Origin of the sequence: Pseudescherichia sp. L3 (genome assembly GCF_024656065.1) — a bacterium.
In the GTDB taxonomy this organism is placed as follows: Bacteria; Pseudomonadota; Gammaproteobacteria; order Enterobacterales; family Enterobacteriaceae; genus Pseudescherichia.
Genome location: NZ_JANKYC010000001.1, coordinates 115344 through 576716, shown reverse-complemented (window position 1 = coordinate 576716; position 461373 = coordinate 115344). Strand labels below are relative to the sequence as shown.

Sequence of the window (461373 nt, the reverse complement as noted above, 5' to 3'; positions counted from 1 at the left end):
GCTGCAGCGCGACCTTCAGGCCCGCTGAGTTAAGGAAAACATTAGCGTAAATCACTATTTCTTTCAACAGCTTACTAGTAAACAAGAAGTTAGCCTCCGTGAATATAAACGTCGCAGATTTGTTAAATGGGAATTACATACTGTTATTATTTGTGGTGCTGGCGTTAGGCCTGTGCCTGGGAAAATTACGGTTAGGTTCAGTACAACTCGGTAATTCCATTGGCGTTTTAGTGGTTTCGCTATTATTAGGCCAGCAGCATTTCGCCATTAACACTGACGCCCTCAATCTCGGCTTTATGCTGTTTATTTTTTGCGTCGGCGTAGAAGCCGGGCCGAACTTTTTTTCGATTTTCTTTCGCGACGGCAAAAACTACCTGATGCTGGCGCTGGTGATGGTTGCCAGCGCGCTGCTGATTGCGCTGGGGCTGGGCAAACTGTTTGGCTGGGATATTGGCCTCACCGCCGGGATGCTGGCTGGCTCGATGACCTCTACGCCGGTGCTGGTGGGCGCGGGCGATACCCTGCGCCACTCCGGGATGGCCGGTGACCAGCTAAGTTCCGCTCTCGATAACCTGAGCCTCGGCTACGCCCTGACCTACCTTATTGGCCTGGTTAGCCTGATCTTCGGCGCGCGCTATATGCCGAAGCTACAGCATCAGGATCTACAGACCAGCGCCCAGCAGATTGCCCGCGAGCGCGGCCTCGACACCGACGCTAACCGCAAAGTGTACCTTCCGGTGATCCGCGCCTACCGCGTGGGGCCGGAGCTGGTGGCCTGGGCCGACGGTAAAAACCTGCGCGAGCTGGGCATCTACCGTCAGACCGGATGCTACATCGAGCGTATTCGCCGCAACGGCATTCTGGCCACCCCGGACGGCGATGCGGTTTTACAGATGGGAGATGAGATTTCGCTGGTGGGCTACCCTGACGCCCATGCCCGTCTCGACCCTAGCTTCCGTAACGGCAAAGAGGTGTTTGACCGCGACCTGCTCGACATGCGCATCGTCACCGAAGAGATCGTGGTGAAGAACCACAACGTGGTGGGCCGCCGTCTCGCCCAGCTCAAGCTCACCGACCACGGCTGCTTTTTAAACCGGGTGATCCGCAGCCAGATCGAGATGCCAATCGACGACAGCATCGTGCTCAACAAAGGCGACGTGTTGCAGGTCAGCGGCGACGCGCGACGGGTGAAAACCATCGCCGACCGCATCGGCTTTATCTCGATCCACAGCCAGGTCACCGACCTACTGGCGTTCTGTGCCTTCTTTATCGTCGGCCTGATGATCGGCATGATAACCTTCCAGTTCAGCTCATTTAGTTTTGGCATCGGCAACGCGGCAGGTCTGCTGTTCGCCGGGATCATGCTCGGTTTCCTGCGTGCCAACCACCCGACCTTTGGCTACATCCCGCAGGGGGCGCTGAACATGGTGAAGGAGTTTGGCCTGATGGTCTTTATGGCGGGCGTTGGCCTGAGCGCCGGGAGCGGTATCGGCCACGGTCTGGGCGCGGTGGGCGGACAGATGCTGGTGGCCGGGCTGCTGGTGAGCCTGGTGCCGGTGGTGATCTGCTTCCTGTTCGGCGCGTACGTGCTGCGCATGAACCGCGCTCTGCTCTTCGGCGCGATGATGGGGGCCCGTACCTGTGCCCCGGCAATGGAGATCATCAGCGACACCGCGCGGAGCAACATCCCCGCGCTCGGCTACGCGGGCACCTACGCCATCGCCAACGTGCTGCTTACCCTGGCCGGGACGCTGATCATCATTATCTGGCCTGGCCTCGGATAACTCTGAAGATAGGCGGTTGCGCAAAAAAATTTCTGGCACTACGCGAACTTTTTATAGAAGTGCCAGTCATAACTAGTGCCACTGCTTTTCTTTGATGTCCCCATTTTGTGGAGCCCATCAACCCCGCCATCTTTGGTTCAAGGTTGATGGGTTTTTTGTTTTTTGGGGATGGCGATTCTGACTAAATGTTTACACAGGTATCTTTGTTCTGCTTTGTTAAGCAAAACGTATAGCGGCCTACTAGCGCTAAAGCGATACCCAGTACGACATTGAGCATTTGCTAAAATCTTAAGATAGCCTGATTCATAGCAATGTATGCTATAGATTGTGCTTGTCTCACTACTTGTAACTTTTGACATTCACAAATTTAACAAAGGTAAATCCAATATTTTAACATAACTTATAAATAACTTACTGATATTTGTATTTAATAAGTTCCCTATACATATTGCTAAAAAGCTCGATTAGTGCATTAATGAATCCGTACCACATTAATACTTTTAGGGCAATTAAAATGTTAAGGGATCACGATGACTTTGTTATCATTTCAAGAAGCTATATTAAATTCTAGCAGCCAAAATAAAAGACATTTGTTACTGGGAAACGGATTTAGTATAGCATGCCGCCCAAATATTTTTCTTTATGGCAAATTATTTGAACAGGCTGATTTCTCAAATCTTTCACCGTCAATTACTCAGGTATTCAAAGAGTTAAGAACTGAAGATTTTGAAAAAGTCATTTCGGTTCTCTCTGATTCAGAAGTAGCACTTAGAGCCTATACAAACGATGAAAGTTTATTAGCTACTTTAAGAAATGATGCTTCCTCCTTACGCGAATTACTAGTGCAAACTCTTGCGGTTAGCCATCCTGGCTGGCCAGGTGAACTTACGGAATCAGAATATCAGCACTGTAAATCATTTTTAGAAAACTTTAATACTACATATACGCTTAATTATGACTTATTACTTTATTGGGTTTGTATGCATATATCGGAAGGAGAGCATCCAAGTTCAGATGATGGATTTCGCAAACCTGAAGATAATTATGATGCTTCATACGTCACATGGGAACCTGATAATAATAGAAATCAAAACCTGTGGTTTTTACATGGCGCTTTGCATCTTTATGACGCTGGTTACGAAATGCGGAAATTCACATGGAGCAATACTAGTATAAGATTGATAGAGCAGATTCGAGGTGCTTTGAATAAAAATCTTTTCCCAATATTTGTTTCAGAAGGTAAAAGCTCAGAGAAGCTAGAAAAAATCAGACATAATGATTATCTAGCAAAAGCTCTACGCAGTTTTAGTAGTATAAGTGGTTGTTTATTTATATATGGTCATTCGTTAGCAGACAATGATGAACATATACTTACTAAAATTGAAACTGGAAAATTACGCCAACTCTATATTGGGATTTATGGAGATCCAGGATCTCCGTCTAATATGCAGATAATTAATAGGGCAAAACGAATGAGCCTTAATAGAAGCAAAAAAAACCTTGAGGTTTTTTTCTTTGATGCTCAAAGTGCGAACGTTTGGTCATCTTGAGAAGACAAATTTTCATTTACCTAAAAATGGATTTTAATATAAGAAACAAAGGGGTTGTTAGGGCTCCCCTTATACAATATTGCTCGCAGAATAAATTGTTCATGTTTTATACATTAATCAAATTTTTTCTCTCGGAAAAAACATTCTAAGAACTTTTAATTATTGAATATAGATCTAGATATAATATAGTATTTTCTTCTCATCGCATATCTTTAAAAATTACCACTTGATAAAGACTGGAACCAAAACTTATCTTTCCGTTAACATGAACATCTAAGATGCTCAATTACTTTACTGATTGTATTAACATTCGCGAATGTATTAATAATATACTTTAAATGCTATTTTTAAATCCGCGCTCTTATATTTGCTTCAACCCTCAATTCTATAGGGGTATGATCCGTTAAAAATTGCACAAGGAACAGTTGTTAATGGATGTATCACTAATAGCGAATGCTGTAGTAAAAGGTGTCGTATCCCTCCCCTGTGACTTTTATTTAGGGCTTGAAAGAACATTTCAGGATCTTAATCTTTCCGATGGAGGCTACCGAATACAGAGGCGTAACTTCAATGATGATAGACGGGTTTTACTAGCTATCAGAGCGTTAATCAGAGATAGAAATACCATCATTCAAGTCGCGAAAATTATTATCAACGACGTTCTAAGCCATCTGCCAGAACCAGCACTAAAAAAGATTCACGAAGCCCTTATTGCTAGCGCAACAACCATGAGCTCACGTACTGCTCTACAAATAAGTATTTCATCTTATCTCGGTGTGAAAGTACTGAGCGGCATGATGGCAACCTTTATGACTCGACTTGCAATAAAGGGCCTAACTGGGGTTATGTTTGGGGGCATTATTACTCAAGGGGTGATAGCACGAGCATGTGATGCTTCGCGAAGATTAAGTCTTGAAAACCCTCGACTTTGGAGGATCCTCTATATACATAATTATGATATGCTCTATTTTCTGCTCGAGAAACCTTTACAACATTTTATTGCAATGGGAGAAGTTTTACGTAAAAATCCAGAAAGAGCAGAGGAACTAGTACATGCTATCGAACATATTGAAATTAATCATTAAATTCACCTCGGAACTCTTCGGCACACTCATCCTAACTGCTACTATTTTTGGTATTTTTTATACTGCTTTCCTTAATGAAGGCATAATGCGAATAATAGGTCCCCTTATCGCATTGGCCGTGGGCATTGCTGCTTATGTTGTCATTATGCTTATTGCACAAAAATTAGCCAAAAATAGTGATAGCCCAAAATCCGATTGAGTTCAGTAATATGGGCTCGGTTCTAACCCGCCCGGCGGCACTGACGTTTGCCGGGCCTACGGGCTGGAACCTCCGACATCTCCCCTGCAATCCTCGCCAAATCTTGCTACTGTTAACCGACGCCAAAACCATAACGACAGATAAGACGCTATGACCTCCTCTTCTCGCTCTGCCCTTAATCATCGCCTCTGGGCTCTATTTACCTTCTTCTTTATCCCTGGCCTGCTGATGGCCTCCTGGGCATCGCGCACCCCGGCGATCCGCGACCTTCTGTCGGTTTCTACCGCCGAGATGGGCGCGGTGCTGTTTGGCCTCTCCATCGGCTCAATGAGCGGCATTCTCTCTTCCGCGTGGCTGGTCAAACGCTTCGGCACCCGCAACGTTATTCGCGCCTGCATGGCGCTGTCGGTCTGCGGCATGATGGCGCTGAGCCTCGCCCTGTGGTTTGCCTCGCCGCTGCTGTTTGCCATCGGGCTGGCACTGTTCGGCAGCAGCCTTGGGGCAGCCGAAGTGGCGATTAATATTGAAGGCGCGGTGGTAGAGCAGAAGATGAACAAAACCGTGCTGCCAATGATGCACGGCTTCTACAGCCTCGGCACGCTGGTGGGCGCGGGTATTGGTATGACGCTCACCGCCTGGGGTGTGACCGCCACGCTGCACGTTCTGCTGGCCGGGCTGGTGGCCATCGTGCCCATTCTGATCGCCATTACTGCTATCCCCGACGGCACCGGACGCAACGATGCCAGCGATACGCAGAAAAAGCAGAAAGGGCGTCCCTTCTATCGCGATACCCAGCTGCTGCTGATTGGTGTGGTGGTACTGGCTATGGCCTTTGCCGAAGGCTCCGCCAACGACTGGCTGCCGCTGCTGATGGTGGACGGCCACGGCTTTACCCCCACCTCCGGATCGCTGATCTACACCGGCTTCACCCTCGGCATGACCGTCGGACGCTTCACCGGGGGTTGGTTTATCGATCGCTATAGCCGCGTCACGGTGGTGCGGGCCAGTGCGATTATGGGCGGGCTGGGGATCGCGCTGATCATCTTCGTCGACAGCGCGTGGGTAGCTGGCGTCTCTGTTCTGCTGTGGGGCCTGGGGGCGTCCCTTGGCTTCCCGCTGACCATCTCTGCCGCCAGCGATACCGGGCCGGACGCCGCAACCCGCGTAAGCGTGGTGGCGACAACCGGGTACCTGGCGTTTCTGGTGGGGCCGCCGCTGCTGGGCTTCCTGGGCGAGCACTACGGCCTGCGCAGCGCCATGATGGTGGTGCTGGCGTTGATGGTGGTTGCGGTCATCGTGGCCCGGGCGGTTGCGAAACCGGGCCAGGATTGCACTAACCGTTCAGAGAGCGCCCCACCGACCGGTCCTTAAGGAAGATCACCATCAATCCCAGCCAGAGCAGGCCGTTGAGCAGGTTGAAGAGGCTAAACAGCCCTTCGCCACCGCTCAGGTAAGCGTGCTTGCTCAGCTCGATACCAACGGTAAATATCGCCATCTGTAACATGCCCATGGCGGCGGATACCGTTCCTTTGCTGATATCGCTGGCAAACAGCGTCAGGCGTACCAGCCCGGCGTTAGCGAGGCCGATCCCGAACGCGTAGAGGCTCAGTCCGGCGGTCATCCACAGGTAGGCGTGAGAGGAGACCATTGTCGCCACGGCTGCCAGCAGCAGTCCGGCAACAATTGGCCAGCCGCCCATGATGATCAGCGACCGCACGCTGCGCCGCGAAGTCAGCCGGGCCAGCACGAGGTTACCCGCAATCAGCGCGCCGAAGATCGGCACCTGCAGCAGGCCGTACTCATAGCTGCTCATCCCTTCGCCGCTGATAATAATGATCGGCGACTGGGCGATCCACGCCAGCAGCGGCAGGCTGACAAAGCCCGTCGCCAGCGCACCGGCGACGAAGCGACCATTTTTCAGCACCGCTTTATAATCCCGGCCCAGCTCTTTCAGGGAGAGCTTCTCCCCAAGACGGGTAGCGGTCTCCGGCATCGCCCGTTGCAGGCCAAAGAAAGCGATGGCCGCCAGCACTGCGAAAAGCACAAACATCCCCTCCCAGGGGGCAATGTTCACCCACGCGGCTCCCACCAGCGGGCCAAGCAGAGGGGCGATTAGCGCCACGTTCGCCATCAGGGCAGTGATTTTGATGCACACCGCCTCCTCAAACGACTCCTGGATGGCGGCATAGCCCACCGCGCCGATAAAGCAGAGGCTCACGCCCTGCAAGAAGCGCAGGAGAGTGAACTGCTCAATGTTCTGCGCCAGCAGAGTTGCCAGACAGGTGACAATAAACCACACCACCCCAGTGAGCATTACCGGACGGCGGCCAATGCGGTCCGACAGCGGCCCGAGCAGCCACTGTAAAAACATCCCCCCGGCCAGATAGGCGGTCATGGAGGTGGGCACCCACTCGATGCCAGCATGATACTGCGCAACCACGGCCAGCATCCCCGGCTGGATCATGTCGTTGCCGATATAGGTTGAGAACTCGTAGAGCACCAGGCACAGGGGAAACATCAGTGCCTGGCGGCCTAAACGGCCTCTGGAAGATGAACGATTTTGCATGTAGCCTCTTTATCCTTAAGATCGCGCAGAGTGTAGTGAAAACGTCGCCCTGGCGGTAGTGAATTCTCTGTGGCAGCGCACGTTTAATACGCTTTAAATGCTTAAGGTTTGTTTAAGGTACGCGCTGCACAATGGGTGCCCTCTTTTACGGTCAACAGGAGTGACGACACCCCATGCTGGAAAATCTCAACCACACGCTTTTTTACTGGCTGAACGCCACCCCTGATTCCCCTTCCTGGCTGATTGCCTTAGCGATATATATTGCCAAGGATCTGATTACCCTGCTGCCGCTGCTGGTGATGGCGCTGTGGCTCTGGGGCCCGCACGCTCGGGTGAGCGCCCAGCGCCAGCTGGTGATCAAAACGGTAATGGCGCTGGTGGTAAGCATGAGCCTCTCCTGGTTGACAGGTCATCTTTTCCCCCACGAAAGACCCTTTGCCCAGAACGCGGGCTATAATTTTTTACATCACGCGGCGAACTACTCCTACCCCAGCGATCACGGTACAGTGGCGTTTACCTTCGCGCTGGCGTTTCTGTTCTGGCATCGGCTCTGGTCTGGCTGCGCGCTGCTGGCCATCGCGTTGAGCATCGCCTGGTCACGCGTCTATTTAGGCATTCACTGGCCGCTGGATATGCTGGGCGGATTATTGATTGCCCTCAGCGGCTGCCTGGCCGCGCAGATGCTCTGGCAGGTTTGCGGGAGGGGTGTGCTGCGGGCCCTGCACCTCGTCTACCGCCGCTGTTTTGCTCTGCCTATCCGTAAAGGCTGGGTGCGTGGGTGACTTAACCTGGCCGCGCAGGTAATATTGGACGCCCTGCCCCAGGCAGGGTTTTACTAATGTGCCAAGGATAATGCGCCAGGGGATTTATGGAAACGAAACGTGACGAAAGGATCGGCCAGCTGCTACAGGCCCTGAAGCGGAGCGACAAGCTGCATCTGAAAGAGGCAGCAACGTTGCTTGGCGTGTCTGAAATGACCATTCGTCGCGATCTGAACGCCAAAAGCGCACCGGTGGTGCTGCTGGGGGGCTACCTGGTGCTGGAGCCGCGCACCGCCAGCCACTATCTGCTGAGCGATCAGAAAACGCGTCTGGTGGAGGAGAAGCGCCTCGCTGCCCGCCATGCGGCAACGCTGGTGCAGGCCCACCAGATGGTATTTTTCGACTGCGGCACCACGACGCCGTGGATTATCGACGCCATCAGCGACGAGCTGCCCTTCACTGCCGTCTGCTACGCCCTGAATACCTTTCTCGCGCTCCAGGAGAAGCCGCTCTGCCGGACGATTCTCTGCGGCGGAGAGTTCCACGCCAGCAACGGCATCTTCAACCCGCTCAACTTTAAAGAGACGCTAAACAATCTCTGTCCGGATCTCGCCTTCTATTCCGCGGCGGGCGTCCATCCGGAGATGGGCGCGACCTGCTTTAACCTTGAGGAACTGCCGGTAAAGCACTGGGCAATGAGCCGGGCGCAGTATCACGTGCTGGTGGTCGATCACAGCAAGTTTGGCAAAGTACGCCCGGCCTGCATGGGCGACCTGAGCCAGTTTGATGCTATCGCCAGCGACGTACGCCCTGACGATAGCCTCAGCGCGCTGGCAAAAGCCCAGCATATCGCCCTGCTCTACTAAGGCAGGCGGCTGGCCTACGAGAACCAGCTGCCGAACCAGCCGTGGAGTTTCATCAGCACGAAATCCCACATCCGGCTCAAGAACCCGCCCTCTTCTACCGCCTCCATGACGATCAGCGGACGCTGCTCAATGGATTTACCGTTAAGTTGGAAATCGATAGCCCCCACCACCTGGCCTTTTTTCAGCGGCGCGGTGAGCTGCGGATCGTTTAATTTCCAGGTCGCCTTCAGGTTTTTCAGCTGCCCTTTGGGAATGGTGATTGAGCCTGCCTCGCCTGCGCCAAGCTTCGCCTCGCTGCTGTCGCCAAACCACACGCGGGTAGTGGCGAAAGTGGCATCCGGCTTGATAGGGGTCACGGTTTCAAAGAAGCGGAAGCCCCAGGTGAGCAGCTTCTCTGACTCGTTAAAGCGAATACGATCGGTTTTACTGCCCAGCACGACCGAGATGAGCCGCATATCCCCCTGCGTGGCCGAGGCTACCAGGTTGTAGCCCGCCCCTTCGGTGGTGCCGGTCTTCATCCCATCGACGTTGATATTGGTGCTCCACAGCAGGCGGTTACGGTTCGGCTGGCGGATCTTGTTGAAGGTAAACTCTTTCTCTTTGTGAATGGCATACTCTTCCGGCACGTCGTGGATCAGCGCCTTGCCCAGCAGAGCCATATCGCGGGCGGTGCTGAACTGCCCCGGCGCGTCGAGGCCGTGCACCGTTTTAAAAGTGGTATTGGTCAGCCCCAGCCGCTGGGCGTAGTTGTTCATCAGGCCGACAAAGGCGTCCTGGCTCCCCGCCACGAAGTCGGCAATGGCGATGCTGGCATCGTTCCCCGACTGGATGATCACCCCTTTATTGAGATCCGCGACCGAGACCTGGTCGCCAGGCTTGAGGAACATCAGCGACGAGCCGCGCAGGGCCGGGTTGCCGGTCGCCCATGCATCTTTACCCACGGTGACCATATCAGTGAGGTGAATTTTTCCCGCCTTCAGCGCCTGGCCGGTGACGTAGCTGGTCATCAGCTTGGTCAAACTGGCCGGATCCAGCTTCTCATCGGCGTTACCTTCCGCCAGCACTTTGCCGCTGGCGTAATCCATCAGGATCCATGCCCGGGCATCAACCGCAGGGGCTGCCGGGGCCGCGACCTGCTCGGCGGCAAACAGCGAGGGAGAAAAAAGAACCACAAGCGCCGAGGCCGTAGCCAGGCTGCGGAGGGACAGAGAAAAATGCGTCATAAAGGCCACCCGAGTATCCATTCTAAAAAACCGCGTTAGCTCACCGCTACGCGCTAAACGGTGAGTAGTAACGTACAAAAGCCGTGAAGAAAACCGCCAGCTGGTAAAGTTTTTTAAAGTTTACGCAAAATCACATTCCCATGCTGCTGCGAGTGGGATTTTTTTGTTATTCGTTGCCTGAATGTTCACTTTATCTCACTATGTCAGCCATAAGGTGCTGATAACAGCGCCCGGTTGCTGACGAGAAGAAGGAGTTTTTATGATCACGCTGTGGGGCAGAAACAACTCGACTAACGTTAAAAAAGTCTTATGGACCCTGGAAGAGCTGGAGCTGCCGTATACGCAAATTCTGGCTGGCCTGGAGCACGGTCTGAACCACAGCCCGGAGTATCTGGCGCTGAATCCCAATGGGCTGGTGCCGCTGTTCCGCGACGATGAGACCGATAGCGTGCTGTGGGAGTCAAATACCATCGTGCGCTTCCTGGCAGCGCAGTATGGCCTGGGACGACTGTGGATTGAGTCACCCGCCGCCCGTGCGCAAGCAGAGAAGTGGATGGACTGGGCCAATGGCACGCTCTCCCCGGCTCACCGGGTGCTATTGATGAACCTGGTGCGCACACCGGTGGAAAAACGCGATCCGGCAGTGATTGAGGCGGGCATTGCCGCCTGCGAGCCGCTGTTTGAGATTCTGGATAACGCCCTGGCGACCTCACCCTGGCTCTCCGGCGAGGAGTTTGGCCTCGGGGATATCGCCGTTGCGCCTTTCGTCTATAGCCTGTGGAACGTAGGCCTGACGTGGACGCCACGTCCGCATATCCAGCGCTGGTATGACGCCCTCAGCGAGCGCCCCGCCTTCCGTAAAGTCGTGATGATCCCGGTAACCTAACCCGGTCTTTATTGTGCCCCTGCCGGACTCACCTTTAACAGCTCGCCGTCGGACTCGTCGGTGAGCACATAGAGGTAGCCGTCGGGGCCAACCCGCACGTCGCGGATGCGCTGGTTGCGATCGCCCAGAATGCGCCCGTCCTCGGTGACCTTATCTCCGTTTACGCTCATGACAATGACGTCCTTGTCCTTTAGCGCGCCGATAAACAGCTTGCGCTGCCACTGTGGGAAGGTCGATGCGTTATAGAACGCCATGCCGCTGACCGCCGGGGAGTTTTTCCAGTAGAACGCAGGCTGCTCGGTTCCGGCCACAATCTCCCCCTTCGCCTCGGGGATCTTCATCCCGCTGTAGTTAATGCCCCAGGTCGCCAGCGGCCAGCCGTAGTTTTTACCTCTCTGCGGGATATTAATTTCGTCGCCGCCGCGCGGGCCGTGCTCGTTCAGCCATAGCGCGTCGGTCCATGGATTCATCGCCATCCCCTGTGGGTTACGGATGCCGTAGGACCAGATCTCCTTGCGCGCGTTGGCGTTGTTGGCGAAAGGATTATCGTTTGGCACCGCGCCTTCATCGGTCAGGCGCACCACTTTCCCTTGAAGCTTATCGAGATCCTGGGCGGTAGGACGCTGATTATTTTCGCCCAGCGCAATATAGAGGTAGCCCTTGCCGTCAAAGACCAGTCGTCCGCCAAAGTGGTTGCCGGTAGAGAGCTTAGGGGTCTGGCGGAAGACCACCTTAAACGCCTCCAACCGGGAGAGATCGTCGCTTAAGCGTCCGTAGCCCACCGCCGTCCCGGCCCGGCCGTCATTACCCGCTTCGGCATAGCTCAACCACACCCGGCGCGACTGGGCAAAATCCGGGGCCAGCACAACGTCAAACAGGCCGCCCTGCCCGTTGGCCCACACTTTCGGTACGCCAGAGAGGGGATCGGATAGTCCGCTTCCCGCCTGCCAGTGGCGCAGCTGACCGCCACGCAGGGTGATAAGCATGCCTTTATCGTCGGGCAAAAAGGCCAGCGACCAGGGGTGATCGAGTTTAGTTTGTAGCACCTCGACCGCTACCGGCACAGGCGCGGCAAAAATCGAAGCGGAGAGAAACAGCGCGGGGATAGCAATTATAACGTTGCGACGCATGGGGCACTCCTTTTAGGGTCTCTGGCATAAAGGTTAGCCAGCACGAGGCCGCATGCATCGGGTTTTACAAAAGCTTTAAATTGCCTGCCTGACGCTTAAGCAGGTGAATAACCTCAGGAAAGCAGAGCGAACTCTGCTTTCCTGTAAAGGTATTTTCGCTGCCCCCGTTAAGGGCGAGCGATTATTGATTAATTCGTTGCCGCAGTTTTCATTGCCGGACGCTGCGGTATGAACCAGATAAACCCAATAATAATAAGCACCAGCGCCAGTGAGGCACTGTAGCGGCTAAGCGCCAGCCCACCCTCCGCCACCGGTTTATCCATAAAATCGCCTACGACCGCGCCCAAAGGACGGGTCAAAACAAAGGCAGCCCAGAAGAGCGCAGTGCGTGAAAGTGAGGTAAAGCGGCTGGCGGCCCAGATAATAGCCAGTGCCCCAACAAACAGCAGAATACCGCCGCCATAGCCCAGCCCTTCGCTATCTGCGGTCCAGTCACCTAATGCAGTTCCCAGCGTCTGTGAAAACATAATGGTGACCCAGTAAAAACTTTCTGTTCGTACGTTGTTTACGGAGCTCACGGCAATAGTGCCGCAGCATACACGCCATATAAGAAGAGAGAGTATCAGTAACGTACTCAGCAGCAACGTTCCGCCGAGGTAACCAATTCCCAATGAGCGATCGGCAAAGTCCGCCAGCGTCGTACCCACGGTAGTGGTGGCAATGACGGTAAACCAGTAGATCCACTTATTAAAACTGTCGCGTTTAATTTGCACCATGACAGCAATGAGAAAGATAACGGCAAAAATCAACGTACCGGTAAGGTAGCCTAGATCCATTGACATGGTCACTGCATCGCCACCGGTTTCACCCAGCGTGGTGGCTGCAATCTTGGTTAACCAAAACGCCAGGGTTACCGCAGGAACTTTACTCAGAGAAGAGGATTCTGTGAATTTATATGGCATAAAAATGCACTCCGCAAAAGCCCGGGATGGGCTAACGTAGCGCTCAGGTTAGTAGAATAGTCTTAAGACGGGATTAAGATACATGTCGATTCTTAATAAATTACGCCCCGTGAATATTTACTTAGCTGAATATACGTTTAGCCGTCGGACAATGTGAAGTGGGTAGATTATTTAACCCGTGTCCCCGTTTCGTTAATGACCTTTTCACCATCCTCTTTGGTAAAAGCGCCTTTCTGGCCTTCAGGCAGAATATCCAGCACCCTTTCTGAGGGGCGACAAAGACGTGTGCCAAGCGGCGTTACGACTATCGGTCGATTAATCAGAATCGGATACTGAAGCATAAAACCGATCAACTGCTCATCAGAAAATGCCTCTTCATCAAGGCCAAGTTGCTCATAAGGCTCAACGTTGGTACGCAATAAATCACGTACCGTTATCCCCATATCTGAAATAAGGCTAATAAGCTTATCGCGGGTCGGTGGCGTATCAAGGTAGTAAATAATAGTCGGTTCAGTACCGCTGTTACGGATCATCTCCAGCGTGTTACGTGAGGTGCCACAGGCCGGGTTGTGATAAATGGTAATATTGCTCATATCAGTATCTCATTACACAGTGACAGAGAGCCGCCACGCCAGCGCGGCCAGCGTGACGAACAGTACGGGCAGGGTCATCATAATGCCGGTGCGGAAGTAATACCCCCAGGCGATGGTCATATTTTTCTGCGCCAGCACGTGCAGCCACAGCAGGGTCGCCAGGCTGCCAATCGGGGTAATTTTGGGGCCTAAATCGCAGCCAATGACGTTAGCGTAAATCATTGCCTCTTTGACGATGCCGGTCGCTGCGCTCCCGTCAATCGACAGGGCACCAATCAGCACCGTCGGCATATTGTTCATCACCGAAGAGAGGAACGCCGTCAGGAAGCCGGTACCGAGCGTGGCTGTCCATAAGCCCCTGTCTGCCATCTGGCTCAGCACGGCGGAGAGTGTAGCGGTGAGTCCCGCATTGCGCAGGCCATAGACCACCAGGTACATACCCAGCGAGAAAATCACGATCTGCCAGGGCGCACCGCGTAATACTTTTCCTGTGTCGATCGCATGCCCTCTTTTCGCCACTACAAACAGCACCGCCGCGCCCGCTGCCGCTATCGCGCTGACGGGGATCCCCAGAGGCTCCAGAACAAAGAAACCGATCAGAAGAAGCACCAGCACAATCCAGCCTGTCCTGAACGTCGCCGGATCCTTTATCGCACTGGCGGGTGCCTTCAGGAGTGAAACGTCATAGGTCACCGGAATATCTTTCCTGAAAAAGAGATGCAGCATAACCAGCGTGGCCGCAATGGCAGCCAGGTCCACGGGTATCATGACAGAGGCGTACCGGGTGAAGCCCAGACCGAAGAAATCCGCCGAGACAATATTGACCAGGTTAGAGACAATCAGCGGCAGACTGGCGGTATCCGCAATAAACCCCGCGGCCATCACAAAGGCCAGCGTGGTCTCTTTGCTGAACCCTAATGCGAGCAGCATCGCAATCACAATCGGCGTCAGGATCAGCGCTGCGCCATCGTTGGCAAACAGCGCGGCGACGGTAGCACCAAGAAGAACAATCCAGCTAAACAGCAGCCGACCGCGCCCGTTACCCCAGCGGGCAACATGCAGGGCCGCCCATTCAAAGAAACCGGACTCATCCAGCAGCAGGCTGATAACGATCACCGCAATAAATGCCGCCGTCGCGTTCCAGACGATGTTCCAGACGACAGGGATATCATCAATGTGAATGACGCCGGTCGCCAGCGCCAGCGCGGCCCCAATGCTTGCGCTCCAGCCGATACTGAGGCCTCTGGGCTGCCAGATGACCAACACCAGCGTCAGCAAAAAAAGACTCCCTGCCAAAAGCATTCCAGACTCCATTATATATGGTTAGGTATATGTTATTGATGGTGTCAGCAGGCGGTGCAGGCCGATTTCGCCAGCCAGTGACGCACATCTTCCCGCAGACAGTGCCAGGAGGTGGCGATCGTCTCCGCCACCCACGCCGGCATGTGGGGCGACAGACGATAGTGGATCCATTTGCCTTCACGCCGGTCAAAAACCAGCTCCGCCTCGCGGAGGATTGCCATATGCCGCGAGATTTTAGGCTGGGACTGCGCGGTAACCGCACAGAGATCGCAGACACACAGCTCGCCACACTCCCGCAGAAGCATGACAATAGCGAGGCGTGTCTCATCCGACAATATTTTGAAAAGCTGAACAGGCTGTAGCATCGATCGCTCCCTCTCTCGCAGAATACACATATGTTAAATCATATATGTTGGATTGGAAATACCTCGCCGCCGCCCATTCGCTGACAGAGAAGACCGCGCCTGTTTTTAAGAGAGGTATCTTTAACCAGGGAGATAAGGGGGAGTTGCCTCCCCCCGGGGATTCAGGACTCCATTGCCAGCGGTGCTTGCTCGCTGAGGTTCTGAATACATACGTTGAGGGTTTTAAGACAGCGATCAAGCGTCTCTACGTTTACAGCAATATAGTTCGGGCAGTCATGGTGCCCACTCATTAAGCAGATACCCGCAGCGGAGAGTGCTCCCTCTGCCCGGCACAGCGCTTCACGTTCTCTGGCATCCGGCACGACATACGCATGTCGCTCCAGGCCGCGTATTTGTTTTGATAATTCAAAAAAGCTGTCACGCAGATAGTTGCTTTCGCTGACTGACATGTAACCCTTCGCCTTTCTGAGCTGGACGTACGCTGCAAGATCGATGCTGGCGTTTGCAAGTTTTCTCAGCAGGCTTCGTTTCTGTCTGTCAACGGTCATGCTAGATCCTCCCTTGTCGGCCTAATCACAAATTAAGCATAAGCTCATTTTTTGTGCAAAATTATGAGCTGGGTCAATATTTATCCAGCCTTTAACAATTTTTACAGTGCGACAACCTTCACAAAATCTAACCAATTGAGTTAGCAGTAGAGAGTCGCCGCAAACCCGTGTAAAATCGCCCGGTTTTTTCTTCTGTTTACTTTGTGAGCGTATGAGCATACAACAACCGCGTATTGGCTTTGTCTCCCTGGGCTGCCCGAAAAACCTGGTGGATTCCGAACGCATTCTTACCGAACTGCGCACCGAGGGTTATGATGTGGTGCCGCGTTACGACGATGCCGATATGGTGATCGTTAACACCTGCGGCTTTATCGATAGCGCCGTGCAGGAGTCGCTGGAGGCGATTGGCGAAGCCCTGAATGAGAACGGCAAGGTGATCGTCACCGGCTGTCTGGGGGCAAAAGTGGATCAGATCCGCGAAGTGCACCCGAAGGTGCTGGAGATCACCGGTCCGCACAGCTATGAGCAGGTTCTGGAGCACGTGCATCACTATGTGCCAAAACCAAAGCACAACCCGTTCCTGAGCCTGGTGCCGGAACAGGGCGTCAAGCTGACCCCGCGCCACTACGCCTACCTGAAAATTTCCGAAGGCTGCAACCACCGCTGCACCTTCTGCATTATTCCGTCCATGCGTGGCGATCTCGACAGCCGTCCGATTGGCGACGTGCTGGCCGAGGCCAAGCGTCTGGTTGACGCGGGCGTGAAAGAGCTGCTGGTTATCTCGCAGGACACCTCCGCCTACGGCGTTGACGTTAAGCACCGCACCGGCTTCTACAACGGCTCGCCGGTGAAAACCAGCATGGTCAGCCTGTGCGAAGAGCTGTCTAAGCTCGGCGTGTGGGTGCGTCTGCACTACGTCTACCCTTACCCGCACGTTGACGACGTCATCCCGCTGATGGCCGAAGGCAAGATCCTGCCGTATCTGGATATCCCGATGCAGCACGCCAGTCCGCGCATCCTCAAGCTGATGAAGCGCCCAGGCTCGGTGGATCGTCAGCTGGCCCGCATCAAGCAGTGGCGTGAAGTCTGCCCTGAGCTGACCCTGCGCTCGACCTTTATCGTCGGCTTCCCTGGTGAAACCGAGGAAGATTTCCAGATGCTGCTCGACTTCCTCGTTGAAGCGCGTCTGGACCGCGTGGGCTGCTTCAAATACAGTCCGGTGGAAGGTGCGACCGCTAACGAATTACCGGATCAGGTGCCGGAAGAGATAAAAGAAGAGCGCTGGAACCGCTTCATGCAGCTGCAGCAGCAGATCTCTGCCGAGCGTCTGCAGGAGAAGGTGGGCCGTGAGATCCTGGTGATTATCGATGAAGTCGATGAAGAAGGCGCGATTGGCCGCAGCATGGCCGATGCCCCGGAGATCGACGGCGCGGTCTACCTCAACGGCGAAACCAACGTGAAGCCGGGCGACGTTGTCCGCGTGAAGGTTGAAAACGCCGACGAATACGACCTGTGGGGTACCCGGGTTTAATCGACCCTGTGCATAACGCCTGATGGCGCTGCGCTTATCAGGCCTACAAAACTCCAGGCCCGGCAAGCTTGCGCCGCCGGGCGTTCGTTCTATTAATACTCGAACTGCCGGTAGTAGCGGCGAATATCGAGACTGTGGCCGGTGTAGTGCTCAAAATGGGCCGCCAGTCGATCCACCAGCAGCGTCGATGCTACGCAAGGGGCAAGGATCCCGCGAAACGCATCATCAATCCCATCAAGGGCATAGTCCCGCGGATCAATCACCACCAGATGGTCCGTGATCTTCGCTGCAAAACGCTCAACCCGCTCATCCAGCGCCCGACATTTCCCCTCCCCCTTCACCAGAAACAGCGGGACCTCTTTCTCCAGCAGCTCCAGCGTGCCGTGGAAAAACTCGGCTGAGGTGACGGATTTGGTGCGTTTCCACTGCATCTCCTCGAGAATACACATTGAGAAGAGATAGACTTCGCCCCACATCTCCGCGCCGCCAATCCACATCATATAGTCGCTGGTGTGGTATTTACGCGCGATGTCATCTGCCTGTGGATCAAACTTTATTTTCGCCTGTAACAGGTTCTCCGGTAATAACTCCAGCTGGCTGGCAAAACGGTCATAGTCTGCAAATTCACCGTTACGGTTAACCAGACGGAAAAAGAACCAGTAGAGCAGCATATACTCATATTCCACGCCGTTTTTGTGGCGCATCGGAATATGCCAGCCTGCCGCGCTGGCCAGCGGCGAGTCGCTGTTTTTGGTAATGGCGACAACGCGGATCCCCTGCGCCTTACACCATTCGGCAAGCTCTACGGACTCTTTGGTATCACCGGATTTAGAGAGCGTGACCACCACCGATTGCTTAGTTAATTTCTTATGGCCGGTATGAATTAACTCCGCGGCCTGCTCAAGGTAAACCGGCAGCGTGGTCATCTCTTTGGCAAAGGCATTAATAGCCATCATTGGTGCCAGAGAGCCCCCGACCGACGCAAAAAATAGGGCATCATATTCCTGCTGAAATATCTCATCAGCGGCCTGCTCAGCCTGTTTACGCGCAGCAACGATCTCACGAGCACTCGTCAGGTACTCGTCCTGATTAAAACCCAACATATTTTCTCTCCTGATTAATTAGATCTTACTTTTTAATACGCGGTCAAAGTCATCAAAAATACGCACCGAAAGATCGATCCCTTTGGCACACGCCGTACGCCAGGCCAGCACCTGCATCGGCACAATCAGCAGCAGCGAGGCGAGGTCGTGCTCAAGCGGGAAGTTAAGGGCCAGCGTCTGGGGATCCTGTGCCTCGCTCAGGGTTACCAGGAAGGACTGGTTTACCGCCGGCGTCATGTAGTCCCGCAGCGCCCGCAGGCGTCTGTCTGGCGCATCCTCAATAAAAAACATCACGTGCTGGGCATTGGCTTCCAGATAGGGGCCGTGCATGTAGGCCTCCAGCTCAAAGCCGCTGGACGGCACGCGAACCGTTTCGGTGAACTTGGTCTCAAACTCTTTTGCCACGCCGGTCAACGCCCCGTAGCCGATAGCCACAAAACGCGTCCCGTTTTGCAAGGTGGCCTGATGGCGATCGAAAAACGCCTCCGTCTGGGCTATCGCCTGAGGAATGGCGGCGGCGAGCTGGCTTAGCTGATGCAGCGTAGCCTGCGCCTCTTCGTCCGCAATCTGCTTTTGCGCCCGGGCGAGGGTAAGCGCAATCAGCAGCAGGTTCAGCACCGTGGCGCTGAAACCCCGGGTGACGAAGCCCACCTGCTCGATGCCGGTATTGATATCCAGCACGTAATCGCTGCCCTTGCCGATGGGGCTTTGCGGATCTGAAGTCAGGGCAAATACCGGTAGCCCCGCCGCCTGAACCTTCTCCATTGCCGCCAGCGTCGAGGCACTCTTGCCGCTCTGGGATACAGCAATCACCAGATCGGTGTGCGGATCGACGGTTTCATAGTGGACAAAGTTATACGGCTCTTTGATCTCCACCCGCAGACCGTAGCGCCGCTCGAAAAGATCCCGCGCGCAGAGGGCGGCGTTAAACGAGGAGCCGGTCGCCAGCAGCAGCAGGCGCTGCACCGGGCGCTCGCGGGCAAAGGCCTCAATCGCCGCCAGGCTATGCCGATGCTCGCGGAGGATCGTCTCCAGCGCCGCGGGCTCCTCTTCGATATAGGTCATCATGGTTGGTAACATAATGGTAGGTAACATAGGTTTCTCCAGTTAAAACAGGCCAATCCACGAGCCGAAAATGCCCACCAGCGCCATCCCACCGATAATAGTGAGCGGTTTTACCCTGCGGCCCAGCAGCCAGTAGACGATGCCAAAGCTGATGAGCGGCAGCAGGCAGGGCATGACGTTGTTGATAATGTCCTGTACCTCGGTCTTCGCCTCTCCCGTGCCAAAGCTGATGGGGATAGTGATGTTGATCATCGAGGCGGTCATCGCCCCCACCACCATCAGCCCCATTATCGATGCGCCGTAGGTCAGGCTCTCCATCATGCCGCTCTGCTGAACGCGCTGAAGCACCCCGGTACCGAGCACGTAGCCCCAGCGGGTAAAGAACCAGCGCACCAGAATGTGCGGGACGTTAAACACCAGCAGAAAGAGGATCGGCCCGAGAATACTGCCCTGCAGCGCCAGGCTGGTGCCGATCCCCGTCGCGATCAGGCGTAGCGTGCCCCAGAAAAAGGAGTCGCCTAATCCCGCCAGCGGTCCCATTAGTGACGCCTTTACGTTATCAATCGCCCCGGCATCGATGGTTTTCTGCTGGCTGTTCTTCTCCTCCATCGCGGTGGTAATGCCCAGCAGCAGGGTGACGATGTGCGGCGTGGTGTTAAAGAACACCAGGTGACGCTTCAGGGCAATCCTGAGATCCTCTTTCTGCGGATAGAGCTTTTTCAGCACCGGAATGAGGGTGTAGACAAAGGCCAGGTTCATCTGCCGCTCGTAGTTCCAGGAGAACTCCATCTGGAAGGAGCGCCAAAAGACGCGGCGCAGATCCCGGGCGGTGATGACCTTCTCATCCTGCAGGTCAGGCAGGGTCTCTTCAGAAATCATCTTCGTCGTCATGGCTGACTCCTTGCTCTGTGGTGGCGCGAGGCGTGGTAAAGGCGGTGACGTTGACCATAATCACGGCCACGATAGCGCCGAGGATCGCAATGCCGGTGACCGGAATTTTCAGATAGGCCATCAGGACAAAGCCGAGGAAAAAGTAAGGCGCGACCTTTTTGTTGATCAGCAGCCGGGCCAGCATGGCAAAGCCCAGCGCCGGAATAATGCCCGTTGCCACGCTCAGGCCGTGCTTAATAAACTCCGGAATGGCGTCCAGCAGGGACTTGACCGCGCTGCTGCCCACCAGGAAGGAGACGGTCACCACCGTGGCCAGCATCAGCGACAGGCCAAACCCGGCGATCAGGTGCATCCGCTCTATGCCACGGGTATCAGCCTCGTCGGCATAGGCATCGGCCTTCTGGTTGAGCATTGGGATAAACATCCCGAGATAGACGTTTTTTAACACCAGCGTCAGGGTGGCGATGGGCAGTCCCAGCAGCAGCGCCGTTTCAGTCCCCGCGCCGGAGGTGATGGCGAACGCCACGCCCAGCACGCCACCGGTCACGACGTCCGGCGGAATGGATGCGCCCACGGAGAAGGAGCCGATAAAAGCCAGCTCCAGCGTCGCGCCCATGATAATGCCTGTCTGGACATCACCCAGCACCAGACCGGTTAATAAGCCGGTGACAATGGGCCGGGATATTAACGAGGTGCCCAGGGCATATTCCGACTGGGCGATAAACGCCACCAGTCCGAGTAAAAGTGCCTCTACCATAGTCAATCCTCAGGAATTACAAACATTCCGTTATGAGCTGCTTGCGATCGTTGGGAACCTGGCGGATCTCAATTTCAACCCCCTGTTCCACCAGTTCATTGAGCCTGGTAATTTCGTCAGGCAGCAGATTCACCGCCTTCGAGATATTTCTGCTGCCCTCTTTGGCCTTTATTCCGCCGAGATTGATACTTTTAATTTCCGGTATCTCGCGGGCCAGGCGCCAGGCATCCTCTACCGACTCCACGACGATAAACAGCGTATATTTGTCGGTAACGCCGCTTTTAATGGCTTCTATCGAGTCAGCGATATTCTTAATTACCAGCTTCACCGACGGCGGCTTAGCCAGCTTGATGGTGGTTTTACGCAGCTCGTCATTAGGGACGCTGTCGTTAGCAATCAGAATGCAGTCTGCACCCACGTATTGCGTCCATGAGAACGCCACCTGGCCGTGCAATAAACGATGGTCTACCCGCACTAACGTAATCATCCTGTTTCCTCCCTCTTAGAAATCTTTATCCGCCTGCATTGCGCTGGAGATGGTGTAGTTACAGTATTGAATGCTCTCCCGGGAGCTTATTAACGCCTCCTCGATAAGCTTCCCGGTATCAGGCTCGTCGCTGGAAATAAGCAGATCGATCACCAGCGGCAGATTGAGGCCCGCCACCAGATGGAAACGGGGCCGCTGCAGAAAACGAACAAATTCGTTATTTACGCTGCCAGCGAAGATATCGGTGATGACCACCACTTCGTCTTCATCAGGGATCTGCTGCATTAACTCCGTGACCTGCTCGGTTAAATCCCGCTGCTCCTCAACGTAGGCGCAGAGCGTCGAAATATCCGCCTGTTTACCGAGGATCAGCTCAACAGAGTCGAGCACGCCCCGGGCAAGGGTGCCATGGCTGGCAAATATGTAGTGTCGTTTCATCCTGTCCTCGAAAATGCGTTCCACTACCGGAGGTATTGCAACCGGCGTGCCACGAAAAAGTGGCGTACGATAAAATGCGCCACGACAGGAGAGTGTGAGGGTTAAAACTCTTGATCTTGCTGAATAAATTCCGTTTCCAGCGTGAGAATATTATGGATGTAACAAAGTTCTACTGCGGGGATTTTGACACTATAACTGCTCTCAATGACACTAAAGGCCTGCTTAATATCGGCCAGCTCGCTTTCCGGACACTGCCGTCCCGAATAGCTGGCAGGAGAGGCATTACGGATCAGCCGCTCTATCAGGCAGCTAATGTGTACGTAGAGCGCCACCTTGCGGTCGTTGGGGATCTGGCAGCCAGCCAGATGCTCATAGCGCAGGACAAACTGCTCCACCTGGTTGAGCACCTTGCTGGTGTCGAGAATAGTGACCGACTCAATCACCCGTCGCAGGGAGAAGTTCTTCAGCAGCAGGTTGTTGATCTCGTCGATCTGCTCAGGCGTAGCAATATCGCCAAAGATACGCATCAGCTGGCCGTGGCCGTCCCCGGCGATCAGCGAATCCAGCGAGATCCACGGCACGGCGGGCAGGTGCGGATCAAAGGTGCCGACCACGGCCAGCATCTCGTAGCGATTAAACGCCAGCGCGCTCTCCTGCCCGTTGCTGAGCGTGTCGTAGTCGCAGGCGATGACATCAATGCCCAACGTCTCCGGGATACTGGCCTTCAGCAGCGCGCAGAGATTGGTTGCCGCGCCAAGGCCGGTGACGCAGGTGGTGAGGATCACCCGGGGGCGATTGGCCTGCGGCCAGAAGATCTGATGCTCAACCGGCAGATCGCCGCTGACCTCGCGAGCAATATCCTCAATCATATCGCCGCGTAAAATCCGCTCGCCTACGTAGAGCGCCATGCTGGTAGAGACGTTATTGACGATCGCCACCGGCGTTGCGACCCGGCGCTGGAAATGGTGATGGATAGCGTTGAGCGATCCCATATCGACGAGGATGATGACGCCCGAGGCCAGGGTATTGCTCTCGATGTAGTCCATCACCTGACGGGCAATGGCCTCCGGGGTGACATCCAGCGGCATATCAAAAGATTCAAACAGGTGATTTTTTAACAGCCGATTGGCGACGTTAGCAATGCTGCTGGCAGTGGCGTAGCCGTGGGCGAGGATCACGGCGCGGGTAACGTGCGGCTGGCTGACGGCTCCGGACTGATGCAGCCATAGCACCAGCAGCAGCGCATCGATCCGCTGCGGTTCGATATCCAGCTTCTGCGCCAGCGCAGTAATGATCGCCTGGCAAAAGCGGTAGAGCAGCGGGTACTTCTGGGCGAGAAAATCGTCGAGGCTGCGGATCCGCTCCTGGCTCAGGCGAGAGGGCGTGCTCCGCGAGCGGTGCACCAGATAGTGGCTCAGGGCGTAGATGCAGTTGCCGTTAAACTGAATGTTGAACTGCTTCTCCAGGCGGTAGAACTCCTCGCGCACCTGCTGGGTGGTCAGGAGCAGCATCGGCGAGTCTGTGGCGTCGCGATTATCGAAAATAAGCCGGTCGAAAAGCCCCTCGATCGCCTCCCCCATGCGCTTGCGGGCCTCTTCCCAATCCGCGTGGCCGCTCATCCACTGCTCGTAGAGCGCCAGCACCTGGCACTGGGCGTCATAGATCACGCCCCGGGTAGGATCGCGGGAGCGCAGGAGCCACACCAGGCTGGTCTGCGGCTCGACGATCAGGTTCTCCTCTGCCGCCAGCGGTTCGCCAGAGGCGGGAATGGCCGCGGCAATCTTCTCCGGCAGATGCTGAATGCCCACGACCAGCTCCTCGCCGCCCCGCTGCTTGGCCCACGATGCCGCCACCGTGTACTTCACGGCGTTCTTCAGCTCGCCGACGTTGCCCCGATAGACAAAGTGGTTCAGGACCTGCATCAGCCGGGGGGTCAACGCCAGACGCACCGCCAGCTTTTTCGCCTCCTGCCAGAAAAAGAGCAGGATCAGCGCCTCCTTCTCCTGCCGGGAGCGGCTTTGCAGATCGGGCAGCGTCACCAGAATGGGGATACGGCGTAAAAAGGTGGTTAAAAAGGTGCTGTGCAGCTCCTCGGTGGTGGCGAAAACCAGCCGCGTTGAAACCTGGCGGCCTTGTGCGGTCTCCCCGACCCGGTAGATCTCTTTGCGGTCGAGCCAGGTAAAGAGCTTCTCCTGCCCCTCGGCGTTGAGCCGGTGCACCTCGTCGAGGAAGAGCATACCGCCGTTGGCCGCCTCAAAGGCCCCCTGGCGATCCGTCTGCGCTCCGGTAAACGCGCCTTTGGCATAGCCAAACAGGTTAGCCGCCAGCAGCTCCGGGTTGCTGGCATACTGGGCGCAGTTAAAGCTGATGAAAGGCGCATCGTCCGCCAGCAGCCCCTCGGAGATAGCAAACTCGTGCATCAGATTCGCCATATAGCTTTTGCCCGTGCCGCTGTCGCCGGTAATCAGCAGCGGCAGGCCACCGTCCGGATAAAAGAGTGCCGTTTTAAGCTGCTCAATAGGCTTTTTCAGGCTCTCATCGTGACCGATAAGCAGCGAAAAGTGATCGGGGCGTTCCGGCTCGGGTCCGCCGTCGCCGAGCAGCTGGGCAACACTCTCATACTCATTGGCGGCCAGGGGGAAAAACTGCTGGCTGAAGGTTTTTTTATGCAGAAAGTAGACCGGGCGGGTGTTGATCTTCACCAGCACACCCTGGGCAACAAGCTGGTTCAGATAGTGGCTGGCGGTGTTTCTCTTCAGCGAAAAGCGCTGCGCCAGATAGCTGGCGGTAAACACCTCGCTCAGCTTTTCCGGATCGAAAAAGTCAGTTTGATTTGCCAAAAACGTCAGTAATTCATCGCGCATTGCTTTCCCCTTAATGCCTCGTTCTGCGAGTATGATGCCCGCAAACCGAGACCGCCGGGGAAAGCAACGGCGTCGAATTTATGCTTTTGTGGGGATGCGCACAGAATGCCCGGTGGCGCTTCGCTTACGCGGGCCTACAAACTCGCACCGTACCCAGCGTAGGCCGGGCAAGCGTAGCGCCGCCCGGCATTAACCTCAGCCCTTTATCTTCGGATCCAGCGCGTCCCGCAGGCCGTCGCCCAGCAGGTTAAAGGCCAGCACGGTGAGGAAGATCGCCAGGCTCGGGAAGAGTGCCACGTGCGGGGCGATAACCATATCCGCTCGCGCCTCGTTGAGCATGGCCCCCCACTCCGGGGTCGGCGGCTGCGCGCCTAAACCAAGAAACGAGAGGCTGGCAGCGGAGATAATCGAGGTGCCGATGCGCATGGTGAAGTAGACCACGATAGATGAGATGGTTCCCGGCAGAATGTGGCGGAACAGGATAGTGGCATCGCTTGCGCCAATGCTGCGCGCCGACTCGATAAAGGTCTGCTGCTTGAGCACCAGCGTGTTGCCGCGCACCAGCCGGGCAAAGGCCGGCACTGAGAAGACCGCTACGGCGATAATCACGTTAGACATGCCGCTGCCCATCACCGCCACCACCGCAATCGCCAGCAGAATGCCGGGAAAGGCAAACAGCACGTCGCAGATGCGCATGATAATGCGATCCCACCAGCCCTCGTAGTACCCCGCCAGCAGGCCGAGCACCGTGCCGATCGCAGCCCCAATCAGCACCGCCAGCACCCCGGCGGCCAGCGAGATCTGCGCCCCGACCAGCACGCGGCTAAAGATATCCCGCCCGAGCGAGTCAACGCCGAACCAGTGCACCATCGACGGCCCGTCGTTGAGCCGGTCGTAGTCGAAGTAGTTCTCGGCATCGAAGGGCACGATCCACGGCGCGAGCGCAGCGACGATAATCAGCAGCAGCACGAACAGCCCTGCGGCCATCGCCATCGGCTGACGGCGAAACCGCCGCCAGAACTCATGCCACGGGGTGCGGATACGCGCCGGCTTGATCCCCGGCAGGGTATTTAATAGTGCCTGGCGACGCCAGTTTAAAAGTCGCATCCTTACTTGTACCTGATAGCCGGGTTAATGGCGGCATAGAGCATATCCACCACTAAGTTGATAAGAATAAACTCCAGCGAGAAGAGCAGCACTTCGGCCTGGATCACCGGATAGTCGCGCATCTCCACCGAGTCCACCAGCAGACGGCCAAGGCCGGGCCAGTTAAAGACCTTTTCGACCACAATCGAGCCGCCGAGCAGGAAGCCAAACTGCAGGCCCATCATGGTCACCACCGGGATCATGGCGTTGCGCAGGCCATGCTTGAGGATCACCCACTTCTCGCTCACCCCTTTGGCACGCGCGGTGCGCATGTAGTCCTCGTTGAGCACGTCAACAAAGGAGGCGCGGGTAAAGCGCGCCATCACCGCCGCCACCGCCGCGCCGAGGGTTACCGACGGTAGAACGTAGTGTCGCCAGCTATCCGCCCCCACCGTGGGCAGCCAGCCCAGCTCAACGGAGAAGACCTGCATCAGCAGCATGCCGAGGGCAAAGGCCGGAAACGAAATACCGGTCACCGCCAGCGCCATGCCGATGCGATCCGGCCAGCGGTTGCGCCAGACCGCGGCGACAATGCCCGCGGCGAGGCCGAACAGCATTGCCCAGACCATGCTGGCAATGGTGAGCCAGAAGGTGGGCATGAAACGGCTGGCGATCTCCTCTGCCACCGGACGTCGGGAGACCATCGACATGCCAAAGTCGCCCTGCAACACGTTGCTGATGTAGTGCCAGAACTGCTGCCACAGCGGCTGGTCAAGGCCCAGCTGCTGGCGCACCAGCGCCACCACCTGCGCATCGGCCTCGGGTCCGGCAATCAGCCGCGCTGGATCCCCCGGCAGCATATGCACGAACAGAAACACCAGCACGGCCACAATCAGCAGCGTGGGGATCAGGCCGAGCAGGCGTTTAAAAAAATAGTTAAGCATCTTCTACCCTGTTGCTGGCCCCCGCCGCGCTGGACGGAGGCCATGCACGACTATTTTAAGTCTGCGTCGTCAAAGCTAAAGCCGGTATCCGGCATGATATAAAAACCGCTTAGATCTTTATTGTGTGCGGAAACCAGTTTCTCTACCACCAGCGGCACCCACGGCGACTCTTTCCAGATGGTATCCTGCGCCGCCTTATAGTGCTGCGCCTTCTCCTCGTTGCTGGTGGTCTTCAGCGCGGCGGCGAGATCCTTATCAACCTGCGGATTGCTGTAGAACGCGGTGTTGAACAGGGTTGGCGGCCAGTTCTGCGAGGCGAACAGCGGCGACAGCGCCCAGTCCGCTTCGCCGGTCGACGCCGACCAGCCGGTGTAGAACATCCTCACGCCGCTCTCTTTCTGCCCCTTGCCCTCAACTTCGGCGGCACGCTGCCCGGCATCCATCGCCGTGACCTGCGCTTTGATGCCAACCTGGGCCAGCTGCTGCTGGGTAAACTGCAGCACCTTCTGGGCGGTACTGTGGTTATGGGAAGACCACAGCGTGGTGGTGAACCCGTTCGGGTAGCCCGCCTCTTTCAGCAGCGCCCGCGCCTTGGCCGGATCGTAGGGCCACGGCTGGTAGCTCTGGGCGTAGGCAATAGACGGCGGCACGATGCCGGTGGCCGGAGTGGCGTAGCCAGCAAAGGCGACCTTCACCAGCGCCTGGCGGTTGATGGCGTAGTTGATCGCCTCGCGCACCTTCGGATTATCAAACGGCTTCTGCGTTACGTTGAGGCTGATGTAGCGCTGCATGATTGACGGGCTGGCGACCAGCTCCAGCCTGGGGTTCTTCTTCAGTACGGCGGCCTGCTCGTAGGGGATCGGGAAGGCAAACTGCGCCTCGCCGGTCTGAAGCATCGCCGCGCGGGTGTTGTTGTCCACCACCGGACGCCAGGTGATGGTATCCAGCTTCGGCAGACCCTCCTGCCAGTAGCCAGCAAACTTCTTCACCTTCACAAAGTCAGTCTGGTTCCAGGTCTCCAGCGCGTACGGGCCGGTGCCCACCGGGTGGAAGCCAATCTCTTTGCCATACTTTTTCAGCGCGGCGGGAGAGATCATCGCCGTGGCCGGATGGGCGAGAATATTAATAAACGCCGAGAAGGGCTGCGTGAGGGTGATCTTCACCGTCGTGGGATCCACCGCCTCGGTTTTAGCGATATTTTTGTAGAGGTTATAGCGCTTCAGCCCGCTCTCTTTATTGCTGGCGCGGTCGAGGTTGGCCTTTACCGCCTCGGCGTTAAAGTCGGTGCCGTCCTGGAACTTGACGCCGCTGCGCAGCTTAATGGTATAAACCAGCCCGTCGTCAGAGACGGTGTAGCTCTCGGCAAGGACGTTTTGCAGCTTCATGTCTTTATCAAGACCAAACAGCCCCTGATAGAACGACTTCGCTACCGCCTGGGAGAGCGTGTCGTTTGCGTCATAGGGATCGAGCGTGGTGAAGTTCGACCCGACGGCCACCACCACGTCTTTGGCAGCGAAGGCGGGTGCCACGGCGAGCGCGGCGGCAACGCCTAGCGCCAGTCGCCATTTACGCGCAACAAATTGTGTCATCTTATTCTCCTGAAGTTCCCTGCCTGTTAACGATTAAAAACGAGATTGCGTGCTGCCGGGCGTCGAGCGGGCAACATAGTGGCCAGGCCCGACGCAGTGCAGCTCCACGCGGTGTGGATCCTCACCCGGCTTATAGATATTGCTGGGCATATCGTCAGAGAGCAGCACGCGCTGCGCCCGAGGATGCCCCGGCTCGGCCACCGGCACGGCGGCCATCAGCTTGCGCGTATAGGGGTGCTGCGGGTTCTCAAACACCGCCCGCCGGGGACCGATCTCCACGATCTGTCCAAGGTACATCACCGCTACCCGATGGCTGATACGCTCCACCACCGCCATATCGTGGGAGATAAACAGAAAGGCGATGCCCATCTCCCGCTGCAAATCGAGTAGCAGATTAATAATCTGCGCCTGGATAGAGACGTCCAGGGCGGAAACCGCCTCGTCGGCGACCACCACTTTGGGATCGAGAGCCAGCGCGCGGGCGATGCTGATGCGCTGCCGCTGGCCGCCGGAAAACTCATGGGGATAGCGCCAGGCGTGCTCGGGCTTGAGCCCTACCCGCTCCAGCAGCCAGGCCACCCGGCGCTGGGCATCCTCCACCCCCATTAGCCGATGCACGCGCAGCGGCTCCATAATCGAGTAACCCACCGTCTGGCGCGGATCGAGAGAGGCGTAGGGATCCTGGAAGATAAACTGGATATCCCGACGCAGCGGCTGCAGCTTGCTGTCTGGCAGGGTATCGATCCGCTTGCCCTCAAACAGGATAGACCCGCCCTGGGATTCCACCAGCCGCAGCAGCGCCCGGCCGGTAGTGGATTTTCCGCTGCCGGACTCCCCTACCAGCGCCAGCGTCTCGCCAGGCCAAAGGTCGAAGCTAACATGCTCTACGGCGCGTACCTCGCGGGTGACGCGGTTGAGAATACCGCTGCGCAGACCGAAGCGGGTCACCAGGTCGCGCACCTGGAGGATCGGATCGCCGTCAACCACCGTATCCTGCTCGATCTCAGCTTCGTGCTGGTCCGGACGCTCCTTGCTTACCAGCGGCAGGCGGCGAGGCAGATCGCTACCGTTCATCGCCCCCAGTTTAGGCACGGCCGCCAACAGCGCTTTGGTGTAGGCATGCTGCGGGCTGTGGAACACGGTCTCCACCGGGCCGGTCTCGACCGCCTCGCCCTGGTACATCACCAGCACCCGGTCAGCGATATCCGCCACCACGCCCATATCGTGGGTGATAAAGATCACCCCCATTGCCATCTCTTTTTGCAGCACGTTAATGAGCTGTAGAATCTGCGCCTGAATTGTCACGTCCAGCGCAGTGGTCGGCTCGTCGGCGATCAGCACCGCAGGACGGCAGGAGAGCGCCATGGCGATCATCACCCGCTGGCGCATGCCGCCGGAGAGCTGGTGCGGGTAGCGGGCGAGGATCGCGTCGGCTTCAGGAATGCGCACCTGCTCCAGCATCCGTTTCGCCTCGGTCAGCGCCGCTTCGCGCCCCAGCTTCTGATGCAGGCGGATCGATTCGGCGATCTGCTCCCCCACGGTAAACACCGGGTTGAGAGAGGTCATCGGCTCCTGGAAAATCATCGCGATATCGGCCCCGCGCACGCCGCGCATCTGCGCCTGGCTTAAGGCGTTGAGATCCACTATCTGGCGATTGCGCCGCTGGAGCCGCATCCCATCGCACTGCACGTTGGCCCCGCTCTGCTGCTCCAGCAGACGCAGCAGCGCCAGGGCGGTGACCGATTTGCCCGAGCCGGACTCCCCGACGATGGCCAGCGTCTCGCCGCGTTGCAGGCTGAACGACAGATCGCGCACCGCCTGCGTCACCTGGCCTTCGTTTTCGAAACGAATGTTCAGGTTGCTGACCTCCAGCACGGGGCTATTTTCAGTTTGCTGAATTTGCGGCTTAGTCATTATCTTTTGCTCGGCTGGCAGCTTTTTCTATAAATATCATTATCGTCGCCGCAGTTTCATACGAATTTTGACTATAGAAAGTCGAAACGATGATGTAAAGAGCGCGCGCGGCAATGGCACATAATGGGTACATACAGTCTGGCCCGGTTTTCTGCCATAATGGCGCATTGATTTCCCAGATTGCCCTCCCAGGAGTGAACTCATGGACCATACCGCCGGGCTGATCCCGCTTGACGCGGCGCTCGCTCAGATGCTGTCGCACATTACCCCCCTCACCGACTACGAAACGCTGCCCCTGCACGCCTGCTTTGGTCGGGTGACGGCGCGAGAGATTGTCTCCCCGCTTAACGTACCGGGCTTCGATAATGCCGCGATGGATGGCTACGCCGTGCGCCTTGATGCGCTACGGGCAGGCGTGCCGCAGCCGGTGGCGGGCAAAGCCTTTGCCGGGCAGCCGTTCCACGGCGAGTGGCCTGCGGGGAGCTGCATCCGCATTATGACCGGTGCGCCCATTCCGCCGGGCTGCGATGCGGTGGTGATGCAGGAGGAGACCGAACAGAGCGACGCCGGGGTGCTGTTTACCGGTGACGTGCGTCCTGGACAGCACATTCGCCGCGCCGGGGAGGATATTACCCAGGGTGCCGTGGTCTATGCGCCGGGCACCACTCTGACGGTGGCGGAGCTGCCGGTGCTGGCCTCCCTCGGCATTCCCGAGGTTGAGGTCGTGCGCAAAGTGCGGGTGGCCCTCTTCTCCACCGGCGATGAGCTTCAGCTGCCGGGTCAGCCGCTGGGCGATGGCCAGATCTACGACACTAATCGGCTGGCAGTGCACATCATGCTGGAGCAGCTCGGCTGCGAGGTGATCAACCTCGGCATCATTCCGGACGACCCCGCCCGGCTGCGCGAGGCGTTTATTGCCGCTGACCAGCAGGCCGACGTGGTGATCAGCTCCGGCGGCGTCTCGGTGGGCGAAGCGGACTACACCAAAACCCTGCTGGAAGAGCTGGGGGAGATCGCCTTCTGGAAGCTGGCGATTAAGCCAGGCAAGCCGTTTGCCTTCGGCAAGCTCCGCCGCGCCTGGTTCTGCGGCCTGCCGGGTAACCCGGTCTCGGCGGCGCTCACCTTCTACCAGCTGGTTCAGCCGCTGCTGGCCCGCCTGAGCGGCAAGCCTGGCAGCGCCCTGCCGCCGCGCCTGCGGGTCCGCGCCGCTACCCGGCTGAAGAAAACGCCGGGGCGTCTCGACTTCCAGCGCGGTATCGTTGAGCGCGACGCCGAGGGGAATTTGCAGGTGAGCACGACCGGTCACCAGGGTTCGCACATCTTCAGCTCCTTTAGCCAGGGCAACTGCTTTATCGTGCTGGAGCGCGAGCGCGGCAGCGTCGAGCCAGGGGAGTGGGTAGAGATCGAGCCGTTTAACCATCTGTTTGGGGGGCTGTGATGGCCGTCGAGCTGAGCGATAGCGAGATGCTGCGCTACAACCGGCAGATTGTCCTGCGCGGCTTCGATTTTGACGGGCAGGAGGCGCTGAAAGCCTCCCGCGTGCTGGTGGTGGGCCTGGGCGGACTCGGCTGCGCCGCTGCCCAGTACCTGACGGCGGCGGGCATCGGTCACCTGACGCTGCTGGACTTCGACACCGTGTCGCTGTCGAATTTGCAGCGCCAGACCCTGCATAGCGACGCAACCATTGGCCAGCCGAAGGTCGTCTCGGCGCGGGCGTCGCTGGCGCGGATCAATCCGCTAGTGAGCTTCACCACGCTCAATGCGCAATTAGAAGGCGAGGCGCTGCACGCCCAGATTGCCGCCCACGATCTGGTTCTGGACTGCACCGATAACGTCGAGATCCGCAACCAGCTTAACGCTGGCTGCTTCAAGACCAGGGTGCCGCTGGTGTCCGGGGCCGCGATCCGCATGGAGGGGCAGATTAGCGTCTTTACCTGGCAGGAGGGAGAGCCGTGCTACCGCTGCCTGAGCCGCCTGTTTGGCGATACGGCGCTGACCTGCGTTGAGGCGGGGGTGATGGCGCCGCTGGTCGGGGTGATTGGCGCACTGCAGGCGATGGAGGCGATCAAGGTGCTGACGAGGTTTGGCCAGAGCGCCGCCGGGAAAATTGTCCTGTACGACGCCATGACCTGTCAGTTCCGCGAGATGAAGTTAATGCGCAACCCGCAGTGCGAGGTGTGCGGCGGATAACGGTTAAATACCTGTCCGGCCAAACGCCGTCTGCCACTCCTGCTCAAACTTAACGATGGCCGCCTCTACCGCAGGGGCGGCGATAAACTGCTCCGCCACGTCCAGCGGCAGGGTAATCGCCTCACAGCCAGCCAGCAGGCAATCCAGCGCCTGACGCGGGGTCTTGAAGCTCGCCGCCAGCACCTTTGAGCCCGGCGCGTGCAGGGTCAGCAGACGCTGTAGATCCGTCACCGTTTGAATACCGTCTCCGCCCTGAGCATCCACGCGGTTAACGTAGGGTGCCACATACTCGGCTCCGGCCAGCGCGCTCAGCAGGCCCTGTCCCGCGCCGTACACCGCCGTCCCCAGCGTCGGGATCCCCTCGGCTTTCAGCAGCTTGATCGCCGCCAGCCCTTCCGCGCTTACCGGCACCTTCACCACGATATCGGCGATGATAGCGCGCAGTTTATGCGCCTCGGCCACCATCTCTTCGGCGTTGTTCGCTAATACCTGGGCAAAGAGCCGCCCTTTTCCACCCAGGGCATCATGCAGGGCCGGCAGCAGCTCCACCAGCGGCAGGTTGCCTTTCGCCACGATGCTCGGGTTGGTAGTGACCCCGGCCAGCGGGAAGCTGCGGGCCAGCCGTTTTACTGCCGCCACATCGGCGGTGTCCAGGTACAGTTCCATATGAACTCCTCAAAGTGAGAGATTAAGCATGGTTTAGAACTTAACTAATTCAACCTGCCAATATGTTGACCTGCGTCAAAATAACTTTCATTCGAAAGTAATTTAATCTGCATATGAAACATGAGGGCAGATTATGATTTTCAATATTCAGCGCTACTCTACCCACGACGGCCCCGGCATTCGCACCGTCGTGTTCCTGAAAGGCTGCTCGCTGGCCTGTCGCTGGTGCCAAAACCCGGAGAGCCGCGCCCAGACGCGGGAAATACTTTTTGATGCCCGCCTCTGTCTCGCCGGATGCGATCTCTGCCAGCAGGTCGCACCGGGCATAATTGACCGGGCGCTCAATGGCCTGCTGATCCATCGGGAAAAGCTCAGTGAGGCGCATCTTGCTGCGCTGGAAACCTGCTGCCCCACCCAGGCCCTGACCGTCTGCGGCGAAAACCAACCGGTAGAGGAGATTATGGCCATCGTGCTGCGGGATAAACCCTTTTACCAGCGCAGCGGGGGCGGGATCACGCTTTCCGGTGGCGAACCCTTTATGCAGCCGGCGCTCAGTGCCGCGCTGCTGAAGTCCAGCGTTGAGCACGGCATTCACACGGCGGTTGAAACCTGCCTGCACGTGCCCTGGCGCTACATCGAACCTTCCCTGCCCTATACCGATCTCTTTCTTGCCGATCTCAAGCACGTCGACAGCAGGGTGTTTAAGACCTGGACCGACGGCTCGGCCAGGCGCGTGCTGGAGAACCTAAAACGGCTGGCGGCGCGGGGTAAACAGCTGATTATCCGTGTGCCGCTGATCCCCGGCTTTAACGCTGATGAGGCCTCCATCGCAGCGATTACCCGCTTTGCCGCCCACGAGCTTAACGTCGAGGAGATCCACTTTCTGCCCTATCACACGCTGGGCATCAACAAATATCACCTGCTGAATCAGCCCTATACCGCGCCCGAAAAGCCGCTCGACGCGCCGGGCCTGCTGGCCTTCGCCGAAGCGTCCGCCCGCGAGTATGGCCTGACCGCAACCCTACGAGGATAATGCCATGACCGAATTACGTCTTGATACGCTGACCCGCCGCATTCAGGCGCATAAAGATGCGCTGGTGCACATTGTTAAGCCCCCGGTCTGTACCGAGCGCGCCCGGCACTATACCGAGGCCTACCGGCAGCATCTCGATAAGCCCATTGCGGTGCGCCGAGCGCTGGCCCTCGCCCACCATCTTGCCGAGCGCACAATCTGGATTAAGCATGATGAGCTGATTATCGGCAACCAGGCAAGCGAGCTCCGCGCCGCGCCTATCTTCCCGGAATACACCGTCTCGTGGATCGAAAAGGAGATTGACGACCTGGCCGATCGCCCTGGCGCGGGCTTTGCGGTGAGCGAAGAGAACAAGCGCGTGCTGCATGAGATCTGCCCGTGGTGGCGCGGCCAGACGGTACAGGATCGCTGCTACGGCATGTTTACCGACGAGCAGAAAGCCCTGCTAGCGACCGGCATCGTCAAGGCGGAGGGCAATATGACCTCCGGCGATGCGCACCTGGCGGTTAACTATCCGCTGCTGCTGGAGAAAGGGCTGGACGGTCTGCGCGCAAAGGTGGCCGAGCGTCGGTCGCGCATCAACCTCACCGTGCTGGAGGATCTGCACGGAGAGCAGTTCCTGAAGGCGATTGATATTGTTCTGCATGCGGTCAGCGACCATATCGCCCGCTTTGCCGCCCTCGCCCGTGAGATGGCCAACGCCGAGCCGCGCGTCAGCCGCCGGGATGAGCTGCTGCAAATAGCCGAGAACTGCGACATCATCGCCCATCGTCCACCGGAAACCTACTGGCAGGCGTTACAGCTCTGCTACTTCATCCAGCTGATTTTGCAGATCGAATCCAACGGCCATTCGGTCTCGTTTGGTCGCATGGATCAGTATCTCTATCCTTACTACCGCCGCGACGTCGAGCTGAATCAGACCCTCTCCCGGGAACAGGCCATCGAGCTGCTGCATGGCTGCTGGCTGAAGCTGCTGGAGGTGAACAAGATCCGCTCCGGATCGCATTCGAAGGCGTCAGCCGGGAGCCCGCTGTATCAGAACGTGACCATCGGCGGCCAGAGATGGGTAGACGGTAAAGCGCTGGATGCGGTCAACCCGCTCTCGTATGCCATTCTTGAATCCTGTGGACGCCTGCGCTCGACTCAGCCCAACCTGAGCGTGCGCTACCACGCCAGAATGAGCAACGATTTCCTCGATGCCTGCGTACAGGTGATTCGCTGCGGCTTCGGCATGCCCGCCTTTAATAACGATGAAATTGTTATTCCTGAGTTTATTAAGCTGGGGATTACGCCGGAGGATGCCTGGGACTACGCGGCGATTGGCTGTATCGAAACCGCCGTGGGCGGCAAGTGGGGCTACCGCTGCACCGGGATGAGCTTTATCAACTTCGCCCGGGTGATGCTCGCCGCGCTGGAGGGAGGACGCGACGCCACCAGCGGCAAGGTGTTCCTGCCTCAGGAGAAGGCGCTCTCGAAAGGTAACTTCGCCGACTTCAGCGAGGTCATGGCAGCCTGGGACGCGCAGATCCGCTACTACACCCGCAAATCCATTGAGATCGAATACGTGGTGGACACCATGCTGGAGGAGAACGTCCACGACATTCTCTGCTCGGCGCTGGTGGACGACTGCATTGAGCGGGCAAAGAGCATTAAACAGGGCGGCGCGAAGTACGACTGGGTATCGGGATTACAGGTAGGGATCGCCAACCTCGGCAACAGCCTGGCGGCAGTGAAAAAGCTGGTCTTTGACCAGGGCGCTATCGGCCAGCAGCAGCTCGCCGAGGCGCTGGCGGATGACTTCGATGGGCTGACCCACGAACAGCTGCGCCAGCGCTTAATCAACGGCGCACCAAAGTACGGCAACGACGATGACAGCGTCGATCTGCTGCTGAATCGCGCCTACGAAACCTATATTAACGAGCTGAAGCAGTATCACAATCCACGCTACGGGCGCGGCCCCATCGGCGGCAACTACTACGCGGGCACCTCGTCCATCTCGGCTAACGTGCCGTTTGGCGCGGCAACGATGGCGACGCCAGACGGACGCAAAGCCATGACCCCGCTGGCGGAGGGAGCGAGCCCGGCGTCCGGGACGGATCGGTTCGGCCCCACGGCGGTGATCAACTCCGTCGGCAAGTTGCCGGTGGGATCGATTCTCGGCGGCGTGCTGCTTAACCAGAAGCTCAACCCAACCACGCTGGAAAACGACAGCGATCGGCAGAAGCTGATGCTGCTGCTGCGCACCTTCTTCGAGGTGCATAAAGGGTGGCATATTCAGTACAACATCGTCTCCCGCGAGACGCTGCTGGCGGCGAAGGCGCACCCTGATCGGTATCGGGATCTGGTGGTGCGCGTGGCGGGCTACTCGGCATTCTTTACCGCCCTGTCGCCGGATGCGCAGGATGATATCATCGCCCGTACTGAGCACACGTTGTAACCAGCAACGCCCGGCGGCGCAAGCTTGCCGGGCCTACGGTCAACTTTCATATGAAATTAAATGTGTGCATTTGCTCACATCATTACTAGAATGCTCCTGAATGTTTTTACCCTGGGAGCATAACGTATGACCGTAAAAGTTATCGTCACCGACATGGACGGAACTTTCCTTGACGATGCCAAAGCCTACGACCGCAGCCGTTTCCTCAGCCAGTTCCGTGAGCTTCAGGCGCGCGGCATTGAGTTTGTGGTCGCCAGCGGCAATCAGTTCTACCAGCTCATCTCCTTCTTTCCGGAAATCAAAGACGACATCTCTTTCGTCGCCGAAAACGGCGCGCTGGTCTACGAGCATGGCAAAGAGATCTTCCATGGCGAGCTGACCCTCCACGAGTACCAGATTGTGCTGGGCGAGCTGCTCAAGAGCGAAGGCCTGAACTTTGTCGCCTGCGGCCTGGAGAGCGCCTACGTCAGCAAAAACGCGCCGCCGGAGTTTGTCGAGCTAATGTCGCACCACTATCATCGTCTGAAGCAGGTGGATGACTATCGCGAGATCAACGACAAGATGTTTAAGTTCTCACTCAACCTGCCGGACAGCGAGATCCCGCAGCTGGTGGACGCCCTGCATGTCTCCCTCGACGGCATCATGAAGCCGGTCACCAGCGGCTTCGGCTTTGTGGATCTGATCATTCCCGGCCTGCACAAGGCCAACGGCATCACTCGCCTGCTCAAGCGCTGGCAGCTTTCGCCCAGCGACTGCGTCACCATCGGCGACAGCGGCAACGATGCCGAGATGCTGCGCATGGCGAAATTCTCTTTTGCGATGGGCAACGCTGGCGAGGCCATTAAAGCGATTGCCAACTTCCAGACCGACGATAACAACCAGCAGGGCGCGCTGAACGTGATCCAGGCTGTGCTCGACGCCACCCCACCCTTTAACGCCTAAGCTCCTCTACGCCAGCACGCTCGCGGCTGGCGTTAGCCTCTTCTCTCTTTTGTGCAGCCCATCATCTTTTTAAACTTGCATTAACTTTTTTTTAACTTAAATTAGCATATGTAAGTTAATTACTTTCGAATGAAAGACACGAGAGGGTTATATGACTAAAATGTATGCAAGCGAAACGCTGCCTGCCGACCACAAGGCGGCGATTCGTCAGGTAAAACAGGCCCTGCGAGCGCAGATTGGTGACGTGCAGGCTGTCTTTAACCGCCTTGAGGAGCGCATTGCCGCTCAGGTAGCCGAGATCAACGCCCTGAAAGCGAAAGGCGAAACGGTCTGGCCGGTGATCCCTTTTGAAGATGTGAAGAACGGCCATGTTAGCGAGGCGCAGCGTGCGGCGATCAAGCGCCGGGGCTGTGCGGTGATTAAGGGCCACTTCCCGCGCGAGCAGGCACTGGGCTGGGATCAATCTATGCTGGCCTACCTTGATCAAAACCGTTTCGACGACGTCTATAGAGGGCCGGGTGATAGCTTCTTTGGTACGCTTGAGGCCTCACGCCCGGAGATCTATCCCATCTACTGGTCGCAGGCGCAGATGCAGGCCCGCCAGAGCAGCGAGATGGCGCAGGTGCAGTCCCTGCTAAACCGCCTCTGGACTTTTGAGAGCGACGGCAAGCAGTGGTTCGATCCGGATGTTAGCGTGATCTATCCGGACCGCATTCGTCGTCGTCCACCGGGTACGACCTCAAAAGGGCTGGGCGCGCATACCGATTCCGGGGCGCTGGAGCGTTGGCTGCTGCCCGCCTACCAGCAGGTTTTCGCCTCGGTGTTTAACGGCGATATTGACAGCTACGATCCGTGGCACGCTGCGCACCGTACCGAAGTGGAAGAGTACACCGTGGATAACACCACCAAGTGTTCGGTGTTCCGCACCTTCCAGGGCTGGACGGCGCTGTCGGATATGCTGCCGGGCCAGGGTTTGCTGCACGTGGTACCGATCCCCGAGGCGATGGCCTATGTTCTGCTGCGCCCGCTGCTGGACGACGTGCCGGAGGATGAGCTGTGCGGCGTTGCGCCTGGGCGTGTGCTGCCTGTCTCTGAGAAGTGGCACCCGCTGCTGATCGAGGCGCTAACCAGCATTCCGGCGCTGGAGGCCGGGGACTCGGTGTGGTGGCACTGTGACGTTATCCACTCTGTGGCACCGGTAGAGAACCAGCAGGGCTGGGGCAATGTGATGTATATTCCCGCCGCGCCGCTGTGCGAGAAGAACCTCGCCTATGCCCAGAAGGTCAAGGTGGCATTAGAGAACGGCGCGTCGCCGGGGGACTTCCCGCGTGAGGATTATGAAGCGACGTGGGAGAACCGCTTTACGGTGGCGGATTTAAACGAGCACGGCAAGCGCGCGTTGGGCATGGCTTAGCTCCTGTACGCTACGGCGGTACGACGCTGTCCCGGTCGTATCCGCCTTTACGCAGAGGTTTCATGGCTTTTCATGCGTTGTTTATCCCTTCAAGGATGCGCAATAACAATCCTTTCCCCTCTTCTGGTGCAAAAGAATTTATGTAGCGCGCCCTGAACTCAGACTCGATTGTTTTTTCATCGTAGGCAAGAAAAGCTAATACCTCTTTTTTTAAATCAGCCCGGTCATTCGCTGCCAGCTCGCTGGTATAAATATCAATAGCATCATCTATAGATTCAGCGCCGGTAATATAATCAAAATCCTGATTGAGCGTGCCTTCGATCAGGATATCGAGATTGGTCGTTAAAAGCATAAGTTATACCTCTGGGAAGGTAGCTTTCCATACGTAGAACAATAGTCTGAATCAGTTTGATGGCTTAAACGTCGTAAAGTCCTTCCTCCTCGATGGTGGTACGGCGCTGGCCCGGCCGTATCCGCCGTACCGATTCCCGCACCACCAGCGTGCCGTTAATCAATAGCGATCCAGTCGCCGCCTGTGGGCGAATAAGCCGTTGCTGTAAAAGCTGTACTGCTTCAACCCCCAGCTCGTCACGGGGGACATGCACCGCCGTCAGCGGCACATCCTGTATTGCAGCCAGATTAAAGGCATCAATACTCATTACCGATACATCCTGCGGCACGCGCAGGCCCCGGCGCTGTAGTGCCCGCACGGTTCCCTCCGCCATAAAATCCCCCCCTACCAGGAAGGCCGTCGGGGTGTTTTTATGTGCCGGATTATCCAGCCACTCCGCAACCCGTATCTCAGCCTCGTTAGCGCTAAAGCGAGGAACAGTAATAAGATCCCGTTGGTTATGAAACTTCAGGTTTCGCCGCTGCCAGGCCTCTTTGATCCCAGCCAGGCGCAGATCCATTGTGTAGCGGCGCAGGCAGAGAACGTTCACCACCTTGCAATGGCCAAGATCAAACAGATAATCAGCCGCAAATTCACCTATTGCACGGTGGTCTGGTGCCACGGTTGGCAGACGCATCCGCCTGTCACGGCAGTTGATTAACACGCAGGGTTTGGCTAAATCCGCTGCCAGCTCATGAATATGCGGATCGTCAATGCCCAGCAGAATTGCCGCCTGGGTCTCCGGGGTATTCATTCGCGTAATAAAGGCATTGGCATCACTGCCCAGCTCCTCTAACGCGCAGTAGCGTAGCCTGACCTCATGCGCGCTGACCGCTTTGCTAATGCTCTGGATCACCCGGTAATAAAAAATATCGGAGCGCTCATCGAACGCGCGCTGTGGAGCGAAAATAACCAGGTTGTTGAGTAGTAGTCGGCCCGCCGCCATTCCCTCCATAACGCCCAGCTCACGGGCGCAGGCCAGTACGGCATGGCGTGCTGCTTCACTGGTGTTCGCCTTCCCGGCTAATACCCTCGACACGGTACTGGTCGACAGGTTAGTTCGGCACGCGATTTCACTGATTTTGAGCTTTTTATCCATTTTGTGATCTGGCTCCGTTTGCCTCATGAGAAAATTTTCATGAGTTTAAAACCTGATGAACAGCCGTTACGCTCCAATAGTGCCGCATAATTCTGCACATTGATGAGAATCCTTGCACAAAATCTGCTATGGCTCTCCGTTTTTCTCTCCTAACGTAAACCTGTCGTACAACTTCCATACTAGTTGTATACAAAATCCAGGCAAAAAATAGACATTCTCAGACGGGCCATTTCGGTATAACACCCCTCATGGCGCGTCATAACGTCCCTACAGAACGTGTGCGGAGAAACAGATGAGCCAGGGAATTAACAACAATGATGGGGTGGTAACAAAGCGCCACCGGGTAATCAAAAAACTACGCTGGTGGATGCTGATCCTGTTCTTGCTCGGCGTCACCGTGAACTATATCACCCGCAATTCGCTGGGCATTATCGCCCCAGAACTGAAAGATAGCCTCGGCGTTACCACCGAACAGTATTCGTGGATCGTCGGCGCATTCCAGCTAGCCTATACCCTCTTCCAGCCCCTCTGCGGCTGGCTGATTGACGTTATTGGCCTCAAGCTGGGCTTTATGATCTGTGCCACCCTGTGGGCAATCGCCTGTATCGCCCACGCCGGGGCGGGTAACTGGCTCCATCTGGCAATACTGCGTTTCTTTATGGGCGGCGCGGAAGCGGCGGCAACCCCGGCAAATGCCAAAACCATTGGCGAATGGTTTCCAAAATCAGAGCGGCCTATCGCTGCCGGTTGGGCTGGCGTTGGCTTTTCAATCGGCGCGATGCTGGCCCCACCCATTATCTATTTTGCCCACGCCTCTTTCGGCTGGCAGGGGGCGTTTATGTTTACCGGGGTGCTGGCCCTGCTGTGGGTCGTGCTGTGGTGGATCTTCTACAACAGCCCGGAAAAACACCCGAATCTGGATCGCGAGGAGCTGGCCTGGATCAAGCGGGATAATGAACCTCCAGCCATCAGGCTCCCTTTTTTAACCGCCCTGAAAACCGTGTCAAAAAACAGGCGTTTTTATGGTATTGCCATCCCGGCCTTTATGGCAGAGCCAGCCTGGGCGGTCATGAGCTTCTGGGTGCCGCTCTATCTGGCGAAAGAGCATGGAATGGATCTTAAGCAGATCGCTATGTTCGCCTGGCTACCGTTTCTCGCCGCCGATCTCGGCAGCATCGCCAGCGGCTACCTGACCAAACTCTACACCCGCTGGTTTGGCTGCGTGCGCATTAACGCTATCGTTGCCAGCTCGGTCACCGGCGCGTTCCTGATGATTTCGCTGGCTATCGTCACCCTGACCCGCGATCCCTACATCATCATTGGCCTGATCTCGATAGGTGGCTTCGGCCATCAGATCATCTCCTGCATGCTCAGCGCGCTGGTGGTGGAGTCGTTCGATAAGGGGCAGATGGCCACCGTTAACGGTATGCGCGGCTCCGCCGCTTGGATCGCCAGCTTTCTCTTCTCCCTGCTTATCGGGGTGACCGCCGACAAGATCGGCTTCAACCCGCTGTTCGTTGCGATGGGCTTTTTTGACCTGATTGGTGCCCTTTTCCTCGTCACCTTTATTGCTGAACGTCGCGCAAAGCGCACCTGAGAGTGGATATAAATTATGAAGACGCTTAAAAACTGGGTTTTTAACACGCAGTCGGCCCATCACGTGGAACTGACCATCGACGGCCAGCACACGCTGTGCCTCTACGTTCTGGAAGAGGATCTGTTCCGCGTGCTGGTTAAACGCAAAGGCGAGCTGGCGCTGGACCGCACCTGGAGTATCGCCCCGGGGCAGGACGTGCCGTGGGAAGGCCGCTCCCGCGACGATCTGAGCGGTTTCACCCTCCCCGCGTGGACGCTGGAGCAGCGAGACGAGCAGTTAACTATCGCCAGCGAACAGCTGCGCGTGACCGTTCACCAGCCGCTGTGGTTGGAGTGGCACTACCGTAACGCGGAAGGCGAGTGGCAGGCGCTGGTCAGCGACCGGCCGACCAGCGCCTATCTGCTGAACGCTCACGGCGACGGCGTGGCCCACTATCAAAGCCGCCGTAAAGATGAGCGCGTCTATGGCCTTGGCGAAAAAGCGGGCACTCTGCAACGCACCGGCAAGCGCTATGAAATGCGCAACCTTGATGCTATGGGCTACAACGCGGTGAGTACCGACCCGCTGTACAAGCACGTTCCGTTTACCCTCACCCGCCGCGACGATATCAGCTATGGCCTGTTTTATGACAATCTGAGCAGCTGCTGGCTCGATCTCGGTAACGAAATTGATAACTACCACACGCCCTATCGCCGTTGGCAGGCCGAGGCGGGCGATATTGATTACTACCTGTTTACTGGAAAACGGGCGCTCGACGTGACCAAAGCGTTTGTGCGCCTGACCGGCAAAACCCTGTTTGGACCAAAATGGAGCCTGGGCTACAGCGGTTCGACCATGCACTACACCGATGCGCCGGACGCGCAGCAACAGCTGATGAACTTTATCCGTCTCTGTAACGAGCACGCTATTCCATGTGACTCGTTCCAGCTATCGTCCGGCTACACCTCAATTAACGGCAAACGCTACGTTTTTAACTGGAACTACGACAAGGTGCCGCAGCCGAAGGCGATGAGCCAGGCGTTTCACGATGCCGGGCTAAAGCTTGCCGCCAACATTAAGCCGTGCCTGCTTCAGGATCATCCCCGCTATAGCGAGGTCGCCGAGCGCGGCCTGTTTATTCGCGATTCCGAAGCCGATGCCCCAGAGCGTTCGAGCTTTTGGGATGACGAAGGCTCGCACCTCGACTTCACTAATCCGCAAACCGTTGCCTGGTGGCAGGAGGGGGTAACCTGCCAGCTGCTGGAAATGGGTATTGACTCAACGTGGAACGACAATAACGAGTTCGAGGTCTGGGACGGCGAAGCGCGCTGCCACGGCTTTGGCCGGGAAATTGCGATCAAGCATATTCGCCCGGTAATGCCACTGCTGATGATGCGCGCCTCGCTGGAGGCGCAGCAGCGCTTTGCCCCGCATAAGCGCCCGTATCTTATCTCCCGCTCTGGCTGCGCCGGGATGCAGCGCTATGTGCAAACCTGGAGCGGGGACAATCGCACCAGCTGGGAGACGCTGCGCTATAACACGCGGATGGGGCTGGGGATGAGCCTGTCGGGGTTATATAACGTCGGCCACGACGTGGGCGGTTTCTCTGGGGATAAGCCAGATGCAGAGCTGTTTGTCCGCTGGGTACAAAACGGCGTGATGCATCCGCGCTTTACTATCCATTCGTGGAATGATGACCATACGGTGAATGAACCGTGGATGTATTCAGGGGTGACGCCAGCCATTCGCAGCGCTATCGAACTGCGTTATCGTCTGCTGCCCTATCTCTATACCCTGCTGTGGCAGGCACATGCTGACGATGAGCCGATGCTGCGCCCGACTTTCCTCGATCACGAGCATGACGAACAGACCTTCGAGGAGTGTGACGATTTTCTGCTGGGACGCGATCTTCTGGTTGCCAGTGTGGTAGAGCCTGGCGCGCGCGAACGCCGTGTCTGGCTACCGGCAAATGAATACGGCTGGTACGATTTCTATACCCACGAATGGTTTTCCGGCGGTCAGTGGATCGTTCGCGACGCGCCGCTGGAGAAGTTACCCCTCCTGGTACGAGCCGGGGCAGGCCTGCCGCTCAGCGAGCGCATCACCCACGTGAGCGCCGAAAAAGATAACGCACGTGAGCTGAAGCTGTTTCCGCTGAAAGGCGTTGGCAGTACTTGCGGCCTGCTGTTTGAAGATGATGGTGAGAGCTGGGGCTACCAGAGTGGCAATGCGCTGTGGATAGAGTGGCAGATGGTGTGCGATGCGGCAACGATTAACCTGAAGGTCAAGGCGCATGGGGACTACCGTCCGGCATGGAAAGTGCTAAAGGTGTCACTACCGGCAGGAGAAAAACGTAGGCTGCTGGTGAATGGTGTTGAAGGGGATGCGTGGATGATCTGAACAATGCCGGGCGGCGGCTCCGCCTTGCCCGGCCTACAAAACATGGCTCGTAGGCCCGGTAAGCGCCAGCGCCACCGGGCTTAACCATTTACGAATCAATACCTTTACTACGCAGATAGTCTTCGTAGTTCCCGCTGAAGTCTACGACGCGTTCAGGGGTGATCTCAATCACGCGGGTCGCCAGGGAGCTCACGAACTCACGGTCGTGGGAGACGAAGACCAGCGTGCCCGGATACATCTCCAGCGCCATGTTCAGCGACTCGATCGATTCCATATCCAGGTGGTTGGTCGGTTCATCCATTACGAGAATGTTCGGCTTCTGCATCATCAGCTTACCAAAGAGCATACGCCCCTTCTCGCCCCCGGAGAGCACCTTCGCTGGCTTCTTGATATCGTCCTGGCTAAAGAGCAGACGACCCAGGAAGCTGCGCACTACCTGCTCATCGTCCCCCTCCTGCTTCCACTGGCTCATCCAGTCGAAGACGGTGAGATCGTTATCAAAGTCGGCGGCGTGATCCTGCGCGTAGTAGCCAATTTTGGCGTTTTCTGACCACTTCACGGTGCCGCTATCCGGCTGCAGATCGCCCACCAGCGTTTTCAGCAGGGTGGTTTTACCCACGCCGTTGGCACCGAGAATAGCAATCTTCTCGCCCACTTCCAGCAGCAGGTTGAAATTCTTAAACAGCGGACCGTTATCGAAGCCTTTGGTGAGGGCTTCCACTTCCAGCGCGTTACGGAACAGCTTCTTATCCTGCTCAAAACGAATGAACGGGTTCTGACGGCTGGAGGCTTTTACCTCATCCAGCTTGATCTTATCGATCTGACGCGCACGGGAGGTCGCCTGACGAGACTTCGAGGCGTTGGCGCTAAAGCGGCTGACGAAGGATTGCAGGTCAGCGATCTGCGCTTTCTTCTTGGCGTTGTCGGCCAGCAGGCGTTCACGCGCCTGAGTCGCCGCGGTCATGTACTCGTCGTAGTTGCCCGCATAAACGCGCAGCTCGCCGTAGTCGAGATCCGCCATATGGGTGCAGACCATGTTCAGGAAGTGACGGTCATGCGAGATGATGATCATGGTGCTGTTACGCTCGTTCAGCACCTGCTCCAACCAGCGAATGGTATCGATGTCCAGGTTGTTGGTCGGTTCATCGAGCAGGAGAATATCCGGATCGGAGAACAGCGCCTGGGCCAGCAGCACACGCAGCTTCCAGCCGGGAGCCACTTCGCTCATCGGGCCGTAGTGCTGCTCTACCGGAATACCGACGCCGAGCAGCAGCTCGCCCGCACGGGACTCGGCGGAGTAGCCGTCCATCTCGCCGTACAGCACTTCGAGGTCGGCCACTTTATAGCCATCCTCTTCGCTCATCTCGGCCAGGCCGTAGATGCGATCGCGCTCCTGCTTCACTTCCCACAGCTCGCCGTGACCCATGATCACCGTGTCGAGCACGCTGAACTCTTCAAAGGCGAACTGATCCTGACGCAGCTTACCAATACGCTCGTTCGGATCGAGAGAGACGTTGCCCAGCGTCGGCTCAAGGTCGCCGCCGAGGATCTTCATAAAGGTGGATTTTCCGCTACCGTTCGCCCCAATCAGGCCGTAACGATTGCCGCCGCCAAACTTGACGGAGATATTTTCAAACAGCGGCTTACTGCCAAACTGCATGGTGACGTTGCTGGTAACTAACACGGTGTTATCCTGAAAATGTGTGACAAACTCTGCATTATGCCACAATTCCGAATCGAAATCGCGCAGGTGTGAACAGTTGCTACAATAGGGTGAGAGAAAAAAATGTGATTTCGTACACATCTCAATTCCATGCGCGTGGGAATGCACATATAATGCGCTCCCATCCTTTTGAGCATTCTTAACTAAACGGCCTGTGGCACAGAAACCTCGCATACCATGAATATGAAATTAACAACAATTTTAGCGGCGGCTTTCGCTGTAGTAGGGTTTTGCAAATCCGCGTCTGCTGTAACCTATCCGCTGCCGACTGATGGTAGCCGTCTGATTGGCCAGAACCAGGTCATCACCCTGCCAGAGAACAACAGCCAGCCGCTGGAGTACTACGCGGCCCAGTACCAGATGGGGCTGTCTAACCTGATGGAAGCTAACCCAGGTATTGACCCCTATCTGCCGAAGGGCGGTAGCGTGATGAACATTCCTCAGCAGCTGATCCTGCCGGACACCGTGCATGAAGGCATTGTGATCAACAGCGCCGAGATGCGCCTCTACTACTACCCGAAAGGCACCAACACCGTGATCGTACTGCCGATCGGTATCGGTCAGCTGGGTAAAGACACCCCGATCAACTGGACTACCAAGGTTGAGCGCAAGAAAGCCGGCCCGACCTGGACGCCAACCGCGAAGATGCACCAGGAGTACATTGCCGCCGGTAACCCGCTGCCAGCCGTGGTGCCTGCCGGTCCGGATAACCCGATGGGCCTCTATGCCCTGTACATTGGCCGCCTGTATGCTATTCACGGCACCAACGCTAACTTCGGCATCGGCCTGCGCGTGAGCCACGGCTGCGTGCGTCTGCGTAACGACGACATCAAGTTCCTGTTCCAGAACGTGCCGGTCGGTACCCGCGTACAGTTTATCGATGAGCCGGTAAAAGCGACTACTGAGCCAGACGGTAGCCGCTATATCGAGGTTCACAACCCGCTCTCTACCACCGAAGCGCAGTTTGACGGCAAAGAGATTGTGCCGATCGCGCTGACCAAGAGCGTGCAGAGCATCACCAGCCAGCCGGACGCCGACCAGAGCGTCGTTGAGCAGGCGATTCAGAACCGTTCCGGGATGCCGGTTCGTCTGAACTAAAATTTTCAGCAGTCAGTAAAAAGCCCGGCAATCGCCGGGCTTTTTTATTTTGCGTTTATTGTTGTGCCAGCTGGTTGCGGCGATATTCCCCCTGCCGCTCCAGCATCCAGCCTGGATACTCACGCGGCAGCGCGCTGACCGCATCCAGCTGTTTCAATTCCTCTTCGCTCAGGCGGATCTCCGTCGCGGCAATGTTATCCGCCAGCTGATCCGGACGTTTAGCGCCGATAATCACGCTGCTGACCACCGGCTGATGCAGCAGCCACGCCAGGGCGATCTGCGCTACCGACACGCCTTTGCTGTCGGCAATGTTACGCATCACGTCTACGCAGTCGAAGGCGCGCTCTTTCTCTACCGGCGGGAAGTCAAACTCTAGTCGGCGCCCGCCCGCTTCTCCGCTGCCGCTGCGGTCATACTTGCCGCTCAGCAGGCCGCCCGCCAGCGGGCTCCAGACCATCAGCCCCACGCCTTCGCTTTGCAGCATTGGCACCAGCTCACGCTCAAGGTCGCGCCCGGCGATGGTGTAGTAAGCCTGTAGCGAGGCGAAACGGGCCAGCCCCAGGCGCTCGGAGATGCCCAGCGCCTTCATAATCTGCCACGCCGCCCAGTTGGAGACGCCGATATAGCGGACATGACCGTGCTGAACCAGGTTATCGAGGGCGTAGAGCGTCTCTTCAATGGGCGTGGCCGGATCGAAGCCGTGCAGCTGGTAGAGGTCGATATGATCCAGCTGGAGTCGGCGCAGGCTCTCTTTGACGCTGCCGATAATATGGTAGCGGGAGCTACCGCGCGAGTTGACTCCGCCGGTGCCGGTTTCACCGAACACCTTGGTCGCCACCACCACCTCTTCGCGAGGGATCTTGAGGTTTTTCAGCGCCTGGCCGGTGATCTCTTCCGAACGCCCTTCCGAGTAAACGTTGGCGGTATCGATAAAGTTGATGCCCGCCGCGAGGGCGTCGCCCACCAGCCGCTCAGCGTCGTTCTGCCGCAGCTGACCAATCTTGCCCCACATGCCGCCTTCGCCGCCGAAGGTCATGGTGCCCAGGCACAGCTCGGAGACAAAGAGACCGGTATTGCCAAGTTTTTGATAACGCATAGAACGCTCCTTTGGGTGTCGATGAGTGTTCAGTAGTTATACTCCGACGCGCCGGATCGCGAATGTGAGGATCCTGCGCGTTTCTTGCCCAATCCTCTGAACTTTATCCTCGCGTCGCTTCACCAAAGACCGGATAGTCCGGCAGCTGCACGGTCTGGTACGGCTCCCAGCCGCCTCCCAGCGCCTTGTAGAGCGCCACCAGGTCGAGGCTACTCTGCACCCGCGCCTGGGCACGCTGCTGCTCGGCCTGCGCCAGCTGGCGCTGGGCATCAAGTACGTCAATGAAGGTGGCGATCCCCTGGCGGTAGCTGTCGCTGGCGAGATCGAACGCGCTCTGCAACGCCTCAATGGTTTTGCTCAGCCCGGCTTCGCGCTGCTGATCGGTGCGGTAGCTGACCAGCGCGTTCTCTACGTCACCCAGCGCGCTCAGCACCGTCTGGCGATAGTTGAGCGCCACTGCGCCCTGCTGCGCTCGCGCCAGCTTGACGCTGGAGACCAGTCGTCCGCCCTGGAAGATGGGAATCGACACCTGCGGCCCGAAACTGTAGAAGTGGCTGCTCCAGTCGGTCAGCCAGTCGGTTTCGCTGTTGCGCAGGCCAAACTGGCCGCTCAGGGTTAGGCTCGGGAAGAGCTGAGCCACCGAGACGCCGATCTGCGCGGTGGCCGCGTGCAGGTTGGCCTCGGCTTCACGCACGTCCGGTCGACGGCGGGCCAGCGTTGAAGGAATGCCGGTCTGGATGATATCCGGCAGCTTCGGCAGGGGCTGCACCGACCGTAGCTCTGCATTCAGCGCACCGGGTGGCTTGCCGATCAGAATAGCCAGGGCGTTCATCGCCTGCTGCTCCTGGGCCTGGTACTGCGGCAGCTGCGCCTCCAGGCTGCCGAGCTGTGCACGGGCGTTCTCCACGTCCAGCTGCGGCGACAGACCACCACGCTGGCGACTCTCGGTCAGGCTAAGCGTCTCCTTTGCGGTGTCGATCTGGGTATTCATGGTGGCAAGGATACTCTGCGCCCCGCGCAGCTGGAGCCACGCGCGCGCCACTTCCGCCTCCAGTGACACCAGCGCGTCGTTACGCTGTTCGATAGCCGCCTGCTGCTGAGCGTTGGCCGCCTCGACCTGGCGGCGCACCTTGCCCCACAGATCCAGCTCCCACTGGGCGTCGAAGCTGCCCTGGTAGAGATTCACCGGCTGGGTGAGCACCCCAAGGGCGTTGTTTATCTCGGGATCGACGTCCTGCAGCTGGCCATAAACGTCGTGGGATTTCAGCTCGCCCTCCAGCCCCAGCTGCTGCCGGGTGGCCTGAAGGTTGCCGTTTACCGCTGGCAGGAAGGCCCCGCCCGCCTGGTTGATCTGCTCGCGTGCGCCAGCAATGCGCAGCACGGTCTGCTGCAGGGAGAGGTTGCCGGCGATCGCCCGCTCGATCAGGCTGTTGAGCTGCGGCGAGTTAAAGGTGGTCCACCAGCGTGGATTTACCGCCTGGCTGGAAGTTTGCGACGGCACGGTTTTATCCCCGGCGTCGTTCCAGTGGCTTACCGCAGGCGGAACGGGTTGCTGGTAGTCCGGCCCCACGGCGCAGCCCGTCAGCAGCAGGGTGAGTAACGACAGCGTCGGGGTATGTATCCTGTGCATCTTAATGTGCTCCTGCGCTGCCTTCGCTCTTGATCGGCGAAAGCAGAAGACAAAACGGAATCAGTAAAAACGCCACGGCGCTGAGGATGGTAAAGACATCAACGTAGGCGAGAAAGCGCGACTGCTCAATCATGGTTCGATACATCTGCCCGGTTGCCAGCCCAAGCGGATCCCCCGGCAGCGCGGTGAAGTTGCGGATCGCCTCGGCCGTCTCGCGCACCGCCAGCTGGAACTGCTCGCTAAAGGGGGTGGTATGGGCGCTTAAATAGGCGCTGTGCACCTGGGCACGTTCGGTAATGGCGGCGGTTGAGAGCGAAATACCGATCGATCCGGCGACGTTACGGAACATGGTAAACAGCGCGGCGGCGTCGGCGTTGAGCTGGCGCGGAATGGTGACAAAGGCGATGGTGGTAAGCGGCACAAACAGAAAGCCGAGACCAATCGACTGCGCGCTGCGGAACAGCACCAGGGTTTCAAAATCAACGTCCGGGGTCAGATTGCGCGACCAGAAGAAGGCCACCGCCAGGCAGGTAAAGCCGAAGGCGATGATCCACCGGGTCTGCACCACCGGCATCAGCTTCAGCACCAGCGGGATGGTGAGTACGATCAGCACCGCCCCCGGCGAGAGCACCAGCCCGGACCAGGTCGCGGTGTAGCCGAGATCCTGCTGCGCCAGCTGGGGGATCACCACCGAGCTGCCGTAGAGGATCATTGCCATCCCTGCCATCAGCAGGCTGGAGACGGCAAAGTTTTTATCTTTCATGCAGTGCAGATCTACCACCGGCTTTTTAGCGTACATCAGCCAGTAGATGGCCCCGATAATGCCAATCAGGGTCAGCACGGCAAAGGTGCGGATAAAACCCGAGGCGAACCAGTCGTCGTCTTCGCCACGGTCCAGCATCACCTGCAAGCAGCCCAGACCCAGGGCAATCAGGCCGATGCCGGTCCAGTCGATGGTCAGCTTCTCTTCCGATTTGCGCTCCCAGGGTGGATCTTCCAGCAGCTGGTAGATCGCCAGCACGGTGACGATCCCCACCGGGATGTTGATAAAGAAGACCCAGCGCCAGGAGTAGTTGTCGGTGATCCAGCCCCCGAGGGTCGGGCCGAGCACCGGGGCAACGATGATCGCAATTGACGACAGGCCAAAGGCCTTGCCGCGATCCTCCGGCTTAAAGTAGTCCAGCAGCACCGACTGCTGGGTCGGCTGTAGCCCCCCGCCGAAGAAGCCCTGCAGGATGCGGAACAGGATGATCTCCCACAGCTCAGTGGCGATACCGCACAGGAACGAGCAGACGGTGAACATCACGATGCAGATGAGGAAGAAGCGCTTGCGGCCAAAGACGCGGCTCAGGAAGGCCGAGATCGGCAGCACGATGCCGTTCGCCACCAGGTAGCTGGTGAGCACCCAGGTGGATTCGCTGTAGCTCGCCGATAGCGAGCCGGCAACATGGGGCAGCGCCACGTTGATGATGGTGGTATCGAGGATCTCCATAAACACCGCGAGGGTGACGACAATCGCCACCGCCCACGGGTTACTGGCAGGACGCCAGCTCTCATGGCTGTGATCGGTCATTCCAGCGTCACCTTCGGCTCCACGGAGAGGCCCAGCGGCAGCGGCGGCTGGTTCGCGTCAAGGCCCTTATCAATGACGATCTTCACCGGCACGCGCTGGACGATCTTCACGAAGTTGCCGGTGGCGTTTTCCGACGGGAAGGCGGAGAAGCGCGATCCGCTCCCCTGCTGGATACTGTCGATATGCCCCTCCAGCTCAAGGTCCGGGTAGGCATCCACGCCGATAGTGACTTTATTACCGGGGCGCATCCGCTCCAGCTGCGACTCTTTGAAGTTCGCCACCACCCAAATATCAGGCGAGACCAGCGAGAAGAGCGCCGTGCCCGCCTGCACCAGGGTGCCGGTCTGCACGTTACGTTTGGTGACGAAGCCATCAAAGGGGGCGCGCACTTCGGTATAGGAGAGGTTAAGGTTCGCCGTCTCCAGCTGGGCGCGGGCCTGCTCAACCTGCTGCTCACGCGCTTCGACGTTGGTCTCCTGCTGGCGGATCTGCAGGTTAATCTGGCTTGCTACCTCAAGCTGGGCATTGGCGCTTGCCAGCTGGGCCTGAGCGCTGCGCAGCTGGGCGTTGGCGCTGTCGATATTTTGTTGGGTGGTCGCCCGCGGGTCAACACCGCGCTGGCGGCGATAGGCGGCTTCAGCGTTGGCTAAGTCAGCCTTGGCCTTAAGCACCTGCGCCTGCGCTTCATCACGCTGAGAGGGATACTGCACCTTTGAGAGCGCCAGCTGGGCCTGAGCCTGATGCAGCTGGGCGGTAGCCAGCCCAAGCTGAGCCTGAGCCTGATCGCGCTGGGCGGTGGCGTCCCGGGGGTCGATCAGCACCAGCAGATCGCCCTTCTTCACGCGCTGGTTATCCTTCACCCGCAGCTCGGTGACGTAGCCCGCCACCTTGGGCGCGACGGTAACCGCATCGCCTTCGGTAAAGGCGTCGTCGGTGGTCTCCTGGTTGCGGGTCATTAACCACCACACCAGCGCTACGATCACCATCACCACAACGACTACCCCCAGTATAATAAGCGGCTTCTTACCGGGGCGCTTACGTTCCTTGTTTTGAGTATCGTTTTGAGTATCGTTTTGATCTTTCCGATCGGTATTGTTCTCTTCCTGAGCTGCGTCAGGATTCTTTTCGTTATCAGCCATAGCGTTGCAACAGTCCTGTCGATGAACGGCGCGACATGTGCGCCGTTATCTAAAGTTAGGAGGTTGCTATACATTTGCCAGGAAAAACTGACAAATTCGCATTAACTGATAATAAGTAACCCATACCCTACCAGCGCGGCCCAGATCAGCAGCGGAATAGAGTAGAGATGGAAGCGCCACCAGATGCGGCGATTGTTGGCCATGCGCAGGGCGATCAGGTTCGCCAGCGAGCCGGGCAGCAGGCCGAAACCGCCGACGTTGACTGCCCAGGCCAGCAGCTGAGTGGGCGGGACGTAGTTCAACAGCAGAATGGTCGCCGGCACGTTGCTGATGACCTGCGACAGGCCGATAGCCGTGAGCCACAGGGCGGGCTGAGAGAGGTGCTCTACGCCGTTGAGCGATCCCTGGAGAGCGGGAAGCTGTACCAGCAGGTGGACGTCGATAAACATCGCCATAAACACCAGCAGCAGCGTCCAGTCCACGCTCTTCAGGACCTTAAAGGCCACGACCGCAAAGCCTGCGGCGACGATCAGAGCACCCCAGCCCTCATGCTTTAGCTCCAGCGAGATGAGGAACACTACATACAGCGCCAGGCAGGTCCAGAGCAGGCGCGGCTGCCATGACGGGGCCTGGCTGCCGCTGTGGTAGTTCAGGGCTTTATTAGGGAAAAAGAGCCAGCAGAGCAGCAGCAGGCTTGCCATCATCACTACCGCCAGCAGCGCCATCTGCCCGGTAAAGGCAGCAAATGAGAGGCCGGATCGCCCCCACAGCAGAATATTTTGCGGATTACCAATAGGGGTCAGCAGCGACCCGGCATTTACCGCCAGCGCTTCAAAGATGATTAGCCGGTTAACCGGGATTTCGCACAGTTTTCTGAGCGTCAGCGTGAGCGGCACAACTATAAACAGCGCTACGTCGTTGGTCAGGAAGGTGGAAAGCAGCGCGGCCGCCAGGGCCATAAACATGGCCAGCCGCCGCTCGGTGGCGAAGCGCCGGACCATTCGACGCCCCACGACGTCAAAGTAGCCGCTCTGCTCTACCCCTTTGGTGAGCATCATCAGTCCGCTTAGCGTCAGAATGGTGTGCCAGTCGATCGCGCTGGGCCACGCGGCCGGATGAAAGGGAACGAAAAAGCTCAGGGTAATGCCGATCAGGATCAGCAGCTGGAAAAAGCGATCGCGCGCCAGCGCGCGCACGAACGGCAGGGTCATTCCGCAGGATGCTCCTGCTGAAGGGTAAAGAGGCGAAAGCGTTCCAGCGTCTCCTCGCTAACGTGGTGCTCCATGCCTTCGGCATCACGGCGCGCGGTCTCCGGGCTTACGCCCAGCACGAGAAGAAAGCTCTCGACGATCTGGTGCCGTTCCCGGCTCTCCTGAGCCAGCTTCTCCCCCTCCGGGGTCAGGAATACGCCGCGCCAGGGGATCTGCTCGATCAGCCCTACCGTTGCCAGACGTTTAAGCATTTTTGCCACCGTCGGCTGGGACACCCCCAGTCGGGCAGCCATATCCACCTGACGGGCTTCCCCTACCTCGCGGATCAGATCGGAGATCAGTTCGACATAGTCATCAATCAGCTCCCGCCGGTGCGCTTCCCGCACCTGTCGAAAGCCCTCAACGTGCTCCTCGACATTCACCAGCTGCGTCACTTTTTTTGTTGTTGTCTTGCCTACGCGACGGCTCATTGGACTTCCTCATGGGTAACGCGATAAATGCATCATATACGGTTGCGCTCAGTGTAAACCATAAGTAGACCAGCACAAAAAATTTGGCTAATAGCCGTAGCTATACAATATAGCCTGTGCTATATCTGTATGTAATGCAGACAACCTTCGTAGATTGAACGTCACGATATCATGCATGAGGAGGTTGATATGAACGAACTCAAGAGGTGCCTAACCGTGTTTACCCACTCGCCATTCCAGGTCCGGTTGCAGTTGCTCAATATGCTGTGCGATATGTTTAACGGCAAACCGCAGCAGGACGATAAAAAATCCCATTAATGCGGCGTCGCGGTACGCCGCTTCATTTTTCTGTCACATTCTCTCGTCATACTGTCTCTCTGCCATAGAAAACCTTACTATTTGCTGATTTTGCAACCATCCTCGCAAAAGATTGCCCCGTAATCTGTTGATCTCCGTCTGCTCTCGCTCTATCTTCTCGCAGCCCTGCACAAATGCGGCTCGCGGATGCGGAACTCTTCCTCTTCTCCACGCCCTCTCCAGCAGGTTTTGACCCTCTACGCCAGGGTGAGCACATGGCGTTTTGTGATACAGCTATATGAATTTAACTATAAAAGAAACGCTTGCTGCCCGTAGCCAGGCTCTTAGCCCGTGGACGGGTTTCTATTTTCTTCAGTCGTTACTGATTAACTACGCGCTTGGCTACCCCTTTAGCCTGCTCTATACCACGGCGTTCGCCTGCCTGCTGCTGCTGCTGTGGCGTCATGCCCCGCGTGCGCAGAAGGCAATCGTGGCGGTTTTCTCTCTGCTTGCCGCCTCCTACTATCCGTTTGGCCAGGCCTACGGCGCACCCAACTTCAATACGCTGCTGGCGCTGCACTCCACTAACATGGAGGAGTCCACGGAGATCCTGACCATTTTCCCGTGGTACAACTACGTGATTGGCCTGTTTATCTTTGGCCTTGGGGTGATGGCTATCCGGCGTAAGCAGAGCGAACGCGCCACCTGGGGAAAATGGGATCACCTTGGCGTCGCCTTCTGTCTGGCTACCGTCTTTGTTGCCCCGGTGCAGAACCTGGCGTATGGCGGCATCTTTAATCTGAAAGATACCGGCTACCCGGTGTTTCGCTTTGTGAAGGACGTGGTGGTTAACAATCAGGAAGTGCTGGACGAGCAGAGCCGAATGGCGCAGCTGGCCGGCATGAAAGACAGCTGGAACGTGATGGGCGTTAAGCCGAAGTATCACACCTATGTAGTAGTGATCGGCGAGAGCGTGCGCCGCGATGCAGTGGGGGCATTTGGCGGCCACTGGCAGAACACCCCCTTCGCCAGCAGCGTCAACGGCACCTTTTTTACCGACTACGTAGCAGCCAGCGGCTCGACGCAAAAATCGTTAGGCCTGACCCTGAACCGGGTAATGGACAACAAGCCCCAGTATCAGGATAACTTTGTTACTCTGGCCAACCGGGCGGGCTTCCAGACCTGGTGGTTCTCTAATCAGGGGCAAATTGGCGAGTACGATACCGCCATCGCCAGTATTGCCAAACGCGCCGACGAGGTGCAGTTCTTAAAAAGCGGTGACTTCGAGGCCGATAAGAACACCCGCGACGAGGCGCTGCTGAAGATGACCGAGCAGGTGTTAAGCACTACCCGTAGCCAGCCGCAGCTGATCGTCCTGCATCTGATGGGCTCTCACCCACAGGCCTGCGATCGCACCGGCGGCAAATACACGGACTTTGTACAGTCGAAGGAGACCTCGTGCTACCTCTACTCGATTACGCAAACCGATACCCTGCTCAGCAAGCTTTACGACCAGCTGCGCAACAGCGGCAGCACCTTCTCGATGGTCTACTTCTCCGATCACGGTCTGGCCTTTAAGGAGCGCGGCAAAGAGGTGCAGTATCTGGCTCATGACGATAAGTTCCAGCAGAACTTCCAGGTGCCGTTTATGGTGATCTCCAGCGACGACACCCGCCACCGGCTGATCAAAGCCCGCCGCTCGGCCAACGACTTCCTCAGCTTCTTTTCGCAGTGGACCGGCATCACGGCCAAAGAGATCGCCACCCGCTACCGCTTTGTCTCTAACGATAAAGCCGGGCCAACCTGGGTGACCAACTTCAAGCTGCAAAAGGTGGATTACAACCATCTGGGCACGGACCTGTTTGAGACCCGCTCCCGGTAAGGGATAGCCACGCCCGGCGGCGCTCCGCTTGCCAATAAACTGCACCCATAAAAAAACGGCCCCTGAGGGCCGTTTTTGTGTCTAGACTATCACCGGAGTGATTAGAAGCGGTAACCCACGCCTGCGATCCAGGTGCCAACGTCAACGCTACGGATGCGGCTCTGCTCGTAGGAAACGTCGATAGCAACGTCTTCGATCGGGTTGAACTGCATGCCCGCACCGTAGGAGAAGCCGTAGTCGCTGTTGTCAGAATGGTTTACAACATCCTGAGACTGCTGGAATTTACCGTAGCCAACACCCACTACACCGTACACGCTTGCCCAGTCGTTCAGACGGAAAGCTGGACCAGCAGTTACGCCGTAGTACTGGGCTTTGTTGTACACGTTGCTTTCGGTACGATCTTTTTCAGTGTAGGTAAAGGAACCGATGTAACCCAGCGGAGTGTCGTTTTCGTAGCGATACTTCAGGTTGAAACCGTTAGCTTTGTTCGCCACGCCCTGCATGTCGCTCTGAGCATAACCGCCGGTAACAGTAGAGGTTGCCGCTACAGCGGAACCTGCGGATACAGCCAGAACAACTGCCAGTGCTGAAAGACATGCAATTTTTTTCATAACCACCTCAAATGTGCTTCAAGTAAGTCCTAAGTATTAAATATAACAAAAAAAAGTGAGAAACTCTTTGCGCATCACGCTGTCTAACGGGCCTTTTGATGTAACAGAACGTTTCCTCTTGCTCGTATCTCTTTCAAAAAAAAGCCTTTTTTCCGCTAATGCCGCTATTATGCCGCCATAAAAGCGACATATTCATCCAGATTATTCCTAAAGATACGGTGATTAATCCAGCAACTTGTCGCCATTGTACTGCTTTCGTGACATTTATTTTCAACGGCGTCTCAACCGCTGACATCTATTTCCATTACACTGCCCTCTTTACTCGGTTTGACATAAATTGACAGGAGAAAGGATGCCTGCTTTACCCCGGAAGTTGCCCACCTGGTTACCTATATTCATACTGCTTGTCGCGATGGCGTCGATTCAGAGCGGTGCCTCGCTGGCAAAATCGCTCTTTCCGCTGGTCGGCGCGCCCGGTGTGACCGCCCTGCGTCTGGCGCTTGGGACAATTATCCTCGTGATTGTTTTCCGGCCGTGGCGGCTGCGTTTCACGCCCGAGCAGCGTAAGCCGCTGCTATTTTATGGGCTGTCGCTGGGAGCGATGAACTATCTCTTCTATCTCTCTATCCAGACAGTGCCGCTGGGTATTGCGGTGGCGCTGGAGTTTACCGGCCCGCTGGCGGTCGCGCTGTTCTCCTCCCGGCGTCCGATAGACTTTATCTGGGTAGTGCTGGCCGTGCTGGGGCTGTGGTTCCTTTTGCCGTTGGGGCAGGATGTCTCCCATGTCGACCTTACCGGGGCAGCCTGTGCGCTTGGCGCAGGTGCCTGCTGGGCCATCTACATTCTCTGCGGCCAGCGCGCCGGAGAGGATCATGGCCCGGCCACCGTGGCGCTGGGCTCTCTGATCGCTGCCGTGGTGTTTGTGCCTCTTGGCGCGATTCAGGCAGGCGATGCGCTCTGGCACTGGTCGATCCTGCCGCTGGGCCTGGGCGTGGCCATTCTCTCTACCGCCCTGCCCTACTCGCTGGAGATGATGGCCCTGACGCGCCTGCCCACCCGAACTTTCGGTACTCTTATGAGTATGGAGCCTGCGATGGCGGCGATATCCGGAATGATCTTCCTGAGCGAAACGCTGACGCTTGTGCAGTGGCTGGCCCTGTCGGCCATTATTGCCGCATCCATTGGCTCTACGCTCACCCTGCGCCGTGAGAGTAAAATTAAAGAAGTTGATATTGGTTGATTATTTATCTGCACGGCGTTGCGTCGTGCAGAATATCATTTCCTGCCTCGCTTATTTTGCTAATTAATATTCATTTACATTCTCAATGCCTGCCTGAAAATTAAGAATCATCTCCCGACAGCAATATAAGATACTGATAATTAAAAGATTAATTTTTACCCCTCTTTATTTCTATCGAACCGATAGGTATATACTCGTCAGCAGAGTCGAAAACCGGTGCTATACTTAGCTCCAGTAATTACCTGGGAACACACATCAAGAGGATATGAGATTATGAGTACCGCTAAACTGGTAAAAACGAAATCATCCGATCTGCTTTATACTCGCAACGATGTAGCGGATAACGATAAAAAAGCGACTATTGAGCTGCTGAATCGCCAGGTGACCCAGTTCATTGACCTGTCTCTGATCACTAAACAGGCCCACTGGAATATGCGCGGCGCTAACTTTATTGGCGTGCACGAGATGCTGGACGGCTTCCGCACTACGTTGACCGATCATCTGGACACCATCGCCGAGCGTGCGGTTCAGTTAGGTGGCGTTGCACTGGGTACTACCCAGGTTGTTAACAGCAAGACCCCGCTGAAAAGCTACCCGCTGGATATTCACAGCGTTCAGGACCACCTGAAAGAGCTGGCCGATCGCTATGCCATCGTTGCTAACGACGTGCGTAAATCTATCGAAGAAGCGAAAGACGAAGATACCGCTGACATCCTGACCGCGGCATCCCGCGACCTGGATAAATTCCTGTGGTTCATCGAATCGAACATCGAATAAAGCATACGTTTTATTTATGACCCTCTCCCCTCCGGGAGAGGGTTTTGCACTTCTCTGGTGCAACCCCTCTGTTCTGCCGCGCTCTGCCCACTCTACAAAGTAAATCACTTGTAATAATTACCTCACACAATCGTTAATCAAGGGTTGTTTTATCGCCGCTTTCTGCGCTTAATAGCAGCATATTGTGCAACATGTCAGCAACGCACCAGCATGGAGCCCCAACATGGTGCATTACGGCTGACAGAGCATAATTTTTGTACTGCGATGGAATATATCGTCTTTACAAAACAATGGGTTGTAAACCTGGCACGATTTTTTCATACTGCGTACGTTCTCTCAGGGGATCGCCCCGTGGATATAAAAGGAAATGTTATGAAGTCTGTGTTTAAAGTTTCCCTTGCTGCACTTACCCTGGCTTTTGCGGTCTCTTCCCACGCCGCCGATAAACTGGTGGTCGCGACCGATACCGCGTTTGTTCCGTTCGAATTTAAACAGGGCGATAAATACGTTGGTTTTGACGTGGACCTGTGGGCTGCCGTAGCGAAAGAGCTGAAGCTGGATTACACCCTTAAGCCGATGGACTTCAGCGGCATTATCCCGGCGCTGCAAACCAAAAACGTTGACCTGGCGCTGGCTGGGATCACCATTACCGACGAGCGTAAAAAAGCGGTCGACTTCTCTGACGGCTACTACAAGAGCGGTCTGCTGGTAATGGTCAAAGCCAATAACAACGACGTTAAAAGCGTAAAAGACCTCGACGGTAAAGTGGTTGCGGTGAAGAGCGGTACCGGCTCCGTTGACTATGCGAAAGCCAATATCAAAACCAAAGATCTGCGCCAGTTCCCGAACATCGACAACGCCTATATGGAGCTGGGCACTAATCGCGCTGACGCGGTACTGCACGATACGCCGAACATTCTCTACTTCATTCAGACCGCTGGCAAAGGCCAGTTCAAAGCGGTTGGCGACTCTCTGGAAGCGCAGCAGTACGGTATCGCCTTCCCGAAAGGCAGCGACCTGCGTGAGAAAGTGAACGGCGCGCTGAAAACCCTGAAAGAGAACGGTACCTATAACGAAATCTATAAAAAATGGTTCGGTACTGAACCTAAATAATTTTGCCTGAATTCAGGCTTGTAACGCCCGGTGGCGCTCGCGCTTACCGGGCCTACATTTTTAGTTTTTCACCACGGTATACAGGAATTCATCATGCAGTTTGACTGGAGTGCCATCTGGCCTGCCATTCCCATTTTGTTTGAAGGCGTCAAAATGACCCTGTGGATCTCGGTCCTCGGTCTGGCGGGCGGTTTACTTATCGGCCTTGCAGCCGGTTTCGCCCGCAGCTTCGGCGGCTGGATAGCAAACCACATTGCACTGGTATTTATCGAGATTATTCGCGGAACGCCTATCGTCGTTCAGGTGATGTTTATCTACTTCGCCCTGCCGATGGCCTTCAACGATCTGCGCATCGACCCATTCAGCGCCGCCGTTGTCACCATCATGATCAACTCCGGGGCCTACATCGCTGAAATTACCCGCGGCGCGGTGCTCTCGATCCACAAAGGCTTTAGCGAAGCGGGCCTGGCGCTGGGGCTCTCTAAGCGCGAGACCATTCGCCGGGTGATCCTGCCCCTGGCGCTGCGCCGTATGCTGCCGCCGCTGGGTAACCAGTGGATCATCAGCATTAAAGATACCTCGCTGTTTATTGTTATCGGCGTGGCCGAACTGACTCGCCAGGGCCAGGAGATTATTGCCGGTAACTTCCGTGCACTGGAGATCTGGAGCGCCGTGGCGGTGTTCTATCTCATCATTACTCTGGTACTGAGCTTTATTTTGCGTCGTCTTGAAAGAAGGATGAAAATCCTGTGATTGAATTTAAAAACGTCTCCAAGCACTTTGGTAAAACCCAGGTGCTGCACAACATCGACCTGAACATCACCCAGGGCGAAGTGGTGGTCATCATTGGCCCTTCCGGCTCCGGTAAGTCGACGCTGTTGCGCTGCATTAATAAGCTGGAAGAGATCACCAGCGGCGATCTGATCGTCGACGGTCTGAAGGTCAACGATCCGAAAGTCGACGAGCGCCTGATCCGTCAGGAAGCGGGTATGGTGTTCCAGCAGTTCTACCTCTTCCCGCACCTGACGGCGCTGGAAAACGTGATGTTTGGCCCGCTGCGCGTGCGTGGGGCAAGTAAAAGCGAGGCGGAGACGCTGGCGAATGCGCTGTTGGCGAAGGTTGGTCTGGCTGAGCGTGCGCACCACTATCCGTCTGAACTCTCCGGCGGCCAGCAGCAGCGCGTAGCGATTGCCCGTGCGCTGGCGGTGAAGCCGAAGATGATGCTGTTTGATGAGCCAACCTCTGCCCTTGACCCGGAGCTGCGCCACGAGGTGCTGAAGGTGATGCAGGACCTGGCCGAAGAGGGCATGACGATGGTGATCGTGACCCACGAGATCGGCTTTGCAGAGAAGGTTGCCTCGCGGCTGATCTTTATTGATAAGGGCCGCATTGCCGAAGACGGCAACCCGCAGTCGCTGATCGAAAACCCGCCCAGCCCGCGTCTGCAAGAGTTCCTCCAGCACGTCTCCTGAGTTATCAACGCTCTCCTTCCGGGGAGCGTTTTTTTCTTCTCCCCGGATTCTTCCCATTTCCAGACGCAGCGCTGGCAGCATCTATACTTATCTTTTTGCACTATTTTCTCAGGAGAGAGACCGTGCCTTGGTTACTGCTGCTGCTTAGCCTGTTCATCATGCCGCTCCATGCGGCGAGCATCCCTGGCGTCACTTCCACATCCGCAGCGCCTGCTACCAGCGAGACAGCACCTGCCGCCGAGCCGGATCTGGAGCAGAAGAAAGCCGCCTACGGCGCGCTGGCGGACGTGCTGGAGAACACCAGCTCCCGGGAAGAGCTGATCGGCCAATTGCGTAAGGTTGCCGCCACGCCGCCACCGGAGCCGGTACCGACCATCGCTCCACCGGAAGAGGTCGGCGAAGAGAAGACGGTGCTGGAGAACGTCCAGGACGTTGGCCGACACTACGGTCAGGCGCTGTCGTCGCGCTTTGCCCAGCTCTACCGCAACATTACCGGCTCGCCGCACAAGACCTTCAACCCCCAGACGTTTATCAACGCCGCCGGGCACTTCCTGCTGCTTGCCGGGCTGGTCTTTGTCTTCTACTGGCTGGTGCGCCTCTGCGCCTTCCCGCTCTACCGCAGGATGGGCAAATGGGGACGCCGTAAGAATCATGACAGGGCCAACTGGTTACAGCTGCCCGCGATGATCGTCGGGGCATTTATTATCGACCTGCTGCTGCTTACGCTCACCCTTTTTGTCGGCCAGCTACTCAGCGATAACCTCAACGGTGGCAACCGCACCATTGCCTTTCAGCAGAGCCTGTTTCTCAACGCCTTTGCGCTTATTGAGTTCTTCAAAGCGATCCTGCGCCTGATCTTCTGCCCGCACATCCCCGATCTGCGGCCTTTCTCGATGAAAAACGAGGCGGCGAAGTATTGGCACCTGCGCCTGAGCGCGCTGAGCAGCCTGATTGGCTATGGGCTGCTGGTAGCCGTGCCGATTATCTCTAACCAGGTTAACGTCCAGTTTGGCGCACTGGCCAACGTGCTGATCATGCTCTGTATCACCACCTGGGCGCTCTATCTTATTTTTCACAACAAGATGCAGATCCAGGAGCACCTTACCCAGCTTGCCGACCGCTCGCTGGCCTTCTTTAGCCTGTTTATTCGCGCCTTTGCACTGATCTGGCACTGGCTGGCCTGCGCCTATTTCGTGGTGCTGTTCTTCTTTTCGCTGTTCGATCCGGGCAACAGCCTGAAGTTTATGATGGGCGCGACGGTGCGTAGCCTGGCGATTATCGGCATTGCGGCCTTTGTTTCCGGCATGCTGTCGCGCTGGATTGCCAAGCGGATCACCCTCTCCGCTCAGGTGCAGCGTAACTACCCTGAACTGCAGAAACGGGTCAACGGTTGGCTGTCGACGGCGCTAAAGGTGGCGCGTTTTCTTACCGTGATTGTTGCTATCATGCTGCTGCTCAGCGCGTGGGGCCTGTTCGATTTCTGGAACTGGCTGCACTATGGGGCGGGAGAGAAAACCGTTGATATTCTGATCCGTATCGCGCTGATCCTCTTCTTCTCAGCGGTGGGCTGGACGGTGCTGGCGAGCCTGATCGAAAACCGGCTCTCCTCTGATATTCACGGTCGGCCGCTGCCCAGCGCCCGTACTCGCACCCTGCTCACCCTGTTCCGCAACGCGCTGGCGGTGGTGATCAGCACCATTACGGTGATGATTGTGCTCTCCGAGATCGGGGTGAACATCGCCCCGCTGCTGGCCGGGGCCGGGGCACTGGGTCTGGCTATCTCCTTCGGGGCACAAACCCTGGTAAAAGATATTATCACCGGCATCTTTATTCAGTTTGAGAACGGGATGAACACCGGGGATCTGGTCACCATCGGGCCGCTAACCGGCACGGTAGAGCGAATGTCGATCCGCTCCGTCGGGGTGCGTCAGGATACCGGGGCCTACCACATCATTCCGTGGTCGTCGATTACCACCTTTGCCAACTTTGTCCGCGGGATTGGTTCGATAGTGGCGAACTACGATGTCGATCGCCATGAGGATGCAGAGAAAGCCAATAACGCGCTGAAGGCAGCGGTGGGTGAGCTGATGGAGCAGGAGGAGATCCGCAAGCTGATCATTGGCGAGCCGACCTTCGTGGGTATTGTGGGTCTGACCAACACCGCCTTCACGCTGCGGGTGACCTTTACCACCCAGCCGCTGAAGCAGTGGACGGTGCGCTTTGCTCTCGACAGCATGGTGAAAAAGCACTTTGACCTTGCCGATGTGCGCCCGCCGGTGCAGACCTACCAGATGCTGACTAACCCAGCGGCCGCGCAGCCGGGGGCCGCAGAGCCAGGGGGCGGACAGGCCCTGCCCCCTGCGCAACCTACGCTTTAAATCGCGTCTGTGCCCAGCGGCGACGCTGGGCCTCATCTAAAAAGGTCCAGGCAATGAAGCGGCTCTGCTTCTGCCCCTGGGCCATCTCTTTTTTCACTACCTTCACCGCGCCGGCAGCGGTCAGAGCGCGATAGAGCGGAGGCAGGTTCTCGCCGCGTGACACCAGCGAGGTGAACCACAGCACCTGACGGCCAAAGGCCTGGCTCTCGGCAATCATCTTGCTGATAAACGCCACTTCCCCACCCTCGCACCACAGCTCCTGCTGCTGACCGCCAAAGTTAAGCCCGCTCGCCTCGCTCTGGCCAAGGTTGCGCCGCTTGCGGTCGTTGCCCGCCTGCGCCGCTGCCGCCGAGTCATGGAACGGTGGGTTGCACATTGTGGCATCGTACTGCTCGTTCTTGTGGATCATGCCGTTGAGAATGGCGGCCGGATCTTTCTGCCGACGCAGGCGTACCGCACGGGTCAGACCCGGATTGCCAGTCACAATCGCCTGGGCGCTACTAAAGGCCGCATCACCGACCTCGGTGCCGGTAAAGCGCCAGCCGTATTCGTGGTGGCCAATCAGCGGATAGATGCAGTTTGCACCGGTGCCGATATCCAGCACGCTCGTCTGGCGTGGGATCGCACCGTCGACGCTGGTTTCGGCCAGCAGATCCGCCAGATGGTGGATATAATCCGCGCGCCCCGGTACCGGCGGGCAGAGAAAACCGTCAGGAATATCCCAGTGCTTCACGCCATAGAAGTGCGCCAGCAGCGCCTTGTTTAACGCCTTGACGGCCTCGGGATCGGCGAAATTCACCGTCGGCTCACCCGCAGGCGTCGCGATAATAAAACCGCGCAGGTTGGGTTCGTCGATACAAAGGGCGTCGAGATCGTAGCGGCTGCGGTGACGGTTACGCGGGTGTAACCCCGGCTTCTGGGCATTCATGGCATTCTCCTGTAATAAGCGGCGTAAGATACCCCCTGAAGCCAGCGCGGTAAACAGCCATTCATGCAAAAAAGCGCAGCATGTTGCCGAAATTTTTGCCCGTAAGCCTCTCTTCGCCACGCCTAAACTTAAGCTGCGGTTCCCCTATTAGAGGATGTCATATGAAAAAATATCTGGCACTGGCTGCCGCCCTGGCGTTTTCCGCCATGACGGTCAGCGCCTTTGCCGCACCACAGCAGCTAATGAGAGACGATACCGGGACGCTGCGCCCGGCGGGCACGGTCTCTGCCCACGGCGCGCTAAGCCTGGACGATCTCCAGGACGAGCTGGCGCAAAAAGCCCGCGAGCAAGGCGCAAAAGGGTTTGTGATTGACTCTGCTGGCGGTGAAAACCAGATGTACGGCACGGCAACCATCTACAAATGAGTTACCTTCACCTCGCCCCGAAAAGCCACTATGACTTTTACGGGGCGTTGCGCTGAACGGCTGTCAGCGTTCGTTAGCCGCCAGCAGCAGGGTATTGAGCAGCACGTTTGCCCCGCGCTCTGCCCACTGCGGGGTGATGTTTTCTGCCTCATTATGGCTGATGCCCCTTTCACAGGGGATAAAGATCATCGCGGTGGGTGCCACGCGGTTAACGTAGCAGGCGTCGTGACCGGCACCGGAGACCATCCGGCGCTGGGAGTAGCCCAGCTCGCGGGTAGCCTGCTCGATGCGCGTGATGCAGTGCTTATCAAAGTCCACCGGGGCGTAATCAAAGATGCGCTCCCAGGCGACGTCGATACTGCGGGCCAGCAGCCCGTTCAGCGCCTCGATCAGCGCCGCCTCCATTGCCACCAGCGCAGCGGTCTCTGGATGGCGAAACTCCACGGTGCAGAAGACCGCTGACGGTACAACGTTGCGCGAGTTAGGCGTTGCCTGCACGCTGCCTACGGTGGCACGCCCGTCCGGCGCAAAGCGGCGGCCAATGGCCTCAACCGCCAGGGTCAGCTCGGCAAAGGCACACAGGGCGTCGCGACGCAGATCCATTGGCGTGGTGCCCGCGTGGGCAGCAAAGCCGGTCAGGTTGATCTCGTACCAGCGCTGACCCATGGCAGCATGAACCACGCCGATATCCGTCTCCTCTGCCTCGAGCAGCGGCCCCTGCTCAATATGCAGCTCATAGCAGGCGTGCAGCGGAATAGCTGCCGCCGGACGCAGGCCCTGATAGCCGATAGCCGCCAGCGCCTGGCCCACGCTGATGCCGTCGCGATCCTCCCGCGCCAGGGCATAGGCTTCGCTGAATACGCCCGTCCAGACGCCGGAGGCCAGCATCGCCGGGGCAAAACGCGCCCCCTCTTCGTTGGTCCAGTTCACCAGAATGAGGTCGCGCTCGGTAGTGATACCGCGATCGTTAAGGGTGCGCAGCGCCTCCAGCCCGGCGAGCACGCCGTAGATACCGTCGTAGTTGCCGCCCAGCGGCTGGGAGTCGCCGTGTGAGCCGGTGAGCACCGGGGCCAGATGGGGATTGCTGCCCGCCCGGCGCATCAACATATTCCCCAGCCGGTCAACTTCACAGCTAAAACCCGCTTCACGTGCCCAGGTGGCGAGCAGGTCGCGCCCGCGCCGATCTTCATCGCTCAGCGCCAGCCGGGTCACCCCGCCTCCCGCCGTTGCGCCAAGCGTGGCAAACTCGTTGAGGGTCTGCCACAGACGCGCGCTATCAACCTGTAGAGGAGAGGCCATCACGCCTCCTTGTCTTTGACGCGATAGCGGAAATCGCAGCACGGCGCGCCGGACATAATGGTCTGGGTGCGGGTTAGCTCAACGTCCGGCGCGTAGCCAACGATAAACTTGTCGTCCCTGGCACAGGAGAGCAGGTGGCCGATCTCGCCGAGCCCCATCTCGTGGTACATCTCGGCGTAGCGGCAGCGCGTCACATCATAGTCGTAGCGCTGGCCGTCGTCCTCAATCACCCGCACGTCGAGGGCGTTATCCTTCTCCCAGAGATATTGCAGATCGACAAAGCTGCGCAGATCCGCTTTTTTCGGCTCCGCAGCGGCAAAGTTCTGCCCGGCCTGGATGGCCGCCTGCTCGATGGCTTCGCCAATCACCGCCTGGGCGCGGGCTTTACCCACCTCACGCACCAGGATCTCATAGATAGGTTTAATTATTTCAGCTTCAATTTTACGGCGGGCGAGAATGCCCAGCTCTTGTTTTTGCTCACAGCTCATCATTGCCTCACAAATTACTTCGCGCTACCGCCCAGCACGGTCTGGGGTTCCCACTTACCGTTCACCACTTTGTAGACGGTAAAGGATGGATTTTTCAGGTTGCCCTGCTCGTCAAAGGCAATATTGCCGGTCACGCCGGTATAGTTAATGGCGCGCAACGCAGGCAGATAGTCCCCGGCGTCAACGGAGTCGGCTTTCTGCATCGCAGCAATCAGCACCCGGGTGGCGTCGTAGGCAAACGGCGCATGAAGTTCGATATGGGTATGGTATTTAGACTGGTAGGCCTGCTCGAACGCTTTCCCGCCCTGCATCTGATCCACCGGCAGACCCGGCTCCAGGGCCACGACGCCTTCGCCCTCTTTCTGCGCCAGGCTCAGGAAGGTCTGGCTAACGAAGCCGCCCGCGCCCATCAGCGTGGCCTTCATGCCCAGCTGCTTGAGACGACGCGCCAGCGGAGCCGCCTGGCTATCCACGCCGCCGAAGAAGACCAGGTCAGCATTTTTGCTACGGATGGCGGTCAGCACGGCGTTGAAATCCACGGTCTTCTCATCAACGTACTGGCGGTCAACCGGCTTGATGCCCTGCGCTTCCAGCGACTTGATGAACTCGTCGGCCAGGCCCTGACCGAAGGCAGTACGATCGTCGATCACCGCGATGCGCTTCGCCTTCAGCGTCTGCACGGCATATTTTGCCGCGTAGTCGCCGCCGTCATCGTCGTGGCCCATCACGCGGAAGCTGGTGTCAAAACCCTGCTGGGTATAGGCGTGACCGGTGGCGACCGGGGCAACCTGGGCGATGCCCGCATCGTGATAGATACGCGCTGCCGGAATGCTGGTCCCGGTGTTCCAGTGACCGACGACCCCTGCCACTTCGCTGTCGACCAGGCGCTGAGCCACAGCGACGGCGGTACGCGGATCGGACTGGTCGTCCTCGGATTGCAACTTAAAGGTCACCGCTTTGCCGCCAATCGTCGGGTGGGTTTTATTCACGTCGTCGATAGCGAGCTGCGCGCCGTTCTCCAGATCCTTGCCGATACGCGCCGACGGGCCGGTCAGCGGGCCAGCCAGACCGATAATCACGGTGTCATCGGCCTGGGCCGGATTTACCGCTGCTCCGCCGAGGGCGGCGAGTGCGATCGTGGCGCTTAGCACTTTATATCGCATGGTTTTACGCTGATTAGTTTTCATTATTGTTTCCCTGATGTTGGTGGTGTTTTAAACGGCAACTTCGCCTAAATAAATTTCCTGAATTCGGTTATCGGCCAGCAGTGCAGCAGAGTCGCCGTGATGGGCGATAGAGCCGCTGTCCATCACCCACGCGCGGTGTGTGACCTCCAGCGCCAGCCGGGCGTTCTGCTCAATAAGCAGCAGCGTGACGCCGGCATCACGCAGGGCGGCAATCTCTTTAAAAATAGTTTCGACCATGATCGGGGCCAGCCCCATCGACGGCTCGTCAAGGATCAGCAGGCGCGGCTGGCTGAGCAGCGCCCGGCCGAGGGCCAGCAGCTGCTGTTCACCGCCGGAGAGCAGCCCGGCCAGCTGATCTTTGCGCTCACCGAGGCGGGGGAAACGCGCGTAGAGCTGGGCCATCTCCTGCTTCACCGCCTGGCGTCCCTTGCGCTGCCAGGCCCCCATGAGCAGGTTCTCCTCTACCGTCATACGGGTGAAGATGCCCCGTCCCTCGGGCACAAGAACAATCCCGTCGCGGAGCAGATCCTGCGGGGCGCGGCGGTGAATCGATTTGCCGCGCCAGAAGATCTCCCCGCCGTAGGGTTGCAGCCCGGCGATGGCCCGCACGGTGGAGCTTTTGCCCGCGCCGTTGGCGCCCAGCAGCGTGCCCTGCTCACCTTCGTTGAGGCTAAATTCGATCCCGCGAACGGCCTGAATGCCGCCGTAGTGCACGGAGAGGTTGCGCACCTGCAAAACAGGTTCAGACATGGGCGTTTCCTCCCAGATAGGCGCGGATCACTTCCGGATGGCGACGAATGGCCTCCGGTTCTCCTTCGGCAATCACTTTGCCGTAGTCCAACACGCTGATGCGGTCGCAGAGGCTCATAATCAGCTTCACGTCATGCTCGATAATTAAAATGGTTTTGCCATCGTCACGAATACGGCGCAGCAGCTCGCCGAGGGCGACTTTCTCCGCCGCGTTCATGCCTGCCGCCGGCTCGTCGAGGGCCAGCAGCTTAGGGTCGGTTGCCAGCGCGCGGGCAATCTCAAGACGACGCTGATGGCCATAGGCGAGATCGCAGGCGCGGTAGTGGGCAAACTGGGCAATGCCGGTGTACTCCAGCCAGTACCAGGCCTGGCGCTCGGTCTCGGCCTCCTCCTCCCTCGCCCGCTTATGCCGGGTGATGGCGGCCCACAGACCGTTGCGGGTGCGGACGTGGCGACCGATCATCACGTTCTCCAGCACGCTCATGTCGTTAAACAGGCGCAGGTTCTGGAAGGTGCGGGCGATGCCCGCCTGGGTCACTTTCTCAATCGCCTTTGGCGAGTAAGGCGCATCGGCCAGGCTAAACTCGCCGCTGTCAGCGGTATAAAGACCGGTGATCAGGTTGAAGCAGGTGGTTTTGCCCGCGCCGTTGGGGCCAATCAGGCCGTAGATCTCCCCCGCCTTCACCGACAGGCTGACGTCGTTGACCGCCACCAGGCCGCCGAAGCGTTTGTTCAGATTACGGATCGTTAACAAGCTCATGCTTTTACCCCCGCGTGTTTAGCGGGCCAGACGCCCCCCGGACGGAAAATCATCACCAGCACCAGCGCCAGGCCGTAGAAGAGCTGACGCAGGATCTCCGGATCCACCAGCACGGTACCGAACAGCGCCTCCTGCACCGGCACGGCCTGGCTGCGCAGCAGCTCCGGCAGCGCCGAGAGCATCACTGCGCCGAGGATCACGCCCGGCACGTGGCCGATGCCCCCCAGCACCACCATCGCCAGCACGACGATGGACTCCTGCAACGTAAAGGATTCCGGGGAGACGAAGCCCTGGAATGAAGCAAACATCACCCCGGCGACGCCGCCAAAAGAAGCGCCCATTGCGAAGGCCAGCAGCTTAAAGTTGCGCACGTTGATGCCCATCGCCCGCGCCACGTCCTCATCCTCGCGGATGGCGTGCCAGGCCCGCCCTACCCTGGAGCGTTGCAGACGGATACAGATAAAGACGATCGCCACAATCAGCGCGGCAAACAGGTAGTACCAGAGATAGAGCGCGGGAATTTTCACCCCCAGCAGGTGGTAGACGCCGCGGAATTGCAGGCCAAACAGGCTCAGGGAGTCGATACCCGAGATGCCCTTCGCGCCGTTGGTAATATTGACCGGGCGATCGAGGTTGCGCATCAGGATGCGGATAATCTCCCCGAAGCCGAGAGTCACAATCGCCAGATAGTCCCCGCGCAGGCGCAGGGTCGGCGCGCCGAGCAGGATGCCGCAGATCCCGGCAATGAAGGCCGCCAGCGGGATTAGTACCCCGTAGGAGACGTGCAGCCCATCGCTAAAGTAGCCCTGCAATACCGGGAAGGCATCGAGCAGGTGCGGGGAAGCGAGCAGCGCCGCAAGGTAGGCCCCGACAGCGTAGAAGGCGATAAAACCCATATCCAGCAGACCGGTAAAGCCGACCACAATATTCAGTCCCAGGGCGAGCATGATGTAGAGCAGGGTAAAGTCGATCACCCGCACCCAGTAGTTGCCACCGGCGGCAGAGGCCAGCCACGGCGCAAGCAGCAGTCCGGCCACCAGCAGAATAATGCCAAGGTTAAGACGCGGTGCGCTGCGTTCGGAGGTTAAAATAGTCATAGGATCCTCAGGCACGCTGTGCAACCCGCTCGCCTAACAGGCCAGCGGGACGGAAAACCAACACCAGGATCAGCACGATAAACGCCAGAATGTCCTGATAGTTACTGCTGAACGCGCCGCCGGTGAGATCGCCCAGGTAGCCAGCGCCCAGCGCCTCGATCAGCCCGAGCAGGATCCCACCCAGCATGGCACCGCGAATGTTGCCGATACCTCCCAGCACCGCGGCGGTAAAAGCTTTGATGCCCGGCAGGAAGCCCATAGAGAAGCTGGCACTGCCGTAGTTGCTGGCCATCATTACCCCCGCCAGGGCGGCAAACGCGCCGCCGATAGCGAAGGTCAGGGTGATAATCCGGTTGGGTGAGACGCCCATCAGGCTGGCAACCTGCGGGTTTTCCGCGACGGCGCGCATCCCGCGCCCCAGACGGCTGTACTCCACCAGCAGCCACAGGCCAAACATGACCAGAAAGGTGACGGCCAGAGTCACTATACCGGTCACGGTGATAATCGCGGGCGGATGCTCGGCGCTGCCCGCAGTGATCGCAATGGGATCCATAGGCAGGATCTGCGGAAACATCAGCGGGTTACGGCTCCAGATCAGCATGGCGACGGTTTGCAGCAGCACTGAGATGCCGATCCCGCTGATCAGCGGGGCCAGCCGGGGCGCGTTGCGCAGGCGACGATAGGCAAAACGCTCTACCGCCATCGCCAGCAGCGCGCAGACCACCATCGCCGCCAGCAGGGCAAGGGTGAGCTGCACCAGCAGGTTCATGCCGGGAAACCACTGGGAGAGAAGAGTGATCCCTGAAAGGGTGGTAAGCGCGCCGACCATTAAGATGTCGCCGTGGGCAAAGTTGATGATGCGCAGAATGCCATACACCATGGTATAGCCGAGGGCAATCAGGCCATAGATGCTGCCCAGCATCATACCGTTGATCAATTGCTGAATTAGTGTGTCCACAATACGTGCCTGCTGAGAATTTTTTCAGCGTAAGCATCCAACAATTGAATTTAATTTTGAAATACGGATATATTCTTTCTTATTATAAAAGCGTATTTCATTAACTTACTGATATTCAATTATAAAATAAAAACGTTTTTTAGGAATCAGACAGGGTTTGCTTCAACATATGAAAAAAACAGAAGAGTCAGGTGAAAGCGGGCTGGCGGACGATCCGCCCCTGCGTGCGGTACGGGCGTTTGAGGCCATCGCCCGGCTGGGCAGCGTCTCCGCCGCCGCGGAGGAGCTGAACGTCTCTCCCTCGGCGGTCAGCCACCAGCTCAAGGTGCTGGAAAGCTTTCTCCAGCTTCCGCTGACCCATCGTCAGGGACGCCATCTGGTCCTCAGCAGCGAGGGGCGCGAGTATTACCGCTCGATACGCGCCGCCTTTAGCGTGCTGCGCCAGGCCACCGGTCAGCTGTTTGAGCAGGGCCGCTCGCGTCAGGTGACGATCAGCCTGATCCCGCTCTTCGGCATGGGCTGGTTTATTCCCCGCCTGCCGCGCTTTATCCAGGCCCACGCCCAGATGGAGATCAACGTGGTCTACGCCAACCATCGCAACTATCTGAGCGACGCTTCGGATATGTCGATCCGCTTTGGTACCGGGCAGTGGGTGGGCTACCGCAGCGAGAAGCTGATCTCCGGGCGCATGATCCCGGTATGCAGCCGGGAGTTTATTCGTCTGCATGGCTACATCGAGACGCCTACGCAGCTGGCGCAGATGCCGCTCCTGCACGACGAAGAGCGCGCCACCTGGACGCAGTGGTTTAGCGAGCAGCAGGTGAAGCGGGTGCGCCGGGACGGGGCGATGTTTGAAGATGGGCTGCTGACCCTGGCCGCCGTGCAGGCCGGTCTGGGCTGCGCCCTGATGCGTGAGCCGATGATCCTGCCCTATCTGCAAACCGGCGAGCTGGTGAAGATCTTCGACCTGCCCATTGACGACGGTCGCGACTACTACCTCTGCGTGCGCCAGGACGTGGAGATGACCCACGAGGGTAAGCTGCTCCAGCAGTGGCTGCGTGAGGAAGCCGGGAGATAGTCTAAACTTAAGTCATACTTCTCACTAAGGAGAGCGCTATGGCTTCAGGTTGGGCAAACGACGGTGCTGTTCAGGACCAGATCGACAGCACCATTGACGATGCGGTCGCCCGCGCGCGCCGCGAACTGCCGAAGGGTGAGAGCCTGCACGAGTGTGATGAGTGTGGCGCAACTATTCCCGAAGCGCGCCGCAAAGCGATCCCAGGCGTACGCCTGTGCGTGGCGTGCCAGCAGAAGAAAGATTTGAAAAATGCCTCGTTTTCAGGATATAACCGTAGGGGTTCGAAAGACAGCCAGCTTCGTTGACCACAGAACAGGGGTTAGCCCAGGGCAAGCGGTTGCTATCCGCATCACAAAAAACAGGGAAAGAAGTGGCATTTCGTGCCGCTAACGCAGCGGCACGGCGACGGTTCGCTTTCACTTGAATAATTCTTGTTAAAAATCATTCGTTTTCAATATATTAACGATCGTTCAAAATTTTAGATGAAGGTCGTCAATTCTATTCGATTTAATCTCTCGCAAAAAAACGTGATACTCATCACATCGACGGAACATCGTCCCCCATACAGAATAAACTGCGAGAATCGAACCGTGAAAACCATTAAATATGCTGTTGCTGCTCTGGCCCTGACTACCCTCTCCTTCGGCGCATTCGCTGCCCAGCCGGTGACCGCTGAGCAGGCGCAGAGCATGCACAAAATGGGCGTTGTGACTGCGCAGGGCGCGACTACGCTGGATGGCCTGGAAGCACAGCTGGCTGAGAAAGCCGCTGCCGCAGGCGCAAAAGGCTATAGCATCACCTCTGCTAACGCCTACAACAAAATGAGCGGTACTGCGGTTATCTATCAGTAATCGCCTTACCGTGTCTGCCCCGCTGGCTCATCATCGGCGGGTTGTATTACCCCTCATTATTACTGCATTGACCCTGTTTGTTGTTACCCTTGTTGCCCGTCCGGTTTGGACGGGCTTTTTTTTGCCCGCGGTTTATTAAAAAGCGCTCGCTACCCGTGCCAGACCCTCTTCCAGGGTTTCTACTTGCCCCGTTCCCACAAAACAGCAGGCGATCTGACGCTTCAGCGATTCCGGCACCGGCTCGCTGCCGACCAGGCAGCGCTCTGTCCAGCGGGCGGTCACCTCGGGATCTTTGCTGGCGGGCAGCACAGGCTGGAGCGCCGTTTCATCTTGCCGCTCGCTTAAGACGCGCGTGCCCTGGGCATCAATCAGCGTGAGCTGTGGGCAGCGCTGGGGATTGGCATACACCTCCCCCTCCGTGCCGTGCATCAGCAGCCCGCGCCCGCCGATATCGCCAAAGAACTTCGCTACCCGCGTGACGTATTCAGGATGGGAGACGCTGGAGAGGCGCAGCGCGGCGTCCTCAGCAAAGGGCGTTGCCAGCTTGGCCAGGGTGTGGGCGCTGTTACGCACTCCCATGCGCCAGCGCATATCCAGCTGTTTCTCCAGCGGCGGACAGAGCGCGCTAACGGGCACGTACACCGGGTTACGCCCCTCCAGCTTCGCCTGCGCCTGCCCGGCGGTCAGGGTCGGCTCAATACCCAGCAGGGTAAAAATGGTTTCCGAGATCACGCGATCGCGATCCTCGCTCACGCCGTGAACCAGCACCGGAAAACCCAGCCGCTGTAGCAGCATCGCCAGCAGCGGGGTCAGGTTCGCCTGCCTGCGCGCGCCGTTATAGCTGGGAATGACGATGGGCATCGGCTTCGCCACCGGCGGCGTCAGGCGCATGGTCTGGGCCTGCATCGCCTCGTAGAAGCCCAGCATCTCCGCCTCGCCCTCACCTTTAATGCGCAGGGCGATCAGGATCCCGCCCATCTCCAGATCCGCTACTTCGCCGTTCAACATGTGGGTGTATAACGCGCGTGCGGTATCAAAATCCAGATCGCGGGCGTGATTTTTACCGCGCCCAACCTCTTTGATGATGTGGCGGAAATCCATAGCTAACTCCTTGCGTCATAGGTGATGGTCAGCGTCGCCGACGACGATTCTGTTTTGGTTTACTTTTTACTATAACGTCAGGCACGTCCGGTTGGGAAATAGGAAAAACAGGCAGGGCGTCGAGCAGCCGTTTTCCATAGCCTTTCGAGAGCAGCCGCCGGTCGTAGATCACCACTTCGCCCCGGCAGCTGTGGCTACGGATCAGCCGTCCCACCTGCTGGATCAGGTTAAAGGAGGCGCTCGGCAGACTCTGCACCTCAAACGGGTAGCGGTTGAGGCTCTTCAGCCACTCACCTTCGGTGATCACTACCGGGCTGTCGATAGGCGGAAAGGCGATCTTGTGGATGTGTACCTGGGTCAGGTAGTCCCCTTTCAGATCCAGCCCCTCGGCAAACGACTGGAGCCCGACCAGCACGCTGCGCCCGCCCTCGTCGATGCGCTTGCGGTGTAGCTCCACCAGCCGGTAGCGGGGCTGATCCCCCTGCACCAGCAGCATCAGGCGCAGATCGGTGACAAAGGTCAGAAAGAGCTGCATAGCGCGATTGCTGGCAAACAGTACCAGCATGCCGGGGTGCACTTTTTTCTCAACCTGCTCGCGGAAGTAGGCCGCCATTTCGGCGATGTGCTTCTCTTCATGCTCCATCAGCGGCTCGTAGCGCATCTGCGGGATCACAAGCTGGCCCTGCTCAATGTGGTTAAAGGGCGAGTCGAGGGTCACAAAGCGATCCCCGGCCTTCTCTTTCAGGCCGCTCATCTCCTGCAAACGGGAGAAGCTGTTCAGGGAGCGTAAGGTGGCCGAGGTCACGACGATATGCGGCACGCTGCGCCACAGCAGCTTCTCCAGCTGGTCGCTGACGCGAATACCGACGCAGTGGAAAAAGAGGTGCATCTGCCCCTCAACCAGCTCACGTGTGGCCCACTTGGTCACCGGCGCGCCCGACGCCTGGGCCATCGAGGCCAGTCGCCACAGCTTGCTCTGGCTCTCGAACATACCCAGGGCGCGGTTCATCTGTAAAATGACCCGGTGCAGGCGGACGATATCGTGCTGGCCGGTCTTTTCGCTGAGATCGTTTAAGAACAGCTCTGCCAGCCCACGCAACATCTCGGTCAGCTTCGCCAGCCGCAGGCAGATCTCCATCACTTCGTCAGGCAGCTCGCCCATGGCAAAGCGATGCTCTGCCTCGGTGCCGGCAGGCATGTAGAGCCCGAGGATAGAATTCAGCGAGGCGATAAGCTCATACAGCTCTTCGCAGTGGGCGTTGAGCCGCTCCGGCAGCGCCAGCGGCGGCGTGGTCTTCGGACGAAACTGCTCCATGCAGGTCGCCACCAGCTTGGTAAAGAGATCGAGCTGGAGTCGATACCAGGGGGCGGTGATCTCGGCGCTCATCTCCAGCGCGTCGCGGGCGACGTCCGGCAGATGATGGCCCTCGTCCAGCACCAGCAGCAGGTTTTTCGGCTCCGGCAGCACCGCTTCGGACTCCATCGCCGCCATGACTAAGGCGTGGTTGGCCACCACGACTTCGACCTCCTGCACCTCCCGGCGGGCGACAAAAAACGGACACTCGCGGTAGTAGTGGCAGTTGCGGTTCAGGCAGCTGGCTTTGTCGGTGCTGAGCCGCCGCCACAGGTTATCTTCAATGTTCTGATCGGTGTGATCGCGCAGGCCGTCCCAGCGGTAGCTGTCGAGATCGGCCTTGAGTTTGGCGCAGCGCTGCTGCTCCTCTTTGCTGTTCGGCGTCAGCTCGTCGTCGAGAAAGGCCAGCAGATCCTGCTGGGTAGCCTCGCTGCTGGCAAGGGCCGTCAGATTGCGCGGACAGACGTAGCGCCCGCGGCCAAAGGCGGCGGTAAAGCGCAGATCGGGGATGATCTTCTTCAGCAGAGGCAGATCTTTACTGAAGATCTGATCCTGTAACGCCACGTTGGCGGTGCTGATCACCAGCGTCTTCTGCTCTTCGCGAGCGATGGCGATGCCGGGAATAAGATAGGAGAGCGTTTTGCCGACGCCGGTGGGCGCCTCAATGGCCAGATGCCGCCCCTCTTCCCCAGCTAGGGTTTTGGCGACGTCAGCAATCATCTGCCGCTGCGGTGCGCGCGGAATAAAGTCGGGGATCTGTTGCTGTAGCGCCTTATACCAGGCGGCAATCTGCGCTTTCAGCGCGGCGGAAAGAGCCATCGGGAGACCTGAAATACTGTATAAACAGCCACTATTGTCTCACGATCGCCGGTCTGCGGCAAAAGAAAAGCCCGGCTTTGCGGCCGGGCTTCAGGATTATTACTGCGATGCCGCGGGTTTACGCGGACGGCGACGGCGCGCCTGCTCCCCGGCGGGTTTCGCATCGCCGCTGCGGCGCGGCTGGCTTGATTTCGGCGCACCACCTTCGCTGCGACCTTCGCTGCGTCCTTCATTAGGGCGCGGCTGCTGCTGACCACGACCGCCGCCCTGTCCGCGTCCACCGCCGCCGCCGCCACGCTGCTGGCGACCGTTTTGGATCGGCTCGGCTTTGATAGAGGCGTCCGGCTCATAGCCCGGCAGGGCAATGCGTGGGATCTCTTTTTTCAGCAGGCGCTCGATGTCACGCAGCAGCTTGTGCTCATCGACGCAGACCAGCGACAGCGCTTCACCGGTAGCCGCGGCACGGCCGGTACGACCGATGCGGTGCACATAGTCTTCCGGCACGTTCGGCAACTCGTAGTTAACCACGTGCGGCAGCTCTTCAATATCCAGACCACGAGCCGCAATATCGGTTGCCACCAGCACGCGGATGTCGCCGGATTTGAAATCGTCCAGCGCGCGAGTACGTGCACCCTGGCTCTTGTTACCGTGGATCGCGGCGCTGCGAATACCGTCTTTATTCAGCTGCTCTGCGAGGTGGTTGGCACCGTGCTTGGTGCGGGTGAAGACCAGCACCTGCTGCCAGTTACCCTCGCCGATCATCTGCGACAGCAGCTCGCGCTTGCGTTTCTTATCAACAAAGTGCACATGCTGAGTGACCTGCTCGGAAGCGGTGTTGCGACGCGCCACTTCGATCTCCAGCGGGTTATGCAGCAGCTTCTCCGCCAGGGTTTTGATCTCATCCGAGAAGGTCGCAGAGAAGAGCAGGTTCTGGCGCTTGGCCGGCAGCTTCGCCAGCACGCGGCGAATATCGTGGATAAAGCCCATGTCGAGCATGCGGTCAGCTTCGTCCAGCACCAGGATCTCAATGCCGTCGAGCTTAACGGCGTTCTGGTGCTCCAGATCCAGCAGACGGCCTGGGGTAGCGACCAGCACATCAACGCCGCCGCGCAGCTTCATCATCTGTGGGTTAATACTCACGCCACCGAAAACCACCAGCGAACGCACGTTGAGGTACTGACTGTACTCCCGCACGTTCTCACCCACCTGGGCCGCCAGCTCGCGGGTTGGGGTGAGGATCAGCGCCCGCACCGGGCGACGGCCTTTGGCATGGGGTTCGCTGGAAATAAGACGCTGCAACAGTGGCAGGGTAAAGCCAGCGGTTTTACCAGTACCGGTCTGGGCGCTGGCCATCAGGTCGCGCCCCTGCAGCACGGCGGGGATCGCCTGCTGCTGGATAGGGGTAGGTTCGCGGTAGCCCTGCTCGGCAACGGCGCGCAGGATCTCAGGGTCTAAACCCAGTGCTTCAAAAGACATAACAACTCCGAACCGCCCCGACCGTTTCAGGTGTAGTTTTCAGGGAGATAGGTAACGAAACAGATGACAAAAACCACAGTGTCATGAAGGGGCGCAGTGTAGCAGCTTTTGTGATGCGGCGCATAAAATATCCCGTGTCCATTCATTAACAAAATAATTCTCCGGCTGCATAGACATGCTCAAAAAACCGACATAATATTAATCAATCGATTGATTAATTTTTTGCGACGCTATGAATACTATCCCGACCACAACGAAAGGTGAGAACGCGAAGCGTCAGCTTATTGCCGCCGCCCTTGCCCAGTTTGGCGAATACGGTCTGCACGCCACGACCCGCGATATCGCCGCGCAGGCTGGACAGAACATCGCGGCAATCCCCTACTACTTCGGGTCGAAAGAGGATCTCTATCTCGCCTGCGCCGACTGGATCGCCGACTTTATTGGCAGCCAGTTTCAGCCGATGGTGGAGGCCGCCGCCGCGCTGCTTAGCGCCCCGGTGCCGGATCGGGATGCTATTCGCCAGCTGATCCTTAACGCCTGCGGCAATATGATCCAGCTCCTGACCCAGGACGATACGCTGAGCCTGAGCAAGTTTATCTCGCGGGAACAGCTCTCCCCCACCGCGGCCTATCAGCGGGTTCACGATCGCGTCATTGCGCCTATGCACACCCACCTGACCGAGCTTATCGCCGCCTATACCGGCCGCGATCCCGCTGATACCCAGACCATCTTGCACACCCACGCCCTGCTGGGGCAGGTGCTCGCCTTCCGTCTGGGTCGGGAGACCATTTTGCTCCGTACCGGCTGGACACAGTTTGATGAGAGTAGCGTCGCGCAGATTAATGAGGTTATCGCCTGCCATCTTGATCTGATCCTGTCTGGACTAACGCAAAGGAGCCTGAAGCCATGAAAAAACCCGTCATCGCCCTGCTGGCGGTGGTTGTTGTCATCGCTGCCGCCGTCGGCGGCTGGCTGTGGTATCAAAGCCAGCAGGAGCGCGGTTTGACCCTCTACGGCAACGTCGATATCCGCACGGTCAATATGAGCTTTCGCGTGGGCGGCCGCCTCGCGTCCCTTGCCGTTGACGAAGGGGATGCGATTAAAGCTGGTCAGGTATTGGGAACGCTGGATAAAGCGCCCTATGAAAATGCGCTGATGCAGGCCAAAGCGAGCGTCGCCGTTGCCCAGGCGCAGTACGACCTGATGCAGGCGGGCTATCGCGACGAGGAGATCGCCCAGACCGAGGCGGCGGTGCGACAGGCCAAAGCCGCCTACGACTACGCACAGAACTTCTATGCCCGCCAGCAGGGGCTATGGAAAAGCCGCACCATCTCCGCCAACGATCTGGAAAACGCTCGCTCGTCCCGGGATCAGGCCCGGGCGACGCTGAAATCTGCCGAGGATAAGCTGAGCCAGTACCGCACCGGCAATCGCCCGCAGGATATCGCTCAGGCGAAGGCCAGCCTGGAACAGGCCCAGGCCCAGCTGGCACAGGCCGAACTGGATCTGCATGATACCACCCTGGTCGCGCCTGCTGACGGCACGCTGATGACGCGCGCCGTGGAGCCTGGCAGCATGCTCAATGCGGGTAGCACCGTGCTGACCCTGTCGCTCACCCGCCCGGTATGGGTGCGTGCCTATATTGATGAACCTAACCTGGGCCGGGCTAAACCCGGCAGCGAACTGCTGCTCTATACCGACGGCCGCCCGGACAGGCCATATCACGGCAAGGTAGGTTTCGTCTCCCCCACCGCCGAATTCACGCCGAAAACCGTGGAAACGCCGGATCTGCGCACCGATCTGGTCTATCGCCTGCGCATTATTGTTACCGACGCCGATGACGCCCTGCGCCAGGGGATGCCAATCACCGTTCGGTTTAACGATGGGCAGCGCAATGAGTGACACGGCGATCCAGCTTAATGGCCTGGTAAAACGCTTTGCCGGCATGGAGAAGCCCGCCGTCGCGCCCCTGACCTGTACCATCCAGAGCGGGTACGTCACCGGGCTGGTCGGCCCCGACGGGGCGGGTAAAACCACGCTGATGCGCATGCTTGCCGGACTGCTCAAGCCCGACGCGGGCAGCGCCCGCGTGCTGGGTCTCGATCCCATTCACGACGATCGCGCCCTGCACGCCTCGCTGGGCTATATGCCGCAGAAGTTCGGCCTGTACGAAGATCTGACCGTAATGGAGAACCTGACCTTGTACGCCGATCTGCGCAGCGTGGTGGGTGAGACGCGGCAGAAAACCTTTGCCCGGCTGCTGGAATTTACCGCCCTCGGTCCCTTTACCAACCGGCTGGCGGGCAAGCTCTCCGGCGGGATGAAGCAGAAGCTGGGCCTGGCCTGTACCCTGGTGGGCGAACCGAAAGTGCTGCTGCTGGATGAACCCGGCGTCGGCGTGGATCCGATTTCCCGCCGCGAGCTGTGGCAGATGGTACACGAGCTGGCGGGCGAAGGGATGCTGATCCTCTGGAGTACCTCCTATCTTGATGAAGCCGAGCAGTGCCGCGACGTGCTGCTGCTCAACGAAGGGGAGCTGCTGTATCAGGGCCAGCCCACCACCCTGACCCAGAGCATGGCCGGGCGCAGCTTTCTGCTGCACAGCCCGCAGGAGTCCAACCGCAGGCTGCTGCGGCGGGTGCTGAGGCTGCCCCAGGTGAGCGACGGTATGATCCAGGGTCGCTCGGTGCGCCTGATCCTCAAGAAAGAGGCCAGCGCAGAGGATATTCGCCGCGCGGAGGGGATGCCGGAGATTGAGATAGCCGAAACCACGCCGCGCTTTGAAGATGCGTTTATCGACCTGCTTGGCGGGGCGGGAACCCAGGAGTCACCTCTCGGGGCGATCCTGCATACCGTGGAGGGATCGCCGGAGGAGACGGTGATTGAGGCAAAATCGCTGACCAAAAAATTTGGTGATTTTGCGGCGACGGATAACGTCGATTTTGCCGTGAAGCGCGGCGAGATCTTCGGCCTGCTGGGACCAAACGGTGCAGGCAAATCCACCACCTTTAAGATGATGTGCGGCCTGCTGGTTCCCACCGCCGGTAAGGCGCTGGTGCTGGGCATGGATCTCAAGGTCAGCTCTGGCAAAGCCCGCCAGCGGCTGGGCTATATGGCGCAGAAGTTCTCTCTCTACGGCAACCTCACCGTGGAGCAGAACCTGCGCTTCTTCTCCGGGGTCTACGGCCTGCGCGGGCGGGCGCAGAACGAGAAGATCGCCCGCATGAGCGAGGCGTTTAGCCTGACCAGCATCGCCTCCCACGCCACTGACGCCCTGCCGCTGGGCTTCAAGCAGCGGCTGGCGCTGGCCTGCTCGCTGATGCACGAGCCGGACATCCTGTTTCTTGACGAGCCGACTTCCGGCGTCGATCCCCTTACCCGCCGCGAGTTCTGGCTGCATATCAACAGCATGGTAGAGAAAGGTGTTACCGTGATGGTGACCACCCACTTTATGGATGAGGCAGAGTATTGCGACCGCATCGGGCTGGTCTATCGCGGGAAGCTGATCGCCCATGGCACGCCGGACGATCTGAAAGCCCAGGCCGCAGACGCTGAACAGGCGGACCCAACCATGGAGCAGGCGTTTATTCGGCTGATCAACCGCTGGGATAAGGAGCATACCGATGAGCGCTAGCGCAGTGTCATGGCGGCGGGTACGCGCCCTGTGCGTTAAAGAGACGCGGCAGATCGTCCGCGACCCCAGCAGCTGGCTGATTGCAGTGCTGATCCCGCTCCTGCTGCTGTTTATTTTCGGCTACGGCATTAATCTCGACTCCAGCCGTCTGCGGGTTGGGATCCTGCTGGAGCAGCGCAGCGAAGAGGCGCTAGACTTCGCTCACGCCATGACCGGCTCACCCTATATTGATGCCACTATCAGCGACAGCCGTCAGGAATTAATTGCCAAAATGCAGGCCGGACGCATACGCGGCATGGTGGTGATCCCGGTGGATTTCGCCGCCAACATGGCACGCCCTGGCGTTGATGCTCCCATTCAGGTGATTACCGACGGCAGCGAGCCGAACACCGCCAACTTCGTGCAGGGCTACACGGAGGGGATCTGGCAGCTGTGGCAGATGCAACGGGCGGAAGATCGGGGCGAAACGTTTGAGCCGCTGATCGACGTCCAGACCCGCTACTGGTTTAACCCCGCCGCCATCAGCCAGCACTTTATTATTCCCGGCGCGGTGACCATCATTATGACGGTGATCGGGGCCATCCTGACCTCGCTGGTGATCGCCCGCGAATGGGAGCGTGGCACCATGGAGGCCCTGCTCTCGACGGAGGTGACCCGCGTAGAGCTGCTGCTCTGCAAGCTGATCCCCTACTACTTCCTCGGCATGCTGGCGATGCTGCTCTGCATGCTGGTCTCGGTGTTTATCCTCGGCGTGCCCTACCGGGGCTCGCTGATCCTGCTGTTTTTTATCAGCAGCCTGTTTTTGCTCAGCACGCTGGGGATGGGGCTGCTTATCTCCACCGTGACCCGCAACCAGTTTAACGCCGCGCAGGTGGCGCTCAACGCCGCGTTTCTGCCGTCGATTATGCTGTCGGGCTTTATCTTTCAGATCGACAGCATGCCGGCGGTGATCCGCGCGGTAACGTGGATTATTCCGGCGCGCTATTTCGTCAGCACCCTACAAAGCCTGTTTCTGGCTGGCAATATCCCGGTGGTGCTGATTGTAAATACGCTGTTTTTGCTGGCGTCGGCGGTGATGTTTATCGGCCTGACATGGCTGAAAACCAAACGGCGACTGGATTAAGGAGCACATATGTTTCACCGCTTATGGACGCTGATTCGCAAAGAGCTGCAATCCCTGCTGCGGGAGCCGCAGACGCGGGCGATCCTGATTGTTCCGGTGCTGATCCAGGTGCTGCTGTTCCCCTTTGCCGCTACCCTTGAGGTGACCAACGCCACCATCGCCATCTACAGCGAAGATAGCGGCAGGCATTCGGTGGAGCTGACCCAGCGCTTTGCCCGCGCCAAAGCCTTTACCCACGTTCTGCTGCTACACAGCCCGCAGGCGATCCGGCCCACCCTCGATACGCAAAAGGCGCTGCTGCTGGTACGCTTCCCGGCAGACTTCTCACGCAATCTCGATACCTTCCAGCCTGCGCCGATGCAGCTGCTGCTCGACGGGCGTAACTCCAACAGCGCGCAGATTGCCGCTAACTATCTTCAGCAGGTGGTCAAAGAGTATCAGCAGGAGCTGATGGCGGGAAAAGTGAAGCCCAACAACAGCGAGCTGGTGGTGCGTAACTGGTATAACCCCAACCTCGACTATAAATGGTTCGTGGTACCGTCGCTGATCGCCATGATCACCACCATCGGCGTGATGATTGTCACCTCGCTGTCGGTGGCCCGCGAGCGGGAGCAGGGAACGCTGGATCAGCTGCTGGTTTCCCCCCTCGCCACCTGGCAGATTTTTGTCGGCAAGGCGGTCCCGGCCCTGATCGTCGCCACCTTCCAGGCCAGCATCGTGCTGGGGATAGGCATCTGGGCCTATCAGATCCCCTTCGCCGGATCGCTGATGCTCTTCTATTTCACGATGCTGATCTACGGCCTGTCGCTGGTAGGCTTTGGCCTGCTGATCTCCGCGCTATGCGCAACGCAGCAGCAGGCATTTATCGGCGTGTTTGTCTTTATGATGCCGGCGATCCTGCTCTCCGGCTACGTGTCGCCGGTGGAGAATATGCCGGTCTGGCTGCAGCATTTGACGTGGGTGAACCCGATTCGCCACTTCACCGATATCACCAAGCAGATCTATCTGAAGGATGCGAGTCTGGATATTGTCTGGGGAAGCCTGTGGCCGCTGCTGGTTATCGCGGCCACAACGGGATCAGTGGCCTACGCGATGTTCAGGCGGAACGTTGCGTAGCTTCTTATCTTTGGTCAGCAGGGAGAGCACCGCTGGCCCGGCAAGGATCGCCAGCCCTACCGGCGCGAGCAGCAGATCGTTGTGCAGAACGCGGGAGAGCAGCCACAGCGCAATGATGGAGGTACCGAAATACCAGGAGGTGGTCAGCTCCTCAAGAAAATCGCCTACTTCACGCCAGCGCCCGTCATGATGACGTTGCAGAGCCAGCATCAGCAGCACCGTGACGCCGTAAACCACGCACAGGCTCAAGCCGACGCGCACCAGCGCCCCGCTCATCCAGCCCATTACCAGCGCCGCCACGACGATGAAATGCGACACAATCTGCCAGCAACCGAGGCCGGTTGCCACACGAATACGCTGTTGCCACTTCATGGATTTACTCCTGAAGAATTTTATCTGTAATTGAGAGTACCGGACTTTACGGAAAAATCCGTAAGGCCGCATCTTTTTGTGACAGATACTACACTTTATTTCCAACAGGACAGCGTCACTGGCGGGATACAAGATGACAGAACAGAATCAGCCATTCTCTTTAAAAGTACTTACGATTAACACGCACAAGGGTTTCACCGCGTTTAACAAACGCTTTATTTTACCAGAGCTACGCGACGCGGTTCGTACCGTCGGCGCAGATATCGTCTGCCTGCAAGAGGTGATGGGCGCGCACGAGGTGCATCCGCTGCATGTGGAAAACTGGCCCGATACCACCCACTATGAATTTTTGGCCGATACGATGTGGAGCGACTTCGCTTACGGTCGTAACGCCGTCTATCCTGAAGGACATCATGGCAACGCCGTGCTCTCCCGCTATCCGATAGTGCACTATGAGAACCGCGACGTCTCTGTCGATGGCAGCGAGAAACGCGGCCTGCTCTACTGCCGCATTGTGCCGCCGCAGCACAACCGCCCGATTCACGTTATCTGCGTCCACCTGGGCTTACGTGAGGCCCACCGCCAGGCTCAGCTCACGATGCTGGCCGAGTGGGTAAACTCCTTCCCTGAAGGGGAGCCGGTGCTGGTGGCGGGCGACTTTAACGACTGGCGGGTGAAAGCCAACCACCCGCTGAAAAAACAGGCCGGGCTGGAGGAGATCTTCACCCGGGCGAAGGGCCGCCCGGCGCGTACGTTTCCGGTCAGCCTGCCGCTGCTGCGTCTTGACCGTATCTACGTTAAAAACGCTAACGCCAGCGCCCCAGAAGCACTGCCGCTGCGTAACTGGCGTCATTTGTCTGACCATGCCCCACTGAGCGCGGAGATTCACTTATGAAATGCGGATGGCGAGAAGGAAACCGCATCCAGCTGCTGGAGAACGGTGACGAATACTACCCGGCTGTGTTCAAGGCAATCGACAATGCACAGCGTAAGGTGATCCTGGAAACCTTTATCTGGTTTGAAGATGACGTGGGCCGCAAGCTGCACGCGGTGCTGCTGCGTGCTGCCCAGCGCGGAGTGAATATTGAGGTGCTGCTGGATGGCTACGGCTCGCCCGATCTCAGCGATGAGTTCGTCGGCCAGCTCACCGCCGCTGGCGTGGTGTTCCGCTACTACGATCCGCGCCCGCCGCTGTTAGGGATGCGCACCAACGTGTTCCGCCGGATGCACCGTAAGATTGTGGTGATCGACAGTACCGTGGCGTTTGTCGGCGGCATTAACTACTCCGCTGAGCATATGAGCGACTACGGCCCGGAGGCCAAGCAGGACTACGCCGTGCGGGTTGAAGGCCCGGTAGTTGAAGATATTCTTCAGTTCGAACTGGAGAACCTGCCGGAGCACGCCCAGACCCGCCGCTGGTGGCAGCAGCGCCGCCGTCACCAGGCTCCGGATAACCGCAAGCCCGGCGAGGCGCAGGCGCTGTTTGTCTGGCGCGATAATGACGATCACCGGGACGACATTGAGCGCCACTACCTCAAAATGCTGGCCAATGCCAAACGCGAAGTGATCATTGCCAACGCCTACTTCTTCCCCGGCTACCGTCTGCTGCATGCGATGCGCAATGCGGCCCGTCGTGGCGTAACGGTCAAGCTGATCGTCCAGGGCGAGCCGGACATGCCCATTGTTACCGTGGGTGCGCGCCTGCTCTACAACTACCTGGTGAAGGGCGGCGTGCAGGTGTATGAATACCGTCGCCGTCCGCTGCACGGCAAGGTGGCGGTGATGGACGATCACTGGGCCACCGTGGGCTCCAGCAACCTCGATCCCCTCAGCCTGTCGCTTAACCTGGAGGCCAACCTGATTATTCATGACCGTGCCTTTAACCAGACCCTGCGCGACAACCTGAACGGCATTTTGCAGCACGACTGCGTGCGGGTTGATGAAACCATGGTGCCAAAACGCACCTGGTGGAACCTGGCTAAAAGCGTGGTGGTGTTCCACTTCCTGCGAAAATTCCCGGCCATGGTGGGTTGGCTGCCGGCGCATACGCCTAAGCTTTCGCTGGTAAAGCCGCCGGTTCAACCGGAGATGGAGACGCAGGATCGCGTCGATACGGAAAGCAGAGAGGTTAATCCCTGATGAGCAAATCACATCCGCGCTGGCGGCTGGCGAAAAAAATCCTGACCTGGGTCTTCTTTATTGCCGTGACGGTGCTGCTGGTGGTCTATGCCCGTACGGTGGACTGGGGCGACGTGTGGAACGTTATCCGCAACTATAACCGCACGCCGCTGCTGATCTCCGTCGCGCTGGTGGTGGTGAGTTACCTGCTCTACGGCTGCTATGACCTGCTGGCTCGCGCCTACTGCGGACACAAGCTGGCGGCGCGCCAGGTGATGCTGGTGTCGTTTGTCTGCTATGCCTTTAACCTGACCCTCAGCACCTGGGTGGGCGGCATTGGCATGCGCTATCGCCTCTACTCTCGCCTCGGCCTGCCCAGCAGCACTATCACCCGCATCTTCTCGCTAAGCATTACCACCAACTGGCTGGGCTACATTCTGCTGGGGGGGATCATCTTCTCCTTTGGCATTGTTCAGCTGCCCTCGCACTGGTACATCGACGAGGGCACGCTGCGTATCGTTGGCGTCGTGCTGCTGCTGATGATCGCCGCTTACCTCTGGTTCTGCGCCTTTGCCAAACGTCGGCATATGACGGTGAAGGGCCAGAAGCTGGTGCTGCCGTCGTTTAAATTTGCTATTGCACAGATGGTGATCTCCAGCGCTAACTGGATGGCGATGGGGGCGATTATCTGGCTGCTGCTGGGCCAGGAGGTGAACTACTTCTTCGTGCTGGGCGTGCTGCTGGTGAGTAGTATTGCAGGGGTCATTATCCATATCCCGGCGGGGATTGGCGTGCTGGAGGCAGTGTTTATCGCGCTGCTGGCGGGGGAGCACGTCTCGCACGGCAAGATCATCGCCGCCCTGCTTGCCTATCGCATGCTCTACTACTTCCTGCCGCTGATGCTGGCGCTGGTGTGCTATCTGGTGCTGGAGAGCCGGGCGAAAAAGCTGCGGGCGAAGAACGAAGAGGCGATGCAGAAGTAACGAGAGAAGAGAGTGTAGGCCGGGTGAACGTAGCGCCACCCGGCGTTTTACTTACCGACGGTTGCCAAAAATCCGCAGCAGCATCAGGAACAGGTTGATAAAGTCCAGATAGAGCGTTAGCGCACCGAGGATGGCATATTTACGCAGGTTGCCACTGTCGCTCACGTCGATCTGCTCGCCGATACGCTTAAGTTTCTGCGTGTCATAGGCCGTCAGACCCACGAAGACAATCACCCCGATGTAGGTCACTATCCACATCAGCGTTTCGCTCTTCAGCCAGAAGTTGACCAGCGAGGCCAGCACAATACCAATCAGCGCCATAAACAGCATATTGCCGAAGCCGCTCAGATCACGCCTGGTGGTGTAACCGTAGAGGCTCATGGCACCGAACATGCCGCCGGTCACCACAAAGGTGCTGGCGATGGATGAGTAGGTGTAGACCACAAAGATACTGGCAAGGGTCAGGCCGGTCAGCGCCGAATAGAGCATAAACAGCGTGGTGGCCATCGCCGCGCTAAGCTTGTGCACCAGCCCGGAGAGGACAAACACCAACGCCAACTGAGCGATGATCAGGCCAAAGAAGGTGATTTTGCTGGAGAAGACAAACATCATCACCGCGGGGGTGTTGGCCGCGAACCAGGCGATAAACGCCGTCAGGAACAGCCCGCAGGTCATCCAGCCGTAGACCTGGGCCATGTAGGTTTGCAGCCCGCTGCGGGTCTGGACAATTGAATCGGATCGTGGGAATCGGTCCATGATTAACTCCTGTTAAGTGAACACGCTTCTAAGGGTAACACATCCGGGAAAAAGCGACTTACCAGCGCTTCGCTGCCTGCTGGTCGCTCTCCCGCGCCTCGACCCAGCGATCGCCCTCTTCCGTTGCCTCTCGCTTCCAGAAGGGGGCGCGGGTCTTCAGGTAGTCCATAATATACTCCCCGGCGGCAAAAGCACTCCCGCGATGAACGCTGGTGACGCCGACGAAGACAATCTCATCTCCCGGCCACAGCTCGCCGATGCGGTGAACCACCGTGACGCGGCCCAGCGGCCAACGATCGCGGGCCTGCTGAACAATATCCGCCAGCGTTTTTTCAGTCATGCCAGGGTAGTGCTCCAGGGTCAGGGCGTGCACGCTATCGCCGAGATTGTGGTTACGCACCTTGCCGGTGAACGTCACCACCGCCCCGTCTTCATCGCGTTCCGCCAGCCAGGAATACTCCTCGCCAACGCTAAAGGAAGCATGGCCTACGCGAATGCGCGTTTCGCTCATCTTAGCCTCCGGTTACCGGCGGGAAGAGCGCGACTTCATCGCCGCTCACCACCGGATGGTCAAAGCTCACCAGGGTCTGGTTGACCGCCGCCAGCAGACGCCCCTCTTCCAATGCCAGCGCCCAGCGATCGCCCCGGGCGGCCAGCGCCTGACGCAGGGCTTCAACGCTTTGAAACTCGCTCTCCAGCGTCAGACTATCGCAGCCCACCAGCTCCCGTACCTGGGCAAAAAAGAGCACTTTAATCATCGTTATCCGCCCTGAAATCACCGGATTTGCCACCGCTCTTCGCCAGCAGACGAACCGGGCCAATCACCATATCTTTCTGTACCGCTTTGCACATGTCATAAATGGTCAGCGCCGCCACCGAGGCCGCCGTCAGCGCCTCCATTTCGACGCCGGTTTTCCCGGTCAGACGACATAGAGTGGTAATGCGCACCCGGCTCTGCTCCGGCTGCGCCTCGAGATTCACCTCGACCTTGCTGAGCATCAGCGGATGGCACAGGGGGATCAGCTCCCAGGTACGCTTCGCCGCCTGGATACCGGCAATACGCGCGGTGGCAAAGACGTCGCCCTTGTGGTGACTGCCGTCGATAATCATCGCCAGTGTCTCAGGGAGCATAGTAACAAAGGCTTCCGCCTGCGCTTCTCGCACGGTCTCTGCTTTTGCCGAGACGTCAACCATGTGCGCTTCGCCCGCGGCGTTAATGTGGGTCAGTTGAGACATAGTCTATTTCTTTAAATGAGGGTGGAAATTGCACGGGCGGGTGCGCGCATCGATCTGCGGCGCGATGATATTCTCCCATGCGGTTCGGCAGGCTTTGGTCGAGCCGGGCATCGCAAAAATCAGCGTGTTATTGGCGATGCCGGCCACCGCGCGGGACTGCAGCGTGGCGGTGCCGATCTCTTCAAAAGAGAGCATGCGGAACACCTCGCCAAAGCCTTCAATTTCACGATCGAAAAGCGGCAGCAGCGCCTCTGGGGTCTGGTCACCGGCGGTAAAGCCCGTGCCGCCGTTGATCACAATAACCTGCACCTCGTCGCTGGCGATCCACGCCGAAACCTGAGCCCGAATGGCGTAGCGGTTCTCTTTGACGATGGCTTTCGCCACCACCAGATGCCCCGCGTCATGGGCCGCGTCGCGCAGGAAGTGGCCGGAGGTATCCTCCTCTTCGCCGCGACGGCTGGAAACGGTCAGCACGGCAATGCGTGCCGGGATAAACTCTGCGCTGGCCTGACTCATAAACTGCCTCCTTGTAAGGTCTATCCGCCGATATAGGAAAGGTTTTGCGTGATACCGGTATTGCCCTGATGCAGGAAGTGGGTCTGCTTCTTGTGCGTTAGCGCAGCGGCGATGCGTGCCTCCAGCTCCGCCTGCTGGGTATCTTCCGCCAGCAGATCGCGCAGGCTCACGCCACCGTCGCCAAACAGGCAGAGATGCAGCTTGCCCACCGACGAGACGCGCAGACGATTACAGCTGGCGCAGAAGTCTTTCTCGTAGGGCATGATCAGGCCGATCTCCCCGGTGTAGTCCGGATGGCAAAAGACCTGCGCCGGGCCGTCGCTGCGGCCGCGAAGCTTCTGGATCCAGCCGCGACGCAGCAGCTCATCGCGCAATACCATGCCAGAGAGGTGGTGCTTGCGGAACAGGTCGCTCCCCTCGCCGGTCTCCATCAGCTCAATAAAGCGTAGCTGGATGGGACGGGTCTGGATCCACGCCAGGAAGGTATCAAGCTGATGGTGGTTAACGTCGCGCATCAGCACGGTATTGACCTTGACCTTCTCGAAGCCCGCCTCGAAAGCGGCATCGATACCCTGCATCACCTGGTGGAACTTATCCTGCCCGGTGATGGCGTGAAACTGGCGGGCATCGAGGCTGTCAATGCTGACGTTGATCGCGGTCAGCCCGGCGTCGCGCCAGCTGGCCACGTCCCGCGCCAGGCGGTAGCCGTTAGTGGTCACCGCCAGCTGGCGGATGGCGGCATTCTCCCGCACCGCCGCAATGATCTCGGTAAAGTCGCGGCGCAGCGAGGGTTCCCCGCCGGTCAGCCGCACCTTCTCGGTGCCGAGCGCAGAAAAGGCGCGGGTCACCCGCCGAATTTCATCGAGGGTCAGAAAGCTTTTGTTGGTTACCCCGCCCGGCTTGTAGCCATCGGGCAGGCAGTAGGTGCAACGAAAATTGCACACGTCGGTAATAGACAGACGCAGGTAATAGAACTTACGCGCGAATGCATCGGTAAGCTGTGAGGCCATGTACACCTTTCCAAATACGGGAGATGCAGTCATTTCTTCCTGCACCCTGGTGGCAATTGCCACGGCCAAAGCATCATATCCGGGGACGTAGACGCAGAGGCTAGAGTGTGTGTTTGTAACGCTATAAGTAGCGATAGTAGCGCGATAACGTGATTTTCGCCATCCCCGCCTATCGCTATATAAATTACTATATAGCGTCCTGATCGTGCATTTTCGTTACAGAATACGTGAAAATCAGCCTCTTGCCTTGATATGCATCATTTTCACCCGCTTGGGCCATCGTCTTTTAGTGGTATTTACGTTAACGTAGCGCAGTTTTTTAGCCATTAAGGAAGAGTTATGCGTAGTCGTACGCTTGCGGATCTTGACCGGGTCGTTGCCCTTGGCGGCGGACACGGGTTAGGACGCGTTATGTCCTCGCTGGGGTCGCTGGGTTCAAGGCTGACGGGGATCGTCACCACCACTGATAACGGCGGGTCAACCGGGCGTATTCGTCGCGCCGAGGGCGGCATCGCCTGGGGCGATATGCGTAACTGTTTGAACCAGTTAATTACCGAGCAGAGCGTCGCTTCGGCGATGTTTGAGTACCGTTTTACCGGCAATGGCGAGCTTTCCGGGCATAACCTCGGAAATCTGATGCTAAAGGCGCTGGATCACCTTAGCGTCCGGCCTCTGGAGGCGATCAATTTAATTCGTAACCTGCTTAAGGTCGATGCGTTTCTAATCCCCATGTCGGAGCAGCCGGTAGATCTGATGGCTATCGACAGCGAGGGGCACACGGTCTACGGCGAGGTGAACGTCGACGGGCTGACAACGCCGATTCAGGAGCTGATGCTCTTCCCTTCCGTGCCCGCTACCCGCGAAGCGATAGAGGCCATTGCCGAAGCGGATCTGATCCTGATTGGCCCCGGCAGCTTTTACACCAGCCTGATGCCGCTGGTGCTGCTTGGCGATCTGGCCCAGGCGCTGCGCCGCACGCCTGCCCCGGTGGTCTATATCGACAATCTTGGCAGAGAGCAGAGCGCCGAGGCGGCGCGGATGGATCTGTCCGCCAAGCTGTCCTTGCTGGAGCAGCGCGTTGGCAAGCGGATTGTGGATGCCGTGGTGGTCGGGCCCGAGGCGGAAACGGCGGCGCTCAGCGATCGCCTTGTGGTGCAGGAGGCGCTGGAGGCCAGCGATGTTCCCCATCATCACGATCGCCATCTGCTACGCGTTGCGCTGGAGCAGGCCGTCCAGCGGCTGGGGTGACGTTTACCCCTTCCAGACTTTTCTGAAGATCTTAAGGTTGCCTTAACCCTCTTCTGTGAGCATACGCAGCATACTCTTTTCAGGAAGTTATGTATGCGTATGTTCCCGTTCTACAGGCCAGCCTTAGGGCGCATGACCTTTATCATCCTGTTCTCATTTTATATCGCCGTTGCGCTGAACCTTGTCTTTTATCATCAGGCCTGGACGCTGCTGGCGGTGCACTCGCCGTGGTCGCTGGCGGTATTCTTATCGATGCCGATCGTGACCTTTTGCGTGATCAACATCCTGACCACCCTGGCCTCGTTTATCTGGCTGGATCGGCTGCTGATCTGCCTGTTTGTTGTGCTCTGCGCGGCAACCCAGTTCTTTATCTGGACCTACGGCGTGATTATCGACCGGACGATGATCGCCAACATTCTTGATACCACTCCCGCAGAGAGCTTTGCGTTGATGACGCCGCAGCTGCTGCTGACGGTAGGCATCTCCGGGGTGCTGATGGCCATACTGGCCTGCTGGCTGCGGATCAAAAAATCCCCTTCCGGCTGGCGTAGCGTGCTGATCCGCGGCGCGAATATTCTCGTGTCGGTCGCCGTGGTGCTGGTGATAGCGCTCTTTTTCTATAAGGACTACGCCTCGCTGTTTCGTAACAACCGCGAGCTGGTGAAGTCCCTTGGGCCATCTAACAGCATTACCGCCGCTTACTCCTACTATAAGCACCACCGCATGGATAACCTGCCGCTGGTGAAGCTCGGAGGAGATGCCACGCGGGTGCCGCAGATGCATCAGGGCACGAAGAAGAATTTAACCATTCTGGTGGTGGGCGAAACCTCACGGGCAGAAGATTTCTCTCTCTCCGGCTACGGGCGTGAAACAAATCCACGGCTTAAGCAGGATAACGTGGTCTATTTCCCACAGACCAGCTCCTGCGGCACGGTGACGGCGGTCTCCGTTCCCTGCATGTTCTCCGGGATGGCGCGCAAAAACTACGATGAGCAGCTTGCTCACCACCGGGAAGGGCTCTTAGATATCATCCAGCGCGCGGGTGTTCAGGTGCTGTGGAACGAAAACGACGGCGGCTGTAAAGGGGCCTGCGATCGGGTTCCTCATCAGGACGTTACCCAGCTTAATCTGGCCGACCTCTGCAAGGCGGGGGAGTGCGAGGACGATATTCTGTTCCACGGTCTGGCGCAGTACATCGATACGTTACAGGGCGACGGGCTGATCGTTCTGCATACCATCGGCAGCCACGGCCCAACCTATTACGAACGCTATCCGCCGCAGTTCAAAAAATTTACTCCGACCTGCGATACCAACGAAATCCAGACCTGTTCGCAACAACAGCTTAAAAATACATACGATAATACGGTACTGTATGTCGATTATGTCGTCGATAAAGCAATAAAGTTGTTGCAGGCGCAGCAGGATAAGTTTACCACCAGCCTGGTTTACCTCTCCGATCACGGCGAGTCCTTAGGCGAAAATGGCGTCTATCTGCATGGCCTGCCTTACGCCATTGCGCCGGAGTCACAGAAACATGTGCCGATGCTGATCTGGCTATCGCCCGATTTCAAGCAGCGCTACCGGGTAAGTGAGTCGTGCCTGCAAAAACGTGCTGCCAGCGAATCTTTTTCGCAGGACAATCTGTTTTCAACCATGCTGGGCATTACGGGCGTGCAAACCCACGTATACCAGCCAGCCGATGATATTCTGGCCGCCTGCAGGGAGTCATAGTGTATGAAAATATTAATCGTAGAGGATGATACCCTGCTGTTGCAGGGGCTGATGCTGGCCATGCAGTCAGAGGGCTACGCCTGCGACGGCGTGAGCACCAGCCGGGAGGCCATGCTCAGCCTGGCGTCTGGGCACTATAGCCTGATTGTCCTCGACCTCGGGTTACCGGATGAAGATGGCCTGCATCTGTTGCAGCGGCTGCGGCGGGAGAAGGTCTCTCTGCCGGTGCTGATCCTGACCGCCCGCGATACAGTGGAGGATCGCATCTCCGGGCTGGACGCTGGCGCAGATGACTATCTGATTAAGCCTTTTGCGCTGGAGGAGCTTAACGCCCGTATCCGCGCGCTGCTGCGTCGCCATAATAACCAGGGCGACAGTGAAGTTGTCGTGGATGATCTGCGCCTGAACGTCAATACCCGTCAGGTGTGGCTGGCCGGGCACTCGATGGATCTGACCCCAAAAGAGTATGCCCTGCTGTCACGTCTGATGCTCAAGGCGGGCTGCCCGGTACATCGGGAGATCCTCTACAATGACATCTACAACTGGGATAACGAGCCGGCCACCAACACCCTTGAGGTACATATCCATAACCTGAGGGATAAGATTGGTAAAGATCGCATCCGCACGGTGCGTGGTTTTGGCTATCAGCTGATTAAGATGGAGCAGACAACCTAACCCTATGCCAGAGAAGATAAAAAAGAGGCTCTCCCCTGTCCGCTGGACCCTGCGCGGACGCCTGCTGCTGACCATTGGCTCAATCCTGGTGCTGTTTCAGCTCATCAGCGTCTTCTGGCTATGGCATGAGAGCAAAGAGCAGATCCAGCTGCTGGTGGAGAGCGCTATCTACAAGCACAACAACCATGCGCATATTGAGCGCGAGGTGCATGAGGCGGTTGCTAGCCTGCTGGTACCGAGCCTGTTTATTATCGGCATGGCCTTGCTCATCTGCATGCAGGCGGTAAAGCTCATCACCCGTCCGCTGCGCGATCTGCAGCGGGAGCTGGAGATCCGTACCTCTGATAACCTGCAGCCGATTGTGCTCAATAATACCTCGGCGGAGGTGGAAGCGGTCAGTTCAGCCATTAACCAGCTGGTGGCGCGCCTGAACCTGACGCTCGATCGCGAGCGGCTCTTCACAGCCGACGTGGCCCACGAGCTGCGCACCCCGCTGGCGGGACTGCGTCTGCACCTGGAGCTGCTGGCAAAAAGCCACCCTTCCGTTGATGTCAGCCGCCTGATCTTACGTATTGACCAGATGACGGAGAGCGTCTCCCAGCTGCTGCAGCTGGCGCGCATGGCGCAGTCGTTCTCGGCGGGCAGCTACCAGCAGGTGATGCTCATCCGCGACGTCATGCTGCCTCTGCAGGATGAGCTACAGACGATGCTGGGCACTCACCAGCAGACGCTGGTGCTGCCCGAGGATCAAGAGGACGTGGCGGTACGGGGGGACGCCGTTCAACTTCGGGTGCTGCTCAGGAACCTGGTGGAGAATGCGCACCGCTACAGCCCGGAGAAGAGCGTGATTACCCTCAAACTTGAGCAGACGCCTGCGCCGGTGCTGGCGGTGGAAGATGAAGGCCCCGGCGTGGACGAGGCGAAAAGCAAAGAGCTCAGCAAAGCCTTTGTGCGGATGGACAGCCGCTACGGCGGGATCGGACTGGGGCTGAGCATCGTCAGCCGCATCGCCCAACTGCACGATGCGCAGTTCTACCTGCATAACCGCGCACCCAAACCCGGCGTGCGGGCCTGGGTGCAGTTTCCGCCTGTTGTTTAAGCAGATTGTTTAGGCAGATCAGGAGGCGGCAATAAAGAGATCGCGAAGCTGATGGAGGCGGTCGCGCAGCTGCGCCGCCTCTTCGAACTCCAGGTTCTGCGCGTGCTGTAGCATCTGCGCCTCCAGTTCGTGGATTTTCTGTTGCAGCGCCTTCGGCGTCAGCGCCAGCTCTGACTCGTCCACCACCACTGGCGAACGGGACTTACCGCGTCCTTTGGCTTTGGTCTTAGCAATGTTCTCGCCCAGCGCCAGAATATCGACCACTTTCTTATTCAGGCCCTGCGGCGTAATGCCATGCTCTTCGTTGTACTCCTGCTGCTTCGCCCGACGCCGCTCGGTTTCACTGATGGCCCTCGCCATTGACGGCGTGATTTTATCCCCATAGAGGATGGCCTTGCCGTTCACGTTACGCGCCGCACGGCCAATGGTCTGGATCAGCGAGCGCTCCGAGCGCAGGAAGCCCTCTTTATCGGCGTCAAGGATCGCCACCAGCGACACCTCCGGCATGTCCAGCCCCTCGCGCAGCAGGTTGATGCCCACCAGCACGTTGAACTCGCCCAGACGCAGGTCGCGGATGATCTCCATACGCTCAACGGTGTCGATATCCGAGTGCAGATAGCGCACCTTCTCGCCGTGCTCCTCCAGATACTCGGTAAGATCCTCGGCCATGCGCTTGGTCAGCGTGGTGACCAGTACGCGCTCGTTAATGGCGACGCGCTTGCGGATCTCCGACAGCAGATCGTCCACCTGGGTACCCACCGGGCGGACTTCGATAATCGGGTCAAGCAGGCCAGTGGGGCGCACCACCTGATCGACAATCTCTTCCCCGGATTTCTCCAGCTCGTAGTTGCCCGGCGTCGCTGAGACATAGATGGTCTGCGGGGCTAACCCTTCGAACTCTTCAAACTTCATCGGACGGTTATCCAGTGCCGACGGCAGGCGGAAACCATACTCTACCAGCGTCTCTTTACGCGCCCGGTCGCCGCGGTACATGCCACCAATCTGCGGAATGGTGACGTGGGACTCGTCAATCACCAGCAGGCCGTCGGCAGGCAGGTAGTCAAACAGCGTCGGCGGTGCTTCGCCCGGCCCGCGCCCGGAGAGGTAGCGGGAGTAGTTCTCGATGCCCGAGCAGTAGCCCAGCTCGTTCATCATCTCAAGATCGAACTGGGTGCGCTGGGTAATGCGCTGCTCTTCCAGCAGCTTATTGTTGGCCAGCAGCGTCTTACGCCGGTCCGCCAGCTCGACCTTGATATCTTCCATCGCCTGCACGATGCGTTCGCGCGGGGTCACGTAGTGGGTCTTCGGATAGACGGTGTAGCGCTGAATAGTGGACTCAACGTGGCCGGTCAGCGGATCGAACAGCGACAGGCGCTCAACCTCCTCGTCAAACAGCTCAACGCGCAGCGCCACGTCGTCTGACTCCGCCGGGAAGATATCGATCACCTCGCCGCGCACGCGGAAGGTACCGCGCTGGAAGGCCTGATCGTTACGCGTATATTGCAGCTCCGACAGGCGGCGCAAAATATCGCGCTGGTTGATGATCATGCCAATGGTCAGGTGCAGCATCATCTTGAGGTAGAGATCGGGGTCGCCGAGGCCGTAGATAGCCGACACCGAAGCCACCACCACGACGTCACGGCGCTCCAGCAGCGCTTTGGTTGCCGAGAGACGCATCTGCTCGATGTGCTCGTTTACCGAGGCATCCTTCTCGATAAAGGTGTCGGAGCTCGGCACGTAGGCTTCGGGCTGATAGTAGTCGTAGTAGGAGACGAAGTACTCCACGGCGTTGTCCGGGAAAAACTCCTTCATTTCGCCATACAGCTGTGCCGCCAGGGTTTTGTTCGGCGCAAGCACCATCGTCGGCCGCTGTAGATCGGCGATCACGTTGGCAACGGTAAACGTCTTCCCTGAACCGGTTACCCCGAGCAGGGTCTGGTGCGCCAGTCCGTCCTCCAGCCCCTCTTTCAGGCGGCGGATGGCTTCTGGCTGATCGCCAGAGGGACGAAAAGCGGAATTCAGTTTGAATGGTTTACTCATGAATGGCTACCTGATGAAGGAATGAGCGGGCAGGTGAGTAATTTTACTCGCGGCGGCGGATTTTGCCAATAAATTATACTGGATGAAAACCCAGTGGCAGATAGGAATATCTGTGTTAGATAAGGCAATTTCAAGTGCCGTAAGGAAAATTTGCGTCTGGCGCAGAATTAAAAACTAAAAAAAATATCTTATCCCCAGAACTTTTTGCGATTTAACATTTGTCAAGTCGGGTGGTGAAAGTTTTGTGTCAGTGGATGACACTTTTCTTACACGCATTGCTTTTATTTAACGTATTGATTTTATAATAGTTATCTAAAAAGCCGCGTTTCGCATCAATTCATGCCTAAGCCGCGTGTTCTCTCGCTTTGCACGCGTTTTCTAACTCTAATGCACAAGGTTATCCACAGGAATAGTGGATAACTGTCGCCAGCCCGTACCCCCTGTGACTCAGCGAAAATCGCATTTTGCGAAACGGCACGCAGGTAAAAAAATTTTCCCACCATTTTTTATCGCATTCCGACGTGACTGCACCACCAAAAATCAGATCCGCCTGCATCTAGCACTAACAGCGTGCAGATGCAATCAGGCAGACCGGTGGAAAAGAGGAATTTAGCGTTTTTTCGTCATCCTGCTCTGAAAAACAGAGCATAACACGCTTCTGGCAAGGCTTTTGCAACATATCATTTACAGACCAGGTCCGGGAGATAAACCGATGTTGAGCTTACGTGCAGTGAATTATTATTACGGCGATCGGCATACGCTTTGGAATGTCGATCTCGATCTTATCCCGGGCACCTGCACCTGCGTAATGGGGCTGCCGGGTATGGGGAAAACGACGCTGGTCAACTGCATCTCTGGCTATCTGCCTGTGGAGAGCGGCAGCATGACCTGGCAGGAGGTCGGGGCGGCCCCGCTGAACCTGTTGCAGGTAAAGATGGAGGATCGTCCGGCGATGGGCATTGCCTGCGTACCGCAGGAAAAGCGGATCTTTTCCCAGCTTACGGTGGAGGAGAATTTACAGATCGCCTGGCTAGCGGTCGGCGAGCCAGGGAGCGCGGTGACACGGGATATCTACGATCTCTTTCCCGAACTGTATGCCCTGCGCCAGGTTAAGAGCGCCGGGCTATCAGAGGATAACCAGCATCAGCTGGCGCTGGCCCGGGCGCTGGTGACCCGTCCGCGCCTGCTGATCCTGGATGAGCCAACCCGCGGGCTGGGTCAGGCCTTTGTCCATAAGCTGGGTAACCTGCTGGTGCGCCTGAACCAGGAGTTCGGCATGACTATCCTGCTGGCGGAGCAGCACCTGACATTTGTACGCCGCGTCGCTGACCGCTTCTATCTTCTGCATCAGGGTCGCAACGTGGCCCAGGGAAGCGTTACACAGCTGGACGATCCGCTGCTTTCCCAGTGGATGACGCCGAACCTAACGCACTGAGATCGAGCCAGTGGCCGATGTCACTCTCAGGCGCGACGTTCTCCAGCCACGGGATCTCCCCGAGGAACGGCGCGGGCAGCATGCGCTTAAGCGTTGCCAGATACTCAGTGTGGCGTTGTCCTGGCGGCACCACATCGTTAGCAACCCAGCCCGCCAGCCGCAGCCCGGCCTGCTGCACCGCCTGGGCGGTCAGTACCGCATGGTTGATGCAGCCAAGCTTAACGCCCACCACTAAAATCACCGGCAGCTGCTCCTGAGTAGCCCAGTCGGCAAAGGTCAGGGTTTCTGAGAGCGGCGTAAACCATCCCCCGGCCCCCTCTACCAGCACCCACTCCGCCTGCGCCTCCAGCATGCGCAGCCCTGCCGAGAGCGTTTCGGCCTCAATAGGCTGTCCGAGGGCGGCGCTGACGATGTGCGGCGACGTGGGCTCAGCAAAGGTATACGGGTTCACGGCCTCGTAGCGCAGGGCCAGGGTACTGTTGTGCTGCAGGGCCAGCGCGTCACTGTTACGCAGTCCCTCTGGCGTCATCTCACTGCCCGAGGCGACCGGTTTGTAGCCTGCGGTTTGCCATCCTGCCTGGGCGGCGGCCTGCAACAGCGCACAGCTGGCTACCGTTTTCCCTACTTCCGTATCCGTGCCGGTAACAAAGTAACGTTCAGTCACGTTCAATAACTCCCCAAAAAAGTGAATAGGTCAGCAGGCATCTGCCCTGCTGCTGCGGCCACGCCAGCTGCAGGCGCTGAAGCTGACCGCGGGTCAGGGGCGTGTTATGCCTGCCAGCGTGCAGGTGCGTCGCGCCGATGCCCTTTAGCGAGCGCATGGCCGCCAGGGCATCGTCAAAGGCCAGCGTGACAGGCTCAATGCCCCACTGGCCGCGCCAGGCGCTAACGGTTTCCGCCAGCGTCTCTTCTGCTAAAAATCGATTTGCGTGAAGTCGGCTGTCTACCGCTTGCCAGGCCTGGTGCAGCTCCGGCAGCGATCCGCTCGCCAGGGTGGTAAAGGCCACCGCCCCGCCGGGGCGCACGACGCGATGCAGCGCCTTCAGCGCCTGGCCTAAATCGTTGCACCACTGCACAGCAAGGTTGCTCCAGGCGAGATCGAACCGGGCGTCGGCCAGAGGCAGCGCCTCAATATCCGCTGCAACATAGTGCTGGGCGGCCTGCTGACTCTGCGCCTGCCTGAGCATCGGCAGGGAGAGATCGAGGGCGGTGACTTCAGCCCCCGCGTCCCGCCAGTAGCGGCTCATGCTGCCCGGCCCACAGCCCGCGTCCAGCACGCTTGCAGGCCTGCGTTCACCCAGCTTCGCCAGCAGCAGATCCGCGCTCTGGCGCTGCAACTGAGCATGACTGTCGTAGCTCTGTGCCGCCCGGCCAAAGGCCGCTGCTACCGCACGCTTATTCACCAGACTCATGCAGGACCTCCAGCAGACGATCGATGTCCTCGGGCTGATGGGCCGCCGTCAGGGTCAGACGCAGGCGCGCCGTGCCTGCGGGGACGGTGGGAGGACGAATAGCGGTCACCCAGCACCCTTTCTGTCGCAGGCGCTCCGCCAGGCTCAGCGCCCGGCTGTTATCGCCAACGATCAGCGGCTGGATGGCGCTTTGGGAATGGGTGATGCGCCCCGGCAGCGCCGCTGCGCCATGGCGAAAGCGCTGAATGAGCCCGGCGAGCGCCGCCCGGCGTTGGTCGCCCTCCTCTCCCCGGATCACGCTCAGCGCGGCGCTGAGGGCCACGGCCTGGGCGGGAGGCATAGAGGTGCTGTAGATCAGATGGCGAGCAAACTGTTCGAAGTAGGTGGCAACCGCCTCGCTGCACAGCACCGCCGCGCCGCTGACGCCGAAGCCTTTGCCAAAGGTGACCACCAGCAGCTCGGGCTTCACCTCCTGCTGCTGGCAGCTACCGCGCCCTTTATGACCGGTGACGGCGATGCCGTGGGCATCATCTACCAGCAGCCAGGCCCCGGCGCGGCGTACCTGCTCGGCAATAGCGGCCAGCGGCGCGCTGTCGCCATCCATACTGAAGACGCCTTCGGTCACCGCCAGCTGCTGGCCGTCACAGGGTTTATCCAGCAGCGCGGCGAGCTGGCTGACGTCGTTATGAGCAAAGCGCCGCAGCTGAGCCGGACTGAAGCTGGCGGCTTCCAGCAGAGAGGCGTGGCTGAGCTTATCCGCCACGATGCGATCCTCTTTGCCGGTCAGGGCGGCAATCACCGCCTGGTTGGCGGCAAAGCCGGAGATAAACAGCAGCGCCCGAGGGTAGCCCAGCCACTCCGCCAGCTCGCTCTCCAGAGCATAATGCGCCCGGGTATAGCCGCTGACGTGCCCGGAGCCACCGCTGCCCACGCCGTACTGCTCCGCTCCCTGCTGCCAGGCACGCACGATAGCCGGGTGCTGGCTTAAGCCAAGATAATCATTGCTGGAGAAGTTGCAGTAGCGGCTGTCGCCCACCGTCAGCCAGCGCCCCGCGCCCTGCTCGACCACCCGGCGCGTACGCAGGGCGTCGGCGGCCCGCCGGGTCGCTAACGCGGTATCGATGCGCTGCTGCCAGCTCATAGTGCCGCCGCGTTGTAGAACTGGTCGGTGTCGGCGTTAAAGATCTGCTCCTCCAGCTTTTGCTGCTGCTCGTTATCGCCGGTCATCACGTCAGTCTGCTGCGGGTTCAGCCCAAGCTTGCGGAACAGCTGAACGTCTTTGTCCTCTTCCGGGTTCGGGGTGGTAAGCAGCTTGCAGCCGTAGAAAATGGAGTTGGCCCCGGCCATAAAGCACATCGCCTGGGTCTGCTCGTTCATCTGCTCGCGACCGGCGGAGAGGCGCACAAACGAGGTCGGCATCATGATACGCGCCACCGCGATGGTGCGAATAAAGTCGAAGGCGTCGACGTCGTCGTTATCCGCCAGCGGAGTGCCCTTGACCTTCACCAGCATGTTGATCGGCACGCTCTCCGGCGGCGTCGGCAGGTTAGCCAGCTGCAGCAGCAGGCCTGCGCGATCCTTGACCGTTTCGCCCAGGCCGACGATGCCGCCCGAGCAGACCTTGATCCCCGCGTCGCGTACCTTATCGAGGGTGTCGAGACGCTCCTGATAGGTACGGGTGGTAATGATGTTGCCGTAGAACTCCGGGGAGGTGTCGAGGTTGTGGTTGTAGTAGTCCAGCCCCGCCGACGCCAGCCGCTGAGCCTGAGTTTCGTCAAGGGTGCCGAGGGTCATGCAGGCTTCGAGGCCCATCGCTTTGACGCCCTGCACCATCTGCTCCAGATAAGGCATATCGCGCTCGTGCGGGTTCTTCCACGCTGCGCCCATACAGAAGCGGGTCGACCCGGCGTTTTTAGCCTTGCGGGCCGAGTCCAGCACCTGCTCCACCTCCATCAGGCGCTCCGTCTCCAGCCCGGTTTTGTAGCGCGAACTTTGCGGGCAGTATTTGCAATCTTCCGGACAGGCCCCGGTTTTGATCGACAGCAGGGTGCTGACCTGAACCTGGCGAGGGTCGAAGTGCTGACGATGAATGGTCTGCGCTTCAAACAGCAGGTCGAGCAGCGGTTTGTCAAACAGCTCGGTAACTTGCGACAGTGTCCAGCGTGCGTGGTGAGCCATGGGGCTTCTCCAAAAGGTGAAATGAGTTCATGTTTGGGTTATGATCGTAAACCTAAATCTTTTTAATTTGGTTTACAAGTCGATTATGACCCAGGACGATCTCGCCTTTGACCGCCGCCATATCTGGCACCCCTATACCTCCATGACCTCCCCGCTGCCGGTCTATCCCGTACAGTCTGCGCAGGGGTGCGAGCTTCAGCTTGCTTCCGGCGAGCAGCTGGTGGACGGCATGTCTTCGTGGTGGGCGGCCATCCACGGCTATAACCACCCGCACCTCAACGCAGCGATGAAAACGCAGATCGAGGCGATGTCGCACGTGATGTTTGGCGGCATTACCCATGCCCCGGCGGTGTCGCTCTGCCGTAAGCTGGTGGCAATGACACCCGAGGCGCTGGAGTGCGTCTTCCTGGCCGACTCTGGCTCGGTAGCGGTAGAGGTCTCGATGAAGATGGCCCTGCAATACTGGCAGGCAAAGGGGGAGTCGCGCCGTCGCTTTCTGACCTTCCGCCGGGGCTATCATGGCGATACCTTTGGTGCGATGTCGGCCTGCGATCCGGATAACTCCATGCACAGCCTGTGGGCAGGCTACCTGCCGGACAACCTCTTTGCCCCCGCGCCGGAGAGCCGCTTCGACGGCGAGTGGGACGAACGGGATATCGTGGGCTTTGCCCGCCTGATGGCCGCCCATCGCCATGAGATTGCCGCCGTTATCCTCGAGCCGATTGTGCAGGGCGCGGGCGGGATGCGCCTCTACCATCCAGAGGTGCTTAAGCGCATCCGCCGGATGTGCGACCGGGAGGGGATCCTGCTGATCGCCGATGAGATCGCCACCGGCTTTGGCCGTACCGGCAAACTCTTTGCCTGCGAGCATGCGGACATTACTCCGGATATTCTTTGCCTCGGCAAAGCGCTGACCGGCGGAACGATGACCCTGTCGGCGACGCTCACCACCCGCGCGGTGGCTGAAACCATTAGCAACGGCGAAGCAGGCTGCTTTATGCACGGCCCGACCTTTATGGGTAATCCGCTGGCCTGCGCAGTGGCGAACGCCAGCCTTGAGCTACTAGCGCGCGGCGAGTGGCAGGTGCAGGTTGCCGCCATCGAGGCGCAGCTGAAACGCGAGCTGGCTCCGGCGAGAGCCGCAGAGACGGTGGCCGACGTGCGGGTGCTGGGAGCTATTGGCGTAATCGAAACCCACCAGCCGGTGAACATGGCCGCTCTGCAGCGCTTTTTTGTCGAGCAGGGGGTGTGGATCCGCCCCTTTGGCAAGCTGATCTACCTGATGCCGCCCTATGTTATCTCACCGGAACAGCTCAGTAAGCTAACGGACGCGGTGCTGGCGGCGGTGGCTCATCCCGCACATTTTGCGCCCTGAGAACGCACGGGCTATTCTAGCCTTAGGGTTGACCACTCACAGAGGAACGACAATGAGACTTATCAGCCAGGACATTCGCGAGGGCGAAAAGCTACATAATCGCCATGTTTTTAACGGCATGGGCTACGAAGGCGACAATATTTCGCCGCATCTGGCATGGGACGAGGTGCCGCCGGGCTGCAAAAGCTTTGCCGTCACCTGCTACGATCCCGACGCGCCTACCGGCTCCGGCTGGTGGCACTGGGTGGTGGTCAATCTGCCTGCCGATACCCGCGTGCTGCCACAGGGATCCGGCTCGTCGCTGGTTCCACTGCCCGAGGGCGCGCTGGAAACCCGCACCGACTACGGTAAGGCCGGATACGGCGGCGCGGCACCGCCGAAGGGGAGAACCCACCGCTATATCTTCACCGTTCACGCCCTGGACGTAGAGAAGCTGGACGTCGATGCCGATGCCAGCGGGGCGATGGTTGGATTTAATATCCACTTTCACTCTCTCGATCGTGCATCGATCACCGCCCTTTATAGCTAATCAACACGATATTGAAGCCGATTCACACAATCGGCTTCCCGTTTCGCTCAACTTAGTATAAAAAAGCAGGCTTGATAGCAACTTATTTAACTATTACGTCTGGAGTACCTCTTGAACACATTTTCGGTTTCCCGTCTGACGCTGGCCCTGGCTTTTGGCGTGACGCTGACTGCCTGCAGCTCAACGCCGCCGGATCAGCGTCCTTCCACGCAGGCCGCCCCCGGTAACGCAGCGCGTCCGGTGCTGTCTGCTAACGAAGCGCAGAACTTTGTCCCAGCTCACTACTTCTCATCGATGGATCAGAACGCGGCCCCGTGGAGCCCGTCCGCTATTCGTCTGCCTGCACAGCCGACCTTCGTTGTTGGCCCGGCGGGCACCGCGGGCGTGACGCACACCTCTATCCAGGCGGCGGTTGATGCAGCCATCAACAAGCACACCAGCGAACGCCAGTACATTGCCGTTCTGCCGGGTGAGTATGAAGGCACCGTATTTGTTCCCGCTGCACCGGGCAGCCTGACGATTTACGGTACCGGCGACAAAGCCGCCGAGGTGAAGATTGGCCTGGCCGTGGATTCCGAAATTGATGGCAACAGCTGGCGTCGTCTGGTTAACCCAGGCGGGAAATATATGCCGGGTAAACCGGCGTGGTATATGTTTGATACCTGCCAGCGTAAAGGCAGCGCCAGCGTAGGCGTGATGTGTTCAGCGGTCTTCTGGTCGCAGAATAACGGTCTGCAGCTGCAGAACCTGACCATTGAGAACAACCTTGGCGACAGCGTTGATGCCGGTAACCACCAGGCCGTGGCCCTGCGCAGCGATGGCGATAAGGTACAGATCAACAACGTCAACATTCTGGGTCGCCAGAACACCTTCTTCGTGACCAACAGCAGCGTGGATAACACCCTGCGGAACGATCGTCAGACCCGTACCCTGGTCACCAACAGCTACGTTGAGGGCGATGTGGATATCGTTGCTGGCCGTGGCGCGGTGGTCTTTGATAACACCGATTTCCGCGTAGTGAACTCCCGCACCCAGCAGGAAGCCTACGTCTTTGCCCCGGCTACGCTCTCTAATATCTTCTACGGCTTCCTGGCTACCAACAGCCGCTTTACCGCGGCCAGTGACGGCGTAGCCCAGCTCGGCCGCTCGATGGACGTTGATCAGGCGACCAACGGCCAGGTGGTGATCCGCGACAGCGTGATCAACGAAGGCTTCAACATGGCCAAACCCTGGGGCGATGCCGCCGTGTCTAAACGTCCGTTCTCCGGCAACACCGGCGCGGTGGACGATAAAGGCAACGTCACACGTAACCTGAACGACGCCAGCTTTAACCGCATGTGGGAGTTCAACAACCGCGGCGTAGGTAGCCAGGTTGTCGAAGCACCGAAGCAGTAACCCGCCTTAACGCCCGGCGGCGCAACGCTTGCCGGGCCTACTCAGTCTGAACGTAACCTCTCCCATTTCTATCCTTTTAGGTATTGCACGTCGTGTAACACCGATCTAGAATATTACACGTCATGTAACAGGGATAGGATCATGATCACGTCATTCAAACACAAAGGGCTGAAACAACTTTTTGAAAAGGGGATTGTTTCTGGAATTCCAGCACAGGATGCTGAGCGAATTAATGACCGCCTGCAGGCTATCGACACGGCCAACGAGATTGGCGAGCTGAACCGTCAGATCTATAAGCTGCACCCGTTGAAAGGGGAGCGCGAGGGCTACTGGTCAATTACAGTGCGAGCAAACTGGCGCATCACATTTCAATTTATTAACGGGGATGCGTATATTTTGAATTATGAGGATTATCACTAATGAGACAGTTTAAAATTTCCCATCCGGGCGAAATTATCGCTAGAGAGTTAGAGGAACTGGGCATTAGTGGTCGTCGGTTTGCGCTTAATATCGGTGTAACTCCCGCTACGGTATCGCGCTTTCTGGCTGGCAAAACCGCCATAACGCCTTCGCTGGCAATTCGTATTGCTGCCGCGCTAGGCAGTACACCTGAATTTTGGCTGCGCCTGCAGAGTGCTTACGATCTTCGCCAGCTCGAAAATCAGATCGATACATCCCGTATTGTCCTGTATGGCGACAGAAATGAGAAGTCGCCCGGCGGTGCAACGCTTGCCGGGCCGACCAAACCGCAATAGCGTTATTCGTGTAGGCCGGGCAAACGCAGTGCCGCCCGGCGTTACGGTGCTAACCCGTTAGTGTGCGTGCACCACCACCCACATCGGCCCCTGCCCGACGGCATAACGGCCCTTCTCTTCCAGCAGACCCTGCGCGCCCTGAATCGCATACAGCGCGATATGGTGCGACTTCTGCCCTGCGGCAATCAGGTACTTACCGCTGTGGTCGATGTTGAAGCCGCGCGGCTGGGTTTCGGTCGGCTGGTAGCCTTCTACGGCCAGCACGCTACCATCTTCCGAGACGCTAAAGATCGTCACGATGCTGGCGGTACGGTCGCAGGCGTAGAGGTGACGTCCGTCCGGCGTAATGTGAATATCCGCCGCCCAGCGGGTATCAGCGAAGTCGGCAGGCATCATATCCAGGGTCTGCACGCACTCGATTTGACCGTGGGCATTGCTAAGCTGCCACACGTCTACCGAGCCGTTGAGTTCGTTAACGCAGTAGGCGTACTGCTGGTTCGGGTGGAACGCCATATGGCGCGGACCGGCCCCTTCAACGGTGGTCACTTCAGCCGGGGTCTGCGCGGTAAGCTGGCCGTTATCGCCAAGGGTAAACAGGCAGATACGATCCTGCTTCAGCGCCGGTACCCACAGGGTGGCGTTATCCGGGGAGATATTGGCCGAGTGGCACCCGTCCAGCCCCTCCACCAGGGCAGTAATTTCGCCCGGCAGGCCGTCATTGAGCGGGGTAACGCTGACGCTGCCCGCGTTGTAGGAGGCGGTAAAGAGAAAGCGGCCCTGGCGATCGGTGGAGATATGCGTCGGGCTACCGGACAGCGGCGCTTCTGCGTTAAAGGTCAGCGCGCCATCTTCCGGTGCGATGCGGTAGGCCAGCACGCGAAACTCCGGACGCACGCCAACATAGAGAAAGCGCTTGTCTGGGCTAACCACCATCGGCTGCACCTGGCCCGGGACGTCAACGACCTGCACCAGAGTCAGCGCACCTTCGTCGTTCAGACGCCAGACGTGGATCTGCTGGCTCTCGGGGCTGGCGGTATAAACGGTTTGCTGCATAAATTCTCCTTGATCGCAAAAGCAGTGAAGTAGATAACCACGATAGTCTTTTTTAGCGCTGAATGCTCTATTTCTGCCCGACGTTTTGCCAGGCCGTCATGCCGGTGTACCATGCGTAACGAGTTGAATTTCATTCTCTACCTGGAACCCGACATGACCTCGCGAGTTATAGCCCTGGATTTAGACGGCACGCTGCTGACCCCCACAAAGACCCTGCTCCCCTCTTCGCTTCAGGCGCTGGCGCGCGCCAGGGAAGCGGGCTTCACGCCACTGATTGTGACCGGCCGACACCATGTTGCCATTCATCCTTTTTATCAGGCACTGGCCCTCGATACACCTGCAATTTGCTGTAACGGCACCTATTTGTATGATTATCAGGCAAAAAAGGTGCTTGAGTCCGATCCGCTCCCGGTGGATCAGGCGCTGCAACTCATTGATATGCTCAATGAGCATAATGTTCACGCCCTGATGTATGTTGATGATGCCATGGTGTACGAGACGCCTACCGGACACGTGCTGCGCACCATGAACTGGGCGCAGTCCCTGCCGCCGGAGCAGCGCCCGGTCTTTACCCAGGTCGGTTCGCTGGCGCAGACCGCCCGCGAGGTGAACGCGGTCTGGAAGTTTGCCCTTACCGATGAGGACAGCGCCAAACTTAACGCCTTCGCCCTTGAGGTTGAACAGCAGCTTGGCCTGGAGTGTGAGCGTTCATGGCACGATCAGATCGATATTGCCCGCCAGGGCAACAGCAAAGGCAAGCGCCTGGCTCAGTGGGTTGCTTCTCAGGGGCTGTCAATGCAGGACGTGGTGGCCTTTGGCGATAACTTTAATGATATCAGCATGCTGCAGGCGGCGGGCATGGGTGTAGCGATGGGTAATGCGGCAGACGAGGTGAAAGCCCACGCCAACGTGGTGATTGGCGATAACACCACCGATACCATCGCCGAGTTTATCTATACCCACCTGCTGTGATCAGGTGGTGATCGAGACGCTCTTGATCTGCGCGTAGAGCCACAGGCCAGGCTTGATGCCTAGCTCATCCCTCGCCCATGGGCTGATGCGCGCCCAGAGCGTGCGGCTGCCCACCTCCAGCTGAACCTCAACCTGGCCCTGGTCGTCATAGCACTGGGCCACCTTCGCCCGCAGGATATTACGGATGCTGCTGTTGACCGGCGGCTGCAACACCAGCGACACGTCCGAGGCCTGGATGCGAATACGCAGCGCCGTCTGTAATGGGCTATCGAGCTTGTTGACCCACAGGTGCTGATCTCCCAGCGCCAGCGCGGTCATGGCATAGTGCGGATGGTGCTCCAGCACGCTGACCTTCAGCACGCTGCTCTGCTGCTCTGGCGGCAGCCACGGGTTCATCACCCGGCTACCCCAAATATCCTCGAGGTTGCCAAAGGCTTTTACCTCTCCCGCCTCGAGCACCATCACCTTATCGGCAAGATGCAGGATCTCATCCAGCGAGTGACTCACGTAGAGCATCGGGATATTAATCTCCCGCGCCAGCCGTTGCAGGTAGGGCATCAGCTCGCGCTTGCGGGGGATATCCAGCGAGGCCAGCGGCTCGTCGAGCAGCAGCAGCTCGGGGGCAGTAAGCAGCGCCCGGCCAATCGCCACCCGCTGTTTCTCCCCGCCGGAGAGGCTCCCCGGCAGTCTGTCGAGCAGCGGCTCGATGCCCAGCAGGGTCACCAGCCGGTCAAACTGTCCGGCCATGCTTTTCGCCATGCCGTAGCGCAGGTTGCCGAGCACCTTATAGTGGGGAAAGAGACGCGCATCCTGGAAGACGTAGCCGATCCGGCGCTTCTCTGGCGGCAGGCAGATGTTTTTTTCGGTATCGTTCAGCACCCGCTCATTGAGCACGATGCGCCCCTGCTGCGGGCGCGTCAGGCCGCCGACGGCGTTAATCAGCGAGGTTTTCCCCGCTCCGGAGACGCCAAAGATGGCGGTGATACCGCTGGCGGGCAAATTCGCCGCAACGCGCAGCCGGTGCGTGCCCAGCGTCTGGGTAAAATCGAGTTCCAACATGATCTATCTCCCCGTCCGCTCGCGGCTAAGCCGCGCCAGCCACTCGGACACCAGCAGCGAAATCAGCGCCAGCACGATAGAGATCAGGCAGAGCCGCGCCGCCGCGCTTTCGCCGCCGGGGGTCTGGATCAGGGTGTACATCGCCGATGGAATAGTGCGCGTTTCGCCGGGGATGTTAGAGACAAAGGTGATGGTTGCACCAAACTCGCCGAGGGAGCGGGCAAAAGCCAGCACCGTCCCGACAATAATACCGGGCAGGGTGAGCGGCAGGGTGATGGTCATAAAGACCCGCCAGCGCCCGGCCCCAAGGGTACGCGCCGCCTGCTCCAGCTTGAGATCGACCCCCTCAAGTGCCAGGCGAATAGCCCGCACCATCAGCGGGAACGACATGACCGCCGCTGCCAGCACCGCGCCACGCCAGCTAAAGGCAAAGGTCAGGCCGAACCAGTCGTAGAGCCACTCGCCGATAAAACCCCGGCGACCCATCGCCACCAGCAGCAGGTAACCCACCACTACCGGAGGCAGCACGAGCGGCAGGTGCAGCAGACTATCGAGCAGGGCTTTGCCTGGAAACGTACAGCGGACCAGCAGCCAGGCAAAGAAGATCCCAAAGGGCAAGCTGAAGAAAACAGCCAGGGAGGAGACTTTCAGGCTCAGCAACACCGCCTGCCATTCGGGATCGGTCAATATCATTCGTGCGTCGTAAATCCGTAACGTTTAAAGATTTCAGAAGCCTGCGGGCCTTTCAGATAGTCATAAAACGCGCTTACCGTGGCGTTTTTATGCCCGTCGATGATAGCCAGCGGGTATTCCACCTTTTTATGTGAATCTTCCGGGAAGGTGCCGACCACCTTCACGCCCTTGCTGGCCACTGCATCAGAGCCGTAGACAATGCCCAGCGGGGCTTCGTTGCGCTCTACCAGTGCCAGTGCGCCACGGACGTCCTCTGCCGGAGCGAGCTTCGGCGACAGCGTATCCCAGGCACCCAGCTTCTGTAACGCCTCTTTGGCGTAGATGCCTGCCGGAACGTGCTCTGGATCGCCTACTGCCAGACGGCCCCCGTTCAGCAGGCGGGTCCAGTTGGTTTTATCGTTAATTGCGATCTCACCCTGGGCGCTGGCTTTTGGGGCGACTACCACCAGACTGTTACCGAGCAGCGTTTCACGGCTGGCGGTATCAATCGCTTTCTTCTCTACCGCGTAATCCATCCACTTCTGATCGGCAGAGATAAAGAGATCGGCAGGCGCACCGGCCTCAATCTGGCGCGCCAGCGTTGAGGAGGAGGCAAACGAAGAGACGACCTTAACTTTTTTCTCTTTCGTATAGGCGGTAGCGATATCCTGCATCGCGTTGGTCAGCGACGCGGCAGCAAATACCGTGATTTTTCCCTCATCCGCCAGAGCATGCCCTGCCAGCGTGAGCGTTAATGTTGCGCCTGCTAACAAGCGTAATCCCGAACGTGCCATATCTGACTCCTGTAAGTATCGTTATATACTTCACAATATAACGATAACCCTCGGGTTTTTACAGGGATAATTTGTACCGCTTAAGCGGTAACCCCGGTATAAAACAGATATCGGCAACGGATAAAAAAGCTTGAATAGCAAAACGCCCGCGGCTGCGGGCGTTTTTAAGAAACTAACGGGACTCTCTGGACCGATCTTTGTGACCAATGCCGGAAAAAATGTTGAACACTTCGCCGAGGCCGTAGATTGCCCCCAGAATGATGGCCATCACAACGGGTACCATGATCACCGCGAATGCCAGACTTTTCAGTAACTCTAACATGGTCTACTCCAGATATAGTGAAGTTATCATTCTAACCTGGTGGCGCGGAATTACACGTCCCTTTTGTGCGATGCCCATTGCGCCGGTGCGCATTTACGGCACAATACCCCTTTTGCAAGGATTGACTATGCAGGCTGAAATCCTCCTTACCCTCCGGCTCCAGCAGCGGCTGTTTGCCGATCCCCGACGCATTGCTCTCCTCAAACAGATAGAACAGACCGGCTCCATAAGCCAGGGCGCAAAGAACGCCGGCATCAGCTATAAAAGCGCCTGGGACGCCATCAACGAGATGAACCAGCTCAGCGAGCAGCCGCTGGTTGACCGCGCAACCGGCGGTAAAGGCGGCGGCGGTGCGCAGCTGACACGCTACGGCCAGCGGCTGATCCAGCTTTACGAGCTGCTGGCGCAGATCCAGCAGAAAGCCTTTGACGTGCTCAGTGATGACGATGCCCTCCCCCTTAACAGCCTGCTGGCGGCCATCTCCCGCTTCTCATTGCAGACCAGCGCCCGTAATCAATGGTTCGGCACGGTCATCGGCCGGGATAATTCTCACGTCCAGCAGCACGTCGACGTTCTGCTGGCGGATGGCACGACCCGGCTGAAGGTTGCCCTGACCGCCCGCAGCGGCGAGCGTCTTGGGCTGGACGAAGGCAAAGAGGTGCTGGTGCTGTTAAAAGCGCCGTGGGTGAACATCACCCAGGAGAGCGCCGCTGCCGCCGGGGCCGATAACCAGCTGCCGGGACGCATCAGCCACGTTGAACACGGCGAGGCGCACAGTGAAGTGCTGATGACCCTGCCGGACGGGCAGACGCTGTGTGCTACCGTCGCGCGAGAGAAGGCGGACCAACTGGTGGTAGAGAGCGACGCGATCGCCTACTTCAGCGCTGACCGGGTTATCGTCGCCACACTCTGCTAAGCCGCTGGCATTGACAATCCCGTCGGCAGCACGTATCTCTGTGCACTACTGCTGCAAAAAATGGGATACGTCATGTCGTTATTGCATATTTCGCAAGGCACGTTTCGTCTTAGCGATACACGCACGCTCGCTATCAGCGACCTTACCCTGCGCGCCGGAGAGAGCTGGGCCTTTGTCGGCACCAACGGCAGCGGCAAATCGGCCCTCGCCAGAGCGCTGGCCGGTGAGCTTACCCTGCTAAAAGGCACGCGCGAAAGCACCTTCGCCCGCGTCACCCGTCTCTCATTTGAGCAGCTGCAGAAGCTGGTCAGCGACGAGTGGCAGCGGAACAACACCGATCTGCTCAGCCCTGGCGAAGAGGATACCGGCCGCACTACGGCGCAGATTATCCAGGATGAGGTCAAGGATCCGGCACGCTGCGCCGATCTGGCCGCCCGCTTCGGCATTAGCGCTCTGCTCGATCGCCGCTTCAAATATCTTTCTACTGGCGAGACGCGTAAGACCCTGCTGTGCCAGGCGCTGATGACCGATCCCGAGCTATTGATTTTGGACGAGCCTTTTGACGGGCTGGACGTTGCCTCTCGCGCCCAGCTGGCGGATCTGCTGGGTCAGCTCAGTGCCCAGGGCATCACCCTCGTGCTGGTGCTTAACCGCTTCGACGAGATCCCGGATTTTGTCGCTAACGCCGGAGTGCTGGTGGATTGCACGCTGAGCGAAACCGGCGCGAAGCAGACCCTGCTGGAGCAGGCCCTGATTGCCCAGCTGGCGCACAGCGAGACGCTGGCGGGCGTGGCTTTGCCGCCGCCGGATGCGCCCCCCGCCCACCACCTGCTGGCCGCGGATAGGCCGCGCATTGTGCTTAACGATGGCGTGGTCTCCTACAACGATCGACCCATCATTAACCACCTAAGCTGGACCGTGAACCCCGGCGAACACTGGCAGATCGTTGGCCCCAACGGGGCGGGAAAATCGACCCTGCTTAACCTGATCACCGGCGATCATCCGCAGGGTTACAGCAACGACCTGATCCTGTTTGGCATACGCCGGGGCAGCGGGGAGACCATCTGGGATATCAAAAAGCATATCGGCTACGTCAGCAGCAGCCTGCATCTGGAGTACCGGGTCAGCACCACGGTGCGTAACGTGATCCTCTCCGGCTACTTTGACTCGATTGGTATCTACCAGGCGGTGTCGGATAAACAGCAGAAGCTGGTTCAGGAGTGGTTAGATATTTTAGGCATCGATGCCCGCACCGCCGACGCCCCTTTCCATAGTCTTTCCTGGGGACAGCAGCGGCTGGCGTTGATCGTCCGGGCGCTGGTCAAACATCCTACCCTGCTGATCCTCGATGAACCTTTGCAGGGGCTCGATCCGCTTAACCGCCAGCTGATCCGCCGCTTTGTTGACGTGCTGATAGGCCAGGGCGAAACCCAGCTGCTGTTCGTCTCCCATCACGCCCAGGACGCTCCCGCCTGTATTACCCACCGGCTGCACTTTGTACCCGAGGGTGATGGCTATACCTACCTGATTGACCAGCCAGCTTAGACCGTTTGGCTGGCATTTTTCAGACCAGGCGCATAATCGCGCTTTAATTGCTTGATTTTTAATAGCATTTAAAGCGCCATTTCCGTTACGTGCTTTTAGTGTAAGCGATTCCACTACTTTCGTTCATGTCACACTTTTTACATCTCTGTTATGCTATCGTTATTAGATAACATATGGTTAATGGAGCCAAACATGCGAGTTCTGGTTACAGGTGGTAGCGGTTACATCGGCAGTCATACCTGCGTACAGCTGCTACAAAACGGTCACGACGTCGTTATTCTCGACAACCTCTGCAACAGTAAGCAAAGTGTCCTGCCGGTCATCGCCCGCCTGGGCGGTAAAGAGGCCACCTTTATCGAGGGCGATATCCGCAACGAAGCGCTGCTGGCCGATGTGCTTCGCGAGCAGGCTATCGATACGGTGATCCATTTTGCTGGCCTGAAGGCGGTAGGCGAATCCGTCGCGAAGCCGCTGGAGTACTACGATAACAACGTCAACGGTACCCTGCGCCTGGTGGCTGCCATGCGTGCAGCTAACGTCAAAAACCTTATCTTTAGCTCCTCGGCTACCGTCTACGGCGATCAGCCGAAGATCCCTTACGTTGAGAGCTTCCCCACCGGTACGCCGCAAAGCCCCTACGGCAAAAGCAAGCTGATGGTGGAGCAGATCCTTACCGACCTGCAAAAAGCCGACCCGGAGTGGAGCATTGCCCTGCTGCGCTACTTCAACCCGGTTGGCGCGCATCCGTCGGGTGATATGGGCGAAGATCCGCAGGGTATTCCAAATAACCTGATGCCCTACATCGCTCAGGTGGCGGTAGGCCGTCGCGAGTCGCTGGCTATCTTCGGCAACGACTACCCAACCGAAGACGGCACCGGCGTACGGGACTACATCCACGTGATGGACCTGGCCGACGGTCACGTAGCCGCCATGCAGACGCTGGCCGGTAAAGCTGGCGTGCATATCTATAACCTGGGCGCAGGCGTGGGCAGCAGCGTGCTGGACGTGGTTAACGCTTTCAGCAAAGCCTGCGGCAAACCTATTACCTATCACTTTGCCCCGCGCCGCGAAGGCGATCTGCCTGCCTACTGGGCCGACGCCAGCCGCGCCGATAAAGAGCTGAACTGGCGCGTTACCCGCTCTCTCGATGAGATGGCGCAGGACACCTGGCGCTGGCAGTCCCGTCACCCGCAGGGCTATGCGGATTAAGGAGGATCCTATGACACAGTTTAACCCGGTCGATCACCCCCATCGTCGCTACAATCCGCTGACCGGTCAGTGGATCCTGGTTTCCCCCCACCGCGCCAAGCGTCCGTGGCAGGGCGCGCAGGAGACACCGTCCCAGCAGACGCTGCCCGCGCACGATCCGGACTGCTTCCTTTGCCCTGGCAATACTCGCGTAACCGGCGATAAAAACCCGGACTACAGTGGCACCTTCGTGTTCACCAACGACTTTGCCGCCCTGGTGAGCGACACGCCGGATGCGCCTGAGAGCGACGATCCGCTGATGCGCTGCCAAAGCGCCCGCGGCGTTAGCCGGGTGATCTGCTTCTCGCCGGATCATAGCAAAACCCTGCCGGAGCTGAGCCTCCCGGCGCTGGAAGAGGTCGTCCAGACCTGGCAGGCGCAGACCGCCGAGCTGGGTGAGACCTACCCCTGGGTGCAGGTGTTTGAGAATAAAGGCGCGGCGATGGGCTGCTCTAACCCCCATCCGCACGGTCAGGTCTGGGCCAACAGCTTCCTGCCCAACGAAATTGAGCGTGAGGACCGCCTGCAGCGGGACTATTTTGCCGCCAACGGCGCACCGATGCTGCTGGACTATGTGAAGCGCGAGCTGGCCGACGGCAGCCGCACCGTGGTCGAGACCGAACACTGGCTGGCGGTGGTGCCCTACTGGGCAGCGTGGCCGTTCGAGACGCTGCTGCTGCCGAAAGCCCCGGTGCTGCGCATTACCGATCTCAGCGACGATCAGCGCAGCGACCTCGCCCTGGCCCTGAAAAAGTTAACCAGCCGCTATGACAACCTGTTCCAGTGCTCCTTCCCCTACTCCATGGGCTGGCACGGGGCACCGTTTAACGGCGAAGAGAATTCACACTGGCAGCTGCACGCCCACTTCTATCCGCCTCTGCTGCGCTCCGCGACGGTGCGCAAGTTTATGGTCGGCTACGAGATGCTGGCGGAGACCCAGCGCGATCTGACGGCGGAACAGGCCGCCGAGCGCCTGCGGGCGGTCAGTGATATCCATTTTCGCGAATCAGGAGTTTAACCATGAGTCTGAAAGAAAAAACACAATCTCTGTTTGCTGAGAAATTCGGCTACCCTGCCACGCATACGTTTCAGGCTCCGGGCCGCGTCAACCTGATCGGCGAACATACCGACTACAACGACGGCTTCGTACTGCCGTGCGCCATCGACTACCAGACGGCGATCAGCGCCGCGCCGCGTACGGATCGCACCGTACGCGTTATCGCCGCCGACTACGACAACCAGACCGACGAGTTCTCTCTCGATGCACCGATCCTCGCTCACGACAGCCAACAGTGGTCGAACTACGTGCGTGGCGTGGTGAAGCACCTGCTCAACCGCGATAAGAGCTTTGGCGGCGCAGATCTGGTGATCAGCGGCAACGTACCGCAGGGCGCGGGATTGAGCTCATCGGCCTCGCTGGAGGTTGCCGTGGGTACGGTCTTCCAGCAGCTTTATCACCTGCCGCTGGACGGAGCGCAGATTGCCCTCAACGGCCAGGAGGCAGAGAACCAGTTCGTGGGCTGCAACTGCGGCATCATGGATCAGCTGATCTCTGCCCTCGGCAAAAAAGATCATGCTCTGCTGCTCGACTGTCGCACGCTGGGCACCCGCGCGGTCTCCATGCCGCAGGGCGTGGCGGTGATCATCATCAACAGCAACTTCAAACGCACCCTGGTTGGCAGCGAGTACAACACCCGCCGCGAGCAGTGTGAAACCGGCGCGCGCTTCTTCCAGCAGCCTGCCCTGCGCGACGTCTCCCTGGAGCAGTTCAACGCCGTAGCCGCCGAGCTGGATCCGCTTGTCGCCAAACGCGTACGCCACGTGCTGACTGAAAACCAGCGCACCCTGGAAGCGGCCGACGCGCTGGAAAAAGGCGATCTGCAGCGGATGGGCGAGCTGATGGCGGCCTCCCATGCCTCTATGCGCGATGATTTCGAGATCACCGTGCCGCAGATCGATACCCTGGTTGAGATTGTTAAGGAGACCATTGGCGACAAAGGCGGCGTGCGCATGACCGGCGGCGGCTTCGGCGGCTGCATCGTGGCGCTGGTGCCGGAAGCGCTGGTTTCCCAGGTTCAGGACGCGGTGGCGGCACAGTATGAAGCCAAAACCGGCATCAAAGAGACCTTCTACGTCTGCAAAGCATCAGAGGGGGCCGGACAGTGCTAAACGAAACCCCTGCGCTGGCCCCGGACGGGCTGGCATACCGCTTAATCACCCTGCGTAACAACGCGGGGATGGTGGTTACCCTGATGGACTGGGGCGCGACCCTGCTCTCTGCCCGTGTGCCGATGCCGGACGGCTCGGTGCGTGAAACGCTGCTGGGCTGCAATACGCCCCAGCGCTACGTGGAGCAGACCGCCTATCTGGGCGCATCGGTAGGCCGCTACGCCAACCGCATCGCCAAAAGCCGCTTCACCCTTGACGGTCAGAGCTACTCGCTGCTGCCGAGCCAGGGCGAAAACCAGCTTCACGGCGGGCCAGAAGGCTTTGATAAGCGCCGCTGGCGCATCGTGCGTAAGAATGACAGCGAAGCGCTGCTGAGTTTGACCTCCCCCGACGGCGACCAGGGTTATCCTGGCAACCTGAATGCCAGCGCCCTCTTCCGCCTGACGGGGGATAACCGCATTGCGATTGAGTACCGCGCCACAGTGGATAAACCCTGCCCGGTAAACCTGACCAATCACGCTTACTTCAACCTTAACGGCGTGCAGTCGGACGTGCGCGACCACCAGCTGCAGCTGCTGGCCGATGCGTACCTGCCCGTGGATGAGACCGGTATTCCTTACCAGGAGCTGAAAGCGGTTGAAGGTACCAGCTTCGACTTCCGCCAGCCGAAAACCATCGCGGATGATTTTTTACAGGATGACGATCAGCGGAAGGTGAAGGGTTACGATCACGCCTTCCTGCTCCAGGCGAAGGGCGATCTCAGCCAGCCCGCGGCGCACCTCTGGTCGGCGGATAAGAAGCTGCAGATGAGCGTCTATACCACCGCGCCAGCGCTGCAGTTCTACTCCGGCAACTATCTGGAAGGCACCCCAGCCCGCGAGCAGGGCGAGTACAGCGCGTATCAGGGGCTTGCTCTGGAGAGCGAATTCCTGCCGGATAGCCCGAACCACCCGGAGTATCCGCAGCCTGATGTCACCCTGCACCCCGGCGTGGAGTACGTGAGCGTTACCGAATATCAGTTTATTCCGCAGTAACCGTACAGCCCCGTTTTAACGGGGCTTTTTTTGCGCATCCTGCTGAAATAAGCACCGTTTACCGACAAAATCCTAACCCCGATTTCACAAGCACCTTACACTGCGCCACTATTTTCGCTATGGTAATGGTTATGCGTTGCTGCTGGCGTCGCCTCGGCAATATAATGAGAATTGTTATCATTCAATCAGGTTTATTAAGGAGAGAGTATGGCTGTTACTAAGCTCGTTCTGGTTCGTCATGGCGAAAGCCAGTGGAACAACGAAAACCGCTTCACCGGCTGGTACGATGTTGACCTGTCCGAGAAAGGCGTGAGCGAAGCAAAATCAGCAGGTAAGCTGCTGAAAGAAGAAGGCTTCAGCTTTGATTTTGCCTACACTTCCGTGCTGAAACGCGCCATCCACACTCTGTGGAACGTCCTTGATGAACTCGATCAGGCCTGGCTGCCGGTAGAGAAATCCTGGAAATTGAACGAGCGTCACTACGGTGCGCTGCAGGGCCTGAACAAAGCGGAAACCGCTGAGAAGTACGGTGACGAGCAGGTTAAGCAGTGGCGTCGCGGCTTCGCGGTGACTCCGCCGGCGCTGACCAAAGACGACGAGCGCTTCCCGGGTCACGATCCGCGTTACGCATCCCTGACCGAGCAGGAGCTGCCGCTGACCGAGAGCCTGGCGCTGACCATCGATCGCGTGATCCCTTACTGGAATGAAACCATTCTGCCGCGCCTGAAAAGCGGCGAGCGCGTGATCATTGCCGCTCACGGTAACTCCCTGCGTGCGCTGGTGAAGTACCTGGACGACATGGGTGAAGATGAGATCCTTGAGCTGAACATCCCGACTGGCGTACCGCTGGTGTATGAGTTTGACGAAAACTTCAAGCCGATCAAACACTACTATCTGGGCAACGCTGACGAAATCGCTGCAAAAGCGGCGGCGGTAGCAAACCAGGGTAAAGCGAAGTAATGCAAGCTTGCCCGGCGGCATAGTGCTGCCGGGCATGATTATCAACCGCGACGCGCTTTCACCGCGTTGGCCAGCTGACGCAGAATAGCGTCGGTATCTTCCCAGCCGATACAGGCATCCGTCACGCTCTTGCCATAGACCAGCGGCTCACCGCTCTCCAGGCTCTGGTTGCCTTCAACCAGATGGCTCTCAATCATCACGCCAATCACCGCTTTCTCGCCGCCAGCAATCTGCTGACAGACATCTTCACCCACGGTCATCTGCTTCTTGAACTGCTTGCTGGAGTTAGCGTGGCTGAAGTCAATCATCACCTGCGGTGCCAGACCGGCTTTTTCCAGCCCCTGCTTCACGTCGGCAACGTGCTTCGCACTGTAGTTCGGCTCTTTACCGCCGCGCAGAATGATATGGCAGTCGCCATTGCCGCTGGTATTCACAATCGCCGAGTGGCCCCACTTAGTGACGGAGAGGAAGCAGTGCGGCGCACCGGCAGCGTTAATCGCGTCAATCGCCACCTTGATAGTGCCATCGGTACCGTTTTTGAAGCCCACCGGGCAGGATAGCCCGGACGCCAGCTCGCGATGCACCTGAGATTCGGTAGTGCGTGCGCCAATTGCCCCCCAGCTCATCAGATCGGCAAGGTACTGCGGGGTGATCATATCGAGGAACTCCCCCGCCGCAGGCAGGCCGCTGTCGTTAATCTCCAGCAGCAGCTTGCGAGCAATGCGCAGACCGTCATTGATCTGGAAGCTGTTATCCATGTGCGGATCGTTAATCAGCCCTTTCCAGCCCACGGTGGTGCGCGGCTTTTCAAAATAGACGCGCATTACGATCTCAAGCTCGCCCTTCAGCTCTTCACGCAGCGTCAACAGGCGGGCGGCATACTCTTTGGCCGCGGCAGGGTCATGAATAGAGCATGGCCCGATCACCACCAGCAGGCGGTCGTCGCTGCCTTTGAGGATCTTATGGATAGCCTTACGGGCGTGTGAAACCGTATTGGCTGCGGTCTCCGTCGCCGGGAATTTCTCCAGTAGCGCGACAGGGGGTAACAGTTCGTTAATCTCTTTAATGCGTAAATCGTCGTTCTGATAATTCATGATCGTTCCAGCGTTTGCCATACTTATGTCAGAGAGTGCAATCCCTCCAATCTAACGGCTCAGTCAGGAAGTGTAAACGGGCTTTTACACTCAGTACGGAATATTCCTGAAAAGTGATAAAAAAGGGCTAGCCGCTAGCGAACGCCGGCAACGTGGCTAAACTTTTTACCTGTAACCACTTTGTTTTTATTTTTTATCCAGATTCCACTCTACCTTTTCAGGAAGAATTGGCATCTTTCACTACTGAGCGAATATTCCGTTTCGCATCTGCACTGTTGGATATCGCTATCCAATGTAATGACGAGAACAGGAGCACGATTATGAAAATGAATAAACTGGCCACAATTTTACTGACCACTACCCTGACTCTGGCTAGCGGCGCAGCACTTGCAGCATCCAACAGCAACGGTGCAGCTAACGCTGCCGCAGACGCCGGGGCCGTAGCACCGGGCGCAAAAGAGAATCTGCAGCCTAATAACGTAAATAATAACGATATCAATACCGGCAACACCAATGCCGCGACCGGCTCTACCGGCACTAATACTACCGGCACAACCGGCACCACCTCTACCGGCGGTATGCTGCACTCCAACGGCGGAGCGTCAACCAGCGCTGACGGCCAGCATATGGATAAAGACGACATCCATAAAAACAGCATGTGTAAAGACGGTCGCTGCCCGGACGTGAATAAAAAAGTCGAAACGGGTGATGGTATGAACAACGACGTTGATACTAAAACCGACGGCACTTCACAGTAATTCCCCTGATGTGACGATAAGGAGAGCTAAGGCTCTCCTTATTTTTTTGTGGCGAGGAAATAAAAATCTGCAATGATGTAAGTCGCTGAGAATATATAAAATGGAATAAAACTCATGGCGCATCACCACTCACACGCTTCCCCTTCTGAACATCATGATGGCAACGCTCGTCGTTTGCTGTTGGCCTTTAGCGTTACCGCTCTGTTTATGGTGGTCGAGGTTATTGGCGGCCTTGTCTCCGGTTCGCTGGCGCTGCTGGCAGACGCAGGTCATATGCTTACCGATGCAGCTGCCCTGCTCTTTGCTCTGCTGGCCGTGCGCTTTGCCCGTCGTCCCCCGAGCGACCAACGCACCTTCGGCTGGCTGCGGCTCACTACCCTGGCGGCGTTCGTTAATGCCCTGGCGCTGGTCGTCATCACCTTTATGATTGTCTGGGAAGCGATTGTGCGCTTCTATCATCCGCAGCCGGTGGCGGGCTTCACGATGCTGGGCATTGCCATAGCGGGACTCGTCGCTAACATCGTCTCTTTCTGGATCCTGCATCGCGGCAGTGAAGAGAAAAACCTGAACGTGCGGGCCGCCGCGCTCCATGTATTAGGCGATCTGCTCGGCTCGGTCGGAGCGATTGTGGCTGCGCTGGTGATCCTGTGGACAGGCTGGACGCCGGTCGACCCGATACTTTCGGTGCTGGTCTCTTGCCTGGTGCTGCGCAGCGCCTGGACGCTGCTTAAAGAGAGCGTAAATGAACTGCTGGAGAGCGCACCGGTATCGCTGGATATTGCCGCGCTGCGCCGCCATCTGCGCCGTGATATCCCGGAAGTGCGTGACGTGCACCATGTGCACGTCTGGACGGTAGGAGAGAAGTCGGTGATGACCCTGCACGTGCAGGTGATCCCCCCGCACGATCATGATGCGCTCCTGGAACGCATCCAGCACTTTCTGATCCATCACTATGAGATTTCACACGTGACGATCCAGATGGAGTACCGTCCCTGCAGCGGACCGGAGTGCGATCTCAATACCCTGCCCTCCGGTCACGCCCATCATCATCACCACTAGCCGACCAGCGCGCGTGAGCCTCGTTCCCGCGCGCTGTTAATCCACATCCGGCTACCGTTTAGCGCAATAAAGGTCAGGATCAGATACTCCAGCGACATGGCGTAGACCCCCTGCAGGGCAAAGATCACCACGCTAATCACGTTTACCACAACCCACAATAGCCAGTTCTCAACGTATTTGCGGGTCATCAGCACCATTGCCACGATCGACAGCACCATCAGGCAGGCGTCCCAGAACGGGAAGGCATCGGGTTGCAGCTCAGGCATCGCCACGTTTAAACCCAGCGCCTGCATAATCGAGACCGCAATACGGGTCAGGAAGGTAAACACCGGATCGATAAACAGGGTCATCAGGCCAATCGCCAGGGCGCAGACAACCAGCCAGACAATCGCCTTGCCGCGCGGCAGCCAGCGGATTTGCAGCACGGCCTCGTTCTGCGTCGTTTGCCGCGACCAGGCATACCAGCCATAGATGTTGGCCGCAAAGAAGAAGAGCTGTAACAGCAGGCTAGCGTAGAGCTGGATCTGGAAAAAAATCACCGCAAACAGCGTCACGTTGATTAAGCCAAAGGCATAGTTACTGATCTTCTCAAGGCTGGCGAGCCAGATACACAGCAGTCCGGCAAGGGTACCCACCGCTTCGATCCACGAGAGATCGTAACCGCCTGCCCCCAGCGGTATGTGAACCAAGATATTCTGCGTACTAAAAAAATCCATTTCTGCCCCGCATATTGAAAAGTGAAATTGTCTTAACAATCATAGCCGTTATCGCACGGTACGTAATTAACGTAGCGTTGCAGCAAAATCCAGCATGCGATTCAGCGGCAGCAGTGCCCCTTCACGCAGTTTTGCATCGACATGGATCTCGTGTAGCGCGCCGCCCTTCTCCAGCCCCTCAGCGATAGCCTGAAGGCCGTTCATGGCCATCCACGGACAGTGTGCACAGCTGCGACAGGTTGCACCCTCACCGGCGGTAGGCGCTTCCAGCAGCTCTTTCCCTGGAACAGCCTGCTGCATTTTGTAAAAGATACCGCGATCGGTGGCGACAATAAGCTGCGGATGCGGCAACGTTTTGGCCGCGTTGATCAGCTGGCTGGTTGAGCCCACGGCGTCTGCCATATCCACTACCGCCTGCGGTGACTCAGGGTGAACCAGAACAGCCGCGTCAGGATAGAGCGCTTTCATGCGCGCCAGCGCCTGGGTTTTAAACTCGTCGTGGACGATGCACGCACCCTGCCAGCAGAGGATATCGGCCCCGGTCTGTTTCTGCACGTAGCTGCCGAGATGGCGATCTGGCGCCCAGATGATCTTCTCACCAAGGCTATCCAGATGCTCAATCAGCTCGACGGCGATGCTGGATGTCACGACCCAGTCCGCGCGCGCCTTAACCGCAGCGGAGGTATTGGCGTAGACCACGACGGTGCGGTCCGGGTGCGCATCGCAGAAGGCGCTGAACGCTTCAATGGGGCAGCCAAGATCGAGAGAGCACTCGGCATCGAGCGTGGGCATCAGAATGGTTTTTTCCGGGCTGAGGATCTTAGCGGTCTCGCCCATAAAGCGAACCCCAGCCACCAGCAGCGTGGAGGCAGGATGCTTCGCCCCAAAGCGCGCCATCTCCAGGGAATCAGAGATACAGCCGCCGGTCTCCTCGGCAAGCTGCTGGATCTCTGGATCGGTATAGTAGTGGGCCACCATAACCGCATCGCGCTCCTTCAATAGCCTTTTGATCTTTTCGCGATAAAACGCTTTTTCGTCGAGGCTCAGCGGGCGCGGCTTAGGCGGGAAGGGGTAAATCGTAGCTTCAGGATCGAACATTACGCTCATCATGCTTTCTCGTTTTGCTGACTTAACAATAATACCCTGACCAACGCTGTCTGACGGAGGATGAGGCATTTGTGTTTTATATACTAAACAAGATAGCGGATTGCCAGGGAAAAGTCACATCAATTAAGCGGAACGCTAACACCCTTTATTTTGAAAATTGCTCGCAAAGACCGCACTAAAAGTAGGTAAATGTGTGCGGGTAATGGGCATGATGGGTAGAGCGAAGGGTTTTAGCAGCGGATGGAGATAACCAGGATGAGTAAACGTAAGGATATAGTTGATGGGGCACGCGCGGCAGAGTTACCTGCCGGATTAATATATACGGAAGTTTTAGGATGGATAGACCTAGGCCATGCCCGTGGTGTAGATATTCGTGACTTATTAAGAAATATTCAGCAGGGGGAAGCATCAGGAAAGGAATTCTATGAGGTAAGATATTCCCAGGGAATGACCTCCCCATACGGTATTCTCCGTTCTGGGAAGGTGGTAACCTGGCGAATCAAACATGGAAGGCCTGACTGGGAGCAAAAAAGTATAGCGTTAGCAATGATGATGACGGTGGCGAGAAAATTCGAAGCCTTCCAAGGTCAGTTTCCCAATAACTGGGTAACTGATAGTAGCTTTAGCGGCGAAGATCTAGTGTCTGACTTGCTGGGATTCTATCGCGTGGTATCTATTCAAAACCCCTTCAGCATACTTCGCCCAATCAGCAAAGCAGAGGCACTGAAACGTTGGGATTACTATGGCAAAATTGGCTCCTGGAAAAATGAGACGTTCCAGCCTCTGCTGTTTCCCGATCCGGAAAAATTTCCTCATACACGTCCACGTAAAGGGCTGCTTCCGCCATTTATGCGTACCATTTTTCCTTATAACGATTTTCAGTCAGGTAATGTGATACTGCCACAACATGGCAAGACCTTTGAGATTTTAGGTGCCAGTAACGGTAGAGAAGGACTATGAAGAAAATTTTAACAGGGTTGGCCGTTGTTGTTCTCATAGGCATCATCGCGCTTACTGTCGCCTGGCCTTACGTGAAAATGGAGTTTGCTAGCTCTGCACAATACACCGAACTCGATAGGCAAGAGTATGAGTATTATACACCTGCATTATTGAAACAAATGCCCCGTATTTCAGATGATTATGAGTTTCGCTATGCGAATATCAGCGGGCCCCAGGCTTTTGTCTATAGCATAGAGTTCAAAGGTGTTACTGATGCGAGCAAAATCCGTGGTTACTTAAGTCAGGCTGGATATCAGCTACAAAGATCCTGTGATATCGAAGCTGAATGTTGGATATCAAGCCACTCTAAGCAAGATATTGTGACGTTGAATCAATCACTCCCTCTTCAGGTAGTGGGGGTTGATATCTACCGTCGGCCTAACAAAGAGTAATGGTGCATTTGATCTTGTTAAGCACACGAAAATTTATTAAAGCCACTGCCATAGCTGTCTTCGTGGGCGTCATCGTGCTCGCTGTTGTCTGGCCTTACGTAAAAATGGAGTTTGCCAGCTCTGCGCATTACACCGAGCAAGACATACGCGAGTATGAATACTTCACGCCGGATCTATTGAAAAACATGCCCAGGCTCACAACCGATTACAGATTCGAATATGGCAATGTTACAGGCCCAGAAGCGCATGTTTTTACGGTTCATATCTATGGTACAACGGACAGTAGCAAAATCCGGGACTACCTAAAAGCTCAGGGGTATGAGCCACAAAACGTTTGTGACGTTGAGGCGGAATGCTGGCGAAGCCATAAGAACAGCGATTTAGTTACAATTGCTAAGTTCATGTCGCCAAAAGAGGTTTTTGTACAGCTGTCACAGAGTCCATACAATGAGCCGCTGGCAGATGACCGGTGATAATACATCGTAGGCCGGGTAAGCGTAGCGCCACCCGGCAGTATGTCGCTGTGTCGGGCGGCGCCGTGCTTGCCCGACCTACAAAAGCAGTGCTGTGAAAACGGCATATCGCAGATAGCAAAAAAGCGCCTTTAGGGCGCTTTTTTGCATTGGTGGGTCGTGCAGGATGACTCACTTCGTTCGACCCGAACCTGCCGCAGGCTCGAATCTTTCGAAAACGGCAGATAGCAAAAAAGCGCCTTTAGGGCGCTTTTTTGCATTGGTGGGTCGTGCAGGATTCGAACCTGCGACCAATTGATTAAAAGTCAACTGCTCTACCAACTGAGCTAACGACCCCTTTTGGGGAACTCTCTTCGAAGTGGTGGGTCGTGCAGGATTCGAACCTGCGACCAATTGATTAAAAGTCAACTGCTCTACCAACTGAGCTAACGACCCATTCGGGTGCTGACTTCGAAGATTATTTTACTCGGTACCACCAGAAAGTGGTGGGTCGTGCAGGGCTCGAACCTGCGACCAATTGATTAAAAGTCAACTGCTCTACCAACTGAGCTAACGACCCGAGTGGTGGGTGATGACGGGCTCGAACCGCCGACCCCCTCCGTGTAAAGGAGATGCTCTACCAACTGAGCTAATCACCCACTCTTTACTGCTGAAACGGCTTTAAGTGGTGGGTCGTGCAGGATTCGAACCTGCGACCAATTGATTAAAAGTCAACTGCTCTACCAACTGAGCTAACGACCCACTATTTTACCGCTTTTGCGCTGCTTTCGGGCTGTGCGATATCCCGTGGCAACGGCGGCATATATTACTGATTTATGAAGTTGGCGCAACTAAAATTTCGAGCGAGATCACTTAACTGCTTATGATTCACCCGACAAGACCAGAAATAGAGCGATATCTGGTCATGCCGTATTCATTACATCGCACTGAGCTTTTTCTGCGCCTGTTTTGCACCGTCGGTGCCAGGATATTTGCTTACAACCTGCTGATAAACCGCTTTGGCTTTGGCAGTATCCCCTTTCTCCTGCATGATCACCCCGACCTTAAACATCGCGTCTGGTGCCTTGGGAGATTTCGGATAGTTTTTGACAACGGAGGCAAAATAGAATGCCGCATCGTCTTTTTTACCCTTGTTGTAGTTCAACTGACCCAGCCAGTAGTTCGCATTAGGAACGTAGGTGGAGTCCGGGTAATTTTTAACAAAGCTGCTAAACGCGGCGATAGCGTCGTCCTGGCGGGATTTATCCTGCACCAGCGCGATGGCTGCGTTGTAGTCGGTATTCGCATCACCGCTCTGTACCGGCGCGCTGGGGGCCGCTGCTGCCCCTGCTGCGGGCGCTGGTGCAGGTGTAGCGGTAGCCGCCCCACCCTGATCGCCTGCCGCTGGCTGCGCTGCTGCTGCACCGCCGCTGCCCAGGCTATCAATCTGCAGGAGGATCTGTTTCTGGCGTTCAACCACCTGATTAAGCTGATACTGGCTCTCCTGGATCTGACCACGTAGAGAGTCGATATCCGACTGGTTGTCAGAGAGCTGCTGCTGAAGCTGGGTTAAAAGCTGGCTGTGAGCGTTAGAGATGCGCTCAAGTTGGGTGACCCGGTCTTCAACCGAGCCTGAGCCGACACTACTGATTGGCGCTTGCGCAAAAGCGGCCCAGGGGGCCGCTATGCCAACCAGTAACGACAGACTCAACAGATGATGTCTGAAGTTACTGCTCATGCAATTCTCTTAGTAAACCAGTACGGCGCGACGGTTTTTAGCGTAAGCTGATTCGTCGTGACCCAGTACTGCAGGTTTCTCTTTACCGTAAGAAACGATGGAGATCTGGTCAGCAGAAACGCCTTTACCCTGCAGGTACATTTTAACGGCGCTAGCACGACGTTCACCCAGGGAGATGTTGTACTCAGGAGTACCACGTTCGTCAGCGTGACCTTCTACGGTGACTTTGTAGGACGGGTTGCTACGCAGGAAGTTAGCGTGCGCATCCAGCATCGCAGCGAAGTCAGAACGGATATCGTACTTGTCCAGATCGAAGTAAACGATGTTGTTCTGCTGCAGCTGCTGCATCTGCAGGCGTGCCTGCTCTTCGGAAGAGGCGTTGCCGCTGCCGTTTGCGTCCATACCAGTGCCGGCACCCAGCATGCCTTCGCCGCTCTGGTCGTTGCTTGCGTTCTTGTTAGAAGAACACGCTGCGATTGCCATAACAGGCAGAGCCAGCATCAGCCCTTTCAGCACTTTGTTCAGTTGCATTTCTTTGATTCCTTTAGTAATCACTTAATTATTATTACAGATACGGAGACCAGGCAGGGAATTTGACCTGTCCATCAGTCGCCGGAAGACGCGCTTTGAAACGCCCATCTGTAGAAACCAGATTCAGCACGGATCCCATCCCCTGAGAAGAGCTGTAGATTACCATAGTGCCGTTAGGTGCCAGACTTGGCGTTTCATCCAGGAACGTTGACGACAAGACTTGTACGCCACCCGCTGCCAGATCTTGTTTGGCAATGTGCTGCTGCCCACCGTTGGAGCTGACCATTACCATAAACTTGCCGTCGCTGCTGACGTCAGCATCCTGGTTCTGAGAACCTTCCCAGGAGATACGCTGCGGAGCACCGCCGTTTACATTCACTTTATACACCTGCGGACGACCTGCCTGGTCAGAGGTAAAGGCCAGGTTCTGGCTATCCGGGAACCAGGTCGGCTCGGTGTTGTTGCTACGTCCGTCGGTGACCTGACGGATCTGGCCAGAGCCGATATCCATCACGTAGAGGTTCAGGCTACCGGTTTTCGACAGTGCGAACGCCAGTTTAGACCCGTCCGGAGAGAATGCCGGTGCACCGTTGTGACGCGGGAACGAAGCCACCTGACGTACGGCGCGGTTAGCCAGCGTCTGGATAACCAGTGCAGAACGACCGCTCTCAAAGGTTACGTAGGCCAGCTTGCTGCCGTCCGGAGACCAGGCCGGTGACATCAACGGCTGCGGTGAACGGTGAACCACGAACTGGTTATAGCCGTCGTAGTCAGAGACGCGCAGTTCGTATGGGAACTGGCCGCCGTTGGTCTGAACCACGTAAGCGATACGCGTACGGAACGCACCTTTAATACCGGTCAGCTTCTCGAATACTTCATCACTGGCAGTATGGCCCGCATAGCGCAGCCACTGCTTGTTTACCTTATAGGAGTTCTGAGCCAGCACGGTACCCGGCGCGCCGCCGGTATCCACCAGCTGATACGCCACGGTATAGCCACCGTCCGGGTTAGGCGTAACCTGCCCAACAACCACGGCATCGATACCCAGCGCAGACCAGGCTGCAGGCTGAACTTCCTGAGCGCTGCCCGGCTGCTGCGGCAGACGAGAGCGATCCAGCGGGTTGAACTTGCCGCTGTTGCGCAGGTCAGCGCCGACAATGCCGCCGATATCTTCAGGCGCAGCGCCAGGCCCCGCCCACTGGAAAGGAACAACGCCAATCGGGCGCGCTGAATCCACGCCCTGGGTAATCTCAATGCGCACTTCCGCGTGCAGCACGGCCGCCCACAGCACTAAAAAACCAAACACTACACGTAATGCCTGCTTCATCTCATCTCCCTTATCCGGGCGGTAAACCCGCGATAATTTAGCAGAATGTTAACAAACTAAATATCCAAAATGACCACAGCCCAGTGGAAACAGTAGTACCCTTTCCACCTTTACGTGGGGAAAGTGTAACCTAAGGTTTAAAGTCCAGTGGAGCATTTTTAAACACTTCGTAAACGGCCTGGCTCGGCGGTTTCGGGATCTTGGCCTGACGTGCTGCCGCTAATGCAGCCTGACAGAGCGCAGGATCGCCACCTTCAGACTGAATATCCAACAGCAAACCGTCCGGGGCCAGTTTTATGCGCAGCGTACAGGTTTTCCCTGCATACGACGATGCGTCATAGAACTTAGTCTCGATCGCTGATTTGATCATCCCGGCGTAGTTGCTGATATCCGCACCCGACGCGCCATTGTTTTTAGTACTACCACTTCCTGCCGGGGCTGCGTTATTTCCTTTCGCGCCGCCGCCGGTTTTCGGCGCATTCTTACCTGAACTCAGGTCACCGAACAGATCGTCAACGTCTGACGCAGCGGCTTTCTCCGCAGCGGCAGCTTTCTTCGCCGCAGCCGCTTTGGCTGCCGCAGCTTTATCGGCAGCGGCTTTTTCTGCGGCGGCTTTCTTCTCAGCGGCGGCTTTTTCTGCCGCGGCGGCTTTCGCAGCGGCGGCCTTCTCGGCGGCAGCGGCCGCTTTCGCTTCAGCGGCCTTTTCAGCAGCAGCCTTCTTCTCAGCGGCGGCTTTTTCTGCCGCTGCTGCTTTCGCAGCGGCAGCCTTCTCGGCAGCAGCGGCCGCTTTTTCAGCTGCAGCTTTCTCCGCTGCCTGCTTAGCGGCCTCGGCTTCGGCTTTCTTCTCGGCGTCCTGCTGCGCTTTCTTCGCCGCTTCGGCTTCGGCTTTCTTCTGGGCGTCCGCTGCGGCTTTCTTCGCCGCGTCTGCCGCTACTTTTGCCTCGGCTACGGCTTTGGCTTTCGCATCCGCTGCGGCTTTTTGTGCCGCCTCTTCTGCTGCCTTCGCCTGAGCATCAGCCTGCGCTTTCGCATCAGCCGCCGCCTTCGCCGCGGCTTCTTCAGCCTGCTTCTGTTTCTCCTGCGCCTGCTTCGCCGCCTCTTCAGCCTGTTTCTGCTGCTGGGCCTGCTCGCGGGCCTGCTCCTGCGCCTGCAAACGCTCTTTTTCCAGCTGCTTCAGACGCTCCTGCTCGGCGGCCTGCTTTTCACGCAGCTCTTCCGCCTGCTGTTGCGCCTGTTTTTCACGCTGCTCTTCTGCACGCTTCGCGCTTGCCTGCTGTTGCTGCTGACGGTTGTACTGCTGCACTACCGCGCCGGGATCGACCATAACGGCGTCAATGGACGAGCCACCGCCGCCGCCTGCAGAGGCATCTATATGCTCATCAAACGAGCTCCAGATCAGCGCTGCAAACAGAATGACGTGCAGCACCGCTGAAATAATGATTGCTCGTTTAAGCTTGTCGTTTTGTTCGGTTGCCTTTGACACTCTCGGTTCCCAAAAACTGTCTGCCTGCTCAGCAGCGGATTAGATAGGCTGGGTCATTAAGCCAACCGACTTCACGCCCGCGCTATGGAGCAGATTCAGCGCTTTAATTATTTCATCGTAAGGCACTTCTTTCGCGCCACCGATTAAGAAGACCGTTTTCGGATTGGATTGCAGGCGGCGTTGCGCTTCAGCAATCACCTGCTCCGGCGGTAGCTGATCCATGCGATCTTTTTCCACTACCACGCTGTATTGACCCACGCCGGAAACTTCAATGATAACCGGCGGATCGTCATTAGAGCTGACGGTTTGCGACTCGGTCGCATCCGGCAGATCAACCTCTACACTCTGCGTAATGATGGGTGCCGTCGCCATAAAGATCAGCAGCAGCACCAGCAGTACGTCGAGCAAGGGTACGATATTGATCTCGGACTTTAGCTCACGACGACCCCGACCGCGTGTTCTGGCCATGGCTTACCCCTTATTGCTCTCGGTGCTGGTAAACGCCTGACGATGCAGAATTGCGGTGAACTCTTCCATAAAGTTGTCGTAGTTCAGCTCAAGCTTATTAACGCGCTGGTTCAGACGGTTATAGGCCATGACCGCAGGAATCGCGGCAAACAGGCCGATAGCAGTCGCAATCAGCGCTTCCGCGATCCCCGGTGCAACCATCTGCAGAGTTGCCTGCTTCACCGCGCCCAGCGCGATAAAGGCGTGCATGATCCCCCACACCGTGCCGAACAGACCGATATACGGGCTGATAGAACCGACGGTGCCGAGGAACGGAATATGCGTCTCCAGCGTTTCTAGCTCGCGGTTCATGGAGATACGCATCGCACGGGCTGCACCCTCTACGATCGCCTCCGGCGCATGATTGTTCGCCCTGTGCAGGCGGGCAAACTCTTTAAATCCGCTGTAGAAAATTTGCTCTGAGCCAGACAGGTTTTCACGGCGTCCCTGACTCTCCTGATAGAGGCGGGAAAGCTCAATACCGGACCAGAATTTGTCCTCGAATCCTTCGGATTCACGGGTAGCAGCGTTAAGAATACGCGTTCGCTGAATAATGATTGCCCAGGATGCGATAGAAAAACCAATCAAAATCAACATGATAAGTTTGACCAGAAGGCTTGCCTTCAGGAACAAATCAAGGATGTTCATGTCAGTCACTGCTTAAACTCCGCGACAATAGACTTGGGAAGCGCACGAGGCTTCATTAAGAGTGGATCAACGCAGACAATCAGTACCTCAGCTTCGTTCAGCACATTATTCTCTGCATTGACGATCCGCTGCGTGAACACCAGAGAGGTTCCACGCATTGATGTAATTTCCGTTTGGACTTCGAGCATGTCGTCGAGTCTGGCGGGTGCAAAATACTCCAGCGTTATCTTGCGCACTACGAATGCTACACGCTCTGCCAACAAAACCTGCTGGCTAAAGTGGTGATGCCGCAGCATCTCCGTGCGTGCTCTCTCGTAAAAAGCGACGTAGCTGGCATGGTAAACCACACCACCGGCATCGGTGTCTTCATAGTAGACTCGAACCGGCCACTTAAATAACGTTGTATTCACTTTACATCCCGGTAATGCAATATAAGTAGAGCGTTCAAACGCTGCTACTATACGCGGGGGAATGGTGGTTTGGAATGGGTTAGAGTAAACGCAGCGTAAAAATTTATGGGCTTATGCAAGCCCATATCGTTAACGGACATTTCTTATTCAAAAGAAGAAAAAGAAGAGCCCTGCGGCGAGGACAATATCGGCGATGAGCGGGCAGAAGATCCCTTGCCAGTGAACGGCTTTCGGACGAAACCCTACCCCGTGGATCACGCCTGCACAGACGGCCCACATCAGCAGCAGACCGTGCCAGACGGTCAGGTCGCTGGTCTTTGCCGCAAAGCGGCTGGGATCCCAGAACATGCACCCTGCCAGTACCAGCGCCATCACCAGTGAAAGGGCCCTGAGCGGGCCCTTATCCATTACCGCATACAGTTTTGCGATAAGACTTACCATCAGGCTTTTTCTTTACCTGCCTGAGTCGCTTCAACGTGCTCTAGCGCCAGGGCGGTAATCACGCCAAATGCACAGGCAAGAAGCGTTCCTAAAATCCATGCGAAATACCACATTGTATGCTCCTTACTTAGTACAGAGAGTGCGTGTTGCTTTCAATATGCTCTTTGGTAATGCGACCGAACATCTTCCAGTAGCACCACGTGGAGTAGAGCAGAATAATCGGAACGAACACCGCAGCAACCCAGGTCATCAGGTTCAGCGTCATCTGGCTCGACGTTGCATCCCACATGGTCAGGCTAGCGTTCATTACCGTGCTGGACGGCATGATGAACGGGAACATCGCAATACCGGCGGTCAGAATGATGCAGGCCAGCGTCAGGGACGAGAAGAAGAACGCCCATGCCGATCTGTTCAGACGACCCGCAACAAAGGTAAACAGCGGTAGCACAACGCCCAGCGCCGGGATCAACCACAGGATCGGGGTGGTGTTGAAGTTCACCAGCCAGGCTCCCGCCTCACGTGCTACCTGCTTGGTCAGCGGGTTAGACGCCGCGTGATGATCGATAGCCGAGGTGACCACATAGCCATCGATACCGAACATCACCCAAACGCCTGCCAGCGCGAAGCAGACCATAGTCACCAGCGCCGCCACCTGAGTCGTTGTCCGTGAACGGACATACACTTCGCCCGCCGTACGCATCTGCAGGTAGGTTGCACCCTGCGTCAGGATCATCGCCACGCTCACCACGCCAGCCAGCAGACCAAACGGGTTCAGCAGCTGGAAGAAGTTGCCGGTATAGAAGAGGCGCATGTACTCATCCATATGGAAAGGTACGCCCTGCAGCAGGTTACCGAAGGCCACACCAATCACCAGCGGCGGTACAAAGCTGCCGATAAAGATGCCCCAGTCCCACATGTTGCGCCAGCGCGGATCTTCAATCTTCGAGCGGTAGTCGAAACCCACCGGACGGAAGAACAGCGAGGCCAGCACCAGGATCATTGCCACATAGAAGCCAGAGAAGGCAGCGGCGTAGACCATCGGCCAGGCAGCAAACAGCGCGCCGCCGGCGGTGATCAGCCACACCTGGTTACCGTCCCAGTGCGGCGCAATAGAGTTGATCATAATACGGCGTTCGGTGTCGTTACGACCCAGGAAGCGGGTTAACATCCCCACGCCCATGTCCCAGCCGTCGGTGACTGCAAAGCCAATCAGCAAAATGCCAACCAGCAGCCACCAGATAAAACGTAATACTTCATAATCGATCATTTGACGACTCCTGTCTTAGCGTGCCGGCTGAGAAGCAACGGTGGACTGCCCATACTGGGTATCGGTCTCAACGTTAGCCTGCTCGTAGTGGTAACGACCCGTTTTCAGGCTGCTCGGCCCAAGGCGAGCAAACTTAAACATCAGGAAGACTTCCGCCACCATAAACAGGGTGTAGAGGCCGCAGATAAGGATCATAGAGAACAGCAGGTCACCTACTGTCAGCGAGGAGTTAGCAACGGCGGTTGGCAGCACCTCACCGATCGCCCATGGCTGACGGCCATACTCTGCAACAAACCAGCCGGTCTCGATAGCGATCCACGGCAGCGGAATACCGTACAGCGCAGCGCGCAGCAGCCAGGATTTGCTGCCGATACGGTTACGGCAAACGGTCCAGAAGGAGACAGCGAAGATGAGCAGCATCAGCACGCCACAGGCAACCATGATACGGAAGGCAAAGTAGAGCGGCGCAACGCGCGGGATGGAGTCCTGCGTAGCCTGCTTGATCTGATCTTCGGTCGCATCGGTGACGTTAGGCGTATAGCGTTTCAGCAGCATGCCGTAGCCGAGGTCTTTCTTCATGCTGTTGAACTGGTCGCGCACGTTTTGATCGGTGGAGCCAGCACGCAACTCTTCCAGCAGCTGGTACGCTTTCATCCCGTTACGGATACGCTCTTCATGCTGCACCATCAGATCTTTCAGACCGATAACCGGTGTATCAACCGAGCGCGTGGCGATAATCCCCAACGCATACGGGATCTGGATAGCAAAATTGTTCTCTTGCTTATCCTGATCTGGCACACCAAACAGGGTAAATGCTGCCGGTGCTGGCTGGGTCTCCCACTCGGCTTCAATAGCAGCCAGTTTGGTTTTCTGCACGTCGCCCATCTCATAGCCGGACTCATCGCCCAGAACAATAACAGAGAGCACGGCAGCCATACCGAAGCTGGCAGCAATCGCAAAGGAGCGCTTGGCGAACGCCATATCGCGGCCGCGCAGCAGGTAGTAGGAGCTAATGCCAAGGATAAACATTGCGCCGCAGGTGTAGCCCGCTGCCACGGTGTGAACGAACTTCACCTGAGCAACCGGGTTCAGCACCAGTTCAGAGAAGCTCACCATCTCCATACGCATGGTTTCAAAGTTGAAATCCGACGCGATCGGGTTCTGCATCCAGCCGTTTGCTACGAGGATCCACAGAGCCGAGAGGTTAGAGCCCAGCGCAACCAGCCAGGTCACCGCCATATGCTGCACTTTGCCCAGGCGATCCCAGCCAAAGAAGAACAGGCCAACAAAGGTGGACTCAAGGAAGAACGCCATCAGGCCTTCAATGGCCAGAGGGGCACCAAAGATATCGCCTACGTAGTGAGAGTAATAGGACCAGTTAGTCCCGAACTGGAACTCCATGGTCAGACCGGTGGCCACGCCCAGCGCAAAGTTGATACCAAACAACTTGCCCCAGAACTTGGTCATATCTTTATAGATTTGTTTGCCGGACAGAACGTAGACCGTTTCCATGATTGCCAGTAAAAACGCCATACCAAGCGTTAACGGAACAAACAGGAAGTGGTACATCGCGGTTAAGGCAAACTGCAAGCGTGACAGTTCGACTATATCTAACATCATGACTCCTTGCGCATCGCATGAAGACTTCGAGAGCAAACCCCGTTAGAGAGGGTCCACACACATGCCCCAATACAAAATTATCTATTGCTTTTCACTGGGACTGGTGCGCATGAGAGCAGACAGCCGCAAAGAAAAGTTACAGACAGGTTAATAAAATCCCAAATTGATCTCGCGATATATTACGCCGCAAATCCCTTACAATAAATAGGTTTTTAATAAACCTTTTTTATGTTTTTCGACGGGGATCAATTTATCGCCAGTTTACAACTTTCGGACCATTTTGATCAGCGACAATTTAACGCTTTTAAGAAATTTTTTCCACGCTTTAAATATTGATCTAAATCAATTTTTGCCGCAATTGTTAATAATGTGTCTCTGCGGTTCGTATGGTAAAAAACATGTTAAAAATATGTTCCAAAACAAGCATTGTGGTTAAAAAACAGTGTCTCGCCACCGGAAAAACGTGTCCACAATCACGTATTAATAATGCGATATCTTAATGTATACCATTTAATTATATTTCCATCCTGTCTTTATTGAATATTTAAACAGACACAGTCAACTGCGGCTATATTTTAGAACAGGCTCACATTTCATCATAACGGTTAATTCGCTAAAACCTCGTATAAATATTAGAGTCATGGCAGGAAGCAATGATAACCAATTGATTTTGTTATATTTTTAAAGGATAAAAAGATAAATCACTCTTTTAAAGAAAGAGCTATTGAAAATAGATCAATTGCCTCCCTCCCCCCCTCCCCTCACACTCCTCACTATTCTATACCTTTGTACTTTCAAGTCTGACTGACACAAATGTTAGCAATAAATTAATTGAGGATGCCCCATGAAAAAAGCAACGCTCGTTATTGGCGTAATTGGTGCCGACTGCCATGCGGTTGGCAACAAGGTTCTGGATCGCGTTTTTACCACCCATGACTTTCGGGTGATCAACCTCGGCGTGATGGTCAGTCAGGATGAGTACATTGATGCCGCGATCGAAACCGGGGCCGATGCCATTGTTGTCTCCTCTATTTACGGTCACGGCGATATTGACTGTCTCGGCTTACGTGAACGCTGCATCGAGCGTGGGGTTGGTGAGATTTTACTTTATGTCGGGGGCAACCTCGTGGTCGGCAAACATGATTTTGCTGAAATAGAGCACAAATTTATAGACATGGGCTTTGACCGTGTTTTTTCTCCGAGTCACGATTTGGAAGACGTTTGTGAATTAATTGCCACCGACATTAACAATAAATTAACTAATTGCCCTCCACAGCCAGAAGAGGTTGTGTGATGCGTACGGTATCCGTTGATATTGGTTCAACCTGGACCAAGGCTGCTCTTTTTGAAATAAGCGGTAATAACGCCCTCAGACTTCTTAATCAGGCGGTCACACCTACCACTACCCGACATCTTGCCGACGGTTTTTTTGCCAACCTCAACCAGCTGCTGGAGGTCAAGGATGCCAGACCGCTGCTGAGACGCGGCGACGTTACGCTTAAATACTCCTCTTCGGCTAAAGGTGGACTGGCCGTCGCCGCAATGGGTTTAGTGCCCTCTATTACCCTTGAAGCAGCGAAGGTGACTGCCCATTCAGCCGGGGCTAAAATCACCGACTATTACTCCTACAAGCTGACACCACAGGATATACGCCAGCTTGAGACCGCCTCGCCCGATATTCTGCTGTTCGCCGGAGGAACAGATGGCGGAGAGACGCGCTATGGCCTGCACAATGCACGGCTGCTCGCTGCGTCCGGACTGGAGTGCGCGATTGTCTACGCCGGCAATCGTGATATTCAATTTGAAGTTGAACAACTACTGGCTCATAAGCAGCTCACCGTGGTGGATAACATTCTGCCCGAGCTGGATTCACCTAATCCCCTCCCCGCCCGTCAGGCGATCTGTGACATTTTCCTCTCTCACATCGTGAAAGGAAAAGGGCTGGATGTCATCGTTGACGAGACAGGCGAAGCCCCTATGCCTACGCCGTGGACGGTGTTTGAGCTGGTTAAGTTGATGAGCCAGCATGATGATGCCTGGCAGTCGTTCATGCTGATTGATATGGGCGGCGCAACCACTGACGTCTACTCCGCCTGCACCAATACCCTCCCTCCGGATACCGTTCTACACGGCCTGCCTGAGCCCTTTATCAAACGCACCGTTGAGGGCGATTTAGGAATGCGGGTCTCTGCTGCGGTAGTGGGCGAAAGTGCCAGAGCACTTATCGATACGCTTTTTGCCTCGCAGCCCGACTTGCACACCGCGTTCTATCGCTATCTCGACAAACTTGTTGCCTGCCCCGGCTCCCTGCCTGCAGGCCCTGAAGAGCAGCGCTTCGATACCTTGCTGGCCGGGCTCTGCGTAGCCTATGCCAGTGAACGCCATGCGGGAACAAAAAAAGCGGTAGCTACCTGCGTGGGGACAGTCGATCTGCAAACCGGGCGCGATCTAACTCCCGTACGCAAAGTTGTCGGCTCCGGCGGCTGGCTATCGCGCGCAGCGTCATTTGATATTCACCGCTGGCTTAAATATCGCGATCTTGATGCTCGCGGCAACCGGATCCTGCTGCCCGCGCAGTTTGATTACTACCGTGATGAAAAAGGCCTGATCCCCCTGCTGGCTAATGCCGCAAGACTCTATCCCCAGGCGGCTGCGCTCGCCAGCATTCACTGTTTAACCCCAAACCCAAGGTAGCAACGAATGGAACTCAGCAATAAAAAGATAACCCATGACGATTTTATGTCTGAGCGGCAAGGCGTTCTGGACACCTGGCCTACCGGGAAAGACGTTACCCATTTTGAAGATGGCGTAAAGTACCAGCAGACCATCCCGGAGGCCAAAAACTTCGCCCGTGCGCTGCGCATAGCGGATGAGGAGGGCATTACTCTCAGCCAGCCTCGTGCCGGCGTGGCGCTGCTGGACGAGCATATTGCGCTGCTTAAAGTACTTGAGCAGGAGTGCGATCTGCTGCCCACCACCATTGATGCCTACACCCGCCTGAACCGCTACGAAGAGGCCGCGGTGGGCATTCAAAAATCGATCGAAGCAGGCACCTCAAAACTTAATGGTTTACCGGTCGTTAACCACGGCGTTGCTGCCTGCCGTCGCTTGACCGAATCGTTGCAGAAACCGCTCCAGGTGAGGCACGGGACCCCTGATGCCCGGCTGCTGGCTGAGATCTCCATCGCTAGCGGGTTTACCAGCTATGAAGGGGGCGGCATCTCCTACAACATTCCCTACGCAAAACGCGTCACGCTCGAAAAATCCCTGCGCGACTGGCAGTACTGCGATCGCCTGATTGGCCTGTATGAAGAGCATGGCATCCGCATTAACCGCGAACCTTTTGGCCCCCTGACCGGCACGCTGATCCCGCCGTTTATGTCGCACGCGGTTGCCATCATTGAAGGCTTACTGGCACTGGAGCAGGGTGTGCGCTCCATTACGGTTGGCTATGGCCAGGTGGGCAGCCTTACGCAGGACGTTGCCGCCATTAAAGCGCTGCGCGAACTCTCTCATGACTATTTCCGCCAGCAAGGCTATGAAGATTATGAGCTCAGTACCGTCTTCCATCAGTGGATGGGCGGCTTCCCGGAGGATGAAGCAAAAGCGTTTTCCGTGATCGCCTGGGGCGCTGCCGTCGCCGGCATGGCGGGCGCAACCAAAGTCATTACCAAAAGCCCACATGAAGCCTTCGGCATTCCTACCGCTGCCGCTAATGCCCAGGGGCTTAAGGCATCGCGCCAGATGCTTAACATGGTTCGCGATCAGCCCTTCCCAGCTTGTCATGCCGTCGATCTTGAGGTTGAACTCATCAAACGCGAAGTGCGTGCCGTACTGGACCACGTCTTTGCTCTCGGTAAAGGGGATATCGCCCGCGGTACGGTGCTGGCCTTTGAAGCTGGCGTACTGGACATCCCTTTCGCTCCGGCAGCCTGTAACGCAGGCAAGATGACGCCGGTACGCGACAACGCTGGCGCTATCCGCATCTTAGAGGCCGGTGCCGTTCCGCTACCGGATGACATCCTGGCTATGCATCACGACTTTGTTGCCGCGCGCGCCAGCGTTGAACGCCGCCCCGCCTCATTCCAGATGGTGGTTGACGATATCAATGCCGTATCCCACAGCAAGTTAATAGGAAGACCAGAATGAAAATTAAACAGGCAATTTTTACCGCAGGTTACTCCTCCTTCTACTTTGACGATCAGCAGGCCATTAAAGACGGCGCAGGCCATGACGGCTTTATCTATACCGGTCAACCGGTAACGCCGGGCTTTACCTCAGTGCGCCAGGCCGGTGAGTGTGTCTGCGTGCAGCTGATCCTGGAGAACGGGGCCGTTGCCGTGGGAGACTGTGCGGCGGTGCAGTACTCTGGAGCCGGTGGGCGCGACCCGCTCTTCCTGGCAGCAACCTTTATTCCGTGGCTCAACGATCATATTAAGCCGCTACTGGAGGGCCGCGACGTACAGGCTTTCCTGCCCAATGCCCGCTTTTTTGACACACTGCGCATCGAGGGTAAACCGCTGCATACCGCCGTACGCTATGGCCTCTCGCAGGCACTGCTGGACGCTGCCGCGCTAGCAACGGGCCGACTCAAAGCAGAGGTTATCGCCGACGAATGGCAGCTGCCGACGATTGCCGAGCCGATCCCGCTGTTTGGCCAGAGCGGAGATGACCGCTACATCGCCGTCGATAAAATGATCCTCAAGGGCGTTAACGTCCTGCCCCATGCGCTGATTAACAACGTTGAAGAGAAGCTAGGCCATGACGGTGAGAAGCTGCGCGAATATGTGCGCTGGTTGGCAAACCGTGTGATGACGTTACGTACCAGTCCGCGTTACCACCCTACGCTACACATTGATGTCTACGGCACTATCGGCCTTATCTTCAGCCAGGATCCACAGCGCTGTGCGCACTATATCGCCAGCCTGGAGAAAGAGACGCAGGGTCTGCCGCTCTATATTGAGGGGCCGGTTGATGCAGGTAACAAAGCCGATCAGATCTTTCTCCTGACGGCAATCACACGCGAGCTGACGAAGCTCGGCTCTGGGGTCAAAATCGTTGCCGACGAGTGGTGTAACACCTATCAGGATATCGTCGACTTTACCGACGCTGGCAGCTGTCACATGGTGCAAATCAAGACGCCCGATCTGGGCAGTATCCACAACATTGTTGATGCGGTGCTCTACTGCAACAAGCATGGCATGGAGGCCTACCAGGGCGGCACCTGTAATGAAACAGAGGTGAGCGCCAGAACCTGCGTGCATGTCGCCCTCGCCGCCCGCCCCATGCGCATGCTAGTCAAACCCGGCATGGGATTTGACGAGGGTCTTAATATTGTCTTTAACGAAATGCAGCGCACCCTTGCGCTCCTGCAGGCAAAGGGATAAGCGATGGCTAAGACCTTTAAGATCCTGTCGCCGACCGCCATCCTCGGCTACGGCTTTCCAGAAGAGAGCTTTTTAAGCGCGCTGGCTGAATCCCCGGATCTGATCGCCGTGGATGCAGGTTCGTCCGATCCGGGCCCGCACTATCTCGGCGCGGGAAAGCCTTTTACCGATCGCGCCGGAGTGAAGCGTGACCTGCGCTATATGATCTCAGCCGGGGTTAAACAGGGCATCCCGGTGGTTATCGGCACGGCGGGCGGCTCGGGTGCAGCTCCCCATCTCGCGTGGTGTCGTGAGATCGTGCTAGAGATTGCCCGTGAAGAGCAGCTCTCATTCACTCTGGCAACTATCCCCGCCGATGTCGACAAGCAGATCGTTCATCAGGCGCTGGATGCGGGCAACATCACGGCCCTCGACTTTGTGCCGCCGTTAACCCATCAGGATATTGATGACAGCACCTCTATTGTCGCGCAGATGGGCATAGAGCCTTTCCAGCGGGCGCTGGCAGCCGGGGCACAGGTAGTATTAGGCGGACGCGCTTACGATCCTGCCTGTTTTGCGGCTCTGCCCATCATGCAGGGCTTTGACGAGGGGCTGGCGCTGCACTGCGGGAAGATCCTTGAATGCGCCGCGATTGCCGCTACGCCAGGTTCGGGATCGGACTGCGCTATGGGGATCCTCGACGACAAGGGCTTCACCCTGAAAGTGTTTAACCCCAAGCGGAAGTTTACCGAAACCTCTGCGGCAGCCCATACGCTGTATGAAAAGTCTGACCCCTATTTTCTGCCGGGTCCTGGCGGCGTGCTTAATTTGCAGGCCTGCACTTTTAAAGCGGTCAATGAGCGAGAGGTCTACGTCAGCGGCTCCCGCCACGAGACCACGCCCTACCGGCTAAAACTGGAGGGCGCCCGGCGGGTGGGCTCCCGCTGCCTGACCATTGCGGGGGTCCGCGATCCCATTATGATCGCCGGGATTGAAACCATCCTGGAAGAGGTTAAGTCCAGCGTCGTCAGCAATCTGAGCCTTAATGCGCAAGAGATCCGTATTACCTTCCATCTCTATGGCAAAAATGGCGTGATGGGCGAGCATGAGCCGGTACCGCAGGCCGCACACGAGCTGGGGATCGTTCTCGACGTGGTAGCCCCGGACCAGCAGCTTGCTAACAGCGTCTGCTCGCTGGTGCGCTCAACGCTGCTGCACTATGGCTACGAAGGCAGGATAGCTACGGCGGGTAACCTGGCATTCCCCTTTTCGCCCTCGGATGTCCCTTGCGGGCCGGTCTATGAGTTCTCTGTCTACCACCTTATTGAGGCCAGCGAGGCGCTGCAGTTCCCCTTCGTCCTTGAGCAGATCACGCCGGAAGGAGTAGTGGCATGAAACAGTCCATTCGTTCGTTGGCCTTAGTTATTCGCTCTAAAAACGCCGGACCCTATGAGCTGGTGCTGGATATTCTCTTCAAACAGCAAAGCGACTATCTGGCGGTGAAAGCCTCGGGGCAGTTTACCGCGCAGCTGATTGCAGATCTGTACAACCTTGATCAACGGCAGATCCCCCGCCTTATCTGGTTCGATCCGGCGAACGCTGTCAAAGCCATTTTACCGAGAAGTACCGTTTCAGGTAACAGAGGAGACAACGACGTATATGGCGCTCAGCAGCACGCGCCGTTATTAAACATCGTTTTAGATATTTAACAGAAATAACAATAACTCTCCACGGGTACGCCGCTGCGTACCCCTTTCTAAAACTTGCTGGTCATTAGAAAAAATTGAAAACCTAATCTTCGCGCTACCAGCGCCTCAATCCGATGGAGTGACAATGAAGTCGAAAAGCTTAACCACGATGATTATCGCGGGTCTGGTACTGGGTATTATTGCCGGATTTTTTGTTAATATGGTTGCCTCACCTGCGACGGCTAAAGCCTACTCACAGGACATATCTATCCTAACCGCGATATTTCTGCGCTTAATAAAAATGATTATTGCGCCGTTAATTATCTCTACGCTGGTCGTTGGGATAGCAAAAATGGGCGATGCAACAACGCTAGGGCGAATTTTTTCCAAGACCCTGTTTCTGTTTATCTGCGCCTCGCTAATCTCCATTGCTTTAGGCCTGATTATTGTCAATATTTTCCAGCCCGGTGTCGGAATTAACTTTGTTGCCCATGATGCTGCCGGCGTCGCTGCGCTAAAGGCTGAACCGTTTACTTTTAAGGTCTTTATTTCGCACGCTATTCCCACCAGTATCGTTGACGCCATGGCACGCAACGAAGTGCTGCAGATCGTTGTCTTCTCTATTTTCTTAGGCTGCGGGCTGGCGGCTATAGGCGATAAGGGTGCTCCCATCGTCCATGTACTGGACTCGCTGGTTGAGGTAATGCTCAAAATTACCGGCTACGTTATGCTCTTCGCCCCCTTTACGGTGTTTGCCGCTATCTCCGCCATGATCGCAGAGCGCGGGCTGAGCGTGCTGGTTAGCGCCGGTATCTTTATGGGCGAGTTTTATATGACGCTCGCGCTGCTATGGGTGATTTTAATCGGCGCTTCTTTCGCCATTATTGGTCCCTGCGTTATCCGCTTAACCCGGGGGATCTCCGAGCCTGCCCTGCTGGCATTTACCACCTCCAGTTCAGAAGCAGCCTTTCCCGGCACGCTGAAGGCGCTGGAAAAGTTTGGCGTCTCGCCAAAAATTGCCAGCTTTGTCCTGCCGATTGGCTACTCATTTAACCTCGTCGGCTCGATGGCGTACTGCTCCTTCGCCACCATCTTTATCGCCCAGGCGTGCAATATTCACCTTGGCATGGGGGAGCAGATCACCATGCTGCTTATCCTGATGCTGACATCTAAAGGCATGGCCGGGGTGCCGCGCGCCTCGCTGGTGGTTATCGCCGCTACCCTCAATCAGTTCAATATTCCTGAAGCCGGGTTAATTCTACTGATGGGTGTCGATCCCTTCCTTGATATGGGCCGCTCCGCCACCAACGTAATGAGCAACGCCATGGGTGCTGCCCTTGTTAGCCGCTGGGAGGGTGAACACTTTGGCGAAGGATGCCGTGGAAAAGCGTCCCAGCCTGCAGAGACATTAAGGAGCGAAAATGTTTAATAACATCTTAAAAAGTGTGTTAGCGACGCTACTGCTATTAAGCGTGGCTGCTTCAGCTAACTCCGTTGATTATAATGTGCTGATCAAGCAGGCGCACCAGCAGTACAAAACAGCAAATGAAGGAAAAGTAGCTGATTATATTCCAGCACTTGCTGCCTATAGTCCCGATAATTTTGCCATTGCCATCGTGACCGCTGATGGCAAAGTTTACGCTACCGGTGATAGCGATAAAACCTTCCCGCTTGAGTCAATTAGTAAAGTATTTACCCTTGCGTTAGTCATGGAACAGCGCGGAAGCGATGAGGTACTGGCAAAGCTTGGTGCTAATGCTACGGGATTACCCTTTAACTCTGCCCTGGCAGTAGAGTTGAATCCTGGCGAACCGCAAAACCCACTGGTCAACGCAGGCGCAATCAGCACCGTTAGCCTGGTTAAAGCAGAGAATAAAACCGAACGCTGGCACAGGATCCTCAATAATCTTAGTGCTTATGCCGATGCCAACCTGACAGTCAACGAGCCAGTATTTGCTTCAGAAATGGCAACTAATCAACACAACCAGGCGCTGGCTCAACTGATGTTGTCCTATGACGTTTTTTATGGCGATCCCCGCGAGGCGGTAGAGATTTATACCCGTGAGTGTTCGGTTGACGTTAACGTTATTCAATTGGCAAAAATGGGGGCGGTTCTTGCAAACCAGGGTAGATCGCCTTTTAACGGCAAACAGCTACTCAACGCGAAATATGTCCCTCAGGTGCTGGCAGAAATGGCTATTGCTGGCTTATACGATGGCAGCGGTAAATGGCTTTATACAGCGGGCATACCGGCTAAAAGCGGTGTCAGTGGAGGAATGGTTGCCGTGGTGCCGGGGAAATTCGCCATTGCCGTTTATTCGCCGCCTCTTGATAGAGCAGGCAATAGCGTTCGTGGACAAAAAGTTATCCGCCATATTGCCGATGCAACGCGGGCTAGCCTGTTTACCCATATGCAATAAATACTACCGCGCGCCAGCGCGGTCTAATCCTCTCTATACATGAGAACTAAAAATGGCTAAACCTTTTATCTGGCAAGAACCTTTTCCACATGATAAGGATCCAACCGAGTATTATCTTTTTAGCGACCAGTATGTGTCGGTCAACGAAGCAGATAATAAAACCCTTATTAGCGTAGAGCCGCAGGGATTAACGCTGCTGGCGAAGCAGGCTTTTTATGAGGCCTCTTTTTTCTTACGCAGCGCGCATATTAAGCAGGTTGCGTCGATCCTGCACGATCCGGAAGCCAGCGACAACGATCGCTACGTTGCCCTGCAACTCCTGCGCAATGCCGAGGTTTCGGCCAAAGGGGTTCTGCCTAACTGCCAGGATACCGGCACTGCGACCATCGTGGCCGAAAAGGGGCAGTCGATCTGGACCGGCAACAACGATGCTGAGGCGTTAAGCCAGGGGATCTATGAAACTTTTCAGGAAAATAGCCTACGCTACTCACAAAACGCCCCGCTGGATATGTACAGCGAGGTGAATACCGGTACTAACCTTCCTGCGCAGATTGATATCGCAGCAACCTCAGGGGAGGAGTATAAATTTCTGTTTATTAATAAGGGCGGCGGCTCTGCTAACAAGACAGCGCTGTTTCAGGAGACCCGGTCTATTCTTGATCCAGAAAAGCTTATTCCCTTCTTAGTAGCCAAAATGCAGGCTCTCGGCACCGCCGCCTGTCCGCCATACCATATTGCCTTCGTCGTGGGTGGCACCTCTGCCGACCAGGCCTTGAAAGTTGCTAAACTGGCATCAACAAAGTATTACGATACGCTGCCCACCAGCGGCAACGAGCTTGGGCAGGCTTTTCGCGATCTGCACCTGGAGTCAACGCTGCTTAACGCCAGCCGTGAGCTGGGCATCGGTGCGCAGTTTGGCGGTAAATATTTTGCCCACGACATCCGGGTCATTCGTCTGCCACGTCACGGTGGCTCGTGCCCGATTGCGCTAGCCCTCTCCTGCTCCGCCGACCGTAATATCAAAGCTAAAATTAATCGTCATGGGATCTGGCTGGAGAAGCTGGAGCGCGATCCGGGACGATTTATCCCTGAGAAGCTACGCGTTCCTCACCACACCAACGAAATCAGAATTGATTTGAACCGGCCGCTAAATGAAGTCATGACCGAGCTTTCGCGCCATCCGGTGGGCACACGCGTTTCCCTGAGCGGGCCTCTGATTGTCGCCCGGGATATCGCCCACGCCAGGCTAAAAGCCCGGCTTGATGCAGGTGTGGCCCTGCCGGAGTATATGAAGAACTATATTGTTTACTACGCTGGCCCCGCTAAAACGCCGGAGGGCGGCACGGCAGGATCTCTGGGGCCAACAACCGGTGGCCGGATGGACAGTTATGTCGATGCCTTTCAGACCGCAGGCGGAAGCCTGGTGATGCTATCGAAAGGTAATCGCAGCCAGCAGGTTACCGACGCCTGCGCCAGACACGGTGGATTTAATCTGGGTAGCATCGGTGGCGCAGCGGCGCTGCTGGCGCAGGAGTATGTCAAGAGTTTACGCTGCGTGGAGTATGGCGAACTGGGCATGGAGGCGGTATGGATGATGGAGGTACAAAATATGCCTGCTTTTATCCTGGTGGATGACAAAGGTAACAACTTTTATCAGCAGTTTGAACAGCATCACTGCTGCCACCACTGCCCGTCACAGAGTCTGAAGTAGCGCATGCCGCTCGACCGCTGACTGTTTGAGCAACCAGTCGCGGAAGAGTGGCATTCCGCCTGACTCCACGCCGTCGTCCCGCCAGGTCAAAATAAAGCGGTTGCCGGTACGCATGGGCACGTCGCAGGGAATAACCATGCTGCCGTTATCAAGATCGTGCTGGACGGAAAAGCGCGGCAGCAACGCGACGCCCAGCCGCGAGTGAACAGCCGCAATCAGCATCGAGATAAGATCAAAACGCGGCCCCTGCTTTACTCTGGGGCTGCTGATACCGGAGAGGGCGAACCACTCGACCCAGCTCTCAATACGCGTGCTCTGATGCAGCAGCGTAAAGTTATCAAGCAGGCGCTCGACCGTTATCTTTCTCCCGGCGTAACCCGGTAACGTTCTGCTGCAAACCGGCAGCAGCGCCTCCTCAAAGAGAGAGTCGACCCGCGCCAGGGGGGCGCAGAAATCTTCCCGCATGATGACCGCATCATAGTTTCTGTTAAGAAAATCACCTACGCTTGCCAGCGAGTTAATATTTATGACGACGTCGGGATAGCTTTTATTAAATTCTCCAAGCTTTGGAATAAGCCAGTGGGTGCTTAACGTTGGATTAACCGCCAGCTCTATGACCCGTGAGGTTGGCTGCCAGGTCATAATAGCATGCGTGTCACGCTCGAATTTATTTAATGTATCCCGCACCATGTCGAGATAATATCTCCCTGCGTCATTGAGGAAAATACGCTTTTTAGCATGGCTGAACAGCTCGGTATTAAGAAATGCCTCCAGCGCTGCCATCTGGCGAAATACCGCACTCTGCGTCAACGCCAGCTCTTCTGCCGCACGGGTATAGCTCTCATGTCGCGCTACGGCCTCGAACGTAATCAATAGCTCTGTTTTCGGTAACTTCCCTCGCATACCCCCTCCCTGCTGCTTTTGAGCGATATCCTACCACTCCTTATCATTACGCCCGAACTGTTAGCAAAAATATTCGTCATATCGTGATCGCTATCGATTATTTCTTCGGACATATTTGAGAAAGATATAATATTTTAAAAAACATTTATGCCAACAATAAAAAAGGCCACCTTGCGGTGGCCAACCATGTCGAGATTTTTTTATTTACTTAATAATAGATTTCAGCGCTTCGCCAATATCAGCCAGGCTACGCACGGTTTTCACCCCTGCGGCTTCCAGCGCGGCAAATTTCTCGTCTGCTGTGCCTTTACCACCGGCGATGATCGCCCCTGCGTGACCCATACGCTTGCCTTTTGGCGCGGTCACGCCGGCAATGTAGCCGACAACCGGTTTGGTCACATGATCTTTGATATAAGCAGCTGCTTCTTCTTCTGCACTGCCACCGATCTCACCGATCATAACAATCGCTTCGGTCTGCGGGTCAGCTTCGAACAGCTTCAGAATATCGATAAAGTTAGAGCCAGGGATCGGGTCACCGCCGATACCAACGCAGGTAGACTGGCCGAAGCCGTAGTCGGTGGTCTGCTTAACCGCTTCATAGGTCAGCGTACCGGAGCGGGAAACGATGCCTACTTTACCCGGCTGGTGGATGTGGCCCGGCATGATGCCGATTTTGCACTCGCCTGGGGTGATCACACCCGGGCAGTTTGGACCGATCATCCGCACGCCTGCTTCATCCAGCTTCACTTTTACCGTCAGCATATCCAGAGTCGGGATACCTTCGGTAATGGTGATGATGAGCTTAATGCCTGCATCGATGGCTTCCAGAATCGAGTCTTTACAGAATGGAGCCGGAACATAGATCACAGTGGCGGTTGCGCCAGTGGCTTCAACGGCTTCACGCACGGTGTTGAACACCGGCAGACCGAGGTGCGTGGTGCCGCCCTTGCCTGGGGTCACGCCGCCAACCATCTGCGTACCATAGGCGATAGCCTGCTCTGAGTGGAAGGTCCCCTGGCTACCGGTGAAGCCCTGGCAGATTACCTTTGTATTTTTGTCGATCAGAATGGACATTATTTCCCCTCCACTGCGGCAACAACCTGCTGTGCTGCGTCCGTCAGACTTTTCGCTGCGATAATGTTCAGGCCACTGTCAGCCAGTTTTTGTGCGCCCAGTTCGGCGTTGTTCCCTTCCAGACGAACCACGACCGGAACGTTAACGCCTACCTCTTCCACCGCACCAATGATACCGTCGGCAATCAGGTCGCAGCGCACGATACCGCCGAAAATGTTAACCAGTACGGCTTTCACTTTATCGTCGGAGAGAATGATTTTGAACGCTTCTGTGACGCGCTCTTTGGTTGCGCCGCCGCCCACGTCAAGGAAGTTAGCCGGTTCGCCGCCGTGCAGCTTAACGATATCCATGGTGCCCATTGCCAGGCCCGCACCGTTAACCATGCAGCCGATGTTGCCGTCGAGGGCAACGTAGTTCAGCTCCCACTGTGCCGCCTGTGATTCACGGGCGTCTTCCTGAGAGTGGTCGCGCATCTGGCGCAGATCCGGCTGGCGGAACAGCGCGTTGCCGTCAGCGCCCAGTTTGCCGTCGAGGCAGATCAGGTCGCCCTGCTTGGTGATCACCAGCGGGTTGATCTCGATCAGCGCGAGGTCGCGCTCAAGGAAGATGGTCGCCAGACCCATAAAGATTTTGGTGAACTGCTGAACCTGCTTACCTTCCAGGCCCAGTTTAAATGCCAGCTCGCGTCCCTGGTACGGCATTGGGCCGGCCAGCGGATCGAGAGCGACTTTGTGGATCAGGTGCGGCGTCTCTTCCGCCACTTTTTCAATTTCCACGCCGCCTTCGGTAGAGGCCATGAACACTACGCGACGAGAGCTGCGGTCAACAACCGCGCCCAGATAGAGCTCTTTATCGATATCGGTCGCAGCTTCTACCAGGATCTGGTTAACCGGCTGGCCGTTGGCATCCGTTTGGTAGGTCACCAGACGCTTGCCCAGCCAGTGCTCAGCAAACGCACGGATCTCTTCTTTGCTGTGAACGACTTTAACGCCGCCCGCTTTACCGCGGCCACCGGCGTGTACCTGGCACTTGACTACCCACGGGCCGCTGCCGATTTTAGAGGCGGCTTCTTCTGCTTCGCGTGGCGTATTGCAGGCATAGCCTACCGGCGCGGGTAAACCGTAGCGGGCAAACAGCTGTTTTGCCTGGTATTCATGTAAGTTCATCTGTTCCGTCCATTTTTCAGGTAATCGTCAGGTCATGATTTTATCGGCCCGGCGAACTATGCGCCGCCGGGCAAGCGTGCGAAAACTACACGTCCAGCAGCAGACGGGTCGGATCTTCCAGCAGCTCTTTGATGGCCACGAGGAAGCCTACCGATTCACGGCCATCAATCAGACGGTGATCGTAGGAGAGCGCCAGGTACATCATCGGCAGGATCTCTACTTTGCCATCCACCGCCATCGGGCGATCTTTGATTGCGTGCATGCCAAGAATGGCGCTCTGCGGCGGGTTGATAATCGGCGTAGACATCAGCGAGCCGAAGACGCCGCCGTTGGTGATGGTGAAGTTACCGCCGGTCAGATCTTCAACGGTCAGCTTGCCGTCACGGCCTTTGATCGCCAGCTCTTTGATGCGCTTCTCGATGTCGGCCATGCCCAGCGCATCGACGTCACGCAGCACCGGGGTCACCAGACCACGCGGGGTGGAGACCGCCATGCTGACGTCGAAGTAGTTGTGGTAGACCACATCTTCGCCATCGATGGAGGCGTTCACTTCCGGATAGCGTTTCAGCGCTTCAACAACGGCTTTCACGTAGAAAGACATAAAGCCCAGACGGATACCGTGACGCTTCTCGAAGGCGTCGCCGTACTGCTTGCGCAGATCCATGATTGGCTTCATGTTCACTTCGTTGAAGGTGGTCAGCATCGCGGTGGAGTTTTTTGCCTCCAGCAGACGCTCGGCCACGCGCTTGCGCAGACGGGTCATCGGCACGCGTTTCTCGGAACGGTTGCCCGCTACCGGGGTAACAGAAGGGGCGGCAGCGGCAGTAGCCGGTGCTTTCTCTTCGGTTGCGGTTGCCGTTGACGATTTCGCCAGATGCTTCTCAACGTCTTCACGGGTCAGACGGCCGCCGACGCCGGTGCCTTTAATGGCGTTAGCATCAAGGGTGTGTTCTGCCAGCAGACGACGGATCGCCGGGCTTAACGCCTCGTTGTTCTGCTCTTCGAGAGACGCCTGCTGACGCTGAGCCGGAGTCGACTCTTTGCTTTCAGATTTCGCGCTGCTCTCTTTACCGTTGCTGTTGCCTTCACGCAGGCGGCCAAGGATCTGGCGAGAGGTCACCGTGGTGCCCTCCTCTTCCAATACGGCATCCAGGATGCCGTCCGCTGACGCCGGTACTTCCAGTACCACTTTATCAGTTTCGATCTCTACCAGAACTTCATCACGTTGGACGCTATCGCCCGGTTTTTTATGCCAGGTGGCCACGGTCGCATCGGCTACGGACTCAGGCAGGTCAGGAACAAGAATATCTACGCTACTCATTATTTATCCTTTAATTAATCGACGTTCAGCGCGTCGTTAACCAGATCTTGCTGCTGCTTCTGGTGAACGGACATATAGCCTACCGCCGGAGAGGCAGAGGCCGGGCGACCTGCATAACGCAGAGCGGACCCAAACGGAATCACTTCACGGAAATGATGCTGGCTACAGTACCATGCGCCCTGGTTCAGCGGCTCTTCCTGGCACCAGACAAAATCATGTACGTGGGCATAAGGTTTTAACGCTTCCTGCACCGACTGATGCGGGAACGGATACAGCTGTTCAATACGCACAATGGCGACGTCTTTCTGGTCGTTCTTACGGCGCTGCTCAAGCAGGTCGTAATAAACCTTACCAGAACAGAGGACAACGCGCTTAACGCCTTGCGGATCAAGATCGTCAACCTCACCGATGGCCGGCATGAAGGTGCCGTTTGCCAGCTCGTCGAGCGTCGATACTGCCAGCGGATGGCGCAGCAGAGACTTCGGCGACATCACCACCAGCGGACGGCGCATACCGCGCAGCGCCTGACGGCGGATCATGTGGTAAACCTGCGCCGGCGTGGACGGCACGCAAACCTGCATGTTCTGCTCAGCGCAGAGTTGCAGATAGCGCTCCAGACGTGCAGAGGAGTGCTCCGGACCCTGGCCTTCGTAGCCGTGCGGCAGCAGCATCACCAGACCGCACATACGGCCCCACTTCTGCTCGCCGGAGGAGATGAACTGGTCGATCACCACCTGCGCACCGTTAGCGAAGTCACCAAACTGCGCTTCCCAGATGGTCAGGGTGCGCGGCTCGGCGGTGGCATAGCCATATTCGAACGCCAGTACCGCCTCTTCAGAGAGCACCGAGTCCCAGACGCGGAAGGTGCCCTGCGAATTGTGAACGTGGTGCAGCGGCGTGTAGGTAGAGCCGTTAGCCTGGTTATGGATCACCGCATGACGGTGGAAGAAGGTGCCACGACCGCTGTCTTCCCCAGACAGACGTACCGCAATCCCTTCGTCTACCAGCGTAGCGTAGGCCAGGTTTTCCGCGCCGCCCCAGTCAAAGAGCTTCTCGCCTGCGGCCATCGCCTGGCGGTCACCGTAGATTTTCGCTACGCGCGACTGCATTTCGATAGCGTCTGGTACGGTACTGATACGCTTCGCCAGCTCCTGGACGCGCTTCATCTCTACCTTGTTCGGGTAGCTCTCGTCCCACTCGTGGTTCAGGTACGGTGACCAGGTAAAGGAGTGCATGTTCATTGGACGCCACTCTTTTACTACGCACTCACCGGCATCGAGCATGTCGCGGTAGAGGTTGACCATTTCGGTGGCATCTTCCAGAGAGGCGACCTTCTCCTGCTCCAGACGGTCAGCGTAGATTTTACGCGGCGTCGGGTGCTTTTTGATCTTCTGGTACATCAGCGGCTGGGTTGCGCTTGGCTCGTCGGCTTCGTTGTGGCCGTGACGGCGGTAGCATACCAGGTCAATAAAGACGTCGCGCTTAAAGGTGTTACGGAAATCCAGCGCGAGGCGGGTAACAAAGGCCACTGCTTCCGGATCGTCAGCGTTAACGTGGAAGATCGGTGCCTGCACCATTTTACCGATATCGGTGCAGTACGGCGTAGAGCGCGCATCAAGCGGGTTAGAGGTGGTGAAGCCTACCTGGTTGTTGATGACGATACGCACCGTGCCGCCCACTTCGTAGCCGCGGGCTTTGGACATGTTCAGCGTTTCCTGCACCACGCCCTGTCCGGCTACCGCCGCATCGCCGTGAATGGTGATTGGCAGGACTTTGCTGCTGCTTGGCTCATCAAGGCGGTCGATACGTGCACGCACGGAGCCCATTACTACCGGGCTGACGATCTCCAGGTGCGACGGGTTAAACGCCAGCGCCAGGTGAACCAAACCGCCCTCGGTTTCGATATCGGACGAGAAGCCCATGTGGTACTTCACGTCGCCGGTGCCAAGGTGCTCTTTATGCTTGCCTGCAAACTCGTCGAACAGATCCTGAGTCTTTTTACCCAACACGTTAATCAGAACGTTGAGACGACCACGGTGTGCCATACCCAGCACCACTTCACGGGTGCCGCTCTTACCGGCGTGGCGGATCATCTCTTTCAGCATCGGGACAAGGGCATCACCGCCCTCCAGCGAGAAGCGTTTCGCCCCTGGGAATTTCGCCCCCAGATAGCGCTCCATCCCCTCGGCTGCCGTCAGCTCGCTGAGAAAACGTTTTTTCTCTTCAGCGCTAAAGGCCGCGCGGCCCGCTACGGACTCAATGCGCTGCTGGATCCAACGCTTCTCGTCGGTGCTGGTAATGTGCATATACTCAGCGCCGATAGAGCCGCAGTAGGTCTGCTTCAGGGCGTCGATCAGTTCGCCCAGCGGCATCGTGTCTTTGCCAAAGGCAAAGGAGCCGATGTTAAAGCTCTGCTGCAGATCCGCTTCGGTCAGGTCGTGATAAGCCGGATCGAGATCGGCAACGCGCTCCTGTTGCCACAGTCCCAGCGGATCGAGGTTCGCCTGCTGGTGACCGCGGAAGCGGTAGGCGTTGATGAGCTGCAGGACTTTTACCTGCTTAACGTTGGTATCAGGGTCGGAAAGTGAGGAGGTGTAACGTGAGGCATCCTTCGCCAGACGACGAAAATAATCACGTGTTTTGGAATGAAATTGATCCGGTTTAACGCCGGTGCCAGGCAGCTCCTGGAACATGGAACGCCAGTTTGCGTCTACCGAATCAGGATCGGTTAAGAAGTCTTCATAGAGCTGTTCTATCCAGCTCTGGTTAGACCCAGAGAGGTAAGAAGAGTCCAGCCAGGCTTTCATTGCGCCGTTCTGCATCGTGATCCCTTAAGCATTTGTATGCTTACTTCGCCGTGGATAACTACAACGTACACCGTATAGCGCACGTACCGGGGTTCACAAGCGAGCTCTCTGGCCCGCTAAGGAACCTTTAAAAACTGTCTGTCAGGCAGTTTTTAAAGATCTCCTGCATGTTATTTGCCTGCTGCCGTAGCGACAGCAGGCAAAACGACTTACTTATGCACTGCGCTGTAAAAGCATCGACTTAATATGGCCGATGGCGCGCGTTGGGTTCAGCCCCTTCGGACACACGCTGACGCAGTTCATGATGCTATGACAGCGGAATACGCTGAAAGCATCGCTCAGCCCGTCGAGACGGCTCTCGGTTTCGGTATCGCGGCTGTCGATCAGGAAACGATACGCTGCCAGCAGGCCGGCTGGGCCGATGAACTTGTCCGGGTTCCACCAGAATGACGGACAGGAGGTGGAACAGCAGGCGCAAAGAATGCACTCATAGAGCCCATCGAGTTTCTCACGCTGCTCAGGAGCCTGTAAGTGCTCGCGAGCGGGTGGATTTTGCCCATTATTCAATAAGTAAGGCTTAATCTTCTCATATTGTGCATAGAATTGCCCCATGTCTACCACCAGATCGCGTACAACCGGTAATCCAGGCAGCGGACGGATAACAATTTTTTTGGTGCCGTTGCCCAGCGCCGAGATCGGTGTGATGCAGGCCAGACCGTTTTTGCCGTTCATGTTCAGGCCGTCGGAGCCGCAAACCCCTTCACGACAGGAGCGGCGGAACGCCAGGGTCGGATCCTTCTCTTTCAGCTGGATTAACGCATCCAGCAGCATCATATCCCGACCCTCTTCCCCTTCCAGGGTGTAGTCCTGCATACGCGGCGCGTCGTCGACATCCGGGTTATAACGATAGATTGAAAATTCGATTCTCATTTTCCGGTCTCCGCTTAGTAAGTACGAATCTTCGGCGGGAACGCCGGACGCAGTTTAGGCTCCATGTTCACGCTGCGGCGCGTCATGGATTCCGATTCAGGGAGATACAGAGAGTGGCAGAGCCAGTTCTCGTCGTCGCGGTCCGGGAAGTCGAAGCGGCTATGTGCCCCACGGCTCTCGGTACGGAAGTTAGCCGACACCGCCGTAGCAAAGGCGGTCTCCATCAGGTTATCCAGCTCCAGACACTCGACGCGCTGGGTGTTGAACTCGCTGGAGGTGTCGTCCAGGCGGGCGTTTTTCAGGCGCTCGCGGATGGCCTTCAGCTGCTCCAGACCCTTCGCCATCGCATCGCCTTCGCGGAATACCGAGAAGTTGTGCTGCATGCACTCCTGCAATGCTTTACGGATCGCCACCGGATCTTCACCATCGCGGTTGTTGTTCCAGCGGTTCAGGCGCGCCAGCGAGGCGTCAATTTCGTCGTCGGTCGCATCACGCAGTGCGCCCTGCTCGGCAATAGACTCCTGCAGATGCAGACCTACCGCACGACCAAAGACCACCAGGTCCAGCAGCGAGTTACCGCCGAGGCGGTTAGCACCGTGTACCGATACGCAGGCGATCTCACCCACCGCAAACAGACCCGGGATCACCACGTCTTCGCCCTGGGCGTTTACGGTCAGCGCCTGGCCGGTCACTTTGGTTGGGATACCGCCCATCATATAGTGACAGGTCGGTATAACCGGGATCGGCTCTTTCACCGGATCGACGTGGGCAAAGGTACGGGAGAGCTCAAGGATGCCCGGCAGGCGGGACTCAAGAACCTCTTTACCGAGGTGGTCAAGCTTCAGCTTGGCATGTGGACCCCACGGACCGTCGCAGCCGCGGCCTTCACGGATCTCGATCATGATAGAGCGTGCTACCACGTCGCGGCCCGCCAGATCTTTGGCGTTCGGCGCGTAACGCTCCATAAAGCGTTCGCCGTGCTTGTTCAGCAGATAGCCGCCTTCACCGCGGCAGCCCTCGGTGACCAGAACGCCCGCACCGGCGATACCGGTTGGGTGGAACTGCCACATCTCCATATCCTGCACCGGCACGCCTGCGCGGAGCGCCATACCGACACCGTCACCGGTGTTGATGTGAGCGTTGGTGGTGGACTGGTAGATACGGCCTGCGCCGCCGGTGGCCAGCACCGTTGCACGCGCTTTGAAGTAAACCACTTCCCCAGTTTCGATGCACAGGGCGGTACAGCCGACCACCGCGCCATCTGCGTTTTTCACCAGATCCAGCGCATACCACTCAGAGAAAATGGTGGTCTTGTTTTTCAGGTTCTGCTGATAAAGGGTATGCAGCAGGGCGTGGCCGGTACGGTCCGCCGCCGCCGCGGTACGTGCCGCCTGCTCGCCACCGAAATCTTTCGACTGGCCGCCAAACGGACGCTGATAAATGGTGCCATTCTCCAGTCGGGAGAACGGCAGGCCCATATGATCCAGCTCCAGAATCGCTTCCGGGCCGGTTTTACACATATATTCAATGGCGTCCTGGTCACCGATATAGTCGGAACCTTTCACCGTGTCATACATGTGCCATTCCCAGTTGTCTTCATGGGTATTGCCCAGCGCCACGGTGATACCGCCCTGCGCAGAGACCGTATGGGAACGGGTTGGGAAAACTTTAGACAGCAGCGCACAGCTCTGGCCGCTTTGGGAAATTTGCAGCGCCGCGCGCATACCTGCGCCACCGGCACCAATTACAACCGCATCAAATTCTCTGACTGGCAGTTTCATTACACACCCCACACCACAACGAATCCATAAATAACGTATACCAGCAGCGCCACAACGGTGAGCAGCTGTAAACCAAGGCGCAGCGCCGTGGATTTTACGTAGTCAGTAAACACCTGCCACATGCCAATCCAGGTGTGGATCAACGTGGAAACGAGCGCCAGCAAGGTGAACACTTTGGTAAAGGCGGAGGAGAAAAAGCCCGTCCAGGCTTCATAGGTGACATCGCCAGTGATGGCGAAAAAACCAACCATATAGATGATGTACAGCGTCAGAACGATAGCGGTAGCGCGGACCAAAATGAAGTCATGTACGCCGTTGCGTCCTAATGCGGAGGCGTTGCTTACCATACGAGGACTCCTGCGAGAATTGAAAGCACGACAGTAATTGCGATAGCAATATAGGCAGAACGTTGACCTGCTGCGAACGTCTCTTCCAGATAGCCGACATCCATCAGCATGTGGCGGATACCGCCCACGGCGTGATAGGCCAGTGCGGTGAGAATGCCCCACATGATGAACTTAACGAAAAAGCTATCCATGATGGCAGAGGCGTGCTGGAAGCCCTCTTGTGAGGAGAGTGACAGGCCCAGCAGCCACAGCAGAATGCCGATCGCCACGAAGGTGATGACGCCGGACACGCGGTGGAGGATGGACGCTATAGCCGTAACAGGGAACCGGATCGTTGTGAGATCCAGATTGACAGGTCTTTGTTTCTTAGCATTTTTTATCATGAATAACGCCCACATGCTGTTCTTATAGTTTCCTTCCTCCGGTCTGCAGGCGGGTCAGACAGCGTCCATTTGTATAACTGCTCGTCATGCAAAATTTCATGCTTTCGTAGGCTAAACGACGCATTACAACGCTGGTGGCTCGGGACGGCAGGGTATTCCGGAGACCTGGCGGCAGTATAGGATGTTCACAAAATCATTACAATTAACCTACATACACTTTGTCGGGTTTTATGCTGAACAGTGAGCTCCATCACGATACCAACATATTTTTAATTTTTAACCATGAGATTTGACAAAACTTAAACATTATTGTTACAAACGTCAGCGGAAAAGTCATATAATTCGTAAAAGTTATGGGGTCTCTCTTTCACCTGAGAATTAGTTATGTAACAGTGAGAAGGATTGACCGCCGTTATCAGGACAGTTATTAGTGATAGATAGGTTTGACAAATTCGGACTGTTAAAAAGGCTGATTTGCTGATTTTTCACGGTATTTTAATGTTTGCCTGCTAGCGCTCATCGCTCTGTACCCTGCTTACTCCGCTCAACAGAGACACGCGCCAAATAACAAAGTGGTAACATTGATTTTCTGTATGAATGCAAATTCGGCTTCTTCCCAACAGTCTTAAGCATAAGGCGCTAAGGAGACCGTAAATGGCTGATAAGAAAGCTACCCTAACCTACAATGGTGGCGATGCTATTGAACTGGATGTGCTACAGGGCACGCTCGGTCAGGACGTCATTGATGTCCGCACGCTCGGCTCGAAAGGAGTTTTTACTTTTGACCCGGGTTTCACCTCTACCGCATCCTGCGAATCTAAAATCACCTTTATCGACGGTGACGAAGGCATTCTGCTCCATCGCGGTTTCCCCATTGACCAGCTGGCAACCGAATCAAACTACCTGGAAGTGTGCTACATCCTGCTGAAGGGTGAGAAGCCAACTCAGGCCGAGTTTGACGAGTTCAAAACCACCGTCACGCGTCACACTATGATCCACGAGCAGATCACCCGTCTGTTCCACGGCTTCCGTCGCGACTCTCACCCGATGGCGGTGCTGTGCGGCGTGACCGGCGCGCTGGCGGCCTTCTATCACGACTCGCTGGATGTCAATAATCCGCGCCACCGTGAGATCGCCGCCTTCCGTCTGCTGTCCAAGATGCCAACCGTAGCGGCAATGTGTTACAAGTATTCCATCGGACAGCCTTTTGTTTATCCGCGCAACGATCTCTCCTACGCGGGCAACTTCCTGAACATGATGTTCTCTACGCCGTGTGAGAAGTATGAGGTCAATCCGGTGCTGGAACGCGCCATGGACCGCATCCTGATCCTGCACGCCGATCACGAGCAGAACGCCTCGACCTCTACGGTACGTACCGCGGGCTCCTCGGGTGCTAACCCGTTTGCCTGTATCGCGGCCGGTATCGCCTCCCTGTGGGGACCGGCACACGGCGGCGCGAACGAAGCGGCGCTGAAGATGCTGGAAGAGATCAGCACCGTTGAGCACATTCCGGAATTCGTACGTCGTGCCAAAGATAAAAACGACTCTTTCCGCCTGATGGGCTTCGGTCATCGTGTTTATAAAAACTATGACCCGCGCGCCACCGTGATGCGTGAAACCTGTCATGAAGTGCTGAAAGAGCTGGGCACCAAAGACGATCTGCTGCAGGTGGCGATGGAGCTTGAGCACATTGCGCTCAACGATCCGTACTTCATTGAGAAGAAACTCTACCCGAACGTGGACTTCTACTCCGGCATCATCCTGAAAGCGATGGGTATTCCGTCATCCATGTTTACCGTTATCTTCGCGATGGCGCGTACCGTTGGCTGGATCGCCCACTGGAACGAAATGCACGACGACGGCATCAAAATCGCCCGTCCGCGTCAGCTCTATACCGGCTACGAACAGCGCGATTTCAAATCCGATCTGCAGAACCGCTAATCTGCTCTTCTGCTCTGCCCGGCGGCGCTACGCTGCCGGGCCTTTTATTTTTGGCATCCCGGACACCAATAAAACGGCCGCGACGACAGGGTCGTCTTCTCGATCGTTCCCCCGCAGCGACTGCACGCCTTTCCCGCCCGATGAAATACGTTAAAACGAAAAAGTGCCCCATGGTGACGCTTCTCATTGACCTTGCCGCGCGTGCGGTAAGAGAGACGCGGTACGTCCAGCAGCGCGGCGGCCAGCGCATCCAGCTGTGTCTCACTGAGATCGGCGGCGCGATGGGTGGGAGCAAGCTCGGTCGCCCAGAGAATCTCGACCCGCAGATAGTTACCCAGCCCGGCTAAAAATGCCTGATCCAGCAGCAGCCCCGAAAACTGACGACGGCGAAAACGCGGCGAGATAAGCCGCTCTCTGACCGTCGCCGCATCCAGATCGGGATCGAGCACGTCCGGCCCCACGCGCAGTAAAAATGGGTGGGCGGCCAGCTGCTCAGGGGTGAGCATCTCGATATCCGAGGCGCTGTAGAGCAAAATAGCCTTATCGGCGGCAGCCAGCTTGACCCGCAGGATCCGATTGGTCTGCGGCTCCTCACCCGCCTTTACGACTCGCCAGACGCCATAGAGCTGGTTATGGCTGTAGAGGGTCATGCCGCCGGAGAAGTGCGTCAGCAGCGCTTTACCGCGCGTTTCGATACGATCGACGTGCTGCCCGGCAAGCTCTGCCTCCCAGGGCTTCAGATGTTCATAGGCAAACCAGGCTTCGGTGAGCGGCTTGCCCTGAATGGCTTTCTCAAGACTGTCCGCCGCCCGGCGGATCTCGGGGCCTTCCGGCATAGCTTCTCCTTACTCAATTAACTGGCGGTGACAGCAATATTGCTGGCGGCAAAGGCCTCGCGCAGGCGTTGAGCAAACAGCAAGGCATGTTCGCCGTCGCCATGCAGGCATACCGTCTGAGCGTTAACGCGAGTCCACTGGCCCTGAATGCTCTTTACCCGTCCGGCCTGCACCATCTCTAAGGTTTGCGTCAGGGCCTGCGCTTCGTCGCCGATCAGCGCCCCTGGCTGCGAGCGCGGCACCAGCGAGCCGTCGCTCATATACCCCCGGTCGGCAAAGACCTCTTCCCGGGTGGGCAAACCAGCGCGCTCCCCGGCGCGGATCAGCTCGCTGCCCGCCAGCCCAACCAGAATCAAAGCGGGATCGCAGGCGTGCACCGCTCGGGCAATCGCCTCGGCGAGAGCCGGATCCTTCGCCGCCTGGTTGTAGAGCATGCCGTGCGGCTTAACGTGCCGCATCCTGCCGCCTTCAGCGTGAACGATAGCCGCCAGCGCGCCGACCTGATAGAGCGTTTGCGCATAGACGGTCTCGGGCGGCAGATCCATCGCCGTACGGCCAAAGTTCTGCCGATCGGGAAAGCTGGGATGCGCCCCCACCGCCACGCCGTTTTTTAGCGCCTCGCGCACGCAGGCCAGCATGGTTTGCGCATCGCCCGCGTGAAAACCACAGGCGATGTTGGCCGAAGAGACAAGCTGTAACAGGGCGCTGTCGCTGGCGCTTCCCTCCCCGAGATCGGCGTTAAGATCAATCTTGAGCACGTAGCCCCCGCGCTAGCTGGTCGAGGAACAGCCGCTGCTCGCGGCGGGCCCGGAGCGCATCTTCCAGAGTGCAAGGGACAAGGTGGATAGGATCGCCAAGACGGATCTGTCCCAGGTGATACATATCCGCCTCGATAATGCAGGCGATGCGCGGGTAGCCGCCGGTGGTCTGGGCGTCATTCATCAGCACGATAGGCTGGCCGTTATGCGGCACCTGAATCACCCCGGGAACCAGCCCGTGAGAGAGCAGCTCCCGCGCTTCACGGCGCTTGAGCTGCGGCCCCTGAAGCCGGTAGCCCATGCGGTTACTCTGCGGGCTAAGCTGCCACGGCAGCCGCCACAGGGCCTCCTGCGAGGCAGTATCGAATGACTGGTACTCTGGCCCCGGCAGGGCACGAATGCGGTTGCCCCACAGGAGCTGCTTGACCCCCTGCGGGCCAGAGAAATGGCGCTCGCAGGCGCGGATCGGCAGCCGATCGCCATCCTGCAACAGCCGTCCAGCAAAGCCGCCGATACCGACCTTCAGGTCGGTGCTGTAGGAGCCCATCACCTCGGGCACGTCAAAACCGCCGGCTACCGCCAGGTAGCTGCGCATCCCGTGCCGGGGACGCTTAAGCACCAGCCGCTGTCCGGCGCGGGCCTGATGCCGCCAGCCGGTCCACACGGCCTGGCCGTCCAGCGTCGCGTCGCAGCCTGCTCCGGTAAGGGCAAACCAGCCGTCATGGGCAAACTCAAATTCGCACTGGCCGAGCGCCATCTCCAGCGCCGCATCGTCAGGCGCATTGCCTACCAGCGCATTGGCAATTTCCAGCGCGGGTGCATCCAGCGCGCCGCAGTAGCTGATGCCGGACTGGCGCAGCCCCTTGCGTTTGCCACCCTGTACCGAGGTGTACATCCCGGCACGAATTACCGTCAGCATACGCCCTCCTTCTGCGGGACAAAGCGCACCCGGTCGCCGGGGCGCAAAAGCACAGGATCGTTGTTATCAGGGTTGAACAGCGCCAGCGACGTATGGCCGATAAGCTGCCACCCTCCTGGCGTCGCCAGCGGGTAGATCCCGGTCTGCTCGCCGCCGATGCCTACCGATCCGGCAGGTACTGAGAGACGTGGCTCCGCCCGGCGCGGGGTATGCAGTCTTTCCGGCAGCCCGCCCAGATAGGGGAAGCCGGGCTGGAAGCCAAGGAACCAGACCACATAGTCAACGGAGGCATGCAGCTCAACCACCTGCTTTTCGCTGAGATTACTGTGCTCTGCCACTACAGCCAGATCCGGCCCCGCCGCGCCACCGTAAACCACTGGGATCTCAATAAAGCGCGACTCAGGCTCAAGCGCCTCGCTCTCCTCCCACCAGCGCTGGAGTCGCTCAATGGCGTCCAGCGCTCTCTCCTGCGGATCCGCCAGCACAACGGTCACGTTGTTCATACCGGGGATCACATCGACAACATTGGGCAGTTCAACCACCCGCTGAGCCAGTCGCCAGATACGCTTCTGGCTAGCCAGGGTCACCGGAGGCTCAAGCTCCAGTACCACGGCGGTCTCACCTAATAGATAACAACGTGCTCGCTGCACTAAGTCCCCCTTGCATCATGCTGGATTGGGAATATCGATAAATGTGACGTCTAAATCTGTATTTTCGGTCAGCCACTCGCTGAGGGCGCGGATGCCACCGCGCTCGGTCGCGTGATGCCCCGCCGCGTAGAAGTGCAGCCCCTGCTCCCGGGCGCTGTGAATGGTCTGTTCGGAGACCTCACCGGTGATAAAGGCATCGACGCCGAAACGCGCGGCGCTGTCGATAAAGCCCTGCCCGCCGCCGGTACACCATGCCACGCGCCGGACTTCCGCCGGGCCGGTATCACCGCTCCACAGCGGTCGACGGCCAAGCCGGGCTTCAATCCACGACGCCAGCTCCAGGCCTGGAACCGGCATCGCCAGCTCGCCCCAGGGAACCAGCGGCTCAATTTCGCCCTTCACGGTAATGCCCAGCAGCGCCGCCAGCTGAACGTTATTCCCGAGCTCCGGGTGAGCGTCCAGCGGCAGGTGCCAGCCATAGAGGTTGATATCGTTGGCGAGCAGGGTCTTGAGGCGATTGCGCTTCATGCCGCGGATTACCGGAGATTCGCCTTTCCAGAAGTAGCCATGGTGGACGATGATGGCATCGGCCTGCTGGCGCACGGCCTCATCGATCAGCGCCTGGCTGGCGGTCACGCCGGTAATAATTTTTTGTACTTCATCACGGCCCTCGACCTGCAGGCCGTTGGGCGCATAGTCACTGAAGGTCGCGCTGTTAAGCTTGTCGTTAATCAGGCGTTCCAGTTCGCTGTTATTCATCATCTCTCTCTACGATTTTCTTGCGGCTTCATACGCGGCCAGGGTGGCCGTGCGAGCCTGTTTATGATCGACCACCGGGCGGGGATAGTCCAGCGTCACGCCCTGCTTATCCGCCCATCCCCAGGGTTCATGCAGCGATGCCGCAGGCACCTCTGCCAGCTCAGGCAGCCACTGGCGGATAAACTCGCCGTGCTTATCAAATTTTTCGCCCTGGGTGGTGGGGTTAAAGATGCGAAAATAGGGTGCGGCATCGGTACCCGTTGACGCCGCCCATTGCCAGCCGCCGTTGTTGGCAGCCAGATCGCCATCGATAAGCTGAGAGATAAAATAGCGCTCTCCGATGCGCCAGTCGATCAGTAAGTCTTTTACCAGGAAGCTGGCGGTAATCATTCGCAGACGATTATGCATCCAGCCGGTGTTATTCATCTGTCGCATCGCCGCATCGACAATGGGATAGCCGGTGCGCCCCGTCTGCCAGGCCTGAAGATGCGCCTGGTCACGTTGCCACTGCACGCGTTCGGTCCAGGGGATAAAGGGCCGGTGTTTGCAGAGATCGGGATACCAGGTCATCAGATGGCGATAGAAATCGCGCCAGATAAGCTCATTCAGCCAGACAGCGCCCGCACCGCCGTTCAGGGCATCGGGCTGCTCCGCCAGCAGCCGGTGCAGGCACTGGCGCGGAGAGATGACGCCCAGCGCCAGACAGGCTGAGAGCCGGCTGGTGGCATCAAGCGCGGGGAAATCACGCCGGGCCTCATACGCTCCTACCTCATTGCGGCAAAACTCGCGCAGTCGCTCAACGGCCGCCTGTTCGGTTGCTGGAAAGAGGCTGGGATCAAAGTCCTGCTGTGGGTAGTTGATAGTCAGCGGCTTCAGGGGCTCGCTTAGCGCCCCACCCTCGCGCACGGCGGGCGCAGGCACGCACTCGGGCAGATCCTCCCTGAGTCGGCGCAGAAAGGCGTTTTTATAGGGGGTGAATACTTTATACATCTGCCGGTCGCCGGTCATCACGCTGCCGGGAGCAAGCATGACGCTATCATCCAGCCCCTGGCAGGTGACCTCCGGGAGCGCCCGCTCAACGGCGGCATCGCGCTGACGTTCGTTAATCTCATACTGATAGTTGTAGAAAAGGTGGGAAACGCCGTGCTCTTCACAGACCTTTTTTACCGCCGCCACGCTGGCGTGAAAATCATCCACCTCAACGAACAGCAGCGGGATCCCTTTTTCCGCCAGCCCATGCTGGAGGCTGTGAAGATGGGCCTGCATAAACGCCGCCTGCCGCGCCGCCATGTCATGCTTTTCCCACTGCCTGGGGGTCGAAATAAAGAGTGCCAGCACCCTGGCGTGGCGATCCCGGCAGGCGGCGGCGAGGGCAAGGTTATCCTTCACGCGAAGATCCGCGCGAAACCAGACCAGATGGGTGGTCATACAGCTCCTGAATTAGTGTCCGTAACGAAGGCGCAGAGTCTCTGGCCACGGGTCAAAGTAGCGCTGCCCGGCAAGATATGCATCGGGGAATTCGGCCATGTAGTGCTTGAGCAACGTCACCGGGGCAAGCAGCGGCTGCGTACCCTGCCGATAACGCTCAATAAGCGACGACAGCTCCTCGCGCTGGCGAGCGTTTAGCTGCTTGCGGAAGTAGCCCTGAACATGCATCAGCACGTTGGTATGGTTGCGTCGGGTGGCCTGGTGAGAGAGCAGATCCATCAGCCGCTGGCGATACTCAACAAACCATTCGTCGAGTGATTCCCACTCGTGAATCGCTGCTACAAAGCGCCCCAGTTCGCGATACTTTGGCTGGGAGTGAGCCAGCAGCAGTAGCTTGTAGCGGCTGTGGTAGGCAATCAGCTCCCCGCGCGTCAGCCCACGCTCGCGTACGCCGTTAAGTTCGTGCAGGGCGTAGATACGCTCGACAAAGTTTTCGCGGATCAGCGGATCGTGCAGGCGACCATCCTCTTCCACGGGCAGCCAGGGATAAGTTTGCATTAATATTTCGGTATAGATCCCGCGCCCGGCCTTGCGGTTGTTTTTGCCGTCGGCATCGTAGACGCGCACCCGCTCCATGCCGCAGCTGGGTGATTTAGCGCAGACGATATAGCCGCAAAGATGTTCAAACTGGCTGATGCGCTTCTGCGCATAGCTCTGCATTGACTTCGTCAGATCGCCCTCGCGCCCATCGCTAAAGCGCAGCGCCGAATCGCCTTCAGGCGTTTTAACCAGCCGCAGTGCCGGACGGGGAACCGGCAGGCCAATGGCCATTTCCGGGCAGACCGGCTCAAAACGAACTAACGGCGACAGCTCCTCAACGGCAAAGGCCAGTCGCTTGTGCCCGCCGTCAAAACGCACGGTTTCCCCTAACAGACAGGCACTGATGCCAACAGGGATTTTTTCACTCATAGCGGCTCCTTATAGACTCTCCGTAAGTGTAGCATCGTTGTCGTTTCTGGAAACGCGCGAAACGCCTGATAGCGCTACGCTTATCAGGCCTACAGCGTCTAAGGTTTTTCACATTCCACGCATAAAAAAACCGCCCCGAGAGGCGGTTGGCTTAGCTGCTGTGTGGGCTTCGCCCTTTTAGTAGAAATCGCAGGCCACTTTTTCGGCCTGATCCATCCATACCGGCTTATCGCTGGTTTTCGCCCAGACGCGGTGCAGATAGCTGTAGAAACGGGCGCGATCTTTCCAGAACAGCATAAACGGCAGCGCCGCTACACCTACCACCACGGCAAAAACGCGACGGGCAAGGATCACATGCACTGGATAATCTTGATATAGAGACATACGTTTTTCCCCCTTTTTACCCCGTCGTCCTTCACGAGGCTGGCGTGTCGGTAATGTTTACCGAAATAATCAATTTACTTCACTGGTTAAAATAGTACCGCTTTGTCTGTAATTTTACTACTCATCCGACCACTATTTTTTCACCGTTGCCGAAATATTTACCTTTGTCGCGTAGTAAAGTTACAAAATAGTTAAATTAATACTAAACATTAGTTAAATTGTGCCTTTGTGATTTTTATACTTTTTTTACACCCGCCTCGCCAATTTTTGCAAAATCTTTGCGCCGAAAATCCTACCTTCACTGCACATCCTAAGAACACCACGGAGGTGGAGTGTGAGTGCAGGCGTGATAACCGGTGTGGTACTGGTTTTCCTGTTATTGGGCTATCTGGTTTATGCCCTGATTAACGCGGAGGCCTTCTGATGGCGGCACAGGCGTTTTTACTGATAGCCAGCTTTTTACTGGTGCTGTTTCTGCTGGCGCGTCCGCTGGGGACGCTGCTGGCGAGGCTGATTGCTGACAGATCTCTGCCAGGCACCGCAGCGATTGAGCGTGGCATCTGGCGCATCACCGGCATCCAGCCGAAGGAGATGACGTGGCGTCACTATTTACTGGCGATCCTCGCCATCAACCTGCTCGGCGTGCTGGTTCTGTTTTTGATCCTGACCTTTCAGGCGCAGCTGCCGTTTAACCCGCAGCAGTTGCCTGGACTGTCGTGGCACCTGGCCCTGAATACCGCCGTGAGCTTTGTGGCGAACACTAACTGGCAATCCTACAGCGGCGAGAGCACCCTGAGCTACTTTAGCCAGATGGCCGGCCTGACGGTGCAGAACTTTCTCTCTGCTGCCAGCGGAATGGCGGTGATCTTCGCCCTGATCCGCGCCTTTTCCCGCAAAAGCGTTAATACATTGGGTAACGCCTGGGTAGATATCACCCGTATCACCCTGTGGGTACTGCTGCCCCTCGCCCTGCTGCTGGCGCTGATTTTTATCCAACAGGGGGCGCTGCAAAACCTCAACGCGTATCAGCCTTACACCTCGCTGGAGGGCGTCAAGGGTCTGCTGCCGATGGGGCCGGTCGCCTCCCAGGAGGCGATCAAGATGCTGGGGACCAACGGTGGGGGCTTCTTTAACGCCAACTCCGCACATCCGTTTGAGAACCCGACGGCGCTAACCAACTTTCTGCAGATGCTGGCCATATTCCTTATTCCTACGGCGCTCTGCTTCGCCTTCGGCGATGCGGTAGGCGATCGTCGCCAGGGCCACGCTATTCTCTGGGCGATGTCGATTATTTTTGTCATCTGTGCCGGGCTGGTGATGTGGGCCGAGCTAAACGGCAATCCGCATCTGCTGACGCTGGGGGCGGACGGCACCGCCAATATGGAGGGGAAAGAGAGCCGCTTTGGCATCCTCGCCAGCAGCCTCTTTGCGGTAGTGACAACGGCGGCCTCCTGCGGGGCGGTCAATGCGATGCATGACTCCTTTACCGCGCTGGGCGGCATGGTGCCGCTGTGGCTGATGCAGATTGGCGAAGTGGTCTTCGGCGGGGTCGGATCGGGCCTCTACGGCATGCTGCTCTTTGTGCTGCTGGCGGTGTTTATCGCCGGGCTAATGATCGGCCGCACGCCAGAGTATCTGGGGAAAAAGATCGACGTACGGGAGATGAAGATGACCGCGCTGGCGATCCTCGTTACCCCTGCGCTGGTGCTGCTCGGCACGGCGCTGGCAATGATGACCGACGCCGGACGCGCGGGCATGCTTAACCCTGGAGCCCATGGCTTTAGTGAGGTGCTGTACGCCGTTTCGTCCGCAGCCAACAACAACGGCAGCGCCTTTGCCGGCCTCAGCGCCAACACCCCGTTCTGGAACTGTCTGCTGGCGTTCTGCATGTTTGTCGGTCGCTTCGGCGTGATTGTCCCGGTCATGGCCATCGCCGGATCGCTGGTGATGAAAAAGAGCCAGCCCGTCAGCCCCGGTACGCTGCCCACCCACGGCGCGCTGTTTGTTGGTCTGCTGATCGGCACCGTGCTGCTCGTTGGCGCGCTGACCTTTATCCCCGCGCTGGCCTTAGGTCCAATCGCGGAACACCTTTCCTTACGCTAAGCCTTGCGGGAGCCTTTATGAGTCGTAAGCAACTTGCCCTGTTCGAACCCGCGCTGGTTCGCGAGGCACTATTAGCCTCTTTTGTAAAACTCAGCCCACGGGTGCAGTGGCGTAACCCGGTGATGTTTATCGTCTGGATCGGCAGCCTGCTCACTACCCTGCTGGCGATTGCCATGGCCGCAGGCTATCTCAGCGGTAGCGCGGCCTTTACCGGCGCGATTAGCCTCTGGCTGTGGTTTACCGTGCTGTTTGCCAACGTCGCCGAAGCGCTGGCCGAGGGGCGCAGCAAAGCCCAGGCCAGCAGCCTGAAAGGCGTCAACAAAACTGCTTTCGCCCGCAAACTGCGCGCACCGCAGTATGGTGCACCAACCGATCGTATCCCCGCCGCCGACCTGCGCCGGGGCGACGTGGTGCTGGTCGAAGCAGGCGATATCATCCCCTGCGACGGCGAGGCCATTGAGGGAGGCGCGTCGGTAGATGAGAGCGCCATTACCGGCGAATCCGCCCCGGTTATCCGTGAATCCGGGGGTGATTTTGCCTCGGTCACCGGCGGCACGCGCATCCTTTCTGACTGGCTGGTGATCCGCTGCAGCGTCAACCCCGGCGAGACTTTCCTCGACAGGATGATTGCCATGGTGGAAGGCGCGCAGCGACGGAAAACGCCGAACGAGATCGCGCTGACCATTCTGCTGGTGGCTCTGACGATTGTCTTCCTGCTGGCCACCGCGACCCTCTGGCCCTTCTCTGCCTGGGGTGGAACAGCGGTGAGCGTCACCGTGCTGGTAGCCCTGCTGGTGTGTCTGATCCCGACGACAATCGGGGGTCTGCTCTCTGCCATCGGCGTCGCCGGGATGAGCCGGATGCTCGGGGCGAACGTCATCGCCACCAGCGGCCGGGCGGTAGAGGCAGCGGGGGATATCGACGTACTGCTGCTGGATAAAACCGGCACCATCACTCTTGGCAACCGCCAGGCCGCTGAATTTTTACCGGCTAAGGGCGTGGACGAGCAAACCCTGGCCGATGCGGCACAGCTGGCGTCGCTGGCGGATGAGACCCCAGAGGGGCGCAGCATCGTGGTGCTGGCGAAGCAGCGGTTTAATCTGCGCGAGCGCGACGTCCAGAGCCTGAACGCCACCTTTGTCCCCTTCACCGCCCAGACGCGGATGAGCGGCATCAACATTCAGGATCGGCAGATCCGCAAGGGCTCGGTCGATGCTCTGCGCCGTCACATTGCTGCCAACGGCGGCGAGTTTCCTGCCGAGGTTGACGCCCTGGTGGAACAGGTGGCGAGCCGGGGGGCGACGCCGCTGGTGGTCGCCGAGGGCAACCGGGTGCTGGGGGTGATCCCCCTGAAGGACGTAGTTAAAGGCGGGATCAAGGCGCGCTTTGCCCAGTTGCGCAAGATGGGCATCAAAACGGTGATGATCACCGGCGATAACCGCCTGACCGCCGCCGCCATTGCCGCCGAGGCGGGGGTGGATGACTTTCTGGCCGAGGCGACGCCAGAAGCCAAGCTGGCACTGATTCGCCAGTACCAGGCCGAGGGTCGGCTGGTGGCGATGACCGGGGACGGCACCAACGATGCCCCAGCACTGGCCCAGGCCGACGTGGCGGTGGCGATGAACTCCGGTACCCAGGCAGCCAAGGAGGCGGGCAACATGGTGGATCTCGACTCCAACCCCACTAAGCTGATCGAGGTGGTCCATATTGGCAAACAGATGTTGATGACCCGTGGCTCGCTGACCACCTTTAGCATCGCCAACGACGTGGCGAAGTACTTTGCCATTATTCCTGCTGCGTTTGCGGTGACCTACCCGCCGCTTAACGCCCTGAATATTATGCACCTCCACTCTCCCAGCTCGGCGATCCTCAGCGCGGTGATTTTTAATGCGCTGATCATTATCGTCCTGATCCCGCTGGCCTTGAAAGGGGTGAGCTATACGCCGCTCTCGGCTCAGGCGATGCTGCGCCGTAATCTGTGGATCTACGGCCTGGGCGGGCTGATCGTGCCCTTTATCGGCATCAAAGCGATCGATCTGCTGTTAACGCTTTTCGGCCTGGTGTAAGAGGATCGTAACATGACTATATTTCGTCCAGCTCTTTTTCTGTTTTTGCTGTTAACGCTGATCACCGGCGGGCTCTATCCGCTGGTGACTACCCTGCTCGGCCAGGGTCTGTTTCCGGCGCAGGCCAACGGCTCGCTGATCCTGGAAGATAACCAGATCCGTGGGTCGCGCCTGATTGGCCAGGCGTTTAGCGCGCCGGGCTACTTCTCCGGCCGCCCTTCCGCTACCGCCGACGCCCCTTACAATCCGCAGGCGTCGGGGGGCAGCAACCTGGCCGGCAGTAATCCGGCGCTTGATGAGGCGATCGCTGCCCGCATCGCGGCGTTACGCGCCGCCAACCCGCAGGCTAACCCGCGCGTGCCGGTGGAACTGGTCACCGCCTCTGCCAGCGGGCTGGATTACAGTCTGTCGCCAGCGGCGGTGGCCTGGCAGATCCCGCGTGTGGCGGCGGCGCGTAACCTGTCCGCTGCGCAGGTTGCTGAGTTGGTCGCCAAACACACCCACAAACCGCTGCTGAGCTTTACCGGCGAGCCGGGAGTGAATATTGTGGAGCTAAATCTCGCCCTTGATGCGTATAAGGACACACCTAAATGACAGACGAGCCGTTGCGTCCCGATCCCGATCGCCTGCTGGAGCAGGCCAGCAGCACGCATCGCGGCAGGCTGAAGATCTTTTTCGGGGCCTGCGCGGGGGTGGGCAAAACCTTCGCTATGCTCGCCGAAGCGCAACGGCTGCGGGCGCAGGGGCTGGATATCGTGGCGGGCGTGGTTGAGACCCACGGCCGTCAGGAGACAGCGGCGATGCTGGAAAACCTGGCGATCCTACCGCTCAACGTCACTAACCATCGGGGGCGGCGTCTGGCAGAGTTCGACCTCGACGGGGCGCTGGCCCGGCGTCCGGCGCTGATCCTGATGGATGAGCTGGCCCACACCAACGCCCCCGGCTCCCGCCACCCGAAGCGCTGGCAGGATGTCGATGAGCTGCTTGAGGCGGGCATCGACGTCTTTACCACCCTTAACGTGCAGCATCTGGAGAGCCTGAACGATGTGGTGAGCGGCGTGACCGGGATCCAGGTGCGGGAGACCGTGCCGGATCCCTTTTTTGACGCCGCCGACGACGTGGTGCTGGTTGACCTGCCCCCGGACGATCTTCGTCAGCGCCTGCACGAGGGCAAGGTCTATATGGGCGGCCAGGCCGAGCGCGCTATCGAGCACTTTTTCCGCAAGGGCAACCTGATCGCCCTGCGCGAGCTGGCTCTCCGGCGCACCGCCGACCGCGTTGACTCCCAGATGCGCGCCTGGCGCGACAACGAGGGCCTGGAGAAGGTCTGGCATACCCGCGACGCCATTCTGCTCTGTATCGGTCACGGCCGGGGTAATGAGAAGCTGGTGCGTACCGCCGCGCGGCTGGCGGCGAAGCTGGGCAGCGTCTGGCATGCGGTCTACGTTGAGACACCTACCCTGCACAAGCTGCCCGCCCAGCAGCGGCGAGCCATTTTAAGCGCCCTGCGGCTGGCGCAGTCGCTGGGGGCCGAGACTGCCACCCTTGCCGATCCGGCGGAGGAGCGGGCCGTGCTGCGCTACGCTCGGGAGCATAACCTGGGCAAAATCGTTATTGGCCGCCAGGGCCAGCGCCGCTGGTGGCACCCCCCCTCTTTCGCCGAGCGCCTTGCTCGCCACGCGCCCGACCTCGATCTGCTCGTCGTTGCCGTTGAAGAGAGCGCCTCTTCTTACTCTGCGCGCGCCGTCGATGCCCGTCCGCTGATGGAGAAGTGGCGGGTACAGATCACCGGTGGTCTGGTGGCGATTGCGCTCTGCGCCCTGATCACCTTCATTGCCAGTCAGTGGCTGATCGCTTTCGACGCCGCCAACCTGGTGATGCTCTACCTGCTCGGGGTCGTGATCGTGGCTCTGCTCTACGGTCGCTGGCCGTCGGTGCTGGCGACCGTCATTAATGTCATCAGCTTCGATCTCTTTTTTATCGCTCCGCGCGGCACGCTGGCGGTCTCCGACGTCCAGTATCTGCTGACCTTTGGCGTGATGCTGACGGTGGGGCTGGTGATCGGCAACCTGACCGCCGGGGTCCGCTATCAGGCCCGCATCGCCCGCTACCGCGAGCAGCGGACCCGTCACCTGTATGAGATGTCGAAAGCGCTGGCGGTGGGCCGTAGCGAGCAGGATATCGCCCTCACCGGCGAGAGATTTATCCAGTCGACCTTTCATGCCCGCAGTCAGATCCTGCTCCCGGACGAGAGCGGTAAGCTGCGGGCGGTAACGCCTGTGCAAAGCCTAACCCCGTGGGATGAGGCCATCGCCCAGTGGAGCCTGAGCAAAGGCCTGCCCGCCGGAGCCGGCACCGATACCCTGCCCGGCGTGCCCTATCTTATACTGCCCCTGAAAAACGGGGATAAAACCCGGGGAGTGGCCATCGTCGAGCCAGCCAGCCTGCGTCAGCTGATGATCCCCGAGCAGCAGCGGCTGCTGGAGACCTTCGCCCTGCTGGTGACCAGCGCGCTGGAGCGGCTGGCATTAACCACCAGTGAACAGCACGCCAGGCTCACCAGCGAGCGGGAGAGCATTCGCCACTCGCTGCTGGCGGCGCTCTCTCACGATCTGCGTACTCCGCTCACCGTGCTGTTTGGTCAGGCGGAAATTTTGACCCTCGATCTGGCCAGCGACGGCTCAAAACATGCTCCGCAGGCCAGCGAGATCCGCCAGCAGGTGCTGAGCATGACCCGGCTGGTGAATAACCTGCTTGATATGGCGCGCATCCAGTCCGGCGGTTTCAGCCTGAAGCTGGAGTGGCTGACGCTGGAGGAGATCGTCGGTAGCGCCCTGCAGGCGTTGGATACGATCAGCGGCGGGCGTCCGGTCCAGCTGGCCCTGCCCGATCCGCTGATGCTGGTGCGGGTCGACGGCCCGCTGTTTGAGCGCGTGTTGGTCAACCTGCTGGAGAATGCCATGAAGTACGCCGGGCCTGCGGCGACCATCGGCATTAACGCCTGGCGAGAGGAGACCCAGCTTCGGCTGGAGGTGTGGGACAGCGGGCCGGGGATCCCGGCGGGGCAAGAGCAGGCCATTTTTGCTAAATTTGCCCGGGGTAACAAAGAGTCGGCTATTCCAGGCGTGGGGCTGGGGCTGGCTATCTGCGAAGCGATTGTAGAGGTTCACGGCGGCACGATCGCCGTCGTCAACCGACCCGAGGGGGGAGCATGCTTTCGTGTTACACTCCCGCAATCAGCGCCGCCAGGGCTTGACGAGTTAACCGGAGAAGCGTGATCAACATTTTAATCGTAGAGGATGAGCAGGCTATCGTTCGCTTTGTGCGCGCCGCGCTGGAGGCCGATGGCCTGCGGGTACACGAGGCGCAGACCCTACAGCGCGGCCTGCTGGAAGCGGCAACGCGTAAACCCGATGCGATTATCCTCGATCTTGGCCTGCCCGACGGTGACGGCCTCGATTTTATTCGCGATCTGCGCCAGTGGAGCCAGACGCCGATCATCGTGCTCTCGGCCCGCACCGAGGAGCAGGATAAAATCGCCGCCCTCGATGCGGGCGCGGATGACTATCTCAGCAAGCCGTTTGGCATTGGAGAGCTACAGGCGCGCCTGCGGGTCGCGCTTCGCCGCCACGGCAGCGCCAGCCAGAGCGATCCGCTGATAACCTTCTCTGATGTGCGCGTTGACCTGGCCGCCAGGCGCATTCAGCGCGGCGAGGAGGAGATCCACCTGACGCCAATCGAGTTCCGTCTGCTGGCGGTGCTGATAGGCCACCACGGTAAGGTGCTCACCCAGCGACAGCTGCTGCGCGAGGTGTGGGGCCCAAATGCGGTCGAACACAGCCACTATTTACGTATCTATATGGGCCACCTGCGGCAAAAGCTGGAAAACGATCCGGCCCGCCCGCGTCACTTTATTACCGAAACCGGAATTGGTTACCGCTTTATGCTGTAAATAGTTATTTTCTTTTTACGCTTATATTTAATTCCACAGGTTAATTCCAGCCTTTTAAATAACGGCATAATAACGCCAAATTAAATTAAAACATTCCCTGTCAGCGCTATTTTTATTGATCAATCTCACGGTGAAAATTAATTCCGCCGATAGAATGGCCCCCGACATCAGTTAGCTTCACGCTATATCCCACCCTGTAAAATCAACTCCTTATAAGAGTTGAGGGATGGCTTTTACCTAAAATAAGGACGTACTATGCAACGCTTGAAAATAGCGGCCAGCCGGGCCTGCCACGACTTTATTTCTACCCGCCGTGATATTATCGATCTGCACGGCAGTAACTTTATTGATGTTGCCGCCGCCGTGCTCTCTATTAATGATATCCATAAAGGGATGGTGGAGAAAATCGAAGAGACCGGGTTTAACATTCCCATTTTCGTAATGACCCACGAGGCAGAATGTGTTCCCGCAACCTACCTGCCCGACATCTACGGTGTCTTTCAATACGGTAACGCCAACCGTGAATATTATAGCCGTCAGCTTGAAACCGCCGCGCTGAAATATGAGCGTGGGCTGCGTCCGCCCTTTTTCAGCGCCCTCATTGACTACGTCAAGCAGGGCAACAGCGCCTTTGACTGTCCGGGCCACCAGGGCGGACAATTTTTCCGCCGCCATCCTACCGGCAGCCAGTTTGTGGATTTCTTTGGCGAAGCGCTGTTCCGGGCCGATCTCTGCAATGCTGACGTGGCGATGGGCGATCTGCTGATCCACGAGGGAGCCCCCTGCCTGGCCCAGCAGCATGCGGCCAAAGTGTTCAACGCCGATAAGACCTACTTCGTTCTCAACGGCACCTCGTCAGCTAACAAGGTGGTGCTTAATGCCCTGCTGGCACCGGGCGATCTAGTGCTGTTCGATCGCAACAACCACAAGTCTAACCACCACGGCGCGCTGCTGCAGGCGGGAGCCACGCCGGTTTATCTGGAGACGGCGCGTAATCCCTACGGCTTTATCGGTGGCATCGACGCTCACTGCTTTGAAGAGCCCTATCTGCGCGAACTGGTGGCAGAGGTCTCCCCTGAACATAACCAGCGGCAGCGCCCGTTCCGTCTGGCGGTGATCCAGCTTGGCACCTACGACGGCACCATTTACAACGCCCGTCAGGTTGTGGACACCATTGGCCACCTCTGCGATTACATCCTGTTTGACTCGGCATGGGTGGGCTATGAGCAGTTTATCCCGATGATGGCCGACTGCTCACCGCTGCTGCTGGATCTCAATGAGAACGATCCCGGCATTCTGGTTACCCAGTCGGTGCACAAGCAGCAGGCGGGTTTCTCCCAGACTTCACAGATCCACAAAAAAGATAGCCACATCAAGGGGCAGCCGCGCTACGTTCCGCACAAGCGTTTGAACAACGCTTTTATGATGCACGCCTCCACCAGCCCCTTCTATCCACTCTTTGCCGCGCTGGATGTTAACGCCCGCATGCACGAGGGTGAGAGCGGGAAAAGGATGTGGATGCGCTGCGTTGAGCAAGGCATCGAGGCCCGTAAGATGATCCTCGATCAGTGCCGATTTATCCGTCCTTTCGTGCCAACGACCGTAGACAATCGTCCGTGGGACTCTTACAAAACCGCCGAGATCGCTCGCGATCTGCGCTTCTTCCACTTCGTACCCGGCGAGAACTGGCACGCCTTTGAGGGCTATGCCCCGCACCAGTACTTTATCGATCCCTGCAAGCTGCTGCTGACCACGCCGGGAATCGATGCGGCGACCGGCGAATATGAGGAGTTTGGCGTTCCGGCGACCATTCTCGCCAACTATCTGCGTGAAAATGGCGTGGTGCCGGAGAAGTGCGATCTTAACTCCATCCTCTTCCTGCTTACGCCTGCGGAAGATATGGGCAAGCTGCAGCAGCTGGTGGCCCGGCTGGCGCAGTTTGAGACGCTGCTGGCCAGCGATGCGCCGCTGCAAGAGGTGCTGCCGTCGATCTATCATCAGCACCCGGAGCGCTACGCCGGTTATACCCTGCGTCAGCTCTGCCAGGAGATGCACGACCTCTATGCGCGCAATAACGTTAAGCAGCTGCAGAAAGAGATGTTCCGTAAAGCCTGCTTACCATCGGTGCGCATGTCGCCTCAAGAGGCCAACTACGCCTTTATTCGCGGCGAGAGCGAGCTGGTGCTGCTGAGCGAGGCCGAAGGACGGATTGCCGCCGAGGGTGCGCTTCCCTACCCGCCGGGCGTACTGTGCGTCGTGCCGGGTGAGGTGTGGGGAGGTTCCGTCTTGCGCTACTTTACCGCGCTTGAGGAGGGGATCAATCTGCTGCCAGGCTTCGCGCCGGAGCTACAGGGGGTCTACATTCAGGAGCATGAGGGGCGTAAGGCGGTGTGGTGTAACGTGATCAAGCAGTAAACATTATCCGCAAAGAGTAACGCCCGGCAGCGCGATGCCGCCGGGCGCTTAACAGCATCAGGCGTTTTTCAGCACTTCGCTAACAATCTCTACCGCTTCTTTCTCGATCAGCTTCCGGTGCTCTTCACCGAGGAAGCTTTCGCAGTAAATCTTGTAGGCATCTTCCGTACCGGACGGACGTGCGGCAAACCAGCCGTTGTCGGTCATCACCTTCAGCCCGCCGATAGAGGCGCCGTTACCCGGTGCTGCCGTCAGACGTGCCGTAATCGGATCCCCTGCCAGCTGGCTGGCGCTGACCATCTCTGGCGACAGCTTCGACAGCGCCGCTTTCTGGGCAGAGGTCGCCCCGGCCTGCAAACGATTATAGCTCGGCGCGCCAAAGCGCTCGGCCAGCTCATCGTAGTGCTGCTGCGGGTTTTTACCGGTGACGGCGGTGATTTCCGCAGCCAGCAGGCACATGATGATACCGTCTTTATCGGTGGACCACGGCGTGCCGTCAAAGCGCAGGAAGGAGGCCCCGGCGCTCTCTTCGCCGCCGAAACCAAAGCTGCCGTCGTGCAGCCCGTCAACAAACCACTTGAAGCCAACCGGCACTTCTACCAGCTTGCGGCCCAAATCGTTCACCACGCGGTCAATCATCGCGGAGGAGACTAGCGTTTTACCTACCGCTACCTCTTTGCCCCACTGCGGACGATGCTGGAACAGGTAGTTGATCGCCACTGCCAGGTAGTGGTTCGGGTTCATCAGCCCTGCCGGGGTAACGATGCCGTGACGGTCATAGTCTGGATCGTTAGCAAAGGCCAGATCGAACTTGTCGCGCAGCGCCAGCAGGCCAGCCATCGCACACTCGGAGGAGCAGTCCATACGGATCGCGCCATCTTTGTCGAGGTGCATAAAGCGGAAGGTCTGATCGACCTGATCGTTAACGATGGTCAGATCCAGCTTGTAGAATTCGGCAATGCGTTTCCAGTACTCGATACCGGAGCCGCCCAGCGGATCGACGCCCAGCTTCAGCCCGGCTTTCTGGATTGCGGCCATGTCGACGATCTCGGCCAACCCTTCGATAAACGGCTGAACCAGATCTTTCTCGGTCACGCGGCCAGAGGCCATGGCTTCGTCAAGCGTCATGCGCTTAACCCCTTCGAGACCCGCTGCCAGCAGAGCGTTGGCACGATCTTCGACGACCTTGGTCACATTGGTGTCGGCTGGCCCCCCGTTAGGTGGATTATATTTGATGCCGCCATCTTCCGGCGGGTTGTGCGAAGGGGTAATGACGATGCCGTCAGCCTGCGCGCCACCCTGCTTGTTGTGCTCGAGGATAGCATTCGATACCGCAGGCGTTGGCGTATAGCCGTTGTTCTCCTGCACGATGATATCGACGCCGTTGGCAGCCAGCACTTCCAGCACGGAGATAAACGCCGGCTCGGAGAGCGCGTGAGTATCCTTACCGACATAGCACGGCCCGGTGATGCCGTTTTTAGCGCGCTCTTCAGCAATCGCCTGCGCAATAGCCAAAATGTGCGGTTCGTTGAAGCTATGGCGTACCGAACTGCCGCGGTGGCCGGAGGTGCCAAATTTTACCGCATGTTCGCTATTGCCCACTTCCGGCTTCAGCACGTAGTACTGCGCGGTAAGCTGAGCGACGTTAATCAGATCGCCCTGTTGTGCAGGCTGTCCTGCGCGTTCATGATTTGCCATTGCCTGATCCTTCTTATGCAAGGGTTAGATTGTGCCGCAAACCTTATCAATCAGCTCCACCGGGAACTGCATCGACTGCATGATATGCTCCACCATGCTGCGTTTGCGGTCCGTATTCGTATTCGTGATCACCCAGTATGGCGTATTTGCCAGGTGCTTAGGTTTGGTCTGCGCCCCGTTTTGCAGCAGCGTCTGCTGATCGCCGGCAAAGTAAACACGGGTACGGCCGTGCAGGGACTCCGTCGCCTCGGCAAACGCTTTCTCATCCAATGAATAGAGTGTAGACAGCACCAGCATGAAGCGGTTAACCGCTTTTCTCTGTTCTGCATATTCATCAGACAGCAGCAGCTCGCGCATGGCACGGACTTTGTCTTTCACAGGATTAGCCGGCTTCACCTCGGCTGGGGCGTTGACAATGACGGCCTCTTTCGGGGCGGTGGCCGCTGGCCTGCTGCCGTTGGCGGTAAACTTCAGCATCCGGCGTAAAATCTCGGATGCGCTCTCGCCGATGTGTTTGGTGTGGCTAGCAATATAGCTGTAAAGCTCATCATCAACTTCGATCGTTTTCATTTTAATCCAGTGGAGTATCTTATCTGAATACAAGCTGTTGGGATTATAGGCGAAATCTCAACAACGGTTAACGTCAGGCAAAAGTCGGTTCGCGTCGACCCCTTGCAGCCAGGCGGTAGAATGGTCAACATAATACCCTAACCCGACAGAGCGAAAAAAAGAACTTTGCCATGAAATTGAATACCCGAGCGCAATCTGCACAACATCCGCACAACAATTCTCCCATCGTCCTGGTCCACGGTCTGTTTGGCAGCCTGGACAACCTCGGCGTGCTGGCGCGCGATCTGGTAAACGATCACGATATCATTCAGGTTGATATGCGCAACCATGGTCTCTCTCCCCGCTCGCCGGAGATGAACTACCCGGCCATGGCGCAGGATCTGCTGGATACGCTCGACGCACAGGGCCTGGAGAAGGCGACGTTTATCGGCCACTCTATGGGCGGCAAGGCGGTCATGGCGCTTACCGCGCTCGCCCCTGAACGCATTGACCAGCTGGTCGCCATTGATATTGCCCCCGTTGCCTATCAGGTACGCCGCCACGACGACATTTTTGCCGCTATCAACGCGGTGACGGCTGCCGGGGCCACCAGCCGCCAGCAGGCCGCCGCCCTGATGCGCCAGACGCTGCACGAAGAGGGCGTTATTCAGTTTCTTCTGAAATCGTTTATCGACGGCGAATGGCGCTTCAACGTGCCGGCGCTGTGGGATCGCTACGAAGAGATTATTGGCTGGCAGACCGTGCCCGCCTGGGATCGCCCGGCGCTGTTTGTGCGCGGCGGCCAGTCGCCCTACGTCACCGAGGTGCATCGCGATGCGCTGCTTGCTCAGTTCCCGCAGGCACGGGCGCACGTGATTGCCGGTGCTGGCCACTGGGTACACGCTGAAAAGCCCGAGGCAGTGCTGCGGGCGATCCGCCGCTATCTGGCGCACGATGCAGGCTGATTAAAAACCCGGCGACCGGACGCGGCAAGGCTTACGGTCGTTGGCGTCCCTGCTCTGCTGATGTATGATGGCGCGCTAATCGCGCAGGGATACCCTGGCAGCCTGTTTTCCCTCGACGTCACCCTAAATCATGGCAAAAGAACAAACGGACCGTACGACACTAGATCTGTTCGCGAACGAGCGTCGCCCGGGACGACCGAAAACGAATCCGCTTTCGCGTGACGAACAGCTACGCATCAATAAGCGCAACCAGCTTAAACGCGATAAAGTTCGTGGGCTTAAGCGCGTCGAGCTGAAGATGAACGCCGACGCCGTTGAGGCGCTCAACGCGCTGGCCGATGCCCGGCAGATGAGCCGTAGCGAACTGATCGAAGAGCTGCTGCTTACCCAGCTCAAGGCCCTGCACTGCCAGGGCGACGTCTGAAAAACACATCAAATCACACTTTCATGTAGCACAGAGTGCAGTCTGGGCGATTACGAATTTCGCGTACGCCGCTGTTCTGCTATTATTGCCCTTATCCGTGGGCCGTGCTCCACCACCATATCATTAAGTTTCAAGAGGTTATTTTACTCATGGCAATTACAGGTATTTTTTTCGGTAGCGACACCGGTAACACCGAAAATATCGCAAAGATGATCCAAAAGCAGCTTGGTCCAGACGTTGCTGACGTGCATGACATTGCCAAGAGCAGCAAAGAAGATCTGGAAGGCTATGATATCCTGCTGCTGGGCATCCCAACCTGGTACTATGGTGAAGCGCAGTGCGACTGGGATGACTTCTTCCCAACGCTGGAAGAGGTAGACTTCAACGGTAAGCTGGTGGCGCTGTTCGGCTGTGGCGACCAGGAAGATTACGCAGAGTACTTCTGTGATGCCCTCGGCACCATTCGTGATATCATTGAACCCAACGGGGCGACTATCGTCGGCCACTGGCCAACCGCCGGTTACCACTTCGAAGCGTCTAAAGGCCTGGCCGATGACGATCACTTCGTGGGTCTCGCCATTGATGAAGACCGCCAGCCGGAACTGACCGCCGAGCGCGTTGAGAAGTGGGTGAAGCAGATCTCTGAAGAGCTGCACCTGGACGAGATCGTTAACGCCTGATGATAGACGGCGCAGCCTATGTGCTGCGCTGCTATTGATAGATAAAAGCAATAGAAATAATTGCTACAAATTTTTAACTTTCGCGTACATACCTGTACAATATCCCCTGGTCAAACGGGTTGCACAACGATAGTTTGTTGGCGAGGCCACGTTTTTATACGCATACTTTACTTGAGGACTTGTAGTTTTCATTAAGAAGTGGCAATTCTATAATGAGACGCATTTACTCAAGGTCATTCTCATTAACTTCCGCCTCGGAAGTGAATCGATTAGCAACAGGACAGACTCCGCATGACTGACAATAACACCGCATTAAAGAAGGCCGGCTTGAAAGTCACGCTTCCTCGTTTAAAAATTCTGGAAGTGCTTCAGGGACCGGATAACCATCATGTCAGTGCGGAAGACTTATACAAGCGACTGATCGACATGGGCGAGGAAATTGGTCTGGCTACCGTGTATCGTGTGCTTAACCAGTTTGATGATGCCGGGATTGTCACCCGTCATAACTTTGAGGGCGGCAAGTCCGTTTTCGAACTGACCCAGCAGCATCACCACGATCATCTGATCTGCCTCGACTGCGGCAAGGTGATCGAGTTTAGCGATGATTCTATCGAAGCTCGCCAGCGTGAAATCGCTACGAAGCACGGCATCCGCCTGACGAACCACAGCCTCTATCTTTACGGTCACTGCGCCGAAGGCGACTGCCGTGAAAATGAACACGCGCATGAGACCACGCCGCGTAAGCTGTAATTGATACGGTAACGAAAAAGGGTCACCTCAGGGTGACCCTTTTTTTATCTATGGCCTGCCGTTTGTTACCAGCAAACAAACCCGCCATCGACCAGCAGATCCACACCGGTGCAGAACGACGAGGCATCCGCAGCAAGGAAAATCGCCGGGCCAGCCATCTCCTCAACTTTTGCCATACGCTGCATAGGCGTCTGGCTCTCAAACGATTTTGTCTGGTGCACCATCTCTGGACGGGTATTCATCGGGGTCGCGGTGTAGCCTGGGCTAATTGTGTTAACGCGGATATTTTTCTCCGCCCACTCCATCGCCAGGCTTTTGCTTAAGTGGATCACCCCTGCCTTCGAGCAGTTATAATGGGCCTGCTCCAGCCCCCGGTTAACAATCACGCCGGACATAGAGGCGATATTGATGATCGAGCCGCCGCCGCTCTCCAGCATCAGCTCGGCCTCGGCTTTACAGCTGTTCCAGACGCCGGTCAGGTTGATATCGATAACCCGCTGCCACTGGTCTGGCTCCATCTCCAGCGCCGGATTAGCGTTGGCAATCCCGGCGGCGTTGAGCGCTACATCAAGACGACCAAACCGCGTCTTCACCTCCGCGATAGCAGCGCGCAGGTGCGCAATGTCGCGTACGTCGCCGGTATAGGCAAAGGCGCTGCCGCCCATCTCCTGAATCGTGTTTACGGTTTCCAGCAGGCCGCCATCCTCGCGTAGATCGAAGCAGGCCACCTTCGCCCCCGCGCTGGCAAAGCCGTAAGCAATCATTTGACCAATACCGCTGCCTGCCCCGGTGACAAACGCGACGCGATCGCTTAAATCAAACAGTCTTTGGGAAAAGTGTTTATCCATGGTTTCACTCCAAAATGTGTTACGACATGATCAAGCCGCCATCAACGTTGATGGTTTGCCCCGTAATGTAGGCCGCATCCTCGGACGCCAGAAATGCCACCAGCCCGGCAACGTCGGCAGGTTTGCCCGCCCGCTTGAGGGGGATCCCCTGCACCCATTCCTCCATAAGCTCGCCTTTTTTATACTGCTTCTCTGGCGTGCTCAGGATCTCGCCCCACACGCGGTCGTTGTAGTCCCACATGTTGGTCTCGATGATCCCAGGGCAGAACGCGTTCACCGTAATGTTGTGCTGGGCCAGCTCTAGCGCGAGGCTTTGGGTAATGCCAATTACGCCCATTTTGCTGGCCGCGTAGTGCGGGGTGTAGATAAAGCCAACCCGGCCCTGGCCGGAAGAGGTGTTGATCAGACGCCCACTCTGCTGCTTGACCATATACTTTGCCGCCTCGCGGCAGCATAGCCATACGCCGGTGGTGTTCACGCTGAGTACGTTATCGAACTCCTGACGCGTCATTTTATCGAAGCGGTCAATGGTGATAATGCCGGCGTTTTGGATAGAGACATCAATGCTGCCAAAGGTACGATGCGCGAGGCGGTAGAGCTCGGTGACCTGCTCTTCATTGGTGACGTCGGCGACGAAGGAGATAATATTTTCATGGTACTCCTCTCTCAATCGCTCGGCGGTCTCTGTCACCTCAGCCGAGTAGTCCGACAGCACCAGATTTGCGCCCGCATCGGCAAATTTTCTGGCGATGCCCTCGCCGATGCCTTTGGCAGCCCCGGTAATGACAACCGTTTTATTTTCGAATACATAGCCCATACTTCTCTCCTCACCCGCTATTCAAAATTTGTGTAGGGTTCTTTCGACGGCCTGTTGCCACTCCCGCCAGCGTTTTTGTAAACGGCCATGACGCTCCATGTTGGGGCGAAATTCACTGTGCGGGTAAAGGTACTGTTTGAGCTCATCGAGTGAGAGTTGCCCCACGGCTTTGCGCGCTAAGAGTGCCGCACCGATTGCAGAGAGTTCAGGCACGTCGCTGCGCATAACCGGGCAACCCAGCAGGTCTGACTGATACTGCATCAGCCAGTCATTTTTGGTTGGCCCACCATCGACCATCAACGCGGTCAGCGTAAAGTCGTTGTGCTGCCGCATCGCCGTGACCACGTCGGCGATCTGGTAGGTAATGGCCTCCAGCGCAGCCCGAATCAGGTGCGCGCGTTTTACGCCCCGGCTCAGGCCGCAGATCACCCCGCGGGCATTTTCATCCCACCAGGGCGCACCTAATCCCGTTAGCGCCGGAACAAAATAGACGCCCAGCGTTGACTCCACCGAGGCCGGCAGTGAATTCAGCTCTGCTGCCAGCTCGGCCTCGGGGAGTTCGCTCAGGCCCGTGCTGTCAGCCATCCACGCGACGCCGTCTCCGGTATGGGGGATGTTGCCCTCCAGGCCGTAGATCAGCTGTTCGCCATCGTGCCAGGCAAGGGTGGTTGCCAGAGAGTGGATGTTGCACTGGGCCGAGGTCACCGGCGCCATAACCGATGAGCCCGTACCGTAGGTGGCCTTGACGCAGCCCGCCTCCCCCAGCGCATGGCCGAATAGCGCGGCGTGCGAGTCTCCCACCATCGACATGATCGGAATGCCGTCTGGAATGCCCACCACGTTTTTGGTGTAGCCGAAAAGGCCGCTGGAGGGTTTGATCGTCGGCAGCGCGGCGGCCGGGATCTGGAAGATATCCAGCATCTCTGGACTCCAGCGTCCGCTTTGCAGATCAAGGAGCTGAGTACGGGCGGCGTTTGAGTAGTCGCAATAGAAGCTTTCACCCGCGGTCAGATTCCAGAGCAGCCAGCTGTCGATAGTACCCAGACAAATGTCACCGTTAGCCGCCAGCGCCTGGCCGTTTGGCGTCGACTCAATGAGCCAGCGCATCTTGGAGGCGGAGAAAAGCGGCGCGACCGGCAGACCGGTGACGGCTTTAATCGTCTGCTCTTTATTATCGCGCCGCAACGCTTCGCAAAAATCCGCCGTGCGCGAGCATTGCCAGCTGATGGCCGCATGCAGCGGCGTGCCGTTGCTGCGGTACCAGCCTATCGTCGTCTCACGCTGGTTGCTGATGGCCAGCGCCACCACGTTTTCAGCGCCGACCGCCTCAATCGCTTGCGCGAGCACCTTCACCGAGGCCTCCATCAGCGCCGAGCCTGACTGTTCCACCCACCCCTCGCGAGGCGTCTGGATTGAGAGCGGCTGGTTGAATTTAACGAGCGCTTTGCCTGCTGCGTCCAGGGCTACGGCCTTGGCGTTGGTCGTGCCCTCGTCGAGAGCAATAATAATATTTTTGTGCGAAGACATAGGGTTCTCCGGAAGTGAGGCCTTCCATGAATATATATTCAACACTGATTATTTATTTTGTAAACGATAGCGAGGATTGCTTTCCGCATCTACAGGCAAACGCAGCAAATGTGTAGGTCATCACAAATCACTCATTCACTCTGGACAACTCAACAACAGAGGCGCTAGTATTAATGAATATAAAGTCATACGTGAATATATATTCTGAACACTCAGAGAGCCTATTCACTCACGGTCAGGGAAACCTGGAGCAACAGCCAGGATTCCATTTTTTTGAACCAACCTGAATATATATTCAGTGTCGCATATTAATTCGGAGGAGCTCGATGAATCCGTTCTTACTTTCTGTACCCGAACTTGAAAACAAAGCCCGTGCGGTGCGCCGTCACATCATCTCCCTGAATGCCAACAGCCCCGCTGGCGGCCATACCGGGGCCGATCTCTCGCAGGTAGAGCTGTTAACGGCGCTCTATTTTCGCGTACTGGACTGCGCTGCTAACCGCCAGGATGATGAGGAGCGTGATATCTACATCCAGTCCAAAGGCCACGCCGTAGGTTGCTACTACTGCGTTCTCGCCGAGGCGGGCTATTTTCCGGTGGAGTGGCTTGCCACCTACCAGCACGCCAACTCTCATCTGCCAGGACATCCGGTTAAGCAGAAGACCCCAGGGATTGAGCTCAATACTGGTGCGCTGGGGCATGGTTTCCCGGTGGCCGTTGGTCTGGCACTCGCGGCCAAGCGCAGCAATAGCAAACGCCGTATTTTCCTGATCACCGGCGACGGTGAACTGGCAGAAGGCAGCAACTGGGAAGCCGCCATGGTAGCCGCCCATTACAAGCTGGATAACCTAGTCATTATCAATGACAAAAATGGCCTGCAGCTGGCGGGGGCCACCAAAGACATTATGTGTACCGATCCGCTGGACGAAAAATGGCGCGCTTTTGGTATGGAAGTGACCGAATGCGAGGGCAACGATATGGCTTCCGTGGTCAATGCGCTGGAGAACCTTCCCCAGACTGGCAAACCGAACGTCATTATCGCCCATACCACCAAGGGTGCAGGCGTCTCCTTTATCGCTGGCAAGCCAGAATGGCACCACCGCGTTCCGAAGGGTGACGAAATCGGGCTGGCAATGAGCGAACTGAACGATCTGATCGAAGAGGGCATGAAAAGTGAGTAATTCAGAACATCTTGCAAACGTGATGGTTGAAGCTTTCATTGATGCGGTTGAGAGAGGCGTCGATCTGGTTCCCGTCGTAGCCGACTCGACCTCGACCGCCAAGATCTCCCCCTTCATAAAACAGTACCCGGATCGGATCGTTAACGTCGGGATCGCCGAGCAGACCCTGGTGGGCGCAGCCGCCGGGCTGGCGCTGGGCGGAAAAATCGCCGTAACCTGTAACGCCGCGCCGTTTCTCGTTTCGCGTGCCAACGAGCAGGTTAAAGTTGATATCTGTTACAACAACACTAACGTGAAGCTGTTTGGCCTCAACGCCGGAGCCAGCTATGGGCCGCTGGCCAGTACCCACCACGCCATTGATGATATCTCCGTGATGCGCGGCTTCGGTAATATCCAGATCTTTGCCCCCTCCTCCCCGCTGGAGTGCCGCCAGATTATTGAGTACGCGCTTGAGCATGTCGGCCCGGTCTATATCCGTATGGACGGTAAAGCGCTACCCGAGCTGCACGATGAAAGTTACACCTTCGTACCCGGTGCGATAGATGTGCTGCGCGAAGGCAATGACATCGCGCTGGTCGCCATGGGCTCTACCGTTCACGAAGCCGTTGATGCCGCCGAACAGCTGGCGGAACAGGGCATTTCTGCAAGGGTCATCAACGTCCCTTCAATTCGCCCCTTAGATCGCGACGCGCTGTTCGCCGCGTTACAAAGCGTCAAACATATTATCAGCGTTGAAGAGCACAACGTGAATGGCGGCGTGGGTAGCCTTGTCGCGGAGGTTCTGGCAGAGAACGGCCATGGTGCGGTGCTTAAACGTTTGGGCATTCCTGACGGTGACTATGCCATCGCCGCCGATCGCAAAGATATGCGGGCATATCATGGCCTTGATGTAGCCGGGATCGTGAATCAGACCCTGGCCCTGATTAATAAATAAATAGTTAATAAATAGCGTTACCCCTACACCTGTTGAACCACTACATAACATTTAGAGAGAACATCTTATGAAAGCGAAATTACTGTTTTTAGGTGTGGCAGCAGCCTGTGCATTTTCGGTGAATGCGTTTGCCGCTGAAAAAGGCACCATCATGATTATGGTCAACTCGCTGGATAACCCCTACTACGCCGCAGAGGCAAAAGGGGCCGATCAGAAAGCGAAAGAGCTGGGCTACACCACCAGCGTGCTGTCGCACGGCGAAGATGTTAAAAAACAGAGCGAGCTTATCGACGCCGCGATCGGTAAAAAAGTTCAGGGCATTATTCTGGATAACGCCGACTCAACCGCCAGCGTGGCGGCCATTCAAAAAGCCAAAGACGCGGGTATTCCCGTGGTGTTAATCAACCGTGAAATCCCGGTTGATAACATTGCCCTCGAACAGATCACGCATAACAACTTCCAGGCAGGCTCTGACGTGGCTAACGTCTTCGTCGAAAAAATGGAAGAGGCAGGCAAATACGCCGAGCTGACCTGTAACCTGGCCGACAACAACTGCGTGACGCGCTCGAAATCTTTCCATCAGGTGCTGGATCAGTATCCGGATATGCAGAGCGTCGCGAGACAGGATGCGAAAGGCACGCTGATTGACGGCAAGCGCATTATGGACAGCATCCTGCAGGCGCACCCGGACGTGAAAGGCGTTATCTGCGGTAACGGCCCTGTCGCGCTGGGCGCAATTGCCGCGCTGAAATCCGCTGGCCGCGATGATGTGATTGTCGTCGGCATCGACGGCAGCAACGACGAGCGCGAAGCCGTTAAAGCGGGCACCCTGAAAGCCACGGTGATGCTGCAGGCCCAGGCCATTGCCGCCCAGGGCGTTACCGATCTGGATAATTTCATCCAAAAAGGCACCAAGCCTGAGAAACAGCGCGTGATGTTCCGCGGCATTCTGATTACCCCCGACAACGCCTCCGGAGTGCAAGACTTCAATTTCAAATCCTGATGACACGTTGCAGCGCCCGCTTCGGCGGGCGCAAAGGAGGACATAATGCACAGAAAACTTGCGCTGGTAGCGATCGTTTTAGCGCTTGGCGGTTGCCGCATCGTATCGCAGAAAGAGTTGGCCGATCTTAAACATCCCCCCAATCCACAAATGGCCAATATTCAGCAAACCTGGCAGCAAAAGATTGTGCCGCAGTATGTGCGTGAGGCGAAGCCTGTCGCTGAGTTACTGAAAACCTTGCAGGGTGAAAAGAGCTTTGATGAGGCCTGTAACAAAGACGGCTACCGCAGCCAGAGCGAAAACCCCTGCGTCTTTAGCGTTCGTATCAGCGGGGAAGTGATCAAGGTGAATACAAAATCCCGCAGCGGGAAGATGACGGTACGCGATGAGCAAGGCGGCGACATCGTGGTGCAGATGGGCCCTATTATTCGCGGTACCAGCTTACGGGACGGGTATAAAGGCGCGAGCTACCAGGACTTTAACGACCAGGTGCTGTACGGCGACTATGGCAAAGCGATTAATCAGCAAGCGTCGACGATGATCATCAACTTTAAGCCCGTCGTCGGAGATAAGGTCACTGTTTCCGGGGTATTTGCCGCCTGGGATATTCCACAAACCATCCCGGATGTTACCGCGGCACATATCGTACGGCAGTGAGGAGAGGGCTATGAATGAGCAACAGACCCAGCCGGATGAGGTCATTATTGAAACGCGCGACCTCTCCCGTATTTACCCTGGGGTAGTCGCGCTCGATAGCGTTAACTACCGTGTATACCGTAATCAGGTCAACGTGCTGATTGGCGAGAACGGCGCGGGCAAATCGACGATGATGAAAATGCTGGCTGGCGTTGAGACGCCCTCCTCTGGCGAGATCCTGCTGGACGGAGAGCGGGTCACCCTCGGCTCCACTCACCAGGCGGAAAAGCACGGCATCAGCATTATTTTCCAGGAGCTGAACCTCTTCCCCAATATGAACGTGATGGACAACATTTTCATTGGCAATGAGTTCTTCCAGCGCGGCGTGATTAACGAAAAATACCAGTACGAGCTGGCTAAATCCCTGCTTGAACGGCTGGAGCTGAACGTTGATCCCTACTCCCCTTTAGGCGAATTGGGCATTGGTCATCAGCAGCTGGTGGAGATCGCCCGCGCACTCTCTAAAGATACCCGGGTGCTGATCATGGACGAGCCCACCAGCGCGCTGAGCCAGTCGGAAGTACGGGTGCTGTTTAACGTTATCGCCCAGCTTAAGCGCCGTGGCGTGACCATTATCTACATCTCTCACCGGCTGGAAGAGCTGATGGAGATTGGCGATCACATCACCATCTTCCGCGATGGCCGCTTTATCAGCGAGCGTCCCGTTCAGCAGGCCAGCGTGCCCTGGATCATCGAGCAGATGGTGGGTGACAAGAAAAAGCACTTTGACTACAGCCCTGCCGCACATGGGGAGACCATCCTGAAGGTGAACGGCCTGACCGCCCTGCACCAGAACGGGGGGTATAAATTAAACGATGTCACTTTTGATCTGCGTAAAGGGGAAGTTATTGGCATCTATGGCCTGCTCGGCGCGGGACGTACCGAGCTGTTTAAAGGCCTGGTGGGGATGATGGGCTGCCAGTCGGGCACCATCAGGCTGGATGGTGAAAGCCTGGACAAGCGCTCGTTCCAGCAGCGGCTTAAGCGCGGCATTACTCTTGTGCCGGAGGATCGTCAGGGTGAAGGCGTGGTGCAGCTTATGTCGATCAAAAGCAATATGACGCTAACCGACCTGAGCCTGCTGGGCTTTCGCCGCGCCTTGCGCCTGCTCAGCCCGGTGAAAGAGGAGCAGCAGGTCAACCACATGGTGGAACAGCTCGCGATTAAAGCAGGTGATACGGAGCTGCCCATTACCTCGCTAAGCGGCGGCAACCAGCAAAAGGTGGTGCTGGGTAAGGCGTTGATGACCGGACCCAAAGTGGTTCTGCTGGATGAGCCAACGCGCGGCATCGACGTGGGTGCAAAAACCGATGTTTATCATCTGATTGGCAAAATGGCGCATCAGGGGCTGGCGGTTATGTTCTCCTCCTCCGAGCTGGATGAGGTCATGGCCCTGGCTGACCGGGTTCTGGTTATGGCCGATGGCCGTATCACCGCAGATTTGCCGCGTGCTTCCGTGACGCGGGAAAAATTAATCAGCGCTTCTACACCGCAGGAGTGATCTCTGCTGGAGAGAGAAATGAACAAAAAGTATATGATCTACATGTATTTGCTCAAAGCGCGCACCTTCATCGCCCTGCTGATCGTCATGGGCTTCTTCAGCGTGATGGTGCCTAACTTTTTGACCATGTCGAACCTGCTGATCATGACCCAGCACGTGGCGATTACCGGCCTGCTGGCGATTGGCATGACCCTTGTCATTCTCACCGGCGGGATCGACCTCTCGGTTGGTGCGGTGGCGGGCATGTGCGGCATGGTTGCCGGGGCGCTGTTAACCAACGGCCTGCCGATCTGGGGCTCGCAGATTATCTTCTTTAACGTGCCGGAAGTGATCTTACTGGTGGCGGGATTCGGCATTCTGTTGGGTCTGATCAACGGGGCGGTGATCACGCGCCTGGGCGTTGCGCCCTTTATCTGTACCCTCGGCATGATGTACGTTGCCCGCGGCGCGGCGCTGCTGTTTAACGATGGCAGCACCTATGCCAACCTGGTAGGCATGCCTGAGTTAGGCAATACCGGCTTCGCGATTTTAGGTTCCGGCACGATCCTCGGCATCTATATTCCGATCTGGCTGATGGTGAGCTTCCTGCTGCTGGGCCTCTACATGACCCGTAAAACCCCGCTGGGCCGCTACATTTACGCCATCGGCGGAAATGAATCTGCCGCGCGGCTGGCGGGCGTGCCTATCATCAAGGTTAAAGTGTTTGTCTACGCCTTCTCAGGCCTGTGCGCGGCGCTGGTGGGGCTGATTGTGGCATCTCAGCTGCAAACTGCCCACCCAATGACCGGGAATATGTTTGAGATGGACGCTATCGGCGCAACCGTGCTGGGCGGAACCGCGCTGGCAGGCGGACGAGGCAGGGTCTCCGGCTCTATCATCGGTGCCTTCGTCATCGTCTTCCTTGCAGACGGGATGGTGATGATGGGAGTCAGCGACTTCTGGCAGATGGTGATTAAGGGCCTGGTGATTGTCACTGCGGTGGTGATCGATCAGTTCCAGCAGCGTCTGCAAAGCAAGGTCGTGCTGCTGCGCCGTCACGATAAAAAATTGCAGGCTGAAGCAACGTAATACGCTGACGTCACCAATAAAAAACGCCGCATGCGCGGCGTTTTTCTTTTCAGAGCGGGAGCAAATTACTCGCCGATCTTAGTCCAGGTATCGCGCAGGCCGACGGTGCGGTTAAACACCAGCTTCTCCGCCGTGGAGTAGCGGCTGTCGAGGCAGAAGTAGCCTTCACGCTCAAACTGGTAGGCCTTACCGGCTTCGGCGGCGTTCAGGGACTGCTCGGCGTAGCCCTGCTTGATCACCAGCGACTCCGGGTTGATGGTGGCGAGGAAATCTTCCGCCGCACCCGGATTTGCCACGCTGAACAGGCGATCGTAGAGACGGATCTCAACCGGCAGCGCATGAGCGGCGCTTACCCAGTGGATCACCCCTTTCACCTTGCGACCGTCGGCCGGATCCTTGCTCAGGGTCTCGGCATCGTAGGAGCAGAAGATGGTGGTGATGTTGCCTTCCGCATCTTTCTCTACGCGCTCGGCTTTGATCACGTAGGCGTTACGCAGACGCACCTCTTTACCCAGCACCAGACGCTTATACTGCTTGTTCGCTTCTTCACGGAAGTCAGCGCGATCGATCCAGATTTCGGCGCTAAACGGTACCTCGCGGCTGCCCATCTCCGGTTTGTTCGGATGATTCGGCATGGTTACCACTTCGCTCTCACCCTGCGGGTAGTTCTCGATCACCAGTTTCACCGGATCGATAACCGCCATCGCACGCGGGGCGTTCTCGTTGAGATCCTCACGAATGCAGGACTCCAGCGATGCCATCTCGATGGTGTTGTCCTGCTTGGTCACGCCGATGCGTTTGCAGAACTCGCGGATAGAGGCGGCGGTGTAGCCGCGACGGCGCAGACCAGAGATGGTCGGCATACGCGGATCGTCCCAGCCTTCGACGATTTTATCCGTCACCAGCAGGTTCAGCTTACGCTTGGACATCACGGCATATTCCAGGTTCAGGCGCGAGAATTCGTACTGGCGCGGATGAACCGGAATAGTGATGTTATCCAGCACCCAGTCGTAGAGACGGCGGTTGTCCTGGAACTCCAGCGTACAGAGTGAATGGGTAATGCCTTCCAGCGCATCGCTGATGCAGTGGGTGAAATCGTACATCGGGTAGATGCACCACTTGTTGCCGGTCTGGTGGTGCTCGGCAAACTTAATGCGGTACAGAACCGGATCGCGCATCACGATAAACGGCGATGCCATGTCGATTTTAGCACGCAGGCAGGCGGTGCCCTCTTCGAAGCCACCGGCACGCATCTTCTCAAACAGCGCCAGGTTCTCTTCCACGCTACGATCGCGGAACGGGCTATTTTTACCCGGTGCGGTCAGGGTGCCACGATATTCGCGGATCTGCTCCGGCGACAGCTCGTCAACGTAGGCCAGGCCTTTGTTGATCAGCTCAATGGCGTAGCTATGCAGCTGGTCGAAATAGTTAGAGGAGTAGCGCACGTCACCCGACCAGTGGAAGCCCAGCCACTGGACGTCGTTTTTGATCGAATCAACGTATTCGATATCTTCTTTAACCGGGTTGGTGTCATCAAAGCGCAGGTTGCACTGCCCCTGATAGTCCTGGGCGATACCGAAGTTCAGGCAGATAGATTTTGCATGGCCGATATGCAGGTAGCCGTTCGGCTCCGGCGGAAAACGGGTGCAAACCGTGCTGTGCTTACCACTGGCCAGATCCTCATCAATAATCTGGCGAATAAAGTTAGTCGGGCGGGCTTCTGCCTCACTCATCGCGGGTTCCTCAAAGCGTAAACAACGTATAACGGAGTATGATCTTATAAGCGGGACGCGGAGACAACCCTTAGATCAACAAAAAGCGTGAATGGCGAGGGGATTAGCGTAAGAAGGGCAAAAAAAAGGGCGGAGACAGGCTCCGCCGCGTATTAACCGCAGTTTACGGCTACTTACTCTTCACCTCAAACAGCGGGGTTTGGCCAGCAACGACCTGTCCCTGCGCCTGGAAGACCAGACCGCTGAAATCGTCGATGTTGCTGCACACTACCGGGCTAATCATCGAGCGCGCGTTGGCGTTGAGATAGTCGAGATCCATCTCCAGCACCGGCTGGCCCGCGACCACTTCCGCGCCCTCTTCTACCAGGCGGGTAAAGCCCTGGCCGTTCAGCGCAACGGTGTCGATGCCCATGTGAACCACGATCTCTGCGCCTTTTTCGGTTTCCAGACAGAAGGCGTGGTTAGTGTTGAAGATTTTCACGATGGTACCGGCAGCCGGGGAGACCACGGTTTTACCCGTTGGTTTTACCGCCACGCCGTCGCCAACCGCTTTGCTGGCAAAGGCTTCGTCAGGCACCTGCTCCAGCGGAACAACCTCACCGGTTACCGGCGACACCAGCGCAGCAATGGTGACGGCGTTCGGGACGGCCTGCGGTTTAACCGCAGCGGCCGGGGCGTTCGCAGCAGGCTGGACGCTGGCAGCTGCGGCCACCGGGCCACGGGCGACCACGCGTTTCATGGCATCGCCTACGGATTCCGCTTTTGCCCCCACAATCACCTGAATGCTCTGCTTGTTCAGCTTCACCACGCCAGATGCGCCCAGACGCTTACACTGCACGTCGTTAACGCGCGCGGAGTCGACTACCGTCAGACGCAGACGGGTGATACAGGCGTCAATCGCTTTCAGGTTGTCACTACCACCGATGGCGGCAATGTAGTTGGTTGCAAGCTGATCGAGACCCTCATCGGTATTGCTGTTGGCTTCAGAGGTGACCACGGCATCATCACTCTCTTCACGACCCGGCGTTTTCAGGTTGAACGCGCGGATGACGAAGGTAAAGACCACGAAGTAGATGGCAAAGAAGATCAGGCCCATCACCACCAGCATCCAGACGTTACGGCTGGCGGCAGGCAGGTTGTACATCAGCGCATAGTCGATGGCGCCCGCAGAGAAGGAGAAGCCGGCATGGATCCCCAGCGCGGTCGCAACAAACAGGCTGATACCCGTCAGCACGGCGTGCAGGAGATACAGCAGCGGTGCCAGGAACATGAACAGGAATTCCAGCGGCTCGGTGACCCCGGTCAGGAACGCGGTGATGGCCACGGAGAGCAGCATGCCGCCAATCATCGGACGACGCGCTTTCGGCGCAGCAAGGTACATCGCCAGCGCCGCGCCAGGCAGACCAAACATCATGATCGGGAAGAAGCCGGACATGAACATGCCTGCGGTGCCGTCACCCGCGTAGAAGCGGTTGATATCACCATGGAAGACGGTGCCTGCGGCATTGGTAAATTCGCCGATCTGGAACCAGGCGATGGTGTTCAGCACCTGATGCAGGCCGGTCGGGATCAGCAGACGGTTAACGAAGCCGAAGATGCCGGAGCCAACCGCGCCCATGGAGACGATCCACTCCCCGCCCGCGTGAATAGCGTTCTGTACCGGCGGCCAGACATAGCCAAAAATCGCCGCCAGGATCAGGCAGAAGAAGCCGGTAGCAATCGGCACAAAGCGTTTGCCGCCGAAGAAGCTCAGGAACTCAGGCAGCTTGATGTTGGACCAGCGGTTGTAAACCGCGCCGCCCACCAGACCGGTGATGATACCGGAGAGCACGCCCATGTTGATGGCCGGGTTGATGGTGACCATCGCTTTGGTCATCACAAAGTAGCCTACCGCACCCGCCAGCGCCGCCGCGCCCGCGCTGTCTTTCGACCACGACGAGGCCACACCGATAGCGAAGATCAGGGCGAGGTTGTCAAAGATTGCCCCGCCCGCCTGGGCGATAAACGGGACGTTAAGCAGATCGGGCTGGCCGAATCGCAGCAGCAGCGCCGCGACGGGCAGTACAGCGATAGGAAGCTGTAATGCTCGCCCCAGTCGCTGGAAGAAACCAAGAATATTCATTTTATACCCCCCTGTGAAACTCCGCTGAGCCTCATCACTAACCATTTTTATAGTTAAACCAACCCCTGTAACGCGGTCGTTTTACGCAGACTTTTCAAGTGTGTGGAAATTTAATTCGCCTCGCAAATTAAACGCGCATTTTTTGTGATTACAATCACCAAATATCGTTATTTGCACTCCTTGTTACTGGCTAAGAACGAAAACTTATTTTATGATTCAAAAAATCAGAGCGAACTGCCGCCGCTTATGACGCAATCTGAGTTACGCTTAACAGCGTACAGGCTGCAGTTCGCCAATGTTAATTTCACCCTTTGTAGAGGTAAACAATGAGACTGATCCCCCTGACGAGTGCCGAACAGGTCGGTAAATGGGCAGCCCGCCATATCGTTAACCGCATCAACGCATTTAAACCTACGGCGGATCGTCCGTTTGTTCTGGGCCTGCCTACCGGCGGCACCCCGCTTACCGCTTATAAAGCGCTGGTTGAAATGCACAAAGCGGGCCAGGTTAGCTTTCAGAACGTCGTAACCTTTAACATGGACGAATATGTCGGCCTGGCAAAAGAGCATCCAGAGAGCTATTACAGCTTTATGCACCGCAACTTTTTCGATCACGTTGATATTCCCGCAGAAAACATCAACCTGCTCAATGGTAATGCGCCGGATATTGACGCAGAATGCCGCCGTTATGAAGAAAAAATTCGCGCCTACGGCAAAATTCACCTGTTCATGGGTGGCGTAGGCAACGACGGGCATATTGCGTTTAACGAACCGGCCTCCTCGCTGGCCTCCCGCACCCGCATTAAAACCTTGACCCATGACACCCGCGTGGCAAACTCCCGCTTTTTTGACGGCGACGTTGATCAGGTCCCGAAATATGCGCTGACCGTGGGCGTGGGTACCCTGCTGGATGCTGAAGAGGTGATGATCCTCGTGCTGGGCAACGTCAAGGCACTGGCCCTGCAGGCGGCGGTGGAAGGCAACGTTAACCACATGTGGACGATTAGCTGCCTGCAGCTGCATCCGAAAGCGGTGGTGGTGTGCGACGAACCGTCAACCATGGAGCTAAAGGTGAAGACGCTCAAATACTTCACTGAGCTAGAAGCGGAAAATATCAAAGGTCTGTAACATTTTTACCCGGGGGTTGTTATGTATGCTTTAACCCAGTGCCGTATTTTTACCGGCCATGACGTTCTGGACGATCACGCGCTGATTGTCGTTGATGGTCTTATCGACCGCCTCTGCCCGCAGGCAGACCTGCCGCCAACGATTGAGCAGCGCTCGCTCAACGGCGCTTATCTGGCCCCCGGTTTTATCGACCTGCAGCTGAACGGCTGCGGTGGCGTACAGTTTAACGACACTGCCGAAGCCGTCAGCGTAGAGACGCTGGAGATCATGCAGCGCGCCAACGAGCGATCGGGCTGCACCAGCTTTTTACCGACGCTGATCACCACCAGCGATGACCTGATGAAACAGGGCGTGCAGGTAATGCGCGACTATTTAGCGAAATATCCGCACCAGGCGCTGGGTCTGCATCTTGAAGGACCGTGGCTCAACGTGGTGAAAAAAGGCACCCACGATCCTGACTTTGTGCGCCGCCCGGACAGCGATCTGGTAGATTTCCTCTGCGCGAATGCCGATGTGATTACCAAGCTGACCCTGGCGCCGGAGATGGTCGATCCTGCCGTGATCCGCAAACTGGCGGCGGCCGGGATTGTGGTCTCGGCTGGCCACTCTAATTCGACTCTTGTCGAGGCGAAGGCCGGTTTCCGCGCAGGTATCACCTTTGCCACCCACCTTTTCAACGCCATGCCCTATATCACCGGACGTGAACCGGGTCTTACCGGCGCGGTTCTCGACGATGCTGACGTCTACTGCGGCATTATCGTTGATGGCTTACACGTTGATTTCACTAACGTTCGGATGGCAAAACGCCTGAAGGGCGATAAGCTCTGCCTGGTCACCGACGCTACCGCGGCAGCAGGTGCGGTCATTGACGAATTCATTTTTGCTGGTAAAACAATATACTACCGTAATGGACTCTGTGTAGACGAGAACGGTACCCTTAGCGGTTCGGCATTAACCATGATCGAAGGGGTGGCGAATCTTGTCGAGCATGTCGGCGTTGCGCTGGATGAAGCGCTGCGTATGGCCACGCTCTACCCGGCCCGCGCCATCGGCGTTGATAAACAGTTAGGCAGTATCGCCCCCGGCATGGTGGCGAACCTGACCGCGTTTACCCACGACTTTAAAGTAATTAAGACCATCGTTAATGGTAACGAGGTCATGACTGAGTAAGTAAAAGTATGACATCAGGCGGACAAGCTCAAATTGGTAACGTTGACCTCGTAAAACAACTTAATAGCGCGGCTGTTTACCGCCTGATCGACCAGCTTGGGCCTATCTCGCGGATCCAGATTGCCGAGCAGAGCCAGCTTGCCCCCGCCAGCGTGACGAAAATCACGCGACAGCTTATTGAGCGCGGTTTAATTAAAGAGGTCGATCAGCAGGCCTCGACCGGTGGTCGCCGCGCCATCTCTATTATTACCGAGACGCGTAATTTCAATGCCATTGGCGTGCGCCTGGGTCGTCACGATACGACCCTGACGCTCTACGATCTGAGCAGCAAGGTACTGGCGGAAGAGCACTATCCCCTGCCGGAGCGCACCCAAGAGACGTTAGAGCACGCCCTGCTGAACACCATCGCCACCTTTATTGATACCTGCCAGCGTAAAACCCGCGAGCTGATTGCAATCTCGGTGATCCTGCCGGGGCTGGTGGATCCAGAGAGCGGCGTGATCCGCTATATGCCGCATATTCAGGTCGAGAACTGGGGCCTGGTGAGCGCGCTGGAAAAACGCTTTAAGGTGACCTGTTTTGTCGGGCACGATATCCGCAGCCTGGCGCTGGCCGAGCACTACTTTGGTGCAAGTCAGGACTGTGAGGACTCTATTCTGGTGCGCGTTCATCGCGGTACCGGAGCGGGCATTATCTCTAACGGACGCATTTTTATTGGCCGCAACGGCAACGTCGGCGAGATTGGCCATATTCAGGTCGAGCCGCTGGGAGAGCGCTGCCACTGCGGTAACTTTGGCTGTCTGGAGACCGTGGCGGCAAATGCCGCGATTGAGCAGCGGGTGCGCCACCTGCTGGAGCAGGGTTACCAGAGCCGCATCACGCTGGACGACTGCTCGATTAAAGCCATCTGCAAAGCGGCCAACAAAGGCGACGCGCTGGCCTGCGAGGTCATTGAGCACGTAGGCCGCCACCTTGGCAAAACCATTGCCATCGCTATTAACCTGTTTAATCCGCAGAAGATTGTGATTGCCGGTGAGATTGTCGAGGCGGAGAAGGTGCTGCTGCCCGCCATCGAAGGCTGCATCAATACCCAGGCGCTGAAGGCATTTCGCAAAAACCTGCCGGTGGTGCGCTCTACGCTGGATCACCGCTCGGCCATCGGTGCCTTTGCGCTGGTGAAGCGCGCCATGCTCAACGGCTCGCTGCTGCAGCATCTGCTGGAGGAGTAACTCTGCGTATCGCCCGGCAGCGCTCCGCTTGCACGGGCCTACCAGAGCAAACCACGTCTCCTGGCGTGGTTTTTTCATTTTTATCTATCCATAAGATAACCAACATCAAAAAAAGCAGCTTAAAAATGCATAATCATCAATAACCGACGCCTAACTCTGTGCTTTTTTCACTATTCGGCAATCGCGATTGCACTTTTTAATTTCACCTCGCTAAAACCCTTGCGCCTGCCCCTGCTTTACGGCATTTTCTTAATCAAGCAATAAGACAACGCGATGACGCAACGTCGGCAAACTAACAGGGTTAACGGAGAAGGTTATGTGTTCAATTTTTGGCGTACTGGATATTAAAACGGATGCAGGTGAACTGCGTAAGAAAGCGCTGGAGCTCTCCCGCCTGATGCGCCACCGCGGTCCTGACTGGTCCGGTGTATACGCAAGCGATAAAGCGATTCTGTCCCACGAACGTCTCTCTATTGTTGACGTCAACGCTGGCGCACAGCCACTCTACAACGCCCAAAAAACCCATGCCCTGGCCGTTAACGGTGAAATCTATAACCACCAGGCCCTGCGCGCCGAGTACGGCGATCGCTACGATTTCCAGACCGGCTCCGACTGCGAAGTGATCCTGGCGCTGTATCAGGAGAAAGGACCGGAGTTCCTCGACGAGCTGCAGGGCATGTTTGCCTTCGTGCTCTACGATAGCGAAAAAGATGCCTACCTGATTGGCCGCGACCATATCGGTATCATCCCGCTGTACATGGGCTACGACGAGCACGGCAACATGTACGTGGCGTCTGAAATGAAAGCCCTGGTACCGGTCTGCCGTACCATTAAAGAGTTCCCGGCGGGCAGCTATCTGTGGAGCCAGGACGGCGAGATCCGCAGCTACTACCAGCGCGACTGGTTTGAGTACGACGCGGTAAAAGACAACGTGACTGACAAAGCCAAGCTGCGTCAGGCGCTGGAAGATGCGGTGAAGAGCCACCTGATGTCAGACGTGCCGTACGGCGTGCTGCTCTCCGGCGGTCTGGACTCCTCTATCATCTCAGCTATCACTAAAAAGTTTGCCGCACGCCGCGTGGAAGATCAGGAGCAGTCAGAAGCCTGGTGGCCGCAGCTGCACTCTTTTGCCGTTGGCCTGGAAGGCGCGCCGGATCTGAAAGCGGCCCAGGCGGTTGCTGAGCATCTGGGTACCGTGCACCATGAGATCCACTTCACCGTGCAGGAAGGTCTGGACGCCATCCGCGACGTGATCTACCACATTGAGACCTATGACGTGACCACCATCCGCGCCTCAACGCCGATGTACCTGATGTCGCGCAAGATCAAAGCAATGGGCATCAAGATGGTGCTGTCGGGCGAAGGCTCTGACGAAGTGTTTGGCGGTTACCTCTACTTCCATAAAGCGCCGGATGCCAAAGAGCTGCATGAAGAGACCGTGCGTAAGCTTCAGGCGCTGCATATGTTTGACTGCGCCCGCGCTAACAAAGCGATGTCGGCCTGGGGCGTGGAGGCTCGCGTGCCCTTCCTGGATAAAAACTTCCTCGACGTGGCGATGCGCATCAACCCGCAGGACAAGATGTGCGGCAACGGCAAAATGGAAAAACATGTGCTGCGTGAGTGCTTCGAGTCCTATCTCCCGGCAAGCGTGGCATGGCGTCAGAAAGAGCAGTTCTCTGATGGCGTAGGCTACAGCTGGATCGACACCCTGAAGGAGGTGGCGGCGCAGCAGGTTAGCGACCAGCAGCTGGAAACCGCCAGCTACCGCTTCCCGTACAACACGCCAACCTCTAAAGAGGCGTATCTGTACCGTGAAGTCTTTGAAGAGCTGTTCCCGGTTGCCAGCGCAGCCGAGTGCGTGCCGGGCGGTCCGTCCGTTGCCTGCTCCTCCGCAAAAGCCATTGAGTGGGATGAAGCGTTCAAAACCATGAACGATCCATCAGGCCGTGCGGTAGGCGTTCACCAGTCCGCCTATTAACGGATAAACTGGTATGATGACAACGGGTCCTGCGGGGCCCGTTTCTGTTGGTTTTACTCCCGTTATCTCTCAATTAAAATCAAGATATAACCAATAATTGCCGAATAATACGTCAGGCTGTTCGCAACCTAACCAAACAGTCACATTCCGGCAATTTTCGTTGAAAAAGGTGTTGACGCTGAAAGGCCCAATACGCATAATGCGCCCCGCAACGCCGATAAGGTAACGCGAAAAAAAGAGGGCTACGTAGCTCAGCTGGTTAGAGCACATCACTCATAATGATGGGGTCACAGGTTCAAATCCCGTCGTAGCCACCATCTTTTTTTGCGGGAGTGGCGAAATTGGTAGACGCACCAGATTTAGGTTCTGGCGCCGCAAGGTGTGCGAGTTCAAGTCTCGCCTCCCGCACCATTCCCAGTAAGCGTTGCACGGATGGGGTATCGCCAAGCGGTAAGGCACCGGTTTTTGATACCGGCATTCCCTGGTTCGAATCCAGGTACCCCAGCCATTTTTTTCGACTCTCGTGTTATCACGGTTGTCTTGAGTAATTAGCAGTACAATTTGGCTACTTAGCTCAGCTGGTTAGAGCACATCACTCATAATGATGGGGTCACAGGTTCGATTCCCGTAGTAGCCACTCTATTCTGATAAGTATCTTTAAGATGCTTATGACGTAAAAAATTGTTGGGGTATCGCCAAGCGGTAAGGCACTGGATTCTGATTCCAGCATTCCGAGGTTCGAATCCTCGTACCCCAGCCAATTTAAAAAGACGTTTGCTCACGCGAACGCACCCTGTTGGGGTATCGCCAAGCGGTAAGGCACTGGATTCTGATTCCAGCATTCCGAGGTTCGAATCCTCGTACCCCAGCCACATAAAACAAAAAAGCTCGCTTCGGCGGGCTTTTTTGTTTTTGTACCGCCATAAAATTAGCGTGCCGGGCTGCCCCGGCACCGGCGTTACAGCCCTAGCGCATACTTCAGCGCCTGGGTTTTTAGCACCCCTGCACGCTGGGCGGCCATCAGCCCCATGTTGCGCAGCACGCGCAGCGGACCAAGATTGTTGCTGAATCCCGCGTAGAAGAGATCCATACCGCTCTGCATAATGTAGTTATCCATCATCCGTCGCGTCTGGTAGCGCTTAAGCACGCGCTGGCTGGCCCACTCCTCGCCCTGGCTACGGGCATTAATCAACACCTCCAGCAGTGCGTCTACGTCACGATAGCCAAGGTTTACCCCCTGCCCCGCCAGCGGATGGATCGTGTGGGCGGCATCGCCCACCAGCGCTAGCCCCGGCTTCACATACTGTAGGGCATGGCGGCGAGTCAGCGGGAAGGCACCCGCCGCGACCGGCGTCACCTTGCCCAGCCGGGCCGGGAAGAAGGTCTCAATTTCCCGTTGCAGCTGCGGCATGGTCAGGGTGCGAAGCTGGCGAATGCGCGCTGGCGTGTCGTACCACACCAGCGATGCCCAGCGGTCGAACAGCGGCAGGAAGGCATGCGGCCCGTGCGGGGTAAACTGCTGCCAGGTATTGTCGCCGGGGGCGTTTTCACACTCAACGGTGATCAGCATACAGGACTGCTGATACTGCCAGGCGTGGACGCCAATCCCCGCCCACTGCCGCACCTGCGAGTTTGCACCGTCTGCGCCAATCACCAGCCTTGCCAGCAGCGTCTCGTCATTGTTAAACACCAGCTCATGCTGATGACCATGAGTGTGCATCGCCTTGAGCATTGCCGGCGCCCGCAACGTTACCTGCGGATGGGCCTCCAGCGCATCCCACAGCGCGCGCTGTAACACAGTGTTCTCAACCATATAACCGAGGTGCGGTAGCTTAAGATCGCTGGCGTCAAAGACCACGTGGGCGTTCTCCCACTCCCAGGTCTCCAGCCGACGCCACGGATGGCAGCGCATCGCCAGCACGCTGTCCCAGACGCCCAGCCCGCGCAGCAGTGCCACAGATGCGGTGCTTATCGCAGAAATGCGCACGTCCGGCGCTATACTGGCGTCAAACGCGGGCGGTGCGGCCTGCTCGATCACCGTGACCGCAAAACCCTGCTGCGCCAGGCCAAGGGCCAGAGCGCCGCCGACCATCCCGCCGCCAACGACGGCTACTTCAGTGGGTTGATTTACCATGGTCAATTGTCCTTATTTATAATTCCCTTAAGTTTACAGGATTTTCGATTTTATGGGGTCGGGAGATGAACTATGGTCAGCGCCCGACCAAAGCATTACAATACGCGGCCTGAAATCCTCGCGTTTAATAGAGCAAGTCGATGACCAAAAAACTCCATATTAAAACCTGGGGCTGTCAGATGAACGAGTACGATTCATCGAAGATGGCCGATCTGCTGGATGCTACTCACGGCTATCAGTTGACGGAGGTGGCGGAAGAGGCGGATTTACTGCTGCTTAACACCTGCTCTATCCGCGAGAAGGCTCAGGAGAAAGTGTTCCATCTGCTCGGGCGCTGGAAGCTCCTGAAAGAGAAGAACCCGGATCTGATTATTGGCGTCGGCGGCTGCGTGGCCTCCCAGGAGGGCGATCTTATTCGCCAGCGCGCCCGCTGCGTCGATATCGTGTTTGGGCCGCAGACCCTGCACCGTCTGCCGGAGATGATCAACTCCGTGCGCGGCAACCGCAGCCCGATCGTCGATATCAGCTTCCCGGAAATCGAAAAGTTTGACCGCCTGCCGGAGCCGCGTGCCGATGGCCCGACCGCCTTCGTCTCCATCATGGAAGGCTGCAATAAATACTGTACCTACTGCGTGGTGCCCTACACCCGTGGTGAAGAGGTCAGCCGTCCCTGCGACGACATCCTGTTTGAGATCGCCCAGCTGGCGGCGCAGGGCGTGCGTGAAGTTAACCTGCTGGGCCAGAACGTGAACGCCTGGCGCGGAGAGAACTACGACGGCACCACCGGCTCCTTCGCCGAGCTGCTGCGCCTGGTGGCCGCCATCGACGGTATCGACCGTATCCGCTTTACCACCAGCCACCCGATTGAGTTTACCGACGATATCATTGAGGTCTACCGCGATACGCCGGAGCTGGTGAGCTTCCTGCACCTGCCGGTACAGAGCGGTGCGGATCGCGTCCTGAACCTGATGGGCCGGACCCATACCGCGCTGGAGTATAAGGCGATTATCCGTAAGCTGCGCGCGGCGCGTCCGGATATCCAGATCAGCTCCGACTTTATCGTCGGCTTCCCAGGGGAGACCACCCAGGACTTCGAGCAGACCATGAAGCTGATTGCCGAGGTGAATTTTGACGTGAGCTACAGCTTTATCTTCTCTGCCCGTCCGGGTACGCCCGCCGCCGATATGGTCGATGACGTGCCGGAAGCGGATAAGAAGCAGCGTCTCTACATTCTGCAAGAGCGTATCAACCAGCAGGCGATGGCCTGGAGCCGCAAAATGATCGGCACCACCCAGCGTATCCTGGTGGAAGGCACCTCCCGCAAGAGCATTATGGAGCTGTCGGGCCGTACCGAAAACAACCGCGTGGTCAACTTTGAGGGTACGCCGGACATGATCGGCAAGTTCGTGGACGTTGAGATCACCGATGTCTATACTAATTCATTGCGCGGTAACGTTGTGCGCACCGAAGCGGAGATGGGCCTGCGCGTAACCGAAACGCCGGAATCGGTCATTGCCCGCACCCGTAAAGAGAACGAACTGGGCGTCGGTCTCTACCAGCCCTAATCCCCTCGGCCTGCCCCTCCGGCGGGCCTTGTTTTTTCCGCCCGTTGCCCCCATATCACTACTCCATCCGGCCCGTCAGGTAAAAGAGGAATCGATTGAATACTGAAACCCGTGAAATCAATCTCGAACCAGCTGACAATGCCCGTCTGCTGAGTTTATGCGGCCCGTTTGACGACAACATCAAACAGCTTGAACGTCGACTGGGCATCGAAATTAACCGCCGCGATAACCACTTTAAACTCACCGGACGCACCATTAGCGTGAATGCCGCCGCAGATATCCTGCGCAGCCTCTACGTTGATACCGCCCCGATGCGCGGCCAAACGCAGGATATTGAACCCGAGCAGATCCATCTCGCCATCAAAGAGGCCCGCGTGCTTGAGCAGAGCGCCGAGAGCGTGCCGGAGTATGGTAAAGCGGTCAATATCAAAACCAAGCGCGGCGTGATCAAACCGCGTACGCCAAACCAGGCGCAGTACATTGCCAATATTCTCGACCATGACATCACCTTCGGCATTGGGCCAGCAGGGACAGGGAAAACCTACCTTGCCGTTGCCGCCGCGGTGGATGCGCTGGAGCGTCAGGACGTTCGCCGTATTCTGCTGACCCGTCCGGCGGTAGAAGCTGGTGAGAAGCTTGGCTTCCTCCCGGGGGATCTCAGCCAGAAGGTTGACCCGTATCTGCGTCCGCTGTACGACGCGCTGTTTGAGATGCTGGGCTTTGAGAAAGTCGAGAAGCTGATGGAGCGTAACGTGATTGAAGTTGCGCCGCTGGCCTACATGCGCGGCCGCACGCTGAACGATGCGTTTATCATCCTTGATGAGAGCCAGAACACCACCATCGAACAGATGAAGATGTTCCTGACGCGTATTGGCTTTAACTCGAAAGCGGTGATCACCGGGGATATTACCCAGGTCGACCTGCCGCGCAGCACCAAATCCGGCCTGCGCCACGCTATTGAAGTGCTGGCAGAGGTCGATGAGATTAGCTTTAACTTCTTCCACAGCGAAGACGTGGTACGCCACCCGGTGGTTGCCCGCATCGTGACCGCCTATGAGGCGTGGGAAGAGACAGAGCAGAAACGTAAAGCCGAGCTGGCCGCCGAGCGTAAGCGCGAAGCCCAGCATCAGGAGCATGAGCAAAAATGAGTTCGGTGATCCTCGATTTACAGCTGGCGTGTGAAGACGCGAGCGGCCTGCCAGACGAAGCACAGTTTCAGGGCTGGCTGAACGCGGTGATCCCGCAGTTTCAGGAGGAGTCCGAAGTGACGATCCGCCTCGTGGATGAGGCGGAGAGCCACGATCTTAACCTGACCTATCGCGGCAAGGACAAGCCCACCAACGTGCTCTCGTTCCCGTTTGAGGCACCGCCGGGCATCGAGCTGCCGCTGCTCGGCGACCTGATCATCTGCCGCCAGGTGGTTGAGCAGGAGGCCCGCGAGCAGGAAAAGCCGCTGGAGGCGCACTGGGCGCACATGGTGGTGCATGGCAGTCTGCACCTGCTGGGCTACGATCATATTGAAGATGACGAAGCCGAAGAGATGGAGAGCCTGGAAACAGAGATAATGCTTGCTCTGGGCTATGAGGATCCGTACATTGCCGAGAAGGAGTAGCCTGGCTACGCCTGAGCCGTCTGGCGCTGAGTTTGCGCGCCGGACAACACACTTATTAACATGAGAACCCATACGACGCCATGAGCGACGACAATTCACACAGTAGCGACCCACTTAACAGCAGCAAAAAGGGATTCTTCTCCCTCTTACTGAGCCAGCTCTTTCACGGCGAACCTAAAAACCGTGACGAACTTCTGGCGCTGATCCGTGACTCCGGGCAGAACGAGCTTATCGACGAAGATACGCGCGACATGCTTGAAGGGGTGATGGATATTGCCGACCAGCGCGTTCGCGACATCATGATCCCCCGCTCGCAAATGATCACCCTGAAACGTAACCAGACGCTGGATGAGTGTCTCGATGTGATTATCGAGTCTGCCCACTCCCGCTTCCCGGTGATCAGCGAAGATAAGGATCACATCGAAGGGATTTTGATGGCCAAGGATCTGCTGCCCTTTATGCGCAGCGATGCCGAATCCTTCAGCATGGAGAAAGTGCTACGTCCGGCGGTTGTCGTCCCGGAGAGCAAACGGGTTGACCGGATGCTGAAAGAGTTCCGCTCACAGCGCTACCATATGGCTATCGTTATTGATGAGTTCGGCGGCGTCTCGGGCCTCGTGACCATCGAAGATATACTTGAGCTGATCGTCGGCGAAATTGAAGATGAGTACGACGAAGAGGAAGATATCGATTTCCGTCAGCTGAGCCGTCACACCTGGACGGTGCGCGCCCTCGCCTCTATTGAAGATTTCAATGAGTCCTTTGGTACCCACTTCAGCGATGAAGAGGTAGACACCATCGGCGGGCTGGTGATGCAGGCCTTTGGCCATCTGCCAGCGCGGGGCGAATCCATCGACATCGATGGTTACCAGTTTAAGGTCGCCATGGCCGACAGCCGTCGTATTATTCAGGTTCACGTAAAAATGCCAGAAGACGCAGCGCAGCCTAAACTGGACGAGTAATCCACCTGGACGAGTAATGTAAATGGTATTTGCCTCACTGTTTGAGCGTCAGCGCATGCGTTTGCTGCTGGCGCTAATATCAGGAGCCAGCGGAACGCTGGCTTTTTCTCCTTATGACTTCTGGCCTGCCGCGCTTATCTCCCTTATCGGCCTGCAAGGGCTGACGCTTAACCGTCGCCCGCTACAGGCGGCGGCGATTGGCTATGCATGGGGATTTGGTCTCTTTGGTACCGGGATTAACTGGGTCTACGTTAGCATCGCCCAGTTTGGCGGCATGCCGGGGCCGGTCAACGTCTTTCTTGTGGTACTGCTGGCGGCCTATCTGTCGCTCTATACCGGGCTGTTCGCCGGGATCCTCTCTCGCCTGTGGCCGCGTACCAGTGTCATCCGCGTCGCCATCGCTGCGCCGGTGGTCTGGCAGCTCACCGAGTTCCTGCGCGGCTGGGTATTAACGGGCTTCCCGTGGCTGCAGTTTGGCTACAGCCAGATTGACGGCCCGCTGAAGGGGCTGGCCCCGGTGATGGGCGTCGAGGCGATCACCTTCCTGCTGATGGTGGTCAGTGGCCTGCTGGTGCTGGTGGCGGCTCACCGCAGCTGGCGCACCCTGGCGGTGGCGGTAGTGCTCTTTGCCCTGCCCTTCCCGCTGCGCTACATCCAGTGGTTTACGCCGGTAACGGAGCGCACCACCCAGGTCTCCCTGGTGCAGGGCAATATTCCACAGTCACTGAAGTGGGATGAGGGGCAGCTGGAGAATACGCTTAATATCTATCTCAACGCTACCGAGCGGGAGATGGGCAAGTCGCAGCTGATTATCTGGCCGGAGTCAGCCATTCCGGATCTGGAGATCAACCAGCAGCGCTTCTTAAGCACGATGGACGATCTGCTGCGAGCCAAGGACACGACGCTAATTACCGGCATCGTCGACGCGCGCCTGAACAAGCAGAACCGCTACGACACCTATAACACCATCATTACGCTGGGCAAAGAGAGCGCGTATAGCTACAACTCCACGAATCGCTACAACAAAAACCATCTGGTGCCGTTTGGCGAATTCGTGCCGCTGGAGTCTATTCTGCGACCGCTGGCGCCGTTCTTCGATCTGCCGATGTCCTCGTTTAGCCGCGGTCCCTACGTGCAGCCGCAGCTTTCGGCCCACGGCTTCGCGCTGACCCCGGCCATCTGCTATGAGATCATCCTCGGCGAGCAGGTGCGGGACAACTTCCGGCCAAACACCGACTTCCTGCTGACCATCTCCAACGATGCCTGGTTCGGTAAGTCCATCGGTCCGTGGCAGCATTTCCAGATGGCGAGAATGCGCTCGCTGGAGCTGGCGCGGCCGCTGCTGCGCAGCACCAACAACGGCATTACCGCCGTGATTGGCCCGCAGGGTGAAATTCAGGCCATGCTGCCGCAGTTCACCCGCCAGGTGCTGACCACTAAGGTTACGCCGACCACTGGCCTGACGCCGTATGCCCGTATGGGCAATTGGCCAGTGTGGATCCTCACCGCGCTGTTCGGCTTTGGCGCAGTGGTGATGAGCCTGCGTCAGCGTCGCGTTAAATAATCCTTTCTCATTGCCCGGCGGCACTCCGCTTGCCGGGCCCACCCCTTCATCATCACCTCTGCATATTCCAATCTGGCACAGCAATTGCTTATTAATATCAGGCAGCTGCGAATTGTTGCCGATGCGCTATTACGGTGCACCAGCCGTGAACATCCAAAGCACTAAAAAGGTGCAAGCGATGTTTTCTGCCTCGAAATGGTGCGGTGCGCTTCGCAAAACGAAACAATAAAGCAGCAAAATGTTTACACCAAGCCACACTAAATGTTAACAAACACGCATAACACTGCATGCTTGTGCTGCAGGATATAACAACACAAACACACACACTGGGTATCAATGCGTCCCTGGCGCTGATGACGAAGGAGTTGGATATGCAATTACGTAAACTGACCGCGGCAATGCTGTTAGTGGGAATGAGCGCCGGTCTGGCCCATGCCGAAGACGCAGCAGCGCCAGCTGCCGGAAGCACGCTCGATAAAATTGCCAAAAACGGTGTGATCGTGGTCGGCCACCGTGAGTCTTCCGTCCCGTTCTCTTACTATGACAACCAGCAGAAAGTGGTTGGCTACTCACAGGACTACTCCAACGCAATCGTTGAAGCGGTTAAAAAACAGCTGAACAAACCCGATCTGCAGGTCAAGCTGATCCCGATCACCTCCCAGAACCGTATTCCGCTGCTGCAGAACGGCACCTTTGACTTTGAGTGTGGTTCCACCACTAACAACCTTGAACGTCAGAAGCAGGCCGCTTTCTCTAACACCATTTTCGTGGTCGGCACCCGTCTGCTGGCGAAAAAAGGCGGAGCCATTAAGGACTTCCCGGATCTGAAAGGCAAAGCGGTGGTGGTGACTTCCGGTACCACCTCTGAGGTGCTGCTGCACAAGCTCAACGACGAGCAGAAGATGGATATGCGCATCATCAGCGCGAAAGATCACGGCGACTCCTTCCGTACCCTGGAGAGCGGTCGCGCAGTGGCCTTTATGATGGATGATGCCCTGCTGGCTGGCGAGCGCGCGAAAGCGAAGAAGCCGGACAACTGGGAGATCGTCGGCAAGCCGCAGTCTCAAGAAGCCTATGGCTGCATGCTGCGTAAAGATGACCCGCAGTTCAAAAAGCTGATGGATGACACCATCGCCCAGGCGCAGACTTCCGGCGAAGCGGCGAAGTGGTTTGATAAGTGGTTCAAGAACCCAATTCCACCGAAAAACCTGAACATGAACTTCGAGCTCTCTAACGAGATGCAGACCCTGTTCAAAACGCCAAACGATAAAGCACTTAACTAACTAGAAACACAGGGCGACTATCGCCCTCTCGATTGACGGGAAGCACGGACAGACTAGACGCTGGAGGGTCGTTCCCCCATCCGGCGCGACGCTTACGCATAAAAAGGTGCGTAAAGCTTCTCACCAATCTTCGAGGGTAGCGCTGCTACCCTTTTTTTTCTGAGGTACATGTATGTCAATAGACTGGAACTGGGGTATTTTTCTGCAACAGGCCCCGTTCGGCAACACCACCTATTTAGGCTGGCTGTGGAGCGGTTTTCAGGTCACGGTCGCGCTGTCGATTACCGCCTGGATCATCGCCTTTCTTGTCGGCTCGCTGTTCGGTATTCTCCGCACCGTGCCCAACCGTTTCCTCTCCGGGCTCGGTACCCTCTACGTTGAGCTGTTTCGTAACGTTCCGCTGATCGTACAGTTCTTCACCTGGTACCTGGTGGTGCCTGAGCTGCTGCCGGAAGATCTCGGTATGTGGTTTAAGTCAGAGCTCGACCCGAATATTCAGTTCTTCCTCTCGTCGATGATCTGTCTGGGGCTGTTCACCGCCGCGCGCGTCTGTGAGCAGGTGCGGGCCGCTATTCAGTCGCTGCCGCGCGGGCAAAAGAACGCCGGGCTGGCAATGGGGCTGACGCTGCCGCAAACCTACCGCTACGTGCTGCTGCCCAACGCCTACCGCGTAATTGTGCCGCCGATGACCTCCGAGATGATGAACCTGGTGAAAAACTCCGCCATCGCCTCGACTATCGGGCTGGTGGATATGGCCGCGCAGGCGGGCAAGCTGCTGGACTACTCTGCCCACGCCTGGGAATCCTTTACCGCGATCACCCTCGCCTACGTGCTGATTAACGCCTTCATTATGCTGGTAATGAATCTGGTGGAACGTAAAGTTCGCCTGCCGGGCAATATGGGGAGCAAATAACCATGTACGAATTTGACTGGAGTTCTATTATCCCGGCGATGCCCTACCTGCTGGACGGGCTGGTCATCACGCTGAAAATTACCATTACCGCAGTGCTGGTCGGCATTGTCTGGGGCACCATTCTGGCCGTGCTGCGCCTGTCGAGCTTTAAGCCGCTCGCCTGGTTTGCCACCGCCTACGTCAACGTGTTCCGCTCTATTCCGCTGGTAATGGTGCTGCTGTGGTTCTATCTGATTGTGCCGGGACTGCTGCAAAACGTGCTCGGGCTGTCGCCGACCACCGATATCCGCCTGATCTCGGCGATGGTCGCCTTCTCGATGTTTGAGGCTGCCTACTACTCGGAGATCATCCGCGCCGGTATTCAAAGTATCTCTCGCGGGCAGTCCAGCGCGGCGCTGGCACTCGGGATGACCCACTGGCAGTCGATGAAGCTTATCATCCTGCCGCAGGCCTTCCGCGCCATGGTGCCGCTGCTGCTCACCCAGGGGATCGTCCTGTTCCAGGATACCTCGCTGGTGTACGTGCTCAGCCTGGCAGACTTCTTCCGTACCGCATCCACCATTGGTGAGCGTGATGGTACTCAGGTAGAGATGATCCTCTTTGCCGGCGTCGTCTATTTTGCAATTAGTCTCAGTGCTTCACTGTTGGTCAGCTATCTGAAGAAAAGGACAGTTTAATGATTTCCCTGAAAAACGTTTCAAAATGGTATGGTCACTTTCAGGTGCTAACCGACTGCTCCACGGAAGTGAAAAAAGGTGAAGTGGTGGTGGTTTGCGGGCCGTCCGGCTCCGGTAAGTCAACGCTGATTAAAACCGTCAACGGTCTGGAGCCGGTACAGCAGGGGGAGATCCTGGTAAACGGCACCAGGGTCACCGATAAGAAAACCAATCTTGCCGAGCTGCGCTCTCACGTCGGGATGGTGTTTCAGCACTTTGAACTGTTCCCGCACCTGTCGATTATCGAAAACCTGACTCTCGCCCAGGTAAAGGTTCTGAAGCGCAACAAGGCGGCGGCACGTGAGAAAGGCCTCAAGCTGCTGGAGCGCGTCGGTCTTTCCGCCCACGCCGATAAGTTCCCGGCCCAGCTGTCAGGCGGCCAGCAGCAGCGCGTGGCCATTGCCCGTGCCCTGTGCATGGATCCGGTAGCGATGCTGTTTGACGAACCCACCTCTGCCCTCGATCCCGAGATGATCAACGAGGTGCTGGACGTCATGGTGGAGCTGGCGCAGGAGGGGATGACCATGATGGTGGTGACCCATGAGATGGGCTTTGCGCGCAAGGTTGCGACCCGGGTGATCTTTATGGACGAGGGGAAAATCGTCGAGGACTCCGCTAAGGAGGATTTCTTCGCTAATCCTAAATCCGAGCGGGCAAAAGATTTCCTCGCTAAGATCCTGCACTAATCTGGGTAATTCATCTGGGTAATTGCCGGGCGGCACTGCGTTTGCCCGGCCTACCTACTCTCCATTATGGTTCAAACGGCCGACGCTGGAACTGGTCGTGGCCACACTTCGGACAGAGCGGCAGCGCATCCGGGGTGTAGACCGCCAGGTGATAGTGGCACTTCTCACACACTAAATTTCCTAATCCCACCACCTCGCCGCTGTGATAGACCCCGTGATGGTTCAGATCCTGAAACACCTCGCGCCACTCCAGCTGGGTTTTATCGGTGATGTCCGCCAGCTCCTGCCACAGGCTCTCTTTAATCACCCGCATAAAGACGCTGTCAGTGACCTCCCCCTGGCTTTCACTATAGCTGCGGGCAAACTCTTCGAGATCGCGACGCAGGGCACGCGTCAGCTCCTCGACCTCGGTTGGCGTTAACTCGCCCGTCTGGGTGACGCGCAGCCGCGCCTGCTCTACCAGCGCATCGATATCCCGATCACCACTGCGCAAACGCTCGGTCAGCGTCGCAACCTGTTCACGATAATACTGAGCAACCTTGTTCATCCTTTCGCCTCCGGGCTGGGTAACGTCTTCTAATAATAGACCTTATTTTTCCGCCGCTTTGCTACCTTTGCCACAGCCTGTGTAAATTCGTGCAAGGATGCCCGTCAGCCCTTTTCATCACCGTCAGCGCGAAAGGCTGTTTTGAAACTGGCGTTTGGGCTATGCTATGCGGATCTTGAACAACACATCTTAATGCTACGCTTGTAGCTGTATCGAAAACAGGACCACTGGCTGCCATGCAAGAGCAATACCGCCCGGAAGAGATAGAATCCAAAGTCCAGCTTCACTGGGAAGAGAAGCGCACATTTGAAGTCACTGAAGATGAGAGCAAAGAGAAGTATTACTGCCTCTCTATGCTTCCCTATCCTTCTGGCCGGCTACACATGGGCCACGTGCGTAACTACACCATTGGCGACGTGATCTCCCGCTATCAGCGCATGCTGGGCAAAAACGTTCTGCAGCCCATCGGCTGGGATGCGTTCGGCCTGCCGGCGGAAGGTGCAGCCGTGAAGAACAACACCGCGCCCGCGCCGTGGACCTACGACAATATCAACTACATGAAAAACCAGCTCAAGATGCTGGGCTTTGGCTACGACTGGAGCCGCGAGCTGGCGACCTGCACCCCGGAATACTATCGCTGGGAGCAGAAGTTCTTCACTGAGCTGTATAAAAAAGGCCTGGTCTATAAGAAGACCTCAGCGGTGAACTGGTGCCCGAATGACCAGACCGTGCTGGCTAACGAGCAGGTCATCGACGGCTGCTGCTGGCGCTGCGACACCAAGGTTGAGCGTAAAGAGATCCCGCAGTGGTTTATCAAAATCACCGCCTACGCTGACGAGCTGCTGAACGACCTGGACCATATGGACCAGTGGCCGGACACCGTTAAAACCATGCAGCGCAACTGGATCGGCCGCTCTGAAGGCGTTGAGATCACCTTTGACGTCGAGAACAGCGACGACAAGCTGACGGTCTACACTACCCGTCCAGACACCTTTATGGGCGTTACCTACCTGGCGGTTGCCGCGGGCCACCCGCTGAGCACCCAGGCGGCGGCCTATAACCCGGCGCTGGGTGACTTCATTGCCGAATGCCGCAATACTAAGGTTGCCGAAGCGGACATGGCGACCATGGAGAAAAAAGGCGTCGACACCGGCGTGCGCGCTATTCACCCGCTGACCGGCGAAGCGATCCCGGTCTGGGCAGCGAACTTCGTACTGATGGAGTACGGCACCGGCGCAGTGATGGCCGTTCCGGGCCACGATCAGCGCGACTACGAGTTTGCCACTAAATATGGCTTAGAGATCAAGCCGGTTATCCTCGCGGCCGACGGCACCGAGCCGGATCTCAGCGCTCAGGCGCTGACTGAAAAAGGCGTGCTGTTTAACTCCGGTGAGTTTGACGGTCTGGGCTTCGAAGCCGCGTTTAACGCCATTGCCGACAAGCTGGCGGCTAACGGCGTCGGCGAGCGTAAGGTTAACTTCCGTCTGCGCGACTGGGGCGTATCCCGTCAACGTTACTGGGGCGCACCCATTCCCATGGTGACCCTGGAAGACGGCACCGTGCTGCCGACCCCGGAAGATCAGCTCCCGGTTATTCTGCCGGAAGACGTGGTGATGGACGGCATTACCAGCCCGATCAAAGCCGATCCGGAGTGGGCGAAAACCACCGTCAACGGCCAGCCTGCGCTGCGTGAAACCGACACCTTCGACACCTTTATGGAGTCCTCCTGGTACTATGCGCGCTACACCTGCCCGCAGTACAACGAGGGGATGCTGGATCCTAACGCCGCCAACTACTGGCTGCCGGTAGATATCTACATCGGCGGGATCGAACACGCCATCATGCACCTGCTCTACTTCCGCTTCTTCCACAAGCTGATGCGCGATGCAGGCATGGTGAACTCTGATGAGCCAGCGAAGCAGCTGCTCTGCCAGGGCATGGTGCTGGCAGATGCCTTCTACTACGTGGGCGTAAACGGCGAGCGTAACTGGGTCTCCCCGAAAGAGGCCATCGTCGAGCGCGATGAGAAAGGCCGCATCGTGAAGGCGCAGGACGCGGCGGGTCATGAGCTGGTGTATACCGGCATGAGCAAGATGTCCAAGTCGAAAAACAACGGCATCGACCCGCAGGAGATGGTAGAGCGCTACGGCGCGGATACCGTGCGTCTGTTTATGATGTTCGCCTCCCCGGCGGATATGACGCTTGAGTGGCAGGAATCTGGCGTAGAGGGGGCAAACCGCTTCCTGAAGCGCGTCTGGAAACTGGTCTACGAGCACACTTCGCAGGGCGATGCCCCGGCGCTGGACGTTGCCGCGCTGAGTGAAGATCAGCAGGCGTTGCGCCGTGACGTGCATAAAACCATTGCTAAAGTGACCGACGATATCGGCCGCCGTCAGACCTTCAACACCGCCATTGCGGCGATCATGGAGCTGATGAACAAGCTGGCAAAAGCCCCGCTGGAAGGCGAGCAGGATCGTGCCCTGATGCAGGAGGCGCTGCTGGCTGTGGTGCGTATGCTGAATCCGTTCACCCCGCACGCCAGCTTCACCCTCTGGCACGAGCTGAAAGGCGAAGGCGATATCGACACCGCGCCGTGGCCGGTGGCGGATGAGCAGGCAATGGTCGAGAACACCACCCTGGTGGTCGTACAGGTGAACGGTAAAGTACGCGGTAAAATCACCGTGCCGGTCGACGCCAGCGAAGAGCAGGTGCGCGAGCGTGCAGGTCAGGAGCCGCTGGTAGCAAAATATCTTGATGGCGTTACCGTACGTAAAGTGATTTACGTGCCAGGTAAACTGCTTAATCTGGTCGTTGGCTAAGCGCGGGAGGAAGCGTGCGATTTCTAACAACACTCTTGTTGTCATTGGCGGTGCTGGCCACCGCTGGATGTGGTTGGCACCTGCGCAACAACTCAGCCATTCCTGATGAGATGAAAACGATGATTTTCGACTCAGGGGATCCTAACGGCCCGCTCAGCCGCGCGATACGCGCGCAGCTGCGCCTGAACGGTGTGACGCTGGTAGAGAAGAGCTCTGTACGTCAGGATATTCCCTCCTTCCGTCTGCTGGGCTCGTCTGTAGGTCAGGACACCGCGTCCATCTTCCGCGACGGCCGTACGGCTGAGTACCAGATGGTAATGAGCGTCCAGGCCTCGGTGCTGATCCCTGGTCAGGGGATCTATCCGCTGCATACCAAAGTTTATCGTTCATTCTTCGATAACCCGCAGACCGCGCTGGCGAAAGATGCCGAGCAGGAGATGATTATTTCGGAGATGTACGATAAAGCCGCCCAGCAGCTGATCCGTCAGCTGCCAAGCGTGCAAACGGCGGAGAAGCAGGAGAAGATTGCGGAAGCCAAAGCAGAAGCCAAAGCGACCGACACCTCCTCCCGCGTCTCAACCACGCTGGGTAACTGATGTTAAAGCTGTACCCTGAACAGCTCCGCGCGCAGCTCAATGAAGGGCTGCGCGCGGCGTATCTGCTGCTTGGCAACGATCCGCTGCTGCTGCAGGAGAGCCAGGATGCGGTGCGTCAGGCCGCCGCTGCCCAGAGCTTTGATGAGCACCACACCGTTACGCTGGATGCCAGCACCGACTGGACCGCGCTCTTCTCCCTCTGCCAGGCCATGAGCCTGTTCGCCAGCCGCCAGACGCTGTTACTTCAGCTGCCGGACAACGGGCCCAATGCGGCCATCAATGAACAGCTCGCTACCCTGACAGGGCTGCTGCATGACGATCTGCTGCTGATCGTTCGGGGCAATAAGCTCACTAAGGCGCAGGAGAATGCCGCCTGGTTTACCGCTTTAGCTAACCGCGCCGTGCTGGTCACCTGCCAGACGCCGGAGCAGGCGCAGCTGCCGCGCTGGGTCGCCAACCGCGCAAAACAGAACCATCTTCAGCTTGATGACGCTGCGAACCAGCTGCTCTGCTACTGCTACGAGGGTAACCTGCTGGCGTTGGCCCAGGCACTGGATCGTCTCTCCCTGCTCTGGCCCGATGGCAAGCTCACCCTGCCCCGCGTTGAGCAGGCGGTGAACGATGCCGCACACTTTACCCCGTTCCACTGGGTGGACGCCCTGCTGGCAGGCAAGAGCAAGCGCGCCCTGCATATTTTGCAGCAGCTGAAGCTTGAGGCCAGCGAGCCGGTTATCCTCCTGCGTACCTTGCAGCGTGAGCTACTGCAGCTGGTGACCTTAAAGCGCCAGATGGCGCAGACCCCGCTGCGTACTCTCTTTGATAAACACCGGGTGTGGCAGAACCGCCGCGCCGTCACCACCGAGGCGCTAAACCGCCTGAGCCATGCCCAGCTTCGCCAGGCTGTGCATCTCCTGAGCCGCACCGAGCTCACCGTAAAGCAGGACTACGGTCAGTCGGTTTGGGCCGAGCTGGAAGGGCTCTCTCTGCTACTCTGTCATAAGACACTGGCGGACGTTTTTATCGATGGATGATATGAACTCGCTGCAGGCGCTGTTTGGCGGGACCTTCGATCCCGTCCACTACGGCCACCTTCTACCTGTGGAGGCGCTGGCAGAGGCCATTAACCTCGCACGGGTTATCATTATGCCCAATAACGTGCCGCCCCACCGCCCGCAGCCGGAGGCCACCAGCCAGCAGCGTAAAACCATGCTGGCGCTGGCGATAGGCGACCGTCCGCTGTTTACCCTCGACGAGCGGGAGCTGCAGCGCGACACGCCCTCTTACACGGCGGAAACGCTGGAGAAATGGCGTCAGGAGAGCGGCGCATCCCGCCCGCTGGCGTTTATTATCGGCCAGGATTCGCTGCTCAGCTTCCCGACCTGGTACCGCTACGACACGATTCTTAACTACTGTCATCTGATTGTCTGCCGCCGTCCCGGCTATGCGCTGGCGATGCGCGATGCAGCGCACCAGCGCTGGCTAGAGCAGCATCTCACCCCCGATGCCCGCGAGCTGCATACCCTGCCCGCCGGAAAGATTTTTCTCGCGCAGACTCCGTGGTTTGACATCTCTGCCACGCAAATCCGTCAGCGGCTGCGGCAGAGCCAGCCCTGTGACGATCTGCTCCCGCCCGCCGTGCTCGACTACATTGTGCAGCAGGGACTGTATCGCTAAGCCTGTGATTAACGCATTAGAAGATTGACACGATCTTCAAGACTGCTATTCTCCGCTGCCAGACTTTTCCCTCCGCAGCTGTTCCATAGAAATTGTTTTACAAAAATGGCGATGCAATCTTGTGCGGAGGGTGGGATGATAGCCCACTTTCAGACACATATGGGCAACTCTTGTCCCGAAAAGGCCGGGCTTCAGGTATACTGGCTGACTATCTATTGAATATCGTTATTTGCATCCACCCAGGGGGAACACTTGCAGGGTAAAGCACTCCAGGATTTTGTTATCGACAAAATTGATGACCTTAAAGGTCAGGACATCGTCACCTTAGACGTTAAAGGTAAATCAAGCATCACCGACTGCATGATCATCTGCACCGGTACCTCAACGCGTCACGTTGTCTCTATTGCTAACCATGTGGTTCAGGAATCCCGCGCTGCCGGCCTGATCCCGTTTGGCGTAGAAGGCGAAAACGTTGCCGACTGGGTCGTGGTCGATCTGGGCGATGTGATTGTCCACGTTATGCAGGAAGAGAGCCGCCGTCTCTACGAGCTGGAAAAACTCTGGGGCTAATGCGTGAAGCTGCAACTGGTCGCCGTCGGCACGAAAATGCCCGACTGGGTACAAACCGGCTTTACTGAATATCTGCGTCGATTCCCGAAAGATATGCCGTTTGAGCTGGTAGAGATCCCTGCCGGCAAGCGCGGCAAAAATGCCGATATCAAACGTATCCTTGATAAAGAGGGTGAGCTTATGCTCGCTGCGGCCGGGAAAAACCGCATCGTCACCCTCGATATTCCAGGCAAGCCCTGGGATACGCCGCAGCTGGCCATCGAGCTGGAGCGCTGGAAGCAGGACGGACGCGACGTCAGCCTGCTGATCGGCGGTCCGGAAGGGTTATCCCCCGCCTGCAAAGCGGCAGCAGAACAAAGTTGGTCACTCTCTGCGTTAACGCTCCCCCACCCGCTGGTCCGGGTTTTGGTGGCTGAAAGCCTCTACCGCGCATGGAGCATTACGACCAACCATCCCTATCACCGTGAGTAACGAAGAGCCTTAGGTAGATTAAGCAGCGGATGAAATTACAGAACTCTTTTCGCGACTATACGGCTGAGTCCGCGCTGTTTGTGCGCAGGGCGATTGTCGCCTTTACAGGGATCCTGCTGCTCAGCGGCGTGCTCGTCGCCAACCTCTATAATTTGCAGATCGTCCGTCACACCGACTACCAGACGCGCTCCAACGAAAACCGTATCAAGCTGGTGCCGATTGCCCCAAGCCGCGGCATTATCTATGACCGCAACGGTACGCCGCTGGCGCTCAACCGGACTATCTACCAGGTTGAGATGATGCCTGAGAAGGTGGATAACGTGCAGCAGACGCTGGATGCGCTGCGTGACGTGGTCGATCTCAACGATGATGACATCGCCAATTTCAAAAAAGAGCGCGCCCGCTCGCACCGTTTTACCTCTATTCCGGTGAAGTCTAACCTGACGGAAGTCCAGGTGGCGCGCTTTGCCGTTAACCAGTACCGCTTCCCCGGCGTGGAAGTCAAAGGCTATAAGCGCCGCTTTTACCCCTATGGCTCTGCCCTGACCCACGTTATCGGCTACGTATCGAAAATCAACGATAAAGACGTTGAACGCCTCGATAAAGAGGGGATCCTCGCCAACTATGCGGCCACGCACGATATCGGCAAGCTGGGCATTGAGCGCTACTACGAGAACGTCCTTCACGGCCAGACCGGCTACGAAGAGGTTGAGGTTAACAACCGTGGCCGGGTGATCCGCCAGCTGAAAGAGGTGCCGCCCCAGGCCGGGCATGACATCTACCTGACGCTGGATCTCAAGCTGCAAACCTATATTGAAACCCTGCTGGAGGGGAGCCGGGCGGCGGTTGTGGTAACCGATCCGCGTACTGGCGGTATTCTGGCGCTGGTCTCCATGCCAAGCTATAACCCAAACCTGTTTGTTGACGGTATCTCCAGCAAGGATTACAACGGCCTGCTGCACGATCCCAACACCCCGCTGATTAACCGTGCTACTCAGGGCGTCTATCCCCCGGCATCAACCGTTAAGCCTTATGTCGCGGTGTCGGCGCTGAGCGCGGGCGTGATCAACCGCAATACCAGCCTGTTTGACCCCGGCTGGTGGCAGCTTCCCGGCTCTGAGAAACGCTATCGCGACTGGAAAAAGTGGGGCCACGGCCACCTGAACGTGACCAAATCGCTGGAAGAGTCCGCCGACACCTTCTTCTACCAGGTCGCCTACGACATGGGTATCGATCGCCTTGGGGAGTGGATGAGTAAATTTGGCTACGGCCACTATACCGGCATCGACCTCTCCGAGGAGCGCTCCGGGAACATGCCAACCCGCGAGTGGAAGCTAAAACGCTTTAAGAAGCCATGGTACCAGGGTGACACCATCCCGGTGGGCATCGGCCAGGGCTACTGGACGGCAACGCCGATCCAGATGAGCAAGGCGATGATGATCCTGATTAACGATGGCATCGTCAAAGTACCGCATCTGTTGATGAGCACCGCGCAGAACGGCCAGCAGGTGCCCTGGAAGCAGCCCGAGCAGCCGCCGGTGGGCGATATCCACTCCGGTTACTGGGAGATTGCCAAAGACGGTATGTACGGCGTGGCCAACCGGGCCAACGGCACGGCGCACAAATATTTTGCTAACGCGCCTTATAAAGTGGCGGCGAAATCCGGTACGGCACAGGTGTTTGGCCTGAAGGCCAACGAAACCTATAACGCGCATAAAATTGCTGAACGCCTGCGCGACCATAAGTTGATGACAGCGTTTGCTCCCTATGACCATCCCCAGGTAGCGGTGGCGATCATTCTGGAAAACGGCGGTGCAGGCCCAGCGGTCGGGACCATCATGCGCCAGATCCTCGACCACATTATGCTGGGCGATAACAACACCGACCTGCCCGCCGAGAATCCAGCGGCAACGGCGGCTGAGGACCAATAACCATGACGGATAATCCGAACAAAAAATCGTTCTGGGATAAAATCCACATCGATCCAGCGCTGCTGCTGATCATCCTTGCGCTGCTGTTCTACAGCGCCATCGTGATCTGGAGCGCCAGCGGCCAGGATGTCGGCATGACCGAGCGCAAAATCGGCCAGATTGCCATGGGCCTGGTGGTGATGGTGGTGATGGCGCAGATCCCGCCCCGGGTTTATGAGGGGTGGGCCCCCTATCTCTACATCTTTTGCGTGATCCTGCTGGTGGCGGTTGACGCCTTTGGTGCCATCTCGAAAGGGGCGCAGCGCTGGCTCGATTTAGGTATCGTGCGCTTCCAGCCCTCGGAGATTGCGAAAATCGCCGTTCCGCTGATGGTGGCGCGCTTTATCAACCGCGACGTCTGCCCGCCCTCGCTGAAAAACACCGGTATTGCGCTGGTGCTGATCTTCATGCCTACCCTGCTGGTCGCCGCGCAGCCAGACCTCGGGACCTCGATTTTGATCGCGCTCTCGGGCCTGTTTGTGCTCTTCCTGTCGGGCCTGAGCTGGCGGCTGATTGGCATTGCTGCCCTGCTGCTGGCAGCGTTTATCCCGATCCTCTGGTTCTTCCTGATGCACGACTACCAGCGCCAGCGCGTCATGATGCTGCTCGATCCAGAAACCGATCCGCTGGGCGCAGGCTATCATATTATTCAGTCTAAAATTGCTATTGGCTCCGGCGGCCTGCGCGGCAAAGGCTGGCTGCACGGCACCCAGTCGCAGCTTGAATTTCTGCCCGAGCGCCATACCGACTTTATCTTCGCCGTACTGGGCGAAGAGCTGGGCCTGGTAGGGATCCTGATCCTGCTCACGCTCTACCTGCTGCTGATTATGCGCGGCCTGTGGATCGCCGCCCATGCGCAGACCACCTTTGGCCGCGTGATGGCCGGGGGCTTAATGCTGATTTTATTCGTTTATGTGTTTGTTAATATTGGTATGGTGAGCGGTATTTTACCGGTGGTAGGGGTGCCCTTACCGTTGGTAAGCTACGGGGGCTCAGCCCTGATTGTGCTTATGGCCGGGTTTGGTATCGTGATGTCGATCCATACCCACAGAAAAATGTTGTCGAAAAGCGTATAAGAGGTTCGCAATGCGGAAGCTTTGCCTTGCAGTTTGCGTAGCAGCAGGATTACTGACAGCGTGTTCAAGTAACGACGAGAGCCAGCAGCCCACTGCCGCTGCGCCGCAGCCTGCGGTCTGTAACGGCCCGACCGTGGAGATCGGCGGGGCCGAACCACGCTACGAGCCGCTGAACCCCTCGGCGAATCAGGACTACGAGCGTGATGGAAAATCCTACAAGATTGTGCAGGATACCTCGCGCTTTACCCAGGCCGGTCTCGCCGCTATCTACGATGCCGAGCCAGGCAGTAACCTGACCGCTTCCGGCGAAGCTTTTGATCCGATGCAGCTGACGGCGGCCCACCCGACGCTGCCGATCCCCAGCTACGCGCGTATTACCAACCTGTCTAACGGCCGGATGGTGGTAGTGCGCATCAACGATCGCGGCCCCTACGGCAACGACCGGGTGATCTCCCTCTCCCGCGCCGCGGCCGACAGGCTGAACAACTCCAACAACACTAAAGTGCGGATCGATCCGATTATTGTCTCTCAGGACGGGTCGTTCTCAGGTCCGGGCACGGTGTGTACCACCATTGCCCAGCAGACTTATGCCCTGCCCGATCGTCCCGATCTGAGCGGCGGCATGGGCAGCGCCTCTTCCACGCCGCAGCCTGCCCAGCCTGCGGCAGAGGTTCGCCCTATCAGTAACGACACGCTGCAAAGCGATGGCGCGGCTGGCGCACCGGTTGGCGGCAGCGGCTTCCTCGGCGCACCAACCACGCTGGCGTCTGGCGTACTGGAGAGCAACGAACCCGCTGCGCCAGTACAGCCGCAGCCGACCGTCACTGCCCCGGCCCCCGCGGCTGCCCCCGTCGTTGCTGCCCCTGCAACAGCGGCACCGGTGACCGCCCCTGGCTCCGTTCAGGGTAGCGCGCCGACAGCGGCTACCCCTGCCCCAGCAGCGCCTGCGGCCACCGCCGGTGGTTACGTTGTGCAGGTGGGTGCCGTAAGCGATAAAGCGCGCGCCGAACAGTATCAGCAGCGTCTGGTCCAGCAGTTCGACGTGCCGGGTCGCGTAACGCAGAATGGTGCAGTCTGGCGTATCCAGCTTGGCCCGTTCAGCAGCAAAGCCGATGCCAGCGCGCTCCAGCAGCGTTTGCAGAGCGAAGCGCAGCTGCAATCATTTATCACCAGCGCGCAGTAAGCGCTTCATCGGGCGTCTGGCTTTGTCAGTTTGTGTCAATTTCAGTCACAAAGTCATGCTGAAAGTCAGATGCCTGCCTGTATAGCTTTTGCTATAGTAAGGCACTTTTTTTAATTTCATCACGGATGTCGTTGTTCTGACCATGAAGACCACTTTTTCCGTTCGTTTCGTGAAGCGCCTGGCGCTCACCACCGCGCTGGCCGCCGCCACGCTCTCCGCTGCCCATGCTGATGATCTGAACATCAAGACCATGATCCCGGGCGTTCCGCAAATTGACGCAGAGTCGTATATCCTGATCGACTACAACTCTGGCAAAGTGCTGGCGGAACAGAACGCCGACGCGCGACGCGATCCGGCCAGCCTGACCAAAATGATGACCAGCTACGTCATCGGCCAGGCCATGAAAGCGGGTAAATTCAAAGAGACGGACCTGGTCACCATCGGCAACGATGCCTGGGCTACCGGCAACCCGGTCTTTAAAGGCTCATCGCTGATGTTCCTGAAGCCTGGCATGCAGGTGCCGGTATCCCAGCTGATCCGTGGTATCAACCTGCAGTCCGGCAACGACGCCTGCGTGGCAATGGCTGACTATGTCGCCGGTAGCCAGGACGCCTTTGTTGGCCTGATGAACAGCTACGTGACCGCGCTGGGGCTGAAAAACTCCCACTTCCAGACGGTGCACGGTCTTGATGCTGATGGTCAGTTCAGCTCCGCGCGTGATATGGCGATGATCGGCCAGGCGCTGATCCGCGATGTACCGAACGAGTACACCATCTACAAAGAGAAAGAGTTCACCTTCAACGGTATTCGCCAGACCAACCGCAACGGCCTGCTGTGGGATAACAGCCTGAACGTTGACGGAATCAAAACCGGTCATACCGACAAGGCGGGCTACAACCTGGTGGCGTCGGCAACCGAAGGCCAGATGCGCCTGATCTCCGCCGTAATGGGTGGCCGCACCTTCAAAGGCCGTGAAGCTGAAAGTAAAAAGCTGCTGACCTGGGGCTTCCGTTTCTTTGAAACCGTTAACCCGATCAAAGCAGGCAAAGAGTTTGCCTCTGAGCCAGCGTGGTTTGGCGACAGCGATCGTGCCTCGCTGGGTGTCGATAAAGACGTCTATCTGACCATTCCGCGCGGCCGGATGAAGGATCTGAAGGCCAGCTATGTGCTGAGCAACAGCGAGCTGCATGCCCCGCTGGCAAAAAACCAGGTCGTGGGCACCATCAACTTCCAGCTTGATGGCAAAACCATTGAGCAGCGTCCGCTGGTGGTTCTGCAGGAGATCCCAGAGGGGAATTTCTTCGGCAAAATCATCGACTATATCAAGCTGATGTTCCACCACTGGTTTGGTTAAAAAATAGACACTTGAAAGTGTGATTTCCATCCCCATATACTATGCATCTTAAACACTCCCGCCCCTGGCGGGAGTTGTTCTTTTTTAACGCCGGAGCTGACATGAAAACCAAACTTAACGAACTGCTTGAATTCCCGACCTCCTTTACCTACAAAGTGATGGGTCTGGCGAAACCTGAGCTGGTTGATCAGGTGGTGGAAGTGGTACAGCGCCATGCGCCAGGTGATTACTCTCCGCAGGTAAAACCGAGCAGCAAAGGCAACTACCACTCGGTCTCTATCACCATCACCGCCACGCACATTGAGCAGGTCGAAACGCTGTACGAAGAGCTCGGCAATATCGAAATCGTTCGTATGGTGCTGTAACCGTCCCGCGCCAATCTGCTGACGTGTTGCCCGGCGCTGGCCGGGGAACACCCTCCTTGTGATATACTCCCCCTACCTTTTGTTCTCCTCTGGAGATGCTGTTTTGCTTCAGGATACGATCCTTATCCGCCATCTGGGCTTGCAACCTTACGCGCCAGTTTCCGAGGCGATGCACACCTTTACCGATAACCGTGATGCCAACACCCCCGATGAGGTGTGGCTGGTCGAACACGAGCCAGTGTTCACCCAGGGACAGGCCGGTAAAGCGGAGCATCTGCTGATGCCCGGTGATATTCCCGTTATTCAGAGCGATCGCGGTGGTCAGGTGACCTATCACGGTCCTGGCCAGCAGGTCATGTATGTGCTGCTGGATCTTAAACGCCGCAAGCTGGGCGTGCGTGAGCTGGTGACCGTGCTTGAGCAGACCGTGGTAAACACACTGGCCGAACTGGATATTGATGCCCATCCGCGTGCGGATGCGCCTGGGGTGTACGTTGGTGAGAAGAAGATCTGCTCGCTGGGTCTGCGGATCCGCAAAGGCTGTTCGTTTCATGGCCTGGCGCTCAACATCGCCATGGATCTTGCGCCGTTCCGGCGGATTAACCCCTGCGGCTATGCGGGCATGGAGATGGCTCAGGTCAGCGAATGGATTAACGCAGCAACGCCGGCTACGCTTGCCCCGCGACTTATTGCAAACTTACTCACGCTGCTAAATAATCCCGCACATCAATATATTAGCTGAAAATATATCCTATATCCGCCGATAACTTTTTTATCGGCGGTCTAAAAATCTCATTGACCCTCCCAATAAAAACACCGATCCTGTCGTTCATGCCCCTGTTACTAAAGGGTAATTTAGGTGACACCGGACATGCTACGTCGCCAGGTGACCCTTTGGCAGGCGATAAAACGGCCTGCTTTATTATTAACTTGTTGAAATACAATGGAATGCGCGTATCCACGCGGTATGTGGGTACATTAATGACACAAGAATATAATTTCAACTATCATTCATAATGTGAATGGATATGGAGTTTGAGCGTGGATGATAACGATCTGTCGAATAAACGAATAGCCGAGCGTCGCGAAGAGGATAAACCCCAAATCTTCCGTACGCTGCGCAATATCGATCTCAATTTATTGACGATCTTTGAAGCCGTATATGTTCACAAAGGTATTGTCAACGCGGCGAAGGTGCTTAACCTGACGCCATCAGCGATTAGCCAGTCTATCCAGAAACTACGCGCCATCTTTCCCGATCCCCTGTTTATCCGTAAAGGTCAGGGAGTCACGCCTACGGCGTATGCTACGCATTTGCATGAATACGTCAGCCTTGGACTGGAGTCGATTCTTGGCGCACTGGATCTTACCGGCAGCTATGATAAACAGCGTACCATTACTATCGGCACGCCTCCCTCTCTAGGCACCCTGCTGATCCCGCCCATCTACAAGGCGATCAAGGCGGCGCATCCGCACCTGCTGATCCGTAATATTCCCATTCTGGACGCGGAGAATCAGCTCGGCCAGTTCCAGACGGATCTGATCATCGATACGCATGTTACGGGTACCCGGACGCTTAACCACCACGTTTTATATCACGACCGGCTGATACTGATCTGTCGGAAAGACCACCCCTGCCTGCAGCAGCCGCTGACGGAAGAGACGCTGAGCCAGTATGAACATACGCTGCTTATGCTGGAGGGGCAAAGCATGAGCACCATGCGACAGAAGGTGCGAGAGCTCTTTCCGGAGCAGCCAGTAAGCTTTAGCAGTTACAATATGTTTACAATCGCGGCACTCATTAGCCACAGCGACATGCTGGGCCTGATGCCGTCACGCCTGTTCAGCTTCTTTAACTCCTGTTGGCCTTTGACGGAAATCGATTTCCCACCGTTGCACACCGCCACGGTAGAGGTTTCCCTCTATTATAACAAGTTAAGCCTGCGCGATCCGGTGCTGGAGAACGTTATTAGCGTGATTCGAAATGCCTTTGAGAAGGAATAGCCGCCAGGGCTGATGCCCGACGATGGCTGGACATAGGGCACAAAACAACAACTATTTTACAATTTGCCGGGCCGGTAGGCTGCTTTATCGCCTCCAGAGATGATATACTGCCGCCCGGCTGATTCAAAAATAGTTGAGAAGTACAACATTCCCTTGAATTGAAACGCTCCCTTCGTTATTCGCAACTGGAACACGCACGCTATGAGTAAACCCATTGTGATGGAACGCGGTGTTAAATACCGCGATGCCGATAAAATGGCCCTTATCCCGGTTAAAAACGTGGTAACAGAGCGCGAAGCCCTGTTAAGAAAACCGGAGTGGATGAAGATCAAACTGCCGGCAGACTCCTCCCGCATCCAGGGTATTAAAGCGGCCATGCGTAAAAACGGCCTGCATTCTGTCTGTGAAGAGGCGTCCTGCCCGAACCTGGCGGAGTGTTTCAATCACGGTACGGCGACCTTCATGATCCTGGGTGCTATTTGTACCCGCCGCTGCCCGTTCTGTGACGTTGCCCACGGTCGCCCGGTCGCGCCTGATGCCAACGAGCCGGTGAAGCTGGCGCAAACTATTGCCGATATGGCGCTGCGCTATGTGGTGATCACTTCCGTTGACCGCGACGATCTGCGTGACGGTGGCGCTCAGCACTTTGCCGACTGCATCAGCGCTATTCGCGAGAAAAGCCCGAGCATCCGCATTGAGACCCTGGTTCCTGACTTCCGTGGCCGTATGGATCGTGCGCTGGATATCCTCTCCGCCACGCCACCAGACGTCTTTAACCACAACCTGGAGAACGTGCCGCGTATCTACCGCAAGGTACGTCCAGGCGCGGACTATAACTGGTCCCTGAAGCTGCTGGAGCGCTTTAAAGAGGCGCATCCGGATGTCCCGACCAAATCCGGCCTGATGGTTGGCCTGGGCGAGACCAATGAAGAGATCGTTGATGTCATGCGCGACCTGCGCCGCCACGGTGTGACCATGCTGACCCTCGGCCAGTATCTGCAGCCAAGCCGTCACCACCTGCCGGTACAGCGTTATGTCAGCCCAGAAGAGTTTGATGAGATGAAAGCCGAAGCGCTGGCGATGGGCTTCACCCACGCGGCCTGCGGCCCGTTTGTGCGCTCCTCTTACCATGCTGATTTGCAGGCAAAAGGGATCGAAGTAAAATAGTTCAGCAATAACTGCTTACACTATCGCAATAAAAAACCGGCCTGTGCGCCGGTTTTTTTTATCGCAAGCCATCCGGCATTGCCATTACTCTTTGTGAGAGAGCTTCTCTGCCGCGATGTCACCGTCGGCGCTCTTTTTCGCGCTGGTGTCATCGTCATTCATCGCTTTCTTAAAGCCTTTAATGGCTGCGCCAAGGTCACCGCCGAGGGTACGTAACTTCTTCGTCCCAAACAGCAAAACAACCAGTGCGGCCACTACCAGCAGCTTAGTAATACTAATCTCACCCATAAATACCTTCTTTACTGAAAACAGGCTGCGAAATGCGCCGTGGAAACCTGACCTATTAACGGACATTCGGCGCGCGCACACAATAGCAATCTGTAACAAGGTGAATCAAGTGTTGTTTAAAAAAACATCACAATAACTGTGGGGGGACAAAGCGGCGATTGCGCAGCACCGGCAATTTCTCCCGCGTCTCCTGCACGCGTGCGGCGCTCACTTCGCCGAAAATCAGCTGCGCCTCCTGGGCCGCAGCCGCGACGGTGACGCCCTGTGGATCGACAATGCGGCTCTGGCCAATGTTTTTATTCCCGCACTCGCCAGCGGCCACCAGGTAGCAGGTGGTATCCAGCGCCCGTGCCGCCAGCAGCGTTGCCCAGTGATGCTCCTTCAACGGCCCACGTACCCATGCCGCGGGCAGCACCAGCAGATCGGCACCCTGCAAGGCCAGAGTTAGCGCCAGCTCAGGAAAGCGCAGATCGTAACAGGTCATCAGCCCAATCTTGATGCCCGCCACCTCAATCAGCGGGGGGATAGCACTGCCTGCATCCACCCGGCTCGACTCAAGGATGCTGAAGGCATCGTAGAGATGCAGCTTGGCGTAGCGGGCAATGATATGCCCTGCCCGCAGTACGACCAGGGTATTTACCGCCCTGCCTTCGGTAGACGGCACATGGATAGTCAGCACCGTGGTCATCGCGTTCTTCCGGCTTTCTGCCCGCAGCTGCGTCAAAAAGCCCCCGTCCAGCGGCTGGGCCGATGCCACCGAGAGGCCCGGATCGCTGTCGCTGCGGGCCAGCAGCGCCTCGGGCAGCACCAGCAGCGCGGCCCCCTGCTTTGCCGCCTGCGCCATCAGCGCGACGCAGGTCCGGGCATTATTCTCCCACTCCGGCGTCACTACAAACTGTCCCGCTGCCACAATCATCTTCTCGCCCCTCTGTCCGTTGCGTTAAACTTAGCGACCTGACACATCAAATAGCAGGAATTGGCGGTGATACAACTGTTTTTTGCGGTTTTTATCGGCGGCGGGACCGGCAGCGTGCTGCGCTGGTTTCTCGGTATGAAGCTTAATCCCTTACATCATGCGATCCCTATCGGCACGCTGACAGCTAACCTGGCCGGAGCATTTATTATCGGAATGGGGCTGGCGTGGTTTAACCGAATGACACATATCGATCCGCTATGGAAGCTGCTCATCACTACCGGCTTTTGCGGCGGCTTAACCACCTTCTCAACATTTTCCGCTGAGGTGGTATTCCTGTTGCAGGATGGACGCGCAGGCTGGGCGTTGCTGAATGTCGCGGTGAACCTGCTGGGCTCGTTTGCCATGACGGCGCTGGCCTTTTGGCTGGTCTCTGCCACGCACGCGCAGTAGTAAATGTTACAGGACCCTCATGGTAGGCCTGATAAGCGTAGCGCCATCAGGCGTTATGCAGGAGTTCAGACGAAAAAAAACCCGCTTTTCAGCGGGTTTTAGAGTTCTGTCTTATCGCTAACTTAGATAGGCATTACGTTAGCAGCAGAAGGGCCTTTGGCACCGTTAGTGATTTCAAACTCTACGCGCTGACCTTCAGCCAGAGTTTTGAAACCATTGCTCTGGATTGCAGAGAAGTGTACGAACACGTCTTTGCTGCCATCTTCCGGAGTAATGAAACCGAATCCTTTGGACTCATTAAACCACTTAACGTTACCTTTAATCTTAGACATCAAAATTACCTTTACATGAAAAACGACACAAATGCTGTGTCGGGTATCAGTACAACAATTGTCATGACTTTTGTCCAGTCGATATTCGTTAAAAAGTGATAAATGTCGCTATCTTTTTTTATCCAGCTGCAATATTTGCTGTTTTTTCAACGCGGAAGTGCGATGCATTAAAAAGTAGAGCGCCGGGACGACAAACATCGACAGCAGGGGCGCAGTAAGCATGCCGCCTATCATCGGCGCGGCAATTCGCCGCATCACTTCCCCGCCGGTGCCGTCTCCCCACATGATTGGCAGCAGCCCCGCCATGATGGTAGCAACGGTCATCACCTTGGGCCGTACGCGCAGCACTGCCCCCTCGTGGATCGCCTGCATCAACAGCTGATGCTCAGCCTTTCCGGCATAGATACCATGCCGGGCCAGCGCCTGGTTAAGGTAGAGCACCATGATGACGCCAAACTCGGCGGCCACCCCCGCCAGGGCAATAAACCCTACTGCCCCCGCCACCGACAGGTTATATCCCAGCAGCCAGAGTAGCCAGACGCCGCCGATCAAGGCAAAGGGCAGCGTGCCCATGATCAGCAGCGCATCGGTCACCCGCTTAAAAGTGAGATAGAGCAGAACAAAAATAATCGCCAGCGTCACCGGCAGAACCATTTTTAACGTCGCCGTCGCTCGCTCAAGGTACTCAAACTGCCCGGACCAGGAGAGCGTTACCCCCTGCGGCAGCGTGACCTGCTCCATCACCCGCTGCTGCATCTCGGCCACGGCGGACTTCAGATCGCGCCCGCGCAGATCGACATAGATCCAGTTCGACAGGCGTGCGTTTTCGCTCTTCAGCATCGGCGGCCCCTCGCTGACCACGATATCCGCCAGCTCGCCCAGCGCCACCTGGCTGCCGTTTTCGGTCACCACCGGCAGAGCACGCAGCTTGCTCACGTTGTCGCGCAGATCGCGCGGGTAGCGAATATTGATCGGATAGCGCTCGCGTCCGGCCAGCACCTCACCAACGTTTTCTCCGCCTACCAGCGTCGACACCAGCGACTGTAGCGCCTTTACCGAAACCCCATAGCGCGCTGCCTGCTGGCGGTTGATGTTGATATCAATATAGCGCCCGCCCGCCAACCGCTCCGCCAGCGCTGAGGTCACGCCGGGCACGGTTTTTACCACCTGCTCAATCTGCTGCGCCACCCTCTCGATATCGGCAATTGAATTACCGTTCACCTTAATGCCCACCGGGCTTTTGATCCCGGTTGCCAGCATATCCAGTCGGTTGCGGATCGGCGGCACCCAGACGTTGGCCACCCCCGGCACGCTGACGATGTTGTCCAGCTCCTCTACCAGCCTGGCCGGGGTCATCCCTGCCCGCCATTGATCGCGCGGCTTAAAGCGGATGGTGGTTTCGATCATGGTAAGCGGTGCGGGATCGGTAGCCGTTTCCGCCCGGCCCGCCTTGCCCATGACGCTCGCCACCTCCGGCACGCTTTTAATCAGCCGATCGGTCTGCTGAAGCAGCCTTGACGCCTCACGGACCGAGATCCCCGGCAGCGTAGAGGGCATATAGAGCAGATCGCCCTCGTCCATCGGCGGCATAAATTCGCTGCCGAGACGGCTGAGCGGCCAGAGCGTCGCCAGCAGCAGCAAGAGGGCCAGCGCCAGGGTGGTTTTCGGCCACGCCAGCACGTTGTCCAGCAGCGGCGCGTAGGCCCGGATCAGCCAGCGGTTGAGCGGGTTGGCCTGCTCGTCAGGGATACGTCCGCGAATAAACAGGCCCATCAGCACGGGCACCAGGGTGATCCCCAGCCCCGCCGCCACCGCCATCGACCAGGTTTTGGTGAAGGCCAGCGGAGAGAACATCCGCCCCTCCTGCGCCTCAAGCGAGAAGACCGGAATAAACGACAGGGTGATGATCAGCAGACTACAGAAGAGTGCCGGGCCCACCTCCACCGCCGCCTGCTCGGCGATCCGCCAGTAGTCCGCCCCCGCGGGCTGACGTCCCGCATGCTGGTGCCGCCACTGCTCCAGCACCTTATGCATGTTCTCGATCATCACGATAGCAGCGTCAACCATCGCGCCGATAGCAATGGCGATGCCGCCCAGGGACATGATGTTGGCGTTGATCCCCTGGTAGTGCATGATGATAAATGCCCCGAGGATGCCCAGCGGCAGCGAGACGATGGCCACCAGCGCCGAGCGGAAATGGAACAGGAACAGGGTGCAGATCAGCGCGACGACAATAAACTCCTCTACCAGCTTATGGCTGAGGGTCTCTACGGCATGCTCTATCAGCCCCGAGCGATCGTAAACCGGAACAATCTCCACGCCTTCCGGCAAGTTGCGTTGGAGATCGCGCAGCTTATCTTTCACCGCATGCAGGGTCTCCAGCGCGTTTTTACCGTAGCGCATGACGATAATGCCCCCGGCCACCTCGCCTTCGCCGTTATACTCCGCCACGCCCCGACGGATCTCCGGCCCATTGCGGATGCTGGCAACGTCGCCCAGCAGCACGGGCACGCCGCTACGGCTGTCGATGACGATCTGGCGAAAATCAGCAAGGCTTTTAAGATAGCCGGTGGTGCGCACCATATACTCGGCCTCCCCCATCTCCAGCAGCGCGCCGCCGCTCTCCTGGTTCGCCCCCTGCACCGCATCAATTATTTGCTGGTGGGTAATATTCAGCGCCCGCATCCGTATCGGATCGGGGACGACCTGATACTGGCGTACCATGCCGCCGACGCTGGCGACCTCCGCCACGTTGGGGACAGTTTTCAGCTCAAACTTAAGCGTCCAGTCCTGCAACGCCCGCAGATCGGCAAGGCTATGCTTACCGCTGCGATCGACAAGGGCATATTCGTAGATCCAGCCGACGCCGGTGGCATCCGGCCCCAGCCCGACGTTAACACCGGCAGGCAGCTGTCCCTGGATCTGGCTTAAATACTCCAGCACCCGTGATCGGGCCCAGTAGAGATCCGTCCCGTCCTCAAACAGGATGTAGACGTAGGCATCGCCGAACATGGAGTAGCCGCGCACCGTTTTCGCTCCCGGCACCGAGAGCATGGTAGTGGTCAGCGGATAGGTGATCTGATCCTCAATAATCTGCGGTGCTTTGCCAGGGTAGCTGGCCCGTACAATGACCTGCACGTCAGAGAGATCGGGCAGCGCATCCAGCGGCGCGCGCTGGAGGGACCACAGCCCCCAGCCCGCCATGACCACCGCCGCAAGCAGGATCAGCAGGCGGTTGCGCAGCGAGGCGCGAATGATGGCAGCGATCATGGCATCACCTCCCCGTCGTGCATAGCGTGGTCATGCTGATGCTCTGTCTCTGGGTCAGCAACCGGCGGCGCTTCCGCCGTGGCCTGCGGCAGGGCACTGCGCAGGCTGGCTTCGGAATCAATCAGGAACTGGCCGGAGGTCACCACGCTGTCGCCAGCCTTCACGCCGGAAAGGATCTGCGTCCAGCCGTCAGAGGTGAGGCCGGTCGTCACCTTAACCGCCTGGAAGTGGCCTTCACCGGTCGCCAGCAGCAGTCGGGTCTGGGTACCGGTATCAATCACCGCCTCCTCTGGCACCGCCAGCACCGGCGGACGGGCAGCACCCTCCGCCAGCGCTACCGTCAGAAACATGCCAGGCTTCAGCTTTTGCTGCGGGTTGTCCAGCACGATGCGCGCCTTCAGGGTGCGGGTGGCGGTCTCCAGCTGCGGCAGTAGCTCGCTCACCCGGCCATGAAACATCTCGCCGGGCAGACCGTCAGCAGTGGCGGTAATCTCGCTGCCCACGCTCAGGATCTGCATCTCTGCTGGTGCGTAATCCACCACCAGCCAGACGGGGTCAAGGCTCGCCAGCTCAAACAGGGGCTGCGTCGCTTCTACTCTCGCCCCCTCCCGCGCATCAAGCTTTACAACATAGCCGTCACGCGTTGCGTGCAGGGTCAGCCGCGTCTGCGGTTTGCCGCTGCGCTCCAGCTCGCGCACAATTGCGTCGGGCATAAACTGCAGGGCCAGTCGCGCCCGGGCAGCCTGAGTCAGGGTGGCATCCCCCAGCTGGCGCACGGCCAGGTACTCCTGCTGCGCTGCCGTCCACTCGGGGATCCACAGGCGAGCCAGCGGATCGCCCGCCTTTACCCACTGCTGGGGAGCGCGTACGTAAAGCGACTCCACTACTCCCGAGGCGGGCGCAGGCACAATCTGAATGCTGCGCTCGTCGGTGGTCACGCTGGCATACGCAGAAAATGCAGGCGTCAACGCACGCATCTGTGCCTGAGCGGTGGTCATGCCGAGGTTTTGCTGCTGGCGGCCGCTCACCGCCACGCCGGCCTCCTCCGGTGCGTCGTCGGCATAGCGGGGCATCAGATCCATATCCATAAAGGGCGATTTGCCCGGCTTGTCGAATCGCTGGTCGGGCACCATTGGATCGTACCAGTAGAGTACCTTACGGGCGGGAGGAGCCTCTGCTGCGGGAGCCTGTGGACGTTGACCAGCAAAATAGCCCGCCCCGGCGGCCAGCATTGTTATAAGAACAAACAGAATCACTCGCTTTTTCATTGTGCCAGCTCCTCAGGAATCAGCCAGTGGATCGCGGCCCACGTCCGCGCCATCTCTTTTTCCGCCTGGGTGGCGGCCAGTTCGCTATCCAGCACGCTGCGCCGGGCCTCCAGCAGCGCCGACAGGTCGGACTGTCCGGCACGGTACTGGGCTGCCAGCAGAGTCAGACGCTGCCTGAGCAGGGGGACCACGTCGTGCAGCTGACGCGACCAGCGGATCTGCGCCGCCCGGTAGTTGGCTATCAAGGTGCGGAGCTGGGCAATGTGCTGGCGTTGGGTCAGCGCTTGCCGATCGTTGGCCTGCATCGTGCGGGAGAGATCGGCGGCATGATCCTTGTCCTGCCGGTGCGCCTGGAACAGCGGCAGATCGACGGTAAACATTACGCCCGCGAGATCGTCATTGCCTTCCGAGCGGCGTCCGTAGTAGACCTCCACCTCAACGTCTGGGATCGCCGCAATGGCAGATTCAGCGGAGCGGGCCTTTGCGGTATTAGCCTCCCGCGTGGCGGCCAGCACCTCTGGATGCAGAGCGACGCCCTCCTCCAATGCCTGCTCCTCTGCGGGAAGCCGCTGGTAGGCAGGCATTTTTCCGGCAGCGGTGGTGATGGTGCGTCCGGTAAGCTCGAACAGGCGGGTTTGCGCGATCTGCACGTCGCGTTCGGCAAGGGTGATGTTATCGCGCATGGCGCTTTCGGTGATGCGCAGCGCCAGCACGCTCTCTGGCGCGGCGCTGCCTGCACCTACGCTGGCTTTTTGCACGCTCTGCTGGCGTGCGGTTTCGGCCAGCAGCTGCCGGGCCGCCGTAAGGGCGCGAGATGAAATAGCCAGATCCAGCCACGCCTGGGCAGTATCCCGTTGCAGTGCGGCACGAATGGCCTGGGCCTGCGCATTAACGCTTTGCGACTCCGCCAGCAGGGTTTGCGCTTTCCGCTCGCGCTTATCCGCGCTGACGTACTGCTGCATCACGCCGATGCGCTGCATGGTCATTCCTTCCCGAGTGAAGCGGCGATCGTTACTGCCCTGCACCGGCAGGTTTTCGAGACCAAATTTCAGCCTGGGATCGGGCAGCTCGCGGGCAGATTCCGCCATGGCGTTAAGGGCCTGCGCCTCGTTACGGCTGGCAGAGAGCTCAGCGGAGTAGCGCTGGGCGGCGGCGAGGGTTTGCGTGAGGGTATACGACTCCGCCTGTGCGGCGGAGACAAACAGCATAAACAGCACGCCAGAGAGCGTACTGGATGTAAAAGAGAACATAGTAGAACCTCAGTTAATCGTAAATTGGGTAAATTCAACGAATTAACAGGTATCTACTCGCGGAACCGGCAAAAACGGATCGTTGCCGGCGGCCCTGCTGCGGGTGGGGTGAGCGACCATGCGGTAGAAGGCGTCTCAACGCAGGGGGGTAAATTAATGGCAAGAGCGATATCCACCGGCAAGGCCGCCAGCGATCCGTGTCCGGGATCCTTCTGCATTGCATCCGGCACGCAGTGCTTATCGCACAGAGGAGCCTGAAACGCGTGGGTCGTTGCGATCTCCGGCATCTGCATATGGTTCACATGCTGGAGCATGGCGCTTTCACCCTGCATATCCAGCGTGCAGTCGTGGGAAGCAATCGCTAGCTGGCTCTGGAACAGCAGCCAGCCGAACGCGATCAACAGCATCAGAAGATGCCGTTTGAGAAAGCGTAGCCGCCGAATCCAGGGTGCGTGCATAAAAACCCACAAAAAGTGAGAGGTTGTCGAGTATAGACAGCGATAGCTTAACAATTAAAGCATTTATGAGCGGTTAATTAGCTATTTATTGATTTTAGTCAGCTACCGGTTCGCTTCTGTTGGGCACATTGCATGCCTAAATGATGAGAGGGAACCATGTTAACGTTTATTGAACTCCTGCTGGGCGTGGTAGTGATTATTGGCGTTGCGCGCTATATCATCAAAGGCTACTCGGCGACCGGCGTGCTCTTTGTGGGCGGTCTGGTGCTGCTGATTGCCAGCGCGCTGATGGGGCATAAAATTCTGCCGTCGAGTGCCTCCAGCACCGGCTACAGCGCTACCGATATTGTTGAGTATATCAAGATCCTGCTGATGAGCCGCGGCGGCGATCTCGGCATGATGATCATGATGCTGTGCGGGTTTGCCGCCTATATGACCCATATCGGTGCAAACGATATGGTGGTCAAGCTGGCCTCCAGACCGCTGCGCTATATCAACTCGCCCTATATCCTGATGATCGCGGCCTACTTCGTGGCCTGCCTGATGTCGCTGGCGGTCTCCTCGGCAACGGGTCTGGGGGTGCTGCTGATGGCAACCCTGTTCCCGGTCATGGTCAACGTCGGCATCAGCCGTGGCGCGGCGGCGGCTATCTGTGCCTCACCGGCGGCAATTATCCTCTCTCCTACCTCCGGGGACGTGGTGCTGGCGGCCAAGGCCGCAGAGATGCCGCTGATCGACTTCGCCTTTAAAACCACGCTGCCGATCTCTATCGCCGCGATTATCGCGATGGCGATCGCCCACTTCTTCTGGCAGCGCTGGCTGGACAAAAAAGAGAATATCTCCCAGGAGAAGCTGGACGTGAATGATATCACCACCAGCGCACCGTCGTTTTACGCCATCCTGCCCTTTACGCCCATCGTTGGCGTGCTGATCTTTGATGGCAAATGGGGGCCAGAGCTGCACATCATTACCATCCTGGTGATCTGCATGCTGCTGTCGGCGGTACTGGAATTTCTGCGCGGCTTCAATACCCAGCGGGTCTTCTCCGGGCTGGAGGTGGCGTATCGCGGGATGGCGGACGCCTTTGCGGGAGTGGTGATCCTGCTGGTTGCCGCCGGGGTCTTTGCCCAGGGGTTAAGCGCTATCGGCTTTATCCAGAGCCTGATCTCCATTGCCACCTCCTTCGGTTCGGCCAGTATTATCCTGATGCTGGTGCTGGTGACACTGACCATGCTGGCGGCGATGACCACCGGCTCGGGCAATGCGCCCTTCTACGCCTTTGTGGAGATGATCCCTAAGCTGGCCAGCGAGGCGGGTATTAATCCGGCCTACCTGTCGATTCCCATGCTGCAGGCCTCTAACCTCGGACGCACCATATCCCCAGTCTCCGGCGTGGTGGTTGCCGTGGCGGGGATGGCAAAAATCTCCCCCTTCGAGGTGGTAAAGCGCACCTCGGTACCGGTTCTGGTAGGCTTAATTGTGGTGATCGTTGCCACGGAAATCCTGGTTCCTGGGACAGCCCTCCGCTAAGCACCACACGAAAAAGCGCCTGTTCGGCGCTTTTTTTATGCTTTAATAACTTTCTGGAACTATTTAAATATATTCATCAGGAATTGAAATGTTCAGAAAGGAGTTCGTACCCCTGCTCGCCGCCGCAGCGGCCATGCTCTGGGCCGCCGCCTCGCCTGCCGCCCCGCTAAGCGCTACCCAATACGGTGATTTCGATCGCTATGTGCTGGCGCTCTCGTGGCAAACCGGGTTCTGCCAGAGCCAGCACGATCGCCGCCAGCGCGAGCCGGACGAGTGTCGCCTGCAAAAAGAGAGCGACAACAAAGACGATTTTCTGACCGTTCACGGCCTGTGGCCCGGCCTGCCGAAATCAATTGCCGCTCGCGGAGTCGACGATCGCCGCTGGATGCGTTACGGCTGTGCTACCCGCCCCATACCCAACATGCCAGAGGCCCGCGTCGGGCAGAAGTGCGCCAGCGCCGAGACCGGCCTGTCGCTGGAGAGCGCAGCAAAGCTTAACAGCGTGATGCCGGGCGCGGGTGCAAACTCCTGCCTCGAGCGCTACGAATATGCCAAGCACGGGGTCTGCTTCGGCTTCGATCCGGATGCCTACTTTGGCGTAATGGTGCGCATGGCCAGCGAGATCAAGCAGAGCGCCCTCGGTAAGTTCATTGCAGCCAACTATGGGGAGCGCGTCAGCCGCAGCGATTTTGATGCCGCCTTTGCCCGGACCTACGGCAGCGATAGCGTCAAAGCCATGAAGCTAACCTGCAACGGCAACCCGGCCTATCTGACGGAAGTGCAGCTCACCCTGAAGGCGAGCGCAATTAATCAGCCGCTCTCCGCCACCTCGTTTATTGCTCAGCCGCACCCTGGCAACTGTGGCAAAGAGTTTGTTCTGGATGAAGTAGGATATTAACAAGAAACAGCCTACCCTCTGGATGTTAGCAGAGGGTAGGCTGAGTAGAGGACGCGTTACGCTGGCGGAAGGTTGATATTACCGTTGCTCAGTGCCGTTACGCTGGCTCTCGCCGCTTCCGGGCTTTGCGCCCCGGGCACCAGAATGATTTTGCGGCAGTCATCCTGACGCTTATCAAACATCTCATAGCCACGGGCCGCGTCTTCAAGCGGCAGATAGTGGGTCACGATCTCTTCTGGCTTCAGCAGACCCTGCTCGATCAGCGGCAGCAGCTCTGGCAGCCAGGCGTGAACGTGGGTCTGGCCCATGCGGAACGAGATACCTTTATCGAAGGCGTCGCCGAACAGGAAGCCGTGGATAAAGCCCGCATAGACCCCCGGCACGCTGACAATCCCGCCCCGGCGGACAGCGGCGATGGACTGGCGCAGTACCTTACCGCTACTGCCCTCTAGCTTAAGGTTAGTCAGCACCGTTTCGGTGGTACTGCCTTTAGCCTCGAAGCCAACGGCATCAATCACGGCATCTACGCCGCGATTGCCCGGGGTGTTTTCAATGATGACCTCGGCCGGATCGTCATGCTTATCAAAGTTAATTGGGATCACCCCGTAACGCTCTTCAGCAAAGCGCAGACGATAGTCGTTGTGGTCGATCATAAAGATCTGCTCAGCACCCAGCAGTCGGGCGCAGGCGGCGGTAAGCAGGCCTACCGGACCGGCCCCGTAGATAGCGATCCGCGACCCTTTCTTCACCTCGGCGTTTTTTGCTGCCTGCCAGGCGGTGGGCAGAATATCAGAGAGGAACAGCGCCTTATCGTCGGAGAGCAGCTGCGGCACCTTGAAGGGGTTAACGTCACCCTTAGGTACGCGGACATACTCTGCCTGGCCACCCGGCACGCCGCCGTAGAGGTGGCTATAGCCAAACAGCGCGGCCGGCGGTGGGATCTGCTTTTTGTTCAGGGCTGCGCCATGTCCACCGTTAGTGGTCTCGCAGGCGGCATACTGGTGCTGCTGGCAGAAGAAACAGCTGCCACAGGCAATCACGAAGGGGATCACCACCCGCTCGCCTTTCTGAATATTTTTTACGTCACGGCCGACTTCGACCACTTCGCCCATAAATTCATGACCGAAAATATCCCCGTGTTCAGTTTTAGGGATCTTACCGTGATAGAGGTGCAGGTCGGAACCGCAGATGGCGGTCGCGGTGATACGCAGAATAATATCATCCTGCTGTTCAATAATCGGATCCGGCACGCTCTCGACGCGAACGCTATGGGGACCATGATACGTCAATGCTTTCATTCAGACCTCCGCTACTCCCCTGAGATCGGGAGAGTGAAAATTGGGCTTGCACGGATCAAGGTTAGTCAGTTCAGACGCCGATCTGGGCGGCCAGGCGAATCGACAGCGGTTTTGAGAGTAATCTTAGCGGGAAAAAGAGGTGATAAAAAAAGAGGCTACCCGAAGGTAGCCTCGCTGCTTACAGTGCAGGTGTCTTACTTGCTTATTATACGGTAGTACGGATCAGGTGGTCGAACGCGCTCAGAGAGGCTTTCGCACCTTCGCCAGTGGCGATGATGATCTGTTTGTACGGTACGGTGGTGCAGTCGCCCGCCGCAAATACGCCTTTCACGCTGGTTTCACACTTGGCATCAATGATGATCTCACCCATACGGTTACGCTCAACCGCGCCTTCCAGCCAGTTAGTGTTCGGCAGCAGGCCGATCTGTACGAAGATACCTTCCAGCTCAATGTGGTGTACATCGCCGCTCACGCGGGCACGGTACTCAAGGCCGGTCAGTTTGGTGCCGTCGCCTTTCACCTCAGTGGTCTGAGCGTTCAGAATGATGTCGACGTTTTTCAGGCTGCGCACTTTATCCTGCAGAACCTTGTCGGCTTTCATCTCTGGCGCAAACTCAAGCAGCGTCACGTGTTCAACGATACCGGCCAGGTCGATAGCCGCTTCGACGCCGGAGTTACCGCCGCCGATGACCGCTACGCGTTTACCTTTAAACAGCGGGCCATCACAGTGTGGGCAGTAGGTTACGCCGCGGGTACGGTACTGCTCTTCACCCGGCACGCCCATGTTGCGCCATTTGGCACCGGTAGCAATGATCACGCTGCGTGCTTTCAGCACCGCGCCAGAGGCGGTTTCAATCTGATGCAGGCCGCCCTCTTCTGCCGCCGGGGTCAGTTTGGTTGCGCTCTGGGTGTCGATAACGTCCACATCGTAATCATCAACGTGGGCTTTCAGCGCACCGGCCAGCTTCTGACCTTCGGTTTTCGGCACGGAGATGTAGTTTTCGATGTCCACGGTGTCGAGCACCTGACCGCCAAAACGCTCGCCCATCAGGCCAGTACGGATACCTTTACGCGCCGAGTAGACTGCCGCTGCCGCGCCGGCAGGGCCGGAACCGACGATCAGCACGTCGTAAGCGTCACGTTTGTTCAGCTCTTCCGCCGCACGTTTTTCAGCGCCGGTATCCACTTTAGAGACGATTTCGGTCAGGGTCATACGGCCTGAACCAAACTCAACGCCGTTCAGGAACACCGCCGGCACGCCCATGACGTTGCGATCGGTGACTTCGTTCTGGAACACACCACCGTCAATCGCCGTATGCTTGATGCGTGGGTTAAGCACGGACATCAGGTTCAGCGCCTGGACCACGTCCGGGCAGTTGTGGCACGAGAGCGAGTAGTAGGTTTCAAACTCAAAATCCCCTTCCAGCGCGGCGATCTGCTCAAGCATCTCTTTCGCTTCTTTAGAAGGGTGACCGCCGGTCCACAGCAGCGCCAACACCAGGGAAGTAAATTCGTGTCCCAGCGGAGAGCCAGCAAAGCGCGGGCCCTGGTGAGAGCCTGGGTTAGCGATCAGGAACGAAGGTTTACGTACCGGCAGCTGATTGTCTTCTTTAAAGGAGACTTTGTCAGACAGCTCGGCAATTTCAGCCAGCAGTTCCTTGATCTCTGCCGATTTAGCGCTGTCGTCCAGCGTGGCAATCAGCTCAACGGGTTTGGTCAGACGCTCAAGATAAGCCTTAAGCTGGGTTTTCATTGTAGTATCAAGCATTAGGGTCACCTCTGAGTTAAAAACATCATCATGCAAGCTGCCTCAATAGGGCTGCCTGGATGCAACTTGAATCATGTTGTTAGGGAAAAACGGGTGCATAGCGCACCCGTGATATGTAGGCCCGGACACGCGCAGCGCCGCCGGGCTTGGCAGATTTTGAGACTTAGATCTTACCAACCAGGTCCAGAGACGGAGCCAGGGTCGCTTCACCCTCTTTCCATTTAGCCGGGCACACTTCACCTGGGTGAGAAGCAACGTACTGAGCCGCTTTGATTTTACGCAGCAGGTCAGATGCGTCACGGCCAATGCCTTCTGCAGTCACTTCGATCGCCTGGATGATGCCCTGCGGGTCAACGATGAAGGTACCGCGGTCAGCCAGACCTTCGTCTTCACGCATGTTTTCGAAGTTACGGGTCAGCGCGCCAGTCGGGTCGCCGATCATCGCATATTTGATTTTAGCGATGGTCTCAGAGCTGCTGTGCCACGCTTTGTGGGTGAAGTGGGTGTCGGTGGAGACGGAGTACACGTCCACGCCCAGTTTCTGCAACTCATCGTAGTGATCGGCTACGTCGCCCAGTTCGGTCGGGCAAACGAAGGTGAAGTCAGCCGGATAGAAGAAGAAGACGCTCCAGCGGCCTTCGGTATCTTTCTCGGTCACTTCGATGAATTCACCGTTTTTGAACGCCTGGTTTTTGAAAGGTTTGATCTTGGTATTGATTAAGGACATCTATACTTCCTCCGTGGTTTCGATGAGATGTAAGGTACCGAATTTTGATGGCAACGGCTAATGCGTTTGCTTTATCAAATCAATCAGCGATATCTAACAACCTAAAAGCCGTAATGGCGTCGGGGATTACATCACTCCCCCGATCAAAGGGCAATGCAACGCTGTAAGGTGTGGCCTATGACTGTGATAGGTTCGACCGTTTTAAGCATTCTGTGTGTCGCGTCGTTTAATGCCGGGCAGTTTATGATATATTTCAGCAAGCCTGAAAGCCTGGTTATGCACATTAATATGCAGCAATATATTGAGATAAAAAATGACTAACCTATACGATTTAAAAAAATTCGATCTTAATCTGCTGCTTATTTTTGAGTGTATTTATCTGCATCAAAGCATTAGTAAAGCGGCTAAAGCGCTATTTATTACCCCCTCTGCGGTAAGCCAGTCTCTACAGCGGCTGCGCGCGCATCTTGACGATCCGCTGTTCATTCGCAGCGGAAAAGGCGTGACGCCCACGACGGTGGCGATTAACCTGCATATGCATCTGGAGGTGAATCTTAGCCAGCTCGAACAGACAATTAATATGATGAACAGAAACGAGCTGAGTAAAAAGTTTGTTCTCTATACGCCGCAGTTGCTGATGAGCGAAGGAAGCACGGCGCTGGTCAAGGCGCTACGCCAGCAGGCTAGCTACGCGATTGAACACCATGATATTTTTATTACCCCGCAGTCGGCTGAAGAGCTGCTGACCTACCGCAAAGCCGATCTCATCCTCTCGCTTTTTCCTATCGTTAACCCTGCGGTGGTCTGCGAAAAACTGTCATGCGAGTCGTTGGCACTGATTTGCAGCGAACACCATCCACGCCTTAATGGTAAAATAACCCTTAGTGATGTGTTGGCTGAGGGGTTTACCTTCTACAGCACGCCGGAAAAGGGGGCGCTGGCATTACAGGAAGAGATTGAAACCGTTTTGCCACAGCGCAATATTGTGTTCAGTAGCGACTCATATATTTCTATCATTAATATGATTAGCCAGACTGAGCTTATTGGTCTGATGCCGCTGTCTACCTTTAATCACTATAAAAAGATAATGAATTTAAAAATAGTGGACATCGATATCACCCTGCCCACCTTTGATATATTTATGCTTTACAACCGGGCGTCGCTAAACGGCAGCGCCTTCGCCAGCTTAATTGAGTTGATAAAGCTGGCGGATCGCTAATATTAGCTCGACAGTCAGAGCGTGCAGAGACGCTCTGCGGCAGCGCGCAGCGTCGCTTCCTGCTTGGCAAAGCAGAGGCGAATAAGCTTGTGCGGGAAGGCATCGGCACAGAAGACCGACAGCGGAATAGCCGCTACGCCGACCTCTTTGGTTAGCCACTGGCAGAAGCTGACGTCATCCAGATCGGAGATGGCGCTATAGTCCGCCAACAGGAAATAGGTCCCTTCACAGGGCAGGATCTTCAGCCGGCTCTGACTCAGGGCATCAATCAGCAGATCGCGTTTGGCCTGATAAAAAGCAGGGAGCTCACGATAGTGCTCAGGCTCTGCCCGCAGCATATCCGCCAGCGCGAGCTGGGCCGGGGTGTTGACCGCAAAGGTCAGATACTGGTGCACCTTGCGCAGCTCGGCGCTGATAGCCGCTGGCGCAACGCAGTAGCCCACCTTCCAGCCCGTCATATGATAGGTTTTACCAAAGGATGAGACGGCCACCGCCCGCTGACGCAGCGCGGGGTGAGCAAGCACGCTGGCATGCCCTTCGGGAGCAAAGCAGATGTGCTCGTAGACCTCATCGCTCAGCACGTAGATTTCACGTTCCGCAATTGCCTGCCACAGCGCGGCAAAATCCGCTCGCTGCCACACCGTGGCCGACGGGTTATGCGGCGTATTAAGAATAACCAGCCGGGTCTTATCACTCAGCAGCGCGGTAAAGGCCTGCCAGTCCACGTCAAAGTGCGGCGGCTGCAGCGCAATGCGTTTCACGACGCCACCCGCCAGCTCAACCGCCGGAGCGTAGCTGTCGTAGCTTGGATCGAAGCAGATTACCTCATCGCCGCTGCGTACCAGAGCAGTAATTGCGGCATAAAGCGCCTCGGTGGCACCGGCGGTAACGGTGATGTCGCTGTTAGCATCCGGCTGGTAGCCATACAGGTCGGCGGTTTTCTCGGCAATGGCCTCCCGCAGCGCCTGCACCCCGGTCATGGGTGCATACTGGTTTGCTCCCTGAGCCACGTGAAACGCCAGTCGCTCCTGCAGATAGCGTGGACCATCATAGTCAGGAAACCCTTGCGAGAGGTTAATCGCCTGGTACGCCTGCGCCAGCGCGCTCATCTGGGTAAAAATCGTCGTGCCCAGATTGGGCAGTTTACTCTGCGGGATCAGTGTGTTATTGCTCATGGATGGGTGCCTGCGTGTAATACTGATGTTGCTGCCACTATATCACGATCTTAAAAGACGCTTTAAATCGATGAAGCATATGGATATGACAGTTGCACATGGATGACTCTCTTTTACGGCGTTGGGCAATAAGTCTGGCTCATTTCTTATTGCCCGCTGCCGGTTATTTAACAGTCATTGAGGACACTGCACAACGAAAAAAGCTGGTTGTTTTTCAAATTCACAAAGAAATCTAACTGCCTAAGCGGGTAGCCAACAAGAGTTTCAGCATTCGCGTTATTACCATTTATGACACCACCAATTTGCTGTCTAAAGGCCAGAGTCATTAATTGATTTGAGTTAAATAAATTTTTAACTGAATCCAGCACGTTTATGCCATCGCAAACCGGCGAATCGTTAGACGCAAAAATAATGTGCTGATGCTTTTTCATAAATGCATAAAGCCCATCGATATCAATTGATTTGCCTGCGCAGGTGTCAAAGTTGATAGATTCGTAATGCGTCACGTCCCCATGATTAAAGCCGTAAAAAGTAATCCCCCGCGGCATCACTCTTCCATGGGGATTTAACGTAGTGCCCGTCGTTTTTAACGGCCCCCCCGATGAGAACCCAGAAAGCTCATCGATATATAACGGCGAAGTAAAACGGCTCGCTTTTTCAGATGTGATGCCTTTCTCATTGATTGTCCTCTTAACAATCCTATCTTTAGTCATGATATATAAACAGGTTCCATCTGATTTACCATTCACAACGTAACACTGTGTTGCATAGACAATCTTTTCATTTTTATTGATTAAATCCTCAGCATCTATTGCAAAAGAGTCAAAATATACATCCATGAATTTATTATCTTTACCAACAGAAGCATAGAGAGGCAAATTATACTGCTTGTCTCCTATCTTAATCGTATTACCATCTGACACCATCCTGTCACTGAGGCTTGGATTATTCCAAAGCGTAGAGGAGAAACCGATAAAGGGTGCAATATTTTTATTTTTGAGGAACCAGTCAACCAGACCGCTACTCTCCTTTTTGAGCAGGCTAACGCCAAAACCAACGCCTACATCCTGCTGGTTTGCAATATCAAATACGGTCGGCCATACGTCCATCAACGTTCCCAACTTACTATTTTTCATTGCCGGGCGATCTTTTTTTATCACAATGAAATTATTGCGTCGCTCATTTTGATGCTTATTAAGCATACTGCTCGCATCATTAGCCATCATCAGATGATCAGAGGTCAGAACGATGATAGTATTATCAAAATGGTCAGAATTTATAATCTTCTCAATGAAATTAGAGAGGAGATAATCTGAACACGAAACTGCACGAAGCATATTATTTTTTATGTTACTCGGGATTTCAGGTTCACAAGACTTTAATACCATACCTGACGGGGCATGAGTATTAACTGTAAGCAGCGAAAGCACAAACTTACCTTCGTGTTGTGAGAGCCTGTTGAATTCATCCCAGGCATGAGACAGTAGTGCATCATCCTCAACTCCCCACCCTTGCACCTTTTTCGGATCGACAATGTTGTTTTTTAAAAAGTACTCCTTGTCCTGAAGAGTACCCCATCCATGCTGGGATAAAAACTTATCGCCTCCGGCAAAGGCTTTATCGCTGCCTCTGATAAAAAGGCTTTGATATCCCTCCTCCTGGAACTTCTGGCCTATGCATTTTGCGCCTTCTAAAAAAGCGGATAAATTATTGGCTGAATTACCCTGAGGCAGAGAAAGAGGAATGCCGCACTGAGTATTGACCAGCCCAGCCATCGTCCATCCGGCACCCTCAGTTTGTATCAGGTTTGTAAAATCATCATAGGAATCGGCAATTTTACTTAAACGAGGGATATAGTTGACGCCATCTAAGTTCCTGAACGTTCTCTCGAGACTCTCAGCATAAATAACCACGTAATTGTAGTTATCTTTGCTTTTGGCCGGTTTGACATAAAATTTTGAGGCATATACGCTATTGCTATACTTTAGATTCGATAGCGAGCTATAGACATTTGTAGCAGGTACAGAGTAAAAGAGGGTGAGCGCAAATAAAACAAAATAGATTGGCGTGATAAACTTTCTTGATTTATAAGGTTTCTTCCTTAAAAAATAAGACGTTACCAGTAATGAGAGGAAAACCGCAAAAAACAGGCCAGCCGCCACAACCTTCCAAATAATGTCGTGAATTGATGAGCCTTTAGCTGAGTTAAGTATTTGATAATAAACAGCATCGGTTACACCATGACCTGTAAACATGTCTGAAACAAACCAAAAACCAAATACCAATATCATTAGGCATGTTAATATAGTTTTAACTAATAGCATTTTTCGTGATGCGTAAGTTAAGACTATAAGAACGACAAGAGGTACCAAAAACATTCATCATCCTTATATAATTCTTTAAAAAGAGAGCTAATGAGATCTGTAGAAGAATTATCTAATAAAGTCTTTTTTATTCCTACCTTTTTTACTGGCTGTAAAACGTTTTTCACAGGTATCATGCATTGAACAAGGTTTACCCCTGTTTTTACCCTTCTGTTTTGTTAAACAAGATGCTAGTCTTTGGCAATCAAGACGCTTAGACGTCTAAACTATAATGGTATTACTCTGCTCACGCTATTCAGGAACGTTATGACATACCCTCTGCAACTTCCGGCGCTGGTTGAAGCCTGCCATTGGCTGGGCGCTAAAGGCTGGGCACCGGCCACCGGCGGCAACATGTCGGTACGGGAAAATGCCGACTGGTGCTGGCTCAGCGAGTCCGGTAAAGACAAGGGCAGCCTGACGGTGGACGACTTTTTGCAGGTTGAGATCGCCACCGATCGCGCCCCGTCAGGACGGAAGCCCTCCGCCGAGACCGGCCTGCATACGCTGATCTATCGCCTCTACCCGGAGGCGAACGCCGTGCTGCATGTGCATACCGTCAACGCCACGGTGCTGTCACGCGTTGAGAAACTGGCGATGCTCAAGCTTACGGGTTACGAGATGCAGAAATCCCTTAGCGGACAGACCAGCCACCTCGACACGGTCTCCATTCCCCTGTTTGATAATGACCAGGATATCCCCGCCCTTGCCCGGCGCATTGAGATATACGCCCGCCAGACGCCGCTAAACTACGGCTTCCTGCTGCGCGGACACGGTCTCACCTGCTGGGGACGCAGCGTGGCGGAAGCCCGTCGCCACCTTGAAGGGCTGGAGTTTTTATTTGAGTGTGAAATGCAGCGTCGCCTGCTGGAGAGATCATGATCCGCGCCATCGTTACTGATATTGAGGGCACGACCAGCGATATCCGCTTCGTGCATAACGTGCTGTTTCCCTACGCCCGCGAGCGGCTGGAGGCATTTGTCACTGCCCAGCAGTATGCCGAGCCGGTGAAATCCATTCTCGATAATCTGCGGGATGAGATCGCCCAACCGGATACCTCCACTGCCGATCTCATTGAGACGCTGTTCCGCTTTATGGATGAAGATCGTAAGTCGACGGCGCTGAAGGCATTACAGGGAATTATCTGGCACGACGGCTACGTCAACGGCGACTTTACCGGCCATCTCTACCCCGACGTGCTGCCGGCGCTGGAAAAATGGAAGTCGCAGGGAATTGATCTCTATGTATATTCCTCGGGGTCAGTGGCTGCGCAAAAACTGTTATTTGGCTACAGCGACGAAGGTGATATTACTCATCTGTTTAGCGGCTACTTTGATACCCGTATCGGTGCCAAGCGTGAAGCGTGCTCCTATAGCAGCATTGCCGAGCAGCTCGCGCTGCCGCCGGTGTCGATCCTTTTCCTGTCAGATATTCATCAGGAGCTGGACGCCGCCGCAGAGGCCGGTTTACGTACCGTGCAGCTGATTCGTGGCGATGATGATGCCGCCAGCCAGCATCACCAGGTGCACAGTTTTAACGACATTAACCCGGAGCAGATCCCCTCATGAGCGCGTTAACCATCTATTCCGTCAATGATACCCGCCAGCCTACGTGGCATAGCACCGACGCGGGTGAGATCCAGCAGCAGCTGAACGCCAAAAACGTACGCTTTGAGCGCTGGCAGGCCGACCGCGATCTCGGTGCCGATCCTGCCCCTGAGGCGGTAATCAACGCCTATCAGCACGCCATCGATCGGCTGGTTGCCGAGAAAGGCTATCAAAGCTGGGATGTGATCAGCCTGCGCGCCGATAACCCTAACAAGCAGGCGCTGCGGGAAAAGTTTCTCAGTGAGCACACCCACGGCGAGGACGAAGTGCGCTTTTTTGTCGAGGGCGCGGGCCTGTTCTGCCTGCACATTGGTGATGAGGTTTATCAGGTGCTGTGCGAGAAAAACGATCTGATCTCAGTGCCGGCAGGCACGCCGCACTGGTTTGATATGGGATCCGAGCCGAACTTTACCGCCATTCGTATCTTCGACAACCCCGAGGGGTGGATCGCCCAGTTCACCGGCGACGCCATTGCCGAGGGCTATCCTCGCCTGGCGTAGGCCGCGCCAGGCGTTATTTATCATCTGAAAAATCCCGCCGCCACCTCGTCCGGTGTGACAACCCCGGTATCCAGCACCCAGCCGCTAATCAGCGCGGCGGGGGTAACGTCAAACGCTGGGTTATAGACCAGCGTCGATTCGGGGGCCCACTGCACCGCCCCGAAGCTGCCCGCTACGCCGGTGACTTCGCTGGCCGCGCGCTGCTCAATAGGAATGGCCTCTCCGTTCGGACAGAGCGGATCCAGCGTGGTCTGCGGGGCAGCCACGTAAAACGGGATCCCGTGATAGCGGGCCAGCACCGCCAGCGAGTAGGTGCCGATCTTATTCGCCACGTCGCCGTTGGCCGCAATACGGTCCGCGCCGACCCACACCGCATCCACCTGCCCCTGCGCCATCAGGCTGGCCGCCATCGAGTCGGTGATCAGCTGGCAGGGAATACCCAGCTCCGCCAGCTCCCATGCCGTCAGACGGCCTCCCTGCAACAGCGGGCGCGTCTCCCCTACCCAGACGTTGACGACCTTGCCGTCGGTAAAGGCCTGCGAGATCACCCCCAGCGCCGTACCCACGCCGGCGGTCGCCAGCCCGCCGGTATTGCAGTGCGTCAGCAGGCGGCTGCCGGGCGTCACCAGCGCACTGCCCGCCGCGGCAATTCGAGCGCAAAGCTGCTTATCCTCCGCAATCAGCCGTTCGGCTTCGGCCACCAGCGCCGGGACAAAATCCACCTCCGTCAGGGCCAGCTTCATGCGGTCAAGGTTGTTCATCAGGTTCACCGCCGTTGGGCGCGCCGCGCGCAGCGTCTCCAGCGCCTGGGCCAGAGCGGTCTGGCTTTCGCCCCGCTCGGCCAGCAGCGCCAGCAGCAGGCTGGCGGAGAGGCCAATCAACGGCGCACCGCGCACCCGCAGGGCGTGAATATGGCCCACCAGCGTCTCCACCCTGTCGGCGGGCAGCCAGCGCTTCTCCTGCGGAAGCGCCTGCTGATCGAGAATAAAAAGCTGATTATCGGTGACGCGCAGGCTGGTGGTCTGGAGTGGCTGCATAGCGTTAAATCCCTGTTGCGTTGATGTATCGTATTGTGTCAGGATGAATTACAGATGTATAGACGTCTGAATGGCTTTATAAACAGAAAATTGAGGATACCGGCAATGTCGCAATACCGAACTTTCAACGCCGCCGACGCGGTGGCCTATGCCCGGCAATGTGCTGGTCTGGAGCAGTCATCCGAACTGGTTAGCGCGCATGAAGTCGGTGACGGCAACCTGAATCTGGTGTTTAAAATTTTCGACGCCGAGGGCGTAAGCCGGATCGTCGTCAAGCAGGCCCTGCCCTACGTGCGCTGCGTGGGCGAATCCTGGCCGCTGACCCTGGACCGCGCCCGGCTGGAGGCGCAGACGCTGGTAGAGCACTATCGGCACTGCCCGGCGCATACGGTAAAGATCCACCACTTTGATCCTGACCTGTCGGTGATGGTGATGGAGGATCTCTCCGACCACCGCATCTGGCGCGGGGAGCTGATCAAAGGCGCATACTATCCGCAGGCCGCCCGCCAGCTGGCGGCGTACCTGGCCCAGACCCTGTTCCACACCAGCGATTTTTATCTCACCCCGGCGCAGAAAAAAGCGCAGGTGGCGCAGTTTATCAACCCTGAGATGTGCGGCATTACCGAAGATCTCTTCTTTGACGACCCGTACCGCGTTCACGAGCGCAACAGCTACCCGGCGGCGATTGACGCTGACGTGGTCGCTCTGCGTGACGATAACGCCCTGCTGCTGGCGGTGGCCGGGCTTAAACAGCGTTTTCTCTCCCATGCCGAAGCGCTCCTGCACGGCGATATCCACAGCGGCTCGATTTTTGTTGCCGAAGGCAGCCTGAAGGCGATTGACGCCGAGTTTGGCTACGTGGGGCCCATGGGCTTTGACCTTGGCACGGCTATCGGCAACCTGCTGCTTAACTACTGCGGCCTGCCGGGGCATCTGGGTATCCGCGATGCCGCCGCCGCCCGCGAGCAGCGCCTGAACGATATTCAGGAGCTATGGAACACCTTCGCAGAGACATTCCTTGCCCTGGCCGCAGAGAAGACCCGCGACGTGACGCTGGCCCATCCAGGCTATGCCGCTCAGTTCCTGCAGAAGGTGTGGCACGATGCCATAGGCTTCTGCGGCACGGAGCTGATCCGCCGCAGCGTAGGCCTCTCTCACGTGGCGGATATCGACACCATCGCTGACGACGAGATGCGCCACGAATGCCTGCGCCACGCCATCCATTTAGGCAAGGCGCTGATCGTCATTGCCGACCGTATCCACAACGTTGATGAACTCATTGCCCGGGTTCGGCAGTACAGTTAGCCCAAATACTCTATTACCGACAATCCGCCGTTGTAGTCGGTGCTGTAGATGATCCCCTGCGCGTCGACAAACACGTCGCAGGACTGGATCACCTGCGGACGACCAGGGCGGGTATCCATCATCTTCGCTGGCGCGGCGGGCACCAGTGATCCGGTCTCTACCGGGCGGTACGGGTTAGAGATATCGTAGGCCCGTACTCCGGCGTTCTGGTAAGTGGCAAAGATCAGCGTCGAGCTGACAAAACTCCCCGGCCGGTTCTCATGCAGGTTGTGCGGCCCGAAGTGCGCGCCTTTCGCGACATAGTCGATCTCCTCCGGCTGCGGGAAGGTAGAGATGCTTACCGGATTAGCCGGCTCGCGAATATCAAACAGCCAGATCAGCTTCTCGCCATCCTGCTGGTTATCCAGCACCGCCTCGTCCAGCACCACCAGCAGATCCCGGTCCGGCAGCGGCAGCGCGGTATGGGTTCCGCCGCCAAATGGCGGGCTCCAGTTACGATGGCTGATGAGCTTCGGCGCACTGCGATCTTTCACATCCAGCAGCGTCAGGCCGCCGTCGCGCCAGCTGCCGTAGGCGGTATCTCCGGCAATAATGGCGTGGTGCAGGGCGTAACGCTTGCCCTCCGGCCACGTCGGCGTCTCGCCTGCCGCCTGGTTCATCCCTGGCAGCCACCAGCGTCCCGCCACTTCGGGCTTATGTGGATTGGCAAGATCGATAGTCAGGAAGATGTAGTCGCTAAAGCCGTCGATCAGGGCGGAGACATAGGCCCAGCGGCCGCCCACGTACCAGATGCGGTGAATGCCGATGCCGTCCAGCCCCAGAAAACCAATCTCTTTTGGCTGGTCTGGCGTAGAGATATCAAACACGCGCAGCCCGGCGCTCCAGCCCTTGTCCTGCACGTCGCTCACCGTCTCCCCTACCGAGCGGGTGTAGTAGACCTTCTCGTCAGCGAAACGGGCATCGGCAAAGAGATCCCGGGCGTTGATCACCAGCAGCAGATCGTCATGGGCCTGCAGGTGAACGTTCCAGGTCCCCGGCGGCGCGGGCACGTAGCCTGCGGGACGTGGATTTTTCGGGTCGCGCACGTCAACAATCGAGAAGCCCTGGGAGACCATATGGCCGATGTAAGCAAAGCCACGGTGCACCATCAGCTGCACGCCGTCGGGCCGTCCGCCCTGATCCGAGTGACCAATCAGCCGCATATTACGGCTGTAGTCAGGCACAGGCAGCGCACTCATTTGTTTTTCGCTTGCAGAGTCGCGAACCACGGGGCGATAAAATCTTCGGTCTGGCCCCAGCCCGGAATGATTTTCCCCAGCGTAGCGACGTTCACCGCGCCCGGCTGGGCAGCCAGCAGCGCCTGCGGAATGGCAGCGGCTTTGAAGTCATAGGTGGCTGGCGTCTGCTCCCCGGCGAGCTTATTGGCGATCAGACGCACGTTGGTCGCGCCAATCAGCTTCGGATCCACCGCCACGCTTACCTTCCACGGACTGTTGGACTCGCGCATCAGCTGCAGATCCTGGTTGGAGACGTCAATACTGTAGAGTTTGATCTCGGTGCGGCCATTCTCTTTCAGCGCCTTGTACGCGCCCTGACTGAAGGCGTCCCAGGTGCCCCAGATCGCATCGATCTGCCCTTTCGGGTACTTCGCCAGCACCGCGCCGACTTTATTCGCCGTATCACCCTGCACGTCGGAAGAGACCGCCCCGATGGACTCCAGCTCTTTAATGCCTGGGTTCTGCTTCAGCAGCGCCTGGTAGGCCGCCTGGCGGCGCTCCATCGGCGGGAAGCCGGCCACCCACAGCTTGATGATGTTGGCCTTGCCGTTGAAGTCCTTCACCAGCTCGCCAAAGGAGAGAGTGGTCAGCGAGGCGTCATCCTGCTGGGTTACGGTCACGCCGGGGATAGTACCGTTAATAGCGGTATCAAATACCGAGACGGCAATACCTGCATCTACCGCTTTTTTCACCAGCTCGGTTGAGTAAGGATCGCGGCCCTGGGAGAGAATAATGCCGTCGTACTTCTGGCTGATAGCCTGGTTAACAAAGTCCTGCAACTTAGCGTCGTCTCCGTTGCTGAGGAAGGTGCTGACTTTAAAGCCAAGCTTTTTGCCCTCCGTCAGCGCGCCGGAGACGAACTGGGTGGTGTTATCGTCCGAGCCCAGGTTACGGATCAGCGCGATGCGTACCGGTCCGCTGTGGTTAGCCAGCGCGGCCGGAACCGGTGCAGGCGTCGCCGCGTAGCCCGGAACAGAACTCAGCAGGCCCAGCGCCAGCAGTGAGAGTGCAAATTTTTTCATCTCTGTTTCCCCTGATAAAAGTAAATTAACGACGCTGGAAATAGGTCAACGCCAGAGCACCGGCCAGCACCAGTCCCTTAATAATGTCCATTGCGTAGTAGGGCACGGAGAGCATCACCAGCCCATTTGACAGCACCCCGAGGATCACCGCCCCCACCAGCGTGCCGAGCGCGTTAGGCTTGCCGGATCCAGCCAGCGAGAAGCCGATCCACGCCGCCGCCACCGCGTCCATCAGGTAGCCGCCGCCGGCGTTGACCTGCGAAGAGCCGATGCGCGAGGCCAGCAGAATGCCGCCGAGTCCCGCCAGCAGCGAGGCGATGACGTAGGCCGCCACCTTGTAGCGGGTGGTGCGGATCCCGGAGAGGCGTGCCGCCTCCGGGTTGCCGCCGATGGCGTACATCCGCCGTCCGTGGGTGGTCAGCGACAGGCCAAGCTGGGCTACCACCGTGACCACCAGCATTACAATGACAATGATCGGCACCTGGCCGAGCAGGCTGAAGCCCGGCGGGATCAGCCCCTCCGCCATCTCGCCGCTCGGCAGCAGCATGTTTTCAGTGATCGATCCGCCGTAGCTGTAAGTCATCGCCACGCCCTGGATCACAAACAGGCTACCGAGGGTGGCGAGCATATCGGGAATGCGCAGCACAACGATCAGGAAGGCGTTAAACAGGCCGACAAGCGTACAGAGTGCCAGGGTCACGAGGATCGCTTCGGTAGTGCCAAAGCCGTGCCAGACAAAGAGCGAGATCACCAGCGCGTTCGCCAGCGACGCCGTCGACCCCACGGAGAGATCGAACCCGCCGATGGTCAGTGAAATCGAGACGCCGACGGCAATCACCGTTACGATGGCAATCGAACGCAAAATATTGATGATGTTAAAGGGGTCGAGGAAGTTATCCGAGGCGATGCCGAAGATAGCCACCAGCAGCACCACGGTCAGCAGCATGCCCCACTTATAGAGAAAATCGAAAAATTGCTGACGGCCCGACGCCGCCGCTTTTACTGACAGGGCTTTGCTCACGCCGCCGCTCCTCCGGTCGAATAGTAAAGTAGTGTCTCTTCCCGGGCCTCTGCTCCGGCTATCTCCGCCACAATGCGGCCATCCCACAGCACGCAGATGCGATCGCAGAGGCCCACCAGCTCGGCAAACTCGCCGGAGGCGTAGACGATCCCCTTGCCCTCCCGGGCGAGGCCGTCAATCAGGCGGAAGAGATCGGTTTTGGCTTTCACGTCGACGCCCTTGGTGGGCTCGTCGAAAATCACCACGCTGGCGTTGCCGCGCAGCCATTTGCCTATCGCCACCTTCTGCTGGTTACCGCCGGAGAGGCGGCGCAGGATCTGCCCCGGGTCGGTGGTGCGTACGCCCACGCGCTCAATCACCGTCTGCGCCCAGCGCCAGGCTTTGCGATGGCCGAACAGGCTCCAGCGAGAGAAGCTGCTGTCCGCGCTGACCGCCAGGTTCATGGCAACCGGCTCGTCAATAAAGATGCCCTCTTTGCGCCGCTCCTCGGGGATCAGCGCCATCCCGCGAATCACTGAATCCGCCGGATCCCGAGGCCGCCACGGCTGGCCGTTCAGCTCGCCCTGGGCGACGCGGCTCTTCTCCGCGCCAAACAGCGCCTTGCAGAGCTCGGTTTTGCCCGCGCCCGCCAGGCCGGCGATACCGAGGATTTCGCCCCTGCGCAGGTGCAGGGAGATATCCTTCAGTAGCTTCTCGTCGTGCAGCCCCTCCACGCGCAGCAGGGTCTCTTCTCCGTGCGGCGGACGGCGCGGGGGATAGATATCGTTCAGCTGATGGCCGAGCATCTTCTCCACGATCTCCTCCCCGCTGAGAGCGGCCATCGGGCCGGACTCCACCAGCCTGCCGTCGCGCAGCACCGTCAGGGTGTCGCAGATGGCTTTCAGCTCGTGAATGCGATGGGAGATAAAGACCACGCCAATTCCCTGCTGCTGCAGGCGTCTTACCACGGTAAACAGCCGCTCGCTCTCGTGCTGATCCAGCGGCGCGGTAGGCTCATCGAGGATCAAAAAGCGGCAGCGATGGGAGAGCGCGCGGGCCAGCAGGATCTGCTGCTTCTCCGCAAGGGTGCAGGTGTCGATAGCGCGTCTTACGTCGAGAGAGACGTCAAGCTGGGCCAGGGCATCCCGCGCATGCTGGCGTACGGTAGACCAGCGCCAGGCGTAGCCCGGCTCGGCGAGCTTATCGAGCATGATGTTTTCCGCGATGCTAAGACCGGGAACCAGCGCCACGTCGACCTCCTGCTGCACCAGATGGATGCCGAGGCGTTTGGCATCCAGCGGAGAGCGAATGGCGACCGGCTGGTCATCAATGACGATCTCACCCTCATAGCCTGCCCAGGTGCCGCACAGCACCGCCATCAGCGTAGACTTTCCCGCGCCGTTGGCTCCGGTTAGGGCATGCACCGATCCGCCGCGCAGGCTGAAATTCACCTGCGTCAGGGCATTAACACCGGCAAAGGCGAGGCCGATCGCACGCATCTCGAGATGGTTTACGCTCATCTGTGAGGCTTTCCTGGGATTAATAGATTGATTTAGCGAATTTTTCATAGCCGCGCTTGACTGGCAACAGCAGAAAAGGCATAAGATAAAGCGAAATATTATTAGCCATCCGGATGTCCAGACATAACATCGGGTTAGCGATTCTGCACAAGGACACAGTCATGAGCAACACCGATATCCGCGTTGTACCCGGCCCGGCCAACTACTACTCCCACAGCGGTAGCCTGGCGCGTCTGAACGATTTCTATACGCCAGAGCAGCTCTCCCACGCGGTTTTGATCTATGGCGAACGCGCTATTGCGGCCGCCCGCCCCTACCTGCCGGAGAGCGTTAACGCCCCAGGGGTGAAGCACCTGCTGTTTAGGGGCCACTGCAGCGAGCATGACGTAACCGCGCTGGTGAACGATGCGGGCGGCGACCGCAGCGTGGTGATTGGCATCGGCGGCGGCGCACTGCTGGATACCGCGAAGGCGGTGGCGCGCCGCTTAGGGTTGCCGGTCGTGGCGATCCCAACCATTGCCGCCACCTGCGCGGCCTGGACGCCGCTCTCGGTCTGGTATAACGACGCGGGTCAGGCGCTGCACTTTGAAATTTTCGATGACGCCAACTTCCTGGTGCTGGTGGAGCCGCAGATTATTCTCGACGCGCCGGTGGCGTATCTGCTGGCGGGCATCGGCGATACGCTGGCGAAGTGGTATGAGGCGGTGGTGCTGGCCCCGGATCCGGCCAGCCTGCCGCTGACCGTGCGGCTGGGGATTAACGGCGCGCTGGCGATCCGCGACGTGCTGCTGGAGAGCAGTGAAACCGCGCTGGCGGACCAGCAGCGCGGGGAGCTGACCCAGGCATTCCGTGACGTGGTAGATGCGATTATTGCCGGAGGTGGAATGGTGGGCGGACTCGGCGAGCGCTACACCCGCGTTGCCGCAGCCCATGCGGTGCACAACGGTCTGACGGTGCTGCCGCAGACCGATAAGTTCCTGCACGGCACCAAGGTGGCCTACGGCATTCTGGTGCAGAGCGCCCTGCTCGGCCAGGATGAGGTGTTAGCCCAGCTGGTCAATGCCTTCCAGCGCTTCAATCTGCCGACCACCCTGGCGGCGCTGGAGGTCGATATCCATAACCGTGACGAGCTGGATCGGGTCATCGCCCATACCCTGCGCCCGGTGGAGTCGATTCACTATCTGCCGGTGACGTTAACGCCCGAGACGCTGCGTGCGGCGTTCGAGAAGGTAGAGACGTTTAACCACTGAATTAGCAGCAGCGCGCTCCGCCCTTGCCGCCGTAGCGCGCATCCTGTCGGTCGCGGAAAAAGTCCTCATAGGTCATCGGGGTCTGGTCCGGATGGTTAAGCTGCATATGGGCGACGTAGTTGTCGTAGTCCGGCACGCCAACCATCATTTTCGCGGCCTGGCCTAAATACTTTCCGGCCTTAGCAAGGGTATCAAACATCGTAGGCTCCTTGCCCCTCCCCACACAGGAGAGGGGCATGATTAAACTCAGTGCGCCCGTTTCGCCTGGGCCACAACCTGCTCAGCACTGGCTGGCATCGGCTCGTACGGGGTCTCTTTCGCCGTCGGCTGAGACTCTTTTAGCGCCGCCAGCGCGGTTTTCAGCGAGTAGACCGCCAGCACTACCACAACCACCATAAAGAAGATGGTTAGCCCGGCGTCGAGACGGTTGTTAAACACCAGCTGGCGCAGCTGCGACTCGGTGTACTGGGCCGGAATACTCCCGCTGTCGATCATGCCCTGGAAGCGGTTAGCGATCGCCAGGAAGCCCACTTTTACGTCCGGGCTAAAGGCTTTCTGCCAGCCTGCGGTCAGGGTACAGATCAGCAGCCATGCGGTAGGCACGAGGGCGACCCATGCGAAGCGCTGGCGTTTCATCTTGAACAGCACCACTGCGCAGAGCATCAGCGCCATCCCGGCCAGCATCTGGTTGGCGATACCAAACAGCGGCCAGAGAGTGTTGATGCCACCGAGCGGATCCACCACTCCCTGATGGAGGAAGTAGCCCCATGCCAGCACGCAGAGCGCCGTTGCCAGCAGGTTAGCGGGCAGCGAGTCGGTACGCTTCAGCCCCGGGCTTATCACCCCCAGCAGATCCTGCAGCATAAAGCGCGCCGCACGGGTGCCCGCATCCACCGCCGTGAGGATAAACAGCGCCTCGAACAAGATGGCAAAGTGGTACCAGAACGAGACGTCCATCAGCCCACCCAGCGCGCCGTGGAGAATATAGGCCATCCCTACCGCCAGGGTCGGTGCCCCGCCCGCACGAGAGATAATGGTCTGCTCGCCCACCTCGTTAGCAATCTGGTTGAGGGTGTCCGGCGTAATGCTGAAGCCCCAGCCGCTCACCACCTGCGCCGCCGAGGCGACCACGTCCGCCGTACCGGCAGGCGCCAGCACCGCCATCGGGCTGTTCATCGCGAAGTAGACGCCCGGATCGATAATGCAGGCGGAGACCAGGGCCATAATCGCCACGAAGGACTCCATCAGCATTCCGCCGTAGCCAATCAGGCAGGCCTGGCCCTCATTGGCCAGCATCTTCGGCGTGGTGCCGGAGGAGATCAGGGCATGGAAGCCCGACACCGCCCCGCAGGCGATGGTGATAAACAGGAACGGGAAGAGGTTACCGGTCCACACCGGGCCGGTGCCGTCGACAAATTTGGTCAGCGCGGGCATGGTCAACGTTGGACGCATGATCAGGATACCAATCGCCAGGCCAATAATGGTGCCGATTTTCAGGAAGGTAGAGAGATAGTCACGCGGGGCCAGCAGCAGCCACACCGGCAGCACCGCCGCGATAAAGCCGTAGCCCACCAGCATCCAGGTCAGCTGCACGCCGGTAAAGTCGAACATCGGTGCCCAGGTTGGGCTTTCCGCCACCCAGCCGCCGGAGATGATAGCGAAAATCAGCAGCACGAGGCCAATCACCGAGACTTCACCAATGCGTCCGGGACGCAGATAGCGAATGTAGATCCCCATAAAGATCGCCAGCGGAATGGTGAAGGCCACGGTGTAAGTACCCCACGGGCTGTGGGTCAGGGCCTTGACCACGATCATCGCCAGCACGGCCAGGATGATCACCATGATCATAAAGCAGGCCACCAGGGCGATCACGCCCGCCGTCGGTCCCATCTCCTCTTTCACCAGCTCCCCCAGCGAACGGCCGTCGCGGCGGGTGGAGACGAAGAGCACCATAAAATCCTGCACTGCCCCAGCGAGCACCACCCCGGCGAGGATCCAGATCATCCCCGGCAGGTAGCCCATCTGCGCCGCCAGCACCGGTCCCACCAGCGGCCCCGCTCCGGCAATCGCCGCAAAGTGGTGACCAAACAGCACCTTCTTATCCGTGGGAACGTAATCCAGCCCGTCGTTATGGCGTACGGCGGGTGTCATGCGGGTCGGATCCACCGCCAGCACGTTGCGGGCGATGTACTGCCCATAAAAGCGATAGGCGATCAGATAGATACAGACGGCTGCCACTACAATCCATAAGGCGTTAATCTGTTCACCCCGATTAAGTGCGATATAGCCGAGGGCAAAAGCTCCTACTACCGCGAGTAATGCCCAAATAAGGTATTTCCCTGAGTTTTGCATAGTCGTTTTCCGTTGGCTGAGGCAGGAAGATGTTACATTTTGTTTCTAGATCAGGCGGCGGGTTTTAACAATGTTGTTACGTCAGAAAGCAGAGGGGCAACCGGTTATTTACAACACTCTGTAATGGAGATCACTTATGCGGGATGAAACGTGAGGGAAGTTGTAGGCCGGGCAAACGCGGTGCCGCCCGGCAATACCTTAGCCTAAGACCGCGGTGCTCAGACGACAGGTGCAGCACCGTCTGCCCTGCTCGTCAAAAACCGCAATCTCCCAGCTCTGGCTCTGACGGCTGAGGTGCAGCGGCTGGCAGACGCCGCGCACTTTCCCCTGCGATACCGGACGGTGGTGGGTGGCGTTCAGCTCGGTGCCGACCACGCACTGACCGTCGCGGGTCATCAGGTAACCCGCCATTGAGCCAAGCGTTTCGGCCAGCGCCGCCGAGGCGCCACCGTGCAGCAGGCCAAACGGCTGATGGGTGCGGGCGTCGACGGGCATCTCCGCCTCCAGCAGGTCGTCGTCCAGCCGGGTATAGACAATCCCCAAATGGGCGACCAGGGTGTTGCTGCTGGTGGCATTGAGTTCAGCAAGGGTGAGATGACGTTTCCAGATCACGATCAGGCCCCCAGCGTCGAGCCGCCGTCCACCACGATGTCCTGTAGCGTGATATGGCTGGCGAGATCGGAAGCGAGAAACAGAATGGTATTGGCGATCTCCTGCGGGCGGGCAATTTTGCCCAGAGGGATCCCCAGCTTGAACTGCTCACCAAAGCCGCGAATGCGCTGCTGCTCGGCGTCCGGGCGGGTCCACAGCGTGCGCTGCATATCGGTGTCGGTAGAGCCCGGCGAGACAATGTTACACCGCACGCCGCTGGTGGACAGCTCCAGCCCTACGGTCAGGGCCAGGCTCTTCAGCGCCGCCTTCGAGGCTCCGTAGGCGCTCATGCCGATACGCGGCGTGTGGGCAGCATCAGAGGCGACGGTGACAATCGCCCCGCCCCGCTGGGTGCGGAACTGGGCCATGGTCTGCTGGAAAAGGTTAAACGCGCCGCCGACGTTAACCGCCAGCGTCTGCTGCCAGTCGTCAAGCGACAGCTGGTCGGTTGCCCCCATGCGGAGGATCCCCGCCGCGTTCACCAGTACGTCGAGACGGGCCGTGGTTGCCAGCAGGCGCTGGCACACCGCCGCCACCTGGTCGGCGTTGGCGATATCCAGCGTTTCACAGGCGAAGGGATAGGTAGCGTGGGTAAAGTCACGATCGAAGCCTGTAACCAGTGCCCCCGCCTCGGCAAAGGCCAGCGCCGTTGCGTAGCCGATGCCCTTCCCCGCCCCGGTAACCCACACCGTCTTGCCGCTAAAATCCAGCCCGGCCACTATTTCACCTCACGGGAGAGCAGCGCCCACCAGGCATCAATGGTGGGATTTTTCGCCAGCATGACAAAATCGATATCGCCATAGACCTTGCGCCAGCGCGCGGCCAGGGCCATCATCCGCACCGAATCGAGGCCGTAGTCAATCAGGTTCTCATCATCCATCGGCTCGTCGGACTCATCGAGCAGGGGCAGCACCACGGCACGCAGCGCCGCCTTGCTGACCGGCACCGGGAGCAGATCCTCGGTCATCACTACCCGTCCGGAACGTCCGGCCACGTAGTTAAGCGCCATCAGGTGCTCGTCGCGGCTAAAGTCCGCCAGCGCGTCGGCCACCATAAAGGGCTTGATATCGCGCATAAAGGCATCGGTGGCGGTGGTCATGCAGCCAATATGGGCATAGACGCCAGCGATCAGAAGCTGGTTGCGCCCGCTCTCTTTCAGCATCTGCTCCAGCGGCGAGCGGTGGAAGGCGCTGTAGCGCCACTTCACCAGCACGGAGTCCTCCTCGTCCGGGGCCAGGGCGGCAATGACCTGCTGCTCCTCCGGTTTACGGGTCAGGCCTGGTCCCCACATATCGTTCAGCAGGGCACGATCTTCATCGCTCTGCTCTTTCGGCTGGGCGGTGTAGTAGACCGGGATGTTGTGCTGCTTGCAGAATTCACGCAGGGCGGCGATGTTCGCCACGACCTGGGCCATCATCGGGCAGTTTTCGCCCCAGAAGTTGATGAAATAGTCCTGCATATCATGAATTAACAGCGCGGCGCGCTCAGGCTCGAAGGCCCAGCTAACTTTATTCTGCGGGATCTCGGTGGCCGCAGGCAGCGCGTAGCCGGTTAATTTTGGGATTGCCATACTTCTCTCCTTTGTTACGCCTGGGACCGTTCGGCCAGCCGCAGGCGCAGCTCTTTCTTATCGACCTTGCCGACCGGCGTCAGCGGCAGCGCGTCCACGCACTCCACGCGATCGGGCAGTTTAAATTCGGCAACGCCCTGCTCGCGCAGGAAGCGGCGGATCTCTACGGCGCGCACCGGATGGGATACCACCAGATACGCACAGCTCTTCTCGCCGAGCAGGCTGTCTTCCATGCTCACCAGCGCGGCATGAATAATGGCCGGGTGGCGCAGGAGCAGGTTCTCAACCTCTTCGGCGGCGATCTTCTCGCCCCCACGGTTGATCTGATCCTTCTCGCGCCCCTGAACGGTGATGTAGCCCGCCTCGTCAATCGCGATCAGATCGCCGGAGCAGTAAAAACCGTTCTCGTCGAAGGCGCTGGCGTTGTGCTGCGGGCTATTGAAGTAGCCCCGGAAGGTGTAGGGCCCGCGCGTCATCAGGCGACCTACCTCGCCGCACGGGAGCGGATTGCCGTCGGCGTCCGCTACCCACACTTCGTCATCCGGGCTCATCGGACAGCCCTGGGTATTGTTGATGCGCTCCATGCTGTCATTGAGGCGGGTATAGTTCACCAGCCCCTCGGCCATGCCGAACACCTGCTGAAGCTGGCAGCCTATCTCTGCCGGAATACGCGCGGCGAGGGTGGCGGAGAGCCGCGCACCACCGACTTGCAGCAATGTGAGCGAGGCCAGCTGGGCGTTGCTGCCCCACTCGTGGATCGCCTGCAGCCAGAGGCTAACGGCGGGCGGCACCAGCGCGGTGACGTTGATTTGGTGCTTCTCAATCAGCGGGAAGCAGAGCGTGGCGCTGGGATCGGCGGCCAGCACCACGCAGCCTTCGGCCAGAAAGACGCCGAGCGCACCGGGAGAGCTCAGCGGGTAGTTGTGCGCCGCCGGCAGGGCGCAGAGGTAGCGCGTTCTGTTATCGAAATGGCAGATCTCATTGCTGCGACGAATGCTGTAGTAATAGTCGTTATGGGTGCGCGGGATCAGCTTCGGCGTGCCGGTACTGCCGCCGGAGAGCTGGAAGAACGCCACCTCATCGGCAGGCGTCGGCGCGCTCGCAACGCACTCACCCGGACGGGCAATGGCCGCCTCCAGGGCATGTTCGCCGGGTTCGTTACGCAGCAGCACCACCCGCAGCGAGCTATGCTCCTCGACGAAGCCGTTAAGAAAACCATCGTCGCTAAAGAGGCTATGGTCGCGGTCGGCCACCAGCAGGGCCGGTTTGATCTGCAGCGCGTAGGCGTTTAGCTCGCTGCGTTGATGGCTGAAGAGCGCATTCACCGGCGCGACGCCGATTTTCAACAGGGCAAAGAAGGTGATGTAGAACTCCGCCACGTTGCCGAGCTGCACCAGCGCGGTTTCCCCCGCCCGCAGCCCCTTTGCCTGCAACGAGGCGGCCAGGTTATCCGCCGCCTGGTTCAGCTGGCGATAGCTCAGCTCGCGTTCACCGTCGATCACCGCCAGCGCATCGCTCTGGGCATGGCGGGTCAAAATATCGCTCAGGGGCAGATCCTGCCAGTAGCCTTTCTCGCGGTAGCGCCGGGCAAATTCATCGGGCCAGCGGGTAAAAGGAATTGTCATGATTGCTCCTTAATGCAAACCAAAAACGTTGAGCATGGTGGTGAGTTTTACGCCGGTCTCGCGCCATTCGGCCTCCGGCGACGAGGCCGGAACGATCCCGGCCCCGGCAAACAGGCGGACCTGGTTGTCGTGCAGGCGCGCGCAGCGGATAGTGACGACCCACTCGCCGTTGCCGTCGGCGTCGCACCAGCCGACGATGCCGCCAAACAGCTCGCGGTTAAACGGCTCCAGCTCGGCAATGAGATCTTTTGCTGCCTGATGCGGGAAGCCGCTCAGCGCCGGGGTTGGATGCAGCAGACAGGCCAGCGACAGGGCATTCTCCTCCGCCTGCGCTACCCCTTCGATAGGGGTTGCCAGATGCCAGAGGGTGGGCGTATTTACCAGCTGGGGTGAGTCCGGCAGGGTCAGCTCACGGCTGCGAGGGGCGAGCACGGTTTTCATCGCCTGGGTCACCAGCTCATGCTCGTGGCGATCTTTCTCAGAGGCCAGCAGCTTGTTGCCCGCCTCGCGATCCAGCATGTCATCCGGCTGACGACGGGCAGAGCCGGCCAGCGGCAGGGAACTAAAATGCGCCGCCTCTTTACGCAGCAGCAGCTCCGGGCTGGCCCCCAGCAGCACGCCGCCGTCGGGCAGCGGCACGTGGAAGTTAAAGCTGGCCGGGTTCTGGGCAATCAGCCGCTCCAGCAGCGCCCCGCCGTCTACGCGTTTGTCGGTGGTGATATCGATCAGGCGGGAAAGCACAACCTTATCGACCTGCGGAGTGGCGGTGAGCGCGGCAGCGCGGGCCACCATATCGGTAAAGACCGGATGCTCGGGGATCGCCTTGCGGGTGACCACGCTGAGGGCATTGCCCCCCTGGACGTAGCGTGCGGAGTGCTGCTTCTCGGGACGGGAGAAACGCTCCCAGGCGCGGGGAATAAACAGCGCCGAGGGCTGAGTGGTATCAAACGGAATAGCGCCCACCACAATCGGCCTGGCAATTCCCTGCTTTTTGGCCTCGCTGAACGCCTGAGCCAGCCGCTGCTGGAAGGCGCCGTTGAGATCGTCCCCGCCGTTAGCCGGTTCGCTGATGCGCATAAAACAGCCCGAGGTGCTGAAGCTGCGATACGGCGACATAAAGAAAAATTGGTCTGATGCCAGCGTGTTCACGGTAAGCTGAGTCTCCTCTGCCATTGACAAATCCATATCCCTCTCCGAAACGATAAAGGTAGTAAGAATTATTATCATTTATATTTTGGTCGGTAAGCTAAGAGTTATCCCGGGCGATGTCAACCTCAGAGAGCGCAGTTTTGTGCGGCTAAAAACTTGCATCCGGCGGCGCAATGATGAAAATGAGAAGCATTAGCCGCACAATAACAGGATGCACGCCGTGAGATTCCCCCCGCTTTCGCTTAAGTCCCTGCTCATGCTGGGCCTTTTTGTTTTAGGATTTTCTGTAGCCCACGCCGCCGACTGGCCGCGCCAGATCGCTGACAGCCGGGGCGTTCATACCCTCGATCATAAACCTCTGCGCATTGTCTCAACCAGCGTCACTCTCACCGGCTCGCTGCTGGCGATTGACGCCCCGGTGGTGGCCAGCGGCGCAACCGCGCCAAATAACCGCGTTGCCGACGAGAACGGTTTTCTGCGTCAGTGGGGCGAGATCGCTAAGCAGCGCAAGCTTGCCCGGCTCTATATTGGTGAGCCGAATGCGGAGGCGGTCGCCGCCCAGATGCCGGATCTGATCCTCATCAGCGCCACCGGAGGCGACTCAGCGCTGGCACTTTACGATCAGCTCTCCGCTATTGCCCCGACGCTGATCATCAATTACGACGATAAGAGCTGGCAGACGCTGCTCACCCAGCTCGGGGAGATCACCGGTCAGGAGCAGCAGGCCAAAGCCCGCATTAGCGATTTTAATCAGCAGCTGGCGAAGGTGAAGCAGCAGATGACGCTGACGCCGCAGCCGGTCAGCGCCCTGGTCTATAACCCGGCGGCGCACAGTGCCAACCTGTGGACCGCGGACTCGGCCCAGGGGCAGCTGCTCTCGCAGCTGGGCTTTACCCTGGCGACGCTGCCTGAAGGACTACACGCCAGCCAGAGTCAGGGCAAGCGGCACGATATCATCCAGCTGGGCGGGGAGAACCTTGCCGCCGGACTGAATGGCGAAGCGCTGTTCCTCTTCGCAGGTAACGAGAAAGACGCCGAGGCCATCTACGCCAACCCGCTGCTGAGTCATTTGAGTGCGGTTCAGAACAAGCGCGTTTACGCCCTCGGTACCGAGACGTTCCGCCTCGACTACTACAGCGCCACGCTGCTGCTCAAGCGCTTCGCCACACTGTTCAGTTAAGCGTCAACGGGTGGGCTATGGTGGAAACGCCGCAGTTCACCGAGAAGCAGGATCAGTACCGCGCCCGTCACTGCCAGCACCGCCCCGCCGACGCTGGCCGAGGCGGCGGGCGTCATCGCCACGCTCATCCCCCCCAGCAATGCCGCACCAATCGCATCCCCAGTAACGTTCTGCGCCGTCCACAGGCCGTTGATCCTGCCCAGCATCGCCTCCGGCGTCTGGGTTTGCAGCAGCGTGTACTGGAGCAGCGAGCTGATGGCGCTCAGCCAGCCCGCCAGGGCAAGGAACAGCACCCCCAGCGGCCAGACTGGCATCAGGCTAAACAGGGCAATGGCGATAAAAGCACCGAGAGTAGAGAAGAGGATAATCGCCCCAGGGCGCGGACGCTGGACCAGGTTGCCGCTGGTGAGCGCCCCCACGGCGGCCCCGAGCGGCAGGGCCGCGTAGAGGATGCCGATCTCGGCGGCTGACATCTGCCAGTGGATCGCCAGCGCCGGATAGAGCACGCGTACCGCACTGGCCATCGTCAGCAGGCCGCCCAGCAGGGCGATACCGCCGATCAGCGGGCTGCGCAGCAGGAAGCGAAACGCCGCCAGCAGCGACTTCAGGGGATGCTCGCGCGGCTGAGGCGGCGGGGGCAGCTGGGGCAAACGCAGCAGGGTCAGAGTAGTGATAAAGGTTCCCGCCGCCGCCAGGGCATAGTTCCATACCACGCCCCCGGAGGCGAGCAGCAGACCGCCAAGCATCGGTGAGATAACCGATCCCAGCCGCACGGTGAGCATGGTGATCGCCCCGGCCTGCATCAGGTTCTCCCGCCCCACCAGCGCTGGGGTGGCGGCCAGCAGCGCCGTGACGCCCAGCGCACCGAAAAAGCCGTCCCACAGGCCGAGCAGATAGATCGCCAGCAGGGAGGGTTCGGGCAGCGCGGCGTTGAGGCAGAGGCCAATAAAGCCAATACCGCAGGTGCCGCGCGCCAGCAGGATCAGGCGCTTGCGCTCGTAGCGGTCCGCCAGCACGCCGCCGAGCATCAGGCCAACAAACATCGCCCCGCCGGTCAGGGTCACCGCCAGCCCCACCCGCCAGCTGGAGTGGGTCATGGCCTGGATCTGTACCGGCACGGCGACGCCGAGCAGCCCCAGCGACACAATAGAGATAAAACGGGCAATAAAAACAGCGCGAAACGCAGGATGGGTTCTCAACAGGCTGACGTTAATCAGCCAGGATTGTCGGGTCATAACAAAGCCTTAATGCGAACTTTTGATACCAGTTTTTAAGCCGCACATGCTAACATACCGTAATAAGATCGATAACGATAATTACTATCATTATCACATCAGGGACGTTGTTATGTCGCTTTCCGTTAATCCGGCGCGCCCGTGGGCCGTGGGCGGATTATTGCTACTGCTGCTGATAGCAGGCGTGCTCAGCCTGCTGATCGGGGCCAAACCGCTGCCCCTCTCCGTTGTAATGGATGCCCTCTCCGGCACCTGCCAAAGCGCCGACTGCACGATTGTGCTTGATGCCCGCCTGCCGCGCACCCTGGCCGGGCTGCTGGTCGGCGGCGCGCTGGGCCTCGCCGGGGCGCTGATGCAGACCCTGACTCGTAATCCCCTCGCCGATCCCGGCCTGCTCGGCGTTAACGCCGGAGCAAGCTTTGCTATCGTACTCGGCGCGGCGTTGCTGGGCCTCTCCTCCCCCACCGAGCAGCTGGCGCTGGCCTTCTGCGGCGCGCTGGCGGCCTCGCTGGTGGTGGCTTTTACCGGCAGCGCGGGCGGCGGGCAGCTGAGCCCGGTGCGCCTGACGCTGGCGGGCGTTGCGCTGGCGGCGGTGCTGGAGGGGCTCTCCAGTGGGATCTCGCTGCTTAACCCAGACGTCTACGACCAGCTGCGCTTCTGGCAGGCTGGCTCCCTTGACGTGCGTACCTTACAGACGCTGCGTATCGTGCTGGTTCCGGTGCTGATCGCGGGGGCGATTGCCCTTCTGCTCAGCCGGGCGCTAAACAGCCTGAGCCTTGGCAGCGACACCGCCACCGCCCTCGGCAGCAGGGTGGCTCGCACTCAGCTGCTGGGCCTGCTGGCTATCACCGTCCTCTGCGCCAGCGCGACCGCCGTCTCGGGCCCGATCGCTTTTATTGGCCTGATGATGCCGCATATGGCGCGCTGGCTGGTGGGGGCCGACCACCGCTGGTCCCTGCCGGTGACGCTGCTTGCTACCCCTGCCCTGCTGCTGTTTGCCGATATTATTGGCAGAGTGCTCGTACCGGGCGAGCTGCGGGTATCGGTGGTCAGCGCCTTTATCGGCGCGCCGGTGTTAATCTTTCTGGTGCGTCGCCACCGTCGCGGAGGTGCGATGTGATCGCCCCCTCCCGCCGTCTCATTGTTAGCGTTCTCCTGCTGGCCTTCGTCAGCGTGATGATCGCCCTGTGGAGCCTGTGCAGCGGCACGGTACCGCTCTCTCCCGGCCAGGTGCTGGCCGCCTTTACCGGCGATGCGCCGCGCGGCATTGCGCTGGTGGTCAACGAGTGGCGTCTGCCCCGGGTGCTGATGGCGCTCCTCATCGGCGGCGCGCTGGGCGTCAGCGGGGCGATTTTCCAGTCGCTAATGCGTAACCCGCTGGGCAGCCCCGACGTCATGGGTTTCAACACCGGCGCCTGGAGCGGCGTGCTGGTAGCGATGGTGCTGTATGGCCAGGATCTCACGGCTATTGCCTTTGCGGCGATGGCCGGGGGTATCCTCACTTCGCTGGTAGTGTGGGCCCTCGCCTGGCGCAACGGCATTGAGACCTTTCGCCTGATCATTATCGGCATTGGCGTTCGCGCGATGCTGATCGCCTTCAATACCTGGCTGCTGATTAAAGCCTCGCTGGAGACCGCCCTCACCGCCGGGCTATGGAATGCCGGCTCGCTCAACGGCCTGACCTGGGCTAAAACATGGCCTTCCGCGCCGATCCTGCTGCTGATGTTGGTCTGCGCCGCGCTGCTGGTACGGCGGATGCGGCTGCTGGAGATGGGCGATGACACCGCCTGCGCGCTGGGCGTCAGCGTCGAGCGTTCCCGGCTGATGCTGATGCTGGTCGCCGTGGTGCTGACGGCGGCGGCGACCGCTCTCGCTGGCCCGATCTCCTTCGTGGCGCTGGTTGCGCCGCACATTGCCCGGCGCATCAGCGGCACGGCGCGCTGGGGTCTGACTCAGGCGGCGCTCTGCGGTGCGCTGCTGCTGCTGGCTGCCGATCTCTGCGCCCAGCGGCTGTTTATTCCCTATCAGCTTCCGGTCGGCGTGATCACCGTAAGCCTGGGCGGTATCTACCTTATCGTCCTGTTAATCAAGGAGTCCCGCAAAAGATGACCGATTTAACAGCCCGTCTGCGCGGCGACAGCTTAACGCTTGGCTACGGTAAAAAAGTGGTGGCGGATAATCTCTCCGTGGCCATTCCCGATGGCCACTTTACTGCCATCATTGGCCCCAACGGCTGCGGCAAATCGACCCTGCTGCGTACCCTGAGCCGCCTGATGACGCCCACCCAGGGGCATGTCTACCTTGATGGCGAGCAGATCCAGCGCTTCAACAGTAAAGAGGTCGCACGACGCATCGGCCTGCTGGCGCAGAACGCCACCACGCCGGGCGATATTACGGTGCAGGAGCTGGTCTCCCGCGGCCGCTATCCGCACCAGCCGCTGTTTACCCGCTGGCGACAGGAGGACGATCGCGCCGTGCAGCGGGCGATGCAGGCCACCGGCGTGGCGGATCTGGCTTTACAAAGCGTGGATACGCTCTCTGGCGGCCAGCGCCAGCGGGCGTGGATAGCGATGGTGCTGGCTCAGGAGACGGCGATTATGCTGCTGGATGAGCCCACAACCTGGTTAGATATCAGCTATCAGATTGACGTGCTGGAGCTGCTTAGCGAGCTGAACCGCGAGAAGGGCTACACCCTGGCGGCGGTGCTGCACGACCTGAACCAGGCCTGCCGCTATGCTACCCATCTGATTGCCCTGCGGGATGGAAAAATGGTGGCGCAGGGTGCGCCGAAAGAGATTGTGACGGCAGAGCTGATTGAGGCCGTCTACGGGTTACGCTGTATGATTATCGAGGATCCGGTGGCGCACACGCCGCTGGTGGTGCCGCTGGGGCGTACGGGGATATAAAACGTTTATAGGCCCGGTAAGCGAAGCGCCACCGGGCGTGACTATGCTGATGCGGCAATGCCGGGCGGCTCTGCGTTTGCCCGGCCTACGGTGGGCACGTTGCGGGTTTGTAGGCCCCCATCGGGCATTTATGCCGACTCTAATACCATTTCAGGCGGAACCGGCGGCAGGCTACGTGCCAGCATCGCATTGCGTAGCAGAACGACACCACAGGCAATAATACCCCCCACTAATCCCATCAACACGGTAATAATGGCTTTGCCCTGGCCATCCTTCTTCATTGGCAGCGACGGGGAGAGCTGATATTTGAACGGTGAAAAGGCAATATCTTTTACATTAAGTTTTTGCAATTGCTCAACATGATATTCACGATTGCGTAAATCGGCATTGAGATCGGCAATATCCTTCAGCGATTTTTCAATCCTCAGCTTTTCCTGAATACCATCCGCACCGAGTGTAATAGAGAAGTCCGGATCGTCATTCACAACCTGGCCGTTGCTATATACCGGCTTTTTAATACCCGCAGCGTTAGCCACTTCAAGCGAGTAATTCAGACGCTGGATCTTAATATCACGCTGGTTAGTCAGGCGAACGCGATCGAGATTCAGCTTCTCCTGCTCAAAGCGCGTTTTTAACGCCAGGGTATTACGGATATTATCCGTGGTCTCGTTAACTACTTTTGCCGCGACGTAATCGACATAACCTTCAAGGACTTCTTTTGCATCTTCAGGCGTTGAGGCAGAGAAGCTGAGCGTCCAGGACGTAAAGGGCGCTTCAACGGGACTCTTTGGCGATGCGTTATCAATTATCTTCAGCTTTTCCGTCAGACGGACAACCGCGCGCTGGAACTCTATCGAATCAGCATTCAGATCGGGAAAGTGTGCTTTAACATAGGGCGAGCTACGGAAATACTCTTCTTGCAGAGACTGCGAGCTAAAATTTTTAATAAACTGACCAAAAACATCAACTGGCGTGACCGCTACATCGATGTCCAGTACCTGTAACTCCATCAACGTTTGCTGCAGCGAGCGCCACTGAGTCTGTTCAGCAGGGGTGATAATGGCTTCGCTGGTCCACTTCTGCGGCAGCACAAAAGAAATAAGTAGACCAAGCAGCGCAAATGCTGCGGCTATGACGATAATCTGTTTTTTGGCTGCCCATAACACGTCAAGAAGCGTGAGAAAATCAATTTCGTGAGCATGATGAGGACCAACTGGATAGGAGCGTAACTGCACCTCGTTATCCTGTTTAATATCTAGCGTTGACATCTATAAACTCTACCCTGTTTTGCTACGAAAGCATTATTTACATCCGATGCATCTATAATAGTACCTTATAAGATTAATCTGAACTAACATTTAACTTTGGCTGTTACGCCCACCATATCTGGTAGGCGTGACAGTCTATTAATTAAGCAATCCTGCTAATAGTGGGCCAATAGCGGTAAACGTCGTCGGTGAAATAATATCCACGTGGGCGCACTCCTGCCGATAGATATCCAGCGCAGTTACCCAGGGTGACCAGACCTGCTGAGGATCCATCCCGGCAGGCAGCGTGCGTTCGGCAACAAACAGCGTTGCTTTACCCTCAAACGGCAGGCTACGGGCGGTGGTCAGCAGGCGGACCGCATCGCCATAGTTGCCCTCGATAGCGTTAAACAGCTCTCCTGACGCCTGACCCTGCTGCGCGGCAAGGAATGCCTCCCGCTCGCGATTGATCTCCGCCAATACCTCAGGATCGAGTCCGTTGGCCTCTTTCTCTGCCCAGTTCTGCGTCTCCGGCGGCCAGGTATCCAGCAGCCCAAGGAAAGCTACCGCTTCGCCACGCTGTTGTAGCCGGGCGGCGATCCCGTGCGCCAGCGTGCCGCCGAGAGAGTAACCCAACAGGTAGTACGGACCATGCGGCTGCTGGGCAAGCAGGGTTTGCAGATGGGCGTCACATACCTCATCCAGCGTGGCGGCGGTGGCCATTGGCCCGGCCGGGCGCGGCGACTGAATGCCAACGATCGACCAGCGTGGGCTAAGGTAGCGCGCCAGGACGCTGAACTGCCAGGCAAAGCCGGAGGCCGGGTGGAAGCAGAACAGCGTCGGCCCGTGGCTTTCCCGCAGAGGCAGGATCGTCTCGTAACCCACGTTTTGCAGTCGCCCATCCCCGGCATCGGCCGCCAACAGCGCGGCCAGCTTCGCCACGCTGGAGGCCACCATCACCTGCCCCGGCGTCACCTGACGATTGAACGACTGGCTAAGCCGCGCCGCCAGCCGCATCGCCAGCAGCGAGTGGCCGCCAAGGGCAAAGAAGTCAGCGCTGACGTCTTCGACCTCACAGGCCAGCAGCTCGGCAAACAGCGCGGCGATGGTTAGCTCGGCGTCGGTTTCCGGTGCGCGCCCGCCTGCTGCCACGGCAGGCGTCGGCAGCGGTAACGCCTTGCGATCCAGCTTGCCGTTGGCGCTGAGCGGCAGCGCATCAAGCTGCACCAGCGCGGTAGGCACCATGTGCGGCGGCAGCTGCGCCCTCAGCAGTTCAATCAACGCGGCACTCTCCAGCGGCTGGCCCGAGGTCGACACCAGGTAGCCCACCAGCTGGCGTGCGTCGCCGCCGACCGCAGCCGCCTGGTTTAGCACGCAGGCATGAGTGACCGCCTGGGCTACGTCCGGCAGCGCCTGCATAACAGCGTCGATCTCTCCCAGCTCAATACGCTGCCCGCGAATTTTAAGCTGATCGTCACTGCGCCCCAGGTACTCTACCGCGCCGTTCGCCAGCCAGCGCGCCACGTCGCCGGTGCGGTACATCCGCTCGCCCGGCGCAAAGGGATCGGCAATAAAGCGGCTGGCAGTCAGGTCGGGTCGCCCCAGGTAGCCCTGCGCCAGCTGAATGCCGGTCAAGTAGAGATCCCCCGCCACGCCCGGCGGCAGAGGCTGCATCATGCTGTCGAGAATGCGCAAACCGGTGTTCCACACCGGATAGCCAATCGGCACGCTGGGGCCGCTGACCTCAGCCAACGCCTCGCCATAAGCTGGATACCCGCTGACGTCGACCGCCGCTTCCGTCGGGCCGTAGAGATTATGCAGCGGCGCGCCGGTTAGGCTTTCCCACTCGCGGCAGAGATCCTTTGGCAGCGCTTCACCGCTGCAAAAGACGTTGCGCAGCGTACCACAGCTCTCCTGCGCCCTCTCCGACGTCAGAGAGGCGACGAAAGCGGACAGCATCGAGGGAACAAAGTGGGTGGTGGTTACGCCGTAGCGGGCAAAAAAGGCCTGCAACGCCAGCGGATCGCGGTGCGCATCCGGCTCGGCCATCACTAGCTTCGCCCCGGCAATGAAGGGCCAGAAAAATTCCCACACCGAAACGTCAAAGCTGCACGGTGTCTTTTGCGCCACCACGTCCTCCGCAGTCAGCGGATAGGTCGCCTGCATCCACAGCAGGCGGTTGACGATGGCCGTTTGCCCCACCATCACCCCTTTCGGGCGGCCCGTCGAGCCGGAGGTAAAGATGATATAGGCGGTGTGTTCAGGCATTGAGAGCGCCAGCGCGGGCGCGTTTGTTACCGGCAGCGGCGCGCTGTAGCAGAGATAAGCAAGCTGCGGGATCGCGCTAAACCGCGCCAGCTGATCGTCGGCGGTGATTAATAGCCGCGGCTGGGCATCCTCCAGCATCATATGCAGGCGGTCGTCCGGGTAGCCGGTATCCAGCGGCAGCCAGGCGGCACCGGCCTCAACAATGGCGTGCAGGGCCAGCGTCAAGAAAACCGAACGCGGCAGCGCCACGGCGACGCTGTCCCCAGGTCGCACGCCGCGCTGACGAAGCTCTTGGGCCAGGGCGATAACCTGCTCGCGCATCTCTCGGTAGCTGAACTGCCAGCGGGCATCTGCCAGCGCCAGGGCGTCCGGCGTTTTTTCACTCTGGGCCGCCACGAGGGCGCTGAGGGTGGTGGCTGGCAGGTTTACTGCCGTGTCATTGATACGGTCAATCTTCTCCTGCTCCGCTGGCAGGATCAGCGCCGCCTCGCCGCAGCGCAGGGTGGGATTATCAGCAAACTGGCGCAGCAGTGCGTCCAGCCTGGCGGCATGGGTGCTTAACTCAGCCGCGTCGTAGCGCTGGCGATTAGCGAGGATCTCCACGGCAAGACCGCCCATCTCGTCCGGAATGAGCGCGATCTCCAGGTCGTTAACCGGCCCGGTGGCCAGGGTATGGGTGGTCCCCGCCGTTCCGTCAATGTCCAGCTGGTAATCAAACATCTTCACGTTGAATACCGGGCCAAACAGGGCGCGGTCGCCCGTTGCGTGCCCGCTGTCGCGCACGATCTGCTCGGCGTCATAGCGCTGGTGGCGGCGCATCTTTTTTAGCCGGGCAGCAAGCTTCTGCGCCAGCGCGGCGAGGGTCTCCGCCGGGTCGACGTTCACCGCCAGCGGCAGGACGTTGAGCACCGGGCCGGTGGCGCAGAGCGCCGCAGAGCCCATCCGGCGCATAAAGATAAACCCGGCGGCATAGTCCATGCGTCCGCACAGGCGGGCCAGCCAGAGGGAGACCAGCGCCAGAGCAAGATCCGCTGGCTGGCAGCTGCCGTTCTGTGCCGCAAGGCGGGAAAACGCCTGGGTGTCGAGAGTCAGCTTCAGGCGAACAATGTCGGCGGTTGCGGCGCGCCCCGGCAGCGGGCTGGCAGAGAGCGATATCGGCGGCGGTAGACTCTGGCTTACCTCGCGCCAGTAAGCGGCGTCCCGGTGCCAGCTCTCGCTGTCGCGGTAGCGCTGATACTCCTCGACCACCTCGGCAAAGGGGGTAAAGGGCGATGCCGGGGTGGGTTCGCCGTGACGCCACGCGGTATAGATGGCGGCGATATGGCGGGTAATGGCCGGGAAGCTGAAGCCATCCACCAGCAAGTGATGATAGCGCTGATACCAGTACCAGCGCTGCTCCCCGAGACGCAGCAGCGCATGATGAACCAGCGGCTGCCCGCCGTCGACGCGCAGATTTTGGGCCAGATCGCCCTGCATAACGGCCAGCGCCGCCGCGTGGGGATCGGTGCTGTCACGCAGATCGTAGACAGCAGGCGGCATCAGCGGCATGGACGCATCGATCCACTGGAATACCTCTCCGCCATCCTCGACAAAGCGGCTACGCAGGGTGTCGGCGTGGCTCATGCCGGTGACAATGGCCTCAGCGAACAGACCCTCCTCCAGCTCGCCGTCATGAATAGCCACATAGTGGGCCACGCTCCAGGCGTTAGGTAATGTAGAGAGCGTTTCCGCCATCCAGATCCCGGTCTGGGCCGCGACCAGCGGCAGACGTTTCGACATAGGGTGCTCCTTAACGCGCATGATACGCAGGGGTGAGGTTCTGCCACTGCTCCGCCAGCCAGGCGTGACACACTGACGACGGCTGCGGGTCGGCAACCACGTGCCAGCCCTGCGGCAGGGCGCACTGCTGCGGCCACAGGCTATAGCGCTGCTGCGCGTTTTGCAGAATGTAAAACTGACCCTCTGGATCGTCGAAGGGATTACTGAACTCCATACCACACTCCTGTCGTGGAAAAATGCTTTACGGCGCAGCCTGAAGCAGCGGCTGCCAGAGCGTCATGAGCCCTGCGGTTAGCCCGCCGCGCCAGCACAGCGCGTCGTGTCCGCCGTCGGTGGGCCGCCAGAAGAGCACCGCCGCCGTCGGCTGTAAAAGGGAATAGAGCGTCTGGTTAACGCGGAAAATGAGCGGTTCACGGGTTCCCGCCTCCAGCACGATACGTAGATCCTGCGGCTGAAGCGCGCCGGTTTTTAGCTGCTCGATCATCACGCCATCCTGCTGCGCACCGCGATACGGCCACCAGTAGGAGCCGGACTGGCTCAGCACGCAGCCGAAGCGCTTTGGCCAGTTCAAACCGGCATAGAGCGAGGCCAGACCGCCAAAGCTCTGCCCGGCCACCACCGTGCGCGACGCCTCATCGCTGAACGGGGCCAGGGCCTTAACCTGCGGCAGCAGCTCCTCCTGTAACGCCTGCCAGAAGTCTGGGTTGCAGGGCAGCTCGCGGCCGCGCTGGGTGGTATCGATCGCGTCAACCAGCACGTACACGGCGGCTGGCAGCTTGCCATCCTGCGTTAGCGCAGCAAGAGCGGGCCAAACGGGCATGCTCTCGGCCCAGAATTGACCGTCCAGCAGCACCGCCAGCGGACGCTCGGTGACGTTCTCATCGCCGGTGGTGTAGATCCAGACCCGGCGTTTGTTGCCTAGCCGGCGGCTTCGCCAGGAAATGCAGGCTGCGGGCGTATAAGGGGTATCCTGCGGCGCATGCCAGCCCGGCTGCTCTGGCGCATCGGGCATCTCCAGGGCCGACACCGGATGACCGCGCCCGCCCCGCCACGACAGCGGATTGAGCGGATCGGCAACGGCGTGGGCCAGCAATCTGCGCCAGCCTTCGCGCAGGGCGATGCGATCCGGCACCTCGGTGCTGAACGCCGACTCGGCAAAGTCCTGTGCGTTTTTGGAGGGGATTAAGCAGTAGCTGCCGCGCCACTGAGCGTTAAGCGTGGTTTGCCAGAACCAGACGTCAGTACCGGGAATACGGCTCAGGGACTGCGGTCTGGCGTTTTGGTGATGATCGGTAACGCCGGTGATGTAGATCCACACATGCTGGATAGAAGACGTGGCTTCCGACCCCGCCGGATCGCGCCACCAGAAGGTGACCTGACATCGGTCATCACCCTCGCGGAACCACTCAGGCCCGTGTTTTGACTCCCACCAGGCATCGCTGCCCGTCGCTCGCATCGTCACCCTAATTAACCCCGTCGTTATTGCGGCATTTTTTCAAATGTAAGAAAATTTATTGATAATATTATTGATAACTATTTGCATTTGCAATAGCGTATTGGCGCGCTGTGGGAAGCGCGTCTTTCACATAATCATGCCATTAACCGCGTGCGTGCAGGGAACCAGGACGCGTTAGCGGTCGTCTGGCGACAAAACGGATAACACAATGAATAACAAGATTAAGTCCCTGACCTTATTGGTCAATCTGGGCATTTACGGGGTAGCGCTACCGCTTCATGCAGAGGAGCCGCCTGCTGGGGATGACACTATCGTTGTTACCGCTGCCGAGCAGAATCTTCAGGCTCCCGGCGTCTCGACCATCACTGCCGATGAGATCCGCAAAAATCCGCCTGCCCGTGACGTCGCTGAAATTATTCGTACCATGCCAGGGGTAAACCTCACCGGTAACTCTACCAGCGGCCAGCGCGGCAACAGCCGTCAGATCGATATTCGCGGCATGGGTCCGGAAAACACGCTGATCCTGATTGATGGTAAACCTGTCACCAGCCGCAACTCGGTACGTCTGGGCTGGCGCGGCGAGCGTGATACCCGTGGCGATACCAGCTGGGTACCGCCGGAGATGATCGAGCGTATCGAAGTGATCCGTGGCCCGGCGGCGGCACGCTACGGCAACGGCGCGGCGGGCGGCGTGGTCAACATCATCACTAAGCAGTCGAAAAACGAGTGGCATGGGGCATGGGATACCTACCTCAACGCGCCAGAGCACAAATCCGAAGGTTCAACCAAGCGCACTAACTTTAACCTGACCGGTCCGTTGGGGGGTGATTTCAGCTTCCGCCTCTATGGCAACCTGGAAAAAACGCAGGCCGACGCCTGGGATATCAATAAAGGCCATGAATCCTTACGCACCGGCAGCTACGCCGGTACCATGCCGGCTGGGCGCGAGGGGGTGAAAAACAAAGATGTGAACGGTCAGCTGCGCTGGGATTTTGCCCCCATGAACTCGCTGGAGCTGGAGGCGGGCTACAGCCGTCAGGGCAACCTCTACGCGGGCGATACTCAAAATACCAACACCAACGCGCTGGTGAAAAAGAATTACGGTAAAGAGACCAACCGTCTCTATCGCCAAAACTACGCTTTGACCTGGAACGGCGGCTGGGATAACGGCGTCACCACCACCACCTACGCGCAGTACGAGCACACCCGAAACACGCGGAATAACGAAGGTCTGGCCGGTGGCACCGAAGGGATCTTCTCCGACGAGAACTTCTCTAATATCGACCTTGCCGACGTGCTGCTGCATAGCGAAGTCAACCTGCCGCTGGATCTGCTGGTCAACCAGACCCTGACGCTGGGCAGCGAGTGGAATCAGCAGCGCATGAAGGATCTGGCGTCCAACACCCAGTCGCTGACCGAAGGCGGCACCCTCGCCGGGGTTAACCCAACCAACCGCAGCCCCTACTCCCAGGCAGAAATCTTCTCTCTGTTTGCGGAAAACAATATGGAGCTGACCGACAGCACCATGCTGACGCCGGGCCTGCGTTTTGACCATCACACCATCGTGGGCGATAACTGGAGCCCGTCCCTCAACCTCTCCCAGGGGCTGACGGACGACATTACGCTGAAAATGGGCATCGCCCGCGCGTATAAAGCCCCAAGCCTGTATCAAACCAACCCGAACTACATCCTCTACAGCCGCGGCCAGGGCTGCTACGCCAGCGCCGGTGCCTGTTACCTGATGGGCAATGACGATCTGAAAGCAGAGACCAGCATCAATAAAGAGGTCGGCCTGGAGTTCAAGCGCGACGGCTGGCTGGCGGGTGTGACCTGGTTCCGCAACGACTACCGGGACAAGATTGAAGCGGGTTATGCGCCGATTGGCAGAGCATCGAAGGCCACTACGGACGTTTATCAGTGGGAAAACGTGCCTAAGGCGGTAGTAGAAGGACTGGAGGGAACGCTGAACGTACCGGTGACCGACAGCGTAAACTGGACCAACAACCTCACCTACATGCTGCAAAGCAAGAACAAAACCACCGGTGACCGTCTCTCTATCATTCCGGAATACACGCTGAACTCAACGTTGAGCTGGCAGATCCGTCAGGATATCTCCGTGCAGTCCACCTTCACCTGGTACGGCAAGCAGCAGCCGAAGATCTACAACTACAAAGGCAACCGCGCCACGGGCAGCGAAACCGATGAGGTGAGTCCGTACAGCATTGTTGGCCTGAGCGGCACATGGGATGCGACTAAAAACGTCAGCCTGACGGCTGGGGTGGATAACCTCTTCGACAAACGTCAATGGCGTGAGGGCAATGCCCAGACCACGGGCAACGACACGACGAAATCCTATATGTACGGCGCAGGCGCAGCGACCTATAACGAGCCGGGCCGCACCTGGTACATGAGTGTAAATACGCACTTCTAATCAACAACAGTAAGATCTTAAGCGCCTCTTCAGTATGGAGGGGCGCATCATCCCGCCGAATATCACTCTCCCAACGCCTAATAATAGACACGATAACTTACAATTTAAGGAAATTCTTAGATTGCCCCTCTATTCCACTTTCGCTAAATTGCCTGAGTAGTAAACATATACAGATCACGTTTTCGCCTTTAAAAAAATCAATTACCCATAAATCACTGCTATTATTGAAGTTATTAAAACACTCGTTTGTTAAATAGTGTTATACAATTGATAAAATCAGTCTTATTAGCAACAACGCTTAAGCACTACTAATGCTTTTCCTTCTTCATTCAACACATAAAATGACTATGCATATGCTCTTAAATAAGTGGCGGCTCGACTCATCGCTCAATGCGTTGGTCCACGTTGAAACAGGTGAAATTCAGCGACTAGGTGAATTTCACTATATTCTTCTGGAAACGCTGGTGAGCCACGCTGGCGACGTTTTATCGCGCAATTTTCTTATCAATACGGTATGGAAAAACCGGGTGGTGGGCAATAACAGCCTGCCGACGGCTATCTATGCCTTACGAGCGGCGTTGGGTGACGACGGCCGCTTACAGGAGATCATAAAAACCGTACCGAAGAAAGGTTATGTTTTTAATAAAGATTTTATTACCTACACTGATGTAACCGCTACAGCAGAAACAGTGCGTCAGGAAGAGAACAGCGCGTTTGCGGCGGCGTTATGTCCCGAGCAGCCCGTGAAAGAGAGGCAAGCCGTTATAAAATCAAAAAAAACTATTTTTATATCAATCATAGTTATCATAGCACTGGTTTTTGTCGTGAAATCATATTCCCATCTTGTCCATATTAATCAAACCATTAAAACGCTCTCTGCCCACACGGGATTGATTGTGAAAGAGGAGACAACGAAGGACTACTCACGCATCCGAATTTATCATCTGCATTCGGGTAATGACCCAGGCCATGAAGCACAGCTGGCGAAACATATGCCTGATGCGCTGAGCTCGATAAATCGGATGCTGCAGGCGAAGCAGATGACGGCTGTTTTCTACTACAGTGAATCGGTCGCTAAATTATCCATTAGCTTTATAGTTCAAGATAATTGCCATAATCAATATCAATTAATGTTGGGCATTCAGAACTGGCAAAATAGCGTAAAAGATTTGAATGATGTTGTTTATCAAGCGACTGAGAAAACTATTAATGAAATTCCTGCATGTAATTAATCCTTTTTTATTTTTAACATTCACCATATTAATAAGTTGCTTCTCGCTATCGGCAGCGGCCATTGTGCGAACCGACGTGGTTTTTTATGATTTAGCGACAGCAAGCCAACGTAGCTACAGGTTAGACATGCTTCCTACGCCAGGTGGCGCACACGCTACGCTGCAGCGCGATGACAGCGCATTCGCTTTGTCAACGGATATTGCAACCTGCTTAAATACTCAGCCGTCCGCTGACCCAAAGGGGTATCTGCGGCTGAAGGCGCGGGATACCCAACATGCCGATCCGGCTCTGGCCCCGTTTATGAACTTTACGCAGAATAACAGGCTGCGCGTTACGATGAAGCCGCTACCGAACGCGCAATACCTTCTGCTGGACAGGGACAGCCTGACCGTAGTGGTAGTGGATCCCACCATGATGACCATTAGCACAGCGGGATGCCAGCGCTAGCCGAGCAGGTTTTGCACCGTCAGCGCCGGAAGATTAGCCTGGCCGTTTACCGCCTGTGCCAGCGTAGCGTAATCATGGCCGACCCATGCGAGGGTCTGCCCCAGCGCGGCCGACGCCCGCTCTGCACCCTGTGCGTCAGGAATACGCGCCATCTCATCCATACGCTGGCGCGCCCTCTCCTGCGCCGACGACAGCAGCTGCCGCTGCTCCCCCACCTGGCCAAGCAGACTCTGCACCCTGCCCTGAAGGCCGTCACGCGACCCCGTCTCCAGCGCAGCGCCTAACGCTTCAGAGAGGGCAGGCTCAGCATGAAGAACGGGCCGCTCCGGATGTGCCCCTTGCGCATCGGCAACGGTAAACGAACGCTGTATCTGCGACCAGCCAGCCTCAGCGGTAGCAAATGTCCATCCTCCCTCGCCGTAGCGCGGCATAATGCCCGTCCGCTGCAGCGCGTGTTTAATCTGCATAAGCGGATTGAGCGTGTCGGCCGGATTAGCCAGCGATACGGCCGCCAGACGCCGCCCGCCCTCCGCGTCAGCGCTGAACATCAGCGACACCGGCTGGCTGCTCTCCTCTAGCAACGCGGCCAACGCCGGGGCATGGAAGATCACCTGCGGCTCCCCTTGCAGCACCGGCAGCAGCTGTCTGTCTATCCGGCCCGCTGAGAGCTGAACCCGGTTAATCAGCAGGTCCTGAAGCGCTTCGCTCTCGCCTCCTCGCCGCCCGCCGGAGGTGGCATAGCGATGATCCAGTAGCGCTTTTTCCAGCCGGGAGAGGTAGCTGTCCGCCTGCTGGAGAGCAGTAAGCTGATCGTTGAGCTGCACGCTGTAGCGCTGGGGACGAATGGCGAGCAGCGGCGAGGCAGGATACTCCTCGCGCCCAGCCCGTCTGGGGAGCGGCGGCACCCGTAGCGGGTCGCCGATCTGCGGCGGAGCGAGTTCCCCGCCAGCGGATCGCGTCGTTGTCTGTAAGCCAACCTGCATGGTCACTCCACCGAGCTGCATTAAATGACGTTAAACAGCGAAAGATCGCTGACTTTAGCGTAGGTCTTCATCGTCGCCTCCATCGCCATCTGCAGGCCGGTAAAGGTGACCGTTGCCGGGCCATAGTCAAGATCGCCAAGCTGGCCGATCAGCACACTGTTGCTGTCGGCTACGCTTGTCTGCGCATCGCTAAGCATGGTCAACGTATTCTGCCGCTCACCCAGGCTGGCAATGACGCTACTAAGCGATTCAGAGGCCGCGTCGAGGGTGTCAATGGCATGGGTAATATCGCTCTGCAGCTGTGGGTCTGCCGGATCGACGCCAGGGTTCTGCAGCTCCGCAGCCAGATCGCCAAGGGTGTTTAACACGTCCAGATTCGCACCAAACATGTCGCTTACCGTCACATTGGTCTCGATCTCAATGCCGCTGGCAACCGTCGCTGTCCGGTGCTCGCCGTTGCCCTGGTAAGCATACTCATCCGGCTTGCCGTCACCGTCGGTATCGTCATAGCTTACGGGCGGGGTGGTGTTTTTCGTGCCGCCAAAGAGATAGTGGCCCTGCCCGTCCTGATAGTTCAGGGAGGCCATCATTGACCGGGTCAGGGAGGCGATCTCCTGGCCGAGGTTAGTCAGCGTCTCCGGCGTGGTGGTGCCGTTCGCCGCCTGGATCAGATCGTCGCGAATGGCCAGCAGGCTGTTGTTGACGCCGTCGAGCAGGCTCTCCTGCTGGCTCAGGGTTGCCGAGACCGCCTTAATATTGCTCTGGTACTGCGTGATAGCGGACTGCTGGCTGTTGAGCTGGTTAAGACGGGTCATGGCGATGGGATCGTCCGACGGCAGGATCGCCCGCTGGCCGGTGGCCATCTGGGTAACCACGTGATCCAGCCGGCCGGAGAGCTCGGTGAAGCGGCTGGTCATAGAGGTATAGGCTTGTTGAGTGCTTATGCGCATAAAAAGTGTTTTCCCACTGGGTTAAAACATCTCCAGCACGGAGTCAAAAATCTTCGCGCCGGTAGAGATGACTTTCAGGTTGGCCTGGTAGATCTGGGTGTAGGCGATCAGATTGACAGCCTCCTCGTCCATGCTAACGCCGCTCACGCTGCTCCACTGGTTCTGCGCTTCGCTGTAGACGTTGCTTGCCGACTCGGCCTCGGTCTGGTTCTGACGGCTGTAGATGCCAATGTTGCTGATAATGCTGGTGCAGGCGCTGCCGACGGTGACTGTGCCAAAGTTGGCGATGGTCAGCGGCTGGCCAGCAATGCCAATTAGCGCCTGTAAATTGTTGCCATTGCCGGGGGCGTCTGGGGCACTGGAGAACGCCAGCTGGTCTGGCGTGATATCCGGGTTGATCATCAGCGGGCCGTCCGGGCTATCCCCAGCATAAATAAAAAGCGGCGCGCCGGGGTTGCCGTTGAGATCGTATCCCGCCGCCAGCTGGCTATTGACCGCCGTGGTAAACTGCTGGGCAATGCTGTTGATGGTGCCGGTGAGCGGATCCAGCACCTTGTGCTGGTAGTCAAAGAGCGCCCCCAGCGAGCCGCCGGTCGCCATCGTCATGTTGCTGGTTGTCCCGGCAAAGGTGAGCGTCAGGCTCTGCTCTCCCCCGCTGCTACTCTCCATCTTAATGGTGGCGCTCTGCTGACCGCTCACCAAGGGCTGACCGTTTTGCAGCGTAACGTTGTAGTTACCCCGGTCGTCGATATTGACCTGAATATCTACCATCCCGCTGAGCTGCTCAACCATTTGGTCACGCGCGTCGTACAGCGCTGAAGGGTTGTCGCCGTTGGCCTCGGCCTCGGCGATCTTCTGGTTGTAGTCCGCAATACCGACGGTCAGGGTGTTGATCTGCGAAATAGTCGCCTGCTGCTGGCTAACAATCTCGCTGCTCTGGGAGTGAATATAGCGGGTGGTATTATTGAAGCGCAGCGCCAGAGCATTGGCTTCGCTGAGTACCTGCTCCCGCAGGGCCGGATCGTCCGGCGTGGTAGAGGCGGCATTCAGCGCTGCAAAGAAGTTGTCGAATCCGGCATTCAGGCTGCTGTTCTCGTCGCTGAGCACCGTCTCCAGCTGGGTCAGATACTGCTGCTGGGTGGTGTAGTAGCCATAGTCGGTGGCGGCAAACCACACCTGGTTGACCAGGTACGGGTTTGACACGCGGCAGATGCTGTCGACCTGCACGCCGTTGCCGGCGCTGTTCAACGCCCCCGGACTGGCCCCCATCGTGCTGGTCTTTGCAACCTGCCGCGTATAGCCTGGCGTCATGGCGTTGGCCGTATTCTGCGCCGTAACGTTAAGCTGCACCTGAGCCGCCGACGCGCCGCTGTAGCCTATATTGATCATATCCATGCTGTGAATCTCCTTGCTGTCAATCACGGTGCGCCGAGAGCTGCTTAACGAGCAGCTCCGCAATACCGATACTCTGCTGATTCGCCAGGCTATCGCAGAGCGCATCGTCGTACAGCCCCTGCATCATGCGCCCGGCATCGCTGTTGAAAGGGTTATCTTTAGACTCAAAAAGGGCATTCACCTTTCGCATCTCCTTAAGCATCTGGCGCATAAAGATCGCCTCAAACTGCTGGGCGGCCTGCCTGAGATCGTTCTCACGTACGGCGGACGTATCGGTAACGTCGTCAGCGCCCTTGCGCAGAGAGGTTAAAGCGTTAAGGGCATCCATTAGATCACCTCCAGGTCGGCATCCAGCGCGCCCGCCTCGTGTAGGGCCTGCAGGATCGACATCACGTCATCCGGCGAGGCACCGAGGCTGTTCAGCACGTTCACCAGCGTCTTCAGGCTGCTTGACTCCGGCAGCGTGACCATCTGCGCGCGCGGGGTAGTTACATTGACGCTGCTTTGCGGTGTGACCGCCGTGCGGCCACCGGCCAGCGCGTTAGGCTGAGTGACGCTGCTGCTCTCGGTAATCGAGACCGTCAGGCTGCCGTGCGATACCGCCGCGGCGTGAATCTTCACCCCCTCGCCCATCACCACCGTGCCGGTACGGGCGTTGAAGACGACCCTGGCGCGCACGCGCTCCGGCGTAATCTGCACGTCCTGCAGCTGCGACATAAAGGCCACCCGCGCACCTGGGCTGGTGGGCGCCGTCACCTCTACGCTGGTGGCACTCTTCGCCGTTGCCAGCCCGCCGCCGAAGGCGCTGTTGATAGCATTGGCAATACTGTTAGCGTCCTTGAAGCCGGGACGCTTCAGGTTAAGCATGACGGTGTTGCCCATCTCAAAATCGCTGGCGATCTCGCGCTCCACGGTGGCACCGTTGGGGATCAGCCCGGCGGTGGGCGTGTTGACCGTCACGCTGGAGCCGCTGGCCCCGCTGGCACTCATACCCCCTACCACCACATTGCCCTGTGCCAGGGCATAGATCTCACCATCCGCGCCGTGCAGCTGGGTCAGTAGCAGCGTGCCGCCGCGCAGGCTTTTCGCGTCGCCAATAGAGGAGACCGTAACGTCAATGCGCTGCCCCCGGGCGTACATGGGGGGCAGCGTGGCGCTGACCGCCACTGCGGCGACGTTTTTCACCTTGGGATCGATCTTGTTCGGCAGCTGCACCCCAAACTGACGCAGCATGTTGGTAAGGGTCTGGTTAGTAAACTTGACCTGGTTTTTATCACCGGTCCCGTCGAGACCGACCACCAGGCTGTAGCCAATCAGCTGGTTGCCGCGCACGCCCTGAATATCGACCAGCGAGGCCAGCGGCTCCGCCACTGCCGGCACAGCGCAGAGCAGCAGTAGAACGAGCGGGACGATACGGGCGCATCCTGAAAAACAGCGCATAACATCTCCTGGGTTATAGCGGGAACAGCGGGTGGTTAAAGAGACGGGTCAGCCAGCCCGCCGCGTTGGCATCGCTGAGCGCCCCGCGTCCGGCATAGGAGATACGGGCGTTGCCGATGCGCTGGGAAGAGACCGTATTGTCGTTACCGATGTCGTCAGCTCGTACCAGCCCGCTCAGACGCAGATACTCGTCGCCCTGATTGAGGGTAAGCCACTTCTCACCGCGGATCTCCATCACCCCGTTGGGCAGCACCTGGTGCACGGAGACGGTGATCGACCCATGCAGGCTGTTCTGCTGCTGGGAGCTGGCGTTGCCGTCAAAGTCCCGCGAGGCCTCGGCGGAGCTGGCCAACTTCTCCTTTGCTTTTCCAAACACCGTCGGCACGCCCACGTCGAGGCTGCTCTCCTTGCCAAAATTGGTTTTGGCCTGCTTGCTGGACTGGGTGGACTCTTCGAGGATCACCGTCAAAATGTCGCCTACCCGGTAAGCACGCCGGTCGGCGGTCAGTGACCAGCTATAGCCGGTCTCGAACACGCCACCTGCCCGCCCCTCTGGCGTCGGCTGGGCCTCCATTTTGGGCGGCGCGTAGGCCTGGTCATCCTTTTTGACCAGGAGCGCCGGCGATTCGCAGCCCGTCAGCCCTGGAAGCAGCGCCATTAACCACAGATATCGTTTCACGTGTGTGCTCGCTACAGATTCTGATTGATGTACTGCAGCATCTCATCGGCGGCAGAGACCATTTTGGCGTTCATCTCATAGGCGCGCTGGACGGTGATCATCGCCACCATCTCGTTGACGATGTCGACGTTGGATCCCTCCAGCGCGCCGCCTTTGAGCGTGCCCAGTGCGTCCTCACCCGGCGTCCCCTCCGTCGGCTGACCGCTGGCCGCCGTTTCGAGATAGAGGTTATCTCCCTCTGCCAGCAGGCCCGCCGGGTTGGTAAAGTTCACCAGCGTGATCTGCCCCAGCTCGCTGGGATCGCTGTCGCCCGGCATTGTGGCCATCACCGTGCCATCCTCGCCGACGGTGACGTTGGTAGCGTTGGCGGGAACGTCGATCTCCGGCTGCAAGGGGAGCCCCTGGGCGTTAGTCAATACGCCGTCGGCATTGACCTGCAGATTACCGTCGCGGGTGTAGGCAATGTCACCGTTAGCCTTCTGCACCTGGAAAAAGCCTTGCCCCATGATAGCGACGTTGAGCGGGTTGTCGGTGGTTTCGATATTGCCTTCGGTAAAGGTTTTCTGTGTCCCAACTACGCGTACGCCGCTACCGTACTGAATGCCGGTGGGGGCGATGTTGTTTTGATCCAGCATGGCCCCGGGCGCTCGCTGATTCTGGTAGAAGAGATCCTGAAACATTACCCGGTCGCGCTTGAAGCCGTTGGTATTAACGTTGGCGATGTTGTTGGCAATGGCGCTCATCTGGGCATCTTCCGCCGACAGGCCGGTTTTACTGATCCATAGTGCTGCATTCATGCTGCGGTATCCTTAAATTAGAGACGCAATCAGGAGCCGCGTAGCAGGCGGTTGCCTGCCTCGCTCAGATCCTGGGCCGCCTTCATCATTTTGATTTGGGCTTCGAACTGGCGGCTAAGCGAAATGGAAGCCAGCATTTCCGTGACCGCCGTAACATTGCTGCCCTCCAGGTAGCCGCCGCTGACGTTGATGTTCTCATCCAGCGGCGCACGGCTGCCGTCCGCCGTCACGATCATTCCCTGGCCATTTTTAGCCAGGTTCTCCAGCGGAATGGTCACCAGCTTCAGGCGATCGATATCCATAGTGGCGGTGACGTCGCCGTCATCCGGCGTAATCGACAGCGTACCGTCGCGGCCAAAGGAGGCGATGGCGTTGGGCGGCAGCACGATCGGGCCGTTATCGCCCAGCACCGGATAGCCGTTGATAGTGAGCTGACCCGCCTCGTTCTGTACCATATTGCCGTTGCGGGTATAGACCTCGCTGCCGTCGCTGTTCTGCACTGCGATATAGCCCTCCCCCTGAATCGCCACATCCAGCGGACGGCCGGTCCTCTCGGCAGCGGCGGAGCTGGCATCGACGCCGCTGGTCTGCGGCTGGACCATCACGCGGGTGGCAAACCCCAGGCCCCTAACCGCCTCGCTCTGGGACAGCGCTATATCGGCACGAAAGCCGGTGGTATTGGCATTCGCCAGATTGTTGGCGCTAATCTGCTGCTGCATCAGCGAATGGCTGGCCCCGCTGACGGCGGTAAAAAGTAAACGATCCACTGCTCTGCTCTCTTTCCGTTACATCGCCTGGAATAGCGCCTGGTCCAGCTCGCTGCTGGCCGAGATCACCTTGGTATTGGCCTGGTAGTTACGCTGCGCGGTCATCAGATCCACCAGCTCGCTGGTGATATCGACGTTGGAATTCTCCAGCATCCCCGTAGAGAGCGCCCCGAAGGTGCCGCTGCCGGGCGTTCCCACCAGCGGCGTGCCAGACTCGCCGGTCTGAACCCACGCCGTTCCGCTGATGGCCCGTAATCCGTCCTCGTCCGGAAAAGTCGCCAGTACCAGCTGGCCCTGCAGCATGCGTTCCCCGTTGCTGTAGGTGGCATAGATTTTACCGTCGCCGTCCACCTGCACGCCGTTTTGCTGCGCGGAGGCGTATCCGTCGGCGGCATTAGTGGTGACCGAAAAAGCGGAGCCGTACTGGGTACAGGCTGCATAGTCAAAGGTCATCGCAATGGGTGCTGCACCCGGCGCGCTGAAGGTCATCGGCACCGCTGCCGCCGGGCTAACCAGCTTGCCCTGCTCGTCAAAGGCCAGCGTCGTGGTGGTGGGCTGGGTCGCCCCATCAAAGCTGTAGTGCACCTCCCAGCTGTTATCCGCCGTTTTGGTGAAATACTGGCTGACCGCATGCTCGTTGCCCAGTGAGTCATAGACCGTGGTGGTGTAGGTGGTGTTATATGACGCGGCGTTGGCCGGGTCGAACGGCACCGCGCTGGTATCAATGGCCGTATCGGCGGCGTTGAAGTTAGCGCCAAAGGTCAGAGTGCTGGTTGCCCTGGCGGGTAGCGAGCCGGTCTTGATCTGCAGATCCGTCACCGTACCGGTTTGCAGCGCCCCGCTCTCATTAACCGGGTAGCCCTGCAGGAAGTCGCCGGAGGCGTTGACAATATAGCCATCCTTATTTGTGTTGAACGATCCCGCCCGGGAATAGGTGACGTTGCCCGCGCTGTCCTGAAGCATAAAGAAGCCGCCGTCGTTGATTGCCAGATCGAGGGCGTTACCAGTAGAGACCATAGAGCCGCCGCGGGAGATGCTCTGGGCCGTTCCGGCCACGCTTACCCCCATCGCCTGGGTTCCGGCATACATGGCGGAGAAGTCGGTAGTCATGGACTTGTAGCCCACCGTTCCTGCGTTGGCAATGTTATTACTGATGCCATCCAGCTGCTCATTCACCGCGTTCAGACCGCTAGCTGCAATGCTGTAACTCATAACTTACTGCTCCTTTTAAATTGTCAAACTATGTCCTGGGTCGGCATCTCATCCGGCGTGCCGAACTGGCTGATCATGGTGAAAGGCACCTCTCCTACGCCGCTGACGTTGAGCAGCGGCGTGCCGCCATCCAGCGGAATGCGCACGTCGGTCACCACCCCCGTCACCTCGACCGGCACCTCCTCCTCCCCGGTATCGGTGACCACCGACACGCTGTAGTCGCCGGAGGGAATACCGTAGTCCACAGGGTCGATGCTAAAGGGGACGCCCCCCGGGCCAAACGACGTTCCCGTCAGTGGAATGTCGTAGTCGTTTCCGACCTCGTCGGTGAGATGGATATCAACTCGGGTACAGGCGTCATCCAGATCGATACGGCCCTGAATAGCGCCGTCACCCACCTCCAACGTCGTGGTCTGGACCATGATTGGATCGCCCACCATCTTGCCCAGCGCCATCACCTGGATATTGCTCATCAGAATGGCGTTGGTGTTCATCTCCGTGGCGACCTCCTCCGCCATCGCCACCTGGGCCATAGAGGCGAGCTGGGTCACGTACTCGGTGGGATCGGTCGGATCGGTGGGATCCTGGTTCTGGATCTCTGCCACCAGCAGGGTCAGGAAGGTGTCGGCCATCGACGTGGCGGTCGTCGTTGTCGTGGTCGCTGTCGTTGTCGTTGTCGCAGCTGTAGCGGTCGTGCTGGTTGTGCTAGTTGTGCCTGGCCCGGCATAGGGTGCGTTCAGCGATACGGACGAACTCATGTGCTCTCTCCCAGCTTCAGCAGGCTTTGCTGCATGCTTTTGACGTTGTTCAGCACGTCAACGCCGGTCTCAAAGTTGTGCGAGGCTGACATCATATCGGCCATCTGCTCGACCACGTTGACGTCCGGATACCAGACGTAGCCATCCCGGTCGGCGAGGGGATGGTGTGGTTCATAGCGCCGCACCGCGCTGCCGCTCTCGATAACGTCCTGTACGCGTACGCTGGCTCCCGTCAGATCGTGCTGCCCCGCCTGCACCAGGCTGCTGTGGTAAACCGAGGCGAAGACTGGGCTGCGCGATTTATAGACCGCCGCCTCACTCTGCGCCGGCGAATCCGCGTTGGCCAGATTGCTGGCAACGGTATTGAGCCGCACCGTCTGGGCGGTCATAGCCGAGCCGGCGATCTGGTAGATGTCAGAAAATGACATAGCTATTTCCCTTCGATAGCGGTTCTCAGGCCGCTGATAGACATATTCAAAAAGGTCAGGCTGCTCTGATAGTCGAGGCTGTTTTGTGAAAACCGCGCCTGCTCGCTATTCAGCTCTACCGTATTGCCATCCTGTGTCGGTTGCATCGGCAGGCGGTACATCACCTGCGCGTTAGGCAGCGTGCCGCCGCGATTTGCCCGTTGCATCTCGCGGACAAAATCAATATCTTTGGCCTTGAAATTTGGCGTATCGACGTTCGCCAGATTGGCGGTAAGCAGCTCGGTCCTCGCAAGACGTAGCTTCACCGCCTGTGGGTGTACACCCAGTGCTTTCTGAAAGCTGATCCCCATTGTGCATTGCACTCCTTTCCTAATAACGCATGCGCGTGCCTATAAGGCAAAAAACGTGCCAAATATTAAGTTATTGAAAAGGTTTACTTTATGTACACTGCTGCCGCTGTCCGGAAAGTTTTTTTCCGCATCCTGACCACCGTTCTTTTTTCCGCCCCGCCGCTCGTCGCGGCGCACCCCTCACCGCCCACGGCTCGCCAGCAGATCAATGAGCAGGTAGTGCATCTCGCCGGAGAGGCCATCGCCGGGCTGGCACAGCGCGCGAGCTGGCACGACTACCGCTACACCCTCAACGTGCTTATTCCCGGCAGCGTCGCCGCCCTGCCCGCCTGTAGCCAGCCGCTGCGCCTCAGCGGCGAGCCTCTCCAGCAGAAAAATCTGGCTCGCCAGCGCTACAGGGTAGCCTGCGGCGGCGGCGCGTCGTGGCAGGTATTAGTCACCGTTAAGGCCGACCTCTACCTGCCGGTGGCAATGGTCGCCAGAGAGATTGCCCGAGGTGAAGCCATTACCGCCGACAAACTGGTGATGAAGCGGTATAACATCAGCAACCTGAGCGGCGATCCGCTGCTGAGCGTGGGCGACGCGGCAGGACGGCTCGCCAAACGTACTTTGCGCCCGGGGAAGCCGCTGCTGCGTAAGCAGCTGCAGCAGCCGCTGCTGGTAAAGCGTGGCGCGGCGGTGACTATCGTTTCGCAAACGGACGGCATTAGCGCGCAGACGGCGGGCGTAGCGCTAAAAGAGGGACGCCTGCAGGAGAGTATTAAGGTGCAGAACAGCAGCAGCGAGCGGGTGATTGATGCCATCGTTGTTGGTCCCGGTCGGGTGAGCGTTGGCGGTGGCACGCAATAATTTTTTCACTGCCGCTTAAGTTTTTGCTTTACGCTGCCGCTTTCCCTGCGTAACCGATAAAAACGTTCTGCGATGAGAAACCTATGACCCTCACAACTCCTGGCATAACACCCGGGCAGCTTGCCTCCTGCGATGCGGCAGCGCTCGTCCCGTCGCCGCCCGAGGCGGCAAAAGTGGATCCTGTTGCCCCTGCCCCATCCTGTGCAGACGATATCACCCAGCAGGGTCTGCAGGCGGCGCAGCGCAGCCTGACGGAGGCTTCCGCCTCTGACATCGACGCGGAAAGCGTGGGTCAAATGCAGGCGCTGCTGGCGTCGCCGCAGTTTTCCATTGACGCCGATGCGCTGGCCTCTGCCATGCTGGACTTTTTCAGCACCAGGGGGGCGTAATGAGCGCCAGACTTGAGCAGGTGAAGCTGCTGCTACGCGGGATCCGCCTCGATAGCGAACGTTACCAGCAGCTCTACACCCTGCTGGAGGAGCAACGCATGGGCATGATCCGCCGCGCCAGCGATGCGCTGGCTGTCGTGAATGGGCAGATTGATCTGCTCTACCCCGCGCTGAGCGCGAGCGCCCGCACCCGCCATGAAACGCTGCTGTCATTGGGCGTTACGCCGGATAGCGCGGGCATGGCGCAGGTGTTCAGCTGGCTGCCTGCTGCGCAAAAGGTGGCAGCGAACCAGGCGTGGCAGCAGCTGGCGGGTAGCGTTGCGGCGTGCAGACGCTTCAATGAGAAAAACGGCGAGCTGCTGATCCGCCAGTATGCATTCGTGCGGGATTTTTTGGGTTTTGAGCCTGACTTTATCTATCGCCCCTGACGTCCAATCCGCAGTTAGGTTGACCCGGTGATGACCGTCGTTACCGCTCCTGCTCCGTCAGGCGCTGGGTGCGCAGCCAGCTTTGGCTGGCGATCTCATCAACCTCTTTCTGTTCGCGGCTGGCCTGCTCGCTGGCCGCCCTCTCTCGCTGATCGTCGAGTGTCAGAGCGACAATTTTCTCCTGGCAGGCCGCCTGCAGGAGGCCTTTTTGCAGCTGCTGCATTTTGATCTCCGCCAGCGCCTGCTCCTGCTCCTGCCACTTCATGACGCGCAGCAGGTTACCTTTATAACCCGCCATATTGCTTAGCGTCTGAGGGCAAAAATGAGGCTGCGCCTCGGCACGGGTCTTCGGCATGAGCTGCCTTAGCGCCCTGAGGTTGTTCTCGTACTGGATAGCGACCTGCCGCTGCCGGGCCAGCGCCACCGTTGTGGTTTGCACCGTGCTGTCGCGAAGGCGTTGAAGCTGGGCAAGCGTGTCAAGCATCTGCTTCACGAGTTCTCTCTCTGCGCCTGTGGAGAGGGAAACAGCGCGGCGATTTGCGCCTGCACCTGCGCCAGCGGAGCCGGTTCGTTTACCTGCTGGCGCAGAAAACGTTCAATGGCTGGAAAGCATTTCACGGCCCTGTCAACCAGCGGATCGGCCCCCTCGACGTAGCCGCCAAGCGGGATCAGCGGTTTGATCTCCATGTAGGCGGCATAGTGCCGCTTAAGCTGGCTTACGGCCTGCTGGTGCCACTCAGGGGTAATCTGCGTCATGCAGCGGCTGATTGACTGCCCAATATCGATCGCCGGATAGTGCCCGGCCTCGGCAAGCTTGCGGGTTAAGACGATATGGCCGTCCAGCACCGCCCGCGCGCAGTCAACGATGGGATCCTGCTGATCGTCCCCCTCCGCCAGCACGGTGTAGATGGCGGTCATGGAGCCGCTGCTGTCGCTGTTGCCCGCGCTCTCCACCAGCCGGGGGATCATGCCAAACGCCGAGGGCGGGTAGCCTTTAGTGGCTGGCGGCTCCCCCAGCGAGAGGGCAATTTCTCGCTGGGCCATGGCGTAGCGGGTGAGGGAGTCAACCAGTAGCAGCACGTCAAAGCCGCGATCGCGAAACCAGGCGGCAAGCGTATGGCACAGCTCGGTCGCCTTCAGGCGCATCAGGGGCGACTCGTCCGCCGGTGCGACCACGACGATAGATTTAGCCAGCCCTTCGTGGCCCAACGCCCTATCGATAAACTCTTTTACTTCGCGGCCCCGCTCGCCAATCAGTCCGACCACCACAATCTGGGCGCTGGTCTGACGGGTAATCATGCCAAGCAGGACGCTTTTGCCGACGCCGCTCCCCGCCATCAGGCCAACCCGCTGGCCTTTGCCAATAGTCAGCGCGCCGTTGATCGCCTTTACCCCGACGTCCAGCGGCTCATCTACGGGTCGGCGGGTTAAGGGATTGACCGTCGGTGCCATGGAGGGCAGCGGATGAATACCGCCCAGTCTGCCTTTGTCATCGATCGGCTCGCCCAGCCCGTTAACCACCCGACCCAGCCAGCTTTCGCCGACCAGCAGCTGCCTGGCCTTCTGCTGGGGAAAGACGCGCGCCCCTGCCATCAGCCCTGTCGGCTGTTTAAACGGCATCAGATAGGTCACGTCGCGGTTGAAGCCCACCGCCTGCGCATCGATAAAACCGCGCTCCGCGCTCTCGATGCGGCAGAACTGCCCCGTCGCCAGCTGGCAGCCCACGCTCTCCAGCAAAACTCCGTTCATCCGCACCAGTCTGCCCGCCACGCGGGTAAAGGAGATAGACTCAATGGAGCGCAGCGCGTCGTCAAAGGGATGCGGAGTGTTCATCCGTCTCTTCCGGGGTCAGGGTCTCTTTCAATACCGTCATGCACTGCTCAAGCCGATGTCCACAGCCAACGTCCAGCTCCGATGCATCGGTCACAATGCGGCACTCTCCGGCGGCCAGCTCCGTTGAAGCCGTCAGCCCCCATGCATTAACCTTTTCCGGTGCCACGCTCTGGATGCGGCTAAACTCATCGGCGCTAAGATAGACCTTCAGCGGATCCGGCACGGCGGGCATAGCAGCGATAGCCTCCTCCACCAGCGCCAGCAGCTGGGTTGGCTGCAGCGCCAGCTCGCAGCGGATCACCTGGCGGGTGACCTTCTCCACCAGCTGCAGCAGATCCTCCCGCTGCTTACGCTGAAGATGGGCAAAATAGTCGTTGAGGCTGCCGACAATCGCCTCCAGCGGCTGGGCGGCCTGGGTAAACTGTGCCAGTCCATCCCGCTGCCCTACCAGGCTACCTTCAGCAAAACCTTGCCGATAGCCTTCAGCCTCTCCTTTTGCCAGCCCCTCCTGAAAACCGGTCTCCTGCCCTTCGCTGACCCCCTCAGCAAAACCCTTCTGTAGCCCCTGCTGATAGCCGTCCATGAGCTGGCGCTGAAAGTCGGCGCTGCCTCCCCCCGGTGCAGCACGTTGGGCGGCCGCATTGCGCGGCGGGAAGCGGTGGAGGCGGTAACGGCCCCGTAGTGTCTGCATCGGTTCTCTCCCTACTCTGCCGTCTGCTCGGCGAAAAGCTGAAGCTGGATCTCACCCGCCTCCTCAAGCTCGCGGGCGACGGCCATGATTTCACGGCGGATCTGCTCAATGCGGCTGATGGGCACCGGCCCCAGCCGCGCGGTGATGGTCTCTAGCTGCTGTGCCTGGCGTTTCGGCATCACGGCAAAAACGGCACGCCGGAGCGGCGGCTCGGTGCCTTTTAACGCCACGGCCCACTCCTCCATTGGGATCTCGTCGAGCAGGCGGCGGCGCACCTCTTCGCTCTGTCGGCTGAGGATAAAGAAGTCGTACATCTCATCCTGCAGCTGTTCCAGCACCGTCGCATCCAGCTCGCGCAGGCGATCGAGGATCTGCTGCTGGTTACCCTGAAAGCGATTGACGATATCCGCCGCCTGCTTGATCCCTTTTACCTTTGAGCCATGTTCGGAGAGCACCGACAGGCCGCGCTCAATCAGGCGGTCCAGCTCATCGACCACGTCGCGGTTAACGTCGTTGAGCCTGGCGATGCGGTAGAGGATCTCGTTCTGCACGGCGTCGCTCATGTAGGTGAGCACCGTGGCCGCGATCTCCGGCGTCAGAAAGGCCAGAAACACGGCCTGGAGCTGGAGGTGCTCCTCGGCAATCAGCACCGCGAGCTGACGGGGATCTACCCACTGCAGGCGTGCCATGCGCGAGCGGATCTCATCCCCATAGATGCCGTTGATTACGCTGCTGGCAATCTCCCCGCCCAGCGCTTTATTGAGGATCCCTTGCAGCATCATGCGCGACGCGCCGTTGATCCCGCTCTGCTCGCGAAACTCGTCAAAGAAGTTGTTGATCACCCTTCTCGCCTGGCTAGTTTTTACCCCGGAGAGACGAGCCATATACTCACTCAGGCGCACCACCTCCTCGCGACTCAGCTTCTGCATCACCGTGGCCGCCGCCTCTTCACCCAGGCACAGCAGCAAAATGGCCGCCTGCTCAAGGTAGCTCGCGCCGCCAGGGCTTTTATTTACTGTCAATTCGCTCATTGCTGGTAATCCACTGTCTGATCACTTCGGCGACGCGGTCGGTATCGCTAATCGCCAGTTTTTTAAGGAACTCCAGCTTGGTTTCAAGACCAGAGCTCTGCGAAGGCAGGGCATCATCGCCGGTAAACGAGGGCAGCTCCACGCCTCTGCGCTCGTCGTCATCCAGCGTTGCTGGGAGTGAGGGGTCACTGCTGCCTGCTGTTGGCAGCGTTGCAGGCTTCGCCTGGCGCGTAGCGATAAGGTGCTTTATCAGCGGACGCACGATAAACAGCAGCGCCAGCAGCAGCAGTACGCCGCTACCGCCGAGGCGGCACCACGCAAGGATGTCACTGTTCTGCCACCACTTCACCGGCGGCAGTACGACTCTCTCCTCCGGCACAAAATGCATTAGCGACAGCGACAGCCTGTCTCCCCGGGACGCATCAATTCCGGCGGCGCTATTGAGCATCGCCGTAACCTGGGCCGTCTGCTCTGGCGGCCAGCGCTTAACGGCGGCGGCATCCTTATTGAGCACCACGGCAACGTTCAGACGCTTAAGTGCAAAACCCGGATGCTGGATATGCTCAACGGTACGGTCGTAGCTGTAGTCCCGCTGGCTCTCCTTATGTTCCGACAGAGTGGCAGAGGGCTTCTGAGCCGTCGCTTCCGTGGCCTGTGCCGGGACAGCCTCCGGAGGTCGGTTGCTGAGCGCTCCGGGAATGCCAACGGCGAGACGATCGCTACTCTTATCCTCGGAGCTCTGCTCCCGGTTAACCTTTGGCGTATCGCCGTAGCGCTCCCGGGTCTCTTCGATATGGCTCAAATCCAGCTCTGGCATAACGCTAATGCGGAAATTATTTTTACCTACCAGCGTGGTCAGGACGTTAGCCAGGCTGGCGCGGGTTTGATCCTGAATACCGCTCACTAACTCGTTCGCTTTGTGGACGCTGGCTGCGGCGTTGCCCCCCTCCGCGACGCCCTCCGACAGCAAATTCCCTGCCTGGTCCACGATGCTGACCTGAGCAGGTAACAGTCCCGGCACGCTACCGCTTACCAGATGGATAATGGCGTTGACCTGCTCGCGGCTCAGGCTGCAGCCATAGTGCAGGCGCACCATGACCGAGGCGCTGTTTTGCGGCGTGCTGCTGATAACAAACGAGCTCTCTTCGTTCAGCGCAAGGTGAACGCGGGCCGTTTCTACCGCATCCAGCGACATGATGCTCTGCGCCATCTCCCCTTCCAGGCTGCGCTTGTAGCGAATATTTTGCACAAACTGGCTGCTGCCGAGCACTTCGTCTTTGTCCATTAGCTCATAACCCGCCGGGCTGATCGCCCGCACGCCCTTGCCCGCCAGCGTCATGCGGATGCTGGAGAGCTGCGAGTCCGGAACCAGGATCTGGCCGCTGGCGGGGTTAATTCGATAGGCTATTTTTTCCCCGTCCAGCACGGTGATAATTTGTGAAAGCGGCAGATGCTCCTGGGTACCAAACAGCGCGGTATAGCCGCCGCTGCTGTGCCACAGGCCACCGACGATAGCTGCAGTGAGCAGCGCCGCGCCAGCCGCCAGGGCAACCCATTTACGGTTGCCCGGAAGCAGAGAGGCGAATGCAGTAACGGCGGCATTAACAGAGGACAAAAATCTCTTTTTCATTTTTATACAGACATGTTCATCAGATCGTTAACGCCGCTCGCCACCTTGTTTCTGACCTGAACAAGCGCCGAGAACGCAAGGGAAGCCTGCTGGCTGGACAGCATCGCGCCAATCAGATCGTCACTTTGCCCGCTGCTCACCGCGTTTCGCTGGGCGCTGGCGCTCTGCTGGAGGCTGTCAACGCGCTCAAGTGCGTCACGCATGATCTGATGAAAGCTTACGTCAGAGAGAGAGCCTCCATCCGGCACCACGCCGGGAAGCGTATGCGCGGGAAGAGGTAAAGCAGCAGCAAGGCGTCTCATGCCACTCATCTCCTGCTGCATTAAGGAGAGCGAGATGTTACCGATTGTTTTCATAGGGGAGTGCTCTTTCGTAAAATAGGAGATAGTCAGCATCAGAAGCAGACTTCAATGCCATGCTTGCGCATTGAGGCGAGCCGGTAGCGCAGCGCCCGCGGCGTGATGCCTAAGCAGTCGGCGATCTGCGAGCGATTACCCTGGTATTTACGCATCAGGTCGGCGATATAGTGATACTGCGCAACCCGCCCGTGCCGCTGTAACTCCTGACGGCTGGCGTTAAGAGAGTGAATGGGGGTCTCTGCAGTCGGACAATCGACGGTCTCCTCCTGTGTATTGAAGGGGATCCCCAGCGCGCTGGCGTGGATCACCCCGTTCTGGTTTAACACCATGCCGCGCTGAATGGCGTTTTCGAGCTGCCGCACGTTGCCGGGCCAGCAATAGTTCAACAGCGCCGCTTTCGCGCTCTCTGCGAGACAGATATTTTTACCAATGGTGTGGGCATATTTTTTTAGAAAAGCGTCGGCCAGCGGCAGAATATCCCCGACCCGTTCCCGCAGCGCCGGCACGGTAACGGGCACCACGGAAATGCGATAAAAGAGATCCTCGCGAAAACGCCCTGCGGCCACCTCAGACTCAAGGTTTTTATTGGTGCTCGCCATGAGGCGAAAGCTGAGGTTAATTGTTCGATGGCTGCCAAGGCGTTCAACCTGCCGCTCCTGCAGTACGCGCAAGAGTTTTGCCTGCAGCGGCAGGGGCATATCGCCAATTTCGTCCAGCAGTAAGGTCCCATTATTCGCCAGCTCAAATTTTCCCGGCAGAGTATTCACCGCGCCGGTAAACGCGCCTTTTTCATAACCGAAGAGCGTTGATTCCAGCATCGACTCAGGTATAGCCGCACAGTTAATTGCGATGAAAGGTACGGTACTATTTTCGCCAAACGCTGTCGTATGAATATATTTAGCGACGCACTCTTTTCCAGAACCAGTTTCGCCCATTAGCAGCACTGGAATATTGAAATGGGCAACGCGCCTGGCTAAGGAGAATGTTTTAATGCTGGCAGGAGCCTGAGCAATAAAGTTCGACATGGGTTTCTCGCATTTACGAATTTTATCTTCATGCGAAGATATCACCATGCTTAAATTAATTTGCTAATAAATAACTTAAAATCAGATAAAGCAATACAAATCAATTGATTACATAAATAATCAGCAGCCATCAAAAAAAATTCAAAGAAGCATCAAAGCAATAATTAATATTTAATAATATTTATCGCTGCACTATCTATTGTATACCCTTACCATCTCCGTTTAAATAGCGGCACTTTGTAGGGCTGTGCATCATGCCACGCAAATAAAGAACAGCGGCAATTTTAGCCCGTAACTTAAATAGCAAAGGCGTTTTTTTTGCCCAACTCGCTGCCATAAACAGCAAAACAACCGGCCTGGTTATTCGGTATCAACAACAGAGAATATGTACCATGTTGAAGTACAGCCAGAACAGTACCATAAGCAAGCTTGATAGCCACCGTCTTGGTCGGCCCTATCACCGCCTGCCCAGCCTGTTCGTGAGCAAATTTGATATTCTGGAGTCACGTATTGGTAACTACTTTCTCAAAAAGCATCGCTCAAGCTTAACGCTGAAAAAGATGGCGTGTACGGTCGATATTAAAAACAAAAACGCTGACCTGCTGGCATCACATATTGGCCATCTCGCCTTTGATATTGACAGGCCGCTGCTGTTAACGCTTTTGAATAATTTTTACGGTCTGGAGAGCGAAGAGAGCGCCAGCCCGCAGGCCGCACTGCTGCCGACAAAAACCGAAGCGCGGCTACGCATCCGCCTGGCGCTCGATCTTTGCCATATCCTTTTTCATCAGGAGACATGGGGATTACCGCTCAGTGTAAAGATGGACAGCAGCACAATTATTAGCCAGTGGGCATGCCAGGTGACCTTTACTCTGGGCGACGATGCGCACAGCAGCTTTCATATCCTGCTGGATAACGCCCATACCGACTGCTTTCTTAACATGCTGCGCCAGAGGGATCGGCATCAGACCGATGCTGGAGCCCCTGGCCGGCAAAACCGCAATCGGGCCGTGGTAACCAAACTGATCGAGACGCTGCCGCTGAGCCTGAACGTTAAAATCGCCGGGCTAAGCATGGACGTAGCTTCCCTGACCACCATCAGAGCCGGGGATATATTCCCGCTCACGCTACCCGATACGTTCCCGGTCTCTATCGGGCAATCGTCGCTGTTTCACGGACTGATTGTTGAAGATAACGACAAACTCTATCTGACTCATATTACGCCTACCGTTCCTGAGAAGTCCTATGAATAATCCTACCGATCCCCTTGACCAGGGCTTTGAATTAGCCGGGGAAAGCGCCGAACCCTACGACACTGCGCCAGCCCGTAGCGCACCGGCGTTAACCGACTCTATGGCGCTGCTTAAGCGTATTCCGGTTACCCTGACGCTGGAGGTGGCTTCCGTCGAGGTGATGCTCGCCGATCTGCTCAATATTGATGACGACACGGTCATTGAGCTTAATAAGCTGGCGGGAGAACCACTGGATATTAAGGTCAACAATATCCTGCTGGGCAAAGCCGAAGTGGTGGTAGTCAATGAAAAGTATGGCCTGCGGGTAATTGAGTTTAATACCCGCGATATTAACGAACTGACCACATGATCCGCACTGTCTGCCTGCTGCTGGCCGCCAGCACGCTGCTGCTCCTCTCTCCTGCGGTATATGCGCAGGGGGGCGATATCTCGCTGCTGCAGGTGATCAACCACGGCAATACCCAGGAGTACAGCGTCAAGATCCAGATTTTAATTCTGATGACGCTGGTGGGCCTGCTGCCCACCCTGCTGCTAATGATGACCTGCTTTACGCGGTTTATTATCGTGCTCTCGCTGCTGCGTCAGGCGCTGGGCCTGCAGCAGACGCCGCCGAACCGCATTTTAATCGGCATTGCGCTAGTGCTAACCCTGCTGGTGATGCGCCCCATCTGGCTTAACATCTACGAACACGCGGTCGTCCCCTTTGAACAGGACACCATAACACTGCCCCAGGCGCTGGAGACCGCCGCCGCACCGCTCAAGCGCTTTATGCTGGCGCAAACCAGCAAAAAGGCGATGGCGCAGATAATGACCATTGCCAACGCGCAGGGGGATGCACAACAGCAGGATCTCTCCATCATCGTGCCAGCCTATATGCTCAGTGAGCTTAAAACTGCCTTTCAGATTGGCTTTATGATCTACATTCCCTTCCTGGTGATTGATCTGATCGTCGCCAGCGTGCTGATGGCGATGGGGATGATGATGCTCTCGCCGCTGATCGTCTCACTGCCGTTTAAGCTGATGGTCTTTGTGTTGATTGATGGCTGGGCGCTGACCGTCGGTACGCTGACCGACAGCATTCGCGGGCTGGGGTTAGGGTAATGAGCGAGGTATCGTCATGTTAACTATCGATACCGCCGCCGATCTGGTCGCCAGCGGCATCAAGGTGGTGATTGTGCTGGTCTCAGTGCTGGTGGTTCCCAGCCTGCTGGTCGGCCTGTGCGTCAGTATCTTTCAGGCTGTGACCCAGATTAACGAGCAGACGCTCAGCTTTCTGCCGCGGCTTATCGTGACGCTGATCGTGCTCGGCGTCTGCGGAAAGTGGATGATCGTCCAGCTCAGCGATCTCTGTACCCATCTCTTCGCCCAGGCGGCGCTGATGGTAGGCTAGGATGATCCAGCTTGAGGTAGTACAGTTCAGTAACCTGGCGCTGGGGCTATGGTACCCCTTCGTGCGCATTATGGCCTTTCTCCAGTACGGGCCGATTTTTGACAGCAAAGCCTTCAGCGTGCGCATTCGTATAATTATCGCACTGGCGCTGGCCATTGTCCTGACCCCACTGGTACATCCGCCCGTGCCGGAGGGGCTGCTGAACCTGCATACCCTGATCCTTACCGTCGAGCAGATCCTCTGGGGCCTGCTGTTTGGCCTGATGATGCAGTTCATCTATCTCACGCTCCAGCTCGCCGGGCAGATCCTCTCCTTCAATATGGGTATGAGCATGGCGGTAATGAACGATCCCAACAGCGGCGCATCCACTACCGTGCTGGCAGAGTTTATTTATATCTATGCGGCTATCCTCTTCTTCGCGTTGGATGGGCATCTGCTGCTGGTGAGCATTCTCTATAAGGGCTTTCTCTACTGGCCGCCCGGCAACGCGCTGCAGCCGCAGACCCTGCGCAGCGTCGCTCTCGCGCTGGGCTGGGTATTCTCCTCCGCGATGCTGCTGGCGCTGCCGGCGACCTTTATCATGCTCATCGTTCAGGGCGGATTTGGCTTGCTGAACCGTATCTCCCCGGCGCTGAATCTTTACTCGCTGGGCTTCCCCATCGCCATGCTGGCCGGGCTTATCTGCTTTGCCGCCCTGCTCTCCGCCCTGCCAGATCACTATCTGCATCTGGTTAACCGCGTGCTGGCGGAGTTTGACGCCCTGCGGGGGACGCATGGCTGAGGCTGCAAGTGGTGAAAAGACCGAAAAGCCTTCGGCGCAGAAGCGGCGTAAGGCACGGCAGGAGGGCCAGCTTCCCCGCTCGAAGGATATGGGGCTTGCTGCCAGCCTGCTGGCGGCTTTTATCGTGGTCAGCAACAGCTTTCCCTGGTATCGCGACTTTGTGCATGAGGCATTTCTGACCGTGCGTCAATATGGACAGCGTATTGACGATCCGGACATTTTGGGTCAGTTTTTGCAGCATAATTTGCTGATCCTGCTCAAATTTATCCTGACGCTAACGCCGATACCGCTGGCGGCGCTTATCGCCTCGCTGATACCGGGCGGCTGGATCTTTTCGCTAAAAAAGATCGCACCCGATCTCAGCAAAATCAGTCCGCTGAAGGGGATAGGTCGTCTCTTCTCCAGCGAGCAGGTTATTGAGGTCGGCAAGATGATGATTAAAAGCGGGCTGGTTCTGCTGTTGCTCACGGTCAGCCTTCATCGCTACTTCCCTGCTTTGCTCGATCTTCAGGCCCGCTACTTTACCCCGGCGGTACACGAGGGGCTGTCGCTCTATCAGGACGTGATGCTGAACGTGGTGATGCTGTTTATCCTGTTCGCCATTCTTGACGTTCCTCTTGCTAAATATATGTTTACAAAGGGGTTAAAGATGACAAAGCAGGAGGTTAAAGACGAGTATAAAAACCAGGAGGGGAGCCCGGAGATCAAAGCCAGAGTGCGCCGCCTGCAGCGGCAGATGGCGCTGGGGCAGATCCGCCGCGTGGTCCCCAAAGCCGACGTGGTCATTGCCAACCCCACCCATTTTGCGGTGGCGTTGCAGTACGATCGGGCGCGGGCAGCGGCCCCGTATGTGGTGGCAAAAGGCACTGACGAGGTGGCGCGCTACATTCGTGAGGTTGCCCGGGAGCATCGGGTTGAGGTCGTCGAATTCCCGAAGCTGGCTCGTGCGGTCTACTACACAACCCAGATAAACCAGCAGATCCCTTATCAGCTTTTTCGCGCGATCGCGCACGTTCTGACCTATGTCCTGCAGCTTAAATCCTGGCGCGCCGGCATACAGGATCGCCCCGCGCTTAACCGTCATATCTCCATTCCCAAAGAGGTCCTGAAGCAGGATGCAGAAACAGATTAAACACGTTCTGACGGCGCTGCGCAGCAGCCGACCCGGCGCGCCCTTACTTCTACTCGCCATCCTGGCGATGGTGATCCTGCCGCTGCCGCCCATGCTGCTGGATGCGCTTTTCACCTTTAACATTGTGCTGGCGGTACTGGTGCTGCTGGTCAGCGTCTCAACGAAACGACCGCTCGACTTCAGCCTCTTTCCAACGGTGCTGCTCATTACAACACTGATGCGCCTGACCCTTAACGTCGCCTCTACGCGTGTGGTATTGCTGTACGGCCACGAGGGGATCGGCGCGGCAGGCAAAGTGATTGAATCCTTCGGCCAGGTGGTCATTGGCGGCAACTTTGTGGTCGGATTTGTGGTGTTCATTATCCTGATGATCATCAACTTTGTCGTAGTGACCAAGGGGGCGGAGCGTATCTCTGAGGTATCGGCACGCTTTACGCTGGATGCCATGCCAGGTAAACAGATGGCTATTGATGCCGATCTCAACGCCGGGCTGATTAACCAGGCCCAGGCTCAGGCCCGGCGTAAAGAGGTGACCAGCGAGGCAGATTTTTATGGCGCAATGGACGGCGCGTCGAAGTTTGTACGCGGTGACGCCATCGCCGGGATGCTGATCCTGGCCATCAACCTGATTGGCGGTGTCTGCATCGGCATTTTTAAATACGATCTGAGCGCCGAAGCAGCGTTCCGGCAGTATGTGCTGATGACCATTGGCGATGGCCTGGTCGCGCAGATCCCCTCCCTGCTGCTGTCAACGGCGGCGGCTATCATCGTTACCCGGGTTAGCGACAGCGGAGATATCTCCAGCGCCGTCAAAACCCAGCTGCTGGCCTCGCCGGCGACCATCTACACCGCAGGTGGGGTGATGTTCGTGCTGGCGGTGGTTCCGGGCATGCCGCATCTCCCTTTCCTGCTCTTCACCGCCCTGCTGCTATTTACCGGCTGGCGGCAGAGCAAGCGCCCCCGAACGGCGCAAACCGACGAAGAGAGTCTGGTCACCCTGAGCAAAACGCTGACGGAAACCCCTGAGCAGCAGGTGAGCTGGGAGACGATCCCGCAGATTGAGCCTGTCAGCCTGAGCCTTGGCTACCGACTGGTCTCGCTGCTGGATAAAGCCCACGGCAGCCCGCTTACCCAGCGCATACGCGGCTTACGCCAGGCGCTCTCTGAGACTAACGGCCTGCTGCTGCCGGAGATCCGTATCCGGGAGAACTTTCGCCTGAAGCCGAGCCAGTACGCTATCTACGTCAACGGCATTAAGGCCGACGGCGGCGAGCTTCCCGCAGACCGCCTTATGGCGCTTCCCTCGGCGGAAACCTATGGCGAAATTGACGGCACGCCGGGAACCGATCCGGCCTACGCGATGCCCATCACCTGGATTACGGCGGAGCAAAAAACGAAGGCGCTCAATCTGGGCTATCAGGTCATCGACCCGGCGAGCATTATCGCCACTCATCTGAACAAAGTGCTTACTCGCTATCTTCCTGAGCTTTTTAACTATGACGACGTAACGCAGCTGCACAACCGTCTTGCCTCGCAGGCTCCGAAGCTGGCGGAGGACGTGGGTAGCGCGCTGAGCTACAGTCAGTTGCTCAAGGTCTACCGGGCGCTGCTTGTTGAGCGTGTTCCGCTGCGCGACATTGTGACCATAGCTACCGTGCTGGTTGCCAGCAGCGCGGTGACGAAAGATCCCATTTTACTGGTGTCGGACGTGCGCCTTGCCCTGCGCCGCAGCATCACCCACGGGCTGGTGCGCAATGAGAAGCTGGCGGTCTACACCCTGAATAACGAGCTGGAAAATCTGCTGATCGGGGTAGTGAACCAGGCACAGCAGAGCGGGAAAGTGATGCTCGATAGCGTGCCGCTGGACCCGAATATGCTCAGCCAGTTCCAGCAAAATATGCCGCAGGTTCAGGAGCAGATGAAGGCGGTGGGCAGAGAGCCGGTGCTGCTGGTGGCCCCGCAGCTGCGTCCGCTGCTGGCCCGCTATGCACGCCTGTTTGCCAGCGGCCTGCAGGTGCTCTCTTATAATGAAGTGCCGGACGAACTGGAGATTAAAATTCTCGGCACGCTCAGCTAGGCAAGCTAACGCACGGTGCCGTTCAGCAGGATGCGCCTGCCGCCCATGTAGTGCGCCTGCCAGAACGCATCCGTCAGGCTACTGATGCGAATGTGTTTGCCGGTACGCGGCGATTCGATAAAGCGGCCATCACCGAGGTAGACGCCCATATGATCGGCCTTATCTCGGGTATGAACAGCAAAAAAGAGCAGATCGCCACGCCGGAGGCTGCCATCCGCTACCCTTCGCGCCTGGGGATAGTGGTACATCTCGTTGGCGGTTCGCGGCAGCTTTGCAGCCAGCAGCGGGTTAAAGGCATAATAGACCAGCCCGCTGCAGTCAAACCCCTCTTCCGGCGTTTCTCCTCCCCAGACATAGGGCTTGCCAAGCTGTGCCTGCAGGCGCTCTATTACCCTCTCGGTAACGGTGTGCAGCCAGTCATTAGCTAACCTGCCTGTTCCATCACGAAGGTGCGGTGTATCTCCCCGCCTGGGGAACGTAAACCACTCGGGATGGCGCTTCAGAGCGGCGCGGTTCTGCGCCCGCAGCGCGGCTTTCGCCGCATGGCTACCGCGGATCACGGGGGGGGAGGCAGGCTGTTTCGCCCTCGCCTTCGCCAGCAGAAGCCGGTTCTGCATCCGCTGCTGAGGGGTGGTTTTAGCCGCGGCATCCAGGGGAAACGCCGCGGCGAAGGCGGTAGCAATAAGCAGCTTTGTAAGCAGATGCTTAATCCGGACCATGCGTAGCCTGCTGAACAGGGTTCTGCTCCAGCCTGCTGGCCAGCGGCTTAACGACCTTCTCTCCCTGCGCGCCAAAGAACTGGTAGAGCGTGTCGGAAGCCGAGCGGGTCAAGATCATGATCTCAATACGCCGGTTGCCTGCCCCGTCAGGATTGTGGGCATCAAGCAGCATCCGATCGGCCATCGCGCTGACCTGCATCACCTTATCACCCGGCATTCCCGCCTGCTCCATCACCCGTCGGGCAGAGAGCGCGCGATCGCCAGAGAGGTTCCAGTTGTTATAGCCCGCTCCCCTGTAGCGCATGGCGTCGGTATGGCCCGTAATAATCAGCTTGTTATCCAGCGAGTTGAAAACCGGCGTTAGCTCGGTCAGCAGCGCCCGGAAGAATGGCGTAATGGTGGCGCTGCCGCGCTCAAACATGCTGCGCTTCTGGTTATCCTTGATTAAAATACGCAGCCCCTGGGGAACAATCTCCATCTCAAGATTACTCTCCATATGGGCCTTCAGGGCAATCTCATTGATGCTTTTAGCAAGCTCGCCCAGCTCCCGCGCCGATTTTTGTCTCATGCGCACTGCCGCGCTGCTGGCTTCATGCGTCTTTTTTAGCTCCGCCTGCGGGTGGCTCTCGGCCGGGGCGGCCAGCTTACGAGGAAGGTGGCTCAGAGGAGCCACCATCCCACCGCCGAAGAAGATAGACTGCCCATGCAGCGCGGCAACGATCTCCTTACGTTCAGACTGGCTGACGCTGTTGACGATCCACAGGGTCATAAACAGCGCCATCATAGCGAGGGTAAAGTCAGCGAAGGCTACCTTCCAGGCTCCGCCGTGATGCCCGGCGTGGCGCTTTTTGATCTGCCGACGGATAATGGTGGTCTTTTTACCCCGATCGCGCCGGTTAGGCATCGCCATTACTCCTCCTCCTCCAGCATGGCGTTCACCCAGGCATCAAGGTTGGCAAAGGTTGGCTTTGACGCCAGATGTAGCAGCTTGCGTCCCGCATCTACCGCCAGCAGTGTCGGCTTGCCCCCCGCCTGAGCCACCAGCACGGTGCGTACGCACTCCAGCAGCGAGTGCTCAGCCCGCGCCTGCTGCTCCATTGCATTCGCCAGCGGATCCATAAAGCAGTAACAAAAGAAAACGCCCAGGAAGGTGCCAACCAGCGCCGCCGCCACCTTCAGGCCGATCAGCGCAATCGAACCGTCAATAGACTGCATGGTAATAATGATACCCAGCACCGCCGCACAGATACCAAACCCTGGCATCGCTTCTGCCGTACGCTGCAGCGAGCGTGACGGGGTGAGCAGCTCCTCCTCAATAGTGTCCAGCTCCTGATCGAGGATCCCCTCCAGCTCGTGCGCGTCTATTTTTCCCATCGCCATCAGGCGAAAGTTATCGGCGATAAACATGACCAGCCGCTTCTGTTTTAATATCAGCGGGAATTTCTGGAATAGCGTGCTCTCCTCCGGCTGATCAATATGCTGGTCAAGCATACGTAACCCGCCGGTTTGGACCATTTCAAGCAGCTCATACAGGCACATTAAAAGCTGACGCTGGAATTCAGCACCGAGGTTTTTCTTGCCGATCACGCCCCTAAGTTGGTGAGCAATTTCACGCAACACGTGCAGTGGATTCGCGATTACCATTGACCCAATGCCAGCGCCGATAATGATCATAATCTCTGCTGGCTGCCAGATAGCCACCAGCTGACCGCCCTCGATAAAATAGCCGCCAAAAACGCAGCCTAATATAATTAACAATCCTAATATCTTTTGCATGAATATCCTGAAGCGGTTAGTGACCGGAAAAATAGGTGCGTAGCTTTTCCGCTATCTTTTTATTTAGCTGGCAAATTCTGGCTTCGGTTAACCCCAGCACCAGGGCAATCTCTTTTAAGTTCATATCCTGCTGATAATAGAGGTAGAGGATCTGCTGCTCTTTTGCCGACAGCGTCTTAAGCGCCCTGCTCAGCATATGCTGGTTAACAACCTGCTCCTCCAGCCCACGCCCCTGAAGCGGCAGCTCTCCGTGGCGATCGCTGAGCAACGCATCAAGGCTTTCGAGCGCGTCGGCCCCCTCCAGCGCAAGATAGTGCTGATACTCATCGGCGTTTACGCCGTCGGCTGCCAGTTCGGCAGGCGTCGGCTCACGCCCCAGCGCTTTACGCCGCTCCCGAATCAGATCCTTAATCCGGTAAAACTTCTGCCGGAGCGGGCGCGGACGCCAGTCAAGACTTCTCAGTGCGTCCAGTACCGCCCCCCGAATGCGCTGCACCGCGTAGCCGCCAAAACCGTCGTCGGGTTTGCCGTAGCGGCGCAGAGCCTCGAGCAGGCCGATCAGCGCAATCTGCTGCATATCCTCGCGCTCCATCACGCAGCTGCACTGTGGTGCGAGCTGCCTGACGACTTTGCGTACCAGCGGCAGATAAGCCTGCAGATAGTGGCTCTCCTGGGCAGGCGTCAACGGAGGCAGGGTCTGAAATGCTTGCCTCTCCCATGCGGCTGATTCCAGCATCACTGGAAAACCAGTTTATTAATTAAAATATCGCTATAGGGTTCCGGGACGGCCCTTTTTTTTACTCGCGATCTAGCGCCGCGCTTAGCAATAGTTTTATATCATTTACTTTTAGCGTACGTAGTTGCTCATATTGCATATCCGCCAGCGTTGCCAAAATAATGCTCTGATAAAGCGGCTCGTCGGCTTGGATCTTTTTTGATGCTGCCTCGCTTTCCGCCACCAGAGTTAGCGCCAGCAGCATATAGCGATCCTCTCCTGCGTCATCGCTGAGCGTAATTACCGACTCCTTCAAGGTGACGAAAAGCTCGGTTTTATGCTGTTTTTTCCTCTGTACCTCGCTCTTTGCTGCGGTGTTTTCGACGGCAGGGCCGTGCGTTTGCATATAATTAAAAATAAACCATGCAGCACCGCCGCCGACAGCAATAAAAAGCGCAATGCCACCGAGGCATGCGAAAACTATTTTTTTCATTTGATTATCACACTTTAATTAGGACATCTTCGCTTTTTTGCAGGCCGCTCCGATCGGCCTCGAGTTCGATAGCAGAAACGATCTGCGCAGGCGTTTGCCGGTTATCCTGCTGCCGCTGCCGCTGAGACTGCGACTGCGACTGCCCGTCAGGAGAGACCTGAACCTCTACCTGCACAAAGTTCTGCTGGCTAAGCTGGACCCGCAGCGCCTCACTGCTCTGCTGCAGGGTGCGGCAGACCTCCGCCTGGGATGCGCCGATGTGCACGGTCAACCTGCCCGCCTCCAGATGAATGGCGATCTCCAGCTTGCCCAGTGACGGCGGATCGAGGCGAATGGTTGAGATCTGCTGCTGCTGACCAATCTGAAACTGGATGTTCTCTTTTAGCATGTGGATGAGCGCTTCCCCCCACTGGGCGGCGCGGGTATCGAGGCTGATTACCCGCTCCGGCTGCATTCTCATCGGCGAGATGCGTGCCTCGTCGGCGATACGGTGGTGATTTACCTCCGGTGAAGCGGGTTCCGGCCTCTGCTGGGCAAGCCTCTCCTTCACCCTATGGCGTAGCACATCGGACCGGTGCAGCTGGGGAGCCTCTCTCTGCTCGTTTAACGAGGCGACCGGCGGTAGCTTTTCGGCGGCCAACTGCATCTGGCTTGCCAGCTGTTTCGGCGTCGTGGTTGCTATCTGCGCCGGCAGCACAGCCTGTATGCCCTGCTCCGGCACTGCCGCCAGCGCCATTTTCTCTGCCGCGATGGGGCGTTCAGGCGTTAAAAGCATGCCCATCAGCGCCTCCAGTGCCTGAGGAACCGCCTTATCCTGTTGACCAGGTTTCGTCAGCTTTAGCTTTACAGCAGTTGCAGGCTCTTTTGCGCCATCGACTACCGTTTGCAGGCGCTCCCGAAGCGCGCCCTGCACCACGTCCGGCAGCGTAAAGAGGGACGCCTGCGGGCTGTCTCCAGCCTGTGGCTGAACGGCGACCGGCGCTAGACGCTGGACCCGCGCACCGGTGATTAAGCTCAGAATATTCATGGCTGCTCCGATACGGTATTCATCAGCGAGTAGGCCAACACACCTTCACGCTGCTGGCGGTGTTTTTCCATCCGCGTTTGCAGCAGCGCTACCCGCTCGGTTCGCCGGGCGATGATGTCGCCGTAGGCCTGACGCAGCCGGGCCTTTAGCGCTTCCAGCTCATCCTGCGGGGGCTGGCTCTCACAGTAGGCATTGAACAGCGTCATCAGGCGAGTATGGAGAGCAGGCATCCTGCGCCAGCGCTGTTTATTCAGCGCCTCGTCCATGGCGCTCAACAGTTCATCGATCTGCTTATTCACGATTTGCGTCTTCCTCTGTTAACTCAGCTTCTTTGCCAGCCCCTGCCAGCCCTCATGCAGATTGGTCAAAATCAGCGCCACTTCGTCTATTTTTTGCGTATTGAGTTCGCTGCTGGCCTCATACAGGCGGTAGACGCAGTGGTCATAGAGCCGCGCCAGGTTGAGCACCAGCTCGCCGCCGCGCTCAAACTCCAGCGAGCTGGTCAAAGCGTTAAGAATGTCGATGCACTTGTTAATGCTTTTTGCTTTGCGATCGTAACGTCTGTGGGTGATATGGCTTTTGGCGCGCTCCAGCTCCTCAAGCAGGCCAGCGTAGAGCACCAGCACAAGATCCAGTGGTGAAGCCGAGGCCGTACGGGAAGCCAGATCGATCTCTTTATACTGGTCGTAGCCGTTATCAGAAGCGTACATTCAGTTAATCCTCTCTCTTTCCGGCTGGCTCAGATAAATGCCGCCATGCTGACCTGCATCGAGTTGATCGCTACCATCGTCGAGGTGTACTCCTCAAGGTAGCGATCGTAGGAGGCGTTATAGGTCTCTTTGAGCTGGTCAATCTTGCGGACTAGCTTGTCCTGCTCCTCTTCAACGGCATTCTGTCGCTGAACAATGATGCCGCTGTTATCATCAAGCCAGGTCTCCATTATGCTGTCGAGCTGAGCGGTCATGCTGTCGTCGCCGACGAACAGCGAGGTTAACCCTTCCGGGTTCTTGGCCATCGCCTCGCTAAACTGCTGGGAGTCGATCTGCAGATGCCCCTCTGCGTCAAGGGCGATGCCGTAGTCGAGCATGGAGACGCCGTTATAGCTGGCGTGGGTAATCCTCTGGATCTGACGCTCCAGGGAGGAGATGCCCGCATCGCCGGCAAAGGGGCCTGCCGCCTTGCCGTTACTGCCAAAAGAGGTTAATGAATCAAGCGTATCGACCAGCGTATTGCAGGCATCGACAAAGGTCTGCACCTTCTCCTCTGATGCCGAGGCGTCGTTTGCCACGGTAAAGGTGAGGGGGCCATCCTCCTCTGACGTTTCGGTGAAGGTAATGGAGACGCCGGGAATGAGATCGGTATAGGTATTAGATCCGCTGGTAATCTCGATGCCCTCTTCCGCTGAGCTGCCGAGATAGATAATGGCGTCCTGCGCCGCAGAGAGATCTCTTTGGGCGTTAAGATCGGCGGCAAAAGCCGAGCTGGGATCGATGCCGCTGGTGGAGACGGTAAAACCTGACGCTGCGCCAGTCGCATCGGCAGTCAACATCAAGGTTGTTGAATCACCCGTGTTGACCAGCGCGGCGGTGACGCCCGGATTCTCTTCCGAGTGGTTGATAGCACTGCATAGTTCGCTGACCGACACGCTGCCGTCGGCATTGCCGTCCGCCTGGGCGAGATCGATATCCATCTCATTGGTGCCCATTGTAATCGTAAAGGTGCCGCTGTTGGGGATATCGCCGCTGCCGATGGAAAAGGTGCTCTGCTGGGCGGTGGCGAGCTGCTGGACATAAAAGGTGTAGGTGCCTGCCTGCGCCATTGAGTTCGCCGTAATGGTGGCGGAATCATTGCTGGCCGAGGCCGAATTGACCACCGGACCGCTGGTGGTGCTGTTCAGCGCGTCTACTGCCGACTGAAACGAGGTCAGGGCGCTCTGCAGCGTTGAGAGCGCAGCGCTTTTGGTGTCCAGGGCAGTTTGCTGGCGCTCCAGCTGATTCGCCCGGGTAGAGATATCTATCAGGGCAAACTGTTTAGCTACTACTTGCGGGTTTATCATCGTCGCTCCGTTTATTTACGCATAGTCATAGCAATAATGATGCCAACTTTTATTTGTTTGAATTCAAAAGATTAAATGTAATGAAAGGAAATATCGCTTCCGTAGAGAGGAAAAAACTGTTCCCTGCCTGGCCATGCAGGTAAAACAGCCACACCGCTCGAAAGCGGTGTGGCTGAGTAAGAGGCTCTGGCTTACTGGAGCAGGCTAGAGACCATGCCGGACATGCTGTTAGACTGCTTGAGCATGCTGATACCGGTCTGCATTAGCACCTGCTGTTTCGACATATTTGAGGCTTCCGTGGCGTAATCGGTATCCATAACGTTGCCGATGGCCACTTCGGTGTTGTCCTGCATACTTTGCAGGTTGGTTGCCGTACTGCTCAGGCGGTTCATGGTGGCACCGAGGGTGGACTGAATGGTACCGACCTCTTTCATCACGCTCTGAATCGAATCAATGGCGGCATTTGCTGTATCCGCCGTCAACAGCTCGCTGCCGCTGGCTGCGGTACCGCCTGCGCCATCGGTACCATAGTCGCCGCTAAATGCCGCGCTCAGCGTACCCAGATCTGTTGCCAGCTGGGTGAGTTGAGTTGAGATATTGATGGTGATTTTATCGGTAGACTGGGAGCCGACCTGGTAGGTAACACCGGAGGTATTGGTGAACTGACCACTTTCAGACGGATTGAACAGGTTGGTGCCGCCGTTGGTGGTGTTCTGCAGCATGTCGGACATCTCCTGTCCCAGCTCGTCGAACTCCGACTGCATTGCCGCACGGTCATCATCGCTGTACGTTCCGTTCGCTGCCTGGGTAGCGAGTTCATCCATGCGCCCCAGAATATTATTCATCTCGTCAAACATTCCGTCCGCGGTCTGCAGCATCGCGGTGGCGTCGGCAATATTACGCTGGGCCATGGCCATGCCGCTGGCCTGGGTTTGCATGCGGTTGGCGATCTGTTTTCCTGCGGCATCGTCCGCCGAAGAGTTGATGCGGTCGCCGGTGGCCAGACGCTCCATTGATTTGCTCAGTGAGGCGTTGCTTTTGTTGATGGCGTTGACTGCTGCCATAGAGGCGGCGTTGGTATTAATAGATAACATCGTTCTGCTCCTTAAGTGAGTGGGTCTCAACTGAGATACAGAACTAAAGCGGCGCTGGGCTTAAAAAATTAAACGTGAAGTAAAAATTATTTTTGCCGGTGGGAAAGGCCCTCTTCGCCGTTGAGCTATTGCAGCTCGGTTGAGCATAAACTCGCTCTATACTTAGTAAAAACAGACAACAGCGAGTTTATCTATGCCTCTACCCGACTTTCATCGTTCTGACGCCTTTACCCTGGGGATTGAGCTGGAGCTGCAGGTGGTTAACCCGCCGGGATACGACCTTAGCCAGGACTCCTCCACGCTGATTGATGCCGTTAAGGCCGAAGTCAAAGGGGGTGAGGTGAAGCACGACATCACCGAAAGCATGCTGGAGATCGCCACCGGCGTCTGCGGGGATATCCACCAGGCCGCCGGGCAGTTCTCCGCCATGCAGCAGATCATCCTGCGGGCCGCCAGCAAACACCATCTGCAAATATGCGGCGGCGGCACGCACCCCTTCCAGACGTGGCAGCGTCAGGAAGTATGCGATGACGAACGCTACGCGCGTACGCTGGAGATATTTGGCTATCTGGTGCAGCAGGCGACGGTATTCGGCCAGCACGTTCACGTAGGCTGCCCAAGCGGGGACGATGCTATCTATCTCATGCACGGCCTGTCGCGCTTCGTGCCTCACTTTATCGCCCTCGGCGCGGCTTCGCCCTACATTCAGGGCACCGACACCCGCTTCGCCTCGTCACGGCTCAACATCTTCTCCGCGTTTCCGGATAACGGTCACGCTCCCTGGGTCAGCAACTGGTCGGAATTTGAGGGGCTGTTCCGCCGCCTCAGCTATACCAGCATGATCGACAGCATTAAGGATCTGCATTGGGATATTCGCCCCAGTCCGCACTTTGGCACGGTTGAGGTACGGGTGATGGATACCCCACTGACGCTTGGCCACGCGGTGAATATTGCCGGATTTATCCAGGCGATTTCCCACTGGCTGCTGACCGAGCGACCGTTCAAGATGCAGGAGCGCGACTATCTGCTCTACAGGTTCAACCGCTTCCAGGCCTGCCGCTACGGCTTTGCCGGAGTGTTGACCGACGTGCATACCGGCGAGCAGGTGACCATCGGTGAGGATATCCAGCGCCTGCTGGACAAAATTGCCCCCTATGCCGACAAGCTAAACGGCAGTAGCGCTCTGGAAGCAGTGGCGCAGTTTGTGCGGCGTGGCAAGAGCGAGGACCAGCTGATGCGTGATTTCGTGGCCGACGGCGGCTCGCTGATTGGGTTGGTGCAGAAGCATGCGGAGATCTGGGCGGCGCAATAGCGCCAGCCTGGTTGCGCCAGGGTAGTAAATGGCTGACAATATCGTTTTAACTGACGATTAACATCACCATGACGCACCCGCTTGAATCCCTGATGACGGCCGCCGGTATTTTACTGCTGGCCTTCCTCTCCTGTCTGCTGCTGCCCGTTCCTTCACCGGGTAGCGCCCTGACGCAGCAGCTCATCGCGACTTTCCACCTGGTGGATGCTGGCCAGCTCTATACCCTGCTGTTTTGCGCCTGGTTTCTGTTGCTCGGGACCATTGAGTACTACGTGCTGCGCTTTATCTGGCGGCGCTGGTTCTCGCTGAACCACTCGTCCCGTTAAGTTACGCAGGCCGGGTCAGCAGCGGCTTAATGCCGCGCCTGGCCGTGATTCTCTTTGCGGTAGGCTCCCGGCGGCTGGTTAAAGGTGCGGGTAAAAATGCGCGTGAAGGTCTGCTGGGAATCAAAACCATACTTAACGCAGATATCAAACACCTTCTGATCGGTATCACGCAGCTCCTGGGCCGCCAGCCGCAGCTTGCGCTCGCGGATATAGCGCCCCAGACTCTCGCCTTTGTATTGCATAAACAGCCGTTGCAGATGCCATTTTGAATAGCCCGCATGGCGCGCAATGTCATCAATGCGCAGCGGCTGGTGCAAATTGTCGTCGATCCAATCGACAATCGTATCGATAACCTGAGCGGAAATGTTCATACCGGGCTCCTCTCTGCGCTTTAATGCGCTGAAGCTTGATTATGAGTGAGTAAGCACTCATTATAGAAAGAGGGAGAAAGTCGTCAAGATGATTTTCGATCTTTGACACAGGCCGTTGCGGAGCGGCAGATCTCATGTTTCAATCAGGGTTTAACCGTGTGTGAGGTAAAGTGTAGTGGCTCGTCCGAAGAGTGAAGATAAAAAACAGGCGTTACTGGAAGCGGCAGCCGAGGCATTTGCCCAGTCAGGGATCACCGCTTCTACTGCCCTGATAGCCCGGAACGCGGGCGTCGCAGAAGGCACGCTGTTTCGCTACTTCGCCACCAAAGATGACCTGCTTAATGCGGTTTATCTTGCGCTGAAAACCGACCTCTGCCACGCCATGCTCGACGGCCTCGATCGCTCTCTCAGCGAAGCCAAGGCGCTAACCCGCTATATCTGGAACAGCTATATCGACTGGGGCATTCTGCATCCCGTTGGCCATCGGGCGATCCGTCAGCTGGCGGTGTCGGGCAAGATCACCTGCGCCACCCAGCAAAATGTGGATGAGCTCTTCCCGGATCTTCATACGCTTTGCCGTCGCTCGGTGCTGCCCATTTTTCTTACCGAGGCTTTCCACGCCTTTGGCGATGCCCTGTTCCTCTCTCTTGCCGAAACCACCATTGAGTTCGCCAGCCGCGAGCCCGAGAAGGCGGACGACTTCAAAGCCCACGGCTTCGAAGCGATGTGGCGCGCCCTGGCGGACAGCAGTAGCAGCAGCTAAAGCGCACGATTTTCACTTATTTTTTCTTCGCTGAATCTGTACGCTACAGCGCAGCCTAACTTATCCCAAAAAAATATCAGGAGCATTTATGGATATCGTTTCCATCGCCTTGCAGCGCTACTCAACCAAGGCTTTTGACGCCAGCAAAAAACTGACCGCCGATGAGGCGGAGAAGATCAAATCGCTGCTGCGCTATAGCCCGTCGAGCACCAACTCACAGCCGTGGCACTTTATCGTTGCCAGCACCGAAGAGGGCAAAGCGCGGGTAGCCAAATCCGCGGCGGGCGGCTACGTGTTCAACGAGCGTAAAATGCTGGATGCCTCTCACGTTGTGGTGTTCTGCGCAAAAACCGCCATGGACGACGCCTGGCTGGAGAAGGTTGTGGATCAGGAAGACGCCGACGGTCGCTTCGCCACGCCGGAAGCAAAAGCCGCTAACCATAAAGGCCGCACCTTCTTCGCCGACTTGCACCGCAAAGATCGCCAGGATGACCATGAGTGGATGGCGCGTCAAGTCTACCTCAACGTAGGTAACTTCCTGCTGGGCGTTGGCGCTATGGGCCTCGACGCGGTGCCGATCGAAGGGTTTGACGCTGACGTGCTGGATGCCGAATTTGGCCTGAAAGAGAAAGGCTTCACCAGCCTGGTGGTCGTTCCGGTAGGACACCATAGCGTGGAAGACTTCAACAAGGCGCTGCCGAAATCCCGCCTGCCAGAAGAGACCGTGGTTACTGAGATCTAATTCGATACCGGCTCGCTCCCCGGTTTTTTTCATCAGACCGGGGAGTTTCAGTACAGCAAAATCTGCGGATGTTTTACCCCGCAGGCCAGTGCATAACGCGTCAATGTATCCAGACTTGCCCGTGTAATATTGGTCTCCATTCTGGATACTGTCGGGGCGCTCACACCCATTCTTTGTGCAACCTGCGCGCGGGTAAGGCCAGCATGATGACGCCATTGCGCCAGCATTGTACGTAAACGCTCTTTACGCTCCTGAGCGTCAAACGCAGCCTGAACGTCAGGCTGAGCCAGCATTTCAGCTTTCAGCTCATCCCAGTCAATAATCTTCTTGCTCATTCTGCATCTCCTGTAGCCGCTTAAGCGCCAGGCGTATCTCCGCCGGGGGCGTCTTCTGTGTTTTCTTAATAAAAACACGTAGCAAAAAAATTGTCTGCTTCTGCTGGAAAACATATATGCCTCGGCTATGAACAGGCCCCACCGTGCGGATCTCAAAAAGACCATGAGCGAGAGGTTTACTATCAGGCTCTCGTAAAGCGGTGGGGTTATGCCGAAGCTTTTCTATTTTTCCGATCATTTTTGCCTGCACTGAGGCAGGCAATGCCAGTAGCTCAGCTCTGACGTCCGCATGGACACATACTCTGAACACCATTTTTCGTCCCTGAATATTAGCATATAAGGCAAATTGCCTTAAAGGCTAACCTGCCACTCACGCACTACCTTATGCGTTTTTGTGACAGCGTTCAGATCGGCGCGTTAAACATGGAAAGAGGCTCGAAAAATATTCTTCCCGGTTGGGTTACAGCCTTGCCAGCACCTGCTCGCCTGCCTCATCGATCGGTAAATAGACCAGCAGCCGCGAACCGTTACGCGGTGCGGAGTACCAGTACATCTGCTGAAGCTGGAATTCGCCCAAATCAGGGTGATGAAAGGTTTTAATCTGGTTTTCGACGCCGCGCACCTCATAGCGCTGATGCCAGAGCGCCTCAAACTCCTCCGAGGCGGCAAAAAAGCGCGCCAGCTTGTTCTCCCATGCCGCTTCCCCCCGATGCTCCGCCATCGCCGCGCGGAAATAGGAGACAAAGGTTGGCAGCACGTCCCGGTTTGCCAGGCGGCTACGCCAGCCCGGATGAGTCAGATAGAGATAGATACAGTTGCGATCGTCTTCCGGCAGCGTCGCAAAATCGACCCCCATTAGCCGACAAAAGGCGTCGTTCCACGCCACGATATCGAAATTAGGTTTCTGAATGCTGGCCGGCTGCGGCAGGAGGCTGTCCAGCATTCGTCGCGCGCCGGGGCTGATCCCTTCGCATGGCGTCAGATTGGCCGACTCCACCGGCGGCAGGCCCGCCAGCACGAAAAGATGCCGCGTCTCCAGCGGACTGCACTGCAGCGCATCGGCCACTGCCTGCATGACCACAGCCGACGGATTGACCTCCCTGCCCTGCTCAAGCCAGGTATACCAGGTCACGCCAACGTCCGCCAGCATCGCTACCTCCTCCCGACGCAGGCCCGGCGTGCGCCGCCGTCCGCTGCGCGGGAGCCCCAGCCGCTGCGGATCTAAGCTCTCCCGTCGCGCGCGTAGAAAAGCGCCCAGCTGTTTACGGCGATCGTCCTGGCGCGTCTGTGCCATGTCCAGCTCGCTGTGGCTTATCAGGCTCATCGTCTCTCCTGCCTCTCTTCAGCATGGTAGTGCCAGTACCAGTATAATCAGGAACTGGTACCCGTTTATTCAATCAGCGATGCTACGGCCATTCGCTGAATGACGCAATGGAGCTACCATGAAAACGTCTACTGTTTCACCCGGCCGCGCGGGACTTATCCTGCTGCTAACTGGCCAGATGCTGCCCCTGATCGACACCTCGATCACCAACGTCGCTCTCGACTCTATCACCGCATCGCTGCACGCCAGCGCCACCCAGCTGGAGCTTATTGTCGCCCTGTACGGCGTGGCCTTTGCCGTCTGTCTGGCGATGGGCAGCAAGCTGGGCGATAACTACGGTCGCCGCCGTCTGTTTATGTGGGGCGTGGCGGTATTTAGCTTCGCCTCTCTGCTGTGCGGCATGGCAAACTCGATTACTGCCCTGCTGGCGGCCCGCACGTTGCAGGGTGCGGGAGCGGCACTGATCGTTCCACAGATCCTCGCCACCCTGCACGTTACCCTGAAAGGTACCGCCCACGCGCGGGCTATCAGCCTCTACGGCGGGATCGGCGGTATCGCTTTTATCGTCGGGCAGATGTGCGGCGGCTGGCTGGTGTCGGCAGATATCGCCGGACTGGGCTGGCGTAACGCCTTTTTCATCAACGTGCCGATTGGCCTGCTGGTGCTGGCGTTGAGCCGTCGCTACGTGCCCGAGACCCGTCGAGATGAACACTCGCCCATCGACTGGCAGGGCACGTTTATCCTCGCCCTGATCCTCTGCTGTCTGCTGTTTCCCATGGCGCTGGGGCCAGAGCTGCACTGGCCGTGGTCGATGCAGCTGATGCTGCTGGCTACGCTGCCGCTGCTGGTGTGGATGCGGGCTAGCGCGCTGGGCAAGCAACGACGTGGCGAACACCCGCTACTGCCGCCGCGCCTCTTGCAGCTCGCCAGCATTCGCTTTGGCATGGTGATCGCCCTGCTGTTCTTTAGTGCATGGTCCGGGTTTATGTTCTGCATGGCGCTGACCATGCAGTCTGGCCTGGGAATGGCCCCCTGGCAGTCGGGGAACAGCTTTATTGCTCTCGGGGTGGCCTACTTCCTCTCGGCGATGTACGCCCCGAAGCTGATTGCGCGCCACAGCATGGGACGGATCCTGCTCTCTGGCCTGGCGGTACAGATCGGCGGCCTGCTGCTGCTGATGGAAACCTTCCACTACTACGGACAGGCAACCACGGCCCTGACGCTGGTGCCGTCCACTGCGCTGATTGGCTACGGCCAGGCACTGATCGTCAACTGCTTCTACCGGGTGGGAATGCGTGATATCACCGCTAACGATGCCGGGGCGGGCAGCGCCCTGCTCAGCACCCTGCAGCAGGCGACGCTGGGCCTTGGCCCGGCGGTATTTGGCTCGCTGCTGTTAGTGCTGGTGCGTCACCATCACGGCAGCTATCCCGAGGCCATTATGGGTTTTCTCGGCGTTGAGGCGATGATGATGCTGCTGCTGGCGGCGATTGCCGTTGGCCTGCGCCACCATCTGAACCGTAGTCCGGCCATCGCCACGTCATAACCTTAGGCACTGGCGCGTTCGATAAAGCGCCAGTCCATCATCACTCTTTCCGCCGGGGTATCGGGGTTGTCGATTTTGTTGAGCAGCAGCGCCACGGCCTTACGGCCAATCTGCAGGGAGGGTTGCGCCACGGTGCTGAGCTGGGGTGAGACCATCTCGGCCAGCGGCGTGCCGTCAAAGCCCACCACGGCGATATCATCTGGCATGGTCAGCCCTGCCTGGGCTATCGCCAGCAGCGCGCCAGCCGCCAGGGTATCCGAGACGGCAAACACCGCATCCGGGCGCTCATCGGCACGCAGCAGCGTCTCCATCGCCACTCTACCGGCATCAAAGCTCAGCTCGCTGGCGTACTCCACCGCCCTCCAGCCATGGCCGTTTTGCTCCAGCACGCTGTTATAGCCCTGCTCGCGCAGGCGGGCATATTTATAGCTGAGATCGTGGTTGATCAGGGCAATACGCTGGCAGCCACGGTTAATCAGGTGCTGGATCACGTACCGGGCGGCGTCAATATCGTTAATCCCGACGCAGGAGACGCTTCCCTCATCGGCATACTCGGCGCACTGCACCCAGGGTGCCTGACCAATCATGGTCGTTAGCTCCGGCAGCTTAGAGAAGGCATCCATAGTAATGATCCCATCGACGATTTTTCCTGACAGCAGAGTCAGCGCCGAGCGGGAGCGCGCCATGTCAGAGCCGGTATTGCACAGCAGAATACGGTAGCCGTTCTTCTCCGCCTCCTCTTCAATGCCCTTGACCACCTCGGCGCAGAACGGGTTGGCAATATTCGACACCAGCACAAGGATCATATAGCTCCGGGCAGTGCGGAGCTGGCGGGCCAGCAGGTTAGGCTGGTAGTTGCTCTCTTCAATGGCCGCCAGCACGCGCTCGCGGTTTTGCGGTTTCACAGAGCCGCTGTGGTTGATAACCCGGGAGACCGTCGCTACCGACACTCCTGCCAGGCGAGCGATTTTTTGAATTGACATAACGACGACACATCCTGCGATTAGCGCTTTAGATAGCAGGCTACCATAAAACCCTTGCCCGGCGAACCGGCAGTGTGCCGGGCTGCGGTTTAGCGGGCCACCCGCACCCAGCGCTGCTGCTGATGGCTTTTTATAATGGCATCAATGATAAACATCACGTCGGCCCCATCATAGAAAGAGGCAAACCGACAGGCGCTGGCCTCCGGCATCGCTCCCGCCCGCACCGCCTGGTAGAAGCTCGCCATCATGTTCTTAAAGGCGTCGGGCCAGCCCTCAATGTGCCCGCCGGGAAAGTGTGCGCTGCCAGCGACGTCGGGTGTCATCAGGCCCGGATCGTCGGTGAGGATCTCATTGGGGCGCTGACGATGGCCAATCCACAGCTGCTGGGGGATCTCCTGATCCCAACCCAGCGAGCAGGCGCTGCCGTTGACCTCAAAGCTGAGACGATTTTTGCGCCCCGCGCTGACCTGCGAAACGCTGAAGCAGCCTTTGCTGCCGTCGGCGAAGCGCACCAGCACCGATCCGCCGTCTTCGGTGGTGACCGGGCGATCCTCATACTGCGCCTCGTCTCCGCCAGCGCTGAAGGTCGCCCCGCCGTCCAGTCGCGCCTTGCGGGTCGGCCAGACGATCGCCAGATCGGCCATCACCTCGACAATGCTTTGCCCGGTGACAAACTGCAACGTATCGCACCAGTGCGAGCCGATATCGGCCACTGCCCGCGACGTGCCGCCCTGCGCGGCATCCACCCGCCAGTTGTAGTCCGTCTCCAGCAGCATCCAGTCCTGAAGGTAGCTGCCGTAGACCGAGAACAGCCGCCCGAGCCTGCCGTGGCGTTGCAGGCTGGCCGCCTGCTGAACCATGGCAAACTGGCGATAGACAAAGCTGACCCCGTGCACCACGCCCGCCTGCTCCGCCAGCGCCACCAGCTCCCTGGCCTCTTCCGGGGTCATACAGAGCGGCTTCTCTGAGAAAACGTGCTTACCGGCGCGTAAAATCCGGCGGTTAATGTCGGCATGAAGATGGTTAGGGGTACAGTTATGCACCACATCAATACCGGGATGGGCGAGCATGGCGTCAATGTCGCCAAAGGCAAAGGGCACGTTGAGCGCGGCGGCCTTCTGCTGCGCCGACGCCAGGGAGCGATCGCAGAGGGCCACTACCTGTACATCCCCCAGACGACGCAGAGCTTCAATATGTGCCGGACCAATAAACCCGCTGCCAACAATGCCTACGCCGATCATAACGTATCTCCTAATCCCAGCATGGCCCGCACGCTGGCCCGGTCGCTGCTGCCCGCCGCGAAATCATCAAACGCCCGGTCCGCCACCGGAATAATGTGGCGGCGGATAAATTCGCAGCCCTCCCGCGCTCCGGCGTCGCCCTGTTTCAGACAGCACTCCCACTCCAGCACTGCCCAGCCGTCGTAGCCGTATTGCGTCAGTTTGCTAAAGATTGCGCCGAAGTCTATCTGCCCGTCCCCCGGCGAGCGGAAGCGCCCGGCGCGATTGACCCACGGCTGATAGCCGCCGTAGACGCCGCTGCGCCCGTTGAGACGAAACTCCGCATCCTTAACGTGGAAGGCTTTGATGCGCGAATGGTAGATGTCAATAAAGGCCAGGTAGTCTATCTGCTGCAGCAGCAGATGGCTGGGATCGTAGAGCATATTGCAGCGCGGATGGTTATCTACGGCGGCCAGGAAGCGCTCGAAGGTGACCCCGTCGTGGAGATCTTCACCCGGATGGATCTCAAAGCAGAGATCGACCCCGTAACGATCGAAACGATCCAGAATGGGCCGCCAGCGGCGAGCCAGCTCGGCAAAGGCCTCATCAAGCAGCAGGGCATTATGCGGCGGCCACGGGTAGAACCAGGGCCATGCCAGCGCCCCGGAGAAGGTGGCGTGGGCGCGCAGGCCGAGCCTTAGTGAGGCCACCGCGGCCTGGGTCACTTTCTCCACCGCCCACGCCTGCCGCGCGATGGGATTGCCCCGCAGATGCTCGGGCGCAAAGTTATCGAAGGCGGCGTCGTAGGCCGGATGCACGGCCACCAGCTGGCCCTCCAGGTGCGTTGAAAGTTCGCTGATGACCAGCCCGTAGGATGCCAGCGTGCCCGCGATCTCATCGCAGTAGGTCTGGCTCAGCGCGGCCAGCTCCAGATCGAAAATATGCCGATGGTTACAGGGAATTTGCAGCGCCTTGTAGCCCAGCCGCGCTGCCCACTCCGCCAATCCCTCCAGGGTATTAAAGGGTGCCTCTTCTCCGATAAACTGCGACAGAAAAATCCCCGGTCCCTGAACTGTTTTCATACTACCCTCCGCAATTAAGCCCGCTTTGTGTCGTCATATTTGAATGTAAAAAGGAAAACCAGTGCGATAACGGCAGCGGCAACGGCCGGGATCCACCAGAAGGTGACCCACGCCTGGGGTACAGCCTGCCCGGCGACCAGCCGGTTATAGAGCGCACCGGAGATCTGCGAGCCAAGCAGCATCCCGATGCCGTAGGTGAACATGACGATCATACTTTGCGCCTGGCCTTTCACTTTTTCCCCGGCCACGCGATCGGTATAGATAAAGCCTACGACAAAGAAGAAGTCATAGCAGACCCCGTGCAGCAAAATACCGAGGTAGAGCAGGAACCGCGTCTCCTCGCTTACGCCGAGGGCGAAAAAGGCGTAGCGCACAAACCAGGCACACATGCCGATGAGCAGCATGTACTTCACGCCGAGGCGGCGGAACAGCAGCGGGATCACTAGCATAAAGACGATCTCAGACATCTGGCCGAAGGACATCGCGGTGCTGACGTCCCCTACCCCGGCGTCCGCCAGGTACGAAGCGGTGTAGGCGTAGTAGGTGCCGAGCGGTACGGAGATGAGCATGGCGCAGAGCGAGAAGACAAAGAAGTGGCGCGTTTTTAACAGGGCAAAGGCATCGGCGCAGAAGAGATCGCGCACCGCCACCGGCTGCCCTTTGGCGGGCGCAGGGGTATGCGGCAGCGTCAGGCTATAGAGCGCCAGCAGCACCGAGCAGGCCGCCGCTACCATGAAGATATTGACGCTCGCCGCAATGCCGGTGACGCCGATAAACACCCCTGCCACGATCCAGCCGATGGTGCCAAACACACGCACCACCGGGAAGGTTTTATCGACGTTTGCCAGACTATGGAAGGCGATATTGTTGGTTAGCGCCAGAGTTGGCATGTAGCAGAGCGTATAGCCAAACAGCAGGCCAATCAGCAGCGCACCGTTCTGGGCGATTAGCGCCTGTGGGACAAACCAGAGAATGGCCGCCCCGGCGAGGTGCATCACCGCCATCACCTTCTGCGAGGCGAAGAAGCGATCCACCAGCATTCCCAGCACGAAAGGCGAGAGAATCGAGGCGATCGGCCCGGCTGAAAAGGCGTCGCCAATCAGCAGAGCCATATTGTGCTGGGTCATGACGAGGCCCAGCGTGACGGACCAGCTTCCCCAGATAAAGAACTGGAGGAACATCATCAGGGACAATCTTGGCACAAGCAGGCGATGCTGCACCTGCCCTTTTCCGCTACTTTCGGTTGTTGACACCATTTTATCGCCTCACCTGTCAAAAGTAATCGATTACAAAATGCGAACAATAAAAAAGTAATCGATTACAAAATGGTTTGCCTGCGGGTTAGATGAGATCTGGGAGAAGGGTCACGATAAATAGTACACAGGAGGTAGCCCGGCAAGCAGCGCGCCGCCGGGCAAAGCGTTAGCGAGCCTTGCGGCGCAGCAGTTTGAAGGCGATAAACAGGAAAACGATCCACACCGGCAGCAGGATGGCGGACATCCGCATGCTGTCGATGGTGCACATCAGCCCCAGAATCAGCACTAAAAAGGCGATGCAGATATAGTTGCCTGCCGGATAGAGCAGCGCTTTAAACTGCGTCACCCGCCCCTGACGGCGCATCGCCGCGCGGAACTTGAGGTGCGCGAGGCAGATCATGATCCAGTTCAGCAGCAGCGTGGCCACCACCAGGGCCATCAGCAGGCCAAAGGCCTCTTTCGGCAGCAGGTAGTTGATGACGATCACCAGCGAGGTGATAGCCGCAGAGAGAAACAGCGAGTTAACCGGCACGCCGCGGGCGTTAACCCGGGTTAAAAACGCCGGGGCATTGCCCTGCACCGACAGGCCAAACAGCATTCGGCTGTTGGAGTAGACGCCGCTGTTAAACACCGAGAGCGAGGCCACCAGAATGATAAAGTTCAGCGCCGAGGCAACGATGTTGCTGTCCAGCTCGTGGAAAATCATCACAAATGGGCTGCTGTCAGCCTTTACATTTACCCACGGGTAGAGCGCCAGCAGCACCACCAGCGAGCCGATGTAGAACAGCAAGATGCGGTAGACCACCTGATTGACCGCTTTCGGGATGGTCTTCTGCGGATCGCGCGCCTCGGCGGCGGTAATGCCGATCAGCTCCAGACCGCCGAAAGAGAACATGATCACCGCCAGGGACATAATCAGTCCGTGCCAGCCGGTGGCAAGGAAGCCGCCGTGCTGCCAGAGGTTATCGACGCTGGCGTGTTCACCACCGTGGCCGGAAAAAAGCAGCCAGAGGCCAAAGCCGATCATCGCGATAATCGCCAGCACCTTGATCAGGGCAAACCAGAACTCCATCTCACCGTAGAGACGGACGTTAACCAGGTTGGCGGCGTTGATGATGATGAAGAACGCGGCGGCCCAGATCCACGTCGGCACGTCCGGCAGCCAGTACTGCATATAGATACCGGCAGCGGTCAGCTCGGCCATGCCAACCAGCACAAACATTACCCAGTAGTTCCAGCCGGAGAGGAAGCCCGCGAAGGGACCCCAGTATTTCCAGGCAAAGTGAGAGAACGAACCGGAGACCGGCTCCTCGACCACCATCTCGCCCAGCTGGCGCATAATCAGAAAGGCAATAATCCCGGCGATGCCGTAGCCCAGCAGCACCGCTGGCCCAGCCATTTGAATTGCCGGCCCGATGCCCAGAAACAGCCCGGTGCCGATAGCGCCGCCCAGCGCGATAAGTTGAATATGACGGTTTTGCAAACCCCGTTGCAGCGTCGGCCCAGTCCCCGACGCGCCATCTGCCTGTTGCTGGCCAGATGCGATTGACGCGTTTTTCACGCCCTACCCCTGTATCTTTTTAAGAAAGGGGCATCTTTTAACACTTAGCGTTACCGGTAGCAAGCGAACGAAAAGGCTGGCGTTGCCGCCAGCCCGCCCGTCTCTGACCTAGAAGTCGTAGCTCATGGAGACCTTCAGGGTACGCGGATCGCCCCGGAAGATGTAGGTGCCGAGATCCTCAACGCCGGACCAGTACTTCTCATTGGTCACGTTATCCACGCCCACGCGCCACACCATCTCGTTAGCATCCTGGTTCAGCTGCATCCGGTAACGAACGCCCAGATCCAGCGTGGTGTAGTCATCCAGCTTTTTGGTATTGGCGGCGTTGGCATACTGTGAGCCAGAGTGGTTCACGCGCGCCGTGGCCGTCAGGCCCTCTACCGGCTTGATATCGTACTCGGCGCCAAACACCATAAAGACGCCAGGAACACCGATAGCATCCTTGCCGTCGTTGATACCGTTCTGCGTTTTGGTCATCTCGGCATCGACCCAGGTGGCGCTGCCGTTAAGGCGCAGGCCGAGCACCGGCTCACCAAAGACATTCAGCTCTACGCCGCGGTTGCGCTGCTCGCCGTCAAGCTTGTAGGGGCCGCCCACACCGTACTGAATGGCAGACGGCTTTTTGATCTCAAACAGCGCCAGGGTGCCGCCGATGCGACCGTAGTCGATCTTGACCCCCACCTCATTCTGCTTCGAGTGGGCAATGCCTGTGCTCTGGCCAAAGTTAGAGGCATCTCTCGGGGCTACGCTGCCCGGCTGTAACGCTTCGGTATGGTTAGCGTAGAGCGACAGCGCTTCCCACGGCTTATAGACCACGCCGTAGGTTGGCATCCAGCGGCTCTCTTCATAGCGCGAGCCGCTATCCTCCGCCCCGGTGGCATTGTTGTAGTTGCGCACCACCACCTTCTGGTTGCGGGCACCGACCGTGAAGAGCAGGCTGTCATCCAGTACGCCCAGGGTATCGCTCAGCAGCCAGCCCTGGGTACGGCTCCGGCTGGTGGTGCGCGGATCGCCATAGTTACCGCCAAAGCTGCTATTGGCTGGCATCGCTACATCGCTGGGATGGTAGATGTTGACGATCGGGTTGGCGGCAGCGGAGGACATCCGCCACGCGGTTCTGTCGCGCTTGATTAGCGCCGAGTAGCCGACGTTGATTTTATGCGAGACAAAGCCGGTATCGACGTCGCCGCGCAGACCCAGCATGCCGCTGTTGGCATCAATATAGCGGTTGGTATCCAGACGGCTCGCCGTGGCGTCGCCGCTGGCGTTGATCAGCTTCGGCGTGCTGTAGGTGCCAATTTCATGGGCCTGCTGCGCCCCCGTGGCGGCATAGGCAGTCCAGGCGTCGGTCAGGTCATACTCGGCGCGGGCCACACCAAACTGGTTGTCGATGTCGCTGTAGTTCCACTTCTGGCTGTAGTTCTTGCTGGGATCCGGCACGTCGGGAATGAAATTGACGCCGGTAATATTGACGCCCATGCCGCTGCCGTGGAAGGTCTTTTTCTGGTAGCCCGCATCCAGCGAGGTACGCAGACGATCGCCCCGATAGTCGAGGCCAATCGAGGCCAGCGTGGTGCGGCGACGGTCGTGATCCAGCGGCGCTTCGCCCTCGCGATGCAGCAGGTTAATACGGGTGCCAAACTGGTTGTTATCTCCGAAGCGACGCCCCAGATCCAGCGAGCCGCCGACCATCGCCTGGCTGGTGTAGTCGACGCCGACGCGGGTGATTGGCGTATCTTCCGCATGCTTAGGCTCAAGGTTGATCATCCCGCCCACGCCGCTGCCCGCTGCGCCGTTCAGCAGACCGTTGGCCCCTTTAAAGATCTCGACGCGCTCGATCATCTGGGTATCCACCACCTGACGTGGCACCACGCCCGGCAGGCCGCTCATGGTCATGTCGTCACCGTCGAGCTTAAAGCCACGAATGCGATAGGTTTCAGCCGAGTTGCCGTAGCCCTGCACCGGCTGGACGCCTGCGTCGTTGCGCACCACGTCGGCAATGGTTTTGGCCTGCAGATCCTGTACCGCTTTTGCGGTGTAGCCGATGACGTTAAAGGGAACGTCCATCGCCTTCTGCTCGCCGAGCATCCCCAGACGACCGCCGTGGGCGACCTGACCGTCCAGATAGGCCGGAACCGGCACATCGCCGCCGGGGGTAAACTCGCTGGCCGGCGTCGCCTGCACCACTAAGGTCTCTTCCTGATTGGGTTTACTGGTGTCAGCGGCTGCTGCCTGCGCCGAATGGGCTACCGCGCCGATAGCCAGCGCAAGTAAGGACTTGCGCAATGTGAGAGCGTTAGTTTTTATGTTTCGCATCATTAACTCATACAAGAGCGTGGGTTAAAAAAATGGCCCGTTGCCGGGCCGATTGCACTACTGATTCAGCGCGATACGCACAACGCTGTCCGGACCATTGGTCGAGTGATCTTTATTGAAGGTCTGTTTAACGGTGGCATAGAGCGTCTGACCGTCGGCGGAGACCAGCAGGCTGTTCGGATTCGGCGGCAGATCCCACGACTGCTTCACTGCATAGGTGGTGCCGTCGAGGCTCAGGAGCTTGCCGGACTCACGCTGGCTGATGTAAATCTCATTGCGTTTCGGGTTGAACTTCACCGCCAGAGAGTCACCTACGTCGAGCTGCTTAATTACCTTGCCGGTGTGGATATCCAGCACCAGGGTGGTTTTTGCCTTTGAGTTATCGGTCACGAACAGGCGGCCAGTGGCGCTGTCTTCCGCGAAGTTAAGCAGCAGGGCCTCTTTTTCCCCCAGCGGCTTCCAGCGTTTTTCCACGCGGTTGTTGCGCGGGTTGATCACCAGGATTTCACCGCCGCCGTTAGCAGCATAAATACGCTGGGTTTGCTCAGAATAGTGCAGGCCGGTCATCCATTTACCGGTGTTTTTGATGCGGGTTTTCAGCTTCATGGTCTTCGCATCTACGATCCAGATCAGGGCCGGATCGGCTACCGCGCCGATGTAGAGCAGACCGTTATACAGCAGCACCTGACGCGCGCCGTACGGGAAGCCCTCTTTGTTACGCTCCGGGAAGATCGCCCGCGCCAGCACTTTGCCATCGGCGGTGCTGATGGCGCTGATGCCCGCATCCAGCGAATTGGTGACGTAAAGGGTTTTACCGTCCGGGGCGATATCCATGCCGAAGTTTTTCAGATCCGTATGGGTCGATCCGATCGTTTTTAAGGTTTTAGGATCGAGCTTGTAGACTACCCCGCCCTGCACGTCTTTGAACCCTTCTGCGCTGGCTACGTACAGCGCATCGCCCGTTGGACTTAATGCCAGCTCATACACCCCCTCCGCCAGATCGCGCTTCACGACGTTACTCTGCTGAGCAGCCGCTGCCTGCGGTTTTTGCGCCTCGGCGGCGGGTTTTGCATTGGCGGATGGGGTGGTATTGCAGCCGCTCAACGCCATTGCCAGGCAGAGGGCCAGGGCAGAGGTTTTCATTTTCATCAGGAGCATCCTTAACCGTTCAAAGTCATTCATCAGGAAGGTCGCGCGCAAGCCAACGGGCTTATCTAAACGCTAAAGAGAATGAGAACTATACTCATTATAAGTATGCAATCAAGAATAATTACCTTGAAAAAGCGATAACGCGCCAGCGCGACGCGCTGGCAGGCAGAAGTGAACTGAAGGGAGGCTTTTACTGTTTGGTCAAAAGAAGTGGCATTCGGCAGGGGGCGAAATCGGTATAGCCTGCACAATGGCCCCGATAGTCCTCGAAGGCATCGACAAACTGGCTACCGTTCCATAAAAATTGACTCTTTGTCTCACTCACGCCAGTGGAGTTACCCAGGAAGACGCCCTCTATCATTCCATCGTGATAGATGTCGTTGCTGTTATCTATCCACTGGATGATTTTTTTCAGGTCCGGTGAGACGATATACCAGAGGTTTCCCGCGTTATAGGCCCCTTTCCAGCAGGATGCGTAGATCAAGGTATGGTCTGCATCCAGCTTTGCTGCGAACCACTCTTCCTGCTCGAGATCCTCCGAACAGTCGCTCCCCTTCCCTTTCAATATGGCTGGAAGCAACTGTTTTTTGAAGGTGTTCAGCTGATTCGGGCTGAGTTTATGCCCTTCGCTATCAAGGACAGGCATCTTTTTGAGTACCGGTACGGCTTTGGGCAGAGGAACCTTGCTTTCATCCCGCTCGCCTTTACTGAGTATTGCCCCCTGCGTGCCGACTCGCCCCTGAAATTCATCCATTTTCAAAAGAACAGCGTTTGAACCCGCAGATGAAAACGCATACGTGCTAACGCTGTCCCTGAAGGTAATCTTTCCTTTGTTGGATAACGCCGCCATAAAGGCACCGTATTGGCTTTCGTTCATCTTCCAGCTAACGTCATCACCTTTTTCGAGGGGGCCGAGAGACGTTTTATCGATGATAATTTCTGGCGCTGGCTTCTGTTGAGCATTCCTCGAGGGGTCGTTGTTGGTTAACAGAACCCAGTTTTCCACTTTTGTCGCCGGGCCAGCCTGGCGGCTGAGCATCACCATGGCGACGTTTTCATTACTCATTACGTTTTCGGTGTAACCTGCAGCCCGGCAGCTCAACGTATTGTCACAGCCCAGCTCCCAATCACCATGAGAGAAAAAGACGTTTTCCTGGCTGCTTTTTGCTATCGACTGAGTAGACAGCAGTGCGGATATAGCGAACGTCAAAAAAACAGATACACGCTTCATGCTGTTTAAAATCTCATCCTGCTTCATTTCACATCCTTTCATTAAAACGGCGAGGCGGTAAGGTAAACAGCACCAGAGTATATAGAGCCCCGCACCCTATAGGTAGCGACCCTATTAAAGATGGGGTTGCAACTTCAGATGATAAAGATTATCTTTCTCATCACTGAATAGTTGAGTAAATAACTCAGGTATTTAGTACGACATTGCTCACATTGCTTCCAGTATTTACTGCCCGCCCTGCGCGGGCTTTTTTTTTGCCTGCGTACGGGCGTGAGTTATGGCTACAGTTTGCCTTTAAGCTCGATAAAATAGCGTTGTAACCTCAAGCAAGTGATTGAAATAAAAGCGTCATATTACGGACTTACTCTAGGATAAATCTTACTTGCTGGAACAACGTCGGTCACCATGGAAATCCCTCTCTCCTCGCGCCAGTTAAACGCAGGCATGTTGCGCATCGCAGTACCGCACGTGACGCCCGAATCCAATAATCAGCAGGTGATGGCGCTCTTTAGCGAACACAAGACGCTGATCGGCCTGCCGGTGCTGGAAAACAGTCGCCCGCTCGGCATGATCAACCGCCATATTTTTCTCTCCCAGATGAGCCGCCCTTTCTTTCATGAGCTCTACGATCAAAAGAGCTGCATCGCCTTTATGGATAAGACGCCGCTGATCGTCGAGGCCAGCGCCGGGCTGGAGTATCTCGCTGAGCGGGTCATCGAAACCGGCGATAAGGCGGTGACCGAAGGCTTCATCCTGACCGATGAGGGGCACTATCTGGGGATTGGCCTGGGCATCGACCTGATTAAAACGGTCTCCGATCTGCAGGCCAAACAGCATTTTCAGATCATGCAGAGTATCGAGTATGCGCGGGTGATCCAGGAGTCGATGCTGAGCCGCTCCCGGCAGGGTATTGAAGAGAGCCTTAAAGAGTGGTGCCTCTACTGGCAGCCGCGAGACTGCGTGGGCGGCGACATCTATGCTTTTCAACGCGATGAGAACGGCTGGCTGGTGGTAATTGCCGACTGCACCGGACACGGCGTGCCCGGCGCGTTTATGACCTTTATTTTCGCCTCGGCGCTGGAGAAAGCCCTCTCTCTGGCCCCGGCGAATGAGCCAGAGCGCCTGCTGGCGATCGTCAATCGGCACATCAAGCAGACCCTGAGCCAGCTGCATCCCAGCGCCGACCTGAACCAGTCTAATGACGGCTGCGATGCCATCGCAGTGTATGCCGACCGCGTTAACGCGCAGCTGATCTGGGCTAACGCCCGAATGCACGCCTTTATGCTGGGAGCAGAGGATGAAGAGGTCAGCGTACTTGAGGCTGACAGAAAAGGCCTCGGCTATACCGATACGCCTGCCGACCAGCAGTGGCGTCGCTATCAGCGCCCGTTACAGGCGGGCGACCAGGTGATGGTGGTTACCGACGGCGTAACGGATCAGATTGGCGGCGAGCGCAGCATTATGTTTGGTAAGAAACGCATTCAGTCCCTGTTATTACAAAATCGTACTTTGCCGATGAGCGCTCTCTCTGGCGCGCTGCTGGAGGGCCTTCAGGCCTGGCAAGGTCAGGAAGCGTCGCGTGATGACATGACGTGGTTTGGTTTTCGCTGGTGAAAAAAAATATGAAATTAAGTGACCTGCAGGTCAAAGACGCGGTGCTGCTGCCGTTGATCACATTACAAAGGCAAAGCGCGGTAGAGCTGTTTTATACCGGCTATTTTTCGCAACAGCATATTGTGGCGATGGGTGACGTGGTGCGGGCATGGCTGGATAAGCACGAGTCTTCGCTACCGCTGCGCCGTCGGCTCTTCTCGGTCTTTATTGAGATGGGCCAGAACATTGTGCGCTACTCCAGCGACGAGCGCTACATCGGCACAGATAACGAGGAGCTGCGCTTTGGCTCACTCTGTCTGCACACCGATCACGCTAACTACTATCTCGAAACCGCTAATCTGGTGGGGTATGAGGCCTCCTCGCTGCTGCAAAACAACCTCGACGTGTTGCGCACGATGACCCAGGCCGAAATCAAGCAGGCCTGGAAACAGAACTTACGCAGTGAAGCACCCGCGACCAGTAAAGGGGCCAACATTGGCCTGTTGACCATGGCGCGAGATACCAGCGAACCGCTGGAGTACCGCATTCATCCTCTGGCGGCGAGTTCGCTGTCCGCATTCCACTTAAAGGCCACCTTTTGCCATGACTGATACCACACTGCCTACCGTGATTGTGCTTGCAGCAACCTCTGCCACACCGGAAGTGAATTTTGATTTCCCGGCGCATCGTCTGGTGCTAAAAGGTGAGGCCTACCCGGAAAACGCCGCCGCCTTCTTCCGCCCGCTGTTGCAGGCCGTTGAGAGCTGGCTAGAGGAGATCCCTGCTGAATCGGCTCCGCTACAGCTGCACGTTGCGCTGAGCTACTTTAACAGCTCCAGCACCAAGCTTCTCTTCGAGTTCTTTGAGTCCCTGAACGGTTTTGCAAAACGCGGCAAAGCCTGCGAGCTGCACTGGTATTACGATGCCGATGACGATATTTCGGAAGAGTTTGGCCAGGAAGTCAGTCTTGATTTCCCGGCGCTTGCCGTCTTTTTAACGCCGGACCTTAACGCATGTTAGATATCAACGAGCTATTCCAGGAAGAGTATGCCGTACTGGAGGACGCCCGGGTCGCCGCCGCCGATGCGCGGCTGCCCGCCGAAGAGTGCCGCGAAAAGCTATGGACGGTGGCAAAGCACTATCAGCGGCTCATCCGCCAGTCTTACCGTCTGATCTCCCGCAGCGATCGCGCCGAACGTGAACTTACGCGCATGAACGATGAGCTACAAAAGCTGGCGGCTCGTCTGGAATATGAAGCGACCCACGATCCCCTCACCGCCGTTTATAACCGCAGCGCGATCATTAACCATATCAATCACGCCCTGACGCAGGGCAACGTGGCGCTGATCCTGCTGGATATCGATCACTTCAAGCGCATTAACGACGAATATGGCCACCCGATGGGTGATAAAGTGATCTGCTCGCTGGTGTCGCGCATACGTCATGCCCTCCCCGCGCAGGCCTCCATTGGCCGCGTAGGTGGTGAAGAGTTTACTATTCTGTTACCCCATGCCCGGCTGGAAGAGGCGATAATTATTGCCCGTTATATTCACGCGTCGCTAAGTGCCTCCCCGCTGGACTGTCTGCCCCAGCAATATGTTACGGCCAGCTTTGGCGTAAGCCTTGGCGTGCGCCAAAGCGATTTTGAAGCCCTATATAGCGCAGCCGACGTCGCACTCTATACCGCCAAAAAACGTGGCCGTAATCAGGTTGCGCTACATGAGTCACTATTTCGTCCGGAACGTAAACCGGCTGTTTTTGTATCAGTAAATGAAAGCCTGCGTGCGGGATAACCCCGCAGGCAAAATATATTATATTTTAAAAGCGTTGCGTGTGTTACTCAGCAGGTAATGTCCCGGCGATTACGATAAACTAATTTTATCGGGCGAATAATCGAATAATCACGCGCAATAAATTCATTGGTGGTGAGATAACGCTCCTCATCATTCTCGTCAACCAACCGCCAGAGCGCGGTAAGCGCATCATAGCCAAGCACCTTCTCGCCTGCAGGGGTCTCTACCCGGTATTCACCAGACTGCAGATAGCCTGAAGAAAACTGCAGATGCTTTCCAGGCTCGCCTTTAATAACATGTTCAATTTTTCTGAACCCAACAGGTACTAAATGAAAGCTATAAAAGGGCAAGTTATTAATTTTCAAGTTAGAAAAAGTTGATATAACTTCGTTCTCTCTTGTTAATACTACCTCTTTAAGAGTAACTGTCGACGAGGGTAAAAGTTCCGGGAACAGGCATTCCACTTTGAAATAGATTATTTGCATACATGCCTCTGGCTATCATACTTTGTTATGAATACTTATATATCACATACCTTTTATAGCGTATCCGGCAGCAAAGAACATTACTTTCAGAATATATCGATCCCAAGCGAGTGATAATTACACAGATTTACGTTTGTAAAGCGTTAATTATTAAATATGCAGATAAATTTTGTGATTTTATTAGCAAAAACAACCTGACGTCGCCCCGGCATTTTTCAGTAGACGAAATATGTCATTACTAATATGTTAGCGCTGCTTAAATATATACCCAGTTTTTAATAAGCGGCCCTTTTTCACCGTATACCGGATCGCAATGTGGAAAAGGCGCATTGGCAATAGCCGCCAGCATTTCTGCAGTGGGTGCCCCGCGACACAGATCAAACTGTTGCTCGGGTGGATAGCCCCCTACTACCGTGAAATCGTCGCTGCAGTGAAGATTGCAGTGGCCCGTCCCGGCGGGCAGCAGCACAATATCGCCGCCGCGTACAACCACCTGCTCTCCTTCCGGGCCGCCGAGCATAAGCCGGGCCTCGCCGTGCGCAATGGCCAATACCTCATGGGCATTGCTGTGGTAGTGGTGGTAAGGATAAATGCCATCAACCCACTGTGCGGGCCAGCCGTTTCTTTCAAACAGCGTCTGCGCCGTTGCAACGGCATTTTCGTCAGCTGTAAAAATTTGGCGGTAAATAAGCACAGGTAAACGCGGGTTATTTGGCACCCAGTCATTAGCAGCCAATAGCAGAACAGAGGTTGAGTCGTTTACATCCGGCATAGTCTCTCTTCCAGAAAAAGAGGAGGGTTATTTTAGCGTAGCCACTTCTGTTATCCCCTGCCAGAAATGCGCCATTAATGCCAGCGATGGACATAACGGCCTCTGTTGCAGAGCCGAAAATGGTAATCTGTCCAGTACCTTCTATATTTCGAGAAGTGCATCACATACCGGAGAAGTAGATATGAGATTTAAGGGATTAACTAAAGGCTTTTTCATCCTGATATTGCTGGTGGTTACGCTGGCGTTTTTTGACATCATCACCCCCTACTACTCGGCCATCTTATGGGCGGCCATACTGGCGGTCATCTTCCAACCGCTCAAAAACCGACTGCGGGACAGGATCGCCGGGCGCAACGGGATTGCCTCCCTGCTGACGGTGCTGATTATCTGCCTTATTGTCTTTACGCCATTAGCGATCATCCTCTCCTCGCTGGCGTTTGAGGCCAATACGGTTTACACCAAGCTCCAGGACAACAATACCCAGTTCCCGGTCGTGGTTGCCGATCTCATCGCCCATCTTCCCGGCTGGGCCCAGCAGTTCCTGGCCGATCACGACCTGAATAACGCCACGCAGATCCAGCAACAGCTGTCGCAGGTCGCGTTAAAAAGCGGACAGTACCTTGCCGGCAGCGCGTTTCTGATCGGTAAGAGCACCTTCAGCTTTACCATTAACTTTGGCGTTATGCTCTACCTGCTCTTTTTCCTGCTGAAAGATGGACCGTATATTGTCAACCAGGCGCTGGAGTCGCTGCCTCTGTCGCGTTATGTAAAGCATCACCTGTTTGCTAAGTTTGCCGCCGTCTCCCGCGCGACGGTAAAGGGTACGGTGGTGATTGGCGTGATACAGGGCATCCTTGGCGGTATCGGCTTCTGGATTGCCGGCATCGACGGCAGCGTACTGTGGGGCGCGCTCATGGCCTTCCTGTCGCTGGTCCCTGCGGTGGGCTCAGCGATTATTTGGGTGCCTGCGGCCATCTTCCTGTTTGCTACCAGCCAGATCTGGCAGGGCTTCTTCCTGGTTGGCTTCTTTGTGATTATCGTTGGGCTGGTAGATAACCTGCTGCGCCCGGTGCTGGTCGGTAAAGATACAAAAATGCCCGACTATCTGGTGCTTATCTCTACCCTGGGTGGCCTTGAGATCTACGGTATTAACGGTTTTGTGATCGGGCCGTTGATTGCAGCCCTGTTCCTGGCCTGCTGGAATTTGCTCTCCGGGAAAGATCATCAGGGCAACGCCGACGAGCTGGACGATGAGTTTATTGAGGAGGGGCGACAGCCGCCTGAATCTTAATCCTTTCCTGCGGCCAGGCGGTGTCTGGCCGTGACAAATTTTGCCACTTTTCAGCATACGTTGACCTGGAATAAAAAACGCTCTATTTTGGAATTCCCTGCCTTTTGATGTGGTCCCACATTTATGAAAATAGTTCTGACATTGGTTGCCTCTGCGCTCCTTGCCTGCACGTTTAACGCTCAAGCGTCGGATACCGCTACGCTCTCTATTTCGGGTATGGTTCTCCCGTCTGCCTTTACCATGAATACCGTTAAGCCTGACGGCCAGTCTGCCGTAAAACGTGGCACCTCTACCCGGGTTGTCACGTTGCCCGGCGATGAACACCGAAAAGTGGTGATTACCGCCTGGGATTAACCTCTTCAGCAATATATTTCTCCTGACGGGCTGTTTTCCTCCAGCCCGACTTAATATATCCATCAGTTAATTACAGTTATTTATTATGTGAATGAATAAATCCACACTAATATAATCACGCCAAATATATTAAGTCTTATAAATTGTTTTGCATCAAAAAAAAACCTCATTTACGTTGCTGATGGTAATTATGTGTGTAACTGTAACGCCAGCAGAAACAACTGCCTTTTATCCAGGATTAATAAATTAAGGGAAATAAAATGAAAAGAACGCTTATTACCGCTGCCATTTTAGCTGCCTCGTGCGCTGCTCCCGCTGCATTTGCGGCAGATACCGATGCAGGTACACTAACTATTAATGGCGTTATCAAAGGCACCACCTGCCACTTTGAGTCAGGAGCGCAAACGGCGCACATTAATATGCAGCAGATAGGCACAGACTCGCTGGAAGCGTTGACTCAGGGTGTAGCTTATGATGGCTATCAAAATAAAACCGCCACCTCTTTCAAAGTTAAATGCGCTGCCGGCACTGAGGCACCCAAGCTTAAATTTCTTGCCGACCAGTTTGATGTTACCGGTGCAAATAGCGTAACGAAAAACCAGGGTGATGCAGCTGGCGTCGGCTATGCGCTGTTAATCAACGGTCAACGCATTGACAGCGACGGTAGCACCGCTATTGCCAACGCTAAAAATGATAACGGCGAATATACTTTTGATATCGCAGCCCAGTATGCTCGAGCGTCCGGCGAACAGGTGACGGCTGGTAGCGTCAACTCTACCGTTACCCTTACCGTCGTAGTGGACTAACGCTTACCCCCGGCAGCCTCTGCCGGGTTTTTCGCTGCGGAGAGAGAATAATGAAAAGGATTTTTGCCGCCCTGCTGGCCGTGACGGCGCTGCCTGCATGGAGCGGGGTCTATATTTATGGGACACGGGTTATCTACCCGGCAGCGCAGAAGGAGGTCACCGTTCAGCTAATGAACCAGGGCGATCGCGGCGCGCTGGTACAGGCCTGGGTTGATGATGGCGATACGCAAACGCCGCCGGAGAAGCTGCAGGTCCCCTTCCTTGTGACGCCCCCTGTGGTTAAGGTTAACGCCAATACCGGGCAGCAGCTAAAGATTAAGCTAACAAAAGCTCACTTACCCCAGGATCGCGAGTCGCTATACTATCTCAACGTTCTTGATATTCCACCCAACGACGCCAACGGCGATCGGGCAAATACGTTAAAATTCGCTCTACAGAATCGAATAAAGCTTATCTACCGCCCAACGGGCCTGCCCGGCGTAAATAAAGAGACATTCTCCCGAATCCATATAAAAAAGGACGGGAACGGGCTGCGCATTGAAAACAACTCAGCCAACTGGTTAACGCTTGCCAATATTAGCGGCACGACCAAAATAAATAAAGAGACCTTGGTACTGGCACCCCATGCAAATTTAAATATACCCGCTGCGCCTGCCGCCGATAAGTATACTGTTACGCTAATTGACGATTACGGCAACTATCTTAGCGAAAATATTAAAAGCAATTAACAGCCCGGGAAGCCGCCATGCATAAACTTAACCTCATTACGCTGGGGATCGTCTCCTCATTGCTTTTGCATATCCTTTCTGCCCGGGCTGAAACCTTTGATACTCATTTTTTACATGGGGGATTAAAGGGTGAGAAAACCGCTGATTTACAGCTTGATGGCGATCGTCCCCTGCCCGGAACGTACGATCTGGATATATATCTTAATGATGAGTGGCGGGGTCGCTACAGCGTAGTGGTCGCAGACGATCCCGATCAAACCTGTTTATCCGTTGCCGAGCTGCAGCAGATAGGTATTAAAACCGAGGCCTTTAAACATCGTCACTCAGAAGAGTGCCTGACGCTTAATGAGGCCGTGCAGGGCGGCAGCGTCAATTACGATATCAGTCAGCTTGCGCTCAAGCTCACCGTTCCCCATGCCTGGGTTAGCTCTCACGAGCGTGGCTATATGCCGCCGGAAACCTGGGATCGTGGGATTAATGCCCTCTACACCTCCTACTACGCCAGCCAGTACTATAGCGACTACAAACAGAACGGCAGCAGTAAGAGCCGATATATTAATTTTAACAGCGGCCTGAACCTCGTGGGTTTCCAGCTGCACTCCAGCGCAAACTACACCAAAGCCGACGATGCGCAGGGCAAGTGGAAAAGCAATACGCTCTATCTGGAGCGCGCTATTCCCGGGATGCTCAGCACCGCCCGCGCAGGGGACATGTACACCGATGGCGAGCTGTTTGACTCAGTGCGTTTTAACGGCGTCAGGCTCTGGCGCGATATGCAGATGCTGCCCAACTCAAAGCAAAACTTCACGCCAGTGGTAAGAGGGATAGCCCAGAGTAACGCCCTTGTTACCGTTGAGCAGAACGGTTTTGTGGTCTACCAGAGCGACGTTCCTCCCGGCCCGTTTGCTATTGATGACTTACAGCTGGCGGGCGGTGGCGCTGATTTAGACGTTACCGTGAAAGAGGCAGATGGCAGCTCGACGCACTATCTTGTGCCCTACTCCAGCGTGCCAAAAATGCTCCAGCCAGGCGTGGTAAAATATGACGTTGCCGCCGGGCGTAGCCATATTGAGGGGGCCAGCGATCAGGCCGACTTTATGCAGGGAAGCTGGCAGTATGGCGTTAATAATTTGCTGACGCTCTACACCGGCACGATGTTATCGAACGATTACAACGCCTTTCTGCTGGGCACCGGCTGGAATACCCGTCTTGGCGCCGTCTCCCTGGACGTCACCCGCTCCCACAGCAGCCAGGATGACGGTGCAACCTATGACGGCCAGAGCTACCAGTTAACCTGGAGTAAATATCTCTCTCCCACCGGCACACAGCTATCGATGGCCGCCTGGCGGTTCTCCTCTAAGGACTACCGCACCTTTAACGATCACGTCTGGGCAAACAATAAAAATAGCTACCACCGTGACGATGACGATGTGTATGACATTACCGACTACTACCAAAACGACTTTGGCCGTAAAAATAGCGTTTCGCTGGCCGTTAACCAGGCGCTGCCCGCGGGCTGGGGCTCGCTTTCCGGCAGCGCCTTGTGGCGTGACTACTGGCAGCGAGGAGGAACGCGAAATGACGTCCAGCTAAGCTATTCGAACAGCTGGTCACGTGTAACTTATACCCTTTCTGCTAGCCAGTCCTATGATGAGGATGACCGGGAGGATAAACGGTTTAATATCTACTTCTCGATTCCCTTCTCGTGGGGGGATGGTATCACCACGCCACGGCGTGACCTGTACGTCTCTAACAGCACCACCTTTGGTAATGATGGCTACCAGTCGAACAACACCAATATTAACGGCATTGCGGGCGACAGGGATCAGTTTAACTACGGCGTGAACCTGAGCCACCAGCGGCAGGATAATGAAACCGCTGCCGGGGCGAACCTCACCTGGCACGCGCCGTTTGCCACTCTGGACGGTAGCTATAGTCACTCTAACCGTTACAGCCAGGCCAGCGGCAGCATTCAGGGCGGCGTAGTTGCCTGGGGCGGCGGGGTTGACCTGACCCACTCTCTTACCGAGACCTTCGCCATCATTGATGCGCCGGGACTGGAAGGGGCTGCCGTACAGGGAAATCGGCACCACACCACTAGCGGCCAGGGCAGAGCGATCTACAGCGGCTTAACCCCCTACCGTGAAAACACGCTGCAGCTTGATACCAGCCATTCCGGGAGTGACGTGGCGTTAAACGGCAACCGCAAAGGCGTGGTGCCTTACCGCGGCGCGGTGGTGCTGGCTAAGTTTGAGACCGACAGCCGTAAGCCGTGGTTTTTCCAGGCCAGACGCCCGGATGGTTCCCCGCTGACCTTTGGTTATGAAGTCGAGGATGAGTCCGGCCAGAACGTGGGCATGGTTGCCCAAGGGAGCCAGCTGTTCATTCGCACCGATAGCGTGCCGCGCTCTGTGCATGTGGCGACTAATAAGCAGCAGGGCCTCTCTTGCACCATCACATTCGATAAAACAATCGACGAAAGCAAAGTTTATACTTGCCGCTAGAAGGGATCACTATGCGTATTTTACTGGCACTTATTACGGTGTTTGCTGTTTTTCAGGCTCAGGCATATTGTTATATAGAAGGAAATGAAAAGAAGCCGAGCGTTACTTCAGAAACCATCATTCTTGATCTGAATGCAGGCTCTGCTTCAAAAGAAAGCTATATAAATCTGGCTGGTAGCAGTCCGAATTTTAAATGCATGGCTGGCAGCTGGACATCAAATACTTTTAATTTATCCACAGCAAATAACAACGCCTATTTCTACAGAATAAAAGATTCTATCCATAACATTGTAGTGAAAATAACATTAAAAGCTGGCACACCAATTAAATCCAATGAGTTTAAAGGTGAAACCTATCCTCACACTCCCTATAGTGCTACAGAGCTTAACGCCGTATTTAAATATATACTAACATACAGCATACTCAGTAATTACACAGGAGCCGTTACAGATTCAATTGATATTAACACGCCATTTGAATTAATTAACTATATGATTGTAAAGCCAACACCTTGTGATTTAATATCCTGCCTGGGTGGAAATAACAATACTTCACATGAGTACCACAACCGAATTAAGGTGCTCGCTAAATTCACTCCTACCACCTGTAAATTAAAAAGCAAGGAGATCTCCGCGCCGAGTATTAGCTACCATGAAATTGCCAGCAACGTGTTTGCTCCTCCCACAACGCAGCAGCCGGAAATAGAGTGCAGCAATGAAACCACTGTGGCGACCAGTAATATTCACTATCACTTTGAAGCCATCAGCTCGCTCAGCGGGAAAACGTTGCAGAACGAGCTAGGAGCAGAACCTGGAAGCGCAGGAGAGATCGGTTTTGAGTTAAAGAATAATGGTCAGGATATTACTTTTCAGCCCACACAAAAATTCACTCTTGCGAGCCGGGGGAGCACGTTACGGAACAACTCAACTTTTCCACTCAATCTCCAACTCCGCTATGCGCGCTACGGTAACAAGGTATTCGCTGGCAAGGTGCAGAGCAAAGCCAAAGTCGTGGTGGATTACGATTAAGAGCAAGCGATAACAAACTCACCTGTGGTTCTTGAACCATAATGAGGTAAAAGACCACAGGAGAAAACGATGTCCGAACAAGCCTATACCATTCCTGACACCATGACCGCGATTGACATTACCCAGCCCGGCGGCCCGGAAGTTCTGCAGGCGACAACGCGCCCTGTGCCACGGCCGCAGGCAAACGAGGTGCTGATCCGCACCGTTGCCGCAGGGGTAAACGGTCCGGACGTTTTGCAGCGTAAGGGCCAGTATGCGCCACCGCCGGGGGCGTCTGATATCCCAGGCCTGGAGGTGTCGGGCGTAGTGGTTGCCGTTGGCGCTGAAGTGCAAAGTTTCACGCCAGGGGACCGCGTTGCGGCGCTGATTACCGGCGGCGGCTATGCCGAATATTGTACTGCCCATGAGAGTAACACCCTGCCGCTGCCGTCCGGGCTGAACTTTGTCGAAGCGGCAGCGCTGCCTGAGACCTTTATGACGGTCTGGCTGAATATGTTCCAGCGCGGCCAGTTTAAAGCCGGCGACATCATTCTGATCCACGGCGGTGCGTCCGGCATTGGCACCACGGCAACCATGCTGGCGAAGGCCTTTGGCGCCGCGAAAATCATCACTACCGTAGGCTCTGACGAGCACCGCCAGGCCAGCCTGAAGCTGGGCGCGGACGTCGCCGTACTCTACAAAGAGGAGGACTTTGTCGAGATTGTGAAAGAGGTGACTGACGGACATGGGGCAGACATTATCCTCGACATCATTGCGGGAGACTATGTCGCGCGAAACTATGAGGCAGCGGCGATGCACGGGCGCATCGTGCAGATTAGCGTGCTCGCAGGCCCGGCTAAAGCGTTAAACCTGTTCCCGATGCTGACCAAGCAGCTGATGCATATTGGCTCTACCCTGCGCTCACGTTCGCCTGCTGCAAAGGCGGAGATCATTGAAGCGCTTAACGACAACGTCTGGCCGCTGATCGAAGCCGGGAAGCTGAAACCGCAAATCTACAAAACCTTCCCGCTAGCGGAAGCAGCCGATGCCCATCGGCTCCTCGATGAGGGGACGCACATCGGCAAAGTGGTGTTAATTGCGGATGAGGATGAAGCAGCGGACCGTATATAATCAGCCGTAATATGACAAACGGGGATTATAGATGGATCAGCTGGTGGCGATACGGGCCTTTGCCCGGGTAGTAGAGGCAGGTAACTTTACCCGGGCAGCGGATTCGCTGGAGATGCCCAATGCTACGGTCAGCAAGCTGATTCAGGATCTGGAGGCGCACCTTGGCGTGCGCCTCCTACAGCGCACGACCCGCCGCGTGACGGTCACCCCCGAGGGGCGCGACTACTACGAAAAGAGCGCCCGCATTTTGCGCGATCTGGAAGATATCGACACCTCCTTTAGCGCCGCCCGTGGTAAGCCACATGGCCTGCTGCGTATCGACATCGGCGGGTCTACCGCCCGTGACGTGCTCATTCCTATCCTTCCTGAGTTTATGACCCGCTATCCGGATATTCGCATCGATCTGGGGGTATCCGATCGCTCGGTGGATCTGATCAGCGATAACGTGGACTGCGTGATCCGCGGTGGCCCGCTGGAGAGTTCATCCCTCGTTGCGCGGCATATTGGCTCAGCAACGCTGATTACCTGCGCGACGCCAGCGTATTTGAAGACCTTCGGCACGCCCGCCTACCCGGATGAACTCAAAAACGGCCACCGGCTGGTGAGCTATCTCTCCCCACAAAACGGCAGGGCCTTCCCTTTTCGCTTCGAGCATAACGGCGAGAAAACGGACATTAAGGTCGATTATCGTATCGGCGTTAACGAGAGTAACGCGCATCTGGCCGCAGGCCTGGCGGGACTGGGCGTTATCCAGACCTTTAGCTATTCAATAGCTAACGCGCTGGCCAACGGCACGCTGGTGGAGATCCTCCAGCCGTGGCGGCCTGCACCCTATCCTTTTCACGTGGTCTATCCGCAGAGCCGTCACGTCACGCATCGGCTTCGGGTGTTTATCGACTGGCTGTTAGAGCGCTTTCCCCAGCGGGTAGCAGGAGCGTGATGCAGCCTCCAGCAGCGATTACAAAATAGACAATTCATTGCGCACGCAGCCAGTGCCCAGGTTATAAATAGGGAAAGTCTATTGCGGATGTGCGCCTATGATGCGGCTAACCCTGATCCTGCTTGGCATTGATTTTCTGCGCTCGCACTGGCGTGGACTGCGTCGTTTCGGCTGGGTGACGCTGATCGCGGGCATAGTGCTGTTTATCGACGCGCTGGACGGCGCACTCTTCTTCCCTATTGAGCTTTTTGCCTCGCTGCTGCTGTTTGAAGGCGGCGCGACGCTGATGGTGGCTCACAGCGGCATGGGAGGCCAGCGGATCCTGCGCTACGTCAAGGGCGCAGCGTTCTCACTTGCTGCGGTACTGATCCTCGCCGGGAACCACGATGGCAATTTCCTGCTGTCGATAATCTTTGGCCTGCTCTTCCTGTTTGACGGTGCGCTGCAGATCGCCTCTGCGGTTGTCGTCCGCTACCAACGCTGGCGGCCTGCGCTGTGGGGTGGGATCGTCGAGATCGTGCTGGCCCTGTTTTTCTTCCAACCCTGGCCCTCCAACTATGCCGGTACCGTTCCCTACTGTCTTGGCCTGGTGCTGGCCTTTGCTGGCTGGAACATGTTTATCCTCGCGAATCGCGTCAAGCGGGCCGCCGCTAACCCGGGTCTCAAGGGCGAAGAGTTTATGGCGGAGACGGATACGCCTCCCCCTGCCGTGGTGGAGTGGAGTGGCCCGCCGGACGACGATGAAAAAGCCTTGACCGTCCATGTCTGGACGCCGGTAGGCTCCGCCGCGAGCGAGGCCGTTCCGCGCCCGCTCATCAGCCGCTATATTGCCGCCGTGGATCGCAACGGCGTTATCTCTACCGGCCACGCCGCGTTGGAGTCTCCCGGTGGCATCTATATCAGCCTCTATCCGGCCGTACAGATTGACCGCTCGCCGGATGCCTTTGCCCGTACTCTGCGCGCCACGCCGGAGAACGACGTGCCGGGGCAGTTTCAGCCGGACTATGCCACGGAGTCTGTGCAATGGTGCCCCTCGACACGCAAGGTGCGCATTCGCAACTACAGCGAGGCGCGATTGGCTGCGTTCTGGGCGCACTATCGCAAGGATGAGTCCTATAATTTGACGCACCGAAACTGCTCCAGCACCGTGGCCCGAGCGCTGGAAGCGGCGCTGGAGGGTTCGGTCGGCAGGCTGTGGCAGGCGCGCGGATTCTGGATGGCGATGGGTAAGCTCATGTCCACCCCGGAGCTGTGGGTAGCGCTCCAGCTACGCAAGCGCGCAGAGACGATGGCATGGACGCCAGGGCTGGTGCTGGACTATGCCCGCGCCCTGAGCATGCTCGCCGACCCGCGCCCCACCGGCTGGTTCAATACGCTGGGCCGCACCCTAAAAAGAATGTTCCATCGTCGGGTTGCCTGGGAGAAAGGCGAAAGCGGCGAAGGGATGGAGGGGGAGTAATCGTATCCTGTAAGCACGCTTAAATCTCAAATGAAACACCATCCAAGGAAAGCATTGCACTTGCACTACCAAAGCCGAGATGTACTGTGCCGTCTGGCTCAATATCAAGCATACATAGCTTCCAGACGTCAGATTCAATAGAGGCAGTAGAGACTATTTTTTGCGCTGATGGTCGATATTCCGCAGGGAGAGTAAACAGAACGCCGGAATTTTTGGAACATGACAAGCGCCCCACCAGCGACACTATATTTCCCTTTCTTGTCACTAAAACGGGTGACTGTGCTGCAACTCCAACGCTAAATCCATTTATCGGCGTTGAGATTTCGACACTTTTAGGCCGCCAATCAAAAGCTTCAACCACAGGCTCAACAATAAGGGCGAGTCCCTTTGAACTGTAATGGTTTATGCCATTTCCGCCTTCCGGTAGCTTAGTGTTGGCAGTGCCGTCATCATGCCCCCAGATATCGCTATCGCGTGCTGTATACACACATTGTAAAAAGTTTCCAGCACACACAATAATTGATGCAAAAGGCCCGCTATTAGGTACGTCTGTGTACTCTACCGAAATAGGCATTTCGCCCCCGGTGCGAATCAGATTAAATGATATAACCTTATTTTTCCCAGCGAAAAGAGTAAACACATTATCTTGAACACTAATGTCCATCATAGTTCCTGGCACAATTAATGCTGATGTTTGAACGGTATAGTATGCATTGATATGATCGCCCTCACAGAAGGCGGTTATCTTGAGCTTCCCTTCACTATTAGTAAGATAGACGATATCCAGCTCCCCTATACCAACTTTCACGGCAAGTGTTTTATTGATAGGCCATGATGCAATGTCCCCTTTAAGGGAAAAATCCCGCACTATCAAAGAGGTATCTTTGATGTAAGATTGTTTATATATGTTTTTTTGCGCAAGGGGGATCCCAATGTAATCTCGCCCATCGCGTAGCAGACAGAATTGGCGGTTAATATCCAGGATTGAATAGCCATAAAATTTAGCATAGCTACGCGCATATCCGGCAGCCCAGTCACGGCCCTCCTGATAAATGGTCGCATAAAAACCACTTCCATTACACCATGTAGTAGAAATGGCCGGTACAGGATTAGTGATAAATAATAAGGAAGGGACTTTATCCCATTCATTTATTTTATTTACAACAGCATGTACTGCACCTGCATTAAAACCATTGGCATCATTCATACCGAACGCGAGAATGAGAAGATCAGGAGAGTCATTTCTTACATAGTCTAGCCAGTTTTTACTCGTATCTTCATACCATAGGGGAAAGCCAGTGGGTTTTGTATTAGCATTGAGCCAGGTTTGTCCGCCAATCGCTCTATTAGTAACAGTAATCTTTCTCCCATTGTTATCAGAAACAATCTTTCTGGTAATAATTGAAACCATACTATCCGCATTAGAGAGTGCATTAGGGCCATCGGTTGAAATACTGTCCCCCATAATAACGACGTTAGGCTTTTTAGCAAGATAAAACTGTGTCATGCCCGATTGGCATAGTCCATTACTGACTCTTACGTTCGTTGGAGCACCTAATGGAATAGATTCCCGACGATACAGTCCCTTTAACTGCCCGCCACCACAATAAAAAAACACCTCAGTTTTCTTCCGCACAGGAATATTTACATCATCAATTATAGCATCTTCATCTACAATGATAGCCCTGCCTTGCGCAATCGCATTATCGATCAGCTTATTCAGATTGATGGCATTATCGCGGGCAGAGCTTGAATAGTTGATATTATAAGAGGAAGTATATAATGGCATTATGCCGTTAGACTTACGCTTACTATAGCCTGCCTTTGCGCCTGTAGCAGTCACGGCGACCAAACCTATCAGTGATTTAAACAGTGCTCTTCTTTTCATGATTCTCTATCTATAAATTAACCCAAATTATTCACGTTGTGAATGATTAAGTAAACAGAAATAGAATGCGTTGATATCATTGTGTTTTGTAATAAAGTTATCGTTATATTATTAAGTAAATAGCTGGTCTGCCTTTGCCCATAGCAGAATCCCTGCGTATATTGCACAGGTTATTCTGTTTATTCTGGTGTTTATGTGCTATTACCCTAAATTTATATTTACGCGTTGCCTGGCATCATTGTCAGTTCATTTTGATAATACGTATTCATAGAGCCTGTCGCGGGCGAGGTTTTTCATCTTCACCTCACACATGATGTCGAAATCCGCAAACGACAGCGCCCAATCATTTAGCGTCGGGTTGAAGAAGAAATCTGAGTGCGCCCTGAGCTTGGTTTTTGGCACACCAAGGCTGCTCTGCTCCGGGAAGCCCTGCTCGGGGATAATCCCCTCCTGCGAGATGGAGTAGTGCATCACCGGCCTGACGTCCCGCCATGACGCCTTAACCAGCGCAATACGCGGGTCGTTGGGCTGGACAAACTCAGCCTCTTTCACCCAGTGATGATGAATATCCACCACGATGGGGCAGAGATCTTTCGCCTGTAGCACATCGTCCAGCGAGCAGGAGATCTCGTCGTTCTCAACGGTCAGCATCTGCCGGGCTTCTGGGCTGAGCCTGCCGAACGCGCTTTTGAAACCGGCAAATCCCGCTTTACCATTCATATGAATGTTGATTTTAAAATCCTGGAAGGTTTTGCCATAGCCCATCAGCGTGGCGCAAAGCGTATGGTACTCCACATCCTCCAGCGCGCGCTCCACGACCAGCACATTATCCGAGGCGAGAACCGAGTATTGTCCAGGGTGAAACGAGAGGCGGATGTCGTTAGCGCGGGCAAACTCCCCGCATTTGGTAAATAACGGATAGAGCTCTGGCAAGAACTCTTTATACAGCGCCGTGGCCTCGGGCACGGTATAGAGCGGCAGCAGATCGCTGCCGATGCGCATCATCCGCAGCGCGGGGGGCAGCTGCGCCAGCTCTTGAAAAAGCAGATAGAGGTTGGTCAGGTTGGTCGCTGATAGCGTGTAGATCAGCGTTGAGCGCGCTTCGCTCTCCAGACTCAAAAATCGTGTACGGGTGGTGGCTTTAAAGGGAAAGCGCTGCTTTAAATCCGGGTCCAGAAACTTACAAGCGAAGCCTAATTTCATGTGTCCTCCACAAGATATCCTTATGCGAGTGTAGCAGGCATTACCGTAGTCCTTCTGTTTAAGCAAAGGCGCTATACTATCGACTCAATTTTTTACGGCTGCCGTTACTGATATGAAAAGAGTTAAACCCCGCACTGTTATCCTGCTGGTTGCCATGGTTGCGCTGCTGGCCTGGTGGCTGGTTCCGCACTATAGCGATGAGGATAAGGCCTACTACGCTTCCGTACTCTGTTCGGTGAAAAGCAGCTCGCCTGAGGCGGAACTGACCGAGATGGAACAGATGATTGAGGGGGGTAATTCGGATTATGCGTTGAAGAAAACCCATTTCTCTTCATCGCTGGGCAAGGATATGCTTCACGCCTGGGAGCAGCTTAGTGCTGCCGAGAAGCAGCGCGCAATAGACGCGCCGGAGAGCTGTTCAAACCTGCTGCTGGCCAGGATGAACGGCTAGCCGAGGTACTGGCTGAAGCGCAGAAGATAGCCGTCAGGATCCTGCACCAGAAACTCCCGCTGGCACGCCTCCGTGTCGCCCGTGCTGTAGACGTTGTCGCGAAGGGGGCGATATAACGCAACGCCATTGGCCTGCAGGCGGGAGAGGATCGGATCGACATCATCCACTTCAATTTGAAAATTCACGCCGCGCCCCAGCGGCCGCACGAGTTCCGCCGTATTCCAGCCGCCGTCGTGGTACTGCTCAAGCATCAGCTGCGCCTCGCCCATACAAACGTAGGCAAACTCAGGATCGTGGCGGCTGATCATAACGGAAAAGCCGAGAACCTCGACGTAAAAATGCAGCGAGACAGGGAAATCCGTTACGGTCAGTTCAGGAACCATGCGGTTCCAGTAGGTTTGGTCGGTCATTGTTAGCGTCCGTACGTCTATTTAATGTCGTAAGTGATGAATAGAGGCAATAAAATCATTAACGAAGCCCCCACTATTGAACCTGATTCAAACAAGGTTTAGTCTTATCTTATAGTTCAAGGGGATACGACTTATAACAGGATAATGTAAAAACGATGCGATATGGAACCGCAATCTCAGCTGGCTTACTATTATTAGTAGCTGCCTATACTGCCTTCGTACTTTTTCTACCTACAAAGATTGTAGGCATTCATAGAGATGGTAGTTATATAGATGTCTTAGTTGAGAACTATCCCTATACCGATCAAGGTAAAATAACATGGTGGCAGAATAACAGCTCAATGATGAGAGAGTATTTTAACACTCCTTCCGCCTCGGGGAATGGTCAATACCATATTAGCTTTTGGGATTTCAATGAGGGTTACAAACCCATCGGTAAATACGATAGATTATGCTTCGAAGATTTTAAGGTGAATGCAAATTGCATCGATAAGAATAAGCTAATGGAGGTGGTCAGTAATAAAGATGGGCAGGTTAGTATATTAACAGATGAGCGCTATGAATTAGAAAATGGTCAGTTCATAAAAACCACAAAATAAAAGCTGAAAACTTTAACGCATTATGAAATTACCGAGGAAAAAGAATATCTACATATAAAGAATTAAAAACATACACCGATTCAATGGCAATCCATATACGCAAATAAGCAATAACTTATCTTTTACGCATGTAACGGAATGCTTTATAGCCTAACTTAAGCGGGGTGAGAAAATAAAATATCGGAGCAACTATCAGCATTGTTATTGAATAAGCAATGATAGTAACCTGATCTTTATACGCAACTGTATAGATCCAAACACCTGTCATGATTAAGACGAGTATCATAGCAGCAATAAATCTTATATTAAGCTCACTTAATAGCCCAGGATACGATGAACCCTCTTTTTCAATATAATGACGTAAAGTAGTAATATCTTTGCCCGTGAATCCGCTTTCATGCAGATTTTTTTCCATTTCGAAAGCATTCATATCGTCACCAAAACTGTGAGCTAAGCGCTATGACAAATCATTCAGTTTGAAGAAGGGTTAACGCCTTGAAGCTAGATGGCACGCCCTACAGGATTCGAACCTGTGACCTACGGCTTAGAAGGCCGTTGCTCTATCCAGCTGAGCTAAGGGCGCATTGCGCGAGATGCCCCACCTAAACGGTGGAAACGCCTGGGATTATACGGTCAACGCCCGTTGAGTCAATGGCTTTGGCGTCAGATGCTGGTGAAATGAGCATCGAGCCGCACTTTACGTCCCCTCGCCGTGCGAATAATGCAAACGTTAACTGACAGCGCGGCGCGCTTCTGACACACTATACACAATCCCCTCTCCTTCAATTTACAGATGGAATCTTCTCTCTGATGGTAGCAAAGATTATTGATGGTAAAACGATTGCGCAGCAGGTGCGCGCTGAGGTTGCGGAAAAAGTGAAGGCCCGCGTTGCGGCAGGATTTCGCGCCCCTGGGCTGGCCGTTGTGCTGGTGGGCAGCAACCCTGCGTCGCAGATCTACGTTGGCAGCAAACGCAAAGCCTGTGAAGAGGTGGGCTTTATCTCCCGCTCTTACGATCTGCCGGAAACCACCAGCGAAGCTGAACTGCTGGCCCTGATCGACACGCTTAACGCCGACGGTGAGATTGACGGCATTCTGGTTCAGCTGCCGCTGCCAGCAGGCATCGATAACGTGAAGGTGCTGGAGCGTATCGCGCCGGATAAAGACGTTGATGGTTTCCATCCCTACAACGTAGGCCGTCTGTGCCAGCGTGCGCCGCGTCTGCGTCCCTGTACCCCGCGTGGTATCGTGACCCTGCTGGAACGCTACAACATCGATACCTACGGCCTGAACGCCGTGGTGATTGGCGCATCCAATATCGTGGGCCGCCCGATGAGCATGGAGCTGCTGCTGGCAGGCTGCACCACCACCGTCACCCACCGCTTCACCAAAAACCTGCGCCAGCACGTTGAGAACGCCGATCTGCTGATCGTCGCCGTGGGCAAGCCGGGCTTTATTCCTGGGGAGTGGATCAAAGAGGGTGCGATCGTCATTGACGTGGGCATCAACCGTCTTGAGAGCGGCAAAGTGGTCGGCGACGTAGTATATGAAGACGCCGCCTCGCGTGCCGCCTATATCACCCCCGTTCCGGGCGGCGTAGGCCCGATGACCGTCGCAACGCTGATTCAGAATACGTTGCAGGCGTGCGAAGAGTATCACGACGTAAAGGAAGCATAAGATGGCAACGTTCTCTTTAGGTAAACATCCGCATGTTGAGCTGTGCGATCTGCTGAAGCTGGAAGGCTGGAGTGAAAGCGGTGCACAGGCGAAAAACTTTATTGCCGATGGCCTGGTCAGCGTCGATGGCGTGGTAGAAACTCGCAAGCGCTGCAAGATCGTGGCAGGACAAACGGTCACGTTTGACGGCCAAAGTATCACTGTAACTGATTAATCTCGCCTTAATGGCCCTTAATTCATAAGGGCCATTGCTCGATCCACGTCAAAGAATAACAAATTCGTCTGACTTCACAGCAGATTTCTGTTGCGGCCTGCCATGGCTTAAATCACGATAAGTAAAACGTTCTACTAAAACGTTCTACTTACAATTCTACTAACAACAATTACGCCATCACCAGGGTTTCTATAATTGGGGGAAAACCGCATGAGTCTGCTGTCGGGGTTCGTAAAATCGCTCTCGAAGTTATCAATGATTGGCCGCGCATTGATGCTGCCAATCTCACTGTTGCCTGCCGCAGGTTTGCTGCTGGCGTTTGGCGATAAGTTTCACCTGCCGCTGATGATGAACGCCGGTGGGGTTATCTTTGATAACCTGCCGCTGCTGTTTGCTATCGGCTCTGCGGTAGGCCTTGCGTCGGAGTCCGGTATTGCCGCGCTTTCGGCGGCGGTCTCGGTGTTTATCACTAACATGACCATCGGCACGGTGCTGTCGATTACCCCAGAGATGGCCTCCCAGGGCGGCAAGTATGCCATGGTGGTCGGCATTCCGACGTTGCAGATGGGCGTCTTTGGCGGCCTGATCTGCGGCATCCTGGCCGCATGGTGCTACAACCGCTTCCACACCATGCAGCTGCCGGAATTCCTCGGCTTCTTCTCTGGTAAACGCTTTGTGGCGATTGCCACCGCGTTCCTGTCGTTCCTGCTCGGCCTGCTGCTGCCCTACGTCTGGCAGCATATCCAGGCGGGTATCGATGCCCTCTCGGTGGTGGTGAACGGCGATAACCAGGCCGCGTCGACCTTTATCTTCGGGCTGGTGGAACGTGCGCTGATCCCGCTCGGTCTGCACCATATCTGGTATCCGTCGTTCTGGTACTCGTTTGGCGACTACACCACCCAGGCGGGCCAGGTTATTCACGGCGACCAGACCATCTGGTTCAAAATGCTGGAAGAAGGCGCTAAATCGTTCAGCAGCGACACCTACCAAAACGCCGGTAAGTTCATGCAGGGCGAGTTCCCGCTGATGCTGTTTGCCCTGCCTGCCGCCTGTCTGGCGATGTACCATGAGGCGCATACCCGTAACAAAAAGATCGCGTCCGGTATTCTCTTCTCTGCCGCGCTGACCTGCTTCCTGACCGGGATCACCGAGCCAGTTGAGTTTACCTTTATCTTCGTTGCGCCGGTGCTCTACGTCTTCAACGCCATCATGGCCGGGCTGTCGTATATGTGCATGTACCTGCTTCATGCGCACATCGCGAAATCCTTCTCGGCGGGCCTGATCGACTATATCTCGTTCGGTATTCTGCCGTCGTTTAACGGATACCAGACCAACTTCCTGAACGCGATTATCGTCGGCATCCCGATGGGGCTGATCTACTACTTCACCTTCCGCTTTGTGATCCGCCGCTTCGACGTGAAAACGCCGGGCCGTACCGAAGTGACCGCTAACGTTAACGATAAAACCGATGACGAGCTGGCGACCGAGATCGTGGCCCTGCTGGGTGGCGCGCAGAATATTAGCTCAGTGGGCTCGTGCATCACCCGCCTGCGCCTTGAAGTCGCGAAGAGCGAGCTGGTGGACAAAGACGGCCTGAACGGCGTCGGTGCACGCGGCGTGGTATTCGTTGGCGATAACGGTATTCAGGTCATTTTCGGCGCGCGTGCGCAGTTTATCGCCCAGACCATGTCGGGCATGATAGGCAAGTAACCTGACGCTGTTAAGGTGATAAGGTCTCCTGTATCGTACAGGAGACTTTTTCATCGTTGACTGCATAGCCGTTAAGTTCAGGGAGTGGATTTGAAGAAGGTTAGCATTATTGATGTCGCGAAACTGGCGGGCGTCTCCGTCTCCACCGTTTCGCTGGTGCTTCGCCAAAAAGGAAAAATATCGACCGCCACAATTGAAAAGGTGCAGCAGGCGATCGACGCGCTCGGCTACGTCCACAACGTGGCGGCAGCCAATCTCCGCGCCAATACCTCGAACCTGATTGGCCTGATCCTGCGTGACTTTAGCGATAGCTTCTCGGTGAAGGTGATGGCCAGCACCGTGCTGGAGCTGGAGAAACAAGGCTACATGGTCTTTCTCAGCCAGCCCCTCAACGATAGCGACAGCCTTGAACGCTGCCTGCTCTCGTTTAAGCAGCAGGGTGTGGCTGGCGTGATCTACCTCGCCTCCGATGCCACCACCTCTCGCCTGCCTACGCCGATCCGCACCTGCCCTCTGCCATTGGTTGTGGTATCGCAATCCCTGCTGGAGGAGGAGTGCAACCTGGTGATGCGCGATAATCGCCAGGCCGCCAGCCTCGCGACCCGCTACCTGATCGAGCGCGGCCACCGCAGCATCGCCTATATCGGCGGCGCGGAAAACAGCCTGATCCGCCAGCAACGGCTGGCCGGGTTTCGCAGCGCGCTGACCCAGTACGGGCTGGTCACCCGGGAGGAGTCGACGCCGGCCTGCATGGAGGGAACCCACGCCGCGAGCCATGCGACCCGGCAGCTGCTGGAGAAGAACAACACCATCACCGCCCTGCTCTGCCACTCGCCTGATGCGATGATCGGCTCACTCTCCGGCATTCACCATGTTGGACGTACGGTAGGGAAAGATGTGTTTCTGACGCAGCAGGTAGCGCTGGTCGGTTTCGAAGATATGCTGCACGTGAACTTAACGTCGCCCTCGTTCACCTACGTATCGTCGGCAAGCGAAGAGACCGGACGCCAGGCGGCATCGCTGATGATCCGCAAAATCAAAGAGCCGGATCTGCTGACCCAGCGCATTACCCTCTCAGGACAGCTGGTGACGCGCGAGTCAGCTTAACAGGGCATTGCCGGGTGGCGCTTCGCTTACCCGGCCTACAAAACCCGTGCGTTTTACTTCCGGCGCCAGGTGGTTCCCTGCGGGCCATCTTCCAGCACGATCCCCATCTCGTTCAGACGATCGCGTGCCGCATCTGCCGCTGCCCAATCTTTTGCTTTACGGGCATCAAGACGCTGCTGGATCAGAGCTTCAATCTCGGCTACTTCACCGTCGTCCGCCTGCGCACCGCTCTGCAGGAAAGCTTCCGGCTCCTGCTCCAGCAGGCCGAGCACAGCAGCCAGCTTGCGCAGATGGGATGCCATAGCGTTCGCCGCCTGCATATCTTCCCCCTTCAGACGGTTAACGTCGCGGGCCATGTCAAACAGCACCGAGTAGGCTTCCGGGGTGTTGAAGTCATCGTCCATCGCCTCAACAAAGCGCGCTTCAAAGGCGTCGCCGCCCGCCGCGGCAAAGGATTTGTCGGTGCCGCGCAGCGCGGTGTAGAGACGCTCGAGCGCCGAACGCGCCTGCTTGAGATTCTCTTCGCTGTAGTTGAGCTGGCTGCGGTAGTGACCGGACATCAGGAAGTAACGGATGGTCTCCGCATCGTAATACTTCAGCACGTCGCGCACGGTAAAGAAGTTGCCCAGCGACTTGGACATCTTCTCGCGGTCAACCATCACCATGCCGGAGTGCATCCAGTAGTTCACGTACTCGCCGTCGTGCGCGCAGGTGGACTGGGCAATTTCGTTTTCATGGTGGGGGAACATCAGATCCGATCCGCCGCCGTGAATGTCGAAATGGTGGCCCAGCTGCTTGCAGTTCATCGCCGAGCACTCGATGTGCCAGCCCGGACGCCCCTCGCCCCATGGTGACGGCCAGCTCGGTTCGCCCGGCTTGGACATCTTCCACAGCACGAAATCCATCGGGTTGCGTTTGATCTCGGCAACTTCGACGCGTGCCCCGGCCTGCAGCTGCTCCAGATCCTGGCGCGACAGCTTGCCGTAGTTAGGATCGGTGGGCACGGAGAACATCACGTCGCCGTTGTCAGCCACGTAGGCATGGCCGCGTTCGATCAGGCGCTCGGTGATCTCGATGATTTCGTGAATATGGTGGGTGGCGCGCGGCTCGCTGTCGGGACGCAGGATATTCAGGGCGTCGAAATCAGCGTGCATCTCGCCGATCATGCGATCCACCAGCGCGACAAAGCTCTCGCCATTTTCGTTAGCGCGTTTGATGATCTTGTCGTCGATATCGGTGATGTTACGCACGTACTTCAGCTCATAGCCGAGGAAACGCAGGTAGCGCGCGACCACGTCAAAGGAGACGAAGGTCCGGCCGTGGCCGATATGACAGAGATCGTAAACGGTGATACCACACACGTACATGCCAACCTTCCCGGCATGAATAGGTTTAAATTCCTCTTTTTGGCGCGTCAGGGTGTTATAAATTTTTAGCATCAAAGATTCCGTTGAGACGTGTGTGGAGAATGAACTCAGTATGATACCCATAATTGATAACCGAAGCAGCACCCTTTGCAAGGTGATCGAACCTTGCGGTTATGCTATAACAGGCGACTATACGTGACCCACAGCTGGGTCGATGCTCTACACTACCGGAACAGGATGCAAAAATGGTTACTTTCCACACTAATCACGGCGATATCGTAATCAAAACTTTCGATGACAAAGCGCCTGAAACTGTTAAGAACTTCCTGGACTACTGCCGCGAAGGTTTCTACAACAACACCATTTTCCACCGTGTTATCAACGGCTTTATGATCCAGGGCGGCGGCTTTGAGCCGGGCATGAATCAGAAAGCAACCAAAGACGCGATCAAAAACGAAGCGAACAACGGCCTGAAAAACACCCGTGGCACGCTGGCGATGGCCCGTACCCAGGCACCGCACTCTGCTACCGCCCAGTTCTTTATCAACGTGGCAGACAACGACTTCCTGAACTTCAGCGGTGAAAACATGCAGGGCTGGGGCTACTGCGTATTCGCCGAAGTGGTTGAAGGTATGGACGTAGTCGACAAAATCAAAGCGGTCTCTACCGGTCGTAGCGGCATGCACCAGGACGTTCCTAAAGAAGACGTGCTCATCGAAAACGTGACCGTCAGCGAGTAATCGTGGCGACGCTTTTCATCGCAGATCTCCATCTGTGTACAGAAGAACCGGCGATCACCGCCGGTTTTCTGCGTTTTCTGGCCGGTACGGCGCGGGAAGCCGATGCACTCTATATTCTTGGCGATCTCTTTGAAGCCTGGATTGGCGACGACGATCCTAATCCCCTGCATCAGCAGATCGCGGCCGCTCTCAAGGCGCTAAGCGACAGCGGCGTCCCCTGCTACTTTATTCACGGCAATCGTGACTTCCTGCTGGGCAAGCGCTTCGCTCGCGAGAGCGGCATGACCCTGCTGTCGGAAGAGGTGGTGCTCGACCTCTACGGTCGCCGGGTGCTGATTATGCACGGCGATACCCTCTGCACCGACGACGCGGGCTATCAGGCGTTTCGCGCGAAGGTTCACCAGCCCTGGCTGCAAACGCTGTTTCTCGCCCTGCCGCTGTTTATCCGCCATAAGGTGGCCGCGAAGATGCGCGCCGACAGCAAAGCGGCCAACAGCAGCAAATCGCTCACCATTATGGATGTGAACCAGCAGGCAGTGAGCCATGCGCTGGAACGCCATAAGGTACAGTGGCTTATCCATGGCCATACTCACCGCCCGGCAGTGCACGAGCTGACCGCCAACGGCGAACCGGCTTTTCGCTGCGTATTAGGGGCCTGGCATAGCGAAGGCTCGATGATCAAAGTTACCCCTCATCAGGTCGAACTTATCGCTTTTTCCTTTTAATGGCTTAGCCATTTTGCCCGCAATGTTAGCTGCGCAACCGTTTTCCTTGCGTTATTTCCATGCTATTCTCTGTGCCCTGTTACGCGCTATGCCGCACATCCACAGGAGTTTTTAGACGCATGTCTTCGAGCAATAATCCGGTACGTATCGCCATCGTGATGGGGTCCAAAAGTGACTGGGCAACCATGCAGTTCGCCGCTGAAGTCCTCGATATCCTGCATGTTCCCTACCATGTTGAAGTCGTTTCTGCCCACCGCACCCCGGATAAACTGTTCAGCTTCGCCGAAGGCGCAGAGCAGAATGGCTATCAGGTGATTATTGCTGGTGCAGGCGGCGCGGCGCATCTGCCGGGCATGATCGCAGCCAAAACCCTGGTGCCGGTGCTGGGTGTTCCGGTGCAGAGCGCGGCGCTCAGCGGGGTCGATAGCCTCTACTCTATCGTTCAGATGCCGCGCGGTATTCCCGTCGGAACGCTGGCGATTGGTAAAGCCGGAGCCGCCAACGCGGCGCTGCTGGCAGCGCAGATCCTTGCTACCCACGACCGGGATCTGCATCAGCGTCTGGCAGAGTGGCGTACAGCCCAGACCGACGACGTGCTGGATAATCCGGATCCGCGAGGTGCGGCATGAAGCAGGTATGCGTTCTCGGTAACGGCCAGCTAGGCCGAATGCTGCGTCAGGCGGGTGAGCCGCTAGGCATCGCCGTCTGGCCAGTGGGGCTGGACGACGAGCCGGAAGCTGTACCCTTTGCGCAGAGCGTGATCACCGCTGAGATTGAGCGCTGGCCGGAAACGGCGTTGACCCGCGAGCTGGCACGTCATCCGGCGTTTGTTAATCGCGACGTCTTTCCGATTATTGCCGACCGCCTTACCCAAAAGCAGCTCTTTGACCGTCTCTCACTGGCGACCGCGCCGTGGCAGCTGCTGGCCAGCGCCGACGAGTGGCCAGCGGTGTTTGACTCCCTGGGTGAGCTGGCGATTGTTAAGCGCCGGGTCGGCGGCTATGATGGCCGGGGCCAGTGGCGTCTGCGTGCCGGTGAAACCGAAACGCTGCCAGCGGAGTGCTACGGGGAGTGCATCGTCGAGCAGGGGATTAACTTTAGCGGCGAAGTGTCGCTGGTTGGCGCACGCGGCCACGACGGCAGCACCGTGTTCTATCCTCTGACCCATAACCTGCATCAGGACGGGATCCTGCGCACCAGCGTCGCTTTCCCGCTGGCCGACGCTGAGCAGCAGGCACAGGCCGAAGCGATGCTGGGCGCGATCATGGCAGAGCTGGGCTACGTCGGTGTGATGGCGATGGAGTGCTTTGTGACCCCTGGCGGCCTGCTGATTAACGAGCTGGCTCCGCGCGTACACAATAGCGGCCACTGGACGCAAAATGGCGCGTCGATCAGCCAGTTTGAACTGCACCTGCGCGCGATTACCGACCTGCCGCTGCCGAAGCCGGTAGTCAATGCCCCGTCGGTGATGATCAACCTGATTGGCAGCGATCTCAACTACGACTGGTTGAAGCTGCCGCTGGTGCATCTGCACTGGTACGACAAAGAGGTGCGCGCTGGCCGTAAAGTGGGACACCTGAATCTCAACGACAGCGATACCGACCGCCTGAGCGCAACCCTGGAAGCGATTATCCCGCTATTACCGCCGGAGTATGCCAGCGGTATCGCATGGGCGTGTGCGAAGCTCGGTTAAGCGTATCCGCATTTTTTGTCATGTACGCCGGGTAAGCGCAAGTGCAACCCGGTCGTACCGCTCCTCATACCCTTTTTTTGCTTCCACCGCACAAATGGGCGCGTAAAATAGCGCGATCTGACGTACAACGTTGCTCTTTGATGTGCAGAAGGAAGTCCCATGAGCGAAGGCATGGATTATTGCGCGATCCTCACCGCTGATACCCCCCTGCTGGATGTGCGTGCCCCGGTTGAATTTGCCCAAGGCGCAATGCCGTCGGCGATCAATCTCCCGTTGATGAACGACGAAGAGCGTGCGGCGGTCGGTACCTGCTATAAACGCCACGGCCCTGAGGCCGCGTTAAAGCTCGGGCATCAACTGGTGTCTGGCATCACGCGTGAACAGCGCATTCAATCATGGCGTAATGCCTGCCTGCATCATCCCGACGGCTATCTGTGTTGTGCCCGTGGCGGCCAACGTTCGCATATCACACAACAGTGGCTGCGCGAGGCAGGCATTGACTACCCGTTAATTCGCGGCGGCTATAAGGCACTACGTCAGGCGGCAATAACCGCGACGGAGCAGCGCGTCCAGCGTCCGCTGATCCTGATCGGCGGCTGCACCGGCAGCGGTAAAACCGATCTGGTGCGCCAGCATCCTGACGGCATCGATCTGGAAAATCTGGCCCACCATCGTGGATCGTCATTTGGTCGCACGCTGCAGCCACAGCTTTCGCAGGCAAGCTTTGAAAACGCGCTGGCGGTAGAACTGCTTAAACGCGACGCGGCGCGCCTGGTGCTGGAAGATGAAGGCCGAACGATCGGCGGCAACCATTTGCCGGGATGCCTGTATGCTCGCATGGTGGAGTCGCCTGTCGCAGTGGTGGACGATCCGTTTGACCTGCGCGTGGCGCGTCTGCATCACGACTACTTTGTGCGTATGCAGCGCGATTTTACCGCAGCGCATGGCGAGGAGGCGGGCTGGCGGTCCTATGCGGAATACCTGCACCACGGACTGTTCGCCATTCGTCGCCGTCTGGGATTGCAGCGTTTTGCCGAACTCAGCGCGCACCTTGATACCGCTCTGGCGATCCAGCAGCAGCGCGGCGATACCTGCGGCCATGATGCCTGGCTGGTGCCGTTACTGAAGGAGTATTACGATCCCATGTACCGCTATCAGTTAGAAAAGAGAGCCGCGAAGATTGTCTTTCGCGGCTCGTGGCAGGAGGTCAACGGCTGGTTGCAAAACGGTTAGTCAGCGGTGGCCTCGCTTGTCGGCGCGCTTCGCCAGCCAGTCCCCCAACACCTGGACAACCTGCACCAGAATGATCAGCGCCACGACGGTGACCACCATCACCTGCGTCTCATAGCGGTAGTAGCCGTAGCGGATCGCCAGATCCCCTACCCCGCCGCCGCCGACGATCCCCGCCATCGCGGAGTAGCCGATCAGGCTTACCAGAGTGATAGTCAAACCACGCAGCAGACCCGCGCTGGCCTCCGGCAGCAGCACGGTGCAGATGATACGCAGCGGGCTGGCACCAAAAGCTTCGGCGGCCTCAATGATCCCTTTATCCACCTCGCGCAACGCGCTGTCTACCAGCCGGGCATAGAAAGCGATGGCGGCAACCGAGAGCGGCACCGAGGCCGCAATCGGCCCGATGGTATTGCCAAGCAGGAACTGCGTGAGCGGCAGGAGCAGCACCAGCAGGATCACAAAAGGCACGGAGCGGATAATATTCACCAGCACGGAGCTAATGAGATACACCGCGCGGTTCTGCCAGAAGAGGTGCCGATCGGTGACGAAGATCAGAAAGCCAAGCGGCAGACCGCCGACGATAGCCAGCACCGTTGAGATGCTCAGCATCTGGAAAGTTTCGCCAAAAGCCAGGCTCAGATCGGCCAGTAAATCATCCACGAAGCACCTCCACCTGGGCTGTACGCTGACGGATATGGTCGACGGCGGCATCGACCGCAGCCGCGTTATCGGCGGCGGTTAAGCGCACCACCAGGATCCCCAGCGCCCGCTCGCCGAGATACTCAATTTTGCCATGCAGAATATTCACCGCCACGCCATACATCACTGCCACCTCAGAGAGCACTGGCTGCTCGGCGGAATCGCCGATGAACAGAATTTTCACCAGCTGCCCCGGCAGATCCCGCTGCAGCCGCTCTGGCAGAGTCAGGTTCAAGGTGTGTGAGACCAGCTGCTGGGTAAAGGGATGCTGCGGGTGGGCGAAGATATCAAACACCTCGCCCAGCTCAACCACCTTGCCGGCGGACATCACTGCCACCCGGTCGCAGATCGATTTGATCACGTTCATCTCATGGGTGATCAGTACGATGGTGATCCCTAACCGGACGTTGATCTCTTTCAGCAGGGCGAGGATCGTCGCGGAGGTCTCCAGATCCAGCGCCGAGGTCGGCTCGTCGCAGAGCAGCACGTCAGGATGATTAGCAATCGCGCGGGCGATACCCACCCGCTGCTTCTGCCCACCGCTCAGCTGCGCCGGAAAGCGGCCTGCTTTATCGGCAAGGCCCACCAGCTCCAGGATCTCTTTAACCCGGGGCGCAATCTCACCGCTGGCCCAGCCCGCAGCCTTCAGGCTGAACGCCACGTTCTGCGCCACGGTGCGGGTGTGCATTAGATTAAAGTGCTGGAAGATCATGCCGATGCGCTGCCGTGCCTTGCGCAGCGTGATGCCTTCCAGCGCCGAGATTACCACGCCGTTGACCTTCACCTCGCCCTGACTCGGGCGCTGGAGGGCATTCAGGGTGCGCAGCAGGGTACTTTTCCCTGCGCCGCTGGTGCCAACGATGCCAAAAATCTCCCCTGCCGTAATGTGCAGGCTGACATCGTCCACCGCCCGGGTCGTGGGCCCCTTGCCTGCGGGAAAATCAACGCAGACGTTATTTAGCTCAATCATGCATCCACTCTGGTTTCTGGAAGGCGTTGAAGATGTTCTTCGGATCGTCAATCACCGCCCGGTAGGCCGGAGACTGCACCGCAGCCACAATGTCTTTGGCGAACGGCTTATCGGCATCTTCGGTGCGCACCGCGATAACGTTTTTCAGGTTCTCGTCCAGCTGCTCCTGCTTGAGGGCGGAAGAGAGCTTCAGGCCAGCGGCAATAGCAAAGTTACCGTTTACCAGCGCGGCGCTGGCGCTATCCAGCGTACGCGGCAGCTGCGCTGCTTCCAGCGGTTTAAACACCAGCCCCTTCGGGTTGCTGGCAATATCGCGCTCGGAGGCTTTGGTCGGATCGATATTCTCTTTGATGGTAATCAGCTGCATCGCCTGAAGGAAACGCAGGCCGCGCGCCAGGTTAGTGGGATCGTTGGACAGGGTAACGATATCGCCCTTCTTCAGCTGATCGACGCTGGTAACCTTGTGGGAGTAGAGGCCCATGCCCGCCGTGGGAACGACAATCAGCTTCGTGAGCTTCAGCCCTTTATCGGCAGCGAACTTGTCTAAATAGAGCGAGTGCTGGAACAGGTTGGCATCGATGCTGCCGTTAGAGAGCGCCATGTTCGGCTGAACGTAGTCGCTAAACTCGCGCACCACGACCTTATAGCCCTTCTCCTTCAGCGAAGGGGCAATAGCCTGTTTGACCATATCGCCGTAGGGACCCGGCGCGACGCCGAAGGTGATGGTGTGCGGATCGCTGGCGTGGGCAAACGGTAGACCACAGGCCAAGAGCAGTGCAGCAACGCTGGCACGAAAGCTGAGACGACGTCCCATAGATTCTCCCAAAGTGTATTGTGTTTGCTGTATGACGCGCCGGACTAAGCAGCACGCTTTTTTGACAATTTATGCATAACGCAGACCGTTAAGATGGCATAAACCCGGCCCGGCGGTAATTGAAAAAATTTCATATAGATAGCTGTACCCCGGCAAACGCACGCGCCGCCGGGGACAAGATGCTTATTAGAAGTCGTAACGCAGACGCACCAGGTTCATATCACCCAGATCGTCAGTGCTAGAGGTAAAGACGTGCTCGTAATCAACGCGGAAACCGTAATCGAGTTGGAAGGTAACCCCAACCCCGTTATCGGTGCGCAGGTAGTCGCGGCCATTCAGGTATTCAATACGATCGCCCATCACGTAGGGCTGGACAGATTTAAGCGCATACTGGCCCACCGGGATTTTGTAACCCGCGAAGTACTCAATCCCCCACGCATCACCGGCGAAGTAGTGGTCGATAGAGACTTTTTTAGTGGTCATAAAGTTCTGATACCAGCCGCCACCCACGGAGAGGGTCCAGCGATCCGGCGACCAGCTTAGCGCCGTACCGACGATGTTTTGATCCCAGGTTTTGCTGTCGCTGTTATGCGGATTGTAGATTTTTGCCCGCGTGTAGTTCCATGCCGTACCCCAGGTGAGTTCGGAGGTCAGACGATAGTCGAGACCCAGCGCGCCGCCGCCGGTGCGCTCATAGCGCAGGCCGTTCATCGGGTTATAGTTGTCGTTAAACAGATAAGAGGCGTAGATATCCGCATCGCCCACGGTCTTCTTATACTTCAGCATTTTGCGTGAACGGTAGGAGCCATCATAATCGCCGTTGATACCGTTGCCCGGCGCCTGGCCAATCATGTCGTAATCCCAGATATCGGTTTTGGCCCCGATCACGTCGTAGTAAACGCTGTTCTGCTGGCCAAAGGTCAGCACGCCCCAGGTTTTACTTTTAAAGCCGGTATAGAGCATTCGGCGGCTGGTATCATCTGCCCCTTTGGCATAGTGATTATCCCAGTCAAAAACGGCCGGAATATTAACGCCCACTTCGTAGTAGTTGGTCCAGTTGATGTCATCAAACAGGTAGTAATCAGCCGCGAAACGGAAACGCGTACCGCCGTCAAAACCGTTACGTTTGTAAGAGCCTTTATCGCCATCGCCGGTCATGCTGTTGAACTGGGGACGAATGCTGCCGCCCACGGTAAAATTGAGGCGGCTCAGCGCATCACCTGCTGCCGGATCCTGCTTTACGAGGGTAATCTCTGCCTGAGTAGTAAACGAGGTTACTGCCACTGCTGCGCCGATCGTGATTGCCAGCGCTTTTATTTTTATAGCCATGAGACTATTTCCTTGATGAATAGACAGCTAACTATTTAGCAAGCAAATAATATCGTTTATTAATGTAGGGGTGTTGCGCCTTTTTTGCGGTTTTGTGCTGCTAAAACATCAAGTTGATGAATAATTATAGGGGGAAAAAGTTGCGCACCGGAATAAATCACGGCGCGCATAAAAGAGTAAATTACCCTGCAAACTGGCGGAACAGCGCTTTCCCTTTCAGTAACCGGGTGCCCAGCCAGCCGCCGCAGATCGAGAGCAGCAGCGCGCCGCAGAGCGGTAACGTCAGCCACAGCCGCCAGTCGGGCTGCCACGGGAAATCAAACACCCGCGTCTGCAATACCGCCAGCGCCGTCTCCGCGCCGATGGCCGCTACCAGCCCGGCGACAAAGCCCAGCAGCGCAAACTCGCACCACAGCGTCGTGCGTAGCAGACGTTTGCTCGCCCCCAGCGTACGGTAGACTACCAGCTCCTGATGCCGCTGGCGCATGCCAACCTGCACCTGAGCCAGCAGCAGCAGAATGCCGCAGAGCGTTACCAGTACCACCATCACCTCCAGCGCCCGGCTCACCTGCCCCAGTACCTGGCCGACCTGCTTTAAGATCGCCCCGATATCCAGCAGGCTCACCGTGGGAAACGCCCGGTTAAGCTGGGTCAGCATGCCGTTGCCGTTCTCCCAGCGGAAGCTGGTCAGCCAGCTCTGGGGCTGGTTATCCAGCGCGCCGGGCGGGAAGATGAAGAAGAAGTTCGGCCGCAGGCTCTCCCAGTCCACCTTACGCAGGCTGGTCACTTTGGCCGTGAAGTCCTGGGTATCGCCCATAAAGGTGACGCTATCTCCCAGGCGAATATTGAGTCGCTCCGCCAGCCCCTGCTCCATTGATACCTCTCCCGCCTTCGGCGGCCAGCTGCCTGCGGTGAGCGGATTGTGATCCGGCTGAGTCGCCTGCCAGGTGAGGTTCAGCTCCCGGTTCAGCGCCTCGTCCGTGTTCCCCTCGGTGGTCTGGCCGTTAATCTGGGTCAGGCGCGCCCGCACGATGGGATAGAACGACTCCGGAACGATCTGGTGCTCGGCAAGAAACGTCTTCAGCGGCGTCACCTGCTCGGGAGCGATATTGATCAGGAAGTAGTTGGGACTTTCGGCAGGCAGCTGCTGCTGCCAGCGATCGAGCAGATCGCCACGCAGCACCAGCAGCATCGCCAGCAGCATGAACGACAGAGAGAACGCTGAGAGCTGGCTCAGGGTCGACCAGGGCTGACGCAGCAGCCGGTTGACCGCCAGCCGCAGCGCCAGCGACTTTAGGGTCAGCCGCTTGAGGACGTTGAGCAGCATCCAGCCCACCAGCCCGCAGAGCAGAGCCAGCACCACCGCGCCCGCCAATACGGCCCACAGCAGCATACTGCCGCCCATCAGCCAGGCCAGCAGCGCAATCGCCACGGCGGCAACAATCGGCAGATAGAGCTTAAGGGGCCAGACGTTAGCCACCGCATCACGACGCAGGACGCGGATCGGCGCGGTCGCCAGCAGCAGACGATAGGGCCGCAGCCCCACCAGCAGGGAGATGACCAGCATCGCTCCCGTCGCCCATAGCCACGGCCAGAGGCTGGCAGGCGGCAGCGCAGCGGGCAGCACCGGCTTGAGAAGGATCATCAGCACCTGCTCAAACAGCAGGCCGATAGCTCCCCCGGTGACGGTGGCAAGGGCCAGCACCAGCAGCCACTGGCCGACAATCAGCCTTTGCAGCTGAGCGCGCCCTGCCCCCAGCGTTTTCAGGATCGCCACCAGATCGTAGCGGCTTCGGCAGTAGTGATTCATCGCCACCGCCACGGCGGCGATCGCCAGCAGCAGGGTCAGCAGGGCCGAAAGCAGCAGGAACTGCTGCGAGCGCTCAAGCGATTTCCCCAGCGCACCCTCATCCTGCTCCAGGCCATACCAGCGCTGCTCCGGCTTAAGCTGCGGCAGGAGCCATTTTTCATAATCTTCAAGCTGCTGCGGCGTGCCGCCAAACTTAATGCGCCACATCACGCGACTGCCGGGCTGGACTGCGTCGGTCGCCGCCACGTCGGCAATGTTCATCATCAGGCGGGGAGCCATCTGGAAGGGGTTAAACCCGGCGTCCGGCTCCTGCACCACCTCGCCCGCAATCCGCAGCCGGGCATCGCCCACGTCAATATAGTCGCCGGTTTTTAGCTCCAGCAGTGCCATCAGGCGCGGGGCGAGCAGCACCGTTCCCTGTTGCGGCTTGAGGCCCGGCGGATTGGTTTGCAGCTCGCCGTACATGGGATAAACAGCGTCCACCGCCTTGACGTTAGCCAGCTGCGGCGTATCGCCAGCAAAGGTCATGGTTGCGAAGGTAAGCTGCTCTCCCACCTTCAGACCTCGCTTGCGCGCCTCCTCCAGCCACGCCGGGGGAATTTCGCGCGAGCTGCGCAACGCCCGATCGCCCGCCATAAAGTCGCGGCTCTGCTGACTCAGGCCCTTCTCCATGCGATCGCTGATGTTGCCCAGCGCCAGCACACAGGCCACGGCCAGGCTGAGGGCCAGCCAGACGATCAGCAGCGACGGCGAACGCCATTCGCGCCAGAACCAGCGGGCAATCATGCTTCCTCCCGCAGTTCGCCGTTGACCAGCCGCAGACGACGGTCGCAGCGGGCCGCCAGCTGCGGATCGTGCGTGACCAGAATCAGCGTGGTGCCATACTGCTGGTTCATCGAGAAGAGCAGATCGGCGATCTTATCTCCGGTCTGGCGATCGAGGTTGCCGGTGGGCTCATCGGCAAACAGCACGCCGGGACGACCGTTGAAGGCGCGGGCCAGCGCCACGCGCTGCTGCTCGCCGCCGGAGAGCTGGGCGGGAAGATGATCCAGCCGCTTGCCAAGACCAAGCTCGGTCAGCAGCGTTTTGGCGTTCTCCCGGCTCTGGCGACCGTTCTCACCGCGCAGCAGCGCCGGTAGCTCGACGTTCTCCAGCGCGTTTAGGGTGGGGATCAGCATAAAAGACTGGAAGACAAAGCCGACGTTTTGCGCCCGCAGCGCCGCCCGCGCCTCTTCATCCATGTTGTGCAGAGGCTGACCCAGCAGGTTGACCTCGCCGCTGCTGCCGTCGTCCAGCCCGGCGAGGATCGCCAGCAGAGTGGACTTGCCGGAACCCGACTCGCCGATCAGGGCAATCGTCTGCGCCGGTTTGACAACCAGCTCAACTCCGGTGAGGATGGAAAGCTCATGTTCCCCCTGACCGACGGACTTCTTAAGATAATGAACTTCAACAATGTTTTCCGCTGGCATTTGCCCTTCCTGTTTATGCTTCTGTTTACCTTCCGTGCCGCAGCCGCTGACACGCTGTTGGTTCTCGGTGACAGCCTGAGCGCCGGGTACCGTATGGCGGCCAATTCGGCATGGCCTGCGCTGCTTAACGCTAAGTGGCAGCAGACGCCGTCGGTGGTTAATGCCAGTATAAGCGGCGATACTTCGCAGCAGGGGCTTTCTCGCCTGCCCGCGCTGCTGAAACAGCATCAGCCGCGCTGGGTGCTGGTGGAACTCGGGGGCAACGACGGCCTGCGGGGCTTTGCACCCCAGCAGACTGAGCAGACCCTGCGTAAAATATTACAGAACATTAAGGACGCCAACGCGCAGCCGCTGCTGATGCAGATCCGCCTGCCGCCCAACTTTGGCCGTCGCTATACCGAGACTTTCAGTGCCATCTACCCTGCGCTGGCGAAAGAGTTTAACGTGCCGCTGCTCCCCTTCTTTATGGAGGAGGTCTACCTCAAGCCACAGTGGATGCAGGACGATGGTATTCACCCTAATCTGGATGCCCAGCCGTTTATCGCCGACTGGATGGCCACGCGCCTCGCGCCTTTAGTTAACCATGACAGTTAACCATGACTCATAAATAATCGGGGACGCCTACGGGTAAAGTTATGCAAAAATCGGTCTTAATAACAGGATGTTCCAGCGGAATCGGTCTGGAAGCAGCGGTAGAGCTAAAGCGCCAGGGTTTTCATATCCTCGCCGCCTGCCGCAAGCCTGATGACGTCTCACGCATGAACGGGATGGGCTTTACCGGCATCCTGCTGGATCTCGACTCACCGGAGAGCGTCGATCGCGCCGCCGATGAGATTATTGCGCGGACCGACAACCGCCTCTACGGCATCTTTAATAACGCGGGCTACGGGGTCTACGGCCCGCTGGCCACCATCAGCCGCCAACAGATGGAGCAGCAGTTCTCCGCCAACTTCTTTGGCGCACATCAGCTGACCGTCCGCCTGCTGCCGGCGATGATCCCCCACGGCGAGGGGCGAATTGTCATGACCTCCTCGGTGATGGGGCTGATCTCAACGGCGGGCCGCGGGGCCTATGCGGCGAGTAAATATGCCCTTGAGGCGTGGTCGGATGCTCTGCGCATGGAGCTGCGCCACAGCGGCATTCAGGTGAGCCTGATCGAACCGGGTCCCATCCGCACGCGCTTTACCAAAAACGTCAACCAAACCCAGCAGGATCACCCGGTAGAAAATCCTGGCATTGCCGCACGGTTTACCCTCGGCCCGGAGGCGGTGGTGGCAAAAGTGCGCCATGCTTTTGAGAGCAAGCGTCCAAAGCTGCGCTATCCGGTGACGCTGATCACCCATGCCGTCTGCTGGTTGAAGCGCCTGCTGCCGGGGCGGGCGATGGATAAAATTTTGCGCGGATGAGTTGAAGGCCCCGCCTCTCAACCCCATGTAAAGATAAACGTGAAAACAGAGAATTAGCCATGTCCGTACAGAATATTGTCACTATTACCGAAGCGAACCTCCAACAGACGCTAGAGCAGTCGGTCAAGATCCCGGTGCTCTTCTACTTCTGGTCCGAACGCAGCCAGCACTGCCTGCAGCTGACCCCGGTGCTGGAGTCGCTGGCCGCGCAGTATAGCGGGCAGTTTATTCTGGCGAAGGTAGACTGCGACGCCGAGCAGATGGTGGCTTCGCAGTTTGGCCTGCGGGCGATCCCGACCGTCTATCTGTTCCAGAACGGCCAGCCGGTGGACGGCTTCCAGGGCCCGCAGCCGGAAGAGGCGATCCGCGCCCTGCTGGAGAAGGTTCTGCCCCGCCCCGAGGAGCTGAAAGCCCAGCAGGCGATGGCGCTGATTCAGGAAGGCAACTATGCCGAGGCGCTGCCGCTGGCGAAAGAGGCCTGGCAACTGTCGAATCAGAACGGCGAGTTTGGTCTGCTGCTGGCCGAGACGCTGATCGTCCTTAACCGTGCCGATGAAGCGGAAGCGGTGCTGAAAACTATTCCGCTGCAGGATCAGGATACCCGCTATCAGGGCCTCGTGGCGCAGATCGAGCTGCTGAAAAAAGCCGCTGACACCCCGGAGATCCAGCTCCTGCAACAGCAGGCCGAACTCTCCCCGGAGAATGCCGAGCTGGCGACACAGCTGGCGCTGCAGCTGCATCAGGTTGGACGTAACGAAGAGGCGCTGGAGCTGCTGTTTAGCCACCTGCGCAAAGATCTCTCCGCTGCCAACGGCGAAGCGCGTAAGATGCTGCAGGAGATCCTTGCCGCGCTGGGTACCGGGGACGCGCTGGCCACGTCCTATCGCCGCAAGCTCTATTCACTGCTTTATTGATTAACCGCTATGGCGGCAGGGAGGGTGTAAATGCTTATCGTGATCCCGGTACTTATTTTCGTCGCGCTGGTGATTGTCGGCGCAGGCGTGAAGATTGTGCCGCAGGGCTATCAATGGACCGTGGAACGCTTCGGCCGTTATACCAAATCGTTACAGCCAGGCCTGAGCCTGGTTGTGCCGTTTATGGATCGGATTGGCCGCAAAATCAATATGATGGAACAGGTGTTGGATATCCCTTCACAGGAGGTGATCTCCAAGGATAACGCCAACGTCACCATCGATGCGGTGTGCTTTATCCAGGTAATCGACGCCCCGAAAGCGGCCTACGAGGTGAGCAATCTCGAGCTGGCCATCATTAACCTGACGATGACCAACATCCGTACCGTTTTAGGGTCGATGGAGCTGGACGAGATGCTCTCCCAGCGCGATAACATCAACACTCGTCTGCTGCACATCGTTGATGAGGCCACCAACCCCTGGGGCATCAAGGTGACGCGCATTGAGATCCGCGACGTGCGCCCGCCTGCCGAGCTTATCTCCTCCATGAACGCCCAGATGAAGGCCGAGCGAACCAAGCGCGCCTACATTCTGGAAGCGGAAGGGATCCGCCAGGCGCAGATCGTCAAGGCCGAGGGGGAGAAGCAGTCGAAGATCCTCAAGGCCGAAGGTGAGCGGCAATCGGCGTTTTTGCAGGCCGAAGCGCGTGAGCGTTCGGCAGAAGCAGAAGCCCGTGCGACCCAGATGGTTTCCGAGGCGATTGCCGCCGGGGATATTCAGGCGGTGAACTATTTTATCGCGCAAAAATACACCGAGGCGCTACAGCACATTGGCTCATCGACCAACAGCAAAGTGGTACTGATGCCGCTGGAGGCCAGCAGTCTGATGGGTTCTATCGCTGGGATCGCCGAGCTGGTGAAAGAGAGCGCCAGCGAACGGAAAAGCGTATGATCGACAGCCTGCTTCAGCACCCTCACCTCCTCTGGCTAAGCCTCGGCGGCCTGTTGCTGGCAGCCGAGATGCTGGGCGGCAACGGCTATCTGCTGTGGAGCGGCGTGGCGGCGGTGGTAACAGGCTTGCTGGTCTGGCTGCTGCCATTCAGCTGGGAGTGGCAAGGGGCGCTGTTTGCCCTGCTCACCCTGCTGGCAGCATGGCTGTGGTGGCGCTGGCTGGCCCGCCGGGTGCGCGAGCAGAAGCCTGCTGACGCGGCGCTTAACCAGCGCGGTGTTCAGCTGGTGGGCAAACACTTTACCCTCGACACGGCTCTGGTCAACGGCCGCGGTCATATGCGCGTCGGCGACAGCACCTGGCCGGTGAGCGCTGACGACGATCTGCCCGCCGGGACGCCGGTGGAAGTGGTGGCGGTTGAGGGCATTACTCTGCGCATCAAAGCGCGCTAGCTCTCCTTAGCCGAATGCCGATGGCAGCAGCCGGAGAGGTTATCGATAATCGGGCAGTCGGCACTGTCGTCGCCCGGACAGGCGTTCGCTAAATCCAGCAGCTGGTCGCGCATCGCCTGTAGCTCGGCAATGTGGCGCTCAATCTCCGCCACCTTTTGTAACGTATAGGCTTTCACGTCGGCGCTGTGTCGGGCCGGATCGTTAAACAGGGTGACCAGCTCGCCGCACTCCTCCAGATTAAACCCCACCAGCCGCGCCTGGCGTAGCAGGGTCAGCTCATCCAGATGCTGCTGCGTGTAGCTGCGATAGCCGTTTTCGCTGCGCAGCGGCGGCGTCACCAGCCCCTTCTCTTCATAAAAGCGGATCGCCTTGCTGGTTAAACCTGTCTTTTTTGCTACATCGCTGATGTTCATGGTTGCCCCCTGACCTTCCCCTTAATGGAAGGTTTACGTTCCTCCACGCTATTCACTCTCTGCTTAAAGGTCAACCTCTTTTAGGTGTCCGAAAAATGCGTGCAGGCTAATGGATCGAAGAATGATTTGACTTAAGTCAACATAACTGGAGTTGAGAAGCTTAGGCTTCTGTATTAGAGAAACCAAGGAGATAGATATGACATGGAAAAACGAAAGCTTACAATTTCTTTCACCTTATTATTCCTTTTATTAATGAATTATAGGGAAGCATTGGCAAAACATATCATTTATAACGATTTGTTATCTAATCAGGACGTGGAGAAGTGCGCCGCCAAACCAGATGAGGAAAGCTATGATTGTTCTGATAAATTGATACAAAACTCAGATAACAACTTACAGGATAGCTTTAAAAAGAAAGTTAAAGAAATTGAATCAGCTAATTATTCGCAATGGTGGATGGGGAGTGAGGAGCAGCGGAAAACCATGAGCGTAAACTTTGCTAACAGCCAGAAAGCATGGGAGCAGTACAAAATCACCTACTGTAAATCAGCAGCAGCACCCTATGAAAACACGCATGGATACGGTGATACACTATCAAGCTGTTTTATAAACATGAACCGTAAAAGGGTCGCTGAGATAAATATGATCTCTGTTGATTCGGCCAGGTAAAAACGGGGCGCATAATGAAAAAATATAAGATACTATTTATATCGCTACTTCTCACCCCCTAGGTTCCCTTTTCCCAAAGCATAATAAACAACCATGAGGTAGACCTCTGTATCCAAAAATATAAAGATGAAAACAGCGAGTGTCTGGAAGACATATCTGACAAGTCAGAGGAAAAGCTGAGGGAGGCATATAGTACCAAGCTTAAAGAGCTAGAGAACTTCGACTATAATCAGTGGTGGATGGGCACCAGAGAGCAAAAAGATAACATGCTTACTCTCTTCAAGAAAAACCAGAAAAACTGGCTCACCTGGCGATATGATTATTGCGGATTAGCCACCACTGCAACCCAAAACACCCATGGTTTTGCGAACGCCATTACCGCTTGCACCATAAATCTCAATAGCCAAAGAGTGAATCAAATCAAGATGATCGTTCCGAGTCCTGCTGAGACATAGCCGTTTACCCGCAGCCAGAATGCACTATCACTCCCTTTTACTTGACCTTCCCCTTAATGGAAGGTTTAAGCTTATAGACAGTTAGCCAAAACAGCGGCTCAGACAATCCTACTATATGCACAGGAGTATGATGATGTCCCACACAATTGAACTGGCGCTGGAGGGTCTCTCCTGCGGCCACTGCGTCAAACGGGTGAAAGAGAGTCTTGAACAGCGGCCCGACGTGGAGCGCGCCGAGGTGACCATTGAGCGCGCGGAAGTCATCGGTAGTGCCGATGCGGATGCGCTGATCGATACCGTTAAACAGGCCGGATACGGGGCGACGCTTAGCCACCCAAAGGCTGATCCGCTGGCAGAGTCATCACCTCCGTCGGAAGCACTGACAGCGGCCGAAACTGAGCTTCCGGCAGCGGATGACACCGACGACAGCCAGCAGCTGTTGTTGAGTGGCATGAGCTGCGCCAGCTGCGTTACCCGAGTGCAGAAAGCCTTACAGGCGGTACCCGGCGTAACCCAGGCACGGGTCAATCTGGCGGAGCGCTCTGCGCTGGTGATGGGCAGTGCCTCCGCCGCTGAATTAGTTAACGCGGTGGAGAAAGCGGGCTACGGTGCGGAGGCGATTGACGATGACGCCACCCGCCGCGAACGCCAGCAGGAGACCGCCGTTGCTACCATGAAACGCTTCCGCTGGCAGGCGATTGTTGCTCTGCTGGTGGGTATCCCGGTGATGGTCTGGGGTATGGCGGGTGACAATATGATGGTCACCGATGCCAACCGCAGCCTGTGGCTGGCTATCGGCCTAATCACCCTTGCGGTGATGGTCTTTGCCGGGGGCCACTTCTACCGCAGCGCGTGGAAAAGCCTGCTCAACCGTACCGCGACCATGGACACGCTGGTCGCACTGGGTACCGGGGCGGCATGGCTCTACTCGATGAGCGTCAACCTCTGGCCGGCGTGGTTCCCGATGGAGGCGCGCCATCTCTACTATGAAGCCAGCGCGATGATCATCGGCCTGATCAACCTCGGCCATATGCTGGAGGCGCGCGCCCGCCAGCGTTCATCGAAAGCGCTGGAGCGCCTGCTCGATCTCACCCCACCCACCGCCAGAGTAGTGACCGATGCCGGGGAAGAGATTGTTCCCCTTGCCGAGGTTCATCCGGGCATGACCCTGCGCCTGACCACCGGTGATCGGGTTCCGGTTGATGGCGAGATTGTCCAGGGCGAAGCCTGGCTTGATGAGGCGATGCTGACCGGCGAACCCGTTCCGCAGCAGAAGCAGCGGGACGATACGATCCACGCCGGGACGGTGGTCTCTGACGGCAGCGTGCTGTTTCGTGCCAGCCGCACCGGTAGCCACACTACCCTCTCGCGGATCGTCCGTCTGGTGCGTCAGGCCCAGAGCAGCAAGCCGGAAATCGGTCAGCTGGCGGACAGGATCTCCGCGGTCTTCGTGCCGGTTGTGGTCGCCATCGCGTTGATTAGCGGCGCGATCTGGTACGTGTTCGGCCCTGCACCGCAGATTGTCTATACCCTGGTGATCGCCACCACGGTGCTGATTATCGCCTGCCCCTGTGCGCTCGGCCTGGCAACGCCAATGTCGATTATTTCTGGCGTCGGTCGCGCCGCCGAGTTCGGCGTGCTGGTGCGCGATGCCGATGCGCTACAGCGTGCCAGCCAGCTCGATACGCTGGTGTTTGATAAGACCGGCACCCTTACCGAGGGCCGCCCGCAGGTTACCGCCGTGCTGACCTACAGCGAACTCTCCAGCCAGCAGGCGCTGAGCCTGGCTGCCGCGCTGGAGCAGGGTTCGAGCCATCCGCTGGCCCGCGCCATTATCGACAAGGCCGGAACGGAGTCTTTACCTGAGGTGAATAACTTTCGTACCCTGCGCGGGCTGGGCCTGAGCGGAGAGAGCGACGGTCGCCGCCTGCTGTTGGGCAACCAGGCCTTGCTGAATGAACAGGGTATTGATACCGCCGCGCTGGAAAGCGATATCGCCACCCAGGCGGCCACGGGCGCAACGCCGGTGCTGCTGGCGGTGGACGGCAAGGCGGCAGCGCTGTTTGCCATTCGCGATCCGCTGCGTGAGGATAGCGTGGCGGCACTGCAGCGCCTGCATCAGGCTGGCTATCGTCTGGTGATGCTCACCGGTGACAACGCCGTTACCGCCAACGCTATTGCTAAAGAGGCCGGGATCGACGAGGTGATCGCCGGGGTGCTGCCCGATGGCAAAGCCGCCGCGATTCAGGCGCTGCAACGCCAGGGGCGTCAGGTGGCGATGGTGGGCGATGGTATCAACGACGCCCCGGCGCTGGCCCAGGCCGAGGTGGGGATCGCCATGGGCGGCGGCAGCGACGTGGCAATTGAGACCGCCGCCATCACCCTGATGCGCCACAGCCTGATGGGCGTGGCCGATGCGCTGGCTATCTCCCGCGCTACGCTGCGCAACATGAAGCAGAACCTGGTGGGGGCGTTTATCTATAATTCGCTGGGCATTCCCATTGCCGCCGGGATCCTCTGGCCGCTGACCGGAACGCTGCTAAACCCGGTGGTAGCCGGGGCGGCAATGGCGCTCTCCTCCATTACGGTGGTGAGCAACGCCAACCGCCTGCTGCGCTTTACCCCAAAAGAGTAGCCATTTGCACCTTCTCCCGGCTCGCGCTAGCATGCACTTTTCAGCCGGGAGAGCCTATGGGCCTGTTTAGCCGTTTAAAAATGCTGTTGGGCGGGCTGTATACTCGCACCTATTCGTGGCCCGCGCTGGACGTCACTCTGCCGGGCGGGCGCTATCTGCATCTTGTTGGCAGCATCCATATGGGCACCCGCGACATGTCTCCCCTGCCGGAGGGGCTGCTGCGCAAGCTCAAACAGGCCGACGCGCTGATCGTCGAGGCCGACGTCTCCGTCAGCGGTTCCCCGTTCTCTGAACTTCCCCCGCGCCCGCCGCTGGCCGAGCGGCTTGATCCCGCCCAGCTGGCCGATCTATCCCGTGTGCTAAACGAGCTTTCCCTGCCACTGGAGACCTTTGATCAGCAGCCGGCCTGGAAAATCGCTTTGGTATTGCAGGCGACCCAGGCCCAGCGCCTCGGCCTGCGCCCCGACTACGGTATCGACTACCAGATGCTACAGGCCGCCCATGACAGGCAGATGCAGGTGATCGAGCTGGAGGGTACGGCGGATCAGGTAAACCTGCTCTGTCAGCTGCCGGAGGATGGCAAAGCGCTGCTGCTGGATACCCTCACCCACTGGCATACCAACGCCAGGCTGCTGCAGGTGATGCTGAGCTGGTGGCTCAATAGCCCTCCTGCCGAGGCGTCACAGTCGCTCCCCTCTACCTTTAGCCAGCCGCTCTACGACGTGCTGATGCACCAGCGTAACCAGGCCTGGAGTAAACGGCTGCTGGCGCTGCCGCCGGGCCACTATGTCGTCGCAGCCGGTGCGCTGCACCTCTATGGCGAAGGAAATTTGCCCTCCCTGCTGCGGCAGAAAATTAGCGCCTAAACGGCAAGATGGTACTATTTTTGCGAACGTCGTCAGGCGTATGCTGATAGTTCGATCATCCGTGGTAAGAAGGATTTTTATGACCCCCGCCGTAAAGTTACTCGAAAAGAATAAGATCCCTTTTCAGCTGCACAGCTACGATCACGATCCCAATGAAACTAACTTTGGTGATGAGGTGGTGCGTAAGCTTGGCCTGAACGCCGACCAGGTCTACAAGACGCTGCTGGTAGCGGTAAACGGCGATATGAAGCAGCTGGCGGTCGCGGTGACGCCGGTAGCAGGCCAGCTGGATCTGAAAAAGGTGGCGAAGGCGCTGGGCGCGAAGAAGGTTGATATGGCCGATCCCGCCGTTGCCCAGCGCACCACCGGCTATCTGGTGGGCGGCATCAGCCCGCTGGGGCAAAAAAAGCGCCTGCCGACGCTCATCGACGCTCCCGCTCAGGAGTACGCGACGATCTACATCTCAGGCGGCAGACGCGGGCTGGATATTGAGCTGGCGGCAGGCGATCTGGCGAAGATGCTGGACGCAAAATTCGCCGATATCGCCCGCCGGGATTAACGTTACTGCCAGTTCACCTCGCCCTGCGGCTCAAGGGTTGCTGCATCCAGCGGTGAATTCTGCTGGATGTACTGCTTCAGCACTTCGGCGTCGATAAAGCCGGTATTAACGTAGCCGGGCTTATCGTCCAGACGCGGATAGCCGTCGCCGCCAGTGGCGTTGAAGCTGAGGGTCGCCATACGGTAGGTTTTAGCGGGATCGACCGGCTCACCGTTGATCTTCAGATCGTTAAGCGTGCCGTTCGCCATCGTAAAGCTGACGTGGCTAAACTGCGGATAGGCTCCGGAGTTAGGCTTCATCTGCGCGACGGCGGTGAGGTAGTCCACCACCTCTTTTCCGGTCATATCAACATAGACCACGACGTTGCCAAACGGCTGCACCTTCAGCACGTCTTTATAGGTGATATCCCCTGCCGCAATGCTGTCGCGGATCCCGCCTCCGCTCATCACCGCAAAGCTAGCTCCGGTACGCGCCATCTGGGCGGCGAGGATGAGGTGGCCAAGATTGGTCTGTACAAAGCGCACCTTGCTGCGATCGCCCTCAAGAGGTGCATTGACCGAACCAATTTTCACCGCCAGCTGCGCCTTGCCTTTGTTCTGGAACGGCGTCAGCAGCGAGAGCATCTGGGCGTTTTCAGGAATTTCTGGCGCATAGAGCACGCGCTCGCTGTCACCGTTGTCGTAAACAATCTTTTTCTTCAGATTGATAGGGATCAGCTGATAGTGCACCAGCTTCATCTCACCGTTGCGGAACTCAAAGTCGGCGCGGCCAACGTATTTACCCCACTCGTGAGCCTGCACGATCCAGATCCCGTTCTGGCGGTCCGGTGCGCAGGGCGTGCCCGGCACGTAGTCCACCTGCTTTTTATTCTCTGCTGCCATGCAGACCGGATTTTGTGAGTGACCACCGACTATCATCGCCAGTGACCCCGCAGGCAGGCTGCGTGCCATTTCAACATCGCCCGGCGCGTTGGAGCCGTGCTCGCCGTTGTCGTAATGTCCCATATGGGTGGTGGCGATCAGGACGTCCGGGCGCTCTTTTTCATCCAGACCATTCAGCTCCTGAATCACTAGCTTCGCCTCGTCGGCGGGCTTGCGGAACTCAATGTCGGTGAAGAACTCCGGATTGCCAATTTTGGCGGTGTCGTCGGTGGTCAGGCCGATAACGCCGATTTTCAGATCCTGACGCTTGAAGATAGCCCACGGTTTAAAGAGGCGCTCGCCGGTGCTCTTCTGGTAGATATTGGCAGACAGGAAAGGAAACTTAGCCCACTTCTCCTGCTGGCGCAGCACCTCTAGCGGATTATCAAACTCGTGGTTGCCTACCGCCATTGCATCGTAGCCAATGAGATTCATGCCGCGGAAGTCCGGCTCGGCGTCCAGCAGATCGGACTCCGGCACACCGGTATTGATGTCGCCACCGGAGAGCACCAGCACGCTGCCCCCTTCGGCAGCCACCTCTTTACGGACGCTGTCTACCAGCGTCTTCTGCGCCGCCAGACCATACTCCCGGTCGTCGCTGCGCCAGAAGTGGCCGTGGTGATCGTTGGTATGCAGAATAGTAATTTTATAGGTTTTATCTTTTTCGTAGGCTTGGGCAGGCAGACTGGTCAGCCCCCACGCGGCGAGAAGCGCCAGCGCAACGCCCTGCTTTAACATATTCATTTCTCTCTCCCTGATGACATAACAGACGCAAAAGTAGCGCGGGGACAGAGAATAAACAAATAGGATTTTATGTCTGCGACTTCCCTCAAAGAGTCGTCACGAGTATCTTAGGCTGCTAATAATCAGGAAGCATTAAGAACTCCTGCACTCCAATTAAAGACAAAAAGTGACATTTTATGGCAACGAACCAACCCGCCGACGCGCTTCCGGGCGCTAACGCGTCGCCAGCGCAGGGGCGCACGGCATTTGGCATTCTCGGGGCGATCAGCCTCTCGCATCTTCTCAACGATATGCTGCAGTCGCTGATCCTCGCCCTCTACCCACTGCTACAAGCTGACTTCTCGCTGAGCTTTGTGCAGATCGGCATGATCACCCTCACCTTCCAGCTGGCTTCATCAGTGTTTCAGCCCGTGGTGGGCTACTACACGGATAAGCATCCGATGCCGTGGTCGCTGCCTATCGGCATGTGCTTTACCCTCTGCGGCCTGGTGCTGCTGGCGCTGGCGGGCAGCTTTGAGATGGTGCTGCTGGCGGCAGCGCTGGTGGGCACCGGATCCTCTGTATTTCACCCGGAGTCCTCCCGCGTGGCGCGTATGGCTTCCGGCGGACGGCATGGTCTGGCTCAGTCCATCTTCCAGGTGGGCGGCAACTTTGGCAGTGCGCTCGGGCCGCTGCTGGCGGCGCTGATCATCGCCCCCTACGGCAAGGGAAACGTGGGCTGGTTTGTGCTGGCCGCGCTGCTGGCTATCGTGGTGCTGTCTCAGGTCAGCCGCTGGTACGCAGCCCAGCATCGGATCAACAAGGGACGAACAGCGGTTATTGAACGCAGCCCGCTGCCGCGCAATAAGGTGATCCTGGCGGTAAGCATCCTGCTGATGCTGATTTTCTCGAAATACTTCTATATGGCAAGCATCAGCAGCTATTACACTTTTTATCTGATGCAAAAATTTGGCTTATCGGTACAAAACGCCCAGTTTCACCTGTTTGCGTTTCTGCTGGCCGTTGCGGCAGGCACCGTGATTGGCGGCCCTGTTGGCGATAAGATTGGGCGTAAATATGTTATTTGGGGCTCTATCCTCGGCGTTGCCCCCTTTACGCTGATTTTACCCTACGCATCCCTCTACTGGACCGGCGTTTTAACCGCGATCATTGGTTTTATCCTCGCCTCCGCCTTCTCCGCCATTTTAGTCTACGCCCAGGAGCTGCTGCCGGGACGTATCGGCATGGTTTCTGGACTGTTTTTCGGCTTCGCGTTTGGCATGGGCGGACTGGGTGCAGCCGTGTTGGGGCTGGTCGCCGACCACACCAGTATTTTTGTAGTCTACAAAATCTGTGCTTTCCTGCCGCTTTTAGGGATGTTAACCATATTCCTGCCTGATAACCGTCATAAAGCCTGATTCCAGGGCGGCCAAAGACAACCGTTGGCCGCCTGCACTGCCCATACCATAACACCTGCAAGGCCATCACTGCGTTAATCCCCTCTCAACCGCTTTTTTCGTGTCAGAGCGTGCTTTTCTTCAATATTCAACAATTATTCATCAACATAATGATTAAAATTGTCATAGACTGTAACTCGGGCTTCTGGTTTTTTAACCAGAAATGGATCCACTACCGCGAAAGGAGACGGAATGCATCACGCCACACCGCTTATCACCACCATTGTGGGCGGCCTTGTGCTCGCCTTTATCCTCGGCATGATTGCCAACAAGCTGCGTATTTCTCCGCTAGTGGGTTACCTGTTAGCGGGCGTGCTCGCCGGCCCTTTTACACCTGGCTTCGTGGCTGATACCAAGCTGGCACCTGAGCTGGCCGAGCTGGGGGTGATCCTGCTGATGTTTGGCGTCGGCCTCCATTTCTCACTGAAGGATTTGATGGCGGTAAAGTCCATCGCCATTCCCGGCGCTATCGCACAGATTGCTGTGGCGACGCTGCTGGGTATGGCGCTCTCCGCCATGATGGACTGGCCATTAATGACCGGTATCGTCTTTGGACTCTGTCTCTCCACCGCCAGTACCGTGGTGCTGCTGCGCGCCCTTGAAGAACGGCAGCTTATCGATAGCCAGCGCGGGCAGATCGCCATTGGCTGGCTGATCGTAGAAGATCTGGTCATGGTGTTAACCCTGGTGCTGCTGCCCGCCGTCGCCGGGATGCTTGAAAAAGGCAACATGGGGCTGGCGACACTGTCGCTGGATATGGGCATCACCATCGGTAAGGTCGTGGCCTTTATCGCCATCATGATGCTGGTCGGCCGCCGCCTTGTGCCGTGGATCATGGCCCGCAGCGCGGCCACCGGCTCCCGGGAGCTGTTTACCCTCTCAGTGCTGGCCCTCGCGCTGGGTATCGCCTTTGGTGCGGTCGAACTCTTCGACGTCTCCTTTGCTCTCGGCGCTTTCTTTGCCGGAATGGTGCTGAACGAATCCGAATTAAGCCACCGCGCCGCGCACGATACCCTGCCCCTGCGCGACGCCTTTGCGGTTCTCTTCTTTGTCTCCGTTGGGATGCTGTTCGATCCGAAAATCTTGATCGATGAGCCGCTGGCCGTTGCCGGTACCCTGGCGATTATCATCTTTGGTAAGTCCATTGCTGCTTTCTTGCTGGTGCGCATGTTTGGTCACTCACCGCGTACCGCGCTTACCATCGCCGCCAGCCTGGCGCAGATTGGTGAGTTCGCCTTTATTCTGGCGGGTCTGGGCATGGCTCTGGATCTTCTGCCGCAGACCGGGCAGAACCTGGTGCTGGCTGGGGCGATCCTCTCAATTATGCTCAACCCCATCCTCTTCACCCTGCTGGAGAAATACCTCGATAAGACCGAAACCCTTGATGAGCAGACGCTGGAAGAGGCTACCGAAGAGGAGAAGCAGATCCCGGTGGATATCTGCAACCATGCCCTGCTGGTGGGCTTTGGCCGCGTAGGCAGCCTGCTGGGTGAGAAGCTGATGGCGCAGGGTGTCCCGCTGGTGGTGATCGAAACCTCGCGTACCCGCGTGGATGAGCTGCGCGAGCGCGGTATTCGTGCGGTGCTGGGCAATGCTGCCAACGAAGAGATCATGAACCTGGCACACCTCGACTGCGCTCGCTGGCTGCTGCTGACCATTCCTAACGGTTACGAAGCCGGAGAAGTGGTGGCCACCGCCCGGCAGAAGTGCCCGAACATTGAGATTATCGCCCGCGCCCACTATGACGACGAGGTGGACTACATCACCGAGCGCGGCGCGAATCAGGTGGTCATGGGTGAACGTGAAATTGCCAACACCATGCTGACGCTGATTGAGAAGCGCCCGGTTGAAGAGGCAGTCACCGGATAAATTGCCGCCCCGGCAGATCTTCTCCTGCCGCTGGCATTTTATTAACAATCAGGGTATAAAGCCCCTTCAAACGGACATTTAGACATCTATACGTTTAGAAGGTGATATGCACACGCAGCAAGAGAATGGGCAGCTTAAGCGCACCATGAAAACCCGCCATTTGATTATGCTTTCATTGGGTGGCGTGATTGGCACAGGGTTATTTTTCAATACGGGATACATCATCTCTACAACAGGCGCAGCGGGAACGTTGCTGGCTTATCTGATTGGGGCGCTGGTCGTCTGGCTGGTCATGCAGTGCCTTGGCGAGCTTTCCGTTGCAATGCCGGTAACCGGTGCTTTTCATGTCTACGCGGCGCGCTATATTGGCCCGGCAACGGGATATACCGTGGCATGGCTCTACTGGCTCACCTGGACGGTTGCGCTGGGATCCAGCTTTACCGCCGCCGGGTTCTGTATGCAGTACTGGTTCCCACATATTCCCGTCTGGATATGGAGCGCCCTGTTTTGCGTAGTGATTTTTTCTCTTAACGCGATTTCAACGCGCTTTTTTGCCGAAGGTGAGTTCTGGTTTTCACTCATTAAAGTCGCGACCATTATTGTTTTCATTATCTTAGGCTGCGGGGCGATTTTTGGTTTTATCGCTATGAAGGATGGCTCGCCTTCGCCGGGGCTGACCAACCTCACCAGCGGGGGCTGGTTTCCCCATGGCGGCTTGCCCATTCTGATGACGATGGTCGCGGTCAATTTTGCCTTCTCTGGCACTGAGCTTATCGGTATCGCGGCAGGCGAAACGGAAAATCCACACCATGCTATTCCGGTAGCGATCCGCGCGACTATCGCCCGACTGATCATCTTTTTTATCGGTACCGTTTTTGTCCTGGCGGCGCTTATTCCGATGCAGGTGGCAGGGGTCGAGAAGAGCCCGTTTGTGCTGGTCTTTGAAAAAATTGGCATTCCCTATGCGGCGGATATTTTTAACTTCGTCATCCTTACCGCTATTCTCTCAGCGGCGAATTCCGGACTCTATGCATCGGGCCGCATGCTGTGGTCGCTGTCTAATGAAAAAACGTTGCCGGGCTGTTTTTCCCGCGTCAATAAGAACGGCGTGCCGCTGGTCGCGCTGACCGTCTCTATGCTGGGTGGCCTGCTGGCGCTGCTGTCCAGCGTTATCGCGCCTGACACCGTATTCGTTGCCCTCAGCGCCATCTCTGGTTTTGCCGTTGTGGCCGTATGGCTCAGTATCTGCGCGGCACACTTTATCTTTCGTCGCCGGCATTTACAGTCGGGCAAGCCGCTGCACGATCTAAAATACAGGGCACCCTGGTATCCGCTGGTGCCCGTGCTGGGATTCGTGCTGTGTCTGCTGGCCTGCGTCGGCCTGGCGTTCGATCCAGACCAGCGCATTGCGCTTTACTGTGGTCTGCCTTTTGTTGCTCTTTGCTACGGCACCTATTTTCTCACTCATAAAACAAATTCGACGGAGGCTGACTATGCCGCAGATTAATCCTCTTACCGCGCTGCTTAAAAGCCACCCCTTTATTGTCCTCGATGGCGCGCTGGCCACCGAGCTGGAAGCGCGCGGATGCAACCTTGCCGATAGCCTCTGGTCCGCCAAAGTATTAATGGAAAATCCACAGCTCATCCGGGATGTGCATCTGGATTACTTCCGCGCGGGCGCACAGGTAGCCATTACTGCCAGTTACCAGGCCACGCCTGCTGGCTTTGCGGCGCGCGGGCTGACCGAGTCGCAATCGAGATCGCTTATTGAGCACAGCGTGGCACTGGCGCGAGAGGCACGGGAAATTTACCAGGCGGAAAACGCCAGCGCGGGTCCGCTGCTGGTGGCGGGCTCTGTCGGGCCATACGGTGCCTATCTGGCCGATGGCTCTGAGTATCGCGGTGACTACGTGCGTAGCACCGAAGAATTTCAGGCGTTTCATCGTCCGCGGATTGAAGCCTTGCTCAATGCCGGCGCAGATCTGCTGGCCTGTGAAACCTTACCCGCGTTTGCAGAGGTAGAGGCCCTGGCAGACCTGCTGTTGGATTACCCGCAGGCGCAGGCGTGGTTCTCATTTACCCTACGTGACGAGAACCACTTGAGTGACGGCACGCCTCTTACCCGGGTCGTGGACACGCTGGCAAACTGTTCGCAAATCGTTGCGCTGGGGATTAACTGTATTGCGCTGGAGAAAACGACCGCAGCACTAAAACATCTGCACAGCCTGACTGCGCTACCGCTGGTTGTCTATCCTAACTCCGGTGAAACCTACGATGCAACCACGAAAGAGTGGCATGCTCACGGCGATTCATGCGCATCTTTAGTGGGGTATCTGCCGCAGTGGTTAGAGGCAGGCGCGAGACTCATTGGCGGATGCTGCCGGACTAGCCCAAAGGATATCGCAGCGCTGAGTAAGCGCCGCTGACGGGCCTAATGCTCTCACATGGATGTGGAAGCCTTTAAAAACCCCATAATAATCATGCCATTATAGAAACATTTTTTAACAATACCTGTTTACATTGTAACGATAATTCATATCATTCTGATAATCACTATCACCTGCAAAGGTGGTGTTCTTGCGGTATGGGGCATCAACGCCCCCGACATCGTGAAAAATCAGGACGATCATAATAATGAAATCGCGTTGCTCCTGGGCACTCAGCCCTTGTTTATTGATGATGCTAGCCACTGATGCTTCGGCTGAGGGACAAAAAGAGGAGTCGATGGTGGTCGCCGCCAGCCGTACGAATCACAGCATTTCCGACATGGCACAGACTACCTGGGTCGTTGAACAGGCTGAAATTGAGCAGCAGGTTCAGGGCGGTAAAGAGCTCAAAGAGGTGCTGGCGCAGTTGATTCCCGGTATGGATGTCAGTAGCCAGGGACGTACCAACTACGGTATGAATATGCGCGGTCGTTCAATGATGGTAATGGTCGACGGCGTGCGTCTAAACTCCTCCCGCAGCGACAGCCGCCAGCTGGATTCTATCGATCCGTTTAATATCACCCGCATTGAAGTGATCTCCGGCGCAACCTCCCTCTACGGCGGCGGCAGTACCGGCGGCTTAATCAATATCGTCACTAAAAAGGGCCAACCGGAAACGGAAGTCGAGTTCCAGACTGGCGCAAAAACGGGCTTCAATAGCCATAACGACAATGACGAGAACATTGCGGCGGCGGTGAGCGGCGGCAACGACAACGCCTCAGGACGCCTGTCAGTCGCTTATCAGCGCTTTGGCGGCTGGTACGATGGCAAAGGCAACGAGGTGAATATTGATAACACCCAGACCGGTTTGCAATACTCTGACCGGCTAGACGTCATGGGCACCGGCACGCTGAATATCGACGCTCATCAGCAGTTGCAGCTCACCACCCAGTATTACAAAAGTGAATCCGACGGTAAGCACGGCCTCTATCTGGGGGAGAACTTCTCGGCGGTAACCGGTGCTGGCAGCGCATACAACAAGAACAATCTCGACTCAGACCGCATTCCCGGTACCGAGCGCCATCTGATCAACCTGCAATATTCCAATACTGATTTCCTGGGTCAGGATCTGCTGGCACAAATTTACTACCGCGATGAAAGCCTGACGTTCTACCCCTTCCCCACCCTTTCAGGCGGCCGGGTAACCAGCATTGGCGCATCACAGCAAAAAACCGATTTTTACGGCGGCAAACTCACTCTCAACAGCAAACCGCTGGATGATTTATCGCTGACGTGGGGTGTCGATGCCGAGCATGAAGTCTTCGACGCCAATCAGCAATTTTTCGACCTCAGCAAAGCAGCTGCCAGCGGTGGTATGAAGCTGGATGACGCGTATAACGTTGGCCGCTATCCGGGCTATAGCATTACCAACCTCGCCCCCTTCCTGCAAACCAGCTACGACATCTCCGCTATCACCCTGAGCGGCGGCGTGCGCTATCAGTACACGGAAAACCGGGTCGACGACTTTGTTGGTTACGCTCAACAGCAGGGTATTGCCACAGGCAGAGCCACCTCGGCAGACGCTGTGCCGGGCGGGAAAACTGACTACAACAACCTGCTCTTTAACGCTGGCATTCTGGGGCATCTGACCGAGCGCCAGCAGCTCTGGTTTAACTTCTCCCAGGGCTTTGAGATCCCGGACCTGGCGAAATATTACGGCTCCGGCACCTATCAGCTGGTGAACGGCCATTACCGCCTGGTCAACAGCGTTAACGTTAACGACTCAAAACTCGACGGTATTAAAGTTGATGCCTACGAGCTGGGCTGGCGCTACACTGGGGATAACCTGCGCACGCAGATTGCCGGTTACTATTCGCTCTCCGATAAAACCATCAACATCAACAAAAGCGACATGACCATCAACGTTGAAGATGACAAGCGTCGCATCTACGGTGTTGAAGGCCAGGTGGACTACTTCTTTACCGACAGCGAGTGGAGCACGGGTACCAACTTTAACGTCATCAAATCGCAAACCCGCGTCGACGGAAAGTGGGAAAAGCTGACGGTAGACAGTGCCAGCCCGTCCAAAATGAGCGCATGGGTCACCTGGGCACCGGGCGACTGGACGCTGCGCCTGCAAAGTACCCAGACGTTTGATTTGTCTGATGACGCCGGAAAGCACATCGACGGGTATAACACCGTTGACCTGTTAGGCAGTTACCTTCTGCCGGTGGGCAAGCTGAGCTTTAGCGTAGAAAACCTGCTGGATGAAGATTACACCACCGCATGGGGACAGCGCGCACCGGGTCTGTATAGCCCAACCTACGGTGCTGAGAACCTGTATACTTACAAAGGCCGTGGCCGTACTTTTGGCCTGAACTACTCGGTCTTATTCTGATAGTTACTGCCGCCTGCCATCACACGCTGACGATGGCAGTCGGTTGGCTCCAGTTTTCTCCCTTCGGATGAACACACCTCCAGCGGCTGTATGGGCTGGCCATTGGCGTTGTCCAGCAAGACAGAGTGCGCTTCACCTTCATCAAACATATAGCGCTCCCCCCACTGCCGCATCGCTACCACAACAGGAAAAATAGCACGTCCCTTTTCGGTAAGAACATACTCTTTGTATGCGCTGCCGTCTGAGGCCGGGCAGATCTCAAACACGCCGATATCAACCAGCTGTTTCAGGCGGGACGCGAGAATATTTTTAGCAAGTCCCAGATTCTTTTGAAACTCGCTGAATCTGCGCACATCGTCAAATGCTTCCCTGATGATCATCAGACACCAGCGTTCACCAATCGACTCCAGCGTTCTGGCAACCGGACATTCACTGGTTCGAAGGGATTCCTGTTTTGCCATCTGCTTTCTCTCATCTTACCTGTTAACAGACGCCAGTATAGGGGCCTCTTAAATCGGTTGCAAAAAAAAACCTCCAGTGCTATTCCTACTCGCATGTAGTTTTAAAAAGAAACCAGAATGCGAGAGCGAAATGGAGTGTAAAGCAGAGTTGAATGCTGATGTGGCGCTGGCCGCGCCTGATGTCGCGAGCCCGGTGCTCAAACCCTGGATAACGTTTTTATTCTCCCTAACCTGTGCGCTGGCGGTGGCGAATGTCTATTCTGCCCAGCCTTTGCTTGAATCCATCTCCCTCAGTCTGCAGGTTCCTGCTGGGATGATCGGCAGCGTGGTGACCGTGACCCAGGTGGGCTATGCCGCCGGATTGATCTTTCTGGTTCCCCTGGGCGATCGCGTTAAGCGAAAAACCCTGGTCGTCACGCTGCTATTACTGTCAATGCTGGCTTTGATCGTGGCAGGATTATCACCCAATTTTGTCACTCTGCTGTGCGCGGTGCTCTTTATTGGCCTGATGGCGGTTGTAGTGCAACTTGTGGTTGCCTGGGCCGCAATACTGGCTGCTCCCCAGCGACGCGGTAAGGTTGTAGGCACGGTGACGAGCGGCATTGTTTTAGGGATCCTGCTGGCCCGTTTTATCTCTGGCAGCATCGCCGATATGGCTGGCTGGCGGGCCGTTTACCTGATCGCAGCCTTTTTAATGTTGCTCATCGCCTGCATCGTGGCGAAAGGGGTCCCCGCTACGCCGCCGCAGGCACGTGCGCCCTCTTACCTCTCTCTGCTGGCGTCTGCTTTCCGCCTGTTTATTACTGAACCGCAATTGAGAAAGGGTGGCGTTTTTGCACTGCTTATCTTTGCAGCCTTCAGTATGCTATGGACCACCATGGTCATGCCACTCAGCGCCCTGGCACTGTCTCATACCCAGATAGGCATGTTTGGTTTGGCAGGTATTGCCGGCGCGCTGGCGGCAGCGAAAGCAGGTGCATGGGCAGACCGGGGCTGGGGGCAACGTGCTACCGGGTTAGCCCTTGCGTTGTTGACACTCTCATGGCTCCCCATCGCTTATACCGAAACGTCACTGGTATGGCTCGTCGTCGGTATCATCATGCTGGACTTCGCTGTGCAAACCGTTCACGTGATAAGCCAGAGCACCCTCATTGCTGCCCGGCCAGAGGCCGCAAGTCGGCTGGTGGGCGCATATATGTGTTTTTACTCAATAGGCAGTGCCACAGGTGCGATTGTCGCCACCCAGCTTTACGCCTGCTTTGGATGGCAGGCAGTTTGTTTAGCTGGCGCATCCGTCAGCGCCTGCGCTTTTCTCATCTGGCTGGGATTAGCCAAATCATGACACCACGCATTGAGAACCGTGTTCTTAAACAACGTGTAAAGAATGCACGTAAAACATAGAAAGGTGTTAAGGTAGTGGTGTCTGGTGATCGTCCAGGCCATATCCTCTAGCAGGTTTGTTGCCCTCGAATCGATGCGGGTGCACCTCATCCCCAATGAGCTGATTAAGCAGCTCTCACATGTTTTCATCTAGTCTAATGCGGCGCGCTCGATAGCGCTTGTGTGCGATGGTTCGCAAGGATTTCTCACGGCATTGGCACGACAGATATCAACTTTAAGCTGCGTTATTCGAGGATGAATAGCCCGCTAGTCAATGAAGTTAAGGCACATCATGAACAAAATAACCTCTGATAACGTCGAGGGTACTACCACTTGCCAAATATTTGTCGAAGCGGCTCACAGCAGCTCAGCAATTGTTTTGCAACCCCAGTATGCCAGCCCGGAAGAAGCTATCGGATCGATATCCACTGAATTGCTTAAGGCGGGTAAGAGTCTGACATTCAAAGAGATCCAGCTGATGCTGATTGTCAGAATGAGGCTGTCATCTGGGCAGGTACAGCAGGCCATTTTACGCGAGGCGTTGATGTTGGTAACGAACAAAGCGCTATGCTAGCCATGACTGCTCTAACCCGCCCTCCGTTGACCAGCTCTACATTGTTCAGGAATAGCTAATCGCAGGATTAGCTATGTCTTCCTCGCGCGTGTTTTAACTACCTTATTTCGCCAGCAGTTCTCTACGCACAATCTCTGCGCCTGCGCTTAACGCATTGAGCTTGCCTCTTGCTACGCGACGAGATAACGGCGTCATGCCGCAGTTGGTGCAAGGATAGAGCTTATCGGCGTCGACGAACTGAAGTGCTTTGCGCAGCGTATCAGCAACCTCTTCGGGTGTCTCAACGGTATTGGTTGCCACATCAATCGCCCCAACCATCACTTTTTTGCCGCGAATAAGCTCAATGAGCTCCATAGGCACGTGAGAGTTTTGGCACTCCAGGGATACAATATCGATGTTAGATTTTTGCAGCTTGGGGAAGATCTCTTCATATTGACGCCACTCGGAGCCCAGCGTCTTTTTCCAGTCGGTATTGGCTTTGATGCCATAGCCATAGCAGATATGCACGGCGGTTTCGCACTGCAGCCCTTCAATGGCCCTCTCTAGTGCAGCAATGCCCCAGTCATTGACCTCGTCAAAAAAGACGTTAAACGCGGGCTCATCAAACTGGATAATATCCACCCCGGCAGCCTCAAGCTCTTTGGCCTCCTGATTGAGAATTTTGGCAAATTCCCAGGCCAATTTTTCACGGCTTTTATAGTGGCCATCATAGAGGGTATCGATCATCGTCATCGGCCCCGGTAACGCCCATTTGATCGGCCGATCGGTCTGCTGACGTAAAAATTTGGCATCTTCTACGAACACCGGCTTTTGGCGACTTACCTCGCCCACCACGGACGGTACGCTGGCATCATAGCGATTGCGGATTTTAACGATCTCACGTTTCTCAAAATCAACGCCGCTAAGGTGCTCAATAAACGTCGTGACAAAGTGCTGTCGGGTTTGCTCGCCGTCGCTGACGATATCAATACCCGCCAGCTCTTGCTCCTGTAGCCCCAACCGGAGCGCATCCTGCTTGCCCTCAATTAGCTCGTCACCCTCTAATTTCCAGGGCGACCACAGGGTCTCAGGTTGTGCGAGCCAGGCTGGTTTAGGCAAGCTGCCCGCAGTAGAGGTGGGTAATAATTTTTTCATAGCAGGTGACCTTATATTTATTGTTAATCAAAGAACGGAATGCGTTGACCATTGCTCAAGGATTGTCTGGTAAGGTTTAATAAAGTGCGCTTCGGTAAACCTTCCCTGCTCAATAGCTAACCGGCTGCGTTCTTCTCGATCGTAAACAATTTGCGTAAGCGAATAGTCCCGGTAGTTCAGGCTGGGCTGATAGATATTTCCTGCCGCTGAGTTAGCGTTATAGATCTCCGGGCGGTAAATTTTCTGGAATGTCTCCATAGTGCTGATGGTGCTGATAAGCTCCAGGTCGCTATAGTCACGCAGCAGATCGCCGGCAAAATAGAACGCCAATGGCGCAACGCTACCCTGCGGCATAAAAAAGCGCACCTGCAGCCCCATCTTGGCAAAATAGCGATCGGTCAGGGAGGCGCTGTCCTGCTGATATTCGATGCCCAGTACGGGGTGCTGATTGCCTGTGCGTTGATAGACGTTTTTACTCGATACGCTTAAGCAGATAACCGGAGCTTTCGTAAACGCCTCTTTATAGCAATCTGACTCAACAAACCGCTTAAATATATTGCCGTGGAGATCGCCAAAATTATCCGGCGTGCTAAATCCCGCGCCGTTTTTGTTATGCTCGGACAGCAGGACACTAAAATCATAGTCGCGAACATAAGATGAGAAATTATTGCCGACGATCCCCTCAATGCGCGCATCCGTTTTACGGTCAACAATGTTGGTTTTCAACACCTCAATGACAGGAAAAGCAGTGTGCTTGCCTTCAACCGCAATATTCATTTCGACGGAGATGATGTCCAGCTCAACGGCGTAGCGATCGCTTTTAGGGTTGTCCCAATGCGCCAGCGCGTTGAACCGATTATCGATCATCGTTAAGGCATTGCGTAAATTATCCTGCCGCTTCTCGCCTCTGGCTAAATTAGCAAAATTTGTGGTGATCCGCGTGCTCTCCGAGGGATTATAATTCTCGTCGAAGCGGAGGCTCTTCACGTTAAATGTAATCGAATTATTCATCGTAATCTGTATGATCTATTGTTAATAACATGATCACTTTATGCCTGAGTCACTGCGTGAGTAAAAGTGATTTAATTTCATTCAACATGAAGAACTTTCACGATCGCGATGCCAGCCTGCGCATTTTTATCAGGCAAGCTTGATGAGTACCACGCCCGTGGTTAACAGTGCCACACCCAGCCAGCCAATTCGGTTCAGCCGCTGACCAAACAGCACCCAGCCTGCTGCCACGGTAGCGACCAGGCCAAAACTGCCCCAAAGCGCATAAGCGACTGAGAGATCGATCCCTTTTACCGCCTGCGACAGGGCACTAAACGCTGCCAGCACGGCGACAAGGGATAGCACGCCGTGGAGGGGTCGACGAAAGCCGTTGGAATATTTGAGGGCGATGTTGGCAACGATCTCAAGACCAATCGCCAGCGCCAGCCAGGCAATATGCACAACATTAAACGTAGTCATGCTGCTGCTCCTTACGGGACAGGGTGCCGGATTTGATCAGCGCCACGCCCGTCACCAGGGTCAGTAAGCCTACGATTTTCATTGCCGATAAGGTTTCATCGAACAGCATTACGCTAAACAGCGTAATGAATAAAATACCCAGCCCTTCCCAGATGGCATAGGCGACGCCGAGGGCAATGCGTTTTACGGCAAACGACAGGAAGATATACGACAGTGCGATCATCACCAGCATGAAAATAAATCCCGCCTTGTCATCGTTGACGCTGGCCCATTTCATTGACAGCGTGCCGGTTATTTCAGCCGCGATAGCCAGAGCTAATAAAATCCAGTAGCGCATAATTTCTCTCCTTAATGAGAAACAGGTATCCGCCACGCAAAAATAGGCGCGTTAGCAGAGTAAAATTAAATGATGAGTAAAAGGAGAGAACGGAACTATAGCGCAGAGCGCCAGTGCTGGTCGCAGATCGAACAGTGGGATGAGAGATGAAGACAGGAGCAAACGATCATTGTGAGTGCGAACATCTTGTTCATAATTTTACAACTTATCCACGTTGTTGCTTTTCCTCAGTGTGGATTAAAAATTGTCCTCGGTAGTTAAACACGGCCTTATTTTGGCATAAGCCCACTTTATTTATCGGGTTTTTTTCATTTCTTTACGTTGGCTGTAAATAAGGTTTGTGTGTTTAACAGAGAAATTCAAGCCCGCCAGCGGCGGGCTCGCGATTAACGCTCCCAGTAGGCCTCTTCCAGGCTATCTTCCCGCTCCGGCAGGCCCCGCGTCAGGCGCGGCGAGTGCTGGTTCAGGACCTGGTAACTAACTCGGTTAGCGTATTTACACACCTGCGCCAGCGATGAGTAGGTCAGCCAGGTGTAGTTATGCTTGCTGGAGTTAGGCACGTTGCTGCGGTGGAAATTATTGGCAGTGATATCGTGCAGCAGCGCGGCCAGTGCACCATCGCCGGCACCGTTGGTGTTCATGATCTTCTCCGGCCCGCCCATGTATGGCGCAATGTGGGAGAAGATACGCAGCGGCTGTTCACAGTCCTGGTGACGCATTGCCCGGCTAAACTCGTACTGGTTAAACTCGGCGATGGCCCCCGGCAGCAGCGGATGCTGGGTTTTACGCTTCGCCGACTCCTCGGTAAAGCCTGCCATGTACAGCCCCACTGGACCGGCGGTGCAGAGCACCAGGTCAACCCAGTCCAGCGCCTTATCGCAGGCCAGCAGCGGATCGCTCAGCCCGGTCAGCGCCTCGGCCTCCTCCTCGTTCATCGCCAGGATCGAGACGTTTTCCTTGAGGAAGTCGCGCCACCACTCGGGGTTATCGGCAATCACATATTTGGTGCCGAGGGTTAACACCACCGGCACGTTGTGCTTTTTGGCGTACTCTACCGCCTTCATGGTCGCCTCACGCATCGGCTCGCCTGGCTTGCCGCGCACCAGATAGGAGGAGAGCACCAGCGCGGAGGCGCCTGCAATCACCGACTCGGGGATGCTCTCCGGACGCAGCTGGTTCATATAGCCAGGGCTGATAGCAAAGGTGCGCTCCCCCGCCTCGCCGACCAGCGTAAAGCAGCGGCCAATCGGCCCGTCAACGCCCTGCAGATAGTTAAGGTCGGTACGGCTGGAGGTGTTACAGAGGTAGCGATAGGCGTAGCCGCCGATTTCGACGTTGCTGCACATCACGCCCAGCAGCACCGAGCGGTCATCTGCCAGTACGGAGTAGTTGTGCATGGTGTTGCCGATAGTACCACCGGCAAACTGGTGGGTAATGAGATTGTCGCGGATCAGCTCTTTGTAGAGCGCATCGGCAGCCTCATCGCTGATGATCAGCGAGTGACCGACGCTGAGGGCATAGCGCTGGATAAACGCATCGTCCACTTTGGCTTCAATATCCACCAGCGTCTGATCGATACCGACCACCCATGAGGCATTGGCATCGCTCTCCGGTTGGCTCTGTTGTAGAAGCGGATCGCGGGCGTTAACAGGAAAATAGTGCTTGGATTTGCGTTTACCGGGAAATTTCATTCGCGTTAATTATGAATAACCAATTGGGCCGGGAATGGTAGCACACTCCCGGCACCGGGCGCGATTAGCGGTAGGGGGCTGTCAGGTCCAGCATCATGTCAATATGATCGGCGGAATCATTAAGCGCAGGAATGTATTCATATTTCTCGCCGCCGGCTTCGAGGAAAAATTCCCGGTTCTGCACCGCAATCTCCTCCAGCGTCTCCAGACAGTCGGAGGAGAAGCCCGGACAGATGACCTGAATATGCTTCACCCCTTTCTCACCCAGCATCTTCAGCGTCTCGTCGGTATAGGGGGTCAGCCACGGCTCGCGGCCAAAGCGCGACTGGAAAGTCATCATCACCTTCTCCGGCGGCACACCGAGGGCCGAAACCAGCTCGCGGGTGGTATCGCGGCAGCGCTGGGGATAGACGTCACCCTCTTCCGCATAGCGCTGGGGAATGCCGTGATAGGAGAGCAGGAGCAGATCCGGCTCGCCGTGGCGGGCAAACGAGGCGCGCACGCTATTAGCCAGCGCGTCAATGTATGACCGGTTATCGGCATAGTCACGGATCAATGAGATACCGGGAATGCTGCGCTTACGTTGCAGGATCCGCCCAAGCTCATCCCAGACGGCGGCCACGGTTGAGCAGGAGTACTGCGGATAGAGCGGCAGAACCACAATGTGCTCTACGTCCTGAGAGATCAGCTCATCTACCGCGCTCTCCAGCGAAGGCGAGCCGTAGCTCATCCCCAGCGCCACCGGCACGTCATCCAGCCGGGCAGCCAGCGCCCGCTGCTGGCGACGGCTGTAGACCATCAGCGGCGAGCCCTCCTCCATCCACACGGATTGATAGAGCTTCGCCACGCGCGGAGAACGAATCGGCAGGATCACGCCGCGCAGCAGCGGCCACCACAGCAGGCGCGGCGTATCCACTACGCGTCGATCGCTTAAAAACTGGCGGAGATAGCGTTTGACCGCTGCGGGGGTGGGAGCATCGGGTGTGCCCAGATTCGCCAGCAGAATGCCGGTTTTCGCGTAACTCATTCGCGCCTCATATTCATTTAAGCTTGAGAAAATATTACTTGTGAGAATAGTACCTGTGAGAATTGTAACTGAAACGGGCGTAAACGAAACCCATTGCTGCGAAAGGGAAAAGCTTGGGGGAAAATGGGGGTAATGGGAAAAGAACATCCCCGGCGAAGGCACCGGGGAGAAGCGCATTAACCGAGAGTCTTTAACCGAGAATGGTTTCCAGCTCGGCGCGAACGGCGCTGACAGCCTGGGTGCCATCTACCTTCGCGTATTGGGTGTGGCCCGCTTCGGCCTCTTTCTGGTAGTAGCCGATCAGCGGCGCGGTCAGCTGATGATACTCCACCAGGCGCTTACGCACGGTCTCTTCCTGATCGTCTTTACGGGTGCTCAGCTCTTCGCCGGTCACGTCATCTTTACCTTCCACCTTCGGCGGATTGTATTTAATGTGGTAGACGCGGCCAGAGGCAGCGTGAACGCGACGGCCTACGATACGATCGACGATCAGATCGTCCGGCACATCGAACTCCAGCACGTAATCAACGTTGATACCGGCTTCCTTCATTGCGTCAGCCTGAGGAATAGTGCGCGGGAAACCGTCCAGCAGGAAGCCGTTACGGCAATCTTCCTGGGCGATACGCTCTTTTACCAGCGCGATAACCAGCTCGTCAGTCACCAGCTTGCCAGCATCCATGATGTCTTTAGCCTGTTTGCCCAGCTCGCTGCCGGATTTAACCGCGGCGCGAAGCATGTCACCGGTGGAGATCTGCGGAATACCGTATTTCTCCATGATGAACTGAGCCTGAGTGCCTTTACCTGCGCCCGGAGCGCCGAGCAAAATGATACGCATTGCGTAATTCCTCTACGTTTTGAATTTTTATACCCAGATAATTGATGACAGGTATACAACGTTGTTTGAAGCGAAAACCATACCACTAAAGTCAGTATCACCACAAGGAAGCGAGGCTTATGCAGGCGGGTTCGGCGGGAAGTTGAGCAGCTGAATCGTTCCCCCTTACCGGGGGCAAGAGGGAACGGTGTGTAGAGCGATTAAGAAACCAGCAGCTGGTTCATGCGGCGGATAAACTGGTTCGGATCTTCCAGCGTGCCGCGTTCGGCAAACAGGGCCTGATCCAGCAGCAGTTCAATCCATGCTTTGAACTGGGCTTCGTCCTGGATATCGGCGGTGCGCTTCACCAGCACGTGGTCCGGGTTAAGTTCGAAGATGTACTTCACTTCCGGCACGGCCTGGCCCGCAGCGGCAAACAGCTTCGCCATCTGGGTGCTCATCTCGTCGTTGTCGGTCGTGACAATCGCCGGCGTATCGGTGAGACGGTGGGTAAAGCGCACCTCTTTCACGCGGTCGCCCAACAGGGTCTTCACGCGCTCAACGAACGGCTCCAGGGCTTTCTCGGCCTCTTTCGCGCTCTCATCTACCTCGTCGTTCAGCTTATCCAGCGACTCATCGGCTTTCGCCACCGACTGGAAGGAGTTGCCGTCGAACTCGGTAAGGTAGCTCATCATCCACTCGTCGATGCGATCGGAGAGCAGCAGCACTTCGATGCCTTTCTTACGCAGCAGCTCAAGGTGCGGGCTGCTCTTCGCAGCGGCGTAGCTGTCGGCGGTGATGTAGTAGATCTTCTCCTGACCCTCTTTCATGCGGGAGACGTAGTCCGCCAGCGCCACCGTCTGCTCGGCAGAGTCGGTATGGGTAGAGGCGAAGCGCAGCAGTTTGGCAATCGCCTCCTGGTTCGCGCTATCTTCCGCCGGGCCCTCTTTCAAGACCAGACCGAACTGTTTCCAGAAGCCCTGGTATTTCTCGGCATCATCTTTTGCCAGCTTCTCAAGCATCTGCAGCGCACGTTTGGTCAGGGCGCTACGCAGGTTGCGGGTGACGGAGCTGTCCTGCAGAATTTCACGCGACACGTTGAGCGGCAGATCGTTGGAGTCAATCAGGCCGCGCACAAAGCGCAGGTAGTTCGGCATGAACTGCTCAGCCTCGTCCATGATGAAGACGCGCTGTACGTAGAGCTTCAGGCCATGCTTGTGATCGCGGTTCCACATATCCCACGGTGCCTGAGCCGGGATATAGAGCAGGCTGGTGTACTCCTGCTTGCCCTCTACGCGATTGTGGCTCCAGGCCAGCGGATCGGTGAAGTCGTGGGCAATATGCTTGTAGAACTCTTTGTATTCGTCGTCGCTGATTTCGGACTTGCTGCGCGTCCAGAGCGCCTGGGCCTTGTTGATCTTCTCCCAGCTGATGACGGTTTCGCCATCCTGCTCGTCGTGCTTCTCAATCTCTACCGGCAGCGCGATATGGTCGGAGTATTTGCTGATGATCGAGCGCACGCGCCAGTCGTTGAGGAAGTCATCTTCGCCTTCGCGCAGGTGCAGGGTGATCTCAGTCCCGCGATCCTCTTTGGTGATATCGGCAACGGTGTAGTCGCCCTCGCCTGCGGATTCCCAGAACACGCCGTTCTCTGCGCTGTCGCCCGCCGCACGGGTGCGCACGGTGACTTTATCAGCAACGATAAACGCCGAATAGAAGCCCACGCCGAACTGGCCGATCAGCTGGCTATCTTTTGCCTGGTCGGAGCCCATCGACTGGAGAAATGCTTTGGTGCCGGATTTAGCAATGGTACCCAGATGGTCAATCACTTCGTCGCGGTTCATACCAATACCGTTGTCGGCAATGGTCAGGGTACGCTTCTCTTTATCAAAAGAGACGCGTACGCGTAGCTCACCGTCACCCTCGTACAGCTCGGGTTTTGACAACGCACGGAAACGCAGCTTGTCTGCCGCGTCCGAGGCGTTAGAGATAAGCTCACGCAGGAAGATCTCTTTGTTGGAGTAGAGAGAATGGATCATCAGATGCAGAAGCTGTTTTACTTCTGACTGGAAGCCGCGTGTTTCTTGTCCTTTCATCGAAAAAATACCTCAACAATGCCATTTGGTGTTGAGGAGAAAATGGGGCCAGGACAACAGGATTTCAAGCGGGGGCAGAAAAATGCCCCCGTTTTTTTTACGAAATGCGGATCTTATGGCGTCCCGCCAGCGAGTGGGAGAGCGTAGTACCGTCAACCATCTCCAGCTCGCCGCCAACCGGCACACCGTGGGCGATGCGGCTGGCATCAACGCCATACTGTCCGCACAGCTCGGCGATGTAGTTAGCAGTCGCCTCCCCTTCCACCGTGGGGTTGGTGGCGAGGATCACCTCTTTCAGCTTTTCACGCTCCAGGCGCTGCTCCAGCCGATCGAGGCCGATATCGTTCGGCCCGATGCCGTCGAGCGGCGACAGGTGGCCCATCAGCACAAAGTAGCGGCCAGAGAACTGCCCGGTCTGCTCAATGGCGTAGATGTCCGCGGGACTCTCTACCACGCAGATCTGGCCGTTCTCCTGGCGACGCGGGTTCGAGCAGATGTTACACACCTCCTGCTCGGTGAAGGTACGGCAGTCGGCGCAGTGGCCAATTTCCGACATCGCCCGCGTCAGGGCCTGGGCAAGACGCATCCCGCCGCTGCGATCGCGCTGCAGAAGCGTAAAGGCCATGCGCTGCGCCGATTTCGGGCCCACGCCCGGCAGGCAGCGCAGGGCTTCCATAAGCTGCGTCAGCAGCGGACTGGTCTGCATTAGAACGGCCCCTTACAAAATTTAAAATTAAACATATCAACCACTTAAATTAAGATAATTCAAAGACATGAATTAGATGTTTAAAGGATAATGCTTTTTTTCATACTCTTCTATGAGCAGACATATAGTCTCAAAAAAATCGCCTTCAGGTGTGTTTATGGAAGGTTCCTGATCAAACATCGGGGCAACAACACTTAAAGCTGCCTCATAATCCTGCTCGGTTTCGATTAATTTAATTTGCATAATGCTTACCGCGTCGATCGCATCATATTTATCAGGCTGTTTATAAAGATAACGCAGGGGAATGGGTAGAGTTGATGAAAGTAGTTAAAACGAGCTAATTTTGATTGACTTATAATGCGCTACGCTCACTCTCAAGATCTGCCTTTCTGACAGGATCTTTTTAAGATCGCGTAGCGCTGATAATGGCTAACAGCGCAAAGCCATTAGAACGGCATCTTAAAGCCCGGCGGCAGCTGCATACCGGAGGAGACACCTGCCATCTTCTCTTTCTGAGTCTCTTCGATACGGCGCGCCGCATCGTTGAAGGCCGCTGCAACGAGATCTTCCAGCATATCTTTGTCATCTTCCAGCAGGCTTGGGTCGATCTCCACGCGACGGCAGTTGTGCGCGCCGTTGATGGTGACCTTCACCAGACCCGCGCCGGATTCACCGGTGACTTCCAGCTTCGCAATCTCTTCCTGCATCTGCTGCATCTTTTCTTGCATCTGCTGGGCCTGTTTCATCAGGTTACCCAGACCGCCTTTACCACCAAACATAGGCTTCTCTCTTCATTCACGTTAAAAATGACAATCGTAAGTCAAACTTACGATCAAATAGGACGAATGCTCTCTTCATCCAGATCCGCATCGAAAAACCGTTGCAGAGTCTGGATGTTGCTATCCGCAATAATCGACTCGCGCGCCTGCGCAAGCATCTCTTCGTAAATCGCCTGACGCCACTCCAACGGAGTGCGCATCGCGGGATTATCATCTTCAATGATAGACACTTCAACCGCTGAACCGTACAGGGCGTTAAGTGCCTCACCTAAAACTTTTAGCGTACCGGGGGAGTTAAGGTGCCGCTGGGTAGTGCGCAGGTGCAGGCAGATACGGCTCCCCTCCTGCTCTTTCCATGCGTTAAGCGCCACCTGTTCAACCAGTTTAGGCAGGCTGAGCCGACTGACCTCTGCCGCCCACGGATCGCGGGCGATGGCCTCTTCGGCGAGCTTTTGCGCCAGCTCCGGCGTCCGCTCATGCTCAAGGGCTTTCTTCAGCGCCTTCGGCGTGGCGACCACCTCTTTCACCTCTTCGGTAACCAGGGTGGTCTTCCAGCGGTAAGCCTCTTTTTTTACCGGCGCTTGCTCCTGGGCGGCGGCGGCCGGGCGCGTCTGAATGCGCTCGGTGACCGATGCCAGCCGCTCAAGCGCAGCGTTATTCACCGGCCGCGTGCGGGTTGCCGCTGCCGGTTCACTCTTTTTTGCTTTGGTCGCTCCCTGAGCACGCTGCAGCTGACTGCGGGCGGCCAGCACCTGGCTGGTGGTGTCCGACAGCGGCGCATCGCTACGCGGCGCAGCAGGGGGCGGCGATGGCAGCACCTGATCCGGCGTTAGCACCGCCGTGGGTGCCACGGGGGAGAAATCCTGGGCCGGCACGCTCGGCTCCGGCAGCGGCATACGCGGATGGAACGCCAGCGCACGCAGCAGGGTCATCTCAATGCCCATCCGCCTGTCCGGGGCAAACGGCAGCTCTTTGCGACCAATCAGCATCGTCTGGTAGTAGAGCTGGACGTCGCCCGGCGGCACGGTGCGCGCCAGCTCGCGCAGGCGCTGCTCGATAGCCGCCATATCGCTGCCGAGCGCGGAGGGCGAGAGCTGTACCATCGCGATACGGTGCAGCAGGGTCTGCATCTCAACCAGCAGCGCCTCCCACTCCACGCCGCGAGCGGCAGCTTCGTTAACCAGCGCCATCACCCGTTCGCCGTTGGCCTCTACCAGCGCCTCAATCAGCGATAGCGCCTGGTCGTCATCCAGCGTGCCGAGCATCTGGCTCACCGCCTGGGCAGTAAGCTGACCGTCGCCGCTGGCAATCGCCTGATCGGTCAGGCTGAGGGCGTCACGCAGGCTGCCGTCAGCCGCGCGGGCCAGCAGCTGCAGGGCGCGCGGTTCGTGGTGGATCTTCTCTTCGTCGAGAATGTGCTCAAGCTGCTGGCGGATCTGCTCCACGTCCAGCGCCTTAAGATGAAACTGCAGGCAGCGGGAGAGGATCGTCACCGGCAGCTTCTGCGGATCGGTGGTTGCCAGCAGGAACTTGACGTGCGCCGGCGGCTCTTCAAGGGTCTTCAGCAGGGCGTTAAAGCTGTGGCGCGACAGCATATGCACTTCGTCTATCAGGTAGACTTTGAAGCGGCCACGGGCTGGCGCGTACTGGACGTTATCCAGCAGATCGCGGGTATCTTCAACTTTGGTACGCGAGGCGGCATCGATCTCAATCAGATCGACAAAGCGCCCCTGCTCGATTTCGCGACAGTTGTCGCACACGCCGCAGGGCGTTGCGGTGATGCCGGTCTCGCAGTTCAGCCCCTTCGCCAGCAAACGGGCAATAGAGGTCTTTCCGACGCCGCGGGTGCCGGAAAAGAGATACGCATGATGAATGCGTCCTAACGATAAGCCGTTCGCCAGTGCAGTCAGCACATGCTCCTGACCGACGACGTCAGCAAAAGTTTGTGGTCGCCACTTACGGGCTAAGACCTGATAACTCATGGGCAGGCTCTGGAACGCTGGAAGGTGGATATACGAGGGGCAATGCTATCACAGCCTCGCCCTAACAGCGAGACTGTGTACTGACGGATGGCAATCAGTGGCCGGGGAACGGCACCAGGCTGTAACAGGTGATGCCCTGCTTCGCCAGACGCTCTTCGCCACCGATATCAAACAGATTGATAATAAAGGCCGCGTCGGTCACCTCTCCGCCCAGGCGGCGGATCAGCTTAACGGTGGCTTCAATGGTGCCGCCGGTCGCCAGCAGATCGTCAACTACCAGCACTTTATCGCCCGGCTTGATGGCATCAACGTGGATCTCTAACTGGTCGGTGCCGTACTCCAGCTCATAGCTCTCGGCGATGGTTTCACGCGGCAGCTTGCGCGGCTTACGCACCGGCACAAAGCCGACGCCCAGCGCCAGGGCGACCGGCGCGCCAAACAGGAAGCCACGGGCTTCGGTACCGACGACTTTGGTAATGCCTGCGTCTTTGAAACGCGCGACCAGCAGTTCAATGCTGAGAGCATACGCTTTCGGATCTTCCAGCAAACTGGTGACATCCCGGAACAGGATCCCCGGTTTCGGATAGTCCTGAATGCTTTTAATGCTGTCTTTTAAATACTCAAGCTGCTGCGCAGTTGCTGTCATGGATTTTTTGCCTGCTAGAAACGGTCATACTCACTGCACGCTTTGGCGGTTAATGTAACTATTGTTTAACATTTAACCAAAGGTGCCCGTGCTCGAAAACGGTCGAATGTACTGGCAGAACGGGACAAATGCAATAAGCTTGAGTGCGCTTTACTGCTTTTGTTGCTTTTCATCAATGCCCTTTGCAACCACCGGGATGCGCCACATAAATATCAGCAGGCAGGCAAGGATCGCCAGCAGCAGAAAACGGACCCACAGCAGCTTAACCAGCCAGAGTGAAATTGCGAACGTCAGGAGGATAATCGCGATGGCCCGGGGTTTTGCGCCGGGGGGCATCGCACGGTACTGCTGCCAGTGGCGAAGATAGCTACCAAACCAGGAGCGATAGAGCAGCCAGGCGTGAAAACGGGGAGAGGATCGGGCGAAGCACCAGGCGGCTAACAGAATAAAGGGCGTGGTGGGCAACACCGGCAGCACCACCCCGAGCGTGCCGAGCGCAACCGCCAGCCAGCCGATGATAATTAACAGAGTACGTTGCATAATAGGATCGTTATCGGGCTTTTTGGCTAATGTAGCATAGCCCTGATGAATACAGGGGAGAGATTGTTGAAAACGGCTTTGCTTTTAGATTCACTGGAAAAACAGCTCGCTTCCCTGCGTGAGCGGGCTGCACCGCTGGCACATCACGCTACCGTCAGCGCACGCTTTGATCGCCATCTGTTTCAAACGCGCAGCACGTTAATGCGTGCCTGTCTGGACGAGGTTGACCATAATCTCGCCGCGCTGCGCCACGCGGTGGATGCCGGACAGCTGCCGCAGGTGGCCTGGCTGGCGGAACATCTCTCGTCACAGCTCGCCGCCCTTACCCGGGAAACGGCCACCTGGTCGCTCCGGGAGTGGGACAGCGCCTCGCCGGGGGTGACCAAATGGCAGCGCAAGCGGCTACAGCATCAGCAGTACGAGCGCCGCCTGCAGGAGATGAAACGGGCGCGCGAGCTGCTGCTCGCCAGAGCCACCGGTTTTGAAGAGCAGCAAACGCTACAGCGCGACGTCGTGGCGCTGGAAGGTCGGCTGGCACGCTGTCGCAGCGCGCTGGCGCGGATTGAGAACGTACTGGCCCGGTTAACACGCTAGGGAATAACAGGAGTGAATATGTCGCTGGAAAATGCGCCGGAAGAGGTCAAGCTGGCAGTAGATCTGATTATGCTGCTGGAAGAGCACGCCATTGCGCCGGAAACCGTGCTGAAAGCGCTGGAGATAGTAAAGCGGGACTTTGAGAAAAAAGTCCCGCTGCAGGATACGCGCTCTTAAAACCGATCAGGCGATAGAAGGCGCGCCATTGTCGTCACTCAGATCGCGTTTTACCTCGGTCAGCTCTTCACCTTTCGCATTGCGCAGGTGCACTTCCAGCTGATTAAACGCAATGTTGATGCCGTTCTCGCGGCATAGCCGATCGATGGTGCGGTTCAGTTCATCTACCGTATAGCTGCGATCCCGCAGCTCACGCACGTAGAGACGCAGCTCGTGATCCAGCGTGCTCGGGCCAAAGGTCGTGAAGAAGACCGCCGGCTCCGGATCGTGCATTACCTTCGGGTGATCCATCGCCGCCTTCAGCAGTACCCCTTTCACCTTATCAAGATCGGAGCCGTAGGCTACCCCAAGACGCACCACCACGCGGGTAATGGTATCGGAGAGCGACCAGTTGATCAGGCGCTCGGTCACAAAGGCTTTGTTCGGAATGATCACCTCTTTGCGGTCAAAGTCGGTAATAGTGGTGGCACGGATACGGATCTTGTTCACCGTCCCGGAGAAGGTCCCGATGGTCACCGTATCACCGATGCGCACCGGACGCTCAAACAGGATAATAATACCGGCGACGAAGTTACCGAATATCTCCTGCAAGCCAAAACCAAGACCAACCGATAGCGCCGCCGCCAGCCACTGGAGTTTATCCCATGATACGCCCAGCGAGCCAAATACCGTCATCGCACCGGCTGCGATAATCACGTAGTTAAGGATAGTGGTGATGGCATAGGAGGCCCCCTGGCGCATCTTCAGGCGCGAGAGCACCAGCACCTCCAGCAGCCCTGGCAGGTTGCGGATCAGCGCCCAGGCCACCATCGCCGCGATGAGCGCAAACAGCAGGCTGCCCATGGTGACGCTTTTCACCACGCTGGCACCCGCCTCCATGCCGTTGTAGTGCCAGAGCGTAATGCTGTCGAGGTAGGCAAACACGGTGATCAGATCGGACCATATTGCCCAGAAGACGACGCCAAACAGCGCCACCATCACCAGCATGGTAATACGCAGCGTCTGCTGGTTAACCTGCTCCAGGGCGATGGTCGGCTCCTCCTGCGGCTCCGCGCCCTCGGCCCCCTCTTTCACCAGATTCTGCCGACGCGCCAGCGCACGGCGGTAGGCGATGCGTCGCGCCGCCACGCTAAGCCCGCGCAGCACCGTCTGGTAGAGCAGGTTCCAGATAATCACCAGATAGACGGTTTCAATCCAGCGGCCGGAGAGGCGCAGCGTGGTGTAGAAGTAGCCGGTCGCCGTCAGCACCATCAGCGCCACCGGCACAATAGAGAGTACCGTCACGGTCAGCAGGCGCAGGGCATGGGACTCTTTATCGCGCCAGCTGTCGCGGCACATCGGCCACACCAGGATGCTTATGACCAGCAGGTTCAGGAAGATCACAATCTGCCCGGTGACGTCGTCCATCAGATGCAGCGGCGACAGCTCGGAGACCACCGACCAGAAGTGCAGCGGCAGCAGCGCCAGACTGACGCGGACAATCTGGCGACGCCAGTGGCTGGTCAGCTCCGCAGGCATAGAGAAGTGGGTGACCGCGACGCCGTTTTTCTCCAACACCTTCCAGCACACGCCGAATACCAGCCAGAAGAGCGCCAGCTTTTTACTGAAGGCCCATAGCAGCTCGCTAATATTAAGCTGCATGGTAAGCAGGATCAGACCTGCCGCCAGGATCAGCAGACAGACCGGCAGGGCGCGGATCAGGTCGATGAGGATCGCCTTCGGCGTGTGCCCCTGGCTGTCGTTACGCAGCTGGCCCACCTCGTCCGCCAGGCGCGCCTGGTACTGCTTCAGCCAGCCCAGACGCCAGCGGATCAGGCCCGCGATCAGCAGCAGCGGCAGCCCGGCTAAAAACGCAATGGCTACCGCAGGCCAGGCTTTCTCCCAGTTCACGGTGATCTTCATGGTGCGGAACTGCTCTTTAACCGCCTGCGGGAAGGCTTTAATCCACTCCCAGTCCATCGGTTTGTTGCTGTTCACCCAGAAGATCTGCTGGGTCAGCACCTCTTGTAAGCTCGTTGAAACGCTCATCAGCTGCTGCTGGTTAACCTGCAGGTTGATGGCCATCATCAGCTGGTTGCCGAGCTGCTTATTGAGCTGGTCGAGCAGCTCACGGCGCATATCAACGACCTGCAGCAGCGCATCGTGCACCTCATCGTTTACCTCGCTGGTGTGCCCCTCCTCCAGCTTGCTGACGAAGGCGTCGCTCTGGAACAGAGCATCACGCTGCTGGTTAATCTCAAACTGCTCAAGGCGCAGGTCGGCGATGCGGTTGGTCATATCCGCCAGCTCGTCGGCGGAGGGCAGCGTCTGCTGCTGCTGGTAGAGAATGCGCGACAGCAGCAGGCTCCCCTTCAGCACCGAGATCTGCTCTTTGATATTGCGCTCGGACTGCAGAGCGCGATCGAGCCAGTTTTTAACTTTGATATTCTGCTGAACCAGCGCATTGCCGTTTTCCGTGGCGTTGATCAGCCGCTCACTGAGCTGGTGGTTAAGCTCCAGCTCCTGTTTCACCAGCGGATTGGCCTGAATACGCGCGGTTTCGTCCGGCGTGACGGCCTCCTGGGCGGTTTTTTCCGTCAGCGTCAGGCGCTTACTGTTGACCGCTTCCTGCAGGAGCTGAAGCTGATGCTCCAGACGGTTGCTGTTGGCCGTCACGTAGTCACGCTGCTTTTGCAGGGTATCCTGCAGAGTCGTGTTGCCCTCAAGGCTTTTTCGCTGCTGGTCGATCTCGGCATTCAGCAGCGCCTGCTGGGCCAGCAGCAGCGTCTGTTGGGTCGGCCGCAGCGCGCCCTCACCTGCCCCGGTACCGTTCAGGCGGTTACGGATCTGCTGTAGCTGCTGTGAGGCCGTGTACATGGCATTCTGCACCCGCTCCGGCTGGGTTTGCAGGGCCACCAGCTGACTGTTGTAGGTCGCCAAATCGTTCTGCGCGGCCTGGAGATTGTCCAGCAGCTGCGAGACTCGCGACTCCAGCTGACGCAGTGAGAGCGTGGCCAGGGTTTTGCGCGTTTCCTCATCGTTGTCTTTATCGCTGAGCGCATTAAGCCCGTCCGTCGCCTCGCGCATCTTATCCGGTGCCTGGGCCACCTTCTGGCGAAGCTGAGTGGTCTCCTGCTTGACCCGCTCGATCTTGTCGAGGGTATCCAGGGTTTGCGTCAGATCGTCAATGACGAGCTTGTCCTGCGGCGTAGGGTCTTTTTGCTTATTCAGCGCATCAAGCTGGCTTTGCACCTCTGCACGATTAGGCAGGTCGGTACTGGCGCGGGCATACGAAGCCGTCGTAAACAGGCTTACGATAAGCACCAGCACCATGGCAAAAGCGGAGAGCGGATTTTGCGAGCGTATGGAGTGCAGCATAATTTTTAGATGAATGGTTTCTTAACGGGAAAGCGGGCCGGGACTGACCACGCGCAGAGAATATCACGCCCGTCTGGGACAACATAGCAATGCGCATACCCTCCAGGATATTTCCTGGCGTTATGAAGGAAAATCAGGCGTTGAGCAGACCTGGCGTTGCCCGCATGGTGGGACAGAGCTGGAACATCTCCAGCAGGATAGCGACGTAGTCACGCGCCTCCTTTTTAAGATCAAACGTTTGCGGTGAGAAGAGCCAGTTTTCCATAATGCCAGAGATGTAGCTGCGCATCAAAATGGCTGCGCGACGGGTGAGCAAATTAGCGGGCAGCATTTTCGCTTTAATACAGTGGCTGAGAGTCTGTTCAATACGATCGTAACTTTCGAGGCATAAATTACGCTGTGCCTGTTGCACTATGGCCATTTCGCCGACAAACTCACACTTATGGAAAATGATCTCCATCATTAACCGGCGGCGCTCTTCGACAACGGTTGCTTCAAGGACATAGACCAGTATTTCGCGTAAAACTGAGAGTGGATCGTCAGGGAATTTTGCCTGATACTCAAGCTCTAGATCGCCGATACTGGACTCTGACAGTTCCCAAATTTCACCAAATAAATCTGATTTATTTTTGAAGTGCCAATAGATTGCGCCACGCGTGACACCCGCAGCCTGCGCAATGTCTGCCAGAGACGTCTTGGAGACGCCGTGCGTTGAAAACAGCCGCATGGCGACATCTAAAATATGCTGACGCGTCTCCAGAGCCTGTTGTTTGGTTTTTCGTGCCATATGTTGGTGATTTTATGGGAGTCAGATTTACATACATTTATGAATGTATGTACCATAGCATGACGATAATATAAACGCAGCAATGGGTTTGTGGGCATTTGATCCACTGATCAATTTGAAATCGGACACTCGAGGTTTACCTATGAACAAAAACAGAGGATTTACCCCTCTGGCGGCCGTTCTGATGCTTTCGGGCAGCTTAGCGCTAACAGGATGTGATGATAAACCGGCTCAACAAGGAGCACAGCAAGCGCCAGAAGTTGGCATTGTGACACTCAAATCCGCACCTCTGCAGATGACCACTGAACTGCCAGGCCGCACCAGCGCTTATCGCGTGGCGGAAGTCAGACCTCAGGTTAGCGGCATCATTTTGAAACGTAACTTCACCGAGGGCAGCGACGTTGAAGCGGGTGTCTCGCTCTATCAAATCGATCCAGCTCCTTACCAGGCCTCTTATGAGAGTGCAAAAGGCGATTTAGCCCGCGCTCAGGCCGCCGCGAACATTGCGCAGGTTACCCTGAAGCGCTATCAGAGCCTGATTGGCACCAAGTACATCAGCCAGCAGGATTTCGATAACGCCCAGGCGGAAGCGCAGCAGGCCAACGCTTCGGTCGTGGCCGCGAAAGCCGCCGTGGAGACCGCACGTATTAACCTCGCCTATACCAAGGTGACCTCCCCTATCAGTGGCCGCATTGGTAAATCGTCCGTCACCGAAGGCGCGCTGGTGCAGACCGGGCAGGCTAACGCCCTGGCGACCGTTCAGCAGCTCGATCCGATCTACGTTGATGTGACCCAGTCCAGCAACGACTATCTGCGCCTCAAACAGGAGCTGGAAAAAGGCACCCTGAAGCAGGAGAACGGCAAGGCTAAAGTAGAGCTGCTCACTAACGATGGTTCTACCTACCCGCAGGCCGGTACCCTGGAGTTCTCTGACGTGACCGTGGATGAAACCACTGGTTCGATCACCCTGCGCGCTATCGTCCCTAACCCGAATCAGACCCTGCTGCCGGGCATGTTCGTCCGCGCCCGACTGGAAGAGGGTCTGAACCCGAACGCGCTGTTGGTTCCACAGCAGGGTATTACCCGTACACCGCGCGGGGAAGCATCTGCGATGGTCGTGGGCGAAGGCGATAAGGTTGAAACCCGTCAGGTACAGACCTCCCAAGCGATTGGCGATAAGTGGCTGGTCACCGGCGGTCTGAAAGATGGCGATCGCGTGATCGTCACCGGCCTACAGAAAGTTCGGCCGGGCGCGCAGGTAAAAGTGCAGGAAGTAAATACCGATCAGGCTTCTGACAAGAAAGAGCAAGCTGCAGCTGGCGCCCAGTCAGAACAAACGAAGTCTTAACTTAAACAGGAGCCGTTAAGACATGTCTAAGTTTTTTATCGATCGCCCCATCTTCGCATGGGTTATCGCGATCATTATCATGCTGGCGGGGGCGCTTTCGATCCTCAACTTGCCGGTAGCGCAATATCCTTCGATTGCGCCACCGGCGGTGACGGTCTCAGCAAACTACCCTGGCGCAGATGCGAAAACGGTGCAGGATACCGTGACGCAGGTTATCGAACAGAACATGAACGGTATCGATGGCCTGCTTTACATGTCCTCCACCAGCGACTCGTCCGGCTCGGTGCAGATCACGCTGACCTTTAACTCCGGTACCGATGCGGACATCGCGCAGGTTCAGGTGCAGAACAAACTGCAGCTGGCCATGCCGCTGCTGCCACAGGAAGTACAGCAGCAGGGCGTCAGCGTTGAGAAGTCATCCAGCAGCTTCCTGATGGTGCTGGGGATGATCAACACCGATGGCTCGATGACCCAGGAAGATATCGCTGACTACGTAGGCGCGACGGTGAAAGATCCGGTTAGCCGTACTGCGGGCGTCGGTGACGTGCAGCTGTTCGGTGCCCAGTACGCGATGCGTATCTGGATGGATCCGAACAAGCTGAACAACTTCCAGCTTACGCCGGTTGATGTCATCAACGCTATTAAGGCGCAGAACGCCCAGGTAGCAGCTGGTCAGCTCGGCGGCACGCCGCCGGTGAAAGGACAGCAGCTGAACGCCTCGATTATCGCTCAGACCCGACTCACCTCGACGGAAGAGTTTGGTAAGATCCTGCTGAAGGTAAACCCGGATGGCTCCCAGGTTCGCCTGCGTGACGTGGCAGAGATTGAGCTGGGCGGTGAGAACTACGACGTTATCGCTAAGTACAATGGTCAGCCAGCCTCGGGTCTGGGGATCAAACTGGCGACCGGCGCTAACGCGCTGGATACCGCCAATGCCGTACGTGCGACTATTGAGTCCCTGAAGCCAACCTTCCCGGCAGGCCTGAAGGTGGTCTACCCGTACGACACCACGCCGTTCGTTAAAATCTCCATTAACGAAGTGGTGAAAACGCTGGTCGAAGCGATTGTGCTGGTGTTCCTGGTAATGTACCTGTTCCTGCAAAACTTCCGTGCAACGCTGATCCCAACGATTGCCGTTCCGGTGGTATTGCTGGGTACCTTCGCCATCCTCGCCGCCTTCGGCTACTCGATAAACACCCTCACCATGTTTGGTATGGTGCTGGCAATCGGCCTGCTGGTTGATGACGCCATCGTGGTGGTAGAGAACGTCGAACGTGTTATGGCCGAAGAGGGGCTCTCTCCTAAAGAGGCCACGCGGAAATCGATGGGGCAGATTCAGGGCGCGCTGGTGGGTATTGCCCTGGTGCTGTCCGCGGTATTTATCCCGATGGCCTTCTTCGGTGGCTCTACCGGTGCGATCTACCGCCAGTTCTCGATTACTATCGTTTCGGCGATGGTGCTGTCGGTTATCGTTGCGCTGATCCTGACGCCAGCCCTCTGTGCCACCATGCTGAAGCCTATCGCCAAAGGCGACCACGGCGAAGGCAAAAAAGGCTTCTTCGGCTGGTTTAACCGCATGTTTGATAAGAGCACGCACCACTACACCGACAGCGTAGGCAATATTCTGCGCAGCACCGGTCGTTATCTGCTGCTCTATATCATCATTGTTGCGGGCATGGCGTTCCTGTTTGTACGTCTGCCAAGCTCGTTCCTGCCAGATGAAGACCAGGGTGTATTCTTAACCATGGCGCAGCTGCCAGCAGGGGCCACGCAGGAGCGTACGCAGAAGGTGCTCGATGAGGTCACCGACTACTACCTGAAAGACGAAAAAGCGAACGTGAACTCGGTGTTCAGCGTTAACGGCTTCGGCTTCTCGGGTCGCGGTCAGAACACCGGTATCGCGTTCGTCTCGCTGAAAAACTGGGAAGAGCGTGCGGGGGAAGAGAACAAGGTTCCGGCCATTGCAGGCCGCGCCAGCGCTCGCTTCTCACAGATTAAAGATGCGATGGTCTTCGCCTTTAACCTGCCGGCGATTGTTGAGCTGGGTACGGCAACCGGCTTCGACTTCCAGCTGATTGACCAGGGTAACCTCGGCCATGACAAGCTGATGCAGGCACGTAACCAACTGCTCGGCGAGGTCGCCAAGCACCCTGATCTGCTGGTGGGCGTACGCCCTAACGGCCTGGAAGATACGCCGCAGTTCAAGATCGATATCGATCAGGAGAAAGCGCAGGCGCTGGGCGTTTCTATTAGCGATATCAATACAACGCTGGGTACCGCCTGGGGCGGCAGCTACGTAAACGACTTCATCGACCGCGGTCGCGTGAAGAAAGTCTACGTTATGTCACAGGCTAAATACCGTATGCTGCCAAGCGATATCAATAACTGGTACGTGCGCGGTAGCGATGGTCAGATGGTTCCGTTCTCGGCCTTCTCCTCGTCGCACTGGGAGTACGGCTCACCGCGTCTGGAGCGCTATAACGGTCTGCCGTCAATGGAGATCCTCGGTGAAGCGGGTCCTGGTAAGAGTACCGGTGAAGCGATGGACATGATGGAGCAGCTGGCGGGCACGTTGCCTGCGGGCGTGGGTTACGACTGGACGGGCATGTCCTACCAGGAACGCCTCTCTGGTAACCAGGCCCCTGCCCTGTACGCTATCTCGCTGATCGTGGTCTTCCTCTGTCTGGCAGCGCTGTATGAGAGCTGGTCAATTCCGTTCTCGGTCATGCTGGTTGTTCCGCTCGGGGTCATCGGTGCACTGCTGGCGGCAACGTTCCGCGGGCTGGGCAACGACGTTTACTTCCAGGTGGGCCTGCTCACCACCATCGGCCTGTCGGCGAAGAACGCGATATTAATCGTCGAGTTCGCCAAGGATCTGATGGAGAAAGAGGGTAAAGGGCTGATCGAGGCGACGCTTGAGGCAGTACGTATGCGTCTGCGTCCTATCCTGATGACCTCGCTGGCGTTTATCCTCGGCGTTATGCCGCTGGTTATCAGCACCGGCGCAGGCTCTGGCGCACAGAACGCGGTAGGTACCGGCGTAATGGGCGGGATGGTGACCGCGACCGTACTGGCTGTCTTCTTTGTGCCGGTGTTCTTCGTGGTGGTACGCCGCCGCTTCAGCCGCAAATCTGAAGACGTAGAGCACACTCATCCGGTTGAGCATCACTAATCCGCTCTGAAAGCTGGAGTTTGTGAATCAAAGGCCGCGCAAGCGGCCTTTTTCATTATTCGCCTGAAAATCATCATGAAGGCTTATTGTTTATTGCGTTAATTTCTGTAACAAATATAAGGCATATAATTCTTAAGGCTTAAGGGATTATCTTGAGAAGTAAAGATATTCTTAATTAATAGTAAAAGCCTCTTACCGTAAGAATATTCTTAGTGGATAACATACAGGCAAGCATGGTTCGCCCTTTGGCCTGGTGAAAAACGAAAGCAAAAGATGATAATTGTAATTTTTCGTAATCGCTCCAGGAAATCTTTTTCAGAGTGACTTATAGTTTAAGTGAGGCGTAAGAGCAGCTTACACGCCGACCTCAAGGAGGTATCCATCCCGAAACGGTGTTCCATGTGAAAAAAAAGCCACTTAGAAGGGGATACGTTATGGACGAATACTCGCCAAAAAGGCATGATGTCGCGCAGCTGAAATTTCTTTGCGAAACGTTGTACCATGATTGCCTCTCTAACCTTGAAGAGAGTCATCACGGCTGGGTTAACGACCCTACGTCAGCAATCAATTTGCAGTTGAACGAGCTGATTGAGCATATTGCGACCTTCGCACTTAATTATAAAATTAAGTATAATGAAGATAATAAACTGATCGCCCAGATAGACGAATACCTGGACGACACGTTCATGCTGTTCAGTAGCTATGGCATTAGCACAGAAGACTTGCAGAAATGGCGCAAATCCGGCAATCGCCTGTTTCGCTGTTTCGTTAATGTGAGCAAGGCTAACCCTGTTAGTCTGTCCTGTTAAAACTATTACAAATACATAGGTGAATTTATGTCTGATAAACCATTAACCAAAGTAGATTATTTGATGCGCCTACGGCGCTGTCAGACAATTGACACGCTTGAACGGGTGATTGAAAAAAATAAATACGAACTGTCTGACAACGAGCTCACAGTTTTTTATTCCGCGGCCGATCATCGACTGGCTGAACTGACCATGAATAAACTGTATGACAAAATCCCCTCCTCCGTGTGGAAGTTTGTTCGTTAGTCTGCGCACCGTGTCATAGCCATTTCTCGCTGTCTTTATCAGACGTGTTTTGATGGGTCTTAGCGCCGGGGTTTTGTCTTACAAAGTAATGTGAGCTCAATCACATTCTAAACTCAGCGCGATACTCTTCCCGGCTATCTCCATCCAGGATGTTCCTGTTACGTTTAACAGTGAGATAGCCATGAGTACAGAAAAGCAGAAAATGATTGCCGGACAGCTCTACCGAGCTGGCGATGAAACATTACGGGCAGATCGCCTGCGTGCCAGGGAGCTGCTGCATCACTATAACCACTCCGCTCCTGGCGAAAAGAGCGAACGGCGCGGCCTGCTTGCCGAGCTGCTCGGTAAAAGCGGTAATGCCTATATCGAGCCCAGCTTTCGCTGCGACTACGGCTATAACATTTTCCTCGGCAATGATTTTTATGCCAATTTTGACTGTGTAATGTTAGACGTCTGCCCTATTCATATTGGCGATAACTGCATGTTCGCCCCAGGGGTGCACATCTACACCGCCACCCATCCCGTTGATGCCACCGAACGTAACAGCGGATTAGAGTTCGGAGCGCCCGTAACCATTGGCAACAACGTCTGGGTCGGCGGTCGGGCTGTGATAAACCCGGGCGTGACCATTGGCAACAACGTCGTTATCGGCTCCGGTAGCGTGGTGATCCGCGATATCCCTGACGACGTGGTGGTGGCGGGTAATCCCGCGCGGATTATTAAAAAGCTGTCGTCGGCGTCGGCATAACTGTTATGCTTTTTTGTTGCCTGGCTGTTACTTTTTTTTATCAGCGCAGATCGTAAAATAGGCTGTTTCACCTGCGTTTTGTGCGATCCCCAAAGGTAAAAAATGACAGAAATAGAGCGACTGCTTAACCAAACGATCAACGAGCTAAATATTCGCGAGAAGCGTGACAACCGGCCACGCTTCAGCATTAGCTTTATCCGCAACCATCCCTGGCTGTTTATCGGCATGTATGTGGGCTGGTTTGCTACCCTGGCGGTTATGCTCCAGTCTGAAACCTTAGCAGGCTCCGTCTGGCTGCTGGTGGTGCTTTTTGCCCTGCTGAACGGCTTCTTCTTCTTTGATGTCTACCCGCGCTACCGCTATGAGGATATCGACGTGCTCGATTTCCGCGTCTGCTATAACGGCGAGTGGTATAACACGCGCTGTGTGCCGACGGAGCTGATCGACGCTATTATGCAGTCGCCTAAGGTTGAGGCTGCGCAAAAGAGCCAGCTGCAGCAGATGGTACAGAGAAAAGGCGAGCTTTCGTTCTACGATATCTACTCTCTGACGAAGCCGAAAACTGGGCCGCACGCTCAACCACAGGTCGCTTCATGAATCAGTATAATCACTATGGCCAGCCGGTTGGCAACGCCCTTCCCGGCTGGCAACCTCGCCCGCTGCCGCAGCGCGTTGTTCTACATGGACGCTATTGCCGCCTTGAACCACTCACGCGCACTCATGCCGATGCGCTCTTTGCCGCCTATCAGCTTGACGGCGATAGTCGTAGCTGGACCTGGCTGCCGCGCGAACCGGAAGAGAGCATCGAGCAGTATGCGGCCTGGGTCGAGAGCACGGAACAATTGCAAGACCCGCTCCACTTTGCGGTAATCGATACGCAAACTGAGAGGCCGGTAGGTACCCTTGCGCTAATGCGCATTGACGCTAACAACGGCGTTATCGAAGTCGGCCACGTCCACTTCTCCCCCTTGCTGAGCCGTACCCCCGCCTCGACCGAAGCCCAATGGCTGCTAATGCGCTACGCCTTTGCGACGCTCGGCTACCGCCGCTACGAGTGGAAGTGTAACACTCTTAATGAGCCTTCACGCCAGGCTGCGCTGCGCTTAGGTTTTCAGTATGAGGGCCGCTTTCGTCAGGCGTTAGTCGTGAAAGGGCACAATCGCGATACCGACTGGTTCTCCATCATTGACGGTGAGTGGCCAGACGTTGACGCCGCTCTGCAACGCTGGCTCGCGCCAGATAACTTTACTGCTGACGGCAAACAGCGCTGCTCTTTGACGTCCCTGCGGACGTAGCACGTTGTTGGTAACGAAGCGGGTATCAAAATAGCTGTCTCGTCCCGTATTGACATACGCACAAAAAGTATTAGATTTAAGGTAACAGCGTTGCTTAGTGAGGTCGCTGTTAGGTAGTAAGATGTAGTGAAGTAAGACGTAGTTAATAAATGCGATAAAGGCCACGAAGCATTGTTGTATGGGAGAGTCGGCGTAGCGTAAATCAGTTGCAAGCCTACCCGATGACGCTTTAAGGCCACGTAGTCAGTCTCTACAATCGCAGGGTGTGAACGAAATCGCGATGATGTAAGGCTCTGTTTTATGTTGTATGGGTTGTGAGTTAAAACCTCATGTTTTAAATCGCAATGGAAGTAAGGCCACGCATCAAATAGTGTATATCGCGAAGGGTGTGTACTTGAGTACCGAGGTCTAAGACCTTAAACGTGTACATTTAAAGCAGTATCATAAGCAGTATCATGTAGTTAAGTTCCTTAATGTTAAACGCAATATCTGTAGTACCCTAAGAGCCCTGGCTTCTCAAGTCAGGGCTCTTGTCATTTTGGGCTGCCGATAGCCCGCTTCCCCCACCTCATCTACCTTATGCGTTTTTCGCAAAAGCACGTGATCCTGCTCGGTCATAAATTAGAAAAGAAGGTTATTGGTTGAAACCAGGGCGTTAGGGCACTCTGCCAGAAAGCCACTGTAAGGAGCCAGCCATGACCGCTACCCGCCTGCCCATTCTTGACCTGTCGCACTTTTCCGATCCCGACGCGCGTCCCGCCTTTCTGGAGCAGCTGCGTCATGCCGCACGAGATATCGGTTTCTTCTATCTGGTAAATCACGGCGTAGATGACGATCTGCAGCGCGCCGTTCAGCAAGAGGCCCGCCGCTTCTTTACCCTTTCTGATGCGGAGAAGCAGCAGGTGGCGATGATCCACTCGCCCCATTTTCGCGGCTATAACCGTGCGGCCTCTGAGCTGACGCGTGGCCAGCCGGACTGGCGCGAACAATTTGATATTGGCGCTGAACGTTCGGCCCTGAACGTTACCGGGGACGAACCTCGTTGGCTACGTCTGCAAGGGCCGAATTTGTGGCCAGAGGCGCAGCCAACGCTAAAACCTGCCCTCCTCGCCTGGCAAAAAGCGATGACCAGCATGGCGCTCAACCTGCTGCGCGCCTTCGCCCAGGCCCTGGATCTCCCCCCTGACGCCTTTGATGCGCTGTACGGCGATAAGCCTAATGAGCATATCAAGCTGATCCGTTACCCTGGCCAGCCCGCAACCGAGAGCCAGCAGGGCGTCGGCGCGCACAAGGACTCCGGCTTCCTCAGTTTTCTGCTGCAGGATGAGCAACGAGGCCTGCAGGTGGAGGTCACGCCGGGCCGCTGGCTGGATGCCGCCCCGCTAGCCGGAAGCTTTGTGGTAAACATCGGTGAGCTGCTGGAGCTGGCCACCAACGGCTACCTGCGCGCCACTGTTCACCGCGTCGTCTCTCCCCCCGCTGGGCAGGAGCGGCTGTCGATTGCCTTCTTCCTCGGTGCGCAGCTGGATGCGGTAGTACCGGTCTATGCCCTTCCCGAGCCGCTGGCGCAGGAGGCGTACGGACCCGAGAGCGATCCGCAAAATCCGCTGCTGCGCGACGTGGGCTGGAACTACCTGAAAGGACGGCTGCGATCCCATCCGGACGTGGCCGAGCGTTACTACCGGGACGTGCTGCGCGAGCGCAGCGAACAGCTGATTGCCTGATTTAACCCACTGACATAACGATAAAGGATAAAAATGATGAAACCTGCAGCATTGAAACTGGCCGGGCTGGCACTCTCTCTCTCTTTGGCATGGGGCTCAGCCCATGCGGAAGCATTGCGCATCGCGGCGGACGCCGTGCCGCATGCGGAAATTCTTAACTATATCAAAACGTTTGACCCTAAACTGGATATCAACGTGGTAGAGCTGACCAGCGGCGTCAACGCTAACGAGCTGCTGGCGAACGGCGACGTTGATGCCAACTATTTCCAGCACGTTCCGTATCTAAAGGACCAGGAGAAGGCGCTGGGCAAAACCTTTGCCGTGGCGGCGACGGTGCACATTGAACCGCTGGGCATCTACTCGCGCAAATATAAAGATCTCAAGTCGATTCCTGACAACGCTACGGTGGCAGTGCCGAACAACACCACCAATCTGAGCCGCTCGCTGTTCCTGCTGCAAAGCCAGGGTCTGATTAAGCTCAACGCAACGTTTACCGATCCCGCCACCACCCTCGCCACGCCGAAGGACATTGCTGAGAATCCGAAGCACATTAAAATTCTTGAGATCGAATCACCGCAGATCCCCCGCTCGCTGGACGACGTCGATCTGGCGGTGATCAATGGCAACTACGCCCTGGAGGCAGGCCTCACTCCGGCTAAAGACGCGCTGGGGCTGGAGAGCGCCGAACATAACCCCTATGCCAATATTCTGGTGACCAACCCGGCGCTGGCCAACGATCCGCGTATCAAGGAGCTGGCAAAGGATCTCACCTCTCCGCAGGTGGCCGAATTTATCCGTAAAAACTACAACGGATCGGTTATTCCGGTCGCACCGCAGTCATGATTGTGATTGAAGGGCTGAGTAAAACCTATGCCGGAGCAGGCCGACCGGCGCTGAACGACATCTCGTTAACCGTTCCTGAAGGCGCCGTTTACGGCATTCTCGGGCGCAGCGGTGCGGGCAAGAGCACGCTGATCCGCTGCCTGAACCTGCTGGAGCGGCCGACACACGGCCGCATTCTGGTCAACGGACGCGACATCACCGGCTTCGATAAAGCGGCCCTGCGCGCGCACCGTCTGCAAACCGGCATGATTTTTCAGCACTTTAATCTGCTGCATGCCCGCAGTGTGGCAGACAACATCGCCGTGCCGCTGGAGATCGCTGGCGTTGCCAAAGCACAGCGTCGGGCGCGGGTCGAGGAGCTGCTGCACCTGGTGGGCCTGAGCGACAAGGCGCAGTCTTTCCCCTCTCAACTCTCCGGCGGGCAGAAGCAGCGCGTCGGTATCGCCCGTGCGCTGGCAGCGCGCCCGCAGGTGCTGCTCTGCGACGAAGCCACCAGCGCACTGGACCCCGAGACCACGCAGTCGGTGCTCAGCCTACTGGCGGATATCAACCGCCAGCTAGGCCTGACGATTGTGCTGATCACCCACCAGTTAGAGGTGGTAAAAAGCCTTTGCGATCACGCGGCGCTGCTGGAGAACGGCGAGCTGATTGAAAGCGGGAAGATCGCTGACCTGCTGGCCACACCGTGGTCGCGTCTGCGCCAGTCGCTGCTGCCCGACCCGCAGGCGGAACGTCTCTTCCTGGAGCGACATGGCGTAAACGGGAGGCCACTATGCGTAGCATGAGCTGGGACGAGCTGTGGCCAATGCTGCTGAACGGCACGCTGGAGACCGTCTACATGGTGGCGCTGGCCGCCCTGTTTACCGTGCTGATTGGCCTGCCCATTGGCGTATTACTCTATATCTCACGGGCAAACGGCCTGCTGCCGATGCCTAAAACCAGTGCTGTGCTGGGGGCCCTTATCAACCTGGGCCGTTCGCTGCCGTTTATCGTGCTGCTCATTGCGCTGATCCCCTTTACGCGCCTGCTGATTGGTACCACCCTCGGCAGCACCGCCGCGGTAGTCCCCATTACTATCGGCGCGTTTCCTTTCTTTGCCCGGCTAACGGAGAACGCGCTGGACGAGGTGGACTATGGCCGAATCGAAGCCATTCTGTCGATGGGCGGCAGCGTCTGGCACGTTATCGTCAAAGCCCTGCTGCCGGAGGCGCTGCCGACGCTGCTGGCGGGGATCACGCTCACCGTGGTGATGTTAATTGGTTTCTCGTCGATGGCCGGTGTCATTGGCGGTGGCGGGCTGGGGGATCTTGCCATTCGCTACGGCTACCAGCGTTTTAACGACCAGGTGATGGTAGGTACGGTGATTATTCTCGTGGCCCTGGTACAGGGAGTGCAGATGAGTGGCGATCGTCTGGTTCGACGCCTGGCGCATCGCCGCTAAACCATGTGTTTGCATTACGAAATTTTAGCGCAAAATAGCAGAGGAGGAGTGCAGAGAGTGGTATAAAGACAGAATTGCTGTAAGCCCACTCTCTTTCGCCATATATCAAAAAGGAATGTTTGATGATGACAAACCGACGGCTGGGAAGTGTTGTCACCGTTGTGCTGGTTCTTGCGGTGCTGGTTCCCATGGGACTTAGCGTCTGGCTGGCGCACCTTCAGGCACATGAGACCTTCAGACGCGAGCTGGATGCCTACGCTGACCGGGTCGTCCTACGCACGCAAAAAGTGCTTCAGCAAGCCAAGGTTACCCTGAATAAGATGGACCAGTTTACAGGTATCCCCTGTAGCCCTGAGCACCTGCAGGCGATGCGCAGAGCCGCCTTCTCTAATCACTATCTTCAGGAGGTGCTCTATGTCGATCGCCTCCATCCTCTCTGCTCATCGCTGGAGAACACCAGCCGCGAAGTTGCGCTGCCGCCAGCACAACGAGTCACTCCGGACGGCTACCGTGCCTGGCTAACTACCCAAAACGACGTAGGTATAAAACGGATCATGGCGGCGTTGGGTAGCGAGCGCCATGTGGTAATGATCGATCCCCTGTCGTTTATCGATGTCCTGCCGTTCGGCTCCTCGCCTATAAGTGTGTCGCTGGTCGGTCTGAAAACGGAGCGGATTATTGTTAGTAGCGGCAATTTTACCCCCGCGATCTGGCAGCAGCTGCAGCAGACTACGGAGAACCAGCTTACGTTTCAAGGCGAGCTGTATGATATCAGGCGTTTTCCCGAATTAGGGCTCGCCGTCGTTACCCAATCCTCCCTCGCGCCGCTGGAAAAGGGCTGGCACCGACAGCTACTGATCTGGCTTCCGATCGGCGTACTCCTGAGCCTGCTCATCGCGTTTTTCCTGCTACGTGTGCTGCGCCGCCTGCAGTCGCCCCACTACCGTATACTGGATGCCATTAACGCGCGCGATATTGAGGTCTACTACCAGCCAATTATCGCCCTGAGCAGTGGAAAAGTGGTCGGGGCCGAGGCGCTGGCCCGCTGGCGGCAGGCTGATGGCCGCTTTCTCACGCCGGATATCTTTATTCCGCTGGCGGAGCAGTCTGGCCTGATGCCGCAGCTTACGCAGCTGATTATTGAGACGGTATTTGAAGATCTGGGTCTCTGGTTACAGCACCATCCGGATCAACACGTCTCGATCAACCTCGATCCCGGCGATCTGCTGTCGAAAACCCTTCCAGACCTGCTCAGTACAATGCTGGCCCGCTGGCGGCTTAGCGCTTCGCAAATTGCGCTTGAGATCACCGAGCGCGGCTTTGCCGATCCCAAAGTCAGCTCCCCGGCCATTGCCGAGCTTCGCCGTGCCGGGCATGCCATCTATATCGACGACTTTGGCACCGGCTACTCCAGCCTGAGCTATCTACAGCATCTGGAAGTCGACATCCTGAAGATCGACAAATCCTTCGTGGACGCGCTGGAGTATAAAAACGTCACTCCACACATTATCGAGATGGCAAAAGCGCTGGGGCTGGCGATGGTCGCGGAGGGTGTTGAGACTGAAGGTCAGCTGGAATGGCTGCGCAATCACGGGGTGCAGTTTGCTCAGGGCTGGTTCTACAGCAAGGCGCTGCCGAAAGATGCGTTTATGGCATGGGCCGAAGCGAACCTCCGGCCCGATAAGGTTACGCCTGACGCCAGCTGAAGGCGTAGCGCACGCGATCTTCAGCCAGTATGAACTCCGGCGACACGCTCGGACTCCATGAGTCGTCGCCGCCTACGCCCATATGAAATGCGTCGAGGTTAAGCCAGCAGCCCTCCTCTTCCCGCAGCAGATGGTGATGGCTCGTCTCATAAAGCTGGCGCTGGCCGTAGCGGCTCAGAGAGAAGTGAAAGCGTCCGTTAAGCCGGTGCCCGCCGTACTCCAGCTGACGCGTATCGCAGCGCAGGCCGTTATCGCTGGGGAAAATATAGGGCGTATGCAGCGCGCTTAGCGGCAGCGTCCAGCGTCCCTGGCTCGCCGCCAGTCTGCGGTCAGGGTAGTTCTCATGTGGCCCCAGGCCCAGCCAGCTCGCAGACGCCTCTACCGCTGCCAGCTGGCAGCTGAGGCCTATCCTTGCCGGCGGCGGGGCGTCGGTGGCAAGCTGCACGTCAACGTCACCGTGCAGCACGCCGCAGCTGTCGATGCGCCAGCGCTTATCGCTGATAAACAGCACCTTATCCTCATGGGACCAGGCGTGCCGGGTGGTGATGACCACCTCCCCGGCGCTCTCCTTCGCCGCGCAGTGCAGCAGACGCGGCGTCATGGCGTACATGCCCGCCGCCTTCCAGCGTTCAACCCATGCATTGGGATCGATACGCGTCACCTCGCTAATGCCGATATCGTTATCAAGCGGCGCGCGGGTGAACTGATCCCGAACCGGCGTCAGCAGCGTCGGCGTCTCACCGCACCACCACTGCTCCAGATCGCCGCTACGGCGTGAGAAGTGCCAGCGCCGATCCTGCCAGCTAACGCTATAGGCCTCGTCGCTAATAGCCAGCGTCGCGCCGGGGCCCGCCTCCTCCGGCGGGGTGATTGCCAGCGGCGCAGGCAGCCGCCACTGATCCCACGCGCAACGGTGGTTATCTGGTGACCATGCGGTAGCTCGCGGCTGATACACATCAACATTAAGCCATACCTCCCCCGGTATGGCCGACAGCGCAGGCGCGTCAATCTCCAGACGCTGCACGCCCTGAGGCAGGATCGCTAGAGACTGCTCGCCCTCGGCAAGCACCTCGCCGTCGCGGGCAATGTTCCAGCGCAGCACTTCGTTATCCGCCTTGCGGAAGAGGTAATCGCTATGGATCTCAACCACCAGCGGCGCGGTGCCGATCAGGCGGAACTGGAAAAACTGCTGCGCGCGCTGGGCCTCATAGAGGGCCGGATGCGGGGTGCGATCCGGGAAGACCAGCCCGTTCATGCAGAACTGGCGATCGTTCGGCGTATCGCCAAAATCACCGCCGTAGGCCCAGAAGGCGTTGCCGTTTTCATCCCGCTTCGTCAGCGCCTGGTCGACCCAGTCCCAGACAAAGCCGCCCTGCAGGCGGGGGTTATCACGAAAAGCCTGCCAGTATTTGGCAAAGCCGCCGAAGCTGTTGCCCATCGCATGGGCGTACTCGCAGAGGATCAGCGGGCGCGTCTCATCCGGCAGGGCAATCCACTTCTTAATCGACCACTTCGGCACGGCAGGAAAAGGCTGGTCCATATCGACGCGGGCATACATCGGGCAGATGATATCGGTGGCGGCCGTGTTCGCCCCGCCGCCCTCATACTGTACCGGACGCGTCGGATCGCTGGACTTCACCCAGCGGTAGAGCGCGTCATGGCTTGCGCCGTGGCCGGACTCGTTCCCCAGCGACCAGATAATGATGGAGGGATGGTTGCGGTCGCGCTGCACCATGCGGGTGACACGCTCGCTCATGGCAGGGAACCAGTGCGGATCGTCCGCCAGTCGACTCATCGGCACCATGCCGTGGGTTTCAATATTGGCTTCATCGACGACGTAGAGGCCGTAGCGATCGCACAGCCGGTACCAGAGAGGATGGTTCGGATAGTGAGAGCAGCGCACGGCGTTAAAGTTATGCTGCTTCATCAGCTCGATATCCCGACGCATGGTGGCCTCGTCCACCGCCTGGCCGGTTTCCGGGTGATGCTCATGACGGTTAACCCCACGGATCAGCAGCGCCTTGCCGTTGACCTTCAGCTGACCGTGGCTAATCTCCACCTTGCGCACGCCCACGTCGCACGCTTCGACCTCCAGCAGACGGCCCTCGGCATCCAGCAGCGCGACGGTCAGCCGATAGAGATGCGGCGTTTCAGCGCTCCAGAGATCGGGCTTATCGACAGCGAACTCGACGCTTAGCCGCTCGGCCCATGCGCCGCGCTCGTCTACAATCGCACTGCCGGGACGCTGCTCTGCGCAGGCGATCTGCTCCCCGCCGCGCCACAGGGCAACGGCCACCCGGCAGTTGGCCAGCTCACCGGCAAGCTGCACGGTGGTGCTTATTCGGGCATGGTTAAATTCGGCGTTAAGCGCGGTCTCGACCTGGAAATCGCTGATGTGGGTGGCAGGCTTGTGCAGCAGCACCACGTCGCGGAAGATACCGCTCATTCGCCACATATCCTGATCTTCCAGATAGCTGCCGTCGCACCAGCGCAGCACCATCACCGCCAGCCGGTTTGCCCCCGGTCGCAGCACCGCGCTGAGATCGAACTCTGCGGGTAGGCGGCTATCCTGCGAGTAGCCAATCCACTCCCCGTTACACCAGAGATAGAAGGCTGAGTTGACCCCTTCAAAGATAATCCGCGTCTGACCGCTTGCCAGCCATGCCGCATCCACATCAAACGTCAGCGAATAGCAGCCAGTGGGGTTCTCCGCCGGGACATAGGGCGGCGTGACCGGGATCGGGTAGGTAACGTTGGTATAGATCGGCGTATCGAAACCCTGCATCTGCCAGTTAGAGGGCACCGGCATCGCAACGGCGCTGGCGCAATCCTCTTCTATCCAGGTTGCTGGCACCGCTTCCGGGGCGGAGTAGAAGCTAAACCGCCACTCGCCGTTGAGCAGCCGCCACGAGGGCGAGCCGCTGTCATGGCGCGCCTCGTCAGCGTCACGCCAGCTATGCAGAGGGACGTGCATCGGCAGGCGGTTCCAGTGGGTCACAACCGGGTTTTCCCAATCGCGGCGGGCAAGCAGAGTGTTCAGTGCAGCAGCGGACATGTCGACCTCATGATTTTTGCGAAGCGCTCACAATTTTCTGTACCATGCCCGGACAAGGAAGAAAGGTAAAGGATCGCCATCGCTATAAGCGGGAGCGATCACAAAAGCGAAAAGGTTTTTAGGCCGAGCTGCGAATGACCAGCGTCACCGGCAGCAGCGTCTGGCTTAGTTCATCAGCGGGAGGCTGAAGCAGCCAGTCAACGCTGCGCTCCCCTGCCTCTTTAAAAGCCTGACGTATCGTGGTCAGCGGTGGCGTATACCAGGCGCTGTCGGCGGTATCGTCATAGCCGATAACCGAGATCTGTCCGGGCACGGCGAAGCCCTTTTCCGCACAGGCGCGCAGGACGCCAAGGGCCATCTGATCGTTGGCCACCAGAATGGCTTCAGGCTGCGGATGAGAGGCCAGCAGCCGCTGCACCTGTTCATACCCTGAGGCCGCGCTCCAGTCGCCGTGCGCGGTAGCCGCTGGCGTGACCCTGGCATTCTCCAGCGTCTCCAGCCAGCCCGCAAGGCGCGCCCGGGCTGACACCGAGCCAGGCGGCCCGGCGAGCAGGGCAATAACGCGATGGCCCAGGGTCAACACATGCTCAGCCCCCAGCCTTGCCCCTTCTGCGGCATCAAATACCAGGCTATTCACCCTGGCCGTCGGGCTGACGTCGAGAAACAGCGTTGGCGTTGGATGCGCCAGCGCCGCAAGCTCTTCGGCCTGATCGTCCTCCAACGGCAGGTTGATCAGCAGCCCGGTGACCCGCTGAGCCAGCAGCTCCTGCAACGCCAGCACACAGGCTGCCTGGGTCGCCTGCTCGGGCATAGCGATGATGACCCCAGCCCCGGCCTGCGCGGCGCGGTTTTTCACCGCCGAGGCGATCTGCGACGGCGCATGAAGGGCCAGATCGCTGGTGAGCAGCCCCAGGGTGCGGCTACGCTTGCCCGCCAGCTGCTGCGCGCCCCGGTTGGGAACGTAGTTCAGCTCGCGCATGGCAAACAGCACTTTCTCGCGGGTACGAGCCGAGACGTGCTCCGCCTGGTTAATGACGCGGGAGACGGTCTGGTAGGAGACGCCCGCAAAACGGGCGACATCATAAAGCGTAATGGATTTCATGGGGTTACCCTGGCAGCTGGCCTGCTGCCAGTGTAACCCAAAGCGCTCACCGTTGCTGTGAGCGCTTCGCGGGTTTACAACGCGCCCTCCTGCGGCTGGGGGGCGGGCACAATCGGGGATGGCTGGCGAAACCACGGCAGGCAGAGCTGGATCAGCGGGCCAATCGCCAGCGCGTAGAGCACCGTCCCGACGCCAAAGGTGCCGCCCATTGCGCAGCCCAGCAGCAGGACGCCTACCTCAATGGCGGTACGTACCACGCGCACCGACCAGCCAGTACGGGCGTTAATACCGGTCATCAGACCGTCGCGCGGGCCCGCACCGAATCCCGCCCCGATATACATTCCGGTTGCCAGCGCGTTGACTATCACCGCGGCAGCCAGCAGTAAACTGCGAGCGAGCAGCGACTCCAGAGGCGGCATCAGGGCCAGCGCGGCGTCGGCGGCTAATCCAATCATCACCACGTTACTGATGGTGCCGAGACCTGGACGCTGGCTCAGGGGGATCCACAGCAGCAGCACCAGCGCGCCGACGGCAATCATCACCACGCCAATATTGAGTGAAAAGAGCTTCGCTACGCCAAGATGAAATACGTTCCACGGATCGGCGCCGAGATCCGCCCGGACAAACATGGCGGTAGAGACGCCGTAGAGCGTCAGGCCGATATAGAGTTGCAGGAGTCGCCGCAGCATAGTTCACCTCGTTCAATCAAAGAGAGTGACATCCTCTCTCTTAGTGGCATTATCATTAATGACCAGTTTTAAAAAAGTGGACTGCCTATGTCATCACGTCGATTTGGAAGCCAGTCGCTGGTACGCCTGCTGGGCCAGTGGCAACATACCCCTTCGCGCACGCCGCTCTGGCAGCAGCTTGCTCAGGCGCTGCGGATGCTGATCCTTGACGGTCGCCTGGCGTTGGAAACCCGTCTGCCGGGCGAGCGCGAGCTGGCTGCGGCCCTCGGCATCAGCCGCACTACCGTAGCCAGCGGGCTGGCGCAGCTGCGGGATGAGGGCTTTCTCCTGAGTCGCCAGGGCAGCGGCTCCGTTGTGATGCTGCCCGAAAGCAGCCGCACGGTGCCAACCCGTACCCACGCAGGCAGCGCTCTGGATCTCTCCACCGCCTCGCTGGGGGCCAGCCCGGAGATCCATCAGGCGTACCAGCAGGCACTGATCGCGATGCCGCAGCACTTCGGCTCCACCGGCTACGATCAGCAGGGATTGCTAACGTTACGCGACGCCATCGCCGCCCGCTATGCGGCGCGCGGCCTGCCGACCCGGCCTGATGAGGTGATGATCGTTAACGGGGCGCTCAGCGGTTTTGCGCTGATCCTGCGTCTGCTAACCGGGCCAGGGGATCGGGTGGTGGTTGATCACCCCACCTACCCGCTGGCGATAGCGGCGATTGAGGGGGCATCCTGCCGGCCGGTTGGTGTTGCGCTGCCCGCGCAGGGCTGGGATACCGACGGGCTGGCGGCGACCATCGGCCAGACCTCACCGAGGCTCGCCTACCTGATGCCGGACTTTCATAATCCCACCGGCCGCTGTATGGACGCTGCAACCCGGCAAACCGTAGCGGAGATTGCGGCCCGCACGCGCACCACGCTGGTGGTGGACGAAACCATGACCGATCTCTGGTACGACGTCCCTCCCCCGCCCCCGCTGGCTGCCTTTAGCCCGGATGGGTCGGTGATTTCGCTCGGCTCTGCTGCCAAAAGTTTCTGGGGCGGTCTGCGGCTGGGCTGGATCCGCGCCCCGGCCCGCACTATCGCCTCGCTGGTACAGATGCGTGACACCCTTGATCTGGGTACGCCGGTGCTGGAGCAGCTTGCCGCCCGCTGGCTGATTGAGAATGGAGAAACCTTTTTGCCTGCCCATCGACACATGCTGGCCACACGCCGCGACGACTGCCTGCGCCTGATGCAGGACATTTTTCCGGCGTGGCAGACACAGCTCCCGCAGGGAGGACTCTCGTTTTGGGTGGAGCTGCCGGAAGCGCTGGCGACGCGATTTGCCACCGGCGCGGAGAGCGTGGGTATTCATCTGGGAGCAGGAACGCGTTTTGGTCTGGCGGGGGCATTCGAACGTTATTTGCGGATGCCGTTTACCCAGCCGGAAGCGATCCTGCAGGAGGCATTTATGGCCTTACAGCCAATATGGTCTTCATTAATTAAACAACCGTCGATTATAAGGCAACGGAAATATATTTAATGTGACAGCGATCGGTTTACCGATCGCAATATCGCTACTGCCGGGGAATAGGAAAACCTTTCAGGGCAATAATAAAACTCTCGCCCTGTTTTTTTATTTTTGCGCCTGCATCACACCACTCAGATGCAATACGAAAAAACTCATCGGTCCCGACGTTCCAGTTCAGACGAACCTGTTTAACGTAGCCGGAGCGCAGCTGCTCGCAGGCTTCAGCATAGTTGCTGGCGGTTGACTGTAGCGGTTTCATTTTTTCTTCTTCAGCAGTTTACGTAACGCCTTGATCTCTTTCACACTCAGGGCCGATGCGTTCTCTTCTTCCGTATGCTGGCTGTCGATATCTTCTTCGGAGACCTCGCCCTCGCTTGATTCAAGCGCGAGCAGAAGCAGCTTTTCGGTTGCCGTGCTGAGGTTCTCATTATTTGCCTCTGCATACTGGCGAAGTTTCTCTTTTACTGCTTCGTCAATTTTAACGTTTAACACTGCGCTGACCATGAGTATCCCTTTCGGTATAAATGAGACGAGTAATTAATACACCAGCTTTTTCCGTTGATCCAGAAATAGTTTTCTTTAAACGCCGTCGATCGCATGACTGTAATAATACTGTGGCAGGAATATATGACATAAAAATGACAATACCATTTCAGTTTAATGACAAATAGATGTCAGGCCATACGACAGAGGCGTGATTTTAGATAAGGCTATAGATTGCCGGTGCGAAAGCCGCGCTCGGCAATATTGGGTTCAGGCGAGAAGTAAACCGATCAGGATGCCGGAGGCGTTAATGGCTGCAGATCATTACTGCTCACCCAGCCGGGCGTGGTCTTTCCACTGCCGTTAACAAACTCAACTTTTGTCCAGCCAGCCTGTCTCTCTATTACTCCCACCACGTCGCCTTTAACGATCCATGCTTTACGTCGGGTCGCGGCATCAGGCGTGGTGCTCAGATAAGCGCGCGGGCTGCTTACCTGCATCAGCGTTTGCCAGCGTGTCTGCTGCGTCGTATCCAGCTCCAGGCCTGTGGCAATTTCAGGCATCAGCACACTCATACAACCCGCATGATTTTGCCCATCGGGAAGGGTTAATGTGACACCCGTTGAATTAGCCGCAATATAGCCTGGGAGAACAGAGGAAGACCAGGAGGTGATCTTATCCGGCTGCTGCGCTGAAACATGGCCTGTCAGAAAGAAGGTGCAGGTACGCTTCACGCTATCTTCAGCCGATTCGGAGTAGTACCCCGTGATATTTCCCGTCGGTGAAACGGCCAGTAGCAGACCTTCGTACATGCCAGACTGTAGCGTTGTGGCATACGATGAAAATGCCGCCATTAAGAGAGAAAAACTGTAAACGATACGCGTCACTTTAGTTGTCATTGCCGTTCCTTCTCCAGACTTTCATATGAAGACATATACGATTCGTAGGATAAAACAAAGAAAGAGAACCTGGGGAGCAGAAATGGGTGGGGGCCCTGCCAGCTACATCCCGGCACACACGTCATCTGCTCTGGCTGCTTCCTTCCGGATCTGACCTGGTAAACAGAGTAGCGTTGCGGGAGAACCAACAGGGCCCCCATTGAGAGCGTTGTTAACCAACGCGCGGACGCATTATCACTGTACGGCCCGGCAATTGCAAGCCGCGCCCTGCTGGATGCTGGTTTATTGCGCAACCGCCTCTTCACAGGCTCGCACGCGCTGATTATGCTGGTGAGAGACTCTTCAGGAAACCATGATGGCAGACAACGACTCTTTTCCCCAGCGGGTGTGGCAAATCGTTGCCGCGATACCGCCCGGCTCGGTGACCACCTATGGCGAGGTGGCGCGGCTGGCGGGTTCTCCCCGTGCGGCACGCCAGGTAGGCGGCGTGCTCAGACGTCTGCCGGAGGGCAGCACGCTGCCGTGGCATCGGGTGGTAAATCGTCAGGGGCAGATCTCCCTCACCGGGCCGGATCTGCAGCGCCAGCGTCAGGCCCTGCTTGCCGATGGCGTTCAGGTAACAGGCAGTGGAGAGATAGATTTAGCGCGGTATCGCTGGAGATATTGAAAAACCCTCTCCAGAGGAGAGGGTTTTATGATTACAGCTGCGTCGGAGCAGGGGTTGCCGAAGAGGGGCTAACCTGCGTTGGCGAGGTAGACGGTACGGTAGTTGCCGCCCCGCCGCCCTGCTGCATCGGCAGCGCTGTCTGCTGGACCGGGACCAGGTTCAGGTCGATACGGGTACCGCCCTGGTTAACAGCGGGTTTGATGCCGTCGGTAATAAACACCAGTTTATTATCAACCGTAATCGCTGCGCTTAGCAGAATACGCGCGTCTGGCTGCACCAGCGCCGGGTCAAACGGCAGTTCATAGCTGAACGGAGCCTGTTTACCTTCGGTACGAACGGCACGCTGGGCGATGACTTTAGACGGCACGTCAGCCTGTGATGCATCGGCCAGGGTAACGGTCAGTACCGCATCCGGCGGCAGGGCCACCTTCTGGCGGATCCAAATCGTACCAGACACGTTAGGCTGCTTAATCACAGACTGCGTTGAAGCAATAGAGGCATTCGGGTTTGGGGCGGGCGTCTGGATATCTGCGCTTTTATCGGCACAGGCAGCCAGAGAAACAGCAACCGCTAAACCACTTAACATGTGCACGAGTTTCATTGAGTTCTCCTTATCTTCAATGCACCAGCAGGTATGACGCCCGCCAGAAGTAGTGGTTAATACTTAAATCGTATCGAACGCCAGTAAGTGTGGCACACATCACTGATTTTTGCCTGGAAACAGCCATGTATTCAGATTTTTGCACCCATCGGACCACTTGCATTTCTGGGTTATACTCTGCCTGTATCCGCCCGGTCGCTTTTATTTTATTGAGGACACCTATGAGTCAAGCGCTGAATAATCTGCTGACGTTGCTTAATCTGGAAAAAATTGAAGAGGGTCTGTTTCGCGGTCAAAGCGAGGATTTAGGCCTGCGTCAGGTCTTTGGCGGCCAGGTTGTCGGCCAGGCACTCTATGCCGCAAAAGAGACCGTTCCGACGGATCGTCTCGTTCACTCGTTCCACAGCTATTTTTTACGCCCGGGCGACAGCCAGAAGCCGATTATCTATGACGTAGAGGTGCTGCGCGACGGCAATAGCTTTAGCGCCCGCCGGGTTGCTGCCATCCAGAACGGTAAGCCAATATTCTATATGACGGCGTCGTTCCAGGCTCCTGAGCCGGGCTACGAGCATCAGAAAACGATGCCTGCCGCCCCTGCCCCGGATAATCTGCCGTCAGAGACGGACATTGCCCGTTCGCTGGCGCACCTTCTGCCGCCGCAGGTAAAAGAGAAGTTTCTCTGCGAGAAGCCGCTGGAGATCCGCCCGGTTGAGTTCCATAACCCGATGAAGGGCCACGTAGCGGAGCCTGCCCGCCAGGTATGGATCCGCGCCAACGGCACGATGCCGGCGGATTTCCGCACGCATCAGTATCTGCTGGGCTACGCCTCTGACTTTAACTTCCTGCCGGTGGCGCTTCAGCCGCACGGCGTCGGTTTTCTGGAGCGAGGCATGCAGGTTGCCACAATCGATCACTCAATGTGGTTCCACCGTCCGTTCGATATGAATGAGTGGCTGCTCTATAGCGTAGAGAGCACCTCCGCCTCCAGCGCGCGCGGGTTTGTACGCGGGGAGTTCTATACTCAGGATGGCGTGCTGGTCGCGTCCAGCGTGCAGGAAGGGGTCATGCGTAACCGTAATTAATAAACAAAAAAGCCTCCCGCGGGCGGGAGGCTTTTTAGAGGATGACAGTCGATTATGCGTTATACGCGTTCTCGCCGTGGCTGTTCACATCCAGCCCTTCGCGCTCCTGCTCTTCCGGTACGCGCAGGCCAACAATCATGTCTGCCAGCTTGTAGCCGATGAAGGCTACAACGCCTGACCAGACGATGGTGATGGCGATACTTTCCAGCTGCACCAGCACCTGATGCCCCATGGTCACGCCTTCAGCGTAGCCGACGCCGCCCAGAGAAGGGGAAGCAAACACGCCGGTCAGGATACAGCCCACGATGCCGCAGACGCCGTGCACACCGAACACATCGCACGGGTCGTCAACGCGCAGCCAGCGTTTCAGCATGGTGACGCCCCACAGACCGGCCAGACCTGCCACGATACCCACAATCAACGAACCGCCCACGCCGATGTAGCCACAGGCTGGGGTCACGGCCACCAGGCCCGCAATCGCCCCGGAGCATGCGCCCAGCAGCGACGGCTTACCGCGGGTTGCCCACTCGCCGAAGACCCAGGCAAGGATAGCGCCTGCGGTGGCAACAACGGTGTTCACAAACGCCAGGGCAGCGATTTCGTTGGCGGCGCTGGCAGAGCCTGCGTTAAAGCCAAACCAGCCAACGTAGAGGATTGCCGTACCCATAAACACCATCGGCAGGTTGTGCGGTTTGAACGCCTCTTTGCCAAAGCCAACGCGTTTGCCAATCAGGTAAGCACCCACCAGGCCCGCAATCGCGGCGTTAATGTGCACCACCGTACCGCCAGCAAAGTCCAGCGCGCCGTGGGAAGCCAGCAGGCCGCCGCCCCAGACCATGTGCGCAATCGGCACGTAGGAGAGGGTCATCCACACCACGACGAAGATCAGTACTGCGGAGAAGCGGATACGCTCGGCCAGCGCACCGACGATCAGGCCGACGGTGATGCAGGCAAACGAGCCCTGGAACGCAACGTGAATATACTGGTAGAAGCTGCCCATTACGGCGGTCAGCTCGATATTTTTCAGCATCGCCCAGTTGAAGTCGCCGAAGAAGTTGTTGCCTGTGCCGAACGCCAGCGAATAGCCGTAGACTACCCACAGCACGCACACCAGGGCAAAGGTCACGGTGACCTGGGTCAGCATCGACAGCACGTTTTTGCCACGGATCAGGCCGCCGTAGAACAGCGCAATCCCTGGAATGGTCATAAACAGCACCAGCGCGGTGCAGATCATCATAAAGGCGTTATCCGCTTTGTCGGCCACGGCCGGAGCCGCCATCGCCAGACCCGGTAACGCTGTCAGTGCGGCCATCGCCGTTTTTAAGGTTAATTTTTTCATTTTTCCCATCCCAATCACTGTGTGTCTGACGTTACAGTGCCGCTTCGTCGGCTTCGCCGGTACGAATGCGGATAACGCGTTGCAGTTCGGCAACGAAAATTTTGCCGTCGCCAATTTTTCCGGTGTAGGCCGCTTTGCTAATGACATCAATCACTTCATCAAGCTGATCGTCTGCAATGGCCACGTCAATCTTTACCTTCGGCAGGAAGTTAACGCTGTACTCCGCCCCGCGGTACAGTTCAGCATGGCCCTTCTGACGCCCAAAGCCTTTCACTTCGGTAACGGTCAGCCCCTGAATACCAATAGACGACAGTGCTTCACGGACGTCCTCAAGTTTAAATGGCTTAATGACCACGGTAACCAGCTTCATAAATCCCCCTCAGTCGAAAATCGGTAATGGCCGCAGCTAACATGAGGTGAGTATTGCAAGTGGTGTGCCAGAATTAGAAAAAGGGAAAAATTCAGCGGTTTAAGGCCTCTGGAAAGGAGCAGCGGTTACGCAGAAAAGTGTGACAGGGATTCAGATTGTTCCTGGGAAAGAAAAACGCACCATGATAGTGCATGGCGCGTGCAGTTTTTGCACCAACAGGCGATCCTGTTAGTAGCCTGCCTGATTATGGTGCATCAGGCGATAAGCGACTCTTCTTGCGCACTGGCGGCAAGCTCTTCACCCGCCAGCTGTAGCTGATACATCTGCCAGTAGCGCCCTTCGGCGGCCAGCAATGCTTGATGGCTGCCACGCTCCACTGCCTGCCCGCGATGCAGAACCAGAATAGTATCAGCTTCCACAATAGTAGAGAGGCGGTGGGCTATGACCACCAGCGTCGTATGCTGACGTACCGCGGCCAGCGCCTGCTGAATCGCCTGCTCGGTGCCGGAGTCAATATTCGCCGTTGCCTCGTCAAGGATCAGGATCTGCGGGGTGGCAACCAGCACGCGGGCTAGCGCCAGCAGCTGCTTCTGTCCCACCGACAGGTTATTCCCCTGCTCCCCCAGACTGGTATGGATGCCATCGGGCATGCCACGCGCCAGCTCTGCCAGTTGAACGGTTTCCAGCGCCTGCCATACCTGCGCTTCGCTAATATCGCGCCCGAGGGTAACGTTAGCAAAGAAGGAGTCCGCCAGTACCACCGGATCCTGCTGGACCATCGCTACGCCCTGGCGCAGCACGTCGTGGCTGAGAGTTGAGAGCGGTCGACCGTCAAGGCGGATCTCCCCTTTTGTCAGCGGATAGTAGCCCATCAGCAGGCTCGCGAGGGTGCTCTTGCCGCTGCCGGTGTGGCCCACCAGCGCGATAAAGCTGCGTGGCGGCACGGAGAGGTCGATGTCCTGTAATACGAGGCTATCGTCGCGATAGGCGAACGACAGATTTTCGATGTCGATTGCGCCGCTGGCCAGTGGACGCTCATCGTCACCGTAGGTCTGGCGCGGACGATCCATCAGCTCAAACACGCGTTCACCCGCCACCACCGCCTGCTGCATGATCGACTGCTGGGTGGTCAGCTCAATCAACGGTTCGTTAAGGCGGCCAAGGTAGCTGATAAAGGCGTAGAGCACCCCGACCTCAATGGTGCCCACCGAGGTAAAACCAAACAGCATCAGTAGACCGCAGAGCACCAGCGCCGAGAAGAGACTCAGCAGCGGACGCAGCAGAAAACCGTCGAGGCGCAGCGTCTGCATGCGTGCTGTATAGTGGGAGCGGCTGGCCTCGCCCATCCGCTCGCCGAAGCGCGCCTGCTGGCGAAACTGCTGGATCACGTTCATGCCGTTGATCACTTCGTTAAAGCCGTCGTTGATATCCGCCAGGTAGGTGCGAACGCGACGTACAATGGGCGTGCTGTAGCGCTGATAGAGTGCCATCACGCAGAGCACCGCCGGGAAGATGGCCAGTGCCACCAGCGCCATCCGCCAGTCGAGGCTGAACATCGCCACCAGCATTGCCCCCACCAGCGCCGCGCTGCGCAGTACCGTGGAGACCACCATCACATAGAGATCGCGGATCACTTCCGTGTCGTTGGTGACGCGGGAGATGAGTTGCCCTACCGGCTGGGTGTCAAAGGCGTTCAGCGGCTGGCGCAGGGCAGCATCCATTACATCGGTACGCAGCTGCTGTACTACGCCGACGGCAGCCTCATTAAACAGCAGCGACTGGGCATAGTGCAGTCCGGCGGCCAAAAGCTGCAGGCCAATATAGGCCACCGCCAGCCCTATCAACAGGCCGAGCGGCAGATAGCTTTTCGCCACCATATTATCGATAAAATAGCTGATCAGCGCCGGGCCAGCGACCTCAGCCGCCGCGGCAACCCACAGCATGACGACCGCTCTGGTAAGCGGTTTTTTCCACGGTTTACCGTAGGCTAACAGGCGTTTTAGCGTCGGCCAAAGCTGTCCAAAACTACGCATCAGCACTCTCCTTCTCTTCGTCATCCAGCGCGGCTTCCAGCTGCTGGTAACGGTGCATATCGCGATACCAGCCCGGCTGATGGGCTAAGGTTTCGTGCTGCCCGCGCTGAACAATGTGCCCATGCTGCATCACCAGGATCTCACTCGCTTCAGCGAGGGCCGAGAGCCGGTGTGCACTGATGATTACCGTCCGCCCTTCGCCCCACTGGCGCAGGTTATGCAGGATCTGGTGCTCGGTACGGCCATCCACCGCCGACAACGCGTCGTCGAGGATCAGAATTTCGGCGTTGAGCAGCAGCGCCCGGGCAATGGAAATGCGCTGCTTCTGCCCACCGGAGAGCATCACCCCGCGCTCGCCCACTTCGGTATCGTACCCCTGCGGCAGTCGCAGAATATCCTCGTGGACGCTGGCCAGCCGGGCAACGTGCTCAATCTCTTGCTGCGTCGCGCCGGGGTGGCCGAGAGCAATGTTATTGCCAACGGTATCCGAGAACAGGAACGGCGTCTGATTGACCACCGCCAGCCGCCCGCGCCATGCGTCCAGCTTCAGGGTTGGCAGAGGCCGATCGTGGAAGCGGATCTCCCCTTGGGTGACGTCGAAATGGCGCTGGATCAGCGACAGCAGCGTACTTTTCCCTGCCCCGGTTGGCCCGCAGATACCCAGCATCTGTCCCGGCATCAGCGTAAAGCTGACGTTCTCCAGGGTGGGATGCGCCGCCTGCGGATAGCGAAACTCGCGGATCGCCACGTTCAGGTTGCCACGCCCTTCCGGCAGCAGCTCGCTGCCGTCATCCACCACCGGCGCTTCCGCCAGCATGTCACGGATGCGGCTGTAAGCGGCGCTGCCGCGCTCGACGATATTAAACATCCACGCGAGGGCCAGCATCGGCCAGATCATCAGCCCCAGATACATAGTAAAGCTGGTGAGTTCCCCCAGCGTCAGGCTGCCGTTAACCACCATCCAGCTGCCGCCGCCGATCGCCAGCAGGTTTGCCATGCCGATAGCGATATAGATAGTGGGATCGAAACGGGCGTCAACCCGCGCGACCTTCATGTTTTTCCTGCCGGTATCGGCGGCGTCTTCGGCGAACAGTCCGGACTGACGATCCTCAAGGCCAAAGGCTTTGATCATGCGGATGCTGGTCAGACTCTCCTGGGTACGGTCGTTAAGCGAAGAGAACGCCGCCTGCGCCAGCTTGAATCGGTTATGCAGCTGATCGCCGTAGCGTTTGATCACCAGCGCCATAATCGGCATGGGCAGCAGCGCCAGCAGGGTAAGCTGCCAGCTGATCTGGGTCGACATGACGATCAGCACCACGCAGCCCATCACCAGCGAATCCACCAGGGTCAGCACCCCCTCTCCTGCGGCAAAGACCACGCGATCGACGTCGTTAGTCGCGCGGGCCATGAGGTCACCGGTACGGTGGCGCAGGTAAAACTCCGGGTGCTGGCGGCTGAGCTGGCGGTAGAAGTCCTCCCGTAGCTCGACGGCTAACTGATAAGACGCGCCAAACAGCAGCACCCGCCAGACGTAGCGCAGCAGATAGATGACGATGGCCACCAGCACCAGCAAGCCGATCCACATCATGACGTCCTGCGGGTGATAGCGGCCCTGGGTTACGCCGTCGACCACGTAACCCACGACTTTCGGTGGGATCAGCTGCAGAAGAGCAATGATGATAAGCAGGGCTACGGCACCGAGATAGCGTCGCCACTCCCGGCGAAAGTACCAGCCTAGTTGAGCAAATAATCGCACGCGGTTATATCCTGAAGGTCTTTATTCGGCCCCTGACGCCGGGGCCAGAAGCGTTATTCAATGGGTAACTCTGTCGTATATTTTATCTGTTCCATCGCAAAACTCGATGTCACATCGGACAAGCCTGGCACGCTATTGACCAGACGTTTGTAAAAATCGTCGTAGCGCTTCATATCAGCGACCTGAACGCGCATTAAGTAGTCATATTCGCCAGCCATGCGCCAAAAGCCCAGCACCTCCGGCATAGCGGAGACCACGCTGACAAACTGATGGTACCACTCGCTGCAGTGCTGCTGGGTTTTGATCAGCATAAAGGCCGTGAGGCCGAGGCCCAGCTTTTCGGCATCCAGCAGCGCCACGCGCGCCAGCAGGATCCCTTCATCCTCCAGCCGCTTGAGCCGTTTCCAGCAGGGGGTCGTTGTCAGATTAACGGCATCGGCTAACGCCTGCAAAGAGAGGGTACTGTCTCGCTGCAGCAGAGTAAGCAGCTTTTTATCAATTTTATCTAGCATTAGCGGCCTCCGGGAGAAATTTTTTCTCTCGTTATTCTATTTCAAAGACGGAATGGCAACAATTTTTTAGGCGCTTTCCGTTAAGCTAGGCACAAATTGACAAACAGGATCGCCCCGGATGAACAACGCCTGGACTAAATATGCCATCAGTGAAATTAATGCCGATGCCCAGCGATCGGCGGATACACATCTAATTCGCCTTCCCCTCCCCGCCTTTCCGGGGATTTATATCTACCTGAAGGATGAGAGCACGCACCCAACCGGCAGCCTGAAGCACCGCCTGGCGCGCTCGCTGTTCCTTTACGGGCTGTGCAACGGCTGGATCCAGGAAGGCACGCCGATTATTGAGGCCTCCTCTGGCTCAACGGCGGTATCGGAGGCCTGGTTTGCCCGTCTGCTGGGTCTGCCCTTTATTGCAGTGATGCCCGCCTGCACCGCAAAGCGTAAAATCGAGCAGATCGCTTTTTACGGCGGCCGCTGCCACTTCGTCGAGAGCGCCTGCGAGATCTATGCTGCTTCCGAGACGCTGGCGCAGGAGCTGCATGGCCACTATATGGATCAGTTTACCTACGCCGAGCGCGCCACTGACTGGCGCGGCAACAACAATATCGCCGACAGCATCTACCGCCAGATGCGCCATGAGCCGCACCCGATCCCAACCCATATCGTGATGAGCGCCGGTACCGGCGGCACGTCGGCAACCATTGGGCGCTATATTCGCTACCAGGGATACGACACCCAGCTCACGGTGGTCGATCCGCAAAACTCTGTCTTCCTTGACTACTGGCAGCAGCGGGATGCCAGCCTGCGCAGCCCGGTCGGAAGTAAAATTGAGGGCATCGGGCGTCCCCGCGTGGAGCCCTCGTTCATTCCGGACGTGGTAGACGAGATGCTGCGCGTCCCGGATGCCGCCAGCGTTGCTACCGCCCACTGGCTGGAGAGCCAGCTAGGCCGCAAGGTCGGGGCCTCCACCGGCACCAACATGTGGGGGGCGTTGCAGCTTGCCGCACGAATGCGTGACGAGGGGCGTACCGGCTCGATTGTTACCCTGCTATGCGACAGCGGCGAGCGCTATCTCGATACCTACTACAATCCGGCGTGGGTAAAAGCCTCTATAGGCGATACTGCGCCCTGGACCGCAGAGATTGCCCGTCTGCTGCGATAGCAAATGGCTACTGGTGGTGCCCGCCGTCAGGCGCTACCATAGCGGCTTTATTGCTAGTGAAACTGTCAGGAAAATCTATGAAACGTGCCGTTGTCGTCTTTAGCGGAGGCCAGGACTCCACCACCTGTCTGGTACAGGCGCTGCATCACTATGATGAAGTCCACTGTGTCACCTTCGATTACGGCCAGCGCCACCGCGCCGAGATTGACGTCGCGCGTGAGCTGGCGTTGAAGCTGGGTGCACGGGCGCATAAGGTACTGGACGTCACCCTGCTTAACGAGCTGGCGGTCAGCAGCCTGACGCGTGACAGCATTCCAGTGCCGGACTACGAGCCGGACGCCAGCGGTATCCCCAACACCTTTGTGCCGGGCCGCAATATTCTGTTTTTGACCCTTGCGGCTATCTACGCCTACCAGGTGCAGGCCGAAGCGGTGATCACCGGCGTCTGTGAGACCGACTTCTCCGGCTACCCGGACTGCCGCGACGAATTTGTGAAGGCGCTCAACCATGCGGTCAGCCTCGGCATGGCAAAGGATATCCGCTTTGAGACGCCGCTGATGTGGCTCGATAAAGCAGAAACCTGGGCGCTGGCCGACTACTGGCAGAAGCTGGAGCTGATCCGCGAGGAGACCCTGACCTGCTACAACGGTATCAAGGGCGACGGCTGCGGCCAGTGTGCCGCCTGTAACCTACGTGCCAACGGCCTGAATCACTATCTGGCAGAGAAGCCTGCGGTGATGGCGGCAATGAAGCAGAAAACCGGCCTGAAGTAGGCGATAAAACTACAGTAAGCTTTGGTAACGCCGGGCGGCTCTACGTTTGCCCGGCCTACGGGGCTAAGGTGCGGTTTGTAGGCCCGGTAAGCGTAGCGCCACCGGGCGTGAGAGTTTACGCCATCATCATCTCCAGCTTCTCCCGCAGCTCCCCTTCCAGCGCCAGCGATTTTTTAGTGCGCAGATCGATGCAGACAAAGGTGATCAGCGCATCGGCCACCACCTCCCCCTCTGGCGACAGCGTCACTACCTGACTGAGCACGCCGCTTTTGCCGTTGAGCTGCTGTATGCTGCTGGTAATGGTCAACAGATCGCCCAGCACCGCCGGTCGGCGATAGTTGATGTTGATATTGACCACGATAAACGCAATGTTGTTAGCCGTCATCCAGCGGAAACCTTCGCTGCTTTCCAGCCCCTCCCAGCGCGCCTCCTCCAGAAACTCCAGGTAGCGGGCGTTATTTACATGCTGGTAAACATCAATATGGTAACCACGAACTTTAATTTCAGTCTGCATAGCGCAATAGCCTTTTTTCTTATGTTATATAGGGTCGGAGGTCATAACTGGTATGACCTCTTTAGCATGGCAAAAAATGGCTACGACGCAAGCAAAACTTACAGGGTTAAACGATCCAGGTTACGCTCCACCAGCGAGGCCCCCATTCCCGGCACCTGCTGTAAATCCTCCAGCGTCTTAAAGGGTCCATATTCGTCACGGTAGCTAACAATCGCCTGCGCTTTCTTCAGCCCCACGCCGTTCATCGCCTGTGCCAGCGCCTCCGCCGACGCCGCGTTAATGCTGACCCGGGTCGGCTGCTCATCGCCCTTTACCGCCTGCGGCGCTTTTGCCTTAGCCTCCGGCCCAGCGGCGGCGGATTTACCCTGCACCGTCTGCGCCTGCGGGGATTTCACCGGCGTTTCAGCGGCGAGCGCTTGCTGGCTCAGAGCGGCACAGGTCAATGTCAGGGTCATCACCGCTATTTTTATTCCACGTTTCATGCTGCTTTCTCCTTGTGTGTTGACAGCCCCTGCACGATAAACAGAGCGGGAACGCGGGACAAACGGCAGATTGCAGAAATGGAAAAGGCCGCGAAAGCGGCCTTTGATTGTTGCAGGGCGTTGCAAAAGTCTGCGAGACGCCCAGAGAAATTACTGCTGCGGATCGACGATGTCGCCCATTTTGATTTTGGCTTCTTTACGCAGGTTGCTCATCAGCGCTTCGAAAGAGATCTGGGCATTGTTCTCAGTGATCCCCTCCACCATGGCTTTTTTCTGCGCGTCCGGCAGGGTGCCTGCTTTCACTTCGTCCAGCGCCAGCAGCACTACGTTGCCCTGCATATCGTTGGCAACGCCGTAGACTGGCTTATCCTTCGCTGGCAGGGCCAGCGTAAAGGCCGCCTGGCTCAGCGGATCCTGACCGGTACGTACCAGCGCCTTCGGCTCGCCAAAGCTCAGGCCTGCGGCTTTCAACGCCTCGTCGCCTTTACCCGCTTTCAGGTCAGCCAGCAGCTTATCGGCATTCAGCTTCGCCTGCTGCTCAGCTTTGTTGTGCTTCACGATATCGCTTACCTGGGCTTTCACTTCCTCCAGCGGCTTCACGGCTTCGGCTTTATGCTCGCTCACGCGCAGCACAAAGGCCCGATCGCCATCAACGGTAATGATGTCGGAGTTGTTGCCCGGCGAACCGTTCTCTCCCACCAGCGCGCCGCCGAAGATAGCGTCAGACACCGGTTTGAAGTTCAGCTCCTGCGGCAGGTTGTCGCGGCCAAACCAGCCAGTTTCAACCGCTTTCACGCCTGCCACCTGCTCTGCACCCGCCAGCGACTCATTGTCGTTGCTCGCGGCATCGCTCACTTTCTGCTGCAGGGCGTAGTAGGCATCAAGACCTTTCTCCTGCTTCACCTTCGCTGCCAGCTCGTCACGCACGTCGTTAAACGGCTTAATCTGAGCAGGCTGAACGTCGTCAAGACGCACGACCAGGAAGCCAACGGAGGATTTAATCACGCCGGAGAGCTGGCCTTTCTCTTTCAGACCGGCCTTTTTCAGCTCGTCTGGGGTGGTGGAATCTTCCAGCCAGCCCATATCGCCGCCGTTGCGGGCAGAGATAATGTCCGCCGACTTCTCTTTGGCGAGGGTGGCGAAATCAGCACCTTTGCTTAACTGTTCCAGCACCGCTTTCGCGTCGTCTTCGGTTTTGGTCTGGATCACGCTGTAACGATTACGCTGCGGCTGGGTAAACTGATCCTGATGCTGATCGTAGTAGGACTGAATCTCTTCATCACTGGCGTTCTGCTGCATGCTGGCAGCATCCAGCTTGATGTAGCTGACGCGGAACTGCTCCGGAGCGATAAAGCTGTTTTTGTGCTGCTCGTAGTAGCTGGCGATCTCCTGATCGGAGGCGGTCTGCCGCTGTGCCAGGGCGTTAACGTCGAGGGTTGCCGTGCGCACCATACGCTGCTGCGCGACCAGCGCGGCCAGCTCGTCGGTTTCACCTTTCAGCATAAAGTCAGTACCGGCAACAGCATTGATCAGCTGCTGGGAGGTAAGCTGGTTACGCAGGGCTTGAGCATACTGATCGGCGGTCATGCCCATCTGATTGACCAGCGCATTGTAGCGTGCGTTGTCGAACTTACCGTTGTTCTGGAAAGCCTGAGTTGAGAAGATCGCTTTCTTCACCTGCTCATCGCTGACGCCGAGGCCCAGATGCTGGGCGTACTGGTCCAGCAGCGCTTCATCAATCAGGCGGCTCAGCACCTGCTGACGCATGCTCTTCATATAGGCTTCGTTGCTGGCCAGCTCGGAGAACCGTTCGCCATGCCTCTGCTGCAAGCGGTTACGTTCTGCCGCCACGGCATTTTCGAACTGGCTGCGGCTAATCTCCTGGCCATTAACTTTTGCGGCATAATTATTGTTACCGCCAATCAGGTAGTTACCAACGCCAGTCAGAATGAATGACACGATAATCAAACCCAGAATGATCTTGAGCACGACGTGGTTGGCCGCCGCGCGTAAATTGTCCATCATGGTGTAACAACACTCCGCTGTAGGTGACTGTCTGTCTCACGCAGCGCCAACACTCCTGGGCCGCTGCGCGTAAAGCCGTATTGTGACAAGAAACCGGGGCGGTTGTCAGCCCGCAGGTCCGATTAATTCCGGCATCGCAAATAAAAAAGGCACATCTGGTGATGCGCCCTTGTACTTTGTCACAATCCTGAGAGGGATCGCTATCAGTTTACCGCGTCTTTCAGCGCTTTACCTGCGCGGAAACCCGGAACTTTAGCGGCAGCGATGGTGATCTCTTTGCCAGTTTGCGGGTTGCGACCAGTACGGGCAGCACGCTCTTTAACCGCAAAAGTACCAAAACCTACCAGCGCAACTTCGTCCCCGGCTTGCAGAGATTCAGTAACAGAAGCAATTAAAGCATCTAACGCACGTCCAGCCGCAGCTTTAGAGATATCAGCCCCTGCAGCAATTTTGTCTATCAGTTGAGATTTATTCACTCTTCTCTTCCTCTCTTTATAATTTATATCGCACCTTAATCCATCGAAGTGCGACCGCGCAGCAGTTATATCAGGCCTGTCATGCCCTTACAACACCCGTTGTTGATGATACAGCAAACCAGCCATCTAAATTAGCTATACAAAAAAAGGCTGGCAAGCCCGAAATGCGCTGCCAGCCTTGTTTTTATTGACGCTCTTTGCGCGAGGTCACTATTTTGCGCTTACGACCTGCATGCCTGACGGCTCGTTTTGCAGCGCCAGGGTCAGCACTTCCTCAATGCGTTTCACCGGGTGAATGTCGAGATCGGCAATCACGTTCTCCGGGATCTCTTCGAGGTCACGCTTGTTCTCGTACGGGATCAGCACGGTTTTGATACCACCGCGGTGCGCTGCCAGCAGCTTCTCTTTCAGGCCGCCAATCGGCAGAACCTGACCGCGCAGGGTGATCTCACCGGTCATCGCCACGTCGGCGCGAACCGGGTTGCCGGTCAGACAGGAGACCAGCGCCGTACACATGGCAATACCGGCGCTCGGGCCATCTTTCGGCGTCGCCCCTTCCGGAACGTGAACGTGGATATCGCGTTTTTCGTAGAAGTCGCCGTTAATGCCCAGCTTCTCTGCACGCGCGCGCACCACGGTCAATGCCGCCTGGATGGACTCCTGCATCACTTCACCCAGCGAGCCGGTGTAGGTCAGCTTGCCTTTACCCGGCACGCAGGCGGTTTCGATGGTCAGCAGATCGCCGCCCACTTCCGTCCACGCCAGACCGGTCACCTGACCCACGCGGTTTTCATCATCTGCACGACCGTAGTCGAAGCGCTGAACGCCCAGGTACTCGTTGAGGTTGTCCCCGTTGATGGTGATCTGCTTCAGCGACGGATCGAGCAGCAGCTGTTTCACTGCCTTCCGGCACAGCTTGGAGATTTCACGCTCCAGGCTACGGACACCTGCTTCACGGGTGTAGTAACGAATAATGCCAACGATGGCGCTATCGTCAACCGTGATCTCGCCCTTTTTCAGGGCGTTACGCTCAATCTGCTTCGGCAGCAGATGGCGCTTGGCGATGTTCAGTTTCTCATCTTCGGTGTAGCCCGACAGACGGATCACTTCCATACGGTCCAGCAGCGGCGCAGGGATGTTCATCGAGTTTGACGTCGCAACAAACATCACGTCGCTGAGATCGTAGTCAACCTCAAGGTAGTGATCGCTGAAGGCCACGTTCTGCTCGGGATCCAGCACTTCCAGCAGCGCCGAAGCCGGGTCGCCACGCATGTCCGACGACATCTTGTCGATCTCATCCAGCAGGAAGAGCGGGTTTTTCACCCCAACCTTCGCCATCTTCTGGATCAGTTTGCCCGGCATAGAGCCGATATAGGTCCGGCGGTGACCACGGATCTCCGCTTCGTCACGCACGCCGCCCAGCGCCATGCGGATGTATTTACGTCCGGTGGCTTTGGCAATGGACTGACCCAGAGAGGTTTTACCCACCCCCGGCGGCCCTACCAGGCAGAGGATCGGCCCCTTCAGTTTGTTAACCCGGCTTTGAACCGCAAGGTACTCAAGGATGCGATCTTTAACGCGTTCCAGACCGTAGTGATCGGTATCCAGAATCTCCTGCGCCTGACGCAGATCTTTCTTGACCTTGCTGCGGGCATTCCACGGCACCTGGATCATCCACTCGATGTAGCCACGCACCACGGTTGCTTCTGCCGACATCGGAGACATCATTTTCAGCTTCTGCAGCTCGGCTTCCGCTTTCTCTTTTGCCTCTTTCGGCATCTTCGCCGCGTCGATCTTACGCTTCAGCGCTTCGTTTTCGTCCGGTGCATCGTCCATCTCGCCCAGCTCTTTCTGGATGGCTTTCATCTGCTCATTCAGATAGTACTCGCGCTGGGATTTCTCCATCTGTTTCTTAACGCGGTTACGGATGCGCTTCTCAACCTGCAACAGGTCGATCTCCGACTCCATCATCGCCATCAGATATTCCAGACGTTCATTGACGTCGGACATCTCCAGCACGGACTGCTTATCCGCCAGCTTCAGCGGCATATGGGCGGCGATGGTGTCGGCCAGACGTGCCGGATCGTCGATGCTATTGAGCGACGTCAGCACTTCCGGTGGAATTTTTTTGTTGAGCTTGATGTAGCCTTCAAACTGGCCAATCGCGGTGCGAACCAGCACCTCCTGCTCACGCTCGTCAAGGGCGGGCGATTCCAGGTATTCGGCTTTCGCGGAGAAGTACTCACCGTCATCTGACAGGGCGCTGATGCGCGCACGCTGCAGGCCTTCGACCAGTACTTTTACCGTACCGTCCGGCAGCTTCAGCATCTGCAGAATAGAGGCCACGGTCCCGACGGTGAACAGATCGTTAACACCCGGCTCATCCGTGGACGCCTCTTTCTGCGCCACCAGCATGATTTTTTTATCCTGGTCCATGGCCGCTTCGAGACAACGAATCGATTTTTCCCGCCCTACGAATAAGGGGATGACCATGTGCGGATAAACCACCACATCGCGCAACGGCAATACGGGGATTTCAATGCGTTCAGAACGCTCAGAAGTCATAGAGCTCTCTCTTAAGTTTAATGTCCGCCTGGTAACCCGGCCGCAGGTCTTTGCATCATGCGACCGTTAACATGTAAATCAGTATATGGGGATGTTTCCCTTACATTCAACGTCGGGAGTACGGAAAAATAAAAGGGGAGATAAAATCCCCCCTTTTTGATTAACCGCTTGTATGGATAGGTTAATTATTCGCCAGAAGCCTGCTGCGCTTCCGGTTTACCATAAATCAGCAGAGGTTTGGTTTGACCGGCGATAACCGCTTCGTCAATCACCACTTTTTCCACATCTTCCATTGAAGGCAGATCGTACATGGTATCCAGCAGGGCCGCTTCTACGATAGAACGCAGGCCACGCGCACCGGTTTTACGGGCGTTTGCTTTCTTAGCAATGGCGTCCAGCGCTTCGTCGCGGAACTCGAGATCGACACCTTCCAGATTAAACAGCGCCTGGTACTGCTTGGTCAGGGCGTTTTTCGGCTCTTTCAGGATCTGGATCAGCGCTTCTTCGCTCAGCTCGTTGAGCGTTGCCACCACTGGCAAACGACCGATAAACTCAGGGATCAGACCAAATTTGATCAGATCTTCTGGTTCCACCTGGGCCAGCAGCTCGCCCTCTTTCGCCTTCTCGGACTTGCCTTTCACCGTTGCGCCAAAACCGATACCGGAGCCGGTTTCCACACGATGGGAGATGACCTTATCCAGGCCAGCAAAGGCCCCGCCGCAGATAAAGAGGATTTTTGAGGTATCAACCTGCAAAAACTCCTGCTGCGGATGCTTACGTCCGCCCTGCGGCGGTACGGCAGCCACGGTCCCTTCGATCAGCTTCAGCAGCGCCTGCTGAACGCCTTCACCAGAAACGTCTCGGGTGATCGACGGGTTATCGGACTTACGGGAAATCTTATCGATTTCATCGATGTAGACAATGCCGCGCTGCGCTTTCTGTACGTCGTAATCACACTTCTGCAGCAGTTTCTGGATGATGTTTTCCACATCCTCGCCCACGTAACCCGCTTCGGTCAGCGTGGTCGCATCTGCCATAGTAAACGGCACATCAAGCAGGCGCGCCAGCGTTTCTGCCAGCAGCGTTTTACCCGAGCCGGTAGGCCCGATCAGCAGGATGTTACTTTTACCCAGCTCAACGCCGTTGCTGCTATCGCCGTTACGCAGACGTTTGTAGTGGTTGTATACCGCGACGGCCAGCACTTTTTTGGCCTGCTCCTGACCGATAACATAGTCGTCCAGGTGATGGCGAATTTCATGCGGCGTCGGCAGCGCACTGCGCTCACGATGCGGCGCAACTTCTTTAATCTCTTCGCGAATGATGTCGTTACACAGATCGACACACTCGTCGCAGATATACACGGACGGCCCGGCAATCAGCTTACGCACTTCATGCTGGCTTTTGCCGCAAAAAGAGCAGTACAACAGTTTGCCCGAACCATCTTTGCGTTTATCTGTCATGAGTCAAAACCTCTTTTCTGTTTTTTGTGCCGCACACGACGACGCAAATGCCACTCCAGGCGCAAGACGCTATACAGCGTCGTGCCGCTCTCAATGATTATAGCGGTACTCGTCCGGCCTGGGCATTAATTACGATGGGTCAAGATTGAGTCAACCAGCCCGTACTCTACCGCTTCAGCGGCGGAGAGGAAGCGGTCACGCTCGGTATCGCGTTCAATCTGCTCTAATGATTGACCCGTGTGGTGTGCCATAAGTTCATTCATGCGCCCCTTCACTTTCAAAATTTCACGCGCATGGATCTCGATATCCGTTGCCTGGCCCTGATAGCCACCCAGCGGCTGGTGGATCATGACGCGTGAGTTTGGCAGACAGAAGCGCTTGCCTTTAGCCCCTGCGGTCAGCAGGAATGCGCCCATTGACGCCGCCTGACCCATACAGATGGTGCTAACGTCAGGCTTGATAAACTGCATGGTGTCATAGATTGACATCCCGGCGGTAATCACCCCGCCTGGGGAATTAATATACAGGTAAATATCTTTTTCCGGGTTTTCTGCTTCCAGAAACAGCATCTGCGCCACAATCAGGTTTGCCATATGGTCTTCGACCTGGCCAGTCATGAAAATGACGCGCTCTTTAAGAAGACGAGAGTAGATATCGAATGAGCGCTCACCGCGTGAAGTCTGCTCAATAACCATTGGCACCAGCGCCATATGGGGTGCAAAGTTATCTCGTTCGCCGCTGTATGACATGTCCGTCTCCTGGATAAAAATGAATAAACCTGCTGTCCCGATTCTACTTGACTCTGACTGGTCTGACTACGACCACCTTGGACGGATCTGCAGCAAGCGTTAATCTTGATAGTCTCCCTGTTATGGGGATGGCATCATCTTAATTCAAGCATAACAATCTTTTGGCTTAACGCTAACACTGAAACGTGCTTTTAGCACTCTTCCGATAGTCGGTGAATGTTAAAAAAAAACCCGCCACCAGCAGGTGACGGGCTTTCGTTTCCGCGTAAAGGCGGGAAACGTGACTTACGCTTGCTGGTTCATCAGCTCGTTGAAGGAAGTGGCTTTTTCAGACACTTTCGCTTTCGCCAGAACGGCTTCAACAGCCTGCTCTTCCAGCGCAACGTTGCGCATGTTGTCCATCAGCTCTTTGTTCTTGCTGTAGAACTCAACCACTTCTTTCGGATCTTCGTAAGCGGACGCCATCTCTTCGATCAGCTCGTTCACACGGGCTTCGTCAGCTTTCAGCTCGTGGGTACGGATCACTTCGCCCAGCAGCAGACCGACAACAACGCGGCGTTTCGCCTGCTCTTCGAACAGCTCACGCGGCAGCTCAAGAGCCTGTTTCTCGTTGCCACCGAAGCGCTGAGCAGCCTGGCGGCGCAGCACGTCGATTTCGCTGTCGATCAGGGCAGCCGGCACGTCGATTTCGTTCGCTTTTACCAGACCGTCGATGGCCTGCGTTTTAACACGGTTACGTACCGCGCCTTTCAGCTCGCGATCCATGTTCTTACGCACTTCAGCGCGCAGGCCGTCGATGGAGCCATCTTCAACGCCGAAACGTTTAATGAACTCTTCGGTCAGCTCTGGCAGCTCGCGCTCTTCAACTTTTTTCAGGTTGATGACGAACTTAGCCGCTTTCCCTTTCAGGTTTTCAGCGTGGTAATCTTCCGGGAAGGTCACGTCGATGGTGAACTCTTCGCCTGCTTTGTGACCTTTGATACCGTCTTCGAAGCCCGGGATCATGCGGCCCTGGCCCATCGCCAGCACGAAGTCAGTGGCTTTACCGCCTTCGAACTCTTCGCCGTCAACGGAACCGGTGAAGTCTACGGTCACGCGATCTTCTGCATCAGCCGCGCCGTCTTTGTCTTTCCAGGTTGCCTGCTGCTTACGCAGGGTGTCCAGCATGCCGTCAACGTCAGCATCGGTCACTTCAACGATCGGTTTTTCAACTTCGATGCTTTCCAGACCGGTGAGCTCAACCTGCGGATAAACTTCAAACTCTACGGAGTAGGTGAAGTCTTCACCCATTTTGTACTCGCCCGGTACGTAGGTCGGTGCGCCGGCCGGATTGATTTTTTCCTGAATGATCGCATCAATGAAGTTGCGGCTCATCAGCTCACCCAGCACGTCCTGGCGTACGGATGCGCCATAACGCTGAGCAACAACGGTCATCGGTACTTTGCCTTTACGGAAGCCGTCAATGCGTACTTTTTTCGCAACGTTGACCAGCTCGCTTTTTACAGCGGTCTCGATGCTGTCAGCAGCGATAGTGATCGTTACACGGCGGCCAAGGCCCTGAGTGGTCTCAACTGAAACTTGCATCTTGTTACCTCAAAAAATCAGAGTGCTCGGTCAACTCTATCCGCAGACCACGTCAGGTGGCTGCGTAGAACCGGGATGCTCTCTTGAATCAGATACACATTCCCTGTCACCAGAATCATCCCGAAGGCGTTCAAAAAATAGGACGCAGCATTATAGCGGCATCACTTTTGTGAGTCGAGAACGGTTATTGCACGCTGTTGCGGCCTTTTTCACAATTCACGGCTAATTTTTGTCTGAGTTTTGGCCTTATCGAACAAAACTCAGACAAAATAAAACGGCCCGCAGGCCGTTTTCACATATTCTGTACGCAACATACTGGAAAAGTTCGCGCTGTTGCAAACCTCATTTATTACGCACTCAGTTATTACGCAATCGTACCCGCACCTCGACAGGGCGGTGACGCGAAGAGGGTATCCTGTAAACCTTCCCACTCTTTGAGGGTGTAGGTATGCAGGGCCAGCGCGTGTACCGTCGTGGCAAGCTCGGAGGTTAACGTACTGTAAATCATTCGATGGCGGTTAAGAAAACGTTCGCCTGCAAAGCGATCGCTTACCAGCACCACCTTGAAATGGCTTTCAGAACCGGCCGGAACATTGTGACGGTAGCTTTCATCAACAACTTCGAGGAACGCGGGTTCAAACGTTGCCCTTAATTTTGATTCTATTTGTTCGCGTATCATCATGAAAAGACTCCTCAGACAGCGTTCAGATGTAACCCATCCCTTTAAATATTAGCCGCTTTTACCGCTTCCATAACAAGAAAACAACAAATATTTAGCGTTCGTCTCGTTTTATCATTCAAAGGCATGAACCCACCGGAGAAATTCTCATTCAGGTCGCTTTTATGGGCGGTTAAACAGGATTTGTGAGCACAAAATGCACAAGGCGATGAATTTACATGCATTGCCGGGTTGCCCCGGCCGTTGGCAATGTTATGATGACGCGAATTACCCCTTTATAAGCTTAAGATTCACAGAGATCTCTTATATGTTAAAAAAAGTGCTTTTCCCGCTGGTCGCTCTGTTTATGCTGGCTGGCTGTGCTACGCCTCCTACTACTATTGACGTCTCACCCAAAATTACCCTGCCGCAGCAGGATCCGAGCCTGATGGGCGTGACCGTGAGCATCAACGGTGCCGATCAGCGTCAGGATCAGGCGCTGGCAAAAGTGACCCGCGACAACCAGCTGGTGACCCTGACCGCCTCCCGCGATCTGCGCTTCCTGCTGCAGGAAGTGCTGGAGAAACAGATGACCGCTCGTGGCTACATGATTGGCCCGAACGGCGCAGTGAATCTGCAGATTATCGTGAGCCAGCTCTACGCTGACGTCTCCCAGGGCAACGTGCGCTACAACATCGCCACCAAAGCCGATATCGCCATCATCGCTACTGCCCCGAACGGCAACAAGATGACCAAAAACTACCGTGCGAACTACTCGGTTGAAGGTGCACTGCAGGCGTCGAATAAAAACATCGCCGACAGCGTGAACAGCGTGCTGACCGATACCATCGCTGACATGTCCCAGGACACCAGCATCCACGATTTTATCAAGCAGAACGCGCGTTAATTCTGCCCGCTGACCCGGTTCGCGCCGGGTCAGCCCGCCTCCTATGTCCAGCCGCTATCTACGTATCTTTCAGCAACCTAAGTCAGCCATCCTGCTGATCCTGGGTTTTGCCTCAGGCCTCCCCCTTGCCCTGACCTCCGGCACGCTTCAGGCATGGATGACCGTCGAAAACATTGACCTGAAGACCATCGGCTTCTTTTCGCTGGTGGGCCAGGCCTACGTGTTTAAGTTTTTATGGTCGCCGGTGATGGACCGCTATACGCCGCCGTTCTTTGGCCGTCGTCGCGGCTGGCTGCTGACGACCCAGATCCTGCTGCTGATCGCTATTGCAGGGATGGGCTTCCTTGAGCCCACCTCACAGCTGCGCTGGATGGCCGGGCTGGCCGTCATCATCGCTTTCTGCTCCGCCTCGCAGGATATTGTGTTCGATGCCTGGAAGACGGATGTGCTGCCTGCCGAAGAGCGCGGCACCGGGGCCGCCATCAGCGTGCTGGGCTACCGCCTCGGCATGTTGGTTTCCGGTGGGCTGGCGCTGTGGCTGGCGGACCGCTGGCTGGGCTGGCAGGGAATGTACTGGCTGATGGCGGCGCTGATGCTGCCCTGTATTATTGCTACCCTCTTTGCTCCCGAGCCAGACGATGCCGTGCCGGTACCGAAATCACTGGAGCAGGCCGTGGTCGCGCCGCTGCGTGACTTCTTCGGGCGCAACAACGCCTGGCTGATCCTGCTGCTTATCGTCCTTTATAAGCTGGGCGACGCTTTTGCCATGAGCCTGACCACCACCTTTCTGATCCGCGGCGTGGGCTTTGACGCCGGTGACGTCGGCGTGGTGAATAAGACGCTCGGGCTGATTGCGACCATCCTCGGAGCGCTCTACGGCGGCGTGCTGATGCAGCGCCTGACGCTGTTCCGCGCCCTGTTGATCTTTGGCATCCTGCAGGGGGCCTCCAACGCGGGCTACTGGCTGCTGTCGGTCACGGATAAGCATCTCTACAGTATGGCGGCGGCGGTATTCTTTGAGAACCTGTGCGGTGGAATGGGTACGGCCGCGTTTGTTGCCCTGCTGATGACCCTGTGCAATAAGTCGTTTTCTGCCACCCAGTTCGCCCTGCTCTCTGCCCTCTCTGCTATCGGACGCGTCTACGTTGGTCCTATTGCCGGCTGGTTTGTCGAGAGCTGGGGCTGGTCGACGTTTTATCTCTTCTCGGTGATCGCCGCCGTGCCGGGGCTGCTCCTGCTGCTGGTGTGTAAAGAGACGCTGGCCTATACCCAGCGCACCGACGGTTTTCTTCCCCGCAGCCGCTACGCCGGGGCCTACCAGCTGGCGCTCCGCTCGCTGGCCGTGGGCTGTGTGCTGCTGGCGGCCTGGCTGGGCGTCATCACCCTTAACGCCCTCGGTCTCACCTCATGGGATTTCGCCGGGCTGTTGTTAGAGATGGGCGCGCTGCTGGCCGTAGGCGGCATTCTCTACGGTGGGCTACTGGACTACCTCTCCCTGCGCAAAACCGCGCAGGAAAAATAACCCGTTAGTTACTGCAGGTAATAATCGCGCAAAATAATTAAAAGATTTAATTTCAGGATATATTTGTTTAATTCTGGCTTCATCTCTCTTTTTGTTTAATTATTTTGTGCGGTATACATTTACGACTACGCTTTAATGATTCAGCATGGTTATCAAATTAAGCTTCGCGCAATGTTTGATAATTGCTGAATTAATGTTAACTAAATGTTCACAAAATGGATTGGTTATACCATTTCGCCTGGTCTATAAGTATTAGGCCCGGTTTTGGTTATAACCTTGGGGCCGAACGCGGCGATTGCGAGATTTTACAGATTGTTGCCTTCTGTGTGACATACGCGGCAGAACCCAGTAACACCCTACTGACAGCGCGCCACACATGTTTACAGTAATGTAACCTTCCCGTAAAATGCCCGCACACTTTAAGCGCCACCAGACCCCCGTGGAATTGAGGTCGTTAAATGAGACTCAGGAAATACAATAAAATTTTGGGAATGTTGTCATTAATCACAGGCGCGGCGTTACTGAGCGGCTGTGATTCTGCACTTCTCGATCCCAAAGGACAGATTGGACTGGAACAACGTTCATTGATACTGACGGCTCTTGGGCTGATGTTGATTGTCGTGATCCCCGCCATCGTGATGGCTATCGGTTTTGCCTGGAAGTACCGGGCGTCGAACAAGGAAGCCAAATACAGCCCCAACTGGTCGCACTCGAACAAAGTTGAAGCTGTGGTTTGGACGATTCCCATCCTTATCATCATTTTCCTTGCGGTACTGACATGGAAAACCACGCATGCGCTCGAACCCAGCCGTCCGCTGGCGCACGATGCGAAGCCGGTAACCATCGAAGTCATTGCAATGGACTGGAAGTGGTTCTTTATTTACCCGGAGCAGGGCATCGCAACGGTCAATGAGATTGCGTTCCCGGCGAATACGCCTGTGGAATTCAAAATCACATCGAACTCGGTGATGAACTCCTTCTTCATTCCGCGACTGGGTAGCCAGATCTACGCGATGGCCGGGATGCAGACCAAACTGCACCTGATCGCCAACGAAGCCGGCACCTACGATGGTATTTCTGCTAACTACAGTGGTGCTGGTTTCTCCGGCATGAAGTTCAAAGCCATCGCAACACCGGATGCCGCGACCTTCAACCAGTGGGTAGCGCAAGCGAAGCAGTCGCCGAAAGTCATGAATGACATGGACGCGTACAACAAGCTGGCAGCACCTAGCGAATACAATAAAGTCGAATACTTCTCCAGTGTTAAACCTGACCTGTTTGTTAATGTGATTAACAAATTTATGGGACCTGGGAAGAGCATGGACGTGACTCAGGCTGAAGGCGAACAGAACTCGCACGAAGGCATGGAAGGCATGAACATGAATCACGCGGAAACCTCTCACTAAGGGGCCGAGGAATAATACGATGTTCGGAAAACTTACACTGGATGCAGTGCCGTACCATGAACCGATTATCATGGTTACGGTGGCAGCAATTCTCGTCGGGGGACTGGCGTTAGTTGCAGCACTCACTTATTTCGGTAAGTGGTCATATCTGTGGAACGAGTGGCTCACCTCCGTGGACCACAAACGCCTGGGGATTATGTACATCCTCGTCGCTATCGTGATGTTAGTGCGTGGCTTTGCCGACGCCATCATGATGCGTACCCAGCAGCTGCTCGTCTCGTCGGGCGAAGCCGGGTTCCTGCCACCGCACCACTACGATCAGATCTTTACCGCCCACGGCGTTATCATGATCTTCTTCGTGGCGATGCCGTTCGTGGTAGGCCTGATGAACCTGGTCGTGCCGCTGCAAATCGGCGCCCGTGACGTTGCCTTCCCATTCCTGAACAACCTGAGCTTCTGGTTCACCGTTGTCGGCGTGGTGCTGGTTAACATCTCGCTGGGCGTGGGCGAATTTGCTCAGACCGGCTGGGTAGCTTATCCACCGCTCTCGGGCATTGAGTACAGTCCCGGCGTAGGCGTTGACTACTGGATCTGGAGTCTCCAGCTCTCTGGTATTGGTACAACCCTGACCGGTATTAACTTCTTTGTGACCATTCTGCGCATGCGTGCCCCTGGCATGACCATGTTCAAAATGCCGGTATTTACCTGGGCGTCACTCTGTACTAACGTGCTGATTATCGTCTCGTTCCCAATCCTGACGGTAACCATCGCGCTGCTGACGCTTGACCGTTATCTGGGCACCCATTTCTTTACCAACGATATGGGCGGCAACATGATGATGTACATCAACCTGATTTGGGCCTGGGGCCATCCGGAAGTGTACATTCTCGTTCTGCCAGTGTTCGGCGTCTACTCAGAAGTTGTGGCTACGTTCTCTAAGAAGCGTCTGTTTGGCTACACCTCCCTGGTATGGGCAACCATCGCGATTACCGTTCTGTCGTTTATCGTATGGCTGCACCACTTCTTTACCATGGGCAGCGGCGCGAACGTTAACGCCTTCTTTGGTATCACCACGATGATTATCGCCATCCCGACCGGGGTGAAGATCTTCAACTGGCTGTTTACCATGTACCAGGGTCGTATTCAGTTCCACTCCGCTATGCTGTGGAGCATCGGCTTCATCATCACCTTCTCTATCGGTGGGATGACAGGCGTGCTGCTGGCCGTACCGGGTGCGGACTTCGTACTGCATAACAGCCTGTTCCTGATTGCACACTTCCATAACGTTATTATCGGTGGTGTGGTATTCGGTTGCTTCGCTGGCCTGACCTACTGGTGGCCGAAAGCCTTTGGTTACACCATGAACGAGACCTGGGGCATCCGCGCCTTCTGGTTCTGGATCATCGGCTTCTTCGTAACCTTTATGCCGCTGTACGCCATGGGCTTCATGGGTATGACGCGTCGCGTAAGCCAGAACATCGACCCGATGTTCCAGCCGCTGATGATTGTGGCTGAGATCGGTGCGCTGCTGATTGCTATCGGTATCTTCTGCATCATCATGCAGATCTACACCTCCGTGCGCGATCGTGACCTGAACCGCGACCTGACGGGTGACCCGTGGGGTGGCCGTACGCTGGAGTGGGCAACCTCTTCACCGCCGCCGTTCTATAACTTTGCCGTTGTGCCGCACATTCACGAACGTGATGCATTCTGGGAAATGAAAGACAAAGGCGAAGCGTACATCCAGCCGACGCACTATGAAGAGATTCATATGCCGAAAAACAGCGGCGCGGGTGTCATTATCGCAGCGTTCAGCCTCGTCTTTGGCTTTGCCATGATCTGGCATATCTGGTGGATGGCGATCCTCGGCTTTGCCGGCATGATCGTGAGCTGGATTGTGAAAAGCTTTGATGAGGACGTGGATTACTACGTACCGGTTGCCACCGTTGAAACACTGGAAAACCAGCACTTCGACGAAATTAGCAAGGCAGGACTGAAAAATGTCAACTGAGACTCTAACTCACGCTAACGCTCATGCCCACGAGCATGAGCACCACGATGCAGGGTCGAACAAAGTGTTCGGCTTCTGGATCTACCTGATGAGCGACTGCATTCTCTTTGCATGTCTGTTTGCTACCTATGCCGTTCTGGTGAACGGCACTGCAGGTGGCCCGAGCGGGAAGGATATTTTCGAACTGCCGTTTGTGCTGGTTGAAACTGCCCTGCTGCTGTTCAGCTCCATCACCTACGGCATGGCGATTATCGCCATGAACAACGGTCGTCAAAGCCAGGTGATCTCCTGGCTGGCGCTGACCTTCCTGTTCGGTGCGGGCTTTATCGGGATGGAGCTGTATGAGTTCCATCACCTGATTGCTGAGGGCTTCGGTCCGGATCGCAGCGGCTTCCTGTCAGGCTTCTTTGCGCTGGTAGGGACCCACGGTCTGCACGTGACCTCAGGTCTGGTATGGATGGCGATCCTGATGTTCCAGGTTACCCGTCGCGGGCTGACCAGCACTAACCGCACCCGTCTGATGTGCCTGAGCATGTTCTGGCACTTCCTGGACGTGGTCTGGATCTGTGTATTCTCTGTAGTTTACCTGATGGGGGCGATGTAATGAGTCATTCTACCGATCATAGCGGCGCCTCTCACGGCAGCGTAAAAACCTACATGACAGGATTTATCCTGTCGATCATCCTGACGGCTATTCCGTTCTGGATGGTAATGACCGGCTCCGCCTCGCACGCCACCCTTCTGGGTGTGGTGCTGGTGACGGCGGTGGTACAGATTCTGGTTCACCTGGTGTGCTTCCTGCACATGAACACCTCTTCTGAAGAGCGTTGGAACCTGGTGGCCTTTGTCTTTACCGTGCTGATCATCGCCATTCTGGTGGTAGGCTCAATCTGGATTATGTGGAACCTGAATTACAACATGATGGTTCACTAAGAGCGGCGAGTATGATGTTTAAGCAATACCTGCAAGTAACGAAACCAGGCATCATTTTCGGCAACCTGATCTCCGTGATCGGGGGGTTCCTGCTAGCCTCTAAGGGCAGCATCGACTATCCCCTCTTCGCCTATACGTTGATCGGGGTGTCGCTGGTGGTGGCATCGGGTTGTGTATTTAACAACTACATCGACCGTGACATTGACCGTAAAATGGAGCGTACGAAGAACCGGGTGCTGGTCAAAGGCCTGATTTCCCCGAAAATTTCGCTGGTGTACGCCACCTTGTTGGGTATTGCTGGCTTTATGCTGCTGTGGTTTGGTGCTAACCCGCTGGCCTGCTGGCTGGGGGTGATGGGGTTCGTGGTGTATGTCGGCGTCTACAGCCTGTATATGAAACGCCACTCCGTCTACGGCACGCTGATTGGCTCTCTCTCCGGCGCTGCGCCGCCGGTGATTGGCTACTGCGCGGTAACCGGTGATTTTGACAGCGGTGCGCTGATCCTGCTGGCTATCTTTAGCCTGTGGCAGATGCCGCACTCCTACGCCATCGCGATTTTCCGCTTTAAGGATTATCAGGCGGCGAACATCCCGGTACTGCCGGTGGTGAAAGGGATCTCGGTAGCGAAAAACCACATTACGCTCTATATCATCGCTTTTGCTGTAGCGACCCTGATGCTCTCGCTGGGCGGCTACGCTGGATACAAGTATCTGGCGGTGGCGGCTGCGGTGAGCGTCTGGTGGCTGGGGATGGCGCTGAAGGGTTATAAGGTCGAAGACGACAGAGTGTGGGCGCGTAAGCTGTTCGTGTTCTCTATCGTGGCGATCACCTCCCTCTCGGTGATGATGTCCGTGGACTTTATGGTTCCGGACTCACATAACCTGTTGACCTACGTCTGGTAATTTAAAAAAGATGTTACAAAAAGGGTGCTTCGGCGCCCTTTTTTATTTATTAAATCAATAACTCATTGATGTACTATATTCCACGCTTTGCGCATTACGGGATAACTCGCCCCGCCCTCCCCTGCACTATACTGTGTCCGGTTTTTTGATTGAGGTAGTAATGAACGACTATAAAATGACGCCGGGCGAGCTACGCGCCACCTGGGGTTTAGGGACAGTATTCTCGCTGCGTATGCTCGGCATGTTTATGGTCCTGCCCGTTCTGACCACCTATGGCATGGCGCTACAGGGGGCCAGCGAAGCGCTGATCGGCTTTGCCATTGGCATTTACGGCCTGGCTCAGGCGATATTCCAGATCCCTTTCGGTCTGCTGTCGGATCGCATCGGCCGTAAGCCGCTGATCGTCGGCGGGCTGGTGATTTTTGTCATTGGCAGCGTGATTGCCGCCCTCTCCGATTCGATCTGGGGCATTATTCTTGGCCGCGCTCTGCAGGGCTCCGGGGCCATTGCCGCTGCGGTTATGGCCCTGCTCTCAGACCTCACCCGCGAACAGAACCGCACCAAGGCGATGGCCTTTATCGGCGTTAGCTTTGGCATCACCTTCGCTATTGCCATGGTGCTTGGCCCTATTATTACCCACCGGCTCGGCCTGCACGCCCTATTCTGGATGATTGCTGGCCTGGCAACGGCAGGCATCATTCTGACGCTATGGGTGGTGCCGGACAGCAAAAATCACGTACTGAATCGTGAATCGGGAATGGTGAAAGGCTGCTTCAGTAAAGTGATTGCCCGCCCGCCGTTACTGAAGCTCAACTTCGGCATTATGTGTCTGCATATCCTGCTGATGTCGACCTTCGTTGCCCTGCCGGGGCAGATGGAGGCCGCCGGCTTCCCGGCATCGGAGCATTGGAAGATCTACCTGGTGACGATGCTTATCTCTTTCGTCAGCGTAGTGCCGTTTATTATCTACGCCGAAGTGAAGCGCCACATGAAGCGGGTCTTTATCTTCTGCGTGATCGTCCTGCTGATTGCCGAGATTGTGCTCTGGGGTGCGGGACCGCATTTCTGGGAGCTGGTGGCGGGCGTGCAGCTCTTCTTCCTGGCGTTCAACCTGATGGAAGCCCTTCTCCCTTCGCTGATCAGTAAAGAAGCCCCGGCGGGCTATAAAGGTACGGCGATGGGGATCTACTCTACCAGCCAGTTTATCGGCGTCGCCATCGGCGGCTCGCTGGGGGGCTGGGTTGACGGCTGGTTCGACTCCCAGACGGTCTTCCTGGCAGGGGCGCTGCTGGCCACCGTTTGGTTGCTGGTCGCCAGCACCATGCAGGAGCCGCCCTACGTCAGCAGCCTGCGCGTGGAGATCCCGGATGACGTGGCGATCACCGATACGCTTAAGCAGCAGTTAGAGAGCAAAGCGGGCGTCAGCGAGGTGCTGATCGTTCCTGAAGAGCGCAGTGCCTACGTGAAAATCGACAGTAAAGTGACGAATCGTTTTGAGGTTGAGCAGGCGCTCAGAGCCTAAAAAAATGCCCGGATAACCGGGCATTTTTATTAGTCGCGGAAGTTTTTGAACTGGAACGGCTGTCCCAGATCGCCGCCGCGCACCAGCGCCATTACCGACTGCAGATCGTCGCGGGATTTACCGGTGACGCGGATCTCTTCCCCCTGAATCTGCGCCTGGACCTTGATCTTGCTGTCCTTGATGAGCTTAACGATCTTCTTCTGCACCGCGCTCTCAATCCCCTGCTTCAGCTTGGCTTCAACGAACCAGGTTTTACCGCTGTGCACAAACTCTTCCGGAACATCGAGAGAGGTCCCCTCAATGCCGCGCTTCAGCAGCTTGGCGCGCAGGATATCCAGCAGCTGATTGACCTGAAAATCAGACTCGCTCAGTACCTTAATGGTCTTATTGGCATCGTTCAGCTCAAACGTTGCCTCAACGCCACGGAAATCGAAGCGTGATTCAACTTCACGGCTGGCATTGTCTACGCCGTTACGGACTTCCTGAAGGTCAACCTCAGAAACAATATCGAAAGATGGCATCTTTTCTTCTCCTTTCACTTTTGTTGCGATGCATAATACCCGCAACAGGACATAACGAGAAGCGTAGCCGACGGCGCTATACTTAACGCATTGCCACCTGGCGCTGTTGCAGGTGAGGAGGAACAATGAAAATAACCGTGCTTGGATGCGGAGCATTAGGGCAACTGTGGCTGGCCGCGCTCTGTAAGCGTGGTCATGAAGTACAGGGCTGGCTGCGGGTGCCTCAACCCTACTGCAGCGTCAACGTGATTGACGAAGATGGCGGCGTGTTCAACGAATCCCTGACCGCCAACGATCCTGATTTTCTGGCCCAGAGCGATCTGCTGCTGGTCACGCTCAAGGCGTGGCAGGTCTCCGATGCGGTAAAAAGCCTGGCCTCTATGTTGCCCACGACCACACCGGTGCTGCTGATCCACAACGGCATGGGTACGGTGGAGGAGTTAAAGGCAATCCCCCATCCGCTGCTGATGGGTATCACCACCCATGCCGCCCGCCGGGACGGCAACATCATTATTCACGTTGCCAGCGGTACGACCCATATCGGCCCCGCCCGGCAGCAGGACGGTGACTACAGCTATCTGGCGGACACCTTGCAGGAGGTGTTACCGG

At 57.2% G+C, this 461373-nt stretch carries 435 protein-coding genes, 12 tRNA genes, 1 other RNA gene, 1 pseudogene, 1 riboswitch and 1 other annotated feature (1 of these 451 cut by a window edge); of the genes and pseudogenes, 220 read left to right on the top strand and 229 right to left on the bottom strand.

The window, feature by feature from the left end; genetic code table 11:
• Positions 1-98 precede the first annotated feature (98 nt).
• The 4 genes from NR795_RS02815 (at position 99) to NR795_RS02800 (ending at position 5989) form a co-directional block, all read left to right on the top strand.
• Positions 99-1784 (top strand): aspartate:alanine antiporter, encoded by a 1686-nt coding sequence (locus NR795_RS02815; RefSeq protein WP_144813130.1) that lies wholly within the window; start codon positions 99-101, stop codon positions 1782-1784.
• Positions 1785-2314: 530 nt separating this feature from the next.
• Positions 2315-3334, top strand: coding sequence for a DUF4917 family protein (locus NR795_RS02810; protein ID WP_257757040.1), 1020 nt, complete (start codon positions 2315-2317; stop codon positions 3332-3334).
• 431 nt (positions 3335-3765) lie between these two features.
• The gene (locus NR795_RS02805; protein ID WP_257757039.1) at positions 3766-4419 is read left to right on the top strand and encodes a hypothetical protein; all 654 of its coding nucleotides are present in this window, start codon (positions 3766-3768) and stop codon (positions 4417-4419) included.
• A 349-nt stretch (positions 4420-4768) separates the two neighbouring features.
• Positions 4769-5989, top strand: a complete 1221-nt coding sequence (locus NR795_RS02800) for an MFS transporter (protein WP_257757037.1) — start codon at positions 4769-4771, stop codon at positions 5987-5989.
• On the opposite strand, the gene NR795_RS02795 is transcribed toward NR795_RS02800, so the two are convergent.
• Positions 5952-7184: an MFS transporter gene (locus NR795_RS02795; RefSeq protein ID WP_257757036.1), complete on the bottom strand. Its 1233-nt coding sequence runs from the start codon at positions 7182-7184 to the stop codon at positions 5952-5954. The genes NR795_RS02800 and NR795_RS02795 overlap by 38 nt on opposite strands.
• 173 nt (positions 7185-7357) lie before the next feature.
• Here NR795_RS02795 and ybjG point away from each other — a divergent pair, with 173 nt between their 5' ends.
• Positions 7358-7966 carry an undecaprenyl-diphosphate phosphatase gene (ybjG, locus tag NR795_RS02790; RefSeq protein WP_144813144.1) on the top strand — a complete coding sequence of 203 codons (609 nt, stop codon included), beginning with the start codon at positions 7358-7360 and terminating at the stop codon, positions 7964-7966.
• Positions 7967-8052: 86 nt separating this feature from the next.
• Complete coding sequence (deoR, locus tag NR795_RS02785; protein WP_144813146.1) at positions 8053-8811, top strand: DNA-binding transcriptional repressor DeoR; 759 nt, start codon at positions 8053-8055, stop codon at positions 8809-8811.
• 14 nt (positions 8812-8825) lie between these two features.
• Here deoR and dacC read toward each other — a convergent pair whose 3' ends face one another.
• Positions 8826-10034, bottom strand: a complete 1209-nt coding sequence (gene dacC / locus NR795_RS02780; RefSeq protein WP_238083985.1) for a serine-type D-Ala-D-Ala carboxypeptidase — start codon at positions 10032-10034, stop codon at positions 8826-8828.
• A 259-nt stretch (positions 10035-10293) separates the two neighbouring features.
• Here dacC and NR795_RS02775 point away from each other — a divergent pair, with 259 nt between their 5' ends.
• Positions 10294-10920, top strand: coding sequence for a glutathione S-transferase family protein (locus NR795_RS02775; protein WP_238083983.1), 627 nt, complete (start codon positions 10294-10296; stop codon positions 10918-10920).
• Positions 10921-10928: 8 nt separating this feature from the next.
• Here the strand turns inward: NR795_RS02775 and NR795_RS02770 are convergent, their stop codons facing one another.
• The 6 genes from NR795_RS02770 to NR795_RS02745 all read right to left on the bottom strand — a co-directional run bounded on the left by NR795_RS02770 (position 10929) and on the right by NR795_RS02745 (position 15820).
• Positions 10929-12050: a PQQ-dependent sugar dehydrogenase gene (locus NR795_RS02770; protein ID WP_238083982.1), complete on the bottom strand. Its 1122-nt coding sequence runs from the start codon at positions 12048-12050 to the stop codon at positions 10929-10931.
• Between the two features lie 188 nt (positions 12051-12238).
• Positions 12239-13012 carry a hypothetical protein gene (locus tag NR795_RS02765; protein ID WP_144813159.1) on the bottom strand — a complete coding sequence of 258 codons (774 nt, stop codon included), beginning with the start codon at positions 13010-13012 and terminating at the stop codon, positions 12239-12241.
• A gap of 167 nt (positions 13013-13179) precedes the next feature.
• Entirely contained in the window at positions 13180-13605 is a 426-nt protein-coding gene (gene arsC / locus NR795_RS02760) for a glutaredoxin-dependent arsenate reductase (protein WP_144813163.1), read from the bottom strand.
• 12 nt (positions 13606-13617) lie between these two features.
• Positions 13618-14907, bottom strand: coding sequence for an arsenic transporter (locus tag NR795_RS02755; protein WP_238083977.1), 1290 nt, complete (start codon positions 14905-14907; stop codon positions 13618-13620).
• A gap of 44 nt (positions 14908-14951) precedes the next feature.
• A complete protein-coding gene (locus tag NR795_RS02750; protein WP_257757034.1) occupies positions 14952-15272 on the bottom strand; it encodes a metalloregulator ArsR/SmtB family transcription factor in 321 nt (106 codons plus the stop codon).
• A 161-nt stretch (positions 15273-15433) separates the two neighbouring features.
• The gene (locus tag NR795_RS02745) at positions 15434-15820 is read right to left on the bottom strand and encodes a biofilm formation regulator BssR (RefSeq protein ID WP_144813173.1); all 387 of its coding nucleotides are present in this window, start codon (positions 15818-15820) and stop codon (positions 15434-15436) included.
• Positions 15821-16031: 211 nt separating this feature from the next.
• Between NR795_RS02745 and rimO the strand changes: the two genes are divergently transcribed.
• Complete coding sequence (gene rimO / locus NR795_RS02740; RefSeq protein WP_144813176.1) at positions 16032-17351, top strand: 30S ribosomal protein S12 methylthiotransferase RimO; 1320 nt, start codon at positions 16032-16034, stop codon at positions 17349-17351.
• 92 nt (positions 17352-17443) lie between these two features.
• Here rimO and NR795_RS02735 read toward each other — a convergent pair whose 3' ends face one another.
• From NR795_RS02735 to gsiA, 11 genes are all read right to left on the bottom strand, one after another.
• On the bottom strand, positions 17444-18454 hold the full coding sequence (locus NR795_RS02735) for an SIS domain-containing protein (RefSeq protein ID WP_257757033.1): 1011 nt from the start codon (positions 18452-18454) through the stop codon (positions 17444-17446).
• An 18-nt stretch (positions 18455-18472) separates the two neighbouring features.
• A complete protein-coding gene (locus NR795_RS02730) occupies positions 18473-19534 on the bottom strand; it encodes an SIS domain-containing protein (RefSeq protein ID WP_257758262.1) in 1062 nt (353 codons plus the stop codon).
• A gap of 27 nt (positions 19535-19561) precedes the next feature.
• Positions 19562-20410: a PTS system mannose/fructose/sorbose family transporter subunit IID gene (locus tag NR795_RS02725; protein ID WP_257757032.1), complete on the bottom strand. Its 849-nt coding sequence runs from the start codon at positions 20408-20410 to the stop codon at positions 19562-19564.
• Positions 20388-21167 carry a PTS mannose/fructose/sorbose/N-acetylgalactosamine transporter subunit IIC gene (locus NR795_RS02720; protein ID WP_042395415.1) on the bottom strand — a complete coding sequence of 260 codons (780 nt, stop codon included), beginning with the start codon at positions 21165-21167 and terminating at the stop codon, positions 20388-20390. Before NR795_RS02720 ends, NR795_RS02725 begins: the two co-directional genes overlap by 23 nt.
• Positions 21168-21183: 16 nt before the next feature.
• Positions 21184-21654, bottom strand: coding sequence for a PTS sugar transporter subunit IIB (locus NR795_RS02715; RefSeq protein ID WP_144813189.1), 471 nt, complete (start codon positions 21652-21654; stop codon positions 21184-21186).
• Between the two features lie 15 nt (positions 21655-21669).
• Positions 21670-22092 carry a PTS sugar transporter subunit IIA gene (locus tag NR795_RS02710; protein ID WP_144813192.1) on the bottom strand — a complete coding sequence of 141 codons (423 nt, stop codon included), beginning with the start codon at positions 22090-22092 and terminating at the stop codon, positions 21670-21672.
• Between the two features lie 101 nt (positions 22093-22193).
• A complete protein-coding gene (locus NR795_RS02705; protein WP_257757031.1) occupies positions 22194-24956 on the bottom strand; it encodes a sigma 54-interacting transcriptional regulator in 2763 nt (920 codons plus the stop codon).
• Between the two features lie 195 nt (positions 24957-25151).
• Positions 25152-26063 (bottom strand): glutathione ABC transporter permease GsiD, encoded by a 912-nt coding sequence (gsiD, locus tag NR795_RS02700; RefSeq protein WP_257757030.1) that lies wholly within the window; start codon positions 26061-26063, stop codon positions 25152-25154.
• Positions 26064-26065: 2 nt separating this feature from the next.
• Positions 26066-26986: a glutathione ABC transporter permease GsiC gene (gene gsiC, locus NR795_RS02695; protein WP_144813204.1), complete on the bottom strand. Its 921-nt coding sequence runs from the start codon at positions 26984-26986 to the stop codon at positions 26066-26068.
• 50 nt (positions 26987-27036) lie between these two features.
• A complete protein-coding gene (gene gsiB, locus NR795_RS02690) occupies positions 27037-28575 on the bottom strand; it encodes a glutathione ABC transporter substrate-binding protein GsiB (RefSeq protein WP_257757029.1) in 1539 nt (512 codons plus the stop codon).
• A 33-nt stretch (positions 28576-28608) separates the two neighbouring features.
• Positions 28609-30489 (bottom strand): glutathione ABC transporter ATP-binding protein GsiA, encoded by a 1881-nt coding sequence (gsiA, locus tag NR795_RS02685; protein WP_257757027.1) that lies wholly within the window; start codon positions 30487-30489, stop codon positions 28609-28611.
• Positions 30490-30691: 202 nt separating this feature from the next.
• On the opposite strand from gsiA, the gene moeA reads away from it, so the two are divergent.
• Positions 30692-31927 (top strand): molybdopterin molybdotransferase MoeA, encoded by a 1236-nt coding sequence (gene moeA, locus NR795_RS02680; protein WP_257757026.1) that lies wholly within the window; start codon positions 30692-30694, stop codon positions 31925-31927.
• Entirely contained in the window at positions 31927-32679 is a 753-nt protein-coding gene (gene moeB, locus NR795_RS02675; protein WP_257757025.1) for a molybdopterin-synthase adenylyltransferase MoeB, read from the top strand. The genes moeA and moeB overlap by 1 nt, the downstream gene beginning before the upstream one ends.
• 3 nt (positions 32680-32682) lie before the next feature.
• Here the strand turns inward: moeB and fsa are convergent, their stop codons facing one another.
• Positions 32683-33345 carry a fructose-6-phosphate aldolase gene (fsa, locus tag NR795_RS02670; RefSeq protein WP_222889985.1) on the bottom strand — a complete coding sequence of 221 codons (663 nt, stop codon included), beginning with the start codon at positions 33343-33345 and terminating at the stop codon, positions 32683-32685.
• A 133-nt stretch (positions 33346-33478) separates the two neighbouring features.
• Between fsa and NR795_RS02665 the strand changes: the two genes are divergently transcribed.
• The 4 genes from NR795_RS02665 to NR795_RS02650 all read left to right on the top strand — a co-directional run bounded on the left by NR795_RS02665 (position 33479) and on the right by NR795_RS02650 (position 39171).
• The gene (locus NR795_RS02665; protein WP_257757024.1) at positions 33479-34378 is read left to right on the top strand and encodes a glycyl-radical enzyme activating protein; all 900 of its coding nucleotides are present in this window, start codon (positions 33479-33481) and stop codon (positions 34376-34378) included.
• Positions 34379-34382: 4 nt separating this feature from the next.
• Complete coding sequence (locus tag NR795_RS02660) at positions 34383-36815, top strand: formate C-acetyltransferase/glycerol dehydratase family glycyl radical enzyme (RefSeq protein WP_257757023.1); 2433 nt, start codon at positions 34383-34385, stop codon at positions 36813-36815.
• A 126-nt stretch (positions 36816-36941) separates the two neighbouring features.
• Positions 36942-37757, top strand: a complete 816-nt coding sequence (locus NR795_RS02655) for a Cof-type HAD-IIB family hydrolase (protein WP_257757022.1) — start codon at positions 36942-36944, stop codon at positions 37755-37757.
• 151 nt (positions 37758-37908) lie between these two features.
• Complete coding sequence (locus NR795_RS02650) at positions 37909-39171, top strand: DUF1479 domain-containing protein (protein WP_257757021.1); 1263 nt, start codon at positions 37909-37911, stop codon at positions 39169-39171.
• A 70-nt stretch (positions 39172-39241) separates the two neighbouring features.
• Here NR795_RS02650 and NR795_RS02645 read toward each other — a convergent pair whose 3' ends face one another.
• Both NR795_RS02645 and NR795_RS02640 read right to left on the bottom strand, forming a co-directional pair.
• Positions 39242-39523 (bottom strand): contact-dependent growth inhibition system immunity protein, encoded by a 282-nt coding sequence (locus NR795_RS02645; protein ID WP_257757020.1) that lies wholly within the window; start codon positions 39521-39523, stop codon positions 39242-39244.
• Between the two features lie 64 nt (positions 39524-39587).
• Positions 39588-40661: a LacI family DNA-binding transcriptional regulator gene (locus NR795_RS02640; protein WP_257757019.1), complete on the bottom strand. Its 1074-nt coding sequence runs from the start codon at positions 40659-40661 to the stop codon at positions 39588-39590.
• Positions 40662-40953: 292 nt separating this feature from the next.
• On the opposite strand from NR795_RS02640, the gene NR795_RS02635 reads away from it, so the two are divergent.
• Together NR795_RS02635 and NR795_RS02630 are read left to right on the top strand one after the other, a co-directional pair.
• The gene (locus tag NR795_RS02635; RefSeq protein WP_257757018.1) at positions 40954-42258 is read left to right on the top strand and encodes an MFS transporter; all 1305 of its coding nucleotides are present in this window, start codon (positions 40954-40956) and stop codon (positions 42256-42258) included.
• A gap of 15 nt (positions 42259-42273) precedes the next feature.
• Positions 42274-44637, top strand: a complete 2364-nt coding sequence (locus NR795_RS02630; RefSeq protein WP_257757016.1) for a glycoside hydrolase family 31 protein — start codon at positions 42274-42276, stop codon at positions 44635-44637.
• Positions 44638-44725: 88 nt separating this feature from the next.
• On the opposite strand, the gene NR795_RS02625 is transcribed toward NR795_RS02630, so the two are convergent.
• A complete protein-coding gene (locus NR795_RS02625; protein ID WP_222889980.1) occupies positions 44726-46321 on the bottom strand; it encodes an ABC-F family ATPase in 1596 nt (531 codons plus the stop codon).
• 216 nt (positions 46322-46537) lie between these two features.
• Between NR795_RS02625 and ldtB the strand changes: the two genes are divergently transcribed.
• A complete protein-coding gene (gene ldtB, locus NR795_RS02620) occupies positions 46538-47458 on the top strand; it encodes a L,D-transpeptidase (RefSeq protein ID WP_222889979.1) in 921 nt (306 codons plus the stop codon).
• 55 nt (positions 47459-47513) lie between these two features.
• Here ldtB and NR795_RS02615 read toward each other — a convergent pair whose 3' ends face one another.
• The 6 genes from NR795_RS02615 to mntR all read right to left on the bottom strand — a co-directional run bounded on the left by NR795_RS02615 (position 47514) and on the right by mntR (position 54577).
• A complete protein-coding gene (locus NR795_RS02615; RefSeq protein ID WP_144813244.1) occupies positions 47514-48554 on the bottom strand; it encodes an aldo/keto reductase in 1041 nt (346 codons plus the stop codon).
• A 103-nt stretch (positions 48555-48657) separates the two neighbouring features.
• The gene (locus NR795_RS02610; protein ID WP_257757015.1) at positions 48658-50184 is read right to left on the bottom strand and encodes an efflux transporter outer membrane subunit; all 1527 of its coding nucleotides are present in this window, start codon (positions 50182-50184) and stop codon (positions 48658-48660) included.
• 1 nt (position 50185) lies between these two features.
• Entirely contained in the window at positions 50186-51757 is a 1572-nt protein-coding gene (locus NR795_RS02605; protein ID WP_144813250.1) for a DHA2 family efflux MFS transporter permease subunit, read from the bottom strand.
• On the bottom strand, positions 51754-52896 hold the full coding sequence (locus NR795_RS02600; RefSeq protein ID WP_257757014.1) for an HlyD family secretion protein: 1143 nt from the start codon (positions 52894-52896) through the stop codon (positions 51754-51756). The genes NR795_RS02605 and NR795_RS02600 overlap by 4 nt, the downstream gene beginning before the upstream one ends.
• Before the next feature lie 101 nt (positions 52897-52997).
• Complete coding sequence (locus NR795_RS02595; RefSeq protein WP_257757013.1) at positions 52998-54107, bottom strand: anion transporter; 1110 nt, start codon at positions 54105-54107, stop codon at positions 52998-53000.
• Complete coding sequence (gene mntR, locus NR795_RS02590; protein WP_144813263.1) at positions 54104-54577, bottom strand: manganese-binding transcriptional regulator MntR; 474 nt, start codon at positions 54575-54577, stop codon at positions 54104-54106. Before mntR ends, NR795_RS02595 begins: the two co-directional genes overlap by 4 nt.
• A 189-nt stretch (positions 54578-54766) precedes the next feature.
• Between mntR and mntS the strand changes: the two genes are divergently transcribed.
• A complete protein-coding gene (gene mntS, locus NR795_RS02585; protein WP_144813266.1) occupies positions 54767-54895 on the top strand; it encodes a manganase accumulation protein MntS in 129 nt (42 codons plus the stop codon).
• A 277-nt stretch (positions 54896-55172) separates the two neighbouring features.
• Positions 55173-56756 carry a phosphoethanolamine transferase gene (locus NR795_RS02580; RefSeq protein ID WP_257757011.1) on the top strand — a complete coding sequence of 528 codons (1584 nt, stop codon included), beginning with the start codon at positions 55173-55175 and terminating at the stop codon, positions 56754-56756.
• 101 nt (positions 56757-56857) lie between these two features.
• On the opposite strand, the gene ompX is transcribed toward NR795_RS02580, so the two are convergent.
• Positions 56858-57367, bottom strand: coding sequence for an outer membrane protein OmpX (gene ompX / locus NR795_RS02575; protein ID WP_222889974.1), 510 nt, complete (start codon positions 57365-57367; stop codon positions 56858-56860).
• Positions 57368-57719: 352 nt separating this feature from the next.
• Here ompX and rhtA point away from each other — a divergent pair, with 352 nt between their 5' ends.
• The 6 genes from rhtA (at position 57720) to ybiO (ending at position 64347) form a co-directional block, all read left to right on the top strand.
• On the top strand, positions 57720-58607 hold the full coding sequence (gene rhtA / locus NR795_RS02570; RefSeq protein WP_257757007.1) for a threonine/homoserine exporter RhtA: 888 nt from the start codon (positions 57720-57722) through the stop codon (positions 58605-58607).
• A 273-nt stretch (positions 58608-58880) separates the two neighbouring features.
• The gene (gene dps, locus NR795_RS02565; RefSeq protein ID WP_042392299.1) at positions 58881-59384 is read left to right on the top strand and encodes a DNA starvation/stationary phase protection protein Dps; all 504 of its coding nucleotides are present in this window, start codon (positions 58881-58883) and stop codon (positions 59382-59384) included.
• 372 nt (positions 59385-59756) lie between these two features.
• Positions 59757-60497, top strand: a complete 741-nt coding sequence (gene glnH / locus NR795_RS02560) for a glutamine ABC transporter substrate-binding protein GlnH (RefSeq protein WP_042392298.1) — start codon at positions 59757-59759, stop codon at positions 60495-60497.
• A gap of 93 nt (positions 60498-60590) precedes the next feature.
• Positions 60591-61250, top strand: coding sequence for a glutamine ABC transporter permease GlnP (gene glnP, locus NR795_RS02555; RefSeq protein ID WP_222889971.1), 660 nt, complete (start codon positions 60591-60593; stop codon positions 61248-61250).
• Positions 61247-61969 carry a glutamine ABC transporter ATP-binding protein GlnQ gene (gene glnQ, locus NR795_RS02550; protein ID WP_238083906.1) on the top strand — a complete coding sequence of 241 codons (723 nt, stop codon included), beginning with the start codon at positions 61247-61249 and terminating at the stop codon, positions 61967-61969. Before glnP ends, glnQ begins: the two co-directional genes overlap by 4 nt.
• 122 nt (positions 61970-62091) lie before the next feature.
• Positions 62092-64347 (top strand): mechanosensitive channel protein, encoded by a 2256-nt coding sequence (ybiO, locus tag NR795_RS02545; protein ID WP_257757005.1) that lies wholly within the window; start codon positions 62092-62094, stop codon positions 64345-64347.
• On the opposite strand, the gene rlmF is transcribed toward ybiO, so the two are convergent.
• Positions 64337-65275, bottom strand: coding sequence for a 23S rRNA (adenine(1618)-N(6))-methyltransferase RlmF (gene rlmF, locus NR795_RS02540; RefSeq protein WP_144813293.1), 939 nt, complete (start codon positions 65273-65275; stop codon positions 64337-64339). The genes ybiO and rlmF overlap by 11 nt on opposite strands.
• A gap of 161 nt (positions 65276-65436) precedes the next feature.
• Here rlmF and mcbA point away from each other — a divergent pair, with 161 nt between their 5' ends.
• Positions 65437-65700, top strand: a complete 264-nt coding sequence (gene mcbA / locus NR795_RS02535; protein ID WP_257757004.1) for a DUF1471 family periplasmic protein McbA — start codon at positions 65437-65439, stop codon at positions 65698-65700.
• 63 nt (positions 65701-65763) lie between these two features.
• On the opposite strand, the gene NR795_RS02530 is transcribed toward mcbA, so the two are convergent.
• The 7 genes from NR795_RS02530 to NR795_RS02500 are packed head-to-tail and all read right to left on the bottom strand — an operon-like array spanning position 65764 to position 72239.
• The gene (locus NR795_RS02530; protein WP_257757002.1) at positions 65764-66999 is read right to left on the bottom strand and encodes a Zn-dependent hydrolase; all 1236 of its coding nucleotides are present in this window, start codon (positions 66997-66999) and stop codon (positions 65764-65766) included.
• The gene (locus NR795_RS02525; protein ID WP_103819927.1) at positions 66999-67487 is read right to left on the bottom strand and encodes an L-2-amino-thiazoline-4-carboxylic acid hydrolase; all 489 of its coding nucleotides are present in this window, start codon (positions 67485-67487) and stop codon (positions 66999-67001) included. Before NR795_RS02525 ends, NR795_RS02530 begins: the two co-directional genes overlap by 1 nt.
• Positions 67488-67501: 14 nt before the next feature.
• Complete coding sequence (locus NR795_RS02520; RefSeq protein ID WP_222889965.1) at positions 67502-68674, bottom strand: branched-chain amino acid ABC transporter substrate-binding protein; 1173 nt, start codon at positions 68672-68674, stop codon at positions 67502-67504.
• A gap of 27 nt (positions 68675-68701) precedes the next feature.
• Positions 68702-69424: an ABC transporter ATP-binding protein gene (locus tag NR795_RS02515; RefSeq protein ID WP_144813312.1), complete on the bottom strand. Its 723-nt coding sequence runs from the start codon at positions 69422-69424 to the stop codon at positions 68702-68704.
• Positions 69417-70184 carry an ABC transporter ATP-binding protein gene (locus NR795_RS02510; protein WP_238083895.1) on the bottom strand — a complete coding sequence of 256 codons (768 nt, stop codon included), beginning with the start codon at positions 70182-70184 and terminating at the stop codon, positions 69417-69419. The genes NR795_RS02515 and NR795_RS02510 overlap by 8 nt, the downstream gene beginning before the upstream one ends.
• Complete coding sequence (locus NR795_RS02505) at positions 70181-71281, bottom strand: ABC transporter ATP-binding protein (protein ID WP_144813319.1); 1101 nt, start codon at positions 71279-71281, stop codon at positions 70181-70183. Before NR795_RS02505 ends, NR795_RS02510 begins: the two co-directional genes overlap by 4 nt.
• A 7-nt stretch (positions 71282-71288) precedes the next feature.
• Positions 71289-72239, bottom strand: a complete 951-nt coding sequence (locus NR795_RS02500; protein ID WP_257756999.1) for a branched-chain amino acid ABC transporter permease — start codon at positions 72237-72239, stop codon at positions 71289-71291.
• A gap of 169 nt (positions 72240-72408) precedes the next feature.
• On the opposite strand from NR795_RS02500, the gene NR795_RS02495 reads away from it, so the two are divergent.
• From NR795_RS02495 to ybiJ, 3 genes are all read left to right on the top strand, one after another.
• Positions 72409-73317, top strand: a complete 909-nt coding sequence (locus NR795_RS02495) for a LysR substrate-binding domain-containing protein (RefSeq protein ID WP_222889962.1) — start codon at positions 72409-72411, stop codon at positions 73315-73317.
• 38 nt (positions 73318-73355) lie between these two features.
• Positions 73356-73622, top strand: a complete 267-nt coding sequence (locus NR795_RS02490; protein ID WP_042392278.1) for a DksA/TraR family C4-type zinc finger protein — start codon at positions 73356-73358, stop codon at positions 73620-73622.
• A 285-nt stretch (positions 73623-73907) separates the two neighbouring features.
• Positions 73908-74168, top strand: coding sequence for a DUF1471 family protein YbiJ (ybiJ, locus tag NR795_RS02485; protein ID WP_042392277.1), 261 nt, complete (start codon positions 73908-73910; stop codon positions 74166-74168).
• 135 nt (positions 74169-74303) lie between these two features.
• Here the strand turns inward: ybiJ and ybiB are convergent, their stop codons facing one another.
• The 3 genes from ybiB to rhlE all read right to left on the bottom strand — a co-directional run bounded on the left by ybiB (position 74304) and on the right by rhlE (position 78918).
• Positions 74304-75269 (bottom strand): DNA-binding protein YbiB, encoded by a 966-nt coding sequence (gene ybiB, locus NR795_RS02480; RefSeq protein WP_144813329.1) that lies wholly within the window; start codon positions 75267-75269, stop codon positions 74304-74306.
• Between the two features lie 28 nt (positions 75270-75297).
• Positions 75298-77442 carry an ATP-dependent DNA helicase DinG gene (gene dinG / locus NR795_RS02475; protein WP_222889961.1) on the bottom strand — a complete coding sequence of 715 codons (2145 nt, stop codon included), beginning with the start codon at positions 77440-77442 and terminating at the stop codon, positions 75298-75300.
• A 99-nt stretch (positions 77443-77541) separates the two neighbouring features.
• Positions 77542-78918 carry an ATP-dependent RNA helicase RhlE gene (rhlE, locus tag NR795_RS02470; protein ID WP_257756993.1) on the bottom strand — a complete coding sequence of 459 codons (1377 nt, stop codon included), beginning with the start codon at positions 78916-78918 and terminating at the stop codon, positions 77542-77544.
• A gap of 232 nt (positions 78919-79150) precedes the next feature.
• Between rhlE and cecR the strand changes: the two genes are divergently transcribed.
• The 5 genes from cecR to NR795_RS02445 are packed head-to-tail and all read left to right on the top strand — an operon-like array spanning position 79151 to position 84791.
• Positions 79151-79828, top strand: coding sequence for a transcriptional regulator CecR (gene cecR, locus NR795_RS02465; protein WP_257756991.1), 678 nt, complete (start codon positions 79151-79153; stop codon positions 79826-79828).
• A complete protein-coding gene (gene hlyD / locus NR795_RS02460; RefSeq protein WP_144813342.1) occupies positions 79825-80820 on the top strand; it encodes a secretion protein HlyD in 996 nt (331 codons plus the stop codon). Before cecR ends, hlyD begins: the two co-directional genes overlap by 4 nt.
• Positions 80813-82552, top strand: coding sequence for an ATP-binding cassette domain-containing protein (locus NR795_RS02455; protein ID WP_144813344.1), 1740 nt, complete (start codon positions 80813-80815; stop codon positions 82550-82552). The genes hlyD and NR795_RS02455 overlap by 8 nt, the downstream gene beginning before the upstream one ends.
• Entirely contained in the window at positions 82542-83675 is a 1134-nt protein-coding gene (locus tag NR795_RS02450; RefSeq protein WP_257756988.1) for an ABC transporter permease, read from the top strand. Before NR795_RS02455 ends, NR795_RS02450 begins: the two co-directional genes overlap by 11 nt.
• Before the next feature lie 9 nt (positions 83676-83684).
• Positions 83685-84791 (top strand): ABC transporter permease, encoded by a 1107-nt coding sequence (locus NR795_RS02445; protein ID WP_144813350.1) that lies wholly within the window; start codon positions 83685-83687, stop codon positions 84789-84791.
• Here NR795_RS02445 and NR795_RS02440 read toward each other — a convergent pair.
• Complete coding sequence (locus NR795_RS02440) at positions 84753-85163, bottom strand: YbhQ family protein (RefSeq protein ID WP_222889955.1); 411 nt, start codon at positions 85161-85163, stop codon at positions 84753-84755. The two genes, NR795_RS02445 and NR795_RS02440, sit on opposite strands and share 39 nt — an antisense overlap.
• A 133-nt stretch (positions 85164-85296) precedes the next feature.
• Here NR795_RS02440 and NR795_RS02435 point away from each other — a divergent pair, with 133 nt between their 5' ends.
• The 3 genes from NR795_RS02435 to NR795_RS02425 are packed head-to-tail and all read left to right on the top strand — an operon-like array spanning position 85297 to position 88264.
• Positions 85297-86058 (top strand): endonuclease/exonuclease/phosphatase family protein, encoded by a 762-nt coding sequence (locus NR795_RS02435; RefSeq protein ID WP_144813358.1) that lies wholly within the window; start codon positions 85297-85299, stop codon positions 86056-86058.
• A complete protein-coding gene (gene clsB, locus NR795_RS02430; RefSeq protein ID WP_144813361.1) occupies positions 86055-87302 on the top strand; it encodes a cardiolipin synthase ClsB in 1248 nt (415 codons plus the stop codon). Before NR795_RS02435 ends, clsB begins: the two co-directional genes overlap by 4 nt.
• On the top strand, positions 87302-88264 hold the full coding sequence (locus NR795_RS02425; protein ID WP_144813365.1) for a YbhN family protein: 963 nt from the start codon (positions 87302-87304) through the stop codon (positions 88262-88264). Before clsB ends, NR795_RS02425 begins: the two co-directional genes overlap by 1 nt.
• Positions 88265-88315: 51 nt before the next feature.
• On the opposite strand, the gene NR795_RS02420 is transcribed toward NR795_RS02425, so the two are convergent.
• The 6 genes from NR795_RS02420 to moaA all read right to left on the bottom strand — a co-directional run bounded on the left by NR795_RS02420 (position 88316) and on the right by moaA (position 91782).
• Entirely contained in the window at positions 88316-89020 is a 705-nt protein-coding gene (locus NR795_RS02420; RefSeq protein WP_144813368.1) for a Bax inhibitor-1/YccA family protein, read from the bottom strand.
• 58 nt (positions 89021-89078) lie between these two features.
• Positions 89079-89531, bottom strand: a complete 453-nt coding sequence (gene moaE / locus NR795_RS02415) for a molybdopterin synthase catalytic subunit MoaE (RefSeq protein ID WP_144813372.1) — start codon at positions 89529-89531, stop codon at positions 89079-89081.
• A gap of 1 nt (position 89532) precedes the next feature.
• Positions 89533-89778 (bottom strand): molybdopterin synthase sulfur carrier subunit, encoded by a 246-nt coding sequence (gene moaD, locus NR795_RS02410; protein WP_042392254.1) that lies wholly within the window; start codon positions 89776-89778, stop codon positions 89533-89535.
• Positions 89771-90256: a cyclic pyranopterin monophosphate synthase MoaC gene (gene moaC / locus NR795_RS02405; protein WP_042392252.1), complete on the bottom strand. Its 486-nt coding sequence runs from the start codon at positions 90254-90256 to the stop codon at positions 89771-89773. Before moaC ends, moaD begins: the two co-directional genes overlap by 8 nt.
• Positions 90257-90259: 3 nt before the next feature.
• A complete protein-coding gene (gene moaB, locus NR795_RS02400; protein ID WP_257756986.1) occupies positions 90260-90772 on the bottom strand; it encodes a molybdenum cofactor biosynthesis protein B in 513 nt (170 codons plus the stop codon).
• 20 nt (positions 90773-90792) lie between these two features.
• Complete coding sequence (gene moaA / locus NR795_RS02395) at positions 90793-91782, bottom strand: GTP 3',8-cyclase MoaA (protein WP_144813379.1); 990 nt, start codon at positions 91780-91782, stop codon at positions 90793-90795.
• Positions 91770-91902: riboswitch (molybdenum cofactor riboswitch) on the bottom strand. Its footprint overlaps the gene before it by 13 nt.
• Before the next feature lie 219 nt (positions 91903-92121).
• Here moaA and yvcK point away from each other — a divergent pair.
• The 4 genes from yvcK (at position 92122) to pmrB (ending at position 96535) form a co-directional block, all read left to right on the top strand.
• The gene (yvcK, locus tag NR795_RS02390) at positions 92122-93030 is read left to right on the top strand and encodes a uridine diphosphate-N-acetylglucosamine-binding protein YvcK (RefSeq protein WP_257756985.1); all 909 of its coding nucleotides are present in this window, start codon (positions 92122-92124) and stop codon (positions 93028-93030) included.
• Positions 93031-93123: 93 nt separating this feature from the next.
• Positions 93124-94761, top strand: coding sequence for a phosphoethanolamine transferase EptA (eptA, locus tag NR795_RS02385; protein ID WP_257756982.1), 1638 nt, complete (start codon positions 93124-93126; stop codon positions 94759-94761).
• Between the two features lie 3 nt (positions 94762-94764).
• Positions 94765-95436: a two-component system response regulator PmrA gene (gene pmrA / locus NR795_RS02380; protein WP_257756981.1), complete on the top strand. Its 672-nt coding sequence runs from the start codon at positions 94765-94767 to the stop codon at positions 95434-95436.
• 4 nt (positions 95437-95440) lie between these two features.
• Positions 95441-96535 (top strand): two-component system sensor histidine kinase PmrB, encoded by a 1095-nt coding sequence (gene pmrB / locus NR795_RS02375; RefSeq protein WP_257756980.1) that lies wholly within the window; start codon positions 95441-95443, stop codon positions 96533-96535.
• Positions 96536-96553: 18 nt separating this feature from the next.
• Here pmrB and uvrB read toward each other — a convergent pair whose 3' ends face one another.
• Positions 96554-98575 carry an excinuclease ABC subunit UvrB gene (uvrB, locus tag NR795_RS02370; protein ID WP_154057303.1) on the bottom strand — a complete coding sequence of 674 codons (2022 nt, stop codon included), beginning with the start codon at positions 98573-98575 and terminating at the stop codon, positions 96554-96556.
• Positions 98576-99287: 712 nt separating this feature from the next.
• Here uvrB and NR795_RS02365 point away from each other — a divergent pair.
• Positions 99288-100010 (top strand): ABC transporter ATP-binding protein, encoded by a 723-nt coding sequence (locus NR795_RS02365; protein ID WP_257756979.1) that lies wholly within the window; start codon positions 99288-99290, stop codon positions 100008-100010.
• Here the strand turns inward: NR795_RS02365 and bioD are convergent.
• The 4 genes from bioD to bioB are packed head-to-tail and all read right to left on the bottom strand — an operon-like array spanning position 99952 to position 103600.
• Entirely contained in the window at positions 99952-100674 is a 723-nt protein-coding gene (bioD, locus tag NR795_RS02360) for a dethiobiotin synthase (RefSeq protein ID WP_257756978.1), read from the bottom strand. The genes NR795_RS02365 and bioD overlap by 59 nt on opposite strands.
• A complete protein-coding gene (gene bioC / locus NR795_RS02355) occupies positions 100667-101422 on the bottom strand; it encodes a malonyl-ACP O-methyltransferase BioC (protein WP_257756977.1) in 756 nt (251 codons plus the stop codon). Before bioC ends, bioD begins: the two co-directional genes overlap by 8 nt.
• Positions 101406-102563 carry an 8-amino-7-oxononanoate synthase gene (gene bioF / locus NR795_RS02350; protein ID WP_257756976.1) on the bottom strand — a complete coding sequence of 386 codons (1158 nt, stop codon included), beginning with the start codon at positions 102561-102563 and terminating at the stop codon, positions 101406-101408. The genes bioC and bioF overlap by 17 nt, the downstream gene beginning before the upstream one ends.
• Entirely contained in the window at positions 102560-103600 is a 1041-nt protein-coding gene (gene bioB / locus NR795_RS02345; protein ID WP_257756975.1) for a biotin synthase BioB, read from the bottom strand. The genes bioF and bioB overlap by 4 nt, the downstream gene beginning before the upstream one ends.
• An 85-nt stretch (positions 103601-103685) precedes the next feature.
• Between bioB and bioA the strand changes: the two genes are divergently transcribed.
• The 5 genes from bioA (at position 103686) to NR795_RS02320 (ending at position 107654) form a co-directional block, all read left to right on the top strand.
• On the top strand, positions 103686-104975 hold the full coding sequence (gene bioA / locus NR795_RS02340) for an adenosylmethionine--8-amino-7-oxononanoate transaminase (RefSeq protein WP_257758261.1): 1290 nt from the start codon (positions 103686-103688) through the stop codon (positions 104973-104975).
• A gap of 52 nt (positions 104976-105027) precedes the next feature.
• Positions 105028-105504: a kinase inhibitor gene (locus NR795_RS02335; RefSeq protein ID WP_144813411.1), complete on the top strand. Its 477-nt coding sequence runs from the start codon at positions 105028-105030 to the stop codon at positions 105502-105504.
• A 111-nt stretch (positions 105505-105615) separates the two neighbouring features.
• Positions 105616-106899, top strand: a complete 1284-nt coding sequence (locus NR795_RS02330) for a putative acyl-CoA thioester hydrolase (RefSeq protein ID WP_257756972.1) — start codon at positions 105616-105618, stop codon at positions 106897-106899.
• A gap of 141 nt (positions 106900-107040) precedes the next feature.
• The gene (locus NR795_RS02325) at positions 107041-107319 is read left to right on the top strand and encodes a type II toxin-antitoxin system RelE/ParE family toxin (RefSeq protein WP_257756970.1); all 279 of its coding nucleotides are present in this window, start codon (positions 107041-107043) and stop codon (positions 107317-107319) included.
• A complete protein-coding gene (locus NR795_RS02320; protein ID WP_238083828.1) occupies positions 107319-107654 on the top strand; it encodes a HigA family addiction module antitoxin in 336 nt (111 codons plus the stop codon). The genes NR795_RS02325 and NR795_RS02320 overlap by 1 nt, the downstream gene beginning before the upstream one ends.
• Before the next feature lie 57 nt (positions 107655-107711).
• Here the strand turns inward: NR795_RS02320 and pgl are convergent, their stop codons facing one another.
• Positions 107712-108707 (bottom strand): 6-phosphogluconolactonase, encoded by a 996-nt coding sequence (pgl, locus tag NR795_RS02315; RefSeq protein WP_257756967.1) that lies wholly within the window; start codon positions 108705-108707, stop codon positions 107712-107714.
• Positions 108708-108860: 153 nt separating this feature from the next.
• Between pgl and NR795_RS02310 the strand changes: the two genes are divergently transcribed.
• Positions 108861-109679: a pyridoxal phosphatase gene (locus NR795_RS02310; protein ID WP_144813424.1), complete on the top strand. Its 819-nt coding sequence runs from the start codon at positions 108861-108863 to the stop codon at positions 109677-109679.
• Here the strand turns inward: NR795_RS02310 and modC are convergent, their stop codons facing one another.
• From modC to NR795_RS02290, 4 genes are all read right to left on the bottom strand, one after another.
• Positions 109680-110738, bottom strand: coding sequence for a molybdenum ABC transporter ATP-binding protein ModC (gene modC, locus NR795_RS02305; protein ID WP_257756964.1), 1059 nt, complete (start codon positions 110736-110738; stop codon positions 109680-109682).
• A 3-nt stretch (positions 110739-110741) separates the two neighbouring features.
• On the bottom strand, positions 110742-111431 hold the full coding sequence (gene modB, locus NR795_RS02300) for a molybdate ABC transporter permease subunit (RefSeq protein ID WP_144813431.1): 690 nt from the start codon (positions 111429-111431) through the stop codon (positions 110742-110744).
• Entirely contained in the window at positions 111428-112204 is a 777-nt protein-coding gene (gene modA / locus NR795_RS02295) for a molybdate ABC transporter substrate-binding protein (protein WP_257756962.1), read from the bottom strand. Before modA ends, modB begins: the two co-directional genes overlap by 4 nt.
• A gap of 172 nt (positions 112205-112376) precedes the next feature.
• The gene (locus tag NR795_RS02290) at positions 112377-112526 is read right to left on the bottom strand and encodes an AcrZ family multidrug efflux pump-associated protein (protein WP_144813437.1); all 150 of its coding nucleotides are present in this window, start codon (positions 112524-112526) and stop codon (positions 112377-112379) included.
• A gap of 127 nt (positions 112527-112653) precedes the next feature.
• Between NR795_RS02290 and modE the strand changes: the two genes are divergently transcribed.
• The 7 genes from modE to gpmA all read left to right on the top strand — a co-directional run bounded on the left by modE (position 112654) and on the right by gpmA (position 120398).
• Positions 112654-113442 (top strand): molybdenum-dependent transcriptional regulator, encoded by a 789-nt coding sequence (modE, locus tag NR795_RS02285; protein WP_257756961.1) that lies wholly within the window; start codon positions 112654-112656, stop codon positions 113440-113442.
• Between the two features lie 72 nt (positions 113443-113514).
• Positions 113515-114987 carry a molybdate ABC transporter ATP-binding protein ModF gene (modF, locus tag NR795_RS02280; protein ID WP_257756959.1) on the top strand — a complete coding sequence of 491 codons (1473 nt, stop codon included), beginning with the start codon at positions 113515-113517 and terminating at the stop codon, positions 114985-114987.
• A 192-nt stretch (positions 114988-115179) separates the two neighbouring features.
• Entirely contained in the window at positions 115180-116196 is a 1017-nt protein-coding gene (gene galE / locus NR795_RS02275; protein WP_042392200.1) for a UDP-glucose 4-epimerase GalE, read from the top strand.
• A gap of 10 nt (positions 116197-116206) precedes the next feature.
• Positions 116207-117253 (top strand): galactose-1-phosphate uridylyltransferase, encoded by a 1047-nt coding sequence (gene galT, locus NR795_RS02270; RefSeq protein WP_257756957.1) that lies wholly within the window; start codon positions 116207-116209, stop codon positions 117251-117253.
• Positions 117254-117255: 2 nt separating this feature from the next.
• Positions 117256-118404 carry a galactokinase gene (gene galK / locus NR795_RS02265; protein ID WP_144813453.1) on the top strand — a complete coding sequence of 383 codons (1149 nt, stop codon included), beginning with the start codon at positions 117256-117258 and terminating at the stop codon, positions 118402-118404.
• Complete coding sequence (gene galM / locus NR795_RS02260; RefSeq protein WP_257756955.1) at positions 118398-119438, top strand: galactose-1-epimerase; 1041 nt, start codon at positions 118398-118400, stop codon at positions 119436-119438. Before galK ends, galM begins: the two co-directional genes overlap by 7 nt.
• A 207-nt stretch (positions 119439-119645) precedes the next feature.
• Positions 119646-120398 (top strand): 2,3-diphosphoglycerate-dependent phosphoglycerate mutase, encoded by a 753-nt coding sequence (gpmA, locus tag NR795_RS02255; RefSeq protein WP_042392192.1) that lies wholly within the window; start codon positions 119646-119648, stop codon positions 120396-120398.
• Positions 120399-120439: 41 nt separating this feature from the next.
• On the opposite strand, the gene aroG is transcribed toward gpmA, so the two are convergent.
• Positions 120440-121492 carry a 3-deoxy-7-phosphoheptulonate synthase AroG gene (aroG, locus tag NR795_RS02250; protein ID WP_144813459.1) on the bottom strand — a complete coding sequence of 351 codons (1053 nt, stop codon included), beginning with the start codon at positions 121490-121492 and terminating at the stop codon, positions 120440-120442.
• Between the two features lie 320 nt (positions 121493-121812).
• On the opposite strand from aroG, the gene NR795_RS02245 reads away from it, so the two are divergent.
• Together NR795_RS02245 and zitB are read left to right on the top strand one after the other, a co-directional pair.
• Positions 121813-122250: a protein YbgS gene (locus tag NR795_RS02245; protein ID WP_144813462.1), complete on the top strand. Its 438-nt coding sequence runs from the start codon at positions 121813-121815 to the stop codon at positions 122248-122250.
• A 114-nt stretch (positions 122251-122364) separates the two neighbouring features.
• Positions 122365-123309 (top strand): CDF family zinc transporter ZitB, encoded by a 945-nt coding sequence (gene zitB, locus NR795_RS02240; protein ID WP_144813464.1) that lies wholly within the window; start codon positions 122365-122367, stop codon positions 123307-123309.
• Here the strand turns inward: zitB and pnuC are convergent.
• Positions 123306-124025, bottom strand: coding sequence for a nicotinamide riboside transporter PnuC (gene pnuC, locus NR795_RS02235; protein WP_257756954.1), 720 nt, complete (start codon positions 124023-124025; stop codon positions 123306-123308). The two genes, zitB and pnuC, sit on opposite strands and share 4 nt — an antisense overlap.
• A gap of 66 nt (positions 124026-124091) precedes the next feature.
• Positions 124092-125132: a quinolinate synthase NadA gene (gene nadA / locus NR795_RS02230; protein ID WP_222890575.1), complete on the bottom strand. Its 1041-nt coding sequence runs from the start codon at positions 125130-125132 to the stop codon at positions 124092-124094.
• Between the two features lie 255 nt (positions 125133-125387).
• Between nadA and NR795_RS02225 the strand changes: the two genes are divergently transcribed.
• From NR795_RS02225 to NR795_RS02215, 3 genes are read left to right on the top strand one after another with little or no spacing between them, the layout of a single operon-like run.
• On the top strand, positions 125388-126092 hold the full coding sequence (locus NR795_RS02225) for a hypothetical protein (protein ID WP_257756953.1): 705 nt from the start codon (positions 125388-125390) through the stop codon (positions 126090-126092).
• Positions 126089-126523: a hypothetical protein gene (locus NR795_RS02220; protein ID WP_257756951.1), complete on the top strand. Its 435-nt coding sequence runs from the start codon at positions 126089-126091 to the stop codon at positions 126521-126523. Before NR795_RS02225 ends, NR795_RS02220 begins: the two co-directional genes overlap by 4 nt.
• Positions 126523-126996 (top strand): hypothetical protein, encoded by a 474-nt coding sequence (locus NR795_RS02215; RefSeq protein ID WP_257756949.1) that lies wholly within the window; start codon positions 126523-126525, stop codon positions 126994-126996. Before NR795_RS02220 ends, NR795_RS02215 begins: the two co-directional genes overlap by 1 nt.
• A gap of 260 nt (positions 126997-127256) precedes the next feature.
• Here the strand turns inward: NR795_RS02215 and NR795_RS02210 are convergent.
• From NR795_RS02210 to cydA, 16 genes are all read right to left on the bottom strand, one after another.
• Positions 127257-127332 (bottom strand) — tRNA-Lys (locus NR795_RS02210).
• Between the two features lie 23 nt (positions 127333-127355).
• Positions 127356-127431, bottom strand: a tRNA-Lys gene (locus NR795_RS02205).
• A 48-nt stretch (positions 127432-127479) separates the two neighbouring features.
• Positions 127480-127555, bottom strand: a tRNA-Lys gene (locus tag NR795_RS02200).
• A gap of 3 nt (positions 127556-127558) precedes the next feature.
• Positions 127559-127634: transfer RNA gene (locus NR795_RS02195), tRNA-Val, on the bottom strand.
• Between the two features lie 27 nt (positions 127635-127661).
• A tRNA-Lys gene (locus tag NR795_RS02190) sits at positions 127662-127737 on the bottom strand.
• A 175-nt stretch (positions 127738-127912) separates the two neighbouring features.
• Complete coding sequence (cpoB, locus tag NR795_RS02185) at positions 127913-128713, bottom strand: cell division protein CpoB (RefSeq protein WP_144813474.1); 801 nt, start codon at positions 128711-128713, stop codon at positions 127913-127915.
• 9 nt (positions 128714-128722) lie between these two features.
• Positions 128723-129244 (bottom strand): peptidoglycan-associated lipoprotein Pal, encoded by a 522-nt coding sequence (pal, locus tag NR795_RS02180; RefSeq protein WP_144813477.1) that lies wholly within the window; start codon positions 129242-129244, stop codon positions 128723-128725.
• A 34-nt stretch (positions 129245-129278) separates the two neighbouring features.
• On the bottom strand, positions 129279-130571 hold the full coding sequence (tolB, locus tag NR795_RS02175; protein ID WP_144813479.1) for a Tol-Pal system beta propeller repeat protein TolB: 1293 nt from the start codon (positions 130569-130571) through the stop codon (positions 129279-129281).
• A 130-nt stretch (positions 130572-130701) separates the two neighbouring features.
• Positions 130702-132054 (bottom strand): cell envelope integrity protein TolA, encoded by a 1353-nt coding sequence (tolA, locus tag NR795_RS02170; protein ID WP_257756948.1) that lies wholly within the window; start codon positions 132052-132054, stop codon positions 130702-130704.
• A 39-nt stretch (positions 132055-132093) separates the two neighbouring features.
• On the bottom strand, positions 132094-132522 hold the full coding sequence (tolR, locus tag NR795_RS02165; protein WP_103819804.1) for a colicin uptake protein TolR: 429 nt from the start codon (positions 132520-132522) through the stop codon (positions 132094-132096).
• Positions 132523-132525: 3 nt separating this feature from the next.
• Positions 132526-133218 carry a Tol-Pal system protein TolQ gene (gene tolQ, locus NR795_RS02160; protein WP_144813485.1) on the bottom strand — a complete coding sequence of 231 codons (693 nt, stop codon included), beginning with the start codon at positions 133216-133218 and terminating at the stop codon, positions 132526-132528.
• A complete protein-coding gene (gene ybgC / locus NR795_RS02155) occupies positions 133215-133619 on the bottom strand; it encodes a tol-pal system-associated acyl-CoA thioesterase (RefSeq protein ID WP_042392171.1) in 405 nt (134 codons plus the stop codon). The genes tolQ and ybgC overlap by 4 nt, the downstream gene beginning before the upstream one ends.
• 147 nt (positions 133620-133766) lie before the next feature.
• Positions 133767-134060: a cyd operon protein YbgE gene (gene ybgE, locus NR795_RS02150; protein ID WP_144813489.1), complete on the bottom strand. Its 294-nt coding sequence runs from the start codon at positions 134058-134060 to the stop codon at positions 133767-133769.
• The gene (cydX, locus tag NR795_RS02145) at positions 134060-134173 is read right to left on the bottom strand and encodes a cytochrome bd-I oxidase subunit CydX (RefSeq protein ID WP_103819808.1); all 114 of its coding nucleotides are present in this window, start codon (positions 134171-134173) and stop codon (positions 134060-134062) included. The genes ybgE and cydX overlap by 1 nt, the downstream gene beginning before the upstream one ends.
• 14 nt (positions 134174-134187) lie before the next feature.
• Positions 134188-135327 carry a cytochrome d ubiquinol oxidase subunit II gene (gene cydB / locus NR795_RS02140; RefSeq protein ID WP_144813491.1) on the bottom strand — a complete coding sequence of 380 codons (1140 nt, stop codon included), beginning with the start codon at positions 135325-135327 and terminating at the stop codon, positions 134188-134190.
• 15 nt (positions 135328-135342) lie between these two features.
• Positions 135343-136944, bottom strand: a complete 1602-nt coding sequence (gene cydA, locus NR795_RS02135; protein ID WP_144814632.1) for a cytochrome ubiquinol oxidase subunit I — start codon at positions 136942-136944, stop codon at positions 135343-135345.
• Between the two features lie 847 nt (positions 136945-137791).
• On the opposite strand from cydA, the gene glmS reads away from it, so the two are divergent.
• The 9 genes from glmS to NR795_RS02090 all read left to right on the top strand — a co-directional run bounded on the left by glmS (position 137792) and on the right by NR795_RS02090 (position 148132).
• Positions 137792-138241 carry a methylaspartate mutase subunit S gene (gene glmS / locus NR795_RS02130; protein WP_257756945.1) on the top strand — a complete coding sequence of 150 codons (450 nt, stop codon included), beginning with the start codon at positions 137792-137794 and terminating at the stop codon, positions 138239-138241.
• Entirely contained in the window at positions 138241-139641 is a 1401-nt protein-coding gene (gene glmL, locus NR795_RS02125) for a methylaspartate mutase accessory protein GlmL (protein WP_257756944.1), read from the top strand. The genes glmS and glmL overlap by 1 nt, the downstream gene beginning before the upstream one ends.
• Positions 139642-139647: 6 nt before the next feature.
• Entirely contained in the window at positions 139648-141096 is a 1449-nt protein-coding gene (locus NR795_RS02120) for a methylaspartate mutase subunit E (RefSeq protein ID WP_257756943.1), read from the top strand.
• The gene (locus NR795_RS02115; RefSeq protein ID WP_257756941.1) at positions 141093-142334 is read left to right on the top strand and encodes a methylaspartate ammonia-lyase; all 1242 of its coding nucleotides are present in this window, start codon (positions 141093-141095) and stop codon (positions 142332-142334) included. Before NR795_RS02120 ends, NR795_RS02115 begins: the two co-directional genes overlap by 4 nt.
• Before the next feature lie 3 nt (positions 142335-142337).
• The gene (locus NR795_RS02110) at positions 142338-143708 is read left to right on the top strand and encodes a DUF1446 domain-containing protein (protein WP_257756940.1); all 1371 of its coding nucleotides are present in this window, start codon (positions 142338-142340) and stop codon (positions 143706-143708) included.
• On the top strand, positions 143705-144022 hold the full coding sequence (locus NR795_RS02105) for a DUF4387 domain-containing protein (RefSeq protein ID WP_144813505.1): 318 nt from the start codon (positions 143705-143707) through the stop codon (positions 144020-144022). Before NR795_RS02110 ends, NR795_RS02105 begins: the two co-directional genes overlap by 4 nt.
• Before the next feature lie 124 nt (positions 144023-144146).
• On the top strand, positions 144147-145430 hold the full coding sequence (locus NR795_RS02100) for a dicarboxylate/amino acid:cation symporter (RefSeq protein ID WP_257756939.1): 1284 nt from the start codon (positions 144147-144149) through the stop codon (positions 145428-145430).
• Positions 145423-146421 (top strand): glutaminase A, encoded by a 999-nt coding sequence (gene glsA, locus NR795_RS02095; RefSeq protein WP_257756938.1) that lies wholly within the window; start codon positions 145423-145425, stop codon positions 146419-146421. Before NR795_RS02100 ends, glsA begins: the two co-directional genes overlap by 8 nt.
• A 52-nt stretch (positions 146422-146473) precedes the next feature.
• Positions 146474-148132, top strand: a complete 1659-nt coding sequence (locus NR795_RS02090) for a class I fumarate hydratase (protein ID WP_257756937.1) — start codon at positions 146474-146476, stop codon at positions 148130-148132.
• Here NR795_RS02090 and NR795_RS02085 read toward each other — a convergent pair.
• The 9 genes from NR795_RS02085 to sdhC all read right to left on the bottom strand — a co-directional run bounded on the left by NR795_RS02085 (position 148115) and on the right by sdhC (position 158859).
• Positions 148115-149035, bottom strand: a complete 921-nt coding sequence (locus NR795_RS02085; protein ID WP_257756935.1) for a LysR substrate-binding domain-containing protein — start codon at positions 149033-149035, stop codon at positions 148115-148117. The genes NR795_RS02090 and NR795_RS02085 overlap by 18 nt on opposite strands.
• Positions 149036-149239: 204 nt before the next feature.
• On the bottom strand, positions 149240-150109 hold the full coding sequence (sucD, locus tag NR795_RS02080) for a succinate--CoA ligase subunit alpha (protein ID WP_144813515.1): 870 nt from the start codon (positions 150107-150109) through the stop codon (positions 149240-149242).
• Entirely contained in the window at positions 150109-151275 is a 1167-nt protein-coding gene (sucC, locus tag NR795_RS02075) for an ADP-forming succinate--CoA ligase subunit beta (protein WP_042392144.1), read from the bottom strand. The genes sucD and sucC overlap by 1 nt, the downstream gene beginning before the upstream one ends.
• Positions 151276-151360: 85 nt before the next feature.
• Entirely contained in the window at positions 151361-152596 is a 1236-nt protein-coding gene (gene odhB / locus NR795_RS02070; RefSeq protein ID WP_144813517.1) for a 2-oxoglutarate dehydrogenase complex dihydrolipoyllysine-residue succinyltransferase, read from the bottom strand.
• Positions 152597-152610: 14 nt separating this feature from the next.
• Positions 152611-155418 carry a 2-oxoglutarate dehydrogenase E1 component gene (gene sucA, locus NR795_RS02065; protein ID WP_144813519.1) on the bottom strand — a complete coding sequence of 936 codons (2808 nt, stop codon included), beginning with the start codon at positions 155416-155418 and terminating at the stop codon, positions 152611-152613.
• 198 nt (positions 155419-155616) lie between these two features.
• Entirely contained in the window at positions 155617-156333 is a 717-nt protein-coding gene (sdhB, locus tag NR795_RS02060; protein WP_042392139.1) for a succinate dehydrogenase iron-sulfur subunit SdhB, read from the bottom strand.
• Between the two features lie 14 nt (positions 156334-156347).
• Positions 156348-158114 (bottom strand): succinate dehydrogenase flavoprotein subunit, encoded by a 1767-nt coding sequence (gene sdhA / locus NR795_RS02055; protein WP_042392136.1) that lies wholly within the window; start codon positions 158112-158114, stop codon positions 156348-156350.
• Positions 158114-158461: a succinate dehydrogenase membrane anchor subunit gene (gene sdhD, locus NR795_RS02050; RefSeq protein ID WP_042392134.1), complete on the bottom strand. Its 348-nt coding sequence runs from the start codon at positions 158459-158461 to the stop codon at positions 158114-158116. The genes sdhA and sdhD overlap by 1 nt, the downstream gene beginning before the upstream one ends.
• A complete protein-coding gene (gene sdhC / locus NR795_RS02045) occupies positions 158455-158859 on the bottom strand; it encodes a succinate dehydrogenase cytochrome b556 subunit (protein WP_257756929.1) in 405 nt (134 codons plus the stop codon). Before sdhC ends, sdhD begins: the two co-directional genes overlap by 7 nt.
• 639 nt (positions 158860-159498) lie before the next feature.
• Between sdhC and NR795_RS02040 the strand changes: the two genes are divergently transcribed.
• Complete coding sequence (locus NR795_RS02040; protein ID WP_144813523.1) at positions 159499-160785, top strand: citrate synthase; 1287 nt, start codon at positions 159499-159501, stop codon at positions 160783-160785.
• Between the two features lie 44 nt (positions 160786-160829).
• Here NR795_RS02040 and nei read toward each other — a convergent pair whose 3' ends face one another.
• From nei to NR795_RS02000, 8 genes are all read right to left on the bottom strand, one after another.
• Positions 160830-161621 carry an endonuclease VIII gene (gene nei / locus NR795_RS02035; protein WP_144813526.1) on the bottom strand — a complete coding sequence of 264 codons (792 nt, stop codon included), beginning with the start codon at positions 161619-161621 and terminating at the stop codon, positions 160830-160832.
• 17 nt (positions 161622-161638) lie between these two features.
• Positions 161639-162379 (bottom strand): 5-oxoprolinase subunit PxpA, encoded by a 741-nt coding sequence (pxpA, locus tag NR795_RS02030; protein ID WP_222889908.1) that lies wholly within the window; start codon positions 162377-162379, stop codon positions 161639-161641.
• On the bottom strand, positions 162366-163298 hold the full coding sequence (gene pxpC, locus NR795_RS02025) for a 5-oxoprolinase subunit PxpC (protein WP_144813531.1): 933 nt from the start codon (positions 163296-163298) through the stop codon (positions 162366-162368). Before pxpC ends, pxpA begins: the two co-directional genes overlap by 14 nt.
• The gene (gene pxpB / locus NR795_RS02020; protein ID WP_222889907.1) at positions 163292-163948 is read right to left on the bottom strand and encodes a 5-oxoprolinase subunit PxpB; all 657 of its coding nucleotides are present in this window, start codon (positions 163946-163948) and stop codon (positions 163292-163294) included. Before pxpB ends, pxpC begins: the two co-directional genes overlap by 7 nt.
• Before the next feature lie 15 nt (positions 163949-163963).
• Complete coding sequence (locus tag NR795_RS02015) at positions 163964-164707, bottom strand: type 2 GTP cyclohydrolase I (protein ID WP_144813538.1); 744 nt, start codon at positions 164705-164707, stop codon at positions 163964-163966.
• Positions 164708-164716: 9 nt separating this feature from the next.
• Positions 164717-166135: a deoxyribodipyrimidine photo-lyase gene (phrB, locus tag NR795_RS02010; RefSeq protein WP_257756924.1), complete on the bottom strand. Its 1419-nt coding sequence runs from the start codon at positions 166133-166135 to the stop codon at positions 164717-164719.
• 12 nt (positions 166136-166147) lie between these two features.
• Positions 166148-167104: a DUF523 and DUF1722 domain-containing protein gene (locus tag NR795_RS02005; RefSeq protein WP_144813545.1), complete on the bottom strand. Its 957-nt coding sequence runs from the start codon at positions 167102-167104 to the stop codon at positions 166148-166150.
• A gap of 177 nt (positions 167105-167281) precedes the next feature.
• Positions 167282-167488, bottom strand: coding sequence for a YbfA family protein (locus tag NR795_RS02000; protein ID WP_257756921.1), 207 nt, complete (start codon positions 167486-167488; stop codon positions 167282-167284).
• A gap of 334 nt (positions 167489-167822) precedes the next feature.
• Between NR795_RS02000 and kdpF the strand changes: the two genes are divergently transcribed.
• From kdpF to speF, 7 genes are all read left to right on the top strand, one after another.
• Positions 167823-167912, top strand: coding sequence for a K(+)-transporting ATPase subunit F (kdpF, locus tag NR795_RS01995; RefSeq protein WP_042392117.1), 90 nt, complete (start codon positions 167823-167825; stop codon positions 167910-167912).
• The gene (kdpA, locus tag NR795_RS01990; RefSeq protein WP_257756918.1) at positions 167912-169591 is read left to right on the top strand and encodes a potassium-transporting ATPase subunit KdpA; all 1680 of its coding nucleotides are present in this window, start codon (positions 167912-167914) and stop codon (positions 169589-169591) included. The genes kdpF and kdpA overlap by 1 nt, the downstream gene beginning before the upstream one ends.
• 17 nt (positions 169592-169608) lie before the next feature.
• Positions 169609-171657, top strand: coding sequence for a potassium-transporting ATPase subunit KdpB (gene kdpB, locus NR795_RS01985; protein WP_144813557.1), 2049 nt, complete (start codon positions 169609-169611; stop codon positions 171655-171657).
• Between the two features lie 12 nt (positions 171658-171669).
• Positions 171670-172251 carry a potassium-transporting ATPase subunit KdpC gene (gene kdpC, locus NR795_RS01980; RefSeq protein WP_257756916.1) on the top strand — a complete coding sequence of 194 codons (582 nt, stop codon included), beginning with the start codon at positions 171670-171672 and terminating at the stop codon, positions 172249-172251.
• Positions 172248-174935 carry a two-component system sensor histidine kinase KdpD gene (kdpD, locus tag NR795_RS01975; RefSeq protein ID WP_257756914.1) on the top strand — a complete coding sequence of 896 codons (2688 nt, stop codon included), beginning with the start codon at positions 172248-172250 and terminating at the stop codon, positions 174933-174935. Before kdpC ends, kdpD begins: the two co-directional genes overlap by 4 nt.
• Positions 174932-175609, top strand: a complete 678-nt coding sequence (gene kdpE, locus NR795_RS01970; protein ID WP_144813565.1) for a two-component system response regulator KdpE — start codon at positions 174932-174934, stop codon at positions 175607-175609. Before kdpD ends, kdpE begins: the two co-directional genes overlap by 4 nt.
• Positions 175610-175864: 255 nt before the next feature.
• A complete protein-coding gene (speF, locus tag NR795_RS01965; protein ID WP_257756911.1) occupies positions 175865-178024 on the top strand; it encodes an ornithine decarboxylase SpeF in 2160 nt (719 codons plus the stop codon).
• A 57-nt stretch (positions 178025-178081) separates the two neighbouring features.
• Here the strand turns inward: speF and pgm are convergent, their stop codons facing one another.
• Both pgm and seqA read right to left on the bottom strand, forming a co-directional pair.
• Positions 178082-179722 (bottom strand): phosphoglucomutase (alpha-D-glucose-1,6-bisphosphate-dependent), encoded by a 1641-nt coding sequence (gene pgm / locus NR795_RS01960; protein ID WP_257756909.1) that lies wholly within the window; start codon positions 179720-179722, stop codon positions 178082-178084.
• A gap of 24 nt (positions 179723-179746) precedes the next feature.
• Positions 179747-180292 carry a replication initiation negative regulator SeqA gene (seqA, locus tag NR795_RS01955; RefSeq protein WP_144813575.1) on the bottom strand — a complete coding sequence of 182 codons (546 nt, stop codon included), beginning with the start codon at positions 180290-180292 and terminating at the stop codon, positions 179747-179749.
• Positions 180293-180462: 170 nt separating this feature from the next.
• Between seqA and ybfF the strand changes: the two genes are divergently transcribed.
• From ybfF to fur, 4 genes are all read left to right on the top strand, one after another.
• Positions 180463-181236 (top strand): esterase, encoded by a 774-nt coding sequence (gene ybfF / locus NR795_RS01950; protein ID WP_257756905.1) that lies wholly within the window; start codon positions 180463-180465, stop codon positions 181234-181236.
• 130 nt (positions 181237-181366) lie between these two features.
• Positions 181367-181660, top strand: a complete 294-nt coding sequence (gene ybfE / locus NR795_RS01945) for a LexA regulated protein (protein ID WP_257756903.1) — start codon at positions 181367-181369, stop codon at positions 181658-181660.
• 149 nt (positions 181661-181809) lie between these two features.
• A complete protein-coding gene (gene fldA, locus NR795_RS01940) occupies positions 181810-182340 on the top strand; it encodes a flavodoxin FldA (RefSeq protein ID WP_042392096.1) in 531 nt (176 codons plus the stop codon).
• 291 nt (positions 182341-182631) lie between these two features.
• Positions 182632-183090, top strand: a complete 459-nt coding sequence (fur, locus tag NR795_RS01935) for a ferric iron uptake transcriptional regulator (protein WP_042392094.1) — start codon at positions 182632-182634, stop codon at positions 183088-183090.
• Between the two features lie 65 nt (positions 183091-183155).
• Here the strand turns inward: fur and NR795_RS01930 are convergent, their stop codons facing one another.
• From NR795_RS01930 to NR795_RS01920, 3 genes are read right to left on the bottom strand one after another with little or no spacing between them, the layout of a single operon-like run.
• On the bottom strand, positions 183156-183938 hold the full coding sequence (locus tag NR795_RS01930; RefSeq protein WP_257756902.1) for an SDR family oxidoreductase: 783 nt from the start codon (positions 183936-183938) through the stop codon (positions 183156-183158).
• A 19-nt stretch (positions 183939-183957) separates the two neighbouring features.
• Entirely contained in the window at positions 183958-184755 is a 798-nt protein-coding gene (locus NR795_RS01925; protein ID WP_257756901.1) for an SDR family oxidoreductase, read from the bottom strand.
• A gap of 21 nt (positions 184756-184776) precedes the next feature.
• On the bottom strand, positions 184777-186282 hold the full coding sequence (locus tag NR795_RS01920; RefSeq protein ID WP_257756900.1) for an FGGY family carbohydrate kinase: 1506 nt from the start codon (positions 186280-186282) through the stop codon (positions 184777-184779).
• 326 nt (positions 186283-186608) lie between these two features.
• Between NR795_RS01920 and NR795_RS01915 the strand changes: the two genes are divergently transcribed.
• The 6 genes from NR795_RS01915 (at position 186609) to NR795_RS01890 (ending at position 192665) form a co-directional block, all read left to right on the top strand.
• The gene (locus NR795_RS01915) at positions 186609-187463 is read left to right on the top strand and encodes a transketolase (RefSeq protein WP_042392086.1); all 855 of its coding nucleotides are present in this window, start codon (positions 186609-186611) and stop codon (positions 187461-187463) included.
• Complete coding sequence (locus NR795_RS01910; RefSeq protein WP_222889890.1) at positions 187456-188397, top strand: transketolase family protein; 942 nt, start codon at positions 187456-187458, stop codon at positions 188395-188397. The genes NR795_RS01915 and NR795_RS01910 overlap by 8 nt, the downstream gene beginning before the upstream one ends.
• 67 nt (positions 188398-188464) lie before the next feature.
• On the top strand, positions 188465-189400 hold the full coding sequence (locus NR795_RS01905) for a D-ribose ABC transporter substrate-binding protein (protein WP_144813598.1): 936 nt from the start codon (positions 188465-188467) through the stop codon (positions 189398-189400).
• A gap of 45 nt (positions 189401-189445) precedes the next feature.
• Positions 189446-190057, top strand: a complete 612-nt coding sequence (locus tag NR795_RS01900; protein ID WP_257756896.1) for a DUF2291 family protein — start codon at positions 189446-189448, stop codon at positions 190055-190057.
• A gap of 10 nt (positions 190058-190067) precedes the next feature.
• Entirely contained in the window at positions 190068-191597 is a 1530-nt protein-coding gene (locus NR795_RS01895) for a sugar ABC transporter ATP-binding protein (RefSeq protein ID WP_257756894.1), read from the top strand.
• A gap of 18 nt (positions 191598-191615) precedes the next feature.
• Positions 191616-192665: an ABC transporter permease gene (locus NR795_RS01890; RefSeq protein ID WP_144813607.1), complete on the top strand. Its 1050-nt coding sequence runs from the start codon at positions 191616-191618 to the stop codon at positions 192663-192665.
• A gap of 65 nt (positions 192666-192730) precedes the next feature.
• Here NR795_RS01890 and glnS read toward each other — a convergent pair whose 3' ends face one another.
• Positions 192731-194398, bottom strand: a complete 1668-nt coding sequence (gene glnS / locus NR795_RS01885; protein ID WP_238083736.1) for a glutamine--tRNA ligase — start codon at positions 194396-194398, stop codon at positions 192731-192733.
• Positions 194399-194567: 169 nt separating this feature from the next.
• Positions 194568-196520, bottom strand: coding sequence for a PTS N-acetyl glucosamine transporter subunit IIABC (gene nagE / locus NR795_RS01880; protein WP_144813612.1), 1953 nt, complete (start codon positions 196518-196520; stop codon positions 194568-194570).
• Between the two features lie 326 nt (positions 196521-196846).
• On the opposite strand from nagE, the gene nagB reads away from it, so the two are divergent.
• The 10 genes from nagB (at position 196847) to NR795_RS01830 (ending at position 202896) form a co-directional block, all read left to right on the top strand.
• Positions 196847-197647, top strand: coding sequence for a glucosamine-6-phosphate deaminase (nagB, locus tag NR795_RS01875; protein WP_144813615.1), 801 nt, complete (start codon positions 196847-196849; stop codon positions 197645-197647).
• 21 nt (positions 197648-197668) lie between these two features.
• Positions 197669-198817 (top strand): N-acetylglucosamine-6-phosphate deacetylase, encoded by a 1149-nt coding sequence (gene nagA / locus NR795_RS01870; protein WP_144813618.1) that lies wholly within the window; start codon positions 197669-197671, stop codon positions 198815-198817.
• Positions 198818-198825: 8 nt separating this feature from the next.
• Positions 198826-200046 carry an N-acetylglucosamine repressor gene (locus NR795_RS01865; RefSeq protein ID WP_144813620.1) on the top strand — a complete coding sequence of 407 codons (1221 nt, stop codon included), beginning with the start codon at positions 198826-198828 and terminating at the stop codon, positions 200044-200046.
• A gap of 316 nt (positions 200047-200362) precedes the next feature.
• Positions 200363-202024 (top strand): asparagine synthase B, encoded by a 1662-nt coding sequence (asnB, locus tag NR795_RS01860; protein ID WP_144813627.1) that lies wholly within the window; start codon positions 200363-200365, stop codon positions 202022-202024.
• Between the two features lie 240 nt (positions 202025-202264).
• Positions 202265-202341: transfer RNA gene (locus NR795_RS01855), tRNA-Met, on the top strand.
• A gap of 9 nt (positions 202342-202350) precedes the next feature.
• A tRNA-Leu gene (locus NR795_RS01850) sits at positions 202351-202435 on the top strand.
• Positions 202436-202457: 22 nt separating this feature from the next.
• Positions 202458-202532: transfer RNA gene (locus NR795_RS01845), tRNA-Gln, on the top strand.
• A gap of 55 nt (positions 202533-202587) precedes the next feature.
• A tRNA-Met gene (locus NR795_RS01840) sits at positions 202588-202661 on the top strand.
• Between the two features lie 48 nt (positions 202662-202709).
• Positions 202710-202784 (top strand) — tRNA-Gln (locus NR795_RS01835).
• Positions 202785-202821: 37 nt separating this feature from the next.
• A tRNA-Gln gene (locus tag NR795_RS01830) sits at positions 202822-202896 on the top strand.
• A gap of 86 nt (positions 202897-202982) precedes the next feature.
• Here the strand turns inward: NR795_RS01830 and ubiF are convergent.
• On the bottom strand, positions 202983-204158 hold the full coding sequence (ubiF, locus tag NR795_RS01825) for a 3-demethoxyubiquinol 3-hydroxylase (protein ID WP_257756893.1): 1176 nt from the start codon (positions 204156-204158) through the stop codon (positions 202983-202985).
• Positions 204159-204298: 140 nt separating this feature from the next.
• Between ubiF and miaB the strand changes: the two genes are divergently transcribed.
• The 9 genes from miaB to NR795_RS01780 all read left to right on the top strand — a co-directional run bounded on the left by miaB (position 204299) and on the right by NR795_RS01780 (position 213459).
• Positions 204299-205723, top strand: coding sequence for a tRNA (N6-isopentenyl adenosine(37)-C2)-methylthiotransferase MiaB (gene miaB, locus NR795_RS01820; RefSeq protein WP_144813639.1), 1425 nt, complete (start codon positions 204299-204301; stop codon positions 205721-205723).
• A gap of 95 nt (positions 205724-205818) precedes the next feature.
• On the top strand, positions 205819-206871 hold the full coding sequence (locus tag NR795_RS01815; protein ID WP_257756891.1) for a PhoH family protein: 1053 nt from the start codon (positions 205819-205821) through the stop codon (positions 206869-206871).
• Positions 206868-207335 carry an rRNA maturation RNase YbeY gene (ybeY, locus tag NR795_RS01810; RefSeq protein WP_144813644.1) on the top strand — a complete coding sequence of 156 codons (468 nt, stop codon included), beginning with the start codon at positions 206868-206870 and terminating at the stop codon, positions 207333-207335. The genes NR795_RS01815 and ybeY overlap by 4 nt, the downstream gene beginning before the upstream one ends.
• 80 nt (positions 207336-207415) lie before the next feature.
• Positions 207416-208297 (top strand): CNNM family magnesium/cobalt transport protein CorC, encoded by an 882-nt coding sequence (gene corC, locus NR795_RS01805; RefSeq protein ID WP_257756888.1) that lies wholly within the window; start codon positions 207416-207418, stop codon positions 208295-208297.
• Between the two features lie 22 nt (positions 208298-208319).
• Positions 208320-209861 (top strand): apolipoprotein N-acyltransferase, encoded by a 1542-nt coding sequence (gene lnt / locus NR795_RS01800; protein ID WP_257756887.1) that lies wholly within the window; start codon positions 208320-208322, stop codon positions 209859-209861.
• Between the two features lie 371 nt (positions 209862-210232).
• The gene (locus tag NR795_RS01795; RefSeq protein WP_186370507.1) at positions 210233-211144 is read left to right on the top strand and encodes an amino acid ABC transporter substrate-binding protein; all 912 of its coding nucleotides are present in this window, start codon (positions 210233-210235) and stop codon (positions 211142-211144) included.
• Positions 211145-211316: 172 nt separating this feature from the next.
• Positions 211317-212057: a glutamate/aspartate ABC transporter permease GltJ gene (gene gltJ / locus NR795_RS01790; protein WP_042392053.1), complete on the top strand. Its 741-nt coding sequence runs from the start codon at positions 211317-211319 to the stop codon at positions 212055-212057.
• Positions 212058-212059: 2 nt separating this feature from the next.
• Positions 212060-212734 (top strand): glutamate/aspartate ABC transporter permease GltK, encoded by a 675-nt coding sequence (gltK, locus tag NR795_RS01785; protein WP_144813657.1) that lies wholly within the window; start codon positions 212060-212062, stop codon positions 212732-212734.
• Positions 212734-213459, top strand: a complete 726-nt coding sequence (locus tag NR795_RS01780) for an amino acid ABC transporter ATP-binding protein (RefSeq protein WP_144813660.1) — start codon at positions 212734-212736, stop codon at positions 213457-213459. Before gltK ends, NR795_RS01780 begins: the two co-directional genes overlap by 1 nt.
• Positions 213460-213523: 64 nt before the next feature.
• On the opposite strand, the gene NR795_RS01775 is transcribed toward NR795_RS01780, so the two are convergent.
• Positions 213524-214006 (bottom strand): zinc ribbon-containing protein, encoded by a 483-nt coding sequence (locus tag NR795_RS01775; RefSeq protein WP_144813663.1) that lies wholly within the window; start codon positions 214004-214006, stop codon positions 213524-213526.
• 236 nt (positions 214007-214242) lie between these two features.
• On the opposite strand from NR795_RS01775, the gene leuS reads away from it, so the two are divergent.
• The 14 genes from leuS to lipA all read left to right on the top strand — a co-directional run bounded on the left by leuS (position 214243) and on the right by lipA (position 229255).
• The gene (gene leuS / locus NR795_RS01770) at positions 214243-216825 is read left to right on the top strand and encodes a leucine--tRNA ligase (protein ID WP_144813666.1); all 2583 of its coding nucleotides are present in this window, start codon (positions 214243-214245) and stop codon (positions 216823-216825) included.
• A gap of 14 nt (positions 216826-216839) precedes the next feature.
• Positions 216840-217421 (top strand): LPS assembly lipoprotein LptE, encoded by a 582-nt coding sequence (gene lptE, locus NR795_RS01765; RefSeq protein ID WP_144813668.1) that lies wholly within the window; start codon positions 216840-216842, stop codon positions 217419-217421.
• Positions 217421-218452, top strand: a complete 1032-nt coding sequence (gene holA, locus NR795_RS01760) for a DNA polymerase III subunit delta (RefSeq protein ID WP_144813671.1) — start codon at positions 217421-217423, stop codon at positions 218450-218452. Before lptE ends, holA begins: the two co-directional genes overlap by 1 nt.
• A complete protein-coding gene (gene nadD / locus NR795_RS01755; RefSeq protein WP_257756881.1) occupies positions 218445-219095 on the top strand; it encodes a nicotinate-nucleotide adenylyltransferase in 651 nt (216 codons plus the stop codon). Before holA ends, nadD begins: the two co-directional genes overlap by 8 nt.
• A gap of 252 nt (positions 219096-219347) precedes the next feature.
• Complete coding sequence (gene rsfS / locus NR795_RS01750; RefSeq protein ID WP_144813677.1) at positions 219348-219665, top strand: ribosome silencing factor; 318 nt, start codon at positions 219348-219350, stop codon at positions 219663-219665.
• A gap of 3 nt (positions 219666-219668) precedes the next feature.
• Entirely contained in the window at positions 219669-220136 is a 468-nt protein-coding gene (rlmH, locus tag NR795_RS01745) for a 23S rRNA (pseudouridine(1915)-N(3))-methyltransferase RlmH (protein WP_042392035.1), read from the top strand.
• A gap of 29 nt (positions 220137-220165) precedes the next feature.
• Complete coding sequence (gene mrdA / locus NR795_RS01740; protein WP_042392033.1) at positions 220166-222067, top strand: peptidoglycan DD-transpeptidase MrdA; 1902 nt, start codon at positions 220166-220168, stop codon at positions 222065-222067.
• A gap of 2 nt (positions 222068-222069) precedes the next feature.
• Positions 222070-223182, top strand: coding sequence for a peptidoglycan glycosyltransferase MrdB (mrdB, locus tag NR795_RS01735; protein ID WP_144813679.1), 1113 nt, complete (start codon positions 222070-222072; stop codon positions 223180-223182).
• A gap of 10 nt (positions 223183-223192) precedes the next feature.
• A complete protein-coding gene (gene rlpA / locus NR795_RS01730; protein ID WP_257756879.1) occupies positions 223193-224365 on the top strand; it encodes an endolytic peptidoglycan transglycosylase RlpA in 1173 nt (390 codons plus the stop codon).
• 142 nt (positions 224366-224507) lie between these two features.
• Positions 224508-225719: a D-alanyl-D-alanine carboxypeptidase DacA gene (gene dacA, locus NR795_RS01725; protein WP_257756878.1), complete on the top strand. Its 1212-nt coding sequence runs from the start codon at positions 224508-224510 to the stop codon at positions 225717-225719.
• Positions 225720-225820: 101 nt separating this feature from the next.
• Entirely contained in the window at positions 225821-226084 is a 264-nt protein-coding gene (gene ybeD / locus NR795_RS01720) for a DUF493 family protein YbeD (protein WP_013367141.1), read from the top strand.
• A 103-nt stretch (positions 226085-226187) separates the two neighbouring features.
• The gene (gene lipB, locus NR795_RS01715; RefSeq protein WP_257756876.1) at positions 226188-226826 is read left to right on the top strand and encodes a lipoyl(octanoyl) transferase LipB; all 639 of its coding nucleotides are present in this window, start codon (positions 226188-226190) and stop codon (positions 226824-226826) included.
• A gap of 299 nt (positions 226827-227125) precedes the next feature.
• Positions 227126-228088 (top strand): YbeF family transcriptional regulator, encoded by a 963-nt coding sequence (locus tag NR795_RS01710; RefSeq protein ID WP_144813692.1) that lies wholly within the window; start codon positions 227126-227128, stop codon positions 228086-228088.
• A 201-nt stretch (positions 228089-228289) separates the two neighbouring features.
• Positions 228290-229255, top strand: coding sequence for a lipoyl synthase (gene lipA / locus NR795_RS01705; protein ID WP_257756874.1), 966 nt, complete (start codon positions 228290-228292; stop codon positions 229253-229255).
• 84 nt (positions 229256-229339) lie between these two features.
• On the opposite strand, the gene tatE is transcribed toward lipA, so the two are convergent.
• A complete protein-coding gene (gene tatE, locus NR795_RS01700) occupies positions 229340-229543 on the bottom strand; it encodes a twin-arginine translocase subunit TatE (protein ID WP_042392018.1) in 204 nt (67 codons plus the stop codon).
• A gap of 127 nt (positions 229544-229670) precedes the next feature.
• The gene (locus tag NR795_RS01695) at positions 229671-230459 is read right to left on the bottom strand and encodes a deaminated glutathione amidase (protein ID WP_257756871.1); all 789 of its coding nucleotides are present in this window, start codon (positions 230457-230459) and stop codon (positions 229671-229673) included.
• A 66-nt stretch (positions 230460-230525) separates the two neighbouring features.
• Between NR795_RS01695 and crcB the strand changes: the two genes are divergently transcribed.
• Positions 230526-230909, top strand: a complete 384-nt coding sequence (gene crcB, locus NR795_RS01690; RefSeq protein ID WP_238083696.1) for a fluoride efflux transporter CrcB — start codon at positions 230526-230528, stop codon at positions 230907-230909.
• A gap of 122 nt (positions 230910-231031) precedes the next feature.
• On the opposite strand, the gene cspE is transcribed toward crcB, so the two are convergent.
• From cspE to NR795_RS01665, 5 genes are all read right to left on the bottom strand, one after another.
• Positions 231032-231241 (bottom strand): transcription antiterminator/RNA stability regulator CspE, encoded by a 210-nt coding sequence (gene cspE, locus NR795_RS01685; RefSeq protein WP_004100146.1) that lies wholly within the window; start codon positions 231239-231241, stop codon positions 231032-231034.
• Between the two features lie 108 nt (positions 231242-231349).
• Positions 231350-234511, bottom strand: coding sequence for an efflux RND transporter permease subunit (locus tag NR795_RS01680; RefSeq protein WP_257756868.1), 3162 nt, complete (start codon positions 234509-234511; stop codon positions 231350-231352).
• The gene (locus NR795_RS01675) at positions 234508-235779 is read right to left on the bottom strand and encodes an efflux RND transporter periplasmic adaptor subunit (RefSeq protein WP_257756867.1); all 1272 of its coding nucleotides are present in this window, start codon (positions 235777-235779) and stop codon (positions 234508-234510) included. The genes NR795_RS01680 and NR795_RS01675 overlap by 4 nt, the downstream gene beginning before the upstream one ends.
• Positions 235776-237029: a TolC family protein gene (locus tag NR795_RS01670; protein ID WP_257756866.1), complete on the bottom strand. Its 1254-nt coding sequence runs from the start codon at positions 237027-237029 to the stop codon at positions 235776-235778. Before NR795_RS01670 ends, NR795_RS01675 begins: the two co-directional genes overlap by 4 nt.
• A gap of 53 nt (positions 237030-237082) precedes the next feature.
• Positions 237083-237436, bottom strand: a complete 354-nt coding sequence (locus tag NR795_RS01665) for a hypothetical protein (protein WP_308219165.1) — start codon at positions 237434-237436, stop codon at positions 237083-237085.
• 207 nt (positions 237437-237643) lie between these two features.
• Here NR795_RS01665 and dcuC point away from each other — a divergent pair, with 207 nt between their 5' ends.
• Together dcuC and rna are read left to right on the top strand one after the other, a co-directional pair.
• A complete protein-coding gene (gene dcuC / locus NR795_RS01660) occupies positions 237644-239017 on the top strand; it encodes an anaerobic C4-dicarboxylate transporter DcuC (RefSeq protein WP_257756864.1) in 1374 nt (457 codons plus the stop codon).
• 88 nt (positions 239018-239105) lie between these two features.
• On the top strand, positions 239106-239915 hold the full coding sequence (gene rna / locus NR795_RS01655) for a ribonuclease I (protein WP_257756863.1): 810 nt from the start codon (positions 239106-239108) through the stop codon (positions 239913-239915).
• 56 nt (positions 239916-239971) lie between these two features.
• Here the strand turns inward: rna and NR795_RS01650 are convergent, their stop codons facing one another.
• The 3 genes from NR795_RS01650 to ahpC all read right to left on the bottom strand — a co-directional run bounded on the left by NR795_RS01650 (position 239972) and on the right by ahpC (position 243708).
• Positions 239972-241213 (bottom strand): zinc-dependent alcohol dehydrogenase, encoded by a 1242-nt coding sequence (locus NR795_RS01650; RefSeq protein WP_144813712.1) that lies wholly within the window; start codon positions 241211-241213, stop codon positions 239972-239974.
• Between the two features lie 205 nt (positions 241214-241418).
• Complete coding sequence (gene ahpF, locus NR795_RS01645; RefSeq protein ID WP_257756861.1) at positions 241419-242981, bottom strand: alkyl hydroperoxide reductase subunit F; 1563 nt, start codon at positions 242979-242981, stop codon at positions 241419-241421.
• Between the two features lie 163 nt (positions 242982-243144).
• Positions 243145-243708 (bottom strand): alkyl hydroperoxide reductase subunit C, encoded by a 564-nt coding sequence (gene ahpC, locus NR795_RS01640; protein ID WP_144813720.1) that lies wholly within the window; start codon positions 243706-243708, stop codon positions 243145-243147.
• A gap of 313 nt (positions 243709-244021) precedes the next feature.
• On the opposite strand from ahpC, the gene NR795_RS01635 reads away from it, so the two are divergent.
• Positions 244022-244927, top strand: a complete 906-nt coding sequence (locus tag NR795_RS01635) for a LysR family transcriptional regulator (RefSeq protein WP_257756859.1) — start codon at positions 244022-244024, stop codon at positions 244925-244927.
• Between the two features lie 14 nt (positions 244928-244941).
• Here NR795_RS01635 and NR795_RS01630 read toward each other — a convergent pair whose 3' ends face one another.
• Both NR795_RS01630 and NR795_RS01625 read right to left on the bottom strand, forming a co-directional pair.
• A complete protein-coding gene (locus tag NR795_RS01630; RefSeq protein ID WP_257756858.1) occupies positions 244942-246102 on the bottom strand; it encodes a pyridoxal phosphate-dependent aminotransferase in 1161 nt (386 codons plus the stop codon).
• Between the two features lie 167 nt (positions 246103-246269).
• Positions 246270-248480, bottom strand: coding sequence for a sulfatase-like hydrolase/transferase (locus NR795_RS01625; protein WP_257756857.1), 2211 nt, complete (start codon positions 248478-248480; stop codon positions 246270-246272).
• A 252-nt stretch (positions 248481-248732) separates the two neighbouring features.
• Between NR795_RS01625 and NR795_RS01620 the strand changes: the two genes are divergently transcribed.
• Genes NR795_RS01620 through NR795_RS01610 form a run of 3 tightly spaced genes read left to right on the top strand, consistent with a single transcriptional unit; the run spans position 248733 to position 250572 of the window.
• Positions 248733-249347: a methylthioribulose 1-phosphate dehydratase gene (locus NR795_RS01620; protein WP_257756856.1), complete on the top strand. Its 615-nt coding sequence runs from the start codon at positions 248733-248735 to the stop codon at positions 249345-249347.
• Positions 249344-250033 (top strand): acireductone synthase, encoded by a 690-nt coding sequence (gene mtnC / locus NR795_RS01615; RefSeq protein WP_257756855.1) that lies wholly within the window; start codon positions 249344-249346, stop codon positions 250031-250033. Before NR795_RS01620 ends, mtnC begins: the two co-directional genes overlap by 4 nt.
• Positions 250030-250572 carry an acireductone dioxygenase gene (locus tag NR795_RS01610; protein WP_257756854.1) on the top strand — a complete coding sequence of 181 codons (543 nt, stop codon included), beginning with the start codon at positions 250030-250032 and terminating at the stop codon, positions 250570-250572. The genes mtnC and NR795_RS01610 overlap by 4 nt, the downstream gene beginning before the upstream one ends.
• 20 nt (positions 250573-250592) lie before the next feature.
• Here NR795_RS01610 and mtnA read toward each other — a convergent pair whose 3' ends face one another.
• The gene (mtnA, locus tag NR795_RS01605) at positions 250593-251609 is read right to left on the bottom strand and encodes an S-methyl-5-thioribose-1-phosphate isomerase (RefSeq protein ID WP_257756853.1); all 1017 of its coding nucleotides are present in this window, start codon (positions 251607-251609) and stop codon (positions 250593-250595) included.
• Positions 251610-251714: 105 nt separating this feature from the next.
• Here mtnA and mtnK point away from each other — a divergent pair, with 105 nt between their 5' ends.
• Complete coding sequence (mtnK, locus tag NR795_RS01600; protein WP_257756851.1) at positions 251715-252914, top strand: S-methyl-5-thioribose kinase; 1200 nt, start codon at positions 251715-251717, stop codon at positions 252912-252914.
• Here the strand turns inward: mtnK and NR795_RS01595 are convergent.
• From NR795_RS01595 to NR795_RS01580, 4 genes are read right to left on the bottom strand one after another with little or no spacing between them, the layout of a single operon-like run.
• Entirely contained in the window at positions 252911-254152 is a 1242-nt protein-coding gene (locus NR795_RS01595; RefSeq protein ID WP_257756850.1) for an LVIVD repeat-containing protein, read from the bottom strand. The genes mtnK and NR795_RS01595 overlap by 4 nt on opposite strands.
• On the bottom strand, positions 254149-255213 hold the full coding sequence (locus NR795_RS01590) for a sugar ABC transporter substrate-binding protein (protein WP_257756849.1): 1065 nt from the start codon (positions 255211-255213) through the stop codon (positions 254149-254151). Before NR795_RS01590 ends, NR795_RS01595 begins: the two co-directional genes overlap by 4 nt.
• Before the next feature lie 25 nt (positions 255214-255238).
• Positions 255239-256234 carry an ABC transporter permease gene (locus NR795_RS01585; RefSeq protein ID WP_257756848.1) on the bottom strand — a complete coding sequence of 332 codons (996 nt, stop codon included), beginning with the start codon at positions 256232-256234 and terminating at the stop codon, positions 255239-255241.
• Positions 256231-257733, bottom strand: a complete 1503-nt coding sequence (locus tag NR795_RS01580) for a sugar ABC transporter ATP-binding protein (RefSeq protein WP_257756847.1) — start codon at positions 257731-257733, stop codon at positions 256231-256233. The genes NR795_RS01585 and NR795_RS01580 overlap by 4 nt, the downstream gene beginning before the upstream one ends.
• 161 nt (positions 257734-257894) lie before the next feature.
• Here NR795_RS01580 and NR795_RS01575 point away from each other — a divergent pair, with 161 nt between their 5' ends.
• Positions 257895-258983 carry an oxidoreductase gene (locus tag NR795_RS01575; RefSeq protein ID WP_257756846.1) on the top strand — a complete coding sequence of 363 codons (1089 nt, stop codon included), beginning with the start codon at positions 257895-257897 and terminating at the stop codon, positions 258981-258983.
• 1 nt (position 258984) lies between these two features.
• Here NR795_RS01575 and NR795_RS01570 read toward each other — a convergent pair whose 3' ends face one another.
• The 7 genes from NR795_RS01570 to entC form a co-directional block, all read right to left on the bottom strand.
• On the bottom strand, positions 258985-259182 hold the full coding sequence (locus NR795_RS01570) for a YbdD/YjiX family protein (protein WP_144813762.1): 198 nt from the start codon (positions 259180-259182) through the stop codon (positions 258985-258987).
• A 47-nt stretch (positions 259183-259229) separates the two neighbouring features.
• Positions 259230-261335: a pyruvate/proton symporter CstA gene (gene cstA, locus NR795_RS01565; protein ID WP_144813764.1), complete on the bottom strand. Its 2106-nt coding sequence runs from the start codon at positions 261333-261335 to the stop codon at positions 259230-259232.
• Between the two features lie 198 nt (positions 261336-261533).
• Entirely contained in the window at positions 261534-261947 is a 414-nt protein-coding gene (gene entH / locus NR795_RS01560; RefSeq protein ID WP_144813767.1) for a proofreading thioesterase EntH, read from the bottom strand.
• Between the two features lie 2 nt (positions 261948-261949).
• Positions 261950-262705, bottom strand: coding sequence for a 2,3-dihydro-2,3-dihydroxybenzoate dehydrogenase EntA (entA, locus tag NR795_RS01555; RefSeq protein WP_257756845.1), 756 nt, complete (start codon positions 262703-262705; stop codon positions 261950-261952).
• Positions 262705-263556 carry an isochorismatase gene (locus NR795_RS01550; RefSeq protein WP_257756843.1) on the bottom strand — a complete coding sequence of 284 codons (852 nt, stop codon included), beginning with the start codon at positions 263554-263556 and terminating at the stop codon, positions 262705-262707. The genes entA and NR795_RS01550 overlap by 1 nt, the downstream gene beginning before the upstream one ends.
• A gap of 14 nt (positions 263557-263570) precedes the next feature.
• Positions 263571-265181 (bottom strand): (2,3-dihydroxybenzoyl)adenylate synthase EntE, encoded by a 1611-nt coding sequence (gene entE, locus NR795_RS01545; RefSeq protein ID WP_257756841.1) that lies wholly within the window; start codon positions 265179-265181, stop codon positions 263571-263573.
• A 9-nt stretch (positions 265182-265190) separates the two neighbouring features.
• Positions 265191-266366 (bottom strand): isochorismate synthase EntC, encoded by a 1176-nt coding sequence (entC, locus tag NR795_RS01540; RefSeq protein WP_257756840.1) that lies wholly within the window; start codon positions 266364-266366, stop codon positions 265191-265193.
• Between the two features lie 220 nt (positions 266367-266586).
• Between entC and fepB the strand changes: the two genes are divergently transcribed.
• On the top strand, positions 266587-267510 hold the full coding sequence (gene fepB / locus NR795_RS01535; RefSeq protein WP_257758260.1) for a Fe2+-enterobactin ABC transporter substrate-binding protein: 924 nt from the start codon (positions 266587-266589) through the stop codon (positions 267508-267510).
• Here the strand turns inward: fepB and entS are convergent.
• A complete protein-coding gene (gene entS, locus NR795_RS01530; RefSeq protein WP_257756839.1) occupies positions 267507-268745 on the bottom strand; it encodes an enterobactin transporter EntS in 1239 nt (412 codons plus the stop codon). The genes fepB and entS overlap by 4 nt on opposite strands.
• Before the next feature lie 112 nt (positions 268746-268857).
• Between entS and fepD the strand changes: the two genes are divergently transcribed.
• Genes fepD through fepC form a run of 3 tightly spaced genes read left to right on the top strand, consistent with a single transcriptional unit; the run spans position 268858 to position 271651 of the window.
• Entirely contained in the window at positions 268858-269865 is a 1008-nt protein-coding gene (gene fepD, locus NR795_RS01525) for a Fe(3+)-siderophore ABC transporter permease (RefSeq protein WP_144813786.1), read from the top strand.
• Entirely contained in the window at positions 269862-270854 is a 993-nt protein-coding gene (gene fepG / locus NR795_RS01520; protein WP_374543551.1) for an iron-enterobactin ABC transporter permease, read from the top strand. Before fepD ends, fepG begins: the two co-directional genes overlap by 4 nt.
• A complete protein-coding gene (gene fepC / locus NR795_RS01515) occupies positions 270851-271651 on the top strand; it encodes an iron-enterobactin ABC transporter ATP-binding protein (RefSeq protein WP_144813790.1) in 801 nt (266 codons plus the stop codon). Before fepG ends, fepC begins: the two co-directional genes overlap by 4 nt.
• A gap of 128 nt (positions 271652-271779) precedes the next feature.
• On the opposite strand, the gene wzz(fepE) is transcribed toward fepC, so the two are convergent.
• The 4 genes from wzz(fepE) to fes form a co-directional block, all read right to left on the bottom strand.
• Positions 271780-272919, bottom strand: coding sequence for an LPS O-antigen length regulator Wzz(fepE) (gene wzz(fepE) / locus NR795_RS01510; protein ID WP_257756838.1), 1140 nt, complete (start codon positions 272917-272919; stop codon positions 271780-271782).
• 138 nt (positions 272920-273057) lie between these two features.
• Positions 273058-276945 (bottom strand): enterobactin non-ribosomal peptide synthetase EntF, encoded by a 3888-nt coding sequence (gene entF, locus NR795_RS01505; protein WP_257756837.1) that lies wholly within the window; start codon positions 276943-276945, stop codon positions 273058-273060.
• 10 nt (positions 276946-276955) lie between these two features.
• The gene (locus NR795_RS01500; protein ID WP_144813799.1) at positions 276956-277159 is read right to left on the bottom strand and encodes an MbtH family NRPS accessory protein; all 204 of its coding nucleotides are present in this window, start codon (positions 277157-277159) and stop codon (positions 276956-276958) included.
• A 27-nt stretch (positions 277160-277186) separates the two neighbouring features.
• On the bottom strand, positions 277187-278407 hold the full coding sequence (gene fes / locus NR795_RS01495; RefSeq protein WP_257756836.1) for an enterochelin esterase: 1221 nt from the start codon (positions 278405-278407) through the stop codon (positions 277187-277189).
• 202 nt (positions 278408-278609) lie between these two features.
• Here fes and NR795_RS01490 point away from each other — a divergent pair, with 202 nt between their 5' ends.
• The 3 genes from NR795_RS01490 (at position 278610) to NR795_RS01480 (ending at position 282512) form a co-directional block, all read left to right on the top strand.
• On the top strand, positions 278610-280832 hold the full coding sequence (locus tag NR795_RS01490) for a TonB-dependent siderophore receptor (RefSeq protein ID WP_257756834.1): 2223 nt from the start codon (positions 278610-278612) through the stop codon (positions 280830-280832).
• A gap of 353 nt (positions 280833-281185) precedes the next feature.
• A complete protein-coding gene (locus NR795_RS01485) occupies positions 281186-282064 on the top strand; it encodes a winged helix-turn-helix domain-containing protein (protein WP_257756832.1) in 879 nt (292 codons plus the stop codon).
• 127 nt (positions 282065-282191) lie between these two features.
• Positions 282192-282512, top strand: coding sequence for a hypothetical protein (locus tag NR795_RS01480; RefSeq protein WP_257756830.1), 321 nt, complete (start codon positions 282192-282194; stop codon positions 282510-282512).
• Here NR795_RS01480 and NR795_RS01475 read toward each other — a convergent pair.
• From NR795_RS01475 to NR795_RS01420, 12 genes are read right to left on the bottom strand one after another with little or no spacing between them, the layout of a single operon-like run.
• The gene (locus NR795_RS01475; RefSeq protein ID WP_257756829.1) at positions 282509-283495 is read right to left on the bottom strand and encodes a flagellar hook-associated protein; all 987 of its coding nucleotides are present in this window, start codon (positions 283493-283495) and stop codon (positions 282509-282511) included. The genes NR795_RS01480 and NR795_RS01475 overlap by 4 nt on opposite strands.
• A gap of 20 nt (positions 283496-283515) precedes the next feature.
• Positions 283516-284445, bottom strand: coding sequence for a flagellar hook-associated protein FlgL (flgL, locus tag NR795_RS01470; RefSeq protein WP_257756827.1), 930 nt, complete (start codon positions 284443-284445; stop codon positions 283516-283518).
• 21 nt (positions 284446-284466) lie between these two features.
• The gene (flgK, locus tag NR795_RS01465; RefSeq protein WP_257756826.1) at positions 284467-285840 is read right to left on the bottom strand and encodes a flagellar hook-associated protein FlgK; all 1374 of its coding nucleotides are present in this window, start codon (positions 285838-285840) and stop codon (positions 284467-284469) included.
• 19 nt (positions 285841-285859) lie between these two features.
• Positions 285860-286168 carry a rod-binding protein gene (locus NR795_RS01460; protein WP_257756825.1) on the bottom strand — a complete coding sequence of 103 codons (309 nt, stop codon included), beginning with the start codon at positions 286166-286168 and terminating at the stop codon, positions 285860-285862.
• Positions 286168-287280 carry a flagellar basal body P-ring protein FlgI gene (locus NR795_RS01455; protein WP_257756824.1) on the bottom strand — a complete coding sequence of 371 codons (1113 nt, stop codon included), beginning with the start codon at positions 287278-287280 and terminating at the stop codon, positions 286168-286170. The genes NR795_RS01460 and NR795_RS01455 overlap by 1 nt, the downstream gene beginning before the upstream one ends.
• Positions 287281-287293: 13 nt before the next feature.
• Positions 287294-287959 (bottom strand): flagellar basal body L-ring protein FlgH, encoded by a 666-nt coding sequence (gene flgH, locus NR795_RS01450; RefSeq protein ID WP_257756823.1) that lies wholly within the window; start codon positions 287957-287959, stop codon positions 287294-287296.
• 11 nt (positions 287960-287970) lie between these two features.
• Positions 287971-288756 carry a flagellar basal-body rod protein FlgG gene (flgG, locus tag NR795_RS01445; RefSeq protein ID WP_144813839.1) on the bottom strand — a complete coding sequence of 262 codons (786 nt, stop codon included), beginning with the start codon at positions 288754-288756 and terminating at the stop codon, positions 287971-287973.
• A gap of 29 nt (positions 288757-288785) precedes the next feature.
• Entirely contained in the window at positions 288786-289523 is a 738-nt protein-coding gene (locus tag NR795_RS01440; protein WP_257756821.1) for a flagellar basal body rod protein FlgF, read from the bottom strand.
• An 18-nt stretch (positions 289524-289541) separates the two neighbouring features.
• On the bottom strand, positions 289542-290735 hold the full coding sequence (flgE, locus tag NR795_RS01435; protein ID WP_257756820.1) for a flagellar hook protein FlgE: 1194 nt from the start codon (positions 290733-290735) through the stop codon (positions 289542-289544).
• A gap of 23 nt (positions 290736-290758) precedes the next feature.
• On the bottom strand, positions 290759-291493 hold the full coding sequence (locus NR795_RS01430) for a flagellar hook capping FlgD N-terminal domain-containing protein (RefSeq protein WP_257756819.1): 735 nt from the start codon (positions 291491-291493) through the stop codon (positions 290759-290761).
• Positions 291490-291921 carry a flagellar basal body rod protein FlgC gene (gene flgC, locus NR795_RS01425; RefSeq protein ID WP_144813852.1) on the bottom strand — a complete coding sequence of 144 codons (432 nt, stop codon included), beginning with the start codon at positions 291919-291921 and terminating at the stop codon, positions 291490-291492. Before flgC ends, NR795_RS01430 begins: the two co-directional genes overlap by 4 nt.
• A 2-nt stretch (positions 291922-291923) precedes the next feature.
• The gene (locus NR795_RS01420) at positions 291924-292271 is read right to left on the bottom strand and encodes a flagellar basal body protein (RefSeq protein WP_144813855.1); all 348 of its coding nucleotides are present in this window, start codon (positions 292269-292271) and stop codon (positions 291924-291926) included.
• Positions 292272-292361: 90 nt separating this feature from the next.
• Between NR795_RS01420 and flgA the strand changes: the two genes are divergently transcribed.
• The 3 genes from flgA (at position 292362) to NR795_RS01405 (ending at position 293937) form a co-directional block, all read left to right on the top strand.
• Positions 292362-293120, top strand: a complete 759-nt coding sequence (gene flgA, locus NR795_RS01415; protein ID WP_257756816.1) for a flagellar basal body P-ring formation chaperone FlgA — start codon at positions 292362-292364, stop codon at positions 293118-293120.
• Between the two features lie 83 nt (positions 293121-293203).
• The gene (locus NR795_RS01410; RefSeq protein WP_257756814.1) at positions 293204-293509 is read left to right on the top strand and encodes a flagellar biosynthesis anti-sigma factor FlgM; all 306 of its coding nucleotides are present in this window, start codon (positions 293204-293206) and stop codon (positions 293507-293509) included.
• Positions 293509-293937 (top strand): flagellar protein FlgN, encoded by a 429-nt coding sequence (locus NR795_RS01405; RefSeq protein WP_257756813.1) that lies wholly within the window; start codon positions 293509-293511, stop codon positions 293935-293937. The genes NR795_RS01410 and NR795_RS01405 overlap by 1 nt, the downstream gene beginning before the upstream one ends.
• Positions 293938-293977: 40 nt before the next feature.
• Here NR795_RS01405 and fliJ read toward each other — a convergent pair whose 3' ends face one another.
• From fliJ to NR795_RS01370, 7 genes are read right to left on the bottom strand one after another with little or no spacing between them, the layout of a single operon-like run.
• Positions 293978-294430 (bottom strand): flagellar export protein FliJ, encoded by a 453-nt coding sequence (fliJ, locus tag NR795_RS01400; protein ID WP_257756812.1) that lies wholly within the window; start codon positions 294428-294430, stop codon positions 293978-293980.
• Positions 294427-295770, bottom strand: a complete 1344-nt coding sequence (gene fliI / locus NR795_RS01395; RefSeq protein WP_144813872.1) for a flagellar protein export ATPase FliI — start codon at positions 295768-295770, stop codon at positions 294427-294429. The genes fliJ and fliI overlap by 4 nt, the downstream gene beginning before the upstream one ends.
• Positions 295748-296461 carry a flagellar assembly protein FliH gene (gene fliH / locus NR795_RS01390; RefSeq protein WP_144813875.1) on the bottom strand — a complete coding sequence of 238 codons (714 nt, stop codon included), beginning with the start codon at positions 296459-296461 and terminating at the stop codon, positions 295748-295750. The genes fliI and fliH overlap by 23 nt, the downstream gene beginning before the upstream one ends.
• Before the next feature lie 11 nt (positions 296462-296472).
• Positions 296473-297492, bottom strand: coding sequence for a flagellar motor switch protein FliG (locus NR795_RS01385; protein ID WP_144813879.1), 1020 nt, complete (start codon positions 297490-297492; stop codon positions 296473-296475).
• A complete protein-coding gene (gene fliF / locus NR795_RS01380) occupies positions 297470-299122 on the bottom strand; it encodes a flagellar basal-body MS-ring/collar protein FliF (RefSeq protein WP_374543539.1) in 1653 nt (550 codons plus the stop codon). The genes NR795_RS01385 and fliF overlap by 23 nt, the downstream gene beginning before the upstream one ends.
• Positions 299123-299124: 2 nt before the next feature.
• The gene (locus NR795_RS01375) at positions 299125-299478 is read right to left on the bottom strand and encodes a flagellar hook-basal body complex protein FliE (RefSeq protein WP_257756810.1); all 354 of its coding nucleotides are present in this window, start codon (positions 299476-299478) and stop codon (positions 299125-299127) included.
• 38 nt (positions 299479-299516) lie between these two features.
• The gene (locus tag NR795_RS01370) at positions 299517-300554 is read right to left on the bottom strand and encodes a sigma-54 interaction domain-containing protein (RefSeq protein ID WP_374543537.1); all 1038 of its coding nucleotides are present in this window, start codon (positions 300552-300554) and stop codon (positions 299517-299519) included.
• Between the two features lie 344 nt (positions 300555-300898).
• Between NR795_RS01370 and NR795_RS01365 the strand changes: the two genes are divergently transcribed.
• The 7 genes from NR795_RS01365 to flhA are packed head-to-tail and all read left to right on the top strand — an operon-like array spanning position 300899 to position 307139.
• Positions 300899-301759 (top strand): FliM/FliN family flagellar motor switch protein, encoded by an 861-nt coding sequence (locus tag NR795_RS01365; RefSeq protein ID WP_257756809.1) that lies wholly within the window; start codon positions 300899-300901, stop codon positions 301757-301759.
• Positions 301752-302108, top strand: a complete 357-nt coding sequence (locus NR795_RS01360) for a FliM/FliN family flagellar motor switch protein (protein WP_144813891.1) — start codon at positions 301752-301754, stop codon at positions 302106-302108. The genes NR795_RS01365 and NR795_RS01360 overlap by 8 nt, the downstream gene beginning before the upstream one ends.
• Positions 302105-302860, top strand: a complete 756-nt coding sequence (gene fliP / locus NR795_RS01355) for a flagellar type III secretion system pore protein FliP (RefSeq protein WP_144813893.1) — start codon at positions 302105-302107, stop codon at positions 302858-302860. Before NR795_RS01360 ends, fliP begins: the two co-directional genes overlap by 4 nt.
• Before the next feature lie 16 nt (positions 302861-302876).
• On the top strand, positions 302877-303149 hold the full coding sequence (locus tag NR795_RS01350; RefSeq protein ID WP_144813896.1) for a flagellar biosynthetic protein FliQ: 273 nt from the start codon (positions 302877-302879) through the stop codon (positions 303147-303149).
• A 1-nt stretch (position 303150) separates the two neighbouring features.
• The gene (gene fliR / locus NR795_RS01345; RefSeq protein ID WP_144813899.1) at positions 303151-303930 is read left to right on the top strand and encodes a flagellar biosynthetic protein FliR; all 780 of its coding nucleotides are present in this window, start codon (positions 303151-303153) and stop codon (positions 303928-303930) included.
• Positions 303923-305062 carry a flagellar biosynthesis protein FlhB gene (flhB, locus tag NR795_RS01340; RefSeq protein WP_144813904.1) on the top strand — a complete coding sequence of 380 codons (1140 nt, stop codon included), beginning with the start codon at positions 303923-303925 and terminating at the stop codon, positions 305060-305062. Before fliR ends, flhB begins: the two co-directional genes overlap by 8 nt.
• Positions 305046-307139 carry a flagellar biosynthesis protein FlhA gene (flhA, locus tag NR795_RS01335; protein ID WP_257756807.1) on the top strand — a complete coding sequence of 698 codons (2094 nt, stop codon included), beginning with the start codon at positions 305046-305048 and terminating at the stop codon, positions 307137-307139. Before flhB ends, flhA begins: the two co-directional genes overlap by 17 nt.
• A gap of 5 nt (positions 307140-307144) precedes the next feature.
• Here the strand turns inward: flhA and NR795_RS01330 are convergent, their stop codons facing one another.
• The 10 genes from NR795_RS01330 to NR795_RS01285 all read right to left on the bottom strand — a co-directional run bounded on the left by NR795_RS01330 (position 307145) and on the right by NR795_RS01285 (position 315019).
• Positions 307145-307858 carry a C40 family peptidase gene (locus NR795_RS01330; protein ID WP_186370512.1) on the bottom strand — a complete coding sequence of 238 codons (714 nt, stop codon included), beginning with the start codon at positions 307856-307858 and terminating at the stop codon, positions 307145-307147.
• Positions 307845-308768: a putative lateral flagellar export/assembly protein LafU gene (gene lafU, locus NR795_RS01325; RefSeq protein WP_144813910.1), complete on the bottom strand. Its 924-nt coding sequence runs from the start codon at positions 308766-308768 to the stop codon at positions 307845-307847. Before lafU ends, NR795_RS01330 begins: the two co-directional genes overlap by 14 nt.
• The gene (motA, locus tag NR795_RS01320) at positions 308768-309634 is read right to left on the bottom strand and encodes a flagellar motor stator protein MotA (protein WP_144813913.1); all 867 of its coding nucleotides are present in this window, start codon (positions 309632-309634) and stop codon (positions 308768-308770) included. Before motA ends, lafU begins: the two co-directional genes overlap by 1 nt.
• A gap of 16 nt (positions 309635-309650) precedes the next feature.
• Positions 309651-310370: a FliA/WhiG family RNA polymerase sigma factor gene (locus tag NR795_RS01315; RefSeq protein WP_144813916.1), complete on the bottom strand. Its 720-nt coding sequence runs from the start codon at positions 310368-310370 to the stop codon at positions 309651-309653.
• 61 nt (positions 310371-310431) lie between these two features.
• Positions 310432-310842, bottom strand: a complete 411-nt coding sequence (fliL, locus tag NR795_RS01310) for a flagellar basal body-associated protein FliL (protein ID WP_257756805.1) — start codon at positions 310840-310842, stop codon at positions 310432-310434.
• A 7-nt stretch (positions 310843-310849) separates the two neighbouring features.
• Positions 310850-311869, bottom strand: a complete 1020-nt coding sequence (locus NR795_RS01305) for a flagellar hook-length control protein FliK (RefSeq protein ID WP_257756803.1) — start codon at positions 311867-311869, stop codon at positions 310850-310852.
• Positions 311866-312168, bottom strand: coding sequence for a flagellar protein FliT (locus NR795_RS01300; protein WP_257756802.1), 303 nt, complete (start codon positions 312166-312168; stop codon positions 311866-311868). The genes NR795_RS01305 and NR795_RS01300 overlap by 4 nt, the downstream gene beginning before the upstream one ends.
• An 18-nt stretch (positions 312169-312186) precedes the next feature.
• Positions 312187-312579: a flagellar export chaperone FliS gene (fliS, locus tag NR795_RS01295; RefSeq protein ID WP_257756801.1), complete on the bottom strand. Its 393-nt coding sequence runs from the start codon at positions 312577-312579 to the stop codon at positions 312187-312189.
• 29 nt (positions 312580-312608) lie between these two features.
• A complete protein-coding gene (gene fliD, locus NR795_RS01290; RefSeq protein WP_144813928.1) occupies positions 312609-313925 on the bottom strand; it encodes a flagellar filament capping protein FliD in 1317 nt (438 codons plus the stop codon).
• A gap of 191 nt (positions 313926-314116) precedes the next feature.
• The gene (locus NR795_RS01285; RefSeq protein ID WP_144813930.1) at positions 314117-315019 is read right to left on the bottom strand and encodes a flagellin; all 903 of its coding nucleotides are present in this window, start codon (positions 315017-315019) and stop codon (positions 314117-314119) included.
• Positions 315020-315212: 193 nt separating this feature from the next.
• Here NR795_RS01285 and NR795_RS01280 point away from each other — a divergent pair, with 193 nt between their 5' ends.
• Together NR795_RS01280 and NR795_RS01275 are read left to right on the top strand one after the other, a co-directional pair.
• Positions 315213-316331, top strand: coding sequence for a YbdK family carboxylate-amine ligase (locus tag NR795_RS01280; RefSeq protein WP_257756800.1), 1119 nt, complete (start codon positions 315213-315215; stop codon positions 316329-316331).
• 68 nt (positions 316332-316399) lie between these two features.
• The gene (locus NR795_RS01275) at positions 316400-316657 is read left to right on the top strand and encodes a DUF1158 domain-containing protein (protein WP_144813936.1); all 258 of its coding nucleotides are present in this window, start codon (positions 316400-316402) and stop codon (positions 316655-316657) included.
• 26 nt (positions 316658-316683) lie between these two features.
• Here the strand turns inward: NR795_RS01275 and NR795_RS01270 are convergent, their stop codons facing one another.
• The gene (locus tag NR795_RS01270; RefSeq protein WP_144813938.1) at positions 316684-317028 is read right to left on the bottom strand and encodes a RamA family antibiotic efflux transcriptional regulator; all 345 of its coding nucleotides are present in this window, start codon (positions 317026-317028) and stop codon (positions 316684-316686) included.
• Between the two features lie 175 nt (positions 317029-317203).
• On the opposite strand from NR795_RS01270, the gene NR795_RS01265 reads away from it, so the two are divergent.
• Complete coding sequence (locus NR795_RS01265) at positions 317204-317791, top strand: TetR/AcrR family transcriptional regulator (protein ID WP_257756799.1); 588 nt, start codon at positions 317204-317206, stop codon at positions 317789-317791.
• Positions 317792-317879: 88 nt separating this feature from the next.
• A complete protein-coding gene (gene nfsB / locus NR795_RS01260; protein WP_144813944.1) occupies positions 317880-318533 on the top strand; it encodes an oxygen-insensitive NAD(P)H nitroreductase in 654 nt (217 codons plus the stop codon).
• Between the two features lie 47 nt (positions 318534-318580).
• Here nfsB and NR795_RS01255 read toward each other — a convergent pair whose 3' ends face one another.
• From NR795_RS01255 to NR795_RS01245, 3 genes are all read right to left on the bottom strand, one after another.
• Positions 318581-318868 carry a helix-turn-helix domain-containing protein gene (locus tag NR795_RS01255; RefSeq protein ID WP_144813947.1) on the bottom strand — a complete coding sequence of 96 codons (288 nt, stop codon included), beginning with the start codon at positions 318866-318868 and terminating at the stop codon, positions 318581-318583.
• Positions 318849-319178, bottom strand: a complete 330-nt coding sequence (locus NR795_RS01250; protein WP_257758258.1) for a type II toxin-antitoxin system RelE/ParE family toxin — start codon at positions 319176-319178, stop codon at positions 318849-318851. Before NR795_RS01250 ends, NR795_RS01255 begins: the two co-directional genes overlap by 20 nt.
• Positions 319179-319328: 150 nt before the next feature.
• Positions 319329-320162 (bottom strand): helix-turn-helix transcriptional regulator, encoded by an 834-nt coding sequence (locus NR795_RS01245; RefSeq protein WP_186370519.1) that lies wholly within the window; start codon positions 320160-320162, stop codon positions 319329-319331.
• A gap of 148 nt (positions 320163-320310) precedes the next feature.
• On the opposite strand from NR795_RS01245, the gene NR795_RS01240 reads away from it, so the two are divergent.
• On the top strand, positions 320311-321738 hold the full coding sequence (locus NR795_RS01240; protein ID WP_257756798.1) for an MFS transporter: 1428 nt from the start codon (positions 320311-320313) through the stop codon (positions 321736-321738).
• Positions 321739-321740: 2 nt separating this feature from the next.
• On the opposite strand, the gene NR795_RS01235 is transcribed toward NR795_RS01240, so the two are convergent.
• The 8 genes from NR795_RS01235 to NR795_RS01200 form a co-directional block, all read right to left on the bottom strand.
• Complete coding sequence (locus NR795_RS01235; RefSeq protein ID WP_144813957.1) at positions 321741-322721, bottom strand: LacI family DNA-binding transcriptional regulator; 981 nt, start codon at positions 322719-322721, stop codon at positions 321741-321743.
• An 89-nt stretch (positions 322722-322810) separates the two neighbouring features.
• Entirely contained in the window at positions 322811-323962 is a 1152-nt protein-coding gene (locus tag NR795_RS01230; protein WP_257756797.1) for a Gfo/Idh/MocA family protein, read from the bottom strand.
• Complete coding sequence (locus tag NR795_RS01225) at positions 323959-325023, bottom strand: sugar phosphate isomerase/epimerase (RefSeq protein ID WP_257756796.1); 1065 nt, start codon at positions 325021-325023, stop codon at positions 323959-323961. Before NR795_RS01225 ends, NR795_RS01230 begins: the two co-directional genes overlap by 4 nt.
• Positions 325024-325037: 14 nt before the next feature.
• A complete protein-coding gene (locus NR795_RS01220; protein WP_257756795.1) occupies positions 325038-326279 on the bottom strand; it encodes an MFS transporter in 1242 nt (413 codons plus the stop codon).
• A gap of 166 nt (positions 326280-326445) precedes the next feature.
• Positions 326446-327840: a phenylalanine transporter gene (gene pheP, locus NR795_RS01215; RefSeq protein WP_144813969.1), complete on the bottom strand. Its 1395-nt coding sequence runs from the start codon at positions 327838-327840 to the stop codon at positions 326446-326448.
• Between the two features lie 108 nt (positions 327841-327948).
• Positions 327949-330156 (bottom strand): TonB-dependent siderophore receptor, encoded by a 2208-nt coding sequence (locus tag NR795_RS01210; RefSeq protein ID WP_257756793.1) that lies wholly within the window; start codon positions 330154-330156, stop codon positions 327949-327951.
• A gap of 57 nt (positions 330157-330213) precedes the next feature.
• Positions 330214-331305, bottom strand: a complete 1092-nt coding sequence (locus NR795_RS01205) for a YncE family protein (protein ID WP_257756792.1) — start codon at positions 331303-331305, stop codon at positions 330214-330216.
• 190 nt (positions 331306-331495) lie between these two features.
• Entirely contained in the window at positions 331496-332563 is a 1068-nt protein-coding gene (locus tag NR795_RS01200; RefSeq protein ID WP_257756791.1) for a DUF1176 domain-containing protein, read from the bottom strand.
• Between the two features lie 378 nt (positions 332564-332941).
• Between NR795_RS01200 and NR795_RS01195 the strand changes: the two genes are divergently transcribed.
• The 4 genes from NR795_RS01195 to NR795_RS01180 are packed head-to-tail and all read left to right on the top strand — an operon-like array spanning position 332942 to position 335922.
• Positions 332942-334150, top strand: coding sequence for a SpoIIE family protein phosphatase (locus tag NR795_RS01195; RefSeq protein WP_257756789.1), 1209 nt, complete (start codon positions 332942-332944; stop codon positions 334148-334150).
• Between the two features lie 8 nt (positions 334151-334158).
• Positions 334159-334740: a SiaB family protein kinase gene (locus NR795_RS01190; protein ID WP_222126322.1), complete on the top strand. Its 582-nt coding sequence runs from the start codon at positions 334159-334161 to the stop codon at positions 334738-334740.
• Positions 334733-335149, top strand: coding sequence for a DUF1987 domain-containing protein (locus tag NR795_RS01185; protein ID WP_144813986.1), 417 nt, complete (start codon positions 334733-334735; stop codon positions 335147-335149). The genes NR795_RS01190 and NR795_RS01185 overlap by 8 nt, the downstream gene beginning before the upstream one ends.
• Positions 335143-335922 (top strand): GGDEF domain-containing protein, encoded by a 780-nt coding sequence (locus NR795_RS01180; protein ID WP_144813988.1) that lies wholly within the window; start codon positions 335143-335145, stop codon positions 335920-335922. Before NR795_RS01185 ends, NR795_RS01180 begins: the two co-directional genes overlap by 7 nt.
• Before the next feature lie 47 nt (positions 335923-335969).
• Here the strand turns inward: NR795_RS01180 and NR795_RS01175 are convergent, their stop codons facing one another.
• A complete protein-coding gene (locus NR795_RS01175) occupies positions 335970-336407 on the bottom strand; it encodes a hypothetical protein (RefSeq protein WP_257756788.1) in 438 nt (145 codons plus the stop codon).
• 256 nt (positions 336408-336663) lie between these two features.
• The gene (locus tag NR795_RS01170; protein ID WP_257756787.1) at positions 336664-337179 is read right to left on the bottom strand and encodes a cupin domain-containing protein; all 516 of its coding nucleotides are present in this window, start codon (positions 337177-337179) and stop codon (positions 336664-336666) included.
• 181 nt (positions 337180-337360) lie between these two features.
• Between NR795_RS01170 and NR795_RS01165 the strand changes: the two genes are divergently transcribed.
• The 9 genes from NR795_RS01165 to NR795_RS01125 all read left to right on the top strand — a co-directional run bounded on the left by NR795_RS01165 (position 337361) and on the right by NR795_RS01125 (position 347399).
• Positions 337361-338470, top strand: a complete 1110-nt coding sequence (locus NR795_RS01165) for an AI-2E family transporter (protein ID WP_257756786.1) — start codon at positions 337361-337363, stop codon at positions 338468-338470.
• 123 nt (positions 338471-338593) lie between these two features.
• The gene (locus NR795_RS01160; protein ID WP_144814000.1) at positions 338594-338824 is read left to right on the top strand and encodes a hypothetical protein; all 231 of its coding nucleotides are present in this window, start codon (positions 338594-338596) and stop codon (positions 338822-338824) included.
• A gap of 260 nt (positions 338825-339084) precedes the next feature.
• Positions 339085-339630: a fimbrial protein YehD gene (yehD, locus tag NR795_RS01155; protein WP_144814002.1), complete on the top strand. Its 546-nt coding sequence runs from the start codon at positions 339085-339087 to the stop codon at positions 339628-339630.
• 50 nt (positions 339631-339680) lie between these two features.
• Positions 339681-340358 carry a fimbria/pilus periplasmic chaperone gene (locus tag NR795_RS01150; RefSeq protein ID WP_257756784.1) on the top strand — a complete coding sequence of 226 codons (678 nt, stop codon included), beginning with the start codon at positions 339681-339683 and terminating at the stop codon, positions 340356-340358.
• A gap of 17 nt (positions 340359-340375) precedes the next feature.
• The gene (locus NR795_RS01145) at positions 340376-342862 is read left to right on the top strand and encodes a fimbrial biogenesis outer membrane usher protein (RefSeq protein WP_257756783.1); all 2487 of its coding nucleotides are present in this window, start codon (positions 340376-340378) and stop codon (positions 342860-342862) included.
• An 11-nt stretch (positions 342863-342873) separates the two neighbouring features.
• Complete coding sequence (locus NR795_RS01140; protein WP_257756782.1) at positions 342874-343890, top strand: hypothetical protein; 1017 nt, start codon at positions 342874-342876, stop codon at positions 343888-343890.
• A gap of 69 nt (positions 343891-343959) precedes the next feature.
• On the top strand, positions 343960-345000 hold the full coding sequence (locus NR795_RS01135; RefSeq protein ID WP_144814010.1) for an NAD(P)H-quinone oxidoreductase: 1041 nt from the start codon (positions 343960-343962) through the stop codon (positions 344998-345000).
• A 31-nt stretch (positions 345001-345031) separates the two neighbouring features.
• On the top strand, positions 345032-345940 hold the full coding sequence (locus NR795_RS01130) for a LysR family transcriptional regulator (protein WP_257756781.1): 909 nt from the start codon (positions 345032-345034) through the stop codon (positions 345938-345940).
• Positions 345941-346037: 97 nt separating this feature from the next.
• Positions 346038-347399, top strand: a complete 1362-nt coding sequence (locus NR795_RS01125; RefSeq protein ID WP_257756780.1) for an HdeD family acid-resistance protein — start codon at positions 346038-346040, stop codon at positions 347397-347399.
• A gap of 19 nt (positions 347400-347418) precedes the next feature.
• On the opposite strand, the gene NR795_RS01120 is transcribed toward NR795_RS01125, so the two are convergent.
• Both NR795_RS01120 and NR795_RS01115 read right to left on the bottom strand, forming a co-directional pair.
• Positions 347419-349287: an SGNH/GDSL hydrolase family protein gene (locus NR795_RS01120; RefSeq protein ID WP_257756779.1), complete on the bottom strand. Its 1869-nt coding sequence runs from the start codon at positions 349285-349287 to the stop codon at positions 347419-347421.
• Positions 349288-349533: 246 nt separating this feature from the next.
• Entirely contained in the window at positions 349534-350490 is a 957-nt protein-coding gene (locus tag NR795_RS01115; protein ID WP_257756778.1) for a UV damage endonuclease UvsE, read from the bottom strand.
• A 112-nt stretch (positions 350491-350602) separates the two neighbouring features.
• On the opposite strand from NR795_RS01115, the gene NR795_RS01110 reads away from it, so the two are divergent.
• On the top strand, positions 350603-350941 hold the full coding sequence (locus tag NR795_RS01110) for a hypothetical protein (RefSeq protein WP_257756777.1): 339 nt from the start codon (positions 350603-350605) through the stop codon (positions 350939-350941).
• On the opposite strand, the gene NR795_RS01105 is transcribed toward NR795_RS01110, so the two are convergent.
• A complete protein-coding gene (locus tag NR795_RS01105; protein ID WP_257756776.1) occupies positions 350938-351351 on the bottom strand; it encodes a VOC family protein in 414 nt (137 codons plus the stop codon). The two genes, NR795_RS01110 and NR795_RS01105, sit on opposite strands and share 4 nt — an antisense overlap.
• A gap of 155 nt (positions 351352-351506) precedes the next feature.
• Between NR795_RS01105 and NR795_RS01100 the strand changes: the two genes are divergently transcribed.
• Complete coding sequence (locus tag NR795_RS01100; protein ID WP_257756774.1) at positions 351507-351950, top strand: DUF943 family protein; 444 nt, start codon at positions 351507-351509, stop codon at positions 351948-351950.
• A 115-nt stretch (positions 351951-352065) separates the two neighbouring features.
• Here the strand turns inward: NR795_RS01100 and NR795_RS01095 are convergent, their stop codons facing one another.
• Both NR795_RS01095 and NR795_RS01090 read right to left on the bottom strand, forming a co-directional pair.
• Entirely contained in the window at positions 352066-352380 is a 315-nt protein-coding gene (locus tag NR795_RS01095; RefSeq protein ID WP_257756773.1) for a hypothetical protein, read from the bottom strand.
• A 76-nt stretch (positions 352381-352456) separates the two neighbouring features.
• Positions 352457-352533: transfer RNA gene (locus NR795_RS01090), tRNA-Arg, on the bottom strand.
• Positions 352534-352760: 227 nt separating this feature from the next.
• Between NR795_RS01090 and folD the strand changes: the two genes are divergently transcribed.
• The 4 genes from folD (at position 352761) to malI (ending at position 356658) form a co-directional block, all read left to right on the top strand.
• Positions 352761-353627 carry a bifunctional methylenetetrahydrofolate dehydrogenase/methenyltetrahydrofolate cyclohydrolase FolD gene (gene folD, locus NR795_RS01085; RefSeq protein WP_144814165.1) on the top strand — a complete coding sequence of 289 codons (867 nt, stop codon included), beginning with the start codon at positions 352761-352763 and terminating at the stop codon, positions 353625-353627.
• Position 353628: 1 nt separating this feature from the next.
• Positions 353629-353841, top strand: a complete 213-nt coding sequence (gene ybcJ / locus NR795_RS01080) for a ribosome-associated protein YbcJ (RefSeq protein WP_103821474.1) — start codon at positions 353629-353631, stop codon at positions 353839-353841.
• Positions 353842-354051: 210 nt separating this feature from the next.
• Positions 354052-355551, top strand: coding sequence for a PTS transporter subunit EIIC (locus tag NR795_RS01075; RefSeq protein ID WP_042391739.1), 1500 nt, complete (start codon positions 354052-354054; stop codon positions 355549-355551).
• A gap of 90 nt (positions 355552-355641) precedes the next feature.
• A complete protein-coding gene (gene malI / locus NR795_RS01070) occupies positions 355642-356658 on the top strand; it encodes a Mal regulon transcriptional regulator MalI (RefSeq protein WP_144814168.1) in 1017 nt (338 codons plus the stop codon).
• Positions 356659-356711: 53 nt separating this feature from the next.
• Here the strand turns inward: malI and cysS are convergent, their stop codons facing one another.
• Positions 356712-358097 carry a cysteine--tRNA ligase gene (gene cysS, locus NR795_RS01065; RefSeq protein ID WP_257756772.1) on the bottom strand — a complete coding sequence of 462 codons (1386 nt, stop codon included), beginning with the start codon at positions 358095-358097 and terminating at the stop codon, positions 356712-356714.
• Between the two features lie 173 nt (positions 358098-358270).
• Between cysS and ppiB the strand changes: the two genes are divergently transcribed.
• The 5 genes from ppiB (at position 358271) to mnmH (ending at position 362416) form a co-directional block, all read left to right on the top strand.
• Positions 358271-358765 (top strand): peptidylprolyl isomerase B, encoded by a 495-nt coding sequence (gene ppiB / locus NR795_RS01060; RefSeq protein ID WP_144814173.1) that lies wholly within the window; start codon positions 358271-358273, stop codon positions 358763-358765.
• 2 nt (positions 358766-358767) lie between these two features.
• The gene (gene lpxH, locus NR795_RS01055; protein ID WP_144814176.1) at positions 358768-359490 is read left to right on the top strand and encodes a UDP-2,3-diacylglucosamine diphosphatase; all 723 of its coding nucleotides are present in this window, start codon (positions 358768-358770) and stop codon (positions 359488-359490) included.
• A 119-nt stretch (positions 359491-359609) separates the two neighbouring features.
• The gene (gene purE / locus NR795_RS01050; protein WP_144814179.1) at positions 359610-360119 is read left to right on the top strand and encodes a 5-(carboxyamino)imidazole ribonucleotide mutase; all 510 of its coding nucleotides are present in this window, start codon (positions 359610-359612) and stop codon (positions 360117-360119) included.
• Positions 360116-361183 carry a 5-(carboxyamino)imidazole ribonucleotide synthase gene (gene purK / locus NR795_RS01045; protein ID WP_257756770.1) on the top strand — a complete coding sequence of 356 codons (1068 nt, stop codon included), beginning with the start codon at positions 360116-360118 and terminating at the stop codon, positions 361181-361183. Before purE ends, purK begins: the two co-directional genes overlap by 4 nt.
• A 159-nt stretch (positions 361184-361342) precedes the next feature.
• The gene (mnmH, locus tag NR795_RS01040; protein WP_257756768.1) at positions 361343-362416 is read left to right on the top strand and encodes a tRNA 2-selenouridine(34) synthase MnmH; all 1074 of its coding nucleotides are present in this window, start codon (positions 361343-361345) and stop codon (positions 362414-362416) included.
• On the opposite strand, the gene NR795_RS01035 is transcribed toward mnmH, so the two are convergent.
• The 6 genes from NR795_RS01035 to ybbA all read right to left on the bottom strand — a co-directional run bounded on the left by NR795_RS01035 (position 362417) and on the right by ybbA (position 369507).
• Positions 362417-363076 carry a methionine ABC transporter permease gene (locus NR795_RS01035; RefSeq protein WP_144814189.1) on the bottom strand — a complete coding sequence of 220 codons (660 nt, stop codon included), beginning with the start codon at positions 363074-363076 and terminating at the stop codon, positions 362417-362419. It lies immediately after the preceding gene.
• A complete protein-coding gene (gene sfbB, locus NR795_RS01030; protein WP_257756767.1) occupies positions 363069-364085 on the bottom strand; it encodes a virulence-associated ABC transporter ATP-binding protein SfbB in 1017 nt (338 codons plus the stop codon). Before sfbB ends, NR795_RS01035 begins: the two co-directional genes overlap by 8 nt.
• Entirely contained in the window at positions 364078-364899 is an 822-nt protein-coding gene (locus NR795_RS01025) for a MetQ/NlpA family ABC transporter substrate-binding protein (RefSeq protein ID WP_222889757.1), read from the bottom strand. The genes sfbB and NR795_RS01025 overlap by 8 nt, the downstream gene beginning before the upstream one ends.
• A 186-nt stretch (positions 364900-365085) precedes the next feature.
• A complete protein-coding gene (locus tag NR795_RS01020; protein ID WP_144814198.1) occupies positions 365086-366228 on the bottom strand; it encodes a porin in 1143 nt (380 codons plus the stop codon).
• Positions 366229-366409: 181 nt separating this feature from the next.
• Positions 366410-368824, bottom strand: a complete 2415-nt coding sequence (gene ybbP / locus NR795_RS01015; protein WP_257756764.1) for a putative ABC transporter permease subunit YbbP — start codon at positions 368822-368824, stop codon at positions 366410-366412.
• Complete coding sequence (ybbA, locus tag NR795_RS01010; RefSeq protein ID WP_144814204.1) at positions 368821-369507, bottom strand: putative ABC transporter ATP-binding protein YbbA; 687 nt, start codon at positions 369505-369507, stop codon at positions 368821-368823. The genes ybbP and ybbA overlap by 4 nt, the downstream gene beginning before the upstream one ends.
• On the opposite strand from ybbA, the gene tesA reads away from it, so the two are divergent.
• The 5 genes from tesA to NR795_RS00985 are packed head-to-tail and all read left to right on the top strand — an operon-like array spanning position 369478 to position 373224.
• Positions 369478-370101, top strand: a complete 624-nt coding sequence (tesA, locus tag NR795_RS01005) for a multifunctional acyl-CoA thioesterase I/protease I/lysophospholipase L1 (protein WP_144814208.1) — start codon at positions 369478-369480, stop codon at positions 370099-370101. The two genes, ybbA and tesA, sit on opposite strands and share 30 nt — an antisense overlap.
• Before the next feature lie 41 nt (positions 370102-370142).
• On the top strand, positions 370143-370913 hold the full coding sequence (locus tag NR795_RS01000) for an SDR family oxidoreductase (RefSeq protein WP_257756762.1): 771 nt from the start codon (positions 370143-370145) through the stop codon (positions 370911-370913).
• A gap of 59 nt (positions 370914-370972) precedes the next feature.
• Complete coding sequence (locus NR795_RS00995; protein ID WP_257756761.1) at positions 370973-371827, top strand: co-chaperone YbbN; 855 nt, start codon at positions 370973-370975, stop codon at positions 371825-371827.
• Positions 371828-371857: 30 nt separating this feature from the next.
• Positions 371858-372775, top strand: a complete 918-nt coding sequence (locus NR795_RS00990; RefSeq protein ID WP_144814218.1) for an SPFH domain-containing protein — start codon at positions 371858-371860, stop codon at positions 372773-372775.
• Positions 372772-373224: an NfeD family protein gene (locus tag NR795_RS00985; protein WP_257756760.1), complete on the top strand. Its 453-nt coding sequence runs from the start codon at positions 372772-372774 to the stop codon at positions 373222-373224. Before NR795_RS00990 ends, NR795_RS00985 begins: the two co-directional genes overlap by 4 nt.
• Here the strand turns inward: NR795_RS00985 and cueR are convergent.
• Positions 373221-373637, bottom strand: coding sequence for a Cu(I)-responsive transcriptional regulator (cueR, locus tag NR795_RS00980; protein WP_257756759.1), 417 nt, complete (start codon positions 373635-373637; stop codon positions 373221-373223). The two genes, NR795_RS00985 and cueR, sit on opposite strands and share 4 nt — an antisense overlap.
• Positions 373638-373838: 201 nt before the next feature.
• Between cueR and NR795_RS00975 the strand changes: the two genes are divergently transcribed.
• From NR795_RS00975 to ybaK, 5 genes are all read left to right on the top strand, one after another.
• The gene (locus NR795_RS00975) at positions 373839-374306 is read left to right on the top strand and encodes a lysozyme inhibitor LprI family protein (RefSeq protein WP_257756758.1); all 468 of its coding nucleotides are present in this window, start codon (positions 373839-373841) and stop codon (positions 374304-374306) included.
• A gap of 80 nt (positions 374307-374386) precedes the next feature.
• Complete coding sequence (locus tag NR795_RS00970; RefSeq protein WP_308219176.1) at positions 374387-374761, top strand: lysozyme inhibitor LprI family protein; 375 nt, start codon at positions 374387-374389, stop codon at positions 374759-374761.
• Between the two features lie 133 nt (positions 374762-374894).
• Positions 374895-377396, top strand: a complete 2502-nt coding sequence (gene copA / locus NR795_RS00965) for a copper-exporting P-type ATPase CopA (RefSeq protein WP_257756757.1) — start codon at positions 374895-374897, stop codon at positions 377394-377396.
• A 56-nt stretch (positions 377397-377452) separates the two neighbouring features.
• The gene (locus NR795_RS00960; protein ID WP_257756756.1) at positions 377453-378262 is read left to right on the top strand and encodes a TraB/GumN family protein; all 810 of its coding nucleotides are present in this window, start codon (positions 377453-377455) and stop codon (positions 378260-378262) included.
• A 79-nt stretch (positions 378263-378341) separates the two neighbouring features.
• On the top strand, positions 378342-378821 hold the full coding sequence (gene ybaK / locus NR795_RS00955; RefSeq protein WP_042391687.1) for a Cys-tRNA(Pro)/Cys-tRNA(Cys) deacylase YbaK: 480 nt from the start codon (positions 378342-378344) through the stop codon (positions 378819-378821).
• A 2-nt stretch (positions 378822-378823) separates the two neighbouring features.
• Here the strand turns inward: ybaK and ushA are convergent, their stop codons facing one another.
• On the bottom strand, positions 378824-380485 hold the full coding sequence (gene ushA / locus NR795_RS00950) for a bifunctional UDP-sugar hydrolase/5'-nucleotidase UshA (RefSeq protein WP_144814258.1): 1662 nt from the start codon (positions 380483-380485) through the stop codon (positions 378824-378826).
• 176 nt (positions 380486-380661) lie between these two features.
• Between ushA and NR795_RS00945 the strand changes: the two genes are divergently transcribed.
• The 5 genes from NR795_RS00945 to NR795_RS00925 all read left to right on the top strand — a co-directional run bounded on the left by NR795_RS00945 (position 380662) and on the right by NR795_RS00925 (position 388614).
• On the top strand, positions 380662-381882 hold the full coding sequence (locus NR795_RS00945) for an MFS transporter (RefSeq protein WP_257756755.1): 1221 nt from the start codon (positions 380662-380664) through the stop codon (positions 381880-381882).
• A 231-nt stretch (positions 381883-382113) separates the two neighbouring features.
• Positions 382114-383790: a YbaL family putative K(+) efflux transporter gene (gene ybaL, locus NR795_RS00940; protein ID WP_257756754.1), complete on the top strand. Its 1677-nt coding sequence runs from the start codon at positions 382114-382116 to the stop codon at positions 383788-383790.
• Between the two features lie 106 nt (positions 383791-383896).
• Complete coding sequence (gene mmuP / locus NR795_RS00935; RefSeq protein ID WP_144814266.1) at positions 383897-385297, top strand: S-methylmethionine permease; 1401 nt, start codon at positions 383897-383899, stop codon at positions 385295-385297.
• On the top strand, positions 385284-386216 hold the full coding sequence (gene mmuM / locus NR795_RS00930) for a homocysteine S-methyltransferase (RefSeq protein ID WP_257756753.1): 933 nt from the start codon (positions 385284-385286) through the stop codon (positions 386214-386216). Before mmuP ends, mmuM begins: the two co-directional genes overlap by 14 nt.
• A 208-nt stretch (positions 386217-386424) precedes the next feature.
• Positions 386425-388614 carry a TonB-dependent siderophore receptor gene (locus NR795_RS00925; RefSeq protein WP_257756752.1) on the top strand — a complete coding sequence of 730 codons (2190 nt, stop codon included), beginning with the start codon at positions 386425-386427 and terminating at the stop codon, positions 388612-388614.
• Here NR795_RS00925 and NR795_RS00920 read toward each other — a convergent pair.
• The gene (locus tag NR795_RS00920; protein ID WP_257756751.1) at positions 388596-389075 is read right to left on the bottom strand and encodes a helix-turn-helix domain-containing protein; all 480 of its coding nucleotides are present in this window, start codon (positions 389073-389075) and stop codon (positions 388596-388598) included. The two genes, NR795_RS00925 and NR795_RS00920, sit on opposite strands and share 19 nt — an antisense overlap.
• Positions 389076-389205: 130 nt before the next feature.
• Here NR795_RS00920 and NR795_RS00915 point away from each other — a divergent pair, with 130 nt between their 5' ends.
• The gene (locus tag NR795_RS00915) at positions 389206-390417 is read left to right on the top strand and encodes an MFS transporter (RefSeq protein WP_374543503.1); all 1212 of its coding nucleotides are present in this window, start codon (positions 389206-389208) and stop codon (positions 390415-390417) included.
• 330 nt (positions 390418-390747) lie between these two features.
• The gene (locus NR795_RS00910) at positions 390748-391029 is read left to right on the top strand and encodes a biofilm development regulator YmgB/AriR family protein (RefSeq protein ID WP_186370517.1); all 282 of its coding nucleotides are present in this window, start codon (positions 390748-390750) and stop codon (positions 391027-391029) included.
• A gap of 102 nt (positions 391030-391131) precedes the next feature.
• Here the strand turns inward: NR795_RS00910 and NR795_RS00905 are convergent, their stop codons facing one another.
• From NR795_RS00905 to NR795_RS00840, 14 genes and pseudogenes are all read right to left on the bottom strand, one after another.
• Positions 391132-392163, bottom strand: coding sequence for a methionine synthase (locus NR795_RS00905; RefSeq protein ID WP_257756750.1), 1032 nt, complete (start codon positions 392161-392163; stop codon positions 391132-391134).
• A 27-nt stretch (positions 392164-392190) separates the two neighbouring features.
• On the bottom strand, positions 392191-393174 hold the full coding sequence (locus tag NR795_RS00900) for a DUF1852 domain-containing protein (RefSeq protein ID WP_257756749.1): 984 nt from the start codon (positions 393172-393174) through the stop codon (positions 392191-392193).
• Positions 393175-393303: 129 nt separating this feature from the next.
• Positions 393304-393633 carry a multidrug/spermidine efflux SMR transporter subunit MdtI gene (mdtI, locus tag NR795_RS00895; protein ID WP_144814290.1) on the bottom strand — a complete coding sequence of 110 codons (330 nt, stop codon included), beginning with the start codon at positions 393631-393633 and terminating at the stop codon, positions 393304-393306.
• Positions 393620-393970: a multidrug/spermidine efflux SMR transporter subunit MdtJ gene (gene mdtJ, locus NR795_RS00890; RefSeq protein WP_257756748.1), complete on the bottom strand. Its 351-nt coding sequence runs from the start codon at positions 393968-393970 to the stop codon at positions 393620-393622. Before mdtJ ends, mdtI begins: the two co-directional genes overlap by 14 nt.
• 386 nt (positions 393971-394356) lie before the next feature.
• Complete coding sequence (locus NR795_RS00885; RefSeq protein ID WP_144814295.1) at positions 394357-395661, bottom strand: inosine/guanosine kinase; 1305 nt, start codon at positions 395659-395661, stop codon at positions 394357-394359.
• A gap of 64 nt (positions 395662-395725) precedes the next feature.
• Positions 395726-396688: a ferrochelatase gene (gene hemH / locus NR795_RS00880; protein WP_144814297.1), complete on the bottom strand. Its 963-nt coding sequence runs from the start codon at positions 396686-396688 to the stop codon at positions 395726-395728.
• A gap of 190 nt (positions 396689-396878) precedes the next feature.
• Positions 396879-397523 (bottom strand): adenylate kinase, encoded by a 645-nt coding sequence (gene adk, locus NR795_RS00875; RefSeq protein WP_144814299.1) that lies wholly within the window; start codon positions 397521-397523, stop codon positions 396879-396881.
• A 200-nt stretch (positions 397524-397723) separates the two neighbouring features.
• Positions 397724-399598 carry a molecular chaperone HtpG gene (gene htpG / locus NR795_RS00870; RefSeq protein WP_144814302.1) on the bottom strand — a complete coding sequence of 625 codons (1875 nt, stop codon included), beginning with the start codon at positions 399596-399598 and terminating at the stop codon, positions 397724-397726.
• Positions 399599-399695: 97 nt separating this feature from the next.
• Positions 399696-400304, bottom strand: coding sequence for a recombination mediator RecR (gene recR, locus NR795_RS00865; RefSeq protein ID WP_144814305.1), 609 nt, complete (start codon positions 400302-400304; stop codon positions 399696-399698).
• An 81-nt stretch (positions 400305-400385) separates the two neighbouring features.
• Positions 400386-400547: pseudogene (locus tag NR795_RS00860) on the bottom strand (transcriptional regulator); the annotation flags it as partial.
• 203 nt (positions 400548-400750) lie between these two features.
• A complete protein-coding gene (locus tag NR795_RS00855) occupies positions 400751-401083 on the bottom strand; it encodes a YbaB/EbfC family nucleoid-associated protein (protein WP_042391656.1) in 333 nt (110 codons plus the stop codon).
• Between the two features lie 53 nt (positions 401084-401136).
• On the bottom strand, positions 401137-403065 hold the full coding sequence (gene dnaX, locus NR795_RS00850; protein ID WP_257756747.1) for a DNA polymerase III subunit gamma/tau: 1929 nt from the start codon (positions 403063-403065) through the stop codon (positions 401137-401139).
• Positions 401740-401804 (bottom strand) — a sequence feature (DnaX frameshifting element). Its footprint overlaps the gene before it by 65 nt.
• Positions 403066-403159: 94 nt before the next feature.
• Complete coding sequence (gene apt, locus NR795_RS00845) at positions 403160-403711, bottom strand: adenine phosphoribosyltransferase (protein ID WP_103821514.1); 552 nt, start codon at positions 403709-403711, stop codon at positions 403160-403162.
• Positions 403712-403861: 150 nt separating this feature from the next.
• Complete coding sequence (locus NR795_RS00840) at positions 403862-404251, bottom strand: DUF454 family protein (protein WP_144814317.1); 390 nt, start codon at positions 404249-404251, stop codon at positions 403862-403864.
• Between the two features lie 66 nt (positions 404252-404317).
• On the opposite strand from NR795_RS00840, the gene priC reads away from it, so the two are divergent.
• Entirely contained in the window at positions 404318-404845 is a 528-nt protein-coding gene (gene priC, locus NR795_RS00835) for a primosomal replication protein N'' (RefSeq protein ID WP_042391652.1), read from the top strand.
• A gap of 18 nt (positions 404846-404863) precedes the next feature.
• On the top strand, positions 404864-405022 hold the full coding sequence (gene rsmS / locus NR795_RS00830; RefSeq protein WP_072015242.1) for a pleiotropic regulatory protein RsmS: 159 nt from the start codon (positions 404864-404866) through the stop codon (positions 405020-405022).
• Positions 405023-405028: 6 nt separating this feature from the next.
• Here the strand turns inward: rsmS and mscK are convergent, their stop codons facing one another.
• Both mscK and acrR read right to left on the bottom strand, forming a co-directional pair.
• On the bottom strand, positions 405029-408379 hold the full coding sequence (mscK, locus tag NR795_RS00825; protein WP_144814320.1) for a mechanosensitive channel MscK: 3351 nt from the start codon (positions 408377-408379) through the stop codon (positions 405029-405031).
• Positions 408380-408512: 133 nt separating this feature from the next.
• Complete coding sequence (gene acrR, locus NR795_RS00820; RefSeq protein ID WP_144814322.1) at positions 408513-409166, bottom strand: multidrug efflux transporter transcriptional repressor AcrR; 654 nt, start codon at positions 409164-409166, stop codon at positions 408513-408515.
• Between the two features lie 142 nt (positions 409167-409308).
• On the opposite strand from acrR, the gene NR795_RS00815 reads away from it, so the two are divergent.
• The 12 genes from NR795_RS00815 (at position 409309) to NR795_RS00760 (ending at position 422498) form a co-directional block, all read left to right on the top strand.
• Positions 409309-410514: an efflux RND transporter periplasmic adaptor subunit gene (locus tag NR795_RS00815; RefSeq protein WP_144814325.1), complete on the top strand. Its 1206-nt coding sequence runs from the start codon at positions 409309-409311 to the stop codon at positions 410512-410514.
• Positions 410515-410536: 22 nt separating this feature from the next.
• Positions 410537-413686: a multidrug efflux RND transporter permease subunit AcrB gene (acrB, locus tag NR795_RS00810; protein WP_222889728.1), complete on the top strand. Its 3150-nt coding sequence runs from the start codon at positions 410537-410539 to the stop codon at positions 413684-413686.
• 434 nt (positions 413687-414120) lie between these two features.
• On the top strand, positions 414121-414495 hold the full coding sequence (gene tomB, locus NR795_RS00805; RefSeq protein WP_042391644.1) for an Hha toxicity modulator TomB: 375 nt from the start codon (positions 414121-414123) through the stop codon (positions 414493-414495).
• 27 nt (positions 414496-414522) lie between these two features.
• Positions 414523-414741, top strand: a complete 219-nt coding sequence (locus NR795_RS00800; RefSeq protein ID WP_042391642.1) for an HHA domain-containing protein — start codon at positions 414523-414525, stop codon at positions 414739-414741.
• A 181-nt stretch (positions 414742-414922) separates the two neighbouring features.
• Positions 414923-415489, top strand: coding sequence for a maltose O-acetyltransferase (maa, locus tag NR795_RS00795; protein ID WP_257756746.1), 567 nt, complete (start codon positions 414923-414925; stop codon positions 415487-415489).
• Between the two features lie 102 nt (positions 415490-415591).
• Positions 415592-416086 (top strand): YlaC family protein, encoded by a 495-nt coding sequence (locus tag NR795_RS00790; RefSeq protein WP_144814334.1) that lies wholly within the window; start codon positions 415592-415594, stop codon positions 416084-416086.
• Entirely contained in the window at positions 416083-416784 is a 702-nt protein-coding gene (locus NR795_RS00785; RefSeq protein ID WP_257756745.1) for a GNAT family N-acetyltransferase, read from the top strand. Before NR795_RS00790 ends, NR795_RS00785 begins: the two co-directional genes overlap by 4 nt.
• 695 nt (positions 416785-417479) lie before the next feature.
• Positions 417480-418508, top strand: a complete 1029-nt coding sequence (locus NR795_RS00780; RefSeq protein ID WP_257756744.1) for an isopenicillin N synthase family oxygenase — start codon at positions 417480-417482, stop codon at positions 418506-418508.
• 36 nt (positions 418509-418544) lie between these two features.
• Positions 418545-419351, top strand: coding sequence for a MetQ/NlpA family ABC transporter substrate-binding protein (locus tag NR795_RS00775; RefSeq protein WP_257758255.1), 807 nt, complete (start codon positions 418545-418547; stop codon positions 419349-419351).
• Positions 419348-420136 carry a methionine ABC transporter ATP-binding protein gene (locus NR795_RS00770; protein ID WP_257756743.1) on the top strand — a complete coding sequence of 263 codons (789 nt, stop codon included), beginning with the start codon at positions 419348-419350 and terminating at the stop codon, positions 420134-420136. The genes NR795_RS00775 and NR795_RS00770 overlap by 4 nt, the downstream gene beginning before the upstream one ends.
• Positions 420133-420792: a methionine ABC transporter permease gene (locus NR795_RS00765; RefSeq protein ID WP_257758254.1), complete on the top strand. Its 660-nt coding sequence runs from the start codon at positions 420133-420135 to the stop codon at positions 420790-420792. The genes NR795_RS00770 and NR795_RS00765 overlap by 4 nt, the downstream gene beginning before the upstream one ends.
• 125 nt (positions 420793-420917) lie before the next feature.
• A complete protein-coding gene (locus NR795_RS00760; RefSeq protein WP_257758253.1) occupies positions 420918-422498 on the top strand; it encodes an EAL domain-containing protein in 1581 nt (526 codons plus the stop codon).
• Here NR795_RS00760 and NR795_RS00755 read toward each other — a convergent pair.
• The 3 genes from NR795_RS00755 to NR795_RS00745 all read right to left on the bottom strand — a co-directional run bounded on the left by NR795_RS00755 (position 422479) and on the right by NR795_RS00745 (position 427344).
• Positions 422479-425553, bottom strand: coding sequence for a beta-galactosidase (locus NR795_RS00755; protein ID WP_257756742.1), 3075 nt, complete (start codon positions 425551-425553; stop codon positions 422479-422481). The two genes, NR795_RS00760 and NR795_RS00755, sit on opposite strands and share 20 nt — an antisense overlap.
• A 118-nt stretch (positions 425554-425671) precedes the next feature.
• The gene (locus tag NR795_RS00750) at positions 425672-426655 is read right to left on the bottom strand and encodes a LacI family DNA-binding transcriptional regulator (RefSeq protein WP_257756741.1); all 984 of its coding nucleotides are present in this window, start codon (positions 426653-426655) and stop codon (positions 425672-425674) included.
• A gap of 74 nt (positions 426656-426729) precedes the next feature.
• On the bottom strand, positions 426730-427344 hold the full coding sequence (locus tag NR795_RS00745; RefSeq protein WP_257756739.1) for a YitT family protein: 615 nt from the start codon (positions 427342-427344) through the stop codon (positions 426730-426732).
• An 87-nt stretch (positions 427345-427431) separates the two neighbouring features.
• On the opposite strand from NR795_RS00745, the gene NR795_RS00740 reads away from it, so the two are divergent.
• Complete coding sequence (locus tag NR795_RS00740) at positions 427432-428859, top strand: PLP-dependent aminotransferase family protein (RefSeq protein ID WP_257756738.1); 1428 nt, start codon at positions 427432-427434, stop codon at positions 428857-428859.
• Between the two features lie 34 nt (positions 428860-428893).
• Here the strand turns inward: NR795_RS00740 and NR795_RS00735 are convergent, their stop codons facing one another.
• The 4 genes from NR795_RS00735 to ffs all read right to left on the bottom strand — a co-directional run bounded on the left by NR795_RS00735 (position 428894) and on the right by ffs (position 430419).
• Positions 428894-429106: a hypothetical protein gene (locus tag NR795_RS00735; protein WP_238083401.1), complete on the bottom strand. Its 213-nt coding sequence runs from the start codon at positions 429104-429106 to the stop codon at positions 428894-428896.
• Positions 429103-429351, bottom strand: a complete 249-nt coding sequence (locus NR795_RS00730; RefSeq protein ID WP_144814361.1) for a hypothetical protein — start codon at positions 429349-429351, stop codon at positions 429103-429105. Before NR795_RS00730 ends, NR795_RS00735 begins: the two co-directional genes overlap by 4 nt.
• Before the next feature lie 269 nt (positions 429352-429620).
• Positions 429621-430229, bottom strand: a complete 609-nt coding sequence (locus tag NR795_RS00725) for an SH3 domain-containing protein (protein ID WP_257756737.1) — start codon at positions 430227-430229, stop codon at positions 429621-429623.
• 93 nt (positions 430230-430322) lie between these two features.
• Positions 430323-430419: signal recognition particle sRNA small type (ffs, locus tag NR795_RS00720), an RNA gene on the bottom strand.
• A 165-nt stretch (positions 430420-430584) separates the two neighbouring features.
• Here ffs and NR795_RS00715 point away from each other — a divergent pair.
• Complete coding sequence (locus NR795_RS00715; RefSeq protein ID WP_257756736.1) at positions 430585-430896, top strand: MGMT family protein; 312 nt, start codon at positions 430585-430587, stop codon at positions 430894-430896.
• Between the two features lie 31 nt (positions 430897-430927).
• Here the strand turns inward: NR795_RS00715 and NR795_RS00710 are convergent, their stop codons facing one another.
• Complete coding sequence (locus tag NR795_RS00710) at positions 430928-431497, bottom strand: YbaY family lipoprotein (RefSeq protein WP_042391620.1); 570 nt, start codon at positions 431495-431497, stop codon at positions 430928-430930.
• A gap of 221 nt (positions 431498-431718) precedes the next feature.
• Here NR795_RS00710 and tesB point away from each other — a divergent pair, with 221 nt between their 5' ends.
• Positions 431719-432579: an acyl-CoA thioesterase II gene (gene tesB / locus NR795_RS00705; protein WP_144814369.1), complete on the top strand. Its 861-nt coding sequence runs from the start codon at positions 431719-431721 to the stop codon at positions 432577-432579.
• A 52-nt stretch (positions 432580-432631) separates the two neighbouring features.
• Here the strand turns inward: tesB and amtB are convergent, their stop codons facing one another.
• The 5 genes from amtB to NR795_RS00680 form a co-directional block, all read right to left on the bottom strand.
• The gene (amtB, locus tag NR795_RS00700; RefSeq protein WP_144814372.1) at positions 432632-433918 is read right to left on the bottom strand and encodes an ammonium transporter AmtB; all 1287 of its coding nucleotides are present in this window, start codon (positions 433916-433918) and stop codon (positions 432632-432634) included.
• A 31-nt stretch (positions 433919-433949) separates the two neighbouring features.
• Complete coding sequence (gene glnK, locus NR795_RS00695) at positions 433950-434288, bottom strand: P-II family nitrogen regulator (protein WP_002891893.1); 339 nt, start codon at positions 434286-434288, stop codon at positions 433950-433952.
• A gap of 254 nt (positions 434289-434542) precedes the next feature.
• Positions 434543-436321, bottom strand: coding sequence for a SmdB family multidrug efflux ABC transporter permease/ATP-binding protein (locus tag NR795_RS00690; protein ID WP_144814374.1), 1779 nt, complete (start codon positions 436319-436321; stop codon positions 434543-434545).
• A complete protein-coding gene (locus NR795_RS00685; protein ID WP_257756734.1) occupies positions 436314-438077 on the bottom strand; it encodes a SmdA family multidrug ABC transporter permease/ATP-binding protein in 1764 nt (587 codons plus the stop codon). The genes NR795_RS00690 and NR795_RS00685 overlap by 8 nt, the downstream gene beginning before the upstream one ends.
• A 53-nt stretch (positions 438078-438130) precedes the next feature.
• Complete coding sequence (locus tag NR795_RS00680; RefSeq protein WP_238083395.1) at positions 438131-438589, bottom strand: Lrp/AsnC family transcriptional regulator; 459 nt, start codon at positions 438587-438589, stop codon at positions 438131-438133.
• Positions 438590-438707: 118 nt separating this feature from the next.
• On the opposite strand from NR795_RS00680, the gene NR795_RS00675 reads away from it, so the two are divergent.
• Both NR795_RS00675 and queC read left to right on the top strand, forming a co-directional pair.
• Entirely contained in the window at positions 438708-439754 is a 1047-nt protein-coding gene (locus NR795_RS00675; RefSeq protein WP_257756733.1) for a PLP-dependent cysteine synthase family protein, read from the top strand.
• Between the two features lie 77 nt (positions 439755-439831).
• Entirely contained in the window at positions 439832-440527 is a 696-nt protein-coding gene (gene queC / locus NR795_RS00670) for a 7-cyano-7-deazaguanine synthase QueC (RefSeq protein WP_144814387.1), read from the top strand.
• Between the two features lie 115 nt (positions 440528-440642).
• Here the strand turns inward: queC and NR795_RS00665 are convergent, their stop codons facing one another.
• The 9 genes from NR795_RS00665 to bolA all read right to left on the bottom strand — a co-directional run bounded on the left by NR795_RS00665 (position 440643) and on the right by bolA (position 451064).
• Positions 440643-441041 (bottom strand): YbgC/FadM family acyl-CoA thioesterase, encoded by a 399-nt coding sequence (locus NR795_RS00665; RefSeq protein WP_144814391.1) that lies wholly within the window; start codon positions 441039-441041, stop codon positions 440643-440645.
• A gap of 98 nt (positions 441042-441139) precedes the next feature.
• Positions 441140-441523, bottom strand: coding sequence for a helix-hairpin-helix domain-containing protein (locus NR795_RS00660; RefSeq protein ID WP_257756731.1), 384 nt, complete (start codon positions 441521-441523; stop codon positions 441140-441142).
• Positions 441524-441673: 150 nt separating this feature from the next.
• Complete coding sequence (gene ppiD / locus NR795_RS00655; protein ID WP_257756730.1) at positions 441674-443548, bottom strand: peptidylprolyl isomerase; 1875 nt, start codon at positions 443546-443548, stop codon at positions 441674-441676.
• Between the two features lie 203 nt (positions 443549-443751).
• Positions 443752-444024 carry a nucleoid-associated protein HU-beta gene (gene hupB, locus NR795_RS00650; RefSeq protein ID WP_042391603.1) on the bottom strand — a complete coding sequence of 91 codons (273 nt, stop codon included), beginning with the start codon at positions 444022-444024 and terminating at the stop codon, positions 443752-443754.
• Positions 444025-444234: 210 nt separating this feature from the next.
• On the bottom strand, positions 444235-446589 hold the full coding sequence (gene lon, locus NR795_RS00645; RefSeq protein WP_144814404.1) for an endopeptidase La: 2355 nt from the start codon (positions 446587-446589) through the stop codon (positions 444235-444237).
• Between the two features lie 185 nt (positions 446590-446774).
• Positions 446775-448049: an ATP-dependent protease ATP-binding subunit ClpX gene (gene clpX, locus NR795_RS00640; RefSeq protein WP_042391601.1), complete on the bottom strand. Its 1275-nt coding sequence runs from the start codon at positions 448047-448049 to the stop codon at positions 446775-446777.
• Between the two features lie 125 nt (positions 448050-448174).
• Complete coding sequence (gene clpP / locus NR795_RS00635; protein WP_042391600.1) at positions 448175-448798, bottom strand: ATP-dependent Clp endopeptidase proteolytic subunit ClpP; 624 nt, start codon at positions 448796-448798, stop codon at positions 448175-448177.
• 285 nt (positions 448799-449083) lie between these two features.
• Positions 449084-450382 (bottom strand): trigger factor, encoded by a 1299-nt coding sequence (tig, locus tag NR795_RS00630; protein WP_144814406.1) that lies wholly within the window; start codon positions 450380-450382, stop codon positions 449084-449086.
• A gap of 364 nt (positions 450383-450746) precedes the next feature.
• On the bottom strand, positions 450747-451064 hold the full coding sequence (gene bolA, locus NR795_RS00625) for a transcriptional regulator BolA (RefSeq protein ID WP_042391598.1): 318 nt from the start codon (positions 451062-451064) through the stop codon (positions 450747-450749).
• A 304-nt stretch (positions 451065-451368) separates the two neighbouring features.
• Here bolA and NR795_RS00620 point away from each other — a divergent pair, with 304 nt between their 5' ends.
• From NR795_RS00620 to NR795_RS00585, 8 genes are all read left to right on the top strand, one after another.
• Positions 451369-451947 carry a lipoprotein gene (locus NR795_RS00620; protein WP_042391597.1) on the top strand — a complete coding sequence of 193 codons (579 nt, stop codon included), beginning with the start codon at positions 451369-451371 and terminating at the stop codon, positions 451945-451947.
• Positions 451948-451990: 43 nt separating this feature from the next.
• Positions 451991-453469, top strand: coding sequence for a muropeptide MFS transporter AmpG (ampG, locus tag NR795_RS00615; RefSeq protein ID WP_257756729.1), 1479 nt, complete (start codon positions 451991-451993; stop codon positions 453467-453469).
• 458 nt (positions 453470-453927) lie between these two features.
• On the top strand, positions 453928-454875 hold the full coding sequence (gene cyoA, locus NR795_RS00610; protein WP_144814413.1) for a cytochrome o ubiquinol oxidase subunit II: 948 nt from the start codon (positions 453928-453930) through the stop codon (positions 454873-454875).
• A gap of 19 nt (positions 454876-454894) precedes the next feature.
• On the top strand, positions 454895-456886 hold the full coding sequence (cyoB, locus tag NR795_RS00605; RefSeq protein ID WP_257756728.1) for a cytochrome o ubiquinol oxidase subunit I: 1992 nt from the start codon (positions 454895-454897) through the stop codon (positions 456884-456886).
• Positions 456876-457490 (top strand): cytochrome o ubiquinol oxidase subunit III, encoded by a 615-nt coding sequence (locus NR795_RS00600; RefSeq protein ID WP_144814419.1) that lies wholly within the window; start codon positions 456876-456878, stop codon positions 457488-457490. Before cyoB ends, NR795_RS00600 begins: the two co-directional genes overlap by 11 nt.
• Positions 457490-457819 (top strand): cytochrome o ubiquinol oxidase subunit IV, encoded by a 330-nt coding sequence (locus NR795_RS00595; protein WP_144814423.1) that lies wholly within the window; start codon positions 457490-457492, stop codon positions 457817-457819. Before NR795_RS00600 ends, NR795_RS00595 begins: the two co-directional genes overlap by 1 nt.
• A gap of 11 nt (positions 457820-457830) precedes the next feature.
• The gene (gene cyoE, locus NR795_RS00590) at positions 457831-458721 is read left to right on the top strand and encodes a heme o synthase (RefSeq protein WP_072015238.1); all 891 of its coding nucleotides are present in this window, start codon (positions 457831-457833) and stop codon (positions 458719-458721) included.
• Between the two features lie 160 nt (positions 458722-458881).
• Positions 458882-460243 carry an MFS transporter gene (locus NR795_RS00585; RefSeq protein ID WP_257756727.1) on the top strand — a complete coding sequence of 454 codons (1362 nt, stop codon included), beginning with the start codon at positions 458882-458884 and terminating at the stop codon, positions 460241-460243.
• A gap of 29 nt (positions 460244-460272) precedes the next feature.
• Here the strand turns inward: NR795_RS00585 and NR795_RS00580 are convergent, their stop codons facing one another.
• Complete coding sequence (locus NR795_RS00580; protein ID WP_144814429.1) at positions 460273-460764, bottom strand: YajQ family cyclic di-GMP-binding protein; 492 nt, start codon at positions 460762-460764, stop codon at positions 460273-460275.
• Positions 460765-460889: 125 nt separating this feature from the next.
• On the opposite strand from NR795_RS00580, the gene panE reads away from it, so the two are divergent.
• On the top strand, positions 460890-461373 hold the 5' portion of the coding sequence (gene panE / locus NR795_RS00575) for a 2-dehydropantoate 2-reductase (RefSeq protein WP_144814433.1). It continues 428 nt past the right edge of the window; 484 of the gene's 912 nt are visible here — the first part of the coding sequence; its start codon is at positions 460890-460892; its stop codon lies beyond the right edge, outside the window.

Excerpts from the sequence above, each read along its gene's own strand:
- NR795_RS02810 (WP_257757040.1), top strand. The coding sequence starts at position 2,315 with ATGACTTTGTTATCATTTCAAGAAGCTATATTAAATTCTAGCAGCCAA.
- NR795_RS02805 (WP_257757039.1), top strand. The coding sequence starts at position 3,766 with ATGGATGTATCACTAATAGCGAATGCTGTAGTAAAAGGTGTCGTATCC.
- NR795_RS02800 (WP_257757037.1), top strand. The coding sequence starts at position 4,769 with ATGACCTCCTCTTCTCGCTCTGCCCTTAATCATCGCCTCTGGGCTCTA.
- NR795_RS02795 (WP_257757036.1), bottom strand. The coding sequence starts at position 7,184 with ATGCAAAATCGTTCATCTTCCAGAGGCCGTTTAGGCCGCCAGGCACTG.
- ybjG (WP_144813144.1), top strand. The coding sequence starts at position 7,358 with ATGCTGGAAAATCTCAACCACACGCTTTTTTACTGGCTGAACGCCACC.
- deoR (WP_144813146.1), top strand. The coding sequence starts at position 8,053 with ATGGAAACGAAACGTGACGAAAGGATCGGCCAGCTGCTACAGGCCCTG.
- dacC (WP_238083985.1), bottom strand. The coding sequence starts at position 10,034 with ATGACGCATTTTTCTCTGTCCCTCCGCAGCCTGGCTACGGCCTCGGCG.
- NR795_RS02775 (WP_238083983.1), top strand. The coding sequence starts at position 10,294 with ATGATCACGCTGTGGGGCAGAAACAACTCGACTAACGTTAAAAAAGTC.
- NR795_RS02770 (WP_238083982.1), bottom strand. The coding sequence starts at position 12,050 with ATGCGTCGCAACGTTATAATTGCTATCCCCGCGCTGTTTCTCTCCGCT.
- NR795_RS02765 (WP_144813159.1), bottom strand. The coding sequence starts at position 13,012 with ATGCCATATAAATTCACAGAATCCTCTTCTCTGAGTAAAGTTCCTGCG.
- arsC (WP_144813163.1), bottom strand. The coding sequence starts at position 13,605 with ATGAGCAATATTACCATTTATCACAACCCGGCCTGTGGCACCTCACGT.
- NR795_RS02755 (WP_238083977.1), bottom strand. The coding sequence starts at position 14,907 with ATGCTTTTGGCAGGGAGTCTTTTTTTGCTGACGCTGGTGTTGGTCATC.
- NR795_RS02750 (WP_257757034.1), bottom strand. The coding sequence starts at position 15,272 with ATGCTACAGCCTGTTCAGCTTTTCAAAATATTGTCGGATGAGACACGC.
- NR795_RS02745 (WP_144813173.1), bottom strand. The coding sequence starts at position 15,820 with ATGACCGTTGACAGACAGAAACGAAGCCTGCTGAGAAAACTTGCAAAC.
- rimO (WP_144813176.1), top strand. The coding sequence starts at position 16,032 with ATGAGCATACAACAACCGCGTATTGGCTTTGTCTCCCTGGGCTGCCCG.
- NR795_RS02735 (WP_257757033.1), bottom strand. The coding sequence starts at position 18,454 with ATGTTGGGTTTTAATCAGGACGAGTACCTGACGAGTGCTCGTGAGATC.
- NR795_RS02730 (WP_257758262.1), bottom strand. The coding sequence starts at position 19,534 with ATGTTACCAACCATGATGACCTATATCGAAGAGGAGCCCGCGGCGCTG.
- NR795_RS02725 (WP_257757032.1), bottom strand. The coding sequence starts at position 20,410 with ATGACGACGAAGATGATTTCTGAAGAGACCCTGCCTGACCTGCAGGAT.
- NR795_RS02720 (WP_042395415.1), bottom strand. The coding sequence starts at position 21,167 with ATGGTAGAGGCACTTTTACTCGGACTGGTGGCGTTTATCGCCCAGTCG.
- NR795_RS02715 (WP_144813189.1), bottom strand. The coding sequence starts at position 21,654 with ATGATTACGTTAGTGCGGGTAGACCATCGTTTATTGCACGGCCAGGTG.
- NR795_RS02710 (WP_144813192.1), bottom strand. The coding sequence starts at position 22,092 with ATGAAACGACACTACATATTTGCCAGCCATGGCACCCTTGCCCGGGGC.
- NR795_RS02705 (WP_257757031.1), bottom strand. The coding sequence starts at position 24,956 with ATGCGCGATGAATTACTGACGTTTTTGGCAAATCAAACTGACTTTTTC.
- gsiD (WP_257757030.1), bottom strand. The coding sequence starts at position 26,063 with ATGCGACTTTTAAACTGGCGTCGCCAGGCACTATTAAATACCCTGCCG.
- gsiC (WP_144813204.1), bottom strand. The coding sequence starts at position 26,986 with ATGCTTAACTATTTTTTTAAACGCCTGCTCGGCCTGATCCCCACGCTG.
- gsiB (WP_257757029.1), bottom strand. The coding sequence starts at position 28,575 with ATGACACAATTTGTTGCGCGTAAATGGCGACTGGCGCTAGGCGTTGCC.
- gsiA (WP_257757027.1), bottom strand. The coding sequence starts at position 30,489 with ATGACTAAGCCGCAAATTCAGCAAACTGAAAATAGCCCCGTGCTGGAG.
- moeA (WP_257757026.1), top strand. The coding sequence starts at position 30,692 with ATGGACCATACCGCCGGGCTGATCCCGCTTGACGCGGCGCTCGCTCAG.
- moeB (WP_257757025.1), top strand. The coding sequence starts at position 31,927 with ATGGCCGTCGAGCTGAGCGATAGCGAGATGCTGCGCTACAACCGGCAG.
- fsa (WP_222889985.1), bottom strand. The coding sequence starts at position 33,345 with ATGGAACTGTACCTGGACACCGCCGATGTGGCGGCAGTAAAACGGCTG.
- NR795_RS02665 (WP_257757024.1), top strand. The coding sequence starts at position 33,479 with ATGATTTTCAATATTCAGCGCTACTCTACCCACGACGGCCCCGGCATT.
- NR795_RS02660 (WP_257757023.1), top strand. The coding sequence starts at position 34,383 with ATGACCGAATTACGTCTTGATACGCTGACCCGCCGCATTCAGGCGCAT.
- NR795_RS02655 (WP_257757022.1), top strand. The coding sequence starts at position 36,942 with ATGACCGTAAAAGTTATCGTCACCGACATGGACGGAACTTTCCTTGAC.
- NR795_RS02650 (WP_257757021.1), top strand. The coding sequence starts at position 37,909 with ATGACTAAAATGTATGCAAGCGAAACGCTGCCTGCCGACCACAAGGCG.
- NR795_RS02645 (WP_257757020.1), bottom strand. The coding sequence starts at position 39,523 with ATGCTTTTAACGACCAATCTCGATATCCTGATCGAAGGCACGCTCAAT.
- NR795_RS02640 (WP_257757019.1), bottom strand. The coding sequence starts at position 40,661 with ATGGATAAAAAGCTCAAAATCAGTGAAATCGCGTGCCGAACTAACCTG.
- NR795_RS02635 (WP_257757018.1), top strand. The coding sequence starts at position 40,954 with ATGAGCCAGGGAATTAACAACAATGATGGGGTGGTAACAAAGCGCCAC.
- NR795_RS02630 (WP_257757016.1), top strand. The coding sequence starts at position 42,274 with ATGAAGACGCTTAAAAACTGGGTTTTTAACACGCAGTCGGCCCATCAC.
- ldtB (WP_222889979.1), top strand. The coding sequence starts at position 46,538 with ATGAATATGAAATTAACAACAATTTTAGCGGCGGCTTTCGCTGTAGTA.
- NR795_RS02615 (WP_144813244.1), bottom strand. The coding sequence starts at position 48,554 with ATGCGTTATCAAAAACTTGGCAATACCGGTCTCTTTGTCTCCGAGCTG.
- NR795_RS02610 (WP_257757015.1), bottom strand. The coding sequence starts at position 50,184 with ATGCACAGGATACATACCCCGACGCTGTCGTTACTCACCCTGCTGCTG.
- NR795_RS02605 (WP_144813250.1), bottom strand. The coding sequence starts at position 51,757 with ATGACCGATCACAGCCATGAGAGCTGGCGTCCTGCCAGTAACCCGTGG.
- NR795_RS02600 (WP_257757014.1), bottom strand. The coding sequence starts at position 52,896 with ATGGCTGATAACGAAAAGAATCCTGACGCAGCTCAGGAAGAGAACAAT.
- NR795_RS02595 (WP_257757013.1), bottom strand. The coding sequence starts at position 54,107 with ATGACCCTGCCGTTCGTGCGCGCGCTGGCGCGCGATCGCTTTTTCCAG.
- mntR (WP_144813263.1), bottom strand. The coding sequence starts at position 54,577 with ATGAGCCGTCGCGTAGGCAAGACAACAACAAAAAAAGTGACGCAGCTG.
- mntS (WP_144813266.1), top strand. The coding sequence starts at position 54,767 with ATGAACGAACTCAAGAGGTGCCTAACCGTGTTTACCCACTCGCCATTC.
- NR795_RS02580 (WP_257757011.1), top strand. The coding sequence starts at position 55,173 with ATGAATTTAACTATAAAAGAAACGCTTGCTGCCCGTAGCCAGGCTCTT.
- ompX (WP_222889974.1), bottom strand. The coding sequence starts at position 57,367 with ATGAAAAAAATTGCATGTCTTTCAGCACTGGCAGTTGTTCTGGCTGTA.
- rhtA (WP_257757007.1), top strand. The coding sequence starts at position 57,720 with ATGCCTGCTTTACCCCGGAAGTTGCCCACCTGGTTACCTATATTCATA.
- dps (WP_042392299.1), top strand. The coding sequence starts at position 58,881 with ATGAGTACCGCTAAACTGGTAAAAACGAAATCATCCGATCTGCTTTAT.
- glnH (WP_042392298.1), top strand. The coding sequence starts at position 59,757 with ATGAAGTCTGTGTTTAAAGTTTCCCTTGCTGCACTTACCCTGGCTTTT.
- glnP (WP_222889971.1), top strand. The coding sequence starts at position 60,591 with ATGCAGTTTGACTGGAGTGCCATCTGGCCTGCCATTCCCATTTTGTTT.
- rlmF (WP_144813293.1), bottom strand. The coding sequence starts at position 65,275 with ATGAATGCCCAGAAGCCGGGGTTACACCCGCGTAACCGTCACCGCAGC.
- mcbA (WP_257757004.1), top strand. The coding sequence starts at position 65,437 with ATGAAAAAATATCTGGCACTGGCTGCCGCCCTGGCGTTTTCCGCCATG.
- NR795_RS02530 (WP_257757002.1), bottom strand. The coding sequence starts at position 66,999 with ATGGCCTCTCCTCTACAGGTTGATAGCGCGCGTCTGTGGCAGACCCTC.
- NR795_RS02525 (WP_103819927.1), bottom strand. The coding sequence starts at position 67,487 with ATGAGCTGTGAGCAAAAACAAGAGCTGGGCATTCTCGCCCGCCGTAAA.
- NR795_RS02520 (WP_222889965.1), bottom strand. The coding sequence starts at position 68,674 with ATGAAAACTAATCAGCGTAAAACCATGCGATATAAAGTGCTAAGCGCC.
- NR795_RS02515 (WP_144813312.1), bottom strand. The coding sequence starts at position 69,424 with ATGTCTGAACCTGTTTTGCAGGTGCGCAACCTCTCCGTGCACTACGGC.
- NR795_RS02510 (WP_238083895.1), bottom strand. The coding sequence starts at position 70,184 with ATGAGCTTGTTAACGATCCGTAATCTGAACAAACGCTTCGGCGGCCTG.
- NR795_RS02505 (WP_144813319.1), bottom strand. The coding sequence starts at position 71,281 with ATGACTATTTTAACCTCCGAACGCAGCGCACCGCGTCTTAACCTTGGC.
- NR795_RS02495 (WP_222889962.1), top strand. The coding sequence starts at position 72,409 with ATGAAAAAAACAGAAGAGTCAGGTGAAAGCGGGCTGGCGGACGATCCG.
- NR795_RS02490 (WP_042392278.1), top strand. The coding sequence starts at position 73,356 with ATGGCTTCAGGTTGGGCAAACGACGGTGCTGTTCAGGACCAGATCGAC.
- ybiB (WP_144813329.1), bottom strand. The coding sequence starts at position 75,269 with ATGGATTTCCGCCACATCATCAAAGAGGTTGGGCGCGGTAAAAATCAC.
- dinG (WP_222889961.1), bottom strand. The coding sequence starts at position 77,442 with ATGGCTCTTTCCGCCGCGCTGAAAGCGCAGATTGCCGCCTGGTATAAG.
- rhlE (WP_257756993.1), bottom strand. The coding sequence starts at position 78,918 with ATGTCTTTTGAAGCACTGGGTTTAGACCCTGAGATCCTGCGCGCCGTT.
- cecR (WP_257756991.1), top strand. The coding sequence starts at position 79,151 with ATGAATACTATCCCGACCACAACGAAAGGTGAGAACGCGAAGCGTCAG.
- hlyD (WP_144813342.1), top strand. The coding sequence starts at position 79,825 with ATGAAAAAACCCGTCATCGCCCTGCTGGCGGTGGTTGTTGTCATCGCT.
- NR795_RS02455 (WP_144813344.1), top strand. The coding sequence starts at position 80,813 with ATGAGTGACACGGCGATCCAGCTTAATGGCCTGGTAAAACGCTTTGCC.
- NR795_RS02450 (WP_257756988.1), top strand. The coding sequence starts at position 82,542 with ATGAGCGCTAGCGCAGTGTCATGGCGGCGGGTACGCGCCCTGTGCGTT.
- NR795_RS02445 (WP_144813350.1), top strand. The coding sequence starts at position 83,685 with ATGTTTCACCGCTTATGGACGCTGATTCGCAAAGAGCTGCAATCCCTG.
- NR795_RS02440 (WP_222889955.1), bottom strand. The coding sequence starts at position 85,163 with ATGAAGTGGCAACAGCGTATTCGTGTGGCAACCGGCCTCGGTTGCTGG.
- NR795_RS02435 (WP_144813358.1), top strand. The coding sequence starts at position 85,297 with ATGACAGAACAGAATCAGCCATTCTCTTTAAAAGTACTTACGATTAAC.
- clsB (WP_144813361.1), top strand. The coding sequence starts at position 86,055 with ATGAAATGCGGATGGCGAGAAGGAAACCGCATCCAGCTGCTGGAGAAC.
- NR795_RS02425 (WP_144813365.1), top strand. The coding sequence starts at position 87,302 with ATGAGCAAATCACATCCGCGCTGGCGGCTGGCGAAAAAAATCCTGACC.
- NR795_RS02420 (WP_144813368.1), bottom strand. The coding sequence starts at position 89,020 with ATGGACCGATTCCCACGATCCGATTCAATTGTCCAGACCCGCAGCGGG.
- moaE (WP_144813372.1), bottom strand. The coding sequence starts at position 89,531 with ATGAGCGAAACGCGCATTCGCGTAGGCCATGCTTCCTTTAGCGTTGGC.
- moaD (WP_042392254.1), bottom strand. The coding sequence starts at position 89,778 with ATGATTAAAGTGCTCTTTTTTGCCCAGGTACGGGAGCTGGTGGGCTGC.
- moaC (WP_042392252.1), bottom strand. The coding sequence starts at position 90,256 with ATGTCTCAACTGACCCACATTAACGCCGCGGGCGAAGCGCACATGGTT.
- moaB (WP_257756986.1), bottom strand. The coding sequence starts at position 90,772 with ATGAGTCAGGCCAGCGCAGAGTTTATCCCGGCACGCATTGCCGTGCTG.
- moaA (WP_144813379.1), bottom strand. The coding sequence starts at position 91,782 with ATGGCCTCACAGCTTACCGATGCATTCGCGCGTAAGTTCTATTACCTG.
- yvcK (WP_257756985.1), top strand. The coding sequence starts at position 92,122 with ATGCGTAGTCGTACGCTTGCGGATCTTGACCGGGTCGTTGCCCTTGGC.
- eptA (WP_257756982.1), top strand. The coding sequence starts at position 93,124 with ATGCGTATGTTCCCGTTCTACAGGCCAGCCTTAGGGCGCATGACCTTT.
- pmrA (WP_257756981.1), top strand. The coding sequence starts at position 94,765 with ATGAAAATATTAATCGTAGAGGATGATACCCTGCTGTTGCAGGGGCTG.
- pmrB (WP_257756980.1), top strand. The coding sequence starts at position 95,441 with ATGCCAGAGAAGATAAAAAAGAGGCTCTCCCCTGTCCGCTGGACCCTG.
- uvrB (WP_154057303.1), bottom strand. The coding sequence starts at position 98,575 with ATGAGTAAACCATTCAAACTGAATTCCGCTTTTCGTCCCTCTGGCGAT.
- NR795_RS02365 (WP_257756979.1), top strand. The coding sequence starts at position 99,288 with ATGTTGAGCTTACGTGCAGTGAATTATTATTACGGCGATCGGCATACG.
- bioC (WP_257756977.1), bottom strand. The coding sequence starts at position 101,422 with ATGAGTCTGGTGAATAAGCGTGCGGTAGCAGCGGCCTTTGGCCGGGCG.
- bioF (WP_257756976.1), bottom strand. The coding sequence starts at position 102,563 with ATGAGCTGGCAGCAGCGCATCGATACCGCGTTAGCGACCCGGCGGGCC.
- bioB (WP_257756975.1), bottom strand. The coding sequence starts at position 103,600 with ATGGCTCACCACGCACGCTGGACACTGTCGCAAGTTACCGAGCTGTTT.
- bioA (WP_257758261.1), top strand. The coding sequence starts at position 103,686 with ATGACCCAGGACGATCTCGCCTTTGACCGCCGCCATATCTGGCACCCC.
- NR795_RS02335 (WP_144813411.1), top strand. The coding sequence starts at position 105,028 with ATGAGACTTATCAGCCAGGACATTCGCGAGGGCGAAAAGCTACATAAT.
- NR795_RS02325 (WP_257756970.1), top strand. The coding sequence starts at position 107,041 with ATGATCACGTCATTCAAACACAAAGGGCTGAAACAACTTTTTGAAAAG.
- NR795_RS02320 (WP_238083828.1), top strand. The coding sequence starts at position 107,319 with ATGAGACAGTTTAAAATTTCCCATCCGGGCGAAATTATCGCTAGAGAG.
- pgl (WP_257756967.1), bottom strand. The coding sequence starts at position 108,707 with ATGCAGCAAACCGTTTATACCGCCAGCCCCGAGAGCCAGCAGATCCAC.
- NR795_RS02310 (WP_144813424.1), top strand. The coding sequence starts at position 108,861 with ATGACCTCGCGAGTTATAGCCCTGGATTTAGACGGCACGCTGCTGACC.
- modC (WP_257756964.1), bottom strand. The coding sequence starts at position 110,738 with ATGTTGGAACTCGATTTTACCCAGACGCTGGGCACGCACCGGCTGCGC.
- modB (WP_144813431.1), bottom strand. The coding sequence starts at position 111,431 with ATGATATTGACCGATCCCGAATGGCAGGCGGTGTTGCTGAGCCTGAAA.
- modA (WP_257756962.1), bottom strand. The coding sequence starts at position 112,204 with ATGGCACGTTCGGGATTACGCTTGTTAGCAGGCGCAACATTAACGCTC.
- NR795_RS02290 (WP_144813437.1), bottom strand. The coding sequence starts at position 112,526 with ATGTTAGAGTTACTGAAAAGTCTGGCATTCGCGGTGATCATGGTACCC.
- modE (WP_257756961.1), top strand. The coding sequence starts at position 112,654 with ATGCAGGCTGAAATCCTCCTTACCCTCCGGCTCCAGCAGCGGCTGTTT.
- modF (WP_257756959.1), top strand. The coding sequence starts at position 113,515 with ATGTCGTTATTGCATATTTCGCAAGGCACGTTTCGTCTTAGCGATACA.
- galE (WP_042392200.1), top strand. The coding sequence starts at position 115,180 with ATGCGAGTTCTGGTTACAGGTGGTAGCGGTTACATCGGCAGTCATACC.
- galT (WP_257756957.1), top strand. The coding sequence starts at position 116,207 with ATGACACAGTTTAACCCGGTCGATCACCCCCATCGTCGCTACAATCCG.
- galK (WP_144813453.1), top strand. The coding sequence starts at position 117,256 with ATGAGTCTGAAAGAAAAAACACAATCTCTGTTTGCTGAGAAATTCGGC.
- gpmA (WP_042392192.1), top strand. The coding sequence starts at position 119,646 with ATGGCTGTTACTAAGCTCGTTCTGGTTCGTCATGGCGAAAGCCAGTGG.
- aroG (WP_144813459.1), bottom strand. The coding sequence starts at position 121,492 with ATGAATTATCAGAACGACGATTTACGCATTAAAGAGATTAACGAACTG.
- NR795_RS02245 (WP_144813462.1), top strand. The coding sequence starts at position 121,813 with ATGAAAATGAATAAACTGGCCACAATTTTACTGACCACTACCCTGACT.
- zitB (WP_144813464.1), top strand. The coding sequence starts at position 122,365 with ATGGCGCATCACCACTCACACGCTTCCCCTTCTGAACATCATGATGGC.
- pnuC (WP_257756954.1), bottom strand. The coding sequence starts at position 124,025 with ATGGATTTTTTTAGTACGCAGAATATCTTGGTTCACATACCGCTGGGG.
- nadA (WP_222890575.1), bottom strand. The coding sequence starts at position 125,132 with ATGAGCGTAATGTTCGATCCTGAAGCTACGATTTACCCCTTCCCGCCT.
- NR795_RS02225 (WP_257756953.1), top strand. The coding sequence starts at position 125,388 with ATGAGTAAACGTAAGGATATAGTTGATGGGGCACGCGCGGCAGAGTTA.
- NR795_RS02220 (WP_257756951.1), top strand. The coding sequence starts at position 126,089 with ATGAAGAAAATTTTAACAGGGTTGGCCGTTGTTGTTCTCATAGGCATC.
- NR795_RS02215 (WP_257756949.1), top strand. The coding sequence starts at position 126,523 with ATGGTGCATTTGATCTTGTTAAGCACACGAAAATTTATTAAAGCCACT.
- cpoB (WP_144813474.1), bottom strand. The coding sequence starts at position 128,713 with ATGAGCAGTAACTTCAGACATCATCTGTTGAGTCTGTCGTTACTGGTT.
- pal (WP_144813477.1), bottom strand. The coding sequence starts at position 129,244 with ATGCAACTGAACAAAGTGCTGAAAGGGCTGATGCTGGCTCTGCCTGTT.
- tolB (WP_144813479.1), bottom strand. The coding sequence starts at position 130,571 with ATGAAGCAGGCATTACGTGTAGTGTTTGGTTTTTTAGTGCTGTGGGCG.
- tolR (WP_103819804.1), bottom strand. The coding sequence starts at position 132,522 with ATGGCCAGAACACGCGGTCGGGGTCGTCGTGAGCTAAAGTCCGAGATC.
- ybgE (WP_144813489.1), bottom strand. The coding sequence starts at position 134,060 with ATGGTAAGTCTTATCGCAAAACTGTATGCGGTAATGGATAAGGGCCCG.
- cydX (WP_103819808.1), bottom strand. The coding sequence starts at position 134,173 with ATGTGGTATTTCGCATGGATTTTAGGAACGCTTCTTGCCTGTGCATTT.
- cydB (WP_144813491.1), bottom strand. The coding sequence starts at position 135,327 with ATGATCGATTATGAAGTATTACGTTTTATCTGGTGGCTGCTGGTTGGC.
- cydA (WP_144814632.1), bottom strand. The coding sequence starts at position 136,944 with ATGTTAGATATAGTCGAACTGTCACGCTTGCAGTTTGCCTTAACCGCG.
- glmS (WP_257756945.1), top strand. The coding sequence starts at position 137,792 with ATGAAAAAAGCAACGCTCGTTATTGGCGTAATTGGTGCCGACTGCCAT.
- glmL (WP_257756944.1), top strand. The coding sequence starts at position 138,241 with ATGCGTACGGTATCCGTTGATATTGGTTCAACCTGGACCAAGGCTGCT.
- NR795_RS02120 (WP_257756943.1), top strand. The coding sequence starts at position 139,648 with ATGGAACTCAGCAATAAAAAGATAACCCATGACGATTTTATGTCTGAG.
- NR795_RS02115 (WP_257756941.1), top strand. The coding sequence starts at position 141,093 with ATGAAAATTAAACAGGCAATTTTTACCGCAGGTTACTCCTCCTTCTAC.
- NR795_RS02110 (WP_257756940.1), top strand. The coding sequence starts at position 142,338 with ATGGCTAAGACCTTTAAGATCCTGTCGCCGACCGCCATCCTCGGCTAC.
- NR795_RS02105 (WP_144813505.1), top strand. The coding sequence starts at position 143,705 with ATGAAACAGTCCATTCGTTCGTTGGCCTTAGTTATTCGCTCTAAAAAC.
- NR795_RS02100 (WP_257756939.1), top strand. The coding sequence starts at position 144,147 with ATGAAGTCGAAAAGCTTAACCACGATGATTATCGCGGGTCTGGTACTG.
- glsA (WP_257756938.1), top strand. The coding sequence starts at position 145,423 with ATGTTTAATAACATCTTAAAAAGTGTGTTAGCGACGCTACTGCTATTA.
- NR795_RS02090 (WP_257756937.1), top strand. The coding sequence starts at position 146,474 with ATGGCTAAACCTTTTATCTGGCAAGAACCTTTTCCACATGATAAGGAT.
- NR795_RS02085 (WP_257756935.1), bottom strand. The coding sequence starts at position 149,035 with ATGCGAGGGAAGTTACCGAAAACAGAGCTATTGATTACGTTCGAGGCC.
- sucD (WP_144813515.1), bottom strand. The coding sequence starts at position 150,109 with ATGTCCATTCTGATCGACAAAAATACAAAGGTAATCTGCCAGGGCTTC.
- sucC (WP_042392144.1), bottom strand. The coding sequence starts at position 151,275 with ATGAACTTACATGAATACCAGGCAAAACAGCTGTTTGCCCGCTACGGT.
- odhB (WP_144813517.1), bottom strand. The coding sequence starts at position 152,596 with ATGAGTAGCGTAGATATTCTTGTTCCTGACCTGCCTGAGTCCGTAGCC.
- sucA (WP_144813519.1), bottom strand. The coding sequence starts at position 155,418 with ATGCAGAACGGCGCAATGAAAGCCTGGCTGGACTCTTCTTACCTCTCT.
- sdhB (WP_042392139.1), bottom strand. The coding sequence starts at position 156,333 with ATGAGAATCGAATTTTCAATCTATCGTTATAACCCGGATGTCGACGAC.
- sdhA (WP_042392136.1), bottom strand. The coding sequence starts at position 158,114 with ATGAAACTGCCAGTCAGAGAATTTGATGCGGTTGTAATTGGTGCCGGT.
- sdhD (WP_042392134.1), bottom strand. The coding sequence starts at position 158,461 with ATGGTAAGCAACGCCTCCGCATTAGGACGCAACGGCGTACATGACTTC.
- sdhC (WP_257756929.1), bottom strand. The coding sequence starts at position 158,859 with ATGTGGGCGTTATTCATGATAAAAAATGCTAAGAAACAAAGACCTGTC.
- NR795_RS02040 (WP_144813523.1), top strand. The coding sequence starts at position 159,499 with ATGGCTGATAAGAAAGCTACCCTAACCTACAATGGTGGCGATGCTATT.
- nei (WP_144813526.1), bottom strand. The coding sequence starts at position 161,621 with ATGCCGGAAGGCCCCGAGATCCGCCGGGCGGCGGACAGTCTTGAGAAA.
- pxpC (WP_144813531.1), bottom strand. The coding sequence starts at position 163,298 with ATGCTGACGGTAATTCGTGCCGGGATGTACACCTCGGTACAGGGTGGC.
- NR795_RS02015 (WP_144813538.1), bottom strand. The coding sequence starts at position 164,707 with ATGAATAACAGCGAACTGGAACGCCTGATTAACGACAAGCTTAACAGC.
- phrB (WP_257756924.1), bottom strand. The coding sequence starts at position 166,135 with ATGACCACCCATCTGGTCTGGTTTCGCGCGGATCTTCGCGTGAAGGAT.
- NR795_RS02005 (WP_144813545.1), bottom strand. The coding sequence starts at position 167,104 with ATGAGTGAAAAAATCCCTGTTGGCATCAGTGCCTGTCTGTTAGGGGAA.
- NR795_RS02000 (WP_257756921.1), bottom strand. The coding sequence starts at position 167,488 with ATGTCTCTATATCAAGATTATCCAGTGCATGTGATCCTTGCCCGTCGC.
- kdpA (WP_257756918.1), top strand. The coding sequence starts at position 167,912 with ATGGCGGCACAGGCGTTTTTACTGATAGCCAGCTTTTTACTGGTGCTG.
- kdpB (WP_144813557.1), top strand. The coding sequence starts at position 169,609 with ATGAGTCGTAAGCAACTTGCCCTGTTCGAACCCGCGCTGGTTCGCGAG.
- kdpC (WP_257756916.1), top strand. The coding sequence starts at position 171,670 with ATGACTATATTTCGTCCAGCTCTTTTTCTGTTTTTGCTGTTAACGCTG.
- kdpD (WP_257756914.1), top strand. The coding sequence starts at position 172,248 with ATGACAGACGAGCCGTTGCGTCCCGATCCCGATCGCCTGCTGGAGCAG.
- speF (WP_257756911.1), top strand. The coding sequence starts at position 175,865 with ATGCAACGCTTGAAAATAGCGGCCAGCCGGGCCTGCCACGACTTTATT.
- pgm (WP_257756909.1), bottom strand. The coding sequence starts at position 179,722 with ATGGCAAATCATGAACGCGCAGGACAGCCTGCACAACAGGGCGATCTG.
- seqA (WP_144813575.1), bottom strand. The coding sequence starts at position 180,292 with ATGAAAACGATCGAAGTTGATGATGAGCTTTACAGCTATATTGCTAGC.
- ybfF (WP_257756905.1), top strand. The coding sequence starts at position 180,463 with ATGAAATTGAATACCCGAGCGCAATCTGCACAACATCCGCACAACAAT.
- ybfE (WP_257756903.1), top strand. The coding sequence starts at position 181,367 with ATGGCAAAAGAACAAACGGACCGTACGACACTAGATCTGTTCGCGAAC.
- fldA (WP_042392096.1), top strand. The coding sequence starts at position 181,810 with ATGGCAATTACAGGTATTTTTTTCGGTAGCGACACCGGTAACACCGAA.
- fur (WP_042392094.1), top strand. The coding sequence starts at position 182,632 with ATGACTGACAATAACACCGCATTAAAGAAGGCCGGCTTGAAAGTCACG.
- NR795_RS01930 (WP_257756902.1), bottom strand. The coding sequence starts at position 183,938 with ATGGATAAACACTTTTCCCAAAGACTGTTTGATTTAAGCGATCGCGTC.
- NR795_RS01925 (WP_257756901.1), bottom strand. The coding sequence starts at position 184,755 with ATGGGCTATGTATTCGAAAATAAAACGGTTGTCATTACCGGGGCTGCC.
- NR795_RS01920 (WP_257756900.1), bottom strand. The coding sequence starts at position 186,282 with ATGTCTTCGCACAAAAATATTATTATTGCTCTCGACGAGGGCACGACC.
- NR795_RS01915 (WP_042392086.1), top strand. The coding sequence starts at position 186,609 with ATGAATCCGTTCTTACTTTCTGTACCCGAACTTGAAAACAAAGCCCGT.
- NR795_RS01905 (WP_144813598.1), top strand. The coding sequence starts at position 188,465 with ATGAAAGCGAAATTACTGTTTTTAGGTGTGGCAGCAGCCTGTGCATTT.
- NR795_RS01900 (WP_257756896.1), top strand. The coding sequence starts at position 189,446 with ATGCACAGAAAACTTGCGCTGGTAGCGATCGTTTTAGCGCTTGGCGGT.
- NR795_RS01895 (WP_257756894.1), top strand. The coding sequence starts at position 190,068 with ATGAATGAGCAACAGACCCAGCCGGATGAGGTCATTATTGAAACGCGC.
- NR795_RS01890 (WP_144813607.1), top strand. The coding sequence starts at position 191,616 with ATGAACAAAAAGTATATGATCTACATGTATTTGCTCAAAGCGCGCACC.
- glnS (WP_238083736.1), bottom strand. The coding sequence starts at position 194,398 with ATGAGTGAGGCAGAAGCCCGCCCGACTAACTTTATTCGCCAGATTATT.
- nagE (WP_144813612.1), bottom strand. The coding sequence starts at position 196,520 with ATGAATATTCTTGGTTTCTTCCAGCGACTGGGGCGAGCATTACAGCTT.
- nagB (WP_144813615.1), top strand. The coding sequence starts at position 196,847 with ATGAGACTGATCCCCCTGACGAGTGCCGAACAGGTCGGTAAATGGGCA.
- nagA (WP_144813618.1), top strand. The coding sequence starts at position 197,669 with ATGTATGCTTTAACCCAGTGCCGTATTTTTACCGGCCATGACGTTCTG.
- NR795_RS01865 (WP_144813620.1), top strand. The coding sequence starts at position 198,826 with ATGACATCAGGCGGACAAGCTCAAATTGGTAACGTTGACCTCGTAAAA.
- asnB (WP_144813627.1), top strand. The coding sequence starts at position 200,363 with ATGTGTTCAATTTTTGGCGTACTGGATATTAAAACGGATGCAGGTGAA.
- ubiF (WP_257756893.1), bottom strand. The coding sequence starts at position 204,158 with ATGGTAAATCAACCCACTGAAGTAGCCGTCGTTGGCGGCGGGATGGTC.
- miaB (WP_144813639.1), top strand. The coding sequence starts at position 204,299 with ATGACCAAAAAACTCCATATTAAAACCTGGGGCTGTCAGATGAACGAG.
- ybeY (WP_144813644.1), top strand. The coding sequence starts at position 206,868 with ATGAGTTCGGTGATCCTCGATTTACAGCTGGCGTGTGAAGACGCGAGC.
- corC (WP_257756888.1), top strand. The coding sequence starts at position 207,416 with ATGAGCGACGACAATTCACACAGTAGCGACCCACTTAACAGCAGCAAA.
- lnt (WP_257756887.1), top strand. The coding sequence starts at position 208,320 with ATGGTATTTGCCTCACTGTTTGAGCGTCAGCGCATGCGTTTGCTGCTG.
- NR795_RS01795 (WP_186370507.1), top strand. The coding sequence starts at position 210,233 with ATGCAATTACGTAAACTGACCGCGGCAATGCTGTTAGTGGGAATGAGC.
- gltJ (WP_042392053.1), top strand. The coding sequence starts at position 211,317 with ATGTCAATAGACTGGAACTGGGGTATTTTTCTGCAACAGGCCCCGTTC.
- gltK (WP_144813657.1), top strand. The coding sequence starts at position 212,060 with ATGTACGAATTTGACTGGAGTTCTATTATCCCGGCGATGCCCTACCTG.
- NR795_RS01780 (WP_144813660.1), top strand. The coding sequence starts at position 212,734 with ATGATTTCCCTGAAAAACGTTTCAAAATGGTATGGTCACTTTCAGGTG.
- NR795_RS01775 (WP_144813663.1), bottom strand. The coding sequence starts at position 214,006 with ATGAACAAGGTTGCTCAGTATTATCGTGAACAGGTTGCGACGCTGACC.
- leuS (WP_144813666.1), top strand. The coding sequence starts at position 214,243 with ATGCAAGAGCAATACCGCCCGGAAGAGATAGAATCCAAAGTCCAGCTT.
- holA (WP_144813671.1), top strand. The coding sequence starts at position 217,421 with ATGTTAAAGCTGTACCCTGAACAGCTCCGCGCGCAGCTCAATGAAGGG.
- nadD (WP_257756881.1), top strand. The coding sequence starts at position 218,445 with ATGGATGATATGAACTCGCTGCAGGCGCTGTTTGGCGGGACCTTCGAT.
- mrdA (WP_042392033.1), top strand. The coding sequence starts at position 220,166 with ATGAAATTACAGAACTCTTTTCGCGACTATACGGCTGAGTCCGCGCTG.
- mrdB (WP_144813679.1), top strand. The coding sequence starts at position 222,070 with ATGACGGATAATCCGAACAAAAAATCGTTCTGGGATAAAATCCACATC.
- rlpA (WP_257756879.1), top strand. The coding sequence starts at position 223,193 with ATGCGGAAGCTTTGCCTTGCAGTTTGCGTAGCAGCAGGATTACTGACA.
- dacA (WP_257756878.1), top strand. The coding sequence starts at position 224,508 with ATGAAGACCACTTTTTCCGTTCGTTTCGTGAAGCGCCTGGCGCTCACC.
- ybeD (WP_013367141.1), top strand. The coding sequence starts at position 225,821 with ATGAAAACCAAACTTAACGAACTGCTTGAATTCCCGACCTCCTTTACC.
- lipA (WP_257756874.1), top strand. The coding sequence starts at position 228,290 with ATGAGTAAACCCATTGTGATGGAACGCGGTGTTAAATACCGCGATGCC.
- tatE (WP_042392018.1), bottom strand. The coding sequence starts at position 229,543 with ATGGGTGAGATTAGTATTACTAAGCTGCTGGTAGTGGCCGCACTGGTT.
- NR795_RS01695 (WP_257756871.1), bottom strand. The coding sequence starts at position 230,459 with ATGATTGTGGCAGCGGGACAGTTTGTAGTGACGCCGGAGTGGGAGAAT.
- cspE (WP_004100146.1), bottom strand. The coding sequence starts at position 231,241 with ATGTCTAAGATTAAAGGTAACGTTAAGTGGTTTAATGAGTCCAAAGGA.
- NR795_RS01680 (WP_257756868.1), bottom strand. The coding sequence starts at position 234,511 with ATGATCGCTGCCATCATTCGCGCCTCGCTGCGCAACCGCCTGCTGATC.
- NR795_RS01675 (WP_257756867.1), bottom strand. The coding sequence starts at position 235,779 with ATGAAAAAGCGAGTGATTCTGTTTGTTCTTATAACAATGCTGGCCGCC.
- NR795_RS01670 (WP_257756866.1), bottom strand. The coding sequence starts at position 237,029 with ATGTTCTCTTTTACATCCAGTACGCTCTCTGGCGTGCTGTTTATGCTG.
- NR795_RS01665 (WP_308219165.1), bottom strand. The coding sequence starts at position 237,436 with ATGCTGTTGATCGCGTTCGGCTGGCTGCTGTTCCAGAGCCAGCTAGCG.
- dcuC (WP_257756864.1), top strand. The coding sequence starts at position 237,644 with ATGTTAACGTTTATTGAACTCCTGCTGGGCGTGGTAGTGATTATTGGC.
- rna (WP_257756863.1), top strand. The coding sequence starts at position 239,106 with ATGTTCAGAAAGGAGTTCGTACCCCTGCTCGCCGCCGCAGCGGCCATG.
- NR795_RS01650 (WP_144813712.1), bottom strand. The coding sequence starts at position 241,213 with ATGAAAGCATTGACGTATCATGGTCCCCATAGCGTTCGCGTCGAGAGC.
- ahpF (WP_257756861.1), bottom strand. The coding sequence starts at position 242,981 with ATGCTTGATACTACAATGAAAACCCAGCTTAAGGCTTATCTTGAGCGT.
- ahpC (WP_144813720.1), bottom strand. The coding sequence starts at position 243,708 with ATGTCCTTAATCAATACCAAGATCAAACCTTTCAAAAACCAGGCGTTC.
- NR795_RS01635 (WP_257756859.1), top strand. The coding sequence starts at position 244,022 with ATGACTAACCTATACGATTTAAAAAAATTCGATCTTAATCTGCTGCTT.
- NR795_RS01630 (WP_257756858.1), bottom strand. The coding sequence starts at position 246,102 with ATGAGCAATAACACACTGATCCCGCAGAGTAAACTGCCCAATCTGGGC.
- NR795_RS01625 (WP_257756857.1), bottom strand. The coding sequence starts at position 248,480 with ATGTTTTTGGTACCTCTTGTCGTTCTTATAGTCTTAACTTACGCATCA.
- NR795_RS01620 (WP_257756856.1), top strand. The coding sequence starts at position 248,733 with ATGACATACCCTCTGCAACTTCCGGCGCTGGTTGAAGCCTGCCATTGG.
- mtnC (WP_257756855.1), top strand. The coding sequence starts at position 249,344 with ATGATCCGCGCCATCGTTACTGATATTGAGGGCACGACCAGCGATATC.
- NR795_RS01610 (WP_257756854.1), top strand. The coding sequence starts at position 250,030 with ATGAGCGCGTTAACCATCTATTCCGTCAATGATACCCGCCAGCCTACG.
- mtnA (WP_257756853.1), bottom strand. The coding sequence starts at position 251,609 with ATGCAGCCACTCCAGACCACCAGCCTGCGCGTCACCGATAATCAGCTT.
- mtnK (WP_257756851.1), top strand. The coding sequence starts at position 251,715 with ATGTCGCAATACCGAACTTTCAACGCCGCCGACGCGGTGGCCTATGCC.
- NR795_RS01595 (WP_257756850.1), bottom strand. The coding sequence starts at position 254,152 with ATGAGTGCGCTGCCTGTGCCTGACTACAGCCGTAATATGCGGCTGATT.
- NR795_RS01590 (WP_257756849.1), bottom strand. The coding sequence starts at position 255,213 with ATGAAAAAATTTGCACTCTCACTGCTGGCGCTGGGCCTGCTGAGTTCT.
- NR795_RS01580 (WP_257756847.1), bottom strand. The coding sequence starts at position 257,733 with ATGAGCGTAAACCATCTCGAGATGCGTGCGATCGGCCTCGCCTTTGCC.
- NR795_RS01575 (WP_257756846.1), top strand. The coding sequence starts at position 257,895 with ATGAGCAACACCGATATCCGCGTTGTACCCGGCCCGGCCAACTACTAC.
- NR795_RS01570 (WP_144813762.1), bottom strand. The coding sequence starts at position 259,182 with ATGTTTGATACCCTTGCTAAGGCCGGAAAGTATTTAGGCCAGGCCGCG.
- cstA (WP_144813764.1), bottom strand. The coding sequence starts at position 261,335 with ATGCAAAACTCAGGGAAATACCTTATTTGGGCATTACTCGCGGTAGTA.
- NR795_RS01550 (WP_257756843.1), bottom strand. The coding sequence starts at position 263,556 with ATGGCAATCCCAAAATTAACCGGCTACGCGCTGCCTGCGGCCACCGAG.
- entE (WP_257756841.1), bottom strand. The coding sequence starts at position 265,181 with ATGACAATTCCTTTTACCCGCTGGCCCGATGAATTTGCCCGGCGCTAC.
- entC (WP_257756840.1), bottom strand. The coding sequence starts at position 266,366 with ATGGATTTGTCAATGGCAGAGGAGACTCAGCTTACCGTGAACACGCTG.
- fepB (WP_257758260.1), top strand. The coding sequence starts at position 266,587 with ATGCTGGGCCTTTTTGTTTTAGGATTTTCTGTAGCCCACGCCGCCGAC.
- entS (WP_257756839.1), bottom strand. The coding sequence starts at position 268,745 with ATGACCCGACAATCCTGGCTGATTAACGTCAGCCTGTTGAGAACCCAT.
- fepD (WP_144813786.1), top strand. The coding sequence starts at position 268,858 with ATGTCGCTTTCCGTTAATCCGGCGCGCCCGTGGGCCGTGGGCGGATTA.
- fepC (WP_144813790.1), top strand. The coding sequence starts at position 270,851 with ATGACCGATTTAACAGCCCGTCTGCGCGGCGACAGCTTAACGCTTGGC.
- entF (WP_257756837.1), bottom strand. The coding sequence starts at position 276,945 with ATGTCGAAACGTCTGCCGCTGGTCGCGGCCCAGACCGGGATCTGGATG.
- NR795_RS01500 (WP_144813799.1), bottom strand. The coding sequence starts at position 277,159 with ATGGAGTTCAGTAATCCCTTCGACGATCCAGAGGGTCAGTTTTACATT.
- NR795_RS01490 (WP_257756834.1), top strand. The coding sequence starts at position 278,610 with ATGAATAACAAGATTAAGTCCCTGACCTTATTGGTCAATCTGGGCATT.
- NR795_RS01485 (WP_257756832.1), top strand. The coding sequence starts at position 281,186 with ATGCTCTTAAATAAGTGGCGGCTCGACTCATCGCTCAATGCGTTGGTC.
- NR795_RS01480 (WP_257756830.1), top strand. The coding sequence starts at position 282,192 with ATGCTTCCTACGCCAGGTGGCGCACACGCTACGCTGCAGCGCGATGAC.
- NR795_RS01475 (WP_257756829.1), bottom strand. The coding sequence starts at position 283,495 with ATGCAGGTTGGCTTACAGACAACGACGCGATCCGCTGGCGGGGAACTC.
- flgL (WP_257756827.1), bottom strand. The coding sequence starts at position 284,445 with ATGCGCATAAGCACTCAACAAGCCTATACCTCTATGACCAGCCGCTTC.
- flgK (WP_257756826.1), bottom strand. The coding sequence starts at position 285,840 with ATGGATATGATCAATATAGGCTACAGCGGCGCGTCGGCGGCTCAGGTG.
- NR795_RS01460 (WP_257756825.1), bottom strand. The coding sequence starts at position 286,168 with ATGGATGCCCTTAACGCTTTAACCTCTCTGCGCAAGGGCGCTGACGAC.
- NR795_RS01455 (WP_257756824.1), bottom strand. The coding sequence starts at position 287,280 with ATGCGCTGTTTTTCAGGATGCGCCCGTATCGTCCCGCTCGTTCTACTG.
- flgG (WP_144813839.1), bottom strand. The coding sequence starts at position 288,756 with ATGAATGCAGCACTATGGATCAGTAAAACCGGCCTGTCGGCGGAAGAT.
- flgE (WP_257756820.1), bottom strand. The coding sequence starts at position 290,735 with ATGAGTTACAGCATTGCAGCTAGCGGTCTGAACGCGGTGAATGAGCAG.
- NR795_RS01430 (WP_257756819.1), bottom strand. The coding sequence starts at position 291,493 with ATGAGTTCGTCCGTATCGCTGAACGCACCCTATGCCGGGCCAGGCACA.
- flgC (WP_144813852.1), bottom strand. The coding sequence starts at position 291,921 with ATGTCATTTTCTGACATCTACCAGATCGCCGGCTCGGCTATGACCGCC.
- NR795_RS01420 (WP_144813855.1), bottom strand. The coding sequence starts at position 292,271 with ATGGGGATCAGCTTTCAGAAAGCACTGGGTGTACACCCACAGGCGGTG.
- flgA (WP_257756816.1), top strand. The coding sequence starts at position 292,362 with ATGTACACTGCTGCCGCTGTCCGGAAAGTTTTTTTCCGCATCCTGACC.
- NR795_RS01410 (WP_257756814.1), top strand. The coding sequence starts at position 293,204 with ATGACCCTCACAACTCCTGGCATAACACCCGGGCAGCTTGCCTCCTGC.
- NR795_RS01405 (WP_257756813.1), top strand. The coding sequence starts at position 293,509 with ATGAGCGCCAGACTTGAGCAGGTGAAGCTGCTGCTACGCGGGATCCGC.
- fliI (WP_144813872.1), bottom strand. The coding sequence starts at position 295,770 with ATGAACACTCCGCATCCCTTTGACGACGCGCTGCGCTCCATTGAGTCT.
- fliH (WP_144813875.1), bottom strand. The coding sequence starts at position 296,461 with ATGCAGACACTACGGGGCCGTTACCGCCTCCACCGCTTCCCGCCGCGC.
- NR795_RS01385 (WP_144813879.1), bottom strand. The coding sequence starts at position 297,492 with ATGAGCGAATTGACAGTAAATAAAAGCCCTGGCGGCGCGAGCTACCTT.
- fliF (WP_374543539.1), bottom strand. The coding sequence starts at position 299,122 with ATGAAAAAGAGATTTTTGTCCTCTGTTAATGCCGCCGTTACTGCATTC.
- NR795_RS01375 (WP_257756810.1), bottom strand. The coding sequence starts at position 299,478 with ATGAAAACAATCGGTAACATCTCGCTCTCCTTAATGCAGCAGGAGATG.
- NR795_RS01370 (WP_374543537.1), bottom strand. The coding sequence starts at position 300,554 with ATGGTGATATCTTCGCATGAAGATAAAATTCGTAAATGCGAGAAACCC.
- NR795_RS01365 (WP_257756809.1), top strand. The coding sequence starts at position 300,899 with ATGTTGAAGTACAGCCAGAACAGTACCATAAGCAAGCTTGATAGCCAC.
- NR795_RS01360 (WP_144813891.1), top strand. The coding sequence starts at position 301,752 with ATGAATAATCCTACCGATCCCCTTGACCAGGGCTTTGAATTAGCCGGG.
- fliP (WP_144813893.1), top strand. The coding sequence starts at position 302,105 with ATGATCCGCACTGTCTGCCTGCTGCTGGCCGCCAGCACGCTGCTGCTC.
- NR795_RS01350 (WP_144813896.1), top strand. The coding sequence starts at position 302,877 with ATGTTAACTATCGATACCGCCGCCGATCTGGTCGCCAGCGGCATCAAG.
- fliR (WP_144813899.1), top strand. The coding sequence starts at position 303,151 with ATGATCCAGCTTGAGGTAGTACAGTTCAGTAACCTGGCGCTGGGGCTA.
- flhB (WP_144813904.1), top strand. The coding sequence starts at position 303,923 with ATGGCTGAGGCTGCAAGTGGTGAAAAGACCGAAAAGCCTTCGGCGCAG.
- flhA (WP_257756807.1), top strand. The coding sequence starts at position 305,046 with ATGCAGAAACAGATTAAACACGTTCTGACGGCGCTGCGCAGCAGCCGA.
- NR795_RS01330 (WP_186370512.1), bottom strand. The coding sequence starts at position 307,858 with ATGGTCCGGATTAAGCATCTGCTTACAAAGCTGCTTATTGCTACCGCC.
- lafU (WP_144813910.1), bottom strand. The coding sequence starts at position 308,768 with ATGGCGATGCCTAACCGGCGCGATCGGGGTAAAAAGACCACCATTATC.
- motA (WP_144813913.1), bottom strand. The coding sequence starts at position 309,634 with ATGCAAAAGATATTAGGATTGTTAATTATATTAGGCTGCGTTTTTGGC.
- NR795_RS01315 (WP_144813916.1), bottom strand. The coding sequence starts at position 310,370 with ATGCTGGAATCAGCCGCATGGGAGAGGCAAGCATTTCAGACCCTGCCT.
- fliL (WP_257756805.1), bottom strand. The coding sequence starts at position 310,842 with ATGAAAAAAATAGTTTTCGCATGCCTCGGTGGCATTGCGCTTTTTATT.
- NR795_RS01305 (WP_257756803.1), bottom strand. The coding sequence starts at position 311,869 with ATGAATATTCTGAGCTTAATCACCGGTGCGCGGGTCCAGCGTCTAGCG.
- fliS (WP_257756801.1), bottom strand. The coding sequence starts at position 312,579 with ATGTACGCTTCTGATAACGGCTACGACCAGTATAAAGAGATCGATCTG.
- fliD (WP_144813928.1), bottom strand. The coding sequence starts at position 313,925 with ATGATAAACCCGCAAGTAGTAGCTAAACAGTTTGCCCTGATAGATATC.
- NR795_RS01285 (WP_144813930.1), bottom strand. The coding sequence starts at position 315,019 with ATGTTATCTATTAATACCAACGCCGCCTCTATGGCAGCAGTCAACGCC.
- NR795_RS01280 (WP_257756800.1), top strand. The coding sequence starts at position 315,213 with ATGCCTCTACCCGACTTTCATCGTTCTGACGCCTTTACCCTGGGGATT.
- NR795_RS01275 (WP_144813936.1), top strand. The coding sequence starts at position 316,400 with ATGACGCACCCGCTTGAATCCCTGATGACGGCCGCCGGTATTTTACTG.
- NR795_RS01270 (WP_144813938.1), bottom strand. The coding sequence starts at position 317,028 with ATGAACATTTCCGCTCAGGTTATCGATACGATTGTCGATTGGATCGAC.
- nfsB (WP_144813944.1), top strand. The coding sequence starts at position 317,880 with ATGGATATCGTTTCCATCGCCTTGCAGCGCTACTCAACCAAGGCTTTT.
- NR795_RS01255 (WP_144813947.1), bottom strand. The coding sequence starts at position 318,868 with ATGAGCAAGAAGATTATTGACTGGGATGAGCTGAAAGCTGAAATGCTG.
- NR795_RS01245 (WP_186370519.1), bottom strand. The coding sequence starts at position 320,162 with ATGGCACAGACGCGCCAGGACGATCGCCGTAAACAGCTGGGCGCTTTT.
- NR795_RS01240 (WP_257756798.1), top strand. The coding sequence starts at position 320,311 with ATGAAAACGTCTACTGTTTCACCCGGCCGCGCGGGACTTATCCTGCTG.
- NR795_RS01235 (WP_144813957.1), bottom strand. The coding sequence starts at position 322,721 with ATGTCAATTCAAAAAATCGCTCGCCTGGCAGGAGTGTCGGTAGCGACG.
- NR795_RS01230 (WP_257756797.1), bottom strand. The coding sequence starts at position 323,962 with ATGATCGGCGTAGGCATTGTTGGCAGCGGGTTTATTGGTCCGGCACAT.
- NR795_RS01225 (WP_257756796.1), bottom strand. The coding sequence starts at position 325,023 with ATGAAAACAGTTCAGGGACCGGGGATTTTTCTGTCGCAGTTTATCGGA.
- NR795_RS01220 (WP_257756795.1), bottom strand. The coding sequence starts at position 326,279 with ATGGTGTCAACAACCGAAAGTAGCGGAAAAGGGCAGGTGCAGCATCGC.
- NR795_RS01210 (WP_257756793.1), bottom strand. The coding sequence starts at position 330,156 with ATGCGAAACATAAAAACTAACGCTCTCACATTGCGCAAGTCCTTACTT.
- NR795_RS01205 (WP_257756792.1), bottom strand. The coding sequence starts at position 331,305 with ATGAAAATGAAAACCTCTGCCCTGGCCCTCTGCCTGGCAATGGCGTTG.
- NR795_RS01200 (WP_257756791.1), bottom strand. The coding sequence starts at position 332,563 with ATGAAGCAGGATGAGATTTTAAACAGCATGAAGCGTGTATCTGTTTTT.
- NR795_RS01195 (WP_257756789.1), top strand. The coding sequence starts at position 332,942 with ATGGAAATCCCTCTCTCCTCGCGCCAGTTAAACGCAGGCATGTTGCGC.
- NR795_RS01190 (WP_222126322.1), top strand. The coding sequence starts at position 334,159 with ATGAAATTAAGTGACCTGCAGGTCAAAGACGCGGTGCTGCTGCCGTTG.
- NR795_RS01185 (WP_144813986.1), top strand. The coding sequence starts at position 334,733 with ATGACTGATACCACACTGCCTACCGTGATTGTGCTTGCAGCAACCTCT.
- NR795_RS01180 (WP_144813988.1), top strand. The coding sequence starts at position 335,143 with ATGTTAGATATCAACGAGCTATTCCAGGAAGAGTATGCCGTACTGGAG.
- NR795_RS01175 (WP_257756788.1), bottom strand. The coding sequence starts at position 336,407 with ATGCAAATAATCTATTTCAAAGTGGAATGCCTGTTCCCGGAACTTTTA.
- NR795_RS01170 (WP_257756787.1), bottom strand. The coding sequence starts at position 337,179 with ATGCCGGATGTAAACGACTCAACCTCTGTTCTGCTATTGGCTGCTAAT.
- NR795_RS01165 (WP_257756786.1), top strand. The coding sequence starts at position 337,361 with ATGAGATTTAAGGGATTAACTAAAGGCTTTTTCATCCTGATATTGCTG.
- NR795_RS01160 (WP_144814000.1), top strand. The coding sequence starts at position 338,594 with ATGAAAATAGTTCTGACATTGGTTGCCTCTGCGCTCCTTGCCTGCACG.
- yehD (WP_144814002.1), top strand. The coding sequence starts at position 339,085 with ATGAAAAGAACGCTTATTACCGCTGCCATTTTAGCTGCCTCGTGCGCT.
- NR795_RS01150 (WP_257756784.1), top strand. The coding sequence starts at position 339,681 with ATGAAAAGGATTTTTGCCGCCCTGCTGGCCGTGACGGCGCTGCCTGCA.
- NR795_RS01145 (WP_257756783.1), top strand. The coding sequence starts at position 340,376 with ATGCATAAACTTAACCTCATTACGCTGGGGATCGTCTCCTCATTGCTT.
- NR795_RS01140 (WP_257756782.1), top strand. The coding sequence starts at position 342,874 with ATGCGTATTTTACTGGCACTTATTACGGTGTTTGCTGTTTTTCAGGCT.
- NR795_RS01135 (WP_144814010.1), top strand. The coding sequence starts at position 343,960 with ATGTCCGAACAAGCCTATACCATTCCTGACACCATGACCGCGATTGAC.
- NR795_RS01130 (WP_257756781.1), top strand. The coding sequence starts at position 345,032 with ATGGATCAGCTGGTGGCGATACGGGCCTTTGCCCGGGTAGTAGAGGCA.
- NR795_RS01125 (WP_257756780.1), top strand. The coding sequence starts at position 346,038 with ATGATGCGGCTAACCCTGATCCTGCTTGGCATTGATTTTCTGCGCTCG.
- NR795_RS01120 (WP_257756779.1), bottom strand. The coding sequence starts at position 349,287 with ATGAAAAGAAGAGCACTGTTTAAATCACTGATAGGTTTGGTCGCCGTG.
- NR795_RS01115 (WP_257756778.1), bottom strand. The coding sequence starts at position 350,490 with ATGAAATTAGGCTTCGCTTGTAAGTTTCTGGACCCGGATTTAAAGCAG.
- NR795_RS01110 (WP_257756777.1), top strand. The coding sequence starts at position 350,603 with ATGAAAAGAGTTAAACCCCGCACTGTTATCCTGCTGGTTGCCATGGTT.
- NR795_RS01105 (WP_257756776.1), bottom strand. The coding sequence starts at position 351,351 with ATGACCGACCAAACCTACTGGAACCGCATGGTTCCTGAACTGACCGTA.
- NR795_RS01100 (WP_257756774.1), top strand. The coding sequence starts at position 351,507 with ATGCGATATGGAACCGCAATCTCAGCTGGCTTACTATTATTAGTAGCT.
- NR795_RS01095 (WP_257756773.1), bottom strand. The coding sequence starts at position 352,380 with ATGAATGCTTTCGAAATGGAAAAAAATCTGCATGAAAGCGGATTCACG.
- folD (WP_144814165.1), top strand. The coding sequence starts at position 352,761 with ATGGTAGCAAAGATTATTGATGGTAAAACGATTGCGCAGCAGGTGCGC.
- ybcJ (WP_103821474.1), top strand. The coding sequence starts at position 353,629 with ATGGCAACGTTCTCTTTAGGTAAACATCCGCATGTTGAGCTGTGCGAT.
- NR795_RS01075 (WP_042391739.1), top strand. The coding sequence starts at position 354,052 with ATGAGTCTGCTGTCGGGGTTCGTAAAATCGCTCTCGAAGTTATCAATG.
- cysS (WP_257756772.1), bottom strand. The coding sequence starts at position 358,097 with ATGCTAAAAATTTATAACACCCTGACGCGCCAAAAAGAGGAATTTAAA.
- ppiB (WP_144814173.1), top strand. The coding sequence starts at position 358,271 with ATGGTTACTTTCCACACTAATCACGGCGATATCGTAATCAAAACTTTC.
- purE (WP_144814179.1), top strand. The coding sequence starts at position 359,610 with ATGTCTTCGAGCAATAATCCGGTACGTATCGCCATCGTGATGGGGTCC.
- purK (WP_257756770.1), top strand. The coding sequence starts at position 360,116 with ATGAAGCAGGTATGCGTTCTCGGTAACGGCCAGCTAGGCCGAATGCTG.
- mnmH (WP_257756768.1), top strand. The coding sequence starts at position 361,343 with ATGAGCGAAGGCATGGATTATTGCGCGATCCTCACCGCTGATACCCCC.
- sfbB (WP_257756767.1), bottom strand. The coding sequence starts at position 364,085 with ATGATTGAGCTAAATAACGTCTGCGTTGATTTTCCCGCAGGCAAGGGG.
- NR795_RS01025 (WP_222889757.1), bottom strand. The coding sequence starts at position 364,899 with ATGGGACGTCGTCTCAGCTTTCGTGCCAGCGTTGCTGCACTGCTCTTG.
- NR795_RS01020 (WP_144814198.1), bottom strand. The coding sequence starts at position 366,228 with ATGGCTATAAAAATAAAAGCGCTGGCAATCACGATCGGCGCAGCAGTG.
- ybbP (WP_257756764.1), bottom strand. The coding sequence starts at position 368,824 with ATGATTGCCCGCTGGTTCTGGCGCGAATGGCGTTCGCCGTCGCTGCTG.
- tesA (WP_144814208.1), top strand. The coding sequence starts at position 369,478 with ATGAACTTCAACAATGTTTTCCGCTGGCATTTGCCCTTCCTGTTTATG.
- ybbA (WP_144814204.1), bottom strand. The coding sequence starts at position 369,507 with ATGCCAGCGGAAAACATTGTTGAAGTTCATTATCTTAAGAAGTCCGTC.
- NR795_RS01000 (WP_257756762.1), top strand. The coding sequence starts at position 370,143 with ATGCAAAAATCGGTCTTAATAACAGGATGTTCCAGCGGAATCGGTCTG.
- NR795_RS00995 (WP_257756761.1), top strand. The coding sequence starts at position 370,973 with ATGTCCGTACAGAATATTGTCACTATTACCGAAGCGAACCTCCAACAG.
- NR795_RS00990 (WP_144814218.1), top strand. The coding sequence starts at position 371,858 with ATGCTTATCGTGATCCCGGTACTTATTTTCGTCGCGCTGGTGATTGTC.
- NR795_RS00985 (WP_257756760.1), top strand. The coding sequence starts at position 372,772 with ATGATCGACAGCCTGCTTCAGCACCCTCACCTCCTCTGGCTAAGCCTC.
- cueR (WP_257756759.1), bottom strand. The coding sequence starts at position 373,637 with ATGAACATCAGCGATGTAGCAAAAAAGACAGGTTTAACCAGCAAGGCG.
- NR795_RS00975 (WP_257756758.1), top strand. The coding sequence starts at position 373,839 with ATGGAAAAACGAAAGCTTACAATTTCTTTCACCTTATTATTCCTTTTA.
- copA (WP_257756757.1), top strand. The coding sequence starts at position 374,895 with ATGTCCCACACAATTGAACTGGCGCTGGAGGGTCTCTCCTGCGGCCAC.
- NR795_RS00960 (WP_257756756.1), top strand. The coding sequence starts at position 377,453 with ATGGGCCTGTTTAGCCGTTTAAAAATGCTGTTGGGCGGGCTGTATACT.
- ybaK (WP_042391687.1), top strand. The coding sequence starts at position 378,342 with ATGACCCCCGCCGTAAAGTTACTCGAAAAGAATAAGATCCCTTTTCAG.
- ushA (WP_144814258.1), bottom strand. The coding sequence starts at position 380,485 with ATGAATATGTTAAAGCAGGGCGTTGCGCTGGCGCTTCTCGCCGCGTGG.
- NR795_RS00945 (WP_257756755.1), top strand. The coding sequence starts at position 380,662 with ATGGCAACGAACCAACCCGCCGACGCGCTTCCGGGCGCTAACGCGTCG.
- ybaL (WP_257756754.1), top strand. The coding sequence starts at position 382,114 with ATGCATCACGCCACACCGCTTATCACCACCATTGTGGGCGGCCTTGTG.
- mmuP (WP_144814266.1), top strand. The coding sequence starts at position 383,897 with ATGCACACGCAGCAAGAGAATGGGCAGCTTAAGCGCACCATGAAAACC.
- mmuM (WP_257756753.1), top strand. The coding sequence starts at position 385,284 with ATGCCGCAGATTAATCCTCTTACCGCGCTGCTTAAAAGCCACCCCTTT.
- NR795_RS00925 (WP_257756752.1), top strand. The coding sequence starts at position 386,425 with ATGAAATCGCGTTGCTCCTGGGCACTCAGCCCTTGTTTATTGATGATG.
- NR795_RS00920 (WP_257756751.1), bottom strand. The coding sequence starts at position 389,075 with ATGGCAAAACAGGAATCCCTTCGAACCAGTGAATGTCCGGTTGCCAGA.
- NR795_RS00915 (WP_374543503.1), top strand. The coding sequence starts at position 389,206 with ATGGAGTGTAAAGCAGAGTTGAATGCTGATGTGGCGCTGGCCGCGCCT.
- NR795_RS00910 (WP_186370517.1), top strand. The coding sequence starts at position 390,748 with ATGAACAAAATAACCTCTGATAACGTCGAGGGTACTACCACTTGCCAA.
- NR795_RS00905 (WP_257756750.1), bottom strand. The coding sequence starts at position 392,163 with ATGAAAAAATTATTACCCACCTCTACTGCGGGCAGCTTGCCTAAACCA.
- NR795_RS00900 (WP_257756749.1), bottom strand. The coding sequence starts at position 393,174 with ATGAATAATTCGATTACATTTAACGTGAAGAGCCTCCGCTTCGACGAG.
- mdtI (WP_144814290.1), bottom strand. The coding sequence starts at position 393,633 with ATGACTACGTTTAATGTTGTGCATATTGCCTGGCTGGCGCTGGCGATT.
- mdtJ (WP_257756748.1), bottom strand. The coding sequence starts at position 393,970 with ATGCGCTACTGGATTTTATTAGCTCTGGCTATCGCGGCTGAAATAACC.
- NR795_RS00885 (WP_144814295.1), bottom strand. The coding sequence starts at position 395,661 with ATGAAATTTCCCGGTAAACGCAAATCCAAGCACTATTTTCCTGTTAAC.
- hemH (WP_144814297.1), bottom strand. The coding sequence starts at position 396,688 with ATGAGTTACGCGAAAACCGGCATTCTGCTGGCGAATCTGGGCACACCC.
- adk (WP_144814299.1), bottom strand. The coding sequence starts at position 397,523 with ATGCGTATCATTTTGCTCGGCGCTCCGGGCGCAGGTAAAGGCACTCAG.
- htpG (WP_144814302.1), bottom strand. The coding sequence starts at position 399,598 with ATGAAAGGACAAGAAACACGCGGCTTCCAGTCAGAAGTAAAACAGCTT.
- recR (WP_144814305.1), bottom strand. The coding sequence starts at position 400,304 with ATGCAGACCAGTCCGCTGCTGACGCAGCTTATGGAAGCCCTGCGCTGC.
- NR795_RS00855 (WP_042391656.1), bottom strand. The coding sequence starts at position 401,083 with ATGTTTGGTGGTAAAGGCGGTCTGGGTAACCTGATGAAACAGGCCCAG.
- dnaX (WP_257756747.1), bottom strand. The coding sequence starts at position 403,065 with ATGAGTTATCAGGTCTTAGCCCGTAAGTGGCGACCACAAACTTTTGCT.
- apt (WP_103821514.1), bottom strand. The coding sequence starts at position 403,711 with ATGACAGCAACTGCGCAGCAGCTTGAGTATTTAAAAGACAGCATTAAA.
- NR795_RS00840 (WP_144814317.1), bottom strand. The coding sequence starts at position 404,251 with ATGCAACGTACTCTGTTAATTATCATCGGCTGGCTGGCGGTTGCGCTC.
- rsmS (WP_072015242.1), top strand. The coding sequence starts at position 404,864 with ATGTCGCTGGAAAATGCGCCGGAAGAGGTCAAGCTGGCAGTAGATCTG.
- mscK (WP_144814320.1), bottom strand. The coding sequence starts at position 408,379 with ATGCTGCACTCCATACGCTCGCAAAATCCGCTCTCCGCTTTTGCCATG.
- acrR (WP_144814322.1), bottom strand. The coding sequence starts at position 409,166 with ATGGCACGAAAAACCAAACAACAGGCTCTGGAGACGCGTCAGCATATT.
- NR795_RS00815 (WP_144814325.1), top strand. The coding sequence starts at position 409,309 with ATGAACAAAAACAGAGGATTTACCCCTCTGGCGGCCGTTCTGATGCTT.
- acrB (WP_222889728.1), top strand. The coding sequence starts at position 410,537 with ATGTCTAAGTTTTTTATCGATCGCCCCATCTTCGCATGGGTTATCGCG.
- tomB (WP_042391644.1), top strand. The coding sequence starts at position 414,121 with ATGGACGAATACTCGCCAAAAAGGCATGATGTCGCGCAGCTGAAATTT.
- NR795_RS00800 (WP_042391642.1), top strand. The coding sequence starts at position 414,523 with ATGTCTGATAAACCATTAACCAAAGTAGATTATTTGATGCGCCTACGG.
- maa (WP_257756746.1), top strand. The coding sequence starts at position 414,923 with ATGAGTACAGAAAAGCAGAAAATGATTGCCGGACAGCTCTACCGAGCT.
- NR795_RS00790 (WP_144814334.1), top strand. The coding sequence starts at position 415,592 with ATGACAGAAATAGAGCGACTGCTTAACCAAACGATCAACGAGCTAAAT.
- NR795_RS00785 (WP_257756745.1), top strand. The coding sequence starts at position 416,083 with ATGAATCAGTATAATCACTATGGCCAGCCGGTTGGCAACGCCCTTCCC.
- NR795_RS00780 (WP_257756744.1), top strand. The coding sequence starts at position 417,480 with ATGACCGCTACCCGCCTGCCCATTCTTGACCTGTCGCACTTTTCCGAT.
- NR795_RS00775 (WP_257758255.1), top strand. The coding sequence starts at position 418,545 with ATGAAACCTGCAGCATTGAAACTGGCCGGGCTGGCACTCTCTCTCTCT.
- NR795_RS00770 (WP_257756743.1), top strand. The coding sequence starts at position 419,348 with ATGATTGTGATTGAAGGGCTGAGTAAAACCTATGCCGGAGCAGGCCGA.
- NR795_RS00765 (WP_257758254.1), top strand. The coding sequence starts at position 420,133 with ATGAGCTGGGACGAGCTGTGGCCAATGCTGCTGAACGGCACGCTGGAG.
- NR795_RS00760 (WP_257758253.1), top strand. The coding sequence starts at position 420,918 with ATGACAAACCGACGGCTGGGAAGTGTTGTCACCGTTGTGCTGGTTCTT.
- NR795_RS00755 (WP_257756742.1), bottom strand. The coding sequence starts at position 425,553 with ATGTCCGCTGCTGCACTGAACACTCTGCTTGCCCGCCGCGATTGGGAA.
- NR795_RS00750 (WP_257756741.1), bottom strand. The coding sequence starts at position 426,655 with ATGAAATCCATTACGCTTTATGATGTCGCCCGTTTTGCGGGCGTCTCC.
- NR795_RS00745 (WP_257756739.1), bottom strand. The coding sequence starts at position 427,344 with ATGCTGCGGCGACTCCTGCAACTCTATATCGGCCTGACGCTCTACGGC.
- NR795_RS00740 (WP_257756738.1), top strand. The coding sequence starts at position 427,432 with ATGTCATCACGTCGATTTGGAAGCCAGTCGCTGGTACGCCTGCTGGGC.
- NR795_RS00735 (WP_238083401.1), bottom strand. The coding sequence starts at position 429,106 with ATGAAACCGCTACAGTCAACCGCCAGCAACTATGCTGAAGCCTGCGAG.
- NR795_RS00730 (WP_144814361.1), bottom strand. The coding sequence starts at position 429,351 with ATGGTCAGCGCAGTGTTAAACGTTAAAATTGACGAAGCAGTAAAAGAG.
- NR795_RS00725 (WP_257756737.1), bottom strand. The coding sequence starts at position 430,229 with ATGACAACTAAAGTGACGCGTATCGTTTACAGTTTTTCTCTCTTAATG.
- NR795_RS00715 (WP_257756736.1), top strand. The coding sequence starts at position 430,585 with ATGGCAGACAACGACTCTTTTCCCCAGCGGGTGTGGCAAATCGTTGCC.
- NR795_RS00710 (WP_042391620.1), bottom strand. The coding sequence starts at position 431,497 with ATGAAACTCGTGCACATGTTAAGTGGTTTAGCGGTTGCTGTTTCTCTG.
- tesB (WP_144814369.1), top strand. The coding sequence starts at position 431,719 with ATGAGTCAAGCGCTGAATAATCTGCTGACGTTGCTTAATCTGGAAAAA.
- amtB (WP_144814372.1), bottom strand. The coding sequence starts at position 433,918 with ATGAAAAAATTAACCTTAAAAACGGCGATGGCCGCACTGACAGCGTTA.
- glnK (WP_002891893.1), bottom strand. The coding sequence starts at position 434,288 with ATGAAGCTGGTTACCGTGGTCATTAAGCCATTTAAACTTGAGGACGTC.
- NR795_RS00690 (WP_144814374.1), bottom strand. The coding sequence starts at position 436,321 with ATGCGTAGTTTTGGACAGCTTTGGCCGACGCTAAAACGCCTGTTAGCC.
- NR795_RS00680 (WP_238083395.1), bottom strand. The coding sequence starts at position 438,589 with ATGCTAGATAAAATTGATAAAAAGCTGCTTACTCTGCTGCAGCGAGAC.
- NR795_RS00675 (WP_257756733.1), top strand. The coding sequence starts at position 438,708 with ATGAACAACGCCTGGACTAAATATGCCATCAGTGAAATTAATGCCGAT.
- queC (WP_144814387.1), top strand. The coding sequence starts at position 439,832 with ATGAAACGTGCCGTTGTCGTCTTTAGCGGAGGCCAGGACTCCACCACC.
- NR795_RS00665 (WP_144814391.1), bottom strand. The coding sequence starts at position 441,041 with ATGCAGACTGAAATTAAAGTTCGTGGTTACCATATTGATGTTTACCAG.
- NR795_RS00660 (WP_257756731.1), bottom strand. The coding sequence starts at position 441,523 with ATGAAACGTGGAATAAAAATAGCGGTGATGACCCTGACATTGACCTGT.
- ppiD (WP_257756730.1), bottom strand. The coding sequence starts at position 443,548 with ATGATGGACAATTTACGCGCGGCGGCCAACCACGTCGTGCTCAAGATC.
- lon (WP_144814404.1), bottom strand. The coding sequence starts at position 446,589 with ATGACTTCTGAGCGTTCTGAACGCATTGAAATCCCCGTATTGCCGTTG.
- clpX (WP_042391601.1), bottom strand. The coding sequence starts at position 448,049 with ATGACAGATAAACGCAAAGATGGTTCGGGCAAACTGTTGTACTGCTCT.
- clpP (WP_042391600.1), bottom strand. The coding sequence starts at position 448,798 with ATGTCATACAGCGGCGAACGAGATAACTTTGCACCCCATATGGCGCTG.
- tig (WP_144814406.1), bottom strand. The coding sequence starts at position 450,382 with ATGCAAGTTTCAGTTGAGACCACTCAGGGCCTTGGCCGCCGTGTAACG.
- bolA (WP_042391598.1), bottom strand. The coding sequence starts at position 451,064 with ATGATGATACGCGAACAAATAGAATCAAAATTAAGGGCAACGTTTGAA.
- NR795_RS00620 (WP_042391597.1), top strand. The coding sequence starts at position 451,369 with ATGTTAAAAAAAGTGCTTTTCCCGCTGGTCGCTCTGTTTATGCTGGCT.
- ampG (WP_257756729.1), top strand. The coding sequence starts at position 451,991 with ATGTCCAGCCGCTATCTACGTATCTTTCAGCAACCTAAGTCAGCCATC.
- cyoA (WP_144814413.1), top strand. The coding sequence starts at position 453,928 with ATGAGACTCAGGAAATACAATAAAATTTTGGGAATGTTGTCATTAATC.
- cyoB (WP_257756728.1), top strand. The coding sequence starts at position 454,895 with ATGTTCGGAAAACTTACACTGGATGCAGTGCCGTACCATGAACCGATT.
- NR795_RS00600 (WP_144814419.1), top strand. The coding sequence starts at position 456,876 with ATGTCAACTGAGACTCTAACTCACGCTAACGCTCATGCCCACGAGCAT.
- NR795_RS00595 (WP_144814423.1), top strand. The coding sequence starts at position 457,490 with ATGAGTCATTCTACCGATCATAGCGGCGCCTCTCACGGCAGCGTAAAA.
- cyoE (WP_072015238.1), top strand. The coding sequence starts at position 457,831 with ATGATGTTTAAGCAATACCTGCAAGTAACGAAACCAGGCATCATTTTC.
- NR795_RS00585 (WP_257756727.1), top strand. The coding sequence starts at position 458,882 with ATGAACGACTATAAAATGACGCCGGGCGAGCTACGCGCCACCTGGGGT.
- NR795_RS00580 (WP_144814429.1), bottom strand. The coding sequence starts at position 460,764 with ATGCCATCTTTCGATATTGTTTCTGAGGTTGACCTTCAGGAAGTCCGT.